387 protein-coding genes, 29 pseudogenes and 1 riboswitch (2 of these 417 only partly in view) are annotated in these 459,935 nt (G+C 70.6%); of the genes and pseudogenes, 220 read left to right on the top strand and 196 right to left on the bottom strand.

Features of this window, described 5'->3' with window-relative positions; genetic code table 11:
* The 3 genes from CGL27_RS03530 to CGL27_RS03520 all read right to left on the bottom strand — a co-directional run.
* A protein-coding gene (locus CGL27_RS03530) for an AfsR/SARP family transcriptional regulator (protein WP_119984444.1) crosses the window boundary here: on the bottom strand, positions 1-1,296 show its start. It extends 1,476 nt beyond the left edge of the window; only the first 1,296 of its 2,772 coding nucleotides appear in the window; it begins with the start codon at positions 1,294-1,296; its stop codon lies beyond the left edge, outside the window.
* A gap of 233 nt (positions 1,297-1,529) precedes the next feature.
* Entirely contained in the window at positions 1,530-2,465 is a 936-nt protein-coding gene (locus CGL27_RS03525; RefSeq protein ID WP_119984442.1) for a TauD/TfdA family dioxygenase, read from the bottom strand.
* Positions 2,466-2,837: 372 nt separating this feature from the next.
* The gene (locus CGL27_RS03520) at positions 2,838-3,758 is read right to left on the bottom strand and encodes a LysR substrate-binding domain-containing protein (RefSeq protein ID WP_119984440.1); all 921 of its coding nucleotides are present in this window, start codon (positions 3,756-3,758) and stop codon (positions 2,838-2,840) included.
* Between the two features lie 132 nt (positions 3,759-3,890).
* On the opposite strand from CGL27_RS03520, the gene CGL27_RS03515 reads away from it, so the two are divergent.
* From CGL27_RS03515 to CGL27_RS03490, 6 genes are all read left to right on the top strand, one after another.
* Positions 3,891-4,268: a nuclear transport factor 2 family protein gene (locus CGL27_RS03515; RefSeq protein ID WP_119984438.1), complete on the top strand. Its 378-nt coding sequence runs from the start codon at positions 3,891-3,893 to the stop codon at positions 4,266-4,268.
* Positions 4,268-5,512, top strand: a complete 1,245-nt coding sequence (locus CGL27_RS03510) for an FAD-dependent monooxygenase (RefSeq protein WP_119984436.1) — start codon at positions 4,268-4,270, stop codon at positions 5,510-5,512. Before CGL27_RS03515 ends, CGL27_RS03510 begins: the two co-directional genes overlap by 1 nt.
* A gap of 231 nt (positions 5,513-5,743) precedes the next feature.
* The gene (locus CGL27_RS03505; protein ID WP_119984434.1) at positions 5,744-6,886 is read left to right on the top strand and encodes an inorganic phosphate transporter; all 1,143 of its coding nucleotides are present in this window, start codon (positions 5,744-5,746) and stop codon (positions 6,884-6,886) included.
* A 33-nt stretch (positions 6,887-6,919) separates the two neighbouring features.
* The gene (locus tag CGL27_RS03500; protein ID WP_078638408.1) at positions 6,920-7,159 is read left to right on the top strand and encodes a hypothetical protein; all 240 of its coding nucleotides are present in this window, start codon (positions 6,920-6,922) and stop codon (positions 7,157-7,159) included.
* Positions 7,160-7,234: 75 nt separating this feature from the next.
* Positions 7,235-8,077, top strand: a complete 843-nt coding sequence (locus CGL27_RS03495) for a pentapeptide repeat-containing protein (protein WP_119984432.1) — start codon at positions 7,235-7,237, stop codon at positions 8,075-8,077.
* Positions 8,078-8,117: 40 nt separating this feature from the next.
* Positions 8,118-9,296: a damage-control phosphatase ARMT1 family protein gene (locus tag CGL27_RS03490; protein WP_119984430.1), complete on the top strand. Its 1,179-nt coding sequence runs from the start codon at positions 8,118-8,120 to the stop codon at positions 9,294-9,296.
* A gap of 81 nt (positions 9,297-9,377) precedes the next feature.
* Here CGL27_RS03490 and CGL27_RS03485 read toward each other — a convergent pair whose 3' ends face one another.
* Positions 9,378-9,641, bottom strand: a complete 264-nt coding sequence (locus CGL27_RS03485; protein WP_119984428.1) for a hypothetical protein — start codon at positions 9,639-9,641, stop codon at positions 9,378-9,380.
* A 203-nt stretch (positions 9,642-9,844) separates the two neighbouring features.
* Positions 9,845-10,108, bottom strand: coding sequence for a hypothetical protein (locus CGL27_RS03480; RefSeq protein WP_119984426.1), 264 nt, complete (start codon positions 10,106-10,108; stop codon positions 9,845-9,847).
* 209 nt (positions 10,109-10,317) lie between these two features.
* On the opposite strand from CGL27_RS03480, the gene CGL27_RS03475 reads away from it, so the two are divergent.
* Positions 10,318-10,986, top strand: a complete 669-nt coding sequence (locus CGL27_RS03475; RefSeq protein ID WP_119984424.1) for a pentapeptide repeat-containing protein — start codon at positions 10,318-10,320, stop codon at positions 10,984-10,986.
* A gap of 78 nt (positions 10,987-11,064) precedes the next feature.
* On the opposite strand, the gene CGL27_RS03470 is transcribed toward CGL27_RS03475, so the two are convergent.
* The 3 genes from CGL27_RS03470 to CGL27_RS03460 all read right to left on the bottom strand — a co-directional run bounded on the left by CGL27_RS03470 (position 11,065) and on the right by CGL27_RS03460 (position 13,361).
* Entirely contained in the window at positions 11,065-11,835 is a 771-nt protein-coding gene (locus CGL27_RS03470; RefSeq protein ID WP_119984422.1) for a metalloregulator ArsR/SmtB family transcription factor, read from the bottom strand.
* An 87-nt stretch (positions 11,836-11,922) separates the two neighbouring features.
* Positions 11,923-12,429, bottom strand: coding sequence for a DUF664 domain-containing protein (locus CGL27_RS03465; RefSeq protein WP_119984420.1), 507 nt, complete (start codon positions 12,427-12,429; stop codon positions 11,923-11,925).
* Between the two features lie 110 nt (positions 12,430-12,539).
* The gene (locus tag CGL27_RS03460) at positions 12,540-13,361 is read right to left on the bottom strand and encodes a maleylpyruvate isomerase family mycothiol-dependent enzyme (protein ID WP_119984418.1); all 822 of its coding nucleotides are present in this window, start codon (positions 13,359-13,361) and stop codon (positions 12,540-12,542) included.
* Between the two features lie 118 nt (positions 13,362-13,479).
* On the opposite strand from CGL27_RS03460, the gene CGL27_RS03455 reads away from it, so the two are divergent.
* From CGL27_RS03455 to CGL27_RS03435, 5 genes are read left to right on the top strand one after another with little or no spacing between them, the layout of a single operon-like run.
* Positions 13,480-14,463, top strand: coding sequence for an ABC transporter substrate-binding protein (locus tag CGL27_RS03455; RefSeq protein WP_205587613.1), 984 nt, complete (start codon positions 13,480-13,482; stop codon positions 14,461-14,463).
* Entirely contained in the window at positions 14,460-15,269 is an 810-nt protein-coding gene (locus CGL27_RS03450) for an ABC transporter permease subunit (protein ID WP_119984415.1), read from the top strand. Before CGL27_RS03455 ends, CGL27_RS03450 begins: the two co-directional genes overlap by 4 nt.
* Entirely contained in the window at positions 15,266-16,087 is an 822-nt protein-coding gene (locus CGL27_RS03445; protein ID WP_119984413.1) for an ABC transporter permease, read from the top strand. The genes CGL27_RS03450 and CGL27_RS03445 overlap by 4 nt, the downstream gene beginning before the upstream one ends.
* Before the next feature lie 49 nt (positions 16,088-16,136).
* Positions 16,137-17,768 (top strand): benzoylformate decarboxylase, encoded by a 1,632-nt coding sequence (gene mdlC / locus CGL27_RS03440; RefSeq protein WP_119984411.1) that lies wholly within the window; start codon positions 16,137-16,139, stop codon positions 17,766-17,768.
* Positions 17,769-17,775: 7 nt separating this feature from the next.
* Positions 17,776-18,552: an ABC transporter ATP-binding protein gene (locus CGL27_RS03435; RefSeq protein WP_119984409.1), complete on the top strand. Its 777-nt coding sequence runs from the start codon at positions 17,776-17,778 to the stop codon at positions 18,550-18,552.
* 5 nt (positions 18,553-18,557) lie between these two features.
* On the opposite strand, the gene CGL27_RS03430 is transcribed toward CGL27_RS03435, so the two are convergent.
* On the bottom strand, positions 18,558-21,245 hold the full coding sequence (locus CGL27_RS03430; protein ID WP_119984407.1) for a carbohydrate-binding protein: 2,688 nt from the start codon (positions 21,243-21,245) through the stop codon (positions 18,558-18,560).
* 292 nt (positions 21,246-21,537) lie between these two features.
* Between CGL27_RS03430 and CGL27_RS03425 the strand changes: the two genes are divergently transcribed.
* Complete coding sequence (locus CGL27_RS03425) at positions 21,538-22,161, top strand: TetR family transcriptional regulator (protein WP_078647044.1); 624 nt, start codon at positions 21,538-21,540, stop codon at positions 22,159-22,161.
* Positions 22,158-23,393, top strand: coding sequence for a cytochrome P450 (locus tag CGL27_RS03420; RefSeq protein ID WP_119984405.1), 1,236 nt, complete (start codon positions 22,158-22,160; stop codon positions 23,391-23,393). The genes CGL27_RS03425 and CGL27_RS03420 overlap by 4 nt, the downstream gene beginning before the upstream one ends.
* On the opposite strand, the gene CGL27_RS03415 is transcribed toward CGL27_RS03420, so the two are convergent.
* From CGL27_RS03415 to CGL27_RS03405, 3 genes are read right to left on the bottom strand one after another with little or no spacing between them, the layout of a single operon-like run.
* Positions 23,383-23,646: a non-oxidative hydroxyarylic acid decarboxylases subunit D gene (locus CGL27_RS03415; RefSeq protein ID WP_205587612.1), complete on the bottom strand. Its 264-nt coding sequence runs from the start codon at positions 23,644-23,646 to the stop codon at positions 23,383-23,385. The two genes, CGL27_RS03420 and CGL27_RS03415, sit on opposite strands and share 11 nt — an antisense overlap.
* Positions 23,647-23,678: 32 nt before the next feature.
* Entirely contained in the window at positions 23,679-25,103 is a 1,425-nt protein-coding gene (locus CGL27_RS03410) for a non-oxidative hydroxyarylic acid decarboxylases subunit C (RefSeq protein ID WP_119984403.1), read from the bottom strand.
* 33 nt (positions 25,104-25,136) lie between these two features.
* Positions 25,137-25,745, bottom strand: a complete 609-nt coding sequence (locus tag CGL27_RS03405) for a non-oxidative hydroxyarylic acid decarboxylases subunit B (protein WP_119984401.1) — start codon at positions 25,743-25,745, stop codon at positions 25,137-25,139.
* 137 nt (positions 25,746-25,882) lie between these two features.
* Here CGL27_RS03405 and CGL27_RS03400 point away from each other — a divergent pair, with 137 nt between their 5' ends.
* Positions 25,883-26,770, top strand: coding sequence for an AraC family transcriptional regulator (locus CGL27_RS03400; RefSeq protein WP_119984399.1), 888 nt, complete (start codon positions 25,883-25,885; stop codon positions 26,768-26,770).
* 188 nt (positions 26,771-26,958) lie between these two features.
* Here the strand turns inward: CGL27_RS03400 and CGL27_RS03395 are convergent, their stop codons facing one another.
* Entirely contained in the window at positions 26,959-29,019 is a 2,061-nt protein-coding gene (locus CGL27_RS03395) for a phospholipase C, phosphocholine-specific (protein ID WP_119984397.1), read from the bottom strand.
* A 399-nt stretch (positions 29,020-29,418) separates the two neighbouring features.
* Here CGL27_RS03395 and CGL27_RS03390 point away from each other — a divergent pair, with 399 nt between their 5' ends.
* The gene (locus CGL27_RS03390; RefSeq protein ID WP_119984395.1) at positions 29,419-30,225 is read left to right on the top strand and encodes a SigB/SigF/SigG family RNA polymerase sigma factor; all 807 of its coding nucleotides are present in this window, start codon (positions 29,419-29,421) and stop codon (positions 30,223-30,225) included.
* Between the two features lie 120 nt (positions 30,226-30,345).
* Here CGL27_RS03390 and CGL27_RS03385 read toward each other — a convergent pair whose 3' ends face one another.
* Positions 30,346-30,732, bottom strand: a complete 387-nt coding sequence (locus tag CGL27_RS03385; protein ID WP_078638387.1) for a TraR/DksA C4-type zinc finger protein — start codon at positions 30,730-30,732, stop codon at positions 30,346-30,348.
* Positions 30,733-30,815: 83 nt separating this feature from the next.
* Between CGL27_RS03385 and CGL27_RS03380 the strand changes: the two genes are divergently transcribed.
* A complete protein-coding gene (locus tag CGL27_RS03380) occupies positions 30,816-31,928 on the top strand; it encodes a CapA family protein (protein ID WP_119984394.1) in 1,113 nt (370 codons plus the stop codon).
* Positions 31,929-31,938: 10 nt separating this feature from the next.
* Here CGL27_RS03380 and CGL27_RS03375 read toward each other — a convergent pair whose 3' ends face one another.
* Genes CGL27_RS03375 through CGL27_RS03355 form a run of 5 tightly spaced genes read right to left on the bottom strand, consistent with a single transcriptional unit; the run spans position 31,939 to position 37,137 of the window.
* Complete coding sequence (locus tag CGL27_RS03375; RefSeq protein ID WP_240450335.1) at positions 31,939-32,958, bottom strand: lysylphosphatidylglycerol synthase transmembrane domain-containing protein; 1,020 nt, start codon at positions 32,956-32,958, stop codon at positions 31,939-31,941.
* Positions 32,959-32,978: 20 nt separating this feature from the next.
* Positions 32,979-34,196, bottom strand: a complete 1,218-nt coding sequence (locus CGL27_RS03370) for a glycosyltransferase 87 family protein (RefSeq protein WP_119984392.1) — start codon at positions 34,194-34,196, stop codon at positions 32,979-32,981.
* On the bottom strand, positions 34,193-35,653 hold the full coding sequence (gene mptB / locus CGL27_RS03365) for a polyprenol phosphomannose-dependent alpha 1,6 mannosyltransferase MptB (protein ID WP_276147924.1): 1,461 nt from the start codon (positions 35,651-35,653) through the stop codon (positions 34,193-34,195). Before mptB ends, CGL27_RS03370 begins: the two co-directional genes overlap by 4 nt.
* Before the next feature lie 48 nt (positions 35,654-35,701).
* Positions 35,702-36,943, bottom strand: coding sequence for an FAD-dependent oxidoreductase (locus CGL27_RS03360; protein ID WP_205587611.1), 1,242 nt, complete (start codon positions 36,941-36,943; stop codon positions 35,702-35,704).
* The gene (locus CGL27_RS03355) at positions 36,940-37,137 is read right to left on the bottom strand and encodes a ferredoxin (RefSeq protein ID WP_078638382.1); all 198 of its coding nucleotides are present in this window, start codon (positions 37,135-37,137) and stop codon (positions 36,940-36,942) included. Before CGL27_RS03355 ends, CGL27_RS03360 begins: the two co-directional genes overlap by 4 nt.
* Positions 37,138-37,487: 350 nt before the next feature.
* Here CGL27_RS03355 and CGL27_RS03350 point away from each other — a divergent pair, with 350 nt between their 5' ends.
* Positions 37,488-39,434 (top strand): FUSC family protein, encoded by a 1,947-nt coding sequence (locus CGL27_RS03350; RefSeq protein WP_119984387.1) that lies wholly within the window; start codon positions 37,488-37,490, stop codon positions 39,432-39,434.
* 136 nt (positions 39,435-39,570) lie between these two features.
* On the opposite strand, the gene CGL27_RS03345 is transcribed toward CGL27_RS03350, so the two are convergent.
* A complete protein-coding gene (locus tag CGL27_RS03345) occupies positions 39,571-41,064 on the bottom strand; it encodes a DNA-3-methyladenine glycosylase 2 family protein (RefSeq protein WP_119984386.1) in 1,494 nt (497 codons plus the stop codon).
* A gap of 103 nt (positions 41,065-41,167) precedes the next feature.
* Positions 41,168-42,148, bottom strand: a complete 981-nt coding sequence (locus tag CGL27_RS03340) for an ADP-ribosylation family protein (protein ID WP_162952860.1) — start codon at positions 42,146-42,148, stop codon at positions 41,168-41,170.
* A gap of 420 nt (positions 42,149-42,568) precedes the next feature.
* On the opposite strand from CGL27_RS03340, the gene CGL27_RS03335 reads away from it, so the two are divergent.
* Entirely contained in the window at positions 42,569-42,997 is a 429-nt protein-coding gene (locus CGL27_RS03335) for a VOC family protein (RefSeq protein ID WP_119984382.1), read from the top strand.
* A 53-nt stretch (positions 42,998-43,050) separates the two neighbouring features.
* Here CGL27_RS03335 and CGL27_RS03330 read toward each other — a convergent pair.
* The 3 genes and pseudogenes from CGL27_RS03330 to CGL27_RS03315 form a co-directional block, all read right to left on the bottom strand.
* Positions 43,051-43,725 (bottom strand): annotated as a pseudogene (locus CGL27_RS03330) (bifunctional 5,10-methylenetetrahydrofolate dehydrogenase/5,10-methenyltetrahydrofolate cyclohydrolase).
* Positions 43,726-43,774: 49 nt separating this feature from the next.
* Positions 43,775-43,861, bottom strand: a riboswitch (ZMP/ZTP riboswitch).
* A gap of 514 nt (positions 43,862-44,375) precedes the next feature.
* On the bottom strand, positions 44,376-45,116 hold the full coding sequence (locus tag CGL27_RS03320) for a type 1 glutamine amidotransferase domain-containing protein (RefSeq protein ID WP_119984380.1): 741 nt from the start codon (positions 45,114-45,116) through the stop codon (positions 44,376-44,378).
* An 83-nt stretch (positions 45,117-45,199) separates the two neighbouring features.
* Positions 45,200-46,027 carry an endonuclease gene (locus tag CGL27_RS03315; RefSeq protein ID WP_119984378.1) on the bottom strand — a complete coding sequence of 276 codons (828 nt, stop codon included), beginning with the start codon at positions 46,025-46,027 and terminating at the stop codon, positions 45,200-45,202.
* A 313-nt stretch (positions 46,028-46,340) separates the two neighbouring features.
* On the opposite strand from CGL27_RS03315, the gene CGL27_RS03310 reads away from it, so the two are divergent.
* Positions 46,341-47,033, top strand: coding sequence for a ribonuclease H (locus CGL27_RS03310; RefSeq protein WP_119994222.1), 693 nt, complete (start codon positions 46,341-46,343; stop codon positions 47,031-47,033).
* Between the two features lie 92 nt (positions 47,034-47,125).
* Here the strand turns inward: CGL27_RS03310 and CGL27_RS03305 are convergent, their stop codons facing one another.
* Positions 47,126-47,947 (bottom strand): maleylpyruvate isomerase family mycothiol-dependent enzyme, encoded by an 822-nt coding sequence (locus CGL27_RS03305; protein ID WP_119984376.1) that lies wholly within the window; start codon positions 47,945-47,947, stop codon positions 47,126-47,128.
* A gap of 72 nt (positions 47,948-48,019) precedes the next feature.
* Complete coding sequence (locus CGL27_RS03300) at positions 48,020-48,982, bottom strand: zinc-dependent alcohol dehydrogenase family protein (protein WP_119984374.1); 963 nt, start codon at positions 48,980-48,982, stop codon at positions 48,020-48,022.
* Positions 48,983-49,147: 165 nt separating this feature from the next.
* Here CGL27_RS03300 and CGL27_RS03295 point away from each other — a divergent pair, with 165 nt between their 5' ends.
* The 3 genes and pseudogenes from CGL27_RS03295 to CGL27_RS03285 all read left to right on the top strand — a co-directional run bounded on the left by CGL27_RS03295 (position 49,148) and on the right by CGL27_RS03285 (position 52,065).
* Positions 49,148-49,783, top strand: coding sequence for a TetR/AcrR family transcriptional regulator (locus CGL27_RS03295; protein ID WP_205587610.1), 636 nt, complete (start codon positions 49,148-49,150; stop codon positions 49,781-49,783).
* Positions 49,784-49,922: 139 nt separating this feature from the next.
* Positions 49,923-51,021: pseudogene (locus CGL27_RS03290) on the top strand (iron chelate uptake ABC transporter family permease subunit); the annotation flags it as partial.
* Positions 51,022-51,141: 120 nt separating this feature from the next.
* Entirely contained in the window at positions 51,142-52,065 is a 924-nt protein-coding gene (locus tag CGL27_RS03285; protein WP_119984370.1) for a squalene/phytoene synthase family protein, read from the top strand.
* Positions 52,066-52,158: 93 nt separating this feature from the next.
* On the opposite strand, the gene CGL27_RS03280 is transcribed toward CGL27_RS03285, so the two are convergent.
* Positions 52,159-52,812 carry a hypothetical protein gene (locus CGL27_RS03280; protein ID WP_162952859.1) on the bottom strand — a complete coding sequence of 218 codons (654 nt, stop codon included), beginning with the start codon at positions 52,810-52,812 and terminating at the stop codon, positions 52,159-52,161.
* Positions 52,813-53,042: 230 nt separating this feature from the next.
* Here CGL27_RS03280 and CGL27_RS03275 point away from each other — a divergent pair, with 230 nt between their 5' ends.
* The 3 genes from CGL27_RS03275 to CGL27_RS03265 all read left to right on the top strand — a co-directional run bounded on the left by CGL27_RS03275 (position 53,043) and on the right by CGL27_RS03265 (position 56,226).
* Positions 53,043-54,278: a cytochrome P450 gene (locus tag CGL27_RS03275; protein ID WP_119984366.1), complete on the top strand. Its 1,236-nt coding sequence runs from the start codon at positions 53,043-53,045 to the stop codon at positions 54,276-54,278.
* 59 nt (positions 54,279-54,337) lie between these two features.
* Positions 54,338-54,985 carry a TetR/AcrR family transcriptional regulator gene (locus tag CGL27_RS03270; protein WP_237298400.1) on the top strand — a complete coding sequence of 216 codons (648 nt, stop codon included), beginning with the start codon at positions 54,338-54,340 and terminating at the stop codon, positions 54,983-54,985.
* 131 nt (positions 54,986-55,116) lie between these two features.
* Positions 55,117-56,226 carry a zinc-binding dehydrogenase gene (locus CGL27_RS03265; protein WP_119984364.1) on the top strand — a complete coding sequence of 370 codons (1,110 nt, stop codon included), beginning with the start codon at positions 55,117-55,119 and terminating at the stop codon, positions 56,224-56,226.
* Between the two features lie 61 nt (positions 56,227-56,287).
* Here CGL27_RS03265 and CGL27_RS03260 read toward each other — a convergent pair whose 3' ends face one another.
* Positions 56,288-57,088 (bottom strand): aminoglycoside adenylyltransferase domain-containing protein, encoded by an 801-nt coding sequence (locus CGL27_RS03260; protein ID WP_119984362.1) that lies wholly within the window; start codon positions 57,086-57,088, stop codon positions 56,288-56,290.
* Between the two features lie 111 nt (positions 57,089-57,199).
* Here CGL27_RS03260 and CGL27_RS03255 point away from each other — a divergent pair, with 111 nt between their 5' ends.
* The gene (locus CGL27_RS03255; RefSeq protein ID WP_205587609.1) at positions 57,200-58,648 is read left to right on the top strand and encodes an MFS transporter; all 1,449 of its coding nucleotides are present in this window, start codon (positions 57,200-57,202) and stop codon (positions 58,646-58,648) included.
* Positions 58,649-58,663: 15 nt separating this feature from the next.
* Here CGL27_RS03255 and CGL27_RS03250 read toward each other — a convergent pair whose 3' ends face one another.
* On the bottom strand, positions 58,664-59,170 hold the full coding sequence (locus CGL27_RS03250) for a hypothetical protein (RefSeq protein WP_119984360.1): 507 nt from the start codon (positions 59,168-59,170) through the stop codon (positions 58,664-58,666).
* 1,051 nt (positions 59,171-60,221) lie between these two features.
* Between CGL27_RS03250 and CGL27_RS03245 the strand changes: the two genes are divergently transcribed.
* From CGL27_RS03245 to CGL27_RS03220, 6 genes are all read left to right on the top strand, one after another.
* Positions 60,222-61,706 carry an acyltransferase domain-containing protein gene (locus CGL27_RS03245; protein ID WP_162952858.1) on the top strand — a complete coding sequence of 495 codons (1,485 nt, stop codon included), beginning with the start codon at positions 60,222-60,224 and terminating at the stop codon, positions 61,704-61,706.
* Positions 61,703-67,900 (top strand): SDR family oxidoreductase, encoded by a 6,198-nt coding sequence (locus CGL27_RS03240; protein WP_119984356.1) that lies wholly within the window; start codon positions 61,703-61,705, stop codon positions 67,898-67,900. Before CGL27_RS03245 ends, CGL27_RS03240 begins: the two co-directional genes overlap by 4 nt.
* A gap of 10 nt (positions 67,901-67,910) precedes the next feature.
* A complete protein-coding gene (locus tag CGL27_RS03235) occupies positions 67,911-68,951 on the top strand; it encodes a 3-oxoacyl-[acyl-carrier-protein] synthase III C-terminal domain-containing protein (protein ID WP_150112909.1) in 1,041 nt (346 codons plus the stop codon).
* A gap of 8 nt (positions 68,952-68,959) precedes the next feature.
* Positions 68,960-70,417, top strand: a complete 1,458-nt coding sequence (locus CGL27_RS03230) for a cytochrome P450 (RefSeq protein ID WP_119984354.1) — start codon at positions 68,960-68,962, stop codon at positions 70,415-70,417.
* A 4-nt stretch (positions 70,418-70,421) separates the two neighbouring features.
* Positions 70,422-71,531 carry a Rieske 2Fe-2S domain-containing protein gene (locus CGL27_RS03225; RefSeq protein WP_119984353.1) on the top strand — a complete coding sequence of 370 codons (1,110 nt, stop codon included), beginning with the start codon at positions 70,422-70,424 and terminating at the stop codon, positions 71,529-71,531.
* A 113-nt stretch (positions 71,532-71,644) separates the two neighbouring features.
* Positions 71,645-71,953 (top strand): acyl carrier protein, encoded by a 309-nt coding sequence (locus tag CGL27_RS03220; RefSeq protein WP_119984351.1) that lies wholly within the window; start codon positions 71,645-71,647, stop codon positions 71,951-71,953.
* A 49-nt stretch (positions 71,954-72,002) separates the two neighbouring features.
* On the opposite strand, the gene CGL27_RS03215 is transcribed toward CGL27_RS03220, so the two are convergent.
* Genes CGL27_RS03215 through CGL27_RS03205 form a run of 3 tightly spaced genes read right to left on the bottom strand, consistent with a single transcriptional unit; the run spans position 72,003 to position 75,790 of the window.
* Positions 72,003-74,231 carry a xanthine dehydrogenase family protein molybdopterin-binding subunit gene (locus CGL27_RS03215; protein ID WP_119984349.1) on the bottom strand — a complete coding sequence of 743 codons (2,229 nt, stop codon included), beginning with the start codon at positions 74,229-74,231 and terminating at the stop codon, positions 72,003-72,005.
* A gap of 9 nt (positions 74,232-74,240) precedes the next feature.
* A complete protein-coding gene (locus tag CGL27_RS03210) occupies positions 74,241-75,224 on the bottom strand; it encodes a xanthine dehydrogenase family protein subunit M (protein WP_119984347.1) in 984 nt (327 codons plus the stop codon).
* Positions 75,221-75,790, bottom strand: a complete 570-nt coding sequence (locus tag CGL27_RS03205; protein ID WP_119984345.1) for a 2Fe-2S iron-sulfur cluster-binding protein — start codon at positions 75,788-75,790, stop codon at positions 75,221-75,223. Before CGL27_RS03205 ends, CGL27_RS03210 begins: the two co-directional genes overlap by 4 nt.
* Positions 75,791-76,000: 210 nt before the next feature.
* Here CGL27_RS03205 and CGL27_RS03200 point away from each other — a divergent pair, with 210 nt between their 5' ends.
* The 3 genes from CGL27_RS03200 (at position 76,001) to CGL27_RS03190 (ending at position 77,915) form a co-directional block, all read left to right on the top strand.
* The gene (locus CGL27_RS03200; protein WP_240450334.1) at positions 76,001-76,312 is read left to right on the top strand and encodes a hypothetical protein; all 312 of its coding nucleotides are present in this window, start codon (positions 76,001-76,003) and stop codon (positions 76,310-76,312) included.
* A gap of 153 nt (positions 76,313-76,465) precedes the next feature.
* Positions 76,466-76,696, top strand: a complete 231-nt coding sequence (locus CGL27_RS03195; protein ID WP_078638358.1) for a DUF6480 family protein — start codon at positions 76,466-76,468, stop codon at positions 76,694-76,696.
* A gap of 205 nt (positions 76,697-76,901) precedes the next feature.
* Complete coding sequence (locus tag CGL27_RS03190; protein ID WP_119984341.1) at positions 76,902-77,915, top strand: iron-containing redox enzyme family protein; 1,014 nt, start codon at positions 76,902-76,904, stop codon at positions 77,913-77,915.
* On the opposite strand, the gene CGL27_RS03185 is transcribed toward CGL27_RS03190, so the two are convergent.
* Positions 77,895-79,448 carry an MFS transporter gene (locus tag CGL27_RS03185; RefSeq protein WP_119984339.1) on the bottom strand — a complete coding sequence of 518 codons (1,554 nt, stop codon included), beginning with the start codon at positions 79,446-79,448 and terminating at the stop codon, positions 77,895-77,897. The two genes, CGL27_RS03190 and CGL27_RS03185, sit on opposite strands and share 21 nt — an antisense overlap.
* A 96-nt stretch (positions 79,449-79,544) precedes the next feature.
* Between CGL27_RS03185 and CGL27_RS03180 the strand changes: the two genes are divergently transcribed.
* A complete protein-coding gene (locus CGL27_RS03180; RefSeq protein WP_205587608.1) occupies positions 79,545-80,291 on the top strand; it encodes a TetR/AcrR family transcriptional regulator in 747 nt (248 codons plus the stop codon).
* 81 nt (positions 80,292-80,372) lie between these two features.
* The gene (locus CGL27_RS03175; RefSeq protein ID WP_205587607.1) at positions 80,373-80,585 is read left to right on the top strand and encodes a hypothetical protein; all 213 of its coding nucleotides are present in this window, start codon (positions 80,373-80,375) and stop codon (positions 80,583-80,585) included.
* Positions 80,586-80,649: 64 nt separating this feature from the next.
* On the opposite strand, the gene CGL27_RS03170 is transcribed toward CGL27_RS03175, so the two are convergent.
* From CGL27_RS03170 to CGL27_RS03155, 4 genes are all read right to left on the bottom strand, one after another.
* Positions 80,650-81,174, bottom strand: coding sequence for a hypothetical protein (locus CGL27_RS03170; protein ID WP_240450333.1), 525 nt, complete (start codon positions 81,172-81,174; stop codon positions 80,650-80,652).
* Between the two features lie 178 nt (positions 81,175-81,352).
* Positions 81,353-82,219 (bottom strand): sugar phosphate isomerase/epimerase, encoded by an 867-nt coding sequence (locus tag CGL27_RS03165; protein WP_119984335.1) that lies wholly within the window; start codon positions 82,217-82,219, stop codon positions 81,353-81,355.
* Positions 82,216-83,235 carry a Gfo/Idh/MocA family oxidoreductase gene (locus tag CGL27_RS03160; protein ID WP_119984333.1) on the bottom strand — a complete coding sequence of 340 codons (1,020 nt, stop codon included), beginning with the start codon at positions 83,233-83,235 and terminating at the stop codon, positions 82,216-82,218. Before CGL27_RS03160 ends, CGL27_RS03165 begins: the two co-directional genes overlap by 4 nt.
* Before the next feature lie 59 nt (positions 83,236-83,294).
* The gene (locus tag CGL27_RS03155; protein WP_119984331.1) at positions 83,295-84,728 is read right to left on the bottom strand and encodes a sugar porter family MFS transporter; all 1,434 of its coding nucleotides are present in this window, start codon (positions 84,726-84,728) and stop codon (positions 83,295-83,297) included.
* A 197-nt stretch (positions 84,729-84,925) separates the two neighbouring features.
* On the opposite strand from CGL27_RS03155, the gene CGL27_RS03150 reads away from it, so the two are divergent.
* Complete coding sequence (locus CGL27_RS03150; RefSeq protein ID WP_119984329.1) at positions 84,926-85,939, top strand: LacI family DNA-binding transcriptional regulator; 1,014 nt, start codon at positions 84,926-84,928, stop codon at positions 85,937-85,939.
* A gap of 142 nt (positions 85,940-86,081) precedes the next feature.
* Here CGL27_RS03150 and nac read toward each other — a convergent pair whose 3' ends face one another.
* Positions 86,082-86,981 carry a nitrogen assimilation transcriptional regulator NAC gene (gene nac, locus CGL27_RS03145; RefSeq protein WP_078638353.1) on the bottom strand — a complete coding sequence of 300 codons (900 nt, stop codon included), beginning with the start codon at positions 86,979-86,981 and terminating at the stop codon, positions 86,082-86,084.
* A 223-nt stretch (positions 86,982-87,204) separates the two neighbouring features.
* Here nac and CGL27_RS03140 point away from each other — a divergent pair, with 223 nt between their 5' ends.
* From CGL27_RS03140 to CGL27_RS03110, 7 genes are all read left to right on the top strand, one after another.
* The gene (locus CGL27_RS03140; RefSeq protein ID WP_119984327.1) at positions 87,205-88,086 is read left to right on the top strand and encodes a 5-oxoprolinase subunit PxpA; all 882 of its coding nucleotides are present in this window, start codon (positions 87,205-87,207) and stop codon (positions 88,084-88,086) included.
* A gap of 1 nt (position 88,087) precedes the next feature.
* The gene (locus CGL27_RS03135; RefSeq protein WP_119984325.1) at positions 88,088-88,798 is read left to right on the top strand and encodes a carboxyltransferase domain-containing protein; all 711 of its coding nucleotides are present in this window, start codon (positions 88,088-88,090) and stop codon (positions 88,796-88,798) included.
* Positions 88,791-89,777 carry a biotin-dependent carboxyltransferase family protein gene (locus CGL27_RS03130; protein ID WP_078638350.1) on the top strand — a complete coding sequence of 329 codons (987 nt, stop codon included), beginning with the start codon at positions 88,791-88,793 and terminating at the stop codon, positions 89,775-89,777. Before CGL27_RS03135 ends, CGL27_RS03130 begins: the two co-directional genes overlap by 8 nt.
* A 142-nt stretch (positions 89,778-89,919) precedes the next feature.
* Positions 89,920-91,170 (top strand): MFS transporter, encoded by a 1,251-nt coding sequence (locus CGL27_RS03125; RefSeq protein ID WP_240450332.1) that lies wholly within the window; start codon positions 89,920-89,922, stop codon positions 91,168-91,170.
* A 56-nt stretch (positions 91,171-91,226) separates the two neighbouring features.
* Complete coding sequence (locus CGL27_RS03120) at positions 91,227-91,970, top strand: SDR family oxidoreductase (protein ID WP_119984321.1); 744 nt, start codon at positions 91,227-91,229, stop codon at positions 91,968-91,970.
* Positions 91,971-93,170 carry an aspartate transaminase gene (locus tag CGL27_RS03115; protein ID WP_119984319.1) on the top strand — a complete coding sequence of 400 codons (1,200 nt, stop codon included), beginning with the start codon at positions 91,971-91,973 and terminating at the stop codon, positions 93,168-93,170.
* 25 nt (positions 93,171-93,195) lie between these two features.
* Positions 93,196-93,870, top strand: a complete 675-nt coding sequence (locus CGL27_RS03110; RefSeq protein ID WP_119984316.1) for a 4-carboxy-4-hydroxy-2-oxoadipate aldolase/oxaloacetate decarboxylase — start codon at positions 93,196-93,198, stop codon at positions 93,868-93,870.
* A gap of 21 nt (positions 93,871-93,891) precedes the next feature.
* On the opposite strand, the gene CGL27_RS03105 is transcribed toward CGL27_RS03110, so the two are convergent.
* Positions 93,892-94,179, bottom strand: coding sequence for a YiaA/YiaB family inner membrane protein (locus CGL27_RS03105; RefSeq protein WP_043236392.1), 288 nt, complete (start codon positions 94,177-94,179; stop codon positions 93,892-93,894).
* A gap of 362 nt (positions 94,180-94,541) precedes the next feature.
* Between CGL27_RS03105 and CGL27_RS03100 the strand changes: the two genes are divergently transcribed.
* Positions 94,542-95,417 (top strand): LLM class flavin-dependent oxidoreductase, encoded by an 876-nt coding sequence (locus tag CGL27_RS03100; protein ID WP_119984314.1) that lies wholly within the window; start codon positions 94,542-94,544, stop codon positions 95,415-95,417.
* Positions 95,418-95,423: 6 nt separating this feature from the next.
* Here CGL27_RS03100 and CGL27_RS49765 read toward each other — a convergent pair whose 3' ends face one another.
* The 3 genes from CGL27_RS49765 to CGL27_RS03090 all read right to left on the bottom strand — a co-directional run bounded on the left by CGL27_RS49765 (position 95,424) and on the right by CGL27_RS03090 (position 98,213).
* Positions 95,424-95,582 carry a hypothetical protein gene (locus CGL27_RS49765; RefSeq protein ID WP_159037658.1) on the bottom strand — a complete coding sequence of 53 codons (159 nt, stop codon included), beginning with the start codon at positions 95,580-95,582 and terminating at the stop codon, positions 95,424-95,426.
* A gap of 90 nt (positions 95,583-95,672) precedes the next feature.
* Positions 95,673-96,416 carry a MerR family transcriptional regulator gene (locus CGL27_RS03095; RefSeq protein ID WP_119984312.1) on the bottom strand — a complete coding sequence of 248 codons (744 nt, stop codon included), beginning with the start codon at positions 96,414-96,416 and terminating at the stop codon, positions 95,673-95,675.
* Positions 96,417-96,449: 33 nt separating this feature from the next.
* Positions 96,450-98,213, bottom strand: coding sequence for a right-handed parallel beta-helix repeat-containing protein (locus CGL27_RS03090; RefSeq protein ID WP_119984310.1), 1,764 nt, complete (start codon positions 98,211-98,213; stop codon positions 96,450-96,452).
* 262 nt (positions 98,214-98,475) lie between these two features.
* On the opposite strand from CGL27_RS03090, the gene CGL27_RS03085 reads away from it, so the two are divergent.
* A complete protein-coding gene (locus tag CGL27_RS03085; RefSeq protein WP_119984308.1) occupies positions 98,476-99,486 on the top strand; it encodes a methyltransferase in 1,011 nt (336 codons plus the stop codon).
* Between the two features lie 149 nt (positions 99,487-99,635).
* Here CGL27_RS03085 and CGL27_RS03080 read toward each other — a convergent pair whose 3' ends face one another.
* The 4 genes from CGL27_RS03080 to CGL27_RS03065 all read right to left on the bottom strand — a co-directional run bounded on the left by CGL27_RS03080 (position 99,636) and on the right by CGL27_RS03065 (position 103,558).
* Positions 99,636-100,454, bottom strand: coding sequence for a class I SAM-dependent methyltransferase (locus CGL27_RS03080; RefSeq protein ID WP_119984306.1), 819 nt, complete (start codon positions 100,452-100,454; stop codon positions 99,636-99,638).
* A 158-nt stretch (positions 100,455-100,612) separates the two neighbouring features.
* Positions 100,613-101,824, bottom strand: a complete 1,212-nt coding sequence (locus CGL27_RS03075) for a globin domain-containing protein (protein WP_162952857.1) — start codon at positions 101,822-101,824, stop codon at positions 100,613-100,615.
* Positions 101,825-101,948: 124 nt separating this feature from the next.
* The gene (locus CGL27_RS03070) at positions 101,949-102,398 is read right to left on the bottom strand and encodes an Rrf2 family transcriptional regulator (RefSeq protein ID WP_119984302.1); all 450 of its coding nucleotides are present in this window, start codon (positions 102,396-102,398) and stop codon (positions 101,949-101,951) included.
* Positions 102,399-102,490: 92 nt separating this feature from the next.
* Positions 102,491-103,558: an AI-2E family transporter gene (locus CGL27_RS03065; protein ID WP_240450934.1), complete on the bottom strand. Its 1,068-nt coding sequence runs from the start codon at positions 103,556-103,558 to the stop codon at positions 102,491-102,493.
* A 347-nt stretch (positions 103,559-103,905) separates the two neighbouring features.
* On the opposite strand from CGL27_RS03065, the gene CGL27_RS03060 reads away from it, so the two are divergent.
* The gene (locus tag CGL27_RS03060) at positions 103,906-105,132 is read left to right on the top strand and encodes a cysteine desulfurase-like protein (protein ID WP_119984297.1); all 1,227 of its coding nucleotides are present in this window, start codon (positions 103,906-103,908) and stop codon (positions 105,130-105,132) included.
* A 120-nt stretch (positions 105,133-105,252) separates the two neighbouring features.
* Entirely contained in the window at positions 105,253-106,443 is a 1,191-nt protein-coding gene (locus CGL27_RS03055) for an acyltransferase (RefSeq protein ID WP_162952856.1), read from the top strand.
* Positions 106,444-106,504: 61 nt separating this feature from the next.
* On the opposite strand, the gene CGL27_RS03050 is transcribed toward CGL27_RS03055, so the two are convergent.
* The 3 genes from CGL27_RS03050 to CGL27_RS03040 form a co-directional block, all read right to left on the bottom strand.
* Positions 106,505-107,599, bottom strand: coding sequence for a winged helix DNA-binding domain-containing protein (locus CGL27_RS03050; protein ID WP_119984293.1), 1,095 nt, complete (start codon positions 107,597-107,599; stop codon positions 106,505-106,507).
* The gene (locus CGL27_RS03045) at positions 107,596-108,636 is read right to left on the bottom strand and encodes an aldo/keto reductase (RefSeq protein WP_119984291.1); all 1,041 of its coding nucleotides are present in this window, start codon (positions 108,634-108,636) and stop codon (positions 107,596-107,598) included. Before CGL27_RS03045 ends, CGL27_RS03050 begins: the two co-directional genes overlap by 4 nt.
* A 97-nt stretch (positions 108,637-108,733) precedes the next feature.
* Entirely contained in the window at positions 108,734-109,312 is a 579-nt protein-coding gene (locus CGL27_RS03040; RefSeq protein ID WP_119984289.1) for a DinB family protein, read from the bottom strand.
* Positions 109,313-109,411: 99 nt separating this feature from the next.
* On the opposite strand from CGL27_RS03040, the gene CGL27_RS03035 reads away from it, so the two are divergent.
* The gene (locus tag CGL27_RS03035; RefSeq protein WP_205587606.1) at positions 109,412-110,446 is read left to right on the top strand and encodes a transcriptional regulator; all 1,035 of its coding nucleotides are present in this window, start codon (positions 109,412-109,414) and stop codon (positions 110,444-110,446) included.
* Positions 110,447-110,503: 57 nt separating this feature from the next.
* On the opposite strand, the gene CGL27_RS03030 is transcribed toward CGL27_RS03035, so the two are convergent.
* The 8 genes and pseudogenes from CGL27_RS03030 to CGL27_RS02995 form a co-directional block, all read right to left on the bottom strand.
* Positions 110,504-111,259 carry a FadR/GntR family transcriptional regulator gene (locus tag CGL27_RS03030; RefSeq protein ID WP_078647036.1) on the bottom strand — a complete coding sequence of 252 codons (756 nt, stop codon included), beginning with the start codon at positions 111,257-111,259 and terminating at the stop codon, positions 110,504-110,506.
* 10 nt (positions 111,260-111,269) lie between these two features.
* Positions 111,270-112,316: a D-erythronate dehydrogenase gene (gene denD / locus CGL27_RS03025; RefSeq protein ID WP_119984285.1), complete on the bottom strand. Its 1,047-nt coding sequence runs from the start codon at positions 112,314-112,316 to the stop codon at positions 111,270-111,272.
* Entirely contained in the window at positions 112,313-113,107 is a 795-nt protein-coding gene (otnI, locus tag CGL27_RS03020; RefSeq protein ID WP_119984284.1) for a 2-oxo-tetronate isomerase, read from the bottom strand. Before otnI ends, denD begins: the two co-directional genes overlap by 4 nt.
* 34 nt (positions 113,108-113,141) lie before the next feature.
* Positions 113,142-114,449, bottom strand: a complete 1,308-nt coding sequence (locus CGL27_RS03015; RefSeq protein ID WP_119984282.1) for an MFS transporter — start codon at positions 114,447-114,449, stop codon at positions 113,142-113,144.
* 55 nt (positions 114,450-114,504) lie between these two features.
* Positions 114,505-115,179 (bottom strand): aldolase, encoded by a 675-nt coding sequence (locus CGL27_RS03010; protein ID WP_119984280.1) that lies wholly within the window; start codon positions 115,177-115,179, stop codon positions 114,505-114,507.
* On the bottom strand, positions 115,176-116,456 hold the full coding sequence (otnK, locus tag CGL27_RS03005; protein WP_119984278.1) for a 3-oxo-tetronate kinase: 1,281 nt from the start codon (positions 116,454-116,456) through the stop codon (positions 115,176-115,178). Before otnK ends, CGL27_RS03010 begins: the two co-directional genes overlap by 4 nt.
* Position 116,457: 1 nt before the next feature.
* Entirely contained in the window at positions 116,458-117,375 is a 918-nt protein-coding gene (gene ltnD, locus CGL27_RS03000; RefSeq protein ID WP_119984276.1) for an L-threonate dehydrogenase, read from the bottom strand.
* A 344-nt stretch (positions 117,376-117,719) separates the two neighbouring features.
* A pseudogene (locus tag CGL27_RS02995) lies at positions 117,720-118,145 on the bottom strand (endonuclease/exonuclease/phosphatase family protein); the annotation flags it as partial.
* Between the two features lie 232 nt (positions 118,146-118,377).
* Here CGL27_RS02995 and CGL27_RS02990 point away from each other — a divergent pair.
* Positions 118,378-119,328 carry a phosphotransferase gene (locus tag CGL27_RS02990; protein ID WP_119984274.1) on the top strand — a complete coding sequence of 317 codons (951 nt, stop codon included), beginning with the start codon at positions 118,378-118,380 and terminating at the stop codon, positions 119,326-119,328.
* Here the strand turns inward: CGL27_RS02990 and CGL27_RS02985 are convergent.
* From CGL27_RS02985 to CGL27_RS02970, 4 genes are all read right to left on the bottom strand, one after another.
* The gene (locus CGL27_RS02985; protein ID WP_119984272.1) at positions 119,297-120,178 is read right to left on the bottom strand and encodes a fructosamine kinase family protein; all 882 of its coding nucleotides are present in this window, start codon (positions 120,176-120,178) and stop codon (positions 119,297-119,299) included. The genes CGL27_RS02990 and CGL27_RS02985 overlap by 32 nt on opposite strands.
* Complete coding sequence (locus CGL27_RS02980) at positions 120,175-120,639, bottom strand: low molecular weight protein-tyrosine-phosphatase (protein ID WP_119994219.1); 465 nt, start codon at positions 120,637-120,639, stop codon at positions 120,175-120,177. The genes CGL27_RS02985 and CGL27_RS02980 overlap by 4 nt, the downstream gene beginning before the upstream one ends.
* A 97-nt stretch (positions 120,640-120,736) precedes the next feature.
* A complete protein-coding gene (locus CGL27_RS02975; RefSeq protein ID WP_119984270.1) occupies positions 120,737-121,924 on the bottom strand; it encodes a GDSL-type esterase/lipase family protein in 1,188 nt (395 codons plus the stop codon).
* Between the two features lie 136 nt (positions 121,925-122,060).
* On the bottom strand, positions 122,061-122,630 hold the full coding sequence (locus tag CGL27_RS02970; RefSeq protein ID WP_078638316.1) for a TetR-like C-terminal domain-containing protein: 570 nt from the start codon (positions 122,628-122,630) through the stop codon (positions 122,061-122,063).
* A gap of 71 nt (positions 122,631-122,701) precedes the next feature.
* On the opposite strand from CGL27_RS02970, the gene CGL27_RS02965 reads away from it, so the two are divergent.
* The 5 genes and pseudogenes from CGL27_RS02965 (at position 122,702) to CGL27_RS02940 (ending at position 125,449) form a co-directional block, all read left to right on the top strand.
* Positions 122,702-123,193 carry an FBP domain-containing protein gene (locus tag CGL27_RS02965; protein ID WP_119984268.1) on the top strand — a complete coding sequence of 164 codons (492 nt, stop codon included), beginning with the start codon at positions 122,702-122,704 and terminating at the stop codon, positions 123,191-123,193.
* A gap of 516 nt (positions 123,194-123,709) precedes the next feature.
* Positions 123,710-123,949, top strand: a complete 240-nt coding sequence (locus tag CGL27_RS02955; protein WP_014057972.1) for a hypothetical protein — start codon at positions 123,710-123,712, stop codon at positions 123,947-123,949.
* A 171-nt stretch (positions 123,950-124,120) separates the two neighbouring features.
* Positions 124,121-124,339 (top strand): annotated as a pseudogene (locus tag CGL27_RS02950) (hypothetical protein); the annotation flags it as partial.
* A 125-nt stretch (positions 124,340-124,464) separates the two neighbouring features.
* Positions 124,465-124,890, top strand: a pseudogene (locus CGL27_RS02945) (transcriptional regulator); the annotation flags it as partial.
* A 5-nt stretch (positions 124,891-124,895) separates the two neighbouring features.
* Positions 124,896-125,449, top strand: a pseudogene (locus CGL27_RS02940) (XRE family transcriptional regulator).
* 36 nt (positions 125,450-125,485) lie between these two features.
* On the opposite strand, the gene CGL27_RS02935 reads toward CGL27_RS02940, so the two are convergent.
* Both CGL27_RS02935 and CGL27_RS02930 read right to left on the bottom strand, forming a co-directional pair.
* A complete protein-coding gene (locus CGL27_RS02935; protein ID WP_119984266.1) occupies positions 125,486-126,007 on the bottom strand; it encodes a YceI family protein in 522 nt (173 codons plus the stop codon).
* Between the two features lie 78 nt (positions 126,008-126,085).
* The gene (locus CGL27_RS02930; RefSeq protein ID WP_119984264.1) at positions 126,086-126,979 is read right to left on the bottom strand and encodes an NAD(P)-binding domain-containing protein; all 894 of its coding nucleotides are present in this window, start codon (positions 126,977-126,979) and stop codon (positions 126,086-126,088) included.
* Positions 126,980-127,040: 61 nt separating this feature from the next.
* Here CGL27_RS02930 and CGL27_RS02925 point away from each other — a divergent pair, with 61 nt between their 5' ends.
* The 6 genes and pseudogenes from CGL27_RS02925 to CGL27_RS02905 all read left to right on the top strand — a co-directional run bounded on the left by CGL27_RS02925 (position 127,041) and on the right by CGL27_RS02905 (position 130,194).
* A complete protein-coding gene (locus CGL27_RS02925) occupies positions 127,041-127,391 on the top strand; it encodes a helix-turn-helix domain-containing protein (protein WP_078638311.1) in 351 nt (116 codons plus the stop codon).
* Positions 127,392-127,726: 335 nt separating this feature from the next.
* Positions 127,727-127,882 (top strand): hypothetical protein, encoded by a 156-nt coding sequence (locus CGL27_RS49760; RefSeq protein ID WP_162952855.1) that lies wholly within the window; start codon positions 127,727-127,729, stop codon positions 127,880-127,882.
* A gap of 42 nt (positions 127,883-127,924) precedes the next feature.
* Positions 127,925-128,260 (top strand): metalloregulator ArsR/SmtB family transcription factor, encoded by a 336-nt coding sequence (locus CGL27_RS02920; protein ID WP_078647033.1) that lies wholly within the window; start codon positions 127,925-127,927, stop codon positions 128,258-128,260.
* On the top strand, positions 128,261-128,968 hold the full coding sequence (locus tag CGL27_RS02915) for a cation transporter (RefSeq protein WP_119984262.1): 708 nt from the start codon (positions 128,261-128,263) through the stop codon (positions 128,966-128,968).
* Positions 128,969-129,034: 66 nt separating this feature from the next.
* Entirely contained in the window at positions 129,035-129,811 is a 777-nt protein-coding gene (locus tag CGL27_RS02910) for a MerR family transcriptional regulator (protein WP_162952854.1), read from the top strand.
* A gap of 48 nt (positions 129,812-129,859) precedes the next feature.
* Positions 129,860-130,194, top strand: a pseudogene (locus tag CGL27_RS02905) (YnfA family protein).
* Between the two features lie 63 nt (positions 130,195-130,257).
* Here the strand turns inward: CGL27_RS02905 and CGL27_RS02900 are convergent.
* The 5 genes and pseudogenes from CGL27_RS02900 to CGL27_RS02870 form a co-directional block, all read right to left on the bottom strand.
* Positions 130,258-130,538 (bottom strand): annotated as a pseudogene (locus CGL27_RS02900) (ASCH domain-containing protein); the annotation flags it as partial.
* Positions 130,535-130,843 (bottom strand): annotated as a pseudogene (locus tag CGL27_RS02895) (GGDEF domain-containing protein); the annotation flags it as partial. The pseudogenes CGL27_RS02895 and CGL27_RS02900, both read right to left, overlap by 4 nt.
* A gap of 601 nt (positions 130,844-131,444) precedes the next feature.
* The gene (locus tag CGL27_RS02885; protein ID WP_119984256.1) at positions 131,445-132,236 is read right to left on the bottom strand and encodes a class I SAM-dependent methyltransferase; all 792 of its coding nucleotides are present in this window, start codon (positions 132,234-132,236) and stop codon (positions 131,445-131,447) included.
* A gap of 670 nt (positions 132,237-132,906) precedes the next feature.
* Positions 132,907-133,167: a hypothetical protein gene (locus CGL27_RS02875; RefSeq protein WP_119984254.1), complete on the bottom strand. Its 261-nt coding sequence runs from the start codon at positions 133,165-133,167 to the stop codon at positions 132,907-132,909.
* 157 nt (positions 133,168-133,324) lie between these two features.
* Positions 133,325-134,344, bottom strand: coding sequence for a zinc-binding dehydrogenase (locus CGL27_RS02870; protein WP_078638307.1), 1,020 nt, complete (start codon positions 134,342-134,344; stop codon positions 133,325-133,327).
* Positions 134,345-134,405: 61 nt separating this feature from the next.
* Between CGL27_RS02870 and CGL27_RS02865 the strand changes: the two genes are divergently transcribed.
* The 4 genes from CGL27_RS02865 (at position 134,406) to CGL27_RS02850 (ending at position 137,631) form a co-directional block, all read left to right on the top strand.
* Positions 134,406-134,714 carry a metalloregulator ArsR/SmtB family transcription factor gene (locus tag CGL27_RS02865; RefSeq protein ID WP_078647031.1) on the top strand — a complete coding sequence of 103 codons (309 nt, stop codon included), beginning with the start codon at positions 134,406-134,408 and terminating at the stop codon, positions 134,712-134,714.
* Positions 134,715-134,725: 11 nt separating this feature from the next.
* Positions 134,726-135,019 carry a hypothetical protein gene (locus CGL27_RS50645; RefSeq protein WP_205587605.1) on the top strand — a complete coding sequence of 98 codons (294 nt, stop codon included), beginning with the start codon at positions 134,726-134,728 and terminating at the stop codon, positions 135,017-135,019.
* A gap of 135 nt (positions 135,020-135,154) precedes the next feature.
* Positions 135,155-137,020: an MFS transporter gene (locus CGL27_RS02855; protein ID WP_276147923.1), complete on the top strand. Its 1,866-nt coding sequence runs from the start codon at positions 135,155-135,157 to the stop codon at positions 137,018-137,020.
* A complete protein-coding gene (locus CGL27_RS02850) occupies positions 137,017-137,631 on the top strand; it encodes a MarR family transcriptional regulator (protein ID WP_119984250.1) in 615 nt (204 codons plus the stop codon). The genes CGL27_RS02855 and CGL27_RS02850 overlap by 4 nt, the downstream gene beginning before the upstream one ends.
* 172 nt (positions 137,632-137,803) lie before the next feature.
* On the opposite strand, the gene CGL27_RS02845 is transcribed toward CGL27_RS02850, so the two are convergent.
* From CGL27_RS02845 to CGL27_RS02835, 3 genes are all read right to left on the bottom strand, one after another.
* Complete coding sequence (locus CGL27_RS02845) at positions 137,804-138,151, bottom strand: hypothetical protein (protein WP_078638305.1); 348 nt, start codon at positions 138,149-138,151, stop codon at positions 137,804-137,806.
* 187 nt (positions 138,152-138,338) lie between these two features.
* A complete protein-coding gene (locus CGL27_RS02840) occupies positions 138,339-139,079 on the bottom strand; it encodes a class I SAM-dependent methyltransferase (protein WP_119984248.1) in 741 nt (246 codons plus the stop codon).
* Positions 139,080-139,090: 11 nt separating this feature from the next.
* A complete protein-coding gene (locus CGL27_RS02835) occupies positions 139,091-140,197 on the bottom strand; it encodes an alpha/beta hydrolase (RefSeq protein WP_240450331.1) in 1,107 nt (368 codons plus the stop codon).
* A gap of 167 nt (positions 140,198-140,364) precedes the next feature.
* Between CGL27_RS02835 and CGL27_RS51445 the strand changes: the two genes are divergently transcribed.
* The 3 genes from CGL27_RS51445 (at position 140,365) to gap (ending at position 147,063) form a co-directional block, all read left to right on the top strand.
* Positions 140,365-144,930 carry a 5'-methylthioadenosine/S-adenosylhomocysteine nucleosidase gene (locus tag CGL27_RS51445; RefSeq protein WP_240450330.1) on the top strand — a complete coding sequence of 1,522 codons (4,566 nt, stop codon included), beginning with the start codon at positions 140,365-140,367 and terminating at the stop codon, positions 144,928-144,930.
* A gap of 64 nt (positions 144,931-144,994) precedes the next feature.
* Positions 144,995-145,942, top strand: coding sequence for a DJ-1/PfpI family protein (locus tag CGL27_RS02825; RefSeq protein ID WP_078638302.1), 948 nt, complete (start codon positions 144,995-144,997; stop codon positions 145,940-145,942).
* A 122-nt stretch (positions 145,943-146,064) separates the two neighbouring features.
* Positions 146,065-147,063, top strand: a complete 999-nt coding sequence (gap, locus tag CGL27_RS02820) for a type I glyceraldehyde-3-phosphate dehydrogenase (RefSeq protein WP_119984246.1) — start codon at positions 146,065-146,067, stop codon at positions 147,061-147,063.
* A gap of 126 nt (positions 147,064-147,189) precedes the next feature.
* Here the strand turns inward: gap and CGL27_RS02815 are convergent, their stop codons facing one another.
* Positions 147,190-148,041: a helix-turn-helix transcriptional regulator gene (locus CGL27_RS02815; RefSeq protein WP_162952853.1), complete on the bottom strand. Its 852-nt coding sequence runs from the start codon at positions 148,039-148,041 to the stop codon at positions 147,190-147,192.
* A gap of 133 nt (positions 148,042-148,174) precedes the next feature.
* Here CGL27_RS02815 and CGL27_RS02810 point away from each other — a divergent pair, with 133 nt between their 5' ends.
* From CGL27_RS02810 to CGL27_RS02775, 8 genes are all read left to right on the top strand, one after another.
* On the top strand, positions 148,175-148,444 hold the full coding sequence (locus tag CGL27_RS02810; RefSeq protein ID WP_119984244.1) for an Atu4866 domain-containing protein: 270 nt from the start codon (positions 148,175-148,177) through the stop codon (positions 148,442-148,444).
* Positions 148,445-148,522: 78 nt separating this feature from the next.
* The gene (locus CGL27_RS02805) at positions 148,523-150,055 is read left to right on the top strand and encodes an MFS transporter (RefSeq protein WP_119984242.1); all 1,533 of its coding nucleotides are present in this window, start codon (positions 148,523-148,525) and stop codon (positions 150,053-150,055) included.
* The gene (locus CGL27_RS02800; RefSeq protein WP_119984240.1) at positions 150,030-150,797 is read left to right on the top strand and encodes an SDR family oxidoreductase; all 768 of its coding nucleotides are present in this window, start codon (positions 150,030-150,032) and stop codon (positions 150,795-150,797) included. The genes CGL27_RS02805 and CGL27_RS02800 overlap by 26 nt, the downstream gene beginning before the upstream one ends.
* A 382-nt stretch (positions 150,798-151,179) precedes the next feature.
* Entirely contained in the window at positions 151,180-152,349 is a 1,170-nt protein-coding gene (locus CGL27_RS02795) for an ATP-grasp domain-containing protein (RefSeq protein ID WP_119984238.1), read from the top strand.
* Between the two features lie 255 nt (positions 152,350-152,604).
* Positions 152,605-155,343 (top strand): non-ribosomal peptide synthetase, encoded by a 2,739-nt coding sequence (locus tag CGL27_RS02790; protein WP_119984236.1) that lies wholly within the window; start codon positions 152,605-152,607, stop codon positions 155,341-155,343.
* Between the two features lie 44 nt (positions 155,344-155,387).
* Positions 155,388-156,344, top strand: coding sequence for an NAD(P)-dependent oxidoreductase (locus CGL27_RS02785; RefSeq protein WP_119984234.1), 957 nt, complete (start codon positions 155,388-155,390; stop codon positions 156,342-156,344).
* Between the two features lie 22 nt (positions 156,345-156,366).
* Positions 156,367-158,334 carry an aminotransferase class I/II-fold pyridoxal phosphate-dependent enzyme gene (locus CGL27_RS02780; protein ID WP_119984232.1) on the top strand — a complete coding sequence of 656 codons (1,968 nt, stop codon included), beginning with the start codon at positions 156,367-156,369 and terminating at the stop codon, positions 158,332-158,334.
* Between the two features lie 31 nt (positions 158,335-158,365).
* Entirely contained in the window at positions 158,366-158,794 is a 429-nt protein-coding gene (locus tag CGL27_RS02775; protein ID WP_078638294.1) for a hypothetical protein, read from the top strand.
* 53 nt (positions 158,795-158,847) lie between these two features.
* Here the strand turns inward: CGL27_RS02775 and CGL27_RS02770 are convergent, their stop codons facing one another.
* Positions 158,848-160,629, bottom strand: a complete 1,782-nt coding sequence (locus CGL27_RS02770; RefSeq protein WP_119984230.1) for a carbamoyltransferase C-terminal domain-containing protein — start codon at positions 160,627-160,629, stop codon at positions 158,848-158,850.
* Between the two features lie 278 nt (positions 160,630-160,907).
* Between CGL27_RS02770 and CGL27_RS02765 the strand changes: the two genes are divergently transcribed.
* Complete coding sequence (locus CGL27_RS02765) at positions 160,908-161,399, top strand: GNAT family N-acetyltransferase (protein WP_205587604.1); 492 nt, start codon at positions 160,908-160,910, stop codon at positions 161,397-161,399.
* A 43-nt stretch (positions 161,400-161,442) separates the two neighbouring features.
* Here CGL27_RS02765 and CGL27_RS02760 read toward each other — a convergent pair whose 3' ends face one another.
* From CGL27_RS02760 to CGL27_RS02730, 7 genes are all read right to left on the bottom strand, one after another.
* On the bottom strand, positions 161,443-162,300 hold the full coding sequence (locus CGL27_RS02760) for a class I SAM-dependent methyltransferase (protein ID WP_119984227.1): 858 nt from the start codon (positions 162,298-162,300) through the stop codon (positions 161,443-161,445).
* 81 nt (positions 162,301-162,381) lie between these two features.
* Entirely contained in the window at positions 162,382-163,569 is a 1,188-nt protein-coding gene (locus CGL27_RS02755; RefSeq protein ID WP_119984225.1) for an ATP-grasp domain-containing protein, read from the bottom strand.
* A 226-nt stretch (positions 163,570-163,795) separates the two neighbouring features.
* On the bottom strand, positions 163,796-164,344 hold the full coding sequence (locus CGL27_RS02750; protein ID WP_240450329.1) for a cytosine permease: 549 nt from the start codon (positions 164,342-164,344) through the stop codon (positions 163,796-163,798).
* Positions 164,268-164,645 (bottom strand): enoyl-CoA hydratase-related protein, encoded by a 378-nt coding sequence (locus tag CGL27_RS02745; protein ID WP_240450328.1) that lies wholly within the window; start codon positions 164,643-164,645, stop codon positions 164,268-164,270. The genes CGL27_RS02750 and CGL27_RS02745 overlap by 77 nt, the downstream gene beginning before the upstream one ends.
* Positions 164,646-164,778: 133 nt before the next feature.
* Positions 164,779-165,951 carry an acyl-CoA dehydrogenase gene (locus CGL27_RS02740; protein ID WP_119984223.1) on the bottom strand — a complete coding sequence of 391 codons (1,173 nt, stop codon included), beginning with the start codon at positions 165,949-165,951 and terminating at the stop codon, positions 164,779-164,781.
* A 112-nt stretch (positions 165,952-166,063) separates the two neighbouring features.
* Positions 166,064-168,139 carry an acetate--CoA ligase family protein gene (locus CGL27_RS02735; RefSeq protein ID WP_119984221.1) on the bottom strand — a complete coding sequence of 692 codons (2,076 nt, stop codon included), beginning with the start codon at positions 168,137-168,139 and terminating at the stop codon, positions 166,064-166,066.
* The gene (locus CGL27_RS02730) at positions 168,136-169,008 is read right to left on the bottom strand and encodes an SDR family oxidoreductase (protein ID WP_119984219.1); all 873 of its coding nucleotides are present in this window, start codon (positions 169,006-169,008) and stop codon (positions 168,136-168,138) included. The genes CGL27_RS02735 and CGL27_RS02730 overlap by 4 nt, the downstream gene beginning before the upstream one ends.
* Before the next feature lie 239 nt (positions 169,009-169,247).
* Between CGL27_RS02730 and CGL27_RS02725 the strand changes: the two genes are divergently transcribed.
* Together CGL27_RS02725 and CGL27_RS02720 are read left to right on the top strand one after the other, a co-directional pair.
* Positions 169,248-169,868, top strand: coding sequence for a TetR family transcriptional regulator C-terminal domain-containing protein (locus tag CGL27_RS02725; RefSeq protein WP_119984217.1), 621 nt, complete (start codon positions 169,248-169,250; stop codon positions 169,866-169,868).
* Between the two features lie 125 nt (positions 169,869-169,993).
* Complete coding sequence (locus CGL27_RS02720; protein ID WP_119984215.1) at positions 169,994-170,761, top strand: PIG-L family deacetylase; 768 nt, start codon at positions 169,994-169,996, stop codon at positions 170,759-170,761.
* Positions 170,762-170,793: 32 nt separating this feature from the next.
* Here CGL27_RS02720 and CGL27_RS02715 read toward each other — a convergent pair whose 3' ends face one another.
* Entirely contained in the window at positions 170,794-171,192 is a 399-nt protein-coding gene (locus CGL27_RS02715) for a signal peptidase I (protein WP_119984213.1), read from the bottom strand.
* A 471-nt stretch (positions 171,193-171,663) separates the two neighbouring features.
* On the opposite strand from CGL27_RS02715, the pseudogene CGL27_RS02710 reads away from it, so the two are divergent.
* From CGL27_RS02710 to CGL27_RS02700, 3 genes and pseudogenes are all read left to right on the top strand, one after another.
* Positions 171,664-171,777, top strand: a pseudogene (locus CGL27_RS02710) (IS5/IS1182 family transposase); the annotation flags it as partial.
* 232 nt (positions 171,778-172,009) lie between these two features.
* Positions 172,010-172,309 (top strand): hypothetical protein, encoded by a 300-nt coding sequence (locus CGL27_RS02705; protein WP_119984211.1) that lies wholly within the window; start codon positions 172,010-172,012, stop codon positions 172,307-172,309.
* Positions 172,310-172,446: 137 nt separating this feature from the next.
* Positions 172,447-173,274 (top strand): class I SAM-dependent methyltransferase, encoded by an 828-nt coding sequence (locus CGL27_RS02700; protein ID WP_119984209.1) that lies wholly within the window; start codon positions 172,447-172,449, stop codon positions 173,272-173,274.
* Positions 173,275-173,322: 48 nt separating this feature from the next.
* Here CGL27_RS02700 and CGL27_RS02695 read toward each other — a convergent pair whose 3' ends face one another.
* Together CGL27_RS02695 and CGL27_RS02690 are read right to left on the bottom strand one after the other, a co-directional pair.
* Positions 173,323-174,369, bottom strand: a complete 1,047-nt coding sequence (locus CGL27_RS02695) for an amidohydrolase family protein (protein WP_119984207.1) — start codon at positions 174,367-174,369, stop codon at positions 173,323-173,325.
* Between the two features lie 144 nt (positions 174,370-174,513).
* Positions 174,514-175,242, bottom strand: a complete 729-nt coding sequence (locus CGL27_RS02690) for a DUF998 domain-containing protein (RefSeq protein ID WP_119984205.1) — start codon at positions 175,240-175,242, stop codon at positions 174,514-174,516.
* 711 nt (positions 175,243-175,953) lie between these two features.
* On the opposite strand from CGL27_RS02690, the gene CGL27_RS51440 reads away from it, so the two are divergent.
* Positions 175,954-176,253, top strand: coding sequence for a hypothetical protein (locus tag CGL27_RS51440; RefSeq protein ID WP_240450327.1), 300 nt, complete (start codon positions 175,954-175,956; stop codon positions 176,251-176,253).
* Positions 176,254-176,272: 19 nt separating this feature from the next.
* Here CGL27_RS51440 and CGL27_RS02680 read toward each other — a convergent pair whose 3' ends face one another.
* Positions 176,273-176,734, bottom strand: coding sequence for a MarR family transcriptional regulator (locus CGL27_RS02680; protein ID WP_119984201.1), 462 nt, complete (start codon positions 176,732-176,734; stop codon positions 176,273-176,275).
* Positions 176,735-176,838: 104 nt separating this feature from the next.
* Here CGL27_RS02680 and CGL27_RS02675 point away from each other — a divergent pair, with 104 nt between their 5' ends.
* From CGL27_RS02675 to CGL27_RS02665, 3 genes are all read left to right on the top strand, one after another.
* On the top strand, positions 176,839-177,243 hold the full coding sequence (locus tag CGL27_RS02675) for a nuclear transport factor 2 family protein (protein WP_119984200.1): 405 nt from the start codon (positions 176,839-176,841) through the stop codon (positions 177,241-177,243).
* Positions 177,244-177,424: 181 nt separating this feature from the next.
* Positions 177,425-177,709: a hypothetical protein gene (locus CGL27_RS02670; protein WP_119984198.1), complete on the top strand. Its 285-nt coding sequence runs from the start codon at positions 177,425-177,427 to the stop codon at positions 177,707-177,709.
* The gene (locus CGL27_RS02665) at positions 177,706-177,996 is read left to right on the top strand and encodes a hypothetical protein (protein WP_119984196.1); all 291 of its coding nucleotides are present in this window, start codon (positions 177,706-177,708) and stop codon (positions 177,994-177,996) included. Before CGL27_RS02670 ends, CGL27_RS02665 begins: the two co-directional genes overlap by 4 nt.
* 27 nt (positions 177,997-178,023) lie before the next feature.
* Here CGL27_RS02665 and CGL27_RS02660 read toward each other — a convergent pair whose 3' ends face one another.
* A complete protein-coding gene (locus CGL27_RS02660) occupies positions 178,024-178,935 on the bottom strand; it encodes an SDR family oxidoreductase (protein ID WP_119984194.1) in 912 nt (303 codons plus the stop codon).
* 125 nt (positions 178,936-179,060) lie between these two features.
* Between CGL27_RS02660 and CGL27_RS02655 the strand changes: the two genes are divergently transcribed.
* Positions 179,061-179,630 carry a TetR family transcriptional regulator gene (locus CGL27_RS02655; RefSeq protein ID WP_119984192.1) on the top strand — a complete coding sequence of 190 codons (570 nt, stop codon included), beginning with the start codon at positions 179,061-179,063 and terminating at the stop codon, positions 179,628-179,630.
* Positions 179,631-179,721: 91 nt separating this feature from the next.
* Here the strand turns inward: CGL27_RS02655 and CGL27_RS02650 are convergent, their stop codons facing one another.
* From CGL27_RS02650 to CGL27_RS02635, 4 genes are read right to left on the bottom strand one after another with little or no spacing between them, the layout of a single operon-like run.
* Complete coding sequence (locus CGL27_RS02650; protein WP_119984190.1) at positions 179,722-180,285, bottom strand: HD domain-containing protein; 564 nt, start codon at positions 180,283-180,285, stop codon at positions 179,722-179,724.
* Positions 180,282-181,112, bottom strand: coding sequence for an inositol monophosphatase family protein (locus CGL27_RS02645; RefSeq protein ID WP_119984188.1), 831 nt, complete (start codon positions 181,110-181,112; stop codon positions 180,282-180,284). The genes CGL27_RS02650 and CGL27_RS02645 overlap by 4 nt, the downstream gene beginning before the upstream one ends.
* Positions 181,109-182,134, bottom strand: a complete 1,026-nt coding sequence (locus tag CGL27_RS02640; RefSeq protein ID WP_205587979.1) for an alpha-D-ribose 1-methylphosphonate 5-triphosphate diphosphatase — start codon at positions 182,132-182,134, stop codon at positions 181,109-181,111. The genes CGL27_RS02645 and CGL27_RS02640 overlap by 4 nt, the downstream gene beginning before the upstream one ends.
* Positions 182,020-182,517: a GntR family transcriptional regulator gene (locus CGL27_RS02635; protein WP_205587603.1), complete on the bottom strand. Its 498-nt coding sequence runs from the start codon at positions 182,515-182,517 to the stop codon at positions 182,020-182,022. The genes CGL27_RS02640 and CGL27_RS02635 overlap by 115 nt, the downstream gene beginning before the upstream one ends.
* A gap of 343 nt (positions 182,518-182,860) precedes the next feature.
* Here CGL27_RS02635 and CGL27_RS02630 point away from each other — a divergent pair, with 343 nt between their 5' ends.
* Positions 182,861-183,688 (top strand): M23 family metallopeptidase, encoded by an 828-nt coding sequence (locus CGL27_RS02630; RefSeq protein WP_240450326.1) that lies wholly within the window; start codon positions 182,861-182,863, stop codon positions 183,686-183,688.
* A 69-nt stretch (positions 183,689-183,757) separates the two neighbouring features.
* Here CGL27_RS02630 and CGL27_RS02625 read toward each other — a convergent pair whose 3' ends face one another.
* Complete coding sequence (locus tag CGL27_RS02625; RefSeq protein WP_119984184.1) at positions 183,758-184,603, bottom strand: helix-turn-helix domain-containing protein; 846 nt, start codon at positions 184,601-184,603, stop codon at positions 183,758-183,760.
* A 181-nt stretch (positions 184,604-184,784) separates the two neighbouring features.
* On the opposite strand from CGL27_RS02625, the gene CGL27_RS02620 reads away from it, so the two are divergent.
* Positions 184,785-185,708: an alpha/beta hydrolase gene (locus CGL27_RS02620; RefSeq protein ID WP_119984183.1), complete on the top strand. Its 924-nt coding sequence runs from the start codon at positions 184,785-184,787 to the stop codon at positions 185,706-185,708.
* A gap of 14 nt (positions 185,709-185,722) precedes the next feature.
* Here CGL27_RS02620 and CGL27_RS02615 read toward each other — a convergent pair whose 3' ends face one another.
* From CGL27_RS02615 to CGL27_RS02605, 3 genes are read right to left on the bottom strand one after another with little or no spacing between them, the layout of a single operon-like run.
* Entirely contained in the window at positions 185,723-187,351 is a 1,629-nt protein-coding gene (locus CGL27_RS02615) for a VWA domain-containing protein (RefSeq protein ID WP_119984181.1), read from the bottom strand.
* 19 nt (positions 187,352-187,370) lie between these two features.
* Positions 187,371-188,618 (bottom strand): AAA family ATPase, encoded by a 1,248-nt coding sequence (locus CGL27_RS02610; RefSeq protein ID WP_162952852.1) that lies wholly within the window; start codon positions 188,616-188,618, stop codon positions 187,371-187,373.
* The gene (locus CGL27_RS02605; protein ID WP_078638270.1) at positions 188,584-189,540 is read right to left on the bottom strand and encodes an AraC family transcriptional regulator; all 957 of its coding nucleotides are present in this window, start codon (positions 189,538-189,540) and stop codon (positions 188,584-188,586) included. Before CGL27_RS02605 ends, CGL27_RS02610 begins: the two co-directional genes overlap by 35 nt.
* Before the next feature lie 100 nt (positions 189,541-189,640).
* Between CGL27_RS02605 and CGL27_RS02600 the strand changes: the two genes are divergently transcribed.
* Positions 189,641-190,567, top strand: coding sequence for an MBL fold metallo-hydrolase (locus CGL27_RS02600; RefSeq protein ID WP_119984178.1), 927 nt, complete (start codon positions 189,641-189,643; stop codon positions 190,565-190,567).
* Positions 190,568-190,573: 6 nt separating this feature from the next.
* Here CGL27_RS02600 and CGL27_RS02595 read toward each other — a convergent pair whose 3' ends face one another.
* The gene (locus CGL27_RS02595; protein ID WP_119984176.1) at positions 190,574-191,776 is read right to left on the bottom strand and encodes an erythromycin esterase family protein; all 1,203 of its coding nucleotides are present in this window, start codon (positions 191,774-191,776) and stop codon (positions 190,574-190,576) included.
* A gap of 58 nt (positions 191,777-191,834) precedes the next feature.
* Here CGL27_RS02595 and CGL27_RS02590 point away from each other — a divergent pair, with 58 nt between their 5' ends.
* Positions 191,835-192,617, top strand: a complete 783-nt coding sequence (locus CGL27_RS02590) for a TioE family transcriptional regulator (protein WP_119984174.1) — start codon at positions 191,835-191,837, stop codon at positions 192,615-192,617.
* Between the two features lie 23 nt (positions 192,618-192,640).
* Here the strand turns inward: CGL27_RS02590 and CGL27_RS02585 are convergent, their stop codons facing one another.
* Positions 192,641-193,423: a FadR/GntR family transcriptional regulator gene (locus tag CGL27_RS02585; RefSeq protein WP_240450325.1), complete on the bottom strand. Its 783-nt coding sequence runs from the start codon at positions 193,421-193,423 to the stop codon at positions 192,641-192,643.
* Positions 193,420-194,880, bottom strand: a complete 1,461-nt coding sequence (locus CGL27_RS02580) for an amidase (RefSeq protein ID WP_205587602.1) — start codon at positions 194,878-194,880, stop codon at positions 193,420-193,422. Before CGL27_RS02580 ends, CGL27_RS02585 begins: the two co-directional genes overlap by 4 nt.
* Positions 194,881-195,030: 150 nt before the next feature.
* Between CGL27_RS02580 and CGL27_RS02575 the strand changes: the two genes are divergently transcribed.
* Genes CGL27_RS02575 through CGL27_RS02540 form a run of 8 tightly spaced genes read left to right on the top strand, consistent with a single transcriptional unit; the run spans position 195,031 to position 203,697 of the window.
* Complete coding sequence (locus CGL27_RS02575) at positions 195,031-196,104, top strand: isocitrate/isopropylmalate dehydrogenase family protein (RefSeq protein ID WP_119984170.1); 1,074 nt, start codon at positions 195,031-195,033, stop codon at positions 196,102-196,104.
* Positions 196,105-196,109: 5 nt separating this feature from the next.
* Complete coding sequence (locus CGL27_RS02570) at positions 196,110-197,624, top strand: ABC transporter substrate-binding protein (protein WP_119984168.1); 1,515 nt, start codon at positions 196,110-196,112, stop codon at positions 197,622-197,624.
* 16 nt (positions 197,625-197,640) lie between these two features.
* Positions 197,641-198,591 (top strand): ABC transporter permease, encoded by a 951-nt coding sequence (locus CGL27_RS02565; protein ID WP_078638264.1) that lies wholly within the window; start codon positions 197,641-197,643, stop codon positions 198,589-198,591.
* Positions 198,588-199,466, top strand: coding sequence for an ABC transporter permease (locus CGL27_RS02560; protein ID WP_205587601.1), 879 nt, complete (start codon positions 198,588-198,590; stop codon positions 199,464-199,466). Before CGL27_RS02565 ends, CGL27_RS02560 begins: the two co-directional genes overlap by 4 nt.
* Positions 199,463-200,530: an ABC transporter ATP-binding protein gene (locus CGL27_RS02555; RefSeq protein ID WP_119984166.1), complete on the top strand. Its 1,068-nt coding sequence runs from the start codon at positions 199,463-199,465 to the stop codon at positions 200,528-200,530. The genes CGL27_RS02560 and CGL27_RS02555 overlap by 4 nt, the downstream gene beginning before the upstream one ends.
* On the top strand, positions 200,523-201,404 hold the full coding sequence (locus CGL27_RS02550; protein WP_119984164.1) for an ATP-binding cassette domain-containing protein: 882 nt from the start codon (positions 200,523-200,525) through the stop codon (positions 201,402-201,404). The genes CGL27_RS02555 and CGL27_RS02550 overlap by 8 nt, the downstream gene beginning before the upstream one ends.
* Positions 201,401-202,891 (top strand): aldehyde dehydrogenase family protein, encoded by a 1,491-nt coding sequence (locus tag CGL27_RS02545; RefSeq protein WP_205587600.1) that lies wholly within the window; start codon positions 201,401-201,403, stop codon positions 202,889-202,891. The genes CGL27_RS02550 and CGL27_RS02545 overlap by 4 nt, the downstream gene beginning before the upstream one ends.
* An 8-nt stretch (positions 202,892-202,899) precedes the next feature.
* On the top strand, positions 202,900-203,697 hold the full coding sequence (locus tag CGL27_RS02540) for an SDR family oxidoreductase (protein WP_119994213.1): 798 nt from the start codon (positions 202,900-202,902) through the stop codon (positions 203,695-203,697).
* A 69-nt stretch (positions 203,698-203,766) separates the two neighbouring features.
* Here the strand turns inward: CGL27_RS02540 and CGL27_RS02535 are convergent, their stop codons facing one another.
* The 3 genes from CGL27_RS02535 to CGL27_RS02525 form a co-directional block, all read right to left on the bottom strand.
* The gene (locus CGL27_RS02535; RefSeq protein WP_205587599.1) at positions 203,767-205,026 is read right to left on the bottom strand and encodes a sulfatase-like hydrolase/transferase; all 1,260 of its coding nucleotides are present in this window, start codon (positions 205,024-205,026) and stop codon (positions 203,767-203,769) included.
* Between the two features lie 177 nt (positions 205,027-205,203).
* Entirely contained in the window at positions 205,204-206,184 is a 981-nt protein-coding gene (locus CGL27_RS02530) for a formylglycine-generating enzyme family protein (protein ID WP_078638258.1), read from the bottom strand.
* A 222-nt stretch (positions 206,185-206,406) separates the two neighbouring features.
* The gene (locus tag CGL27_RS02525) at positions 206,407-208,707 is read right to left on the bottom strand and encodes a polyprenyl synthetase family protein (protein ID WP_119984160.1); all 2,301 of its coding nucleotides are present in this window, start codon (positions 208,705-208,707) and stop codon (positions 206,407-206,409) included.
* Positions 208,708-208,860: 153 nt separating this feature from the next.
* Here CGL27_RS02525 and CGL27_RS02520 point away from each other — a divergent pair, with 153 nt between their 5' ends.
* Together CGL27_RS02520 and CGL27_RS02515 are read left to right on the top strand one after the other, a co-directional pair.
* On the top strand, positions 208,861-209,469 hold the full coding sequence (locus CGL27_RS02520; RefSeq protein WP_119984158.1) for an ABC transporter ATP-binding protein: 609 nt from the start codon (positions 208,861-208,863) through the stop codon (positions 209,467-209,469).
* Positions 209,466-210,287, top strand: coding sequence for an ABC transporter permease (locus CGL27_RS02515; RefSeq protein ID WP_119984156.1), 822 nt, complete (start codon positions 209,466-209,468; stop codon positions 210,285-210,287). Before CGL27_RS02520 ends, CGL27_RS02515 begins: the two co-directional genes overlap by 4 nt.
* Positions 210,288-210,364: 77 nt before the next feature.
* Here the strand turns inward: CGL27_RS02515 and CGL27_RS02510 are convergent, their stop codons facing one another.
* A complete protein-coding gene (locus CGL27_RS02510; RefSeq protein ID WP_119984154.1) occupies positions 210,365-211,126 on the bottom strand; it encodes a pirin-like bicupin family protein in 762 nt (253 codons plus the stop codon).
* Between the two features lie 300 nt (positions 211,127-211,426).
* Between CGL27_RS02510 and CGL27_RS02505 the strand changes: the two genes are divergently transcribed.
* The 3 genes from CGL27_RS02505 to CGL27_RS02495 all read left to right on the top strand — a co-directional run bounded on the left by CGL27_RS02505 (position 211,427) and on the right by CGL27_RS02495 (position 214,697).
* Complete coding sequence (locus CGL27_RS02505; protein ID WP_119984151.1) at positions 211,427-212,062, top strand: thiamine pyrophosphate-dependent enzyme; 636 nt, start codon at positions 211,427-211,429, stop codon at positions 212,060-212,062.
* Positions 212,063-212,283: 221 nt separating this feature from the next.
* On the top strand, positions 212,284-213,450 hold the full coding sequence (locus CGL27_RS02500) for a DSD1 family PLP-dependent enzyme (RefSeq protein ID WP_119984149.1): 1,167 nt from the start codon (positions 212,284-212,286) through the stop codon (positions 213,448-213,450).
* A 482-nt stretch (positions 213,451-213,932) separates the two neighbouring features.
* Complete coding sequence (locus CGL27_RS02495) at positions 213,933-214,697, top strand: class I SAM-dependent methyltransferase (protein ID WP_119984148.1); 765 nt, start codon at positions 213,933-213,935, stop codon at positions 214,695-214,697.
* Between the two features lie 24 nt (positions 214,698-214,721).
* Here the strand turns inward: CGL27_RS02495 and CGL27_RS02490 are convergent.
* Positions 214,722-215,502 (bottom strand): annotated as a pseudogene (locus tag CGL27_RS02490) (IS5 family transposase).
* Positions 215,503-215,616: 114 nt separating this feature from the next.
* On the opposite strand from CGL27_RS02490, the gene CGL27_RS02485 reads away from it, so the two are divergent.
* Together CGL27_RS02485 and CGL27_RS02480 are read left to right on the top strand one after the other, a co-directional pair.
* Positions 215,617-216,453, top strand: coding sequence for a hypothetical protein (locus CGL27_RS02485; RefSeq protein ID WP_240450324.1), 837 nt, complete (start codon positions 215,617-215,619; stop codon positions 216,451-216,453).
* A gap of 189 nt (positions 216,454-216,642) precedes the next feature.
* Positions 216,643-217,017: a hypothetical protein gene (locus CGL27_RS02480; protein ID WP_078638250.1), complete on the top strand. Its 375-nt coding sequence runs from the start codon at positions 216,643-216,645 to the stop codon at positions 217,015-217,017.
* Positions 217,018-217,065: 48 nt separating this feature from the next.
* Here the strand turns inward: CGL27_RS02480 and CGL27_RS02475 are convergent, their stop codons facing one another.
* Positions 217,066-217,803, bottom strand: a complete 738-nt coding sequence (locus CGL27_RS02475; protein ID WP_119984146.1) for an SDR family oxidoreductase — start codon at positions 217,801-217,803, stop codon at positions 217,066-217,068.
* Positions 217,804-217,950: 147 nt separating this feature from the next.
* Here CGL27_RS02475 and CGL27_RS02470 point away from each other — a divergent pair, with 147 nt between their 5' ends.
* The 4 genes from CGL27_RS02470 to CGL27_RS02455 all read left to right on the top strand — a co-directional run bounded on the left by CGL27_RS02470 (position 217,951) and on the right by CGL27_RS02455 (position 220,607).
* Positions 217,951-218,523, top strand: coding sequence for a TetR/AcrR family transcriptional regulator (locus tag CGL27_RS02470; RefSeq protein WP_119984144.1), 573 nt, complete (start codon positions 217,951-217,953; stop codon positions 218,521-218,523).
* A gap of 289 nt (positions 218,524-218,812) precedes the next feature.
* The gene (locus CGL27_RS02465) at positions 218,813-219,151 is read left to right on the top strand and encodes a hypothetical protein (protein ID WP_119984142.1); all 339 of its coding nucleotides are present in this window, start codon (positions 218,813-218,815) and stop codon (positions 219,149-219,151) included.
* 452 nt (positions 219,152-219,603) lie between these two features.
* Positions 219,604-220,284, top strand: a complete 681-nt coding sequence (locus CGL27_RS02460; protein ID WP_119984140.1) for an SGNH/GDSL hydrolase family protein — start codon at positions 219,604-219,606, stop codon at positions 220,282-220,284.
* 77 nt (positions 220,285-220,361) lie between these two features.
* Positions 220,362-220,607 carry a helix-turn-helix domain-containing protein gene (locus tag CGL27_RS02455; protein WP_205587598.1) on the top strand — a complete coding sequence of 82 codons (246 nt, stop codon included), beginning with the start codon at positions 220,362-220,364 and terminating at the stop codon, positions 220,605-220,607.
* 159 nt (positions 220,608-220,766) lie between these two features.
* Here the strand turns inward: CGL27_RS02455 and CGL27_RS02450 are convergent, their stop codons facing one another.
* The 13 genes and pseudogenes from CGL27_RS02450 to CGL27_RS02385 form a co-directional block, all read right to left on the bottom strand.
* Complete coding sequence (locus tag CGL27_RS02450) at positions 220,767-221,180, bottom strand: VOC family protein (protein ID WP_119984138.1); 414 nt, start codon at positions 221,178-221,180, stop codon at positions 220,767-220,769.
* A gap of 12 nt (positions 221,181-221,192) precedes the next feature.
* Positions 221,193-222,386, bottom strand: coding sequence for an MFS transporter (locus CGL27_RS02445; RefSeq protein WP_162952851.1), 1,194 nt, complete (start codon positions 222,384-222,386; stop codon positions 221,193-221,195).
* A gap of 71 nt (positions 222,387-222,457) precedes the next feature.
* Positions 222,458-222,931 carry a cupin domain-containing protein gene (locus CGL27_RS02440; RefSeq protein WP_162952850.1) on the bottom strand — a complete coding sequence of 158 codons (474 nt, stop codon included), beginning with the start codon at positions 222,929-222,931 and terminating at the stop codon, positions 222,458-222,460.
* Positions 222,894-224,756, bottom strand: a complete 1,863-nt coding sequence (locus CGL27_RS02435) for an FAD/NAD(P)-binding domain-containing protein (RefSeq protein WP_162952849.1) — start codon at positions 224,754-224,756, stop codon at positions 222,894-222,896. The genes CGL27_RS02440 and CGL27_RS02435 overlap by 38 nt, the downstream gene beginning before the upstream one ends.
* Positions 224,753-225,607: an N-acyl homoserine lactonase family protein gene (locus tag CGL27_RS02430; RefSeq protein ID WP_119984130.1), complete on the bottom strand. Its 855-nt coding sequence runs from the start codon at positions 225,605-225,607 to the stop codon at positions 224,753-224,755. The genes CGL27_RS02435 and CGL27_RS02430 overlap by 4 nt, the downstream gene beginning before the upstream one ends.
* Positions 225,604-226,875, bottom strand: a complete 1,272-nt coding sequence (locus CGL27_RS02425; protein ID WP_205587597.1) for a lysine 2,3-aminomutase — start codon at positions 226,873-226,875, stop codon at positions 225,604-225,606. Before CGL27_RS02425 ends, CGL27_RS02430 begins: the two co-directional genes overlap by 4 nt.
* A 309-nt stretch (positions 226,876-227,184) precedes the next feature.
* Positions 227,185-227,388 (bottom strand): annotated as a pseudogene (locus tag CGL27_RS02420) (aminotransferase); the annotation flags it as partial.
* Between the two features lie 70 nt (positions 227,389-227,458).
* On the bottom strand, positions 227,459-228,517 hold the full coding sequence (locus CGL27_RS02415; protein ID WP_119984126.1) for a helix-turn-helix transcriptional regulator: 1,059 nt from the start codon (positions 228,515-228,517) through the stop codon (positions 227,459-227,461).
* 562 nt (positions 228,518-229,079) lie between these two features.
* Positions 229,080-229,479, bottom strand: a pseudogene (locus tag CGL27_RS51435) (hypothetical protein); the annotation flags it as partial.
* A gap of 220 nt (positions 229,480-229,699) precedes the next feature.
* Positions 229,700-230,608, bottom strand: coding sequence for a class I SAM-dependent methyltransferase (locus CGL27_RS02400; RefSeq protein WP_119984124.1), 909 nt, complete (start codon positions 230,606-230,608; stop codon positions 229,700-229,702).
* Positions 230,609-230,709: 101 nt separating this feature from the next.
* Positions 230,710-231,819, bottom strand: a complete 1,110-nt coding sequence (locus CGL27_RS02395; RefSeq protein WP_119984122.1) for an NAD(P)-dependent alcohol dehydrogenase — start codon at positions 231,817-231,819, stop codon at positions 230,710-230,712.
* The gene (locus tag CGL27_RS02390; protein ID WP_119984120.1) at positions 231,816-233,219 is read right to left on the bottom strand and encodes an aldehyde dehydrogenase family protein; all 1,404 of its coding nucleotides are present in this window, start codon (positions 233,217-233,219) and stop codon (positions 231,816-231,818) included. The genes CGL27_RS02395 and CGL27_RS02390 overlap by 4 nt, the downstream gene beginning before the upstream one ends.
* A gap of 8 nt (positions 233,220-233,227) precedes the next feature.
* A complete protein-coding gene (locus CGL27_RS02385; RefSeq protein ID WP_119984118.1) occupies positions 233,228-234,004 on the bottom strand; it encodes a (5-formylfuran-3-yl)methyl phosphate synthase in 777 nt (258 codons plus the stop codon).
* Positions 234,005-234,788: 784 nt separating this feature from the next.
* Between CGL27_RS02385 and CGL27_RS02380 the strand changes: the two genes are divergently transcribed.
* The 23 genes from CGL27_RS02380 to CGL27_RS02270 all read left to right on the top strand — a co-directional run bounded on the left by CGL27_RS02380 (position 234,789) and on the right by CGL27_RS02270 (position 275,673).
* Positions 234,789-235,739: an ATP-binding cassette domain-containing protein gene (locus tag CGL27_RS02380; RefSeq protein ID WP_240450323.1), complete on the top strand. Its 951-nt coding sequence runs from the start codon at positions 234,789-234,791 to the stop codon at positions 235,737-235,739.
* A 12-nt stretch (positions 235,740-235,751) separates the two neighbouring features.
* A complete protein-coding gene (locus CGL27_RS02375; protein WP_078647022.1) occupies positions 235,752-236,540 on the top strand; it encodes an ABC transporter permease in 789 nt (262 codons plus the stop codon).
* A 274-nt stretch (positions 236,541-236,814) separates the two neighbouring features.
* Positions 236,815-246,021 (top strand): non-ribosomal peptide synthetase, encoded by a 9,207-nt coding sequence (locus CGL27_RS02370; protein WP_119984114.1) that lies wholly within the window; start codon positions 236,815-236,817, stop codon positions 246,019-246,021.
* Positions 246,018-261,023, top strand: a complete 15,006-nt coding sequence (locus CGL27_RS02365) for a non-ribosomal peptide synthetase (RefSeq protein ID WP_162952848.1) — start codon at positions 246,018-246,020, stop codon at positions 261,021-261,023. Before CGL27_RS02370 ends, CGL27_RS02365 begins: the two co-directional genes overlap by 4 nt.
* A gap of 45 nt (positions 261,024-261,068) precedes the next feature.
* On the top strand, positions 261,069-261,287 hold the full coding sequence (locus tag CGL27_RS02360) for an MbtH family protein (RefSeq protein ID WP_078638235.1): 219 nt from the start codon (positions 261,069-261,071) through the stop codon (positions 261,285-261,287).
* 69 nt (positions 261,288-261,356) lie between these two features.
* The gene (locus CGL27_RS02355; RefSeq protein WP_119984110.1) at positions 261,357-261,614 is read left to right on the top strand and encodes an acyl carrier protein; all 258 of its coding nucleotides are present in this window, start codon (positions 261,357-261,359) and stop codon (positions 261,612-261,614) included.
* Positions 261,615-261,671: 57 nt separating this feature from the next.
* Positions 261,672-262,199, top strand: coding sequence for a DUF3995 domain-containing protein (locus CGL27_RS02350; protein ID WP_078638233.1), 528 nt, complete (start codon positions 261,672-261,674; stop codon positions 262,197-262,199).
* Complete coding sequence (gene sbnA, locus CGL27_RS02345; RefSeq protein WP_078638232.1) at positions 262,199-263,203, top strand: 2,3-diaminopropionate biosynthesis protein SbnA; 1,005 nt, start codon at positions 262,199-262,201, stop codon at positions 263,201-263,203. Before CGL27_RS02350 ends, sbnA begins: the two co-directional genes overlap by 1 nt.
* Position 263,204: 1 nt before the next feature.
* The gene (sbnB, locus tag CGL27_RS02340) at positions 263,205-264,212 is read left to right on the top strand and encodes a 2,3-diaminopropionate biosynthesis protein SbnB (protein ID WP_119984108.1); all 1,008 of its coding nucleotides are present in this window, start codon (positions 263,205-263,207) and stop codon (positions 264,210-264,212) included.
* Between the two features lie 77 nt (positions 264,213-264,289).
* Positions 264,290-265,030 carry a 3-oxoacyl-[acyl-carrier-protein] reductase gene (gene fabG / locus CGL27_RS02335; RefSeq protein WP_078638230.1) on the top strand — a complete coding sequence of 247 codons (741 nt, stop codon included), beginning with the start codon at positions 264,290-264,292 and terminating at the stop codon, positions 265,028-265,030.
* The gene (locus tag CGL27_RS02330) at positions 265,027-265,461 is read left to right on the top strand and encodes a hypothetical protein (RefSeq protein ID WP_119984106.1); all 435 of its coding nucleotides are present in this window, start codon (positions 265,027-265,029) and stop codon (positions 265,459-265,461) included. Before fabG ends, CGL27_RS02330 begins: the two co-directional genes overlap by 4 nt.
* Positions 265,448-265,930 carry a beta-hydroxyacyl-ACP dehydratase gene (locus tag CGL27_RS02325; RefSeq protein ID WP_119984104.1) on the top strand — a complete coding sequence of 161 codons (483 nt, stop codon included), beginning with the start codon at positions 265,448-265,450 and terminating at the stop codon, positions 265,928-265,930. Before CGL27_RS02330 ends, CGL27_RS02325 begins: the two co-directional genes overlap by 14 nt.
* A 78-nt stretch (positions 265,931-266,008) precedes the next feature.
* Positions 266,009-266,266, top strand: coding sequence for an acyl carrier protein (locus CGL27_RS02320; protein ID WP_078638227.1), 258 nt, complete (start codon positions 266,009-266,011; stop codon positions 266,264-266,266).
* A 6-nt stretch (positions 266,267-266,272) separates the two neighbouring features.
* Positions 266,273-267,481, top strand: a complete 1,209-nt coding sequence (locus CGL27_RS02315) for a beta-ketoacyl-[acyl-carrier-protein] synthase family protein (protein WP_119984102.1) — start codon at positions 266,273-266,275, stop codon at positions 267,479-267,481.
* Positions 267,478-268,656, top strand: a complete 1,179-nt coding sequence (locus CGL27_RS02310) for a beta-ketoacyl synthase N-terminal-like domain-containing protein (protein WP_119984100.1) — start codon at positions 267,478-267,480, stop codon at positions 268,654-268,656. The genes CGL27_RS02315 and CGL27_RS02310 overlap by 4 nt, the downstream gene beginning before the upstream one ends.
* A complete protein-coding gene (locus CGL27_RS02305; RefSeq protein WP_119984098.1) occupies positions 268,631-269,767 on the top strand; it encodes a beta-ketoacyl synthase N-terminal-like domain-containing protein in 1,137 nt (378 codons plus the stop codon). Before CGL27_RS02310 ends, CGL27_RS02305 begins: the two co-directional genes overlap by 26 nt.
* Positions 269,764-270,741, top strand: a complete 978-nt coding sequence (locus CGL27_RS02300; protein ID WP_119984096.1) for a beta-ketoacyl synthase N-terminal-like domain-containing protein — start codon at positions 269,764-269,766, stop codon at positions 270,739-270,741. The genes CGL27_RS02305 and CGL27_RS02300 overlap by 4 nt, the downstream gene beginning before the upstream one ends.
* A gap of 1 nt (position 270,742) precedes the next feature.
* On the top strand, positions 270,743-271,642 hold the full coding sequence (locus CGL27_RS02295; protein ID WP_119984094.1) for an alpha/beta fold hydrolase: 900 nt from the start codon (positions 270,743-270,745) through the stop codon (positions 271,640-271,642).
* A gap of 2 nt (positions 271,643-271,644) precedes the next feature.
* Positions 271,645-272,598 (top strand): thioesterase family protein, encoded by a 954-nt coding sequence (locus tag CGL27_RS02290; protein ID WP_119984092.1) that lies wholly within the window; start codon positions 271,645-271,647, stop codon positions 272,596-272,598.
* Positions 272,595-273,326 (top strand): DsbA family protein, encoded by a 732-nt coding sequence (locus tag CGL27_RS02285; protein WP_119984090.1) that lies wholly within the window; start codon positions 272,595-272,597, stop codon positions 273,324-273,326. Before CGL27_RS02290 ends, CGL27_RS02285 begins: the two co-directional genes overlap by 4 nt.
* A gap of 16 nt (positions 273,327-273,342) precedes the next feature.
* On the top strand, positions 273,343-273,819 hold the full coding sequence (locus CGL27_RS02280; RefSeq protein ID WP_078638219.1) for a cobalamin-dependent protein: 477 nt from the start codon (positions 273,343-273,345) through the stop codon (positions 273,817-273,819).
* Positions 273,816-275,147 carry a methylaspartate mutase gene (locus CGL27_RS02275; RefSeq protein WP_119984088.1) on the top strand — a complete coding sequence of 444 codons (1,332 nt, stop codon included), beginning with the start codon at positions 273,816-273,818 and terminating at the stop codon, positions 275,145-275,147. Before CGL27_RS02280 ends, CGL27_RS02275 begins: the two co-directional genes overlap by 4 nt.
* The gene (locus CGL27_RS02270; protein ID WP_119984086.1) at positions 275,101-275,673 is read left to right on the top strand and encodes a hypothetical protein; all 573 of its coding nucleotides are present in this window, start codon (positions 275,101-275,103) and stop codon (positions 275,671-275,673) included. The genes CGL27_RS02275 and CGL27_RS02270 overlap by 47 nt, the downstream gene beginning before the upstream one ends.
* A gap of 91 nt (positions 275,674-275,764) precedes the next feature.
* Here CGL27_RS02270 and CGL27_RS02265 read toward each other — a convergent pair whose 3' ends face one another.
* The 6 genes from CGL27_RS02265 to CGL27_RS02240 form a co-directional block, all read right to left on the bottom strand.
* Positions 275,765-278,692 (bottom strand): alpha-glucuronidase family glycosyl hydrolase, encoded by a 2,928-nt coding sequence (locus tag CGL27_RS02265; RefSeq protein WP_119984084.1) that lies wholly within the window; start codon positions 278,690-278,692, stop codon positions 275,765-275,767.
* Positions 278,693-278,847: 155 nt separating this feature from the next.
* Positions 278,848-279,903: a serine hydrolase domain-containing protein gene (locus tag CGL27_RS02260; RefSeq protein WP_162953254.1), complete on the bottom strand. Its 1,056-nt coding sequence runs from the start codon at positions 279,901-279,903 to the stop codon at positions 278,848-278,850.
* An 80-nt stretch (positions 279,904-279,983) separates the two neighbouring features.
* Positions 279,984-280,817, bottom strand: coding sequence for an IclR family transcriptional regulator (locus CGL27_RS02255; protein WP_078638215.1), 834 nt, complete (start codon positions 280,815-280,817; stop codon positions 279,984-279,986).
* 51 nt (positions 280,818-280,868) lie between these two features.
* Positions 280,869-281,279, bottom strand: coding sequence for a Rid family hydrolase (locus tag CGL27_RS02250; protein ID WP_119984080.1), 411 nt, complete (start codon positions 281,277-281,279; stop codon positions 280,869-280,871).
* Complete coding sequence (locus tag CGL27_RS02245) at positions 281,276-282,403, bottom strand: enolase C-terminal domain-like protein (protein WP_119984078.1); 1,128 nt, start codon at positions 282,401-282,403, stop codon at positions 281,276-281,278. The genes CGL27_RS02250 and CGL27_RS02245 overlap by 4 nt, the downstream gene beginning before the upstream one ends.
* A 14-nt stretch (positions 282,404-282,417) precedes the next feature.
* A complete protein-coding gene (locus CGL27_RS02240; protein ID WP_078638212.1) occupies positions 282,418-283,188 on the bottom strand; it encodes a creatininase family protein in 771 nt (256 codons plus the stop codon).
* A 62-nt stretch (positions 283,189-283,250) separates the two neighbouring features.
* Here CGL27_RS02240 and CGL27_RS02235 point away from each other — a divergent pair, with 62 nt between their 5' ends.
* Positions 283,251-284,189 (top strand): ROK family protein, encoded by a 939-nt coding sequence (locus CGL27_RS02235; RefSeq protein ID WP_240450933.1) that lies wholly within the window; start codon positions 283,251-283,253, stop codon positions 284,187-284,189.
* 11 nt (positions 284,190-284,200) lie between these two features.
* On the opposite strand, the gene CGL27_RS02230 is transcribed toward CGL27_RS02235, so the two are convergent.
* The 5 genes from CGL27_RS02230 to CGL27_RS02210 are packed head-to-tail and all read right to left on the bottom strand — an operon-like array spanning position 284,201 to position 289,389.
* Positions 284,201-285,073, bottom strand: a complete 873-nt coding sequence (locus tag CGL27_RS02230) for an ATP-binding cassette domain-containing protein (RefSeq protein WP_119984074.1) — start codon at positions 285,071-285,073, stop codon at positions 284,201-284,203.
* Positions 285,070-285,915, bottom strand: a complete 846-nt coding sequence (locus CGL27_RS02225) for an ABC transporter ATP-binding protein (RefSeq protein ID WP_119984073.1) — start codon at positions 285,913-285,915, stop codon at positions 285,070-285,072. Before CGL27_RS02225 ends, CGL27_RS02230 begins: the two co-directional genes overlap by 4 nt.
* The gene (locus CGL27_RS02220; RefSeq protein WP_119984071.1) at positions 285,912-286,826 is read right to left on the bottom strand and encodes an ABC transporter permease; all 915 of its coding nucleotides are present in this window, start codon (positions 286,824-286,826) and stop codon (positions 285,912-285,914) included. The genes CGL27_RS02225 and CGL27_RS02220 overlap by 4 nt, the downstream gene beginning before the upstream one ends.
* Complete coding sequence (locus CGL27_RS02215; protein ID WP_119984069.1) at positions 286,823-287,815, bottom strand: ABC transporter permease; 993 nt, start codon at positions 287,813-287,815, stop codon at positions 286,823-286,825. The genes CGL27_RS02220 and CGL27_RS02215 overlap by 4 nt, the downstream gene beginning before the upstream one ends.
* Positions 287,815-289,389: an ABC transporter substrate-binding protein gene (locus CGL27_RS02210; RefSeq protein ID WP_162952847.1), complete on the bottom strand. Its 1,575-nt coding sequence runs from the start codon at positions 289,387-289,389 to the stop codon at positions 287,815-287,817. The genes CGL27_RS02215 and CGL27_RS02210 overlap by 1 nt, the downstream gene beginning before the upstream one ends.
* A gap of 160 nt (positions 289,390-289,549) precedes the next feature.
* On the opposite strand from CGL27_RS02210, the gene CGL27_RS02205 reads away from it, so the two are divergent.
* On the top strand, positions 289,550-290,299 hold the full coding sequence (locus CGL27_RS02205; protein WP_240450322.1) for a nucleotidyltransferase domain-containing protein: 750 nt from the start codon (positions 289,550-289,552) through the stop codon (positions 290,297-290,299).
* Here the strand turns inward: CGL27_RS02205 and CGL27_RS02195 are convergent.
* Both CGL27_RS02195 and CGL27_RS02190 read right to left on the bottom strand, forming a co-directional pair.
* Entirely contained in the window at positions 290,280-291,794 is a 1,515-nt protein-coding gene (locus CGL27_RS02195; protein WP_205587596.1) for an LLM class F420-dependent oxidoreductase, read from the bottom strand. The two genes, CGL27_RS02205 and CGL27_RS02195, sit on opposite strands and share 20 nt — an antisense overlap.
* Entirely contained in the window at positions 291,791-292,963 is a 1,173-nt protein-coding gene (locus CGL27_RS02190) for an acyl-CoA dehydrogenase family protein (protein ID WP_119984063.1), read from the bottom strand. The genes CGL27_RS02195 and CGL27_RS02190 overlap by 4 nt, the downstream gene beginning before the upstream one ends.
* Positions 292,964-293,219: 256 nt before the next feature.
* On the opposite strand from CGL27_RS02190, the gene CGL27_RS02185 reads away from it, so the two are divergent.
* Entirely contained in the window at positions 293,220-294,218 is a 999-nt protein-coding gene (locus CGL27_RS02185; protein WP_205587893.1) for an NADP-dependent oxidoreductase, read from the top strand.
* A 97-nt stretch (positions 294,219-294,315) separates the two neighbouring features.
* Positions 294,316-294,810 (top strand): flavin reductase family protein, encoded by a 495-nt coding sequence (locus CGL27_RS02180; RefSeq protein WP_119984061.1) that lies wholly within the window; start codon positions 294,316-294,318, stop codon positions 294,808-294,810.
* Between the two features lie 136 nt (positions 294,811-294,946).
* Here CGL27_RS02180 and CGL27_RS02175 read toward each other — a convergent pair.
* Positions 294,947-295,153: pseudogene (locus tag CGL27_RS02175) on the bottom strand (helix-turn-helix transcriptional regulator); the annotation flags it as partial.
* A 287-nt stretch (positions 295,154-295,440) separates the two neighbouring features.
* Here CGL27_RS02175 and CGL27_RS02170 point away from each other — a divergent pair.
* A complete protein-coding gene (locus CGL27_RS02170; RefSeq protein ID WP_119984060.1) occupies positions 295,441-296,187 on the top strand; it encodes a hypothetical protein in 747 nt (248 codons plus the stop codon).
* 138 nt (positions 296,188-296,325) lie between these two features.
* Here the strand turns inward: CGL27_RS02170 and CGL27_RS02165 are convergent, their stop codons facing one another.
* Positions 296,326-296,727 (bottom strand): RidA family protein, encoded by a 402-nt coding sequence (locus tag CGL27_RS02165; protein ID WP_119984058.1) that lies wholly within the window; start codon positions 296,725-296,727, stop codon positions 296,326-296,328.
* 103 nt (positions 296,728-296,830) lie between these two features.
* Between CGL27_RS02165 and CGL27_RS02160 the strand changes: the two genes are divergently transcribed.
* The gene (locus tag CGL27_RS02160) at positions 296,831-297,214 is read left to right on the top strand and encodes a helix-turn-helix domain-containing protein (RefSeq protein ID WP_119984056.1); all 384 of its coding nucleotides are present in this window, start codon (positions 296,831-296,833) and stop codon (positions 297,212-297,214) included.
* A 179-nt stretch (positions 297,215-297,393) separates the two neighbouring features.
* Here the strand turns inward: CGL27_RS02160 and CGL27_RS02155 are convergent.
* Positions 297,394-297,798 (bottom strand): annotated as a pseudogene (locus CGL27_RS02155) (LysR substrate-binding domain-containing protein); the annotation flags it as partial.
* A gap of 23 nt (positions 297,799-297,821) precedes the next feature.
* Here CGL27_RS02155 and CGL27_RS51430 point away from each other — a divergent pair.
* The 5 genes and pseudogenes from CGL27_RS51430 to CGL27_RS02130 form a co-directional block, all read left to right on the top strand.
* A pseudogene (locus CGL27_RS51430) lies at positions 297,822-298,137 on the top strand (oxidoreductase); the annotation flags it as partial.
* A 410-nt stretch (positions 298,138-298,547) separates the two neighbouring features.
* Positions 298,548-299,609: an ABC transporter substrate-binding protein gene (locus CGL27_RS02145; RefSeq protein ID WP_119984054.1), complete on the top strand. Its 1,062-nt coding sequence runs from the start codon at positions 298,548-298,550 to the stop codon at positions 299,607-299,609.
* Positions 299,606-300,472: an ABC transporter permease gene (locus CGL27_RS02140; protein ID WP_119984052.1), complete on the top strand. Its 867-nt coding sequence runs from the start codon at positions 299,606-299,608 to the stop codon at positions 300,470-300,472. The genes CGL27_RS02145 and CGL27_RS02140 overlap by 4 nt, the downstream gene beginning before the upstream one ends.
* A complete protein-coding gene (locus CGL27_RS02135; RefSeq protein ID WP_119984050.1) occupies positions 300,448-301,221 on the top strand; it encodes an ABC transporter ATP-binding protein in 774 nt (257 codons plus the stop codon). Before CGL27_RS02140 ends, CGL27_RS02135 begins: the two co-directional genes overlap by 25 nt.
* 85 nt (positions 301,222-301,306) lie before the next feature.
* Positions 301,307-302,551, top strand: a complete 1,245-nt coding sequence (locus tag CGL27_RS02130; protein ID WP_119984049.1) for a vanadium-dependent haloperoxidase — start codon at positions 301,307-301,309, stop codon at positions 302,549-302,551.
* Between the two features lie 109 nt (positions 302,552-302,660).
* On the opposite strand, the gene CGL27_RS02125 is transcribed toward CGL27_RS02130, so the two are convergent.
* The 7 genes from CGL27_RS02125 to CGL27_RS02095 form a co-directional block, all read right to left on the bottom strand.
* On the bottom strand, positions 302,661-303,707 hold the full coding sequence (locus CGL27_RS02125) for an aldo/keto reductase (protein ID WP_119984047.1): 1,047 nt from the start codon (positions 303,705-303,707) through the stop codon (positions 302,661-302,663).
* 78 nt (positions 303,708-303,785) lie between these two features.
* A complete protein-coding gene (locus CGL27_RS02120) occupies positions 303,786-304,871 on the bottom strand; it encodes an acyl-CoA dehydrogenase family protein (RefSeq protein ID WP_119984045.1) in 1,086 nt (361 codons plus the stop codon).
* Between the two features lie 124 nt (positions 304,872-304,995).
* Positions 304,996-306,342, bottom strand: coding sequence for an NtaA/DmoA family FMN-dependent monooxygenase (locus CGL27_RS02115; RefSeq protein WP_119984044.1), 1,347 nt, complete (start codon positions 306,340-306,342; stop codon positions 304,996-304,998).
* Entirely contained in the window at positions 306,339-307,703 is a 1,365-nt protein-coding gene (locus CGL27_RS02110) for an LLM class flavin-dependent oxidoreductase (protein ID WP_119984042.1), read from the bottom strand. Before CGL27_RS02110 ends, CGL27_RS02115 begins: the two co-directional genes overlap by 4 nt.
* On the bottom strand, positions 307,700-308,605 hold the full coding sequence (locus CGL27_RS02105; RefSeq protein WP_119984040.1) for a MetQ/NlpA family ABC transporter substrate-binding protein: 906 nt from the start codon (positions 308,603-308,605) through the stop codon (positions 307,700-307,702). The genes CGL27_RS02110 and CGL27_RS02105 overlap by 4 nt, the downstream gene beginning before the upstream one ends.
* Positions 308,606-308,651: 46 nt before the next feature.
* A complete protein-coding gene (locus tag CGL27_RS02100) occupies positions 308,652-309,311 on the bottom strand; it encodes a methionine ABC transporter permease (protein WP_119984037.1) in 660 nt (219 codons plus the stop codon).
* Positions 309,308-310,375: an ATP-binding cassette domain-containing protein gene (locus CGL27_RS02095; RefSeq protein ID WP_240450321.1), complete on the bottom strand. Its 1,068-nt coding sequence runs from the start codon at positions 310,373-310,375 to the stop codon at positions 309,308-309,310. The genes CGL27_RS02100 and CGL27_RS02095 overlap by 4 nt, the downstream gene beginning before the upstream one ends.
* Positions 310,376-310,917: 542 nt before the next feature.
* On the opposite strand from CGL27_RS02095, the gene CGL27_RS02090 reads away from it, so the two are divergent.
* From CGL27_RS02090 to CGL27_RS02025, 14 genes are all read left to right on the top strand, one after another.
* Entirely contained in the window at positions 310,918-312,294 is a 1,377-nt protein-coding gene (locus CGL27_RS02090; protein ID WP_119984034.1) for an FAD-linked oxidase C-terminal domain-containing protein, read from the top strand.
* A 77-nt stretch (positions 312,295-312,371) separates the two neighbouring features.
* Positions 312,372-313,547 (top strand): PLP-dependent aminotransferase family protein, encoded by a 1,176-nt coding sequence (locus tag CGL27_RS02085; protein WP_119984032.1) that lies wholly within the window; start codon positions 312,372-312,374, stop codon positions 313,545-313,547.
* Positions 313,544-314,095, top strand: a complete 552-nt coding sequence (locus tag CGL27_RS02080; protein WP_119984030.1) for a GNAT family N-acetyltransferase — start codon at positions 313,544-313,546, stop codon at positions 314,093-314,095. The genes CGL27_RS02085 and CGL27_RS02080 overlap by 4 nt, the downstream gene beginning before the upstream one ends.
* Positions 314,088-315,704 carry an ABC transporter substrate-binding protein gene (locus CGL27_RS02075; protein ID WP_119984028.1) on the top strand — a complete coding sequence of 539 codons (1,617 nt, stop codon included), beginning with the start codon at positions 314,088-314,090 and terminating at the stop codon, positions 315,702-315,704. The genes CGL27_RS02080 and CGL27_RS02075 overlap by 8 nt, the downstream gene beginning before the upstream one ends.
* Complete coding sequence (locus CGL27_RS02070; protein ID WP_119984026.1) at positions 315,701-316,684, top strand: ABC transporter permease; 984 nt, start codon at positions 315,701-315,703, stop codon at positions 316,682-316,684. The genes CGL27_RS02075 and CGL27_RS02070 overlap by 4 nt, the downstream gene beginning before the upstream one ends.
* Complete coding sequence (locus CGL27_RS02065; protein WP_119984024.1) at positions 316,681-317,505, top strand: ABC transporter permease; 825 nt, start codon at positions 316,681-316,683, stop codon at positions 317,503-317,505. Before CGL27_RS02070 ends, CGL27_RS02065 begins: the two co-directional genes overlap by 4 nt.
* Positions 317,502-319,229: an ABC transporter ATP-binding protein gene (locus CGL27_RS02060; RefSeq protein ID WP_119984022.1), complete on the top strand. Its 1,728-nt coding sequence runs from the start codon at positions 317,502-317,504 to the stop codon at positions 319,227-319,229. The genes CGL27_RS02065 and CGL27_RS02060 overlap by 4 nt, the downstream gene beginning before the upstream one ends.
* Before the next feature lie 79 nt (positions 319,230-319,308).
* Positions 319,309-320,454: an NtaA/DmoA family FMN-dependent monooxygenase gene (locus CGL27_RS02055; RefSeq protein ID WP_119984021.1), complete on the top strand. Its 1,146-nt coding sequence runs from the start codon at positions 319,309-319,311 to the stop codon at positions 320,452-320,454.
* Complete coding sequence (locus CGL27_RS02050) at positions 320,451-320,966, top strand: GNAT family N-acetyltransferase (RefSeq protein ID WP_119984019.1); 516 nt, start codon at positions 320,451-320,453, stop codon at positions 320,964-320,966. The genes CGL27_RS02055 and CGL27_RS02050 overlap by 4 nt, the downstream gene beginning before the upstream one ends.
* Positions 320,966-322,441, top strand: a complete 1,476-nt coding sequence (locus CGL27_RS02045) for an MFS transporter (RefSeq protein WP_205587595.1) — start codon at positions 320,966-320,968, stop codon at positions 322,439-322,441. Before CGL27_RS02050 ends, CGL27_RS02045 begins: the two co-directional genes overlap by 1 nt.
* A 324-nt stretch (positions 322,442-322,765) precedes the next feature.
* Positions 322,766-323,998, top strand: a complete 1,233-nt coding sequence (locus CGL27_RS02040) for an LLM class flavin-dependent oxidoreductase (protein WP_119984017.1) — start codon at positions 322,766-322,768, stop codon at positions 323,996-323,998.
* Positions 323,999-324,018: 20 nt separating this feature from the next.
* Entirely contained in the window at positions 324,019-325,395 is a 1,377-nt protein-coding gene (locus CGL27_RS02035) for an NtaA/DmoA family FMN-dependent monooxygenase (protein WP_119984015.1), read from the top strand.
* Entirely contained in the window at positions 325,392-326,483 is a 1,092-nt protein-coding gene (locus tag CGL27_RS02030; RefSeq protein ID WP_119984013.1) for an LLM class flavin-dependent oxidoreductase, read from the top strand. Before CGL27_RS02035 ends, CGL27_RS02030 begins: the two co-directional genes overlap by 4 nt.
* Positions 326,484-326,497: 14 nt before the next feature.
* Complete coding sequence (locus CGL27_RS02025) at positions 326,498-327,625, top strand: LLM class flavin-dependent oxidoreductase (protein ID WP_119984011.1); 1,128 nt, start codon at positions 326,498-326,500, stop codon at positions 327,623-327,625.
* A 55-nt stretch (positions 327,626-327,680) separates the two neighbouring features.
* Here CGL27_RS02025 and CGL27_RS02020 read toward each other — a convergent pair whose 3' ends face one another.
* Both CGL27_RS02020 and CGL27_RS02015 read right to left on the bottom strand, forming a co-directional pair.
* Positions 327,681-328,754, bottom strand: a complete 1,074-nt coding sequence (locus tag CGL27_RS02020) for an LLM class flavin-dependent oxidoreductase (protein WP_119984010.1) — start codon at positions 328,752-328,754, stop codon at positions 327,681-327,683.
* A gap of 274 nt (positions 328,755-329,028) precedes the next feature.
* Positions 329,029-330,228, bottom strand: a complete 1,200-nt coding sequence (locus tag CGL27_RS02015) for a S8 family peptidase (protein ID WP_119984008.1) — start codon at positions 330,226-330,228, stop codon at positions 329,029-329,031.
* A 167-nt stretch (positions 330,229-330,395) separates the two neighbouring features.
* Between CGL27_RS02015 and CGL27_RS02010 the strand changes: the two genes are divergently transcribed.
* On the top strand, positions 330,396-330,938 hold the full coding sequence (locus CGL27_RS02010; protein ID WP_162952846.1) for a hypothetical protein: 543 nt from the start codon (positions 330,396-330,398) through the stop codon (positions 330,936-330,938).
* A 4-nt stretch (positions 330,939-330,942) separates the two neighbouring features.
* Here the strand turns inward: CGL27_RS02010 and CGL27_RS02005 are convergent, their stop codons facing one another.
* Positions 330,943-331,341 (bottom strand): helix-turn-helix domain-containing protein, encoded by a 399-nt coding sequence (locus CGL27_RS02005; protein ID WP_205587594.1) that lies wholly within the window; start codon positions 331,339-331,341, stop codon positions 330,943-330,945.
* Positions 331,342-331,470: 129 nt separating this feature from the next.
* On the opposite strand from CGL27_RS02005, the gene CGL27_RS02000 reads away from it, so the two are divergent.
* The gene (locus tag CGL27_RS02000; RefSeq protein WP_078638178.1) at positions 331,471-332,055 is read left to right on the top strand and encodes a flavodoxin family protein; all 585 of its coding nucleotides are present in this window, start codon (positions 331,471-331,473) and stop codon (positions 332,053-332,055) included.
* 520 nt (positions 332,056-332,575) lie between these two features.
* On the opposite strand, the gene CGL27_RS01990 is transcribed toward CGL27_RS02000, so the two are convergent.
* On the bottom strand, positions 332,576-333,451 hold the full coding sequence (locus CGL27_RS01990; protein WP_119984001.1) for an alpha/beta hydrolase: 876 nt from the start codon (positions 333,449-333,451) through the stop codon (positions 332,576-332,578).
* Between the two features lie 108 nt (positions 333,452-333,559).
* Here CGL27_RS01990 and CGL27_RS01985 point away from each other — a divergent pair, with 108 nt between their 5' ends.
* Positions 333,560-334,066 (top strand): CGNR zinc finger domain-containing protein, encoded by a 507-nt coding sequence (locus CGL27_RS01985; protein ID WP_119994209.1) that lies wholly within the window; start codon positions 333,560-333,562, stop codon positions 334,064-334,066.
* 186 nt (positions 334,067-334,252) lie between these two features.
* On the opposite strand, the gene CGL27_RS01980 is transcribed toward CGL27_RS01985, so the two are convergent.
* On the bottom strand, positions 334,253-335,152 hold the full coding sequence (locus CGL27_RS01980) for a LysR family transcriptional regulator (RefSeq protein WP_119983999.1): 900 nt from the start codon (positions 335,150-335,152) through the stop codon (positions 334,253-334,255).
* Positions 335,153-335,236: 84 nt separating this feature from the next.
* Between CGL27_RS01980 and CGL27_RS01975 the strand changes: the two genes are divergently transcribed.
* The gene (locus CGL27_RS01975) at positions 335,237-336,223 is read left to right on the top strand and encodes an EamA family transporter (RefSeq protein ID WP_240450320.1); all 987 of its coding nucleotides are present in this window, start codon (positions 335,237-335,239) and stop codon (positions 336,221-336,223) included.
* Positions 336,224-336,243: 20 nt separating this feature from the next.
* Here CGL27_RS01975 and CGL27_RS01970 read toward each other — a convergent pair.
* A pseudogene (locus CGL27_RS01970) lies at positions 336,244-336,535 on the bottom strand (transposase family protein); the annotation flags it as partial.
* A gap of 38 nt (positions 336,536-336,573) precedes the next feature.
* On the opposite strand from CGL27_RS01970, the pseudogene CGL27_RS51425 reads away from it, so the two are divergent.
* A pseudogene (locus CGL27_RS51425) lies at positions 336,574-336,777 on the top strand (IS5/IS1182 family transposase); the annotation flags it as partial.
* Between the two features lie 127 nt (positions 336,778-336,904).
* Here the strand turns inward: CGL27_RS51425 and CGL27_RS01965 are convergent.
* The 3 genes from CGL27_RS01965 to CGL27_RS01955 form a co-directional block, all read right to left on the bottom strand.
* The gene (locus CGL27_RS01965) at positions 336,905-337,750 is read right to left on the bottom strand and encodes a WD40 repeat domain-containing protein (RefSeq protein ID WP_119983997.1); all 846 of its coding nucleotides are present in this window, start codon (positions 337,748-337,750) and stop codon (positions 336,905-336,907) included.
* Between the two features lie 69 nt (positions 337,751-337,819).
* Positions 337,820-338,227, bottom strand: a complete 408-nt coding sequence (locus CGL27_RS01960; protein WP_119983996.1) for a transposase family protein — start codon at positions 338,225-338,227, stop codon at positions 337,820-337,822.
* Positions 338,228-338,435: 208 nt separating this feature from the next.
* Positions 338,436-339,209, bottom strand: coding sequence for a TIGR03084 family metal-binding protein (locus CGL27_RS01955; RefSeq protein WP_119983994.1), 774 nt, complete (start codon positions 339,207-339,209; stop codon positions 338,436-338,438).
* A gap of 157 nt (positions 339,210-339,366) precedes the next feature.
* Between CGL27_RS01955 and CGL27_RS01950 the strand changes: the two genes are divergently transcribed.
* Complete coding sequence (locus CGL27_RS01950) at positions 339,367-339,840, top strand: nuclear transport factor 2 family protein (protein ID WP_119983992.1); 474 nt, start codon at positions 339,367-339,369, stop codon at positions 339,838-339,840.
* A gap of 89 nt (positions 339,841-339,929) precedes the next feature.
* Here the strand turns inward: CGL27_RS01950 and CGL27_RS01945 are convergent, their stop codons facing one another.
* From CGL27_RS01945 to CGL27_RS01900, 10 genes are all read right to left on the bottom strand, one after another.
* Positions 339,930-340,970, bottom strand: a complete 1,041-nt coding sequence (locus CGL27_RS01945; protein WP_119983990.1) for a vWA domain-containing protein — start codon at positions 340,968-340,970, stop codon at positions 339,930-339,932.
* 139 nt (positions 340,971-341,109) lie between these two features.
* A complete protein-coding gene (locus CGL27_RS01940) occupies positions 341,110-343,386 on the bottom strand; it encodes a family 43 glycosylhydrolase (protein ID WP_119983988.1) in 2,277 nt (758 codons plus the stop codon).
* A gap of 101 nt (positions 343,387-343,487) precedes the next feature.
* Positions 343,488-347,144 carry an alpha-glucuronidase family glycosyl hydrolase gene (locus CGL27_RS01935; protein WP_119983986.1) on the bottom strand — a complete coding sequence of 1,219 codons (3,657 nt, stop codon included), beginning with the start codon at positions 347,142-347,144 and terminating at the stop codon, positions 343,488-343,490.
* A gap of 65 nt (positions 347,145-347,209) precedes the next feature.
* Positions 347,210-349,006 carry a sugar-binding domain-containing protein gene (locus CGL27_RS01930; protein WP_119983985.1) on the bottom strand — a complete coding sequence of 599 codons (1,797 nt, stop codon included), beginning with the start codon at positions 349,004-349,006 and terminating at the stop codon, positions 347,210-347,212.
* Positions 349,007-349,064: 58 nt separating this feature from the next.
* Complete coding sequence (locus tag CGL27_RS01925; protein WP_119983983.1) at positions 349,065-349,679, bottom strand: hypothetical protein; 615 nt, start codon at positions 349,677-349,679, stop codon at positions 349,065-349,067.
* A gap of 8 nt (positions 349,680-349,687) precedes the next feature.
* Positions 349,688-350,524: a carbohydrate ABC transporter permease gene (locus CGL27_RS01920; protein ID WP_078638168.1), complete on the bottom strand. Its 837-nt coding sequence runs from the start codon at positions 350,522-350,524 to the stop codon at positions 349,688-349,690.
* Positions 350,521-351,492 (bottom strand): sugar ABC transporter permease, encoded by a 972-nt coding sequence (locus CGL27_RS01915; RefSeq protein ID WP_119983981.1) that lies wholly within the window; start codon positions 351,490-351,492, stop codon positions 350,521-350,523. The genes CGL27_RS01920 and CGL27_RS01915 overlap by 4 nt, the downstream gene beginning before the upstream one ends.
* Positions 351,489-352,871, bottom strand: a complete 1,383-nt coding sequence (locus CGL27_RS01910) for an ABC transporter substrate-binding protein (RefSeq protein WP_119983980.1) — start codon at positions 352,869-352,871, stop codon at positions 351,489-351,491. Before CGL27_RS01910 ends, CGL27_RS01915 begins: the two co-directional genes overlap by 4 nt.
* Positions 352,865-353,791, bottom strand: a complete 927-nt coding sequence (locus tag CGL27_RS01905) for a PmoA family protein (protein ID WP_119983978.1) — start codon at positions 353,789-353,791, stop codon at positions 352,865-352,867. The genes CGL27_RS01910 and CGL27_RS01905 overlap by 7 nt, the downstream gene beginning before the upstream one ends.
* Complete coding sequence (locus CGL27_RS01900; RefSeq protein ID WP_119983976.1) at positions 353,788-354,936, bottom strand: Gfo/Idh/MocA family oxidoreductase; 1,149 nt, start codon at positions 354,934-354,936, stop codon at positions 353,788-353,790. Before CGL27_RS01900 ends, CGL27_RS01905 begins: the two co-directional genes overlap by 4 nt.
* 262 nt (positions 354,937-355,198) lie before the next feature.
* Here CGL27_RS01900 and CGL27_RS01895 point away from each other — a divergent pair, with 262 nt between their 5' ends.
* Positions 355,199-356,242: a LacI family DNA-binding transcriptional regulator gene (locus CGL27_RS01895; protein ID WP_119983974.1), complete on the top strand. Its 1,044-nt coding sequence runs from the start codon at positions 355,199-355,201 to the stop codon at positions 356,240-356,242.
* A 226-nt stretch (positions 356,243-356,468) separates the two neighbouring features.
* Complete coding sequence (locus CGL27_RS01890) at positions 356,469-357,635, top strand: aminotransferase class I/II-fold pyridoxal phosphate-dependent enzyme (protein ID WP_119983972.1); 1,167 nt, start codon at positions 356,469-356,471, stop codon at positions 357,633-357,635.
* A 58-nt stretch (positions 357,636-357,693) separates the two neighbouring features.
* Here the strand turns inward: CGL27_RS01890 and CGL27_RS01885 are convergent, their stop codons facing one another.
* On the bottom strand, positions 357,694-358,137 hold the full coding sequence (locus tag CGL27_RS01885) for an Lrp/AsnC family transcriptional regulator (RefSeq protein ID WP_078638161.1): 444 nt from the start codon (positions 358,135-358,137) through the stop codon (positions 357,694-357,696).
* Positions 358,138-358,306: 169 nt separating this feature from the next.
* Between CGL27_RS01885 and CGL27_RS01880 the strand changes: the two genes are divergently transcribed.
* Positions 358,307-359,605, top strand: a complete 1,299-nt coding sequence (locus CGL27_RS01880) for an amidohydrolase family protein (RefSeq protein ID WP_119983970.1) — start codon at positions 358,307-358,309, stop codon at positions 359,603-359,605.
* A 94-nt stretch (positions 359,606-359,699) separates the two neighbouring features.
* Here the strand turns inward: CGL27_RS01880 and CGL27_RS01875 are convergent, their stop codons facing one another.
* Positions 359,700-361,001: a cytochrome P450 gene (locus CGL27_RS01875; protein WP_119983968.1), complete on the bottom strand. Its 1,302-nt coding sequence runs from the start codon at positions 360,999-361,001 to the stop codon at positions 359,700-359,702.
* Positions 361,002-361,424: 423 nt separating this feature from the next.
* Between CGL27_RS01875 and CGL27_RS01870 the strand changes: the two genes are divergently transcribed.
* Positions 361,425-362,756, top strand: coding sequence for an FAD-binding oxidoreductase (locus CGL27_RS01870; RefSeq protein ID WP_119983966.1), 1,332 nt, complete (start codon positions 361,425-361,427; stop codon positions 362,754-362,756).
* Positions 362,757-362,808: 52 nt separating this feature from the next.
* Here CGL27_RS01870 and pdxA read toward each other — a convergent pair whose 3' ends face one another.
* Together pdxA and CGL27_RS01860 are read right to left on the bottom strand one after the other, a co-directional pair.
* Positions 362,809-363,822, bottom strand: coding sequence for a 4-hydroxythreonine-4-phosphate dehydrogenase PdxA (pdxA, locus tag CGL27_RS01865; RefSeq protein WP_119983964.1), 1,014 nt, complete (start codon positions 363,820-363,822; stop codon positions 362,809-362,811).
* Between the two features lie 11 nt (positions 363,823-363,833).
* Positions 363,834-365,105: a four-carbon acid sugar kinase family protein gene (locus CGL27_RS01860; RefSeq protein ID WP_119983962.1), complete on the bottom strand. Its 1,272-nt coding sequence runs from the start codon at positions 365,103-365,105 to the stop codon at positions 363,834-363,836.
* 402 nt (positions 365,106-365,507) lie between these two features.
* Between CGL27_RS01860 and CGL27_RS01855 the strand changes: the two genes are divergently transcribed.
* The 4 genes from CGL27_RS01855 to CGL27_RS01840 all read left to right on the top strand — a co-directional run bounded on the left by CGL27_RS01855 (position 365,508) and on the right by CGL27_RS01840 (position 369,782).
* A complete protein-coding gene (locus CGL27_RS01855) occupies positions 365,508-366,488 on the top strand; it encodes an aldo/keto reductase (protein ID WP_119983960.1) in 981 nt (326 codons plus the stop codon).
* A gap of 39 nt (positions 366,489-366,527) precedes the next feature.
* Positions 366,528-367,313, top strand: coding sequence for an aldolase/citrate lyase family protein (locus tag CGL27_RS01850; RefSeq protein ID WP_078638156.1), 786 nt, complete (start codon positions 366,528-366,530; stop codon positions 367,311-367,313).
* A complete protein-coding gene (locus tag CGL27_RS01845) occupies positions 367,313-368,266 on the top strand; it encodes a phosphoglycerate dehydrogenase (protein WP_078638155.1) in 954 nt (317 codons plus the stop codon). Before CGL27_RS01850 ends, CGL27_RS01845 begins: the two co-directional genes overlap by 1 nt.
* 88 nt (positions 368,267-368,354) lie before the next feature.
* Entirely contained in the window at positions 368,355-369,782 is a 1,428-nt protein-coding gene (locus CGL27_RS01840; RefSeq protein ID WP_119983958.1) for an Nramp family divalent metal transporter, read from the top strand.
* 34 nt (positions 369,783-369,816) lie between these two features.
* Here CGL27_RS01840 and CGL27_RS01835 read toward each other — a convergent pair whose 3' ends face one another.
* From CGL27_RS01835 to CGL27_RS01825, 3 genes are read right to left on the bottom strand one after another with little or no spacing between them, the layout of a single operon-like run.
* Entirely contained in the window at positions 369,817-370,614 is a 798-nt protein-coding gene (locus tag CGL27_RS01835) for an MBL fold metallo-hydrolase (RefSeq protein ID WP_119983957.1), read from the bottom strand.
* Positions 370,611-371,174, bottom strand: a complete 564-nt coding sequence (locus tag CGL27_RS01830) for an ester cyclase (protein WP_119983955.1) — start codon at positions 371,172-371,174, stop codon at positions 370,611-370,613. Before CGL27_RS01830 ends, CGL27_RS01835 begins: the two co-directional genes overlap by 4 nt.
* Positions 371,171-372,274, bottom strand: a complete 1,104-nt coding sequence (locus tag CGL27_RS01825; protein ID WP_240450318.1) for a hypothetical protein — start codon at positions 372,272-372,274, stop codon at positions 371,171-371,173. The genes CGL27_RS01830 and CGL27_RS01825 overlap by 4 nt, the downstream gene beginning before the upstream one ends.
* Before the next feature lie 126 nt (positions 372,275-372,400).
* On the opposite strand from CGL27_RS01825, the gene CGL27_RS01820 reads away from it, so the two are divergent.
* Positions 372,401-373,096, top strand: coding sequence for a TetR/AcrR family transcriptional regulator C-terminal domain-containing protein (locus CGL27_RS01820; protein WP_119983953.1), 696 nt, complete (start codon positions 372,401-372,403; stop codon positions 373,094-373,096).
* A gap of 159 nt (positions 373,097-373,255) precedes the next feature.
* Here the strand turns inward: CGL27_RS01820 and CGL27_RS01815 are convergent.
* The 5 genes and pseudogenes from CGL27_RS01815 to CGL27_RS01795 all read right to left on the bottom strand — a co-directional run bounded on the left by CGL27_RS01815 (position 373,256) and on the right by CGL27_RS01795 (position 377,218).
* Positions 373,256-373,820: pseudogene (locus CGL27_RS01815) on the bottom strand (NAD(P)H-dependent oxidoreductase).
* Positions 373,821-373,907: 87 nt separating this feature from the next.
* Positions 373,908-374,285 carry a DoxX family protein gene (locus tag CGL27_RS01810; RefSeq protein WP_119983952.1) on the bottom strand — a complete coding sequence of 126 codons (378 nt, stop codon included), beginning with the start codon at positions 374,283-374,285 and terminating at the stop codon, positions 373,908-373,910.
* Positions 374,286-374,421: 136 nt separating this feature from the next.
* Entirely contained in the window at positions 374,422-375,126 is a 705-nt protein-coding gene (locus CGL27_RS01805; protein ID WP_119983950.1) for an NAD(P)-binding domain-containing protein, read from the bottom strand.
* A gap of 18 nt (positions 375,127-375,144) precedes the next feature.
* The gene (locus CGL27_RS01800) at positions 375,145-376,176 is read right to left on the bottom strand and encodes an LLM class flavin-dependent oxidoreductase (RefSeq protein ID WP_119983948.1); all 1,032 of its coding nucleotides are present in this window, start codon (positions 376,174-376,176) and stop codon (positions 375,145-375,147) included.
* On the bottom strand, positions 376,169-377,218 hold the full coding sequence (locus CGL27_RS01795; RefSeq protein ID WP_119983946.1) for an LLM class flavin-dependent oxidoreductase: 1,050 nt from the start codon (positions 377,216-377,218) through the stop codon (positions 376,169-376,171). Before CGL27_RS01795 ends, CGL27_RS01800 begins: the two co-directional genes overlap by 8 nt.
* 162 nt (positions 377,219-377,380) lie before the next feature.
* Here CGL27_RS01795 and CGL27_RS01790 point away from each other — a divergent pair, with 162 nt between their 5' ends.
* Positions 377,381-377,848, top strand: coding sequence for a MarR family winged helix-turn-helix transcriptional regulator (locus CGL27_RS01790; protein ID WP_119983943.1), 468 nt, complete (start codon positions 377,381-377,383; stop codon positions 377,846-377,848).
* A gap of 277 nt (positions 377,849-378,125) precedes the next feature.
* On the opposite strand, the gene CGL27_RS01785 is transcribed toward CGL27_RS01790, so the two are convergent.
* Genes CGL27_RS01785 through CGL27_RS01755 form a run of 7 tightly spaced genes read right to left on the bottom strand, consistent with a single transcriptional unit; the run spans position 378,126 to position 384,925 of the window.
* Entirely contained in the window at positions 378,126-379,955 is a 1,830-nt protein-coding gene (locus tag CGL27_RS01785) for an FAD/NAD(P)-binding protein (RefSeq protein ID WP_119983941.1), read from the bottom strand.
* The gene (locus CGL27_RS01780; RefSeq protein ID WP_162952845.1) at positions 379,952-380,974 is read right to left on the bottom strand and encodes a membrane dipeptidase; all 1,023 of its coding nucleotides are present in this window, start codon (positions 380,972-380,974) and stop codon (positions 379,952-379,954) included. Before CGL27_RS01780 ends, CGL27_RS01785 begins: the two co-directional genes overlap by 4 nt.
* Before the next feature lie 35 nt (positions 380,975-381,009).
* The gene (locus CGL27_RS01775; RefSeq protein WP_240450317.1) at positions 381,010-381,837 is read right to left on the bottom strand and encodes an ABC transporter permease; all 828 of its coding nucleotides are present in this window, start codon (positions 381,835-381,837) and stop codon (positions 381,010-381,012) included.
* Positions 381,834-382,766: an ABC transporter permease gene (locus CGL27_RS01770; protein ID WP_119983939.1), complete on the bottom strand. Its 933-nt coding sequence runs from the start codon at positions 382,764-382,766 to the stop codon at positions 381,834-381,836. The genes CGL27_RS01775 and CGL27_RS01770 overlap by 4 nt, the downstream gene beginning before the upstream one ends.
* Positions 382,763-383,848: an ABC transporter ATP-binding protein gene (locus CGL27_RS01765; protein ID WP_240450316.1), complete on the bottom strand. Its 1,086-nt coding sequence runs from the start codon at positions 383,846-383,848 to the stop codon at positions 382,763-382,765. Before CGL27_RS01765 ends, CGL27_RS01770 begins: the two co-directional genes overlap by 4 nt.
* On the bottom strand, positions 383,841-383,966 hold the full coding sequence (locus CGL27_RS53055) for a hypothetical protein (protein ID WP_276147805.1): 126 nt from the start codon (positions 383,964-383,966) through the stop codon (positions 383,841-383,843). The genes CGL27_RS01765 and CGL27_RS53055 overlap by 8 nt, the downstream gene beginning before the upstream one ends.
* Complete coding sequence (locus CGL27_RS01755) at positions 383,963-384,925, bottom strand: extracellular solute-binding protein (protein ID WP_162952843.1); 963 nt, start codon at positions 384,923-384,925, stop codon at positions 383,963-383,965. Before CGL27_RS01755 ends, CGL27_RS53055 begins: the two co-directional genes overlap by 4 nt.
* Before the next feature lie 539 nt (positions 384,926-385,464).
* On the opposite strand from CGL27_RS01755, the gene CGL27_RS01745 reads away from it, so the two are divergent.
* Positions 385,465-386,241: a GntR family transcriptional regulator gene (locus CGL27_RS01745; RefSeq protein WP_162952842.1), complete on the top strand. Its 777-nt coding sequence runs from the start codon at positions 385,465-385,467 to the stop codon at positions 386,239-386,241.
* 55 nt (positions 386,242-386,296) lie between these two features.
* On the opposite strand, the gene CGL27_RS53050 is transcribed toward CGL27_RS01745, so the two are convergent.
* The 3 genes and pseudogenes from CGL27_RS53050 to CGL27_RS51420 form a co-directional block, all read right to left on the bottom strand.
* Positions 386,297-387,301 (bottom strand): zinc-dependent metalloprotease, encoded by a 1,005-nt coding sequence (locus tag CGL27_RS53050; RefSeq protein ID WP_276147804.1) that lies wholly within the window; start codon positions 387,299-387,301, stop codon positions 386,297-386,299.
* An 8-nt stretch (positions 387,302-387,309) separates the two neighbouring features.
* A pseudogene (locus CGL27_RS53045) lies at positions 387,310-388,626 on the bottom strand (zinc-dependent metalloprotease); the annotation flags it as partial.
* 247 nt (positions 388,627-388,873) lie between these two features.
* Positions 388,874-390,355, bottom strand: a complete 1,482-nt coding sequence (locus tag CGL27_RS51420) for an NUDIX domain-containing protein (RefSeq protein ID WP_240450315.1) — start codon at positions 390,353-390,355, stop codon at positions 388,874-388,876.
* Between the two features lie 815 nt (positions 390,356-391,170).
* On the opposite strand from CGL27_RS51420, the gene CGL27_RS01725 reads away from it, so the two are divergent.
* The 5 genes and pseudogenes from CGL27_RS01725 to CGL27_RS01690 all read left to right on the top strand — a co-directional run bounded on the left by CGL27_RS01725 (position 391,171) and on the right by CGL27_RS01690 (position 398,350).
* Positions 391,171-393,789 carry an ATP-binding protein gene (locus tag CGL27_RS01725; RefSeq protein WP_119983934.1) on the top strand — a complete coding sequence of 873 codons (2,619 nt, stop codon included), beginning with the start codon at positions 391,171-391,173 and terminating at the stop codon, positions 393,787-393,789.
* A gap of 734 nt (positions 393,790-394,523) precedes the next feature.
* Positions 394,524-396,362, top strand: a complete 1,839-nt coding sequence (locus CGL27_RS01710) for an APC family permease (protein ID WP_119994203.1) — start codon at positions 394,524-394,526, stop codon at positions 396,360-396,362.
* A 296-nt stretch (positions 396,363-396,658) separates the two neighbouring features.
* Complete coding sequence (gene kdpF, locus CGL27_RS01705; protein WP_018566520.1) at positions 396,659-396,748, top strand: K(+)-transporting ATPase subunit F; 90 nt, start codon at positions 396,659-396,661, stop codon at positions 396,746-396,748.
* An 83-nt stretch (positions 396,749-396,831) separates the two neighbouring features.
* Positions 396,832-396,945: pseudogene (locus CGL27_RS01700) on the top strand (potassium-transporting ATPase subunit KdpA); the annotation flags it as partial.
* Positions 396,946-397,286: 341 nt separating this feature from the next.
* Positions 397,287-398,350, top strand: a pseudogene (locus CGL27_RS01690) (LLM class flavin-dependent oxidoreductase).
* Positions 398,351-399,085: 735 nt separating this feature from the next.
* Here the strand turns inward: CGL27_RS01690 and CGL27_RS01685 are convergent.
* Positions 399,086-399,868, bottom strand: coding sequence for an MBL fold metallo-hydrolase (locus CGL27_RS01685; RefSeq protein WP_119983932.1), 783 nt, complete (start codon positions 399,866-399,868; stop codon positions 399,086-399,088).
* Positions 399,869-399,960: 92 nt separating this feature from the next.
* Between CGL27_RS01685 and CGL27_RS01680 the strand changes: the two genes are divergently transcribed.
* A complete protein-coding gene (locus CGL27_RS01680; RefSeq protein ID WP_119983930.1) occupies positions 399,961-400,563 on the top strand; it encodes a TetR/AcrR family transcriptional regulator in 603 nt (200 codons plus the stop codon).
* Positions 400,564-400,736: 173 nt separating this feature from the next.
* Positions 400,737-400,877, top strand: a pseudogene (locus tag CGL27_RS51415) (helix-turn-helix domain-containing protein); the annotation flags it as partial.
* Here the strand turns inward: CGL27_RS51415 and CGL27_RS01670 are convergent.
* Positions 400,864-401,184, bottom strand: a complete 321-nt coding sequence (locus CGL27_RS01670) for a hypothetical protein (RefSeq protein WP_119983928.1) — start codon at positions 401,182-401,184, stop codon at positions 400,864-400,866. The pseudogene CGL27_RS51415 and the gene CGL27_RS01670 overlap by 14 nt on opposite strands.
* A gap of 81 nt (positions 401,185-401,265) precedes the next feature.
* Complete coding sequence (locus CGL27_RS01665; RefSeq protein WP_119983926.1) at positions 401,266-402,147, bottom strand: alpha/beta hydrolase; 882 nt, start codon at positions 402,145-402,147, stop codon at positions 401,266-401,268.
* Between the two features lie 356 nt (positions 402,148-402,503).
* Between CGL27_RS01665 and CGL27_RS01660 the strand changes: the two are divergent.
* Positions 402,504-402,587, top strand: a pseudogene (locus tag CGL27_RS01660) (IS5/IS1182 family transposase); the annotation flags it as partial.
* Positions 402,588-402,687: 100 nt separating this feature from the next.
* Here the strand turns inward: CGL27_RS01660 and CGL27_RS51410 are convergent.
* Positions 402,688-402,924 (bottom strand): annotated as a pseudogene (locus tag CGL27_RS51410) (IS5/IS1182 family transposase); the annotation flags it as partial.
* Positions 402,925-403,106: 182 nt separating this feature from the next.
* On the opposite strand from CGL27_RS51410, the gene CGL27_RS01655 reads away from it, so the two are divergent.
* Both CGL27_RS01655 and CGL27_RS49755 read left to right on the top strand, forming a co-directional pair.
* Positions 403,107-403,484, top strand: a complete 378-nt coding sequence (locus tag CGL27_RS01655; protein ID WP_237298352.1) for a hypothetical protein — start codon at positions 403,107-403,109, stop codon at positions 403,482-403,484.
* 395 nt (positions 403,485-403,879) lie between these two features.
* Positions 403,880-404,017: a hypothetical protein gene (locus tag CGL27_RS49755; protein WP_162952840.1), complete on the top strand. Its 138-nt coding sequence runs from the start codon at positions 403,880-403,882 to the stop codon at positions 404,015-404,017.
* Between the two features lie 114 nt (positions 404,018-404,131).
* Here the strand turns inward: CGL27_RS49755 and CGL27_RS01645 are convergent, their stop codons facing one another.
* Complete coding sequence (locus tag CGL27_RS01645; protein WP_119983922.1) at positions 404,132-404,323, bottom strand: hypothetical protein; 192 nt, start codon at positions 404,321-404,323, stop codon at positions 404,132-404,134.
* Between the two features lie 282 nt (positions 404,324-404,605).
* On the opposite strand from CGL27_RS01645, the gene CGL27_RS01640 reads away from it, so the two are divergent.
* From CGL27_RS01640 to CGL27_RS01625, 3 genes are all read left to right on the top strand, one after another.
* The gene (locus CGL27_RS01640) at positions 404,606-406,153 is read left to right on the top strand and encodes a histidine ammonia-lyase (RefSeq protein ID WP_119983920.1); all 1,548 of its coding nucleotides are present in this window, start codon (positions 404,606-404,608) and stop codon (positions 406,151-406,153) included.
* Positions 406,154-406,953: 800 nt separating this feature from the next.
* Complete coding sequence (locus CGL27_RS01630; RefSeq protein WP_119983918.1) at positions 406,954-407,484, top strand: hypothetical protein; 531 nt, start codon at positions 406,954-406,956, stop codon at positions 407,482-407,484.
* 89 nt (positions 407,485-407,573) lie between these two features.
* Positions 407,574-407,873, top strand: coding sequence for a tail fiber domain-containing protein (locus CGL27_RS01625; RefSeq protein WP_240450313.1), 300 nt, complete (start codon positions 407,574-407,576; stop codon positions 407,871-407,873).
* Positions 407,874-408,147: 274 nt separating this feature from the next.
* On the opposite strand, the pseudogene CGL27_RS01620 reads toward CGL27_RS01625, so the two are convergent.
* The 3 genes and pseudogenes from CGL27_RS01620 to CGL27_RS01610 all read right to left on the bottom strand — a co-directional run.
* Positions 408,148-408,287 (bottom strand): annotated as a pseudogene (locus CGL27_RS01620) (IS110 family transposase); the annotation flags it as partial.
* An 11-nt stretch (positions 408,288-408,298) separates the two neighbouring features.
* Positions 408,299-409,099 carry a heparinase II/III family protein gene (locus CGL27_RS51405; protein WP_240450312.1) on the bottom strand — a complete coding sequence of 267 codons (801 nt, stop codon included), beginning with the start codon at positions 409,097-409,099 and terminating at the stop codon, positions 408,299-408,301.
* 646 nt (positions 409,100-409,745) lie between these two features.
* Positions 409,746-411,581: a glycosyl hydrolase family 28-related protein gene (locus CGL27_RS01610; RefSeq protein WP_240450311.1), complete on the bottom strand. Its 1,836-nt coding sequence runs from the start codon at positions 411,579-411,581 to the stop codon at positions 409,746-409,748.
* 411 nt (positions 411,582-411,992) lie between these two features.
* Here CGL27_RS01610 and CGL27_RS01605 point away from each other — a divergent pair, with 411 nt between their 5' ends.
* From CGL27_RS01605 to CGL27_RS01535, 14 genes are all read left to right on the top strand, one after another.
* On the top strand, positions 411,993-412,649 hold the full coding sequence (locus tag CGL27_RS01605; RefSeq protein WP_237298341.1) for a ThuA domain-containing protein: 657 nt from the start codon (positions 411,993-411,995) through the stop codon (positions 412,647-412,649).
* Between the two features lie 5 nt (positions 412,650-412,654).
* Entirely contained in the window at positions 412,655-413,743 is a 1,089-nt protein-coding gene (locus CGL27_RS01600) for a Gfo/Idh/MocA family oxidoreductase (RefSeq protein ID WP_119994201.1), read from the top strand.
* 50 nt (positions 413,744-413,793) lie between these two features.
* Complete coding sequence (locus CGL27_RS01595) at positions 413,794-416,799, top strand: glycoside hydrolase family 38 C-terminal domain-containing protein (RefSeq protein WP_119983914.1); 3,006 nt, start codon at positions 413,794-413,796, stop codon at positions 416,797-416,799.
* Between the two features lie 88 nt (positions 416,800-416,887).
* Positions 416,888-417,889, top strand: a complete 1,002-nt coding sequence (locus CGL27_RS01590; RefSeq protein ID WP_119983912.1) for a hydroxyacid dehydrogenase — start codon at positions 416,888-416,890, stop codon at positions 417,887-417,889.
* Between the two features lie 146 nt (positions 417,890-418,035).
* On the top strand, positions 418,036-419,007 hold the full coding sequence (locus tag CGL27_RS01585; protein WP_119983910.1) for an ABC transporter permease subunit: 972 nt from the start codon (positions 418,036-418,038) through the stop codon (positions 419,005-419,007).
* Positions 419,004-419,945 carry a carbohydrate ABC transporter permease gene (locus CGL27_RS01580; RefSeq protein WP_119983908.1) on the top strand — a complete coding sequence of 314 codons (942 nt, stop codon included), beginning with the start codon at positions 419,004-419,006 and terminating at the stop codon, positions 419,943-419,945. Before CGL27_RS01585 ends, CGL27_RS01580 begins: the two co-directional genes overlap by 4 nt.
* 8 nt (positions 419,946-419,953) lie before the next feature.
* Positions 419,954-421,612 carry a substrate-binding domain-containing protein gene (locus CGL27_RS01575; protein WP_240450310.1) on the top strand — a complete coding sequence of 553 codons (1,659 nt, stop codon included), beginning with the start codon at positions 419,954-419,956 and terminating at the stop codon, positions 421,610-421,612.
* Positions 421,609-423,561: a DUF2264 domain-containing protein gene (locus CGL27_RS01570; protein ID WP_119983906.1), complete on the top strand. Its 1,953-nt coding sequence runs from the start codon at positions 421,609-421,611 to the stop codon at positions 423,559-423,561. The genes CGL27_RS01575 and CGL27_RS01570 overlap by 4 nt, the downstream gene beginning before the upstream one ends.
* Before the next feature lie 28 nt (positions 423,562-423,589).
* Entirely contained in the window at positions 423,590-426,703 is a 3,114-nt protein-coding gene (locus CGL27_RS01565; protein ID WP_119983904.1) for a glycoside hydrolase family 38 C-terminal domain-containing protein, read from the top strand.
* A 53-nt stretch (positions 426,704-426,756) separates the two neighbouring features.
* Positions 426,757-427,974, top strand: coding sequence for an ROK family transcriptional regulator (locus tag CGL27_RS01560; protein ID WP_119994199.1), 1,218 nt, complete (start codon positions 426,757-426,759; stop codon positions 427,972-427,974).
* A gap of 644 nt (positions 427,975-428,618) precedes the next feature.
* Positions 428,619-428,912 carry an FAD-dependent oxidoreductase gene (locus CGL27_RS53035; RefSeq protein WP_276147802.1) on the top strand — a complete coding sequence of 98 codons (294 nt, stop codon included), beginning with the start codon at positions 428,619-428,621 and terminating at the stop codon, positions 428,910-428,912.
* 35 nt (positions 428,913-428,947) lie between these two features.
* Complete coding sequence (locus CGL27_RS01545) at positions 428,948-430,132, top strand: lycopene cyclase family protein (RefSeq protein WP_240450308.1); 1,185 nt, start codon at positions 428,948-428,950, stop codon at positions 430,130-430,132.
* The gene (locus tag CGL27_RS01540) at positions 430,129-430,860 is read left to right on the top strand and encodes a methyltransferase domain-containing protein (RefSeq protein WP_119983900.1); all 732 of its coding nucleotides are present in this window, start codon (positions 430,129-430,131) and stop codon (positions 430,858-430,860) included. Before CGL27_RS01545 ends, CGL27_RS01540 begins: the two co-directional genes overlap by 4 nt.
* 56 nt (positions 430,861-430,916) lie before the next feature.
* Positions 430,917-432,413 carry an FAD-dependent oxidoreductase gene (locus tag CGL27_RS01535; protein WP_119994198.1) on the top strand — a complete coding sequence of 499 codons (1,497 nt, stop codon included), beginning with the start codon at positions 430,917-430,919 and terminating at the stop codon, positions 432,411-432,413.
* Positions 432,414-432,622: 209 nt separating this feature from the next.
* On the opposite strand, the gene CGL27_RS01530 is transcribed toward CGL27_RS01535, so the two are convergent.
* The 6 genes and pseudogenes from CGL27_RS01530 to CGL27_RS51400 form a co-directional block, all read right to left on the bottom strand.
* On the bottom strand, positions 432,623-433,627 hold the full coding sequence (locus CGL27_RS01530; RefSeq protein ID WP_119983898.1) for a DUF5914 domain-containing protein: 1,005 nt from the start codon (positions 433,625-433,627) through the stop codon (positions 432,623-432,625).
* Positions 433,627-434,619, bottom strand: coding sequence for a phytoene/squalene synthase family protein (locus tag CGL27_RS01525; RefSeq protein ID WP_119983897.1), 993 nt, complete (start codon positions 434,617-434,619; stop codon positions 433,627-433,629). The genes CGL27_RS01530 and CGL27_RS01525 overlap by 1 nt, the downstream gene beginning before the upstream one ends.
* Positions 434,606-436,177, bottom strand: a complete 1,572-nt coding sequence (gene crtI / locus CGL27_RS01520; protein ID WP_119983895.1) for a phytoene desaturase family protein — start codon at positions 436,175-436,177, stop codon at positions 434,606-434,608. The genes CGL27_RS01525 and crtI overlap by 14 nt, the downstream gene beginning before the upstream one ends.
* A pseudogene (locus CGL27_RS01515) lies at positions 436,174-437,042 on the bottom strand (polyprenyl synthetase family protein). The gene crtI and the pseudogene CGL27_RS01515 overlap by 4 nt, the downstream one beginning before the upstream one ends.
* 134 nt (positions 437,043-437,176) lie before the next feature.
* A pseudogene (locus CGL27_RS53030) lies at positions 437,177-437,375 on the bottom strand (cryptochrome/photolyase family protein); the annotation flags it as partial.
* A 107-nt stretch (positions 437,376-437,482) separates the two neighbouring features.
* Positions 437,483-437,620, bottom strand: a pseudogene (locus tag CGL27_RS51400) (pyrimidine dimer DNA glycosylase/endonuclease V); the annotation flags it as partial.
* A gap of 179 nt (positions 437,621-437,799) precedes the next feature.
* Here CGL27_RS51400 and CGL27_RS01505 point away from each other — a divergent pair.
* The 3 genes from CGL27_RS01505 (at position 437,800) to CGL27_RS01495 (ending at position 441,996) form a co-directional block, all read left to right on the top strand.
* Positions 437,800-438,945 carry a DUF711 family protein gene (locus CGL27_RS01505; protein WP_162952839.1) on the top strand — a complete coding sequence of 382 codons (1,146 nt, stop codon included), beginning with the start codon at positions 437,800-437,802 and terminating at the stop codon, positions 438,943-438,945.
* Between the two features lie 100 nt (positions 438,946-439,045).
* Positions 439,046-440,455 (top strand): aldehyde dehydrogenase family protein, encoded by a 1,410-nt coding sequence (locus CGL27_RS01500; RefSeq protein WP_205587592.1) that lies wholly within the window; start codon positions 439,046-439,048, stop codon positions 440,453-440,455.
* Positions 440,456-440,937: 482 nt separating this feature from the next.
* Positions 440,938-441,996, top strand: coding sequence for a hypothetical protein (locus CGL27_RS01495; RefSeq protein ID WP_162952838.1), 1,059 nt, complete (start codon positions 440,938-440,940; stop codon positions 441,994-441,996).
* Between the two features lie 119 nt (positions 441,997-442,115).
* Here the strand turns inward: CGL27_RS01495 and CGL27_RS53025 are convergent, their stop codons facing one another.
* Both CGL27_RS53025 and CGL27_RS51390 read right to left on the bottom strand, forming a co-directional pair.
* Positions 442,116-445,001, bottom strand: coding sequence for an alpha-L-rhamnosidase (locus tag CGL27_RS53025; protein WP_276147801.1), 2,886 nt, complete (start codon positions 444,999-445,001; stop codon positions 442,116-442,118).
* A 249-nt stretch (positions 445,002-445,250) separates the two neighbouring features.
* The gene (locus tag CGL27_RS51390) at positions 445,251-445,715 is read right to left on the bottom strand and encodes a hypothetical protein (protein WP_240450307.1); all 465 of its coding nucleotides are present in this window, start codon (positions 445,713-445,715) and stop codon (positions 445,251-445,253) included.
* A 146-nt stretch (positions 445,716-445,861) separates the two neighbouring features.
* Here CGL27_RS51390 and CGL27_RS01480 point away from each other — a divergent pair, with 146 nt between their 5' ends.
* Positions 445,862-446,269: a VOC family protein gene (locus CGL27_RS01480; protein ID WP_078638105.1), complete on the top strand. Its 408-nt coding sequence runs from the start codon at positions 445,862-445,864 to the stop codon at positions 446,267-446,269.
* Between the two features lie 157 nt (positions 446,270-446,426).
* Here the strand turns inward: CGL27_RS01480 and wrbA are convergent, their stop codons facing one another.
* Complete coding sequence (wrbA, locus tag CGL27_RS01475; RefSeq protein WP_119994195.1) at positions 446,427-447,047, bottom strand: NAD(P)H:quinone oxidoreductase; 621 nt, start codon at positions 447,045-447,047, stop codon at positions 446,427-446,429.
* A 969-nt stretch (positions 447,048-448,016) separates the two neighbouring features.
* On the opposite strand from wrbA, the gene CGL27_RS01465 reads away from it, so the two are divergent.
* The 12 genes from CGL27_RS01465 to CGL27_RS01410 form a co-directional block, all read left to right on the top strand.
* Positions 448,017-449,048 carry a hypothetical protein gene (locus CGL27_RS01465; RefSeq protein WP_119983889.1) on the top strand — a complete coding sequence of 344 codons (1,032 nt, stop codon included), beginning with the start codon at positions 448,017-448,019 and terminating at the stop codon, positions 449,046-449,048.
* 73 nt (positions 449,049-449,121) lie between these two features.
* Positions 449,122-450,390 (top strand): FAD-dependent monooxygenase, encoded by a 1,269-nt coding sequence (locus CGL27_RS01460; RefSeq protein WP_119983887.1) that lies wholly within the window; start codon positions 449,122-449,124, stop codon positions 450,388-450,390.
* A gap of 114 nt (positions 450,391-450,504) precedes the next feature.
* Positions 450,505-451,902 carry an MFS transporter gene (locus CGL27_RS01455; RefSeq protein ID WP_119983885.1) on the top strand — a complete coding sequence of 466 codons (1,398 nt, stop codon included), beginning with the start codon at positions 450,505-450,507 and terminating at the stop codon, positions 451,900-451,902.
* 62 nt (positions 451,903-451,964) lie between these two features.
* Positions 451,965-452,813 (top strand): FAD binding domain-containing protein, encoded by an 849-nt coding sequence (locus tag CGL27_RS01450; protein WP_119983883.1) that lies wholly within the window; start codon positions 451,965-451,967, stop codon positions 452,811-452,813.
* Positions 452,810-455,182, top strand: coding sequence for a xanthine dehydrogenase family protein molybdopterin-binding subunit (locus tag CGL27_RS01445; protein WP_119983880.1), 2,373 nt, complete (start codon positions 452,810-452,812; stop codon positions 455,180-455,182). Before CGL27_RS01450 ends, CGL27_RS01445 begins: the two co-directional genes overlap by 4 nt.
* Entirely contained in the window at positions 455,179-455,712 is a 534-nt protein-coding gene (locus CGL27_RS01440) for a (2Fe-2S)-binding protein (RefSeq protein ID WP_203348306.1), read from the top strand. Before CGL27_RS01445 ends, CGL27_RS01440 begins: the two co-directional genes overlap by 4 nt.
* A gap of 3 nt (positions 455,713-455,715) precedes the next feature.
* Positions 455,716-456,423, top strand: a complete 708-nt coding sequence (locus tag CGL27_RS01435; protein ID WP_119983879.1) for an SRPBCC family protein — start codon at positions 455,716-455,718, stop codon at positions 456,421-456,423.
* The gene (locus tag CGL27_RS01430) at positions 456,420-457,082 is read left to right on the top strand and encodes an isochorismatase family protein (protein ID WP_119983877.1); all 663 of its coding nucleotides are present in this window, start codon (positions 456,420-456,422) and stop codon (positions 457,080-457,082) included. Before CGL27_RS01435 ends, CGL27_RS01430 begins: the two co-directional genes overlap by 4 nt.
* A gap of 37 nt (positions 457,083-457,119) precedes the next feature.
* Positions 457,120-457,986, top strand: coding sequence for an alpha/beta hydrolase (locus tag CGL27_RS01425; protein WP_119983875.1), 867 nt, complete (start codon positions 457,120-457,122; stop codon positions 457,984-457,986).
* 73 nt (positions 457,987-458,059) lie between these two features.
* Positions 458,060-458,542 carry a MarR family transcriptional regulator gene (locus tag CGL27_RS01420; protein ID WP_078638096.1) on the top strand — a complete coding sequence of 161 codons (483 nt, stop codon included), beginning with the start codon at positions 458,060-458,062 and terminating at the stop codon, positions 458,540-458,542.
* 79 nt (positions 458,543-458,621) lie between these two features.
* Positions 458,622-459,401: an aspartate/glutamate racemase family protein gene (locus CGL27_RS01415; protein ID WP_119983873.1), complete on the top strand. Its 780-nt coding sequence runs from the start codon at positions 458,622-458,624 to the stop codon at positions 459,399-459,401.
* Between the two features lie 73 nt (positions 459,402-459,474).
* Positions 459,475-459,935 carry the 5' end (the start) of an aminoglycoside phosphotransferase family protein gene (locus CGL27_RS01410; protein WP_119983871.1) on the top strand. It continues 496 nt past the right edge of the window, so 461 of the gene's 957 nt are visible here — the first part of the coding sequence; its start codon is at positions 459,475-459,477; its stop codon lies beyond the right edge, outside the window.

The raw sequence follows: 459,935 nt of genomic DNA, 5'->3' as shown, positions 1-459,935 counted from the left end.
GCGGCTGGTGACCAGCGCGGCGCAGCCCGGCCCGGCGGGGATCAGCGGCCGCACCTGGTCCACACTCGCGGCGTTGTCGAGGATCACCAGCAGCCGCCGGCCCGCCGCCAGGGAACGGAACTGCGCGGACGCCTCGTCGGTGTCTCCCGGCACGCTCGAGCCGTCCACGCCGAGGGCGCGCAGGAACCGGCCGAGCACCTCGCCGGGGTCCAGGGCCGACTGCCCGGCGGTCGCCCCGTACAGATCCACATAGAGCTGGCCGTCGGGGAAGCGGTCGGCGAGCTGATGCGCGGCGTGAATGGCCAGGGTCGACTTGCCGACCCCGCCGGTGCCGTCGATGGCCGCGAGCACCACGGACCGCCCGCTCTCGCCCGCCTCCGGGTCCCCGGCCGCGTCCATCAGCGCCTGGATCACCGCGACCTCGCCATGGCGGCCGGTGAACGTGGGGCTGGCGGGCGGCAGTTGGCGGGGGCCCCGGGGGGCCTTGCGGGGAGCGGCGGGCCCGGGGCGGTCCGCCTCCGGGGCGGGCGCCGTCAGGGAGGCGTCGGCGTTCAGGATCCGCTCGTGGAGGCCGCGCAGCGGCGGGGTCGGCTCGACCCCGAGCTCCTCGCTCAGCAGCCGGTGCAGATCGCGGTAGGCGGCCAGGGCGTCGGCCTGCCGGCCGGACCGGTACAGGGCCAGCATCAGCCAGCCGCGCAGCTCCTCACGGAACGGATGCTCGGCGGTCAGCGCCTCCAGCTCGCCCAGGACGGCCGTATGCCGCCCGCATCGCAGGTCCGCGTCGATCCGGGCGTCCACGGCCTGCAGCCGGCACTCCTCGAGCCGGGTGGCCTCCGCCGCCACCGCCGGGGTCGGGGGCACATCGGCGAACGGGGTGCCGCGCCACATCGCCAGCGCCTCGCGCAGCCGCTCCGCCGCGGTCTCGGGCGCCTCCCGGTCGAGGCTCCGCCGCCCCTCCTCGACCAGCTGCTCGAAGCGGTGGGCGTCGAACTCGGCGGCCTCCACCGTCAGTCGGTAGCCCTGCGCCTTGTAGCCCTGCTTCTCGGTGATCAGGGTCTGCCCGGCCTCGTCGCCCAGGGTCTGGCGGAGCCGGGAGACATAGGTCTGCAGCAGCTTGGTGGCGCTCTGGGGCGCCCCGCCCTCGCCCCAGAGCTCGTCCAGGAGCCGCTCGGTGGAGACGGTCTGGTTGGCGTGGCACAGCAGCACCGCGAGCAGCGTCCGCCACTTGGCGGGCCCCAGGGAGGCCCACCCCTCGCCGTCGCGCAGCTCAAGCGCTCCCAGCACCCGGTATCGCACCCGTCGCCTTCCCTCGGCTCGTCAACTGACCACTCCGTAACGGTTATACCTCCGGTGTGGCCCCTGCCGGACATCGTTTCACCCGCCCGGAACGAGTCCGCGCCGGGTAAGGGCTTTCTATGAGCCTCCCACGGGCCATCTACGGGCCTCCTGTGGGTCTTCTACGGGCTTTCGCAGGCTTCACGGATGACCGAAAATCGTCGCACCAGGGGCCACCGCGGGTCGGCCGGAGGTCAGAACGGCTGGTCGCCCTCGATGGCGACGCGTTCGGCGACCCTGCGATGCGGGGCGTAGTCGTTGACCGCGTAGTGCTGCGTGGCGCGGTTGTCCCAGAACGCGATGTCGCCCGGCTGCCAGTGGAAACGCACCTGATACTCCGGGACATGCGCCTGCCGGCACAGGAAGCTCAGTAGCCGGTCGCTCTCCTCCCGCTCCATCCCGGTGATCCGGGTGGTGAAGGAGGTGTTGACGAACAGCATCCGCCGGCCGGTCTCGGGATGGGTGCGCACGACCGGGTGCTCCACCGGCGGGAACATCTCCTGGAACGGGGCCAGCCGCTCGGGCCCGTAGAAGCGGGCGAAGCCGGGGATGAAGTCGTGGATGGCGGTGGCGCCGTCGATGCGGTCCCTCACCTCCGCCGGGAGGTTGTCGTACGCCGCGGCCATGTCCGCCCACAGGGTGTCCCCGCCCACCGGCGGCACCTCGCGCAACTGCAGCACGGCGCCGAGCGCGGGCCGGGTGCGAAAGGTGACATCGGTGTGCCAGATGTTCTCGAAGGTCGGCGTGGCGCCGGAACCCTTGTCGAAGCGGACGACATCCTCGCTGGCACCGGCGGCCAGCAGGGGATTGGTCTCCAACTCGCCCCAGTGGCGCGCGAAGCCGCGCTGCCGCTCCGGGGTGAGGTGCTGGCCGCGGAAGAAGAGCACCTTCCACTCCAGCAGGGCCCGGTTCAGCTCCTCGCGCAGCGCGGGCTCCAGCGGCCGGGACAGGTCCAGCCCGCGGATCTCGGCCCCGATGACGCGTCCGAGGGGCGCGACCTCGAACCGCTCGTACGGACGCTCCTCCCACCCCTCGGGCACTCGCCGCAGGATGCGCCGGCCCTCGTACATCCCGTCCGGCGGGATGGGGGCCTCGCGCAGGGTCGCTGGTGTGGTGTCGACGACGGTCATGGCGTCTCCTCATGCGTGACAACGGGCAGGGGCAGGCGGGGGGGGAGATGCCCTCGTGCCGAGGGGGACCACGGGAACGTCGTCCGGATCGTCGCGATGTCCGGATCGTCAGTCGTCACGATGTCCGGCATCGGCAGGGGAAATGACCGGCGATCGTCAGAGGAATGACCGGCGTGGCCTCGGGGGCGCGGGGGCGATGGCCGCGGGATGCGGAGAGTCCCGGTTAGAGGCCCGAGCGCTCACACCCGGTCCGGTCCGGGGCGCGAAGGTGTCCCGTCGAGTCGAACCGGTGCCTGATCATGCCGCAATTCTGGAATCTGCCCTGGTGGGCTGTCAATGGGGGGTGCCCTGCGTGTGCGGGGAGATGCCTCCTTACCCGGCGGCGCGGTCAGGGGCCGACGTGGCGGACGCTCCGGCCGCCAGGGCGGTGCGGGCGCGCTCGACCAGGGCCCGGCCGGCCGGGCCGCTCGGGCCGTCCGCCCGCCAGGCGAAGGCCAGCCGCCCGCGCAGGGTCGGCCGGTCGATGCGGACCGACCGTAGCCGGTCCGACCGCGCCTCGGCGAACGCACCGGGCAGGATCGCCGCGCCCAGCCCCCGCTCGGCGAGCTGCGCCAGCACCTCCGGATCGCTGGCCTCGAAGGCGATATGCGGAGTGAAACCGGCGGCCGCGCACGCCTCGTCGATCCGGGTGCGCAGCCCCGTGCCGCGCGGCAGGCTGATCAGCGCACGGCCCCGCAGGGTGTCCAGCGAGATGGCCGAGTGCACGGCGAGCTCATGGTCCGGGCTGACCGCGGCCACGATCGGCTGGTCCGTGATCACCTCCAGCTCGACACCCGCCGGAGTCGTGGCGCCCACGCTGACGATCGCCGCGTCGAGCCGTCCCGTGCGCAGGCCCTCCAGCAGCTCGTCCGAGGTGGCCTCGGTGAGGGTGATCTCCACCGCCGGGTGGGCGTCGTGGAACTCCGCCAGCAGCCCCGGCAGATCCACGCTGTGCGAGGTGACCGTCCCGACCGCGACATGGCCGCGCAGCAGTCCGGTCAGCTCGTCGACCGCGAGCCGGGCGCCCTCCACCGCCGCGAGCGCGGCCCGTGCGTAGGGGAGCACCGCCGCGCCCGCCTCGGTCAGCCGCACCGAGCGGCCCGAGCGGTCCAGCAGCTGCTCGCCCAGCTCGCGCTCGAGCCGGCGGATCTGTGCGCTGACCCCGGGCTGGGCCACATGCACCTTCTCCGCGGCCCGGGTGAAGTTCCGCTCCTCGGCCACCGCCACGAAGTATTCAAGCTGCCGTAGTTCCATAACCATTGATTCTAGCAATCAGACTTACCATCTCTTGGACTTCTGACCGGGCCCGCCGGAGGGTTGGAGACAGCCGAAAGACAGCCGAAAGACAGCCGCAAGGCAGTCGAAGGCAATCGAAAGGAGTCGACCATGACCGAGACCCGTGCCCGCGCCACCACCCCCGAGGATCTGGCCCGGCTGTTCGTGGAGCGCGCCAACGCCGGTGACGCCGAGGGGCTGGCCGAGCTCTACGAGCACGACGCGGTGCTCGCCTACCCGCCGGGTGCCATGACCGTCGGCCGGGAGGCGATCCGCGCCGTCTGCGAGCGGATGCTGGCGCACGCCCCGCGCCCCTTCCAGGTGGAGGAGGCGCTGCCGACCGTCCGCTACGGCGATCTGGCCCTCACCTCGACCAGCCCCGCCGACAACACCGGCGGCCGGGTGCAGGTGGCCCGCCGCCGGCCGGACGGCACCTGGCTGCGCATCATGGACCGCCCCGAGGTCCGCCCCGAGGCCGGAGCCGAGTGATGAGCGTGCTCATCGCCGGGGCCGGGATCGGCGGGCTGGCCGCCGCCCTGAGCCTTCACGCGGCCGGTGTCGGGTCGGCGGTCGTCGAGAGCGCCCGGGAGATCCGGCCACTCGGCGTCGGCATCAATCTGCTGCCGCACGCCGTGCGAGAGCTCATCGAACTCGGCCTCGGCGACGAGCTCGCCGCCATCGGCGTGGCCACCGCCGAGAACGTGTACGGCGACCGGTTCGGCCGCCGGGTCTTCACCGAACCGCGGGGCATGGCCCAGGGCTACCGCTGGCCGCAGTACTCGGTCCACCGCGGGGAGCTGCAGCGGCTGCTCCTCACGGCGGTCCGCGAGCGCCTGGGCGCGGACGCGGTCCGCACCGGGGCGCGGGTCGCGGGGTTCGACGACTCCGGGGAAGGGGCGGGACCGGGGGAGCTGGGCAGCTCAAGGGAAGGGACGGGACCCAGGGAGCGGGGCAGCGTGCGCGTGCGCGTCCTCGACCGGGCGACGGGGACGGTCGAAGAGAGCGCCGCGCGGGCGCTGATCGGTGCCGACGGGCTGCACTCCGCGGTCCGCGCCGCGCTCCACCCGCAGGACGGTCCGCTGCTGTGGTCGGGCATCCGGATGTGGCGGGGCACGACGCGCGCCGAGCCGTTTCTGACCGGGCGCTCGATGGTGATCGTGCGTGATGGGGACGCCGAGCTGGTCGCGTATCCGATCGGCGGCGGCCGGGTGAATTGGGTCTGCCAGGTGCGGGTGTCCGAGCCCGGACCGCTCACCGGGGACGCGGCCTGGAACCGGGTGGGCCGGCTCGCCGATGTGCTGCCGCACTTCGACCACTGGCGGCTCGGCTGGCTCGATGTTCCCGGCCTGCTGATGAACAGCGGCGAGATCCTCGAATACCCGATGGTCGACCGCGAGCCGCTGCCGTGGTGGGGGAGCGGCCGGGTGACCCTGCTCGGTGACGCCGCGCATCCGATGTATCCGGTGGGGGCCAACGGCGCGTCCCAGGCCGTCGTGGACGCCCGTGTCCTCGCCCGCGAACTCGCGCGAGCGGACGATGTGCCGACCGCGCTGGCCCGCTACGAGACCGAGCGCCGCGAGGCGACGGCGGCCGTCGTACGGGCGAACCGGGCCATGAACCGGGCCGGTGCGCGGACCCCCGAGGAACTCGCCCGCGTCACCGACACCTACCGGGACACCACGGGAAGCGACGTCCGCACGCTCAACGCCCGCGCCTCCCTGAGCTGCCGGTGAGCCGTCCGGACGGCGGGATGGAGGGGGCGGGCGGAGCGCACCGCGCCGGCCGCTGCCGCACCGCGGCCGGGTCGGAGCCGTGTCCACGGCGCCGACCCGGCCCGGTCGTTGGGCCGGAGGCCAGCGTTGGCGCCCGCCTGATGCCGCGCTTAGCGTGGACATCAGACAGCGGTCTTCACGAGACGTCCGACGCGGCGATGTGCCGGACCACTCCTGGTGCGGGAGGTCGGAATGGACTCCGTCTCCTTCCTTCTGGTGGCCGTCATCCTCACGGCACTGGCCTTCGACTTCACCAACGGCTTCCACGACACCGCCAATTCGATGGCCACGTCCATCGCCACGGGGGCGCTGTCGCCCCGGATCGCCGTCGGCGTCGCCGCGGTGCTCAATCTGGCCGGGGCCTTTCTCTCCACGGAAGTGGCCAAGACGATCTCCAATGGCATCGTCGACGACGTCAAGGTCTCCCCGGTCATGATCTTCGCGGGGCTGATCGGGGCGATCCTGTGGAATCTGATCACCTGGCTCGCCGGGCTGCCGTCTAGTTCTTCGCATGCCCTGTTCGGCGGGCTGATCGGCGCGGTGTGGGTGGGCGCCGGGGAATCCGCGGTGCGCTTCACCGCGATCGTCGAGAAGATCCTGATTCCGGCGGTCGCCTCACCGATAGTGGCCTGTGCGGTGGCCATGCTGGCGACCTATCTCGCCTACGTGATCACACACCGGGCGGCCGCCCCCGCGGCAGGGAAGGGGTTCCGCGCGGGCCAGGTGGGATCCGCCTCCCTGGTGGCCCTCGCCCACGGCACCAACGACGCGCAGAAGACGATGGGGGTCATCACTCTCACCCTCATCGCCGGCGGTGTGCTCGGTCACGGCTCCGGGCCCCCGTGGTGGGTGGTGCTCGCCGCGGGCCTGGCGATCTCGCTCGGCACCTATGTCGGCGGGTGGCGGATCATCCGGACCATGGGGAAGGGGCTGACCGACATCCAGCCCCCTCAGGGCTTCGCCGCCGAGACCAGCGCCACCGCGGTGATCCTGGCCTCGTCACATCTGGGCTTCCCCCTGTCCACCACCCAGGTGTGCACGGGCAGCATCCTGGGGGCCGGACTCGGCCGCAGGCTCGCCCAAGTGCGCTGGGGGATCGCCGGGCGGATCGCCGTGTCCTGGCTGCTGACCCTGCCCGCGGCGGCGGCCGTGGGAGGTGTCGCGGCCTGGGTGGCGGGCCAGGGCAACGCGGGGGTGATCCTGGTGGCGGGCATCGCCGTCGCGGCGGCGGTGGGCTTCTACGCGCTCTCGCGCCGTCGCCCGGTGAACCCGGACAACGTGAACGAGCCGGGCGTCCCCGAGCCCGCCGAGCACACCCTGGACACGACCGTCTGACCCGGATACGACCTCGTTGAGGAGCTGATCCGTATGGGCGCCACCTGGGGCACCATCGGCGGGGTCTTCGGGGTCAGCCTCGGGGTCACCGTCCTGGTGGTCGTGATGTTCTCCCTCGGCGTCGCCGCCTGGGCCCGCGCCGGTGGCGGCGTACCGCGCCACGGGGCGCGCCGCGGCCGTTCGGACACGGTGGCGGCGGGCGCGGCGGTGGTGTGTTTCGCCGCATGCCTGGCGATCGCCGCCTATGGAATCGACCTGATCATTCCCGGCTGAGCCCGCTTGCGACAATGGAACCACCGAGCACCGCCCGCATCGCGGTGCTCTCGTCCACGCGGGAGACCACGCACGGTGTCACATCCGACCCAAACCCCCTCCTCCGGCCCGGCCGCCGCGGACCGTACCGCCCTGCGGGCCGACTGCGGCAACTGCTTCGGGCTGTGCTGCGTCGCCCTGCCCTTCGCCGCCTCCGCGGACTTCGCGATCGGCAAGGGCGCGGGGGAGCCCTGCCGTAACCTCCAGTCCGACTTCCGCTGCGGTATCCACTCCCGGCTGCGGGAAGAGGGCTTCAAGGGCTGCACGGTCTACGACTGCTTCGGCGCCGGGCAGAAGGTCTCCCAGCTCACCTTCGAGGGCCGTGACTGGCGGCGGCACCCCGGGACGGCCTCCGAGATGTTCGCCGTCCTTCCCACCATGCGCCACCTCCATGAGCTGCTCTGGTACCTCACCGAGGCCCTGACCCTGCCGGCCGCCCGGCCCGTCCACGGCGCGGTGCGCCGGGCGCTGCGGGAGACGGAGCGCCTCACCCACGGGAGCGCCTCCGAGCTGATGGAGCTCGATGTGGCGGCCCACCGCGACCGGGTCAATCAGCTTCTGCTGCGGACGAGCGAGCTGATACGGGCCCGGATCCCGGGCAAGAAGAAGAACCGCAGGGGAGCCGATCTCATCGGCGCCGACCTGAGGGGAGCCGATCTGCGGGGCGCCAACCTCCGCGGGGCCCGCCTCATCGCCGCGGACCTCACCCGAGCCGATCTGACGGCGGCCGATCTGATTGGGGCGGACTTCCGCGACGCCGACCTGAGCGCGGCCGACCTCCGGGGCGCCATCTTCCTCACTCAGGCCCAGCTCGCCGCGGCCAAGGGCGACGCCGCCACCCGGCTGCCGTCGTCCCTCACTCGCCCCGCGCACTGGTGATGCCCTCCTCGCCACCCCACGGTGTGCGACCCTGACTGCCATGTCCGACACCGTCGACGCGCCCGTGATCCGTAGCGATGAACCCGGATCGTTCGCCCGGAGTGTGCTGGCCGAGCGCCATCCCGCACTGATCGAGAAGGTGCGCGACGCCTTCCCGTACGGTCCCGGGCAGCACCGCGCCCTCGACGCGCTGCGCGACAACGCCGCCGAGGGCGCCATCACCCCGCTCCCGCCCACCGCGTACGACCACGACCGGTGGGCGGAGTGGGGCCGGGAGCACTTCGGCCGGTCCTGGTTCGACGTGCCGTTCCTGTGGGCGGAGAGCTACTTCTACCGCCGGCTCCTGGAAGCCGTGGGCTACTTCGCCGACGGTCCCTGGCGGGGCGTCGACCCGTTCCGCCCCTTCAAACAGGCCGAGCTGCACACCCCTGAGACCGAGGCCGAACTGGCCAGCCTCGACGACATCCTGCGCAAGCCCGCCGGGGAACAGGCGGACGTGCTGGTGCACGGCTCGCTGTGGGGAAACCGCGCGGATCTTGGCTTCCGCATCTCCTCATCGGCCGCGGACGCGAGCGGCGCCGACACCCCGCCGCTGGTCGCGGACGACTCGGAGACGCTGTGGTCCCTGCTGCCCGCCGGCCCCCGGGCGGCCACGCTGTGCGTGGTGGCGGACAACGCCGGGCGGGAGCTGCTCCCTGACCTCGTCCTCATCGACCATGTGCTCCACCATGGGCGCGCCGAGCGGGTGGTGCTGCAGGTGAAGCCGTATCCGTACTACGTCTCCGACGCCACCACCGAGGATGTCGTGGACTGTCTGCGCCGTCTGGTGCGGGCGGAGGGCGCCGCGGCCGGGACCGGCAGACGGCTCTGGGCCGCCATGGGCGACGGGCGGCTCGTCGTGCGGGCGCATGACTTCTTCCGAGCCCCGCTGCCGTACGCGGAGATGCCCGGCGATCTGCGGGGCGAGTTCGCCGAGGCCACGCTCACCGTCTTCAAGGGTGATCTGAACTACCGCCGCCTCGTCGGCGACCGGCTGTGGCCCCCGACCACCTCCTTCGCCGACCGCACCGCGTACTTCCCCGGTCCGGTGGCCGCGCTGCGCACCCTGAAGTCTGATGTCATCGTCGGCCTCGACGAGCGGACCGTGGCCACGCTGGACGCGCATGAGGACCACTGGCGCACCAGCGGCACCCATGCGCTGATCCAGGTACGGAGGTGAGCAGCGCGCTCCCCTCACCGCTGCGTGGATGAGGGAAGCGCGCTGGTTCAGCGATCGTGGTCGCCGGGGTTTCGCCGAAGGTTACCCGCCGATGTTGTTGAGGCAGGTGCTGCCGATGGTGATGTCACCGCTCGGGGCGACCCCGCCGGTGGAGTAGGCGCCCCCGTTGAGGGTGTCACAGTCGTTCTTCTGGAAGATGAAGCTGGAGAAGTCGACGCTGGTGGGGGTGCCGGTGCTTCTGTCGGAGCCGCCGCCGTAGCCTTCGGCGGCCGCGGTGCCGGTGCCGAGGAGCACCAGGGTGCCGGCGGTCGCGGCCAGCAGCGCCGCCTTCTTCGCGATCTGCATGGATTCCTCCGTGTCGGGTCGCAGAGCGAGATATCTGACGATCAGATTTAACGGAGAAAGACGGGACGAAGTCGCGTAAGCGCACCGGATAGTGACCCGACTGGCCCACTATCCGGTCGAAAGGGGAACGCTCCCCTCACCGCCGGAGCGGTGAGGGGAGCGCGCTGGTTCAGCGATCGTGGTCGTCGGGGTTTCGCCGGAGGTTAGCCGCCGATGTTGTTGACGCAGGTGCTGCCGATCTTCATCTCACCGGTCGGACCAGCGGCAGCGGTGGAGAGGGCGGTGCCGTTGGCGGTGTCGCACTCGTTGCTCTGGAAGATGAAGCTGGAGATGTCAATGCTGGTGGGGGTGTCGACGCCCCTGTCGTAGCTGCCGCCGTTGCCGTAGGCGGCTGCGGTGCCGGTGCCGAGGAGCACCAGGGTGCCGGCGGTCGCGGCCAGCAGGGCGGCCTTCTTCGCGATCTGCATGGATTCCTCCGTGTCGGGTCGCAGAGCGAGATATCTGACGATCAGATTTAACGGAGAAGCACCGGAGAAAGTCGGGTAAGCGCACCGTGGAGTGACCCGCACGGCGTACGCCAACCCCCCCGGCGTCAGTCGGTCCCCGCGGGGATGTCCGACCCGGATGGCAGTATCGCCCCCGCACGCCGCCCGCCCTCAGGAAAGTGAGTCCCCGCATGGCGCCGTCCCCCCGTGAACTCGCCGATCTGCCCTTCGCCGACCATCTGCGGCCGTTCGACGGGGCCTTGGCGGAAGGAGGCGACTACGACGCCGTTCATCTGGACGGCGACGCGTTCGACGGGGCCATCTGCGACAACGCCCGGTTCCTCGAATCCGCGTTCTCCTCGGTGACCTTCACCGGGGGCCGTGGTCGCGGGGCCCGGTTCAATGAGGTGTGGCTGGACGGGGTGCGATGGGTCGGCACCGATCTGGCGGACACCGACTGGCAGGACGGCGAGCTCAACGGCTGTGTGCTGGCCGGTCTTGAGATGTTCTCCGCGCGGCTGCACCGGGTGGTCTTCCACCGGTGCAAGCTGGAATCGGTGAATCTGCGCACCGCCACGCTGCGGAACGTCACCTTCGTGGACTGTCTGCTGCGCGATGTCGACCTCGGCGGTGCGGCGCTGACGGAGGTGGCGTTTCCGGGGTCGGCGCTGGAGGACGTGCGGTTCGGCAAGGCGCGGATGGCGAAGGTCGATCTGCGGGGGGCCACCCGGCTGGAGATCGCCGATGGCTATGACGCGCTGGGCGGCGCCACCATCGGCAGCGGGCAGCTGATGGAGCTGGCGCCGATGCTCGCCGATGCTCTGGGGATCACGGTACGGGACGGTGGGGCCGCGCGGTGAGTGCCCGCGTGCCGCCTGTCGCGGCGGACGGGCCGGTGGGCCGCCGCGCCGCGACCGGCGGTGTGCCGACGGCGCGGGTCACTGGGGGATCAGCCAGGGCTGCTGCGGCAGCGGACTCCCCGTCTCGATCAGCGACTTCAGGTTGGACAGCACCGCGGCCCAGCCACCGGCCGCCGCGGTCCGCTCGGCCTCGTCGGCCAGGTTCTCATGGGTCACGGTGAGCCGGACGATGTCGCCGTGCGGCTGGATGTCGAAGGTGACCCGGGAGGGCTCGGCGGCGGCATCCGCGTCGGGCGCGGCCCAGGTGGTCACCAGGCGGGTGGGCGGTGAGCTCTCCACAACCGTGCCGACGACATCGGCGGTGCCGGAGCCGTCCGTCCGCTGATGCTCCCACGGGGAGCCGACCTGCCAGTCGGACACATTGCTGTGGCCCCAGTACTCGGCCGTGAGGCCGGCGTCGGTCAGCGCGTGCCAGACCTTCTCCGGTGTGCTCTCGATATAGATGACGTATACGAACGCCGGCTTGTCGGCCATCGCTTCCATCGCTTTCTCGGCTTGTCGTCTCACCAAGCTCAGCGCGCGCAGCCGCGGGCGCTCGAACTTGTCGATCCAGCGCTCCTGGATCTCATTGAGGGGGACGGGGTTGAGGTAATGGAGTTTTTCGCGGCCCCGCCGCACCGTACTGACCAGATTGGCGGCCTCCAGGACGGCCAGATGCTGGGTCGTGGACTGGCGGGTCATCTCCAGCCGTCGGCACAGTTCGCCCAACGTCTGGCCATTGTGCTCATGCAGCCTGTCCAGCAGATACCGCCGGGTCTGGTCGGCCAGCGCCTTGAAGACCATGTCCATCTCTGAGCTCACACCGCACGTTATGCAGGCGATTGCCTGCATGTCAATGCGGGCGGTGTGACGGCCCCCGTTCTCCGTGATTCCGCGCTACCGCCTGCGGATCGCGCCGCGAATGAACGCCGCCTGCCCGGCGTGTTCCAGATCGTCCCCGATCACGCTGACCAGCCGGACGCCGAGGGTCACCGCCGGGGTCCACCGCTCGTCCACGATCCGGTCGAGATCGGAGTCGCGGAGGCCGCGCACGAAGGCCAGTGTGTTCTCGTGGACGGCGTCGTAGTACCCGGCGAGGAGGTCGGCGTCCGCCCGTACCGCCGCCACGTCCTTGCTCCGGTGGCCGTAGCCGGTGGCGTCCGGCGGGAACGGCAGACCGAACCGCTCGGCCCAGCCCTCGGACGTCCACAGCTGCTCGGTGCCCGCCGCGTCGGCGATGTGGTCGTCCTGGACCCGGGTCAGATGCCACACCAGCCAGGCGATCGAGTTGGCCCCGCTGTCGAGCCGTACCGCCAGCTCGTCCTCGGATAGCCCGTCCACGGCCGCCTGCACCTCCTCGCGCACCCGCTCAAAGGCGTCGGCCAGCAGATCGGCGCTGTTCATTCACGGCTCCCTCGCTCGTGGTTACCTTCCGGCCATGGTTTCACCCCGCGGCGCGGGCCGAGGGGTGCCGACTCGCCGGTACGCGAGGTGCCGACTCGCCGGGACGCTACTCACACGGGCGGGACGAGCGTGAAGTAGCGGTCGAGCACCGCCTGGTCGCCCGTCACCTTGTCGAGCCGGTCCGCGGGGAGCCGCTGCCACAGGAACAGCATCAGGTCCGACGCGGTCCCGGCCACTTCGACATCGCAGAACGCCTCGTCGGTTTCATCGTCCGCGGCGCCCGTGGTGAGCCGCACGTCGTCGCCGTCGAAGCGGACCGTCCACCGGCCAGGACCGTCGGTCCGGCGGAACCGGAACCGCTCGCCCACCCCGGAAGGGGCCTCCCGCCACGCCCGCCGGGCCGGGGCCATCACCGTGAAGGTCTGGGCCACGGCGTCCGCCGCGAGGTCGGGGTCGACCGGCCGGGCCCGTGTGCCGACCGCCTGCTCGGCGTCCCAGCGGTGCAGGGCCGCCTCGATGGTCTGCATCCGCAGCCAGAATCCCGCGGTTCGCTCCGCCGACCAGGTCCACACCTCCAGGCCCGGATCCTCGCTCCGGAACAGGGTCTCGAGCCGGGCGGCCCCCTCGGCGAACCAGTCGACGAGGCTCACCGGCACCGGGCCGTGATGCGGCCCGCCCGTGGGGGCCGGCCAGCCCTCGCGGTCCTCGGGAAGTTCGAAGAGGGTGACGTCCGTGATGTCCGGCTGCCGGCTGAGCCGTTCCCGGATGACGCGGGCGACCAGGCGATGCACCCCGCCCAGATGCAGCACCAGGTCCGACATCGTCCAGCCGGGGCAGGAGGGGATCAGCGGCGCGTCCGCCCCGTCGGCGGCGCCGCGGGCCGCCCGCTCGAACGCCTCGATCTCGCGGTGGAAATGGGCTGAATAGTCCATGGCCGCACTCTGCCAGGTGGCAACCGCCCCTGCCATACACCGCCCGACTCGAGGCCCTGTTCGACGAGGAGTTCCCGGCCATGGTGTGAACAGCTGACGACCCCTATCGTGAAATGCCATGAGAGTCCAACTGCGCTTCCGCTCAGCAAAGTTGGCCGCGACCGCCACGGTCACCGCCGTGCTTCTCGCCGGATGTGGCGGCTCCGAGGAGGAGTCCGGGGCCCGGGGCGGGCCGGAGAAGAAGACGATCACGGTCGCCGGACTGCCGCTCGCCGATGTGGCCGCGCTGCACATCGCCATCGATCGGGGGCTTTTCGAGAAGGAGGGGCTGAACGTCCGCGTCCAGCCGGTGCAGCAGAGCGTCCAGGCGCTGCCCGCGCTCGCCCACGGTCAGGTGGACGTCATCGGCGGCGCCAACTTCGTGACGTTCCTCCAGGCCCGGGAGAAGGGCACCCTGGCCACCCGGGTGCTGGCCGAGGGCGCGCGCAACGCCCCGCACATGATGGAGGTGCTGGTGCCCTCCGACTCCAGGATCAAGGGGCCGCGGGACCTCAAGGGCAAGAAGATCGCGGTCAACATCCTCAACAACATCCAGTCGCTGACCCTCAACGCCGTCCTCGGCAAGGCCGGGGCCGGACTGCCCGAGTACCGGCAGGTCCCGTTCCCGCAGATGGGCTCGGTGCTGGAGCGGGGTCAGGTGGACGCGGTGCACGCCGCCGAGCCGTTCGTCACCGCTCTCAAACGCGAGTTGAAGGCCCGTACCGTGGTCGACGGCAACGCGGCACCCACCGCCGGACTGCCGCTCAGCGGCTATGTCACCACCGACACGTTCATCGACAAGTACCCGAAGTCCGCCGCCGCCTTCCAGCGCGCCATCACCGCCGCCCAGGCCGTCGCCGCCAAGGACCGCGGCGCCGTGGAGAAGGCGCTGCCCGGCTATACGAAGATCAAGCCGGCGGAGGCCGCCGCCATCGGCCTGCCCGCCTACCCGGCCACCTCCAGCGCCGCTCAGCTCAAGCGGCTCATCTCCCTGATGCGGGCGCAGAAGCTGCTCACCAAGGACCTGGACCCCGCCGCCGTCCTCTACCAGCCCGCCAAGTGAGCCCCGCCACGGCCAGGCGGAAGCGCACCGGGCGGGCCAGGGACGCGCTGCTCGGCGCCGTCGGCGTGCTCGTGGCCTTCGCCGTCTGCGAGGCCCTCAGCCGTTCCGGGATGGTGCGGCGCGCGTTCCTGCCGCCCGCCTCCGAGGTGCTGGTACGGGCCGTCGCACTCGGCGGCGACACCGCCTTCCTGAACGGCGTCGCCGCCACCCTCGAGGCATGGGCCACCGGGCTCGCCCTGGCCTGTGCCCTCGCGATCCCCCTCGGGCTGCTGCTGGGCAGTGTGCCGGCGGCCGGGCAGGCCGCGCGGGTGCTGATCGAATTCCTGCGCCCGGTGCCGTCGGTGGCCCTGATCCCGCTGGTGTCACTGCTGCTCGGCGCCGGCAGCGAGACGACGATCGCCCTCGTCACCTACGCCAGTGTCTGGCCCGTGCTGTTCAACACCGTATATGGGCTCGGCGAGACCGATCCGCTGGCCAAGGACACGCTGCGCGCCTTCGGCTTCGGGCGGCTCGCCGTCCTGCTGCGGGCCGGTCTGCCCTCGGCCGCCCCGTTCATCGCCGCCGGGGTGCGCATCGCCGCGGCCACCGCCCTGATCCTCGCCGTGGCCAGCGAGATCCTCGCCGGATTCGGCGAGGGGCTGGGCACCTTCATCGCCCAGGCGGGCATGGCCACCGACGGCACCCGCGATGTGCTGGCCGGTGTGGTGTGGGCGGGAGCGCTCGGCCTCGTCGTCAATCTGGCGCTCACCGCGGTCGAACGGCGGTTGTTCCCCTGGGCGCTCGAGCACGGCGGGAGCCGCACATGACCGCGCGGGCCACACTCCACACCGTCCGGCGGCTGCCCCGGACACTCGCGCTGCGCCTCGGCGTACCCGTAGTGGCGGTGGTGCTGTGGCAACTCGCCGCGCGGGCCCACGGCAGTGTGTTCTTCCCGACCCCCGCCCGGATCGTCGAGCACGGCTATCACCTGTGGTTCTCCGGCCCCGCCGGGCGGGCGTTCCTCACCGACGCGGCGGTCCGCGATCTGCTGCCCAGCCTCGGCCGGGTGCTCGCCGGATTCGCCCTCGCCGCGGTCCTCGGCATCGTGCTGGGGCTCGCCCTGGGCCGCTCGCGCACCATGTACGCGCTGTGCGACCCGGTGCTGCAGTTCGCCCGCGCCGTGCCCCCGCCCGCGCTGGTGCCCGTCTTCGTCGTCGTCTTCGACCTCGGCACGCCGATGCAGCTCGCCTCGATCGTCTTCGGCGCCATCTGGCCCGTACTGATCAACACGGCGGAGGGCGTTCGCGGCATCGACCCGCTGCGGCTGGACGTCGCCGCCACCGTACGGATGCGGCCCGTCGAGCGGATCGTGCTGCTGTATCTGCCCGCCGCGCTCCCGCGTATCTTCGCGGGGCTTCGGCTGAGCCTGTCGCTCTCGCTGATCCTGATGGTGTTCTCGGAGCTGCTGCCCGGCACCGCCGACGGCATAGGCTTCCAGCTCACCGACGCCCAGACCCGCTCCGATCTGCTCACGGTGTGGGCGGTGATGGTGCTGCTCGGCGCGCTCGGCCATCTGCTCAACAGCGTGCTGCTCACCGTCGAAAGCATGGCTCTCGGCAGACACCGTGCCGCGCACCGCTCCTGACGACCCGTACGCACTGCCCGCCCCCGCACCCAGCCGAGGAGGTGGCCCCATGGCCGCGCCCCCCGCCCACCCACCGACCACCACGGTCCGCGACGCGGTGCTGGCACTGTGCCGCGCCACCGGCATGACGACCGTCTTCGGCAACCCCGGCTCCACCGAACTGCGGATGTTCCGCGACTGGCCCGAGGACTTCCGCTATGTGCTCGGACTGCAGGAGTCGACCGCCGTCGCCATGGCCGCGGGCCACGCCCTGGGCACCGGGCGGGCGGCGCTGGTCAGCCTGCACTCCGCCGGGGGCGTCGGCCACTCCCTGGGCGCGGTGTTCAACGCCTACCGGGACCGGGTGCCGGTGGTGATCATCGCGGGCCAGCAGTCCCGTGCGCTGCTCCCGCTGCGGCCCTTCCTCGGCGCCGACGAACCGGCCCGGTTCCCGCGCCCGTACGTGAAGTTCAGCAGGCAGCCGGAGCGGGCCGCCGATGTGCCCGCCGCGCTCGCCGAGGCCCACCGCGTCGCCATGACCCACCCCCGGGGCCCGGTCTTCCTCTCCGTACCGGAGGACGACTGGGACCGCCCCGCCGAGCCGGTCGCCCCGCGCACCGTCCACGGCGGCTACACCGCCGACCCCGGCGCGCTGGCCGGTCTCGCCCGCGCGCTCGACGCGGCGGCCCGCCCCGCGCTGGTCGCCGGACCCGGCGTGGACGACGAGCACGCCGTACGCGAAGTGGCCGAACTGGCCGAACGGCTGCGGGCCGCGGTGTGGATCAGCCCGCTCTCCGGACGCTCCGGCTTCGACGAACGCCACCCGCTCTTCCAGGGCTTTCTGCCGCCCGTCGCCGACCAGCTGGCGGAGCGGCTGGCCCCCTACGATGTGGTGGTCGCCCTCGGCGCCCCGCTGTTCACGTACCACGTGCACACCGAGGGCCCGCCGCTCGCCGACGGCACCGAGCTGTACCACCTCGACTGCGACCCCGCGCAGGCCGCGTGGCTCCCCGTGGGCACCAGCATCGTCACCACCCTCCGCCCCGCGCTGCGCACCCTCACCGACCTCGTCCAGCCCTCCGATCGGCCCGCGCCAGAGGTACGGCCCGCCCCCGAACCGCTGCCCGCCTCGGCCGAGGAGATCTCCCCCGAGCTGGTGATGGAGCTGCTCCGCGAACGGCTGCCCCGGGACACCGTGCTGGTGGAGGAGACCCCCAGCCACCGCGACGCCCTCCACGCCCGCCTCCCCATCAGCGGCGCGGGCCGCTTCCTCACCACCGGCAGCGGTGCGCTGGGCTGGGGTCTGCCGCTCGCGGTCGGACGCGCTCTCGCGGACGGCGAACGGGTGGTGTGCGTGGTCGGCGACGGCTCGGCGCTCTACTCGGTGCAGGCGCTGTGGACCGCCGCCCGGCACCGCGCCCCGGTGACCTACCTCCTGCTCGACAACGGCGGCTACGGCGCGGTCAAGGCGCTGGGCCGCCGCATCGGCATCACACCGGTGCCGGGCACCGAGATCGGTGGCATCGACTTCGCCGCGCTCGCCGGGTCCTTCGGCTGCCCGGCCGACCGGGTGGAGCGGCCCGGCGAGCTTCCCAAGGCCCTCGACCGGGCCCTCGCCCTCGGCCGCGACGACGGCCCGGTGCTGCTCCAGATCCGGGTCCCGGCCGACGACTCCCCGGCGTACGAGCCATGGGCCCGGTGAGGCGGACATGCTGCGGATCGACCACCTCAGCCACCGCTACGGCGACGGCCCCGATGTGCTCCAGGACATCGAACTCACCGTCCCTGACGGCCAGTTGCTCACCCTCGTCGGCCCCTCCGGCTGCGGCAAGTCCACTCTGCTGCGCTGTGTCGCGGGCCTCGTCCGCCCCTCCGCCGGGCGGATCACCCTGGACGGGGAGGTGGTGGACGGCGTCCCGGACCGGCTCGGTGTCGTCTTCCAGGACTACGGCCGCTCCCTCTTCCCCTGGCTCACGGTGCGGGAGAACGTGGCCCTTCCGCTGCGGCGGCGCGGACTGTCCCGCGCGGAGCGCCATGCGGCGGCGGTGGCCATGCTGGCGCAGGTGGGCCTGGCCGACGCCGCCCGCCGCCACCCCTGGCAGCTGTCGGGCGGAATGCAGCAGCGAGTCGCCCTCGCCCGCGCCCTGGCCGCCCGGCCCGCGCTGCTGCTGATGGACGAGCCGTTCGGCGCGCTGGACGCCCAGACGCGGGAGGATCTGGAGGATCTGCTGCTGCGGTTGCACCGGGCCCAGGGGATGACGACCGTGCTGGTCACCCATGACATCGACGAAAGTGTCTATGTGGCGGACCGGGTGGTGGTGCTGGCTCCGGGGCCGGGCCGGGTGCGGGCGGATCTGCCGGTGGCGCTGCCCGCCGACCGCGACCAGATCGTCACCCGGGGGCTGCCGGAGTTCATCGCGCTGCGGACAGAGGTGGGGCGCGCGGTGCGCCAGGGAGCGGCCACGCCCCCACCTCGTCCCCTCTGACGCGGCTAGCTCATCCGACGCAGGGTCAGCCAGTCGACGGCGGCCACCCGGTGGCCGCCCGTGGCGACGAGATATAGGTCATGGGAGCCGGTCACCGTGCGGGGGAGGCGTACCGAAAGCTCCCGCCAGCTGTCCGCGCCGCCGGTCCCGCGCACCGGAAGCGTGGCCGCCACCGGTCCGTCCGGTGAGTCCAGGCGGAGGCGCAGGGCGCAGTCCCCGCAGCCGCCGGACGCCAGCCGCACCGTCAGCGTGTTCGCGCCCGCACCGAACCGCACCCCCCGGAAGCCGATCGCGTCCCCCTGCCCCAGGACCGAGGTGGCCGCCTCGCCGCGCTCGGCGCCCCGGACCACCTCGGCGCGCTCCGCCTGCAAGGTGGCGGCCGCGTCGGGGCCGTCGGCGTAGAGCCGGATCTCGTTCACCGCCCAGGGGTTCTCGCCCGGCGCCGTCAGCTCGATCCGCAGATAGCGGGCGGTGTGCTGTGGGAAGACCGCGTCCTGGGTGAAGGAGCGGCCACTGACCCGGGCCACCGGGGTGCCCCAGTGGTCACCGTCGCGGCTGACCGAGACGGTGAAGCCATAAGGGTGCCCGGTGGCGTCCATCCCCGCGTCGATCGCCACCCGGCCGAAGGTCTTCGCGGTGCCCAGATCGACGGTGAGCGACTGACCGGAGGACTGGGGAGCACTCCCCTTCCACTGGGTGGTCTGGACCCCGTCCACGGCGGCCGAGGCATCGGCGCCACCTGAGACGGTGGCCTTCCAGCCGTCGTTGCGGACCCGGGTCTCACAGCCCGGCAGGCGGCAGCCGGACGACCAGATGGGCGCCCCGTATTCATACGCGCCCTGGTCGGGCCCGTCGCCCCGGACCTCGCCGGTCACCCCGTCGACGGTCTCACCCGCGTCGATGGCGGGAGAGCCCGCGCGCGGCCACAGCTCGCCGTTGCGCGCGTCGCTGTAGCGCGGATCCGTGGGCGGCAGCAGGTTGTTCCGTACCACCGGGGCCGGATCGCCGGGGCCGGAGATCTCCATCGGCCCGAGCGCCACGTCATTGCTCACATACGTCCCCGTGGCGTCGGTCGCCCCGCTCAGCCGTACGGCGGTGGTCACCCCGGGCCCGTAGGAGGAGTGGTGGTCGCGGTTGCCGAGGCTGACCCCGCTGTGGCCGTTGTAGAAGGTGCCACGGGCGCCGGTGTTGTACGCCACGTTGTGGTGCAGCAGGAACTGGCTGGAGGAGTTGTCGATGTAGTAGCCGACCTGGCCGTCCGCGTCATGGACGGTGTTGTGGTCGACGCTGGTGCCCTTGGCGTCCAGGTTGCAGCACACGTAGAACGGGCTGCCGTCACGTGAGGTGCGCATCGCCTCGGAGAGGTCGTTGTAGGCGATCCGGTTGTCGTGGAAGGGCACGCCGTTCAACTGCCAGGCGGTGTCGATGCTCGCGCGGCCGGTACGGCGGATGGTGTTGTGGGTGACGGTCTGGCCGCTGCCGTTGATCTCGATACCGGGGGTGTAGCTGCCCATCCACCCCACGTCGTGGATGTAGTTGCCGCTTACGGTGTTGTCGCCGCCGCGCAACAGCACCCCCGTGCCGGCGGAGTAGCCGATGTCGCTGTCGCGCAGGGTGTTGCCGTTGCCGAGGATCTGAACACCGGAGTTCAGCACCCGCGAGGCGACGATGTGTCCCTCGCCGGGCGGGATGGCCAACTCGTCGTCGCGCGGCATGGGGAGCGTGGAGAACTCCGAGATGTAGCGCGCCCGCACCCCCTCGATCAGCACACCGGTGCTGTCGGCGCCGGTGCGCAGCGAGGTGCCCCACAGGTCGAGGCCGCGCACGGTGACATGCGAGCTGTGCGAGAGGTCCACGCCCCAGCTCTCGTGCTTCGCGGTCACGGTGTGGCCCGCGACGCCGCCCTTGGGCGGGACCAGATAGAGACGGCCCGCGTCCTTGTCGTAGTACCACTCACCGGGCTGGTCGAGGGTGGCCTTGGCGCCCACCAGGTAGTAGTTGCGGTAGTTCTGGTCGCCCATGCACAGCGGGGTGCAGCGGTAGTTGCCACCGGTGAAGTCCAGCGCCCCGGGCTTGGTGGCGGTCACCGTGCCGGTCTGCTGGCTCCACGGGTTGGAACCGGCCCACAGATGGACGGTGGCGCCGGTGAAGTCGCCGTCCGGCAGCTCCGGGTCGTCGATGTGCTGATCGGTGGAGGAGCGCTCGGCCACCGCCCAGGACGGATTGAGCGGATCGGGGCCGGAGTTGGGCCAGCGGCCCTCCATGGCGCGCTCGCCGTCCAGGAACAGCGCGTTCTCGCTGCGGTCGAGCGGGAGGTCCACATCGGCGGCCACCAGACCGCCGCCCGCGTCCCGCCAGCCGGTGACGGTCCTGGTCCCGTCCACCGTGACCGCGCCGTCGCCGTACGCGGCGAGCGTGATCGGAGCGTCCTTCGTGCCCGAGGGCGGGGCGACGCGCTCCTGGTAGCGACCGCGGTGGATCAGACAGGTGTCCCCGGGCCGGACCTGTTCGGTGCAGCGGCCGATGGTGCGGAACGGATGGAGCGAGCTGCCGCTGTCGCGGTCGGCACCCCAGGTGGCGACGTGGAACGTGCGCCCCTGGTGCCGTCCTTCGGCCGATGCGGCGCCCGGCAGCGCGGTGAGGACCGCCGCTGCGGCGGCGACCACGGATATGCGCCTGAGCGCGGATCTCATCTACAGCCTCCCCGGTTGGGATTCGACCGCAACGTAGGAGAAACATCGGATGGGGTCAACGGCTTGGGAGGGAATGGCTCGAGGTGTGGCCGAGAGACTAGGGAATATTTCTCGCTTAATTGCTTCTATCGCCCCAAAGACAGTCGATGACAGATCCGATGTCTCTGCGGGTTGCTTGTTTAATTCGTGTGTTTTAAAGTGGCGGCGACAGCGCTCACCGGAACGATCGAGACGGGAGGCCGCGGTGCCCGAAGCACGCACCGTCCGCTCCACCGAGACCCGCGAAGCCATCATGGCCGCCGCGGAACGGCTCTATGCCGAGCATGGCCTGGTCGCGGTGTCGAACCGTCAGATCAGCGAGGCGGCCGGACAGGGCAATGTCGCCGCGGTCGGCTATCACTTCGGCACCCGGGCGGATCTGGTGCGCGCCATCATGGGCAAGCACTCCGAGGCGATCGAGCGGATCCGGCAGCGGATGCTGGAGGAGACCCGCGGCAGCCGGGAGGTCCGGGACTGGGTCGCCTGCCTGGTGCGCCCCGCCCCCGAGCACCTGGCCACCCTCGGCCTCCCCTCCTGGTACGCCCGGTTCGCCGTCCAGGTGATGACCGACCCCTTGCTGCGGGCGATCGTCACCGACGAGGCCCTCACCCGGGAACCGCTGCGGGAGACCCTCTACGGTCTGGGCCGCTGCCTGGACGCGCTGCCCGCCGAGGTGCGGGCCGAACGCGGCGACATGGCCCGCCAGTTGATCACGCACACCTGCGCCGAACGGGAGCGCGCCCTCGCCGAGGGGACCAGTACGCGCCAGCCGTCCTGGGATGACACGGCCGGCGCGCTGACCGACGCCATCACCGGCCTGCTCCTCGCCCCCGTCACGCCCCGTTCCCCAGCCAAGGAGGCCCGGACCAACCCATGACCACCTCGCCCGTGACCGGCGACGCGCCGGCCGAGATCCCCGCCTTCCCCCAGCCGCGCGCCGCGGCCTGCCCCTTCGACCCGTCCCCGGAGCTGCGCGGCCTGGCACAGTGGGGCCCGCTGTCCCGGGTCCGGTCCTGGAACGACAGCACCCCCTGGGTGGTGACGGGCCACGCCGAGCAGAAGACCCTGCTCTCCGACCCCCGGCTCAGCGCCGACTTCTCCCACCCCGGCTTTCCGAGCCCCGTGCCGCACACGGGCGGCAAACGGGAGGCCACCGACCTCAGCTTCGTCGGCATGGACGATCCGGAACACGCCCGGCTGCGCCGCATGGTCAGCGGCGCCTTCACCATCAAGCGGGTCGAGGCGATGCGCCCCGTCGTACAGGAGATGGCGGACGACTTCATCACCCGCATGCTGGCCGGGCCGAAACCGGCCGATCTGGTCCAGGCGCTCGCACTGCCGCTTCCCTCGCTGGTGATCTCCGAGATGCTGGGCGTCCCGTACGAGGACCACGCGTTCTTCCAGACGAACAGCAAGGTCCTCGTCTCCGCCGTGGCCACCCCCGAGGAGCGGAGCGCCGCGCACACCAACCTCTACGAGTACCTGGACCAGTTGGTGGGGGAGAAGGTCGCCAAGCCGGGGGACGATCTGCTCTCCGGCCTCGGTCGGCAGATCACGGCGGGCGAGCTGACCCGCCGCGAGGCCGCCGCGATGGGCGTGCTGCTGCTCCTCGGCGGACACGAGACCACCGCCAACATGATCACCATGGGGACGCTGCTGCTGCTCCAGCACCCCGAACAGCTCGACCGCGTCCGCGAGGCCGACGACCCCAAGGTGATCGCCTCCGCGGTGGAGGAACTCCTGCGTTACCTCAGCGTCGTCCACCTCGGACGCCGCCGGACGGCGCTGGAGGACATCGAGATCGCCGACCGGACCATCCGGGCCGGCGAAGGGGTGATCCTCCTCGGCGAACTGGCCAACCGGGACCCGGCCGTCTTCCCCGAGCCGGACCGGCTGGACATCGGCCGGGACGCCCGCCACCACCAGGCGTTCGGCGTGGGCACCCATCACTGCCTCGGCCAGCCGCTGGCCCGGATGGAACTCCAGGTGGTCTACCCCACCCTCCTCCGCCGCGTCCCGACTCTGCGGATGGCCACGGACCTGGCGGACATCCCCTTCAAGTACGACGCGGTGATCTACGGAGTCTACGAACTTCCCGTCACCTGGTAGCCGCCCCGGCGCCGGGCATGCGCAGTGGCGGAACGGCCGGGACCTCCGGCGCGGTGCCGATGTCCTCGGGCGTCAGCATGAACTCCTCGGGGTAGGCGTCGCGCCGGGTGCGCCGTGCGGGCTCGATGGTGCGCCACATGTACAGGCACCGCCCGCACTGGAGCACCTCCCAGACGCCGGGGACGGGGGAGCCGGTGATGTGCTCGATCGTCTCGTGGGCACAGCGCGGACACAGGGGCATGGTGTCGGACATCCGAAGTCCTTCCGTGGTGTGGGGCGGTGTGGTCAGCGGGCGGCGGTGAGCTTCTGCAGCCGGGCCAGCCAGTCGGCCGCCTCGGGCAGATCGCGCACCTGGGTGCCGTAGGTGCCACGGCGGTCGGGGGCGACGGGGGTGGTGGCGTCGAGGATGAGCTTGTCGGTGATACCGGGCGTGACGGCCTGCGGGGCCAGTTCCAGCACCGACAGATTGGGGATCTGGACCAGATCGCCGGCCGGGTTCATCTTCGTGGACAGCGCCCACATCACCTGGGGGAGGTTGAACGGGTCGACGTCCTCGTCCACCACGATCACGGTGGCCGCGTAGCCGAGGCCGTGCGGAGTCGTCAGCACCCGCATGCCGACGGCCTTGGCGAAACCGCCGTAGCGCTTCTTGGTGGACACGATGACGACCAGCCCGTGGGTGTACATCGCGTTGACCGCCTGGACCTCGGGGAAGTCGCGGCGCAGTTGCTTGTACAGCGGCACACAGGTGTTGGCGGCGATCAGATAGTCCACCTCGGTCCACGGCATGCCGAGGTAGAGGTGTTCGAAGATCGGGTCGGTGCGGTACGAGATCCGGTCGATGCGGATGACGGGCATGTTCCGGCCGCCGGAGTAGTGGCCGGTGAACTCGCCGAACGGCCCCTCGATCTCCCGCTTGCGGCCCTCGATGACGCACTCGATGACCACCTCACTGCCCCACGGCACGGGCAGCCCGGTGAGCGGGGCCCGGGAGAGCGGGGCGGGAGCGCCACGCAGGGCGCCGGCCAGCTCGTACTCGTTCTGCTCGTACTCCATCGGGGTGGACGCCACGATGGAGATCACCGGCTCATTGCCGAGCGTGATGGCCACGGGCAGGTCCTCGCCCCGCTCCTCGGCGGTGTGCAGATGCTGGGCGATGTCATGCATCGGCACCGGCTGGATGGCGAGCGTGCGCCTGCCCTTGACCTCGATGCGGTAGATGCCGACGTTCTGCTTGCCGCTGTGCTCGGGGTCGGCCGGGTCCTTGGAGACCACGGCCGCCTTGTCGATGTAGAAGCCGCCGTCGCCGTCGTTGAGCCGGATCAGCGGAAGCACCCGGAAGATGTCGGCGTCCTCGCCCTCCAGGGTGTTCTCGGCCCACATCGGGTTCTCGCGCCACTCGGGGGCGACCGGGAAGGTGTCCCAGCGGCGGATGAACTCCTCGACCTGCTCCTTGGTGCCGGTCTCCTTGGGCAGGCCGAGCGCGAGCGCGTGGTTGGCCCAGGAGCCGTGCACATTGAGCGCGATCCGCGCGTCGGTGAAGCCCTTGACGTTGTCGAAGTACAGGGCGGGGGCGTGGCCGCCCAGGCGCGGGGCGGCGTTCGCGGCGGCGGCGATGTCCGGCTCCGGCATCACCTCGTCGGTGATGTGCAGCAACTGCCCCTCCTTCCGGAGGGCGTCGAGAAAGCCGCGGAAGTCGTCGTAGGTCATGGGAACTCCAAGTGGGGGCAGGGACGGAGGAAATCAGGCGGCGGGGGAATCGGCGGCGGTGGGCTTCGGGCCGCGGGCGGCGCGCATGCCCTCCCACCGCTTGGCGGCGGGTGCGGGCAGGTCGAACTGGTCGAGGAGGCGGGCCGTGAGGTGGTCGACGATGTCGTCCACCGACCGGGGGTGGTTGTAGAAGGCGGGCATGGGCGGGACCATCCGCACGCCCATCCGGGAGAGCGCCAGCATGTTCTCGAGGTGGATCTCGCTGAGCGGGGTCTCCCTCGGTACGAGGACGAGCCTGCGCCGCTCCTTGAGGACCACGTCCGCGGCCCGCCCCACCAGACCGTCGGCGTATCCGGCGCGGATCCCGGCGAGGGTCTTCATCGAGCACGGCGCGATGATCATGCCGTCGGTGCGGAAGGAGCCGGAGGAGATGGTGGCGCCCTGGTCCTCGGGGGAGTGTGTCACCTCGGCGAGCTCGGCCACCTCGCGGGCGGAGCGGCCGGTCTCCAGCTCGATCGTGGTGCGCGCCCAGCGGCTGAGTACCAGATGGGTCTCCACCCCGGGCAGCTCGGCCAGTGTCTCCAGCAGGCGGATGCCGAACACGGCACCTGTTGCTCCTGTCATGCCCACGATCAATCGCACGGTGACGTGCTCCCTCGGCTGCGGTCGGTGGAAAGGGGACGCGGTGATCCGGGGACTCTTTCGGTCACCCGTTCATCGCAACGCACTCCACGCTAGATGCGGACCAGGGCACACCAGCCGTACACTGAGGACGCGCTATGGACAGAAACGGACACCGTGATGTCACCGAGGTTCCGTTCCGGCCCTCCGTGGGAGCCCCGCCGGGAGCGGCCGTCCTGGATTTCCCCGGGCTGGCCGCCCGCGCCCGGAGCCATGGCCTCGATGTCCACGCCCCGATGCGGCTCGCCTTCCACCAGCTGATCACCGTGCGCTCGGGGAGGCTGCGCTGTTCGGTGGACTTCACCGAGCACGAGCTGACCGAGGGCGGCTGGATGTGGGCGCGCCCCGGACAGATCCACCAGTTCCGCTCCCCGCTCGGCGCCGCGGAGGGCGCCGCCGTGCTCTTCCCGCCCGGCTATCTCGGCACCGCCACCGCCGCGGTGGCCCGGCTGGACCGGCCCGTGTCGCGGTCCCCGCTGGTTCCCGAAGGCGCCGACGCCGAGGCCGTCCGTGGCGTACTGGACCTGCTGGAGGGCGAGTACCGGACGGTGTCCGGGCCGCTGGAGGCGCATGTCGAGGTGGTACGCCATCTCGTCGCGGTGCTGGTGCTGCGGCTGGCCCATCTGCCCGGCGCCCGGAGCGGGGACACGGCGGCCGGCGAGGCGTTCCGCCGCTTCCAGCAAGCCGTGGAGCGCGACTACACCCGCACCCACCGGGTCGAGGACTACGCGGCCCGGCTGGGCTACAGCGTCCGCACCCTGACCCGTGCCACTCGCGCCACCGCCGGATGCGGCGCCAAGCGGTTCATCGACGACCGGGTGCTGCTCGAGGCGAAGCGGCTGCTGGTGCACACCGATCTGTCCGCCACGGCCATCGGCGAGCGGCTCGGCTTCCCGGACGCCACCGTCTTCACCAAGTTCTTCCGCCGCCGGGCGGGCGAGACCCCGGCCGGCTTCCGTACCCGTGCCTCGGGCACCCGGCACTGACGGCCCGGGGCCCGCACGCGGGGCGGGCAGGAGAGCCGTACGCGGCGTATGAGGACCGTACGAGGTCTAGGAGGGCCGTTGCGGCGTACGAGGGCTACGAGGGCCGTACGCGGCGGGGAGACGCACCGCGCGCCCGCCCGGCGGGGAGCCGCCGGACGGACGCGCGACGAGGAGCCGGTGGCGGTGGTTCAGTCCGCCGAGAGCGCGGGGTCGCTCATCCCCGCACGGCCGGTCTCCACATGCCCGGCCAGCCGGCGCAGATACCCGCTGTCGTGGTCGGAGACCACCGACAGGTCGTACCACTGGTGGCTGCGCCCGGTGCGCACGGTGTGCACCACCCGCGCCCCCGGCCGGAGCCGGTAGTGCACCGGCTTCTCCTCCTCGTAGCCGTCCGTGACGGTGAGCCGCACCGTCGCGTCGCCCTGGTTGACGAGGGTCAGCCTGACCTCCCCGGTCGACCGGTCGTGACGGGCGCTCACCTCGGGGCCCGTGCCGGTGGCGTGGCCGGTGAAGTGGCGCAGGAAACCGGCCGGACCGTGCACCTGGAAGTCATAGGCGCCCTCGTCCGCCGAGGAGCGCTGCCAACTGCCGGACAGCCGCTTGCCCGCCTCGACGGTGTAGCCCCACGGCCCGCCCGCATGGCTCGCGGAGGTCACATGGAAGTGCGCCCCGGCGCCCCGGCCGTGGTTGACGAAGTCGACGCGCAGGCCGCCGTCGGCGGCGGTCGAGGCATCGGCCGACAGCTCGTACGGCAGCGGCCGGGCACGGCGCAGCCCGGGCTCCTGCCGGGGCAGCGAGGGGTGCTCCGGCGGCGCCGGGACGTAGTCGGGGTGCCGTTCGTTGTCCTTGGGCCGGTAGCCGCTGGTGTCCGGCATGGCCGGGACCTTCACATCGGTCTTTGAGAAGTCGAAGGCCGCGGTCAGGTCGCCGGACACCGCCCGCCGCCACGGCGAGATGTTCGGCTCCTCGACGCCGAAGCGCCGCTCCATGAGCCGGATGACCGAGGTGTGGTCCAGTGTCTGCGAGCACACCCAGCCGCCCTTGCTCCACGGCGACACCACGAGCATCGGCACCCGCTGCCCCAGCCCGTACGGGCCCGCGGGCTGCGAGGAGGAGCCGGGGAACAGCTCCCCGGTGGTGTCCACGGTCGAGCCGCCCCGCTTGTCGCCGGGCGCGTACGGCGGCATCACGTGGTCGAAGAAGCCGTCGTTCTCGTCGTAGGTGATGAGCAGCGCGGTCTTGCTCCACACCTCGGGGTTGGAGGTGAGCGCGTCCAGCACCTGCGCGATGTACCAGGCGCCGTAGTTGGCGGGCCAGTTGGGGTGCTCGGTGAAGGCTTCGGGCGCCGCGATCCAGGAGACCTGGGGCAGCTTCCCGGCCTTCACATCGGCCCGCAGGATGTCGAAGAAACCATCGCCGTTCTTGGCGTTGGTGCCGGTGCGGGCCTTGTCGTACAGCGGGTCGCCGGGCGTGGCGTTGCGGTACTGGTTGAAGAAGAGCAGGGAGTTGTCGCCGTAGTTGCCGCGGTAGGCGTCGTCGATCCAGCCCCAGCCGCCGTCCGCGTCCAGCCCGTCGCCGATGTCCTGGTAGATCTTCCAGGAGATCCCGGCCTTCTCCAGGCGCTCGGGGTAGGTGGTCCAGCTGTAGCCGGCCTCCGCGTTGTCCAGCACCGGGCCGCCGCCCTTGCCGTCGTTGCCCGTGTAACCGGACCACAGGTAGTAGCGGTTGGGGTCCGTGGAGCCGATGAACGAGCAGTGGTAGGCGTCGCAGATGGTGAAGGCGTCGGCCAGCGCGTAGTGGAAGGGGATGTCCTCACGCGTCAGATACGCCATGGTGGTGGCCGACTTCGAGGGGATCCACTTGTCGTACGCGCCGTCGTTGAACGCGACATGGCCGTCGCCCCAGCCGTGCGGCAGGTCCTGCAGGAACTGCAGGCCGAGGTCGTTCACCTCGGGCCGGAACGGCAGGACCTCCTTGGAACCGTCCGACTGGTGCCACACCGGCTTGCCGTTGGGCAGCCGCACCGGCCGCGGATCGCCGAATCCCCGCACCCCGCGCAGGCTGCCGAAGTAGTGGTCGAAGGAACGGTTTTCCTGCATCAGCACCACGATGTGCTCGATGTCCCGCAGACTTCCGGTCCGGCGGTTGGCGGGTATCTCCGCGGCGCGCGCGATGCTGGCGGAGAGCAAAGAGGTGGCCGCACCGGCCCCGGCCAGTTGCATGAATCGTCGACGGTCGAAGGAGGTCATGGCGCTCCGGTTTTCTGTGGCGTTCGAGGGGAAGTAGCGGAATCGGTGCAGTCTCTTCCGCCGGGGCGGTACGGACAACGGCAAATGGGCGAAACGGCGGGAAAGCCTCCGTAAATCTTGATCGCGGGCCGAAACCTTGCCGCGGCCTCGCGCACGCTTCCGGCGGCTCCTACCAGCGCCTTCTGGGCCGTTGTGACGCATGACGCATCGGATGAGCCGGTATCCGCCGGGGCGAACTCCGTTTCGCGGAGCCGAGGACGGGCACGCGAGCAGTGTGCTTCGGACCGGAGGCACGCCACGGGAACAGCCCGGCTGGGTAAGGCGTGTTCACGGTCGCCCGAGTTGTCTGGAATGTCCTCCTGTGGTGACACCGACAACAGCCAAGGGAGGCACCGGCTCATGACGGCCGTACAAGCACATCCCCGAGCACACCCCAAGCACACGCACGACGACGCCCCCGACACCTCCAGCGCGTTCCACCGGATCGCCGAACTGCCGGACGGCTCGGAGAAGGAGGCCCTGCGGGAGGAAGTCGTCCGGGCCTGGATGCCGATGGCCGAGCGCATCGCCTCGCAGTACCGCAACCGCGGTGAAACGCCCGAGGATCTGCGGCAGGTGGCCATGGTCGGCCTGGTCAAGGCGGTCAAGCGCTATGAGCCGGACCGGGGTTCGGCCTTCGAGAGCTACGCCGTCCCGACCGTCGTCGGCGAGGTCAAGCGGCACTTCCGCGACCATATGTGGGGCCTGCACGTGCCGCGCCGGGTCCAGGAGCTGCGCAACCGGGTCCGTACCGCCGTCCAGGAGCTGACCCGTTCACCGGACGACCGTTCGCCCAGCGTCAGGGACATCGCCCGGCACACCGGCATGGCCGAGGAGGACGTCCTCGTCGGCATGGAGGCGCTCGAGAGCTTCCGTACGCTGTCGCTGGACGCCGCACTGCGCGGCGCGGACGACGGCTACGCGCTGGTGGACACCCTCGGCTCCACCGAGTCTTCCTACGAGCGGGTGGTCCAGCGCGAATCCCTCAAGCCCTGTCTGCGCAGGCTCCCCGAGCGCGAACGGGAGATCCTCTACCTGCGGTTCTTCTGCGACGAGACCCAGAGCCGGATCGCCGACCGGCTCGGCATCTCCCAGATGCATGTCTCCCGGCTCATCAGCCGCACCTGCGCCCGCCTGGGCGAGGAGGTCGGCGCGCGTGGCGCGTAGCGCCCACGCCCCCGGCGACCGCGCTCCCGGTGGCGGCCACTGCCCCGGCGACCACCGCCCCGTGCCCAGCCGCGGTGAGCGGGGAGGCTGTGAGCGGGGACACCGTGAGCGGTGCGCGCCTCATCCGCCCGGTCCCGCCTCCCGCTCCTCGGCGCATACGACGCACAGCTCCGCGTGGGGCAGCGCCAGCGACCGCTCCCGGCCCTGAGGCAGGCCGCATCGCGTGCAGATCCCGAAGGATCCGGCGCGCAGCCGGTCGAGCGCCGCGGCGGTCCGCTCCAGCAGGGCCTCGTCCGCCTCCGCGCGCGTGCGCAGCTCCCGGAGCGTCATGGCCTTCGCACCCGTGTCCCCCGCGTCGAGATCGCAGTCCGCGCGCAACGCGGACGCGGCCTCCTCCGTCCGGGCGAGCTGCGACCGCAGCCGGTCCGCCTGCTCCGACAGCCGGTCTGCGGCCTCCTCCAGGTCCCGGGGCCGCAGCGGGCTCTCACTCGTCTCCGCTCTGTTCATCCGCCGTACCTCCCTGCGCGTCCGCACCCCGGGTCCCCGCGGTGGCCACGGTCACTCATGGCGGGCTATGCGATCGTTGAGATATGCGTGGCACGGCGGTAACGCTGTTCCTCTGCGGCGATGTGATGCTCGCCCGCGGTGTGGACCAGATCCTGCCGCACCCCGGCGACCCGGAGCTCCACGAACCCTTCATCCGCGACTCCCGGGCCTACGTCGAGCTGGCCGAGGAGGCGAACGGCCCGATCCCGCGCCCCGTCGACTTCTCCTGGCCCTGGGGCGACGCGCTGGCGGTACTGGACGAGGCGGTGCCCGATGTGCGGGTGCTCAACCTGGAGACGAGCGTGACCCGCAGCGATGAGTTCGCCCCGGGGAAGGACGTCCACTACCGGATGAGCCCGGACAACCTCCCCTGCCTGACCGCGGTCCGGCCCGACGTCTGCGTCCTGGCCAACAACCATGTGCTCGACGGCGGCCGGCGCGGGCTGGAGGAGACACTCGACACCCTGGCCGCCGCCGGACTCCGGGTGGCCGGAGCGGGCCGTGACGCGGCGGCCGCGCGGCGCCCCGCCGTCGTCCCGGCCGGTGACCACCGCCGGGTGCTGGTGTTCTCGTTCGGCGCGGCCTCCAGCGGCATTCCGGGCCGGTGGGCCGCGGCCGAGGACCGGCCCGGGGTCGACTTCCTGCCCGATCTCTCCGACGCCCGCGCGGCCGCGATCACCGACCGCGTACGGCAGCTCAGCCACCCCGGCGATATCGCCGTCGCCTCGGTCCACTGGGGCGGCAACTGGGGATACGGCGTCTCACCGGACCAGATCCACTTCGCCCACGCCCTGATCGACGGCGGCGTCGACCTCGTCCACGGCCACTCCTCCCACCACCCCCGCCCACTGGAGGTGTACCGCGGCAAGCTGATCCTCTACGGCTGCGGCGACGTGGTCGACGACTACGAGGGCATCGGCGGCTACGAGCGGTACCGCGACGATCTGAGGCTGCTCTACTTCCCCGCGGTGGACCCGGACACCGGCCGCCTGATGAGCCTGCGCATGGTGCCCCTGCGGTCACGGCGGATGCGGCTGGAGTACACCGGCCACGAGGACGCCGCATGGCTGGGCGCGACCCTCGACCGGGCCGGGTCCGGCCTCGGCTCGCATATCGACGTCCGGCCCGACGACGTCCTCACCCTGCGCCGGTCCTGACCCCGCCGGGTCAGACGATCTTCGAGCGCACCAGCCCGCCCAGCACCAGCGCCCCGGGGATCAGCGGCAGCCACACCGTGATGAAGCGGTATGCCAGCACCGTGGACGTGGCCGCCTCGACCGGCGCCCCCGCCGCGACCAGCGCGATGACCAGCGCCGCGTCGACCGAGCCGATACCACCGGGGGAGGGGACGACGGCGGCCACCGCCGTGGCGGCCAGATACGCGAGCATCACATGCGCCGGCCGCACCTCGAGCTCCAGCGCCAGGGCGACCGCCACCAGCCCCGCCGCCTGCAGCAGGGGAAACGCCAGCGAACCACCCCACAGCGCCAGCGCCCTGGACGGCCGCATGTGCAGCGACCGGGCGTCGGCCATCGCGGTGCGGAGAAACCTCACCACGATCCGGCGCACCGGACGGATCAGCGCCACGCCGGCCACCAGCGCCCCGGCCGCCACCACCGCGCCGGCCACCACCATCGCGCTCACCGACTCCGGGAGCAGCGGGCCCAGCCGCAGCGCCTGGGGAAACACCAGAAGCAGCACCACCAGCAGCCCCACCCGGGTCGTGGCCTCCGCCAGGAAGTACAGGGCGAGCGCTGCCGAGGAACGGGCGGGCGGCAGCCCGCAGCCGGTCATGAACCGGATGTTCACCGCGCTCGCGCCGATCCCCGACGGCAGCAGATGATTGGCCGCCCCCGCGGCGAACTGGGTGGCGAACAGCCGCCTGGCCGGCAGCCGCTCCAGCACCGTGCCCTGCCGGGCGAACGACACCGCCACCCAGCCGAGCCCGGTCGTGGCCACCGCCGTCAGCAGCCAGTACGGATTGGCGGTGAACATCTGACGGGCGCCGGAGCCGATCAGCGACCGGTGCTGGACCACCCAGTAACCGACGACGAGCAGCGGCAGCAGGCACAGGATCTGGCGCAGCGGAAGCCGCCGGAGCAGGGCCCAGCGCCCCGCCCGCTCCTTGGGCCGCTCCACGGGCTGGTCCAGCGGCTGCCCCGTGGGGCACGGCATCACGTCAGGCATCGGTCCGGACACTCCTCTGGTCATGGGATACGTGCCGGATATGGCTCTTGGCCCAGCATGTTCGCGGAACGCGCGCCGCGCAGCGGGAGCGCGATCAGCAGGCCGAGGCAGATCCACACATAGGCGTTGCTGCCGAGGAAGCCGTCCACCCCGGTGGAGTCGAACCGCCACAGCCACACCACGCTGCTGCAGAGGAGCACGTACACCACCGCACAGACCCGGAGCAGCAGCCTGCGCCGGGCCGGCGGCGCGTCCGGCCGCAGCCCGCTGTCGACGAGCACCGCCAGGGCCGGAATCAGCCACACCAGATGGTGCACCCAGGTGATCGGGCTGACCAGACAGGCGGCGACCCCGGTCAGCGCGAATCCGGCCCGCTCGTCCCCGGCGGCCGCCGCGCGGCGCACCCGGTACGCCCAGACGGCCAGCACGGCGAGTACCCCGAGCCCCCACACCACCCCGCTCGGCGGCACCGGGTCGACCAGCCGGGCCAGCACCCCTTCCCACGACTGGTTGGAGACGTAACTGAGTACACCGATCCGCTTGGTGTCCCACAGCGCCTCGGTCCAGTAGACCCGGGAGGCCCCCGGCGCGACCGCCAGGGCGAGCAGAGTGGCCGCCGCGGCGGTGGCCGTGGCCGTCGCGGCGGCGCGCCACCGCCGGGTGATCAGCAGATAGCCGATGAAGATCGCCGGAGTGAGCTTGATGGCGGCGGCGAGCCCGATACCGCAGCCGGCGAACCGGCCACGCCCCGTGGACAGCAGCCAGGCGTCGAAGAACACCAGCACCAGCAGCAGCAGATTGACCTGCCCGAAGCTGAAGGTGTCCCGCACCGGCTCCAGCAGCGCGAACAGACAGGCCGCCACCACGAAGGCGAACCACTTGTTCCAGCCGTGCCGGCGGACGATCGGCCCGATCAGCCAGGTCAGCAGGGTGGCCGAGGCGGCCACATTGAGCACCATGCTCAGGGTGATCGCGGCCGGCCAGTCGAACAGGGCCATCGGCAGCATGCACAGCGCGGCGAAGGGCGGATAGGTGAAGCCGTAGTCGGCCCCGTCCGCGCCGGGGATGGTGAAGTCGTAGATCCGGCCGTCCCGCAGCCAGTGGCCCACGGCGCCGTAGTAGACGTTCAGGTCGAACCAGTCCCGGTGCAGCGGGACGAAGGCCAGGAAGAGCCCCACCGCCACGGTGAGGGCGAGCGCCAGTACCAGCCGTCCGCGAGGTGTGGTGGGCCCCGTCATGCCGAACGCTCCGATCGGTGGCCGCCGTGGACGGCGGAGAGCGGAGTGCCGGTGGCGAACCCCGGTGCGTGCCGGGCGCACCACAGCGCGCACACCGCCAGCACACCTCCGCACACGGCGAATGTCAGTTGCCGCGAATCCGGTGCGAACCCGTTGGGCAGTACGGCCAGCGTGAGCACCCCGCTCCCGGCCACCACCGCCTTGCGCACCGTTCCGCCCGGCCCGGCCGCCGCGATCACGAACAGCCCCCACAGCACGTACCAGGGCCGGATCGCCGGGCCCAGCACGGCCACCGCTATCAGGCTCAGCCCCAGCGCGTACACGGGCCGGGGGCGGGGTGGACGCAGCCAGGCGACCCCTATGGCCACGGCGGTGGCCAGCAGCCCCAGACCGTGCCACGCGGGGGCGGCCAGCGGAGCCAGACCGCTGCCGACGGCCTCCAGCATGGCGCCGGTGGCGCGGCCGAGGGTGCTGGTGAGCGCCCAGTTGTCCGGTGAGGCCGGGGTGGTGAGCGCCGAGATCCAGCCGTAGCCGGTGCCGGTGACGGCCGTCGCCACTCCGGTGGTGGCCAGGGCCAGCGCCCCGGTGGCCGCCACGGCGCCGACGCGGCGCCTGCGGCCCTCCAGCCGGCGCGCCCACAGCGTGGCCACCGCCAGCAGCCCCAGCGCGGCCGGAGCCTTGACCAGGGCGGCAAGCGTGACCAGCACCGCGCCACAGGCCGGCCATCGGCCCGTCGCGGCCACCAACCCGGCCCCGAGCAGCCCGAGCATCACGGCATCATTGTGCGCCCCGCCCACCAGATGCAGCAGCAGGAGCGGGTTGAGCCCCCCCAGCCACAGGGCGGCGCTCGGGTCGGTGCCGCAGCGGCGGGCCAGGATGGGCAGCGCCAGAACCATCACCGCCACACCGAGCAGCGCGATCAGCCGCAGCCCGATCACCCCGAGGGACGGCTCGGTGCGCGAGGCGTGGGCGACGGCGGATTCGAAGGCCAGCGAGACCGGGCCGTACGGCGTCGGGGTGTGCTGCCACACCGGCGCCACCTGTTCCGCCAGCGGCCCGCCGAGGCGTATGGGGCCGTGGGTGTAGACATCGATGCGGGCGTGCACCATGGCGCCCTGGGCGAGATAGCTGTACACATCCCGGCTGAACAGCGGCGGCCCGGGCAGCAGCGGAGCCGCCCAGACGGTGAGCGTGAGCAGCAGGGAGCGGGGGCCGGGCGGCCGCGGTCCGCGCACCTCGCGCCCCAGCAGCCACCACGCCGCGACCAGCAGCACCAGCCCGAAATAGGTGCTGATCAGCCCGAGCGCCTCTCTCCCGGAGTCAGGGGTGAGGGCATCCCCCACCGGCAGCGCTCCGGCCGCCGCCCCGCCCGCCGCCAGGGCCACTGACCCAGCGAGGCCGAGAAGCCGGCAGTGACCCGGAGCGACGGCGACACCTTGGACGAGAACACGACGCAGCACCCCGCCAGGGTCGCGAGAGCGCATGGCCGGAAATTGACGTCGCGGTCACCGGAGACTGGCCGAGAGGTGTCGGCCGGGCCACACCGCCGACTGTGTGGGCACGATCGATGTCCATGGTGCCCGGTCGACCACGAGTTGACGCAGTTTGCGCAGCTCGCACGGGCTGTTCCAGCCGAGCACCCCGACCACCCGGCCCCGGTGTCCATAGGCCACGACGAAGTGGCCGCCTTCGAGCTCGCCGTGGAGCACGGCGAGTTCGGCCTCCGCGGGGAATATGCCGTACGCCTGGATATGGGCGTCGTACTGGTCGGTCCAGAAGTACGGCACGGGGGCGAACGGTTGGCCCGCGCCGAGCACATTGCGGGCCACGGCCTGGGCCTGTTCCGTCGCGTTCAGCCGGTGTTCCAGCCGCATCCGGCAGCCGAAGTGGTCGTTGTGCCACGAGGCGACATCACCGGCCGCGTAGACACCGGGCGCGGCACGGCAGGTGGGATCGCATTCGATACCGTTGCGCAGCTCCAGTCCGGATCCGGCCAGCCAGCCGACCGCCGGGGCGGCGCCGATGGCGACCACCACGACATCGGCGTCGAGCAGCGTGCCGTCGGTCAGCTCCAGCCCGGTCACCCGGCCGCCGGACTCGAAGAACCGCCGCACCCCGGTGCCGCAGCGCATGGACACGCCGTTCTTCGTGTGCAGCCGCCCGACGAGACCGGCGATCCGGTCGCCGAACTGCCGCCGCATCGGCACCGGCCGGGGGTCGATCATGGTGACGTCCAACCGCATCCTGCGGGCCGCCGCCGCGGCCTCCGAGCCGAGGAAACCCGCGCCGACCACCGCCACCTTCACATCGGGCTTGTGGCGCAGATCGGCGCGCAGCGCGAGGGCGTCGTCGAGGGTGCGCAGCAGATGCACCCCGGCCAGATGGTGGGCGCCGGGCAGGCTGTTGGGGGTCACCCCGGTGGCGATGACCAGGGCGTCGTAGGAGACGCTGTCGCCGCCCTCCAGCACCACCCGGCGGGCGGCGGTGTCCAGACCGGTGGCGGACTTGCCGAACAGCAGTCGTGCGTCGAGGTCGGACAGCTCCTCGTCGGTGCGCAGCTTGATCCGGTCCGGCTCCCAGGTGCCCGCCAGGATCTGCTTGGACAAAGGTGGCCGGTTGTAGGGGGTGTGGGGCTCGTCGCCGATCAGGGTGAGCCTTCCGTCGTATCCCAGGGTGCGCAGCGTGACGGCCGCGGTGAGCCCCGCGACCGAGGCGCCCACGACCACGACGTTCCCCGGTGTGTTCACGCGTCGGCCAGGGCGATGGCCAGGGCGGGGCAGACGGCGGCCGCTTGACGCACGTCGTCGTGCAGTTCCGCCGGTGGGCGCTCGTCGAGGAGGACGGCGACACCGTCCTGGTCCCGCTGGTCGAACACGTCCTGGGCGGCGAGTACGCACTGCCCCGAGGCGACGCATTTGTCCTGATGCAAGGTCACCTGCATGGCGTTCTCCGGCACTGGGGGATCAACGGAAGGCGGTTACCAGACGAATGTTCGGTAACGGGCGGAAGGGAGGCTAGTTCTCCTGCGTACCCAGCACAACACGCTCCGCAAGAAGCTGGCCACGCAGCGAGACATATGAGCCTGGCATGTGCACCCCGGGCAGGCCGTCCGGCCGGACCGGGGGCGCTGTCCAAATCACCAGGTCACACCCGGGTATCCGGGTCGCGGACCGCCGTGGAGCGAGGTGGGGCATCAGCGCCTCACATGGCGGAAATACGCAGGTTACGAAAGTTCCGCATAGCTCACGTACGGTTCGAAGAGGTCCACGATTTCCACCTCACGGAGGATCCTTGCGCACGCGGCCCACACCGCCCGACTGGCTGACGCACCCCCTGCGCGGGGCGCGGGCGCTGCGGGCCCCCATACCCTGGGCGGCGGTGGTCCGCGGAGCCCTCGGCGTGGGACCGGTGGTGGCCGTCGGCGTGGCGTCGGGACATTTGCCCTTCGGGATGCTTGCCGGGCTGGGGGCGATGTTCGCCCATATCAACGACCGCCCGGCCACCCGCGCCACCCGGACGGTGCGCATCGGCCTGCCCGCCCTCGCCGGGACCGTCGGCCTGCTGACCGGGGCCTGGCTGGGCACGCTGGGCCTCGGGATATGGATCGCGCTCGCACTCGCCGCGGTCGGACTGGTCTCCGGCGCGATCAGCGCCATCGGGCCGGTCAGCTCCGCCGCCGGGGTGCAACTGATGGTGCTCGCCGTGGTCGGCGCGGGCATGCCCGTCCCGGTGCCCCCGCCGGTCAAGGCGGGCCTGCTGCTCATCGGCGCCGTATGGGTGATCGCGATGGCCGCGCTGCTGCCACGCGTCATCCCCGCACGCCAGACCGCGCCCTCCGATCAACGGGAAACGGTGGCCGCCGTATACGACGCCCTGGCCGACCTGATGACGGCGGTCGGCACCGACGGCGGCCAGGCCGCCCGGCGCCGGCTGACCGCCGCCTACGACGCCGCGTACGAAGCCCTCTACGCCCACCGGCTCCCCTTCCACCGCCTCGACGAGGAGGAGCGGCGGCTGCGCGACCGGCTGGCGGTGGCCGGAGCACTCAGCGAGGGCGTGCTGACCCTCCTGTGGGAGAGCGAACCGGTACCCGACCGCATCGCGCGCACCCCAGCCCAACTGGCCCGCTCGGTGCGGACCGGACTGCCACCGGGCCGGCTGCCCGCCCCCGTACCCGACACCGCGGGCAACATGGCCATGCACCGGGCCGTGCTGCTCGCCGCCCGGGTCTTCGACGGCGAACCGGCGCCCCCCGTCGGCGCGGTCGTCCCCGGCCACCGGCAGCGGCTGCGCCGCGCGCTCGGCCCGGCGGGCCGGGAGTACGCCGCCCGGGTGGCGCTGTGCGTGGGCGTCAGCACCGTGCTCGCCCAGCAACTGCCGGGCGAGCACTGGTACTGGCTCCCCGCCACCGCCGCCTTCCTGGTCAAGCCCGACATGGGCCCGCTGGTCTCCCGGGCCCTCTCCCGAGCCCTCGGCACCGCCGTGGGCGTGGCCGTCTTCGGTGGGCTCGCCACGCTGTTCAGCCCGGATGCGGGCGCCACCCTCGATGCGGGCGCCCCCGCCATCTGGCCGGTCGTCGTCGCGGCGGTCTGCTCCGCGCTGATCCCCGTCTCCGTACGCCACTTCGCCCTGCAGACCGCCGTGCTCACACCGCTGCTGCTGTCCCTCGTCTACCTAGGCGGCGACACCGACCCCGGGTTCACCCGGCTCACCGACACGCTGCTGGCCTGCGGTGTGGTGCTGGCCGCCGGGGCGCTGCCCGGGCTCGGCGGCCCGCGCGCCCAGGTGTCGGTGCGGCTGTCGCTCGCCGTCCGCGCCACCCGCGACCACCTGGACCGGGTGCTGACCGCCGAAGCGCCGTATGCCACCCGGCTGCGGCTGCGCCGCGAGGCATACCGCGCCCTCGCCGACGCCCGCCGCGCGGTGGAGGTGGCAAGCGCCGAACACCCGCCGTTCGGCCGGGACCTGGCGGCATGGGCGCCGGTGGTCTTCGCACTGGAGGAGATCGTGGACGCGGCCACGGCCTGCGGCGTACGGCTCGATCAGGGCGCCCCGCAGCCCGAGCCCGCCCTCGCGGCCCGGCTGCGGGCCGCGCTGTCCGACCTGGCCGACGCCGTCGCCGCCCGCCGTCCCCCGACGGACCTCGTCCTGCCCGCGGGGGCGGCGGTGGGAGACTGCGCGACCCTCGCCGATGTCACCGCCGGGCTGCGCAGGGTCCGCGACCTGGCGGTGGGCTGAGGCCCCGCACCGGGGCGGCGGATGGCGCGGCGCGCTGCGGTGCCCCCGTCCTGCCCCGCGCACGCGTCACCGCCGCCACCACCACCCACACCGACGCACCGACGACTTGGTGGGCGCGGTTCCGCTCGGGGGGCGCTCACTCGCGCCGGGCCCGCGGGGCGTTCCACAGGTGGTGCATGGCGTACGAGCGCCAGGGCCGCCAGCCCTCGGAGTCCTCCAGATGCGCCCCGGCGCCGCGGGCCCCGGCCAGTACGGCGACATCCGACTCCAACAGCACATCGGGGTCGCTCAGTGCCCGCATCCGGACGTAGCCGGCCGTCCAGGGACCGATGCCACGCAGCCCCAGGAGTTCCTTCTCGGTCCGGTCGCGGTCGGCGCCGGCGTCCAGCCGCACCGTGCCGTCCGCGAGCGCGGTGGCGAGCGTGCGCAGCGTGGCGCGTCGGCTCTCCGGCATGCCGAGCTCCGCGAGCGGTGCCTCGGCCAGGTCCTCCGCGCGCGGGAAGAGATGCGTGAGCCCGCCGTCGGGCCGCGCCAGCGGTTTCCCGTACGCGGCGACCAGCGCATCGCCCAGCACGCGCCCGGCGGCCACCGAGACCTGCTGGCCGAGCACGGCGCGCACGGCGAGTTCATGGGGGTCGGCGGTGCCCGGGGAACGCAGTCCCGGCCGTGCGCCCACCAGGGGCGCGAGCGCGGCGTTGGCGCCGAGGCGCTCGGCGACCGCGTACGGATCGGCGTCCAGGTCGAACAGGCGCCGAATCCGCTGGATGGCGGTGGTCAGATCGCGCAGCTCGGTCAGGCGCAGCCGGCACTCCAGCCAGCCGTCACCGGGCCGTTCGTCGATCTCGACGATGGCGCAGGCGTGCGGCAGCCGCAGGGTGCGGCGGTAGGTCCGGACGCCTGGGGTGCCCACCATCTCCTCCAGGCCGGTGAGGGCGCGCCGGGCGAGATAGTCGAAGACCTGCGTGGTGTCGTACGGGCCGCGGTAGGCGAGCCGCAGCGGCACCCCGGCCGTCCCGCCGTTCGTCCCCAGCACCCCGCCGGTGGCCACCGCGGGCCCGGACAGGGAGGACTTCGCGGGCCGGGCGGCACGCAGCTCGGTGGGGGTGGCGGCGTATATCTCGCGGAGCGTGTCATTGAACTGCCGGACGCTGGAGAACCCGGCCGCGAACGCGATCTCCGAGGCCCGCAGGGCGGTGGTCTGCAGCAGGATCCGCGCGGTGTGGGCGCGCTGCGCGCGGGCGAGCGCGACCGGCCCGGCGCCGAGCTCGGCGGTCAGTTGCCGCTGCACCTGCCGGGCGCTGTAGCCGAGCCGCGCGGCGAGCCCGGCCACTCCCTCCCGGTCCACCACTCCGTCCCCGATCATCCGCATGGCGCGGCCGACGGCGTCCGCCCGCGCGTTCCAGTCGGCGGAGCCGGGCACGGCGTCCGGCCGGCAGCGGCGGCAGGCCCGGAACCCCGCGCCCTGCGCGGCGGCCGAGGTCGGGAAGAACCGGACGTTCTTGCGCCGGGGCGTGGTCGCGGGGCAGCTCGGCCGACAGTAGATCCCCGTCGTGGCGACACCGAAGAAGAACTCGCCGTCGAACCGTGCGTCGCGGCTGCACACCGCCTCGTACCTGCTGTCGTCGCTCATCACACCTCCACTGTGCGCCCTGGCAGGGGAAGCGCGCTGGCGGAAATCGGACATGGCGCTCCCGGCCCCGTGGACGCGGGGGAGAGGCCTGCGTGGGCCGGTGCTAGCGAGGGCCGAGGACGATGACGTTGGGCCGGTCGCGGTGGTCGTGATGGGCTTGGGCGATCCCGGCGAGGGAAGATCGGCCCAGCGCCTGGTAGGCGCCGACGAGCAGCTCATTCGCCAGCGCCTCCCTGGCGGGGTCACCGGCCGACGCCCAGTGCAGATCACGGCCCAGCGCCAGCGCTTGTGCCGGATCCCCGTGCGCGAGGCGCCGCCGGGCGTCCTCCGCGAGCCTGGCTACGCCCGCGGGGTCGTCGAGCAGGGGATACAGGGTCTGGGCGAACCGGTGGGCACCGGGCCCGCGGTGCACCGGCCGCTCCGGTGAGGTCTCACCGGTCACGAGCGCACCGGCACCATCCACGGTGGCGACCCGCGCGGGGTCGGCGGGCGCGGCCACGGCGTCGTAGGCGCGCACATACAAGGCGCCGGTCTCATCGCGGTCGCCGGTCTCCAGCCTGGTGAGCGCCTCGCGCAACAGCTCCAGCCCGTGCCGCCGAGCGGCCATTTGGTCCGCGTCCCCGTCGTCGTCGGCGAGGTCGCGCCAGTGGCGTTCGATCAGCACACGTATCGCCTCCAGCGGCGTCTGCGCGCTGGTATCGATGTCGCCGCCGTCATGGGTGTAGTAGGAGGCGACCGTGTCGCAGGTCGATCCGTCGTCGGACCACAGTCCGTAGTGCAGCCCGTCCGACCCGCCGTGCAGAAAGGTCAGGAACTCCGGCGGATCGCGGTAATAGCGTCCGTGCGCCCGCGCGTCGATCCCCGGCCGGGCTGACAGCCCGGGGTCGTCGAACAGATCGGAGATACCGACCGGCGCCACGTCCATGTCCGCGAGCACCCGCCGCTCGGCCACGCCAAGCCCCTGGAGGAAGACAAAGAACCGCAGGAAGGACTCCGGCAGTTGGAGCCCCCAACCCCGCCGGACGCGCTCCTCCACGGCCGCCCACCGCTCCCCGTCCTGCCGTACCCGCTGCTCATCACCCATGGGCCATTCCTCGCTCATCCCCCGAGTCCCCGAGTCCCGTGTGGTCCACGGAATCGAAATCGGAGGCTAGCGGACCGTCGACACGAGGGGCGACGCGGCCGGGGGCGAGCGATGCGGGCGGGGTGGCATGCGGGGGCGGACAGCGTGGCGTTCGGACATACGCTCGGCTCAACGAGTGCCCGCGCCCCGTGTCACGGCCCTGCGCCACCGCCAACTGCCCCTGGGGCAGGACGGGCGGGCGCTGCTAGAGTCGGCAAGGTGACTGCCGGGTCGGCCATGGGCCACGCACGAGTGAGGCGCCCGGCCTCGGCGTGAGCCCGAGGCGGGCCAGAGGCCCGCCCTTTCCTCCGTGTCATTCCCCCCGGCGCCCGTACGTGGCGCCTGTTCCAGCGGATTCCACGATACGGAGACACACCACAGATGCCCCACCCAACGCAGCCCCAACACGGCTCCGAGCCCCAGGCCACCGTCGTCCAGTTGAATCACACCGCCGTCTACGCCTACGACCGGCAGCTGTCCGCCGAGTTCATCGCCGCGATTCTGGGGGTGGAGGTCGGCGCCCCGTTCGGCCCGTTTCTGCCCATCGACCTCGGCAACGGCGTAACGCTCGACTACTACGAGAAGCGCGACGAGCCCATACAGCCGCAGCACTACGCGTTCCTCGTGCCCGACGAGCAGTTCGACGCCATGATCGCCCGCCTGGAAGCGGTCGGCGTCACCTACTACGCCGACCCCGGCCACACCGACCCCGGCCGGATCAACCGTCTCTTCGGCGGCCGTGGCGCGTACTTCGACGATCCCGATGGCCACAACATGGAGATCATCACCCGGCCCTATATCCGTCCCTAGCCACGGGGGGAGTCGGCCACCGGTGGCGCGCCCGAAAGGGCGCCCCGCCGGGGCTACACCCGTGCGGCGCGTGTGTCGGCCAGGACCGTCTGCTGCCGGGCAGCGTCCACGGTCTGCGCCAGCAGGACGGCGATGGTCATGGGCCCCACCCCGCCCGGCACCGGGGTGATCAGCCGTACACGCTCACCTGCGGAAACGAAGTCGACGTCGCCAATATTGCCGGGGTTGTATCCGCGTCGATCACCACAGCACCCGGCTTGATGTCCTCGCCATGGATGAGCCGGGGCCGGCCCACCGCCGCCACGACCACATCCGCTTCTCGGTGCACCGCATGCGGATCGGCGGTCCTGGAGTGGCAATACGTCACCGTCGCGTCCCGGCCCAGCAAGAGCATCCCCACGGGCTGGCCCAGGATCGGGCTACGGCCCACCACGACAGCGCGTCGGCCCGCGAGCTCGACGCGGTACTCGTCCAGGAGGCGCATGATCCCGCCAGGAGTGCACGAGACGAAACCCGGCAGCCCGAGACTCATGGCCCCGAAGCAGCTCATGGTGACGCCCCGCCTTCGCGCAACGGGCGCGCTTCATACGGACATACGTGGCCGAGGCCGGATCCTCACCCACCAACACCGTTGCCAGACAAGGGGTGATTCCCGTACGCCGCGCGATCTCCGAAGCCTGGCCCGCCGCTTCAGCCACGATGCGCCGGGCAAGGCCGGCGCCGTCCATGAGCTGGGCCGTCTGTGTCGAGGACAAGGTCGCCTCCCAGGCGTTACCGACCACTCGCCCAGGCGCACGGCATCGACCCGATCGTCAGACCGCTCCCCGGTGGTGCTCCACCTCGGCGCCAGTCACGGCCCGGACGTCACTGTATGGCATTCCGGACGACCTTTGTTGCGTGTTTTTCTGCCGTTTCCCTCGCCGCCGCACACCGAGCGTTTCCATGAGTACGAGTGAATGACACCCTTGGCCTGCGCATGATCCGGAGGCCCCTAGACTATCTCGCAATCCTCACGTTGATCGGAGCACGACATGCGTCGCCTTGCCCTTGCCCTCCTGGCATGTTCAGCACTCACACTCGCCGGGTGCGCGCAGGACTTTGACCGGGGTCCTGATGGGACAGTCTCGGACAAGGTCAAGGACGGGAAGAAGTTCTACTTGGTCGTCGATCCGGCCAAGGGCGGCGATGAGAAGAAGTTCCGGGTCAGCAAGTACGACTACCACGACTGCAACCGGGGCTCGAAGTACCCCAAGTGTGTTGATGACTAAGGGCTGTTGAGTCTGAGCCCGGGTGGACGGCCAGGGTGGCCGGGGTGGCCACCCCGGCCGACGTGTGAATCGGCACGCGCGGCCTGACCAACTTCCTGCTCTCCGGTCGTTCAGGTGAGCATCTCGGCGAAGCGCCGCGCGAAGAGGTAGGCGTCGCCGGGCCAGCGGGCGGAAAGGTATCGGCTGTCCTGGACGACGAAGGCGGGGGTGTCGTCGGTGGCCGTGCCGCGGCGCCGTAGCTCGACGGGTCCGCGTTCGAACTGGGCGGGGTCGTTCAGGGCGGCGACGACCTCGTCCTGGACGTAGGCCGGATAGGTGCGGTAGTAGCGGCCGCGGCGCCAGGCCGTGAGGTAGTAGGCGGTCCGCTCCATGTACGCGGGCAGGCAGGTGGTGCGCCGGTCGGCGAGGAGGCTGCGGCCGGTGGCCGGGTCGCTGGTGCGGGCCAGGGTGAGGACGCCGTGGCAGATGGCGCCGACCGGGCGGTCCAGCCGCCAGAATTCCGCGATCTTCTCGCGCAGGACATCGGAGCCGAGGTACTGGCGCATCCCCGGGGCGTGGCCGCCGGGCAGGATCAGCCCGTCGTACACCTCGGGCTTGAGGTCCGCCCATGCGAGGGGGCGGCGGAAGGCGGTCGCCTCGGTGAGCTGCTGGTAGAACTCCTTGGGCTCGGGCTCCGCGCCGAGTTGCCCGAAGAGCACTCCGGTGATCAGCAGCGGATCGGCGGCCGGCGGGCCGTCGCCATGTTCGGTGGCGATCACCACCTCATGGCCGAGGTCGGTCAGGAGCTTCCAGGGCACGGCCACCTCGGTGACGTCGAAGTCCCGGTCGGGCAGCGGCAAGAGAATACGCACGGGGACTGCCTACCACGAGAGCCACGGCCGACGCCCCCGCCCCGGCACATGCGCCGGGGCGGGGGCGTCGGCGGAGCCGCGGGTTACTTCCAGATGGAGTCGACCCATTCGGGGTGGTCGATGAACGGGTTCCGGTTGTGCTGGAAGCTGTCGTAGATGACCTGGTTGCGGTTCTTCTCGAAGGCGTCGGGCGGGTCCTCGGCGCTCCACTCCTTCAGTACGGACAGGCGGCCGATATGGGGCGCGGAGCCGTTGTCGACGTTGTCGTTGGGCTCGAGGTCGGCGAAGCCGTCGTCTCCGTCGTAGCGGACGGCCATGTAGAGGATCATCCGGGCGACATCGCCCTTGACCTGGTCACGGGGTTCGAAGGAGTCGTCGTCGGTGCGGTTGCCGGGGGCGTCGGGCACGTCCTGGCCGCCGTTGTCGAAGTCCTTGTTGCCGCGGATGCTGTTCACCGTGACGTTTTCGGGGCGCAGGTGGTGCAGGTCGGTGCCGGGCCCGGTGGCCGTGCCGAAGTCGCCGTGCGACTTCGCCCAGACGTGCTCGCGGTTCCAGTCGTCTGGGTTGCCGCCGTTCGCGTCCTTGGCCTGGGAGCGGCCGCTGTAGAGGAGTATGACGTTCGACGGGTTGTCCGGGTCCTCGTCCGTGGACTGCAGCGCGTCCCAGACCTCGTCGTAGGACACCTTGGTCTGGTCGCTGATGATCGTGTGCAGCGCGGCCTTCAGCTCCGGGCCGTTCTTGCCCATCGCGTCCTGGTAGTAGTCGTCCAGCGCCTGCACGGCCGTGGGCCGGTTGGTGTCGGTCGCGGCCGGTGTGTCGGCGGCGGCGACCGAAGGGGCGGCGATACCGGCCACGGCCACTACGGCCAGCAGAGGGAGGCGCCGTGATCGGCGCGGGCGATGAGTGGACATGATGTGGGGGGTGTCCTCTCTTAGATGTACCCGGACCGCCAACCGGCGCCGCGAGTACGGATGTTCAAGGCACAAGCTCTGGGAGATTCCCATGCGCGAAGCCCGAACACGTGTACATAGTGTGCCCGTTCGGCGCGGATCTGATGAACGCCCCGTGGTCAAGGGAAGGGCCGGCCGCCGTCGACCGCGGCTCGTCCGAGGACTCGCGTGAGGAGTGGGAGTGGGCGGCTTGGCCCGCCATCGGCACGGACGGCAGACCGCCGATGACCAGGTCTCCGCCGTGCCGGATGCGGAGTGCTGGCAGTATCGACGTATGGCTGAACAGATCATCGCCGCGTGTGACGGGGCATCGAAGGGAAACCCCGGGCCCGCGGCCTGGGCATGGGTTATCGCGGGCACCGACGGTGCGCTGGAGCGCTGGGAGGCCGGGCCGCTTGGCACCGCGACCAACAACGTGGCCGAACTCACCGCACTGCAGAGGCTGTTGGAGTTCACCGACGCGGCCGTGCCGCTGGAGGTGCGCATGGACTCGCAGTACGCGATGAAGGCGGTCACCACATGGCTGCCCGGGTGGCGGAAGAAGGGGTGGAAGACCGCCTCGGGATCCCCGGTGGCCAACCGCGAGCTCGTGATGCGTATCGACGAGCTTCTGGGTGGCCGCAAGGTGGAATTCGTCTATGTTCCGGCGCACCAGGTCGACGGGGACCCGTTCAACGCGGCAGCCGACCAGGCGGCCAGCCACACCGCCCGCACCCAGGAGCCCGCGGGCACCTCGCTCGGGTCCGCCCTGCCACCGCCCGAGGCCCAGACGGCGACACGCTCAGCGGGCCGCGGTGGCACGGCGCGACCGCGCACGACGGCGGCACAGCGGGGGACAGGCACCCGCTCCAAGGCGTCCATCAAGGCGAAGTTCCCCGGCCGGTGCCGCTGCGGCACGCCCTACGCCAAGGGTGAGACGATCATGAAGAACGCCGACGGCTGGGGCCATCCGGCCTGCGCCACCTGAGCCACGGGGCATCCGCGGCAGGCCACCCGAACCGCTCCGATCCAGTCCGCTCTGATCCGGTCCGCTCTGATCCGGTCCACTCCCTGGCCGGATCAGGGCGCGGCGAAGAGCGTGGGGAACCGTGGGGCGAGCCAGGGCTTACGGCCCCAGGCGAGGACGTGGCCCCTGGCGGCGGCGCCCCACGGACCGAGGCGGCCCAGCGCCATCAGAAGGAAGGCGACGGGCTCGGTGAGGATGGTGCAGTCCGGGCGGCTCGGCGGGTGCGGGGTGACGGTGACAGCCCCGTCGGTGAAGGTGGCGCCGAAGCGGGCGCCACCCCTGAGGCGGATGGTGAAGCGGGCGGTGAGCCCGGCGGTGGCCGTGGTGTCGACCACCCGTGGCATGGCCGTGATCAGGAACGGCAGGGTCAGCTCGACCCGGGCCCGGTTGAGCATATGCGGGCGGCCCAGCGCACGGGCGAGGTCATAGCCGTGGCCGAGCATATGGGTCAGCAGATACGACCCCAGTACGTCCGGGCTCATCGGGCCCATCGGTGTGACCAGTTCGCCGTGTGACGCGGGCCGGGCCGCCGACCGGAGGAAGGCGTCGGCCTGCTCCACGATCATGGCGGCCAGCGGCTCGGCCCGGCGCTCGGCGAACGCGGCGAGCGCGAGCTGGTTGGCCTCGGCCAGCCCGTGCGGCGTGCCGTCCCCGTAGCTGCGTGTCTTCCCGTCCGCGAGGTGCGCCATCAGCTCGTTGGCCTGCGCCAGATGCGCCGCCGCCTCCCCGACCGTCCACCGTGACCCGGGCACCGGAGCCCCGGTGTCGGGTGCGCCGCGCAGCGTTGTGGCGATGTCGGCCGCGGTGGCGCGTATCGCCTCATCCAGCCCCGTGGGCCACGTGCCGCCGTCGCCCTGCCCGCTCACGGAATCCACGCGCCCTCCCTGCACCGAGCCGGGGAGCTTCCCCGGGGTACGTACCCTGTCACGGCCCCACGGCCGCCACGATCACGGTGTCAGCACGATCCTGCCGAACACCTCGCCGGCGTCCATTTTCTGGTGTGCCAGCACGGCTTCCTCGAGCGGCAGCACCTCGTGCACCACCATGGGCAGCTCGCCGCGGCTCGCGGCAGCGAACTGCTCGGTCCGCACCGCACGTCGATCGGCTTCGGCCACGGTGTCGGCGCTGAAGGTGGCGAAGGACATCGACTTCTTGAACGCCGCCATCATCGTCATGCCGAAGTCCGCCGGCGGCTGGCCCCCGACCATGCCAACGGCCACCATGCGACCGTTCGGGTTGAGCTTGGCGAAGAAGGACGGCATATCCGCACCGGCGACGATGTCGATGATGACGTCGTAGCCCTCGGGAGCGTCCTCGGCTCCCTCGCCGGAGCGGTCCAGCACATGGGTCGCGCCCAGCTTGCGCAGGCGGTCACCACGCTCGGCCGACGAGGTCGTGACCGCCACCGCGCCGGCACCGGCACGAGCCGCGAGCTGGACCGTCATGATCCCGATGCTGCCGGCCGCACCGCGCACCAGCAGGGACTCGCCAGGCGCGAAGTGGGCATGAGCAAGGGCGAAGTGGGCCACCATTCCGGAGCTTCCGAGCGTCACCGCGTCGACCGGCGACAGGTTCGCGGGGAGGGGCAGGATCTCCTCGACCGAGGCAATCGCCTGTTCCACGTAGCCGCCACGCACGCCGGTGAACGCCCATACGAGCTGACCGACCCATGACGTGTCGACGCCGTCGCCGACCGCGGTCACGATGCCCGCTACCTCGCTGCCGGGGATATGGCCCTCCTTGAAGCCGTAGGTGGCGAGAACACCGCGTCGGATCACGACGTCGACGCCGCCGACGCCGATCGCCTCATTGGCGATGAGTACCTGTCCCTCGGCGGGAGTGGGGGCAGGGAGGTCGATGAGTGCCAGACCTTCGGGGCGTCCGAACGCCTGGATCGCGACTGCCTTCAATGTCGTCTCCTTTGTCCTGGGGAGGGGCGGCCGGGATCGATGGGGACCGGCTGAGACCGGTCGGCCCCGGTCCCGGCGCCGAGGGGCCGCACCCGGAGAAGCGCCGTGCCTCCATGCCTTCGGACGCTAACGGACGCCCCCGTCCGTTTGGCTAAAGTGAGAGCGGTGACCGACCGTTTGCCTCACACCCTGCGCTCCGACGCCCTGGACAACCGCGAACGCATCCTCGACGCGGCCCGCGCGCTGTTCGCCACCGAAGGTCTGAACGTGCCGATGCGCGAGATCGCCCGGCAGGCCGGGGTCGGCCCCGCCACCCTGTACCGCCGTTTCCCGACCAAGCAGATGCTGGCCACCGAAGCCTTCGTGGACGAGATGCGCGCATGCCACGTCTTCGTCGACGAGGGGCTCGCCGAGCCGGATCCATGGCGTGGCTTCTGTCTCGTGATCGAGAAGACCTGTGAGCTGCACGCCCGCAGCCGAGGCTTCACCGAAGCCTTCATGTCGACCTTCCCCGACGCGATGGACATCGCCGCGGAGCGTGCGTACGCGCTGAGGTCGATCGCCGAACTGGCCCACCGCGCCAAGGACGCCGGCCATCTGCGCCCCGACTTCGTCCTGGACGACCTGGTTCTCATGCTCATGGCCAACAGGGGTATCCACACCACATCGAAGGCCACCCGGGTCGCGGCTTCCCGGCGCTTCGCCGCGCTCGTCATCCAGGCATTCCGCGCCTCCCCGCAGCACTCGCCGCTCCCGCCGGCGGCACGCTTGGCGCCCGCGGCACCAGGCAAGATCATGTGAAGGCGGCACCGAAGGCGTGTCCCTTGTCCGGGTGGTCGTGTAACCGTCGCGTCGGCCGGCCGGGCGCCCCCTCCCCAGCGCAGGCGAAATAAGGTTAGGCCAACCTTCGTTTCGTGGGAGCTGCTGAAGAGATCTCCGAGTCGCCGTACCGACGGGTGTTGCCACCAGCCTGGTCGGCGCCGTCTTCCTGGTCGTGATGGCCACCCGGGTCCGGGACGGTGCCGGGGCGCCTCCTGCCGACCGGTTGCGCATCCGGAGCCGGGCCGTCTTCCTGGCCACCACGGCCGTGCTCGCGGCGGTGCTCGTCGGCGTGACGATCGCCGCCGTGCTGCTGGGGGACAGCAAGCTGTTGCTCGGCGACGTGGTGAACTGGGCACAGGGCAGGGCGGGCCGGACCGTCTCCTTCGTCCTCGACACCCGGATCCCCAGGGTGCTCGCGGCGCTCCTCGCGGGCGCGGCACTCGCCCTGGCCGGAACACTCGTCCAGGCCGTGACCCGCAACCCGCTCGCCGAACCCGCCGTCCTGGGCGTCTCCGGCGGGGCCGCGCTCGGCGCCGTGCTCCTCGTGACAACGGCGCCCGTGGCCGGGTCGTGGGGGATGGCCGGGGCGGCGTTCGCGGGCGCCGCGGTCAGTTCCGTCCTCGTCTTCGGGCTCGCCGCCAGAGGCGGGTTCCAGCAGAACCGGCTCGTCCTCGTCGGATTCGGCGTCGCCACCGGAACCGCGGCGCTGATCAACCTGCTCATCGTCCTCACCGACCCGTTCAACGCGACGAAGGCGCTCACCTGGCTGTGGGGCTCCACCTACGGGCGATCCCTGCCCGATGTGTCGCCTCTCGCGGCCGTGCTCGCCGCGGGTGTGCTCGTCGCGATGGTGGGGCGCACGGAGCTCGACCTGGTGTCGTTGGACGAGGACACCCCCCGGCTCCTGGGACTCCGGCCGGCACGGGGACGCCTGGGATTCCTCGCCCTGAGCGTCCTGCTCAGCGCCACCGCCGTGGCAGCCGCGGGCACGATCGGCTTCGTGGGCCTCGTGGCACCACACGCGGCCCGGGCCCTGGTGGGCCGACAGCACGCCCGGGTGGTCCCGGTCGCGGTCCTCCTCGGCGCCACGCTCGTGTGCACCCGCGGACCTGCTGGGCCGCACGGTGATCGCCCCGGCCCAGCTCGGTGCCGGCCTGATGACCGCAGTGATCGGCACGCCGTACTTCCTCCAACTGCTCGTGCGCAGCCGCCGCTAGCGCGCGCATCGAAGTGGCGTGGCAGGGGAGACCGAGGCGTGCCCCGTGTCCGCCTGGTGGTGCGGCATGCCGACGGTAGCCTCTACCGCGGACGACGGCACGCGGGCGGGAGGGTCGGGCATGAGCCTGTGGGGCAGGGCGCTGGATGCCGCGGGGATCAGTGACCCCCGGCTGCGGGAGGACTATACGCACCAGCGGAAAGTGGTGGCGGGCTACCGGCGCAGCTCCTACCTCGCCGCGCGCCTGCTGCTGCCCCCGCCGTTGCTGCCGCATCTGATCGCGGCGACCGCCTTCATGCATCGCACCGACACACTCCTCGACAGCGGCCCCGCCGAGGAGCGTGCCGGGGCCTTCGCGGATTGGGTGAAGGAGGTGCGTGAGGGCCTGGCCGGTGGCGGAAGCGAGCATGCCGCCGTACGGCCGCTGCTGCACACCGTCTCCGCGCACCCAGGGCTGCGCGACCGGGTCGAGGACTTCCTCGACGCGGCCCCACTGGAGCTGGAGTTCACCGGATTCGCCACCGAGGCGGACTACCAGCGTTATGTCGACGCGTATGCGCTACCGGCGTTCATGCTGATCGCGGGCCTGATCGCAGGGGAGGACACCGCGGCGGAGGACACCGCGGCGGGCTACCGCGAGGCATGCCGCGTGTACATCGACGGCAGTCAGCGCCTGGACTTCGTCAACGACCTGTCCGAAGACCTTGCCGACGGGCGCCTGAATCTGGTGCGGGAGACGCTCGACGCGCATGGTGTCACCCGCGTCGACCTGGAGAACGCCCGGGACACCGCCGGAACCCGGAGCCTGCTGGCGCACCTGCTCGGCCAGGCTCGCCAGTCCCTGTCCACCAGCCGGAGCCTGGTCGGCCTCGCGCCGCCCGAGGGCCGGCCGCTGTTCCGCGCCATGATCGAGATCGAGCAGCTCACGGCCACGGCAGCCGCCGCCAAGGGCCCCGGCGTGCTCCGCGCCCCCGCCCGTCCTCCGCTGTCGACCACCGCTCGGGTGCTGCTCCGGGAGCGCCGCCGCGCCCGTCATCCGCGCTGAACGTGACACACGCGCTCGTGAGTGCGGAACGTGGCACGCGTACGTGGGTGCCGAGCGGGCAGCGGCACAGCTTGCCTCGTCGCCCGGGGTCTCTCAGGAAGGGCGTGCCTCGCTGGGCTCGGCCGCGCTGGTGTCCGCGTCCAGGGTGGCAGTCGAGTAGAAGACGGACTTCTGCTGCTTGGTGCGGTGTGCTTGGCCCTTGGCGACGAGTGATTCGAGGGTGCTGCGGACGACCGTGGGCTTGATGTCGCGTTCCGGAAGAGCCTGGGTGAGAGTGGCGGTGATCTCGGCTGCGGAGCGGGGCTCGCCGTGCTGGGTGAGGTCATTGCGCACGAGCTCCCGGAGCGTGGGCGCGCCCGCTTCGCGTACCGGCTTGCGGCTCGGGCGGCTGTCGGCCGACTCCGCGCCCTTCCGCTTTCCGCTGGTCGCGTCGGCCTTCTTCCGGGGCTTGCGCTTGGCAGGCAGCGCCGCGGATTCCCGTGTCGCGGACGAATCATCCTCAGGGTCGCTGACGCCACCGTTCTCCGGTGCGCCACAGGCGGCGTCGTCACCAAGAGTCTCTCGCATGCTGAGCAGAAGCGTCCGGTTGCCTTCCAGCACCGCCAACTGCTGTTGCAGTGAGGCGATTTCGGAGCTGAGACGCTCGTGTTCGGCGGAGTTGCGTTCCAGATCGGCGGCAACCTGAGCCGCGTACTGGGATTTCAGGCTGGTGTTATCGGCAGGAGTGTCCACTACAAGCTCCCTCATCTGGGCGCACACCACGTTGGTGCTGGATGGTACATCCGTGTGATTGCCACGCGGAGGCTGATCCCGCCGATGAGCTGGCGCGGTGGCCGCGGTCACTGCAGGAGGTGCACACGCGGTCGGCCTCTCGGTGGCCATGTTCTGACGGCCGGACAGCCCTTGCCTCACTCAGCCTGACACTCGTAAGGTGACGTGTGTCAGGCTGCCATCAACTCCTCAGCAAGGAAGGCGAGATGACGACCACCGCATCCGATACCGCTTCCACCGAGGAAGCTCCGTTCTTCCCCGCCCCGCGCACCTGTCCGTTCAGCGCACCTCCGCGGCACACCGCGTTCCGGGAAGCCGGCGGTCTCCACAAGGTCACCATCTGGGACGGCTCCACACATTGGCTGGCCACCCGGCACGCGGACATCCGTGCCGTTCTCTCCAGCCCGTCCTTCAGCGCCGATGTGCGCAACCCCGACTTCCCGCTGGTCCACTCCAACCAGCCCGAACACGAGGGCGGTCTGTTCCTGCGGCTGGACGACCCTGAGCACGCCCGGCTGCGGCAGATGCTCACCAAGGAGTTCAGCGTCAAGCGCACGCAGGCGATGCGCGAGAACCTGCTGCGGATCACGGACGAGTTGATCGACACCATGCTCGCCAAGGGCGGCCCGGCCGATTTCATCCGGGACTTCGCGCTGCCCCTGCCCTCCCGGGCCATCTGCCTCATCCTCGGCGTCCCTTACGAGGACCACCACCTCTTCGAGCGGCACGCCAACGCCGGGACGGACCTGGACGTCAGCCACGAGGAGCGCGCCCGTACGCAGCGGGAGGCGTTCGCGTACTACGAGGCCCTCGTCGAGCGCAAACGCCGTGAGCCCTCGGACGACATGATCAGCCGGCTGCTGGCCCACCACATCGGCCCGGACGGGTTCGCGCCCGAGATGATGCCCGTCCTGGTCGGGATCCTGGTCGGCGCCGGGCACGAGACCACCGCCAACATGCTGAGCCTGGGCACGGTGGCGCTCCTGGTCAACCCCGACCAGCGCGACCGGCTGCGGGCCCGCCCCGAGTTGGCCCCGAGTGCCGCGGAGGAGATGCTGCGCTACTGGAGCATCGTCTCCACCGATCCGCGGCGTGTGGCCCTTGAAGACGTCGAGGTGGGCGGGCAGCTTGTCCGCAAGGGCGAGGGAGTCATCGTCTCGCTGATCGCGGGAAACCGGGACCCTCGCGCCTTCGGTGCCAACGAGGACGAGTGCCCCGTGGACACGCTCGACATCGCGCGCAACGCCCGTCGCCACGTGGCGTTCGGATTCGGCTCCCACCAGTGCCTGGGCCAGAACCTGGCGCGGGTGGAGATGCAGGTCGCCTGGCCGCGGCTCTTCGAACGCATCCCCGGGCTGCGGCTCGCCATCGCCCAGGACGACCTGCCGTTCAAGAAGAACTCCATCGTCTATGGCCTCAACTCCCTTCCGGTCACCTGGTGAGCCGGGCGGACCCCTGACGACGGAAGGACTGGCCGTCGAGGTATCGCAGAATGAGGTGCATGAACGAGGACACCGCCACCGACACCACCCGCAGGCGCAATCCCCGCGGCCAGGGGGACCGGCTCCGCGCGGAGATTCTGGCCGCCGTGGCACGGCTCCTCGACCAGAAGCTCACGGGAAACCCGCTGCCGGTGTCCCTCCGGGAGGTCGCACGCGAAGTCGGCATCGCAGCTCAGAGCATGTATCTGCACTTCGCCGACAAGGACCAGCTCGCCCGCGCCGTCGCCGAGGACGGCTACCAACGTGTCGTCGCGGCCATGCGCGACGCCGACGCCCAGGCGGCCGACCACGGAGCCGACGCCGGCGAACGCCTCCGCGCCCAGGCGAACGCCTTCTGCACCTTCGCCCGCACCGAGCGCGGTGTCATCCGCCTGATGTTCGGTCATAACTCGTCCAGCTTCGGCGAGCCCGGCCAGACCCACCCGGCCCGCCTGCTGTGGCGGCAGTGGCTGGACGCCATCCACGCATGTGAAGAGGAAGGACTGAGCTGGCCGGATGGTGCCGAACAGACCGCGATCCTCCTGTGGTCCGCCCTCTTCGGCCGCTTCGCCCTGTGGACCTCCACCTTCGGACGCCAGGACGCGCAGGAACTCACCACCTTCGTCGACCGCACCGTTGACACTCTGCTGCGCGACGCGCACCGGTGACGGGGCCTCAGGGCCTGCCGGCGGATGCGCCGCATACGGCAGACTGCGTGCGGCATCATGATCACTCGCCGTCCCGTACTGGCGCGGTGACCGGCCGCTCGACCCGGCGAAGCACCTGAAAGGAACCACGGATGACCTTGGACGCAGGACCGATACGCTCCGGCGCGCACTCAACGGCGGACGCCGTGGCGGACGCCCTCCCGGCCACGATGCGCGCGGCGCGGTTCGACACGGCAGCGGGCACGCTCACGGTCGAGGATGTGCCCGTGCCCCGGCCGGGAGCGGGCGAGGTCGTGGTCAAGGTGGCCGCGTGCGGCATCTGCCAGTCGGACCTGAGTCAGCTCGACGGCCATATCGCGCCCCGGCTGCCGGTGGTCACCCCCGGGCACGAGGCGTCGGGCGTGGTGGCGGCGGTCGGCGACGGCGCCGGGCACTGGAATGCGGGCGACCGGGTGGTCCTGGGCGCGGGGAAGGCGTGCGGCACGTGTCCCGCCTGCCGGTTCGGCGGTGGCACGAACACCTGTGAAGACCTCCAGGTCATGGCCTTCCACTACGACGGGGCCTGGGCCGAGTACGTACTGACCGACGCCACCACGCTCATCGCCGTGCCCGACTCCGTACCCCTGGAACACGCCGCCGTGCTCGCCGACGCCGTGTCCACCCCGTACGGCGCCATCGACACCGCCCAGTTGCGGTCCGCCGAATCCGTGGGCATCTGGGGGCTGGGGGGCCTGGGCACCCACCTCGTGCAGCTGACCCGCATCTGCGGCGCCTCCCCGATCGTCGCCCTCGACCCCCTGCCCGCCGCACGCGAGCGTGCCCTCGCCCTGGGCGCCGATTTCGCGCTCGACCCGACGGACGAGGACACCCGGGCCAGGCTGCAGGAGATCACGGCGGGCAAGGGCCTGGACGTCGCCTTCGACTGCGTCGGCCGCGCGCCCTCCTTCACCCAGGCAGAGCGTGCCCTCGGCCATCGAGGCCGCCTGGTGCTCGTCGGCATCTCTCCCGACCCGCTGTCCGTGGGCCCCGAACTCCACTTCGTGCGCAACCGCCACACCGTGATCGGACACACCGGGTATCGCATGGAGCATCTGGAGGACCTGGTCGAGCTGACCGCCCGGGGCCGTCTGGACATCTCCGGGTCGGTCAGCGCGATCCTGCCACTGGAGGACGTGAACGAGGCCATCCGCCGGCTGCGTGACCGGGAGGGCAACCCGATCCGCATCCTGCTGCGGCCCTGAGCCGGGTCCGCGGTTGGCGAAGGCCGTTCTGTCGATGGGGCCTTTCGCCTGGCCTCCCCGCTCAGGCCCCGGTCGTCCGGGTGGTCTGATCGACCCGTTCGCGTACCCAGGCCAGGAAGGCTCGCACCTCGGCGGCGGGCAGGTGGATCGCGGATGAGCGGGGGCGCTCGAAGCTGCGCACCGCGGCCTCGATGAGCGGCCGGAAATCCTCCTCGGCCAGGGCGACTTCCCGTGCCGCCCCGCGCTTGGCCAGCCAGCGACCCGTACGGCAGAACACCACCGAGCGGCAGCCGTTGAGCACACGGTTGTCCGCGAGGTGACCCTCGCCGTCGCTGTGCTCACGGACGGAAGCGCGGATCGCGGCGAGCAGGTCCGGTCGCTCCGGCGCGGCGATCACCTCCCGTGCGGGGCGGCCGAACAGCGAGAGCGCGGTCTGATGGGCGACGGAGCGGTCGATGACGTACCAGAACGCCGGCGATCGCGCCGCGTCGAAGCTGGCCCGGTTCGGCAGCAGCGGGCCGGTGTTGAGGTCCAGAAGGTACCCGGCCGCACCGGAGGGGCGGCTGAGGAAATCCGTTCCGTAGACCACCAGTTCCAGGCCCGCCGCCGGACAGGGCAGCTTTGGGTGGGCGAGGGCCCCGGCCAGGTCGGGCAGGGCTGGTCCGGGCAGTGACGGCTCCACGGCAACCGTCACATCGACGTCGCTGCGTCCGTGCCGATAGTCCCGCAGCGCGAGGGAACCGACCGCGACGACACTCACCAGATGAGGCCCGCACACCGTGCGGGTGCGCCGGACGAGTTCCTCCAGGTAGGGCCGCAGTTCGGTGGGGAGGAACGGCGGATCTTCGCGAGGATGGGCCACGTGTCCAGTATCCACGGCGTGATCCGGGCCGCTGATTCTCTCTCCGCACCCTATTTATCCCCTATTCTGCCTTTTGTTGTGGAGCCTTCGCGAGCGGACGGAGTCGGGGACGTGGCGTTCGCGGAGTCGACCGGTGGCGGCGATCCCGCGTCCTCTTCAGAGTCCGGCCCGGTGACCGGCATGCGGCACTGGGTCCCGCTGCTGGCCGTGTGCGCCGGGTACTTCATGGTGATCCTGGACGTGACGGTCATCAATGTGGCCGTGCCGGTGATCGGCCGGGAGCTGTCGGCTTCGCTCACCGGCATCCAGTGGATCACCGACGGGTACACCTTGGTCTTCGCCGGGTTTCTGTTGAGCGGCGGTGCGCTGGGGGACAGGCTGGGAAACCGCCGGATCTTCTGCACCGGCGTAGTGGTGTTCACCGTGTCCTCGGCCGCGTGCGCATTCGCGCCGAGTGCCCCCGTCCTGGTCGCCGCCCGGGCGGTGGAGGGTCTCGGCGCGGCGTTGATCGTGCCCGGCTCACTGGCTCTTCTCCAGCAGGCGTATCCGGCTCCGGCCGCCCGCTCGCGGGCCTTCGGGGTATGGGGCTCCATCGCGGGCATCGCGGCCTCGGCGGGGCCGCTGCTGGGCGGGCTGCTGGTCTCCACCGTGGGCTGGCGGTGGGTGTTCCTCATCAACCTGCCCGTCGGCGTCGCCTGCCTGGCGCTGACGCTGCGCCACGTGGCACCCTCCGACCGGCTCACCGCCCGGGCTCTGGACTGGCCGGCTCAGTGCGCGGTGGTGGCAGCGGTGGCCTTGGTGACCGCCGCGCTCAACGAGGTCGGCCGGCGTGGCTGGTCCGATCCGGCCGTCCTCGCCGGGGTGGGCCTGTCCGTACTGGCCGCGATGGCGTTCCTGGTGCGCGAGCGGCTGGCCCGCTCGCCCGCCGTTCCGCCGAGCCTGCTGCGCTCGCGTGCGCTGGGCGGCGGAGCCGTCATCGGCCTGCTGTTCAATTTCGGCTTCTACGGCATGGTGTTCACCGCCAGCCTGGACTTCCAGCACCAGCGCGGTTACAGCGCCCTCGTCACCGGCCTGGCGCTGTTCCCCGCGGTGGCGATGACCATGTTCGCCTCCGTCCTGTCCGGGCGGCTGGCCCGCACGACCGGTGATCGTCCGCTGGTGTTCACCGGCATGCTTCTGGCGGGCCTGGGGCTGGCCGGCTGGGTCGCGGCGGGAGCCGACCCCGCCTACCCGCTGCTGGTGGCCCCGATGATGGCGGCGGGATTCGGCACCTCCTTCGCACTCACCGGTTCCGCCTCCACGATCATGAGCGCCGCGCCCCCGGCCTGCTCAGGGACCGCCTCCGCCTTGTTCAACACCACCCGCCAGCTCGGAAGCGCCATCGGCGTGGCGCTCGGTGGCACCCTGCTGGCCACGGCTGCCGACTACGGCGAGGGGCTGCGCACCAGCATGGCCATCGGCGCGCTCGCGTATCTGGCCGCCGCGGGTCTCGCATGGTTCTGCGTACCGCCCAAGGTCAAGGGTCAAACGCCTGATACGGAGGCTCGCACATCCCGCTGAGCGGTTGCCGCCACCTCATGGAACGTCGCGCGCGGCCTCGGGCTCCCACGCGTACACCGCGGTTACGGCGTTGACGAACGCGCTGTGACGTTCCTCGATCCGACTCGCCATCCAGGACTCGATCGGCTGCCCGTCGTCGAGGACACGTTGCACGCTGATAAAGGTAAGTGACAATTCGTGGGCGGCGTTTCGGACCGTCTCGGGACCTACTACCTTGACTCGTAATTCAGCCGAGCGGAACCGTTGTTTCGCTGTCTCTGCGGCTTCTGCTTCTGTCGTAGGCAGGATGAGCGCGTCCGCGTACGTGTCGATGGCCCCCAAGATGACCTGATAGGCGTCATGCCGCGCCTGCAGGAGCCATCGCTCCGACTCCGCCTGCGCCTGGTCCTTCACCTGCCGGCGCGCGGCCTCCACGGTCTTCTCGCCGCCGATCCGCGCCGCGCGTGCCGAAAAACCGCCGCCGATGAGGGCACCGAGAAGGGCCGCCATGCTGGCGAAGAAGGCCGCGAGTCCTTGATCCATAAGGTCTCCCTCTGCCCCGCGCCAGTCGGCGGTGTCGACGGTGGACGCCTCCTCGGCTTCATGCGGACCGCGGACCGCGGACCGCGGACCGTCCGGATCGTCCGGATCAGCTGGACGCGACGAGAACGGCGTCACCTCACGGAATTACCGCTGCTGAGAGACGAGGGCAAGAGCCGGGCGGCAGCAGATGTCGGCGCGGCCCGCGGGCGGGACCGCCGTGCGTGCCCGCCCGCGGCCGAGGAGGGTGCGGAAACGACGGGGTGTGGTCGCTCCGTCCCGTGGTCGGCGTGCTCACCTGCCGGAATGCCGTGGCGAATCGCCGGTCTCGACGACCGTTCCCCCGGCCTGCCGGACATCGGCTTGTCTCCGCCGCCGGAATCCGGTCATCGCGGCGGCACGGTCATGGTCCGCGGGCAGCCGTCGAAAAGGCGCCGTTCCGTTGGTCGTCCGGCGGTGTCGCCGGTAAACATGACCCCGCCTCATGTGTCGGCTGATTGGCCGATTATTGAGTTGGTGAACGTGACGGACGGACCGGACGGGGCGGGCCACGGTACGCGACCGACGCCGACCGTGCGACCGGTTCCGGTCACGTCGGATCGTCGAGCCAGGCCATCTGTGCGGTTGAATCGTGCATAAATATCCGAATATGAATCGTGATAAAACGGCCACAAGGTGACCACTGTTGCGGCGGGACGGCCGGGATTAGCATGCGACCTCGCGTGGCGGCAAGGGCGCCTACGTGTGATTGGCCAAATTGAAATGCATGATCGATTTAGGCTGAAACTAGTTGCCTGAACATCATTGCCGCTCCGGAAGAGGCCCAGATACCGTAAATGCGGGCCCCGTACGACGCGAAAATGCGCAGGGAAACATATTTCTGCCCGGGGTCCATTTCGCTGGACCCACCACTCCGGTATAGCGCAGTAAGTGAACGTATTGCCGCGGGTTTTATTGCGCCGTCATGGCGTTTTGGAGCCCGGTCGGCGGATGAGGCCTCGCCGGAGGCCGGGACCGAAATGAGGGTGATGCACAGGTGGATGCTGTCTTCGTCATGCCCGGAACTGTGGCCGCTCCGCGCGGGGGCGTCCTTCGCGACCTCCACGACCGTTACGAGACCGTCCGTGACGCGCTGTCCCGCATCGACAAGGCAGCCGGGGGCCTGGGGCTGCCCGACATCAGCACCAGGCTGATCGAGGACAACGGCACGAGCGACCGGCGCGGTCCCGAGGTCCAGTATCTGGAGATATTCGCCGTCAGTCTCGCGACGCACCACATGCTGGTCGCCGAAGGCGTCGAGCCCATCGCGATCGTCGGACAGAGCATCGGGGAGCTGTGGGCCCTGGCCGCCGCGGGCCACCTGCCGGTGGAGGACGCCGCGCGCCTGGCCGTCGCCCGGTCCCAGGCGCTGACCCGGCAGAGCTGGCGGGGGAAGATGCTCGCGGTCGGCGTGGACGGTCGGCGGGCGGAGTCGCTCGCCGGGCTGATCGACCACCCCCACCTGGTACTGGCCTGCGAGAACGCCCCTCGACAAAGCGTCATCAGCGGGCCCGAGGAACTGATCCGGCATGTGGAGCGGGTCGCCGACGCGCTCGGCTGGCCGAGCCTTCCCCTGGACGTCCCGCACCCGACGCACACTCCGGCGATGGCGCAGGCCGCGCGGGATCTCCGGGCGACCGCGCCGAGGGCCGCGTACGGCTCCGGACGCTGGCGGGTGCGCTCCCCCTGGCTGGGGCGGGACGTCGGCGACGACGACCCGGTCGACCTCGTCGCCGGTGCGCTCACCGCCCGGGTCCGGATGCTGCACACGGTCCGCGAGCTGCACGCGGCGGGTGCCGACGTCTTCGTCGAGTGCGGGGAGTGGCCCGTCGTCACCAAGTTCGTCGAGGCATCGATCCCGGGTGTGCGGTGTGTCGTACCGCTCAGCGAGAGCGATCCGGTCGGAGCCGTCCGGGCGTTGGCCGAGGACTCCACGGCGATCGGCCCGTTCTACTCGCGCCCGCCGGTACGGCCGGGCGACAGGCTCCTGCCCTCCGCGCGGGTGAGCGCGCCCGAACCGGCCGGTCCGCCTGCGGCGGTCGCCGTCGCCGAGGCGCCGGCCCGGGTCTCCGTGGCCGTGCCCGCCGCCCCGGTGCACTACGCGGAGCCCGCCGCTCCGCCCGCCCCGGCCGCTCCGGTCGTCTCCTACGCTCCGCCCGCTCCGGTCGCCGCCGATGCTCCGGCAGCTCCTGTCGCGTCGGCCGCTCCGGTGGACGCGGTCGCCCCGCCGTCTGCCGGGCTGGACTACGAAACGGTGCTGGCCGAGCTGCGCACGCTCTACGGTGACTTCCTGGGCTACCCGCCGGACCTGCTCGGCGAGGACGACGGTCTGGAGTCCGAGCTGGGCGTGGAGTCGCTCAAGCAGGTCACCCTGCTCGGCCGGGTCTCCGAGCGGTACGACCTGCCCGATCTGAAGTCGAACACCTCGCTGCTGACCGCCGGTACGCTGCGTCGGATCGCGGAGGGCGTCGTACAGGGCCGGGCGGAGGCCGCCGGGTGACGGACGACAGCCTGCGGGGCAAGATCGCCCTCGTAACGGGCGCCGCGAAGAGCCTTGGTGCGGACATCGTGCGCCGTCTGGCGCGGGGCGGTGCCCATGTGATCGTGAACTACTTCCACTCGGTCGACCAGGCGAAGCTGCTCCAGGAGGAACTGGAACAGGCCGGCCACAGCTGTGAGTTCATCCGCGCCTCCGTGGCCAAGACCAGCGAGATCGACCGGATGTTCGACCTGGTCCAGGAGCGCCACGGTGGCCTGGACATCCTGATCAACAACGCCGCGGGCGGGGCGTTCCTGCCCCTGTTCGACATCGACGACACCTACTGGCAGCGGGCGTGGTCCACCAATGTGATGGCGGCCTACCACTGTTCGCGCCGGGCGGCCGAGCTGATGACGGGACGCGAGGGCGCGAGCATCCTCTGCCTGTCCAGCGTCGGGGCGCACCAGCCGGTTCCGGGCTACGGTCCCGGTGGTGTCACCAAGGCGGCCCTTGAGTCGCTGGTCCGCTATCTCGCGCTGGAACTGGTCGGCCAGGGCATCCGGGTCAACACCGTGCTGCTGGGCTCCGTTGCCAGCGAGATCGTCGTGAACCTCGACGGCCCGGCGACGGTCGGCGGCGCGGATGCGGTCGACGAACTGATGAACCGCACCCTCTCGACGCCGGAGGCGGCCCGGTTGATCGTGCACCTCCTCCACGAGGACGCCGGTTTCATCACCGGGCAGACCCTCGTCGCCGACGGGGGTATCAGCATCGGCGGGATGCAGGGCCTGCGACTGCACAGCAGGCTGGCCGACCAGGTGAGCAAGCCCGCCCGCCGCCCGGTCCTGTCGGCGTCGGTGCCGACAGCGTCCGCGCCATCCGCGACCGTACCGGCCCCCGCGCCGTCTGCGTCCGCACCCGCACCCGCCCCCGCGCCGTCTGCGTCCGCGCTGTCCGCGACCGCACCCGCCCCCGCGCCATCAGCCTCCGCTCCAACCGCGGCTGCACCAGCCCCCGCACCGCCCCCAACGCCCCGGCCAGTGGTGACCCCTGTGTCGGACGAGGCGCCGGACCGGTCGGCGGAGGCGGATCCCGGTGCCGTCGCGGTCGTCGGACTCGGCCTGGCGCTGCCCGGGGCCAACAACACAGCGGAGTTCTGGGACCGGCTGCGGGAGGGCGTCCTGCTTTCCAGCGAGCCGTCCGCCTTCGACCTGAAGCACTTCTGGGCTCCCACCCGCGAGGAGACCGACGCCTTCTACGTCCGCGAGGCCGGATACCTCCACGACTTCGTGCCGGACCCCGCCTCGGTCGCCGAACCGGACGGGAACATAGGACACCCCGGCTGGCCGCGGACCACCCGCTGGCTGCGGCACTGCGCCGTCCAGGCGCTGACGGGGGTGCACCGGCGTCCGACCGACCGCTGGCTCACCGCGACCACCGGCATCCACGACCAGACCGGGCTCGGCCCCCAGGGCATCGTCCTCGGCGACGAGTACCGGCGCATGGTGCGCGAGGCGATCCCCGCCGACCGGGACGGCGACTGGCTGGCGGAGCTTGCCGACCACGCGATCAGCGCGCGGTACGGCGGTGACGGCGGCGATCCGCAGTCCTACCTGCCCGCGTCCGTCGTCCGCAACGCGTTGCGCGGGCTGATCCCCGGTGACACACAGCACGTGACCCTCGACGCGGCCTGCGCCAGCGGGCTGTTCGCCCTGGACGCGGCGGTCAAGGCGCTGCGCGAGGGTTCCTGCGACGTGGCGCTGGCCGGTGGCACCTCGGTGATCGAGCCGATCGGGTTCACGCTGTTCTGCCGGGCCCAGGGCATCTCGATGAGCGGCCGGGTACGGCCCTTCGACCGGGCGGCCGACGGGACCCTGATCGGCGAGGGCGCCGTCGCGCTCGTCCTGAAGCCGTACGCGCGGGCCGTCGCGGACGGCGACCGGGTGCTCGGCGTCATCCGGGGCACCGGGCTCGCCGCCGACGGACGGGGCAAGGGCATCCACGCCCCGGCGACGCGTGGGCAGGAGCTGGCGATCGCCCGTGCCTGGGCGGACGCGGGCGTCGAGGCCGACGACGTGGACTGGGTCGTGGCGCACGGCACCGGAACGCCGGTCGGCGACGAGATCGAACTCCGTTCGTTGCTGTCCCGGCTCGGACCGGGCGAGCGGACGTGTCTGCTGACGTCGAACAAGCAGGTCTTCGGGCACACCGGGGTACTGGCGGGCCTGGTCTCGGTCGCACACGCGCTGGTCGCCCTCGAACGCGGAGCGGTACCCGGCCAGCCCGTGGTCACCGATCCGCATCCGTTGCTGGGCGACGGCGAGCGGCTGACCGTGCCGGTCAAGGACGCCCCCTGGCCGGCCGACGGGGCGCGACCACGTGTCGTCGGGGTGTCGTCGTTCGGCCTCGGCGGGGCGGACGCGCACGTGGTCCTGTCCGACCACGTGCCACGGTCCGTCCCCGCGCGGAGGCGGGGCGTCGACATACGCGACGACAGGGAGGACCTGGTCGTCGTGGGCTGGAACACCCACCTTCCCGGCATGGAGCCCGATCAGGTGCCCGCCTGGCTCCGCGGCGACGGGCCGCTCCCGGAGCCCGATTTCGGCACGCCGTACCCCCTGCCCTCCCCACGTGACGTGCGCATCCCGCCGCTGACGATGCGGCACATGGACGCCGCCCACCTGATGGTGCTCCAGGCGCTCGGCCCGCTGCTGGAACAGCTCGGCGAGCCGGGCACGAGCCTGCGGCCCACCACGGCGATCGTGATTGGCTCGACCCTGCCGACCACGCACAACACCCAGGCGGCGCTGCGGGTGCACGCCGCCGAGTGTGCCACCGCGTTCGACCTGCTGCCCGACCCGGCGCAGGCCCAGGCGCTCAAGGAGTACCTCGCGAAGGGCATGGCAGAGGCCAAGGGAGTGATCCCCGGCGATCTGAACGAGGACGACTTCACCGGCGCGGTCTCCTGCATCCTGTCGGGCCGGGCCGCCAACTACTACGACTTCCAGGGCCTGGGGACCAGCGTCTACTCCCAGCGGGACTCCGCGCACACAGCCGTCGACCTGGCCCTGCGTCAACTCCGGCACCGGGCCTGCGACCTCGCCCTCGTCGGCGCCGTGTGCCTGCGGCCGATCAGTGGCTGGGACCGGCACCTCGCCCACTTGGTGCCGGAGGGCCGGTCCATCGCGGAAGGTGCCGCGGTCCTGGCGGTCACCCGGCGCTCGACCGCGCTGGAGCACGGATTTCCCGTCCTGGGCACGCTCTCCGCCGAGGTCGCCGCCGATGACCCGGGGCACCCGGTCACGCCCTCGCACGCCCTTCCCGTGCTGGCCGGCACCGGACACACCTATCTCTCCCTGGACGCCCTGCTCACGGTTCTCAAGGCCGTCGTCACGGAGACGGACACCGTGGTCCGGCCCGCCGCCACCGGTTCGCCGCTGATCCGGTTCACCCCGCCCGCGGGCCCGCGGGACGACGATCCCGGAGCGGACCGGTGGGAGACGGGGAAGCGGGACGCGCTGACCGGCCCGGAACAGGCCCAACGGGAGCAAGCCGACCCGGAACGCGCCGGATCCGAGCACTCCGGATCCGAGCACACCGGATCCGCGAACGCAGCGCCCGCGCACGCCGACCCAGCACCCCTCCAGCCGGAGCACGCCGGGTCGGAACCGGCCGGTGCGGAACACACCGAGGAGTTCACCGGCCGCCGTCAGACCTTCCGGCTCGTGCCGACCGCCCCGCCGCAGGCCGCGCCCGCCACGCCGTCGATCCCGCCGGGCACCGTCGTCATCACCGACGCCCCGGACCTCGCCGCCGCGGTCACCGGCCCGGACACCGCCGTCTGGTCACCGCGGCCGGGCGTCGCGGGCACCGCCCATGTCCCGCCCGAGGACGCGCCCGGCGCGCTGACCGGCTTGCCGTTCGTCCCGCGCCACATCCGGGTGCTGTCCCGGCTGCCCATCGACGACGACGGGTGCGAGGAGGCCGAGGCCGCCCGGATGGAGGACCTCCAGGACCTCGCCTTCACCACGCTCCAGGCGGCGCTGCCCGCGCTGCGCTCCGGCGGCTCGCTCGCCGCACTGCTGCTCGGAGCGGTGCCGGACGATCTGCCGCCCCCGCTGAGCGGGCTGTTCACCGGTCTCGTCCGCTCCGTGCGGGCCGAGGTGCCGCAGTGCGGCGGACTGACCCTGATCAGCGACGCGATGGACGCGGCGACCGCCCTGGACCAGCTCGCGCGGGCGGGCACCGCACAGGTGCCGACCCATACGCTGGCCTGCCGCGGGGACGACTGGTTCGCCCTGGCCGTGGCCGATGACCCCGTCTCCCCGTCCGACGGCGTCCGGCTGCCCTCCGGCGCGGTCGTGGTCGCCTTCGGCGGCGCCCGGGGGATCACTCCCGAACTGCTGCACGAGGTGGCCCACGGCACCGACCGGCCCTATGTGTACGTCATCGGCCGCACCCCGCTGCCGGACACCGACGACTCGCTGCCACCGCAGGCCGAGTTCATCGCCGCCGAGCGACGACGGCGTCCCGACGCCTCCCTGCGCGAGCTGCGCGTCGCCTACGAGAAGGCCGAGGCGCGCCTGGAGGTGCGCCGTACGGTGCGACGGCTGGCGGAGCTGTGCGGCCCGGACCGGGTCCACCACCGTGTATGCGACGTCCTCGACGCCGAACGCACCACCGCCGTCCTCGGCGAGATCCTCGACCGGCACGGACGGATCGACCTGCTCATCAACACCGTCCTCGACCTGCGCTCGCGTGCGCTGCACGCCAAAACCCTCACGGACTTCCGGGCCGTGCGGGCCACCAAGGCGACCGGCTACCGCAACCTGAAGCGGGCCCTGGCCGGACGCGCGCCCCGGATCTGGTGCAACTTCAGCACCCTGGCGACGCTCGCCCCCGCGCCCGGCGACATCGACTACTGCGCCGTCAACGAGTACCTCGCGTACGCGAGCGCCAGGGCACAGCGCCACGGGCCGGCGGGCCGTTACGAGATCGCGGTCCTGTGGAGCGGCTGGCGCGAAGTCGGCGTCGCCAGCAGCGTCACCATGCGGGAGACCCTCAAACGCAACAAGATGGACGCCTACATCAGCACCGCGCAGGGACGCGCGCAGTTCCTGTCCGCGGTGACCCGGCCGCCGGCGGGCGGAGTGGCGTTCTTCATCCGGGAGGAGGAACGCGTCCTGCTGGCCCGGCGGGGCATCAGCACCCACGGCTCCCGCGCCGAGCCGCGCATCGAGGCCCCGGACGCGCCGGCTCCGGCCCCGCCGGACCCGGAGCTGACCACACCGCTGCTCGACGGCGTGCTGTACCGGGGCGAGGACTGGGCCGTGTTCACCAAGACCTGGGATCCGGGCACCCTCGCCGAGCGGGACGGCCGGTGGATGCGTCATCACCAGGTCAACGGTGAGTACACACTCGCGGGCACGTTCACCCTGGAGGCGGCTGCCGCGGCGGCGGCCACCCTCTGTCCCGGACTGCGGGTCACCGGGTTCCGCGGTCTCGTCTGCCGGTCGTCGATCACGGTCCGGCTCGCCGGGCCGATGCGCACCGTCGCGGTGGAGGCCCGGGTCGTCAGCCGTGCGGGCGACCGCGCCGAGGTGGCCGTCCGGATCACGGCACACCGGATCGGCAAGAACGGCAAGGTACTGCGCTTCAACGACCTGCTGTGCGAGACGCGGGTGCTGCTCGCGGACCGCTTCCCGGCGCTCGCCGGACCGCCCGACTTCTCGGGCCACGAACCCGAACCCGACTTCGCGATGCCGGTGTACTCCCCGGATCCGCCGATCTCGCTCACCGGACCGTTCGCCGGCACCGGTGACTACGCCCGCGGGCCGGACGGCAACAGCGCCAGGTTCCGTCTGGACCACGCCGCCTGGGCTCCGGTCCTGGCCGGGATGACCGTACCGGCGATCCTGCTGGACGCGATGGTGCACCTGTTGCTGCTGCCGCCGCGCGGTGACCTTCCACCGCTGGTCGGGCCGATGGCCGGCCTCGACGAGGTCGACCTGGGCGGGCCGGGCGACGACTGCCGGCTCAGCGCGCTGCATCCGGTCATCCGGCTGCACTGCGACTTCGCCACCGGGGAGCTGACCGCGCTGACCGGTGACGGGCAGGTGCTGGCCCGGATATCCGGGGTCAGCGCACACGCCCTGGACCACAGCGGAGAACTCGTCCGGCCCCGCGGCGACGCGCCACGACCGGTCCGTTCCTGACAGCCGATTCGTGACAGCCGAGGAGACAGCAGTGTTGTGGCAGGACATCACGATCGCCGGGACCGGTGCGTGGATACCGCCGATCCGGCAGAAACACGAGCCGTGGGACAAGCCGGTGGACAACGGGCCGCCCTCCCTGGTCGCGCTCAACGGATTCACCTCGGCCGCCGTCTCCACGGACAGCACGCCGTCGCAGATGGCCGCCCGCGCCGGTCTGAAGGCACTGCGCCACGCGGACGTCACGGGCGCCGACCTGAGCCTGCTGGTGCACGCCAACTTCCAGGACGAGGACCACTACGCGCCCTCCGCCTATCTGCTGCGGGTGCTCGGCGGGCCGGACACCAACGCGATCGAACTGGGCGCCGCCAGCGACGGCGGGGGAGCCGCGCTGGTCACCGCGGCCGAACACCTCACGGCCAAACCGGCCGCGAAGGCCGCGCTGGTGACCGCCGGTGTCCGGTTCCGGCCCGAGCGGTGGGGCCATGTCTCGGAGATGGGGCATCTGGCCGGTGACTCCGGCGCCGCCGCGGTCCTCACCCGGGGGACGGGCTTCGCGCGGCTGTTGGCGACCGACCAGGCCGCGCAGCCGCAGCTGGAGGTCCTGACCCGGGCCCGGACGGCGGCCGACGGCAGCGGCCGGCCACTCCTCGTCGAGGAGACCGGATTCATGCCGTACATCGACGCGCTGCGGCAGTCCACGCGCCGCTGTGTCGAGACCGTCCTCGAGGAGACCGGCGTCCGGCCGGAGGGCATCGCGCGTGTGGTGCCCATCGCGATCGGAGCGGAGGTGCTCGACCTGCTGCTCGGCGGTGCGCCGCTGGGCCTGCGGGCCGCCGACACGAGCTGGACCTTCGGCCGGCACCTCGGCCACTGCGGACCGTGTGACGTCCTGCTCGCGCTCGACCGGGAGTTCCGCTCCGGCACGCTGCGGGCCGGAGAACGGGTCCTCGTGGTGAGTTTCGGGCTCGGCTTCCGCTGGACCACCGCGCTGCTGGAGATCACCCGCGATCCCGTCACCGCGGTGCCGGACGGCCACTCAACGAAGAAGTGAGGTTCCCCATGACAGACACGAGTACGGCCTCCGCCGGGTCGGTGCCGCTGGCCCCGCGGGCGTGGCCGCTGCTGGGCCACGCGCTGCCGCTGCTCCGCGATCCGCTGGCGTTCATCATGTCGCTGTCCGGATACCGCGAGATGGTCCGTGTCCGGCTCGGCCCGAGTTCCGCCGTGATGATCTGCGATCCCGACCTGACCCGGCAGGTGTTCCTGAACGACCGGACCTTCGACAAGGGCGGCCCGATCTACGACCGGATCCGCGAGGTGATCGGCGACGGCCTGTCCACCTGCGCCTATCCCCTGCACCGGCGGCAGCGCCGGCTGTGCCAGCCCTCGTTCCACCCGACCCGCCTCGCCGGGTACGGCGCGGTGTTCGCGCGGGCGGCTGCGGCCAAGGCGGGTTCCTGGCGGGACGGCGACGTCCTCGACGTCACCCAGGAGATGATGACGCTCACGACGCGGGCCACCATGGAGACGATGTTCAGCGGCGCGCTGCCGGCGGAGACCATGCGGCGGTGCCTGGCCGACACCGCGGTGATCGTGAGCGCGTTCTTCCGCCGGATGATGACGCCTGCCCTGCTGCGGCGGCTGCCGACCCGGCAGAAGCGGCGCTATGACGACGCCCGCACCCGGCTGGCCGCCACCATCGCGGAGATCATCGCCGAGCGGCGGGCCGATCCGACCGACCACGCCGATCTGCTCTCCACGCTGGTCGCCGCGGTCGACGAGGAGAGCGAGGACGGCCGGCGGCAGCTCAACGACGCCGAACTCGCCGACGAGGCCCTCACGTTCTTCCTCGGCGGCATGGAGACCACGGCCATCACCCTGGCCTGGGCGCTGCACCTGCTCGCGACGAACCCGGACGTCCAGCACCGTCTGAAGGCCGAGACCGACCGGGTCCTGGCGGGCGGGAAGCTCGACCCGGCGCATCTGCCCTCGCTCGGCCTGGCCTCCCGGGTGGTGACCGAGACGCTGCGGCTGTATCCGCCGGCCTGGATGATGACCCGTGTCGTCCGCGAGGACGCCGAACTGGGCGGCGTGCGTTTCAAGGGCGGCAGCACCATCGTGCTCAGCCCCTACCTGCTGCACCGCCGAGCCGACCTCTACGCCGAGCCCGACCGGTTCGACCCGGACCGCTGGCTCGATGCGCAGCCCGACCGGGCCACCTACATCCCGTTCGGCGCCGGTGCCCGCAAGTGCATCGGGGACCAGTTCGCCCTCACCGAGGCCATCCTGGCGCTGACCGCCATCGTCGACCGCTGGGAGCTGTCCCCGGTCGGCGACCAGCCGTTCCAGCCCAAGGTGGAGACCAGCCTGAGCTCACGGGGACTGCGCCTGCGGCTCACCGAGCGGCGGTCCGCCGACCCCGGCGACGCGGAGCACGCCGCCGCACCGCTGTCCGCCTCCGTCCAGCCGTCCACCCAGCCGGGCGCCGCCGCCTGCCCGGTGAAGCACGGGAAGTGATCCCATGAGGCCTCACCTCAAGCCCCTGGTGAAGCAGTTGCTCGGCTCCCGGGAGATCAGCCTGCACGCCGCGGAGCCGGCCGACACCCTGCACGCTCCCTCACGGCCCTACCCGAACGGGTGGTTCTGCCTGGCCTTCAGCGACGAACTGCGGGCCGGGTCCCTCACCACCCGACGGCTCGCGGGCGCCGAGGTCGTCCTCTACCGGACGGCCAAGGGCGTGCTGCGGGCGGTCCGGCCCCAGTGCCCGCACCTCGGAGCCCATCTCGGCGTCGGCGGATCGGTCGAGGGCGAGGACATCGTCTGCCCCTTCCACCGGTTCGCGTTCGATCCGTCCGGTGCCTGTGTGCGCACAGGCTACGACCAGCCGCCGCCGAAGGCGTCGCTCACGCAGTACCCGGTGTGCGAGGCCAACGGCTCGGTCTACGTGTGGTGGCACGCCCTCGGCATGCCCCCGCAGTGGGACGTCCCGCTCTTCCCGATGGACGACCGGCAGCCGTTCAGCCACGGCACGTTCGACATCGCCGGTCATCCGCAGGACGTCATCGAGAACGCCTTCGACTGGGGGCATCTGCCGGCCCTGCACGGTCTGGAGGAGGTCGACATCGAGGGCCTGCCGGTGACGGGGAAACCGGTCAGCACGGTCACCGCGACCGCCCGCAACACGATGATGCGGGGGTTCCACCAGTCCTACACGCTCACGGTGATCGGCCTGGCCACCATCGCGGCGCGGACGATCCTGCCCGCGGGCGCGGGAAGCCTCTATGTAATGCTCCACGCGGCCCCGACCGCCCCGGGGCGGATGCAGGTCCGCTTCGGCACGAAGCTGGAGCTGAACGGACTCCCGGGGGTGCCGGACTGGCTGGGGCGCCCGGCGGTGATGCCCCTGGCCCGGCTGCTCAGCGAAATCCTGCAACGGGTGGGCAGCGTCGACACCGGCGCGGACCTGCTGATGTGGCACCACCAGGAGCACGTCGCGCGCCCCCGGCTCGCCAAGGGCGACGGTCCGATCGGCCGGTACCGGCAGTGGGCGCAGCAGTTCTACACGGAACCCTCCGGCGACCTGGTCCCACCGCGGCCCGAGCGCTCCGAGGTGAGCCGCTCGGAGGAGTGAGCGCAGGCGACAGGGCGCGGGATGGCGGTGTCGCCGGTCGACCTCGACCGGCGCCGGCTGGGCGACGAGGTCCCGGGGCGGATCGAAGGCGCTTCTACGAGTACGAGGGAGAAATGGGCATGGCCATGTCATCGGACCGTGCGGTTCCGGAGCCCCTGGGCGACCCCGGCGACATCGAGACGGAACTACTGCGGTTTCTCGAACTGCGTACCGGGAAAACCTGGCTGGCCGACATGGATGTCTTCGGCTCCGGCGGGCTGTCCTCGCTCTTCGCCATGGAGCTGGTGGTGCACCTGGAGCGGACGTACGGCATCGCCGTACGCGGCGCGGATCTCCAGATGGACAACTTCAGGACCGCGCGGAGCATGGCCGCACTGGTCGGCCGCCTCCAGCGACCGGCCGTGGGCGGCTCCGGTGCGTGACGCCGTCGCCGAGCCGCCGCGCCTGCATCGGCCCGGCCGTCGCTCGCGTTCAGGCGTCCATGGGTGGTAGCCCGGGCAACAGCTTCTCCAGCGTGATGGGGAAGTCGCGGACACGCACACCGGTGGCGTTGAACACCGCGTTCGCCACCGCCGCACCGGATCCGCAGATGCCCACCTCACCGATGCCCTTCGCGCCGAGGATGTTGGCCTTGTCGTCGTATCCGTCCAGGACGACGGCGTCGACGTCGGGGATGTCGGCGTTGACGGGCACCAGGTACTGCGCGAGGTCCCGGTTGACGAAGGCGCCGGAGCGTGTGTCGACGACGGCCTCTTCTACGAGGGCGGAGCCGGCGCCCCAGATCATGCCGCCGATCAGTTGCGAGCGGGCCGTCTTCGGGTTGAGCAGGCGGCCCACGGAGAACACGCCGAGCATCCGCCGCAGACGGATCTCGGCGGTGTCCGCGTCGACGCCCACTTCGGCGAAATGGGCTCCGTAGGTGTGGATCGAGTAGTTGGTGTAGTTGGGCTCATCGCCCATGAAGCGGGTTACGCCCGCTGCCTCCACACCGCCGGGGTGGTTGCGTGCGACCAGCTCGCTCAGCGGCTCCGACGCGCCACCGATGCGGACGTCGCCGTCGGAGAACACGGCGTCCGCCGGGTCCAGGCCCCGCAGCGCGGAGCGCGCGTCGCTGTGCGCCTCGGCCAGCAGCTTCTCGCGCAGCGCCGCACACGCCCGGTGCACCGCCGTGCTGGAGTTGGCGGCGCCCCACGAGCCACCGGACCCCCAGCTGGTGGGGAAGTCGGAACGCCCGAGCTCAATGCGCACCCGGTCGGGCGGCAGGCCGAGCCCGCCGGCCGCGACCTGAGTGAGGATGGTGTACGTGCCGGTGCCGATGTCGGTCATGTCCGTCTGGACGACGGCGGTGCCATCCGCCTCCAACCGCACCCGCGCCGCGGCCGACCCTTGGAGATGCACCCGGATGGCCACGGCCATCCCGTAGCCGACCAGCCACCGTCCCTCGCGCCTGCTCGAAGGAGTGGCGGGGCGGTGCTCCCAGCCGAAGCGGCGCGCGCCTTCACGCAGGCATTCGACCAGATGCCGGTCGCTGTACGGCACGCCTCGCTCGGGGTCGAGGGTGGGCTCGTTGCGGATCCGCAGCTCGACCGGGTCCATCCCGAGCGTATCGGCCAGCTCGTCCATCGCCGACTCGACCGCCAGCAGGCCCGGCTCCTCGCCCGGCGCGCGGACGTCCGTCCCACGCGGCAGGTCGAGCGGAGTGAGCCGGTGACTGGTGAGCCGGTGCGGCGCGGCGTAGAGGCTGCGGCTGGTGGCGGCGGTCTGCTCGGCGTACTCCACGTCCGGGTTGGTGTGCATGGTGACGTCATGGGCGATCGCGGCCAGCCGTCCATCGCGCTCCGCGCCCAGCCGGACCCGCTGGCTCGATGTGGGGCGCATGCCGATGAGCTGGAAGATCTGCTGCCGGGTCATCGCGACCTTGACCGGGTGGCCAAGCTCGCGAGCGGCGAGCGCCGCCAGGATCGTCTCGGCGTGGATGCCCAGCTTGGATCCGAATCCGCCGCCCACGAAGGGGGTGAAGACGTGCACCCGTGCCGGGTCGATCCGCAGCGTGTTGGCGATCGATGCCTGTGCCGCGTCGACGATCTGGGAGCTGACGTAGACGATCAGGTCCTCGTCACGCGGTGCCACCAGGCACGCGTTCGGTTCGATGGGCATGGAGAACCCATACGGCGTCGTGTAGCGCTGGTCGACCTTGACCGCCGCGCCGGCGAATCCGGCATCGAAATCGCCCACTGACGTGTCCGTGGGCAGTCCGGCATTGACCGCTTTCGGGACGTACGCCTCACCTTCGTGCTCGGCGAAGGCGAACCGCCCCCGCCCGCCCGCGTACTCCACCTCGATGAGCTCGGTCGCCGCCCGCGCCTGCTCGAAGGTCTCGGCGACGACCAGCGCCACCGGCTCGCCGTAGTAGTGGATGTCCGGGCCGGTCAGCACCGGCTGGGCGCGCCAGTATTCGAACGGAATGGACTCATCGCGGATGCCCTGCTCGGGGGCGTTGAGATGCGTCATCACCATGCGCACTCCAGGTGCGCCTTCGGCGTCCTCGGTGTCGATCCCGATGATGCGGCCCTTGCCGATCGTCGCGCCGACGATGAACCCGTAGAGCGGTTGGCCGGCCTCCCAGTGCTCGTAGGCGTAGGCGGCCAGGCCGGCGACCTTCAGCGGGCCGTCGACACGCTGCATGGCTTGCCCGATCATCTCGCCTCCTCAGCTCGCCTGGGCCGCTTGCGCCAGCGTCCGGCAGAGCGTGCGCTTGGCCAACTCGATCTTGAAGTCGTTGTCACCCCGCCCGACCGCGTCGCGCATCGCCGCCTCGGCAGCGTCGCGATAGGTGGCCATCGTGGCCGGACGGCCCGTCAGCGCGTCCTCCGCCTCGACGGACCGCCACGGCTTGTGCGCCACTCCGCCGAACGCCACGCGTGCCCCACTGATCGTTCCCTGATCGGCCGAGACGATGGCCGCCACCGAGACCAGCGCGAACTCATACGACGCCCGGTCGCGCACCTTGCGGTAGATCTGCCGGCCCGGCGGGGGCGAGGGCAGCGCCACGGCCGTGATCATCTCGTCGGGGGCCAGTACGGTCTCGATGTGCGGGGTATCGCCCGGCAGCCGGTAGAAGTCCGTGATGGCGACGCGGCGTACCGAGCCGTCGGCCCGGAGCAGCTCGATCTCCGCGTCGAGCGCGGCCATCGCGACGGCCATGTCCGAGGGATGGGTGGCGATGCAGAAGTCGCCGGCGCCGAGGATCGCGTGTATCCGGTTGAACCCGCCGATCGCCGCGCAGCCGGATCCGGGGTCCCGCTTGTTGCAGCCCGCCGCCGTGTCGTAGAAGTAGGGACAGCGCGTGCGCTGCAACAGATTTCCCCCGGTGGACGCCTTGTTGCGCAACTGGCCCGAGGCACCCGATACCAGCGCCTCCGACAGCACCGGATAGCGCGTGCGCACTCGGGCATCGGCGGCCACATCGGAATTCCGCGTCTGGGCGCCGATGCGCAGTCCGCCGTCCGGCAGCTCTTCGATGTCCCGGAGCGGAAGCCGGCTGATGTCGACGAGATGGCTCGGATCCTCGATGCCGAGCTTCATCAGGTCGAGCAGATTGGTGCCGCCGCTGATGAACTTCGCGCCGGATCGCGCCACCGCGGTGACGGCGGCCCGTGTGTCCGTCGCCCGCTCATAGGTGAAGGACCTCATCGCGGGCCTCCCTCCGCGCTGTCGCGGATGGCCGCGACGATGTTCGGATAGGCCGCGCACCGGCAGATGTTGCCGCTCATCCGCTCGCGGATCTCGTCATCGGTCAAGGTGATCCGCGGCGCGGACACGTCGGCGGTGGCGTGGCTTGGCCAACCCGCCGCCACTTCGGCGAGCATGCCGACAGCCGAACAGATCTGGCCGGGAGTGCAGTACCCGCATTGGAAGCCGTCACGTTCGACGAAGGCCCGTTGTATGGGGCCCAGGTGGTCGGGATCGCCCAGGCCTTCGATCGTCACGATCTCGTCGTCCTCATGCATGACTGCGAGCGTCAGACAGGAGTTGACGCGCCGGCCGTTGATCAGCACCGTGCACGCACCGCACTGCCCGTGATCACACCCCTTCTTGGTCCCGCTCATGCGCAGCTGCTCGCGCAGCGCGTCGAGCAGCGAGGTCCGCGGATCCACCTCGAGACGCCGCACCTGATCGTTGACGTTCAACGTGATCGCCGAGAGTGGGGCCGGCTCGCCCCGGCTCCGCCTCATGGCGTCCGTATCCGAAGCGCTCATCACGGCCCGCCTTCCTCACTGGGTGCGGAGGTTACCCCGGATGTGCGGCGCCACTGCCGGGCGCGACCCCGCGGCCCGTCGCCACTACCCGGGCACGCTCCCCTGTCTCCAGCGTCTCGCAAGAACGCGACCGTCGCACCGCGAGGGTTGTGTCACCGGCGGCTCGGCTGCCGCCGGTTCCGCATCCCGATGGAAGTAACAGTGTGTCGTGTGCTTGTGGCCTATCGTGGTCGTGCGGGTGGCCGTCGAGCCGGGACCGCTCCCTCCGCCGGGCTGCACGCCCAGGACGTCACCGTCGAGTTCGCCCCGGAGGCCGTCGACTGGATCGCCCGGCGGGGCCACGAACCCGCCTACGGTGCCCGGCCGCTGCGCCGCACCATTCAGCGCGAGGTCGACAACCGTCTGTCGCGGCCGCTGCTGGACGCCGACACCTCCTCCGGCGACCGGGCCCGGGTGGAGGTCGCGGACGGACACCTGGTGTTCCACACCACCGGCACGGCCTCGAACGCGAAGCAACCGTGACGCTCACGGTGGGCCGCGAACGCCACGCCGTGCCCGGCGCGCTTTCCGCCGTATCGTGGGAAGAGTCCACCGGGGACAGCGCCTCGTACGGGTCGTGCGGGGTGGCGGGCCCCGGGTGGGCGGCGCCCGAAGGCGGAAAGGAGCGCATCGGAGATGGATCAGCGGAACCCAGTCCCGGACCCCGAGCGCACTCCCGGACTACGGCCCAGCGTGGGCGTGCCCCCGGGGGAGACCCCACCGGCCGAAGACGGCCTCTCGGAAACGGGCCCCCAGGAGACGTACAACCCCACGAAAGGCTGGTCGACCGGCCCCACGATCATCATTTGGGCCTTTGTGGTGCTGTTCGCGGCCTTCTGTATCGCGTTCGCGATCGCCGTCCTGTAGGTGACCGAGGTGAGCTGAGGTGACCGCTCGCGGCACCCCTGGCCGGGGTGGCGTCGTACGGACCACCGGAGGGCCTTGCGCCGGTGTCGCCCCTCGTTCCTTGCCACCGACTCACGGCCCCGCACGTCATGTTCACCTTCCGGAGTGGCTGGGGCGGGGCCCGCCACAACAGGGACGGCCCGCCGTGACAGAGGTGGAAGGAACAGTGAGCGAAACGCGTCCGGCGAAAGCGGCCCGGCTGACGCCCCTGCCCACGGCACGGGGAGAGGTGTCCGGTGCGCTCGTCGACGTCCTCGTACGTGAGCCCGGCGGGGCGACACCGCCCGTCGGCCGGTCGCTCCGGGAGGCCGACCCCTACGGCGAGGATCTGCAGCTCGCGCTGTACATGTGCTACGAACTCCACTACCAGAGCTTCTCAGGTGTGGACGACGGGTGGGAGTGGGACCCGGATCTGCTCCGTGTGCGGCAGGCGCTGGAACGCCGCTTTCTGGATGCGCTGCGCTCCGATGCCACCACCCACGACGACCCGGACGCCGCCCTGGCCGGGCTGCTGGTGGAGCCGGCCGACGGGGCGGGCGTGTCGCACTATCTCCGGGACGAGGGTGAGTTGTGGCAGCTGCGTGAGTACATCGCGCATCGGTCGCTGTACCAGCTCAAGGAGGCCGACCCGCATGTGTGGGTCATTCCGCGGCTGCGGGGCCGGGCCAAGGCTGCGATGGCGGCGGTGGAGTACGACGAGTTCGGGGCCGGACGCGGGGAGCGGGTGCATGCGGAGCTGTTCGCCGATCTGATGACCGACCTGGCTCTGGATCCGACGTACAACCACTATCTGGACGCCACATCGGCGCGGATGTTGACGGTGGTCAACATGATGTCGCTGCTGGGGCTGCACAGGGCGCTGCGCGGTGCTCTGGTGGGACACTTCGCGACGGTCGAGATCACCTCCTCGCCCGCGTCCGACCGGCTGGCCCAGGCGCTGCGACGGCTGGGTGCGGGCGAGGCGGCGGTGTTCTTCTACACCGAGCATGTGGAGGCGGACGCGGTCCACGAGCAGGTCGTACGCCATGGGGTGATCGACGAGCTTCTGAAGCGCGAACCGGGACTGGCCGCGGACGTGGCGTTCGGCGTCGATGCCAGCGTGTTGCTGGAAGACCGCCTCGCCGAGGAGCTTCTGGGCGCCTGGCGGGAGGGCCGGTCCTCACTCCGCGTGCCGCTGTGATCCCGGCTGTCCCGCTTCCTCGGACTCCGGCTCCGGCTCCGGCTCGGGCGCCGTCGCCCGGGTGGCACGGCCCGGCAGCGCGAACAGCGCCACGGCCGCGCCGACCAGCGCGGCCGCCACCCCGACGCTCATCGTGACGGACTGGGCGTCGGTGAAGGCCGAACGGGCCGCCTCGGCCAGCGCCTCGCCATCCGCGCGGTCCCGGGCGTGCGACAGGGTGGCCCCGAGCGAGGACATCGCGTCCTCGGGCAGGCTGTCCGGCAGCTTGCCCCGGTAGACGGTGGCGAGCAGGCTGCCCAGTCCGGCCACGCCCAGGGCGATGCCGAGTTGCTGATGGGTGTCATTGAGCGCGGAGCCCATGCCGGCCCGCTCGGGCGGCACCGCTCCCAGCACCGTGCTGGTGGCCGAGGGTCCCGCGATACCGGATCCGATACCGGCCAGCGCCAGCCCGATGGACACCGGTGCATAGCCGCCGTCCTCGGAGAGCGAGGCCAGCACCACGAACCCGGCCGCGGTGACGGTGAATCCGGCGACGATGCACGCCCGCGGCCCGAACCTGGCCGGGGCCCGGCCGCCCACGGTCGAGCCCGCCACGACCCCCGCCGCGAGCGGCACCGCGGCCAGACCGGTCTCGAACGCGCTGTAGCCCAGCACCAGTTGCAGATACTGGCTCAGCACGAAGAGGGTGCTGCCGGTGGCGATCGTCATCACCGCCACCGCGAAGCCGGCCCCGGAGAACCGCCGGTCGCGGTAGAGCCGCAGATCGACCATCGGCGTCGCGGAGCGGTGCTGCCGTACGCCGAAGCCGACCAGCGCCATCAGCGCCACCGCCGCCCCGGCCGGCACCGCGGGCGCGGTGTACCCGTACGCCGGTGCCTCGATCAGGGCCCACACCAGGCCGGTCATGCCCGCGGTGACCAGAACGGTGCCGAACAGATCCAGCCCGCGGCCATCGGGCGCCCGCGTCTCGGGCACCAGCCGTACGACCCCGAACAGGGCCACCGTCACCACGGGGATGTTGATCAGGAAGACCCCCGCCCAGCTCCACATGTCGACCAGGGCGCCACCGAGCAGCGGCCCCGCCGCCATGCCGACGGAGGCGACCGCGCTCCACACCGCGAAGGCCCGCGGGCGCTCCTGCTCGGGGAAGACCACGACGAGGACCGCGAGCGTCGCGGGCATCACCAGCGCGGCGCCCACCCCCATGAGCGCCCGCATCGCGATCAGCCACCACACCGACGGCGCCGCCGCGGCCAGCGCCGACGCCGCCCCGAAGACCAGCAGCCCCAGGACGAGCACGCGCCGCCTGCCGTAGCGGTCGGAGAGCACCCCCGCGGTGATGAGGAGCCCGGCGAAGACCACGACATAGCCGTCGATCACCGCCTGGAGCTGGTCCGTCGAGGCGTCGAAGGCATCGCCGATGGCGGGCACCGCGACATGCAGCACCGTGTTGTCGATGACGATCACGAGCAGGGCGGCACATAAGGCCACCAGGATCGCCCACCGGCGCGGATGGCCCTCTTCGTCCCTCATGGTCCTCCCTCGTTCCGCTTCTCCAACGCTGTTGGAATCTATCCAACACTGTAGGAGTGATGGAACGGTGACGGCAACGGAGTAGGCTGCGGGCTCGTGAGCGCGAAGCCGAACGGGACCAAGGGAACGAACGGGAACAGCGGAAAGAAGGCGCTGGACAACGCGCCGGGAGCGGTATGGTTCCGCGCCGAGAAGACGTCCCGCCCACGTCCTCAGCTGTCACATGAGCGGATCATCGCCACCGCCGTCGAACTGCTGGACCGCGACGGCGCACCCAAGCTGAGCATGCGCCGGCTCGCGGAGCGGCTCGGCGCCCACGCGACCAGCCTCTACTGGCATGTGGCCACCAAGGACGACGTCCTCGACCTGGCTCTCGACGCGGTCTTCGCCGAACTCGACCTCCCCGAGGAGCACGGCGCCTCCTGGCAGGAGGACATCGAGGCGTTCATGACCGGCCTGCGCTCCGCCCTCCTGCGCCACCCGTGGGCCGCGGCCCTGGCCAACTCCCGCCCCCTCATGGGGCCCAACGCCCTGCGCTCCTCGGAGTTCGCCTACACCGCGCTCACCACGGGCGGCTTCGAAGGCGTTCACCTGTCGTCCGCCGCGGCCACCATCACCCACTATGTGATCGGTTCCGCCTCCTCCGAAGCGGTGTGGCAGCAGCGCTCCGACGAGGCGGCGACCCGCTCGGCCGTGGACGCCCACATCCGAACCCACATCGACGAATACCCCACCCTCGCCGGTCACTTCCCCCTCCTCGAGGAGGACGACTGGGACTCGCACTTCCACCGTGGCATGCGCCTGTTGCTGGCCGGTCTCACGTCCCCCGACGCTCACGCGTAAGCGGCTCGGCGCCGCAAAACATCGCCCACGCCGACGAGCCGACGCATCACCCACGCAGACGAGCCAACGAAAGGAGCGGTCATGACCGCCCCGGCCCCGACGCTGATCGAGGCGGCCCGGCGCCTCGCCGACGAGGTGCTGGCGCCCGGCGCCGAGTCCGCCGACCGCGAGGGCGTCCCCCTGGCCACGATCGCCGAGGTCAAGAGGTCCGGGGTGCTCGGGGTGACCGGCCCGGCCGCAGCGCCCACCTGCGGGCGCTGCGTGACTGATCCGCCGCCGCGGCCCCAGACGTGATCGGTGTGCCCCTGAGGCGGCCCGCTTGGGCGGCCCGGCCGCGTACGGTCCGCGTCCGCGCCGCCTACTCCAGGCCGGACGCCCCGAGGATCCCCCGGGTGGCCGTGTCGTCGAGGTGTCGGCCCAGCAGCCGCAGGATCTCCGTGCCGTGCCGCAACGTACCGCGTTCGAGTGAGCGCCGGGCACCGGTGTCCAGCTCATGCCACAGCAGGGGATCCGCGACCAGGACGCGCAGGTCGAGCGTCACCCGGTGGCCGTAGACGTCCCACAGGAGCAGGCGGGTGGCGATCCGGCCGTCCTGCCACACCCCGGCCAGGGCGTCGGTGCGCACCCGGCGGACGCGTACGAGCCCCCGTACCGTGAGCCAGCCGCCGCCCGCCGTCACCCGCGGTGGCCGCAGCACGGTGAACACCACCACCGCGAGCAGCGCCCACAGATCGGCCCGCCCCACGGTGAGCCCGCCCGAGGCCCAGTCGAGCACCGTCGTCACCCCACCGAACGCCAGCGCCAGACACACCGCCCACCGCGCGTCCGCACGCGGACGGCCGCCGCGGGACGTCCGGGCGGGCCCGCCCATCAGCCGTTCCATACGGGCACGCTAAGCGGGGCACAGAGCGGGTGGAACACACCCTGACGCGCCCTGACGCTCCTCTTACGCCGCTGTGATGACCTTTAACGAGACTTTGGCGCTCCGCCGGTGTCTCCGCCGGTGTCTCCGCCAGTGCGAAGGTGGCCGGACCCGACGCCGCCGGTCCGGCCACCCCGTTTCACGCGGTGAACTCCTTGCGGATGCGGTTCAGCATGAAGGCGGAAGACTCCCGGGCCCGTTCCTCCCAGGCGAAGACACAGGCGGTGGCCACGCCGTCGAAGTTCAGCTCGCGGAGGGTGCCGAAGAAGGTGTCCCAGTCGACTTCGCCCTGGCCGATGTCCAGGTGCTGGTGGATGCGGGCGGGGGTGCCGGGCGGGTTGAGGATGTAACGCAGCCCGGAGGAGCCCTTGTGGTTGAAGGAGTCCGCGATGTGCACATGCTGGAGCTTGTCGCCCGCGTAGCGCATCATCGCCGCGATGTCCGCCGTCGGCTCGGCACCGGAGAGGTGGAACGTGTGCGGAGCGCAGTAGAGGTAGTTCACCCAGGGCTTGTTGATGGCGCGGACCAGGTCGACGGCGGGAGTGTTCTCCTCGCAGAAGTCGTCCGGGTGGGCCTCGAGGTTGAGGGCGATGCCCTCGCGTTCGAAGAGCGGCAACAGTTCCTCCAACGAGCGCCAGAAGGCGGCCTCGCTCTCGGCGGCGCGCTCGGGGCGGCCGTTGAACTCCGAGTTCATCAGCGGGCATTCGAGGTCGGCGGTGATCTCGATCATCCGCTTCCAGTAGCGGACGGCGGCCTGCCGCTCGGTCTCGTCGGGCGAGGACCACTTGTACAGCGGCAGCACGGAGGAGAGCTGGACACCATGCGTGCGCAGGGCCCGCTTCAGCGCCGCGACGCGCTCGTCGTCCGCCCGGGGGTGGAGGAAGAACGGCATGAAGTCGTCGCGCGGGGACAACTCGATGTAGCTGTAGCCGAGTTCGGCGACCGTGCGCACCATCTCGTCGAGCGGCAGCGCGCGGAGCATGTAGGGGTCGAGTGCGATCTTCACGAGGTGGCTCCGTAGAAGACGGGTCGGGGCTTCATATCGACGGTGACGACCTGGCCGCCCGACTCCAGGGACTGGACGGCGGCGTCGGTGATGACGGTGGCGGCGTAGCCGTCCCAGGAGGACGGGCCGGTGGGCTCGGCGCCCGCCGCGACGGAGGCGACCCACTCGCCGAACTCGGTGTCGAAGGCATCGCCGAACCGGCCCTTCCAGTCCTGCAACACGGCGGTGCCGTGCCGCCCGGCGGTGCGGATGCCGACGGCCGCCGGGTCCGGCAGCCTGACCAGGCCGTCCTCGCCCACGGTCTCGCACTGGATGTCATAGCCGTACTGGCAGTTGACGAAGACCTCCAGGTCGATGCGGACACCGTTCGCGGTCTCGAAGAGCATGATCTGCGGATCCTTGAGGTGGCCGAACCGTTTGCCGGTGGCGCGCGGGGTGATCACCTGGACCGAGCTGATCTCGTCGTCGAGCAGCCAGCGCAGTACGTCGATCTCGTGTACGGCCGTGTCCTGGGCCGCCATCGCGGAGACATAGGTGTCCGGCACGGTCGGGTTGCGGTGCGCGCAGTGCACGATGAGCGGCGCGCCGATGGCGCCCGAGGTGAGCACGTCCTTCATCTGGCGGTAGCCGGCGTCGAAGCGGCGCATGAAACCGACCTGGACGAGGCGGCGGCCGTGGGCGCGTTCGGCCTCCACGATGCGCAGACAGTCCTCGGCGGTGGTGGCGAGCGGCTTCTCGCAGAACACCGGCTTGCCCACCGCGATGGCGTTCAGTACATGCTCCGCGTGGGTGGGGCCCCAGGAGGTGACGAGGACGGCGTCCACGTCGGGGGAGTGAATCAGGTCGCTGCCGGTGGGCAGTGCGGTGGCGCCGACGCGGGTGGCGACCTCCGTGGCGCGGGCCCGGTCGATGTCGGTCACGGCGGTGACCGCGGCACCGGTGATGACCTCGGTGAGTCGCCGGATGTGGTCCTGGCCGATCATTCCGGCGCCGATGACACCTATATGTACGGTCATGGTTGATTCCTTCAGGAGCGGATTCAGGAGCGGATTCAGGAGCAGGGTCAGGAGCGGGGTCAGGAGAAACGTGTCCGGAGCTCGGCTTCGAGGACTTCGAGCGTGCGGCCCTTGGTCTCGGGGACGTAGAGCTTGACGAAGGTGAGGGAGAGCAGGCCCGCCACCACGAAGAGGAAGAAGGTGTTGGAGATCCCGATCCCGGAGACCAGGGACGGGAAGACCAGACCGATCACGAAGTTGGTCAGCCACAGCACCACGGCCGCGACACCCATGCCGAAGCCGCGCATCCGCATGGGGAAGATCTCCGAGAGCATCAGCCAGGTCACCGGGGAGATCGCGCCCTGCTGGAAGGCGAGGAAGGTGATGGTCATGGCGAGCACGGCGTACGCGCGCCCGTCGCCCGAGGGCAGCACCAGGGAGAAGACGCCGATCAGCAGCAGGGCGGCGGTGGTGCCGAGCTGGCCGGTCATCAGCATCGGGCGGCGGTTGACTCGGCCCAGCAGCCAGATGCCGACGAACGTGGCCAGCACCGAGATCACACCGTTGGCGATGTTCGCCGTCAGCGCGCTGTCCGAGGCGAAGCCGGCGTCGGTGAGGATTTGCGTGCCGTAGTACATGATCGTGTTCACGCCGGTGATCTGCTGCACGATCGCGATGCCGAAGCCGATGAACATCAGCTTGCGCACCCACGGCGTGGCCTTCATGTCCTGCCAGCCGCCGAGCTTCTGCTGCTCCTCCTTGATGGCGAGCGCGGACACCTCACTCAGTTCGGCCTCGGCCCGCTGCTGGGAACGGACCTGTTCGAGAACGCCGAGCGCGTCGGTGAACCGGCTCTGGGAGGCCAGCCAGCGCGGGCTCTCCGGCATGACCAGCATGCCGAACCACAGCACGACGGCCGGAATTGTGGCCAGCACAAGCATCCAGCGCCAGACGCCGCCCGACTCGCCGCCCACCTGGGCGATGATCGCGTTGGAGGTGAAGGCCAGCAACTGGCCGCTCACGACCATGAGTTCATTGCGGGTGACCAGGGCTCCGCGCCGTTCGGCGGGTGAGATCTCCGCGAGGTAGACCGGTACGGTCACCGACGCTCCGCCGACCGCGAGGCCGAGGACGAACCGTGCCACGACCATGATCGCGGTGGTCGGGGCGAGGGTGCAGCCGAGCGCGCCGATGAAGAACAGCACGGCCAGGGCGAGGATGGTGCGCCGGCGTCCGCGCGCGTCCGACAGCCGGCCGCCGGTGACCGCGCCGAGTGCGGCCCCCAGGAGGAGCGAGCTGGTGACCATGCCCTCGGTGACCGGGGTCAGGCCCAGGTCCTTGGTCATATAGGGCAGCGCGCCATTGATGACGCCGGTGTCGTAGCCGAAGAGGAGACCGCCGAAGGTGGCGACGACCGTGATGATCCGCAGCCGCCGGGAGACCGCTCGCGGAGCGGGGTCCGTGATGGCGGTGGCTGGTGTGGGGGCCTGTGTCGCGTCGTCCCTGACGTCCATGGCCGCCTCCTGCCGGTTCGAGGGGAGGGGGAACGGTTGACTAGCGCGCTCTACTAGCGCGCTCTAGGCGAGTACGATGGTCCCTGTCCGAATGTCATGTCAATAGCTTGTTGCCGGGGGGTTTCACGACTGCCCGTAAGGTGGGCGGCATCGGAGGGTGGTCACAGGTGGATGGATCGGGCAAGCAGCGGCCCACCATGACGGACGTAGCGGAGCGGGCGGGCGTGTCCCGGGCACTCGTCTCCATCGTCTTCCGCGATCAGCCGGGAGCGAGCCCGCAGACCCGCGAACTGGTGCTGCGCGTCGCCGACGAGATCGGCTACCGGCCCGACAGCGCGGCCCGCCTGCTGGCCCGCGGCCGCAGCCGCACGCTCGGCGTGATGTTCACCGTTCGCCAGCCCTTCCACGCCGACCTCGTCGAGGGCATCTACCCCGAGGCCGAGCGGCTCGGCTACGACGTCCTGCTCTCCGCGACCGCTCAGGGGCGCGGCGAGGCCAAGGCCGTCGAGGCGCTGCTCGGCCACCGCTGCGAGGCGGTGATCCTGCTCGGGTCCGACGCGCAGCCCACGGACATCGACGCCCTGGGACACCGCACGGTCACTGTCTCCGTCGGCCGCCGGGTCCCCCACGCCCGCGTCGACAGTGTGCACACGGCCGAGGACAAGGGGGTGCGGCAGGCCATGGAGCACCTCGTCGAACTGGGCCACCGCCGGATCGTGCACATCGACGGCGGCCGCGGACCGGGCTCGGCCGAACGCCGCCGCGCGTACCGGGCGGCGATGCGCCGTCATGGCCTGGAGCCGGAACTACGGGTGATCCCCGGCGACCACACCGAGCAGTCCGGCATCGAGACGGGGCGACTGCTGCTTGACGAGCGCGACCACGGCCGGCCCCTGCCGACGGCGGTCCTCGCGGGCAACGACCGTTGTGCGATGGGGCTGTTGATGACCCTGGCCCAGGCGGGCGTCGACGTCCCGCGCGATCTGTCCGTCGTGGGCTACGACGACAGCCACCTCTCCCATCTGATGCCGATCGGCCTGACCACGGTCCGCCAGGACGCGCTGCTCATGGCCGAGCACGCGGTGCGGTTCGCCGTGGAGCGGCTGGAGGGCACGGCGCCGGAGCCGCGGGAGGCGGTGCTGGACCCGAAGCTGACGGTACGGGGCACCAGCGGACCGCCCCCGGAGGGCGTCGGCGCGGGAAATCGGTAAACGCTTTACGCATTCGCCGCTGCGGATTCCCGGAAAGACGCCAGTGAGGGTGCGAAATGGCAACACATAAATGTTTCGTTGGCAATGCGTAGATGTTTCGTGTGACGCCCTCGGCGGCCGGAATATGTGAACGCGATCCCGGCTAGCCGAAGTCAGTGATCAGTTCGTGAAACAGGTCGTGCACGGCGTGGGCGGGTTCCGACAGCGGCTGATGGTCGGAGGTGCAGAGGGACAGCTTGACCTGGATGGCCGGATCGACGATCCGCCGAACCTCCAGGTTCCGCACATCGAGGATGGCGCGCGCCGCCGACCAGGGCAGCACCGTCGCCCCGAGGTCGGCGCCGACGGCGCTGACCAGGGTCAGGACCGATTCGAGCTCACCGATCACCCGGGGCTGCAGCGACGCCTGCTGGAACGCGGCATCCACGACCTGGCGGATGGTGTGGATACGGCTGGGCAGGAGCAGACCGACGTCGGCCAGCTCCTTCAGCGACACCTCATCGTCGCCACCCGGAGTGTTCGCGCCCGGCGCGGCGATCAGGAAGAGATCCTCGGTGCGCAGCGGCTCGAACTGCACCCCTCGCAGCGGACCGGCCCCGTAGATGAAGGCCATGTCCATCCGGCCGGTCATGATCGCTTCGCTGATGACCCCGCCGAAGTTCTCGTTGATGTGCAGCAGGATGTCGGGGTAGCGCTCGCGCACGCTCCTGAGCAGGGGCAGCGCAAGCGCCGCACCCATGCTGTAGGGGGCCAGGCCCACCGAGACGCTGCCGGCCGGGGCCCGGCCGGACACGTCGACCGCCGCGTGTGCGAGATCGACCTGGCGCAGGATGAGCTGCGCGTGCCGGTACAGCGCACGGCCCGCCTCGGTCGGCGCCACTCCGCGCTTGCTGCGGATCAGCAGTTGCTGTTTGAACTGGGCTTCTAGCATGGAGAGTTGCTGGCTGAGCGCGGGCTGGGCGATGTGCAGGATGTCGGCAGCGCGCGTGATGCTCCCGGCGTCAACGATCTTCACGAATGAGTAAAGACGCCTGGTGTCCATGGATGGCCCTCCAGCCTCAGCGGATTCTCATGGTAGGCCCACGGCGTCCGGCGGACGGCGACGCGTGTGGGCCAGGTCATATCGAGGGCTGATTACGTCACACGTAACGCCTATTTGCCGCCACCCGACAACGGGATTAGGTTCACCGAAACTCGGATTCCGGGCCGGACCCGAAATCGAAGAAGTGACGACGTCGCTTTTTTTCCTTTGTTTGGAGGACGTCATGACGTACATGGTCGATCTCGTTGCAGATCTGGGCGAGGGGTTCGGCGCCTACACCATGGGTGACGACGAAGCACTGCTGGACGTGCTGACATCGGCGAACATCGCGTGCGGATTCCACGCCGGAGACCCTCGGATCATGGACGCGACCGTCCGCCACTGTGTCCGGCGCGGCGTCGCCGTGGGCGCACACCCCAGCTTTCCCGATCTCGTCGGGTTCGGCCGCCGTGCGATGGACCTGACCCCGGACGAGGTCCGGACCGACATGCTGTACCAGATCGGCGCGCTGCGGGCGTTCGCCACCGCGTACAACACCCAGGTGCGCCATATCGCGCCGCACGGCCGCCTCGGCAACCTGGTGGCGACCCGGCCGGACTACGCGCAGGCGGTGGCCGAGGCCGTGGAGTCGCTCGACCGGTCGCTGATCGTCCTGGCCCAGGACGGCGCGCTCGCCGACGCCGCCCGCGCCCGTGGCCTGCGGGTCGGCATCGTCGGGATCGCCGACCGGGCCTACCGCGACGACGGCACACTGGTGCCCAGGAGCGAACCGGGTGCGGTGATCCACGACCCGGGGGAGATCGCCGAGCGGACCGTGCGGATGGTCACCGAAGGGGTGGTGCGCGGCGTCGGTGGCCGTGACCTCCCGGTCGAATGCGACACCGTGCTGCTGCACGGCGACACCCCTGGGGCGATCACACTCGCGCACCGGATACGCCGCGAACTCCTCGCCGCCGGCGTGCAGATCACACCGTTGGCGAACGTCCTGGACGCCAAGGCCGCCAACGCCGAGGCCGCCAACACCGAGGCCGCCAACGCCAGGGCCGCCAACGCCGAGGCCGACGGCACCAGGGCCGCCAACACCACGGCCGGCAGGAGCGCCTGAGATGGGCGGCGACATCGTGATCGCGGACTGCGGTGATTCGGCCGTTGTGGTCAAGGCGACGGGTGACACCGCCCGCGCCTGGCAGACCGTGCACGCCCTGGCCGACGTGTTCGAGGCGGCCCGGCCCGGCGGGGTGTACGGCATCGTGCCCACCTATGACTCGCTGCTGATCGAGTTCGACTGCTTCCACACCGATCACACGACGGTACGGCGTGCCCTACGGTACGAGGCCGACCGACTCGGCGAAGGGACCCTCCTGACGACACCGTCCCGACGCTTCGTGGTGCCAGTGGTGTACGGCGGTGAATACGGGCCCGATCTGCCCGTAGTCGCCGAGCAGTTGGGGCTGACCGAGCACGAGGTGGTGGCGTTGCACTCCGCCGCTCCGCTCACGGTCCGCTGCCTCGGAGCCCCGGCGGCGGCCCCGATGATGGACGGCCCCGCCTTCCCGAAGCCGGTCCCGAGGCTCGCCTCGCCACGGACGAGCGTCGTGCCCGGCTCGATCGCGGTGGCCGGACGGCAGGCCGTCATCTCACCCATGCCCTCACCCGGCGGCTGGCCGCTGCTGGGGCGTACGCCGCTGCGCGTCCTCGACCTCGACGCCGAGCCACTGGCCCCGTACCGGCCCGGCGACACATTCCAGTTCGTGCCGATCGGCCCCGAGCAGTGGGACGAGTACGCCGGCACCCCCCTGGCGGCTGCCCATGGCTGACACCCTGACCGTCCACCGGGCGGGTCTCGCCACCGTGCAGGACCTCGGCCGCTTCGGCCACTCCCGCTACGGACTGCCGGTCAACGGAGCACTCGACCAGCATTCCGCCCGCGTCGCCAATGTGCTGGCCGGAAACGACGAGGGAGCGCCGCTGATCGAGGTCACCGCACTGGACTTCAGCTGCACTCCCTCGGCCGATGTGCTCATCGCGGTGACCGGCGCGCCCGCCGAAGTGACCGTGGGCGGCGTCCGGCGGAACCAGTGGGAGCCCGTGTCGGTACGCGCCGGGGAGACCATCGCCATCACCGGCATACGGCTGGGCCTGCGGGTCTACCTGGCCATTCTCGGCTCGGTGGAGACCCCGTACCTGCTCGGCAGCTGCGCCCCCGACACGATCCTGGGCTTCGCACACTCCCTGCGTGGCGACGATGAGCTGGCCTTGCGCACACCCTGCCCGCCGATCGACCACCCGGTGTTCCGGATACCGCTGTTCCGGCTGAACGTGCCCGTGGCGCGCTTCGGCGACGCGTGGACGATCGATGTGACCGACGGGCCCGACCTCGAGGAGTTCGGTGACACCGCCGAGCGGCTGTTCCGGTCGGCGTTCACCGTGACCCCGCGCAGCAACCACATCGGGCTGCGCATGAGCGGCGACGTACCACGGCGGGTGGCGAGCGGCGAGCTGCTCTCCCGGGGAGTGCCCGTCGGCGCGGTCGAGGTGCCCGCCGGTGACGAACTGCTCGTCCTGCACCGCGGCCGCGGCGTCACCGCCGGTTACCCGGTGCTCGCCGTGGTGACGGCTACGGGTCTGTCCGCGCTCGGACAGGCCAGACCCGGCCAGTCCGTCCGGTTCCGGCGCCGCACGGTCGCCGACGCCGTGAGCGCCTACCGAGTCCAGCGACAGGCCATCCACGCGCTCAAGGCCCGCGTGCGCACGGCCTTCGACGCCCTGCGCATCCCCGCCCCCGCCACGCCGTAAGACCGTCTCCCCGTCCCTTCCCAGCTGTGAGTGTTCCGTCCCCGCCAGCCACACCCGCCTGCAGAAAAGAGACATTATGGCCGCCGTCGCCGCTCAGCCGGTACCCAACACCGTCGATCCGAGAACCGCGCGGAAAGTGACCATGGCGGGATGCGTCGGAATCTTCGCCGAGCTGTATGACAACGGCATCTTCGGTTTCATGGCGGGCACCCTGGGAGTCGTCTTCTTCCCTGACGCGTCCAACGCGGTGCAGGTGCAGCTCGTCTTCCTCGGCTACGCCGTCTCGTTCTTCTTCCGCCCCCTCGGCGGCATCATCTGCGGCCACCTCGGCGACCGCATAGGCCGCCAGCGGATGCTCGTCTTCGTCATCATGCTGATCAGCGTCGCGACCGCGGCGATCGGGATGCTGCCCACGTACGCGAGTATCGGCATCGCGGCGCCCATCCTCCTCATCCTGCTCCGCGTGCTCCAGGGCTTCTCGGTCGGCGGCGAGGCGTCGGGCGCGATGAGCTTCCTCGCCGAGCACGCCCCCGAGGGCAAGCGCGGGCTCTACACCAGCTACGCCCAGATCGCCTCGTTCCTCTCCCTGCTCACCGGCACGCTGATCGCCGCCGGCATGACCAGCGGCCTCGGGTCGGACGCCATGGAGTCGTGGGGCTGGCGGATCCCGTTCCTGCTCGCCGTCCCGCTGGGTATCGCGGGCCTCTACATCCGCAAGCGCATCAGCGACACGCCGAACTTCAACCGGCTGAAGGAAGAGGGCGGCCTCTCGAAGAACCCGCTCAAGGAGGCGTTCACCTCCCGTGAGCACCGTCGCGCGATGCTGCTCGCCCTGTTCATCCCGCTGATGAACGGCTCCGGCTACTACGTGCTGTTCAGCTACATGCCCACGTTCATGAGCACCGAGCTGCACTTCAGCAAGGTGCAGGGGCTCCTCGTCACCTCGACCAGCCTGGTGGCCATCTCTCTCGCCATTCCGTTCATGGGCAGGCTGTCCGACCGCATCGGGCGGAAGAAGGTCCTGTCGGGCGCCGCGGTCGCCATGGCCATCCTGGGCATTCCCTGTTACCTGCTCATCGGAACCGGCAACGTGGCGCTCGCGATTCTCGGCGCGTGCGTCATGGCCGTCGTCTTCGCGGGTCACACCGGCGTCATCCACATCCTGCTCGTCGAACTCTTCCCGACCCGGGTCCGCTACTCCGCCTACGGCCTCGGCTACAACGTCTCCTCGGCGCTCTTCGGCGGCACCGCGCCGCTGCTGATGACCTATCTCATCGCCCAGACCGGAAACGTCAACATGCCCGCCTTCTACGCGGTCCTCACCGCCCTCGGCACGCTCATCGCCGTATCCCGGGTGTCCGACAGGGCACATCTGCCGCTGCGCGACGCATAGTTCCGCACCGGCATCCGCACCCGTAACTCCCCGACCGATTGAGGAGCGCAGTCCAGATGCCCTTTTCCGACTACAAGACCGCACTGGTGACCGGTGCCTCCACCGGAATCGGCGCCGAGGTCGTCGAACGGCTGGCCAAGCAGGGCCTCGAAGTCCACGCCATCGCCCGCAACGCCGAGCGGCTCGACGACCTCGCCCGCCGCACCGGCTGCATCCCGCACGCCGTCGACATCACCGACACCACCGCGCTGACCGCCGAACTCCAGGGCCTTCAGACCGACATCCTCGTCAACAACGCCGGGGTGTCCCGCACCGGGAACATCCTCACCGCCGACGAGTTCGCCATCGACGAGCAGATCGCCGTCAACATCCAGGCCGTACTGCACCTGGTCCGGCTCGTCATGCCCGGAATGGTGGAACGGGACCTCGGCCACATCGTCAACATCAGCTCCATCGCCGCCGTCTACAACTTCGGCGGAAACACCATCTACCACGCCACCAAATCGGCCGTGCACACCCTCTCCCGGCAGTTGCGGGTGGACGGATACGGCCGTCGGATCCGCGTCACCGAGATCTGCCCCGGACGGGTGGAGACGGAGATCTTCGGCCGGCTCCTCGGCGACATGGAAGAGGCGCAGCGCAAGTACTACGACGGCTATGAGTCGCTCAAGCCCGAGGACATCGCCGACGCCATCGAATTCGCCGTCTCCTCGCCGCGCCACGTCAACATCGGCCATGTGGAGATCCTGCCCACCTTCCAGGTCCCGGGCGGGCTCAACTTCGAACGGAGGACCGACTGAATGAGCACCGCACAGCGCGTCGACCGCATCAAGCCCTCGCCGAGCACCGCGGCCGCCCAGCGGGTCCGCGAACTGAAGGCCCAGGGACGGCAGATCCTCGACCTCACCGTGGGCGAGCCCGACTTCGACACCCCCGACCATGTGAAGGCCGCCGCGATCGAGGCGATCCAGCGGGGCGACACCAAATACACGCCGGTCAACGGCACCGCTGAACTTCGCACCGCCATCGCCGGCCGGCTCCGGGAGCGGCACGGTCTCGACTACTCCGGCGACCGGATCGCGGTGGGCGGCGGCGCGAAGCAGATCATCTTCCTCGCGCTGATGGCCACCCTGGACGCGGGCGACGAGGTCGTCATCCCGGCGCCGTACTGGGTCTCGTACCCCGACATGGTGCTCGCCAACGACGGCACCCCGGTCGTCGTCCCCTGCCCCGAGGCCGAGGGCTTCAAGCTGACGCCCGAACGGCTGGCCTCCGCCCTCACCGACCGCACCCGCTGGGTCGTCCTCAACTCCCCGGGCAACCCGACCGGCGCCGCGTACTCGCCCGACGAACTGCGCGCCCTGGCCGACGTGCTGCTCGCCCACCCGCACGTCCAGGTGCTCACCGACGAGATCTACGACGAGATCTGGTACGAGCCGGGCCAGGCGCACAGCCTCGCCGCCGTCGAACCGCGGCTGGCCGAGCGGGTGTTCCTCACCAACGGCGTCTCCAAGACATACGCCATGACCGGCTGGCGCATCGGCTACGGCGCGGGCAACACCGAACTGGTCGGGGCCATCAACAAGCTCCAGTCCCAGATCTCCTCCTGTCCCTCCTCCATCAGCCAGGCCGCTGCCGCCGCCGCGCTCAGCGGTGACCAGGGCTTCATCCGCGACAGCGTCGCCGTCTACCGCGGCCGCCGCGACGCCGTGGTCAAGCTCATCAACGACATACCCGGGCTGTCCTGCACCCCGCCGAGCGGCGGCTTCTACGCCTTCGTCAACTGCTCCGGCGTCCTCGGCACCCGCACCCCGTCCGGCCAGGAGATCGGCTCCGACCAGGACTTCGCCGCCTATCTGCTGGAGTCCCAGCAGGTCGCGGTGATCCACGGTGCCGCGTACGGCTCCCCGGGCTACTTCCGTATCTCCTTCGCCACCTCGAACGACGTCCTCACCGCGGCCTGTGAGGGCATCGCCCGCGCCCGCGCCGACCTCTCCTGACCCCGCCCGAAGGAGCCACCCCCACATGATCCACGTCAACACCGCCTTCGACCGGCCCGATCCGGACCTGGTGAAGCAGCTGAGCGGCTACTCCGCCGCCACCATCCATGAGGCACAGGGCCGCCTGGGCGCCCTCGACTCGACCATCAAGCCGGTCGACCCCGAGATGTCCCTGTGCGGCCCCGCCTTCACCGTGGTCTGCGCGCCCCGCGACAACATCATGCTCCAGGTCGCCATCGCCCACGCCGGCCCCGGCGATGTCATCGTCGTCTCCGCCGGCGAATACGCGGAGGCGGGCTCCTTCGGCGACGTCCTGGCCAACGCCTGCGTGGCCAAGGGCCTCGGTGGCCTCGTCACCGACACCGGCGTGCGCGACACCCGGGAGCTGCGCGAGCTGGGTTTCCCGGTGTTCTCGTACAGCGTCAGCATGAAGGGCACGGTCAAGGAAACCATCGGCCCGATGGCCGAACCCGTCCTGATCGGTGGCGAGATCGTCCGCCCGGGAGACGTGGTGCGCGCGGACGCCGATGGCGTCGTCGTGGTGCGCCGCGAAGACCTGGCGGACGTCATCGGCAGGTCTCAGGCGCGTGTCGAGGCGGAAGACGCGTATATCGCCGACTACCGCGCCGGTAAGAGCGTGATCGAGGTCAGCCGACTGGCCGAGGTGCTCGAGGCCAAAGGGCTGGTCATCGACGAGTAGTGGCGGACGGCCCGAGGGCGTTCAGAGCTTTTCGAAGGGGTCGTGTGCGGCGAGCAGCTTGTCCACCCGCGCCTGGTCGACCCGACTGACGATCTGCCCGGCCTCCTGCCGGTCCCGGATCACCTTGGCCAGGGTGAACGCGGACGTCACCAGGTAGAGCACGGAGATGGCCAGGAAGCCGCGCACCCAGGCGTCGGCGCTCAGCTGGAAGATACCGACGGCGGTGGCGGCCATGGCGACGGCGAAGGAGGCGACCGCCTGGCCGTAGAACGCGGCCGTGCTCTGCTGCTTGACCGGTGTCTCACTCATGCGGACAAGAATCGGCGGATGCGGCGGTCCCCGCATCCGTCCAGATACTCAGAAGGTACTCAGAAATCGGGCGCCGTCGTCCGCCCGCCTGGGCCGGGCCGCGGGCCCCGAGCCCTTGTCGCTGTCGTTCACCGCGCCGCTCCTTCCGCCGTCGGGCTTGCCAAGCGGAACGGCGCTCCGTATCGTTACCGGAGCGCGGTTCCGCTTGCTCGCGTTGTCAGAGCGGGGACCCGGCGACCACACCACGCATGGCCACCACGCTTCCGCAGCCTTCCGGAAGTCGGCCGGCCAGAAGCTGTTCCGCTTGAACCTCGGCAGCGCGCCCAGCCGCCGCTGCCGGTGCCGAAAGGACCGACGGCCCCATGTCACACACGCCCCCGCCCCGTTTCGGGATCATGACCGCCCCCATGCAGGTCGACTACCACGACGTCCTGCGGGTCTGGCGTGAGGCGGACACGATCCCGGAGATCGAGCACGCATGGCTGTTCGACCACCTCATGCCGATCGGCGGCGACCCGGACGGACCGGCCTACGAAGGCTGGACGCTGCTCACGGCCCTCGCCGCCCACACCCGTCGGCTCCGCCTCGGCCTGCTGGTGACCAGCAACCGGTTCCGGCCGCCCGCGATGCTGGCCAAGATCGCCACGACCGTCGACATCGTCTCCGACGGTCGGCTGGAGTTCGGCATCGGCGTCGGCTCACGGCCCGGCCACCCCCTGGCCCGGCGTGAGTACGCGGCACACGGCCTGCCCTTCCACGACACCGCGCACGCCGTGGGCAGCCTCGCCGAAGCCTGCACGGTGATCCGGCGGCTATGGACCGAGGAGAAGCCGTTCGACTTCCACGGCACCTATCACCAGCTCACCGGAGCGTTCGGCAATCCCAAGCCCGTCCAGCGTCCCCACCCTCCGATCGTCATCGGCGGACGCTCGTCCGCGACGCTGCGCGTGGTGGCCGAGCACGCGGACGTGTGGAACATGCCCGGCGGCGAGATCGCCGACGCCGTCAACCGCAGCGCGCTGCTGGACCGCTACTGCGCCGAGATCGGCCGCGACCCCGCCTCGGTCACCCGCTCGATCGTCCTGTCCGTCTCCTACGACCAGCCCGGTGTCACCCGGGCCGCGATCGCGGAGGCGATCGACGCCGGTTTCTCGCACATCGTCCTCGGCCTGGCGGCGCCCTACCCCGCCGATGTGGCACGGTGGGTCACCGACGAGCTCATCAGCGCGTCGGCCTAGCGGTTCTCAACCGGCATCCGTCCGGACCCGGGTGAGCGCGGCGACCGCCTCCCGCGGATCGTCCGCGTGAAACCGGAGCGTACGGGCGAAGCCCTCCGCGCCGAGCGGTCGCACGTACGTCACCGGTTCCGTCAGCTCCACCGTCACCGTGGTCTGGCTGCCCACCGCGAGGTCGAGCGCGTGCGGGGCGACCCGGTGTAGGTGAAGGTCAGGGCCGTGCAGGGCCCGGATCTGCCGCCCGAGCGATCCGAGGACTCATGACGCCCTCCTGTCGTGCAGCCGGGCGGTCATCCGCGCCATCACCCGGCGCACCACTTCGGCCTGAGCGGGCGAGTAGTCGGCGAGAAGCGCCTGCTCGAAGCCGGTCGCCGTCGGGCCGTCCTCCGGGATGGCCGCCAGTAGCTCGTCCGGTACGGCGGCGACGAGGTCGTCGGCCAGTGCCGCGACCCGCGGATCGTCCGCCTCGGCCCCGTCCAGTTCGTCCAGCCGCTCGTACAGGGGGAGTATGGCGGGGTCCTCGGCCAGTGGCCGCAGCGCCGCGTACACCGCCTCCCCGCCGACGATCCCGTCCATCAGGATCAGGTGCTCGCGGTCCTTGGCGGCGGCCGGCGAGGCGGTGGCGGGCGCACCCTTCAGGAGTTCGATGAGCGCGGGGGAGAGCGGCGCGTCCGGCGTGAGCGGGCCCTCCAGAAGTGCTTTGAGGACCCTGCGGCGCTGCTGGATCTCGTGTTCCTGGCGCGCTAGGTCGGCGTCCAGCTCGCCCAGCACTTCGGCCAGTTCGCGCCCGGCGTCGTCCGCGAGGACGTCCCGCACCTCGTCCAGGGCGAGCCCGAGCTCGGTCAGCCGCCGGATCCGGGCCAGCAGGATGGCGTCCCTGAGGCTGTAGACACGGTATCCATTGGCCCGCCGCTGGGGCTCGGGCAGCAGGCCGATGTGGTGGTAATGCCGCACGGTCCGGGAGGTGACTCCGACCAGCGCGGCGATTTCTCCGATGCGCATGATTCCAGTAGAAACCCTGCCGCTGCGGTAAGGTCAAGCGCGGCCATGGCCTGCCCGGGCTTCGCCCGGTGGGCCCTCGACGGCGCCGATATCGGGGCGGCCGCGGTAGAGCGGGGCGCCCCGGTAGTCACGGCCGCCGTTGTCCGGGACGACGGTGCCGGTGCCGATCAGCGGTGAGCCCGGCCGGGGAGCGAAGCCCAGCGCGGTGCGCAGCCGCGGGCCGCTGTCGGCGGTGCCGTACGGTCCGGACACCGCCGGGTTCACGAACAGCGGGTCGCCCGTGCGCGCGGTGGTGTCGGCGGCGGGAACGGGCAGTGGGACACCGCCGTAGAAGTTGTTGGTGTAGCGGATCGTCGGGCTGGTGGTCAGGCTCGCGTCGGCGACTGCCGAGGAGAAGGCGTTGTCGTGCAGGTCGTAGCGCGCGTTCAGGGAGGAGCCGTAGCCGTAGACGAGGTACCGGCTCGCCGGATTGTGCACGGTGTTGTTGTACACCTCGGCCGAAGCGGCCCGGTCGGAGTGCAGATAGAGCGGATACCGGGAGTTCCCGCTCAGGATGTTGTACCGCACCACGACATCGCCGAAGGAGAACTGGCACAGCAGAATGCCATCGCCGTTGTCGTGCACGAAGTTGTACTGGATCCGTACTCGCGTGGTGCCCTTGTCGGCGTCGATGCCGTTGGAGTCGGCGCCCCCGGCTTTCTGCTCCGTCCGGTACACCTCATTGCGCTGGATCACGACATCGTCCGCGTAGTACGCCTCGATGCCGGAGGTCCCCGCCTGGTCGACCACATTGTGGTCGACCACGGCGCCGCGCACATTCGTCAGATACATCGCGTTGCAGCCGTAGGACGTCCCGCCCTGGGAGATGAAGTTGTTGCGGATCGTGATGTCCGTATGCGGGGTGAAGACGGTGTCGGCGGCCGAGGTCCGGGTGCCCCATCCGGTCGGCACCGCCACGGGGGCGCCGTTCGCGTCCTTCGCGTCGCCGGTGTACTGCTTGACGACGATGCCCGCGAACGAGGTGTCGCGCACCGTGGAGTTCTGCACCCGGATGTCGTGGAGCACGGTGGCGGCGGACGGCGGTGCGGTGATGTCGGGAACGGTCGTGTCGAACACGATCCCCCCGGTGTGTTTCGACCGGTCCCATCCGGTCTTGAAGCGCACCCCCGGGGCGTTGCCGGAGACATCGCCGCTGATCCAGTTGACCTCACCGGTCACATCATGGACATCGACGCCGTCGATGAGGAAGTGGTCCAGCCGGCGCGCGCTGTCCCCTGAGACATGGATGCCGCGCAGATCCCGCAGATTCTCGCCCGGAGTCCCGGTCGCGGGCGCGTCGTTGCTGACGTCCAGGTCGCGGATCTCCCAGTACTCCTGGTTGAACAGCCGCACCGCGTCATCGACGGTGCCCTCCCCGCGGATTCGCGGCTTGGGCCCCGAGCCGTAGCTGTCGATCACGATCGGACGGTTCTTCTCGCCCGAGCCCTTTGGCCACAACTGGCCCTTCCAGGAGCCACCGGCCTTCAGCAGGATGCGGTCCCCGGCCCGGAAGGTGGTCCGGCCGACGCGGTCGAGGCTGCGCCAGGCCCTGGCGGCGCTGGTGCCCGGCGCTCCGTCGTCCCCGGAGCGGGAGTCGACGTAGTAGGCGGTGCCCTTGGCGGCGGGGGCGGCCTGTACAGCCTGGGCGGCTTGTGCGGCGGCGGGGTGCGCGAACAGCGTGGCCGCGCCGAGCGCGGCGGCCGCGAGAAGGCCGAGCGGCCGCCGGCTGAGTCTGACGGATCGTCGTCCAGGTGTCATTCGTCGAATAGAAAGCGCTGTCGTAGCCGGTGTCAAGAGCCTGGGCGAGCGTGCGCGAGCTTCACGCAGTACAAGGGGGAAATCGCTTTCTTGGGCAGGGTTCCATGGTGGCCCTGGCGCGGCGGGCGGGGCGCGGCCGTGGCTCTCGTCCGGCCGTCCGGCGGCGACCCGTGTAGGGGGCAACGGCACGGTAGCGTAAGGAGGTCGAAATGCGGTCAGCTGCGGTGAGAGCACACATCCGGGGAAACAGTGAGGGAGCGTAATGCGGCACGAGATCAGCCCCGAGCCCATACTTCAGGTCGGGCTCGGCTTCATGGCGTCGAAGGCACTGCTCACCGCGGTGGAACTGGATCTGTTCTCCCAGCTCGCGGAGGGCCCCCGCACGGGCGGTGACCTGGCCGAGGCGCTCGGACTGCATCCGCGCGGCGCCGCCGACTTCCTCGACGCGCTGGTCGCCCTCGGATTCCTGGAGCGATCCGGCGGCGTGTACCGCAACAGCCCGTCCGCCGACACCTTTCTCGACCGCGAGAAGGCCACCTATGTCGGCGGCATCCTGGAGATGGCCAACAGCCGGCTGTATCCCTTCTGGGGGTCGCTCACCGAGGCGCTGAGAACAGGCGAACCGCAGAACGAGCACAAGCACGGCGGTGACGTATTCGACGCCATCTACCGGGACCAGGAGGGCCTCGAGGGATTCCTGCACGGAATGACCGGGCTCAGCATGGGCAAGGCGCTGGTGATAGCCGAGCGGTTCCCCTGGGCCGACTACCGGACGGTGCTGGACGTCGGGGGAGCGGTGGGCTGCCTTCCGGTGGCGGTGGCCCAGCGTCACCCCCATATGAGCGGCGGTGTCTTCGAGCTGCCCCGGGTGCGGCCGGTCTTCGAGAAGTACGTGGCGTCCTTCGGCCTGGAGGGCCGGCTCGCCTTCCACGCGGGCGACTTCTTCACCGACGACCTGCCCGGCGCCGATGTCATCGTGCTGGGCCAGATCCTGCACGGGTGGGGCCTGGAGGAGAAGCGGCTACTGCTGAAGAAGGCGTACGACGCGCTGCCCGACGGGGGAGCGGTCCTCGTCTACGACGCCATCATCGACGACGACCGCAAGGAGAACACCTTCGGTCTGCTGGCGAGCCTGAACATGCTCATCGAGACCCGGTCCGGCTTCGAGTACACGGCCGCCGACGGCCGCGCATGGATGACGGAGGCGGGATTCCGCAGCAGCCGGATCGAACCGCTGACGGATGGCTACTCCATGCTGGTGGGCATCAAATAGCGGTCATACGGCCGCCCGGCTCGTAGGCGCCAGATGGCCGCCCGGCCCGGAGCGGTCACACGGCCGCCCTGCCCATAACCGTCACGCATCCGCCCGGCCCGGCGCCGGAACCACCCGGCGCCGGGCAAACGCTCCCTCGCCCCGAGCCGCTAGAAGCGGTAGCGCAGGATCCGTCCCACATCCCGGAAGCCGGGCAGATGCGCCATCACCCGCATGCTCATCCGGCCGGAGGTGGGCATCTTCTCCACCCCCGGCATGTCCACGCTGCGCACCGCGTCCAGGCAGGTCAGCCCCGGGTGCCAGGTCTCGACCTCATGGGGGTCGTCCAGACCCCAGTGGAGTGTGGCGCCCGCGTTGCGCACCGCGGGGACCATCTTCTGGAGCCGGATGCCCAGTGGCCCGTAGACGTCGAAGAGCAGCTGGCCGCTGGGGAACCGCTCGGTGATCCGCTGGATCAGCCGCCTGCCGTCCTCCTTGCGCAGATACATCGTCAGTCCCTCGGCGACGACCACGGTGGGCCGGTCGTCGGGCACCTCGCGCAGCCACGCCTCATCGGTCACGGAGGTGCCGACCATCTCGTAGTTCCCCGACGGCTCGGGAAGCAGCCTCCGCCGCAGATCGATCACCTCGGGGTAGTCGATGTCGAGCCAGCGCACCGACGAGGGCGGGTCGAGGCGCTGCACCCGGGTGTCGAGACCGCAGGCGAGATGGAGCACGGTCGCCTTCTGGTGCCCGGCCAGGAACTCCATGGCCCAGTCGTCGAGCTGTTTCGCCCTCAGGGCGATGCCGACCGCCGTCGTGTCCGTCATCCCCGTTTTGCTGAAGTCGTAGGCCACACGCTCCACCGCCTCGCGGGCCGCGTGGTCGTGCAGGATGGAGTCCGGTGAACGGCTGTCGACCGCCCTGCCGTACAGCGTGGCGAGCAAGGTTTCCTGAGCGCCGCTGAGAGTGATCTTTTCGCGATCCATGGTTCCTCGTCGATGTGGGGGTACCGGACGGAACATTCCGCATGGTTGCGTACGGAACGGACAGAACCCGTGTCCGTACGGTCCCACGTTCCCCCGGGCAAAAGCGACCGGCCTCTGGGCCATTCGAGTTCATCCGGCCAACATCAGGGGGCCGGGCGTCAGTGACCCTCGCCGTCGCCCCGCGGCAGCCACAGATCGGGTCCGAAGACCTCGTAGTGGATCGCGGAGGGGTGCACACCGCGTGCCAGCAGTTGGGTCCGCACCGACCGCATGAAGGGCAGCGGCCCGCACAGATACGCCTGGACGCCGTCCGGGATCCCGATCCCGGACAGGTCGACGTGGCCGGTGCGCTCGGCCGGCCAGTCACCCTCGGGCCGCTCGTGCCATACGTGGGCGGTGCCCTGCGCCAGCTTGGTGACCAGTCGCTCCTGGTCGGTGCTCAGGGCGTGGTCGGCGGGGGAGCGGTCGGCGTGGAGGGCGATGACCGGGGCCTGGTGGCCGCTGGCCGTCAGCTCCTCCAGCATGGCCACGATCGGGGTGCAGCCGATTCCCGCGGAGGCGAGCAGTAGTGGCGCGTCCGTGGCGTCGAGCACGATGTCGCCGTAGGGCGCGGAGACGGTGAGCGCATCGCCCTCGTGGACGTGGTCGTGCAGATGGCCGGAGACCTCACCGGCCGGGTCCTCGCCGGCGTCCACGCGCTTGACGGAGAAGGTGCGCACCGTGGCGTCGGGGGCGTTGGTCAGGCTGTACTGGCGGATCTGCCGTGCCCCGTCGGCCAGTTCCACCTGCACCGAGATGTACTGGCCCGCTCGGAACGCCGGGGCGGGGTGACCGTCCGTCGGCCGTATCCGGAAGGTGACCACATTCGCGGTCTCCCGGGTCCGCTCGATCACTTCCCACTGCCGCCAGGTCCCGCCGGTCAGCGCCCCCTGCTCCGCGTACAGCCGCCGCTCGGTCTCGATCAGGGCGTTGGCCATCAGCCAGTAGACCTCGTCCCAGGCGGCGATCACCTCCTCGGTGGCCGCGTCGCCGAGCACCTCCGCGATGGCGGCGGACAGATGACGGTGCACCACCGGATACTGCGCGGCGCTCACCCCGAGCGAGGCGTGCTTGTGGGCGATCCGGCTCAGCAGGGTGTCGGGGCGGACGCCAGGGCGCTCCACCAGGGCGGTGGCGAACGCGGCGATCGCGCCCGCGAGAGCCTGCCGTTGCGTGCCCGTGGCCTGGTGGGCCCGGTTGAACAGATTCCGCAGCAGTTCGGGGTGGGCCGCGAAGAGCTTCCGGTAGAACAGGTCGGCGATGGTGCCGATGGCCTCACCGACGGCGGGAAGCGTGGCGCGGACGGTCTCGGCGGACTTCTGGGTGAGCATGAACGGGCCTAACTGGTATCTCAGATTCGTATTAAACGGCGTAGGTGAAGCGGGCATGGCGACCTCCGTGGCATCACGGCTCAGTGGGACGGGATCCGCGGTTCGCGCCCCGGGCGGGGTGGCCTCACGGGGAAAGACCGGGTGCGCGCCCGACCAGGCCCAGCAGCACCGGGCCGGTCGGGGACGCCACCAGATCGTCCACCGTCAGGGGATCGAGCGAGGCGAGGAACGCCTCCTGTGCCCGGCGCAGCGCCATGCGCAGCCGGCAACCCTGCCGCAGTGGACACGGCGTATCCCCCTCGCAGTCGACGACATCGCCGACCCCTTCGAACTCCCGGACCAGCTGGCCGACCGAGGCGGTGCGCCCGGTCGCGGTGAGCGTCAGCCCGCCGCCCCGACCGCGCCGTGTTTCGATCAGGCCCAAGTGCTGGAGCCGGGCCGCCACCTTGGCCAGATGGCTGTAGGGCACCTGCATCTCCCCGGCGACCTGCCGGGCGGTGCAGGGCTCGGCTCCGGTGACCGCCAGCCGCATGATCGTACGGAGCGCCAGGTCCGTTGACTTCGTCAGCCGCATGACGCCACCTTAGATGAATACGAATCTAAGATGCCATTTATGTGGGCGTGTTCCGGCCACGGACGCGTGGGGTGTTCCGGCCCCCGCGCCCATCAGGCTTCGTCGGGCGGTCGGCGGCGCAACGCCCGTGTCACCGACCAGGCGACGGACACGATGGGCACTGCCACGATCGCCCCGATCACCCCCGCGACGAGGGTTCCGGCGATGACCGAAATCGCCACCACCACCGGATGGAGCCGTACCGCCCAGCTCATCACCAGCGGATGCAGTACATGGCCCTCGAACTGGCCGACCGCCACGATCAGCAACAGCACCACGGCCGCGATGGCCGGACCCCGCCCGGCCAGCGCCACCACCGTCGCCACTGCCAGCGCGATCGGCGAACCGATCAGCGGAACGAACGTCGCGAAGAAGACCAGCAGCGTCAGCGGCAGGGCCAGCGGCACCCGCAGCAGGGACAGGGCGATGCCGACCAGGGCCGCGTTGGAGGCCGCCACGACGATGATGCCCCGGGTGTATCCGGCGAAGGTGGTCCACGCCGCCCGCGCCGCCCGGTCCCACGGAGACCGGGCGCGCTCGGGGAGCTGCCCCCGGAACCACCGCCACATCCGGTCCCCGGAATGGATGAAGAAGACCGAACAGAACAGGGCCAGGAACAGCGCCGTGCCCGCCTCCACGACCCGCCCCGCGCTGCTGAGCGCCCTGCTGATCAGCGTCGCGCGATGCCGCGACGCAAAGGAGATGACCTTGTCGTGGGCTCCCGACAGCACGCCGCGCCGGACATGGAACGGCGGCCCCTCCAGCCACCGCTCGATCCGGCCGATCCCGCCGCGCAGCTCACCCACGAGCCGGCCCGCCTCCGCGGCCGCCGAGTTTCCCACCAGCGCCAGCAGCCCGAGCACCACGAACAGTGTGCCGAACACCGACAGCGCCACCGCCAGCGATCTCGGGAGAACGCGCGCCAGAAGATCGGCCAGCGGCCGCAGCAACGCGGTGGCCACCAGGGCGAGAAACACCGCGACCGCGACGAGCTCGAACCGCCCCAGCACCGAGAACGCCAGATAGACGGCCACCCCGATGACCATCAGCCGCCATGCGTAGGCGGTGGCCAGGCGCAGCCCGGGATTGACCCGCCCGCCCTCGTCCCCCGCCCGGCGCACCGCCGCCAGGGCCGCGGAGCCGGAGTGGCGGGCCCGCGCCACCGCCCCCGAGGCACGCCCCGCGGGGCCGCCGGTCACACCGGGCCGAGCGCGTCTGCCCCGCCCTTTCGGTCGCTCGGGCGGGTGAGGAGCGTCGCTGCTCACGTCGGCGCCACCGCCTTCCGGGTCCCGGTCCTGCGCGGCGGAAGAGGAGGGTGATTCATCCCCATACGTACAGATTCAATCAGGGCGGCTGTCCGGGCGCCGGAACACCTCCCCTCGGCGCGGCGGCCCCACCCCGCCCCCTGCCGTTCCGCACCGGTGCCTGCATAAGATCGCCCTGGTCACCCCTCGGCAAGGAGTCGCTCGTGGCATACGACATCAGCGCCATCCGCGCACAGTTCCCCGCACTGAAGGCCGGATCGGCCCACTTCGACGGCCCCGGGGGCACCCAGACCCCCCTCCCCGTCATCGAGGCCATCTCCGACGCGCTGGCCAACCCGCTGGCCAACCGAGGACAGTTCACCGCGGGGGAGCGCAACTCCGAGGCCCTCGTCCAGTCGGCCCGGCAGGCCATGGCCGATCTGCTCGGCGCCGACCCGGCCGGGGTCGTCTTCGGGCGCAGCGCCACCGCCCTCACCTACGACTTCTCCCGCACCCTCGCCAAGACCTGGTCACCGGGGGACGAGGTCGTGGTGTCCCGGCTGGACCACGACTCCAACATCCGCCCCTGGATCCAGGCCGCCGAAGCCGCCGGGGCCACCGTGCGCTGGGCCGACTTCGACCCCGCGACCGGCGAACTGACCCCCGACGACATCGGCGCCCAGCTCGGCGACCGCACCCGGCTGGTCGCGGTCACCGCCGCCTCGAACCTGATCGGCACCCGCCCGGCCATCCCGGAGATCTCCCGGCGGGTGCACGCGGCCGGGGCGCTGCTCTACGTCGACGGCGTGCACTACACCGCCCACGCCCATGTCGACATCCGGCAGCTCGGGGCCGACTTCTTCTGCTGCTCCCCCTACAAGTTCTTCGGCCCTCACCTCGGCGTCCTGGCGAGCCGGCCCGAACTCCTGGAGACCCTGACCCCGGACAAGCTGCTCCCCTCGACGAACGCCGTCCCCGAGCGCTTCGAATTCGGCACCCTGCCCTATGAATTCCTCGCCGGCACCCGCGCCGCCGTCGACTTCCTCGCCACTTTGGCCCCCGGCGCCGAAGGCAGCCGGAGGGGGCGGCTGGCGTCGTCGTTCACGGCTCTCGAACAGTACGAGGCCACCCTTCGCCGGCGCATCGACGAGGGTCTGGCCGCCCTCGACCCGATCACCATCCACTCCCGGGCGGCGGACCGCACCCCCACCGTGCTGCTGACCATCGACGGCCGCGACACCACCGACGCCTACCGCCACCTCGCGAGCCGCGGTGTCGACGCCCCCTCCGGCTCCTTCTACGCGGTGGAGGCATCCCGCAGGCTGGGCCTGGGCGACACCGGCGGCCTGCGCATCGGCCTGGCCCCCTACAACAGCGCCGAGGACGTGGACCGATTGCTGGAGGCGCTCTCGGACTTCCTACGCACGCCGGACCGCCTCGCACGGACGTGAGTCCTCCTGCGGGTGGTGGTGTTCGCGTGGATGTTCCCGTGGGGGCGGTATTGGGGCCGGGGTGGTGCGACGGGCAGGCTCGTGGGTGCTGTGCCCGCGTCGTTTGGGGAGGGGTCTCCTGTGGCCGATGTGTTACCGCGTGGCGATCGGCTGCCGTCGTTGACGGGCCTTCGCTTTCTGCTGGCCGGGGTGGTCCTGGCGGGCCATGTGCTGACGCTGGGCAGATTCTTCGAGGACCAGGGGGTCTATGAGGCCGCCGATGCCTCGTCCATGGCGAGCGCGGCGGCGGTGTCCTCCTTCTTCCTCCTCAGTGGTTTTGTGCTGGCGTGGAACGCGTCTCCGGCCGACACCGTCCTCCGATTCTGGCGCCGCCGACTGGTGAAGATCTTCCCCAACCATGCGGTGACCTGGAGTCTGATGCTGGGCCTGCTCATGGTGACGGGCACCGCCGCCTTGCTTCCGGTGCCGGATCCGGGGTTGGGGGAGGCGGTCCGGAATCTGCTGCTGGTGCACGCCTGGGTTCCGGACATGGCCGATTTCAGCAGTGTCAATCCGGTGACCTGGTCCATCTCGTGCGAGGCGTTCTTCTACCTCCTCTTCCCCCTGCTGATCCGGCCGGTGCATGCGCTCCCGGCACGGCTGCTCTGGCCGGTGATCGCCCTGGTGGCGGGGCTGGTGGTGACGATGCCGATGGTGGCGATGGCCGTCACCGCCGAGGCCGCCCCGGGGAGTTGGTCACCGCTCTCGACGGAGCGGTGGTGGCTGATCTACTTCTTCCCTCCGGTACGGCTGCTGGAGTTCGTCCTCGGAGTGGTGCTCGCCCGGGCGGTCCAACTGGACCGCTGGCCGACGCTGCGGCTGCGCTGGCCGCTGCTCGCCCTGGCCGGAGTCTTCGCGGCACGGCCGCAGTTGCCGGAGGAGTACGTATGGGGAGCGGCCACCTGTCTGCCGGTGGCCGCCCTGATCCCCGTCATCGCCACCCGCGATGTCCAGGGACGCGGGAGCTGGCTGGGGCGCCGTGGCCTGGTGGTGCTGGGCGAGGCGTCGTTCGCGCTGTACATGGTCCACTTCCCGGTGCTGTACGCGATCCGGGTACAGCTGGACCAGCGGACCTTCGACACGGTGACCGCCACGGCACTGTCCCTCGTGGTGTCGGCACTGTGTGTCGCGGTGTCGCTGCTGCTGTGGCGCGGTGTCGAGGTGCCGATGATGCGCCGTTTCGCCCGCCCCCGCGCCCGTTCCGCGCCGACCGCGCACCCCGCGCCCGGCGGCCAGACCGCACCCATGCCCCAGGAGGACCCCGCCCCATGACCGGGTGGCCCGGTGCGTACCCGCGCGCGGCGGTCGTACGGAACCAGACGTAGGGAACCGCTCAGCGTGCAGAGACGCGCACGCGGTGGCTTTCGCCGTCGGAGAGGAACGCCGCCAGTTCCCGCCCCTCCTCGGCGACGGCCGTGCGGTCGGCTTGGGACAGGCTGCCCAGCGGGGTGACAACCACGGTGCCGGTGTCGACGTTCCAGGTCGCGGCGACTCTGCCGTCCACCAGCACCACGCGCTCACCGGCGACCGAAAGGCCCCGGTGGGCGTCGTCGATGATCCGGCCGCGGTCGTGGTACCCGAGGATGGCGTTGTCGAACGCGGGCAAGAACCGTATCGGCGCGGGTGTGTCGGGGTCGGGGCGTGGCGCGCCGGGGAGGTCGAGCATTTCGCGGCCGCGTTCATCGCGGAAGCTGACCAGTTCCTCCCGTATCGCGGATACGGCGGCCGGGAGTCCGGCGAGGCCGCACCAGGCGCGCAGATCGGCTGAGGCCGCGGGGCCGAAGGCGGCCAGATAGCGCCGTACCAGCGCCTGACCGGCCGGGTCGGAGCCATCGGGGGAGGGCGGGTCCGGCTCTCGGCCCAGCCAGGAGGAGAGCAGGACGTTGCGCACCCCTGCCTTGGTGCGCCACAGCCCGCGGGGCGGCGTTTGCGCCACCGGGACGAGGGCGGCGATCAGCATTTCGCCCAGTGCCCGCGGCGCCGGGCCCGGCCAGCGCGCGGCGAGCGCCCCCACCAGTTCGGCCATCGAGCGGGGCTCGCCGTCGGCCATCACCGCCCGGCCCGCGACGGCCAGTTCGTCGAGGTCTATCCCCTCGAGCTCACGGCGGTAGGTCCCGAGCACCCGCTGGCGCAGCATGGTCTCGTGGCGGGCCCGCCAGGCCAGGGTGTCATCGGCGGTGAGCAGGTGGACGGTGCGGCGCATGAGGTGGGTCCGTACCAGACTGCGCCCGCTCAGCAGGTCCGAGAGGACCGCCGGGTCGAACGCGCGCAGCCGCGACCAGAGCCCGATGAACGGCTCCTGCGGCTCCTGTGCCTGCATGCCGCACAGGTGCGCGACGGCGTCGAGGACCGGTACGCCGGCGCGATCGAGCAGCAGCTGGCGGGCGAGAGTGGCGCGGCCCAGCGCCCGGTAGCCGAGAACGGTCATCGTGTCACCGCGGCGCGCTCGTCGGCCGGTCGCCGCCGCAGTGCCGCGCGTTCGACGGCCGGCGGGGTGTAGGACACATCGAGCGGGCCGATGTCGGTTCCGGGCGCCACGATCCGGTCGATCCGGTCGAGCACCTCGTCGTCGAGGGTGACCGTGGCCCCGGCCAGGAGATCATCGAGGTGCTCCATGGTGCGCGGCCCGATGATGGCCGAGGTGACGCCGGGGTGGGTGATGGCGAAGGCCATCGCCAGGTGGGTCAGCGACAGGCCGGCCTCCTCGGCCAGTGGGATGAGCCGCTCGACGGCGTCGAGTTTGCGCTCGTCGGTCAGATGCCGGGGCACCCAGTTCATCCGCGCGTTCCGCGCCGGGGGCCCGCCCTTGCGGTAGCGGCCGGTGAGCAGGCCCATCGCCAGCGGGCTCCACACCAGCGTGCCCATGCCGTACCGCTGGCAGACGGGCAGGATCTCGCGTTCGATGCCGCGGTTGAGGAGGGAGTACGTGGGCTGCTCGGTGCGGAAGCGCTGCAGTCCGCGCCGGTCGGCGACCCACTGTGCCTCGACGATCTCCGACGCCGGGAGGTTGGAGGAGCCGATCGCGCGCACCTTGCCGCTGCGCACCAGGTCGGTCAGGGCGGACAGCGTCTCCTCGATATCGGTGCGCGGGTCGGGATGGTGTATCTGGTAGAGGTCGATGTGGTCGGTCCGCAGGCGGCGCAACGAGTGCTCGACCTCGGTGACGATCCAGCGCCGGGAGCCGCCGCCACGGTTGGGGTCCTCACCCATCGCGCCGTTGACCTTGGTGGCCAGCACGATGTCGTCGCGTCGGCCCTTCAGGGCCTTGCCCACGATCTCCTCGGACATCCCGTGGGGTCCGTACACATCGGCGGTGTCGACGAAGTTGATGCCCGAGTCCAGCGCCCGATGGATGATCCGGACACAGTCGTCGGGATCGGGGTTGCCCACCTGGCCGAACATCATCGTGCCCAGACAGTAGGGGCTGACCTGAATACCGGTCCTCCCCAGCTCACGCGTCTTCACGGTCGCGCCGTTCCCTTCGGTTCCTTGGCTCTTGGGTTCCGGAGCCGCGCTGGTGACGGCTGTCACCAGCGCGGCTCCGGGGCAGATCCGGCAGCGGTCAGCTGGACTTCTGCCCGTCGAGCGACTCGCGGATGATGTCCGCGTGCCCGGCGTGCTGGGCGGTTTCGGCGATGACATGCATCAGCACCCGGCGCACGCTGTGCGCCGCTCCCGGCTCGTTCCAGGGCGCCTCCGGCAGCGGGTGTGTCGCCGACAGGTCGGGGACGGCGGTGATGATCTCCTCGCTCCGGGCGGCGACCTGCTCATAGCGCTGGAGAATCCCGGCCAGCGTCTCGCCGGGCAGCATGCGGAAGTTGTTCTGGTTGTCGATCGCCCACTGCGGGATCTCACGTGCCGTACCGGCCGCGAGGTCGGCCCAGGTGACACCGTCGGGCAGGTCGTAACGGAGCGCCGAGGGGCCTTCGAGCACGAAGCGCAGCCATCCTTCCTCGATGGCCGCGACGTGCTTGATCAGCCCGCCCGGGCACAGTGCGCTGGCCGTCGGGCGCTCGCCGGCCTGCTCGTCGCCGAGCCCGCGCACCGTGGCGGTGAGGGCGGATCGTGCGGCGGCGAGCTCGGCGAGCAGATCGGCCCGCTCGCCGTCGAGCGTGGTGGGGGGTGTGGTGGTGGCGGTCACGGTGATGGGGTCCTTCTGTCGTTCTCGTTGTCTGACAGAGACAACGGTCGCAGGGGTAGAGGACAGGTTGTGGCCGCTTCTTGGGGCAGAATGGATGTCATGCCGAAGACGTCAGCGCGACTGCTGTCACTGCTCTCCCTGCTGCAGGCACGCCGGGACTGGCCGGGGCAGCTGCTGGCCGAGCGGCTGGAGGTCAGCCCGCGCACCGTGCGCCGCGATGTCGACCGCCTGCGCGAGCTCGGCTATCCCATCGCGGCCATCAAGGGCCCCGACGGGGGCTACCGGCTCGACGCCGGCATGGAACTGCCGCCGCTGCTGTTCGACGACGACCAGGCCGTGGCCCTCGCCGTGGCGCTTCAGACCGCCGCCGTCACCGGGGCGGGAATCGAGGAGGCGGCGGTGCGTGCGCTGAGCACCGTCCGGCAGGTCATGCCCGCACGGCTGCGCCATCGCGTCGACGCTCTCCAGGTCACCGCCGTCGACGGCGCGGGGCCCCGGCCGCATCCGCAGGCCGCCCCGGGCGTTCTCCTGACCCTCAGCGCGGCCGTCCGCGCCCGCGAGGTGCTGCGCTTCGACTACGTCCCCGTCTCCCCACCGGGAACCGCCGCCGCCCACGCCGACCCCGCCGCGACCGCGCCGCGCCGGGTGCAGCCGCACCACCTCGTCACCCGGGGCGGGCGCTGGTATCTCGTCGCCTGGGACCTCGACCGCGACGACTGGCGCACCTTCCGCGTCGACCGGATCACCCCGCGCACCCCCACCGGGCCCCGCTTCACCCCGCGCGAACTGCCCGGAGGGGATGTGGCCGCCTTCGTCGCCGGCAGATTCCAGGGCTCCGACGGCACCGGCGGCTGGCCCTGCCACGGTGAGGTCATCCTCGACCTCCCCGCCTCCGTCGTGTCCACCTACACCCGGGACGGAGTCGTCGAAGAACTCGGCCCGGACCGCTGCCGGCTCGTCCTGGGCGCGTGGTCATGGCCAGGACTGGCCGCCAGTATCGGCAGGTTCGACGCCGACATCGAGGTCATCGGGCCGCGGGAGCTCAGGGACGCCTTCGCCCACCTGGCCCGCCGCTACGCACGAGCCGCGGCCGACGGACCCGCCGAGCCCACCTCGCCACCACCGGGCCGATGAGCGACCCGCACTGCGCCTCGAGCCTCAGGGATACGGGACCGGACTCAAGGGCGCGCCTCAGGGAGCGGCGTCGAGATCCACCTCGAGGTTCTCGGCCGCGGTCCAGAACCCCTCGTCCGCGTCCTGCAGCCGGGACGCCGCATGCCTCAGGTGGAGCAGTGCCGCGTCGCGTGCCGCCTCGGCGTCGCGGGCCTCGATGGCGGCCAGGATGGCGTGGTGTTCGTGCCGGACCGCTTCGAGGAAGTCGCCGCGCCGTGCCTCGTTCGCACGCGTGACACGGATTCCGCTGCGCAGCACCTCGCCGAGGTAGCGCAGCGTCGAGAGCATCACCGGATTCCCGGTCGATTCGGCGATGGACCGGTGGAAGGCGAGATCCTCGTCCACGCCGTCGCCCCCGGCCGCCACCGCCGCGTCGATGGCCTCCAGGGCCTGACGCATCCGGGCGAGGCAGGCCGGAGTGGCCCGGGTGGCCGCGAGGTACGCCGCCTCGCCCTCGATGGGGCGGCGCACCTCCACGATCTGCCGCACCTTGGACTTGGTGTCCTCGGCGGTCTCGGCCTCCAGATCGAGCGGCCGGGTGCGCCGCGGCATCACGAACACACCGAGCCCCTGACGGGGTTCGACCAGGCCCGCGTTGCGGAGCCTGGAGACGGCCTCGCGTACGACCGTGCGGCTGACGCCCAGCTGCTTGACCAGCGCCACCTCGGTCGGGAGCTTGTCGCCCTCGGCCAGCCGCCCGGACTCGATCTCTTCCGAGAGTATCGCCGCGACCCGATCCGCGAGCCGCACGGGACCGCTCACCTTGGAGAACATGGTCTTCAGTTTATCGGCACCGTCCCGGTCGCCCCGGCCGCCAAGGGCGCGCACCGTCCACGACCGCGTCGGCGTGGTCTTCGAGGTAGTCGCGCACCACCGAGGCGAAGTCCGGGTCGGGTGCCAGTCCGAGCGCGGCGGCGCGTGTGTTGTCGAACACGGCGGGCCACGAGCCCACGAGAGCCTCGACTCCGGGATCGGGCGCCATCGTCACCAGGTCGGCGACGGCGTCCCCGGCCACCTGCCGCAGGGTGCTCAGCATGTCGGCGACCGAGACCGTGAGCGCCGGAAGGTTGACCGGAACCCCGCCGTCGATCCGGCCCGGCCCGGCGCCGCGCTCGGCCTCCGCGACACGCAGGATGCCCTCGACGGTGCGCCGTGGCGAAGCCAGGGCCACCTTCAGCTCGGGGTGGACCGGGCAGGTCGCCGGGAGGCCCGCGAGCGGTTCGCGGATGATGCCGGACAGGAAGCCGGAGGCGGCCGCGTTGGGCTTGCCCGGCCGCACCGATACGGTCATCAGGCGGGCGACGCGCCCGTCGAGGAAGCCGCGGCGGGTGTAGTCCGCGATCAGCTGCTCGCAGACGAGTTTCTGGATCCCGTAGCTCGACCGCGGTGTGGGCAGGGTCGACTCGCTGACGACCGGCGGCAGCGGCAGCGCGGGGTCGGAGCCGTAGACCGCGACGCTGCTGGAGAACACCACCCGCGGCGTCGGCCCCCCGGCGGCCGACTGGGCCCGCGCGGCCTCGAGCAGCGCGCGCGTCGTGTCCACATTGGCGCTCATGCCGAGGTCGAAGTCGGCCTCGCACTCGGCCGAGACCGCGGAGGCGAGGTGGATCAGCACATCCACCGGCTCCGCGAACACCTCGTCGAGCCGGTCGACCAGGTCGCCCCGTACGACCTCCACGAGGGGGTCCGTCACTGCCGAACCGGACGGCACGACACGGTCGGCGAGCACCAGCCGGTCGATCGGCGCACCGCGGAACGTCCGTGTCGTGAGCAATGCGGCGGCGACCCGCTGTCCCAGGAAGCCGAAGCCACCCGTGATGACGATCCTCATGCGTTGTCTCCTCGGTAGTCGTCTCGCCAGCCGAGCCCCTCGCTCGTACCGGCGCGGGGGTTGTACTCGCAGCCGATCCACCCGTCGAAGCCCAGGTCGTCGATGACGCCGAACAGATGGCGGATGTCGAGTTCGCCCAGATCGGGCTCATGGCGATCGGGCACGCCCGCGATCTGCAGATGGCCGACCCGGCCGGTGGGCAGGTCGCGGCGCAGGGTCGTGGTGAGGTCGCCCTCGACGATCTGGCAGTGGTACAGGTCGAGCTGCACCTTGAGGTTGGGGGCTCCCACCTCCCGTACCACGGCGTGCGCTTCCGACTGCCGGCTCAGGAAGTAGCCGGGCATATCGCGGCCGTTGATCGGCTCGATCAGGATGTCGACGCCCGCCGCGGCGGCCCGCTCCGCGGCCCAGGCGAGGTTGGCCAGATAGGTGTCGCGGTGCTCGGCCGGGTCCGGTGCGGGCCCCACCAGCCCGGCCATCATGTGCACCCGTGGGCAGCCGAGCTCCGCCGCGTACTCCAGAGCCCGCTCGATCCCCGAGCGCACCTCCGCCTCGCGTCCTGGCAGCGCCGCGAGCCCGCGCTCGCCGGACTCCCACGCGCCGGGAGGTGCGTTGAAGAGCACCTGCCTCAGGCCGTGGTCGTCGAGTCGGCGGCGCAGCTCGGTGGCGTCGTACGCGTACGGGAAGAGGTACTCGACGGCCTCGAAGCCGTCCGCCGACGCCGCGGCGAAGCGGTCGAGGAAGTCGTGTTCGGTGTACATCATGGACAGGTTCGCGGTGAACCTCGGCATGCTGGCTCCTGCGTTCGGGCCGGGGGCGTCCCGGTCAGCGGTTGACGATGTGCTTCTTGGTGGTGAGCACCGCGGCGGCGCCGACGACGAGACTGAGCGCCAGGACATGCATCGGGATCGACGCCGAGCCGGTGGCGTCCTTGAGCGCGCCGATCATGTAGGGACTGACGAAGCCGGCGAGGTTGCCCACCGAGTTGATCATGGCAAGGCCCGCCGCGGCGGCGGTGCCGCTCAGGAACGCGGTGGGGAGCGACCAGAACAGCGGAGCGCAGGTCAGCACGCCGGCCGCGGCGATGGACAGCGCGGTCAGGGACAGCGCGGTCGAGCCGTTCCAGACGGCGGACAGCGAGAATCCGACGGCGCCCATGAGGCTCGGGATGACCAGGTGCCAGCGGCGCTCGCGGCGTTTGTCCGCCGAGCGGCCGAACAGGTTCATCGCGACGAGCGCGGCCAGGAACGGGACGGCGCTGAGCACGCCGATCGCGAAGTTGCCCTCGATGCCGGTGGACTCGACGAACGAGGGCATCCAGAAGGTCAGGGCGTACTGGCCCATCACGAAGCAGAAGTAGATCAGGCACATCAGGCACACCCTGGGCTCGCGGAAGGCGTCCCAGACCCGGCCGTCCACCGTACGGTGCGTGGTGTCGTCGGCGACCGCCCGCTCGACGACGGACTTCTCCTCATCGGTCAGCCACTTCGCGGCGCGCACGTCGTCGTCCAGGTAGAAGAGGGTGACGACACCGACGAGGAGCGCGGGGATGGCCTCCAGCAGGAACATCCACTGCCAGCCCTGCCAGCCGTTCACGCCCTGGAAGTGGTCCATGATCCAGCCGGAGAGCGGATTGCCGAAGATGCCCGCCACCGGGATCGCCGACATGAACATCGCGATCACCCGGGCCCGCCGGTACGAGGGGAACCAGTAGGTGCAGTAGAGGATCACTCCCGGATAGAACCCCGCCTCCGCGGCACCGAGCAGGAACCTCAGCACGTAGAACGTCGCCTCGTTGGTGACGAACATGAACGCCGCCGAGACCAGGCCCCAGCTGATCATGATGCGGGCGATCCAGGTGCGGGCCCCGACGCGTTGCAGCATCAGGTTGGAGGGGACCTCCAGGATGAAGTAGCCGATGAAGAACAGGCCCGCCCCCAGGCCGTACGCCGCCTCGCTGAACCCGAGGTCGTCGGACATCTGCAGCTTCGCGAAGCCGACGTTGACCCGGTCCAGATAGGAGGCCACGTAGCAGAGGATGAGGAAGGGGACGATGCGGCGTACGACCTTGCGGTAGACCGTGTTCTCGCGGGCGAGCGCGGGGGTCTCGGTCGCCACTGCGGGTATGGGCATGACGAATCCTTTGTGCGGCTCAGGGGATTCTGCGAACGGGGAGGGGAGAAACGGGTCACCAAGCGGCGCCGAACGTGGCCCTCAGTTCGTCGATGGCGTCGGTGGTGAGCGGCTCCGGTCGACGGTCGGTCAGGAGCCAGAGGCGTGCCGTCTCCTCGAGTTCCTCGAGGACGGCGAGGGCGGCGGCCGCGTCCGGGCCCCAGACCACGGGGCCGAGCCGGTCGAGCAGGACGGCCCTGATCGGCGTGTGGCTCGCCTGGCGGTCGGCGATCCGGGAGGTCACCAGGTCGGCCACGCGCGGGTCGCCGGGCCGGTGGTAGGGGATGAGCGGGACGTGCCCGACCTTCATCACGAAGTAGGGCGTGATGGGCGGGAGCACGTCGTCCTGGCTCCACACACCCGCCAAGGTGAGCGCGACCAGGTGGGTGGAGTGGGTGTGGATGACGAATCGGGCCGTGGGGTCGGCCGCGTAGATGCGCCGATGGAGCGTCAGGGTCTTGCTCGCGCGGTCACCCGCGATCTGCTCACCCTGGGCGTCGACCAGCGCGAGGCGGTCGCGCTCGAGGAAGCCCAGGGCGGCGTCGGTGGGGGTGATCAGATGGCCGTCGCCGACCCTGGCGCTGATGTTCCCGGCGCTGGCGTGCACATAGCCCCGGTTGAACAGGCTCGTGCCCACCCGGACGATCTCGTCGCGCACCTCGTCCACGGTGGCGTCGAGGAGCTCGGTCATGAGACCTCCCGGTCGAGCAGGGCGAACGAGTCGGTGAAGAACGCGGGGCCACCGAAGTTGCCGGACTTCAGCGTGATGTGGAGCGTGTCCCCGCCGGGAAGCGGCGCCGCGCACCATGGCACCCCGGGGTCGATCTGCGGCCCGATCCGCAGCCCGGTGATGCCGAGCGCCCGGACGACCGCTCCCGAGGTCTCGCCGCCCGCGACGACGAGTTGGCGGACACTCCGTTCCACGAGGCCCTGGGCCACCCTGGCGAGGGTCCGCTCCACCAGTTCACCGGCCTCGGCGGCGCCGAGCTTGCTCTGGACGGTGCGTACCGCCTCGGGTGCCTCGGTGGAGTAGAAGAGGACCGGACCGTCGGCCAGATGGGATTCGGCGAAGGCAAGGGCCTGGCCGGATACGTCCTCACCGGCCGCGATACGCAGCGGATCCACGCTGAACGCGGGCCGGCCGGCGCGCAGGAACTCCAGGACCTGGCGGTTGGTGGCGGTGGAGACCGATCCGGAGATGACGGCCCGGTGGCCGCCGGGCGGTGGTAGCTGTGCGGCGGCGTGGGACGGCGTGAACCCCCAGTTCGCGGGCAGCCCGATGGCCAGGCCCGAACCGGCGGTCACCAGGGGCATCCCCTGGACCGCCGCGCCGAGACGCACCAGGTCCTCGTTGGAGACGGCGTCGGCGATGGCGATCCCGGCGCCCTGCTCGCGCAGATCGTCGATCCGGGCCCGGACCGCCTCGGCATCGCGGCCGACGACCGTGTGGTCGATCAGGCCGACCGCCCGTGTGGTCTGCGCACCCAGGACCGAAACGAGATTGGGGTCGGTCATCGGGGTGAGCGGGTGATGGCGCATACCGCTCTCGCTGAGCAGCACGTCGCCGACGAAGAGATGACCCTTGAAGACCGTGCGCCCGTTGTCGGGGAACGCGGGCGTCGCGATCGTGAAGTCGGTGCCGAGTGCGTCCATCAGGGCCTCGGTGACCGGCCCGATGTTGCCGTCAGGCGTCGAGTCGAAGGTGGAGCAGTACTTGAAGTAGATCTGCTCGGCGCCCGCGGACCGCAGCCAGGCGAGGGCCCGCAGCGATGCCTCGACGGCGTCGGCGGCCGGAACCGTCCGCGACTTGAGCGCGATGACCACGGCGTCCGCGTTCACCGGCTCCTCGGCACCGGCAGGCGGCACATCGATCAGCTGGACCACGCGCATGCCCGCGCGCACCAGGTTGTTGGCCAGGTCCGTGGCCCCGGTGAAGTCGTCGGCGATACAGCCGAGTCGGATTCCCATCTCAGGCCCCCATCGGCCGCGGCAGGTCGATCCCGGGGAAGATCTTGATGACCGCGCTGTCGTCCTCGGCACCCAGGCCCGACGCCGACGCCTGCAGGAACATCTGGTGAGCCGTGGCCGCCAGGGGGAGCGGGAACCGCTCCGGCCGCGCGGAATCGAGGACGAGCCCCAGGTCCTTGACGAAGATGTCGACCGCGGAGAGGGCCGTGTAGTCACCGGCGAGCACATGCGCCATCCGGTTCTCGAACATCCACGAGTTGCCGGCGCTGTGCGTGATGACCTCGTAGAGCGCCTCGGCCGGAACACCGGCCTTCAGGCCGAGCGCCATCGCCTCGGCCGCCGCGGCGATGTGCACACCCGCGAGCAACTGGTTCACGATCTTGACCTTGGAGCCGAGACCGGCCTGCTCACCCAGGCGGTAGACCGTGGCGCTCATGGCCTCGAGTACCGGGTCGGCGACCGCGTACGCCGCGGCGGAGCCCGATGTCATCATGGTCAGCTCTCCGGCCGCGGCGCGCGCGGCACCACCGGAGATGGGGGCGTCCAGGTAGAGCACCCCCTGCTCGGCCAGCCGTCCACCGAGCTCCGTGGACCAGCCCGGGTCGACCGTGGAGCACATCACGAAGACGGTCCCCGGGCGGAGCCGGGCGGCGGCCCCGTCGGCACCGAACAGCACCGACTCGACCTGCGCCGCGTTGACCACGACACCGACCACGACGTCCACCGTGGCCGCCAGGTCGCCGGGGGAGGCGAACGCCGTCCCGCCGTCGCGGGCGAAGCCCTCGGCCACCTCCGGTCGCAGATCGTGGACTCCGACCTCGTAGCCCGCCTTCCGCAGGCTGCGAGCCATGCCGAGTCCCATGGCCCCGAGCCCCACCACGCCCACGCGCGGCTGTGCCGGCCTGTCCTGGTCGCTCATGCCCCTCCTCATCCTTGCCGTGTTCTATGGGGGAGCGCCGCCGCCCTGCTGTGCCGGCCGAAGGCGCAAATCGGCCTCCGGCCTGGGCGGCGATCGGGTCATATGATGACCTGAAGACAAGGCTCCCGCATACTGTGACGTCCGTCACGTGGGATGGGGTGGAGTCGGGTGGGATGTGGCGAGGCGGGGCATGGCGGGCCCTCGCGACCCGAGGAGTACCGGAGGCGCACGAGGCGGGGAACATGCGTGTGGGACCCGTCTGTGCGACGGGTCCCACATCAGGTGCGCGGCCGGACCGGGGGGCCGCTGCCAGTGGGAAGCCGGCATCCTCCTACTGGCCGCGGCCGGACGGCGTGGTACGGGTAGTCCGGGGCGAGGGTCTTCTCGTAGACCGGCAGCGCCGCGGGCACCAGCTCCTCCAGCGCGATGAGATCGGGCCCGGCGTCGGCCAGGGCACGGGCCGTACCCGCCGGGTCGGTGTTCTCATCGCTGACGTTGTGCTGCACCACGACCAGGTCATGCGGGCCGGGCTTCGACCCGGGCAGGAGCAGCCCGCCGAAGAGGTACGTCCAGGCCGCCGCCGGCAGAAGCAGGGCCACCAGTGCGATGGCCGAACGGCGCAGCAGCGCCAGGCCGAGTAGCACCACGACCACCAGTCCGAGCCACGGCAGAAACGCTTCCAGCAAACTGCCCACATGCCCAACGGAGTTGGGCACCGCCCGGTGGAACGCCAGCAGTGCGGCCGTCAGCACCGCCAATACGCCGAGCACCCGCCCCCGTGTCCAGGGCGACCCACCCCGAGCCCACCGCGCCATCCAGCGCCCCGTCCGCCGGGGCGCCGCCGCCCGTGCCGGCGCCGTCGCACCGCTGTCCACCTGCTCCGCCATGGCTTTCCATCCGTTCGAACCCGCCCCCCAAGACGGGTCACCCAGTGCGCCGGTTTCTGGTGCGGGGGTGAAATTCAGGTGACGCCGGCCCGCACGCTTCCTAGGATCGGATCTTGTGTTCTCCCGCCCTTCCTTCATCAGTGACGAAACCATCGCGCATACCGTCGCCGCGCATTGGCTGCCGGATGTCGCCGAGGTCGGCTACCTGCCCTGGGGTTTCGGCGCACACCACTGGCGGGCCGCCGGTGGCGGCACGGCCTTGTTCGTGACGTTGGACCAGCTGGCGCCGCGCCATACCAAGGCGACGCTGGAGGCCGCCTACGCGGGGGCCGCGGCACTGGCCGCCGCCGGTGCGGACGTGGTGTGCGCGCCGTTGCCCGCCCGGTCGTCCGGCCGGTTCACCGTCGCCATCGAGGCGGGCGCGCTCAGCGTGACGCCGTGGCTGGACGGTCGGAGCCCCACCGAGGCGCAGGCGCGCCGGCCCCGGCACGTCCGCGAGGTCGAAGCGGCGCTGGCCGCGCTGCATCGCGCCCCACCGCCACCCGGCCTGCGGCGCTGGACTCCCCAGGTCGGCCCCCAGTTCGCCGCTGAGCTGCGGGCCCGCACCGCCCGGCCCTGGACATCCGGCCCGCTGGCGGAGGAGGCGCGGACCGCGATCGCCGCACACGATGCCGCGATCACCCGCTGGACGGACCGCTACCTCGACCTCGCGGACCTCGCCCTCTCCCGCCGGGACCAGTGGGTGCCCACCCACGGCGAGCCGCACAACGACAACCAGGTCGTGGGCGCGTGCGGGCTGAAGCTGGTCGACTGGGAGTCGCTGGCGCTCGCACCACGCGAGCGGGACTACGCCGACCTGATCGCGGCCGGCGCGGGCGACCGTCTGCGCCCCGACCCGGCGATGGCCGAGCTGTTCGCCCTCGACTGGCGCCTCTCCGAGATCGCCGAGTACGCGCGCTGGTTCGCAGCGCCGCACATCGGCACGGACGACGACCACACCGCTCTGGAAGGGCTGCACGAGGAATTGCGGCAGATCACCGCGCCAGGGCTGCCCGGGCCGCCGTGAGTGCCTGCCTGGCGTAGCCGCGGCCGAACAGCACGGTGTGCACCAGTAGGGGGAAGAGCTGGTGCAGTCCGATGCGGTCGGCCCAGCCCTCGGCGAGCGGCGCCACGTCCTGGTAGCCGTCCAGCACCTGATCGAGATGGGGGCAGCCGAACAGGTGGAGCATCGCCAGGTCGGTCTCCCGGTGGCCACCGTGCGCGGCCGGGTCGATCAGCCACGCCTGCCCGGCGGCGCCCCACAGGACGTTGCCGTTCCACAGGTCGCCGTGCAGCCGGGCGGGTGGCTCGGCGGGTCCGGCCAGCTCGGGCAGCCGCTCGCATGCGCGCTCGATGATCTCGGCCTCGCCGTGGCGCACCGTACCGTCGTCGACGGCGCGGCGAAGATAGGGCAGCACCCGTTGTTCGGCGTACCAGCGCGGCCACTCGGAGCCCGGGACGTTGCGCATCGGGGCCGGCCCGATGTACGCGTCCGTGGGGCCGTCGGGCGGCGGAGCGCCGAACGCGGGCGCGCCGACGGCGTGCAGGGCGGCCAGGTCGCGGCCGAACCTGGCCGCTGCCCGGACGCTCGGTCGGCCGACCGGCACCTGGTCGGTGACCAGCCAGTGCCGGTCGTGGCCGTGCACCACCGGGACGCGGACCGCGCCCGCGTCGGCCAGCCAGCGCAGTCCCGCCGCTTCGGCCGGTGCCGCGCCGGGACCGTCGCCCCGTTTGACCATCACCGTCTGTCCGCCGTCGAGGGTGACTTCGGTGAGCGTTGCGGACAGCGGCCGCCGACCGGTCACCGGGCGGCCGGTGAGGCGGGCCGCCGCGGCACCGGGGTCCTCGCCCGTCCCGGCCGCCGGGCGGGCACTCATGAGCCGAGGCGCTCGCGCACCCAGGCCAGCAGGCCGGGCATCGCGGCTTCGATCATGGCCAGCACCTCGTCGAACCCCTCCGGGCCGCCGTAGTACGGGTCGGGCACGTCCTGATCACCGGTCGCGTCCGGGTCGAAGGACCGCAGCATCCTGACCCGGGACGGATCGTCGACCAGCCGGCGCAACGCCTTCTCGTGGCCGTGGTCCATCGCCAGGAACAGGTCGGCGTCCCTGTGCTCGGCGCCGATCTGGGCCGCGACATGCTCGACCGGGTAGCCGTGCCGTGCCAGCAGTTCGCCGGCCCGTTCATCAATGGGCTCACCGGCGTGCCAGGGGCCGATGCCGGCGCTGCTGACCCGTACCGCGCCGTCGAGTCCGGCCCGGCGCAGCTGCTTGGCGAAGACCAGCGCGGCGGACGGCGACCGGCAGATGTTCCTGCTGCAGACAAAGCAGATGTGCACGGCCACCAGCGTAGGGCCTGGCTCCCCGGTGGCGCAGGGGCCGGGCCGGCCGTCCAGAGCGGCCGGACCTGCTCGTTGCGCCGGACGGAACCCGGCGTCAGGCGCTGTGGTCCGCGAACGGACCACCGTCGGCGAAGGCCAGCGCGGCGAAGCGTTCCCCGATACGGCGGTGGGTGGCGGCGTCCGGGTGGAGCTCGTCGGGCAGCGGCAGCTCGTCGGCGTCGGCCTCGCCGTAGAGGTCGAGGCCGTCGAGGTAGTGGAGGTGAGGGTCGTCGGCCGCCCGCTGCTTCACGATCCGGGACAGCTCCTCCCGGATGACGCGCAGCGTCAGCTTCCCCGCGGCGCGCTCGGCGGGGTCGCCGGTGGCCAGGAACCGCGGCTTTCCGGCGCTGAGCGCGCTGACGTCGAAGGCCGCGGGGCCGGGTGTGTCCTCGTGGATGGGGCACAGGATGGGGGAGACGACCAGCAGTGGCGTGGTGGGGTGCCCCTCGCGGATCGTGTCGAGGAAGCCGTGCACCGCCGGGGTGAAGGCGCGCAGCCGCATCAGGTCGGCGTTGACCAGGTTGATGCCGATCTTGATGCTGATCAGGTCGGCGGGGGTGTCCCGCATCGCGCGGGCGGTGAACGGGTCGAGCAGGGCGCTGCCGCCCAGGCCCAGGTTGATCAGTTCCACGTCGCCGAGGGAGGCGGCGAGTGCGGGCCAGATGGCGGTGGGGCTCGCGGCGTCCGAGCCGTGGCTGATCGAACTGCCGTGGTGCAGCCACACCTTGCGGCCCTGGTCCGCTACGGGCTCGATGGGGGCGTCGGTGCGCAGCGCGACGAGTTCGGTGGTCTCGTTGTGCGGCAGCCAGATCTCGACGGTCTTGACGCCGTCCGGCAGATCGGTGAAGCGGAGGGTGCCGGCCGGGCCGGGGTGGCTCTCGGCGGTCCCGGTGGCCAGGTCGATGGCCAGGGTGTTGCCGCCGGTCACCGAGGACTGCCCGGCCAGGCGGCCGTCGACGAGCAGGTCGTACACGCCGTCCGGGCGGGGCGGGGCGCCCGCGTAGACCCGCTTGGTGGGCAGCGTGTCCAGTTCGACGGCGGTGGCCCGGGTCCGGAAGACCAGCCGTACGCCGGAGGGCTGGGCCTCCGCCATGGCGAGTTGCCCGTCGGTGTACTGGGCGCGGGCCCAGGCGGGCAGCCGGTGCGGCAGCACCCCGTGCGCGGTGTGCTCCAGGTCGAGGGTGCCCCGCAGGATGTCCGCGGTGATGGGCGTGGTGATCCAGTCGTGCTCGGTGGTGTGCATGGTCCCAGCCTGTTGATCATGGATGTGTGGATGGATGGATGTGTGGGCGGACGGATGGATCGGATGTGCCGATCTGCCGAGAGGCTGCGCGCATCCGGCACGTTGCCGCGCCCCTGCGCACTGCCGCGCCCCTGAGTCAGGGCGCGGGCCAGTTCCGCAGCAGGGCGTCGAGGGCGTCCAGGGTCCGCGACCAGCTTTCCTCGCTGTCGGGGGCGCTGTGGCTGAACCCGCCCCCCATCTCGAGGCTGACGTAGCCGTGGAAGACGCTGCCCAGCAGCCGGACCGCATGCGTCTGGTCCGGCTCGGTCAGGTCGTAGCCGCGCAGGATCGCCCGTGTCATCTGCGCGTGCCGGACACCGGCGCTGGCCGCCGCCGCCTCCGGGTCGAGCCTGAGCTGGGCCGCGGCGTAGCGGCCGGGATGCTCGCGGGCGTAGTCGCGGTAGACGTTGGCGAAGGCGGTCAGGGCATCCTTGCCGGCCCGCCCGGCCAGGGCCTCGGAGGCTCGGTCGGCGAGCTCCTCCAGGGCGAGCAGGGCGATCCTGGTCTTGAGGTCCTGGCCGTTCTTCAGGTGCGAGTAGAGACTCGCGACCTTGACGTCGAACCGTCTGGCCAGCTCAGAGACGGTCACCTGGTCGAAGCCGAGCTCGTCGGCCAGCTCCGCTCCCGCCTGGGTCAGCCGTTCCGTGGTCAGTCCTACCCGTCCCATGCCCTTCCTCTCCTTCGGCAGAACTGATTATGCATTTGCCTAAGACCTTTAGGCAAATTAGCCTGCATTATATGAAGCCGCTGACTGAGCAAGAGATCCGTGCCGCGTTCGTGAACTGCACCAAGGGCGAGGCGAAGCGCCTGTCCATCCCGCGCGACCTGGCCGACCGACCCTGGGACGACCTGGACTACCTCGGCTGGCGAGATCCCCAGGCACCCGACCGCGCTTACCTGGTCACCGAACTGGACGCCCGCCCGATCGCCATCGCGCTGCGCTGTCCCGGCCCCGCCTCCTGGCAGGCGCGGCGCAGCATGTGCTCGATGTGCCTGACCGCCCACACGGGCGGCGTCTCTCTGATGGTCGCGCCGAAGGCGGGGAAGGCCAGACAGCAGGGCAACTCGGTCGGCGCCTACATATGCAGCGACCTCGCCTGCTCGCTGTATGTGCGGGGCAAGAAGGACGCGGGCACCGGTTCACGGCCCCAGGAGTCGCTCACCCTGGAGGAGAAGATCCAGCGGACCGCGGCGAACGTCGCGGCGTTCCTCGCCAAGGTGACCGCATAGCCGATACCGCCCGGTCGCAGAGCGGTGCCCCGCACGCCATCGTGTGCGGGGCGCAGGGTCGGTGGGTGTCAGCCGCAGTTGGTCTCGGCCTTCTCGAAGCGCACACCGTCGATCCAGCCGCACCAGTCCACGCAGGTAACGGCGGCAGGGGCCTGCGCCGGTGCCAATCCGGGGACGGGAGTGGACTGCTCGGGCAAGAAACGTGAGCGGAAAAGGGGCTGACGGTCACCGGGCGACCAGTGGAAGGGATATCGAACTCTTCGGAACCTGTGTCCCTGAAGCGGCGTACCGCGCATGCCTCCAGTTCACCTCCCCGCAGCCCCTCCTGCTGCTTACGCGAGTAGATCGGGCATGTGGTGTGGTGTTTTGGTGGAGGGGATGGGGGTGTTTTCTGGTGCTTCTTCGGCGCTTTTGCCGGGTGGACTGTTGTTGCTGGGTAGGGGCGTCCCCGGCGGTTCTGGCGATGGTGCGTCTCTCTTAGACTGTGCCGGTCCCCAAGTTGATCGGAGCACTCCTATGCGTCGCCTTGCCGCCGCCCTTTTGGTAATGACCGCTTTTGCCTCGCTCGCCGGCTGCGCGCAGGATTTCGACCGGGGCCCTGATGGGACGGTCTCCGACAAGGTCAAGGACGGAAAGAAGTTCTACTTGGTCGTCGATCCGGCCAAGGGCGGCGACGAGAAGAAGTTCCGCGTCAGTAAGTACGACTATCACGACTGCAACCGAGGTTCGAAGTACCCCAAGTGTGTTGACGATTAATCAGCTCGTCTTCGCCTCGATCGCGGGGTCGGCCGTGCCTTTCGGCCGACCCGCCATCTCCCCGGACCGGAACTCTCTGGCCTGGAGCTCCCCGGCCCGGAACGGCCCTAGCCTCCGCACTCCCACCGCGTTCGCAGCGTTCGCGACAGGAGTGATTGAGCGTGCGATGAAGTGTGCGTTGCGGAGAGCGATGAGGATAGGGCTCGCCCGGAGGTGAGCCCTGTGCCCGCTGAGGACGAGTTGTTCAGCGCTGTCGACGCGCTGCTGGAGCAGGTCGCCCAGGACGATCTGCCGGCACCCGCGGAGCGCAAGAGGCTGCGCGAGGCCGCGGGGCTGAGCCAGGCCGGGATCGCCAAGGCGCTGGACATCCGCCGGGAAGCGGTGGGCAGCTGGGAATTCGGCAAGACCGAGCCGCGGCAGCCGAAGCGTGCCGCCTACGCCCGGCTTCTGAAGGGCCTGTCCGCCCGCTTCCCCGCCCCCGCCGAGGAGGCGCCGGGGACAGCGGCCCCCGCCGCGGCATCGGCAAGCTGCGCGAACGCCCCCGCGGCGGTGGCTGGCGCCCGGGTCAGCCCTGGCCCGCGCTCCAGCGCCCGACCTGGCGGCCCGACATCCGCGCCGCGGTCATCTCCAAGGCGCGGGTCAACATGCACCGCAAGATGCTCAAGACGGCGGCGGCCACCGGCCAGTACCCGGTGGCGGTTCTCTCCGACTGCGCCGTCTACCCCTCCGACGGGCCCAGCCCGCTGGACTTCCTGCCCCACAAGGACGGCAAACCGCTGCCGGGCGGCTTCCGGATCGGCGTGAGTCCGGGGATGGTGAAACACGAAGGCACCCAGACGACGCCGTGGGCCGAGGGTGCGCGCGAGGAGCACGGCGATGACCTCAACTTCGCCCGGTACATCAAGGACGGCCACGTCACCGCCCCGGACAACGGAGAGTAGAGACGATGGGCAAGCTCGCGGAGAGCCTGGACAAGGCGGTGGAAGGCACCTTCACCCGCCCCGTCCCCAAGTCGGCCGGTGCGCAGATGCGCTGTCTGGTCGGGCAGATCAAGGGCACCCGGCCGGTGGCCGACCTGCTCGGCATCTCCCAGCGCACCGTCGAGCGGTACGTCAAGGGCCAGCTCAAGCGGCCCGCACGCCTCTCGCCACCCGCATAGACCGCGAGGTGAGAAAGCGGTGGCAGCCGCAGATCCGCGCCAGGGCCAAGAAACAGGCCACCACCACTGGTGGCATCGTCCTCGACACCCGCGCCCGCTTCGGCTACACCGCCGCCCCCGGCACCACCGACGACGCCCGGCTGCGCCACATCACCCAGGCGTTGCCGCCGCAGTACGCCGCCCGCCTCTTCGACGCCCAGGAACAGGGCGCCGCCGAACAGCAACTGCCAGACATTGCCGCCGAGGGCCTGCAGGAGATCTACTTCAAGGACCGCGGCCGCCGCGCCCAGGGCCTGCTCGTGGAGTTCACCGACATCGACTACATCGAGGTCGACCTGTAAGGAGCGGAACGATGTTCCCGGGCCGGATCGATGTGCTCAGCGGCCGGCGACGATATCCAAGGTGATCTTCAGGCGGCGAGCCGCCATACCTTTGGCCTTGCTGACACCGAAGGCGTATCGGTCGATGGAAGCGGTGCCGTTGGCGGTGATGCGTTTGCCCTCGCCGACTAAGCTGTCGATCGCGACGACTACCGGCTGGGTCACTCCGCAGGCGGTCAACTCCCCTCGAAGTGAGGCTCCTTGGGCGGATTGATCCAGGCTCTGGCCCCGGAACTGGATCGTGGGGTGCCGCTCCACGTCCAGGAAGTCGGACGACCTGACGTGGTCGTCGCGCCGCTGAATGCCGGACGCGAAGCTGGCCGCGTCCATCTCGACACCCACCGACGACGCTTCCGGCGTCTCGGCAATGGTGATCCGGCCCTGCCTGATGCTGAACGTCCCTTGGACCGGGAGCAGCCCCAAGGCCCGCGTGGCGAAGCGCACGGTCGATGCGGCCGGATCGATTTCGTAGGTGCCCGCTGCTGGTAAGGACAGCTCCGCAGCGCTGGAAATCGCCATGTTCGTAGCCTCCGTTTGCTGAAGTCCCTCTTGAGTGGATGAGGATCTCGCACACACGGTGGCTGCACCAGACCCCCTTCAACTACCGCTGCGGCCCAGCACCTCGGCGACGCGGATGAACCCGTCCGTGCCGTGGCCCAGCCCGATGGCGCGGCGGGCCATGCCCTCGGCCGCGCGCATCACGCCCGCGTCGATGCCGTGGACCTCGGAGGTGTGGACGATATGGGCCATGGACGAGACCGCCGAGGTGATCGGGTTGCCTTCACCGGAAAAGGTGCCGCGGTCCACTTCCTCCGCGGTCTCCTCGAAGAGCGGTGGGAGAATCGCGCCGATGCCCTGCGCGAAGGGCGCCAACTCCCGGGCGCTGATCCCCTCCGCTCGCGCCACGGCCAGGGCGTGTGCGTAGCCCGCCATCGCCGTCCAGAAGATGTCGAGCAGCGCGATGTCGTAGGCCGCCGCCCGGCCGATCTCCTCGCCGAGGTGGGTATGGGTACCGCCCAGCGTGTCCAGCACGGGCCGGTGTTCCTCGTAGAGCCCGGCCGGGCCGCTGTGGATGAACACCGCGGCAGGCGTTCCGATGGTGGTGGTCGGCGTCATGATCGCACCGTCGAGGTACCGGATGCCGTGCCCCGCCGCCCAGTCCGAGGTGTCCCGGGCCCGGTCCGGAGTGTCCGCGGTCAGGTTCACGACGGTGCGTTCCTTGAGCGCATCGGTGACCTCCTCGCGCCGCAGGATCGCGTCCGACGCGTCGTAGTTCACCACGCAGACCACGGTCAACTCGCTTGCGGCGACGGCCTCTTCCGCCGATCGCGCGCCGACCGCCCCGCGCTCGATCAGCTCCCGATCCCTGCCCGGCGTCCGGTTCCAGACCGTGGTCCGCAGCCCGGCGTCCAGGAACGCACCGGCCAGGGCGCGGCCCATCGGCCCCAGACCGAGCACGGTGACGGCAGACTGTTCGGAGTGCGTAGACATGAAACTTCAACTCCCATATGGATATACGCGTAAGTAATAACTCAAAGGAAAATGAGCGAAGATGACACGCAGTCGTGCTCAGGACACGAATGTCTGCGGAGTGACCGCCGCGATCGCCGTGATCGACGGCAAGTGGAAGACCGCCCTGCTCTGGGCACTGGAGTCCGGACCGCATCGCCCCGGCGAACTGCGCCGGCGGCTGCCGGGCCTCAGCGAGAAGGTTCTGACTCAGGCGCTCCGTGAGATGGAGGCGGACGGGCTGGTGCACCGGGAGGTGCACGATGTGCTGCCGCTGAAGACCGTGTACTCCCTGACCGCGTTCGGCCGCGACCTCTCCGAGGCGCTGGCTCCCCTGTCCGATTGGGGCCACCGTCGCCTGGAGAAGCTGGCCGAGGCCCAGTCGGGCCCCTGACGCAACGCCCCCTCCGTCTCATCCGATCCGGCGGCCCTCCGACCGCCCGCAACAAGATTCGCTCCGTCGTCCGTCGCTGCCAAGTACCCACAAAAAGGTGGGTACAGCGGGCGGACGGCAGGGGAGCGGCGGGGCTGGCCGGGCCCTCGCCACCAAACACGTGGAGGTCACCCCGAGCACGGTGCTGCTCCCATCTACATCCGAACGTTCCACACGCAGGCAATGGCCACCGGCACAGCCGGGGAGCGCTGGTTGCTCCGGGCCGCTTCCCGAGCCAGCACCTCAGCCACAGCCGGCTGGTCCGCCGCCTCCACCCGCTCGGCGTCCGGCCGCGTATGGCTCGCAACACCGCCTTCGTCGAGCTGGCCTCCGAGCTGCCCGCGGTCATGGTCAGCCGACTGCTCGGCGTCCACCAGAACACTGCCGACGCCTGGAAGCGCATCGGCGGGCAGGACAACGCCTACGCCGCAGAGGTGGCCAGCCGCCTCTAATCCACGATTTCCTGAATTCAGGATCCCATGTACTCTCAGGGTGTGCTGACACTCGCTGCTGACATCGAGGTGTTGGCGCGGTTCGGCCGCGCCCTCGCCGACCCCATCCGCTGCCGCATCCTTCTCGCCCTCCGCCAGGCCCCCGCCTACCCGGCCGACCTCGCCGACGCCCTGGAAATCTCCCGCACCCGGCTGTCGAACCACCTGGCCTGCCTGCGCGACTGCGGCCTGGTCGTCACCGTCCCGGACGGCCGACGCACACGCTACGAGCTCGCCGACGAACGCCTGGGCCACGCGCTCGACGACCTGCGGGCAGCCGTCGTCGCCGTCGAGGCAGACAAGTCCTGCCCGGACGCGGACGAGAAGGGATGCTGCTGAATGACCGCGATATCCCTCGGCCCCAGCCCGGCCCGCCGTGACACGCTCACCCGGCGAATACGCCTGCTCGTCGCCGCGACCATCACCTACAACGTCATCGAAGCCGTCGTCGCGATCACCGCCGGCGCCCTGGCCTCGTCGACCGCCCTGGTCGGCTTCGGACTCGACTCCGTCATCGAGGTCTCCTCCGCCACGGCCGTCGCCTGGCAGTTCTCCGCCCGCGACCCCGCCGTCCGCGAAGCCCGCGAGCAGCGCGCCCTGCGGATCGTCGCCGTGTCGTTCTTCGCGCTCGCGGCCTACGTCACCGTCGACTCCGTCAGGGCGCTGACCGGCACCGGCGAGGCAGACCACTCGATTCCCGGCATCATCCTCGCCGCTCTCTCGCTGGCGATCATGCCGTTCCTGTCGGCAGTCCAACGCAAGGCCGGCCGCGAGCTCGGCTCCGCCTCCGCGGTCGCTGACTCCAAGCAGACCCTGCTGTGCACCTACCTCTCCGCCGTGCTCCTGGTCGGCCTGCTGGCCAACCTGCTGCTCGGCTGGCCCTGGGCCGACCCGATCGCCGCCCTTGTCATCGCCGCCATTGCCGTCAAGGAAGGCCGCGACGCCTGGCAAGGGAAGGGCTGCTGCGCGCCGACCGCTTCCAACGCACCGCCAGGGCCCACGACATCGGTGGGATGCGGCTGCCGCTCGGGATGCTCCTGCTGCTGAGTTACCCACATTGGTGGACGCCCGGGCTTGACCTTCGAGTCGGGTCGAAGGTTTACCGTCAAAGGCATGAGAACCATGCGGATCTCCCAGCTCGCCGAACGCAGTGGGGTACCAGCCACCACCTTGCGCTTCTACGAGAGCGCCGGTCTGCTGCCCGCCGACCGGACACCGGCCGGCTACCGCTCCTACCGCGAGGACGCCGTGGAACGATTGGCCTTCATCGGCGCCGCCAAGCACCTCGGCCTGCCCCTGGAGGAGATCGGCGAACTCCTCGGCGTCTGGGAGAGCGGCGCCTGCCGCGAGGTCAAGGCCGACCTCCGGCCCCGGATCGCCGGTCGCCTGGACGAGGCAGAGCGGCGCGTCGCGGAGCTGACCGCCTTCACCGCCTCCCTGCACTCTGCGTTGAAGCACCTGGATGCCCTGCCCGATCGGGCAGGGCGTTGCGACCCGGAGTGCGGCTTCCTCGGCCCGTCGGCCAGGACCGCCGCACAGCCGGTCGACGTGACACTCGCCCCCAGCCGCCAGGCCGCAGAAGAGGAACTGGAGTCCTGGCGTACGGCCTCTGTGGCCTGCTCGCTGACCGGCGGCGCATACTCCGAGCGCGCCGACCAATGGCACCAGGTCCTCGACGGGGCTGACCGACGGGCCACCGACGAAGGAATCCGACTGACCCTGCCCGCGGACCGGGCCGGAGCAGTCGCCGAACTCGCAGCCAGCGAGCAGCAGTGCTGCCGCTTCTTCGACTTCCGCATCCACCTCGCCGGCCACCGGCTGCATCTGGAGGTACGCGCACCTGAGGACGCCGTCGAACTCCTCACCGACTTGTTCGGCACGGCCTCCTGACCGCGCCCGAACTGTCCTCACCACCCGCCTGCCAGAGAGATCACCGACGTGCTCGTCGCCCGCTCCATCGCCCTGTTCGTTGTAGCCGCCCTGTTCGAGGTCGGAGGAGCCTGCTGGTCTAGCAGGGCATCCGCGAACACAAGGGATGGATCTGGATCGGCGCTGGAGTGATCGCCCTCGGCCTCTACGGTGCCGTCGCGACCTTCCAGAGCGATGACAACTTCGGGCGCATCCTGGCCGCGTACGGCGGCATCTTCGTCGCCGGATCGATCGCCTGGGGCATGATCGCCGACGGATACCGACCCGACCGCTTCGACGTCATCGGCGCCCTCGTCTGCCTCGCAGGAATGGCCGTGATGATGTACGCCCCGCGTGGAAACTGAACACCTCAACCGCAGGCCATTCCGCAGGTTCTGATAGCCGGACGTACCAGCAGAACCTTCGGCGTCCTGGTGGCAGTCGGTGATCCGGGCTACCCCGACCACGGCGCCGGTCGGCATCTGACGGCCGTGGATCGTGCGGGAGACCAGCGGGATGCGCAGCGCGGGCCGGTCGTCCGCTGGCCCGCGTGCAGCAGCACCCAGCCCGGTTCCCAGCCCGGCCTCCGCTGCCCGAAGCGGTTCTCGATCGTCTTGGTGCCGGTGAGGATGCAGGTGGCCCACGGCTGCTTGATGCTGATGCCGCGGATCCAGTCGCCTTCCGGCAGCACAGTGGTGGCGGCGCTCATGCGGCTCGCCCCCACAGGTGCGTGCCCGGGCCGCCCGCGCGCCGGCCGTTGATGGACGGCACCGTCGCGTGCTCTGTGGTGGCGAGGTGCGCGCGGCCGGAGTGCTTGCCGTCGTAGAGGGCCGCGTCCGCGGCGCGCTGCAGCGGGGGCGGGTCGCGGAGGCCGGTCGCGTCCGGGGCCGCGGCGCCGACCGAGGCGGAGACGTCGACGGCCAGGCCGTCCTCGAGGGCGACCGGGGTGTGCAGCATCCGCACCAGCTGCGCGAGGCGGACGTCGCGGCGACCGCGGGGCAGGGGCAGCACGACGGCGAACTCTTCTCTGAACTACCGGAGGCAGCACGGCAGCTGCCGGTAAACCAGTGGCATTTTCGTGGACGGGCCTCATAGCTTGTGCGTTCGTGACTGGTGATCCGAAGATGCGCCCAAATCGACACGACCTCGGACGAGTGTTCAACGAGGTGCCGGAGCTCTACGACCGGGTCCGGCCGGGATACCCCGACGAGTTGTTCGCGGACCTTGGCGTCGTCACCAGCATGGCCGAACGGTCGTCGGTGCTGGAGGTGGGCTGCGGTAACGATTGGCTGGCAGCGAGCGCACGACATGCTCCATCCCGGAGGCTGGACGGCGCTGCTCGGCCACGTCGTTGTCCGCCGGCCGGGAGAACCGGAGGTGTATGCCGAGACCGCCGATCTCCACGAGCGGTTCTGGCCAGGGAACCCTGATTGGGGTCATCCGCCACTCGAAGAAGACGTGCGCGGCACCGCTGAGGGTTGGGGCCTGGTCGACGATCCCGGAGAATTGTTTGGCCCAACGATCGTGGCTCAGCGAAGTTAGTGGGGTCGGGCTGGCACAGCGCTCCATTTGGCCATTCGGAGACACGGCCGTCTCGGCCGGCCCCACGGCTGGGTCAGCCCGGCTTGACCGCCAGCGTCGCAAAATAGTTCGACATGTATTGAGCGGATGCGTTGGATTGGTGCGGCGCTTCCGCGAAGCCGGTGAGGACGAACCCCGCGGCGAGTTGCCCGCCGATCTGGTCGGTGAGGGTGTGGCTGTATTCAAGAGCGGCATCCGCGCCGAACTTCGTGGCGCGTTCCTCGGCGGAGTACTGCGTGACATCGCTGTAGGGCAGCTTGTGCACGACGATCAGCTCCCCGCGCTCGTCGAGCGCCTCGTGGTCGAACAAGTACACATCAGGGTTGAGGAAGCCCACGAGCAGAGTTCCGCCCGGTCGCAGGACGCGGAAGCACTCACGCCACACCGGTGCCAAGTCTGGTACGAACAGGTTAGAGACCGGATGGAATACGACGTCGAATGTTGCGTCGCCAAAGGCGCTGAGGTCGCGCATGTCGCCCAGGACGGTGCGCAGCTCGAGCCCGTCGCGCGCCGCCACCATCTGGTCCTGGCCGAGCTGGCGGGGTGAGTTGTCGAATACGGTGACCCGCGCCCCTGCGGCGGCGAGGATCGGACCCTGCTGGCCACCGCCGGAGGCCAGGCACAACACGTCCTTGCCGGTCAGGTCCGTCGGCAGCCAGGAGCGGTCGACTGGCTCACGCCCGATGAGAACAATCGACCAGTCGCCCATGCGGGCGCGCTCGACATCCTCAGCACTCACCGGCCTCGACCACTCGTTGCCCTCTTGGACATACTTGTCCCAGGCTGCCCGATTGTGGGCAACGGGGTCGACAACAATGTCCTGCACGTTTAACTCCCTGCTACAGCCAAGCGGACACCTGCGGTACTGACAGTTCGGTGCCGCTAGCCAACACGATTGCAGGGTGCGGGCTCAACGAAATTAGCGGGCATCGAGGTGTCCACGGCCAGCGACATCAGCGGTGACCAGGTGCACCACCGGCCCGTCGGTGTCGTCGGCAACCCCGACCACGGCCAGGCCGTCAAGGCCTAACAACCGCGTCGTATCGTTTGCCACGTCCATAGCTCTTCTGTTGTGATCATCTTGCTTCGGCAACAACATGATCTACGAGAGCTGCGGGCATCTATCCGTCAGGGTCCGCAGTGGAACCCCGTCCGGCGCTCAAACCCCCACCAATTTCGAAGAGCCACGATCGTGCGCTGGTATCCAACCGTTCAGTGGTTCACCGGGGACGGCTTTGCCGATCACCTTCGCTCGTTGTCGCTGTACCGGAGACTCGATCGCGACGTCCGTGAGCCTTTGCTCGACGCCGTCGCCGAGCGGTCCGCACGCGGATGGGCGACCGGGCATCACGCCGTTACCTGAGCGTCCTCCGTGTTGGACGGCGCGCCCAGTGAGGCCAGGGACCTGCCCCTGAACTAACTCGAAGGTCTCGTAGCTGGGTCGCAACAGCTGCTCCCGGTGAACCTGGGCATCCCCTCTGTCCCTCACAGCCGCCTCACACCAGAGTGATCAGCAGCGCGGACACCAGCAGGGCGGTCTGGTGCAGGGCCTGATCGGTCAAGTACATGCCGTTCATCCCGGCCGCCTTCAGCTCCGCGAAGCCCTTGGCGCCGATGTGCTCCAGAAGCCAGCGGATCGGCCACCGGCGATCGAAGAACGCGTGCGTCACCGCCGAGACGGCGAGCCCTGCCGCCAGGCCGGTGAAGGACATCTGAAGCGGGAGGACGGCCCAGACCAGGGCCGGCATCACGGCCATCACCCGCGATCACACGCCGATCTGGCTGGCCGAGGAGAAGGACCTGGTCACCACCCTCGGACAGAAGCGTCTGGCGCCCCCTCGACCTTGCGTTGAAGAAGAAGATCAGCCGACACCGGCGGCCGGCAGCCGTCCCGGCCCAGGACGGCCGAGTCGCTCAAGGCAAAGACGTTGTCCGGCGCGGTGGCTCGTCCAGGGGGTGCACAGCGACGGCGATCTTGCCGCGTGGGCGTCCGCGGCCCTCGCCGGCAGAGCCACCTTCCAACAGTGTGTGCGCCTGTGCGATGTCGGCCAGCGGTAGCACGGCGCCGATCACCGGCCGGAGTTTGCCCTGGTCGACCAGCCGGCCGAGGGCCGCGAGCTTCGCCCGGCCGGGGCTGACGAAGAGGAAGTGGTAGGTCGCGTTCACGCCCCACGCAGCGAGCAGGTTCTGAGGTTGGGGGATGTCCACGATGGACACCACACGGCCTCGGTCGGCGAGGACCTCCGGGCTGCGGGCGAGGGTGTCCCCACCCACCGTGTCCAGCACGACGTCCACCCCACCCAGCGCGCGGACCTGCGGCACGTAGTCACCGGCCGAGAAGTCGATCGCGATGTCGGCTCCCAGTCCGGTGACGAACTCGTGATCCCTTGCCCGCGCGGTGGTTACCACCTCGGCTCCCAGCGCGCTGGCGACCTGGATCGCGGCCGAGCCGACCCCGCCCGCTCCGCCGTGCACCAAGACCCGTTCCCCGACCCGCACCCCGGCGCGTTCGACCAGCGCCTCCCACACCGTCACGCCCACGAGCGCGAGACCGGCGGCCTCGACGTGCGACAACCGTGCGGGCTTGCGGGCGACCAGGGCCTGGTCGACCACGTGGAACTCGGCGTAGGTTCCCTGCCCGGCGAACACCGGCGCCAGGTACCAGACCTCGTCGCCCGGCTGGAAGTCGCCTGCCCCAGGGCCGGTCTCGACCACCACGCCGGACACGTCATTGCCGATCACCGCGGGCAGCGCTACCTGGTCGCGGTAGTCGCCGCGCCGGGTCTGCAGGTCGAGGGGGTTCACGGACGTGGCCAGCACGCGCACCAGCACCTGCCCGGGTCCGGGAGTGGGTCTTGGCAGCTCTCGGGTGGCGAACGCGGTGTCCGCGTCACCGAAGCGGACGAGTTCCACCACACGCATCGAAGTTGGCATGCGATGACCTTAGATCGACATATCGCGAATCGTCAATATGTACGTGCGTTACGATCACCGCATGTTCTCGGAGGCGGAGTTGCTGGCTGTGTTCCGGGCCCTGTCCAACCCGACCCGCCGTCAGATGCTGGTGTGGCTCAAGGAGCCGATGAGTTTCCCCGGCCAGGAGCCCGACGACGTCGAGATCGGTGTCTGCGTGACCGACATCCAGCAGCGTGCAGGTCTGGGGCAGTCAACCACCTCGCAGTACCTCGCGATGCTGCGGCAAGCAGGGCTGGTGGTCGCCACCCGGCGGGGCAAGTGGACCTACTACCGCCGCGACGAGGCGAACATCGCCCGCCTCCTGGAGACCCTCCGCGACGTGTTCTAGATCCAATGCCGATGCCGTTCAGTTCAGTCCTGCTGCGGGCGAAGACTCCGGCCATCGCTGACCCCGGCAAGGTGAAGACCCTGTCGGGGAGGTCCCAGAGCAAGCGGCGGGTGATCGAGGCGTTGTGGCCGGCGACGTCGGCGATCAGGGGCCGTCACCCCAAGTCCCTCGTCGCCCTCGACCGAGCCAACCATCTGCTCACCAACCCGGCCGACACGCGGTACGTAGCCACCGTGCTCGCCGTCTGGGCAGGTCGCTACGTGCTCAGCCCGGCCCCACTTGGCGAAAGGACAAATCGGGATTAGCTTGGTTGATGTCAAGCAACCAACTCCCGACGGGAGTGATGCTCGGTGGGTTGGACGACCGAGCGGCGCAGGGTCGGAGCTGAGGGGGCCCTTCCGTCCTACGGCGATGGCGGCCCGGGGCCGCGGTACAAGTGGATCGCCCTGTCCAATACCACGCTGGGCGTCCTCATCGCGACGATCAACATCTCGATCATGCTGATCGCGCTTCCGGACATCTTCCGCGGCATCGGAGTGGATCCCCTGCGCCCCGGGAACACCAGCCTGCTGCTGTGGCTGATCATGAGCTACATGGTGGTCACCGCCGTGCTCGTGGTGAGCTTCGGGCGGCTGGGGGACATGTACGGCCGGGTGCGGATGTACAACCTGGGGTTCGCGGTCTTCACCGTGTTCTCCGTGCTGCTCTCCGTGACCTGGCTGCACGGCACCTCCGGCGCTCTGTGGCTGATCGGGATGCGGGTGCTGCAGGGCGTGGGCGGCGCCATGCTGATGGCCAACTCCAATGCCATCCTCACCGACGCCTTCCCCGCTGATCAGCGCGGTCTCGCCCTGGGACTGAACCAGGTGGCGGGGATCGCCGGGTCCTTCATCGGACTGATCCTGGGCGGGCTGCTCGGCCCGCTCGACTGGCATCTGGTGTTCCTGGTCTCGGTCCCCATCGGACTGTTCGGCACGGTCTGGGCGTATCTGAAGCTGCGGGACACCGGTGTGCGCACCCCGGCCCGGCTGGACTGGTGGGGCAACATCACCTTCGCCATCGGCCTGATCGCCGTGCTGTCCGGCATCACCTACGGCATCCAGCCGTACGCAGGTCACACCATGGGCTGGAGCGACCCCTGGGTGATCGCCGCGATCACCGGGGGAGTGGCGGTGCTGGGCCTGTTCTGCGTGATCGAGAACCGGGTCGCACAGCCCATGTTCCACCTGGGTCTGTTCCGTATCCGCGCGTTCACCGCCGGGAACGTGGCCAGTCTGCTGGCGGCGCTGGGACGCGGTGGCCTGATGTTCATCCTGATCATCTGGTTGCAGGGCATCTGGCTGCCCCGCCACGGCTACGGCTTCGAGGAGACCCCGCTGTGGGCGGGCATCTATATGCTGCCGCTGACCATCGGGTTCCTGATCGCGGGCCCCTTCTCCGGCTGGGCCTCCGACCGGTTCGGCGCCCGTACCTTCACCACCGGCGGGATGCTGCTGGCCGCCGCCACCTTTGTGGCCCTGGAGGAGCTGCCGGTGGACTTCGGCTATCCGGTGTTCGCCGCGATTCTGTTGGTCAACGGGATCGCCATGGGCCTGTTCAGCTCGCCGAACCGGGCGGCCATCATGAACAGCCTGCCGCCCGACCAGCGCGGGGTGGGCGCCGGGATCAGCACCACCTTCCAGAACTCGGCCACTGTCCTGTCCATCGGTATCTTCTTCTCCTTGATGATCGCCGGGCTCGCCGGTTCGCTCCCCGGCGCCCTCACCCACGGCCTGACCGCGGAAGGGGTCCCGGCCTCCGACGCGGCCCGGGTCGCCGCCCTGCCACCGGTCGGGGTGCTGTTCGCCTCGCTGCTCGGCTACAACCCGGTCAAAACCCTGCTCGGACCGCAGGTGCTCGACCATCTGCCGGCCCACCACGCGGCCTACCTCACCGGGCGCGGCTTCTTCCCGGCGCTGATCTCCCCGCCGTTCTCACAGGGCCTGTCCGCCGCGTTCGACTTCGCCATCGCGGCCTGTCTGGTGGCCGCGGTGGCATCGCTGCTGCGCGGCGGGCGGTATCTGCACAAGGGCGGGCCGAAGGCGGCTGTCCCGGCAGGGGTGGTCGCCGCCCAGGGCGGCGCCGCGGGCACCAAGGACACGGCGGACCACGCGGTTGGCGAGGACGTCGCGGACACTTCCCGCCACCCGGCGCCCGCGCCCCGGCAGCCGCCTCCGCCGAAGTCCGGGCCACCGCCTCCGCCTCCGTCACCACCTCCGTCGTCACCCGGCGGAGGACCGGGATCACCACCCGAGGAGCCGAGATGACCGCGCTCGACCCCACCGCCTCAGGCCCCACCGCCCCGGGCTCTGCCACTCCAGGCGCCAACGCCCCGGACCCCGCCACCCCCGGCCCCGCCACCCCGGGCCCCGCCACGCAGGGTGCCGTGGCCCCGGGCTCCGTAGCCCCGAGTCCCGCCGTTCCGGAATCGGGGGAGCTGGCCGAACGGCTCCGTACCGCCCTCCAGCATCTGCTCCCCGGCCTGCGGGGCACCCGGGGCGAACACGGCGATCTCACCCCCAGCCGCCAGGCGGCCCTGGGAGCGCTCGACACCCACGGCCCGATGCGCATCAGCGCCCTCGCGACCCGGCTGGGCATCGCCCTGCCGACCACGTCCCGCATGGTCGATCTGCTCGACGCCTCCGGCTGGATCGAGCGGACCCCCGACCCCGAGGACCGCCGCGCCAGCCTGATCGCCCTCACCGACCCCGGTCGTCAACTCCTCCACACCGTGCGCCACGAGACCGCCGCCCGGCTCGCCGCGCGGATCGAGACGCTGAGCCCCGAGGAGCAGCGGGCGCTGTACACCGCGCTGCCTGCCCTGGAGTCCCTGGCCGACTCCACGAACCCGTCCACGAACCCGTCCACGAACCCGTAGCACTGGACGACGCAGCGAGGCGTCTTGGGCTGCCTCAGCAGTCGGCCTCGGGGGCCAGGGCTCGCCTTCCTCGCCAGTCCTGCAAGCAGCTACATCAACGGTGCGATCCTCACATCAGGGTTTGGGCGGACGGGCGGGCGGGCGCCACGCCGGACGAGTGGTCGGGCCCGGCTCAGAGGAGCTCGGCGAAAGCGAGGGCGGTCATGCCGACGACCAGCAGGGAGAAGCCGAGCCGGGTGCGGCCGCGACGGCTCAGCTCTGCCATCGCACCGCTGAGCACACTGGCCGCCAGGAGGATGCCGATGACCATGGCCGGTTGGTGCTGGGCCACCGCCCTGACCATTTGCACGAGCGCGGCGACCATGAAGAACACGCCCACGAAGACGTAACTGCTCCGGGTCGACTCGGGACTCTTCCTGTCCTCGCGCATCATGGCGCGGCGCTCGCGCGGGGTGGCCGTCTGCCACCGCAGAGCCAAGTTCTGCCGACGCTCGAAGTCGTCGCTGTGCGGAGCGGTCACACCTGACTCCTCATGACGGGATTTGATCGCCGGTTGCCTGGTCCTGACCCCGGCTCCCCGGCTCCCCGGTCCTGACCCTGGCCTGGCCGTGGCCCGGACACCGGCGAGAAGGGTAGTCGACCCAAAGACGACGCTACTCCCGTAACTCCCTTACCGAGAAAGCGATCGGCCTGCCCGTTCCCCGGGCTCAGTTCGGCGGGAGGCGGTAGACGGAGACATGAGAGCGCGACTCGGCGGTGAATTCGGCGCCGGTCCAGTCCGCATGCCTGGTCTCCAACTCGAATCCGGCCAGCTGAGCCATGAGGTCGAGTTCGGCCGGCCAGATGTACCGGTGCGGACTGCGGGTCAGCCGAGCCTGCTTGCTGTCGTCGAACCGGAAGTGGTGCGAGACGACGTGCTGGCGCAGTACGTCGTAGGTGTCCAACCCGATGTAGCCGGGCTCGGCTTGACAGACAGTGCCCGTCTGGCCCGGCGGGAGCTTGCGCAGCTCGGGTACCCAGAGTTCGATCACGAACCTGCCACCGGGCCTGAGGTGGCGAGCGGCGTTGCGGAAGCACTCCACCTGCTCGGCTTGGGTGAGCAGGTTGGAGATGGTGTTGTAGACGAGATAGACGAGCGCGTACTCCCCGGGAGCCACGGACGTCGCCATGTCGCCCACGATCACGGGGATCGTCGCCTCGCCCGCCCTGGTGCGCAGTTGACGGATCATCGGAAGCGACAGCTCGATCCCGGTGACAGGGACCCCTCGTTCGGCGAGCGGGACGGCCACCCGGCCGGTGCCGATGGCGAATTCGAGCGCCGCTCCGCCGCCTGCGAGCTCAGCCAGGCGGTCCACGGCCGGCTCCAAGATCTCGGGCGCGAACATGCCCGTGCCCGGCGTGTCGTAGCCCTGAGCGGCGTCGACGTCCCAGATCTCCTCCTGGTTCATACCTTCACCATTCACCGCAGGGGTACGCGATGTCCACTGCTTTTGCCCCCGGGGCCCGAGGATGCCCCGGTCCGCGGCTCTGTGCTCGTTGTGCTCCTTGAGTGCGTGAGGAGGCGCCTCAGCCAGCGGGTCCGGGCGTCGCGCGCGTCTTTGCTGATGGCCGCCCGTGGCGCCAAGCCGTCGAAACCGTGATAGGCGCCGGGCCATACGTGCAGTTCGGCCTGGCCGCCGGCCCGCCAGATCGCGTTCGCGTACGCCATGTCTTCGTCGCGGAACATCTCCGCCGAGCCGACGTCGATGAACGCCGGGGGGAGACCGGATACGTCCGTGGCGCGGGCAGGGGCCGCGTAGGGCGGCAGGTCCGCCGCGCCGTAGCGGTCACCGAGCAGTGCTTTCCAGGCGGTCTCGTTGGAGATGAGATCCCACATCCCGAGGCCCGACATCTGGTGGCTGGAGAATGTGCGCCCGCGGTCGTCGAGCATCGGGCACAGCAGCAACTGCCCGAGGACGCCGGGACCGCCACGGTCACGGACCAGCAGGGCGAGGGCCGCGGCGAGGCCGCCACCGGCGCTCTTCCCGCCGACGATGACGCGGTCCGGGTCGATGCCCAGTTCGGCGGCGTGCCCGGTGACCCAGAGAAGTCCCGCGTAGCAGTCCTCCAGCGGTCCGGAGTACCGCGTCCGCGGTGCCAGCCGGTACTCGACCGAGATGACGGCCATGTCCAGCGGGAGGACCCACTCGCGAAGGATCCGCGGCAGCACCGACCATGCGTTGCCCATGATCATCGCGCCGCCGTGCATGTAGTACAGCAGCGGCAGCGGCCCTGCCCGCCCGGCGGGCCGCACGCTCACCAGCGTGACATCGGGGCCGTCCCGCAGCCCCGGAACGGTCAGCTCCGCCACCTCGAAACGGCCGTCGGCCCGCAGGTCCTCGGCCGTCGGCCTGGGCCGGGTCGCGACGTCCCGCTCTTGCCGGGCGGCGAGATTCCCAGGAGTGACCGGCTCTCTGGGCCCATTGCCCAAGGACTTCAACACGGCGCTCAGTTCGGGGTCGAAGGGAGGCACAGCCGTCGGCCTCGGGGCGGAAGCGCCCGTACGGGACAGATCCATACCGCGCATCCAAGCATCCGCCGCTGCCCGGCGGTACCGGCGGACCCCAGGCGCGTCCGGCGACTCGTACCCCCGTCGCGGTTCACCACTCCCGCTGGTCGCAGCCCCGGGAGTCCGGCGGAGGGTAGCATTTCGCCCGCGGGCCGCACCAGGGTCGACCGTGGCCGGGGGGAAACGTGGAGAGCACCGGGCATCACAGCGACTCACTTGTCGTGCTGACCGCACTGGACGTGGAGTACGAGGCGGTTCGGGCACACCTGGTCGATCCACGGCCCCAACTCCACCCGAGCGGCACCCTGTTCGAAGTGGGACGGCTCGACGGTACGCCGTGGCGGGTGGCGCTTGCCGAACTCGGCGACGGCAACCAGGGCGCGGCCGTGCTGACCGAGCGGGCGATCGCCATGTTCCGGCCGCGCGCCGTGGCATTCGTCGGGGTGGCCGGGGCGCTCAAGGGCGATATCGAACTCGGGGACGTCGTCGTGGCCACGCATGTGTACGCCTACCACGGCGGCAAGGACGAGGACGGCGAGTTCCACTCCCGCCCGAGGGTCTGGCCGGTGCGTCAGGAACTCGACCAGCTCGCCCGCTACGCCCGCAGGTCCGGTTCCTGGACCGGGCTGCTGCGGGAACGTTCGCCTGGCGCCTCCCGTCCGGCCGTCCACCTCAAGCCCGTGGCCGCCGGGGAGGTCGTCCTCAACTCGGCGGACTCGCCGCTGAGACGGCAACTGCGCCGGAACTACCAGGACGCCGCCGCCATCGAGATGGAGGGCGCGGGCGTGGCGCAGGCCGCCCACCTCAACGCCGCGCTGCCCGCCCTGATCGTCCGCGGAATCAGCGACCGGGCGGACGGGGAGAAGTACGACGCCGATGCCGAGGGCTGGCAGTCCCGCGCGGCGCGCAACGCCGCCGCTTTCGCCTTCTCCGTCCTGCGTGAACTGCCGCCCGGCGGCGGCCCGGCCCCACCCGGGCCGGAAACTCCCATGGACCCGGCACCGGAACGATTCCCGGCCGGGCCGACGGCCCCGGCCCCTGCTCAGCCCTCTGCCCCGTTCCCGCATCCGGATACGGGAACCCCACCGGACGACACCGGCCCCGCCGCACACCGCCAACTTCTCCGCTGGGCACGGAGGCTCTCGGACGACCTGGACCTCGTGGACTCCCCCCGGCCGGACGGCGGCACCGGCTCGCCGCCGCAGCTCAGCGGCGGGCTGTATGTGCGGCGCGCCGTCCAGGACCGGGTGGTGGAGGCCCTCTACGACGGTGATCCGAAGGCGGTCCTGGTCACCGGGGACGCCGGGAATGGCAAGAGCAGCCTGTTGTGGGGCCTCGCCCGGGATCTGACCGCCCTGGAGGACGCCGAGGTCTTCCTGGTGAACGCCGCCTGGCTGCTGCGCCCCCTGAGCGGCGCCGCCGGGACGCCCATGCTGACCCCCGCGACCGTGGTGTCCGGAGCGACGCACGCCCGGACACGGGGGCGTACACCGGTCGTGCTCCTCGACACCGCCGATCTGCTGCTGCACGACGACCACCACGAGATGGCGCTGCTCGACCTGTGCGAGGACCTCGCCGCCGCCGGTATCCGCCTGGTGCTGACCTCGCGGCCGGAGGAGGCGAACCGGCTGCGCACCGGGTTCATCCGGATGTCGCTGGGTCCGTACGACGACAGCGAGATCCCCCACGCCATCCGTGGACACGCCGCGCTCTACTGCCCCGACGCCGTCCCCCGGGACGACGAGGCACGGGTACGGAGACTGATGGAGCCCGTCGCCCGCGGACTGCCGGTGCGCGAGGTGTGCAGAAGCCCCCTCCAGTTGCGGCTGCTGTTCGAACTCGCCCGGGACGACGGGGCGTTCCCCAGCGCCGAGATCGACGCCACCGGCCTCTACCGCCGCTACTGGGACCATCGGGTCGTCACCGACCGCCGCCATCACGGCAACCAGAGCGCCACCGCGCCGGAGGACCTCTCCTCGATCACCGGCGCGATCGCCGTCGTGCTGATGTCGGCCGGCCGGACCGAGCTGTCACGCGAGGAGCTGGTCGAGCGGCTCACCTCGGCGCACGGCGGCCCACGCTCCTCGCGGCCGTACGAACCGGCCCGCGTCCGGTCGTCCCTGGAACTGCTGGTCGACCGGGGTGTGCTGGCCAGAGGTGCCTCGGACGGTATCCACTTCTTCCACCAGACCATGTTCGAGTACGCGGCCGCGCGTGGCCTGCTGCACCGCACCGGCGCCCGAGCGCTGCTTTCGCTGTGCGAGTGGGTCGGGTCCCATCCCCGTGACTTCTTCGTCGGGGCGATCCTCGAACAGCTCCTCATGCTGGCCGCCGGGTCCGAAAGGTATCGCGGCCCGGTACGGGACGTCCTGATGCGGATGGCGGCGCACGAGGACGCCATCATCCTGCACACCGTCGCCGTGGCCGTCGCGGCGCGGAATCCGGCCGTGGGCGTGTCCGTCGAGCCGCTGCTCACGACGGCGCCGCATGGCGTCGCCCGACGGTACGCGGTCCTGGCCCCGACCGTACGCGACACGGACGTCGACGCCCTCCTGCCGCAGCTCCGCGGGCTGTGGGAGAGGAAGGAGCCCAGCCTGCGGGAGGCCGTGCTCGAAGCACTGGAACGGCTGGCCGCCCAGAACTCGCTCACGGTCCATGCCGCCCTGGCCGACTGGGGCTGCGTACGGGAACTGACCGGGCGCCGTACGGGCGGCGCGGGCATCGAGGTCCTGCCTCGGCTGCTCGTGCTGACGTCACACGTCGATGTGGCATCCGCCCGTAAGGGCCTCATGGAGATGCTCGACTTCGCCCTGTCCCGAGGGCTGGCGGAGCTGGCATCCGGCGTCATGACTTTGTGGGCCCGGCACTGGGAGACATTGGGCTCGCCGGAGTGGGCCGCCGCCGTCCAGGAGCGTCTCCAGCGTGTGCGCGTCGCGCCGAAGTCGTACGACGTCGAGCTCTTCCAATCGGCCCTGGCCCGGGTGCTGGCCGCCTCCTGGACCCACGACCACGGGCTCCCCGGTGACCACGGACTCCTCGGCCGCCACGGACTTTCCGGTCCCCATGGACTCCCCGCCGACGGCGGTCCGGCCCCCGGAACCCACCCCTGGGCGCACCACCTCGACCATGCCGTGGCGCTGCTCGAAGCGGACGACCACGACACCGCGGGCAACGCCGGACTCATCGCCGCCACAGCGGTCCTGGCCACGCTGCCGCACGGCCACTGGGCCATCGAGGCCACCCTCGACCGCTGCCTGGACATCACCGGGCAAGGAGCGCTCCACGCACTGCAGCACCGGATGGTCTTCCCCCAGTTGCTCAGCGCCGACTGCGCCGCCGCGGAAAGCCTCGTACACCGGCTCGCGGTCATGCTGAAGGCCCTGCCCTGCCCCGAGAACCAGCCGGTCACGGCCCCGCAGCGGCGAGCGCTGGTCGCCCGCCGGATCCTCGCCAACCGCGACGTTCCCCCGCACCGCGTCCGGCAGGTCCTGGAACACTCCGGCTGGGACGCCGACTCCGACCTGTGGCTGTCCCAGGACGGCCTGGCCACGCTTCTCCTGCCGGCCGCGCTCGGCGGCCACCCCACCGGGGTGAGCAGGCTCGAGAAGGCGACGACCGCCCCCGCGGCCGCCCGGAACCTCGTCCGCCGCTCACTCCACCGGGCCGTCACGGACTCCGGTCTGCACACCGAGCGCCACATCGGCCTGCTGGTGAACCTGTCGCTCATGGACGCCGACACCGTGCTCCTGGAAGCCCTCACCACCGGCCGGGCCAAGAAGGGCACCGGCCCGCTGCCGCCCCTCGCCCACGAACGGGTGCTGGGGGCGCTACGCGCCTCGGCCCCCGCCCTCACCGGGCTGATCGCGGACGAGATCGCCGAGGGCAACAGCGGAAAGCGGCAGCGCCAGGCACTCACGCTCTGGGAATGCTCCGTGTCGGTCGGCACTCTCCCCGCGCCCGACCTGCCCCAACTCCTGCCGCGGTACGGCACCTTCTCCGACCAGAAGACCCGGGCAGCCTTCCTCGGGCTGGTGGGAACCATCGCCGCGCGCGAACCCGCCCAGTACGCCACGGCACACACCTTCCTCTCGGAGCTGGTGTTCGACGCCGCGGGAGACATCCCCCGCCTCGACGACGCATCGGCCAGTACCCGGAACGCCGCCCGCAAGGCCCTGCTCCACGCCGCCTGCGAGTCGGGCCCCCTCACCCCATCGGCCCTCACCACGGCCCTCGACCTGGCCTTCGCGCCACCGACCGACGCCGGACTGATCAGCGGGCTCGACCAACTGGTGCGCCGGCTCAGCACCGCACACGGCGCGGCACCCGCCGCCGAGCTGCTGATCCGTGTCGTCGGCGCGGCCGTGGCCTCCCAGCAGGGCCGCGCCGCGGAGAACCACCTCGCGAAGGCGCTCCGCGGCGCGATGGACAGCGTCTTCGACCACGGTTCTCCCGCCGTGTACCGGACGCTGTGGGAGCACCTCAAGGAGCGTGGCCCGGAGGACGACGCCGACCACGTGGTCTTTCCCGAGCGGTACGCGCTGGGGCTGGTGAGCTGCGCGGTCCGCCGGTCGTACGCGGCAACCCGCAAGGACCTGGAAGCGCTTGTCGCCCATCCGCGGGTGCCACGGCCCACCAAGATGTGGATCAGCGATCAGCTCAGCGCCCGGTCGCGGGAACACACCGAGCACGACCTGAGCTGGGTGCTGGACGGCGAGATGCCCGGGCGGCCAGTGGCAGGATGTTTGCGGTAGTCGTCATCGAGGTCACGGGTGTGAGCGCAGGCCCGTTCGATCGCGGGAGAGCCGAAGGAGCCCGATGAGCCGGAAGAACCACCATGTCGCCGTGCTCGTACTCGAGGGCGCCAAGCCACTCGACGTCGGCATCCCCGCGCAGGTGTTCTCCAACCGGCCGAGCATGCCCTACGAGGTACGGGTGTGCGGGGCCGCGCCCGGACTGGTGACCGGCGGCGACGGCCTCTCGTATCACGTGGCCGAGGGGCTCGAGGCGTTCGAGCACGCCGACACCGTCTTCATCCCCGGCTACCGGGAGCCGGCGACCACGGAACCGTCGACAGCGGTCGTCAGCGCGCTCATGGCCGCCCACGAGCGCGGGACCCGGCTCGCGGCCATCTCGACCGGGGCGTTCGCGCTGGCCGCGACGGGCCTGCTCGACGGCAAGCGGGCGACGACCCACTGGCACTACACCAAGGCTCTCGCCGAGAGACATCCGCTGGTGCGGGTGGACGAGAACGTGCTGTTCGTGGACGAGGGCGATGTGCTCACCTCGGCGGGCGCCGCATCCGGCATCGACCTGTGCCTGCACCTGGTACGGCGCGACCTCGGCGTCGGGCTCTCCAACCACGTGGCCAGACGGCTGGTGGCGGCGCCGTATCGCAGCGGTGGGCAGGCACAGTACGTCCCCCGGAGTGTGCCCGAGCCGCTCGGCGACCTGTTCGCGGGCACACGGGAGTGGGCCCTGGCGCACCTCGCCGAACCGCTGACCCTCGAAGCGCTCGCCCGCAACGCGCGGGTGTCGGCGCGCACCTTCTCGCGGCGGTTCGTGGAGGACACCGGCTACACGCCGATGCAGTGGGTGCTCAGGGCGCGGGTGGACCTGGCACGCGAGCTGCTCGAACGCACCGATCTGGGCGTGGAGCAGATCGCCGACCGAGTCGGCCTCGGCACCGGCGCGAACCTGCGTCTGCACTTCCACCGCATTCTCGGCACCTCCCCGACGGAGTACCGCCACACCTTCTCGGCCTGAGCTTCCCGAGCGGCGTGCGTGCATATCGAGGGCTGGCGGGATCCTTGCGCACAGTGGCGTTCAGGCCGCTGTCGGCCCGGGATCCGGATGCCGACGATGGGGGCGGAACGAAAGGAACCTCCATGACCCGCATCGCCGTCAATGGATTCGGCCGCATCGGACGCAACACCCTCCGCGCCCTGCTCGAGCGCGACAGCGATCTCGAAGTGGTCGCCATCAACGACCTCACGGCCCCCGAGTCCCTCGCGCACCTGCTCAAGTACGACAGCGCGCTCGGCCCCCTCGGCCGCTCCGTCGAGGTCGACGGGACCGACCTCGTGGTCGACGGCCGCCGCATCAAGGTGCTCGCCGAGCGCGAGCCCGCCAACTTGCCGTGGGCCGAGCTCGGCGTGGGCATCGTCCTCGAGTCCACCGGCCGCTTCACCGCGGCGGATGCCGCCCGCGCACACCTGCGTGCCGGCGCCCAACGAGTGCTGGTGAGCGCCCCGTCCGCCGGCGCCGATGTCACGCTCGCCTACGGCGTGAACACCGATGCCTACGACCCCGCCGAGCACGTGATCATCTCGAACGCCTCGTGCACCACGAACGCACTGGCTCCGCTGGCGTCCGTACTGGACGACCTGGCCGGTATCGAGCACGGCTTCATGACCACGGTGCACGCCTACACCCAGGAGCAGAACCTCCAGGACGGCCCCCACCGCGACCTGCGCCGCGCCCGCGCCGCCGGGGTGAACATCGTGCCCACCACCACCGGGGCCGCCAAGGCCATCGGTCTGGTGCTGCCGAACCTCGACGGCAAGCTGTCGGGCGACTCGATCCGGGTGCCGGTCCCGGTGGGTTCGATCGTGGAGCTGAACACCGCGGTCTCACGGGAGGTCAGCCGCGACGAGGTGCTCGCGGCCTACCGCGCCGCCGCCGACGGCAAGCTCAAGGGCATCCTCGAGTACTCCGACGAGCCGCTCGTCTCCAGCGACATCACACGCCGCCCGGCATCGTCGATCTTCGACGCCGCCCTCACCCGTGTCGAGGGCAAGCACATCAAGGTGGTGGCCTGGTACGACAACGAGTGGGGCTTCTCGAACCGCGTCATCGACACGCTCGAACTGCTCGCGCGCGACTGAACCCGTGGACTGACTGACCGTGAGGGGCCGGCATCGACCGGCCCCTCACCATTGCGGCGTGTGCCCGGCCACGCGTTCAGGTACGGTCCGCGCCGTGCGGGTCAGGCACGGTCCGCGCCGCATGGGTCAGGTACGGTCCGCGCCGCGCGGGGAGGGCCGGGTGCGTGTCGCGTGGATGGAGCCGAGCAGACGCAGGGCTTCCGCGCTGCTGCCGCCGGGCTCCGCGTGGTAGATGACGAGTTGCTGGCCCGGGGCCTCTCGCACGTCGAATGCCTGGTAGCTGAGGGTGAGGGGACCGACGTCGGGGTGCTGGAACCGCTTGGCCTCCTGGGTCTTGCCGCGCACGGTGTGGCTGCCCCACAGCCGGGCGAAGTCCGCGCTGTTCTCGCTGAGAGTGTCCACGAGCCCGAGCAGGCGCGGGTTGTCCGGCTCGTAGCCCGCCGCCTGGCGCAGATTCGCCACGGTGGCCTGGGCCGCCCGGTCCCAGTCCTGATAGAAGGTGCGGCCCGCGGGGTCCGCGAAGGCCATGCGAGCCAGGTTGTCCGCCGGACGGAACGGTGAGTAGAGGCCGTCGGCCAGCGCGTTGGTGGCGAGGACGTCCAGAGTCCGGTTGAGCACGAGGGCAGGCGTGTGGGGGTAGCCGTCCATCAGTTGCCGCAACCCGGGGCTGACCTGGTCGGGCACACGGACGGCGGGGTCGTCGGGCACCGTGCCGGCCAGCCGGTGCAGATGGCCCCGGGTGTCGCCGTCGAGGCGCAGCGCACGGCTGAGCGCGTCGAGAACCTGCGCGGAGGGGTGGCGCTCCCGGCCTTGTTCCAGCCGGGTGTAGTAGTCGGCGTTGATGCCGGCGAGCACCGCGACCTCCTCGCGGCGCAGCCCGGGAACGCGGCGGGTGCCGTAGCTTGCCATCCCCACCTCTTCGGGCCGTAGCCCCGACCTGCCGCTTCGCAGGAAATCTCCCAGGTCGTTGTCAGCCATGACCTCAGGCTACGTGGCGCCTGGACCAGGTGCCTGGGTGTGCCGCACCCAGGCAGAACGCGTCCTGGTTGACCTGTGGGGCACTGCCCAGACTCGGTGGCGCAGGACAACCCCCACCAACGAGAGGTTTGCCATGACCGCGGATTCGGCGGACGCCCCGGACATCGACGTCGTCGGCATGTGGGTCACCGCAGACGGCCACATCCGTCAGGAGCTGCGTGCGGACGGCCGCTACGACGAGGCGCGTGGCAGGCGTGCCAGCGCGTACACCGGCCGCTACTCCGTCACGGGCAGCCATATCGACTACGTCGACGACACGGGCTTCACCGCGACGGGTGACGTACGCGACGGCGTGCTCTACCACGAGCACCTGGTGCTGTACCGCGAGCGGCCCGGCTCCTGACGGACCCGAACCACGGACCTCGAACGACAGACACCGAGCCCGGCTCGGGCGACCCCCATCGAAAGAGAGAGCAAGAGCATGACGCAGGAGGCCAGCGGCCCCCTCTCAGCACAGGACCCACCGGCCGGTGAAGGCCGGACCGGTCCCCGGCCCGCCGGGCCCGCCGGTGCGACGCCCGGCGCGCTCGCCCTGCTGACCCTGTGCGCCGCCCACTTCATGGACGCCATCGACCTGTCCGACGTGGGCGTCGCCCTGCCCGCCATCCAGGACGACCTGGGCATGTCACCGACGTCCCTGCAGTGGGTGATGTCCGCGTACGCCCTCGGCTACGGCGGTTTCCTGCTGCTGGGCGGCAGGGCGGCCGACCTGCTCGGCCGCCGGCGTACCTTCCTGGCGGCCGTCGGTGTGTTCGCGGTGGTCAGCGTGGCGGGGGCGGTCGCTCCCAGTGGCGGGCTGCTCATCGTGGCCCGGCTGGTCAAGGGCGTGGCCGCCGGGTTCCTCGCCCCGGCGGCACTGTCCTTGATCACCACCAACTGGCCGGAGGGCCCCGAGCGCGGCAGAGCCCTGGGCTGGTACGCCACCGCGGGCGCCTGCGGATTCGTCGGCGGCCTGGTGCTCGGCGGTGTGCTCACCGAGGTCTCCTGGCGGCTGGTGTTCGCGCTGCCGGTGCCCATCGCCGTGGCCGCGCTCATCGCGGGAAGCCGTCTGCTGCCGGCGGACCCGCCGCCGGCCGGGCGGGGCGGAGTCGATGTCGCCGGGGCGCTGACCGTCACCGGCGGGCTTCTCCTGTGTGTCTACGCCATCGCACAGGCGCCGGAGCACGGCTGGACCTCGGTGCGCACCATCGCCCTGTTCGCGGCGACAGCCATCCTGCTCGCTCTATTCGTGCGCATCGAGGCCAGGGCCGGCACGCCCCTGGTGCCCCTGTCCTTCCTCACCCGCCGCCAGAGCGTGGGCGCCAACTTGACGATCTTCGCGATGTGGGGCGCGTACACCTCCTTCGCGTTCCTCGCCACCCTCTATCTGCAGAACGTGCTGGGCTGGACGCCCCTGGAGACGGCCGGTGCCTTTGTCCCCCTCGGCCTGGTCAACGGCGCGGTGGCGCCCTTCGCGGGGCGTCTCGCGGCCCGGTTCGGCGCCCACCGCATGATCGCGGCCGGGATGCTGCTGCTGGCCGCGTCGTACGCGATGTTCTTCCGGTTCGGACCCGACTCCTCCTTCGTCTCCGTGGTCCTGCCCGTCATGGTCCTCAACGGCCTCGGCACCGCCGCCACGTTCCCCGCCCTGAACATGAGCGCCGTCACCGGTGTACCCGACCGGGACCAGGGCCTCGCCGGGGCGCTGCTCAACACCTCCATGCAGATCGGCGGTGCCGTCGTGCTGGCCGTCGTCACCGCGGTGGCCGACGCCGGTCAGCGGGCGAACGGCACGGATCCGCTGGCCGGATACGTCCCGGCCATCGCGGTCATCGTCGGCGGCGTCCTCGCGGGTCTGGCCGCCACCACGCTCATCCGCAACGCCCCAGCGCACCCCACCCTGCCCACCACCGACGCTTCCCGCGGTGGCACCGAAGAAGGACAGCACCATGACGACACCCACTCATCCCGCTGATTCCCGGGAGTTCACGGGCAAGACCGCCCTGGTCACAGGGGCGGCACGCGGCGTCGGCAAGGAGACCGTCCGGCTTCTGCACAGCCGCGGCGCACGGATCGTCGCCGTCGACCAGCGCCACGAGGTGACGGAACTGGCCTCGGACTTCCCGGGTGTTCACCCCTTGGCCGGCGACATCACGGAAGAGGCGACCGTCCACCGCGCGGTACGGGCAGCCGTCGATGCCTTCGGCGGCCTGGACATCCTGGTCAACAACGCCGGGCGCACCCTCAACAAGCCGATCACGGAGACGACGGCAGAGGACTGGGACACCGTGATGGCGGTCAACGCCCGGGGATCCTTCCTCGTCTCCCGTGAGGCGTTCCGGGTGATGAGGGAAGGCGGTGGTGGAGCCATCGTGAGCACGGGTTCCTACACATGCACCGTCGCACTGCCCCAGGGCGCCGCGTACAGCGCCTCCAAAGGTGCCCTGGCTCAGCTGACCAAGGTCCTCGCCGTCGAAGGCGGGCCGCTGGGCATCCGGGCGAACATCGTGGCCGCGGGAGTCATCGAGACGGACTTCCTCGACACGTTCCGGTCCGACAGCCGTGCGTACCTGGCATCCTTCGCCGACGCCCAGCCGCTCGGCCGGGTGGCCCAGCCCGAGGAGATCGCCGAAGTGCTCTGCTTCCTCATCTCGCCCCGCTCCAGCTTCATCACGGGTGCCGTGGTCGCGGCGGACGGCGGCTTCACCGCGATCTGAGCGGCGGACCCGCACAGTGGGCGTTTTACGCAGCGGCAGCGGCGTAAGCGCCCACCTGCCATTGCGGGGACCGTCCGGCCGGTCCAATTTCTCTATGTAGTGCTATATGGGGCATGACCGGCATGGTGAATGCGCTCCGCCAACACGAATGGAATGAGCAATTCCATTTCAACTCCATTGCGCAACTTGTGACTTGCATCACAAGCTCATCCACAATGGATCACATTTTCGTATCTCTGTGAAACGATGCACCGGTGCTGGCCTCGACGAAGTAGCTCATCGCGAGACAACACCGATCCACGGGGCCACCCGAATCCACATCGGGTGGCAGTACGGCAAATGACTTCTTCAAGTTTTGGCTAGCCGTAACGGGGAGGCGCCAATGCCAACGATGATTGTTATCGGATACAGAGACGATCTCGATCAGGCACTGCGGCGCCGAGACATGGACCCCTTCTATATCGTCCAGGCACCCGCGAGCCCGCCGAAGGGTCGGAGGTCCATTCGGGTCGCCGACATGGAGAACGCCCAGGAGATACTCCGGGCGGTGCTCTCCGCGCGCATTGACGATGTGGCGGGGGTGCTGAGTGTCCATGAAATGGGCGTCTTCGGGGCAACCTATCTGCGGCAGCAGCTGAACCTTCCCGGGAACACGGATTCAAAGACGGCCCTCTACTTCCGGGACAAGTATCTCCAGAAGAGCAAGCTACCGTCTCGGGTGAAGCGGGCGCGCTGCCGGCATGTGTCCATAGGTACGTCGTTCACCGACCTCGCCAATGACCTGGGAGATGTCTTCGTGGTCAAGCCGGCGACCGGAGCCGGCGCTCTCCGTACGAACATCGTCCGTTCTCCGGAGGAGTATGCACAGGCCCTGACGCTGTTCTCCGGTCAGTCGGATGTCGAGATCGTCGCCGAGTCCTTCGTGGGCGCGCCCGAGGTCTACCTCGACGGCGTCTGGGAGAACGGAGACCTCCAATGGTCGTCCATGAGCAGCTACCACACCTCGCCGCTCACGGCCGCACAGGGCGGGATCCTGTCCGCGTACGTACTGGACAGAAGGCGGAATTCGCCATTGTTCCAGCAGGCGGAGACGCTCGCGAGGGAAGCACTCACCAGCCTGAACGCACCTGATTGCGTATTCCATCTGGAAGCGTTCATGGAAGAAGCGGGGCTGACCTTCGGCGAGTGTGCCATCCGCCTCCCGGGGGCGCTGTCCCCTCAGGTCAATAAGTTGACCTTCGGCGTCGATCTCTTTGACGTCGAAATCAGTCTCGCGCTGGGGGGCGGGGCGATTGAAGCCCTGCGGGGCCACGGCGCTCCGAAGCGCTTCTACGGCTACATTCTGCTGCGCCGGCCCGACGGCTGCAATTTGACCCAAAGGGATTTCGAGCGCAACTTCCTTTTCGATGAGATCGATTACGATTCATCACCCGATGCGCCGATCGGGCCGTATGGCCGCGTGGGACAGGCCATCTTATCCGACCCGGATGAGCTGAAACTGCAGAAGGCCATCGAGGACATCGTGCGATTCAACGAGGTTGGCTCCATCTGACCTTCCGGCCAGTCCGGACCGAGCCACCGGCCGGGGATACCCCGGCACCAACGGAATCGCATCGTCTCGATCACGCGTGCCGCGGGCGCCGAGCTCCGCCCGCCCCTGGCCGCATTCAACCGTGCCCCGCCCAGGATCCGCACCCCCGTCGGCGTCAATGTGCGAACCCGACCCCGATCGCCTTTCCGCGGCGCGACGCGCCCCAAGCTCCGCTCGCCATGGTTTTCCGTCCCTTCTGATCGGAGGACTTCCCCCATGCCGGATCAACGTCATGCCTCGACACTCCCGCAGCTGCTCGAGCGCGCGGCATCCGACACGACTCGAGGCGTTGTATTCATCGGCGGCCCCTTCCTTTCCTACGCGGAGTTGCGGGAGTGCGCCTGCCGGATTGCGCAGGGGCTGCGCGACCGCGGCACCGCCCCGGGTGACCGGGTACTCATCGCCGCCAACGATCCGGAACCCTTCTTCCGCGCCTTCTGGGGGTGCGTACTCGCCGGTGCCGTGCCGTGTCCGATCGCACCGCCGGCCGACCCTTCCCGGTGGCACGCTCAACTGGAGCACCTGCGCACGCTCCTGGGCGACCCGTTGGTGGTCATGTCCAAGACGGCCCACGGAGACCTGCCCGACGTGGGGCTGCGGAGCGTGACGGTCGAGGAGCTGAGTCATGCCGTGGCCGAGCCCGATCAGCACCATGTGGCCGCGCCGGACGATCTCGCCCTGCTGATGCTCACCTCCGGGTCCACCGGGTCGAGCAAGGCGGTCAGACTCACCCACGCCAACCTGCTGGCGGCCCAGTCCGGTAAGGCGGGAGCGCTGGAACTCGGGCCCGACGACACCTCGTTGAACTGGATCTCGGTCGATCACATCGCCGCCATCGAGGCGCATCTGCTGCCGATGTTCAACGGCGCCGGCCAGGTCATGACGACGCCGGCCACGGTGCTGGCGGACCCCGTGGAGTTCCTCCGGCTGCTCACGGCTCATCGGGTGCGAGTGACGTTCACCCCCAACTTCCTGTTCGGGCAGATCAACCAGGCCCTCGCCGGGCGGCCCGCCTCGCGGCAGGAGGTGGACCTGTCACACATACGGCACATCATCTCCGGCGGTGAGGCCACCGTGACCGCCACCGTACGGGCGTTCCTGGACACGCTCTCCCGCTACGGGTTGCGCGGAGATGTGATCGTGCCCGCGTTCGGAATGACCGAGACCTGCGCGGGCAGCGTGTTCAACCGCGACTTCGCCACCCGTGACCTGGAGACGGAGTTCCCCCCGCTGGGCAGCCCGGTGCGGGGCCTGCGGATTCGCATCACCGACGACGACGGCAAGGTGCTGGCCGCCACCGACCAGCCCGGATCGGCCGAGCCGGGGGAGGTGCAGCTGCACGGCCCGATGGTCTCCGACGGCTACTTCGGCAACGACCGGGCCACCGCACAGGCGTTCACCCCCGATGGCTGGTTCCGCACCGGAGACCTGGGCCACCTCGACTCCGAGGGCCGATTGATGCTGGTCGGCCGCACCAAGGACTCCATCATCGTCAGCGGCGTCAACTACTACAGCCACGACCTGGAAGCGGTCCTGGACGAGCTGGACGGGGTGAAGCGCGGACAGGTCGCCGCGTTCCCGATACGCCCCGAGGGGGCCGACACCGAACAGCTCGCCATCGCGTTCGTCCCGGCGGGCGGCACCGCTGACGAGACCGCGGTGTACCGGGCCATCGTGGCGATCCGCAGCTCCACGGTGATGCACTGGGGATTCCGGCCACAGCTGATCCTCCCCGTCGCCGAGGACGAGATCCCCCGCGGCAACCTCGGCAAGATCCAGCGGTCGCGGCTGCGCGCGGCCGTCGAGGACGGGAGCCTGGACGAGGCGGCCCGTCGGTCGGACGAGGTGAGCACCCGGTTCCTCGGCGGCCACGTGGCCCCGGAGGGCGACGTCGAGACCGCACTGGCCGCCATCTACGCACGCGTCCTGGACACCAGGACGGTGTCGTCGACCGCCAGCTTCTTCGACCTGGGCGGAACCTCGCTGGACGTGCTGCGGCTCAAGCTGGAGATTCAGACCGAGTTCGGCATCCAGGATGTGCCGATGTCCACGCTCCTGCAGGCCCCGGCCGTACGAGCGCTGGCCGGCCGCCTGACCGCCGGACACGGTGCCACCGGAGACGCCACCTACGATCCGCTGGTGCCACTGCAGGTCACCGGAGACGGGACGCCACTCTTCTGCGTCCACCCCGGCCTGGGGGAGGTGCTGGTGTTCGTCAACCTCGCCAAGTACTTCACCGGCGAGCGGCCCTTCTACGCCCTGCGCGCCCGTGGCTTCGGGGCGGGCGAGACCCACTTCGAGTCGTTCGCCGACATGGTCTCCACCTACGTCGAGGCCATCCGGCGGGCGCAGCCCAGCGGCCCGTACGCCGTCGCGGGGTACTCCTACGGCGGGGCGGTGGCGTTCGAGATCGCCAAGCGATTGGAAGCCGACGGCGACCAGGTCGGCTTCGTGGGTGTCTTCAACCTGCCGCCGCGGATCTCCGACCGCATGAACGAGATCACCTTCACCGACGGCGCGATCAACCTGGCGCTGTTCCTCGAGCTGATCGACGCCTCCGACATCGAGCGGCTGACCGCCACCCTCCGGCCGCTGCCCGAGGCCGATCAGCTGGCCTATCTGATCGACCACGCGCCCAAGCGGCGCCTGACCGAACTGGACCTCTCCGTCGAACGGTTCACCGCCTGGGTGCACCTCGCGCAGAGCATGGTGCACCTGGGCCGTACCTACGAACCGTCGGGTTCGGTCGGCCAGGTGAAGGTCTTCTACTGCACCCCGCTGCGCGGCACCAAAGAGGAATGGCTGGAGGGCCAGCTCAGCCACTGGGACGAGTTCACTCGTGACCCCAACACCTACATCGAGGTCGACGGGGAGCACTACACCCTGATGAGCCCGCAGCATGTGCAGACCTTCCAGGCGACCTTGCGGCAGGAACTGGCCCGCGCGCTCGGCTGAGACGGGCAGAAGGCAACCGCTGACACCACCAGGAGCCGCCGATCATGCAAGGCAAGAAGATTCTCATCACCGGTGGGACCGGACAGGTCGCGAGGCCCGTCGCCGAATCGCTCGCCACCGACAACGAGGTGTGGTGCCTGGGCCGGTTCGGCGACCAAAGCGCTCGCAAGGCCCTCCAGGAACGGGGCGCCCACACCGCCGTCTGGGACATGGCCACCGATGATCTGGAGGGCCTGCCGCGCGACTTCACCCATGTGCTGCACTCGGCAGTGCACCGGGGCGACGGCAAGGACTTCGAGGAAACCGCGCGCATCAACGCCGTCGGCACCGCACGGTTGATGACACACTGCTCCGCGGCCGAGGCGTTCCTGTACGTCTCGTCCGGGGTGGTCTACAACCGAGCCGATCGGACCCATCGGTACCGGGAGAGCGATCCGCTGGGCGGGGCGGCGCCGTGGCTGCCGACGTACCCCGTCGCCAAGATCACCGCCGAAGGAGTGGCGCGCGGTCTGTCCGAAGCACTCGCTCTGCCGACCGTGATAGCCCGCCTCAACATCGCCTACGGCCCGTACGGCCACGGCGGTGTGCCCATGATCCTCTTCAACCAGATGCGCAAGGGGCAGCCCTGCGCGGTGCCCCGCGAGGGGCAGAACTACTGCGACCTGCTGCACACCGATGACATCGTCCGTCAGGTACCGCTGTTGTGGGGCGTGGCGCAGGCGCCCGCGCGGGTCGTGAACTGGGGCGGTGACGAGGCGGTCGGCATGACCGATCTGCTGGAGTACATGTCCGCGCTCACCGGAGTGCCGGTCCAACTGGACCGCGGCGACTACAGCCGGGAAACGGCCACCTTCGACCACGGCGTCCGCCGCGACCTGATCGGGGACTGCTCCGTCGGCTGGAAGACCGGTATCGCCCGCACCGTGGCCGACTTGTTCGAGGAGTACCGCGACCGCGTCGACGACTACATCGATGCGCACGGAGCCGAGACATCTCAGTGACGAAGAGGAGTGGGGAACGAGCATGCGCAGGTCCGCAGATATCGACGCGCTTCAGCAGGTGCTGTCCGCTGCCCTCGGGTCCCGCGAGCCGGTGTGCTCCCTGGCCCAACTAGGCCGGGATGCCGACGCGTTCGCCGCCCTGGACCCCGCCGTGCTCGAGCGCCCCACCCTGGTGGGCGGCGGGTCCCCGTACCACCCGACCAGCCCCGTCCCAGCCCTCCACACCCTCGATGAGCTGGCCCGCCGCGCCGATGAGCTGAACGTGGCCCAGATCCTCGTGCCGAATGTGCGCCGCAGTGACGACACCGGCGCGCTGCGGGCGGCAGGTCTCGTGCCCCTCGCCACCGAGAGCGAGTGTGTCGTCCGGTTGCCCGGCGAGGTGGACGAGGTCCTGCGGGCCCGCGTCGGTGCCGGGCAACTGCACGATCTGCGCCGCCACCACCACGCGCTCTCCTGTGACGTCACCTGGGAGCGGATCCCGCTGACCGAGCTCGATGGGAACCCCTGGGCGAAAGACGCCTTCGTGGAACTCCACCGGTGCCGGACGGAGCGCCACGGCGGTCAGGACAACCTGTACAACGCCGACGCCCTCGACGCCCTCGCACACGGCTCATTGGCGGACCGCACGGAGATGCTCGTGCGCCGTAGCGAGAAGACCGTCGTCCAGGCCGGACTCATCACCACATCCCACAACGGCCGGGGGCTCTACTACCTCACCCAGGCCATTGACCACGACGATCCCGCCGCGCGGCACAACCTCCACGTCGCGACCTTGTACGAGCTGTACCGCCACGCCCGGCGCTCCGGCCTGGAGTGGGTCCACCTCGGCCGGGGGGATGCCCACCGCATGCGCCCGCTCGGAGCCGATCTGTTCGTCCCCCTCGACCACTGGCTGCGGGCCCCCGGCCTCGCGGCCCCGGCGGCCGAGGGAGCGGAGCAGGCGGTGTCGGAGTTCGCGGCTCTCCCCGTCACGGGCGTACCGGTCCCGGGCCCGGCCCGTTTTCGCCAGGTGCCGCGGTTCGACACGATCGACCTGTCCAGCAACACCAGTCCGTTCCTGGGCGCCGCGGCCGAGTATCCCCACCTCGATACGGCAGAGCTGGCCGACACCTACCTCACCACGATCTCGACGCTGCCCGGCCACGACGGGGTCGATGCGCTGAGCGCGGATCACCTGCTCTTCACCAGCGGCGCGGTCGACGGCGTCATGCTGCTCCTGGCGGCGCTGGCGTCACCCGGCGAGTGCGTCTGCGTCATGCCGCCCACCTTTCCGCTCTATGCCCACTTCGCCCACCTCCTGCGCCTGCCCGTGGTCGAAGTGCCGCTGTGCGGTGACGACCTGTCCCGGCTCGACACCGAGGGCATCCTCGAGGCCGATCCACGGGTGACCATCCTGTGCGATCCCAACAACCCCGTGGGGACCAGGCTCGATCCGGAGCAGGTACACGACCTGCTGGTCGGGGGCCGCGGGCTGGTGGTGATCGACGAAGCCTATGTCGAGTTCAGCGAGAAGCCCTCGTACGCCGGGCTGGTCGAAGAACACGACAACCTCATCGTGCTCAGGACACTCTCCAAGGCATGGGGCCTCGCCGCCGCGCGGTGCGGAATCGCCCTGGCCCAGCCCGGCATCGTCGAAGCGCTGCGGCGGGTGCAGGTGCCCTTCGGGTTCACCAATGCCTCCCAGCACGCCGTGCGGGATCGGCTGACCAACTCGCGGCCGGTGCTCGACGGCATTCAGCGCATCCGCGCCGAGCGTGACCGGATGGCCTCGGCGCTCGCCGAACACCCGGCGGTGGACCGGGTGTTCCCCTCGGAGACCAACTTCCTGTTCGTCAGACTGCACAAGCACGAACGCGTCATGGAGCAGCTTCGGGACGCGGGGATAGTCGTCGCCGACACCGGGCGCGCGATCCCGGACACCTGCCGCATCACCATCGGCGATCGGCGTGCGAACACCGCCCTGCTCGACGCACTCTCCTCCGCCGTGTGAGCCACATCGATCAGCCGAAAGGATCCGATTCGTGGGTAATGAATCTCGCTCCGGTCTCACCCTGTCGAGCACCGTAGTCGCCGAAGCCTTTGCTCGCTGGAGTCCGGAGCTGCGGAAGGAATTCGACAACAACGCCCATAACGGCTGGATCGGCCAGTCGCTGGTGAAGGAGACCGATTCGCTGCGCATCTGGGAGACCTCTCTTCAGCCGGGAGAGCGGATCCCCGTCCATCGGCATGTGCTGGACTACTTCTGGATAGCGCTCACAAGCGGCCGGGCCCGCCAGCACTCAAGCGATGGCACCACTCACGAGATCTCCTATGTCCGAGGACAGTCTCGGCATTTTTGTTGCCCCGATGGGCGATACCACCTTCATGACCTGAAGAATATCGGCGATGAGGTTCTGTCGTTCCTGACCATCGAGACAAAGGGTGGACCGAACGAGCCCATTCAGCTCTGAATAGCGTGAGGGGTGGTCGGCCCGCGGGAGGGGATGTCCCGCGGGCCGGCCGCTCAGCTCTCCTTCTTGGTGACCACGAACCGGTCGATGACCAGGTAGTCGATTTCGGTGGCGAGGAAGCACTCCAACGCGTCCCGCGGCGAGCAGACGATGGGCTCACCGGCCACGTTGAACGAGGTGTTGAGGAGGCAGGGCACATCCGTCCGCGCGGTGAACGCGTGCAACAGCCGAGCGAGCGCGGGGTTCTGCCGCTCGTTCACCGTCTGGGCCCGTGCCGTGCCGTCCACGTGACAGGCGCCGGGGATCCGCTCCTGGTACTCCTTCCGCACCGGGAAGACGAAGGTCATATAGGGGGATGAGGTCTTCTTGCCCATCTCGAAGACGCGCGGGGCCTCGGATTCGAGGATGACCGGCGCGAACGGGCGGAAGGGCTCCCGGTGTTTCACCCGGAGATTGATGATGTCCTTGATGTCGGGGAAGGATGGATTGGCGAGGATGCTGCGGTTGCCCAGGGCACGCGGTCCGAACTCCGCCCGGCCCTGGAACCAGCCCACGACGTTCTTCCCGGCCAGCAGCTCCGCCGTCCTGTCGGCGACCGAAGCAGCGTCGGGCTCCTCCTGCCACTCGACGCGGTCCGCGTACCCCGCGAGGGTGTCCAGGACCTGCCTCTCGTCGTACGAAGGCCCCAGGTAGGGGGTGGTGACCGCGTCGGCGGGCCGGTTCCTGAGACCGGCGGCGTACACGGCCGCGCCCATGGCTACCCCCGGGTCGCTGGCCCCGAAGCTGACCTCCATACCGGTGAACGGCGACCTCTCCAGCATCTTCGTATTGGCCACGCAGTTGAGCGCCAGACCGCCCTCGAAGAGCAGGGTGTCCAGGCTGGAGGCCGCGGTCAGCGTCCGCAGCTGATGAGCGGTGATGGCCTCGACCATGTGCTGTGCCAGCCCTGCGACCTTCACACGGAAGTCGAACTGCTCGCGCTTCTCGCTGTCACCGCCGAACAGGCTGTCGAACAGCGCATAGTAGGCCCCAATGTCCCGGGGGATGGAGATGGTGTACGAGCCGTTCTCGTGCAGCCGCACCACGCGTTCGAGCAGCGGATTGTGGTGCGGCGGCGGGCCGTACGCGGCCAAGCCCATCACCTTGTACTCGTCGTTGTTCGGTACGAACCCCAGGTAGCGGGTGATCCTCCCGAACGCCACCCCGAGCGAGCTGGTCATGGGGACCGCGCTCTCGTCGAACAGGCGGACCACACCGTTCCGCAGCTCGCCCATGACGGCGGACAGGGTCTCCGCCCGGCCGTCGCTCACCAGGAAGGCGGCGTCGCCCCCGCCGGCCAGGTAGGCGCCGCACATGAGATGGGCCAGATGATGGGGCACCAGGGTGAGCTTGTTGGGATCCAGCTCGTGCCCGGTGCGCTGGACGAAGTCGTTGTACACCGCGTCCCGGCCGAGCATGTCGGTGTAGAGCTCACCCGTGCTGCGCAGAGCGTCGAACTTGGCCGTGACCGGCATGTCGGAGTCGCATATCTCCGAAATCATCTGCTCGGCCACGGTCGGCGAAAACCGCCAGGGGAAAGCGAAAACATCCACCTGGTCGATGTCGACGCCAGCCGAGTTCAGACACCACGTGATTGCGTCCGCCGGAAAATCGGAGGTCTTCTTGACCCGGCTCAGCCGCTCCTCCTCGACCGCCGCAACCAACTCGCCGTCGATCACCAGAGCCGCCGCGGCGTCGTGACCCACCAAGAGATTACGGCCGACACCAGTTGCCCCGTAGAGACGCCCGAAAAGTTCCGCACCTCTGCTGAATCCGTTGTAACCGAGTACGATCACTGGCTCTCAGCCTCCCAAGCACGACAGTAGCGTCAGGAAGAACAGGTTACTGGGCCCGCATACTTGAGGGATAGGCGTGATGCACAAGCAGATTGTGGATTTCTTTCCCCGGGCCCGACACCCGGGGAGAATTCCCCACCGAATGTCCCGCGGCTCGATATCCGCACAGCGCGCTCATGGATCTGAGGGGCGGAACTGGCCCGGTTTCCACGTGGTTTGCCCCTCGGGCGCGCCCGGACCGTGGCTGAACGCGGCCACGGGTACGTATGCTTTGGGTCATGTTGAGGTTGGAACGGCTCCGGGCAGACCACGCGCCTGCCCTGCTGGCCTTCGAACGCGAGAACCGCGAGTACTTCGCTCGGTCGATCTCCGACCGCGGGGACGCGTACTTTGCGGAGTTCGCTTCCCTTCACCGCGCCCGGCTCGCCGAGCAGGACGCCGGTGTGTGTCACTTCCATGTCGTCATGGACGACCAGGGGGAGTTGGTCGGCCGCGTCAATCTCGTGGACGTCGAGGAAGGCGACGCCGAACTCGGCTACCGGATCGGCGAGCGCGCCGCGGGCCGTGGGGTGGCAACCGCCGCCGTGCAAGAAGTGTGCCGCCTGGCCGCCACGGAGTACCGCCTCTCCACCCTCACCGCGGTCACCACCCTTGACAACGTGGCCTCGAAGACCGTGCTCGAACGCAATGGATTCACCGTCGTGGGGAACGTCACCGTGGCCGGGCGCGCGGGTATGCGCTATCGCCACAAGCTCGTTGCGGCGCGCTGATTCCACCCACGGTCGCGTGCAGCAGCGGGTGGCGTTGGCGAGGTCAGGTGGTGGCCAGCAACAGGTCCTCTCCGCTGGACGGACGAAGGCCGTCGGTGCGACCGGCGAAGTAGCGCTCGGCGAGCGAGGCTCCCGGCACGTGCCGGGCGTCCTTGAAGCCGGATGCGCGGGCCAGCGCCAGCATGTCCTGCGGGGTATAGAAGCTGACGAACGGCGTTCCGGCCGCTTGCGCACCGTCCTTGCTCGCCTTGAGGCCAGGGCGATCGGCGTCGTCGAGGAGCTCGGCCGGCAGCAGGAAGGTCATGGCGAGCGTCGAGCCGGGTGCGAGCCCGGCGATCTGACGCAGGGTGGCCGCGGTGGCGTCTTCGGTGAGGTACATGGTGACGCCGGTGGAGACGATGACCGCCGGCCGGTCGGAGTCGAAGCCGGCAGCGGTCAGCCCCTCCAGCCAGGACTCGCTCGCTTCGAAGTCGACCGGCACCAAGTGCAGCCAGTCGGGGATGCCGTAGCCGAGCTCGACCAGGCGGTGGCGCTTCCACTCCTGGGGGCCGGGCTGGTCGACCTCGAAGAGCTGCAGCCGGGAGGCGATCTCCGGCCTGCGCTGGGCGAAGGTGTCAAGACCGGCTCCCAGGGCGACGTACTGAGTGACGCCGCGATCGGCCTGCTCGGCGACCAGGTCCTCGATGAAACGGGCGCGGGCCACAATGGCCGCCCGGAACCCGCTGGTGGTGTGCGGATCCATGTCGGGGCGACGGCGCCAGTCGTCGTCGGGGGCCGCCAGCCGCAGGCCGATCTCGTCGTCGAGCACATGCGGCGGCGGGTCGACCTGGACATGCATCGCCCGCCAGAGGGCGACCCGCACGGCGGTGCTGTCCGGCGTCTTGCCCTGCTCGTCTGCCATGATCTTCCCTCTCCTTCCCGGAAGCGCCCTCACCGCTCGCGACGCGTCCGGCGTTTCCCGCTCAGCCGACACCGTCGGAGACTACTCGTCCGGGGACTCGGGATATCCGCTGCCGGCTTCGTTGAATCGCACGATTTCCTCGATCGTCCGCTGCAGCTTCAGCTCATCCTGGTCGGATACGATGGCCTGTCCAACACGGCCATACGGCCCGACCGGGGCATCAGGTGACGAAGAATACTGGATCTCATCGAACGTGAAGTGACGTTCGAAATCGCTCTGCGTCAGACTGCCGCTTTTCGGGCGACGGAGCAGGATGTAGCCGTAGAATCGATCCGGGTCACTGCTGTCCAGCGGCTGGGTCACCTCTTCTCCGAGCGCGAGGCTGATTTCGACGTCGAAGAGATCGACGCCGAATGTCAGCTTATTGACCTGAGGGGAGAGCGCTCCCGGGAGACGGATGGCGCATTCACCGAAAGTCAGTCCCGAGTCTTCCGTGAACGCTTCCAGGTGGAACACGCAATCCGGTGCGTCGAGGCTTGTGAGTGCCTGTCTGGCGAGCGTCTCCGCTTGCTGGAACAGTGGTGAATACCGCTTTCTGTCCAATATGTGGGCGGCCAGCACGCCGCCCTGTACGGCACTCAGCGGTGATATGTGGTTGCGGCTCATGGACGACCATCGGAGATCGCCGTTCATCCAGATGCCGTCTATGTAGACTTCCGAGGCGTCTATGAAGGACTCGGCGACGATCTCGACATCCGACTGCCCGGAGAACGGCTTCACGGCCTGCGCGTACTCGTACGGGGACCGGACGACGCTCGTGCGAAGGGCGCCGGCTCCGGTAGCCGGCTTGACCACGAAGACGTCCCCCAGATCGTTGGCAAGATCCGTGAAGGACGTGCCGATGGGCACATATCGGCAGCGCGCTCGCTTGACCTGCGGCGGCAACTTGCTCTTCTGCAGGTGCTTGTCCCGGAAATAGAGAGTTGCCTTCGAGTCTGTGTTTCCGGGAAGGCTCAACTGCTGCCGCAGATAAGCTGCCCCGAAGACGCCCAATTCATGGACGGTCAGTACTCCCGCTACGTCATCAAGATGTGCGGAGAGCACTGCTCGCAATATCTCCTGGGCGTTCTCCATGTCAGCGACACACCTGAAGCGTCGGCCCTCTGGTGTGTTCGCCGGCGCCTGCACGATATAGAAGGGGTCCAAGCCCCGGTGCCGCAGCGCCTGGTCCAGACCATCCCTATGTCCGATGACAATCATCGTCGGCATTCTTGTCTCCCCCGGTTACGGCTGGCCAAAACATTGAAGAAGTGATGCGCCATACCGTCATCCGATGCCAATACGGGTGGCATCATTTCACAGAGGTGCGGAGATGTTGCCTGTGATGTAGATCACGGGAAATCTTTGTGGTGGGTGGCATGGATCGTCCATTCCTTTTCTTCTCGCCGGAGAATCAAACGAGGCATATGGCACGAGATCGTTGGTTCGGCTCCGGTCATGCGTGGTGCCCGGCGTGGTCCGGGTCGAGACCGGCGTCGCCGATCACGGCGAACGGCAGTATCGAGACGAAACCGACGCCATAGGCGGTCAGCCCGATCCAGTTCCACCGGCCGTAGATGCCGCGGGGGTTGAAGATCTCACGGATCGAGTAGCGGCCACGCCGCACCACATAGAAGTCGATCAGGTTGACCGCGGTCCACGGTGTGAAGAGGTAGCCGAGGACGATCGGGAAGTCCCCGAAGGTGGTCAGGAAGTCATCGTCGGCACTGAAGGCGAGCGCGGTGGAGACCACGCCGAGGACCACCAGTGTGGCGATGCGGGTGCCCAGGGTCAGCGGGATCCGCTTCACCGAGTCGATGCTGGAGAGCAGCGTGAGACTGCCGCCGTAGCAGTTGAGCGTGCCGATGGTGAACAGCGGAATCACCGACAACAGCAACAGCACCACACCGAAGCCGGACAACAGCTGGTCACCGGCGCTGACCACGGCATCCACCAGGCCCAGCTTCGGGAACAGCCCCGCGGCCACCGCCCCCACCAGCATCATCCACGCGCCACCGTAGTGCCACGATCCACACCGCCTCGGGGGTCATCTCGCGCAGCTCGCCGGTGTCCGCCCCGGCCGAGAAGGCCCGCGGCACTCCGGTGACGACCACGGCCCGGCTGGTGCGCACCTCCTGGCTGCGCAGGGCGTCGAGCAGGACGGACTCCAGATGGGTGGAGAGCGCGTTGAGCTTCCGCTCGCGCCGCAGCGTGAGGACGGCGATGTCGTGGTGTTCGCCGGTGCGCTCGATCTCCACGGTGCCGGCCTCCGGGGAGGTGACGGGCGTTGTGTCGGTGACGGTCATGGCGCTGGTGCTTCTCCTGCCTCGCTGCTTGACGGCCGTTGCCGCGCCGGGTGTGCGGGCGGCGCGACAATGGGGTGGTCGGCGCAGGGGCCGTGGGCGTGGCCGTACGGCCCCTGCCGCCGGATGGCGCCGGTCAGCTCCCGGCGGTGAAGGACAGCAGGTCGTCCAGGCCGCGCTTGCCGACCTCGTTGGCGATGACCAGCCGCTGGATCTCGGAGGTGCCCTCCCAGATCCGGTCCACCCGCAGCTCGCGCCACAGCCGCTCGACCGGCATGTCCCGCATATAGCCGCGGCCGCCGAAGATCTGCACACAGCGGTCGACGATCCGGTTGGACGCCTCGGAGGCGGCGAGCTTGGCGGTGGCGGCCTTGGCGTGCAGGGTCTTGCGGTCGCCACCCTGGTCGAACTCCCAGGCCACCTGGTGGGTGAAGGCGCGGTTGGTGGCGATCTCGGTCACCGAGTCGGCGATCATGCCCTGGATGAGCTGACGGTTCATCAGTACATCCCCGCCCTGCTCGCGCTCCTTGGCCCAGTCGACGGCCAGCCGCAGCGCGCGCTCGGCGGCGCCGATGGTGCGCGCGGCGATCATCAGCCGCTCCTCGGTGAACCAGTCGCGGGTCAGGTCGTACCCCTCGCCGATCCTGCCGAGGACGGCGTCCTGGCCGACCCGGGCGTCCTGGAAGAGGAACTCGGGGTGTTCGTAGACGAAGGTGTGGGTGTAGCGGGGGGTGCGCTTGACGGAGACGCCGGGAGTGTCCTTGTCGACGAGAAACATCGTCGGCTCGTTGTCCGGCCGCACATAGGCGAGGACGATGAGGAAGTCCGCCGCGTCGCCGACCGTCACAAACCACTTCTCGCCGTTGAGGACATAGCCGTCGCCGTCCCGGGTGGCCGTGGTGCGGATGCGGGAGGGGTCGGAGCCGGCATGTTCCTCGGTGATGGCCACCGCGTCGCGGCGGCGGCCCTCGATGTCCGGGACGAGGTAGCGCTCGCGCTGCTCGGGAGTGCAGGCGCTGAGGCAGTTGGCGGGACGCCACACCGCGTCCCACAGGGCGTTGGTGAGCTTGCCCAACTCGTCCTGGACGACGACCTGTTCCAGGATGGTGAGGCCCGCGCCGCCCCAGTCGGCGGGCATGTTGATGGCCTGCAGGCCATGGGCGAGCACCTCGTCGCGGATGACGGCGTGGGCTTCGGGCGGCAGACCGTTGTTGGCCTCGCACTCGTCCTCGAACTGCATGATCTTGCCGGTCAGGCTGGCGGCACGCTGCTTCAGTTCGGCCAGACGGGGGCTGAGGGCGAATTCCACGGTGTTTCCTCCTGTTGATGTGGCGCGAGCGAGTTGATGTGGCGCGAGCGAGCGCTCTTACGTGTGGGTGTCAGCCGGTGGCTGTCAGCCGGTGGGTGTCAACCGTGTGGTGTCAGCCCAGGACGATGCGGGCGTCCAGGCCCTGGCATCCGCGCGGAGTGGCGAGCAGCGGGTTGACTTCCAGCTCGGCGATCTCCGGGTGGGCCGCGGCTACTTCGGTGATGACGGCGATGGTGTGGGCGAGTGCGTCGAGATCGACGGCGGGTCGGCCACGCACGCCGTGCAGCAGGGCGGCGGAGCGCAGCCGATCCAGGAGCTCACGGGCCTGCCCGGGGGAGAGCGGGGCGAGCGCGAAGGCCACGTCGCGCAGCACCTCGGTGGTGACCCCGCCGAGGCCGAGCATGGTGACGGGCCCGAACCGGGGGTCGCGCCGGACACCGACGATCAATTCGACGCCGTCGCGCAGATCCGCCATGGCCTCGACGCAGTACCCCGGCGGAGACAGTCGCTCGGCCATGTCGGCGACGGCACCGCGGACCGCCGAATCGCCCTCCAGCCCGAGCGCGACACCACCGGAATCGGACTTGTGCAGCAGGCCGAGCGCCTTGACCACGACCCTGCCGCCGATCTCGCGGGCCGCCTCCACGGCCTCGTCCACGGTCGTGACCGGGCGCGCCGCCGGGAAGCGCACACCCGCGGCGCGGATCAGCTCGCGTGCGCTCCAGTAGCCGTCGTCCGCCACCGGCGGCAGCGGGGCGGGCAAGGGCCGCAGCGCGGGGTCGGCGGCGGTGCGCCGGGCCAGCATCCCGAGGCTGCGTGCCGCTTCCTCGATGGCGCGGAAGACGGGGACACCGCGTCGCTGCAGTTCCTCGGCGGCGTCGCTGTAGGGATACATGGTGTGAACGGCCACCGGTTTGCAGCGGTCGCGCACCAGCTTGCCCATCTCGGCGGCGGTCTCGGTCTCGGCGGCGGCCAGGGCGGCGCTGTACTCGCCGTAGCCGCCGAAGTAGCCGGTGATCAGGACCGAGTCGGTGTCCGGCGCGTCGAGCAGATCGCCCAGCACCCGGGCGAAGGAGGTGACGTCCCGCTCACCCATGCCCGCGAGGTCCACCGGGTTGCCCACCCCCGCCGACGGCGTCAGATGGCCGCGCAGCAGCCGCGACAGCTCGGCATCGAACTCGGGTACGGACAACCCGTACCGCTCGGCCAGGTCACAGGCGACCGAGGCATGCCCTCCGCCGTCGGCGAGCACCGCCACCCTGCGGGCGGGGGCCGCGCCGAACAGATGCAGCGCCTCCAGCAGGCTGGCCATCTGACGGGGGCTGGCCACCCGGTCGATCCCGCCGGCCCGGCAGGCCGCGTCGATCACCGAGCTGCCGCTGACCAGCGCCCCGGTGTGCGATTTGGCCCCGCGTACGGATGCCTCGCTGGCGCCGACGGTGAGCAGTACCACGGGCTTGCCCATCGTGGTGGCCTCGGCAGCCGCCGCCACGAAGTCGCGGCCGTCGCCGAAGTCCTCGCTGTACACCGCGATCAGCTTGGTCTCCGGGTGCACGGTGTACGCCCGGATGAGGTCGGCGACGGTGAGGTCGGCCTGGTTGCCGAGGGAGGCGAAGCGGGAGAAGCCGAGCCCCCGTTCGGCCAGGATCCGGCTGAGCTCCAGGGCCATGTTGCCGCTCTGCGAGATCAGGCCCACCGGGCCGGGCGGCAGCGGATTGGAGGACAGATACAGTTCGCTGCCGCTGTCCAGGACACCCAGGCAGTTGGGGCCCAGCAGCACGGCACCCGCCTCGCGCACCCGCCGGGCCAGCGCCGTCTGCCGCGCCTCGCCCTCCGTGCCGAGTTCCGCGAAGCCCGCGGTGATGCCGACGATGGCGCGCGCCCCGGCGGCGAGCGCGTCCTCGACGGCCGACTCGAACCCGGCCGCCGGGACGGCGATCACCGCGAGGTCGGCGCGCTGGGGGAGTTCGGCCATGGAGCGGTAGGCGCGCTGGCCGAGCACCGGTTCACCACGGCGGTTGATCAGGTACACCGGGCGCCGCTGCCGCATACGCAGCGCCTGCACACTGATCCAGTTGCCCCACTTGGCCTGGTCGTTGCTGGCTCCGACGATGGCGACCGCGTTGGGCGAGAACAGCGGTCCGAGGTCGCGTTCGGGAACGCGCCGCTCAGTGGCGGAGAGGGTCATGGGTTGTCCTTAGGGGACGAGTCCGGCGTGGTGAGGTCGGGTTCCGGCGCGGCGAGGTCGGGTACGGGGTGCCCGGCACCCCAGGCGTCCGCTCCGCCGTCGACCGCGACGGTGGTGCCGGTGATGTAGGAGCCCTGCGGGGAGGCGAGGAAGGAGATGAGGCCGGAGACGTCCTCGGGCCGGCCGAGCCTGCCCAGCGGCACCGACCGCTCCCAGCGTGCCCGGTCCTCTGGGGTGTAGTGGTCGTCCAGCCCTCCGGTGGCGATGGTGCCGGGGGCCACGCACACGGTGCGGATGCCGTACCGGCTCCACTCCAGGCTGAGCCCGGCCGCCAGGTTCTCCACCGCGGCCCGCGCGGAGGCGGCATGGGCGAAGCCGGGAATGCCGCGGCGCGGAGAGAAGGCGATGAAGAACACGGCGCCGGAGCGCTGCGGAATCATCGCCCGGCGGGCGACCTCCCGGGTCATCGCCCAGGTGGCGTCGACGGCGAGCCGGTGCACGGCCCGCCAGCCACCCGGGCTGATCTCCTCGGCGGGCGCCGAGAACTGCCCGCCCGCGTTGTTGACCAGGACGTCGATACGGCCGAACGCCTCGAGTGCGTGGCCCACGACCGTGGTGACGCTGCCCTCCTCGCGGATGTCCGCGGACACCGTGACGCAGGATCCGCCGAGGGCCTCGACCTCATCGGCCACCTCCGCCAGGGGCTCCGGGCGGCGCCCGCAGATCACGACGCGCGCCCCGCCTGCGGCCAGGTCCAGTGCGGTGGCCCGGCCGATGCCGGTGCCTCCGCCGGTCACCAGCGCGACCTTGCCGGTGTGGACATCCGGCCGTAGCCCGCTGCCCGGCGGCGCGGGTTGATCAGTCCGCACAGAGCCTCCTCGATCGGTGTGCCAAAGGTTTGACTGATGCGTCAGTTAGCCCTCCGGCCGAGACTGACGTCAAGGGGGTGCAGCGAGATAATTCCTATGGAGGGAAGGGAGTTCACCGTGGTCGCCAGACTTGCTGTGGAGCTGACGCATCAGTCAGAATGACCGGGCGCTGAGCGCCATGACCAGACGCCGAGCGCTGCCGCGGACGGGGAGCCAGGACCGAGGAATGGAGAGACGATGTGAGCACCGGCACGAAGACGGAGCCCAGGACCGATGAGGACCGCAGGGCGAGGATCCTCGACGCCACGTGGCAGCTGATCGCCGAGCGCGGCTTCCACGCCGTGCGCATCTCCGACATCGCCAAGGTCTGCGGCACCAGCACCGGCACGGTGCACTACTACTTCCCGGGGAAGAACGACGTACTGGCGGAGGCCCTCAAGTACTGCGTCGACCGGGCCTTCGCCCGCCAGTCCACCCAACTGCGCGCCGTTCACAACGCACACGAGCGGCTGCTGAAGCTGATCGACATGCAGTTGCCACGGGTCGGCCAGGTCCGGGACGAGTGGGCCATCTGGCTCCAGTACTGGGCCGAGGCCACCATCCGCCCCGAGTTCCGCCCGGCCCACAACGAGTACTACGCACGCTGGCAGGAGACCGTCCGCCGGATCGTCCAGCGCGGCCAGCGGCAGGGAATCTTCCGCGCGGACGCCGATCCGCACGTCGTCGCGCTGCGGCTGACCGCACTCACCGACGGCGCGGCGATCCAGGTGCTGACCGGAGTGCCCGGCATGACCATCGGCACCATGCGCGAGCTCCTGGCGGATTTCGTCCACCAGGAGCTGGTGGCCGGCGCACGCTGAGCCGGACTCGGCACGACCGGCCACATCGGCTGGGTCCGGCGCAGGCCCACCCCGCCGGGAGGCGAGCGGCGCTTGAACCTGTCGAGCCCATCGATCCCAGCTCTCCTACCGGAAGGTGTCCCGGCATGCCCCTATCGAGCCTCCTCGCGGTTTTCGCGCACCCGGACGACGAGTCCCTGTCGGCGGGTGGCGTGCTCGCCCAGCACGCGGCGGCGGGAGCGCGAACCGCCGTCGTCACGGCGACCTGGGCAGAGGACACCCAACGCGCCGCGGAGCTGGCCGATGCGCTCCACATCCTCGGCGCCGGCGCGCCACGGATGCTCGGCTATGCCGACGCTCGGGCACCGCAGTCGGCCCCGGGCAGCGTCCGGTTCTGCGACGCGCCGCTCGATGAGTCGGTGCGTCGGCTGGTCATGCACATCCGCGCGTTCCGCCCGGACATCGTCGTCACCCATGACGCCTATGGCGGGCTGACCGGCCATCCGGACCATCTCCACACCCACAGGGTGACCACGCTCGCAGTCGAGGCCGCAGGGCTGGACCGGCTCTACCCGGACACCGGCGCGCCCTGGCAGCCGAGCGCCCTCTACTTGGCCACGCACCCACACTCGGCAGCACAGGCGCTGGGCGCGCACCTGGTCCGGGGAGGCAGGACGATGTACAGCGTCCCCGACGAGTGGGTCACCGCGACGGTTGACGTCGGTCCCTGGCTCGAACAGAAGATCGGCGCGGTGCTCGCCCACCGCACCGAAGTGGCGCGGGGCGCGCTGCCGGGTCGGCTTGCGGCACTCCCGCCAGCCGACCGGGCAAAACTGGTGTCCACTGAGTGGTACATCCGCCGCGACCTCGTCCCCACGGCGGCAACCCAAACCCAACTGACGCCGCGCCGTTGAGCGGTATCAACCGCCTCAACGCTCTTTCGCGCTCAGCTCTGCGGTCGCGCCGGTCGCGCCCCGCCCTCCTCCGCCACTGCGTAGCCGGGCACGGACGGCCATCGAACAGTCAGCACCACCGACTCCTCCTCCGCGAACCACGAGTGGTCGACTCCGCGCCCCCACACGACGTAGTCACCCTGCTCTGCCAGAAGAACGCTGCGGCCGGGGAGCTCAACGCGAAAACGGCCGCTGATCAGAACCAGGAGCGCTGTGCGTTCCTCGCCCTTCACCCACTGCGATCGCTCGTCGCCCCGAGGGTGGACGCCCCATTTGATCTCTACGGCCTCGCTGTGGCGCGGATCGCCGACGTCCTTGAAGTGCCCGAGGAGCCACCCCCGGTCCAGCGCCGCGTCCTTGCCCGCATTGCCCACGTACACACTGTCGTTCACACGCCGGACGCTAGCAGTTGCTCTTGTGGACGCGATCCGCGCCTGATGCGCGCCGACCAGGCCCTAGGTGGTCTCGTTTGGATCAGTTCGTCGTTGGTCCGGATGTGCCGTTAACAGATGCGCAGTGGGGCCGGATCAAGGCGTTGCTTCCGGACCGGACACCGAAGCGGGGTGGCCGCTGGCGAGATCATCGGGAGGTGATCGACGCGATCGCCTTCAAATTGCAGACCGGCACGCAGTGGGTCCATCTGCCGGAGAGGTACGGCAACTGGCGAGGCGTCTACAACCGGTTGCGGATGTGGGCTGTCGACGGCACCTGGGGCCGGGTGTTCACTGCGCTGATGGCCCAGGCCGACGCCGAGGAGGACCTGACCTGGTGGTGTCGGTGGACTCCACGATCGTGCGGGCTCACCACCATTCGGCCGGGGCCCGTAAAAAGGGGCCCCGGCCGGGGAACCGGCCGACCACGCCATCGGACGGTCCCGCGGTGGGCTGACCACGAAAATTCACCTTGCGGCCGACGCCCGCTGTCGGCCTCTCGCGTTCGTTCTCACCGCCGGACGGGCCGGTGATGCTCCCGCATTCACCGATGCCTCGATCTACCTGGCCGGACTCCACATCGCTGGCATCTTCCTCTGGTCCGCCCGGTAATTCGTCGCACTTCCTGGGTCAGCAGGAATGTGCACGGTGTCCCGCTGTCCAAAAGGCGATCACTCGTTTGAAGGACTTCGGCATACCGGGGCGATCTCGTGACAAGCCTCCCGTCGGCCGTCGAGGACGGCCAAGCAATCCAGACCATAGACGGAGGAAGTCGACGATGAGCTTCGTTCAGACCGGCAAGATCGATCTGAAGTCTGACAACGCGATCGAGACGAGCGGCGGTAACACCTCGACCTTCACGCGCGTCACGTTCCCCAGCCCGTTCCCGCCTGGCTCCAGCGTCGTTGTCCTCCCGCTGACCCAGACCTTCAACGGGCCGGAGACGCCGGGCATCCGCATCCATGACGTCACCAACACGGGCTTCCTGATCCGCCTGAACGAGGTGTACGCCGGCGCCACCAAGAGCGACGGCAAGCACACCACCGAAACCATCGGCTGGCTGGCCGCAACCGTCTAATGCACGCGCTCCGGCCGGGTGCTGGCCACTTCCTCATTTGAAGAGCGCCCGGCCAGAGCGCCACTGTGGACTCCTGCTCGACAGCGAGGCACTGAGGACCGCTCAATGATCCGAACGACAGACCCTAGTGTGCTGCCATGCGCGACGACACGCCTGATGAAACGCGCCGTGTCCACCTGAGCCGGATCTTCGACGAGGACGCGGAGCTGTACGACCGGGCCAGGCCCGGGTATCCGCCCGAGCTGTTCGACGACCTCACCGAGGTGGCCGGCACCGGTCCCGGCTGTCGTGTCCTCGAGGTAGGGGCAGGTACCGGCAAGGCGACCTTGCCGCTCGCCGAGCGCGGTTGCCGGATCACGGCCGTCGAGCTGGGCGCGGACATGGCCGCGGTCGCCCGGCGCAATCTGGCCGGGTTCGAAACGGTGGAGATCGTGACGGCGGACTTCGAGACCTGGCCACTGCGGGAGGAGCCGTTCGACGCGGTCGTCTCGGCGACGGCCTTCCACTGGATCGATCCGGCGGTGCGGATGGCAAAGGCCGCCGACGCGCTGCGCCCCGGTGGCGCCCTCGCCGTCGTCGCCACGCAGCATGTGGCGGGCGGTAGCGAAGAGTTCTTCGTCGAGGTCCAGGACTGTTACGAGCGCTTCGATCCGGCTGCCCCGCCGGGGCTGCGGCTTCCGGCCGCAGCGGACGTCGACACCTCGGATCACGCGGATGAGGTCGCACGCAGCGGCCGGTTCGGACCCGTCGACTTCCGGCGCTACGAGTGGGACCTGACGTACACCACGGCGGAGTACCTGGCGGTGCTGCGGACCTACTCCGGCCACCGGGCGCTGTCGGCGCAGGCCAGGGAGGGGCTGCTGGAGTGCATCGCCGGGCTGATCGACAGGCGGTACGGAGGCCGGGTCACCAAGCGGTATCTCACGGAGCTGCGGGTGTCGCGAACGGCTCCCGCACGTCGGTAGGCGCAGCTCCGGCCGTGCCCACCGCACACACATCTGACAGCTCGCCCCTCAGGCGATGACTCGGCCGCGCAGAATGATGCGACGGGGATGGGCCAGAACCGAGCTGTCGAGGGTCGGGTCGGTGTCATAGGCGACGAGGTCAGCGGGGCCTCCATCGACCAGTCCGGGCAGCCCCAGCCAGGCTCTGGCCGCCCACGGTGCCGCCCCGAGAGCTGCTTCCGCCGACAGGCCGGCGCGTACCAGCCATTCGACCTCTGACGTGACCCTGCCGCAGGGGAAGCTGTCAGTGCCTGCCAGTACCGTGACGCCGGCTTCGCATGCGGCCCTGACGTTCGCAAGCATGCCCTCCCAGCCGGCCAGCCACCAGTCGCGACGTGCGCTCGGCTCCTCGGCGCGCCTCCGGTCGGCTCCGGCGCCGAAGACGCTGAGCGTCGGAACGAACGCGGTGCCCTGGGAAGCCATCTGGTCGATCAGACCAGGGTCCAGGTGCATGCCGTGCTCCAGGCTGTCGGCGCCTGCTTGAACGGCACGGCGACTGCCATCGGCGGTCTGGCAGTGGGCGGCCACACGGCCGCCGACCGCGTGTACGGCTTGCACGACGGAGGTGAGAACTTCCTGGGGCAGCGCCGGTTCGTCGTACTTCCAGTCGACGATGACCTTGCACCAGCCCGAGGACGCCTTGGCTTCCTCGACGGCCGCCCGCACCAGATCCGCCTCACTCACATCACGCCCGAAGCCGGGGAAGAAGCGGCCTGGAGTGGCCAGCCACCGTCCGGCTGAGCGCACCCGCGGCATCCCCGGCTCCTCGTCCACCCAGCTCGGTATGTGTGCGGCGGACCCGGGTGTCCGGACCAGCAGTACGCCGGAGTCGCGATGATCGGTCAGGTGCCGACGAAGCGTGTCGTCGCTGAACGGGACGTCGATGTCCTCGGTGCCCGGGTGCGTATGCACGTCCACCAGGCCGGGCAGCAGCCATCCGCCATCGACGACGAGATCCGCGCCGGGGACGGGTTCGGTCCGTAGCCGGTCCCCGTCAATCCAGAAGGACCGCTCTTCCCGCTCCGGCAACACGACGCCGCGCACCTGGAGTACCACCAGGGAGCGCCTCCTCGGATCCGCACGAGCCGATTCGTCGATCTTACTGGCCGGTTCATATCAACGCACCTTGCCCGAATGGCCGTTGGAACAGGCCGCACCTACGGCGCCGCGCCGGTCGAGCCGGAAGTCGGCCAGGACGTCTCATTGTCCGTGGGGCGCCCGCGCGATACGCGATTCCGGCGCGGTGTCCGGCGTACGGGTCTTCTGGCGGAACAAGCCGCGGCTGCCGACAACCAACGCCCACGCCAAGAGGGGAAAGGCCGCGACCCGCTCCATGCCTCCCATGCCGAGGCCGAGATAGTGGCGGGAGAGAAAGAGCCCGAAGGCCGTGAGCGCGGTGATTCCCAGCAAACTGGTCACCCGGCGCAGAGGCCCCGGAACATCATCCGCCAGCCTGGCTCCCGTCAGAAGAAGTCCGACGTTGCCCGTTCCCATGATGAGCAGGGCGCCCAGGACGTGCTGGTTCTCGTGGACGTCCGCGGGCGCCAGCCCGGCCAGGACGAAACCCACGCCGGCGCCGGCCAACAGAAGTCGGGTCACGGTCGAGGCGGAGCCTCGGCGCCACAGAGTGCCGGTCAGGGCGGTGCCGATGACGAGCAGCGTTCCCAGTGCGATGAACGAGGCGTTCATCGCGGCGTGTTCAGGTGAGCAGACATAGCGTGGCTCGGGATCGGGCTGCAGAGCGCAGTGAGCGTTTCCCAAGTCGCTGATGTTGTTCCATGCCCAACTGTACGGTCGCGCCCAGGCCGACTCGACGAACCAGTGGACCGCGAAGAACTGCACCACACCCGCCACCCACGCGGAATATCCGATTCGAGCCTTCACCTGTCCGCCTTCTCTCGCACGATGATTGTGCAGACAGCGGATCATGCGGCGTTGGTCTCAAACACTCCGACAAGCCCCCGGAGCGAGGTGGGGCAGCCCCTACCTGTGTCCGCGTCTCAAGGGGTTCACGGAACTGCGAGCAGAGCGGAATTGAAGCTTCATCACCGGCTTCCGGGGGCCGGGAAACGAAGTGGCCCTCACCGACGGGGGATGCGGTGAGGGCCAACCTCAGTGTGGCACGGCCGCAGCGCGGAAGCACGCGTTCCGCGCGTCACAGTCGCATATATCTACAACCGGAACGCGCCCGCCCGCCCCGGTGCGGTGGTCCCGACCGCCCTGACCTCCTACGTTGTGTCTCGCGAAGTGGCGGCCCGGGTCTCTCTGCCCGCCGTTCCCGGCGACCGCCGGCCAGTGATCACCTGGATGCCCAGCTGAAGTAGCTGTGGCGCGTCACCCACCGGATGCTGACCTGGGAATCGGCACCTCAGGTGGCACGAGGTCACTGGCCGCCCCATGCTCTCGCGGGAGAAGCGCCATGCCCCACGTCAAAGCGCGGCCGCCGGTCTGGCGGCTGCCCCGTGCTGCGCGCCCCTGGCGGCGGCCGCCGCACCGGCCGCAGGCGCCACCGGCCCCCTGCCGCCTCGCCATGGTGAAGAAGTCTTCCTTCTGACGGCGAGGCCCACTCAGACCAACTCCGTCGACGTGGCTCCTCCCGGGAACAGCCAAGGGGACCAACTCATCGTCAGTGGGGACCTCTTGCGTTCCAACGTCACGGTGGGCCGATTCGACGAGGCCTGCACGGTGACCCGCACCAGCCCCATGGATACGAGTGACCTGCAGTGTCAGATCACTCTTTCGCTGTCCGAGGGGCAGATCACCGTGCAGGGGGTGTTCGCCATCACCGGCGCCGGCCCCGGTGACATCACCCTGGCCATCACCGGAGGCACGGGGCGCTACCGCACAGCCCACGGCTTCATCCACGCCGTCAACACCAGTAACACCGAAACGCAGCTCACCGTCCATCTCATCCGCGGAGCTGGACCCGTGGTGGTCTGAGCCTCCGACAGCGGGAGTTTCATCCGCTTCGCCGCTCTTGGGTGAAGGGTCCGTCGTGGACGAAGCGGTGGAGTTGGCGGGCGAAGGTCCGCGCCTCGCCGGGTGGCCAGGAGGTGAGAGAGTCCTCGATATGCGCGGCGAGGCGCTGCCGGGTGGTCTCGATGGCCTGTCGCCCGGTTTCGGTCAGGGCGAGCAGAGTGGCGCGCCGGTCGGCGGGGTCTGGTTCACGGCGCAGCAGGCCGGCCTCCTCCAGGCGGGTCGCTCGGCGGGTGACGCCGGAGCGGTCCAGGCCGATCTCGTCGGCGAGGCCCGCGGCGCTGCGCGGGCCCGTGCGGGCGAGGCCGCTGAGCACGGGGTAGGTGACCTCGTCCACGGCCTCGCCCAGGCCCTCGGTCAGGCGTCGGTAGATCTGCTCACGGGTGCTGCGCCTGAGCAGCGTGCCCAGCGCGTCGGCGATCTCGTGTCCCACATCGTTCGGCATGACTCCCAGATTAGCGTGCGCTGCGCACGCAATATGCGGTACGGTGCAGATGCGTGCTCGGCGCACGCAGTTTTCGATGCTTCCAGCTACCGAAGGACACCGTCATGGCCACCGCCACCTCTCGCCCCGACGTCGCCGCAGCCCTCGCCGACCTGCTCTTCACGCCCGGCCTTGACCTGGCCGAGGCTGCCGACCGGCACTTCACCCCCGACTACCGCCAGCGCACCGACGGCCGCTGGGACGACCGCGGCGAGTTCATGGCCCACATCGCCCACCTGCGCACGATCGTCGCCGGCGGATCGGTCCAGGTCCTCGACGAACTGGTGCAGGGCAACCTCTACGCGGACCGTCATGTCATCGACGTCGCGAAGACCGACGGCTCCACCGTGCGCACGGAGGTCTACCTCTTCGGCGAGTTCGCCCCGGACGGGCGCTTCCGCCGCATCGAGGAAACCACCCTCATGCTGCAGGGCACCGAGGCAGACCGGAACATGGGCAGCGCTCGCTGACGCCGCGCGGCGCCGGCGCTCGGGAGCGGTGCCACGTTCCCGAGCGCCCCACCGACTACCCTGATCTCCCACTGCGCCCCATGGGGCGCACGTCCTGCGAGAGAATGACCCGAGCCCGAGCGAAGGCGTCTCGACTGGGGCCGCAGAACGTCACACCCGATGCGGGGAAGGGAACTCGGAGATGAGCGCACAGCCCGAACACCCCACCGACCGCAGGATCCCGGCGATCCCGAACACGATCAACGGCATCGGCGATGCGCTGACCGGAGCGAACCGGGCCCACTTCTACGCCGAGGTCCTGGCCGCTGAAGAGGGGACCGTCCCCGGCATCATGCGCAAGTGGTGGAAGGCGGCCATGCTCGACAGCGCCCCCGGCGCGGCGGAGAGCCGTTCCAACGCCGCCGCCGGCACCCGCCTGGTCTCCGTGGAGGCCCTCGCCGACCAGCTCGAGGGAATCAGCCGATGACCGCCCAGCCGCGCCGCGGCTGGGGGGTGTGGACCGAGGAGATCCCCGCACAGACGCTGCTCGACATGCCACCGGACCTTTCCAAGAAGGTGGTGAACTTCCTCGGCGCGTTGGCCCTCGAGGTCGGTGGCGCGATCGATCGCGGCCGGCGGCCGCCGGGCGACCCGATGGACGACCTCGGCGCCCGGTACAGCCTGCAGATCGGCGGGGAGCCGATCGTTTTCGAGTACGTCGTACTCCCCGAACTGCGCGAGATCCGCGTCCCCGTATTGGTCTGGTTCCGCTGACGTCTTGTCCGCCCCGGTGCGAGGTGGTCAGGAGGCCGGCGTGGCGAAGTAATCGCCGTGCTCCAGGTCGTCGAGCAGTGTCGGGTGGGTGGGCGACCAGCCGAGCAGCTCCTGGGTGCGAGAGCTGGAGACGGGCGCGTCGATGCCGTAGACGGTGGCCATGAACGGGCTTACGAAGTGCCCGGCAGCCTCGTCCGGGGTCAGCGAGACCACGGGCAGATCCAGGGCTCGGGCGATCGTCTCCGCGATGCTCTTGAAGGTGACGCCGCTTTCGGCCACCCCGTGCAGCACGCTGCCCGCGGGAGCCTTCTCCAATGCCAGGCGGAACAGGCTCGCCGCGTCGAGCCGATGCACCGCGGGCCACCGATTGCCGCCGTCGCCGACGTAGGCCGACCTGCCGGTCTTTCGCGCGGTGGCGACGAGCATGCCGATGAAGCCGTAGTCCCCGGGGCCGTGGACGGTGGGAGCGAGCCGGACCACGCTCGTGCGTACTCCCCGGGCGGCGAAGCCCAGGCACGCTCGCTCGCCCGGGATCCGGAATCCGGCTATCCCGGCCGGGTCGGGCTCGTCCTTCTCGGTGGTCTCCCGGCCGAGGGGCATGACCAGCGTGCCGGAGGTGCTGACGAACGGCTTGCCCGAGTCTTCCAGGGCTCGGCCGAGCGTCTCGATCGCGGTCCGGTCGCGCCGCATCATGTCGTCGGGGTCGGCGAAGTCGCCGCCGAAGGCCATGTGCAGGACGCCGTCGGCGGCTTCGGCGCCGCTCCGCAGGCTGTCGAGGTCGTCCAGGGAGCCGCGGTGCGGTGTGGCGCCCAGCGACTCCAGCCGGGCGGCGGCGGCATCCGAGCGCGCCAGACCGGTGACGATGTGGCCGGCCGCGACGAGCTCGGCGACGATGGCGGGGCCGGTCAGGCCGGAACCGCCGGTAACGAAGACATGCATGAAACGCTCTCCCACGTAACGTCAGTGACTGGCACTACTTAGCGCCAGTCGCTGACTCTACGCGTAGTGCCAGTCACTGGCGTAATGTGGTGTCGGTCACTGACATAACGCGATAGGCTGGGGGCGTGCCACGGAGCGGACTGGAAGCGCGCCGCCGTCTTCAGCAGGCGGCGCTGGAGCTGTACCGGGAACGGGGGTTCGACCAGACCACCACGGCTGAGATTGCCGCCCGGGCCGGCGTCAACGAGCGCACGTTCTTCCGGCACTTCCCGGACAAGCGCGAGGTGCTCTTCCACGGCGAAGCCGACCTGCGCGCGGAGCTGATGCGATCGGTGACCGAAGCGCCCGATGGTCTGCGGCCCCTCGAGATACTGCTCCGCGCCTTCCGGGAAGCCGGACGGATCCTGGAGGAGAACCGCCCGTTCTCCGAACCGCGGCTGGAAGTCATCGCCAAAACACCAGCGCTCCGCGAACGCGAGTTGGCCAAGGCCGCGTCGCTCACCGAAGCCGTGGCGGAGGCCCTGCGGCAGCGCGGTGTCGCCGACCGGCTGGCCGGTCTGGCCGCTCGGACCGGCTGGGCCGCCTTTCACCAAGCGGCCGGGGCCTGGATCGACGACCCCTCACAGAGCCTGGACGCGCATCTCTCCCGAGCCTTCGACGACCTGCGTGCCCTCTCGGCGACGTCGGGAAGCTAGGCCGCGAGAGCAGACGCTCATCGCTTCGTCGACCAAGCGCACAACGCCCCGGGGGCAGGCCGAGCGGCCTGCCCCCGGGGCGCCACCGACGTCAGGTCCGCCGCACCGCGACGCAGCGGGCGTGGGCCGCCAGGAGGTCCGGCATCGTGAGCCGCGGGCCGTCCGGATCCTTTGCCGCGTCGTCCCAGCGGCGCAGCGCGACCGCGTCCGCGGACAGCGGATGCGCCGCGAACTCCGCCGCCTCGTGCTCGTCCATCGGGCCGCCCTGGACCTTCAGAGAGGCGATCGACGCCGGGCTGAGCAGGGCGTGGTACGCCGGATCGGTCGCCACCAGATAGCGCTTGGCCGGTACGTGCTGGGCGATGACCCACGCCGCCCGTTCGCTCACCCGACGCCGGGCGAACTCGGCGCCCGCCACCTCGTGCGGCAGCCCCGGGTGTTCGGCCCGGACCGGCCGGGCCCGGCCGATGTCGTGCAGCGCCGCGGCCACCACCAGCTCGTCGTCCGCGCCCGCGTCCCTCGCCAGCCACGCCGTCTGCAGCGCATGGGTCCGCTGGTCGACGGCCTCCCCGCCGTACGGCAGGCCCGCGAGGCCCTCGACGAGTGCGGTCAGCTCCTCGCCCGTGAGCGGGGCAGCGGGAACACCACTGGTCATCGGTCCTCCGTTCCGCGGATGGTCTCCGCCAGTTCCTCCGCGAGCCGCGGGGTCGCCGCCACCACACCCGACCAGCGGCGGGTGAGGTCGGGATCGATCTCCAGCGGTCGGCCGTGCACATCGATCACCGCGCCGCCCGCCGCGGGGACCGTCACCATCGCGGCCGCCAGGTCCACGATCCGGTGGGTGTCGGAGCCGGCGTCGGCGAACGCGTCCGTCGACCCCTCGGCCACCAGCACCGCTTCCAGGCAACTCGTCGACAGGATGCGGATCCTGGCCGCCCGTGTCGCCACCCGCCACCACGCGTCGGCGATATGGGCCTGTGGGCGCAGCAGACTCACCGCCGCGCCGTCCAGCTCCGTACGGCCGTTTGTGCGGTACGGCGACGGCTGGCCCGCCACCGTGTGCCAGCAGCGCCCGGTGTCCAGCCAGCTGGTCAGCGCCTCCGTCGGCACTCCGTCCACCGCGACGACGCCCGCGAACGCGGACAGAGGGACACCGGAGGCGGCGTTCGCCGTGCCGTCCACCGGGTCGGTGACCAGTGTGACGGCTGAGCCGTTGTCGATGTGGCCCAGCTCCTCGCTGAGCAGATTGATCCGGTGGGCGTTCACGACCTCGGCGATCGCGGTGTCCACCAGGATGTCCAGCCGCATCGTGGGCGTACCGTCCGCGCCGACCTGCACCTTCTCGGCCAGCTGGGCCCGGTCGTACGCCTCGCGTGCGGCGCGGAACGCGTCCGTGGCGGCGCGGGTCGCCGCGGCCAGTGCCGGGTGGACGCCGGAGGGCAGGTGCGGTTCGGGCACCGGCCAGGTGATCCGGCCGCTCATGCCGCGCCACCTCCCGAGGCTCCCGAGGCTCCCGAGGCCGCGCGCAGGACGGCCGCGACGACGGGCCAGGGGCGGCCCGCTTCGGCCAGCACCAGGTCGGCCCGCAGACCCGGCGCGAGCCGGCCGCGGTCCGGGAGACCGGCCACGTCCGCGGCGCCGCCGGTGACCAGGCCGACCGCCTCGGGCAGCGACGCCAGCCCGTCCTCGGCGAGCAGCAGTGCCGCCGAGAGCAGCCCCGACGGCAGATAGTCCGAGGCGAGCGCGGTGACCAGGCCGCGGCCGACCAGTTCGCGGCCGGACGCGTTGCCGTTGTGCGAGTGGCCGCGCAGGACGTTGGGAGCGCCCATCACGACCGGCATGCCGTGCTCGCGTGCGGCCTTCGCGGCCGCCGTCGTGGTGGGGAACTCCGCGACCGAGCCGCCCCGGTCGCACAGCTCCTCGATCTCCTGCGGCGAGCTGGGGTCGTGGCCGAGCAGCCGGATCCGGCCCGCCCCGGCCTGCTCGCCGAGCCACTCCAGCGCCTCCTCGCGGACGTCGAGCCGGCCGTCCCGGTCCTCGATCAGCCGGTCGACGTAGGCGCGGGCCTCCTCCTCGGTGACCCCGCGGGTACCGACGAGATACCGCTCGTAGTAGCCGCGGTCCGCGTACTGCCCCTGGCCCGGGGTGTGGTCCTCGTGCGACACCAGGACCGGCCCGCGGGCTGCGCCACCGATCTCCGCGAGCCGCTGCCGCAGCCCGGCCAGACCCTCCGGGCAGCGGATGTCCAGCCGGTGCAGGATCCGGTGGTCCACCAGGTCGTCGTCGCCGCGGCTCTCCACGGCCGCGCAGATCCGCCGCGCGCTCTCCAGGGTGCGGCGCATCCCGCGGCCACCGCTCTCCTCGAACGCCGCGCCGTGGAACGCCGTCGTCACACCGGCCGCGCGCAGCTTGCCCTCGAAGGACAACAGCGCGAACTCCATGGGCAGTTCGGCCCCCGGCCGCGGCAGCAGCTCCTTCTCCAGACCGTCGCTGTGCACGTCCACCAGACCGGGCAGGCCTCGTGCACCGGCGACCCGGCGGGCCGCTCGAACCTGTCCGTCAGTGCGGCGGGCAGGGGGATCGTGCGCACCGACTTGACCAGTGCGCGAGGTGTGGCGCCCGCCGCGGCGATCGTGGCGGACCACGACGGCGGGACGCTGCGCGAGATGACGTAGTCGATGCGCCGGTTGACGAACGTGCCCGACCCCTGGGTCCGGCGGACGACGAACCGTCGCTCCAATTCCTGAACGGCCGCCCGTGCGGCGGCCCGGCCCACGCCGAATCGCCGGGCGATCTCGGCCTCGCTGGCGACCCGTGTGCCACGGGCGCACTCGGCCAGCTCGGCGGACAACCGCTCCGCGATCGCCAGATACCTGGTCGCACTCACATCGGGAACTGTGATCGGCCCACTCGTCCGGACAACCTGCCGATGGCCAACGAGTCAGGCCGGGAACGTGAACAAACGGGACAGTTGTTTCACTATTCGAACCGGCCTTCTTCCTTGGAATCCAAGGTGTGCAGCCATCCGGCGGTGAGTGGATCGGCCAACCCGGGTCTTCGCATCCAAGGGTGCGGGCCACCTCACCGGGACGGCGGCTCACCGCGCGCGAGAGTCCTGATCAATCTGGTCTGGTGGCCCGCCGGACATCTGCGCAAGTATCAAGCTCTCACCCATCGGCGGTGAACATCGCACGGTAAAGAACCACGGCAAGGAACGAGGAGCACTCTTGTTGACGTCCCTGCGGAAACGACACGGCCTGGTCTTCGCCATCGGGGCGGTGTGCATCCTGGTGAACAGACAGGGGCTGGGCCCGCTCTGGTTCGCAGGCGTCATCCTCCTGGTGCTCGGCGGGCTGATGCGCTGGCACCTGTGGCGCAAGCAGCACCCGCCGCAAGGACAGACACCGGTCCCGGTCGAGGTGCCCGTCACCGGACGCTGGCAGGCCCTCAACGGTCCGGGCACGAAGGTGCCCAGCCACACGCACAGCCATGCGCAGACCTACGCCATCGACCTGACACACCACCCCTCGGCACAGGCCACGCCCCCGTTCCGCCGGTTCTGGCCACTGGGCCACCGCCCGCACCATTACCCCGCCTTCGGCAGTCCCGTCCTGGCCCCCGGCGACGGCGTGGTCGTGGCAACCACCGACCGCCAGCGCGACCACTTCTCCCGCACCTCGCTGCCCGGCATCGCCTACCTCTACCTGGAGGGCTTCATACGCAGTCTGGGGTGGCCCCGCCAGCTATGGGGCAACTACCTCGTGCTCAAGCTGGACGAGGGCGTGTATGCGGGCTTCGGGCACCTCAGGCGCGGATCTCTCCGTGTGGCCGCGGGCGACCGGGTCACGGTCGGCCGGCAGTTGGCCGAGTGCGGCAACTCCGGCAACTCCTCCGAGCCACATCTGCACTTCCAGCTCATGAGCGGACCCGACTCCGAGACCGCCCATGGTCTGCCCTTCGCATGGCGCTACCGCGATGACGACGGCACCGAACATGATGGAGTGCCGAAGGACGCCACCTACTTCACCCCGCTGACGCCCTCCGCTCCGTCCCAGTGAGAGTTCGCCGACTGGGTTTCCACAGGTCACGACTCAGGTTGCCCGGTGGGGGAGTGGGGCGTTCTCCGGTTACCCCGCCGTCCGGGCGGTGAGGATGCGCAGGGCATCGTGCGACGGACTGCCGGTCTCGGCGGTGAGGACCATGACGCGCTGCCCTGAGCCGTCGGGGCTGCTCCAGACATCGCAGTCCAGTGTCAGGTCACCGACCAGCCGATGCCGGTAGTGCTTGGTGCCGTAGCTGAGGTTGTTGACGCGGTGCTCGGCCCACCAGGTGCGGAAGTCGGCGTCCTGGACGGACAGTTCGCCGACGAGCTGGGCCAGCTCGGGGTCGTCGGGGTCCGCCGCGGCCTCCATGCGCAGCGCGGCGACGGCGTCGCGGGCGTCGTGCTCCCACTCCCGGTGCATATCGCGGACGACCGGGTCAGTGAACAGCAGGCGTACGTAGTTGCGCCGCCCCGGAGGCGTCAACGAGAAGTCGGTGAACAGGGCGGCGGCGGCAACGTTCCAGGCCAGGATGTCCATCCGCTTGCCGAGAACGACGGCGGGGGACCCCGTGAGCTGGTCGAGCAGGCGCCGCATGGCGGGCCGCATGCGCTGCGCGGGCCCCCGCCGACGGCGCGGCCGCGCGTCGGACCTGCCGGCCAGTTCGTAGAGGTACTTCTGCTGGTCGTCGTCGAGGCGCAGCGCGCGGGCGAGGGTGTCGAGGACCGATACGGATGCTCGGACGCGGCCCTGTTCCAGTCGTGTGTAGTAGTCGACGCTGATGGCCGCGAGCTGGGCGACCTCCTGGCGGCGCAGTCCCGCGACCTTGCGGTGAGAGTCCGTCTCGGGCAGGCCCAGGTCCTGCGGCGCCAGCTGTGCTCGGCGAGCCTTGAGGAAGGCTCCGAGCTCGCGGGGGGCGGGTGCCGGAGTCATGCTCCCCATTCTCGCGTGAGCGGCACACGTAGTGAGGGGGCAGGTTTCTTCCCAGCCAAGAACGTGCCCCTTTTGCGTGCTCAGAGCCGCGCCGAGGGTGGAGAAGTGCCTGGCGATGTGCCGGGCGCGCAGCCCACCACCTGGGTGCGGCCCCGCCGAGACAGCGCATAGGGAGCATCCCGTGGCGAAGACCAGCGTCACCTTCGACAGTGTCCGCGTCCCGCTCGCCGGCCACCTCTACCTTCCCGATGCCCCGGCACCGGGTCCGCGTCCGGCGATCGTCGTCGGCCACCCCGGCAGCGGTGTGAAGGAGCAGGCCGCCGGTCTGTACGCGCGGCGCCTGGCCGAGAGGGGATTCATCACGCTCGCCTTCGACGCGGCCCACCAGGGCGAGAGCGGCGGCGAGCCGCGCGGTCTGGAGGATCCCGCTCACCGCGTCGAGGACCTCAAGGCGGCCGTCTCCTACCTCACCACTCACGGCGACGTCGACGCAGGGCGCATCGGCGCACTCGGCATCTGCGCCTCCGGTGGCTACGTACTGCCCGCCACCGCGAGCGATCACCGCATCAAGGCCGTCGCCACGGTCAGTGCCGTCGACATCGCCCGCCAGTTCCGCCTGGGAGCCGACGGAACCCAGGACCCGGCGGTGTTCCAGGGCATGCTGGACGCCGCGGCTCAAGCACGCACCACCGAGGCTCGTGGTGAGGCGCCGCCGGTCCTGACCCTCTTCCCCGACACCGCGGAGCAGGCCCGCGCGCTCGGCGGAGAACACGGCGCCGAGGGCTTCGACTACTACCGCACCCCGCGGGCCGGGCACGCCCGCTCGGCGCGTTTCTTCACCTGGACCAGCATCGACAAGATGGCGACCTTCGACGCCTTGACCCCGATCCCGCTGATCGGGCAACGGCCTCTGCTCATGATTGTCGGCACCCGCGCCGTCACCTCCTGGATGAGCGTCGAAGCGTTCCAGCGAGCCATCGGACCCAAGGAGATCCACTGGATCAACGGCGCAAGCCATGTCGACCTCTACGACAAGAAGCAGTACGTGGACCCCGCCATCGAGAAGCTCGCCGGCTTCTTCCGCGAGCACCTCGGCCAACGTTGAAATCCAATGCCGGGTCAGATCACACGGAAGAGGTCGGCGGCCGCGTGGACGTCGGTGAGGTCCTCGATGGAGCGGAGGTTGTCGCACAGGGCCTCCAGGACCGAGCCGGTTTCGGCGGCGCGCGGGGCGCCGATGGCCACGCCGAAGACCCGGAAGCCCAACTGGTGTTTGGCTTCGTTCCAGCCGCGCATCCATTCCTCGGTGACGCCGCATTCGTCATCGGTGATCATCACGATGTCGCCGCGCGTGCGGGCGGTGTCGTTGAACTCCTCCTCCAGCAGTTCGCGGGCCGCTGTCAGCGGCGCCTGGTAGCTGGTGCCGCCGCCGAGGAAGGTCTCCGCGAAGTCGAGAATCCGGGCGATCCCGGCGGGCCGGCCGGACGGAAAGCGGAAGACCTTGATCTTGTCGGCGGCGGAGAACAGGACGCCGACGAAGTCACGCCCCGCATGGCGGGCCTGATCCAGCAGCGCCAGGGCGCACGCCTTGGCCCACGCCTCCCGGGTGACGCCGCCGGGCCCCGCCTCGTACATGGAGTGCGAGGTGTCCACGCACGCGATGATGGCGCCCTGGCCGGTGGCCTGCTCTCCCTGGCTGTCGTAGAGCATCAGCTCCCCGGCGGCGTAGCGCGCGGCGAACACCGCACGCAGTTCGGGCAGGCCGAGGTTGGCCAGTTCGGAGGGGATGACGCGGGAGAGGTCATCGCCGAGCGTGACGCCGACCAGCTCGCCGGTGGCGTTCTCCACCTTGCGGGCGCGCTCACCGCCGGCCATCTGCCGGAAGCGACCGATCAGCTCGGCCCACTGTGCGAGACGGCCGCTGCGCAGCCGCTCGGCGAGCCGGGCGCGCTGGTCGAACGGCATCCGCTCCAGCTCGCCGGAGCCAACGCCCCATGCCCGCATCAGCGCGGCCTCCTCCCGCACCGCCCGGGCGGCCTTCGCCGCCGCGTTCCGCGCGGCGGCACGGATGCCGGGAGCCGCCGCCAGGGCCTGCGCGGCGTCCTGGGCGGCCTGTCGCGCAGCGGCGTCGGCGGTCTCGGCGGCCTCGATCGCCTGTTGTACGGCGTCGGCGGTCGGGGCCCCGACCCCGTTGGACCAGTCCGCCTCGTAGGCGGCCTGCTGGAGCGCCTCGCCCACGGCGTCCGCCGCGCCTTCGGCGTCCTGCTGGGCCTGCTTCGCCCGCTCGGCCCGCTCCTGGGCCGACCGGGAGCGCTCCAGCATCTCGCGCAGCGCGGCGGCCTGGGCGAGCACGGCCATGGCGGCGGCGTAGGGGTCTCCGGCCGTCTCCCGGCGCAGCTCGGCGAACTCCAGTGACTCCACCAGCGAGGTGATGACCTGGTGGTTGACCAGCCGGGAGGGGTCCATTTCCGCGCGCTCGCGCAACCGCGGGCCGACCTTGTAGGCCGCCAGGAACACGTCGGTCAGGAGGTCGGTGGTGTAGCGGTAACGCTCGTTCAGCTCCGCGGCCACATCGCGCAGTCCGGCGGACTGCTCGTAGGTGTCGCACCAGGTGATCCGGTCGAACCGGTCCGTGACCACGGCCGCCGTGTGCCGCTCGGGAGCGGCGGCGGACCGGCCCAGCCACTTCCCGGCCCGGCTCGCCAGCTCGTCGAGCCGACCCGGTGTCCGGCCCGGTGTCTCGCCCATGGTCCTGATCCCCCGGTGTTCAGAGCTGGGCCTGCACCGTGCTCGCGTCCACGCCGAGCGCCTCGGTGAGTACGCGGGCGCGAACGGCGCGCTGGCGGCCGCTGACCCGGTCGATGGCGGCGGTGGAGCGGCCCGCGCTCGCCGCGTCCTGGCGCAGCTTCTCCAGCCGCTTCCCCGCCATGGCGAGCTTGTTGTGGGCCTTTTTGATGACCCACTCGCTCAGCGCCTCGCGGGACTGCCCGGCCATGGCGTCGAGTTGGGCCTCCAGCTCCTCGAGCCCGTCGGCCAGGTCGAGCGCCTCCTTGGCGTCGGGGTTGACCAGTTGCAGCACCTCGCGCTCGACGGTCGGACGCTGGGCGGGGGAGTCCCACAGCACGTGCGTCAGCACCGACAGATCGGTCTCGGCGACCGCCGGACGGCCGTCGAGGTACGCGGACGCCTGGAGCAGGCCCACCGCCTGCCGCCAGCGGCGGTCGGAGGCGATGAGTTCCTTACGGCGCAGGGCGGCCCGCAGCGTACACACCGCGTCCACGATCGCGTCGGGGACGTCCACGCCCGGGACGGCTTCGGTCACGGCGTGCCGCAACGCGGCCAGCTCGACCGTGGTCCGGTCCGGTGCCGCCGGGCGGCTGGCGGCGGAGCGGACCAGTGCGGCGAAGTTCGAGGGGTCTTCCAGGTACCCGACCTCGATCCGGACCAGCAGCCGGTCGTAGATCGCGGCCGAATCCTCACCGCTGGGCAGTTCGTTGCTCGCCGTGATGGCCCCGATCAGCGGGCAGCGGATTGGCTCGCCGCCGCTCTCGGGGTGGTAGATCCGCTCGTTGAGGTAGCCCAGCGTCTCGTTCAGCGCCGCCGTGGAGCACTTGAAAATCTCGTCGATGAAGGCGACATGCGCGGTCGTGGCACGGCCGTCGTAGACCTGGCGGTACTCACCTCGGGCCAGTGCGGCGACGTCGATGGGTCCGAACATCCTCGTCGGCGCGGTGAACTTGGACAGCAGGATCTCCCAGTAGGCCGCCCCCTCGATGCGGCCCGTGAGCTCCCGGGCCATCTCGGACTTCGCCGTTCCGGGCGGGCCGAGCACCAGCGAGTGCTGCCCGGCCAGCAGCGTCACCACCAGCGTCCGCACCACGTCGGCCCGCTCGTAGAAACGGTCCGACAGCTCGTCGCCGATCGCCCGCAGCCGCTTGGCCGTGTCCTGCGCGTCCTGTGCGTCCCGTGCGGTGTCCAAGTCAACTCCCTGCCTGCGAAGCCCTGTTGGGCTCATGAGACGGCCCTTTGGCGACCTTCGCTCGATACCGCCCCGGTGTCGTGCCGAACTCCCTCTCGAAGGCGTGTGAGAGTGCGTACGGGCTGCCGTAGCCAACTCGGCCGGCGATGGTGGCCAGGGTATCCGGAGTGTCTCGGAGCAGGGTGGCGGCAAGGATCACGCGCCACCACGTGAGGTACGTCATCGGAGGGCGGCCGACCAGGGTGGTGAACCGGCGCGCCAGGGTGGGACGGGAGACGCCCGCCTCAGCCGCCAGGCGGTCATTGCTCCACGGCGCGGCCGGGTTGGAGTGCATTGCCCGCAGGGCGGAGGCCGTCACCGGGTCGCCCAGTGCGCCGGGCCAGACTCCGCAGGTGGTCTCGGCCATCCAGGAGCGGATCATATAGACGAGAAGGAGGTCGAGCAGGTTCGGCAGCGCGACGCAGGAGCCGGGCCGGCTCTCGTCCAGCTCACCGGCGAGCAGGTCGATCGCGGCACGGAGTTCGAGGTGGCTGCCCACTCGGTTGGGAAGGTGGACGACCTCGGGCAGCTCCGCCATGAGCGGGTGCATGCGGCTGCAGTCGAGCCAGTACTTGCCACAGAGCATCTCCGTCTCGTCGTGAGCAGGCCGGGCACGCGGCCCTTCCGCCACGAGCCATTGCTCGAACGGCACCGCCTTCTCCTCCGCGACCGCCGCATCGACGGGGGAGTCGGCGATCACATGGCCTGTGCCATGGGGCAGCAGCACCGCGTCCCCCACGCCGAGAGGCACCAGGGTGCCGCCGTCGGTCAGCAGCCAGCAGTTGCCCTCCAGGACGACGTAGAAGCCCGCACCGTCGTACGGGTCCAGCCGTGCGCACCAACTCCCACTCGTCCGCACCCGATGGGACCAGGGGTGGCCGAGGTGCACGGCAGAGATCGCGTCGCTCACCACATCCATGGGCCGAGGATATCTCCCGTATGAGGCGTGAGACGGATGCGTATTTCCTTGAGCTGGACGCGCATTGAGAGGATCGTTCGGCCTCTTTAAGTTCGAGCACATGACGAACGAGAACGAGCGTGTGCAGAGCATGGTGCTGGGGGATGTCGAGGTCATCCGGGTCATTGAGTGGCACAGGCCGTTCTTGCCCACCTCCGGCATGTTCCCGGGAGCTACCGCCGACATATGGAAGGACAACGAGGACTGGCTGGCACCGGACCACTGGGAGCCGGACAGTGACCGGACGGTTCTTGCGCTGCAGACCTGGGTGCTGCGCAGCGGTGGGCGGACCGTCCTGGTCGACACAGGAGCGGGCAACGGGCGCGAGCGGCCGGGCATGGCGCCGTTTTTCCACCAGTGTCAGGGTGATTTTCTCGGCCTTCTGGCGAGGGCCGGTGTGCGCCCGCGGGATGTCGACGTCGTCGTCAACACCCACCTCCACGTCGATCACGTCGGTTGGAACACCGTCGACGCGGACGGGGAGTGGGTACCGACGTTCCCCAATGCCCAATACCTCATTCCGGCCGCAGACGACTCCCACTACGGTCCGGCCAATGCGAAGGGGAACGGTCTGCGGGAGGTCGACCGCCTGATCTACGAAGACAGCATCGCGCCCATCCACCGGGCCGGTCAGGCCGTGCTCTGGGACGGCCTCCACCGCATCGACGAACACCTCACCCTGGAGTCCGCGCCCGGCCACACTCCCGGTTCGTCCGTGCTGCGACTCGCCTCCGGGAGCGACCGGGCGGTTTTCGTCGGAGATCTGCTGCACAGCCCGGTGCAGATTCTCCAGCCCTGCTGCAACAGCGACGCCTGCCTGGCCCCGGAACGAGCGGTGGCCAGTCGCCGTCGGATTCTCGGGCGGGCAGCCGATGAACGAGAGTTGCTCGTCCCGGCGCACTTCGGTGGAGCGGGCGCCCTGGAAGTCCGACGGAACAGTGGCGGGTTCGCCCTCGGCTCATGGGCGACATTCAGCCCGGAGAAGTAGAGCGGGTCAGCTCTGCGGGACGTCCTTGACGAACACGATGCCGTCAGTGCCGGCCAGATGGGCCGGGTCGAGCGGGGAGTAGCCGAACCAGGGGGATACGCGGGGCGTGGGCACCGTGTCACCGAGGGCGGTGGCCAGCCGCGGGGCGTCGATGACGCAGCGGTCCTCCGGGAGCGCGTACAGAAGTCCCTCGATGGTGTCCGGCGGCGGAGTGTCCACTCCCTGGTGCCGGATCGTGCCCAGGGCCGTGGCCACGAAGGCGTACTCCTCGCCGAGCCGGGCACTCACCAGCGCACCGGCGCTCCACCACTCCAGCGGCATCCCGCCCATCCGCGTCGTGCTCTTCTCCCGCTGGAGATGGCCGTTGTGGGCGTGGACCAATGCCGGGCCCTGTTCCGCGAGGGTGAGGAGGTTGTGGGCCATCATCTGGTCCCGCAGGCTCACCAGCCAGGTCATGCGGGCCGGTGAGGTGTCGGCCATCCAGTAGTGGTAGCGCAGCAGGCCGGTGGCGGTGCGCCCGTACAGGCGCGCCCGGTCCCAGTCGTCCCGCGAGGTCGCCGCGAGCAGGTGCGGCGTCTGTGTGTCGAGCAGGGCCACCAGATCGTCGGCCAGCAGCCGCAACTCCCCGGCCCCGGCCGACTGCCCCACGGACTGGGCCGGGTCCATCATCGCGGCGGGACGGGTCCACCGGTCGTCGGCGCCGAGCAGGCGGTCGAGCGTTTCCCCGGTGCAGGGGAGCAGGTCCGCGTCCACCCGGTCCGCGAGGTAGCCGTGGAGTGCGGTGAGGGCCTGCCGGGGGCTGGCGGCGCCGGTGATCTCCAGCGGGCCGTCGAAACCGGCGAAGCGGAGCTGCTCGGACGTGGGCCTGCCGTCGTTGTAGACGCGCATCCAGCGCACGAGTTCGCGGTTGGCCGAGGAGGTGCCCCAGCCGTGGCTGAATCCGCGCTCCATGACCTCGTCGAGCGTGCCTGTGCCCGAGGCGACGTAGTCGTCCACGACCAGGCCCATCATGCAGTCGCTCTCGATCGCGATCGTCCGGTAGCCCTCCTGCTCGACGAGCTGTCGGAAGAGCTCGTTGCGCAGGTCGAGCAGAGTGTCCTCGCCGTGGGTGGGCTCGCCCAGGGCGAGCAGCCGGGGCCGGGCCGGGAGCAGCCTCATGACGGCGGGGGCCTCGACGGCATGGGCGGTGTACTCGATGTCGGTAACCATGCCCTCAACGGTATCGTTGAACTTTCGGTTGAAACTTCTCCGCGATATTGGCAGAACCATGGGACGAAACCTTCAAAGCGGTGAGCGGCTCAGGCCGGTTGATCTGGCGCGCGGACACGGTCTGTCCACGCAGGCGATCAGGAACTACGAGGAGACCGGCATCCTTCCGGCCGCCGGTCGAACACCCCACGGCTACCGCACCTACGCCTCGCTGCATGCGGCGGCCCTTAGCGCGTTCCTCGCCCTGGTGCCCGGCCACGGCCACCAGACGGCGACGTCGATCATGCGGGCCGTGAACCAGGGCTCGGCCGAGGAGGCGTTCCACCTCATCGACGAGAGCCACGCCCAGCTCCTCGACGATCGCCGGACCCTCCAGGCCGTGGAGAGCGCCCTCCGCGACCTGGAGCGCACCACGGCGTCCGGGCCCGATGTGGGGTCCGGGCCGGCCTCGGTAGAGCCCGGTGTGGGGTCCGAGCCGGCCGCGGTGTCCGGGCCCGGCGGCACGTTCATCGGGCCGCTGGCGGAAAAGCTCGGCATCGGGCCCGCGACGCTGCGCAAATGGGAGCGCGCCGGGCTGGTGCGCCCGCGCCGCGACCCGCTGACCGGGTACCGCGTCTACGACGAGGCCGCCGTACGGGACGCCCGGCTGACCCACCAGCTCAGACGCGGCGGCTACCTGCTGGAGCAGATCGCCCCGCTGATCGCCCAGGTGCGGGCGGCCGGCGGGCTGGAGCCGCTGCAGGCCACCTTGTGCGACTGGCACGGTCGGCTGTCCGCCCGCGGGCGGGCGATGCTGACCGGGGCCGCGGAGCTGGAGGCGTACCTGCGCGAGGGCGGATGAGACGCCGATCCCCCCTCGATCGTTTACGGCCGAGTGGTGGACGTCTCCTCGTCGTCCACGAGCGCGAGCAGCGGCCCCTGCTCGTTCTCGGGGACGTAGCCGGCGTAGTAGTCGTAGAGTGTGCGCCGCGAGATGCGTGCTGCCGCCTGGCCGTCCCGTACCCGGATCGCCTCGAGCACTTCCTGGTGATGGCGGAGCGACTTCCGCATGAGCGCCGTGCTGTTGTGTGCGTGGGTGACCTTGTCCGAGATCAGCGAGAGGACGGCGCCCCGGACCACCTGATTGCAGACCTCGATGAGGGAGTTGCGGCTGGCCACGGCCACCGCCTCATGGAATGCGACGTCCGCCTTGCTGAACTTCTCGTACCCTGCCTCGATCGCGTCCGACATGACGGCGAGCGTCCGCTCCATGGCGGACAGCTCCTCCTCGGACCGCAGCCGAGCCGCCAGCAGGCTCGCCGACCCGTCGAGGATCATGCGGAACGAGATCAACTCGGCCATCGACACGTTGTCGAACTGGACGAGCCGGGTCATTTCCTTGGTCAGGCCGGCCGGCGAGAACGGCAGGATCTCCGGGCCGTTCGGATCACCCGGGCGCGAGCGGACGAGGCCGTTGCTCTCCAGTACGCGCAGGGCCTCCCGCACCGTGGGCCGGCTCGCCCCGAACTGCGTCACCAACTCCCGCTCGCTCGGCAGCCGCTGACCGGGCTTCAGATCACCTCGCGTGATCGCCTGCTCGATCTGCTCGACGATGCGCTGGTAGAGCCGTACCGGTGAGACCTGCCGGAACTGTGCACCGTCACTCACGGCTTCTTCCCTTCGAGCGTGGTACATGTCGGCTTCTCCCCGGTGGGCGCACCCGGGGCGCTGTCCGGCCAGTGCGGGACCGCCTCGGCGGGCCGGTTCCGTTCGTACCACGCCGCCGCCCTCAAGACGCCGATATCGTCGAAGCGGCGGCCCGCGATCTGCACCCCGATGGGCCGACGGTCCGCCGTAAAGCCGCAGTTGACGGTCGCCGCGGGCTGTCCCGACATGTTGTACGGCGCGGTGAAGCCGATGTGGGCCATGGTTTTCGCGTCCCCCGTGAACGGCATCGGCTGCTCGGCGGAAAACGCCGCCACCGGAGCCACCGGCGAGAGCACCAGATCGTACGGTTCCGTCGCCGCCACGGTCCGCGCCTGGATGCGCATGATCTGCTGGTAGCACTGGAGCACCTTCGTGCCCGGTACGTCCGCGCCTCCCTGACACCACCTGATGATGTGGGGGTGGACGCGCAGCCCGGCCTCGGGCGTCAGCGCGCGGAAGTCGTTCCAGGACCGCACCCGCCAGAACAGATCCAGGTCGTCCAGGAGGTCCTGGCTCATAAACGGCTCGACGGGCTCCACAATGGCGCCCGCCGCCTCGAAGACCGTGGCGGCGCGGTTCACCGCGGCGAGGATCTCGGCGTCGCACGGCTCCCCGCAGCCGGCGTCCAGGTGCACCCCCACCCGCAGTCCGCGTACCTCGCCGGCCGGCGCCGACCAGTCGATGTCCTGCGGCGGCAGGCTTGTCCAGTCCCGGGAATCCGGCCGGCTCAGGACACCCATGAACAGGGCCGCGTCCGCCACGGTACGGGTCAGCGGACCGGCGGCGCGTCCCAGGTACGGGGCGTCCAGCGGGATCCTCCCGTGGCTGGGCTTGAGCGTGGCCAGCCCCAGCCAGGTGCCCGGCAGCCGGATCGATCCCCCGATGTCGGTGCCCACGTGGAGCGGACCATAGCCCCCGGCGGCCGCGGCGCCCGCACCGGAGCTGGAACCGCCCGTGGTCCAGGCGGCGTTCCAGGGGCTGCGCGAAATGCCGTGCCGGCTGGAGACTCCCGAGGAGAGCATGCCCCAGTCCGGCATCACGGTCGACCCGAGGATCACCCCGCCGGATTCGAGGACCCGCGCGGTGATGGGCGCGTCCGCCTCGGGGACCACCGGATCGGTCCCCGCGTTGCCCGCGGGCATGGGGACACCCCTGCGGGCGACGTTCTCCTTCAGCGTCACGGGCACGCCGTCGATGGGCCCGAGCGGTTCCCCCGCCGCCCATCGGGCCTCACTGGCCTGGGCCGCCTTGCGGGACTCGTCCGGATCCCGCACCCAGAACGCGTTGAGCACACTCTCGCGCGCCTCGATGACCGACTGGACGGCCTCGTGGACCTGGACCGGCGACAACGTGCGGTCAGCGAAGCGGGCCACCATCTCGACGGCCGGCATGGTGGCAAGGCCCTGTTCCGTGAGCACCCGCGGTCTCCCTTCTCCCCCAGCCACCGCTGGGCGGTGCCCCTGGCGATACCTGGGGAATTCGAACCCTTGACAAGAGCAGTTTCAGTCGTCACGGTACCTGGCAAATGAGCTTACTGGTCAGGCCAGTCACAACGAAAGGTGTCGTCCATGGCGCGGGACCCCGAGGTCGTGCGGCTCGCCGTCATACCGGGTGACGGGACCGGCCCTGAGGTCGTCGCGGCGACCGTGCCCACGCTCCGGACCGCGCTGGAGGCCGAAGGCCACCGGCTCGACGTGACCTCGTACGACTGGGGAGGCGAGCGGTACCTCCGGCAGGGCGCGGCGATGCCGGCCGATGCGGCCGACCTCGTCAAGAAGGCGGACGCCGTGCTGTTCGGCGCCGTCGGACGTCCCGATGTGCCGGAACACGAACTGGTCTGGGGGCTGATCATCGGCCTGCGGCAGCAACTCGACCTCGCCGTGAACCTCCGCCCGGTGCGCGCGTTCCCCGGCGTTCCCACCAAGGTGCGCGACACCGATGGGGTGGACCTGGTGATCGTGCGCGAGAACACCGAGGGCGAGTACGTCGGCGCCGGCGGGGTGGCGCACGCCGGCAGCGGACACGATCTCGGCATCGAGGTCGCGGTGCACTCCCATCGCGTCATCGAGCGGGCGGCGCACCAGGCGTTCGCCCTGGCCGGCCGGCGGTCGGGACATCTGTGTCTGGTGACCAAGTCCAACGCGATGCGATACGGCTATCCGCTGTGGGACCGGGTGGTGCGCGAGGTCGGCGAGCACTATCCGGCGGTGCGGCTGGAAACCGTGCTGGTCGACGCCATGGCCGCCCGCATGATCCAGGCTCCGCGATCGCTTGACGTGCTGCTCGCGAGCAACCTGTTCGGCGACATCCTGTCCGATCTCGCCGCGGTGCTGGCCGGCGGTATGGGCATGGCGCCCAGTGCCAACGTCCTTCCGGGCGCGGACGTGCCGGGTATCTACGAACCCGTGCACGGCTCCGCACCCGACATCGCCGGGAAGGGCGTGGCGAATCCGGTGGCATGCATGCTCTCCGGCGCGATGCTGCTCGACGACCTCGGACACGCCGGCGCGGCTCGCCGCCTCCGCGACGCCGTGGCGGCCACCTTGCGCGACGCCCGGCACCACACGGCCGACCTCGGCGGCAACGCCACCACGGCGGAGGTGGCATCCGCCGTCCTGCACACGATGGAAAGCCAGGGGTAGTACCTATGAGAGATACCAGGCGGCCGGCGCGGGGGACCGGGACCCTCGCGGCCACGCTCGCATGCCTGCTGCTGGCAGCCTGCTCGGCCGGGTCCACGGCATCCGGCGGCACCGGGAAGAACGCCCTCAACGTCGGCCTCACCGCCGAGCCGGCCAACTTCGACTTCACCAAGACCGAAGGCGCCGCCATTTCGCAGGCACTGCTCTACAACGTCTACGAAAACCTGGTGAAGCTGGATCAGTCCGGGAAGATACGGCCCCAACTGGCCACGTCGTGGACCCTGTCCAAGGACCGCAAGACGTACACCTTCCACCTGGTGAAGAACGCCAGGTTCAGCAATGGCGCACCGTTCACGGCCAAGGACGCCGCATTCTCCATCCAGCGTGTCAGCTCCGACTGGACGATCGCGCAGAAGGCCCAGATGGACGTCGTCGATACGGCGCGGGCGGTGTCGCCCACCGAACTGAAGGTCTCCCTGAAGCGGCCGAGCAACGACTGGCTGTACCGGATGACCACTCGCGTCGGCGCGATGTTCAGCAGGACCGGCGTGGACAAGCTGGCCACCGAGCCGGTGGGCACCGGCCCGTATGTGGTGAAGAAGTGGAACCGCGGCGACTCGATCACGCTCGGCCGTCGTCATGACTACTGGGGGCGCAAGCCGCACTTCGCGTCGGTCACCCTCAAGTACTTCAAGGACCCGACGGCCATGAACAACGCGCTGCTCACGGGCACCATCAACGTGATCGGCACGATGCAGTCCCCGGATTCCCTGTACCGGTTCGCGAACAACCCGAAGTACAAGGTCATCGAGGGCACGACCAATGGCGAGGTGGTCCTCTCGCTCAACAACGGCTCGGGCCCGCTGAAGAATCCGAGGGTCCGCCAGGCAGTCCGCTACGCCATCGACCACAAAGCCCTGATGGACACCTGCTGGGCGGGCCGCGGCAAGCTCATCGGCAGCATGGTCCCGCCGACCGACCCGTGGTACCAGAACCTCACGAACGAGTATCCGTACAACCGCGACAAAGCCAAGAAGCTCCTCGAGGAGTCCGGCCAAGCCGGCCGTACGCTGCGGCTGCGGCTTCCGACGCTGCCCTATGCCACCGCGTGCGGCACCGTGGTCAAGAGCCAGCTCGAACAGGCCGGGTTCAAGGTCAAGCTCGACCAGCTGGAGTTCCCCGCCGCCTGGCTGACCACCGTGTTCAAGAACGCCGACTACGACATGTCCATCATCAGCCATGTGGAACCCCGCGACATGCAGGCGGTGTTCGGGAGCAAGACCTCCTACACCCGCTACGACAGCCCTGAATTCCGCGCGCTGCTGAAGAAGGCGGACCAGGGCACCCAGAAGGAGCAGATCACCGCCATGCGGGCGGCCGCCCGGCTGCTGTCCAAGGACGCCGCGGCCGACTGGCTGTTCCTGCTCCCGAACCTGATGGTGGCGAACAAGGACATCACCGGCCTGCCGGTGAACACCGTCTCCGAGTCACTGGATCTCACCGGCCTGGGCCGGTCATGAAAGGCGGCCTCAACCCATGATCGTCCGTCTGGCGCAGCGGATCGCGATCCTCCTGGCCAGCCTTGCCGTGAGCTCCGTCCTGGTGTTCGCGTTCATGGCGGTCCTGCCGGGGGATCCGGCGCGCGTCGCACTCGGCACCAGCGCCTCGGACACCGCGGTGGCGCAACTGCGCGAGCAGTTCGGGCTCAACCGGCCGCTCGTGGAGCAGTACCTGAGCTGGATCCACGGCCTGGTGACCTTCGACCCGGGCAACTCCTACATCTCACACGCGCCGATCGGCCCGCAGATCTCCGACCGTCTCCAGGTCACCCTGTGGCTTGTCGGCACCGGGATGGTGATCGCCTGCATCGTGGCGATTCCCATGGGCATGGTCATGGCCGTGCGGCACCGCAGGCCGTCCGGGCTCATCCTCTCGGCCCTGTCGCAGATCGGCGTGGCCGTCCCGGCCTTCCTCGCGGGCATCCTCCTGATCACCGTGTTCGCGGTGGGACTCGGGTGGCTGCCGGCGAACGGATGGACACCCCCGGTCGAGGATCCGGTCCTCTTCCTCAAGCAGCTGGTGCTGCCCGCGCTGTCCCTCGGCGTGGTGCAGGGGGCAGTGCTCACCCGCTATGTCCGCAGCGCCGTGCTCGATGTCCTCAGGGAGGACTATCTGCGCACCGCTCGGGCCAAGGGACTCCGCCCGACGCAGGCGCTGCTGCGGCACGGCCTGCGGAACGCGGCGGTGCCCGTGGTCACCGTCCTGGCGCTGCAACTCGCCACGCTGCTGGTGGGCGCCGTCGTCATCGAACGGGTCTTTGTCATCCCCGGGCTCGGGAGCCTGCTGCTGGACAGCGTCTCCAACCGCGACCTCATCCTGGTGCAGGACGTGGTCATGATCATCGCAACGGCGGTGCTGCTCGTGAACTTCCTGGTGGACATCATCTATCTGCTGATCGACCCGCGACTGAGGGTGGGTGCGTCATGAGTGTTCCGGACACGGAAGCCGCTGTCGCGTCCGTGGCGCCCGAGGGCCGTCGGCGGCGCCGCCCGGTGCCGGGCAGCCTCCTGGTGGGCGCTCTCATCGTCGTGGTCGTACTCGGCATGGCGCTGCTGTCCTTCGTGTGGACCCCGCACGATCCGACGCTGGTGAACCCCGCGGCGCGGCTGGAGACGCCGTCGTCGGAGTACTGGTTCGGCACGGACAAATTCGGCCGCGACGTGTTCAGCCAGATCATGATGGGCTCGCGCACCACGCTGTTCGTCGGCTTCGTGGCGGTGGGGGTCGCCGCCCTGGTCGGAGTGCCCCTCGGCATCGTCGCCGGAATGGCGCCCGGCTGGTTCGGCGAGCTGCTCATGCGCGGCAACGACCTGATTCTCGCCTTCCCGGCGCTCCTGCTGACCATCATGTTCTCCGCCGTGTACGGTGCCGGCACGCTGGTCGCGATGATCGCCATCGGCATCGCGTCCATCCCCCATTTCGCCCGGCTGATCCGCGGCGGCACGCTGCAGGTCATGCGGACCGAATACGTCATCGCCGCGCGCGCGGCGGGCCGCGGGCCGTTCGCGATCGCCCTGCGGCATGTCCTGCCCAACGTCAGCGGTCTCGTCATCGTGCAGGCGTCGGTCGGATTCGCCATCGCCGTACTCGCCGAAGCCGCGCTGTCGTTCCTGGGCTTCGGAACCCCGCCCCCCACACCGTCCTGGGGCCGGATGCTGCAGGAGAGCCAGGAGATGCTGTCGATCGCCCCCCGGCTCGCCGTGTTTCCGGGCATCGCGATCGCGGTGGCGGTGCTCGGATTCAATCTGCTCGGTGACGGCCTGCGCGACCGCTTCGACCCCAAGATGGAGGACCGCCGATGACCCCGGCACCTGACACGGCACCGGCCTCCGCAGCGGGCTCCCCCGACTCGCCCGATGACGTATTGACCGTGCGGAAACTCGACGTCGCGGTCGGCGGCCGCAAGCTCGTCGAGGACGTCGACTTCACCATCCGGGCGGGCGAACGGGTCGGCCTGATCGGCGAGTCGGGGTCGGGCAAGTCGCTGACCGCGCTGAGCGTCATGGGCCTGCTTCCCGAGGAGCTCCGGGCCACGGGTTCGGTGCGGCTCGCCGGAGTCGGCCACGACCTGGTGGGGGCCGACGAGGCGCGGATGTCCCGGGTGCGGGGCAAGGAGATCGCCATGGTCTTCCAGGAGCCCATGACCGCTCTGAACCCCACGATGAAGGTCGGGCGGCAGATCGCCGAGGTACTGCTGATCCACCGGACCAGGCCCGACCGCGCGTCCGCTCGCGCCGCCGCCGTGGAACTCCTCGACCAGGTGGGACTGCCCGATCCCGCGGTCGCCGCCGACGCCTACCCGCACCAGTTCTCCGGCGGCCAGCGGCAACGGGTGGTGCTGGCCATCGCCCTCGCGAACGACCCCGCGCTGCTGGTCTGCGACGAACCCACCACCGCACTCGACGTCACGGTGCAGGCGCGAGTGCTCGACCTGATCGTGCGGGGCGTCCAGGACCGCAGGTCGGCCATGCTCTTCATCACCCACGACCTGCCCGTGGTGGCCACCGCCTGCGAGCGGGTCATGGTCATGTACGGCGGGCGGGTGGTCGAGTCCGGCCCGGTCAGGGAGGTGTTCACGCGCCCCCGGCACCGCTACACCCAGGGTCTGATCGGCGCCTCCGACCTGACCGTGGTCGACGACCGAGGCCGGCTGGTCACCATCGGCGGGTCGGTTCCGCCCGCGGGTCAGTTCCCCGCAGGATGCGTCTTCAGAAACAGATGCGCCCAGGCCACCGAGGTGTGCGCCACCCGGCCGGAATGGGTCGCGACCGGGCCGGACTCCGGCTACGCCTGCTTCCACCCGGTGTCCGAGAGCGGCGCACCCGGGACCGGCACCCCCACGAACCAGGAGGCCGGCCATGGCTGAGCAGCCGACCAGCGCCCCCCGTGCCCCCGGGCGGGGGACCGGCCCGGCGGATGCCATCAGCGTCCGCGACGTCACCCGCGACTACCGGCGACCTCGTACCTCGCTGCGCCACCCCAGCCCGCCGGTGCACGCGCTGCGCGGCGTCAGCTTCGCCGTCCCGCCGGGGCAACGGTTCGGCATCGTGGGCGAGTCGGGGTGCGGCAAGTCGACCCTGCTGCGGATTCTGGCCGGGCTCGACCGCCCCACCAGCGGCAGCGTCGCGATCGACGGCCGGGACATCACCGGGCTCCGGGAGAGACAGCTCCGGTTCGTCCGCGAGCGGCTCCAGCTCGTGTTCCAGGACCCGATGAGTTCGCTGGATCCGCGCATGCGCGTCGGCGACATCGTGGCCGAACCGCTCGTCGCACAGGGTCGCGGGAACCGCCGCGAGCGGGTGTCCGAGCTGCTCGAGGCCGTCGGCCTGCGAGCCGACGCGGCGGACCGGTACCCGCACCAGTTCTCCGGCGGTCAGCGGCAGCGCATCTCGATCGCGCGCGCTCTGGCCCCCCGTCCGAAGATCATCGTGGCCGATGAGCCGGTGAGCGCCCTGGACGTGTCCGTACGGGCCCAGGTCCTCAACCTCATCGCCGACCTCGTCGACGAGTTGTCCCTCACGCTGGTCTTCGTCTCCCACGACCTGTCCGTGGTCCGCCATGTGTGCGACCGGGTCGCGGTCATGCACAACGGGCAGATCGTGGAGACCGGGGCCACCGAGCAGGTGTACGAGGACCCGCAGCATTCCTACACACGCAGGCTGATCTCCGCCGTTCCCACTCTGGGCAAGGCACTGTCCGGAGTGTCGGCGGCCGACCTCAACCGGGAGTACCAACCGTGACGACCCATGCCGAACCCGCCGGCGAAAGCCCCGTGGCGAGGGAGTTTCCCGAGGGTCTTCCCATCGGTGACACCTGGGTGGAGGCACCCGCCACCGAGGACGTCCGTTTCCCCTACGACGGGACGCTCGTCGCACGGGCGCCGATCGGGGACACCGCCCTCGCCCGCCACGCGGTCGACGCGGCCCTCGCGATCCGCGAGCGCGTCGGCCGTCTCCCCTCGCACGTACGCAGGGCGGCGCTGCTCGCGACGCACGAGGCGGTCGCCTCCCGGCGCGCGGACTTTGAGCGGCTCCTCGTCCTGGAGACCGGCAAGCCGCTGGTCGACTGCCGGGTCGAGGTGGACCGTACCCTGCTGACCCTGCTCACGGCGGCCGAGGAAGTGGCCCGGCTGCACGGGGAGACGGTGCCGCTGGACCTGCTGCCGTCGGGGGAGGGGCTGCTCGGCTTCTGGACCCGCAAGCCGATTGGCGTGGTGGTGGGCATCGCGGGCTTCAACTACCCGCTGCTGCTCGCCGCGCACAAGATCGCGCCGGCGCTGGCCGCCGGCTGCCCGATCATCGCCAAGCCCGCCCCGCAGACCCCGCTGGCCACCCTGTGGCTGGTGCACCTCCTCCGTGAGGCCCTGCGCGCCGGCGGTGCGCCACAGGCCGCGGTGCAGCTGGTGACCGGGGGCCCCGAGGTGGGCATCGCGCTGACCACCGACCGCCGGATCGGAGCGGTGTCCTTCACCGGTTCCGCCGCCGTCGGCCACCAGATCGCCCGGGACGCGGCACCCACCAAGGTGCTGCTCGAACTCGGCTCCAACGCCGCCCTGGTGGTGGCCGCCGACGCCGACCTCGACGCCGCCGCCGACGCGGTGGTGCGCGGCGGGTACTACGCGTCGGGCCAGGCGTGCATCAGCGTGCAGCGGGTCATCGTGGTGGACTCCGTGCGGAAGGAGTTCGTGGCCCGCCTGACGGAGCGAGTGGCCCAGGTGGCCGTGGGCGATCCCCGTGATCCGCAGACGCGTGTCTCGGCACTCATCGACCAGCGGTCGACCGAGCGGGTGCGCGCGTGGCTGGCCGAGGCGGTGGAGGCGGGGGCGTCGCTGGTGGCCGGAGGATCGGTCACCGATGGTGTGATCGAGCCCGCCCTGCTGCTCGATGTGGACCGCGCCCTCGCCGTCTGGGACGAGGAAGTGTTCGGCCCCGTGGTCGCCGTACGGTCAGTCCCCGATCTGGAGACTGCCTTCGACCTGGTCAACGACTCGCGCTACGGACTGCACGCGAGCGTCTACACCAGCGCCCTGGACACCGCGTTCGCCGCTCTCGACCGCCTGGAGGTGGGCGGAGTGGTGGTCAATGAGGTTCCCGGTTTCCGTTCCGATGTCATGCCGTACGGCGGTGTGAAGGACTCCGGGGCCGGACGGGAGGGCCCGAGGTTCGCCATCGAAGAGCTCACCGTGACCCGTATGGCAGTGATCCGTCCGACGACAACGAAGCCGTGAGGACCACCATGCAAGCAAAGGACCGCACCGATGCGGTGGACGCGTACTCCGGCCTGTTCCGGCTCGACGGCCGCAGGGCTGTCGTGGTGGGCGCGGGCAGTGGAATCGGCCGCGAGAGCGCCTTGGCCCTCGCCGCGCACGGGGCCACGGTGGTGTGCGCCGACCGTGATCTGACGGCGGCCACGGAGTCGGCGTCGATGGGGCCGGGCCTGTCGCCGTACGCCCTCGATGTGCTCGACGGCGAGGCGGTCGCGCGTGCCGCCGAGGAGCTCGGACCTGTCGACGTGCTCGTCTTCACCGCCGCGACGAACGTGCGCAAGCACCTGCTCGAGTACACGGCGGAGGAGTTCGACCGGGTCGTGGCGCTCAATCTGCGTGCGTCCTTCGACCTGGTGCGGGCGTTCGGCCGCGGCATGGCCGAACGCGGCAGGGGAAGCATCATCGGCTTCAGCTCGATCCGCGCGGTGGCCGTCGAACCGGGGCAGGGGGTGTACGCGGCCACGAAGGCCGGCCTCGTCCAGATGCTGCGGACCGCGGCGGCCGAGCTGGGACCGTCGGGCGTGCGGGTGAACACCGTCGCACCGGGCGTCGTGGACACACCGCTGACCGCGCAGATCAGGGCCGTACCGGAATGGTCCGAGGCCTATGCGGCCAAGAGCGCCCTGGGCCGCTGGTCCCGGCCCGACGAGCTGGCCGGCGCCGTCGTCTACCTCGCGTCGGACGCGTCATCCTTCGTCACCGGGAGCCAGCTCTTCGTGGACGGAGGCTGGACGGCGATCGACGGACGCTATACGCCGCCCAACTGACGGGGCGCCGGACACTCTCAGGCCCCCTTTTCCTGGGTTCAACCCGGACGAGGGGGCCTGAAGGCCGTATCAGTCGATGCGCTCGAAGGGTGTCGTGCCCGCTTCGTCCGGCGCGACGGTGAAGACGACCTTCTCGAACTTCCCGGTGAACGCGAATTCGCCGTCATAGCTGGGTGAGGAGGGCGACAGGGTGTCCCGGCCGATGTCGAGGCCCTGCCATCCCAGGAAGTGGGGAAGCACCCGCGGAATGTCCGCGCTGCCCACCGACCTGCCTGACACATACAGGTGTCCAACGCCCCGCATGTCTCCGGTCTTGTCGAAGGCGAAGGTCAGCTCCGCCGGGCCGACCGGGAGCTCCTCCGCCGAGGTCACCGTGTACCGGGTGCCGAGGAAGTTGTACTCGTAGACCTGCCGGTTGTCCTTGCCGTACAGGACGTATCCGCTGCTGATGTTGCCCAGGGAGACCAGGACACCCTCGTCCGACGTGGCGGCCCGGTCGACGTACGCGGTGATGCGGTGCGCGGGGGTCATCACGGGCCACCCTCGTGGGTGTTCTGCTTGTAGCGCTTGAACGGTGTGTTGCCCGCCTGCGCCCAGCCCCAGGGGTAGTTTGCGTGCGCGCGCGAGGATGCCCCGTTCGATCTGGCGGGCGTGCCGGGTCGCGCGCTCGGCGTCCCAGCCGTGGTCGAACCGGCCCCGGTATTTCTCCAGGTACTCCCGCGGGGCCTGGTGCGGGGCGTGCGCCGCACCGAAGGCCATGTACATGAAGAAGGGCTTCTCGGGAGTGACCGACGTCTGGTCCGTGACGAATTCGATCGCCCGGTCCACCAGGTCCTCACTGAGGTGATAGCCCTCTTCCGGGGTCTTCGGCGGAGCCACGGCGTGGTTGTCGTAGAACAGCTCCGGATAGAAGCTGTCCGTCTCGGTTTCCAGGAATCCGTAGTAGCGCTCGAACCCACGGGAGAGCGGCCACTGGGTGTACGGCCCGGACGCGGTGGTCTGCTCCATCGGCGCCAGGTGCCACTTGCCGACGGCCATGGTGTTGAAACCGTTGTCGCGCAGCACCTCGGGCAGCATCGCGGCGGCCTTGGTGACCCGTCCGCGGCCGCTGGGGAAGCCGGTGTCGAAGTTGGACAGCATCCGCATGCCGACCGAGTGGTGGTTACGGCCGGTCAGCAGGGAGGCCCGGGTCGGCGAACACAGCGTGGTGGTATGGAAGTTGGTGTAGCGCAGGCCCCCGCTGGCGAGGGCGTCCATGGCCGGGGTCTCGATGTCCGAGCCGAAACAGCCGAGGTCGGAGAAGCCGACGTCGTCGAGCACGATGACCACGACATTGGGCGTGTCCTCGGGCGGCGTCGGCTGCTGGGGGCACCACGGCGTCGACTCCTCGTAGGTCGTGCCGATCTCGCCTTGGAAAGTGCCGCTCGCGGACGGCGGACGCGGAGAGGAGTTGGTCGTCCAGGACGCTCCTCTACATGGACACTGGTGCGCTGTGCCGGCGGTCCGTCAGCGTGGCGGGGGCAGGTCCGCCGCGCAGCGGAACCCCATGTGCCCGGTGCTGCTGTCGGGTGTGTTGGAGGTGCGCGCGGCGACGCGGTAGCGGTTGCAGTACGACGCGTGGCACAGGTAGGAGCCGCCGCGGATCACCTTCGCCTCCCCGGCGGGAGGTCCGGCCGGGTCCTGGCGGGTCTCCGGGCGGTCGGCCGCGTGCCAGGTGGTGCTCCACCAGTCGGAGCACCATTCCCACACATTGCCCGAGGTGTTGTACACGCCGAGGTTGTTGGCCCGGTAGGACTTGACCGGCGCGGTTCCCAGATACCCGTCCTCACCCGTGTTGACCTGCGGGAACTGCCCCTGCCAGATGTTGCAGCGGTGCTGCCCGCGAGGCAGGAGCTCATTCCCCCACGGGTAGCGGGCGCGCTCCAGACCGCCACGTGCCGCCATCTCCCACTCCGCCTCCGTGGGCAGGCGCTTGCCCGCCCAGGCCGCGTAGGCGGACGCGTCACGCCAGGAGACATGGACGACAGGGTGGTTCGACAGATCGGTCCATGACGACCCCGGCCCGTAGGGGGCCCGCCAGCACGCCCCGTCCACCGCGAGCCACCAGGGTGCCTGCGCCACCGTGCCGTCGCGCACCAGATGCCGGGCGTCGGGGTGGACGAGTGCGTAGAACACGAAGGACCAGCCGTAGCGCTCGGCATCGGTCCGGTAGCCGCTGCTGCGCACGAACGTCGCGAACTGCCGGTTGGTGACAGCGGTCGCGTCGATGAGGAACGGCGACAGCCGCACGGCCCGGACCGGCCCTTCACCGTCCTCGGGAAACGCGTCGGCGTCATCGCCTCCCATCAGATACGTCCCCGCGGGGATGCGCAGCATGGCGCGCAGCCCCTGCGCCCGGTCCCGATCCGAGGCCTGGAGCCGCACGGCGGACGGTTCGGGAATCTCCCGGCCGCCCCCTGATGTGGGGGCGCAGCAGGCTCCTGACATCGCTCCTCCAACCGCGGCCGCTGTTTCTCGCCCGACTCCAGGTCTCCTGAGGTGACTGGTCTGGCCAGCATCATATTCTGGCTAGTTGAATGAGTGTGTTTCGGTCCGAATACCGCTGTCAAGGGAGTCATCGAGCCGCGGGGACGGCACGTGGAGCGGTTCGTTCGGCTACCCGTAGCGGAACGAACCCGCCGCACCGCCTGGTCGCGGCCTGCTCCGCGTTCATCGCAGTGCTGTTGCCCGCGGGATGTGGTCGGTTTCGCGTTGAGCGGCGTACCAGCCCAGTGCGCGCACCATGGCCTTGTGCGGGGTGGGCGGGAGCAAGGGGGCGAGGGTGTCCCAGGTCTTGTCGACGAGTTCGCGGGCCTCGGCCATGCACGCGTCGAGGGCTCCGCTGCGCATCAGCAGGTCGGACGCCTGGAGCGCACCGGCGTCGGAGCACTGCCGGAGGGCGTCGCGCAGGCGTTGGCGGTCGGTGGTGTCGAGGAGGCGGGTGGCGTGGGCCACGGGGTAGGTGACCTCGCCGTTGCGGAGGTCTTCGGCGGGGGAGCGGGTGGTGATGCCCTGCCGGTGTTCGTCGGGGGTGCACTGCCCGTACAGGTCGAAGACGTCGTCGGTGATCTGGTAGGCGATTCCGACGGCTTCGAAGTACGCGCAGATCGCGTCGAGTTGGGTCTCGTCGGCGCCGCCGAGGATCGCGGAGACCTCGGCGGTGCTGCGGACGAGCATGCCCGTCTTGAGCCGGTGGGCGGTGCGGATCTGGTCGAGGAGGGGGCGGGCGTCACCGGTTGCCACGGCTTGGTCGAATGCGGTGTGGTGCCCGGCGAGGTCGAGGGCCTGACCGGCGTGGGCGGCGCGCAGGTCCCGCAGATAGAGCCGGTAGATGCGCAGCATGGTGGCGGGGTCGGCCTGCGGGACGCGCTGGATGAGGGCGTCGAAGGTGTAGTAGCCGAGGGTGCCCGCGGTGATCGCCGGAGCGGTGCCGAAGATCTCGTGGACGCTCGGACGGCCGCGCCGGGTGGGCGAGTTGTCCTGGATGTCATCGATGACCAGAGCCGAGACATGGAGCAGCTCGGTGACCGCGGTCAGCGGCCGGTAGGGCTCGGGGTCGGCGCCGAGAAGGCAGAGGACGGCCGCGGCCACGTAGGGGCGCCAGGAGCGTCCGGGGTTGTCCAGCAGGTGCAGAAGGGGAGCGGCGACCGCCTGGTGGAGGCGGATCCGGGCGGCGGTGTCCAGGTCCGTTCCGCCGCTGGTGCCGGTGAGCAGACCCAGCGCGGTCTCGTCGGCGGCATCGGTGGAATAGAGCGCGGCGGCTTCCGCACGGGCGATGTCGTGGGTGCGGCGCATGTAGTGCTCGATATCGCCGATGGTGTTGGTCGGGAGTGTCTGCAGGAATGCCGTGCCGGCCACGGACGTGTTTCCCATGACGCCGCGCACGGTGGCGGGGCTCTCCCAGAAGGCGCGTCCGACGATCAGAGTACGGACCTCGCCCTCCGCTGCCGGAGCGATCACCTCGACGTCCAGCCCGAGGTCGGGGACGCGCACGCGCACCGCGGTGGGGTAGGTGTTGAGGGTGGCCAGTGAGGTCCAGTGGCGCACGGGCTGCCAGTCCATGTCGTGGTAGCCGACGCCGCCGTCCGGGGCGACCACCGTGGCGCGGGTGAATTCCAGCGTGGCGGCGCCCGTGGCGGGATCGGTGTTGCGCGCGTGAATGCAGCTGATCTCCCAGCCGTTGCCGAGCTGGATGCCGGCCCACTCCCAGGTGTGGTCCGGCGTTCCCGGGGTCCGCTCGACGTCGTAGTAGGTGCTGCCCCAGTCCTGCTCGAACCAGGCGTGCCCCGCCACCCGTCTTTGGGTGCCGTCCGCACGACGCAGGGTCCCGTGGGCGTGCAGCCGGGGCACGAAGTACGACGTCATCGCGTCCGCCTCGGTCGGAAGCCGCCCCGGATAGCGCCCACGGGCGTCGAACTGCGGGACCGCCGCCTTGACGGGGGTGAGGAGAAGCTCGAGGCGTTCCCTGTCCTGGAAGGCCAGGTGGTATCCGCCGTCCTCCGCACGGCGCAGCGCGGCCACGTCCCCGAAGGACATGTCCAGCGTTTCGGCCGACTCCACCACCGGCTCGGCCAGCGGCCGGTCGGGCAGCAGCGGGCCCTCGGCGAGGGCCTCCGCCAGCGCCTCGCGGACCCGGTGATCCTGCGCGGTGTCGCCGCGGAGCGCCTCGCGGACCGCGCGATGCATGGTGGGCGTGAGCCAGGCGCCGTGGGTGACCCCTGCCGGTCCCGAGCACGTGGACACCACGCCGTACCCGGGACCGGCCGCGCGGTCCCGTACGTCGTGGTGTTTCAGGACGCTGACCATCCACGTGTACTCGTCGCCGCTCTCATCCCGCAGATGCCCGTTGAGATACCACCCTTCGGCACCGGCCGAAGGGTGCGGCAGGCCAATGGGCGCTGAGCCGGCGGTGTGCTGCGGTGCGGCCTGCGAAGGGCCCTGCGCCGGGGGACGGGACGCGGAGATGGTCATGCCGGAAACCTAGACGTCCGTACCCCGCTCACCGGGTGCTGTCGTAACGGCCCCACCTCATCGGATGACAACGCGGCCCGGATATCGGGTCGTCGCCGTGCCCTCGACGCCGCCCGCTCGTTATAGCGGAACGCCAAGGGGAGGAGGCCCTCGATGGAGGTGACCGGCGTGTACCACGCCTACGGCCGGCGTGCGGTGCTGGGCGGTGTCGACCTGCGACTGCGCCCCGGTGTACTGGCCGGAATCGTGGGGGAGAACGGCGCGGGCAAGACGACCCTGCTGAGGATTCTCTCAGGCGAACTGGCCCCCGACCGCGGCACGGTCCACCACTACGGCGGTTTCGGGTACTGCCCGCAGGCCGCCGTCCTCAACGACGCGCTCACCGTCCGCCAGCACCTGAAGTACTTCAAGGTCGCCTACGGCCTGAGTGACCTGGTGCGAGCCGAAGAGGTCATGGAGGCACTCCAGTTCAGCGAGTACGCCGACGAACGGGCCGGAGTCCTCAGCGGCGGAACCCGGCAGAAACTGAACCTCACCCTGGCCCTCATGCACAATCCCCGGACACTGCTGCTGGACGAGCCCTACCAGGGCTTCGACTGGGAGACCTACCAGCGGTTCTGGGACCTGGCCACAAGGCTGCGCGAGGACGGCCGATCGGTCCTCGTGGTCTCCCACCTGGCCTACGACGCCGAACGCCTCGACACCTTGTGGCGCCTGGACGGGGGCCGTCTCCACGGGCAGATCGCGGAGCCCACCGCATGACACCTCCCCGAGCCGTACGCCGCAACCGCACCCTCTTCATGACCGCGGCCCGCTACGCGCTGATCGAGCACCTGCGCAACCGCTTCGCCATGGTCCTCATCGCCCTGTTCATCCCCGTGTGGACCGCGCTGGCGTTCTGGTCCGTACCCAGCACCCCCACCCGCTTCCGGCTGCGTGCGACCGGTGACCTGCTCACCCCGCACGGCAACCAGCTCACCGAGATCACCGGCGCCCTCAACGCCGTCACCCTGATCGTCGGCTTCATGATGTTCGCGGCCTCTTTCGCGGGCGGCCACTTCGACCGCCGACTGGCCCTGGCCGGCTATCCCCGCACCCATCTCGTCCTGGCCAAGCTCACCTCCTTGACGCTGGTCTCCGCCGCCGTGGCCGCCTACGCGACCATCCTCACCCGCACCTTCTGGGCACCCGAGCAGCCCGCCCTGCTCGCCGCCGCTCTCTTTTGCGCCGGCATCACCTATGGCGCCCTGGGCGTCGCCTTCGGCTCACTGCTGCGCCGTGAAGTGGAGGGCATGTTCGCCATCGTGATGACCAGCGTGATCGACCTCGCCCTGCAAAATCCCCTCTACAGCTCCAGCTCCGACGGCAGCGTGGTGCGCTACCTGCCCTCCTACGGTGCGATGCAGGCCGCCACCGGCGCCGGGTTCTCCAGCACGCCACTTCCGAAGTACCTCGCCATCCAGGCCGGCTGGTTCACCGCCGCCGCACTCATCGCCCTCCTTGCCTTCCACTGCCGCACCCGCAACACCCTCGGCAAGAGCGGATGGCCGCGCTCGTGGCGACTCGTCGAACTCGTCTAGTCCGCGCCCTCCCCGGGTGGGACTCGCGGGGATTCCCACCCGGGGGAGGAGCTGGGCTCAGGCCCGGGGAGCTGGGCTCAGGCCGTGGAGATGGCGGCGTTCATCTCCCACATGAGCACCTCGGCGCCGTCGGGGCCGCCGGTGACGCGCTGGCCCTCCGCGCCGGTGACACGGACCGCGTCGCCGGTGGCCAGTGTTCCCGCGCCCTCCAGCTCGGCGCTGCCGCGCGCGACGAAGAGGTGGACGAAGGGAGCGGTGACGATCTCCAGGGTCTCGGCGGGGCGGATGCGGGCCACGTGCAGGGCGGCGTGCTTCTGCCGGATGCCGATCGCGCGCTGGTTGCTGTGCTCGGGCATGCCGGAGGCGAGAGTGGACCAGCCGCCGAGGGCGAGTTCGTCGTTGATGTCGAGCTGCTCGTAGCCGGGCCGGATACCGGACTCGTCGGGGATGGTCCACATCTGGATGAAGTGGACGGGGTCATCGTGCTCGGGCCGGCCGGTAAGGGTCCAGGAGTCGTTCTTCTCGCTGTGGAGGATGCCGGTGCCGGCGCTCATCCGCTGGGCGAGGCCGGGGTAGATCACCCCGTTGTGCCCCTCGGAGTCCTGGTGGACAAGGCCGCCGTCGAGGACCCAGGTGATGATCTCCATGTCCCGGTGGGGGTGGGTCTCGAAGCCGGTGCCGGGGGCGACCACGTCGTCGTTGGAGACCAGCAGAAGCCCGAAATGGGTGTTCTTGGGGTCCCAGTGGCGCGAGAAGGAGAAGGAGTGGTGGGAGTCGAGCCAGCCGGCGCGGGTGTGGAAACGCTCGTTGGCGCGCCGGATGTCGAGCAGGGAGGCCATGGTGGTGGTGTCCTTTCTGTCCGCGCGGCCGGGGGTCGACCCGGTGATGTAGTTGAACGTTATACAACATCGCGAGCCGAATCATTCCCGTCGCTCCCAGTCGGCGGCATCATCGCCGCCCCGGCTACACCGAACGCTGCCAAGTTCACCGACGGCGCCGCGGGCTGCGCGCCCGGGTGGCCGTAACCCGTTCGGCGGGGCACGTCCCGGGGCCCGGTGGCTGGGGGGAGCCACCGGTGACAGCATCGTCACGGGCAGACCGGCGTGGCAGGAATCGAGAGCATCGAGAAAGGTCGCGTCATGGGGCAGGCGTACGAGCCCGTGCGCTCGGCCCGGCTGGTCCAGGAGCGCTTCTGGCCGCAGCTCCAGGCGTTCCTCGAGCCCGGCGACGTGGTGATCGCCGACCAGGGCACCTCGTACTACGGATGTGCCGAACTGCCTCTCCCGCACGGCTGCACCTTCGTGGGCCAGCCGCTGTGGGGGTCGATCGGCTATACGCTTCCGGCGCTGCTGGGAACCATGCTGGCGGCGCCCGACCGCCGCCACATCCTGCTGATCGGCGACGGCTCCTTCCAGCTGACGGCGCAGGAGCTGTCCATGGTGCTGCGGCAGGGGCTCACCCCCGTCATCATCCTGGTCAACAACGACGGCTATACGGTCGAGCGCTGCATCCTCGGCGCGGACGCGAGCTACAACAACATCGCCACCAGGCGGTACGACCGGCTGGTCGAAGCATTCGACCCCCAGAACCTGGCCATCACCGCCAAGGCGGACACCGAGGACACCCTCGCGGCCGCGCTCGACACGGCCAGGAGCAACCGCGACCGGCTCGTCTTCATCGAGGCAGTCATGGAACGCCTGGATGCCCCGGAGTCTCTCGTCAAGCTGGGCAAGGCGTTCGCCACCGCGGACTACCACCACGCGCCCGTCTCCTGAGCGCACACCACAGGGGTGCGTCCGTGCGCCCGCGTGCCCGTGCGCCCGGGGGCGGACCGCCGTTCTGCTGTACAGCCCGCCCGGACACGGAATCTAGCGCTATTGTCTAGAAGTGGAATTTTAGTTGATGATGTGAGCGCGGGACGCGGACCATGCCCCAGGGCGACGGTGTGCATGCGATCCGGGCGACGAACAACCTTCGAGAAAACGGACCTCACCCCATGACCACCACCTCGTCCACCAGTACCAGGACGCTCGCCGACCCCGACACCCCCTTCGCGGTCGTCGACGTGCACAAGGCGCTGCGCAACATCGACCGCCTCGCGGCCAAGGCCGACCACCTTGGCGTCGCCTTGCGGCCGCACGTCAAGACGGCCAAGAGCCTTGACGTCGCCGCCCTTATGCACGGCGGCGCGCCCCACCCCGTCACCGTCTCCACGCTCGCCGAAGCCGAGGCGTTCGCCGACGGCGGCTACACCGACATCACCTACGCCGTCGGCGTCGCCCCCCACAAACTCCCCCGTGTGATCGCCCTGTTGCGCCGCGGCGTCACCCTCCGCGTCCTGCTGGACAGCACCGAGCAGGCCGCCTTCGTCGCGGAAGCCTCCCGTCGGGAGGGCATCAGCATTCCCACCCAGATCGAGATCGACTGCGACGGCCACCGCGGCGGCCTCAAGACCGACGCCCCCGCCCTCGTCGACATCGGTCGCACCCTACACGACGCCGGATGCCTGGACGGTGTGCTGACCCACGCGGGCGAGTCCTACTTCACCTACTCCGCGGAGGAGCAGCGGCTGGCGGCGAAGAACGAACGCGACACCGCCGTCGCCGCCGCCGAGAATCTGCGCGCCGCCGGGCTGCCGGTGGCCACCGTCAGCGTCGGCTCGACGCCCACCGCACACGCCGCCGAGGACCTCACCGGCGTCACCGAACTGCGCGCGGGCAACTACGTCTTCTTCGACCTGGTGATGGCCGGTCTCGGAGTGTGCCAGGTCGACGACCTCGCGCTGTCCGTCGTCGTCACCGTCATCGGGCATCGTCCCGAGTACGGCTGGATCGTCACCGACGGCGGCTGGATGGCGATGTCCCGCGACCGCGGCACGGCGGCCCAGCCGCAGGACCAGGGGTACGGTCTGGTCACCGACCTGGCGGGGCATCTGATCCCCGGCCTGGTCATGAGCGCCGCGAGCCAGGAACACGGCACCATCACCGCCCGCGACGGCGCCACCCTGCCCGACCTGCCAGTCGGCACCCGTCTGCGCGTCCTGCCCAACCATGCCTGTGCCACGGCCGCCCAACACCGCGGCTACCACGTCATCGGCAGTGGCCGGACGGCGACTGACGCACCCGCTGTCCAAGCAGTCTGGCACCGCATCAGCGGCTGGTGACCACTGGAGATCACGCAGCCGGGCCGCGAGGCCCTCGCCCACGACCTGGCGCAGCGCGACGCATGGCTCGACATCGCCCTGGCCGACCTCAATGAGACCGAGCGCCAGGTCCTGCTGCTCGCCGCCCGCCTGATGGACCGCCTGGCAGGCTCCCCGGCCGTGCTGCCCGACCGCCCGACCAGCCCCCGCTGACCGGTACTCGGGCGAGTGCGCCTGCCGAGCGATGACTAGAGCGGTACTTCGCGAGCCGAGCCGCGCGTATCAGCTTCATATGATGTGTCACGAGCCGGTATCCGTCTCGCAGTGGGTCGTCCACGTGGGGGACGGGCGGCGACGCGGCTCGCTTAGAGCTCGCGCAGATAGGCGTGCCCTCATGGGCAGCGGTTCGGCCGCTACCGTACGTTGTTTCCCCCACCGGCTTGCCAGGGGCCACAACGGAAAAGTGTGTGCGTTCGGGTGGGCTGGGGCGTAATGATGTGGGTGTGTCAGGTCCTTTTGAAAAGCTTGTCGCCGAAGCTGAGTCGGTTTCCGTGGAGGGTTGGGATTTCTCCTGGCTGGATGGCCGGGCGACCGAGGAACGCCCGTCGTGGGGCTATCAGCAGGCGATCGGTCGGCGGCTGGCGGTGGTGTCGGCGGCGCTTGATATTCAGACCGGTGGTGGTGAGGTCCTGGCCGGGGCGGAGAAGCTGCCTCCCGCGATGGCCGCGACGGAGTCCTGGCCGCCGAACGTGGCCAAGGCGACCAGGCTGCTGCGCCCGCGCGGGGTGGTGGTCGTCGCCGACCCGGACGAGCCGCCGCTGCCGTTCGCTGATGAGGCATTCGACCTGGTGACCAGCCGTCATCCCGCGACGGTGTGGTGGTCGGAGATCGCGCGAGTGCTGCGACCGGGTGGGACGTACTTCGCCCAGCACGTCGGGCCCGCCAGCGTGTGGGAGCTGGTGGAGTACTTCCTGGGGCCGCAGCCCGAGGCGCGCCGGAAGCGGCATCCTGATGACGAGAGCGCGGCGGCAAAGGCCGTCGGCCTGGAGATCGTCGACGTGCGCACGGAACGGCTGGGGATGGAGTTCTTCGACGTCGGCGCCGTGATCTACTTCCTCCGCAAGGTGATCTGGACGGTGCCCGGTTTCACCGTCGAGCAGTACCGCAGCCGCCTGCGCGAGCTGCACGAGAAGATCGAGGCCGAGGGCCCGTTCATCGCCCGCTCGTCCAGGACCCTCATCGAGGCCCGCAAGCCTGAGCGCGCGTAAGAGCTCGCGGAGACAGGCGTGCCCTCATAGGCGGCGGTTCGGCCGGTTGTCCCAGCGGTGGGTGGTCCATGTCGGTGGTGCGGCGTTCGTAGCAGCGGGTGAGCCGGTGGAAGGCGTTCTGCCAGGCATGGGTGCGCTCGACGTGCCACCTCCGGCACGCCTGGATCGGCGCCTTATCGCCCTTGTGCGCGATGCGCCAGTGCAGGTTTCGGGCGGTGAGTTCGGTGCGGGTCTTGTCCGAGTCGTAGCCGGCGTCCAGGTGAACGGTGATGTCGTCGGGCAGCGGTCCGAGGTCGTCCAACAGATCCAGGGTCGGGGCGAGCAACGGGGAATCGTGGCGGTTCGCGGCGGCCAGAACCCTGCCGAGGGGGGGTCCGTAACCATCCGTCATACCCGTGCGCTTCAAGCCCTGTTTGCCACGATCGACCGGTGAGCGTCCGGCTGCCTCACCGCCACCAGGGGCCTTGGTGATGGAGCCGTCGATGGCGATCTGGTCGAGCACGAGCCCCACGATCCGGTCGTAGGACTGGAGCGCGATCTGCTTGAGCCGGACGAAGACGCCGAGACGGATCCACTCGTCGCGACGGTTGCGGATGGTGGTCGCCGAGCACGTCGTGTCGGCGATCCCCTGGTAGGAGCAGCCGAACCGGAGAAGTTGCAGCAGTTTGTCGAACACGATCCGGTCGTTGATGCGGGGACGGTGGCACTCCAGCGGATGGGCCGGGTCGACCGTCGGACGCTCGGGCAGCAGCGCCGCGAACTGGTCCCAGAGCGGGTCGGTCAGCCATGATGGCAGGACGGGCACGGGTCTCCTCAATGATCACAGAGCGTCGCAACTCCATGGTCACCGGGACCTGTGCCCGCCTTGCTACCGGGTCCCCCACACCGCCTGTCTGTGCGAGCTCTTAGAGTGCCGATCATGTCTCACTCAAAGATCATCGAGCCCATCGCTCAGCACCCGCAGTCCACCCGTATATCGTCCCGGCGGACGAAGAAGACCCTGATCGCGGCCATCGGCATCGGCATGGCCGTCGCTTTGAGCGGGTGCAACGACGACACCGGCGAGGCAACGGACAAGGACACCAGTGCCGCGGAGTCGAAGGGGCCCTCGGCGGGGTCGTCCCAGTCCGCTGCCCCGTCGAGCCCTTCGGGCGATCAGCCGTCGGTCGCGGGATGGCAGACGCAGACCGCACAGAAGCACCACTTCCGCTATGACGTGCCGGTCAAGGCCAAGAAGTGGAAGGTTCTCGGGGAGGACACGGCCCTCTCCTATACGGACGAGAACGGCCAGCCGATCGTCGTCATGACCGCGGCTGCCAGCTACCGTGAGGGCGGCTGCTCCTCGAGTCCCAATCCCAAGGCCATCGGTGAGGCGGGCAAGGGGCAGCTTGCCACCGTCGGCACCACAGGCGGCGGCAAGGACGGCACCCTCCAGGAGAACGCTCGTAATTGGGCGGGCAACTGGGGCTTCGCCGCGTACGGAGGTGCGGACCACAAGCCCAAGATCACCGTCAGCGAGGCCAAGCCGTGGAAGCAGGGGGGTATCGACGGCTACACCGCGACCGCTCAGGTCACCGTCACCAACCGGCCGAGTTCATGCGTCCCGCCGAAGGCGATCGTGCACAGCATCGCGCAGAAGCTCCCCGACGGCACCATGCACGGCTGGGTGATCTACGCGGACCAACGGGTTCCGAACGCGCTGACAGCCGCCGAGATCGAGAAGGTCATGGGCACCGTCCGGTCCACTGGTAGCTGACACCATTCGGCCGGTGAGGCGGCGGCGATCCGCGGGCACGGCGGGAGCGAGCATCGCGGGGGTGCTCAAGTTCCCTCTCCGTCCCCTCTCAAGTCCCGTTGCTCCAGCGGAAGTTCTGTAATCAAGATCGAATAGCTGCTTTAATTGGGGTAGCTGATCGTGAGTCCCGGCCCTCGGAAGGCAGCGTTGATGTCCCCCGTCCTCTACCAGTCCCGCTCCCGTTCCGATATCCCGTTCGAGGCTGCTGCCGACGCCGGCGTTCTCCGCGTCATGTCCGACTCCCGTACTCCGGTGTTTCTCACCGTGCATGCACGTGGACGACGCCGGTACGGCTACTGGCAGCCGTACGACCACGTCGCCGACAGGGGAGGCTGCTACGTCGCTCTGCCCACCCCCGTGTGCGACAGGCTGTACTCCCAGGGGCGGATCGCCCTCGGTGATCCCCTCGTGGACCCGGGCAAGACCACGTACCGCGTCTGGCCCGCCTATGACCCGGTCGCGCCGGTACGCATCCCGGTGGCGCCCCTGCCCGCGGTGGCGGCGGCACAGACGCTTGCTGCGTGAACCCCCAGCGTCTTCCCTGTCGGCCCGCCCGGTCGGAAGCGTTGGTTGTCAGGCTTGCGCGGTGGGCCGTACGACCACCTCGCTGATGTCGACGCCGGCGGGCTGCTCGATCGCGTAACCGATCGCGGACGCGATGGCGGACGGTGGGATGGCCATCTCGTCGCGCTGTCGGGCTGCCGCCGCCGCTGCCTCGGGACTCGCCCCCTTGCCCACGCCCTCGGTGTTGGTGAACCCGGGCGAGACCAGGGTGACCCGCAGATGGGGTCCCGACTCCTGTCGCAGCCCCTCGGTCAGCACCTTCACCGCCGTCTTGGTGGCCGCGTAGACGGCCTGCGGGGATTTCACGACGTAGGCCGCCGTCGAGGCGATGTTGACGAACTGGCCGGAGCGCTGCCGCCTGAAGACGGGGAGTGCCGCCCCGATACCGTTCAGCAGGCCGGTGATGTGCGTCGCGACCATCGCGTCCCAGTCGTCCTGGCGCAGCTCGTCAAACGGTGACACCGCCATCGTGCCGGCGTTGGAGACCAGGACATCGAGCCGGCCGAACCGGTCGACCGCCGTGTCCGTCAGGCGCTCGAGGTCCTCGCGGCGCGTCACGTCGATGACCGTCCCGACGGCCGAGCCGCCCCGCGTCGTGATCTGGTCCACTACCGCGTGCAACCGGTCTTCCCGTCGGGCCCCGAGCACGAGCCGGGCGCCCCTCTCGGCGAGGTAGATCGCCGTCGCCGCTCCGATGCCGCTGCTGGCACCTGTGATCGCTACGACCTTGCCTTCGACACCTGACATGATCAACGTCCTTCCAAGGGGGATGTGTACAGGCCGGACCATGGCCTACAGTGGAAATGGGGGCGCCCCCACTTACGTGACGAAAGGCTAAGTGGGCGGCCCTCCGTTTAGCAAGCGAAGAGGACCGGAGGGGAATGGCGACCGCTGATGGCCGACAGTGCACAACGCCCGTTGCGAGCTGACGCGCGGCGTAACAGAGACAAGATTCTCGCGGCTGCGGTGCGCGTGTTCGCCGAGGAAGGGCTGGACACGCACCTGGAGCGCATCGCCAAGGAGGCGGGCGTGGGCAGCGCGACGCTGTACCGAAACTTCGCCACCCGTGAGGCTCTGATCGAGGCGGTCTACCGCAACGAGGTGGCTCAGCTGTGCGACGCCGTCCCCAATCTGCTCGCGGAGAAGCCGCCCTACGAAGCCCTGCGCGCTTGGACACGCCTCTTCCTGGACTACGTCACCGCGAAATTCGGCATGGCCGACGCCTTGCGTGCCATCGCCGCCGCGGGAAGCAACCCTTACGGCCACAGTCGGGACATGATCCAGGCTGCCATCACCGCCCTGATGGACGCGTGCGTAGCCGCCGGGGCGATCCGCACCGACATCAGCCCGACCGACATGGGCGCCGCCCTCGAAGGCATCGCCGTCACCTCGGCCATGCCCGAACACCGGGAACGCGCCGAACGACTGCTCGACCTCACGCTGGACGGGCTGAGGGCCCGTTCGTGATGCCGTCTCCGCGGCGGGGCCGTCCGGGCCTGTGCGCGGCTGCGGCGGCAGCGACGTGGAAAGCCGAACGAGTTGGCCGGCTCGGACGGTGGGTCGCCGGGCCGGTACCGGGGTAGCCACCGTCGGCGATCGTCGGCGTGATCACATCAGCCACACCGTGATCATTCCACTGCGGCTGATCCCTTCAAGCGGGCGAAGGCGAGTTTCGACAGCACAGATCCATGACCTAGGGTGCAACGCTGCACCCTGGCGCGAATGTCTTTCCGACCTACCATCACGGGGATCTCTCATGCGTTTGGCAACCGCTCTCTTCCTGATCGGCGCCCTGCTCGGGGTGGCACCCACAGCGGCCCACGCGGCGCCGGCGCGTGACTCCGTCTCGTACGTCGCGCTGTCGTCGAAGCGAGGCGGTGGCAGCAGCGGCGGCGGTGGCGTCAGCAAGGTCGGCGGCAACAAGAAGTCGAAACGCGGCGGCTACTCCTCCAGCAGCAATAACGGCGACTCGTCCACCGGAAAGAAGAAGATGCCCCTGTGGCAGGCGATCCTGTTCCTGCTCGTCCTGGGAGGCCTCACCGTCTGGGCCGTCGTCAAGCTCGTACGCAAACTCCGGAAGGTCGTCAGCGCCTGACGGTCATTCGGCGGGGCCGTGGCGCGGATCGGATGCCACCGCCCGGCTCCGCCCGGCGGCCGCACGCCGCCCTACGAACTGGTCGACAAGCAATGACGTGTCACCCTGCAGGTTCACGGCCAGGGCTGACGGTGGCGCACTCCGGGCGGGCGCAGTGCCCCGCCGGGGTGGCGTGCGTTCATAAGATGCTCGGCTCGCCCATGTAGAGGTCCCAAGCGAGCCGCCGCGCCGACCCGGGGTTCAGACCCTCAAAGCCTCCTCCTGGCTGATCGGCGCTTTGGCCAAGGGTGATCGGGTGGCGGAGCCGTGGTGTCGGCGGCATATCGGGGACTGTCGGTCCGATGTCGGTGGGGTCCGGCACCTTTCGAGAGGTCCTGACGGGTACCCATATCGCCGGAATGTCACCCGTTCTCCTCCGTCTTCCTCTCCTCACCCGAGTTCAAGGAGCGCACATGACGATCACTGTCCGACCGGGAAGCACCGTGATGTTCACCGGCGATTCGATCACCGACTGCCAACGGCTGGAGAGCGAAGACGGTCTGGGGTTCGGATACCCGCTGCGCGTCGCGGGCGAGTGGGGGCTCCGGTACCCGGACCGGCCCGTGACCTGGCTGAACACCGGGATCGGGGGCAACAAGGTAATGGACCTCGAGGCTCGCTGGCAGACAGACGTACTCGACGCACGCCCGGACGTGGTGTCGATCCTCGTCGGGGTCAACGACATGGGCTGGCACACGCTGGACCTCAAGGGGTACGTGATCCCCGTGGAGGAGTTCGAAGCGGGCTATGACCGCCTGCTCGCACCCCTCGCCGAGGCGGGCACGAAGCTGATCCTCATCGAGCCTTTCCTCCTGCCGATCCACGGCGTCGTCGAGGCCGGTGCCGGTGCCGGTGCCGGTGTCGTGCGCATCGGAGAGGAAGAGCGCAAGGAATGGCGCACCGACCTGGACCCGAAGATCCAGGTCGTGCGCGAGCTCGCCCGCAAGTACGGCGCGCAGCTGCTCGCCGCAGACGGCATGTTCGCCGAGCTCGCCGCGACCACCGGGCCGGAGTACTGGGCCGCGGACGGCGTACACCCGACGCCGGCCGGTCATGCCGCACTCGCGGCGGCCTGGCTGCGCCTGGTCGTGTGACCGGGCCTCGCGGTCACCCGCGACACCGGCGACCGCGAGGAGCTTCGCCGCCTGACGGCAGCGCTACGACCGGGGGTTTGTTCGCGAACACCCACCGGTTGCCCGCCAGCGCGTCGTTCCGGCTGCGGTCGGCGATCGTGGTGCTGATGTCCGCCCAGGGCCAGACAGTCAGGGACATCACCTCGCTGATGCAGGTCGGCGAGAGGTACGTCCGCGACGTCATCCACGCCTTCAACGAGCGGGGGTCTACCGCGCTGGACCTGAAATGGAGCGGGGACGCCCGAAGGCGATCAGTGAGCGGGTACACGAGCACATCCGCCTGATCGCCCGGACGTCCCCCGTGGACTGGAACATCGTCGCCTTCTCCACCTGGAGCCTGGCCAGGTGATACCGCCCGCGACCAAGCCCTGTCGTCCCAGTTCAGAAGGCGCCTGCGCTTCTCGGATCGAGATCTGGACACCGCGGCAGGTGAAACGCGCAGGTTAGGCCGTCGCGGCGTCGCGCTCGAGGAGCTGAAACTGAATCCCCTCCGAGGTGTCGGGCCGGGAAAAGGCATTGAGGTTGCCGTCGATCGCCACGGGCTCAGGAGCGACGAATTCGACGCCGATGCCACGAAGAGTCTGCATGATCTTGGTGATGCTGTCGTCGACCTCGACAGCGATGTGCTCGATGCGAGCCTGGTTGCCGTCGCCGAGACGGCGCTGGCGGGCCTCGCCGGTGGTGGGTTCGATGAGCTCGATACGAGCCCCGTCACCCACCCGGTAGAACGCGGCTTTGACATGCCGTTCGGGCACCTCGCGTTCGAACTCGAGGGTGAGACCGAGGCTTTCGAGGAATTTCTTTGCGCGGAACAGGTCGTTGACGACGACACCGATATGGTCAATGCGCTTGAGCACGAGCGGGTCCCTTCAGGAGGTCTGCGATGAGATGGGGTTTGGGGCGGCCTGAGTGCGGTGCAGTTGGGCAGCCGTCAGAACCAGAATGACCACCAGGAAGAGCCAGCCGACCGTGTAGCCGGTGGCGCCGACGAGCGCGCCGAACAGCGGTGGCAGGGCGGCGGCGATGATCTGGTTCAGGGTGATCGCGAAGCTGATTGTGGAGGCGACCGCGTGCTGGGGGGCGACGTCGGTGACCTGTACGAGGTAGAGCGGGTACCAGCCGACGCTGAGCAGGCCCAGCAGCGTGCAGAGCGCGTATGCGAGTACGCGGGGCGAGCCGGGGGTCAACATACTGAGCGCGGCGATCGGGATCGCGGAGAAGGCGAGAAGCCACTTCAAAGAGCGCATCCGCATGCCGGGCCAGAGACGGTCACTGATCCAGGCGAGACCGATCCGGCCGGCGATTCCGGCAGCCTGGGCCACCGAGTACATGAAGCCCGCCGTGACAATCGGGATGCGCAGGTGATCGTTGAGGAAGATCAAGATCTGCACGGAGAACACGTACTGGAACGCGGCCAAAGCGAGTCCGGCGATGAGAAGCGAGCGGACAGCCCTGTCGCGTACGAGGCCGAGGATCAAGCGGCGCAGGTTTACCGGTGTCTTTCGCGCACTCGTAGTGGCGTCACCCGCCTTGCGGTGGAAGGCGGCGAAGACCACGCCCCCGAGAATGCCGGCCACTCCCTGGACGACCATGGCCGCGGTCCAGCTGCGGTGCAGGGCGACGGCGGGCAGTATCGCGCCGGCGATGGAGGCGCCGATCGGCAGACCGGCTTGGCGTATGCCGGTGGCCATACCTCGTAGGCCGGGTTCGAACCAGCGGGTGATGGCCCGCTGCCCGCCAGGCAGGATAGATCCGTAGAAGGCGCCCATCACCAGGATGAACAGCAGCAGCACAGGGTAATTGCGACCCGCGGCCGCGGCGATGAACGCCGTGATGCCCATGGCGATCATCGTGAGAGAGACGACCCAGCGCTCTCCGTAGCGGTCGATGGCCCGCCCGATGATCAGCATCGAGGTGATCGGCCCAGCCTGGATCGCCGTGGCCGCGAGAGCAGCGGTGGCCGCGGACAGGTGGTAGGTGTCCTTCCAGAACGGCAGCAGGACACTGACGCCGGAGTAGACGATCGAGCCAGAGGTCAGCGCGGTAACGGCGACGGCGAGCACGACCCACTTGTACGGGCCCGCTGAGTGGGCAGCCGTCTCGGCGGGCGCTGCCTCGTCGACCTCTCGCGCGGTCACGCGCCGGGCTCCGATTGCCTGGAGGCCAGGTTCCCCAGCTGGGCCAACAGCGGGATGTTCATCAGGTTCAGCAGGACGAGGTTCTGGCTGGTGGGGTTGTTGAAGTGGTGCAGCGACCAGGCCGGGACGAGCAGAAGGTCCCCGGGGTTCAGATCGGTGGTCTCGCTGGTGTCGTGGAAGGTGACAGTGCCGGTGCCGGCTTGCACGACGAACAGGTGGTACCAGGTATGCGCGTGCGGGGTGGTGTTCTTCCCAGCGGAGATGACCTGGTAGGCGACGGCGACATCACGGATGATTTCGGCGCTGCCGTTCGGCAGAGACAGGGCGAGCGTGCCGCGTTCGGGGTGCTCCGTGTCGCCGAGCCGGCCGGAGGTGTCCGCCCACCGCCACACCACTGGCTCGGGCAGCGGGGTGTCGTAGCGTTTTTTGAAGTCAGGGTATGGAAACTGGCTGCCGCTGCCGATCGGCACGGGAATCATCCTCCTCGATGATCGTGAGTTGCTGCCACATGTCGCACACGGCGGCGTTCGCCTCGTCCGTGAACCGCGACTTCTGCCCGTCCCTGGGCAGGTAGTACGTGTAGTACCGCGGCCCTTCGACGGGGTATCCGAGAGCCCATACACCTGTGAGCGGCGTCCCGGTCTTGGCGATGACGCGGCCACTGGGTGTGATGTCCACACCGCCCGGCTCGTAGGAGCCGTTGCCATAGGGTCGGATCAGGCCGCGTGCCAACAGGCGGGCGGTCAGCGGGGAACTGTCCGCCTCGGGGTGGAACAAGTCCAGGCGCGCCGCCACCAAGGCGTCGGCGTGTCGGATGGCCGGGCCGTTGGTGAACTCGGTTTCAACGGTGAACCGGGAGGTCTGAGGGTCGGGGACGATACGGCAGCCCGGTCCTCCAGCCAGATCGACCACACCAGCGTTCATCAGGGCAAGAAGTTCGTAGTTACGGCGGCGGGGTGGCCCGAACGCGATCCTGTTCATGAGCGGCACCCAGCGGGTGTTGAACACCCGATGCGAATCCGGTGTCAGGCCGGAGAATTCGACGGCCTCGCGCAGACTGGCACGCACGTCCCGGATGGCGTCCGTGGCAGCTTTGACAGGGCTCGTCCGGTTGCCTTCCTCGGCGTGCTCCAGGTCCTCGGTGACGAACGCCGTGAAGAAGGCGCGGAAGGCGTCCAGATCCCTGAAACTCTTACCAGCCAGCGGGTCGACGATGGCGTCGACAGCGGCCTGATCGGCCGCCGTGAATTCGTACTGGTCGGGCCGGATATGACGTTGCTCCAGCGTGGAGCGGTAAACGTAGCCCATCTCTCGAAGCAGTAGCGGCACGGCTTCCGCCTCGAAGTCGACCTGCGTGCTGCCGCGCTCCCGCTCCGCGTGCTCCCGCAAACCGCGTATGGCCTCGGGGGTAAAGAAGTGCGGCTGGTAGGCGCCGGCGATGCCCTTCTGGTTGATGCCGCGTGCGGCGGCGGGCAGGCACTGACGGGAGAACAACAGCACGCTCGGCTCGCGCCCGGACGGTAGGTAGCGCATGTCGTGGCCGTCGCCCTCGAAACGTCCGCCCCGACCGATGGTGAGGTGGGCGATGACGTCGTGGGCGGTCAGCCCGAAACCCTGCACGGCCACCGTGGCCCCGGGAACGATGCGCCCGAGCTTGTCGACCGGGTAGCAGTCCGCCAGGTAGGCGAGGCGGTCGTTGCGGCCCTGGTGTTCGCGGACGAAATTCTCGAACCGAATATCCTCGTCGGTGGGAGTGCGCCGGCAGTGCCCGGTGGTGAGGAACAGGAAATCGGAGGGAATCTCGTAGCCGTCCTCGGTCCGCAGCACGTACCTGCCGGGCGGGGAGAGCTGCTCCATGTCGATGGCGCGAGCCCGGTGGTGCACCACTCGCACGCTCGCGGGCAGCGAGCTGATGGTGCGGTCGGACGCGAAGGAGAGATACTCGCCGAGCAAGTTGCGCGGCAGGTAGTCGTGTGGCCCGATCGGTTCCCCACATGCCTCGCCAGTGCGGTAGTAGCCACCTGCGAAGCGACGGTAGCCAACCTGCTGGGCCCAATCGGTGAACGACGGGCCGCTACCGTCGGGGAACATGGTGAGCTGGCTGGCGAGCGTGTTGGTGAGCAGATACTCGGGCTGCCGGTTGGAGTGTGCCCCTTGCCCGGTGTCGCCGGGGTCGACAAGGTGGACGTCCAGCTCAACGCCCTCGGGGAGCTGATGGGCTCGCTGGGCGATGTGCTGGAGGATGCCGAGGCCGCGCGGCCCCATCCCGACAATCGTGACCTGAACAGCCCTCACGAGATCACCCGCTCGCTCAGCTCCAGCTCCGCCGGGTCGCTGTACGGGGCTATGGGCTCCTCGTGCAACTGCACCCAGCGGGGGGCGTCCGCTACCCGGGGGAAGCGGGTGGCGACCTGAGGATCATGACCGGGGATGATGTGGTCGACGCCGTCCGCCAGATCTTCGACGGTCTCGTACGCCTCGACCATGGAGGCGAGGTGGTCGAGGATCGGGAACGGGGCCCGGCGACGGATGTTGGCCCACAGGTGCGACGAATCGCTCGCCAACACCACCCAGCCACGCTTGGTGTGAACGCGCACTACTTGAAGGCCGGGGGTATGCCCAGGGGCCGGGTGCACCTCGACGCCGGGCACAATCGTCGCTGGGCCCTGGTGCAGGGTGAGGCGCTCGTCGAACAGCAGCCGAATCACCGCGTTCACATCCTCCGCCTCGAAGGGGCGGCGGGGTGCGGCATGGCGCATGGCACGGCCGGTGCAGAACGCGAGCTCCCGCTCTTGGAGATGAACGCGAGCTGTGGGGAAGGCGGCGAGGTGACCGGCATGGTCCCAGTGCATGTGCGTGATCAGCAGATGCGACACGTCGGTGGGGTCGATGCCAAGACCGGCGAGGGCCTCGACCGGGTGATGAAGTTGCTCGCGGCCACGCCGCGCACCCGTGTGGGCGGCAAACCCGGTATCGACGACGATCACCTGATCCTGACCTCGGATGACCCAGATGTAGAAGTCGAACCCAGCCGGAGTGTCGGTGGCGCAGCGGTCGTCGGCGAACAGGAAGTTCTCCCGCGCGAGTCGCCCCGTCTGAGTCCCGAACCTGAGCGCGAGGAGTTCGTGGGTTGGCAGCCGGCTCATGCGCCCACCACCGTCAGTTCACGAGCCTCGGGCGCCGGGGCCGGAAGTTCGTCCTCAAAGAAGAACTTCTCCGCCCCGAACGCCGGGATGAGCTGGTCGAACCAGGTCGCGTGCGGATCGTACTCGGCGTAGAACGGTCGGCGGGCCCAGTCCGCGTTGCGCCCCTGAAGGAGCTGAAGGGCGAACACCTTCTCGCCGCGGATGGTGGGCGTGCCGTCGATGAGAACCTTGCCTGGAAACGCGCTCATCGACGGGCCGCGCACGGTACGGGCAAGGCCGGAGACCCGCTGGTATGCGTCGCGGAAGATCTCGTACGCCCTCACCAGGGGAATCTCGAAGTAGGAGCGGGCGCCGGTATCGCGTTCGACGAACATGTAGTAGGGGATGGCGCCCAGCCGCACCCCGGTCGTCCACAGCTCCCGCCACGCCTCGGCGTTGTCGTTGATGTGCCTGAGCACCGGCGACTGGAGGCGCGTGTTCGCGCCTGTGGCGATGATCCGCTTCAGGGCGGTCTGTGCGATGTCGGGGCGCAGCTCGGCGGGGTGGTTGTAGTGGCCCATGATCGCCAGGTGCTTACCAGCGGTGACGACCCGCTCGAACAGCCGGATGAGTTCGCCGGCATCCCGGTCGGTGACGAACCTCTGGGGCCAGTAGGCGACCGATTTGGTGCCGATCCGGATGTTCTGGATGTGCTCGAACTCCGGCGTCAGGAGTGGTTCGATATAGCGGGCCAGAGTTTTTGTCCGCATGATCAGCGGGTCGCCGCCGGTGATCAGGACGTCGGTGACCTCCCGGTGACGGGCGAGGTAGGCGGTCAGACCCCGGGCATCCTTGGCGGCGAAGGCGAGTTCGTCGTCGCCGACGAACTGCGGCCAGCGGAAGCAGAACGTGCAGTAGGCGTGGCAGGACTGTCCGGTTTTGGGGAAGAACAGTACTGTCTGGGAGTACTTGTGCTGGATCCCCGAGACTTCCTCGCCGTCCAACTCGGGTATGTTGTGGGTTTGCTGGCCGGCAGGGTGGGGGTTCATCTGCTCACGGAGCCTCCCCACGTGAAACGCGATCCGCCCTTTGTCGCCGGCGGCGATGGCATCCCGCAGGGTGACGTAGTCGGCGTCGTCCAGCATTGCCCGGTGGGGGAAGTTCAGCCGGAAGATGGGGTCGTCCGGGATGCTGTCCCAGTTGATGAGCTCATCCAGTACGTACTGATTGGTGCGGAACGGGAGAACCTGGGAGACCACAGTGACGGCCTCGCGGAGTTCCTCGGGCACCCGGGCCCATTGCGGGGCGCGTTGAATTGTTTTTCCATTGTAGGGCGTGAACTTGCCGATATTCAATTCGAGTCCCTTTCCCTCTTCGAAACCGAGCGGTATGGGCGAGCGTTAAGACGCGCCACGATCCTGCCTGAGCAATGAGACACCTGTCGCGGCCGCAAGGGATCGCGCATACGACTGACGTAAACCCGCCACGGGGCAAAAGGAATAATTCAACATTAAACGGACCATCGTCGTTGACGTAAATACAACAAGGCCGGGCATGGCCCGGCCTTGTTGCGCTCGTTGTCGAATGTGGTCGCTGGTTCAGTCTTGCTGGGCGGTCAGCCTCTCGTAGTCGGCGCGCCGCACGCACCCGGTGATGCCGTAGGGGTGAGTGGCCCCGGCCGGCGTGGCGGCGATACCGGCCTCGGCGGCCAGGCGCACCACTTCGCGGGCGCAGCCGTCGAGGACGCTGAGCGCGATGAAGCAGCCGCCATTCGGCCGTGCCCAGGTGGCGAGACCGGTGCCATGATGTCCTTTGAGCGAACGATTGCGGGTGGCCTGTAAGGCATTGCGACCTCGTCGAGCCAACAGACAACTACCCTGCGACTCGCTGATTTTGCTGTCGGGCGCTTTTCTCTTGGAGTATGCCGAGATCGCGCAGCAGGTAGCCGGCGTGGAGCCGGTTGCGGGCCCCGATGCGGCGCAGTACCTCGGCCAGGTGGCGCTGGAAGGTGCGCAAGGAGATGCCGAGACGCTTGGCGACAACCTTGTCGTCATAGCCTTCGACGAGAAGTTCCATGATCGCCGTCTTCATCTCCTCCGAGCTGAACAGCGTCTGGTTCCGCTCGTAGGTGAGCGGGAAGGGCAGGGCTTTACCCCAAGCCCGCTCGAAGGCGCCAACCAGGAAGTGGATGACGCTCAGGTCACGTATGAGCAAGGCGCCTTTGGGGTTGCCAACCAGCTCGACGAGGGCGACTTCGCGGTCGAAGACGATGAGCTGCATGAACACATGCGTAACAACACGGGCTTCAGCGCCGTTTTCGACAAGCAGCGAGGCGTGGTCGACAGTGGGCTGATGGAACTGCGCCGCGTACTGATAGAGCGTACGCATGCGTACGCCACTCTCAAGCACGCCTACGGCGCGGTCCGTTGCCTCCTTGAGGACGGGTTCGGGGCGAGGGTCGCCGGGTTGGGAAATGAGGATCTCCCTGGTGGCGCGAGCCGAGAGTTCGGACAGGGTCAGGCGGACGGCATCCACATTGTCGAGACGATGCAGTAAGTGTTCCTTTACGCCTTCCATGACGCTTTTCTCGTAGACAGGAAGCAGATCCACTAGTTCCGCGCTCACTTCGTTGATCATCATCTGCCGTTCGCGCAGTTCACGGATCGCCGGCAAAAGAAGTTGGGTGTAGGCGGTGGCCGGCGCCACGGGTATGAGGCGATCCGGGTCTCCGGGCTTGCTGGTGAGCACCTTGAGTTGGAGCAGCCTGTCGATCGCCTGTCCGGCCTCATCGGGCGCGGTGTCCGCAAGTTGCAAGAGTTCGTTGCGGGAGACGCTGTCCCGGGCTGCCGCGTAGGCATACAGGACAACCATCAGACGACTCTCATCATTGGTGGTTTTGTCGGCTTCCAGGTTTGTATAGCCCGTAGACATGGCTATGTTCCCCTTTCCGGAAATTGAAGACCCTCCGATAAACCAACAAGATCGCCAACAGGTACTAACGGCGCAAGAGCGCGAAACCGTCACTACAAAAAGCCTGAACGGCCATCACCACGTCAGTTCGCCCGCGCCGCCCGCTACCCGCACCCATCACCCAACTAGCCGAACTCGCCCGCGGATGACTATTCGGCACCCGCAATGCCGGCCACGGCCGAGCTGATCGAGGTAATTGAGCGGTATTGCGGATCGGCCGAGGTCCAGCCGCTCGACGAACGCCGGCCTCAAGTGGAGGAAGCGCTCTTCGGCTCACGGCCGGCGGCCCCGCTGCGGAAGGATCTCTGAGCCCATGAGCGGACTGATGGTCGTCCCGGGGTCGGTGGCATCCGACTGGTCCAGCAAGGCGTCGCCGAAGGACCACTTCGACTCGATGTGGGTCGCCTGATTCGGCGGGGTGATGAGCGCCGTGACCGGCTCGAACCTCTGGGGCCGGGACCGCGTGCACCCCGCTACGACGTATGCGAGACCGTCCGCCGCGAGAGGACCGTGCCCGCCCCGGTCATGGCAGCCGCCGGATATCACCGCGGGCCCGGTAGAAGCCGCCTGCCGCCAGGTGCAGGGCGTCCACGGCATAGCGCGCACCGGGCTCCCGTATCGCACTTGGGAATTGAACGCCGTCCGCTGGGCGAGGTGGCGCACGAGTACACCGCGCTGTCGCAGGCGTAGGTGGCCTCGATGGCGCCGGTCGCCTTCGACAGCCGTTGGACCACCCGGCGCGCGATGCCCACGTATGCGGCGTCGTCCTCTTGCCATCCGAACAGGGCGCCGCCCCGGGTGGGCGTGTGCCACAGCTCGCCGCCGCCGTCGGGCGCGTAGGCGGTGACGCCCCGATGCTCGCGGTCCGAGACGTTCAGGATGCCCTCGTGGAGGTCCAGCCAGAAGATGTCGAGGTCCGCTGCCTTCCTGTGGCAACTCCGGATACGTCGTCGAAGCCGTGGACCCAGTAGACAGGGCGGCGGCTGTCGCGAGCGCCGCGGCGGACGGTCTCCTTGAACGTCTCCAGATCTCCTGCGGAGACGGCAACGCGCAGGGGGTGGTGGGGGAGCCGGGAGAGTATATGGATGGCGAAGCCCGGGCTGCCGTGAGGGCCGGGTATGGCTGGGCCGTCTGACGGCAGTGTTACGGCCGGGGTTTGTTCGCGAACACCCATCGGTTGCCCGCCAGCGCGTCGTTCTGCTCGGGCAGCGGGCCGCGCCCGTGTTGGCGGGTGAAGCCGAAGGGGGTGTGGACCGATGTGGACCAGCCCTTGGCCGCCAGGTCACCTGCGGAGTCGGGCCGCGGTTCGCTGTCGAACAGGTTGAGCAGGTCGATGCCGATCTGGTGTTTTGTAGAGGTGTAGAGCGGGCTGTCGCGGTATGCCAGCAAGTCCTTCTCGAGCTTGACCTCGAACGCCAGGGCGCTGCCACCCGTGCTCAACAGGTCCACCGTATCGATGAGATACCTCTCGGCGGCGCCTGGCAGGTAGAACAGGAGCCCCTCGGCCAGCCAGACGCTCGGTGCGGCCTTGTCGAAGCCGGCGTCGGTCAGCGCTGTGACCCAGTCGGCGCGCAGATCGATCGGGATCGGCACGCGTGCCGCCTTCGGGGTGGCCGACAGCCCGCCGAGCACCTGGTGCTTGAACGCCAGCACGCCCTCCCTGTCGATCTCGAAGATCACACAGCCGGAAGGCCAATCGAGCCGGAACGCCCGCGTATCCAACCCGGCCCCGAGCAGGACCACTTGGCGGGCGCCCCCCGCTTGTACCGACCGGAGGAGAAAGTCGTCGAGGACCCTCGTCCGCAGCCCGAAGTAGCGGGCGAATCGCCCCCACAGCGGATCCGCGTCTCCGTCCGGAACCTGCTGTATGCGGACCGGCCAGCCCGCGGACGCCGGTGCGGCGAGCACGAAGTGCTCCGCGAAGACGTCCCGTGCCAGGCTGTCGTCGCGGTGGGTCTCGATCGCCCGTGCCGCGGCGACCAGGAGAGCGGTCAGACCCACACCCCCTTCCACGCCTTCCATACCGGCGCTCCGATGCGCTGTGCCGACCATGTGTCCTCCCTTGGTGCGAGCAGAGACTACGAACAGCGAGGAATACGAAGTACGAATGATGTGGCGGTCGATCGGATGGGCGGTGGCGTTGAACGCCTCGCTCATCGGCCCGTCCCCGCCGGAATCAGGACGGGTTTGACCACGCGGCCCGCGTCGCAGTCGCGTTCGGCCTCGTTGATGTCGGCGAGCGGGTACGTACGGATCAGCTGGTCGAAGGGAAACCGCCCGGCCTGCCACAGCCCGGTCAGCCGCGGAATCAGCAGCCCCGGCACCGCGTCCCCCTCGCAGATGTGGGAGATCCTCCGGCCCCGGTCCAGCGTGCCCGGTTCGAGCGGCAGCGCGGTGTGGAGTCGTGCCACCAGGCCGAGGTGGCCGGTCGGGCGCAGGGCCCGGAGCGCGTCGTTGATCAGTTGGGCGGAGCCCGTGGTGTCCAGCGCGTACTGCGGGCCACCGTCGGTGAGTTGCCGAATGCGCTCGGGGAGGCCGGCCGATGCGGCGTGCAGCGGGCTCGCGCCGAGCCGCTCGGCGAGGGCCAGCCGTTCGGGGTGCCGGTCGACGGCCACGGTCACCGCCCCGGCGGCGGTGGCCGCCATCACCGCGGCCAGGCCCACAGCCCCCGCGCCGAAGACCGCGATGGTGTCGCCGGGGCCGGTACCGAAGGAGTTGAAGACCGCTCCGGCGCCGGTGAGGAAGCCGCAGCCGAGTGGTCCTAGCAGTTCGATGGGCAGCGAGGAATCGACCCGGACGGCGTTGCGAGCCGGGACCATCGCGTACTCGGCGAACGAGGACTGGCCGAACCACCGGGGGGCCAAGGCGACTTCGGCCGCGTCGGTGAACCGCGCCACGTTCTCCGTGCGCCCTCCGAAGAGGTTGAGCGAGGCGAAGGAGTCACAGTAGGCGGGGGCCGCGCCCAGACAGCTCCGGCAGTGTCCGCAGGAGTCGAAGCTCAGCACGACATGGTCGCCGACGCTGAGCCCGGTGTCCGGGCCGCCCGTCTCCACCACGACCCCGGCCCCTTCGTGGCCGAGCACCGCCGGCAGCGGCGAGCGGCCCGCCGAACCCCGGACCGCGAGATCGGTCCGGCACATCCCACAGCCCGCGATCCTGATCAGGATCTCGCCGTCGGCCGGCCCCGCGTTCAGGATCACCTCCTCGACGGCGAATGGGCTCTCGTACGAGCGCAGTACCGCCGCACCGAACCTCTTCGTCACGCCTCCTCCGGACGGTGCACGACGAACGGCCTGAGGTTTCCGTAGAGCCCCCAAGGGCCGCCCGCGACGCCGACACCGCTGTCCTTGATGCCCGCGAAGGGCTGGGCGAGGGACAGTTCGGCGTGGTGGTTGATCCACGCCGTCCCGCACTCCAGCCGGCCGGCCACCGCCTCGGCCCGGTCGAAATCGGTTCCCCATACCGAGCCGCCCAGCCCGAAGCCGGTGTCGTTGGCCGCCTCGACGGCCTCGTCCAGGCGGCCGTACGGCAGCACCGGCAGGACCGGGCCGAACTGCTCCTCCGTCACCACCGGGCTGCCGGAGGGGACATCGGCCAGGATCGTCGGGGCGAAGAAGTAACCCGGCCCCTCCAGCCGGTGACCACCGGCCACGGCTCTGGCACCGTCCGCCAGCGCCTGGGCCGTGCAGCGCTCGACCCGGGCGAGCTGGGGTGCGTTGCAGACCGGCCCCAGCTGCGATCCCGGGTCGAGACCGGGTCCGACGACGACGGTCTTCGCGCGCTCCGCGAGGGCCTCGACCACCTGGGAGTAGAGCCGGTCCGGGGCGTAGACGCGCTTGACCGCCATGCAGACCTGCCCGCAGTTGCGGAACGCCGCCCAGAACAGCCGGTCCGCGATCCGCTCCACGTCCACGTCCTCCAGCAGGATGGCGGCGTCGTTGCCGCCCAGCTCCAGGGTGACCCGGGCGAGCGAGGCCGCCGCGCCCCTGGCGACGGCCCGTCCGGTGGCAATCGAACCGGTGAAGGTCACATGGCGGATCCCCGAATGGGACGCCAGGCGGGCACCGAGGGGCTCGCGACCGGTGACGATCGTCAGGACGTCCTGGGGGAGGGCGGCGGAGAGGACGGACCCCAGCAGCCGTGTGGCGAGGGGCGTGAACGGGGAGGGCTTGAGCACCATCGTGTTGCCCGCGGCGAGCGCGGGCGCGAACTTCGCCGACGCGAGCTGGAGGGGAAAGTTCCACGGGACGATCGCGGCGACGGGCCCGAGCGGTCGCCAGCGGACCTCGGCGCGTACCGGCCGGCCGTCTGCGATCGGCTGGGGCACCGGGTCCAGTTCGGCGAAGTAGCGCAGGCGGGCCGCCGCGCGGGCGATCTCCGCGTACGACTCGGCCAGGGGCTTGCCCTGCTCACGGGTGAGCAGCGGAGCGAGGTCGGCCCCGGCCGCCTCGACGGCGTCGGCCGCCGCGAACAGCGCGGTGGTGCGGGCGACGGGGTCGGCTCGCCAGTCGCGCCAGGCATCGTGGGCCCGGTCGACGATGGCGTCCAACTCGTCCGGCCGCTGGTCGGGAGCCTCGTCGAAGACCTCGCCCGTCGCCGGATCGAGGACGGCGAAGGGCTCGCCGCAGGGCCCCGGCGTGCGACGGGGCTGAGGTGTCGGCATGCCCGCGGTCAGCTCGCGGTGGTGACGGTGGCCGCGTATTCCTGGGCGTGCCGGTCCATCTCCGCCTTGAAGGCGGCCACCAGCCGCGGCTGAATCCTTCCGGCGTTGCGATCGCCCCCCTCGCAGACCGCCCCGCGCACCCCCACGATGTCCGTGCCGATGCGGGTCAGTTCACCGAGGTCGCCGACCTTGACGCTGCCCGCGAGGGCGGCGAGCAGATCCGCCTCGTGGGCCAGCCGGACGAACTCCGCGCAGACGTCCGGCGGAACGTGGTCGAACAGCCGTGTCCCGTCCTTGATCGCGGTGTCGAGCATGGCCGCGTCGGAGCCGGAGCGGCGGGCGATGTCGGGCAGCGCGAGCGGGTTGACACAGCCGATCCGGTGGGCGTCGGCATAGCCCGAGGCGACGACGAACGCGTCCGGCCGGTAGTCCTTCACCGCCCGGACGACCCCGCGCATGACATCGATGGCCTGTTCGGGCGTCGTGCAGCCGTAGAGGCCGACCTTGATATACGTGGCTCCGGAGACAGCCGCACCGAGCGCCGCCTGGGCCACCGTGCCGGGCTTGTACGGCACGTCTCCCACGGTGGCGGACACCGGCTTGTCCGCCGGGACCGCGTCGCGGATCTCCCTGATGACCCACGGGAAGTTCGCACCGAGCGAGCCCTCGTCGGGCTTCTTGACATCGACGATGTCGAGGTGCTCGGCCGCCTTCGCGCAGTCGAGGGCCTCGTCGACGCTGTCCGGGGAGATGAGAAGCAACAACGTACATTCCTTCCACCGCATGTCCACCCGCCACAGGGCAGGTGTGCGGAGTCGCGGATTACGTGCGGTCCGCTCATCATTGCCGCGCCCCGTGGCCACCGGCAGGGCGCGCGGAGTCCGGAACGGGGCACTGCATGACGCGTCCGCGCCCCCAACGCGCCGTCCACGCCGTTTCGAACCAGCCGTGCGCGGCTGCCCCGTGGCCCGGTGACCTCGCCGATCAACGTCGTCCGCACGGGTAACGCGGTCGTCCGCACGGGTAACGCGCCCGTTATGCAGGAGAGTCCGCCAACCGCGAGCGGGGTCGGGACGGCTGTGCCCTCGTGACGCCTCGGCCGGTTGTGAGATGACGCACTGGCGGCTGTCTCGCCTGAGAAGATCTTCAGAATTTACGCGATGTTCCCCGAGTGGATAAAGCCGGTGAGCCACCGGAACGACAGATGTCCGACCGTCACGTCCAAGGGCGGGATCCGGCGTTGGCGGCGGGAAGCGGTACGGCGGAATGAGGGTAAATCGGATATCCCCCCAGGGGTCGCGCTCCCTCATCACTTACCGTTGATCAATAAATTACCGCCCGGTATTGGGTCGTGGGCCGGACGGGCCTTGCCAGGTGCGTGGGTCGACTGCTTAAGTGACGCTGCCGTCCGCCAAGGAATTCTCTGGCGATGGCCTATCGCTTTAATGAACGGGGGCCACGTGCTTTTCTATTGCTGTTGGCGTACGCCACTCGTCGCCGCCATGCGCCATTGCGCATGCGTATGCGATGCAATGCAATGCATGTTCCAAGTGCGTGAGGTGTGAATTCGTGGATATAGCCATAGAGGCCGAGGGGATCCGAAAGAGATACGGGGACCACGAGGCGCTGCGCGGCGTGGACCTGTCCGTTCCGGCGGGAACACTCCTCGGCCTACTCGGCCCCAACGGAGCGGGCAAGACGACGACGGTACGGGTGCTGGCCACGCTGCTGGAAGCCGACGAGGGCCGCGCGAGTGTCGCCGGATGCGACGTACGCACTCAGCCGCGCGAGGTGCGCCGCAGGATCGGCCTCACCGGTCAGTACGCGGCCCTCGACGAAAGGCTCACCGGTCGGGAGAACCTGCAGCTCGTCGGGGTGCTCCACCGTCTGGGCCGCCGCGGGGCGAAGGCTCGCGCCGAGGTGCTGCTCGACCGGCTCGGCCTGGGCCAGTTCGCCGACCGCACGGTCAAGACGTACTCCGGTGGCACCCGGAGACGGCTGGACCTGGCCGCCAGTCTCATCGCCGACCCCAAGGTGCTCTTCCTCGACGAGCCGACCACCGGCCTCGACCCGACCAGCAGACTCATCCTCTGGGACATGATCCGCGAGCAACTGGCCGGCGGTGTCACGGTCCTGATGACCACCCAGTACCTCGAAGAGGCCGATCAGCTCGCCGACCGGATCGCGGTGATCGACGGCGGGCGTGTGATCGCCGACGGCACTTCGGACGAACTCAAGGCCAAGGTGGGCGGCGAACGCCTCGAGGTGACCGTGCAGGACGACGCCTCGATCCCCGCGGCCGTCACCGCCCTGCGGGAAGTCACCGCCATGGAGCCGGTCGTCGAACAACACGGACGGATGGTTTCCGTATCCCTCCGCGACCAGCTCAAAACAGTCGCCGAGGCCGCCTGTGCCCTGGACGCCGCCCAGGTGCGGCCCATCGGATTCGCCGTACGGCGGCCCTCGCTCGACGATGTGTTCCTCGCCCTTACCGGCGGCACCACCAGCAAGGAAGGGTAGGGCGTGGGCACCATGGAACTCGTCAGCGACGTCTCCGCACTGTTCGGCCGCCATATGCGGCATCTGGCCCGCATTCCGGAGAAGCTCCTCAGCGTGACGCTGATGCCGGTCGCGTACGTGATCGTCTTCGGTGTGCTGTTCGGCAGCGCGATCTCCGTTCCGGGCAGCGACTACCGCTCGTATCTGATGGCCGGCATCTTCACCCAGATGATGCTCACCAACGTGGGCAACACCGCGCTGGGTGTCGCCGGAGACCTCGGCAACGGAGTGGTCGACCGCTTCCGCTCCCTTCCCATGTCCCGGTCGGCCGTACTGATCGGGCGCACCCTCTCCGACGTGGCGCTCGCCGTCATCGCCTGTGTCACGATGGCCGTCGTCGGATACCTCATCGGCTGGCGGGTGCACCAGGGCATCCCCAAGGCCATCGCCGGATTCGGCATCCTGCTGCTGCTCGGCTACGCCATGTCCTGGCTGGGCGCCCTCATCGGACTGCTGGCGCGCAGCGCCGAAGCGGTCAACTCCATCGCGTTCATGCTGGTCATGCCGCTCACCTTCCTCTCCAACGCGTTCATTCCGCTGAATGGACTGCCCGGCTGGCTGCGGCTGCTGTGCGAGTGGAACCCGGTGAGCGCCGTGGTGGCCGCCTGCCGCGAACTCTTCGGCAACACCTCGACCGGCACCGGCAAGAGCGCCCTCCCCGTCCAGTACCCCATCCCGCTGTCCCTCGCGCTGATCGCGCTGCTGCTCGCCATCGTCGTCCCCGCCGCCGTCGGCGCCTATCGCAAGGCCGCCGCCCGCTGAGGCACCGCGGGCCCGAGCGGGCCCGTCCGGAATGCGCGTGGAGCCCTCGCGCCGGGTTCTCCGTCCCCACCGCCATTCCCCGTGCCGGCACTGAGAATTCAGGCGTTCCCCGCATGGTATTTCGCTTGCGGATCGACATCTCACAGCGGAAGTCATTTCACTTCCATGAGCTTGCCGAGATGTAGTTGACTTCCGAATTTGTCGCGTCGGATGAATCGTGCGCCCCACTCGATTCATCATCGATGCGCCATCGCCCGATCAGGACGGATGAACCATGACCGGTTATCAGATTGCCAGCCTGCCGCTCACGGCCGCGCAGTCCGGTATCTGGCTTGCCCAGCGGCTTCAGCCGGCGAATCCCCTCTTCAACATCGCCGAATACATCGATATTCACGGCGAGATCGATCCCGCGCTCTTCGAAAGCGCGCTGCGCCGCACCGTGGCCGAGGCCGAGACACTGCGGATCCGGCTCCTGGAGGAGGACGGCAGGGCGGCGCAGGTGGTCGAGGAGCGCGTCGACTGGACCCTGCCCTTCATCGACATCAGCCACGAGGACGATCCCCGCGCGAGCGCCGAGAGCCATATGCGCGCCGAGATGCGCCGGCCGGTGGACCCCACGACCGGTCCGCTGTTCGCCTTCGCGCTGTTCAAGGCGGCGGACGACCGGTACTTCTGGTACCAGCGCTACCACCACATCGTCATGGACGGCCTCGGCCTCTCCCTGGTCGGCCGCCGCGTCGCCGAGCTCTACACGGCCCTTGCGGCCCAACTGCCCTGCCCCGAGACGCCGTTCGGACCACTGGCCGAACTCCTCGGCGACGAGGCCGCGTACCGGGACTCCGACCGGTTCACCCGCGACCGCGCCTACTGGACGGCACGCTTCGCCGATCAGCCCGCCGCCACCAGCCTGGCCGACCACACCCCGGCGCTCCCCGAACGGTTGACGCGCCGGACCGCCTTCCTCGACGAGCCAACGCTGGCCGGATTGCGTGCCACCGCACGCGAGGCGGAGGTGAGCTGGCCCGCCGTCCTCGTCGCCGCGTTCGGCGTCTATCTGCACCGGATGACCGGCAACCGTCAGGTCGTCCTCGGCCTGCCCGTGATGGCCCGGTCCGCAGGACGCGCCCGCACCATCCCCGGGATGATGTCCAACGTCCTGCCGTTCCGGCTGGACCTGCACCCCGGTACCACCGTGGCGGAAGCCGCCCGCCTGGCCTCCAAGGAACTGCACGGTGCGCTGAAGCACCAGCGGTACCGCGCCGAGGACCTGCGACGGGACCTCGAACTCTCCGGTGACGAGCACCGTCTCATCGGCCCGCACATCAACATCGTCATGGTCGACTACGACCTGAGCTTCGCCGGCCACCGCGGCAGCGTGCACAACCTCGGCGGCGGCCCCGTCGACGATCTGTCGCTCGTGGTGGACGGACGGGTCGCTACGGAGCCGGGCCGGTCCGGATGCGGCGAGAGCACGGCCGGCGGGCTGCGCATCGACCTGGACGGCAATCCGGAGCTGTACGGCCCCGAGCGACTCACCGACCACCAGCGGCGCTTCCTCGACCTCCTCGGCCACTTCGCCCACGCCGCACCCGACACCCCCATCGGCCGGATCGATCTGCTGGCCCCTCAGGAGCGCGAGCGCGTCCTGGGCGAGTGGAACGCCACCGCGCGGAAGGCGCCGGACTCCTCACTCCCCGAGCTGTTCGAGGCCCAGGCGGCCCGCACCCCACAGGCCCCCGCGGTGGTCTTCGAGGGCCGTACGCTGACATACGCCGAGCTCAACTGGCGCGCCAACCGGCTCGCCCATCTGCTGATCGGGCACGGCGCCGGTCCGGAGAGCCTCGTGGCGCTCTCCGTGCCCCGCTCCGACGAGATGATGGTGGCGCTGCTCGCCATCCTCAAGGCCGGCGCCGCCTACCTTCCGGTGGACCCCGGCTACCCGGCCGAGCGGATCGCCTACATGCTCGACGACGCCGAACCGGCGATCGTGCTCACGGCCAACGGGGACACCGAGGGCGGCGACGGCCGCGTCGCACTGCGCCTGGACACCCCCGAGACGGCCGAACTGCTCGCCAAGCGCCCGGACCGCAACCCCGTCGACGCCGACCGCACCACCCCGCTCCGGCCACAGCACCCCGCCTATGTGATCTACACCTCGGGCTCCACCGGCCGCCCCAAGGGCGTCATGGTGTCCCAAGCCGCCGCCGTCGACCTGGCCACCTGGGCGGCCACCGACATCGGACCCCGCCGGCTGAGACAGGTCCTCGCGTCGACCTCGCTCAACTTCGACGTCTCCGTCTTCGAGATGTTCGGGCCGCTGTGCCGGGGCGGGAGCATCGAAGTGGTGCGCGACCTGCTGGCACTCACCGAACGCACGGCGGACGGCTGGTCGGGCAGCCTGATCAGCGCCGTCCCCTCGGCGTTCGCCCAGGTGCTGGCACACGGCGAGGTGAACACCTCCGCGGAGACCGTCGTCCTGGCGGGGGAGGCCCTCTCGGCACACGCCGTCGCCGCCATCCGGCACGCCATCCCGGGCTGTCGCATCGCCAACATCTACGGCCCGACCGAGGCCACCGTCTATGCGACCGCCTGGTACAGCGATCGTGAGGCGGACCCCGGCGACCAGGCCCCGCCCATCGGCCGCCCGATCTCCAACACCCGGGCGTATGTGCTGGATTCGGCGCTCCAGCCGGTGCCCGTCGGCGTCACCGGAGAGCTCTACATCGCGGGCGAGGGCCTTGCCCGGGGGTATGTGCGGCGTGCGGGGTTGACGGCGGAGCGGTTTGTGGCGGATCCGTTCGGTGGGGCGGGTGCGCGGATGTATCGCACGGGTGATGTGGTGCGGTGGCGGGCGGATGGGAATGTGGAGTATGTCGGGCGCGCCGATGAGCAGGTGAAGGTGCGTGGTTTCCGGATCGAGCTGGGGGAGATCGAGGCGGTTCTCGTCCGGCATCCGCGGGTCGGGCAGACGGCTGTGATCGTTCGCGAGGACCGCGCCGGTGTGAAGCAGCTCGTGGCGTATGTGGTGGCCGAGGGCGACCCCGATGTGGGGGGGTGGCGCGAGCATGTGGCCGCGGAACTGCCCGAGTACATGGTTCCGGCCGCCTTCGTGACGCTGGAGCGGCTGCCGCTGACGCCCAACGGCAAGCTGGACCGGCGGGCTCTCCCGGCGCCCGACTTCGGGCCGACCGCCGCCGGACGGCCTCCCGCGACCGCGCGTGAAGAGGCGCTGTGTGTGGTGTTCGCGGATGTGCTGGGGCTGCCGGGTGTCGGGGCGGATGACAACTTCTTCGATCTGGGCGGGGACAGCATCGTCTCCATCCAGCTCGTCAGCCGTGCCCGGGCCGCCGGACTGGTCTTCACTCCGCGCGATGTCTTCCAGCGCCCCACCGTGGCCGCGCTCGCCGCTGCAGCCACGGACGCGGACGCCACCTCGACGGCGACCCCCGACCAGGGCATCGGTGTGGTGCCGCCGACTCCGATCGTGCACTGGTTGCGGGAGCGTGGCGGGCCGGTGGACGGTTTCCATCAGTCGGTGTTGGTGCGTACGCCCGCGGGGCTGACCCTGGAGCGGTTGGCGGCCGGGTTGCAGGCGGTGCTCGATCACCATGACGCGCTGCGGATGCGGCTTGGACGTGAGGGTGATGGTGCCTGGGGGCTGGAGACCGGGCCGCGGGGCATGGTCGACGCGGCCGATGTGATCACACGGGTGACCGACCCGGAGGAGCTGCGCCGGGATCCGCTGGAGGACAGGCCGCTGAAGCCCGAGGCCGGTGAGATGGTCCGGGCCGTATGGCTCGACAACGGCGTGCACGCCCCCGGCCGGTTGCTGTTGGTGGCGCACCATCTGGTGGTCGACGGGGTTTCCTGGCGGATTCTGCTGCCGGATCTGGCCGCGGCGGTCGAGGGCCGTGAGTTGGAGCCGGTCGGCACTTCGCTGCGGGGCTGGGCCGAACACCTCACCGCCCTCGCCGGGCACCCCTCCCGACTGGCCGAACTGCCGCTGTGGACAGGCATGTTCGAGGGTCCGGACCCGTTGCTGGGCCGGCGGGCGCTGGATCCGGCGCGGGACACCGCCGCCACCGTCCGCCACCTTCGGCTGACGTTGCCGCCGGAGCGGACGGAGCCTCTGCTGACGCGGGTGCCCGCCGCGTTCCACGGTGGTGTGAACGACGTCCTGTTGACGGCCCTGGGCCTGGCGGTGGCCGACTGGCGGCGCCGCAGGGGCCAGGCGGAGGCCACCGGTGTGCTGGTGGACCTGGAGGGTCACGGCCGGGAGGACATCGTGGAGGGCGCCGATCTGTCCCGTACGGTCGGCTGGTTCACCAGCCTTCACCCGGTGCGCCTGGAGCCCGGAGTGGCGGACTGGGACGAGGTCTGGGAGGGCGGGCCGCAGGCCGGACGAGCCCTGAAGCGGGTCAAGGAGCAGCTTCGCGGGCTGCCGGACAACGGCATCGGCTACGGTCTGCTGCGCCACCTCAACCCCGACACCGCAAGCGAGCTGGCCGCCCTGCCGACCCCGCAGATCGGCTTCAACTACCTCGGCCGCCTCGCGACCGGCACCGACACCGACTGGGCGGTGGAGAGCGCGTCCGGCGGCGGCGACGAGGACATGCCGCTCGTCCACACCGTCGACCTCGACGCGCTCACCCTGGACACCCACGACGGCGCACAGCTGCACGCCACCTGGAGCTGGCCGGACGGCCTGCTCTCCGAGGACGACATACGCGACCTGGCCGAGACCTGGTTCCGCGCCCTGGACACTCTCGCCGCCCACGCCGAGGCACCGGGAGCAGGCGGTCGCACCCCCTCCGACCTTCCGCTCGTCGCCCTCACCCAGGACGAGATCGACACCCTGGAGCGCACCTGCCCCGATCTGCAGGACGTGCTGCCGCCCTCGCCCATGCAGGAAGGGCTGCTGTTCCACGCCCTGTTCGACGACGGCGCCGCCGACGTCTACACCGTGCAGCTCTTCCTCGCCATGGCGGGAACACTGGACGAACGGGCCCTGCGCGCCGCCGCACGGACCCTGCTGAACCGGCATCCCAACCTCCGCTCGGGCTTCCGCCACGAGCAGCTCGGCACCCCCGTCATGGTCGTCCACCACGAGGTGGAGCTGCCCTGGGAGACCAGGGACTTGCGCGGTCTCGCCCCGGACGAGCAGGCGGCCGAACTCACGCGGATAGCGGAGGAGCAGCTGGTCCGCGGCTTCGATCCGGCGGCGCCACCGCTGCTGCGCTTCGTCCTGCTACGGCTCGCCGACGACCGCTGCCGTCTGCTCCTCACGTACCACCACCTCCTGCTCGATGGCTGGTCGATGGCGCTGCTGGCCCAGGAGCTGTTCGCGCTGTACGCGCGCGGCGGTGACGACACGGGACTGCCCCCCACCGCCCCCTACCGCGACTATCTGGCGTGGCTCGCGGACCAGGACCGGGAGGCGGCCGAGGAAGCGTGGCGACAGGCGCTCGCGGGCATCGAGGAGCCCACGCTGCTCGCCCCGACGGGCACCGACACCCCCGCCCTGCCCCCGCAGCGGGTCACCCTCGACCTGTCCCCGGAGCTCACCACCGCGCTGACCGACCGGGCCCGCAAGCTCGGGCTGACCATGAACACCCTGGTCCAGGGCGCCTGGGCGGTGCTGCTCAGCCGGCTCACCGGGGCCGAGGACGTGGTCTTCGGCGCCACCGTCTCCGGACGGCCGGGCGAGATCGGCGGTGTCGAGTCGATGGTCGGCCTGTTCATCAACACGCTGCCCGTGCGCGTGGCGCCGCTCCCGGAGGAGAGCTGGGCCCAGCTGCTGACCCGCCTCCAGGAGCAGCAGGCGGCGCTGATGGAGCACCAGTACATCGGGTTGCACGACACCCAGCGACTGGCCGGGGTGGGGGAGCTGTTCGACACCCTCACCGTCTTCGAGAACTACCCCCTGGACCCGGACATGCTGGACAGCGCCGGCAGTGGGCTACGGGTCACCGAAGCCGGGGCGGAAGACGCCACGCACTATCCGCTCACCCTCGTGGCGGTTCCGGGCCCGCGGCTCTCCCTGCGCCTCGGATACCGGCCGGAGCTGTTCGCCGCCGACGGCGTGCGGGCCATCGGCACCCGCCTCAACCGGCTGCTGGAAGCCATCGCCACCGGCCCCGATCGGCCCGTCGCCGACGCCGACATCCTGGACGCCGCGGAGCGCGAGCGGACGCTGGTCACCTGGAACGCCACCGAGCACCACATCCCCTCCGCCACGCTCACCGAGCTGATCGAGGCCCAGGCGGCCCGTACCCCGCACACCACCGCCGTGGTCTTCGAGGGCCGGACGCTGACGTACGCGGAGCTGAGCGCCCGCGCCAACCGGCTGGCGCGGCTGCTGGTCGAGCGGGGAGCGGGCCCGGAGAGGTTCGTGGCCCTCGCCCTCCCGCGCTCCCTGGATCTCATCGTCGCTCTGGTGGCCGTGCTGAAGTCGGGGGCCGCCTATGTGCCGGTCGACCCCGACTACCCGGCCGAGCGCATCCGTTACATCCTGGGGAACGCCCACCCCGCGATGCTGCTCACCACCGCGGCCATCACCGAGGCGCTGCCGCCCGACGACGACACCCCCCGGCTGCTGCTGGACACCGCGGACACCCGGGCGGCGCTGGCGGGCCACGCCGACCGCGATCTCACCGACGCCGAGCGGCTAGCCCCGCTGACCGGCCGCAACACCGCCTATGTCATCTACACCTCGGGTTCCACGGGCAAGCCCAAGGGCGTACTCGTCCCGCACGAGGGAATCGTCAACCGGCTGCTGTGGACCCAGGCGCGGTACGGGCTCGACGCCTCCGACCGGGTGCTGCAGAAGACACCCTCCGGTTTCGACGTCTCGGTGTGGGAGTTCTTCTGGCCGCTCATCACCGGCGCCCGGCTCGTGGTCGCCCGGCCGGAGGGCCACAAGGACCCGGCGTATCTCGCCCGGCTGATCCGCGACGAGAGCGTCACCACGGTGCACTTCGTCCCGTCCATGCTCCAGGTCTTCCTCACCGAGCCCACCGTCGCCCACTGCACCGGTCTGCGCCGCGTCCTGTGCAGCGGGGAGGCACTCCCCGGTGAGCTGCGCGCCCGCTTCTACGAGACGCTGGACGTGCCGCTGCACAACCTGTACGGGCCCACCGAGGCATCCGTGGATGTCACCTCGTGGGAGTGCTCCGCCCAGGATCCCGCCGGGCCGGTGCCGATCGGCGCACCGGTGTGGAACACCCGGCTGTATGTGCTGGATTCACGGCTGCGGCCGGTGCCCGCCGGAGTCGCCGGTGAGCTGTATCTCGCCGGTGTGCAGCTTGCCCGGGGGTATGTGCGGCGTCCGGGGTTGACGGCGGAGCGGTTTGTGGCGGATCCGTTCGGTGGGGCGGGTGCGCGGATGTATCGCACGGGTGATGTGGTGCGGTGGCGGGCGGATGGGAATGTGGAGTATGTCGGGCGCGCCGATGAGCAGGTGAAGGTGCGTGGTTTCCGGATCGAGCTGGGGGAGATCGAGGCGGTTCTCGTCCGGCATCCGCGGGTCGGGCAGACGGCTGTGATCGTTCGCGAGGACCGCGCCGGTGTGAAGCAGCTCGTGGCGTATGTGGTGGCCGAGGGCGACCCCGATGCCGGGGAGCTGCGGAAATACCTGGGTACCGAACTGCCCGAGTACATGGTTCCGGCCGCCTTCGTGACGCTGGAGCGGCTGCCGTTGACGCCCAACGGCAAGCTGGACCGGCGGGCTCTCCCGGCGCCCGACTTCGGGCCGGTGGCGGAGGGGCGGTCTCCCGCGACCGCGCGCGAGGAGGCGCTGTGTGCGGTGTTCGCGGATGTGCTGGGGCTGCCGGGTGTCGGGGCGGATGACAACTTCTTCGATCTGGGCGGGGACAGCATCGTCTCCATCCAGCTCGTCAGCCGTGCCCGCGCCGCCGGACTGGTCTTCACCCCGCGCGATGTCTTCCAGCACCGCACGGTGGCCGCGCTCGCCGAGATGGCCGGGGAGGTCCGGGCGATGGCGATGGAGCCACCAGATCATGGCATCGGTGTGGTGCCGCTGACCCCGATCGTGCACTGGTTGCGGGAGCGTGGCGGGCCGGTGGACGGTTTCCATCAGTCGGTGTTGGTGCGTACGCCCGCGGGGCTGACCCTGGAGCGGTTGGCGGCCGGGTTGCAGGCGGTGCTCGATCACCATGACGCGCTGCGGATGCGGCTTGGACGTGAGGGTGATGGTGCCTGGGGGCTGGAGACCGGGCCGCGCGGCACGGTCGACGCGGCCGATGTGATCACACGGGTGACCGACCCGGAGGAGCTGCGCCGGGATCCGCTGGAGGACAGGCCGCTGAAGCCCGAGGCCGGTGAGATGGTCCGGGCCGTATGGCTCGACAACGGCGCGGACACCCCCGGCCGGTTGCTGTTGGTGGCGCACCATCTGGTGGTCGACGGGGTCTCCTGGCGGATTCTGCTGCCAGACTTGGCCGCGGCGGTCGAGGGCCGTGAGTTGGAGCCGGTCGGCACTTCGCTGCGGGGCTGGGCCGAACACCTCACCGCCCTCGCCGGGCACCCCTCCCGACTGGCCGAACTGCCGCTGTGGACAGGCATGTTCGAGGGTCCGGACCCGTTGCTGGGCCGGCGGGCGCTGGATCCGGCGCGGGACACCGCCGCCACCGTCCGCCATCTCCGGCTGACGTTGCCGCCGGAGCGGACGGAGCCTCTGCTGACGCGGGTGCCCGCCGCGTTCCACGGTGGTGTGAACGACGTCCTGTTGACGGCCCTGGGCCTGGCGGTGGCCGACTGGCGGCGCCGCAGGGGTCAGGCGGAGGCCACCGGTGTGCTGGTGGACCTGGAGGGTCACGGCCGGGAGGACATCGTCGAGGGCGCCGATCTGTCCCGTACGGTCGGCTGGTTCACCAGCCTCTACCCGGTGCGCCTGGAGCCCGGGATCGAGGACTGGGCCGATCTCTGGGGCGGTGGCCGCGAGGCCGGACGAGCCCTGAAGCGGGTCAAGGAGCAGCTTCGCGGGCTGCCGGACAACGGCATCGGCTACGGTCTGCTGCGCCACCTCAACCCCGACACCGCAAGCGAGCTGGCCGCCCTGCCGACCCCGCAGATCGGCTTCAACTACCTCGGCCGCCTCACCGCCGGCACCGACACCGACTGGGCGGCGGCGCCGGAGGCCGACGGGCTCGGCGGCGGGGCGGACGACGCGATGCCGCTTCCGCACGCACTGGAGATCAACGCACTGACCGAGGACGGTCCGGGAGGCGCCCGCCTCGGCGTCGTATGGAGCTGGCCGGACGGGCTGCTCTCCGAGGACGACGTACGGGACCTGGCCGAGACCTGGTTCCGCGCCCTGGATGCCCTCGTCGCCCACGCCGAAGGGCCGGGAGCCGGCGGACACACCCCCTCCGATCTCACGCTGGTCTCCCTCACTCAGGACGAGATCGACGCATTCGAAGACGAACTGGAACCGGGAACCGAGTGGGAGATGCCGAAGTGAGCAGCCAGTCGAGGGTCGAAGACATCCTGCCTCTGTCGCCCCTGCAGGAAGGGCTTCTCTTCCACGCGGTGTACGACACCGAGGGTCCCGATGTGTACACCATGCAGTTCGCGTTCGACCTGGTCGGCCGAGTGGACGTGGCCGCCCTGCGCGCCGCCGCGGGCGCCCTGCTGCGCCGCCACGCCAACCTGCGCGCCGGGTTCCGCAGACGCAAGACGGGTGAGGCCGTCCAGATCATCCACCGCGAGGTGGAACTGCCCTGGGACGAGCGGGATGTGAGCGGTCTGGACGAGGCGGCGCAGACCGCCGAGATCGCCCGGATCCTGGCGGAGGAGAAGGACCGCAGGTTCGACCTCGCGAGCCCGCCGCTGGTGCGCTTCGTCGTCGTACGGCAGAGCGCCGAGCGGTTCCGGCTCATCCTGACCAACCATCACCTCCTGCTCGACGGCTGGTCGATGCCGCTGCTCGCCCGGGAGCTGTTCACGCTGTACGCACGCGGCGGTGACGACTCCGGGCTGCCCCGGGTCACCCCGTACCGCGACTATCTGGCCTGGCTGGCCGGGCGGGAGCAGGAAGCCGCCGAGGAGGCGTGGCGACGGGCGCTGGACGGGGTCGAGGGGCCCACACTGCTCGCCCCGACCGCGGGCGAACGGCGCGAGGCGGCCCAGCCGGAGCGGGTCATGCTGGAGCTGTCCGCCGAGCTGACCGCCTCCCTGGGGCAGTTCGTCCGCGCCCGCAAGCTGACGCTGAACACGCTGGTGCAGGGCGCCTGGGCGGTACTGCTCGGCCGGCTCACCGGGCGCCGGGACGTGGTCTTCGGCGCCACGGTCTCCGGCCGCCCGCCGGAGATCACTGGTGTGGAATCCATGGTGGGGCTGTTCATCAACACCCTGCCGGTGCGGGTCGTGCTGCGGCCCGACGAGCCGCTGTCCGGGCTGCTCGCCCGGGTACAGGAGCAGCAGTCGGCGCTGATGGAGCACCAGCATCTGGGGCTGCACGAGGTGCAGCGGCTGGCCGGGACCGGTGAGCTGTTCGACACCCTGACCGTCTTCGAGAACTACCCCCTGGACCCCGGTGGCCTGGAGTTGCCCGGCACCGGGGTGCGCATCGCGGGCGTCGACGTCAACGACGCCACGCACTACCCCCTCACCCTCGCCGTGATCCCGGACGACCGGCTCACCCTGCGCCTGGACCACCGCCCGGACCTGCTCGACCACGATGCCCAGCGGCTGGCCGCCCGTCTGGTGCGGCTGCTGGAGACGGTCATCGCCGACCCCGACCGGCCGGTGGCGGCGGTGGACATCCTGGACGCCGCCGAGCGCGAGCGGGTGCTCGTCGAGTGGAACGCCACCACCCGCGACCTACCGCTGGCCGGGCTCGGCGAGCTGTTCGAGGCCCAGGCCGCGGCGACGCCCGGGAACGACGCGGTGGTCTTCGACCGGGGCGCGCTGAGCTACGCCGAACTGGACGCCCGCGCCAACCGGCTCGCCCGGCTGCTGATCGGGCGCGGTATCGGCCCGGAGAGCATCGTCGCCCTCGCCCTGCCCCGGTCCGTGGACATGGTGGTGGCCCAGCTCGCCGTGGTGAAGGCGGGGGCCGCCTACCTTCCCGTCGACCCCGACTACCCGGCCGAACGCATCCGTTTCCTGCTCGAGGACGCCCGGCCCGAGCTCATCATCGCCGGTGGTGGCGCCGCCGTCGCCCACGAAGGGGAGCGGCTGGACCTCGACGACCCCGCGCTGCCCGCCCGGCTCGCCGCGCTCCCGGCCACCGGCATCGTGGACGCGGACCGTACGGCCCCGCTGAGCACGGCCCATCCGGCCTATGTCATCTACACCTCCGGTTCGACGGGCACTCCCAAGGGCGTCGTGGTCTCCCACACCGGTCTGGCCTCCTTCGCCACGGCAGCCGTCGAGAACTTCGACGTCGACGCCGGGGCACGGGTCCTGCAGTTCGCCTCACCCAGCTTCGACGCCGCCGTGCTGGAGCTGTGCATGGCGTTGACCTCCGGCGCCGCGCTCGTCGTACCGCCGCCCGGACCGCTGGCGGGGGAGGCCCTCGCCGAGGTGCTGGCCGGCCGGCGGGTCAGCCACGCCCTGATCCCGCCGGCCGCGCTGGCGTCGGTGCCGACGACCACGCCGCTGCCCGGCTTCCGCTCCCTGGTCGTCGGCGGTGACGCGTGCTCCGCCGAGCTGGTGGCGCGCTGGTCGTCAGGCCGCCGGATGGTCAATGCCTACGGTCCTACCGAGTCGACCGTGGCCGCCACCATGAGCGGGCCGCTGAGCGGAGAGCGGACGCCCGCGATCGGCGGCCCCGTCGTCAACACCCGGGTGTATGTGCTGGACGCGGGGCTGCGGCCGGTGCCCGTCGGCGCCCCGGGAGAGCTCTATCTCGCGGGCGAGGGGCTGGCCCGCGGCTATCTGCGCCGTCCCGGGCTGACGGCGGAGCGGTTCGTCGCCAACCCCTTCGACGCCCCGGGCTCCCGGATGTACCGCACCGGCGATGTGGTGCGGTGGCGGGCCGACGGCACCCTGGACTACCTCGGGCGCGCCGACGAGCAGGTGAAGATCCGGGGCTTCCGGGTCGAGCTGGGCGAGATCGAGACCGTCATCGCCCGCCATCCGAAGGTCGCCCAGGTCGCCGTGGTCGCCCGCGAGGAGCGCCCCGGCGTCCGGCAGCTGGTGGCCTATGCGGTCGGCGAGGCAGAGGTGGCCGAACTGCGCGACCACGTGGCCGAGGTGCTGCCCACCCATATGGTCCCGGCGGCGTTCGTGCGCCTGGACGCGCTGCCGCTGACGCCCCACGGCAAACTGGACCGCAAGGCGCTGCCCGCCCCGGACTTCGGCTCCGTGACCACCGGGCGGGCCCCGGCCACCCCGGAGGAAGCGGCGCTGTGCGCGGTGTTCGCCGACGTGCTCGGGGTGGAGCGGGTCGGCGTGGACGACAGCTTCTTCGACCTGGGCGGCGACAGCATCGTCTCCATCCAGTTGGTCAGCCGGGCCCGCAAGACGGGGCTGATGTTCACCCCGCGTGATGTGTTCCGGCTGCGGACCGTGGCCGCGCTCGCCGCCATGGCCACGCCGCGGGAGGAGACGGCGGCCGGCGCCGAACCGGACGACTCCGGTATCGGGGTGGTGCCGCTCACCCCGATCGCACACTGGCTGCGGGAGCGCGGCGGGCCCATCGACGGCTTCCACCAGTCGATGCTGATCCGCACCCCCGCCGGACTGGACCAGGCGAAGCTGACCGCGGCGCTGCAGGCCGTCCTCGACCACCACGACGCCCTGCGGCTGCGGCTGACCCGGGCCGGTGGCATCGTCTGGAGCCTGGAGGTGGCGCCGCGCGGGGCGGTCGACGCCACCGGCTGTCTGACCCGTGTGGACGCGGCCGGGCTGCGCGGCGAGGCGCTGCGCTGTGTGGTGGCCGGCCACCAGGGCACCGCGCAGGCGCGGCTGGAGCCCGAGCAGGGGGCCATGGTGCGGGCGGTGTGGTTCGACGGCGGACCGCACGAGAGCGGCAGACTGCTGCTCGTCCTGCACCACCTGGTGGTGGACGGCGTCTCGTGGCGGATCCTGCTGCCCGACCTGGCCGCCGCGGGCGAGGCCGCCATGGCGGGCGACACCCCGCGGCTGGAGCCGGTGGGCACCTCGCTGCGGCGCTGGGCCGAGCAGCTCACCGCGCTCGCCCAGCACCCGGCCCTGCTGGACGAACTGCCGCTGTGGACCGCCATGCTGGAGGCACCGGACCCGCTGCTGGGCAGCCGCGCCCTGGACGCCGCGCGGGACACCGTGGCCACCGTCCGGCACATCAGCCTCACCCTGCCGCCCGAGCGCACCGAGCCCCTGCTCACCCGGGTGCCCGCCGCCTTCCACGGCGGGGTCAACGACGTCCTGCTGACGGGCCTCGCCCTGGCCGTCGCGGACTGGCGCCGGCGCCGGGACGACGACGCGGCGGCCCCGCTCCTGGTCGACCTCGAGGGCCATGGCCGCGAGGGCGTCGTCGAGGGTGCCGATCTCTCCCGTACCGTCGGCTGGTTCACCGATCTGCACCCGGTGCGGCTGGACCCGGCGGTGGCGGACTGGGCCGAGCTGTGGGCCGGCGGCCCGCAGGCCGGACGGGCACTGAAGAGCGTCAAGGAGCAACTGCGCGCCCTGCCCGACAACGGCATGGGCTACGGTCTGCTGCGCCACCTCAACCCGCAGACCAGCCCGGCCCTGGCCCGGCTGCGCACCCCGCAGATCGGCTTCAACTACCTGGGCCGCTTCCCCGCCGCCTCCGCCGGGGACGAGGGCGCCGACTGGTCCGCGGCCCCGGAGGCCGACGGCCTCGGCGGCGGCGTCGACCCGGCCATGCCGGTCCCGCACACGCTCGAGGTGGGCGCCCTCACCCAGGACCACGCCGACGGGCCGCGGCTGACCGCGACCCTGTCCTGGCCCGGCGATCTGCTGACCGAGGAGGACGCCCGCGATCTGGCCGAAACCTGGTTCCGCGCGCTGGACGTCCTCACGGCCCACACCGAGCGGGCGGGAGCCGGCGGGCACACCCCATCCGATCTGCCCCTGGTCTCCCTCAGCCAGGACGAGATCGACACCGTGGAGCGGGCCCGGCCCGGCGTGGCCGATCTGCTGCCGCTGTCGTCCCTGCAGAAGGGGCTGCTCTTCCACGCCGTCTACGACGAGCAGGCGCGCGACGTCTACACCGTGCAACTGCTGCTGGATGTGACCGGGCCGCTGGACGCCGAGGCGCTGCGCCGCGCCGCCCGCGCCCTGCTGGAGCGCCATGCCAATCTGCGCGCCGGTTTCTGGCACGAAGGGCTGCGCACTCCGGTGCAGTTCGTGCCCCGGGCGGACGAGGCCGAGCTGCCCTGGTACGAGTTCGACCTGTCCGGTGTCCCGGCCGGCCGGCGGGACGGCGAACTGGATCGCCTGCTCGCCGAGGACCGGGCGCGCCGCTTCGACCTGACCGCGCCGCCGCTGCTGCGCATCACCGTGATCCGGCTCGACGGCGACCGCCACCGGCTGGTGCTGACCAACCACCACATCCTGCTGGACGGCTGGTCCACCCCGCTGCTCGCCCAGGAGCTGTTCACGCTCTACGCCTCCGGGGGAAGCGATACCACGCTGCCCCGGGTCACCCCCTACCGCGACTATCTGGCCTGGCTCGCCGACCAGGACGGCGGCGCCGCGGAGAAGGCGTGGCAGCAGGCTCTGGAGGGCGCCGAGCCGACCCTGATCGCCCCCGTGGACCCCGGCCGCGAGGCGGCGATGCCGCGGACGGTCACCGTCGAGCTGTCCGCCGAGCTGACCGCCGCCCTCACCGAGCGGGCGCGGGGTCTCGGGCTCACGATGAACACGCTGGTGCAGGGCGCCTGGGCGGTGCTGCTCGGCCGGCTCACCGGGCGTCAGGACGTGGTCTTCGGCGCCACGGTCTCCGGCCGCCCGCCGGAGATCGCCGGTATCGAGACGATGGTGGGCCTGTTCATCAACACCCTTCCGGTGCGGGTGGTCCTGCGGCCCGAGGAGCCGCTGTCCGGGCTGCTGGCCCGAGTGCAGGAGCAGCAGTCGCTGCTGACCGACCACCAATACCTCGGCCTCACCGACATCCAGAACATCGCCGGTACCGGTGAACTCTTCGACACTCTCACCGTGTTCGAGAACTACCCGCTCGACCCGGCGGCGCTGGAGCTGCCCGGCACCGGACTCGGCGTCCTGGGCATCGACGGCCGGGACGCCACCCACTATCCGCTGACCCTCGTCGCCATCCCCGGACTGCCCGGCCAGGGGCTCCAGCTGCGGCTCAACCACCGGCCGGACGTGCTGGACCCGGCAGCCGTGGCGGAGTTGGCCGACCGGCTGCCGCGGCTGCTGGACCTCATCGCCGCGGACCCGGAGCGCCCGGTCGGGCGGATCGATGTGCTCGGCCCCGACGAGCGCGCCCGGCTGCTGGCGCTCGGGACCGGGGAGACCGGCTCCCGGCCCGCCGCGTACGGGTCCATCCAGCGGCGCTTCGCCGACCAGCTTGCCCGTACCCCGGACGCGGTCGCGCTGAGCGACGCCGACGGACAGGAGGTCACCTACCGGGAGCTCGATACCCGCGCCAACCGGTTGGCGCACCGGCTGATCGCCATGAGCGTGCGCCCGGAGAGCCCGGTCGCCGTGATGCAGAATCGTTCCGTCGGTCTTGTGGTCTCGATCCTCGCGGTGCTGAAGGCGGGTGGCGCGTATGTGCCCCTGGACTCCCGCTATCCGCAGGCCCGGCTGAGCCTGATCGTCGAACAGACCGCCGCCGGTGTGCTGCTCACCGACCGCGACCTGAGCGAGGCCGCCCGCGCCTTCCCGCACCGGGCCCGGCTGCTGGTCGTCGACGACCCCGCCCTCGACGGTGCAGCGCCGCTCGACGGCGAGCCGGACACCGACCCCGGTATCGACGGACACCATGAGCAGCTCGCCTACGTGATGTACACCTCGGGCTCGACCGGCACCCCCAAGGGCGTCGCCGTCACCCACCACGATGTGCTCGCCCTCGCCTTCGACGGCGCCTGGGACAGCGGCCACCACACCCGGGTGCTGCTGCACTCGCCCCAGGCGTTCGACGCCTCCACCTACGAACTGTGGGTGCCGCTGCTGCGCGGCGGCCACATCGTCGTGGCGCCCCCCGGGGAGCTCGACGTCCAGGACCTGGCCCGGGTCATCGCGGAGCGGAAGGTCACCGGACTGTGGCTGACCGCAGGTCTCTTCCGGATCCTCGCCGAGGAGCGGCCCGCATGCTTCGCGGACGTGCGCGAGGTGTGGTCCGGTGGCGACGTCGTCCCCGCGCCCATGGTGCGCAGAGTGCTGGCCACCTGCCCCGAGCTGGTCGTCGGCGACGGCTACGGCCCGACCGAGACCACCACGTTCGCCGCGTACCACCGGATGCGGGCGCAGGACACCGTCCCCGACACCGTGCCCATCGGCGGGCCGCTGGACCGGATGCGGCTCTACGTCCTCGACGACAACCTGGCCCTCACCCCGCACGGAGTCGCCGGTGAGCTGTACATCGCCGGCGCCGGACTCGCCCGCGGCTATCTGGACCGCCCCGGCCTCACCGCCGAGCGTTTCGTGGCCGACCCCTTCGGCCCCGCCGGGGCGCGGATGTACCGCAGCGGCGACCTGGTCCGCTGGACCGACGGCGGCCTGCTGGAATTCGTGGGCCGCGCCGACGAACAGGTCAAGGTGCGCGGCTTCCGCATCGAACTCGGCGAGATCGAGGCCGTTGTGGCCCGCTTCCCCGGCCTCGCCCAGGTCGCGGTGATCGTCCGTGAGGACCAGCCCGGCGACAAGCGCCTGGTGGCCTACGCCGTTCCGACCGGTGGACAGCCCGCCCCGGACCTGGCCGCGCTGCGCGACCACACCGCGGCCGCCCTACCCGCCTACATGGTCCCCGCCGCCTTCGTCGCCCTGGAGACCCTGCCCGTCACCACCAACGGCAAGGTCGATCGCCGGGCCCTGCCCGCACCCGACTACGGCGCCGCCGCCACCCGCCGGGCCCCGCGCACCCCCGAGGAGCGCACCCTCTGCGAGATCTTCGCCGAGGTGCTGGGGCTGGCCGAAGTCGGCATCGACGACAGCTTCTTCGATCTGGGTGGCCACTCCCTGCTGGCCACCCGCCTGGTCAGCCGGGTGCGCTCCGGATTCGGCGTGGAGCTGGCGGTGCGCAGCCTGTTCGAGGCCCCCACCCCGGCCCGGCTCATGGCGGCCATCGCCGGAGCCGCCCGCGCCCGCACCCCGCTGCGCCCAGCCGAGCGGCCCGAGCTCATCCCCATGTCGTACGGCCAGCACCGGCTGTGGTTCCTCAACCGGCTGGAAGGCGCCGCGTCCCCGTACAAGATCCCGATCGCGCTGCGGCTGAGCGGACACCTCGACCGCGAGGCCCTGCAGGCGGCGCTGGGCGATGTGGTGGACCGGCACGCGGCGCTGCGCACCGTCTTCCGCGAGACCGGCGGCACCCCGCACCAGGTGGTGCTCGGCACCGACGCCGCCACCCCCGGCCTCACCACGGAAACCGTCACCGAGGACGAGCTGCCCGAGGCGCTGCTCCGGGCGGTCGCACCCGGCTTCGACCTCGCCGTCGACCCGCCCCTGCGGGCCACCCTGTACGCACTCGGCCCCGACAGCCACGTCCTGCTGCTGGTCCTGCACCACATCGCCGGTGACGGCTGGTCGATGGGCCCGCTCGCCCGCGACTTCTCCCTGGCCTACACCGCCCGACTGGGCGGCGAGGCACCCGAGCAGGACCCGCTGCCGGTGAGTTACGCCGACTACAGCATCTGGCAGCGGCAGGTCATGGGCGGCGAGGACGACCCGGACAGCCCGATCTCCCGGCAGCTCGCCTTCTGGACCGACGCCCTCGCCGGGCTCCCCGACGAACTGGAGCTGCCGGCCGACCGCTCCCGGCCCGCCGTCGCCACCTACCAGGGCGGAACCCAGATGTTCCGGCTCGAACCGGAGCTCCACCACGGGCTGCTCGGCCTCGTACGCGACAACGAGGCGAGCCTGTTCATGGTGGTCCAGGCCGGGCTCGCGGCGCTGCTGACCCGGTTGGGGGCGGGTACCGACATCCCGTTGGGCAGCCCGATCGCGGGCCGTACCGACGAGGCGCTGGACGAACTCGTGGGCTTCTTCGTCAACACCCTGGTGCTGCGCACGGACACCTCGGGCAACCCCACCTTCCGGGAGCTGCTGGCCCGCGTCCGGGACACCGACCTCGCCGCCTACGCCCACCAGGACACCCCCTTCGAACGGCTGGTCGAGGTGCTCAACCCGGCCCGCTCGATGGCGCGCAACCCGCTGTTCCAGGTCATGCTGGTGCTCCAGAACAACGTCCAGGCCGATCTGCGGCTGCCCGGACTGGACGTCACCGTGGAGACCGCGGGCGCCCACGCCGCCCAGTTCGACCTGTCCTTCGACCTCACCGAGCGCTACGCCGAGGACGGCGCGCCGCAGGGTCTGGACGGCCGGTTCGACTACAGCACCGACCTGTTCGACCACCCCACCGCGCGGCGGCTGCTCGGCTGCTTCGTACGGTTCCTCCAGGCCGCCGTCGCCGAGCCCGACCGCCCGGTGGGCGACCTGGACATCATCGAACCGGGGGAGCGGCGGCAACTGCTGCTCGACTGGAACCGCACCGAGCGCGACACCGGCATCACCGGGGTCGTGGAGCGGGTCCGGGAGATCGCCGCCCGCCACCCGGAGGCCACCGCCCTCACCGACGACCACCGAAGCGTCGACTACGCATCCCTGGTGGCCCGCGCGAGCGCCCTCTCCCGCAGGCTGCTGGCGAGCGGTGCGCAGGCGGGTTCGGTCGTCGCGATCCTCTCCGACCGCACCGTCCAGGTGCCCACGGCCGTCCTCGCCGTCCTCGGCATCGGCGCCGCCTACGTGCCGCTCGACCCGCGCGCCCCGCGGCAGCGCAGCGCCGGAATGCTCGCCGACAGCGGCGCACGCCGCGTGCTGGCTGCGCCCGAACACCTCGAGCGCGCGCGGGAGTTGGCCGAGGCGGCCGAGATCCCCGTCGAGGTGCTGGTGCTGGACGACGCGGCCGACGGCGCCGACGAACTGCTGCCCGTCGCCGGTGGACCCGGCCACCTCGCCTACGTGATCTTCACCTCCGGTTCCACCGGCCGCCCCAAGGGCGCGATGGTGCACCGGCGCGGCATGGTCAACCACCTCCTCGCCAAGATCGAGGACCTGGGGATGACGGACACCGACAGCGTGGTGGCCAACGCCCCGCTGACCTTCGACATCTCGGTGTGGCAGATGCTGTCCGGCCTCGTCAGCGGCGGCCGGGTGCGGCTGGTCGGCGAGGACACCGCACTGGACCCGCAGGCGCTGTTCACCCGGGTCGCCGAGGAGCGGATCACCGTCCTCGAGGTCGTCCCCTCCTTGCTGCGTACCGCCCTGGACGCCTGGGAGTCCGGCGCCGAACCCGTCGAACTGCCCCGGCTGCGCTGGCTGATGGTGACCGGCGAGGCCCTCCCGCCGGACCTCTGCGACCGCTGGTTCGCCCGCTATCCGCACATTCCGCTGGTCAACGCGTACGGCCCGACCGAGTGCTCGGACGATGTCACCCACGCCGTCATCGACGCCGCCAGCCCGCTCGGCGGCGTCCGGGTACCGATCGGCGCCACCATCCGCAACACCCGGCTCTACGTCCTGGACACCCGGCTCCAGCCGGTCCCGGTCGGCGTCCCCGGCGAGCTGTACGTGGGCGGCACCGGAGTCGGATACGGCTACGTCGGCGAACCCCGGCGCACCGCGGTCACCTTCGTGGCCGACCCGTTCGCGGACGAGCCCGGCAGCCGGCTGTACCGCACCGGCGACCGGGTGCGGCGGCTGCCCGACGGACAGCTTGAGTTCCTCGGCCGGCTCGACCACCAGGTCAAGATCCGCGGGCAGCGCATCGAACTGGGCGAGGTGGAGGCCGCGCTGCGCGCGATCCCCGCGGTGACCGACGCGGTGGTCACGGTCGGCACCGACCCCGCGGGGCAGAGCCGCCTCGTCGGCCATATCGTCGGCGCGGTCGACCCCCGGCAGGTGCGCTCCGAACTCGCCGCGGCGCTGCCGGAGGCGATGGTGCCCGCGGTGCTGATGGCCATGGACGCACTGCCGCTCACCCCCAATGGCAAGGTGGACCGCAAGGCGCTGCCCGCCCCCGACTTCGGGGCGTCGGCCACCGGCTCCGGACGGGCCCCGCGCACCCCGCAGGAAGAGCTGCTGTGCGAGGTGTTCGCCGAGGTGCTCGGCCTGCCCCGGGTCGGCCCCGACGACGACTTCTTCGACCTGGGCGGCCACTCGCTGCTCGCCACCCGCCTGGTGAACCGGATCCGGTCCGCCTTCGGGGTCGAGCTTCAGGTCAGGACGCTGTTCGAAACGCCCACCGTGGCCCGGCTCGCCACTTCCCTCGCTCCCGGCACGGGAGGCAGGGCACCGCTGGTCCCGGCCGAGCGGACCGGGCGCATCCCGCTGTCGTACGCCCAGCGCCGACTGTGGTTCCTCAACCGGTTCGACGGCGACAGCGGCGCCTACAACGTGCCGCTGGCGCTGCGCCTGACCGGTGATCTGGACCGCGAGGCGCTGCGCGCGGCCCTCGGCGATGTGGTGGCCCGGCACGAGAGCCTGCGCACCGTCTTCCCCGAGACCACCGGGCCGGACGCGGACGGCGGCGCCCACCAGAAGATCGTGGACGCCGAGACGGCCCGGCCCGCGCTCCCGGTCACCGACACCGACGAGGCGTCCCTGCCCGGTCGGCTGGCCGCCGAGGCCGCCACCGGATTCGACCTCACCCGCGAACTCCCCCTGCGCACAAGGCTGTTCGCGCTCACCCCGGACAGCCATGTGCTGCTGCTGGTGATGCACCACATCGCCAGCGACGGGGCCTCCGCGGCACCGCTCGCCCGCGACCTGGCCTCCGCCTACGAGGCCCGGCTGGCCGGTGAGGCGCCCCGGTGGACACCGCTGCGGGTGGGCTATGCCGACTACAGCGTCTGGCAGCGCGAGGTGCTCGGCGACGAGAGGGACCCCGAGACCCCCATCTCCCGGCAGCTCGCCTTCTGGACCGACACCCTGGCCGGTCTCCCCGACCAGCTGGAGCTGCCCACCGACCGCCCCCGCCCCGCGGTCGCCACCGGGGCGGGCGGCACCGTCCCCGTACGGATCGGCCCCGAGCTGCACCAGCGGCTGGCCGGACTCGCCCGCGAGAACCGGGCCAGCGCCTTCATGGTGGTCCAGGCCGGGCTCGCGGCGCTGCTGACCCGGTTGGGGGCGGGTACCGACATCCCGTTGGGCAGCCCGATCGCGGGCCGTACCGACGAGGCGCTGGACGAACTCGTGGGCTTCTTCGTCAACACCCTGGTGCTGCGCACGGACACCTCGGGCAACCCCACCTTCCGGGAGCTGCTGGCCCGCGTCCGGGACACCGACCTCGCCGCCTACGCCCACCAGGACATGCCGTTCGAACGACTGGTGGAGGTCCTCAACCCGGCCCGCTCACTCTCCCGCCACCCGCTCTTCCAGATCGCCCTGGCCTTCCAGAACCCCACCGTGGTCGGCCAGGAGGTCACCGGCCTCACCGTGGCCGCGGAACCGCTCGGCAACGCCGGCGCCAAGTTCGACCTGTCGATCAGCCTCGGCGACCGGCGCGACGAGGACGGTGGCCACCAGGGCATCGAGGGCCATGTCGTCTACAGCGCCGACCTGTTCGACGCGGACACCGTCACCACCCTCGTCGCCCGGCTGATCCGGCTGCTGGAGGCGGCCGTGGCCGACCCGGACCAGCCGATCGGCGGGATCGCGCTGCTCGACCCCGCCGAGCGGACCCGCATGGTGGTCACTTGGAACGACACCGCCACCGACGTCCCCGAGGTGACCCAGCCCGAGCTGTTCCAGGCCCAGGTGGCCCGCACCCCCGACGCGCCCGCGTTGATCTTCGGCGCCGAGGAGCTGTCGTACGCGCGGCTCAATGAACGCGCCAACCGGCTGGCCCGCCTGCTCATCGAGCACGGCGTGGGCCCGGAGCGGTTCGTCGCCGTCGCCCTGCCCCGGTCGGCACATCTGGTGGTGGCCCTGCTCGCGGTGCTCAAGGCCGGCGGCGCCTATGTGCCGGTGGACCCGGCATACCCGGCCGAGCGGATCGGGTTCATGCTCTCCGACACCGACCCGGCGCTGCTGCTCACCGACGCCGACACCGCCGCCACGCTGCCGCAGGACACCAAGGACATCCCCCGCCTCCTCCTGGACGACCCCGCCACCGACGCACATCTCGCCCGCTTCGACACCACCGACCCCGACGACGGCGACCGGCTCGCGCCGCTGCGCCTGGCCAACCCCGCCTATGTCATCTACACCTCGGGCTCGACCGGACGGCCCAAGGGTGTCGTCATCCAGCACACCTCGCTCACCGACTACCTGGTCTTCGCCGGGGGCGACTACGACGGGGTGCGCGGCACCGCGCTGCTGCACTCCTCGATCTCCTTCGACCTGTCGGTGACCGCCACCCATGTGCCGCTCACCGTGGGCGGCACCGTCCAGGTCGTCAGCGACCTCCAGGACCCGGACCCGGGGACCGTCGAGGCGCTGCGCACCCGCCCGTGCACCTTCCTCAAGGCCACGCCCAGCCATCTGCCGGTCCTCACCACGCTGCCCGAGGAGTTCGCGCCCACCGCCGAACTGCTCCTCGGCGGCGAGCTGCTGCTGGGCGAGCGGGTCGACGCCTGGCGCGCGGACCACCCCGGCACCACCGTCCTCAACATGTACGGGCCCACCGAGACCACGGTCAACTGCAGCCAGTACCGCATCGCCCCGGACACACCGATCCCGCCGGGACCGCTGCCCATCGGCGGCCCGATGCCCAACACCCGGTTCCATGTGCTCGACGACCGCCTCGAGCTGGTGCCGCCGGGCGCGGTCGGAGAGCTGTACGTGGCGGGGGACTGCCTGGCCCGCGGCTATCTGGGCCGCCCCGATATGACGGCCGCCCGGTTCGTCCCCGATCCGTTCGGCGCCCCCGGCTCCCGGATGTACCGCACCGGAGATGTGGTGCGCTGGAACCCGGACGGCACGCTGTCCTTCCTGCGCCGGGTGGACGACCAGGTCAAGCTGCGCGGCTTCCGGATCGAGCTCGGCGAGGTCGAGGCCGTGGTCGACCGTCACCCCGCCGTCGCCCGGTCCGCGGTGATCGTGCGCGAGGACCGCCCAGGCGACCAGCGCCTGGTCGCCTATGTGGTGCCCGAGCCCGGCGCCGGGCTCCCGGCCCCGGCCGAGCTGCGCCGCCACGCCGCCGCGGACCTCCCCGAGTACATGGTCCCGAACGCCTTCGTCCCGCTGGACGTACTGCCGCTGACCCCCAACCGCAAACTGGACCGCCGGGCCCTGCCCGCGCCCGAGTCCTCCGCGGTGTCCGGCGGCCGGGCGCCCCGCACCCGCCAGGAGCGGCTGCTGTGCGAGCTGTTCGCCGAGGTCCTCGGGGCGGACCGGGTCTCGGTCGACGACGGCTTCTTCGACCTCGGCGGCCACTCCCTGCTGGCCACCCGGCTCATCGGCCGGGTGCGCGCCACCTTCGGGGTGGACATCGCCATCCGCACCCTCTTCGAGGCACCCACGGTGGCGGAGCTGACCGAGCGGCTCGGCACCGGGGAGGACGACGGCCGGGGAGCCTTTGACGTCCTGCTGCCGCTGCGCCGCAAGGGCGGCCGCCCGCCGCTGTTCTGCGTCCACCCGGCCAGTGGTTTCAGCTGGTCCTACGCCGGGCTGATGCGCCACCTCGGCCCCGACCACCCGATCTACGGCCTGCAGTCGCGTGGCATCGCCGAACCCGGTGAACTGCCCACCGGCGTCGAGGAGATCGCCGCCGACTACCTGAAACAGGTGCGCACCGTCCAGCCCACCGGCCCGTACCTGCTGCTCGGCTGGTCCTTCGGCGGACTCGTGGCGCACGCCATGGCCGAACAGCTCCAGCGCGCCGGTGAGCGGGTCGCCCTGCTGGCCATGCTCGACTCCTTCCCCCGGCTCCCCGCGAGCCACGGCGGCACCGTGCGGGCCGGGGAGGAGGACGCCGTCCTGTCCCAGCGGGAGTTCCTCGGCGGAATGCTCGACCTGGCCGGCTACGAGCGGGCCGAGTGGGACGGGGAGCCGCTGGAGTACGGCCGGGTGGCGGAGATCCTCCGCGGCCAGGGCGGCATCCTCGGCAGCCTGGAGGAGCGGCACGTGGCGGCCCTGTACGAGGTGTTCGAGAACAATTCACGGCTCGCACGGGGCCATGTACCCGGGACCTACGTGGGTGACCTGCTTTTCTTCGAGGCGACGCGCGGCAAGCCGGGGGACGCCCCCGGGCCCGAGGTGTGGGCGCCCTTCCTGGAGGGCTCCATCGAACGCCACCCCGTCGAGTCCACCCACGACGACATGACCCAGCCGGAACCGCTCGCCGGGATCGGCCGGATCCTCGCCGCCCGGCTCCGCGACTTCACCTGAGACCCCCTCCACAGACCTCACCACGGAAGAGAGACGAGACGCGAGATGAGCAACCCCTTCGACGACGCGGACGCCAGGTATCTGGTGCTGGTCAACGACGAGGGCCAGTACTCCCTGTGGCCGGTCTTCGCCGAGGTCCCGGCCGGCTGGACCGGCGTCCACGGCCCCGACGGGCGTCAGGCCTGCCTGGATCACATCAATGAGAACTGGACCGACATGCGCCCCAAGAGCCTTGTCGAGGCCATGGACGCGGCCGCCTCCTGACGGCCCACGAACCACCCCCCTCGCACCACAAGAACACCCATCCGAGAAACACACCCGAAGGAGCACACCATGTCCGAAGCGCGTGAGCAGCACCTGGACGAGCTGCGCGAGATCGTCGCCGAGGTGCTCGAGGTCGAGCCGGAGGAGATCACCGAGACCGGTTCGTTCGTGGAGGAGCACGAGGCGGACTCGCTCCGGGCGATCGAGATCCTCGCCCGGATCGAGAAGAAGTACAAGATCGACATCCCGCAGTCCGAGCTGCCGCGGATGGAGAACCTCAAGGCCGTCTACGACGTCGTGGCCAACCAGGCCGGCTGGCAGGACTGACCCCTTCGCACACCACGGCGACGACGACGTCACGAGGGAAGAAAGCGGATCACCGACATGAATGCTCCAGCTTCCCGGGACACCGGGGGACGGCAGATGGCCTGGGCCGGATACACGGCCGCGGTACTGGCCATCGTCTTCGGCCTGTTCAGCTTCTACTGGGCCGCCGGAGGCACCTTCGGCATCGACACCCTGGGCGGCGCGATCCAGCGGATGGCGGAACGCCGGAACTCCGGCTTCCTCGCGGTCGTCTGGATCACCGGCGCGCTCAAGGTCGCGGGCGGTCTCTTCTCGCTGTCGCTCGTCCGGCCGTGGGGCCGCGTCGTTCCCCGCCCGCTGATGCTTCTCGCGGGCTGGGGCGGCGCGGTGCTGCTGACCGTCTACGGCGCCCTGCAGGTCGGCAGCCTGCTGCTGGTGGCGTTCGGCGTGCTCACCCCGTCCGACCCCGTCGAGTGGAAGCCGCTGCTGTGGCGCCTGTTCGTCTGGGACATGTCGTTCCTGGTGTGGGGAATCCTGCTCTTCCTCGCCACCCGGACCTATGTCATGAACCATCCGCGGCGCCCGGAAAGGCGCGGAGGAAATTGATGTACGACAGCGCGCAGGACCTGGTCTTCGACCATGTCTTCCTGCGGATCGATGGACTCGTCCCCGATATCCGGCTCCTGCTCAAGATCGAGGGTTTCAATCCGGCCGGTTCGATCAAACTGAAGACCGCCATCGGACTGGTCGAGGACGCCGAACGGTGGAATCTTCTCAGACCCGGCGGCCACATCATCGAATCGTCCTCGGGCAATCTGGGAGTGGCGCTCGCCTCCGTGTGCGCCGCCAGGGGATACCGCTTCACCTGCGTCACCGACCCGAACACCTCACCCCAGAACGCGGCCCTGATCCGGGCCTTCGGGGCGACGGTGGTGGTCGTCGACAAGAAGGACGCCAACGGCGGCTATCTGCAGTCGAGGATCGACCACATCCACGACCGGCTGCGGGAGGACCCCTCCCTGTTCTGGCCGAACCAGTACGCCAACGAGGCCAACCCCCGGATCCACCGGGAGCGCACCGCCGCCGCCATCCTCGAGGAGGTCCCCGAGGTCGACCACCTGTTCATCGGGGCCGGCACCACCGGCACCCTGATGGGCTGCGCGGCCTACTTCCGCGAACGCTCCCCGCACACCCGGATCGTCGCGGTGGACACCGCGGGATCCGTCACCTTCGGTTTCCCGCCCGGCAAGCGGCATCTCCCCGGGCTGGGCACCAGCCGCAAGCCCGAGCTGTGCGACCCCCGGCTCGTCGACGACATCGTCATCGTCCCCGAGGTTGAGGCGGTCCGCATGTGCCGCACCATCGCCAGAAGCCGGGGCATCGCCACCGGCGGCTCCACCGGCTCGGTCCTGGCGGCCGTGGCGCGCAGGGGCCCGTCGCTGCCGCCCGGATCCACCGTCGTGGCCATCGCCCCCGACACCGGGGACCGCTATCTCAACACCATCTACGACGACGCCTGGGTCCAGGAACGCTTCGGACACCAGGCCCTGGCCCCGGCGGGCGCGGACGACCATCCGGACGCCGACGGCTCACTGCTCCTGAAAGGCTGACATGTTCGACTTCCATGTCGTCAGCGGCAAAACCGCCCGCCGGGTGATCGGCCGCTCCCGGTCGAGGATCGTTGACCAGGTGCGGGACACCTACCTCACCCATGACCTGGGTGACTCGGTCAATCCCAACAGCTACTTCCTGCGCTTCCCCGACAAGCCCGACAGCCGCATCATCGCCCTGCCCGCCTATCTGGGCGGAGAGCACTCGGTCGCCGGCATCAAGTGGATCGCCAGCTTCCCCGCCAATATCGAGCGCTCGGTGCCGCGCGCCTCGGCGGTCCTGCTGCTCAACGACTACGAGACCGGCTATCCGTTCGCCTGCCTCGAAGCCGCCCAGATCAGCGCCGCCCGTACCGCGGCCTCCGCCGTGCTCGCCGCCGAGACGCTGCACGGATCCCGGACCGCCCGGCGGCTCCTGGTGATCGGCGCGGGCATCATCGCCCGCAACATCCTGGAGTTCTTCACCGACCGCGACTGGCAACTCGACGAGGTGCTGGTGCACGACCGGGACCCGCGCTACGCCGAATCGCTCGCCGAGCATGTGTCCGGCGTCCTCGGCCACCGTACGAGCGTCGCCACCGACCGGGACAAGGCGATCGCGCAGGCCGATCTGGTGGTGCTCGCCACCACGGCAGGAGAGCCCTACATCACCCGGCCGGGCACCTTCGCCCCCGGTCAGGTCGTCCTCAACATCTCCCTGCGGGACATCGACCCGGAGATCATCGTGGGCGCCTGCAACATCCTGGACGACATCGACCACTGCCTCACGGCCAACACCTCGCCGCATCTGGCCGAGCAGAAGTTCGGCCACCGGGAGTTCATCAACGGCACCCTCGCGGATGTGATCCGCGGTCGCCGGAAGGTGGCCACCGACCGGCCCGTCATCTTCTCGCCCTTCGGCCTCGGCGTGCTGGACCTCGCCGTGGGCGCGTTCGTGCACCGGGCCGCCCTCGAGGCGAACGAGGCCACCGCCATCGAAGGATTCTTCGGTGAGACCACCCGCTGGTGAGCACCACCGGCTCGTGACCCGCCCTCCGCTCACCACTCACTGGCCCATATCCGGCCCCGAAGCATGAGGTAATTCCCATGTCCACACAACGCCGTGCCCTTGTCACCGGGGGATCGCGCGGTATCGGCGCGAGCGTCGCCCTCCGCCTCGCCCAGGACGGAATGGACGTCGCGTTCTGCTACCGCAGCGAGAAGGAGCGCGCCGAGGAGACCGCCGAGCGGATCCGCGAGCTGGGGGTGCGCTGCTTCCACGCGCCCTGTGACGTCGCGGACTTCGAGGCCGTGCAGTCCTTCATCAAGGAGGCCGAGGCCGACCTCGGCCCCATCGACACCCTCGTCAACTCGGCCGGCATCGTCCGCGACAACCCCCTCGTGCTGATGCCGGTGGAGGACTGGGACGCCGTCATCGACGCCAGCCTGACCGGTGTCTTCAACTTCTGCAGGTCGATGGCGTTCGGCTTCATGAAGCGCAAGCAGGGCGTCATCGTCAACGTCTCCTCGGTGGCCGGCGTCTACGGCAACAAGGCGCAGACCAACTACTCCGCCGCCAAGGCCGGTATCAACGGCATGAGCAAGGCGCTGGCCAAGGAGCTCGCCCCCTACGGCCTGCGGGTCAACGTCGTCGCCCCCGGGTTCATCGAGACCGACATGACCGCGGGCCTCACCGACAAGGTGCGCGCCCAGGCGATGGAGCTGGTCCCCATGCGCCGCTTCGGCACCCCCGAGGACGTGGCCGAACTGGTGTCGTTCCTGGTGTCCGACCGGGCCGGCTACATCACCGGGCAGATCCTCCAGGTCGACGGGGGCATCGTCCTGTGAGCCGCCGGTTCGCCGCCCCGCTCACCGCGGTCGACACGGTGGACATCGCGGACGCCCCGGCCGGCGCACGGGTGGAGGCGGTCAAGCGGATCGTCGGCGAGGACCCGTATCTCGTCGGCCACTACCCGGACTTCACCATCTACCCGGGTGTGTTCACCCTCGAATCCGTCCACCAGGCCATCCGCCACTGGGCCACCGAACGGCACGGCCCGGGTGCGGTCGCCGAACTGGCCGCCATCACCTCGATCAGCTTCGCGGCCCCGCTCCTGCCCGGGGACACCCTGCGCATCGGCTGCGATCTGACCGAACGCGACGACACCCCCGCGACGGTGCGGGCCAAGGTCCGCTGCCACCGCGGCGACGGTGCCCTGTCCGCCCGGATGACCCTCGAACTGCGCATCGACCGGAGGGACGGCGATGGTCACGCTTGAGCACGCCGACATCCGGCGTATCCTCCCGCACCGCCACCCCGTCCTGCTCGTGGACCGCGTCCTGGACCTCGAACCCGGCGTGCGCATCGTCGCCACCAAGACCGTGACCGGCAGCGAACCCTGCTACGCCGGTCTGGACGAGGACGTCCCCGTGTCCGCCTACGCCTATCCGGCCTCCCTGCTCGTCGAGTCGTTCGGCCAGACCGGCGCCGTGCTGTGGCTGTACTCCGCCGCCACGGCCGGGGAGCGGAGCGAGGGCACCCTCATCTTCGGCTCCGCCCGCGAGGTGACGATCACCGGCAGCGCCTACCCCGGCGATGTGCTGCGCCACACCGTCGAGATCGACCAGCTCATCGGCGACAACGCGTTCATGCGCGGCGAGACCTGGGTGGGCGACCGCCGCATCGCCACCCTCGGCTCGGTCCTCGCCGTCGTACGCGAGGGGCTCGCCGCCGGCACCGGCTCATGACCCTCCGCACGCCCCCCAACCCCGTCCCAGGCTTTTGCCAGCCACCCCCGTCCCCCTGCCGAATTCAGGAGAATTCCCATGTCCGAAGCGCGTGAGAAGCATCTGGACGAGCTGCGCGAGATCGTCGCCGAGGTGCTCGAGGTCGAGCCGGAGGAGATCACCGAGACCGGTTCGTTCGTGGAGGAGCACGAGGCGGACTCGCTCCGGGCGATCGAGATCCTCGCCCGGATCGAGAAGAAGTACAAGATCGACATCCCGCAGTCCGAGCTGCCGCGGATGGAGAACCTCAAGGCCGTCTACGACGTCGTGGCCAACCAGGCCGGCTGGCAGGACTGATCACCGATGAACCGACGAGTGGTCATCACCGGGCTCGGCCCGGTCTCCAGCATCGGCACCGGTGTCACGGCGTTCGGCCAGGCCCTGCGCGCCGGCACCAGTGGCATCTCCGCCATCTCCAGCTTCGACTCCTCCGGCTTCCCGCACTACATGGCCGGTGAGGTACCCGACTTCGACCCCAAGGCGCTGCTGCGCACCCTCTCCACATCCGAGTGGGGCCGCACCAGCTTGTTCGCGGCCGCCGCCGCGCGGCTGGCCGTCGAGGACGCCGGAATCGACGAGAAGGCGCTCGCGGGCGCCGCCGCCGGCTCCAGCATCGGTACCACCAGCGGAGAGTCCCAGGTCATCGAGGCCCTCACCGCCGAGTGGGTGCACAGCGGGCTGGACCAGATCACCCCGGCGTACGCGGCCCAGGTCCCGGCCTCCCGGCTGGCCGCTGCCGTCAACCAGGAACTCGGCCTCACCGGCGAGGCGGTGACCCTGTCCACCGCCTGCTCGGCCAGCAACTACGCACTCGGCTACGCCTACGACCAGATCGTCACCGGCGACGCCGACTACATGATCGCCGGTGGCGCGGACTCGGTGTGCCGCTGGGCGCACGCCGGTTTCTACCGGCTCGGCGCGCTCACCGAGAAGGTCTGCTCACCGTTCGACAAGGACCGCTCCGGCATCCTCACCGGCGAGGGCGGGGCCGCCCTCTTCCTGGAGTCCCTGGAGTCCGCCACCGAACGCGGCGCCCACATCTACGCCGAGGTGCTCGGCTACGGCCTCAATTGCGACGCCAACCACATGGTCGCCCCCGACCCGGTGAGCATCGCCGAGTGCATGCGCCGGGCCCACCACAACGCCGGTATCGCCCCCGCCGACATCGACTACATCTGCGCCCACGGCACCGGCACCCCGGCCAACGACGCGATGGAGGCCCAGGCCGTGGTCGAGGTCTTCGGCACCCGGCCCCCGCCGATCAGCTCCATCAAGTCCATGCTCGGCCACACCATGGGCGCGGCCAGCGGATTCGGCGCCATCGCCTCCGCACTCGCCATCGACGAGGGCTTCCTGCCCCCGACCACCAACTACCGCACCCCCGACCCCGAACTGCCCGCCATCGACCCCGTGCCGAACGAGAGCCGCCCGGCACAGCCCAAGGTCGTGCAGAACAACGGCTTCGCCTTCGGCGGCAACAACGCCATCACCATCCTCGGACGGGTCGCATGAACGCCACCGCCATCACCCCGGACACCCCCGGCCACCGGGGCGTCCGCGAGAACACCCTGGCCATCACCGGCTGGGGCGTCGTCACCTCCCTGGCCATCGGCGCCGGCGAGTTCACCACCGCCGTCGGCGAAGGCCGCAGCGGGCTGCGCGACGTCACCGGCATGTTCGACGAAGAGCTGCCCGAGCGCGAGGCGTTCGCCATGCCCGACTTCAAGGTGCGCGACCACCTCGGCCGCAAGGGCACCAGCTTCTTCGACCGCAGCACCTCCCTCGGTCTGCTGGGCTGCACCCTCGCCCTCGACGACACCGACCTGACCGTCACCGACGACAACCGCGACCGGGTCGGCATCGTCCTTGGCACCACCGCCGGCAGCATCAAGGCCACCAGCGACTACAGCCGCGAAACCCTGGAGGGCGACCGGCCGTTCCGGGTCAACCCGGTGCTGTTCCCCAACACCGTGATGAACTGCGCCGCCGGCCAGTCCGCGATCTGGCTGGGGCTCAAGGGCGTCAACGCCACCGTCGCCGGCGGTCGGCTCGCCGGGCTGAGCGCCCTGCGCTACGCCCGCAACCAGATCCGGCGCGGCTACGCGGACGCCCTGCTCGTCGGTTCCGCCGAGGAGTTCAGCCCGCACACCGCCTGGTTCAGCCACCGCCAGCACTCCGCCGAGGAGGGCCGGGCCAAGGTGGGCGAAGGCTCCGCCGTCTTCGTCGTGGAGAACGCCGAGGCGGCACGCGCCCAGGGACGCACCCCCGACGCCGAGGTCCTGGCGGTCGAGGTCGGCACCTACGGCGCCCCCGGCCGGGAGCTCGACGCCGGAGCCGGGCTCGCCGACTGCATCGGCCGCGCCCTGCGCCGCGCCGCGGTGGAACCGTCCCAGGTGCGGGCGGTCGCCACCGGCGAGAGCGGAATCGCCCGCCTGGACGACATCGAGCGCCGTGGTATCGAGAGCGCGCTCGGCGCCGAGGTGTGGCGGGTGCGGGCCACTGAGTGGGTCGGCGAGTGCCAGAGCGCCTCCGGCTCGCTGCAGATCGCCGCCCTGCTGGCCGGCCACCGCGGCCACCCGGAGCTGGACGGCGCGGTGTCCGTGGTCACCTCGGTCTCTCCCGACGGCGGTGTCGGCGCGGCCGTACTGAGGGGGTGGCACCGTGCACGTGGCGATCACCGGGGCTGAGCTGCTCACCTGCCACGGCGGCACCGACACCACCTTCGCCGCCCTGGCCAAGGGCGTCGACGGCAGCCAGGGCCTGCGGTTCTACGACACCGGCCGCATCAACGTCACCCGCGGCTACCACGTCGACGACTCCGCCGACGCCGAGTCCGAACTGCCGCTGCGGGCCGGGCGTTGGCTCACCCGCTGTGTCCTCGGCGCAGTCCGCCAGGCCGGGGTGGACCCGGCCGCCGAGCGGGTGTCCGTCATCGTCGGCACCGGACTGCGCGAACTGCGGGCCATGGAGCGCTGGGCCGTGGACGGCGTCCCGGTGCGCCGCCGGGATCTGCACTTCACCACCGCGGTCCGGGAGGTGCTGCCCGAGGTCACCGAGGTGATCACGGTGTCCAACGCCTGCTCCGCATCCGGCCACGCCCTCGCGCTCGCCCAGGACCTGCTCGCGGCGGGCGAGGCCGACGCGGTCGTCGCGGCGGGCTGCGACGCGATGAGCGAATCCATGCTCACCATGATCGGCCGGGTGGCCGACGCTCCCACGCCCGCACTCCAACCCTTCCAGGAGGGCCGCGCCGGTGTCCTGCTGGGCGAGGGCGCGGTGGCGGTCGTCCTGCGACGGGCCGCCGACGCCGGGCCCGGCGCACTCGCCACCGTCCTCGCCACCGGGCTCTCCTGCGACGCCCACCATGAGACCGCCCCGGACGCGGGCGGCATCGTCGCGGCCATGCGGGACGCCCACCGCCGCGCCGGGGTCAGCCCGCACGACATCGGCCTGGTCCTCGCCCATGGCACCGGCACGGCGCTCAACGACCCGACCGAGGCCGCCGCCCTGGACACGGTCTTCGCCGGTGCCGCCCCGGGCCCGCTGGTGACCGGCATCAAGGGCGCCATCGGGCACACCTCCGGCAGCGCGGCGCTGATGAGCCTGCTCGTCGCCGCCGAGGCGATGCGCTCCGGTTCGGTGCCCGCGACCGTGGGGCTGGCCGAGCCGATCGAGGCGGCCGCCGGACTGCGGCTGGTCGTCGGCGAACCCGCCCCGTGCGACGCCCGGGTGGCCCAGGTCAACGCCTTCGGATTCGGCGGAGTCAATGCCGTCAGCGTGATCGGGGTGGACCGATGACCATGAACTCCGACGGGGTGACCGTCACCGCACACGCCCTCCATGTGCCCGATCCGATCGGTGGCTTCGCGGCGACCGCGGCGGGGGAGCTCTTCTCCTCCGTGGCCCCGGAACCGGCCTGCGGCCCGGACCAGGCGCACACCGTACTGGGCCGCAAGGGGCTGCTGTTCAAGGAGGACGCGACCCGGCTGGCGCTGTGCGCGGTCCACCGTGCCTTCGCACTGCCCCCGGGCAAGCTCACCGAACCGCTCCCCGGAGCGGAACACACCGCCGTCGTCGTCAGCTCCAACGTCGGCAACGCCCGGACCGTCCGCGACATCGTGGCCGAGATGCGGGCCGGCTCCGCCCACGACGTCAGCCCGCTGAACGGTCCCAACGCCTCCAGCAATGTGATCGCCAGCACCCTCGCCATCCGCTACGGCTTCACCGGGCCCAATCTGATGGTGTGCTCCGGCGCCACCTCCGGTCTGGACGCCGTCCGGCTGGGCGCCCTGCTGCTGCGCGGCGAACGCGCCCGCCGGGTCGTGGTGGTCGGGGTCGAACCCGATGACGAGGTGGCCCGCGGGCTGGCCGCCCTCCGCCCCGCCGCACCCGGCACCGCGCTGCCGGTCCCGCTCCGGGCCGCCGCCGCCTGCGTCGTACTGGAACCCGGCGGGACCGGACCGCGCCTGGGCGGCGTGCGCCGGCACACCCGGCCGGACGACATCGCCGACACCCTCGCGCCGCCCACCGCGCTCCGGCTCACCGCTCCCGGGGCCCCGGGAGCCGGTGGCGGCATCGACCTCACCGCGCATCTGGGCGAGGTCTACGGAGCGCTCGGCGTGGTCCAACTGGCCGTGGCCGCCGCCTGGCTGGGCTCCGGGCAGCCGTCCGGGCCGGGTGGGGCGCTGATCACCTGCGGTGACGGCGAGGACGGCTACGCCTCGGTGCGGCTCGACCCGGCGGTCGTCCCCGCCCTCGCGGGAGGCGGTTGACATGGCGGAGTCGAACGGGGCGCGCCCGGGATCCCCGCCCGACTGGTGGACAGCGGTGGCCGAGGTCCACAGGACGCGGGAGCGGCTGGCCGTGCTGGGGACGTCCCCGGCACCGCACCCCGGCCCTCCCGTGGTGGCCCTGGTACACGGTCTCGAAGGCGGGTGGGCCGGATGGCAGCCGCTGGCCGGAGAGCTGGCGGGCCGCTGCCGGACCTACGCGCTCGACCTGCCGTGGCGCGCGGGCAACCGCTACCGCTGGCGGCACCACGGCACCCCCGCGCACTGGCTGCGCGAGGCGCTCGCCCTGGTCCCCGAGCCCGTGGACATCCTGATCGGCCACTCCTTCGGAGCCAACGCCGTCCTGGAACACCTGGCCGACCGGGACGGCGCGCCCCAGCCGCGCGCCGCGGTACTCCTCGCCCCGTTCTTCCGCCCCGAATCCCTCCGGGTGGACTGGCCCCTGCACGACGCGGCGCTGGCGGGCTTCCGGCAGATCATCGCCGACGGCGTACGCGTCGGACTGGGGAGACGGGCCCAGGACCTGGACCCCGAGGTGCTCGCCGCCATGGCGGACACCACCGTCGAGCGGATCGGCCCGGTCGGATTCCTCACCCTGTTCCTGCAGTTCACCGGCACCACCGAACTGGACCTGGGCGCCGTCACCGTGCCCACCCTCGTCCTGGCCGGACACGGCGACGCCTCGCTGTCCGAGGACCGCGCGGCGGCCCTGGCCACCGCCATGCCCGCGGCGACGGTCCGCAGACGCCCCGGCTACACCCACTTCTGCCATGCGGAGCAGCCCGGGGACGTCGGCGCGGACATCACCGGCTTCCTGGACGACCTCACCGCCCTCCCGGTGGCCACCTCCCTCGCCACCACCCTTCTCACCACAAAGGAATGACCATGACGGAGCTGCTGGACGGCACCCTCACCACCCCCGTGGGCAGGCCCCGCTACGAGGGCGCCAACATCCGCACCTGGATCGGCTTCAAGCACTTCATGTATCTGACGGAGGAGGCGGTCCTCCAGTACTTCCGCGAGCGCGGGGTGGGTGCGGAGACGCTGTACCACACTTACGGCCTCGGCCTGGAGATCGTCGACCACTCGGTCAGCCTGCCCGCCACGCTCGGCATCGACGACGAGGTCACCGCCGTCGTGGAGCCGGGCAAGCCCAAGCCCGGCCACGGCGCCCCGTTCAAGCTCCGGCTGACCGTCGAGCGGGACGGCGAGACCGTCACCGTCCTCACCGGCAAGATCCGGGTCGCCCTGGTCACCCTGAAGGACGCCCCGGCCGGCATCCAGCCCGTCCCCGCCCATCTGGAGCCCTACACGGTCCCCGAGGTGGCCGCCCTCGCCGACGCCGCGGACCACGAGCCCCGGACCGTCGCCGACAGCGAGCTGTCCGCCGTTCTCACCCCGGCCGGCTCCAACGCCTTCCTGTGGTCCTGGCGGATCCCGTACTTCTACTGCCACTTCTCCGACCGGCTCCAGCACTCCGGCTACGTCCGGGCCATGGAGGAGGTCGTGGACCGATTCCTGGAGGACCGCGGCATCTCCATCCGCACCATGCTCGTCGAGCGCGGCTGGATCCCCGTGGTGTCCCGCGCCCGGGTGCACATGCTCGCCGACGCACTCATGGAAGAGACCCTGCACACCGTGTTCACCGTCCAGGAGATCCTCAAGGACGTGATGTACACCGCCACCTTCGACACCTATGTCCACCGCGACGGACGGCTGGTGCACACCGCCACCGGGAGCATCATGCACGGCTACGCCGTCAGCCGCGGCGAACTGGCCGGCAGCCTCGCCGAGTTCGACGACACCACCCGCGCCGCGCTGCTGGGGGACGCCCGATGAAGCGACCGCCCCGCCTCTACTTCAACCTGCGCTCCCCGTTCAGCTGGATGGGGCTCAAGCGGCTGGAGGAGCGCTTTCCGCAGGCCCCGGAGGTCATCGAGTACTACCCGTACTGGGACCCGGACGAGAGGACCCGGGCCGCGCTGGAGGAGCGCGACTCCGGCTTCCACTACACCCAGATGAGCAAGGCCAAGCACCTGTACATCCTCCAGGACACCAAGCGGCTCTCCACCCGCTTCGGATACACCATGTCCTGGCCGGTGGACATCGACCCGTGGTGGGAGCTGCCGCATCTGGCCTGGCTGAAGGCGCGCCACCTCGGCCGTGAGCGTGACTTCTACGCGGCGGTGTCCGCCGCCCGCTGGGAGCGCGGCGAGAACATCTGCGACACCGAGGTGCTGCACCGGGTGGCCGAGGCGGCCGGGTTCGACGGCGACGAGATGGTGGCCGCCGCCCACGACCCCGCACTGCGTGCCGAAGGCGTGGACGCCCTCGCCGCCGCCTACGACGACGATGTGTTCGGCATCCCGTACTTCAAGGTCGGACGCCACCGCTTCTGGGGCCTGGACCGGGTCGACGGCTTCCTCGACGAGCTGATCCCGGCCCTGCGGAAGGCCGGTGTGGACGTGGCCGAGCCGATGCCCGAAGCCATCGACGACCAGGTGCCAGCCGCACTGCTGGAGCGGGTCGGCGCCTACGACTCCGACTCCGCCGGCGGCTGCGGCTGAGGCCAGGAGAGATCCCATGCTCATGAACCCCGTCAACGCGGCCGTCGCCCCGCGCGGCCGCACCGTACTGCTCAGCAGCGTGTCCTCGGATTCCCACACCTGGAACCTCGTCTTCCTTCAGCTGCTGCTGGAGGAGATGGGCCACCGCGTCATCAACCTCGGCGCGTGTGTGCCGGACGAACTGCTGGTCCGGGAATGCTCCGCGATCCGTCCCGACCTGGTGGTGATCAGCACGGTCAACGGTCATGGGCAGGTGGACGGCGCGCGGCTGATCGGCAAGCTCCGATCCGAGCCGCGGACCCGGGACACCCCGGTGGTGATCGGCGGAAAGCTGGGCATCACCGGGGGCGCCGAGGCGGACGGCATGGCGCGGCGGCTCGTCTCGGCGGGCTTCAGCGCCGTGTTCCAGGACGACGCCGAACCGGCCGAGATCGGCCGGTTCCTGGCCTCCCTGGACCACCCCGCCCCCCGCCACCCCGTCGCCGCCTCATGACCACATCCGGCTCCTTCGCCGGGCTGGCCGCCCGCCGGCGCGCCACGGGGCTGCTGGTCCAGCCCCGGATGGGCTTCAGCGACCCACGATGGATGCGCGCGGGGCTGGAGGCCGTCCGGCGGGCGCGGGCGGCCACCGTCGGCACCCTCACCCTGGACAGCTATACGCGGGTGAAGGACTACGCCACGGCCGAGCGCGCCCTGGCCGATGGCTTTCCGCTCAACGGCTATCCGCTCGTCACCCACGGCCCGGACACCACCCGTGCCGTCCTCGACGGCATCCAGGGCCCCGGCTTCCCGGTCCAGGTCAGACACGGCTCGGCGCTGCCGGACGACATCATCGCCGCGCTCGTCACAGCCGGGCTGGACGCCACCGAGGGCGGGCCCGTCTCGTACTGCCTGCCCTACAGCCGGGTCCCGCTGCGGGAGGCCACCGCGAGCTGGGCACGCTCCTGCGAGCGGTTCGCGGAGCTGCGGGACCGGGGCGTCGAGCCCCATCTGGAGAGCTTCGGCGGGTGCATGATGGGCCAGCTGTGCCCGCCCGGACTGCTCATCGCCATCACCGTGCTCGAAGGGCTCTTCTTCCACCGGCACGGGCTGCGGAGCATCTCGCTCAGCTACGCCCAGCAGACCGACGCCCGGCAGGACGAGGAGGCGGTGGCCGCGCTGCGGTCGCTGGCCACCGCGTTCCTGCCGGACGACACCGACTGGCACATCGTGGTGTACACCTACATGGGCAAGTACCCGCGTACCCACGGCGGTGCCCTCCTCGTGCTGCGCGCGGCCGCCGAACTCGCCGTCCGCACGGGCGCCACCCGGCTCATCGTCAAGACACCGGCCGAGTCGTACCGCATCCCCACCATCGAGGAGAACGTCGAGGCGCTGGAGTTGGCGGGCGCCGCCGCGGCGGCCGAAGCCACCAGGAGACTCCCGGACCCCGCCCGGGCCCCGGACACCGGTATCGCCGCCGAGGCCCGGCAGCTCATCGAGGCCGTGCTCGACCTCCACCCGGACGTCGGACAGGCCCTGGTGCGCGCCTTCGCCAAGGGCTATCTCGATGTGCCGTACTGTCTGCACTCCGACAACCACGGACGCTCCCGTGGCTATATCGACGAGGCGGGGCGGCTGCGCTGGGCATCCGTCGGCTCGATGCCCATCCGGGGCATCACCGGCGGGACACGCGAACACACCGTCGGCAGCTCGGAGTTGCTGTCGGCGCTGTCGTACGTGGAACGCACACACGATCTGCTGGCCCTGCGGAGCCAGGACATGAGGACAAGCGATGCACTGGACGCTGGAACGACTGCTGCCGACCTTCGACAAGCGTGAACACCACAACCGCCGGATCGACGCCCCGCCGGAGCGGGTCTGGCAGGAACTCATGGACCTGCGGGTCGGCGAACTCGCCGTCACCCTCGGCCTGATGCGGGTGCGCGGCGGCCCCAAAACCTGGGTGGGCGGTGTCGACACCGGCGCCCACCAGGGCATGGACCTGCGGGTCCTGGAGTCGATGGCACCCCGGGAGATGGCCGCCGACCCGCCCCATGAGGTGGTGCTCGGCGACATCGCCCGCTACACCGCGCTGCGCCCCACGCGCCCGGACGTCCAACGCGGCGATCCGGAGGCGTTCGCACACTTCGACGAGGCGGGCTGGTCCAAGGTGGTGATGAACTTCCGCCTCACCCCCGAGGGCGACGGCACCCTGCTGTCCACCGAGACCCGGGTCCTGAACACCGACCCCGCCACCCGCCGCGCCTTCGCCCTGTACTGGGGGTTCATGCGGGCGGGCAGCGGCATGATCCGCCATGACCTGCTGCGGGCCATCGCGAAGAAGGTGGCCACCACCGCGGGCTAGGACGGCCTGGCCGCCGGTCGACCCGAGGGGCCCACCCACCCTCGTCAAAGGGGCCCGTCAGCAGGCCGACGGGCCCTGGTGGGCAGCGACGCTAGGCCCGCTCCTGCCCGTCCGCCACTACCACGCAGGCGCTGAGATGCCAGGTCTCGTCCTCCTTCGCGGACAGCTCCAGGTCCACCTCGCGTCCGGAGGATCCGCCGTCCAGCGGGATCCGGAGCCAGGTGAACTCCCGGCCGTCGAGCTGCTCGCTCCGGGCCTTCTCGATCCCGTCCACGCGGACGGTCAGCGACCTGTTGAGGGTGTTGGGGTCGCCGGTGAGCAGATGGGCGGTGCAGCGTCCGGCGGGCAGCTTCAGCCGCAGCACGGTCGGGGCGCTGTCGCGTACGTAGTCGCGGCGGACGACATCGAAGAGTCCGGTGTCCGTGGCGTCGGGCGTGTTGCCGACCCAGCCGAAGCCGGCGCCCTCGTGCCAGCCGCTCGACGGTGAGAGCCGGGTGTAGTCCTTCAGCAGCGGCGCCGAGTCGGGCCCGGCGTCCAGCGCGTGTACGCATCGCGCGGCGGGTGGGACGACGACGGCCTTGGCCAGACTGCGCAGCGAGGAGTCGAGCACCGGCACCGCACCCGACCTCGGTCGCGCGTGCAGGGTGGCGAGCGCGGGCGTCGGCGGCGGCACGACGGGCATCTTCACCGTCTCGCCCTCCCGCGAGGCCACGTAGGCGGTCGCCTCCTCGGACCGCCAGCCCTCGGGTACATCCAGCGTGGTCACCGTGCGCAGCCCGGCGCCCGTCGCGTTGAGGACCTGCACCGGAAGCTCGTTGCGTTCGCCGCCCAGCAGCACCGTGTCGGCGGGGGCGACGATCGCCTGGAGCCAGGCGCGGCGCTCATCCCGGATCCGGCTCAGGTCGAACCAGTAGGCGACCAGGGTGTCCCGCCACTTGGCGGCCTCGGTGATCTGCTCCCCGAACAGGCGGTGCACATCGCCGAACCGGCGGTGGTCGACGCGGCGGCGCAGCCCCTCCCAGTCCGTGCGCATGTCCGCCACCCGTGCCGCGCCGGAGAAGTGCGTGTCGTAGATGTGCTGGATCACGGTCGTGCCGCGCTCCAGCCGGTGGGTGTACGGGACATGGTGGAGGAAGAGGAGCAGTTCCTCGGGGCAGTTCTCCAGCGACTCGTAGGTGTCCCGTGTGGCCGGCGCGTACAGCTCGGTGTAGCCGTTGCCGGTGGCGGCGGTGCGGTCGTAGCCGATGCCCGTGCGGTCCGACTTGTGGAACTGGGTGGTCGTCGTCGGGCTGGGGTCGAAGTGCCCGGTCACCGAGGCGTCCGGCGGATGGGTGAGATATCCCGTGCCCAGCGGCGAGGTGTAGTCCTCGTAGGTGCGCCAGGAGTCCAGCAGCAGGGCGGAGACCGTCTCGATGACGTGCGGGTCGTTGCCGAAGGTCATTCGGGTCCACTCGGCGGCCAGGTCCTGCGCGGACAGGTCCGGGTTCCAGGCCAGCCGTCCGTAGCCGTGGGTGTTGGCGGCGGCCAGGTGTGAGCCGGTCCAGTTCCTGGCATCGCCGAAGTTCATCACGCCGGCGAATCCGCAGTGCGTGTAGGAGTGCACCCGGCCGGTCACGACACGGGCCACGGTGCTGCCCTCGCCGGCCTTGAGTGTGTCGAAGTCCAGGGCTTCCCTCCACTGCGGAACCAGATAGCACAGATGGGTGGCGTGGCCCGTGTACTCCTGCGTCACCTGGAGTTCGATCATCGAGTTGGTATGTGGCAGTGAGCCGAAGAGCGGGTGGGCGGGCTCGCGCACCTGGAAGTCGATCGGCCCGTTCTTGATCTGCGCCACGGCGTTGTCCGCGAACTTCCCGTCCAGCGGCGTGAAGTCGAGGTAAGCCTGCCGGTCCCACTTCTCGTCAGTGTCGTGCACGAACGCCCGCCACATCACGATCCCGCCGTACGGTCTCAGCGCGCCCGCCAGCAGGTTGGCCCCGTCGGCGTGGGTGCGTCCGTAGTCCAATGGCCCGGGACGGCCCTCGGAGTTGGCCTTCACCAGGAAGCCGCCGAAGTCCTCGATCTTGCCGTAGATCTCCTCGGCCTTCTTCGTCCACCAGCCGCGCACCCCGGGGTCGAAGGGGTCGGCGGTGTTCAGTCCGCCCAGGTCGATGGGGGCGGCGAAGTTCGCCGTGACGTACAGCGCCACGCCGTAGCGGCGCAGCACCCCGGCCAGCGCGGCCAGTTTGGTCAGGAAGGGCTCGGCGAGGTAGTCCGCCGGCGTGTTGACATTGTTGATCACGGCGCCGTTGATGCCGAGCGAGGCCAGGACCCGTGCGTAGTCCGTGTACCGGGTGTCGAGTCGCGGCAGCTTCTCCCAGTCGAAGAAGGACCGGCCCGCATAGCCGCGCTCGATCGAACCGTCGTCGTTGTCCCAGTGGTCGGCCATGCGCAGCGGGGCGGCCGGGCGCTCCGTGAGATCGACGTGCTCCAGCGGCCGTCGGGTCTGTACGAGCCGCAGCAGGTGGAACGCACCGTAGAGCACACCGCGGTCGGCGTGGGCCGCCACTACGGTGAAGTCCCTGCCGCGCCGGGTGACCCGGCGGACGACGTAGCCCTCGTCGCCGAGCTCGGCCAGGTCGGCCGCGGGCACGAGCTCTCGGATCAGGGTGGAACTCGTCGGGGTGCCCACCACAAGTGCCGCGTGTAAGGGGGCGCTGGTGCGAGGCGCCACCCGGGTACCGAGCAGCCCGGTGAGCCCGCGGACCAACTCCTCCACCGCCGACCGCTGGAGCGGGCCGCCTCCCTGCCAGACCAGGGTCCCCAACGCGGCCCGGTACCGCCCCAGTTGACCGGGATCCTCCACCCGCCGGTAGCGCAGCCACAGGTCGTACCCGTCCTCGGCGGGCAACGTGGCCGCGGACGGTCCGGCGCCGTGGACCGGCTGTGCCGACGCCGGGACGGAGAGGCCGAGCGAACCGGCTGTGCTTCCCAGAGCGGCCGCGGACAGAAGGCTGCGGCGCCGTATTCCTGAGCTCATGCGTCTCACTTCCGTTGAAGAACGAACAGTGCACATCCAGGCCAGGACCAAGCTCCGCAACCGTCACACTCATCACGACACGTGTCAACGCAACGAACCACAAGGGAACATGGCGCCCTTGTCACCTATCAAAATCCAACAAACCTGAGCCTGCGTCAGGGCGCGTCCGCTGTGCGGGCGAGCGCTGACGCGTGGTGGTGGAAGGCGCGGCGGACCGCCGGGAAGCGGCGGGGCTCGCGGCTGGGGTGGACGCGGTTGGTGAGCAGGGCGTAGTAGCGGCCTCCCGCTCCGTCCGCCCCCGGCTCCACCCACAGGCTCGTCCCCGTAAAGCCCGTGTGGCCGTACGAGGACGGACCCATCGCCGTACCGACCGGCGAGCCCACCGCGTCCTGCCCCTGCCAGCCGAGGCAGCGGCGCAGCGGGAGACCCTCCGTATGGCAGGCGGTCATCCGGGCGAAGCCGGGCGCGCTCAGCAGACCCTCGCCGCCCGCCGCGAGCGCCCGGCCCAGCCGGTCCACGTCGGACAGTGACGCGAACAGGCCGGCGTGGCCACAGACTCCGCCGAGCACCACCGCGTTCTCGTCGTGCACCTGGCCGGTCACCAGGCGGCCGCGCCAGGTGCACAGCTCCGTGGAGACCGCGCGCTCGCGGGCCGCCTGGCCGGGCGCGAACACCGTCTCGCGCATGCCGAGCGGCGCGCACACCTGCTGTGCGACCAGCTCGTCCAGGCCGGTGGCGGTGGCCTGTTCGAGGATCAGGCCGAGCAGGATGAAGCCCGCGGAGGAGTACTCCACCACCGTGCCCGGCGCCCCGCGCAGCGGCAGCTCGCGGAGGGCGGCCAGCAGCCCGTCCCGGTCGGAGTGCGCGCGCCACAGGGGGGTACCGCCGGGCAGTCCGGAGGTGTGGGCGAGCAACTGCGCGAGGGTGATGTCCGCCTTGCCGGGCACGCGGCGGTACTCCGGCAGGTACGCGCCGACCGCCTCGTCGAGGCGCAGCGCTCCCGCCTCCGCCAGCCGCAGTGCGGCCAGGCCCACGATCGGCTTCGTCACCGAGGCCAGATCCCACAGCTCGGTGCCGTTCAGCTCCGCCCCGCCCCAACTGCGGGTGCCCAGATGCCCGTGCACCGTCCGCCCGGCCGCGGTGCCGACCGACCAGGCGGCCGCGGAGTAGATCCCGGTCCGGCGGCCTGCCGCCAGGAGGCCTTCGAGCAGCGGCGGTTCGTCTGCCGGGCGCGGTCCGGCTGTTCCCGTCGGGTCCGCGCCCAGGGTGGTCCGACCGCCCGCGGCCCCGCTCACTCCTGCCCCCGCACGATCCCCAGCGTCCCCGCGCCGCCGCGCAGCGCCGCCGACACCGCCCCGGCTGCGGCGCGCACCATCGGCCCCAGCATCGCCACGCTCCCCTCGTCCAGCGTGAACGTCAGCCCGACGATGCCGACCGCGCCGGCGACCTGGCCGCCTGGTCCCAGCACCGGGGCCGCGATGGCGCGGACGTCCTGCTCCGCGTACTCGTCGTCGACCGCGTAACCCTGTTCGCGTACGGCGGGCAGAGCCGCGAGCACGGCCTCCGGATCCGTCGCCGTCCGCGGCGTACGGGCCGGGAGGGGCGCGCTGCCCAGCAGCTCCGCCGCCGTCTGCGACGGAAGGGCCGACAGCATCGCCCATCCCACCGCCGAGCAGTACAGCGGGACCTCGCCGCCCGCGGCCGGCGCCATGTGGTACGCGGACGACGGCTCCGAGTGCGTCACATGCACCGCCACGGCCCCGTCCCGTACCGAGAAGTGGGCCAGGTGGCCGGTGCGCTGCCGCAGGTCGTCCAGGACCGGGCGGGCCAGCCGCAGCTCGCGGCTGGACGCCATCGTCGTGGCGGCGAGCCCGAGCAGACGCGGTCCGGCCTGGTAGTTGCCGCCGGGGCCCGGGACCGCGTATCCGGCGTCGGCGAAGGTCTGCAGCAGACGGTGGACGGTCGGCTTCGGCAGCCCCGTGCGGGCGGCGAGGTCGGCCAGGCGATGCGGGGCATCGGGCTGGACCAGTGCGTCCAGCACCTCGAGGGCCTTGTCCACAGGGCCCTTTGCGGCGGCACGCGGCACCTCGCGGTGGCTCGCGGGGGTAATGACCGGCTTCGGCATGTCACTCAGCCTAACTCATCGCCGTTCCATTATCCGGAACGGACAGACGATTCATCGGAACGCCCCGTCCGTGCCCGGTACGACGGCCACCACGTCGATCTCCACCAGGATGTCCATCAGATCAGAGCCGACGGTGGTGCGCACCGGACAGGGCTCGCCGAAGAACTCGCGGTAGGCGGCGTCGTACCCGGCGAAGTCCCGCTTCAGATGCTGCAGGTGTGTCGTCACCTTCACCACGTCCCGCAGGGTCAGCCCCTGTTCGGTGAGCACGGCGGCGATGTTGCGCAGTACCTGTGCGGTCTGTGCCCCGACGCCTTCCGGAATCTCGCCCGTCACCGGGTCCTGCGGGCCGAAGCCCGCCGTGTACAGGAATCCGCCCGCCACCACGCCCTGGGAGTAGGCACCCGCGGGGCGAGGGGCCCCGGGTGTGTGCACGGCCCGCTTGCTCGTCCGCTCGCTCATCCCGTCAGGTCCCCGTCCCGCTCGTTGGCCGCGGCGTAGTGCCGGAGCTTTTCCTCGTCCACGCTCACGCCAAGCCCCGGTCCCGTCGGCACCCTCAGCCGGCCGTTCTCCAGGTGCAGCGGCTCGATGATGTCGTCGGCGTGCAGGTAGTACATGCTGTCGATGGCGCGCGAGAGCACGGGGGTGCTGGAGACGACGGCCAGGTGCGCCGCCGTGGCGATGCCCAGCTCGCCTCCGCTGTGCAGGTTCATGCCCAGGCCGAAGGTCTCGCAGTGCGCGGCCAGCGCTTTGGTCGCCGCGATACCGCCCCACTTGTAGACGTCACCGTGGATGACATCGACGGCGTTCAGCCGCATGGCGGGGGCGAACTCCTCGAAGCGCACGACGCACATGTTGGTGCACAGCGGGATGCGCACCTTCGCCTTCACCTGGCTCATCCCCTCGATGCCGACGCAGGGGTCCTCCAGATACTCCAGGTCGAGTTCCTCCAGGGCTATGCCGGCGCGTATCGAGTCGGGCACGGACCAGGCCGCGTTCGGGTCGACGCGCAGGTTCACCCCGGGCAGCGCCTCGCGCACGGCGCGCAGGATGGCGACATCGCCCGCGCAGTCCTTCGTGCCCTTGAGTTTGACGGCCTCGAAGCCGCCCTCCGCCACGACGCGTACCGCGTGCTCCGCCATCGCCTCGGGCAGGCCCGCGCCCTGCGCGCCCGGCGCGTCGGCGCGGGTGATGAGCGCGGTGATCGGGACCTCGTCGCGGACGGCACCGCCCAGCAGATCGGTGACGGACTGATCGGTGGCCTTGCCCATCGCGTCCCAGCAGGCCACATCGAGGGCGGCGATCGCCGCGTAGCCGAGGTAGCCGTAGAAGAACGGCACCATGTGCTGCTTGCGGTGAAAGCTCTCCAGCGCGAACGGGCTGGTCCCGATCAGGTCCGGGGCCATCGACCGGACGATCGCGGCGACCGGCGCGCCCCACATCGTCTCGCCCCAGCCCTCGACACCCTCATCGGTACGAATGCGCACCACGGTGCGCGTCTCGCCCGTCTTGGTCTCGAACGAGCTGGTGAAGGGGTTGACGAGGGGGAGGTTGACCACCCATACGTCGACGTCAGTGATCTTCATTGCTACTCCTCGCATCATCGGGGTGACCGGCTCGCCGCGTCGAAGGCATGGATCGCCCGGGCCAGTCCGCGCGCCCGGTCCTCCAGCAGCCGGTCGCCCCGGGCGGCGTCGGCATCGCAGGCGTCGTCCGTGGAGCCGCCGACCCGCTCCCATTCCCCGTGGCGCTCCACCGTCAGGCCCGGGTAGGGCGGGGTGTCGAACAGGGGCGGCGGTTCGACCGGAGCGCGGGCGGGCACGGGTGTCCGCACCAGGTCCGGGTGGGCCGCCAGCATGAGTGACGTCTCGAACCATCCGGCATGCCCTGGGGTGACATCCGGCCGCCCCGCTCCGTCCTCACCCGCGGTGAGGGTCCAGTACGAGCAGGCGGCGACCGTCACCGGGGAACGCAGCGCGAACCGCTTCACGGCGAGCCGCATGATCTCGTCGTTGCCGCCATGGCCGTTCACGACCATGACGCGGCGGTATCCGCTGGTCACGAGCGAGTCGAGGATGTCGTCCAGCACCGCGCCCAAGGTCGCCGCGGAGAGCGAGACGGCCGCCGCGAACAAGTGGTGCGGGCTGTGCCCGAAGGGCAGCGCCGGCAACCGCACCACGCCGGGCCCGGCCTCCCGGGCGAGCATGTCCAGCGCGCGGTCCACCACCTCCTCGACCAGGAGGGTGTCGGTGCCCATCGGAAGGTGCGAGGCGTGCTGCTCCTGCGAACCGATGGGCAGCAGAGCGATGCCCTCCTCGCCGGCCCGGCGCACCTCGCGCCAGGTGAGTTCGGTCAGTCTCGATTGGCTCACGGTGCTACCTCTCCGAAACGGGGCCATGGCAGAGTCGGCGCATGGCGCACAAACGTTCTCCGTTGCGACTGGTCCCCGAGGCCGCGCCGCAACCGGCCGCTCCCCAGGCGCCTCGGCGGCTGGGGGCCGTCGAGCTGGTCCCCGGTCGGGTCAGGGCGGCCGTACTGTCCATGGCGGGCCGGATAGTGGACCGCACCGAGTCGTCGTACGATGCGGCCACCGCGACCCCCGCGGACATCGACACGGCGCTGGCCGGGGCGGCCGGGGTCTTCGCTGGCCATGAACTTCAGGGGATCGGGGTGGCCGCCGCCGGGCTCGTGGACCCCGTCACGGGCCTGATCATGGAGGTGAACGATGCCCCCGGACTGCACGGCTATCCGGTCACGGAGCGGCTCGGCGCGCTCACCGGGGCGAGCGTGCGGGTGGAGCATCGGGCGCGACTGCAGGTGCTCGGCGATCGCTGGTTCGGCGCCGGTCGTGGACGGCGCACCTTCGCCTCGGTCTCCACAGGCGAGGTACTCGGCGTGGGGATCCTCTACGACGGCGAGGTGATGGCCCCGCCCGGCGGGCGCAGCGGCGCGCATATGACCGTGTCGGCCAGTGGCGAGCGGTGCACCTGCGGGAACCGCGGCTGCTGGAAGACCGTGGCCACCACCGGCTGGCTGCGGGCCCGGGCCCGCGCCGTGGGGCTCGGGGGCGAGACGTCCCTGGAGGCACTGGTGCACCGCGGGGACGCGCTCGCCGGGCAGGTGGTGGAGGAGTACGCGCAAAACCTCGCGCTGGGGCTGGTGAACGTACAGCAGCTCTTCGCACCCGGCCTCTTCATCCTGCACGGTGAGGCGCGCGAGGGCGGTGAGCGATTTCGCACCGTGGTGGAGGAACGGCTGCGGGACGCCGTCGCCTTCTCGGGAGCCGAGCAGCCGCGCGTGCTCGTCGGCACGGCCGCCGTCGACGATGTCGCGCTGCTCGGCGGCGCCGGTCTCGTCGTCTCGCACCTGTAGCGCGTGGCCGGTCATCGGCTCTCGTCGCTCGTCAGGGACACGCGGTCCGCGGCACGGCGGCCCCTGCGCGGGTCGAGGACCGGCACCGCGTCGAGCAGTTGCCGCGTGTAGGGGTGCTGGGGGGTGCGCAGCACCGCGGCCGTCTCGCCCACCTCGACCAGCCGCCCTCGGCGCATCACCGCGACCCGGTCGGCCACCTGCCGTACGACGGCGAGGTTGTGCGAGACGAACACATAGGTGAGGCCCAGCCGCCTCTGGAGATCCGCCAGCAGGTCGAGGACGGTGGCCTGCACGGATACATCCAGTGCGCTGGTGGGCTCGTCGAGCACGAGCAGACGCGGCCGGAGCGCCAGGGCCCGTGCGATCGAGACGCGTTGGCGCTGGCCGCCGGAGAACTCGTGCGGGTAGCGGTCCTGGATGCCGGCGTCCAGGCCCACGGCCTCCAGGAGTTCCCCGACCCGTTCCCGGGTGCGGGCCCGGGCGCGCCGCCCGCGGGCCTCGGGATCGTGGGTGATCAGCGGTTCGGCGACGATGTCGGTGATGCGCATCCGCGGGTTCATGCTGGAGTACGGGTCCTGGAGGACGACCTGCATCTGGCGGCGTACGGCACGCAGCCCGGCGGGGGAGAGGGCGGCGAGGTCCTGTCCGTCGAAGCGCACGTTTCCGGCGGTGGGTTCGACGAGCTTCAGCAGCAGCCGGGTCAGGGTGGTCTTGCCGCAGCCGGACTCGCCGACCAGGGCCAGGGTCTCCCCTTCGTGGACCTCGAGCGAGACGTCGTCGACGGCCACGTTCACCGTCCTGGTGCCGAACTCCTTGCGCAGGCCTACGAGTTCCAGGAGAACCTTTCTGGCCGGGGGCGCGGGCGCAGCGGCTTCGGTGGTCATGCCGCCTCCAATCGCGGGGTGGCGGCGAGCAGTTTGCGGGTGTAGTCGTCGGCCGGACGGTCGAAGACGTCGAGCACGTCGCCGGTCTCGACGACCTTGCCCTGGTTCATGACCACGACACGGTCGGCGGTCTCCGCCACGACCGCCAGGTCATGGGTGATCAGCACGACCGCCATGCCGTGTTTGTGCTGGAGGGTGACGAGCAGGTCGAGGATCTGGCTCTGCACGGTGACGTCCAGGGCGGTGGTCGGCTCGTCGGCGATGAGCAGGCGGGGCCGTCCCACCAGCGCGGTCGCGATCATCACGCGCTGCCGCAGGCCGCCGGAGAGTTCGTGCGGATACTGCCGGTAGCGCAGGGCCGGGTCGGGTATGCCGACCTCGTCCAGCGCGTCCAGCGCGGCGTCCCTGGCCTCGGCGCGGGACATACCGGTGTGGTGTCTGAGCACCTCGGCCACCTGTGCCCCGACGCGCTGCAGCGGATCGAGGCAGGTCATCGGGTCCTGGAAGACCATGGCGATGTCGCGACCCCGGATCCGGCCGAGTTCCTTCTCGGAGAGCGCCAGCAGATCACGTCCGTCGAAGAGGATCTCGCCGCTCGCGTAGACGCACGGCGGGCTCGGGTTCAGACGCGGGACGGACAGCGCGGTGGCGGTCTTCCCGCTGCCCGACTCGCCCACGACGGCGAGCGTCTCACCGGCCCGGACGTGGAGAGAGACGTCCCGGACGGCGTGCACGACGGAGGTCTCGAGCCTGAAGTCGACGCTGAGGCCGTTGATTTCCAGCAGCGGCTGCTCGTCCGCCGGCCGCTGGGACGGGTCGGTTGTCGGTCGGTCGATGGTCATCGGCGGTAGGCCTTCGGGTCCGCGACGTCCCGCAGGGCGTCGCCGGTGATGTTGATGGCGAGAGAGGTCAGCATCAGCGCGATGCCGGGGAATACGGCGACCCACCAGGAGGTGCCCAGATAGAGCTGGCCGTCGGAGAGCATGGCGCCCCAGGTGACCGTCTCCCTGGGCACTCCCAGGCCCAGATAGCTCAGGGAAGCCTCGGCGACGATCGCGGCGGCGACGTGCAGGGTTCCGATGGTGGCCAGCGGTGCCATCACGTTGGGCAACAGATGGCGGCGCATGATGGTGACGTCGGTGACGCCGATCGCCCGGGCCTCGGTGATGAAGTCGCGCGTGCGCAGCGACATCACCTCGGACCGCACGACGCGGGCGTAGGAGACCCAGCCGGTGAAGCCGAGCACCAGGATCACGTACCACAGACCCGAGCCGAGGAAGCCGACGATGGCGAGGGCCAGGAGCAGCGAGGGGAAGGCGAGCTGGACGTCGGCGAGCCGCATGAGCACCCGGTCCGCCCAGCCGCCGAAGTAGCCGGAGGCCAGTCCCACGACGATGCCGATGACACCGGCGAGCAGGGCGGCCCCCGCGCCGACGAGCAGGGAGACCCGGGCGCCGTAGATGACGCGCGAGAGCATGTCGCGGCCCAGCTGGTCGGTGCCGAGGAGGTGGGCGCCGCTGCCGCCGTCCTGCCAGGCGGGGGGCCGCAGCCGCAGGAGGAGGTTCTGCGCGTTGGGTTCGTAGGGGGCGACGAGCGGTGCGAACAGGGCGGCGATCAGCAGTACGGCGAGTACGGCGAGGGCCAGGACGGCGAGCTTGTCGCGCAGCAGCGCGCGCAGGACGACGGACCGGGAACCGCCGGCCGGTGCCGCCGCCGGGGCGCGGCCGGTCGCGGCAGGTGACAAGAGGGTCATCGGGACGTCCTCACCCTCGGGTCGAGGAAGCTGTAGGAGAGGTCGACGAGCAGGTTCACCACGACGAAGGTGGCGGCGAAGAACAGGACGGTGGCCTGGACGAGCGGGAAGTCGCGATTGGAGATGGCCTCGACGGTCAGCTGTCCGACTCCGGGCCAGGAGAAGACCCGTTCGGTGAGGATCGCCCCGCCGAGCAGGTTGCCCACTTCGAGGCCGATGACGGTCACCACCGGCAGTGAGGCATTGCGCAGCCCGTGCCTGAGCACCACCTTCAGCGGCCCGAAGCCCTTGGCGCGGGAGCTCCGGATGTGGTCGGAGGACAGGACGTCGATCAGCGAGGAGCGCAGCAGCCGCGCCACGACGGCCACGGAGTAGACGGCGAGGGTGACGGCCGGCAGGACCAGATTGGCGAAGGTGCCGTATCCGGAGGCGGGCAGGGCGTGCAGCCAGACGGCGAAGACCAGGATGAGGAGGATGCCGACCCAGAACGGCGGGGTGGACTGGCCGAGCAGGACACCGGTCATCACGGTGTGGTCGGAGCGGCGGCCGCGGCGCATCGCGGCGAAGATGCCCGCCGGGATGGCGATGACGAGGGTCACCGCGAGGGCGGCGGCGGCCAGTTCGATCGTGGCGGGAAGCCGGTCGGCGAGGATTTCGCTGACGGGCTGGCCGTAGACCAGGGAGTCGCCGAGGTCGAGGCGGGGCAGTCCCCAGAGGTAGTCGAGGTATTGCGTGAACAGCGGCCGGTCGAGTCCGAGGGACGCGCGGAGCACGCTCTCCTGATGGGCCGTGGCGTCGGGCGGCAGCAGGATCTTCACGGGGTCGCCGGAGAGCCGTACGAGGAAGAACGAGACGGTCGCCGCGCACAGCAGGACGAACAGTGCCGTGCCCAGGCGCCTCAGAACGGTGCGCAGCAGCCTTCCGGTGTCCCGGTGGCGCGACGGGGCGTCCGCCGGGGTGGGTGGCTTGTCGAGAGTGAGGGCGCTCATCAGGAGACCTCCGCGCTCTCCATGGCGAGGACGCCTGCGGATCCCGGCGTCCAGCGGGGGCGGTCGTTACGAGCGAAGATGTTGTCGAGCTGGTAGAGGAAGACGAAGGGTGCTTCCTGGCGCATGAGCCGTTGCAGGTCCGAGAAGGCCCGTTTGCGCTTCGCGGGGCTTTCGGAGAGCTCTTCGATGTCGATGAGGCGGTCGGCCTCCTTGGAGTGCCAGCGGCTCTGGCGCCGGTCGCTGCGTACGTTGGACTGGACGATGCTCTGGCCGTCCATCGTCCAGACGGTGCTGGCCGCCAGGTAGATCGGGCCGAGTGCGCCCCGGTTGTCGGAGGTGAGCCGGGCGGCGTAGGTGCCGGGGTCGAGCAGGTTGACCCGGGCCCGCACCCCTGCTCTGGCGAGCAGTCCCGACAGGGCCTCGGCGACGTTGGAGTCGACGTTGGACGCGGTGAGCGTCGTGGCGAAGCCGTGCGGGTGGCCGGCCTCGGCGAGGAGGGTGCGCGCGGTCTCCAGGGAGCGGGTGAAGGGCTTCACCGTGGGGTCGAAGCCGAAGGCGCCACGCGGCACGAGGGCGGGTGTCTCGGTGGCCTTGCCACCGAGCACTGCCTTGATCAGCAGGGGGACATCGATCGCGTGGTTGAGCGCCTGGCGCACGCGACGGTCCTGGAGCGGGCCCCGTTCCAGGGTGTTCAGGGACAGATAGGACGTGCGGATCCCCGTGTAGCCGTCCAGCGTGACACCGGAGTAGCCGTCGAGCTGCTGGGCGGCGTCCGGGGTGAGTCCGGCGACGAGGTCGACGCCTCCGCTCTGGAGGGCGGCGAGGGACGACGCCGCGTTGGGCGCGGGGCTGAAGACGAGGCCGTCGACGCTCGGCCGTCCGTTCCAGTGGTCGGCGTAGGCCCGCATGCGCAGTTCGTGGTCGCGCCGCCAGCTGACGAAGGTGAAGGGGCCGGTGCCGACGGGGTGTTCGGCGAACGCGGCGTCGCCCGCCTCCGCGAGGTGGCGGGGCGGCAGGACCACTCCGCCGAACAGGGAGAGCTTGGCGGGCAGGATCGGGTCGTGCACGGTGGTGTGCACGTCCACGGTGAGCCGGTCGACCACGGTGACGCCCTTGACGTAGCGCAGTTCGACGATCGGTGACTTGGTGGCGGGGTCGAGCAGCCGCTCGATGCTGAACGCGACGGCCCGTGCGTCGCACGCCTCACCGTTGTGGAAGGTCACCCCGGGGCGGAGCGCGAAGCGCCAGGTGCGCGCGTCGGTGGCCTTCCAGGAGAGGGCGAGCCTGGGGTGCAGCTGGTTGTCGCGGCCCCGGGTGGTGAGCGTGTCGAACATGTTGATCAGAACGTTCATGGACACCATGTCGCCCTGTTTCTGCGGGTCCAACGTCTTGGGGTCCCCGGGCTGGGAAACCCGCAGGACGTTGCCGGCCCCGTCCGCGGCGGCGTTCGTGCCGCAGGCGCTCAGGAGCGCCGGAGCGCTGAGGGCCCCGAGCAGCAGACCACCGGCCCGCAGGACGTCGCGTCGGGTGGGACGGCCGCGGTCCACCGTGCGCCCCTGACGAATTCGTTCCATTGAACAACACCTCCGTTCCGTCAGATGGAATGCGGTTGGGTTAAGCTAAGCGACATGGCGAAGGTGGTCAACACCCGATCGGTCGGCCAGGAACGCGTGGCTGATCTGACCGCATCGTTGACCACATGGGTTCGCCGGGTTGGGGCGGTGGTTTCGGCCGGTGCTGCTGAAGGTGACCGATGCCGCAGGGCCGGGACTTAGGGTGTGTGATGTGGCGAGAGAAGCCGATCGTGCCGCCTTGGCCGCCGAGGTGTGTATCGCGTTGGAGAGGTGTTGCCCGGGCTCAGCCGCGGAGCTGACCGGTTCGCTGGCGTCGGGCGCCGCGGACGCCTTCAGTGATATCGATATCGCGTGGGTGGTGCCGGACGCGCGGTTCCCGGATTGCCTGGCCCGCGTGGTCGGGGCGCTTGGAGAGGTCCAGCCGGTCGACGGCGTCCGCATTGACCCGGACTTCCACCGCTCCGACCGCCGCCGCTTGCTGTTCGTCCGCTTTGCGGGGGTGCCGCTGTTCTGGCGGCTTGACCTGGATGTGCGCACCGCATCGGTTGCGGATGACCCGCACTATGACGCGGGAAATCCGGCGGCACGCGCCCGTGAGGGCGAGTGGTCACGGCCGGCCAGTGCCCTGGCCAATGCGATCGGCGTGGTCAAAGCGCTGGCCCGGAAGCGGGATACCGAGGCCCGCGGGCTGTTGGACCGTGGGTTCGCCCGGATCGGTGAGGATGATCGGGCCACGGGTGCCTGGGCGAACGACGTGGCCCGGTTGGCACACGCCGCCGCGCTGCGCGATTCCTCCTTGGCGGACCTGTCTGCCAGGTCACCGCGCTCGCAGCCCGGCACCTCGGCAGCGGCGACGCCTGACGTGCACACTCCGGCTGGGCGAGGTCACCTCACGGCGTATCGCCCGTGAGGTGCACATTGTGCGCGGTGACCGGTTCCCCGCATTGGTCGCAGGTCAGCCTCGGGTGTGTGGGCGATCCGCACACGTCGTGGGTCCAGGCCACCATGGATCCGTTGCCCGCCGGGTCGTCCGGGAGGTAGGTATTGCCCCACTCCATCAAGATCTGGATCGCTGGGAAGAGATCGAGGCCGGCCTGGGTGAGGCGGTATTCGTAGTCGCTGCGGATCGGACCGCCCGCGTAGCGCTCCCGGATCAGCAGGCCGACGTCCACGAGCTTGCCGAGCCGGTTCGACAGAGTGGGGCGCGGAATGCCCAGGTTCTGAGCGAACTGTCCGTAACGGTGCACACCGAAGAAGGCTTCACGGAGGATCAGCATCGTCCATCGCTCGCCGACCAGGTTGAGGGTCCGCGTGACCGAGTCGTCGCCGCGCGAATCCGGGGGCTGCGCCTCAGGGGTGTCCGTCACCGAGAGATCGTATCCCGTCGTCGCCGGCCGGCCGCTTCGCCCCGATCGGCCCCGAGACGAGGTCCGGGGCGTGTTCCCTGATGAAAGCCAAGGTCCCGGCGCCGTCGGAGTCGTCCGCCGTCGTGGGTACCAGCCCGATGTGGTCGGCGCCGGCGTCGAAGTAGCTCTCGATACGTCGCAGTACTTCAGGTCCTGAGCCGATCGCGCCGACGGCCGCCGGAAGCTCGGGGGAATCTCTGGGACGAGCGTATGGCGTCCGGTGGTGGAACGCGCCTGGCGGACGAGGCCGCCGAAGCCCAGTTCGGTGAACATCTCGCCGTATCCCGGTGGGCGGAGGTAGACGGCCAGCTGCGAGGCGAGCTGGTGGTGGGTGGCCGGGTGCGGCTCGACGGAACAGGTGACCCACACCGCGAGCCGTGGTGCGGGCAGCCCGCGGGCTTCGGCGATGGCGTTCATCGACGCGCGCACCTTGGCGATGTGTTCCGGCGGCACCAGGTTCAGCACGACCTCGTCCGCGGTCTCCGCCGCGACGCGCGTCATGCGTGGCCCGAACGCCGCGACGCTGATCTTGGAGTCCGGCTGCGGCTGACGGAGCCGGAAGCCCCGCGTGCGGATGTGCCGGCCGGAAAAGGCGGCCCGCCCTCCACCGAGGAGTTCACGCAGCACCGTGACCGATTCCCTGGTGCGCTGCGGGTTGCCGCTCCAGCCGCGGTCGTGCCAGTCGGAGACGATGTGCGGGCTGGAGGCTCCCAGCGCCACATCCACGTGTGTGCCCGTCAGCGTTGCGACGCTGGCGGCCCCCATGGCGATGGCGACGGGGGAGCGCACGCCGACGGCGAGCGGGCCGACCGTCAGCCGGGGGATCGAGGTGCTGTTGGCGACGGCGGTGGCGAGGGCGAACACATCGAAGGTGGCCATCTCGCCGAGCCACAGCCGCTCGAAGCCGCAGGCACTCGCCTGGTGGGCGATCCCGAGGGCTTCCAGGTCGGGCCGGTCCAGCCAGTACGGAAGTACCACGCCCAGCGATCGCCGCCTCACAGCTGGGCCACGTTCGTCGGGAGGCCGAGCAGGATGCGGCCGGTCGTCTCCCAGGTGGCCGGGCTCACCTGGAGGTGGGCGGTGGCGGTGGTCGCGTCCCGGAAGCGGCGCTGGAGCGGCGAGCTTTCGTAGACCGCCGATCCGCCGCCGAGGTCGTACATGGCGCGGACGACCTCCGCCGACGTGCCAGCGGCGTGGGCCGCTGCCAGGCGCAACCCCGTGCGAGGGCCGAGCCCCACTGTGTCGGCGGTGCACGCCGCCTGCCAGGCGTCGTCGACGGCGGAGTAGAAGAAGGCGCGTGCGGCGCGCAAGGCGGCCTCCGCCTGTCCCACGGCGGCCTGCGTGGTCGCCTTCTCCGCCAGGGTTCGCCGAGAGCCGGTGGCCACCTTGTGGCCCGCGAGGTCCATGAGGTCATCGATCGCCCCGCGTGCGTTGCCCAGCGCGGCCGCTGCGATGGACAGCGCGAAGTACCCGTAGATCGGAAAGCGGTACAGCGGAGCGTCGATCAGCGGACCGTCGTCCAGCGCGAGTACGCGGTGCGCGGGAACGAACACCTCCTCGGCCACGACGTCATGGCTGCCCGTCGCGCGAAGGCCCGATGTGTGCCAGGTGTCGAGTATCCGTAGCTGTTCGGCCGGGATCCCGACCGCGCGGAGCGTCGGCGCACCGTCCTTGTCGCCACGGCCGTCGTCCAGGACGCAGCCGCCGAAGAAGTAGTCCGCGTGGGTGATCCCGCTGCAGAACGACCAGCGGCCGGAGGCGACCACACCTCCGTCGACCGGGCGGGCCTTGGCCCGCGGCGCCCACACGCCCGCCGCGATCGCGCGCGGGTCACCGAAAGTCTCGGCGGCGCCCTTCTCCGGAAGGTACGCCGCGAGCAGGCTGCTGGTGAGGGCGATCGAGACGCACCAGCCGGTGGCGGCGTCGCCGCGCGCGATGGTCTCGGCGCATTCAAGTGACACAGCGGGCGGGGCCTGCGCGGCTCCGAGAGCCTCGGGTGCTCCGCAGCGCATCAGCCCGGAGCCACGGAGCGCGTCGATCAGCTCCGGACTCAGCCGGCGCTCCCGCTCGCTGTCGGCGGCCATGGCCTGCGCCTGGAGACGGATGCGATCCGCCGCCTCCCTGAGGCTTTCCTGATTCGCGTCCGCCTCGTGATGCGTGTGGGGCATGGGAGACCTCTCCTCGGCGCAAGTGCTGTGGTTAAGTAGTTCATTTGCTTTACTAGTTCAGTCATTATACTTTCGCTCCATGCCGCAGCGGTCAAGTCGAAGGGGGGGGCGTCATGCGGTCGGCGAAAACCTGACAGACCATCATCGAGCGGCGCATGACGCCGAGTTCGCGGCCGTATGCGCGGGCACCGGAGGCTTGCGTGTGCTGTGGCGCTGCCGCGCGCCGGGCAGGCGACACGCGACGGAAAGGGAAACCATGGACAGCAATCACCAGATGGTGCTCGCCGCACGCCCCGAAGGCGATGTGAAGGACACCGACTTCACCCTCACCACCGCTGAGATACCCGAACCGGGCGAGGGGCAGGTCGTTGTCAAGGTCGATCTCATCTCCATCGACCCGGCGATGCGGAGCTGGATGAACCCGGGCGCGTCCTACGTACCCCCCGTGGACCTCGGCGCCGTCATGAGGGCCGGCGGGATCGGCACGGTCATCGCGTCCCGGCACCCCGAATACGCGGTCGGCGACGAGCTCTACGGAGCCTTCGGCGTTCAGGAATACGCGCTGTCCGACGGCACGGGCCTCCACAAGATCGACACCTCGATCGCGCCGAAGACGACGTACCTCGGTGCGCTCGGCATCACCGGCCTGACCGCCTACTTCGGTCTCTTCGACGTCGCCCGTATACAACAGGGCGACACCGTTGTGGTGTCGGGCGCGGGGGGCGCCGTCGGCAGCATGGTGGGTCAGATCGCCAAGATCACCGGCTGCCGCGCCATCGGTATCGCGGGTGGCCCGGAGAAATGCCGGACCCTGGTCGAAGCGATCGGCTTCGACGCGGCCATCGACTACAAGAGTGACGACGTGCGGAAAGCCTTGCGCGAGTACGCCCCCGGCGGCGTGGATGTGTACTTCGACAACGTCGGTGGCCCGATCCTGGACGCGGTGCTGACCAGGCTCGCGCGCGGGGCACGCGTCGTCATCAGCGGCGCGATCTCCCAATACAACGACCAGCGCCCGAAAGGCCCGGCGAACTACATGTCGCTGCTCGTGAACCGGGCATCGATGACCGGCATGGTCGTATTCGACTACGAGGACCGCTACCCGGAGGCGACCCGACACCTCGCCCAGTGGCTTGCGGAAGGCAAGTTGACCTCGGCCGAGCACGTGGTGGAAGGCGGTCTCAGGGACTTTCCGAGCCTGCTTCGTGGCCTGTTCACCGGAGCCAATACCGGAAAGCTGATCCTTCAGCTGTAGGACCAGGGGAACACCGAAGGTCCCTGTCTGTCAGCGGACAAAACACGTCGCCCAGCACCTCTGTGCCACACCGCCATTTTCCATCCAGGGAGCTGCGATGGCCGAATCCGAGAATGCGCTGCCGATGTCTTCCTTCCGCGAGGTGATGGCCGGTGTGGCCACGCCGGTGACCGTCGTCACCGCGATGGACGGAGAACGGCCGCACGGCACCACGGTCAGCGCTTTCGCGTCGTTGTCGATGCAACCGCCCATGGTTCTGATCGCCCTCGACCGTCGTTCGGAGCTCTTGACGTTGATCAAGTCGTCGCTGCGGTTCGGAGTCAATGTCCTGGGACACGGGCAATCCGCGCTGGCGCTGGCCTTTGCGCGAAAGGGGGGCGCCGGAAGGTTCACCGGCGTGCCCTGGGAGGTGGATTGGGACGTCCCCCGGCTGTCCGCCGCCCCCGGCTGGTTGGCCTGCGAGGTGGCGGATGTGGTCGGGGGAGGAGACCACGTGATCGCCCTGGGCAACGTCCTGGCGACCGAAGCCGCCGATGGCGCCCCGCTCACCTACCACGCCCGGGCCTTCGGCACCCACGTCGCGCTGGCATAGACCCTGGCGGGCAGCCGCATTACTGGGACCCCCTCCTGTTCGCCTCCCGCCGCGACCCGCATGCCCTGGGCACCGATTCGACGGCGCTCGGTGAGGACCCGACGGCTTTCAGCGCTCCGGCGGCACCTGCCTGCGATCAGTGGCGAAGTCGAGAACGGTACTCGCCGGGGGCCATGCCTCGGGCACGTCGGAAGGCACGGCTGAACGTGTGCGGAGAGCCGTATCCGACCGCACCGGATATCGACTCGACCGGCTCATCGGTATCGCGGAGCCGGACGGACGCCAGGTCCATGCGCCACTGCGTCACGTACGCGCCCGGCGTCTGGCCGAGGGCGGACCGGAAGTAGGACGTGAAGACGGCGGCGACGTTCTCTCCGGTGCGGACCGGCAGCCTGGCGAAGGTGTGCCCGGAGCCGTGCTCCACGACCCGGACGATGCAACCGCCGGACTGTGCGGATGGTGGCCGAATGGGTCAGTCGCGGTCGGCGCGGCGGGTGCCGTGGGGAAGCCCGTGAGCCCAGAAACGACGGTGACCCCATAGAGGCGCTCAGCCACTGGTCCAGGGGCATTTACGCCGTGATCAACCAGCAGCCGAGAGCTTCCGTGGCAGCAGCGGAAAGGATCCATGCCATGTTCTCTGTCGAGGAACGAGACCGCCTCCGAAACCGCTTGATCCAGTTTGCCGAAGCCGACGAGGCCGTCACCGGAGCGGCTCTGACCGGTTCACAAGCCACCGGACACAGCGATCGATGGTCGGACACCGACCTGGTTCTCGCGGTCCGTGACGAGCTCGCGGTGCCCTTGAGCCGCTGGACACAGTGGCTCCACGAGGAGCTCGGCGCCGTGCATCACTGGGACCTGCCGGCCGACCGAAGGATCATCCGCGTGTTTCTCCTGCCCGGCTGGCTGGAAGTCGACATCGCGTTCTGCCCCGAAGGGGAGTTCGGTGCGCGCGGCCCGCAGTGGTGGACGATCTTCGGTGAGGAACGAACCCTGGACCCCTTCCCACAAGCCGATCGCGACACCCTGACCGGCCTCGCCTGGCATCACGCTCTACACGCCCACATCTGCATCCGGCGAGGCCGGGGGTGGCAGGCCGAATACTGGATCAGTGCCTTGCGTGATCATGTCGTCGCGCTGGCGTGTCTACGCCTCGGCTATACAGCCGTACATGCCAAAGGCGCCCACCTGCTTCCCGAGGTCATGACCGCACCACTCGAGGCAACGCTCGTCCGCTCGGTCGAGGAATCAGAGCTACGACGGTCCTTGAAAGCATCCGTCACTGTCCTGACCGACGAACTCGAGCAGACCGACTCCCAGCTCGCCGCGCGACTTGGCCCCATGCTGGCTGAACTGCGAGAGCGGAGTCAGGAGTGAACCTCGTCTTCGAGGTGACGTAAGAGCGTCCTGGGCCACCCGCTTCCGCCAAGGCGGCCGCCGCCTCGCGGCGGAAGCGGCGGCTGCCCGGGTGACTCCCGGAGGCCGGTCATGCCGGGCCGGGCGTTGCGGACAAGCTCAGGCGGGCAGCTTCGTGTCGACGACGAAGCTGATCTCGATGACCTGGCCGGGGAAGGTCAGTTCGGTGACGCCGAGGACCGTGCTGGCTGGGCGGTGGTCGCCGAAGTACGCCAGGTTGCCCTCCGCTGTCGCCGTGGCATGCTGCCGCAGGTTCACCACGTACAGGGTCTGCGAGATGACCTGGTTCCTGGTGACGCCGTAGTGGTCCAGGACCTTGTCCATGTTGACGTAGGTCTGCTCGAGCTGGGCGGTGAAGTCGCCCGCGGAGAGGAACTCGCCTGCCTCGTCGAGCGAGAGCTGTCCGGAGACGTGGATGAGATCGCCGGACTTGATGGCCTGCGAGTAGCCGAAGTCGCTCTCGGCCGGCACGTTGTGGTTGAAGACATCGATGGTGGCCAATGGTGCTCGCCCCTTCTTCCTTGCTCTCTTGTAGTTACTGAGGAACTGTAGGAGAGTGTCAGTCGACCTGGAAGAACGCACTTTTCGGTGACTGGGGAACCTGATGGTGACCAAGCAGCTACTCAAGGGCCTGCCCGAGGACGCGGACCTGAGGCGCGCGGACTCTCTGGCGCGGGAGATCTTCTCGGACGTCGCCAACAAGTGGGCGTTCCTGATCATCGAGGCACTCGGTGAGCGCACCCTGCGCTTCAGCGAGTTGCGGAGCGACGTCGAGGGCATCAGCCACAAGATGCTCACCCAGAACCTGCGCATGCTGGAGCGCAACGGCCTGGTCGAGCGGAAGGTGCACCCCACCGTGCCGCCCCGGGTCGAGTACACCCTCACCGAGCCGGGCCGGGCCCTGCGCGCGACGGTCGACGGCATGTGCGGCTGGACCCACCAGTACCTCGGTCACATCGAGGACGCGCGCCATCGCTTCGGCGCCTGACGGGCGCCCAGCACCACGCCCCCGGTGGTGTGCTTCCTCTTTCGCGTTGGTGGTTGCTGGGTGACCGGGGGGTCATGGGGAGTTGGTGCGCCGGGCGTAGGCGCGGGCGGCGCGGGCGCGGTCGCCACAGCGGGTGGAGCTCCGCGTGGTCCCCGTCCACTACGACAGCTGGGCCCACTTCACCGAAGGCCGCGATGCCTGGTGGCCGTCTTCCCGCCGTCGGCCTGGCCGACCGGCTCGGTCGGCGGATGGGGGAGACGGGCCAGGAGCAGGCGCCGCTGTTCCTGTGGTCCGCCGCGGACAGGGAGGATGCGGACACTAGGTGGCGCGGCGGAGGCGAGGGCGGCCGGCACGGTGGTCAGCCCGCAGCCGGTGGCGACGAGGTGGAGCTTGGCGAGCCAGTCGCGGACGGTGTGGGCGATCTCGGGCCGCTCGTCCAGCCCCGGCCACACGCCCATGAGCCGGTCCTCGCCCGAGGAGGAGTCGGCGATCCAGCGCTGTCCGCGCAGGTCGGCCACGTCGACGAAGTCGCCGCGGGCAAGGGGGTGGTTGGCGGGCACGGCCAGATGCAGCGCGCGCTCGGTATGGCCGCCGAGGTGACGGAGGGATCACCGCCTCGACCGGCAACCAGGGGGTGCGTGTCGCACACCTCGACCTGGCCGACCCCGCGTCGGCCATCGCTTTCACCGCCGCCTGGCGGGCCCGCTGCACGTGGCCTCTTCGCCGTGGAGGCCACCTGGCGCTGGGCCGACGACAACATCACCGCCAACGCCCTGATGCCCGGGGCCATTTACACCAGCCTGCAGCGGCACACCGGCGGCCGGGGCAGCGGCAGGGTCCCCGCCCGCCTGATCAAGACCGTCGAGCAGGGCGCCGCGACCTCCGTGCTCCTCGCCACCTCGCCCCTCCTCGACGGCGTCGGCTCGTCAGACCAACTCGGCCGGCATCCAGCCGCCGGTCGACCTCTCCGCTGTCCTGCATGTGCTGGATACCGGTATGCAGGGTTGCCTGCTCCAGGGTTGCTCACTTCCGTTCCGACACCCCGCGCGAGCCGTGTAACGCGAACATGGCAGCCGTACGAAGTCGTCATTGCCGCCTTCCGGAAAGGCGAACGCGCGCTTGACCCTTTCTTGGCGCCGTGGGTAGCTTCAGCGGCATGCCGACCTCTTCGCGGTTCACGCAGCGGCGCCCTGTCGATCTGATGCGCCTCACCGTCGCGCTGTGTAGCTGAACTCCAGCAGCGAACACGCCTCACTCGCGACGAATTCCGCCCCGCGACATCAATTGACTTCCGTACGCGCCGATGCCGTACGCCCTGCACCCGGGAACCCGTATGCCCAGGCACGCCCCGCTCATCCTGACCGCTCTGACCTGCACCTCATTGCTGGTCGGCTGCACAGTGAACACCACCTCATCGACCACTGCCGATAGTAAGAACCTCGCCCATATCAAGATTCCGGAGAAGGTGAAGGCGAATACGTCGATTACGGTCGGTGCGCCGGACACACAGGTGGCACTGAAGCTCTCGGGGCAGATCGACAAGCTGCCCTTCAAGGTCAAGTGGGCCAATATCAGCGGCGGTCCGCAGTGCTCGGAGGCCTTCCGTGCGCATTCCCTCGATCTGTGCTCGTCGGCGGAGATCCCGTCGATACACGCCCACTGGACCGGTCTCGATACAAAGCTCGTGGCGGCGGAATTCCGCAAGGACCCGTTGCAGCACCCCGTCTACGAGCTCGGAATCGCTCCCGGCGCGGACGTCGACACCCTGGCGGACCTGCGCGGCAAGAAGATCGCCTACAGCCCGGGGCAGGCCCAGGGCGCGCTCGTGTTGCGCGTCCTGGCCAAGGCGGGGCTCACCAAGAACGATGTGCACCTGGTCGAGCTGCCCAGCACCGGGGATGTGTATCCGACCGCGCTCGGCAGCCGTCAGGTGGATGTCGCGCCCCTCGGCGGTGTCAACATCAAGCGCTATCCGGCGAAGTACGGCAAGGACGGCGGGAAGACCATCCGGCACGGCCTGCGCGACGATCCCGCGCATCTGTGGGCGCCGACCGAGTCCGTGAGTGATCCGCAGAAGGCCGCGGCCATCCGGGAGTTCATCACATTCTGGGCGCGGTCGGAGGTCTGGATCGACCAGCACCCCAGGCAGTGGATCGACGGCTATTACGTCAAGGACCAGGGTCTCACTCGCACGGACGGGGCATACCTGGTCGAGCAGGCCGGCCACCCGGACATTCCGGCGGACTGGACGCCGGCCATCGCACGCCAGCAGAAGACCGTCGACCTGCTGGCGAAGGAGACGGGCCAGGAGAAGTTCGACGCGGGAGTCCTCTTCGACCGCCGGTACGAGTCTGTTGCCGCCGACGCGGTCGCGGAAACGGGGAAGCCGCGATGAGCACGGACACCACCGGCGAGCGGCTGTCCCTCGTCACGACGGCAAAAGACGCCCCGGCGCCCCGGAGCGTCCGGCGCGGGCGGGTGCGCCGCCGCCTCGGCCCCGGCCGGCCCATCCCGTACGGCAGGGCGATCGGCCCCGTTCTGCTGCTCGCGGTCTGGTCGGCCGGATCGGCCACCGGCCTCATCGACGCGCGCAACCTGTCCGCCCCCTGGACGGTGGTGACCACGGCCGGTGACCTCATCGCGGACGGCAGGCTCCAGTCCAACGTGTGGACCTCCGCCGTGCGGGCCCTGTCCGGACTGGCGTACGGGACGGCCGCCGGGCTCGTGCTGGCGCTGATCGCGGGGCTCAGCAGGCTCGGCGAGGGGGTGATCGACGGCCCGGTGCAGATCAAACGAAGCATTCCCTCCCTCGCTCTCATCCCGTTGCTGATCCTGTGGTTCGGCATCGGGGAGTCCATGAAGGTCATCACGATCGCCCTCGGTGCCCTCGTCCCGGTCTACATCCACACCCACAACGCGCTGCGCACCATCGACAGCCGGTACGTCGAACTCGCCGAGACGCTGGGGCTGAGCCGCCCGCGCTTCCTGCTGCACATCGTGCTGCCGGGCGCGCTGCCCGGCTTCCTCCTCGGGATGCGCTTCGCCGTGACCGCCGCCTGGCTGGCCCTGGCCGTCGTCGAACAGGTCAACGCCACCAGCGGGATCGGCTACATGATGGGGCTCGCCCGGACGTACGGGCAGACCGACATCATCATCGTCGGTCTCGTCGTCTACGGGCTTCTGGGGCTGCTCTCCGACGGACTGGTACGGCTCGTGGAGAGGAGGGCCCTGTCATGGCGACGCACGCTGGCGGGCTGATAGTCACCACCCCGGAAGCCGGGGCGGCCGTCCGCATCGAGGGGCTCGTACGGGCCTTCGGCACGCGCAAGGTGCTGGACGGGCTCGATCTGAGCCTGCGCGCCGGGGAGTTCGTGGCCATGCTCGGCCGCAGCGGCTCAGGCAAGAGCACCGTGCTGCGGGCGCTCGCCGGAGTCGACCACGACGCCGGCGGCGAAGGCGTACTGAGCGCGCCCGCCCATGTGTCGATGGTCTTCCAGGACGCCCGGCTGCTGCCGTGGAAACGGGTGCTGGCCAATGTCGCACTGGGGCTCACGGGCGCGGACGCCGAGGAGCGGGCACGCACCGCGCTCGCCGAGGTGGGTCTGGCCGGACGGGAGGACGCCTGGCCGGTGGAGCTGTCAGGCGGTGAGCAGCAACGGGTCTCGCTCGCCCGCTCCCTGGTGCGTGAGCCCGAACTGCTCCTCGCGGACGAGCCGTTCGGCGCGCTCGACGCGCTCACCAGGACCCGTATGCACACTCTTCTGGCCCGCCTGTACGAGCGGCACCGTCCCGCCGTGCTGCTGGTCACCCACGACGTGGACGAGGCGATCGCACTCGCCGACCGGGTCGTGGTCCTGGACGGGGGCCGGATCGCCGCCGACCTCGCCGTGGACGTTCCGGCACCGCGTCGACCCGCCGGTCCCGAGTACGCCGCGCTGCGCGAGCGACTGCTCGCCCGGCTGGGCGTGGACCCGCCCATCGAGCGGGCGGAGACGGGTACGGCGTGACCGGGCCGACCGGGTCCGGTCACGACGGTCCCCGTGCGCATCCCGACTGAGTTTTTCGCATGTCCCGGCGAATGAGGAGTTGCTGATGAGTCCGATAGCCACCCGACCGTTGATGCTCGCCCTCGCAGCCGCGTCGCTGCTGGCCGCCTCGGCCGTGGGCCCGACCGCCGTCGCCGCGCCCGCCGAGCCCCGTCCACCGGTGGTGCTCGACTGGTACGACATCACGGCCCGGACGATCGCGGCGGCCGGAGCGCCGACCCAGGTGACCAACAGTCGCACGTGGGCGGTGAGCTGGCTGGCCGGCGCACGGGCCGGCCGCGAGGTGCCCACGGGCGTCGATCGGGGCGACTATCAGGACGCGGCGCTGGCCTCCGCGGTGCACAGCTCCCTGGTCGCCCTCGTGCCGACACGCACCGAGCAGTTGGACGCCGCGTTCCGCCGTACCCTCGACGGGATCCCGGACGGCCCGACCGAGGACCGGGGCGTGGCGGCAGGTGAGCGGGAGGCCCGGTCCGTCCTCGCGTCCCGCGAGGGCGACGGCCTGGACCCGGCGTCGGTCGACGCCCCGTTCACCGTGCCTCCGGCCGCCCCCGGCGTCTGGCAGCCGACGCCGCCCGGGTACGCCCCCGCCACGCAGTACGGAAACCGCGTCGCCCGGCCGTTCGCGCTGGCAGCCCCCGACCAGTTCCGGCTCGGACCGCCGCCGGCGCTGGACTCCCGGCGGTACCGTTCTGACCTGGCCGAAGTGCGTGCCTACGGTGCGGCGGACAGCACCCGGCGCACCGCCCACCAGACGGAGACCGCGAACTTCTGGTACGGCTCCTCGCTGACCCTCTACACCGAGCCGCTGCGGGTCGCCCTGTCCCGCACCGCCGGGTCGGTGGAGGAGCGGGCGAAGCTGGTGGCGCTGTTCCACATCGCGTCGGTGGACACGCAGATCGCGACCTCCGACTCCAAGTACGCGTATCTGCGCTGGCGTCCGGTCACCGCCATCCGCACCGGTGCCATCGGCACCGACCCCGACTGGACGCCGCTGCACAACACACCGGCGCACCCGGACTATCCGAGCGGTCACAACACCTACGCGGGTGCGGCGGAGGAGATACTGTCCGCGCTCACCGGCCCGCGCACCGCGCCGTTCGAGCTGACCAGCCCCACCGCGCCGGGGGTCACCCGTACGTACACGGACTGGCATCAGCTGACGGCGGAGAACCTCGGCGCGCGGATCTTCTCGGGCATCCACACCCGCTCCGCCGACGAGGCCGGAGTCACCCTCGGTGAGAAGGTGGCCGGGTACGTCCTGCGCGCCTCCGGCCGGCTCCTGCGCTGAGCCCGCGAAACGGGCGGCGCTCGCGTTTCCGCCCCCGTCGCCACCGGTCGGGCCGGGGCAACGGGGGCGGCGAGCTTTCCGGCGTCCGCTCGGGTACCGGTGTGCGGGATCAGTCGCGCGCGGCCGGACGGCGGCGGGTGGCCGGGTCGGTGAGCGACGGGGGCTGGTAGCCCTCGTCGGCCGGGCTGATCGTGGTGCCGGGCGACACGATCTCGTCGATCCGGTCGAGCACGTCCGGTGAGAGACGGACGTCCGCGGCGCCGAGCTGGCTCGTCAGATGCTCCTGGGTGCGCGGGCCGATGATCACCGTCGACACGGCCGGGTGCTCCAGCACGAACGCCAGCGACAGGTGGATCAGCGACAGGCCCGCCTCGTCGGCCAGCTCGGCGAGCTGTTCCGCCGCCTCGCGCTTGCGCTGGTTGGCCGCCAGCTCCGGATCGTGCCGGTGCGGCTGGCGCTCCAGACGGCTGGACACGGCGTGTGCCGTGTCCCCCTTGCGGTAGCGACCGGACAACCAGCCACCGGCCAGCGGGCTCCACGGCAGGACACCCAGCCCGTACCGCTCGGCGACGGGCAGCACCGCACGCTCCGCCGCCCGGGCCAGGATGGAGTACGGGGGCTGCTCGGTGACGGGACGCCGGAGGCGCAGACGCTCGGCGATCCACTGGCCCTCGACGATCTGGTGGGGTTCGAAGGTCGTGGTGCCGAAGTAACGGATCTTGCCCTGCCGTACGAGGTCGTCGAGTGCGCCGAGCGTCTCGTCGAAGTCGGTGGCGGGGTCGGGTCGGTGGGCTTGGTAGAGGTCGATGTAATCGGTGCCCAGGCGGCGCAGGCTGTCCTCGACGGCCCGGTAGATCCAGCGACGTGAGTTGCCCTGGTGATTCGGGTTGTCGCCGATCTGGCCGTGGAACTTGGTCGCGAGGAACACCTCCTCGCGGCGGCCGTCCGCGAGCGCCTTGCCGACGATCTCCTCGTTCTCGCCCTGGGAGTACACGTCGGCGGTGTCGATGACGTTGATCCCCGCGTCAAGGGCCTGGTGGATGATCTCGATGGCGTCGTCGTGGTCACGGTTGGCCCAGGCGCCGAAGTTCATCGCGCCGAGCGTCAGAGGGCTGACCTTCACGCCGGTGCGGCCGAGGGTGCGGTACGTGGTCATCTCTTCGGTGTCTTCCTTCGCTTTCGGGACGTTCGCTTTCGGGACGTTCAGGGGGCAAGGCACCCGCCGAGGAGATCGTCAGAAGAACCCCGTCAGCGGCGGTGGTTCGGCGTTGAGGAGGTAGTCGCCCACCACACGTGCCTTGTGAGCGATCGGATTGTGGCTGACCAGGGTGCGGGCGTTACGCCAGTGGCGGTCGAAGTTGAACTCGCGCCGGGTGGCCGAGGCCCCGCCCACGTCGTACAGCCGCTCCGCGGCTCGCAGGGCCGCCTGGGCGGCGACCACCTGCGCCTGCGCCACCTCGGTGGCCGCCTCGGCGAGCGCCGGTTCGCCGCCCGCGATGCCGTCCTCGCCGCAGGGGCCGGCGAGGGCACGGTCGATGGCGGCGGCCGCGCGCAGCACGGTGGCCTCGGCCCCGTACCCGAGCGCCGCGATCTCGCCCACGGTGTGCTGCACGAACGGGTCCTGGACCGCGTGGTCGACGCCGCTGTGCCGGACCGCGCGGGCCCGGTCGCGCGCGTAGCCGATCGCGTCGCGGACCGCGTTCTTGGCGATGCCGGTCTCCACGGCGGCGAGGAAGAGCTGGTGGTACGCGCCGAGATGGGTCCGGCGCACTCCCACGGCCTCGTCCACGACGACCTCATGCGGGAACACCTCCACGTCGTCCAGCTCCGTGGTGCCGCTCGCCGTCATGCGCTGGCCCATGCCGTCCCAGTCGTCGATCAGCCGCAGCCCGGGGCGGTCGTGGGGGAGTACGACGCGGACGCGCTGGTCGAGGTGGTTCTTCGCGGCGATGACCACCCAGTCGGCGAACAGGCTGCCGGTGCTGTAGTACTTCGTGCCGCTCAGCCGGTAGCGGTCGCCGTCGGGCACCAGCGCGGTGTGGATGTCGCCGGGGTGCTTGGCGGTGGTCTCCCCGGTGGCGTTGCCGAAGAGTTCACCCGCCAGCGCCGCGGCGAACCACCGCTCGCGGTCTTCCTTCCCACCGTCGCTGATGAGCTTCTCGATGAAACCGAAGTGCGGGCGGAGCGCCTGTGCCACATTGGAGTCGGCCTCCGCGAGGTCGATGACGGCCCGGAAGACGTCCACGAGGCTCGCCCCCGGGCCGCCGTACGCCGCCGGGACCCGCAGACATCCGATGGCACTGGTCCGCACCGCGTCCATGGACCCGTACGGCAGTTCCGCTCGGCCTCGCGGCGCGCCGTGTCGACGCAGAGCGAGGCGGTCAACTCCGGTACCCGGTCGAGGACTTCCCCTACCGTGACGGTCCGTGGGGCCGTGGTGGTGTTCATCGGGCCGTGGCCCCTTTCCGATCGGAGGAATCGTATGACGGTGCCGGTACGGGGAGTCCCAGGTGGTCGCGGAGGGTCGTGCCCGTGTAAGCGTGGCGGAAGACGCCGCGTTCCCGCAGGATCGGCACGACGTGGTCGACGAAGGTGTCCAGGCCGTCGGGCAGTGCGTCGGGCAGCAGGGTGAAGCCGTCCACCAGACCGGCCGACCACCAGTCGGTGATGTCGTCCGCGATTCGTTCGGGGGTGCCGACGACCGACCGGTGGCCGCCGATGGTGCGGGCGGCGAGCCCGGCCAGGGACAATCCCTCACGACGGGCGATCTCGGCATGGGTGCGGAAGAACCCGGTGGGCAGCCGGTCAGGCGGTAGCCCCGACAACTGGGCCTCCGTCAGCGGGGCTTCGGGGTCGGTGGTGGCGGGGTCGAGGCCGAGGGTACGGGCCACCCGGGCGAGCTGCCGCGCGTCCTGGTGTACGCCCGCCTCCAGCGCGGCGAAGCGCGCGCGGGCCTCCGCCTCCGTGCTGCCGATCACCGGGGTGAGGCCGGGAAGCAGCCGGATGCCGGACAGGTCACGTCCGTAGCGCCGCGCCTGTCCGGCGAGCCGGGCGCGGTAGTCGCGCGCCGCCTCGTGGTCGAGGAGCGGGGTGTAGACGGCCTCGGCGAAGCGTCCCGCGAGGGCCACGCCCTGTGGCGAGGCCCCGGCCTGCACCGTCACGGGACGGCCCTGCGGGGAGCGCGGCACATTGAGCGGCCCCGCGACGTCGAAGAACTCGCCGGTGTGGCCGGCGGAGTGAATCCGGTCGGGGTCGGCGAAGCGCGCGCCGCCGGTGTCCGCGATGAGCGCGCCGTCCTCCCAGGAATCCCACAGCCGGTGCACCAGGCCGATGAACTCCTCCGCCCGGCGGTAGCGGGTGCCGGGGTCGGGCACGGTGTCGAGACCGAAGTTCCGCGCCGCCCCGGGGAAGAAGGTGGCGACCGCGTTCCATCCGGCGCGCCCCCGCGAGGCGTGGTCGAGCGAGAGGACCCGGCGGGCGAGGTTGTAGGGCTCGTTGAAGGTGGTGGACCCGGTGAAGACGACCCCGATGCGCTCGGTGGCGGCCGCGAGGTAGGTCAGCAGCATCGAGGGTTCCAGGCCCTGCCCGGGGCCCTGGCCGATGTCGCCGTGGAGGGCGGGGATGTCGGCCAGGAACACCCCGTCGAGGGCGCCGCGCTCGGCGGTACGGGCCACCCGCAGATGGTGGTCCGGGTCGACGTAGGCGTCCGGAGCCCGGCCGGGCAGGGTCCAGGCCCCGGGGTGGTTTCCGACGCCGGTGATGTTCACCAGCAGACTGAGTCGGCGTGTCATCGGACCAGAACCTCCGCCGTGTCGGGTGTGTGCCGGGCGACCGGCGGCCGGGCCAGACCGAAGTGGTCGCGCAGCGTGGCGCCCGCGTACTCGTCCCGGAACAGCCCCCGGCGGCGCAGCTCGGGGATGACGTGTTCGGCGAAGGCCGTGAGGCCGCTGGGGAGCACGTCGGGCATCAGATTGAAGCCGTCGGCCGCTCCTGAGGTGAACCACTCCTCGATGGTGTCGGCGATATCGGCCGGGCCGCCCGCGACGACGCGATGTCCGAGTCCGCCGCCGAGCCGCCGGATCAGCTGCCGGGCGGTCAGTCGCTCGCGCCGGGCGAGGTCGGTGGTGACCGTGAAGAAGGTCTGCAGCCCCTGGACGTTCCCGGCGGGGCCGATGAGGTCCCACGGCAGCTCCGCGTCCGGGTTGAGGGCGTCGGCGTCGATGCCGAGGAGGGCGGCCAGCCGGTCCAGGCCGTAGCGGAGCGGGATGAGGTCCTGGAGGCTGTTCAGCCGCTCCAGCGCCTCGTCGCGGGTGGCGGCGACCACCGTCGACAGGCCGGGCAGCACCACGATCCCGTCGGGGTCGCGGCCGAGCGCGGCGGCGCGGGACTTGACGGCCCGGTAGTACGTCTTGCCCTCCTCGAGGGTCTGGGCGGCGCTGAAGACGGCCTCGGCGTGTCCGGCGGCGAGTTCGATGCCGTCGGGCGATCCGCCCGCCTGGACGAGGACGGGGCGGCCCTGCGGCGATCGCGGGGTGTTCAGCGGCCCCCGGACGCGGAAGAACTCGCCCCGGTGGTCGATGGCGTGGATACGGGCCGGGTCGGCGAACACACCGCGCGCGGGGTCCCCGATGAGCGCGTCGTCGTCCCAGCTGTCCCACAGTGCGCCGAGGACGCCGACGAACTCGGCGGCGCGCCGGTAGCGGTCGCGGTGGGCGGGCGCCTGGTCGAGACCGAAGTTGCGAGCGGCGGCGGGACCGGCCGTGGTCACCGCGTTGAACCCGGCACGGCCCCGGCTGAGGTGGTCCAGCGCGGCGAACCGGCGGGCGATGTTGTAGGGCTCGTTGTAGCTGGTGGAGGCGGTGGCGATGAGGCCGATTCGGCTGGTGTGGGCCGCGATCCCGGCCAGGATCACGGTGGGTTCCAGGGCATATTCGGGGCGGTGGGCGATGTCGGGGGTGAGGACGGGGGTGTCGGCGAGGAAGACGGCGTCGAGCTTCGCGGCCTCGGCGATGCGGGCGGTGGTGATGTAGTGGTCGAGGGAGAAGGCGGCGCGCGGGTCGCCGTCGGGGGCGCGCCACGCACCCGCGAAGATCCCGGACTGGAAGACGTTGACGTTGAGGTGCAGGTGTCGCCTGCCGGACGAGAGGGTCATGGGGCGGCTCGCTGACGCTGGTCGGTGGGGATCTTGGCGGGCTGGGTCTCCACGTCGAGGCTGTGCTTGATGAACCGGGCCACCCGGGGGTCGGCGAACGCGGCCTTGAGCCGTGTGATGGCAGGGTCGTCGGCGTAGGCGTTGCCGACGACGAGCTGGATGGCGAAGCGTTCGTCGGCCGGGGGCAGCAGGATGCGCCGCTTGATCGGTATCTTGGCGACCCGGAACTTGTAGGCGTAGTTGATGGCGGCGTCGACATCCGGGAGGGACCGGGCGATGGCGTCCAGGGACACCTCGTGCCAGTGGAAGTCGTGTGGGTTCTCGGCGATGTCGCCCAGCTGTGCGGTGAGCGGGTCCACCTCCTTCTTGAGCTTGATCAGCCCCACCTTCTGGAGGACCAGCAGCGCCTGGGTCTGGTTCGCCGGGTCGTTGGGCAGGGTGATCCGCGCGCCGTGCGGGAGTTCCCGCACGCTGCCGTACTTCTGCGAGTAGAGGGCGAACGCCTGGGTGAAGACAGGCTGGACGGCCTTCGCCTGGTAGCCCTCGTTGGCCACGATGACCTTGAGCCACTCGGCGTGCTGGGTGATGTTCGCGGCGAGCTTGCCGTCCGCGGTCGAGCCGTTGACCTGGTTGGCGTCGTTGACGGGGTACGGCTTGACCGTGATGCCGTGGTCCCGGTCGACCTTGTCGGCGATGTACTTCACGATGGCGCTCTGCGGAATGCTCCCCTGGTTGTAGCCGACCTTCAGGGTCTTTCCCAGGGGCGGGTGGTCCTCGCCGCCCACCCGCGCGGCGGCCAGCGAGCCGACGGCGAGGGCGACGGCGCTGATCGCGGCCGTGACGGCGAGGCGGCGGGGCAGTCTGGACTTCAGCTCGAAGCCGTGGTCATGGACGAAAGGCATGGGTGTTCCTCGATGGAGGTTCGGGGCCGTGGCGGCCTCACTGGCCTCAGTGGGCCAGATGGCGCACGACGCGGTCGCCGGTGAACTGGATCACCTGCACCATGACGACGAGCGTGACGATCGTGGCGGTCATGACCGTCGTGTCGAAGCGCTCATAGCCGTAGCTGATGGCCAGGTAGCCGATGCCACCGGCCCCGATGGTCCCGGCGATGGCGGAGAATTCCAGCATGCCGACGATCGCGATGGTCAGGCTCCCCGCGAGCGCGGGCAGCGCCTCCGCCAGCTGCACGGACACGATCACCTGAAGGCTTGAGCCACCCGCGGCGCGCCCCGCTTCGGTGGCCTCGCGGGGCACTTCCCGCAGAGCCGTTTCCACCAGCCGTGCGAAGTAGGGGATGCCCGCGAGCGACATGGGCACGATCGCGGCGGACACCCCGATGGTCGTGCCCGCCACGTACCGGGTGAACGGAATGATCGCGGCCATCAGGATCAGGAACGGCAGCGAACGGCCCAGGTTGACCACCCAGCTGAGCGTGGCCCGCAGGGCCCGGTGCGCAAACAGCGCGCCGGGCGAGGAGTTGTGGAGCACCACGCCCACCGGAGTGCCCACGGCCACGACGATGAGCATGACCGCCGCGACCATCTGCAGGGTCTGCCCGATCGCAGGGAAGAGCAGCGGCCAGAGTTTGTCGAGGTCGGTGCTCATACGACCGCCTCCTCGGCCGTCTCCGCGACCGCCTCGGATGCCGATTCGGAGGGTGCCGGTCCTACGGCCGGGGCGCCGTGGTCCCAGGGCAGTGGTTCGGCGTGGATGCCCCAGCCGTCCAGGGCGGAGGTCAGCTCGTCCGCCCGGTCGTGGCTGACCGCGACGGTCGCACGGCCCGCGGTCCGCCCGGCGATCTCCTCCACCGTCGCGGACAGCAGATGGACGTCCAGCCCGTGGTCCGCACCGAGCCGCGTCAGCCAGTCCGTGGGCACCGCGTGCCCCTGATAGGTGAGCCGCCATGTGCCGAGCCCCGGCCGGCCCGAGGAGACCGGCCGGTCGGGAAGCAGCGCGTTGCCGAGCGCGGAGTGCGGGTCGGCCACCAGCTGGTGGACGGGCCCCGACTCGACGACGCGCCCCTCGCGCAGCAGGGCGGCGGTGTCCGCCACTTCGCGGACCGCCTCCATCTCATGGGTGATCAGGAGGATGGCCAGATCCAGGTCGGTGCGCAGCTCGCGCAGCAGGGCGAGGACGGACCGGGTGGCGGCGGGGTCGAGACCGGAGGTGGCCTCGTCGGACAGCAGCACCTTGGGTCGCAACGCCAACGCCCTTGCGATGCCCACGCGTTGGCGCTGGCCACCGGAGAGCTGGGCCGGGTAGTAGTCGGCCCGGTCCGTGAGACCGACCCGCTCCAGCAGTTCGGCGACGCGGAGCTTCTCCTCCCGCGCGGTCACGCCGAGATACCTCAGTGGCATCGCGACGTTCTCCGCCGCCGTACGCCGACGCAGCAGATTGGCCGACTGGAAAACCGTTCCGATGGCCCGCCGCGCATGGCGGAGCTCACGTTCCGGGAGGTCCGTCACATCGGTTCCGGCCACCAGGACCCGCCCGGATGTGGGGCGTTCGAGCAGATTGACGCAGCGGGCCAGGGTGCTCTTCCCCGCGCCGCTGGGGCCGACGACGGCGCCGATGGTGCCCTGCGCGATGTTCAGGCCGACGTCATGGAGTACCGGCCGCGCACGGGTACCGGTACCGAAGGTCTTGTGCAGTTTCTCTACACGGATCACCGTGTGTACTCCTCGTCGCTCTGGGGAGGGTGCGGGCGGGCGCGCCGAAGGAAGGAGACGGGCCGGCCCCGAGCGGGAATGAGTCAGTGGGAGAAACAGGCGGCACTGGTGATCACCATGTGATCGACCGTGCGGCGGCGCGTGCAGAAGAGGGTCCGCGACATGGGATGGGATGCTCACACCGCTGTCTGCCGAGGTCAACAGCGGACCGCATGGTGAGATGCGCGGTGCGCCCGGCGGCCGTCCACCGTTGCGCACGCTGGTCGCTACTTGACCAGTACACGAATGCCGGTGTTGAGTGGCGCCCATGGCCTCCACGCTTCTGGTGCACCGCCACCACATCGACTTCGGTCGAGTGGTGAGCGCGCAGTGTTGTTGAGGCATTGACGGCTGCCCGCAGGGGCGCCTTCTCCCATTCTGTTTCTCGCGTGTGATCCGTCTGCCCGTACGGGGCCGTAGTTCGGTGCGCCGTAACGCATGACGGGTCGTCAACTTGCCTGCGTCGGCGTCGAAGAGCCCACGCCCGCCATGAGGAAACCACCGTGACCGACACGTTCCCGCGGGAGCTACGCCAAGCCCTCGCCGAGACCTCCGCACCACTGCTCGAGGGAGCGGACGTCCTGCCGTACCTCGACGACCGCTCCGGAGCGGCCGGGGCCCGGGCGCTCGCCGTCGTACTCCCCGGCGACGCGGCCGAGGTCGCCACCGTGCTGAAACTCGCCCACCGGTATCGCGTCCCCGTGGTGACCCGCGGCGCGGGCACCGGCCTTTCCGGTGGCGCGACCGCCGTCGGCGGCTGCCTGGTGCTCAGCACCGAACGGCTGAACCGCATTGTGGAGATCTCGCCCGAGGACGAGGTGGCCGTCGTCCAGCCCGGGGTGATCAACGCCGATCTCAACACCGCGCTCGCCGGTCACGGCCTGTACTACGCGCCCGACCCGGCCAGCCACGCCATCTCCACCATCGGCGGGAACATCGCCACCAACGCGGGCGGGCTGCGCTCCGCCAAGTACGGCGTCACCCGTGACTCCGTGCTGGCGCTCGATGTCGTGCTCGCCGACGGAACCGCACTGCGCACCGGCCACCGCAGCGTCAAAGGGGTCACCGGCCTGGACCTGACCGCCCTGTTCGTCGGTTCCGAGGGCACCCTCGGAGTGATCGTCGGCGCCACCGTGCGGCTGCGTCCGCTCCCGGTGGCCACCGCCACGGTCAGCGCGTACTACCCCTCCGTGCGGGCGGCGCTGGACGGCGTGCGGCAGATCTCGCGCACCGGCGTCGTCCCGGCGGTCGCCGAACTGATCGACCACCCCAGCCTCCGCAACATCGACGAGAACAGCGGCTCCCGGCTCACCGACGGCGGCCATGTCCTGCTGCTGGTGCAGACCGACGGACACGCCGCCGTGGCCGAGGCCGAGGACATCGTCACGGCGCTGCGCCACACCGGCGGGGACGCGCGCCGGCTCACCGATGAGGCGGAGGCCGAACGGCTGTGGGAGCTGCGCCGTTCCGGACGCGGCCGCACCCGCCCGCTGTGGACCGTCGGCGAGGACGTCGCCGTACCCAAGTCGAAAGTGGCGCGGATGTACGAGGAGGGGGAGCGGATCGGGCGACGGCACGGGCTGGACTTCGCGTCCGTCGCACACGCGGCCGACGGCAATCTGCACCCCGTGCTCTCCCGGCCGGTGCCCGAGTCAGTCGCCGCCACGGCCCCCGCGCCACCCGAACTGGACGCCGCCGCAGATGAGTTGGTGCGCGCGGCGCTCGCCCTCGGCGGCACCATCACCGGCGAGCACGGGGTGGGTGTCACCAAGCGGCGTTGGCTGGAGGACGAACTCGGCCCGGCCGGACTCGCCCTCCAGCGTGGCATCAAGGCCGTCTTCGACCCGCTCGGCATCCTCAACCCCGGCAAGGCCCTCTGAAAGCCGCCCGCCGAACCCGCCGACAGGCGCTCCGGCCACCCACCGACACACCCATCCGTTCTCTGGAGACACACCTCATGGCCCTCTCCCGCCGCGGTGCCGACACCACCGCCCTGGGCGGCTTCGGCGACCCGCCCCCGACCGGAGTCCCCGGCTTTCTCCCGCTCACCAGCGGCACCCCCGCCGCCGAGGCGCTGCCGGTCAAGGAACTGTCCGAGGCCGCCGCCGACGTGCTCGGTGGCCCCACGGCGGCCGATGCGCTCCAGTACTCCGGTGTGGAGGGGACACCGGAGCTGCGCGAGTGGATCGGCCGCCACGAAGGGGTCGCCGCGGAGCGGGTGCTCGTCACCAACGGGGCCCTGCACTCGCTCTCCCTCGTCTTCGACGCGCTGCTCGACCCCGGCGACCTGGTCGCCGTCGAGGACCCGGTCTACCCCCTCGCGCTGCGCGTCCTCGGCCGGTCCCACGTCGGGTATCTGCCCGTCCCCACCGGACCGGACGGCCTCGACATCGACGCCCTCGCACGGGCGCTCGAAGGCGGCGCCCGCCCCAAGGTCCTCTACACGGTGCCCGACTTCCACAACCCCACCGGTGCGACCCTGCCCGCCCCCGCCCGGACACGGCTGGTCGAACTCGCCGAGACCTACGGCTTCACGATCGTCGCCGACAGCCCCTACCGCGAGCTGCGGTTCTCCGGCGAGCAGGTACCGCAGCCGAGCGCGGAAAGCGACGCGGTCGTCCGCGTCAACAGCTTCTCCAAGACCCTCGGCCCCGGCCTGCGCCTCGGCTGGATCGTGGGTCCGCGCTGGCTGCTGCCGGCGGTGACGCGGCTGCGCGCCAACCAGGACCAGCACTCCTCGACCTTCACGCAGGCCATCGCCGCCCGGTTGCTGACCACGCCCGGCCTGTTCGACCGCCTCACCGCCGACGCCCGGGCGCTGTACGGGCGCAGGGCCCGAGCCCTCCACGCGGCGCTGCACACCGCTCTCCCGGGGCGCATCGAGGCCGCCCTGCCGGAGGGCGGGCTGTTCCTGTGGGCGAAGGTGCTGGACGACGATCCGGATCTGCACACGGCGCGCACCCGCGCCCACGCGCTCGGCACCGACTTCGGCGTCGGCAGCCACTTCTCCCCGCCCGGCGGAACCGGCTCCCCTGCCCACATCCGCCTCGGCATCGGCGCGGTGCCCGAGGCCGACGTGGCCACGGCGGTCGGCCGGCTGGCCGAGGCACTGCACCCGGAGACGGCCCGATGACCCATCCGCCCACCCCCGCCGCCGCACCCACCCCCGCGCTCGCGCCGGACGTACCCGTCCGCTGGGCGGCCCTGGGCTGGGACCATCCCGCCGCCGCCGAGCTCCGGGCTCTGATGGACGCGGAGATCAAGCCCCGCTATGCCGCCTACGGGCCGCGTCCGCATCTGCCGCCCCCGCCCGCCGCCGCCGAGATAGCCGTCACCTGGATCGCCTTCACCGGACCCGGTGAGCCCGTGGCGACGGCCTCACTGCACGCGCTGCCCGGCGACCGGTGGGAGATCAAGCGCGTCTTCGTCCGTGCCGACCACCGCGGCCGCGGGCTGGCCACGGCGGCCCTGGCGGCCGTCGAGGCGTCCGCGGCCGAACGGGGCGTCGTGGAGGTGCTGTTGCAGACGGGCGTCCGGCAGCCTGAGGCCGCCGCCCTCTACGCACGCGAGGGCTGGTACCGCATCCCGCCCTATCCGCCCTACTCCCGCGACCCGTACAGCGTCTGCTTCGCCAAACGGCTGCCCGCCACCGGCGGTGCGGAGCGGGGGAGCCATGCGTGACCCCCGGCGTCTGGCCGCCGTCGTGATCGCCCCGCTGCTGCTGGCCGGATGTGCCCCCTCCGGCGCCGGATCCCGCACCTCGGCCTCCGGCACCTCGCTGACCTGGGGCGTCACCACCGAGCCGCAGTGCTTCGACCCGCACCGCTCCACGCAGCAGAACGCGTTCATCATCATCCGCAACTACGTCGACTCCCTCATCTCGAAGAAGCCGGACGGCACCTTCGCACCCTGGCTGGCCACGCGCTGGAAGATCTCCAAGGGCGGCACGGTCTACACCTTCCGGCTCCGCGACGATGTGACGTTCAGCGATGGCACCCGCTTCGACGCGAAGGCCGCGAAGGCCAACCTCGACTACGTCGCCGACCCGGCGAACGCCGCGGACGCCGCCAGCCTGCTCGTCAACTACCAGCGCGGCACCACGCCCGACCCGCACACGCTGCGGGTCGAGCTGAAGAAACCCGACTCCTCGCTCCTGGAGTCGTTCTCCAGCGTCAAGCTGGGCTTCCTGTCGCCCGCCGCGCTGAAGAAGGGCGACACGCTGTGCGACGCGAGCCCCTCGCTCGTCGGCACCGGCCCGTTCACCATCGACGGCTACACCCGTGGCCAGTCCGTATGCTTCCGCAAGAACCCCCGCTACGACTGGCCGCCCGGCTACTCCGAGCACCGCGGTCCGGCGTATCTGAACACCGTCACCTACCGCTTCCTACCCGAGTACTCCACCCGCGCGGGGGCCCTCTCCTCCGGACAGGTCGACGCGATCGAGGGCGTACAGCCCCTGGACGTACCGCTGTTCAAGGACGCGAAGGGGTTCCAGTACCGCACCGGACCGTCCCGGCAGACCTCCTTCACCCTCAACGTCAACTACACCCGGGGCCCGGGCGCCGACATCCGGGTGCGGCGGGCGCTGCGCGACGGCGCCGACCTGGACGCGGTCGTAAAGGCCGTCTACCGGGGCACCGTGTCCCGGGCCTGGTCCAACATAGGCCCCGACAACTCCGACTACGACACCTCGCTGAAGGGAGGCTGGGGCAACGACCCCGAGAAGGCCAACCGACTGCTGGACGAGGCCGGATGGACCGGACGCGACAGCGACGGCTACCGCACCAAGCACGGGAAGCGGCTCACCCTGGAGGTCGGATACCCCCAGCCGTATGTGCGCGACAACCGCGATGTGCTGATCGAGGCGCTCCAGGCCGAGCTGCGACAGAACATCGGACTCGACCTCGACCTGAAGATAAACACCGCGGGGGAGTTCACCGACCAGAAGGCCCACGGCACCTGGACCGTCTATCCGAACACGCTCAACCCGCTGGACGCGGGCATGGAGCTGCGACAGGTCCTCGGCAGCACCGAGTTCCTCTACGGCAACGTCCGCGGCTACGACAGAAAGCTCGACGGCATGATCAACCGCGCCCTTACCACCACCGACCTGGACAAGCGGCGCCCGCTGCTGGCGAGGATCCAGCGGCGCGCCGTGGACCGGGCGTACATCGTGCCGCTGTTCGCCCCGCACTACCAGATCGCCGCCACCGACAAGGTCCACGGCCTCGGCTTCGAGACCCAGCTCGACTCGCCCGCCAACAACTACGCGATACGGGTCGGCCGATGAGCGCCGCCACCGCCGCGGTGGAGCCCACCGCCGCCACGGCAACCCGAGCCAGCGCCGTCGTGGCCTTGCGGCGGGCCGCCGCGCGCGTCGCCACCGGCATCGGCGTGATGTGGGCCGCCGCCACCACCGCGTATGTGGTGCTGCACACCATGCCGGGGAAGATCGAGGACATCCTGGTGGGCGACCAGACCTATCCGGGCGCGCAGGAGGCGGTCGCCGCGGAATGGGGCCTGGACCGGCCGCAGGTCGTGCAGTACCTCGACTATCTGTGGCGGCTGCCGCACGGTGATCTCGGCACCTCGTACGCGATGCGGCAGCCGGTCGCCTCCGTCGTCGGCGACCAGCTGTGGCCGACGGTCCAGCTCACCCTGGCGGCCGCGGGGGTGGCTGTCGGCCTCGCGCTGGCCGTGGCCGTCGGCACGGCGGGCCGGGCCCGACCGCTGCGCGCGCTCGCCTCCGTGGCCGAACTCGTCGCCACCTCCATGCCGGTGTACTGGCTCGGCATTCTGCTGCTGATGGTGTTCTCCTTCGGCCTGGGCTGGTTCCCGCTGACCGCCGACAGCGGTGCGGCCTCGCTGGTGCTGCCCGCCGTCACCCTCGGGCTGCCCATGGCCGGGCTGCTGTCGCAGGTGCTGCGCGAGTCCCTGGAAGCCACGCTGGAGCAGCCGTTCATCACCACCGTCCGCGCGCGGGGTGTCGGCGAGACCCTGGTGCGGCTGCGCCACGCCCTCAAGCACGCCATGGCGCCGGTGATCAACCTGGGCGGCTGGATGATCGGTTCTCTGCTCGGCGGGGCCGTCATCACCGAGACCGTCTTCGGCCGTCCGGGGCTCGGCGCCGTCACGCTGACCGCCGTGACCAACAAGGACGTGCCGGTCGTGCTCGCCGTCGTCCTGCTCGCCGCGTTCGCGTACGTGGTGATCTCCACGCTCGTCGACATCGTCAACCTGCTCATCGACCCGAGGCTGAGGACCCGATGACCACACGTCTTGGCCTGCTGCGCCACACCGGCACCGCCCTGTGCGCCGCGCTCATCGCGGTACTGCTGCTCGCCGCCGCCTTCCCCGGTCTCTTCGGCGACGTCGACCCGCTGCGCTCCTCAATGCCCGAATCCCTGCGGGCACCCAGCGCGCGGCACTGGTTCGGCACCGACCTGCTGGGCCGGGACGTGTTCGCCCGGGTGGTGCACGGGGCGCGCTACTCCCTGCTGCTCGGGGTGGCCGCCATGCTCATCAGCCTGGTCCTCGGCCTGCTGACCGGTGTCCTCGCCGGGCTGTCCGGCCGGGCGGCCGACGAGGCCGTGGCGCGGCTGTTCGATGTGGTCTCCGCGTTTCCGGGCGTGCTGCTGGCGATGCTCGTGGTGGTCTTCACCGGGCCCGGTGTCCTCAACATCGCGGTGGCGATCGGCATTTCGGGCGTACCGAAGTTCGCCCGGGTGATCCGTGCACAGACCCGGGCGGTGAAGGACGCCGGATACGTCACCCACGCCGTCGTGCAGGGCCGCGGCAGGGGCTGGATCCTGGCGCGCCACATCGCCCCCAACGTCCTGACCGCCGTGCCCGTCATCGCCACCATCGACATCGGCACGTCGATCGTGGCCGTGTCCGGGCTGAGCTTCCTCGGCCTCGGACCGCAGCCCCCGGTCCCCGAATGGGGCGTGATGCTCTCCGAGGGCCGCGACATCCTCCGTACCGCCTGGTGGGCCGGGCTCTTCCCCGGTCTGGCGATGACCCTGACGGTGATCGCCTTCACCGTCGTCGGCCGCAGGCTGCAACTCCTCCTGGAAGGCAGGACCCCATGACCGCACATGACGCGGCGGCACATCGGCCGCTCGTCGAGGTGGACTCGCTCAGCGTCGCCTTCCGCGGCCGTACGGGGACCGTACGGGCCGTGGAGGACGTCTCCTTCGCCGTCCATCCCGGCGAGTGCGTGGCGATCGTCGGGGAGTCCGGCTCCGGCAAGAGCGTCACCGCCCGGTCCCTCGTCGGGCTGAACGGCCGGGAGGCGATCCCCGCGGCCACCGCCCTGCGGGTGGACGGCCGGGACGCGCTCGGCTTCTCCCAGCGGGACTGGCGGGCCGTGCGGGGGCGGTTCGCGGGGCTGGTCCTGCAGGACGCGCTGGTGTCGCTCGACCCGCTGCGCACCGTGGGCCAGGAGGCCGGCGAGGCCATCCGCCACCATCGGCTGGAGCCGCGCGGCCGGGTGCGGGACCGGGTGCTCGACACCTTGCGCGCGGTGGGCATGCCGGACCCCGAACGGCGGATCGACGCGTATCCGCACGAACTGTCCGGGGGGTTGCGGCAGCGCGCGCTGATCGCCTCCGCCATCGCCGCCGAACCACGACTGATCATCGCGGACGAGCCGACCACGGCACTGGACGTGACCGTGCAGCGGCAGGTCGTGCAGGTGCTCGCCGATCGGGTGACCGACGGCACCGGACTGCTGCTGATCAGCCATGACCTGGCCGTCGTCGCGGACATCGCCGACCGCGTCCTGGTCATGGAGCGCGGCCGGGTGGTGGAGGACGGGCCGGCGCGCGAGGTGCTGCGGCATCCCAGTGCCCCGTACACCCGACGACTGCTGGCGGCGATCCCCACGGCCGCCTCGCGCGGCGCACGGCTGACCGGCGACCGCCCGGCGACAGCGGCGTCTGCGGCGTCTGCGGCGTCCGCGACGTCCGCGGCGTCCGCGACATCCGCCACCGTGCGCCGCCTTCCGCCCGGGCCCGGTGACGACGTGGTCCTGGAGGCGAGGGGCCTGACCAAGACCTACGCGGTGCGCGGCCCGAGCGGTACGGGCGGCCGGCAGCGGTTCACCGCCCTGGACGACGTGTCCTTCCGGCTGCACCGGGGAGAGGCGCTGGGCATCGTCGGGGAGTCCGGCTCGGGCAAGACCACCTGCGCCGACATCGTGCTCGCCCTCACCCGGCCGGACTCCGGCGAGGTGCGGCTGCACGGCCGCCCCTGGAGTGCGCTGACCGAGCGGGAGCGCAGGGCCTCGCGCCGGCTGGTCCAGTACGTACCGCAGGACCCGCTGAGCTCCTTCGACCCGCGCTGGACGGTGGGCCAGGTACTGGCGGAGAACATCCACAGGGAGAATTCCCGCGCCCGGCGGCGCGACCTGGCCGTCGCCGCCCTGGAACGGGTGGGTCTGAGCGCCGGCCACCTCACCCGCCGGCCCCGGTCGCTGTCCGGCGGCCAGCGCCAGCGGGTGGCGATCGCGCGGGCGCTGATGGGCGAACCGGAGATCATCGTGTGCGATGAGCCGGTGTCCGCCCTGGACGTCCTCATCCAGGCCCAGGTGCTCGACCTGATCGCGGACCTGCGGGCCGAACTGGGCACCTCCCTGCTCTTCATCTCACACGACCTGGGCGTGGTGCACCATCTCACCGACCGCGTCCTGGTGTTCAAGGACGGCCGGGTCATGGAGCGGGGCGAGGTCGACGAGGTCTTCACGGCACCGAGCCATCCGTACACACGCGAACTGCTGGCCTCGCTCCCGGGGCAGGAGCTGCGGGCGTCGTGAACCGTATCCGTCTCGCGGCGGTCCGCCACGGCGGGCCGTCGGGCCCCGACATCCGTCTCGTCATCACCGGGAGTCCGGCATGAGCGAACCCGCCAAGCAGGTGCACCTCGGGGCTGCCTTCCCCGGGGTGAACAACCACACCGTCTGGAGCGATCCGCGCTCGGGCAGTCAGATCGACTTCTCCTCCTTCCGCCATCTCCCGCGGACCGCCGAGCGCGGAAAGTTCGACTTCTTCCTCCTCGCCGAGGGGCTTCGGCCGCGCGAGCACCGCGGGAAGATCTTCGATCTGGACGTGGTCGGCAGACCCGACACCCTGCCGGTGCTGAGCGCGCTGGCGGCCGTCACCGACCGCATCGGCCTGGCCGGGACCGTCAACGCCACCTCCAACGAACCCTTCGAACTCGCCCGGCAGTTCGCGACGGTGGACCACCTCTCCGGCGGGCGCGCCGCATGGAACGTGGTCACGTCATCGGACGCCTTCACCGGCGCGAACTTCCGCCGGGGCGGCTTCCTGGACCACGCCGACCGGTACAGCCGGGCCGCGGAGTTCGTCGAGGCCGCCCGCGCGCTGTGGGACGCCTGGGCCCCGGACGCGGTGGTCGCCGACCCCACCGCCGGGGTCTTCGCCAAGGACAAGGCCATCGCCGAAGTGCGCCACCGTGGGACACAGTTCGACATCACCGCGCGTCCGACGGTGTCGCGCGGCCCTCAGGGCCACCCGGTACTGATCCAGGCCGGAAACCCCCGCGACGGCCGTGAGCTCGCCGCCGCGACCGCTGACGCGATCTACACCATCCACGCCGAACTGGCGGCGGGCCGGGCCTTCTACACCGACGTCAAGAGCCGACTCGCCACCTACCGCCGTGCTCCGGAGCAGCTGAAGATCCTGCCCCAGGCCACCTTCGTGCTGGGCGACACCGAGGCGGAGACGCGTGAGCGCGCCCGCCACATCCGCCTCCAGCAGGTCACCCCGCAGGGAGCGATCGAGAAGCTCGAACAGGTATGGAGACGCGACCTGTCCGGCTACGACCCCGACGGACCACTGCCCGATGTCGAACCACGCGCCGATGCCGTCGGCATCACCCGCGGCCGGGCACGTCACCACCACGACCCCCTCGCGGTGGCACGCCACTGGCGTCAGGTCGCCGAGGCGAAGTCGGAGTACCACGGCACCACCCTGCGCGATCACCTGGGCCCCGGCCCCGCACCCGCCCCGGTCCGATGAGCGACATCCGCATCCGCACCGCCCGCGCCCAGGAGCACGAACAGGTCGCGGCTCTCACCGTCGACGGCTTCCGCAGCCGCAACAGCGCACCCCGCCCCGAACGGCTGGCCCTGCTGCGCGATGCGCCCGGCCGCGCCGCCGCCGGAGATCTGCTGGTGGCCGTGCACGAACCGAGCGCCACACTGATCGGCACCGCGAGCCTGCTGCGCCCCGGCACCGCGTACGCCCGCCTCGCCCTGCCCGACGAGGCGGAGCTGCGCCTGCTGGCCGTCCTGCCCGAACACCGTGGTCGCGGAGCCGCTGGTGCGCTCCTCGCCGAGGGCATCGAGCGCGCCCGTTCCTGGGGCATGCGCGCCCTGGTCCTGGACACGGGCCGGGACAACGTCGCCTCCCAGCGCGTCTACCAGCGGCTCGGCTTCGTCCGTCAGTACGCCCGCGAGGAGCGCGAGAACCGGCACAGACCGGTGAAGACCGCCGTCTTCTCCCATGACCTGGGCCGGGGCCGGGCCTGATGGCCGCCACCCGCTTCGACACCGGCCGGCGCCGAGTGATCGCCGTCTGCATGGCCGCCGGAACGACCACCCTGCTGGACAACTCGGTTCTCAACATCGCGATACCCGCGCTGCGCGCCTCCCTGCACGCGGGCCCCACCGAAGTGCAGTGGATCGTGGCCGGGTACTCCCTGTCCTTCGGCCTCACGCTCGTACCCGGTGGCCGCCTCGGCGATGTACACGGGCGCAAGACGCTCTTCCTCGCCGGTCTCGCGACGTTCACCGCGGTCGGTGTGGTGGCCGCCGTCGCCACCCACCCGTCGGTGGTCATCGCGGCACGACTGCTCCAGGGCGCGGCGGCGGGCCTGGTCAACTCCCAGGTGATCGGCACCATCCAGGACGTGTTCAGCGGCCAGGACCGGGCCCGCGCCCTGGGCCTGTACGCGGTGACCAGCGGAGTGGCGGCCGCGCTCGGTCCGCCGCTGGGCGGGGCGCTGATCGCGGCCGCCGGGCCGGACCTCGGCTGGCGGCTCACCCTCCTGCTGACCGTCCCCTTCGGGCTGGCCACGCTGGCGCTCGCCGTACGGTATCTGCCCGCGCCCCGGCCGAACGCCGGCCACACCGACCTGGATCCGGTCGGCCTCGTCCTGGTCGGGGCCCTGGTGCTGGTGGTGATGGTGCCGTTCATCCAGATCCCGTCGAACGGGGCGGCGGTGGCGGCCTGGGCGGCCGCCGGCTGCGTCGTGGCCGGACTCATCCCGGTCTGGCAGCGCCGCTTCATCCGCTCGGGCGGCCGCCCGCTGCTTCATCCCTCGCTCGCGGGGTCCGCGCCGTTCGCGCTGGGCACGGCCGTGGCGATGGCGCAGTTCGGTGCCTCGATCGCCGGATCACTGGTGCTCACGATGTTCCTGCAGGACGGCCTCGGGCTGCCCGCCGTGGCCGCCGCCGTGGTCACCCTGCCCTCGGCGGTGGCGATGGGCATCTCGTCCGCACTGGCGTGGCGCATGGTGCGGCGATTCGGCCGGCACACGGTGACGCTCGGACTCGCTCTGGGCGCGTGCTCCTTTTTGACGAGCGGCCTCGCCGCGCTGCGCGCCCCGGCCTCCGGCCTGCCGGTGATCCTCGCGCTGACCCAGTTCTGCGCGGGCGCCGCTTCCGGGCTGATCGTCTCCCCGAACCAGGCGCTGGTGCTGCGCCATGCCCCGCGGGAGGCCGCCGGGGTGGCGGGAGGGGTCCTGCAGATGTCCCAGCGCATCGCGGCCGCCGTGGGTGTCTCGGCCATCTCCGGTCTCTATCTGCACACCGCGGCGCGGGGGACCGCCCACCACAGGTCGGCCTACTGGCACGCGAGCCTCACCTGCGCGGCCGTGCTGGCCGTCGCGCTGGCGGTATCCGCCCTGCGCGGCCGGCGTACGGACGACGGCGCACCCGACCCCCTCGAGCCGGGCCACGACGCCACGCCGCGGGGAGTCCCACACTTTCGTCGGATGACATAGGGGCATCGAGGAATATGCCGCGGCCCCGTCCGAGTTGACGATTGCGTGAGGTCACCGACCTCACGTAGCGTTCCGAGATATAGCCAGGGCCCGAAGGCCCGTCGAGAACGGGAACGGGAGGCGATGGTGTTGCGGCCGATGACCTGCCCGCCCACGCCGGCTCCGGCCCTCCGCGAGGGCGTCCGCCTGTACTCCCGGCACCACATCGACCTGCTGCGCGTGGCCGGCGCGCTCTGTCGCCGCTGACCTGATCACCTCAAGGACACCGCGCCCTCCCGATGAGGTGCGGTGATCACCCATGGCCGACCAGGGAGGCACCCCTTCGTGTCCGAGTCCTCATCGACGTCCTCATCGACGTCCTCATCCACACCCCTGCATCTCGCCGTCGCTCTCGACGGGGCGGGCTGGCACCCGGCCGCATGGCGCGAGCCGCACGCCCGGCCCCGGGAGCTGTTCGACGCCGCGTACTGGACCGATGTCGTCACCGAGGCCGAACGCGGTCTGCTCGACTTCGTGACCTTCGAGGACGGGCTCTCGCTCCAGTCCTCGCACCGCACTGAGCCCGACGGCCGTACCGACCAGGTGCGCGGGCGGCTGGACGCGGTGCTCATCGCCTCCCGGGTCGCACCGGTGACCCGGCACATCGGGTTGGTGCCGACCGTTGTCGCCACCCACACCGAGCCGTTCCACATCTCCAAGGCGATCGCCACCCTGGACTACGTCAGCACCGGCCGCGCGGGGCTGCGGCTCCGGGTGTCCAGGCGGCGCCACGAGGCGGAGCACTTCGGCCGCCGCACCCTTCCGCGCTTCGGCCCCGAGGATCTGGACACCCCGGTGGTCCGGGAGCTGACCGCCGAGCTCTTCGAGGAGGCCGCCGACTACATCGAGGTGGTACGCCGCCTCTGGGACAGCTGGGAGGACGACGCCGAGGTCCGGGACGTCGCCACCGGACGCTTCATCGACCGCGACAAGCTGCACTACATCGACTTCGAGGGCAGGCACTTCAGCGTCAAGGGCCCCTCGATCACGCCCAGGCCACCTCAGGGACAGCCGGTCGTCAGCGCCCTGGCCCATCAGAGCGTGCCCTACCGGCTGGTGGCAACCTCCACCGACATCGGCTACATCACCCCGCACGACACGGACCAGGCCCGCACCGTCATCGCCGAGATCCGCGCCGCCCAGGCCGCGGCGGGCCGCGCGGCGGAGCCCGTGCACCTCTTCGGCGACCTGGTGGTCTTCCTCGACGACGAACCGGGTGCCGCGGCCGCCCGGCTGGAGCGGCTGGACGCCCTCGCGGGCCACCCGTACACCAGCGACGCCAAGGTGTTCACCGGGACCCCCGCACAGCTCGCTGATCTGCTGCTGACCTGGCAGCGGACCGGACTGTCGGGGTTCCGGCTGCGCCCCGGTGTGATCGGCCACGACCTCGAGGCGATCACCCGCGGTCTGGTGCCCGAACTCCAGCGCCGGGGCGCCTTCCGCCGGTCCTACGAGGCCGACACCCTGCGCGGGCTGCTGGGCCTCGCCCGGCCCGCCAATCGCTACGCCACCGTCTGAGCGGGAAGGACCACCCGACCATGAGCGCACCGCTCAAGCAGATCCACCTGGCGGCCCACTTCCCCGGTGTCAACAACACCACGGTGTGGAGTGATCCGAAGGCGGGCAGCCATATCGAGTTCAGCTCGTTCGCACACTTCGCGCGGACCGCCGAGCGTGCCAAGTTCGACTTCCTGTTCCTCGCCGAAGGGCTTCGGCTGCGTGAACAGGGCGGCGAAATCTATGACTTGGACGTGGTGGGGCGGCCGGACACCTTCACCATCCTCACGGCGCTCGCCGCCGTCACCGACCGCCTTGGCCTCACCGGCACCATCAACTCCACCTTCAACGAGCCCTACGAAGTGGCCCGCCAGTTCGCCAGCCTGGACCATCTGTCGGGCGGGCGCGCCGCGTGGAATGTCGTCACCTCCTGGGACGCCTTCACCGGGGAGAACTTCCGCCGTGGCGGCTTCCTCCCGCAGGACCAGCGGTACTCCAGGGCCAAGGAGTTCCTGGCCACCGCCACCGAACTGTTCGACTCCTGGCGTGGTGACGAGATCGTCGCCGACCAGGCATCCGGCACTTTCCTCAACGACGCGTGGGCCGGTGCCTTCGCCCACCAGGGACAGCACTTCGACATCGCCGGGCAGTTCAATGTCCCGCGCAGCCCGCAGGGCCGCCCGGTGATCTTCCAGGCCGGTGACTCCGAAGAGGGCCGGGAGTTCGCCGCGGCCGGCGCCGACGCCATCTTCAGCCGGTACAGCACTCTCAAGGAGGGGCAGGCGTTCTACACGGACGTCAAAGGCCGCCTCGCCCGCCACGGCCGCACCCACGACCAGCTGCTGATCCTGCCCGCGGCCACCTTCGTTCTCGGCGACACCGACACCGAGGCCCAGGAGCTGGCCCGGGACGTACGCCGCCAACAGGTCAGCGGCGCCACCGCGATCAAACACCTGGAGTTCGTCTGGAACCGTGACCTGTCCGCGTACGACCCGGACGGCCCGCTCCCGGACATCGACCCCGACCCCGGCGAGCACACCATCGCCCGCGGCCGTGCCCAGGTGCGGATGTACCGCGATCCGCTGGCCGTCGCCCGGGAGTGGCGGGAGCTGGCGGAGGCGAACAAGTGGTCCATCCGTGACCTGGTCATCGAGACCGGCAACCGCCAGTCGTTCATCGGCTCCCCGGCCACGGTCGCCGAGACCATCAACTCCTTCGTCCAGGCCGACGCCAGCGACGGCTTCATCCTCGTCCCGCACATTACCCCCGGCGGCCTGGACGCCTTCGCCGACACCGTCGTCCCGCTGCTGCAGGAGCGGGGCGTGTTCCGCACCGAGTACGAGGGCGCGACCCTGCGCGACCACCTCGGCCTGGCCCACCCCGGCACCGGGGCGCACCAGGAACGGGCCGCGTCATGAAGTTCCTGGCCATCACCCTCATCGTGCACGCCCCGGACCCGGTGACCGGGATACAGAAGCCGACCGGCGACCGCTTCCGCGAGGTGATCGACAGCGCCCTGCTGGCGGAGGAGCTCGGCTTCGACGGCTTCGGCGTCGGTGAACGCCACGAGCGGCCGTTCATCTCCTCCTCACCACCGGTCGTGCTCAGCCACCTCGCCGCACTCACCTCCCGGATCCGGCTGTTCACCGCGGTCACCACCCTCAGTCTGCTCGACCCGGTGCGCGCCTACGAGGACTACGCCACCCTGGACCACCTCTCCGCCGGCCGCCTCGAGCTGATCATCGGCAAGGGCAACGGCACCGCCCAGCGCGAGCTGTTCCACGTCACCCCCGAGGACCAGTGGGACCGCAACGCCGAAGGCTACGAGCTCTTCCGCCGCATCTGGCGGCAGGACACGGTGACCGCCTCACCGCGCTTCCGGCCCGCGCTGACCGACGCGGAGGTGTGGCCGAGGCCCCTCCAGCGGACCATCCGGGTCTGGCACGGCAGCGCCACCAGCCGGGAGTCGGTCGACCTCGCCGCCCGCTACGGCGACCCGCTGTTCTCCGCCAACGTCACCCACCCCATCGAGCCGTACGCCGAACTGATCCGCCACTACCGGGAGCGCTGGGAGGCATACGGCCACGACCCCGCCCGCGCCGTGGTCGGCGCCGGGACAGCGGGCTACTACGCGGCCCGCACCTCGCAGGAGGCCATCGCCGCCTACCGGCCGGTGTTCGAAGGCCATCTCGCCTTCCAGAAGCAGCTCGGCCTCGAACCGGTGTTCCCGACCCTGGAGGACTTCGTCGAGCGCAGCTCGGCCCTGATCGGCAGCCCCCAGCAGGTCATCGAGAAGGTGCACCGCTACCACGAGGAGTTCGGACACACCGTGCTGCACCTGCACGCGGACGCGGGAGGGCTCACCGACGTCCAGCACCGCGCCTCGCTCGAGCTCTTCCAGTCCGACATCGCGCCCGTACTGCGACGTGACATCCCGGATCCGCCCTTCGACTGGGCCCCGGTGCTCGGCACGCCCGAACCCGTCACCCCGTCCGCCGACCGCTGAGGAGTACTCCGACCGTGTCCGGCATCCCCCTCGCCGTCCTCGACCTCGTGCCCATCTCCGCCGGCTCCACCGCCGCCGAGGCACTGCGCAACAGCATCGACCTCGCCCAGCAGGCGGAGCGGTTCGGCTACGCGCGCTACTGGTTCGCCGAACACCACCTCAACCCGGGTGTGGCCGGGACCTCGCCCGCCGTCGTCCTGGCCCTGACCGCCTCCGCCACCTCCACGATCCGCCTCGGCTCCGGTGCCGTACAGCTCGGTCACCGCACCGCCCTGTCCACCGTCGAGGAGTTCGGCCTGATCGACGCCCTGCACCCCGGACGGCTCGACCTCGGACTCGGCCGCTCCGGCGGACGCCCCACCGAGCGCATCGACGACGCACCGCCCACCACGACACCCGTCATCGACGGACGCACCCCGAACGGCTTGCGCATCCCGCCCAAGTTCTCCTTCCGACGACTGCTCGGGTCGCCACGTGTCGCACTCCAGCGGCGACTCCTCCAGCAGCCGGGCGCGGAAGCGCAGGACTACGGCGAGCAGATCGATGACATCCTCGCGCTCCTGCGCGGCGACTACCGCTCCGCCGACGGCGTCGAAGCACACGCCATCCCCGGCGAAGGCGCCGAGGTGCAGGTGTGGATCCTCGGCAGCAGCGGCGGGCAGAGCGCCCAGGTCGCGGGCCGGGGCGGTCTGCGCTTCGCCGCCAACTACCACGTCAGCCCGGCCACCGTCCTGGAGGCCACCGAGGCGTACCGCGCCGCGTTCCAGCCATCCGACGTGCTCGACAAGCCGTACGTCAGCGTCTCCGCCGACGTCGTGGTCGCCGAGGACGACGCGACCGCCCGCGACCGCGCCACCGGCTACGGGTTGTGGGTCCGCAGCATCCGCACCGCCGAGGGCGCCATTCCCTTCCCCACCCCCGAACAGGCCCGCGCCCACCTCTGGACCGACGCGGATGGGGAGCTGGTCGCCGACCGCGTGGACACCCAGTTCGTCGGCTCACCCGCGCGCGTCGCCGACCAGCTCGAACAACTTCAGGAAGCCACCGGCGCGGACGAGTTGCTCATCACCACCATCACCCACCGCCACGCCGACCGGGTGCGCTCCTACGAACTACTCGCTGAGGAATGGCAACGCCGCTGAGCCGAAGAGGCGGGGGCCGTAGGTCAGCCACGATCCGCACGGGGAGAAAGGCCGGTCACGGGGCGGAATCACGCAGCAGGGGCAGCAGTTGATCACCGATCCGGCTGATCTCCCGCTGATAGGGGGTGTCGGACAGGACGAAGTGGGTGATGCCGAGCTTGCGGTAGCCGTGCAGCGCCCGGGCCACGTCGTCGGCGGAGCCCACCAGCCAGGTGGTCCCCGCTCCGCCACCGCCGAACTTGCCCGGGGTGGTGTACAGGCAGGTGTCGAGAACCTCTCCGCGCTGGGCGAGATCGAGGAGCCGCCGCTGTCCGACCGCCGTCCTGCGATTCCCCGTCCACACGGTCTCGCCGGCACCGGACGCCATCTTCGCGACCTTCTCCTCGGCCGCACTCCATGCTTCGTCGGCAGTGTCGCGCACCAGCGTCGTGATCCGCAGCCCGAACTCCAACGGCTTGTGCCGTCGGCCAACCCGTCGGCTCAGCGCCTTGAGCCGGTCGACGCGTTCGGCGATCCCGTCGAGTGGTTCACCCCAGAAGAGCTGGACATCGGCCTCGGCCGCCGACACCCGTTCGGCGGCCGGGGACGCGCCGCCGAAGTAGAGCGTCGGATGCGTCCTCGCGCCGGTGGGGTATGGGCGTGGCGCCACCGTTGAGTCGGTGACCTGGAAGTGCTCGCCGTGGAAGGTGACGTCCTCCTCGGTCCACAGGCGCCGCAGGAGATGCAGGAACTCCTGGGTGCGGGCGTACCGTTGTGGGGGTTCGACGTTGGTGTCGCCGTACGCGGCCGGGTTGTCCAGTCCGCTGACGATGTTGACGAGGACGCGTCCCCGGCTGAGCTGGTCGAGGGTGGCCGCCGCACTGGCGAAGTTCGCCGGGTGCCAGTAGCCGGGACGGATCGCGATCAGGGGCTTGAACGTCGTGGTCCGAGCGGCCAGGGTGGTGGCGACGGTGAAGGTGTCCGGGCGTCCCCATCCGGTGCCGAGCAGCGCGCCGCCCCAACCGTGCTCTTCTGCCGTACGGGCAAGGTCGGTCGAGTACTCGATGGACCCCCAGCCGGATGTCGTGTCGTCGCCACGGTGGCCCGGTTCGACGGTGTTGGGGATGTACCAGAGAAATTCCAGGCTCATGGTGGATCCGATCGTTGCTTGGCTTGGGTGGGCACGACACGAGCCGGTCCGGTCATGGAGGGTGGGGGCCGGCGGGCGGACAGATCGAGGCCGGTGGCCCGGGCGAGGTCGGCGCCGCCGTATGTGAAGTTCCTTGAGGTCACCCATTGCAATCGTGTGCGGCCGGGCTCCGAGTCGCTTGCACGACTCCCCGATTCCGCCAGAGCCGCCCGCCGGGTGGGGCCCGGCGGGCGGCAGGTGTGATCAGCGGAGGTCCGGTGCGCCGATCAGGGTGTCACTGCACGATCTTGAGCAGCTTGTTGGGGGAGCCGGAGCCGATGCCGGAGAGCGCCCCCGAGGTGGCCCCGTCCACCAGCGCGCTCCCCACCTCGGACGGGGACGCGGTGGAGTGGCCGGAGAGGTAGATCGCCGCGGCGCCCGAGACGTGCGGGGCGGCGAAGGAGGTCCCGGAGCCCGTGTAGGTGGCGGTATCGGAGGTGTTCCAGCCGGCCGTGATGTTCGAGCCCGGGGCGAAGAGGTCCACGGTCGAGCCGTAGTTGGAGTAGCCCGCCCGCGCGTCCGCGTTGGTGGTGGCGCCAACGGTGAGGGCGGTCGGCACCCGGGCGGGGGAGTAGTTCGCGGCGTTGGCGTTGGAATTGCCGGCCGCGATGGAGTAGGTCACGCCGGACGCGATCGACTTGGTCACCGCGTTGTCCAGGGAGGTACTGGCGCCGCCGCCCAGCGACACGTTGGCGACGGACGGGCCGGAGTGGTTGGCGGTGATCCAGTCCACGCCCGCGATGACACCTGCCGTGGTGCCGGACCCGTCGTTGCCGAGCACCCGGACCGCCACGATCTTCGCCTTCTTGGCCACGCCGTAGGTGGTGCCGGCGACGGTCGTGGCGACATGCGTGCCGTGGCCGTAGCCGTCCTGCGCCGTGGTGTCGTTGTCCACGAAGTCGTAGCCGTATGACGCCCGGCCGCTGATCTGCGTGTGGGAAATCCGCACACCGGTGTCGAGGACGTAGACGGTCACACCACTGCCGGCACTGTCCGGATAGGTGTACGTGCCGCTGAGCGGCAGGCCGGACTGGTCGACGCGGTCCAGACCCCAGGGTGCGTTGGTCTGGGTCGCGTCGGCGTGGACCTTCTGGTCCTGCTCGACGGAGGCGACCGCCGGATCGGCGGCGAGTCTCCTGGCCTCGGTGGGCTCGAGTTTCGCCGCGTAGCCGTTCAGCGCGGCGGTGAAGGTCCGCTTCACCTTGCCGCCGTATCCGGATATGAGGTCCTTGCCCCGGGTGGATGAGGCTGTGAAGTCGGCGGTCTTCTTCAGGGTGACGATGTAGCTGCCCGGCACCGCTTCCGCGGCTTGGGAGTTCACAACCGTGCCTTCGGCCGGGGCGGCGTGGGCGGGGAGCACCGTGGCTGCTCCGATGGCCGCCGCGGCGGCGATTCCCGCGGCGATCCGCCGCTTGGTGGTACGCATCACTGCCATCGCGAGGGAGTCCTCCTCGGTCGGTGGCGCGCTGTGGCGCGTGCGCGCTCTGCGGGGTGTGGGCTTACGGGCTTACGCAGTTCGCGGGAAGCGCGTGGGTCACGCTTCCGGCTCGTTGAGGATTCGCCGGGTCGTGCAGGGGAAGCAAGAGATGGCATACGCATGACATGCACATGTTGCGGTGCGTCATGCGCCGTTACGGACGGTCAAACTCGTGCAATGACACGTACATACAGGGCACGCAGATCCGCGACGGCGCGTTCCGCGTGGTGTCGGTCGTCGAACTCCGAAGGCTGGTAACCCCGTTGCGGGGCTACGAGAACGGTGATGGGGGAGGATTGTGGCTTGACGCCGACGCCGACGCCGACGCCGACGCCGACGCCGACCCACAGACTGACGTCGGCGTCGCTCGGCGCTGGGCCGTCCTCCCGGGGGCGGTCGCTCGATGCGGCGTACCGCCGGTGCGCGGACCACGCCCGCAGCTGCACAACTGCCCGGGAAGCCGGGCACCGGCCGCGTACTGGCCGCGCAGCCGGTACGGGGGGCTGGGCACCGACCGCGCCGTCCGGTTCGGCTGCCTCGGCCCGCGGGTACCGGACCGCGCCCCGAAGACAGACCGACATGGCTGCGCCGGGGTGAGCGTTCAAGTGCCGCTCGGCGAGAAGGCCGCCGCGGAGGACGCGAGGGCGTTCTACGTGTTCCGCGGCTGAAGACTCATGACGGCTGCCGGGCGTCGTACTCCTCGCGGGCCGCCAGGATGTCGTTCATCGAACCCTCCACGCAGTGGATGAGGGCGAGCAGCCGCTCGGCGACCTGGCGGCCCAGGGGAGTCAGGTCGTAGTCCACGCGGGGCGGATTGGTCGGCTGGGCCTTGCGGCGCACCAGGCCGTCGCGCTCCAGCGCGTGCAGGGTCTGGGACAGCATCTTCTCGCTCACCCCCTCGACGCGGCGGCGCAGTTCGTTGAAGCGCAGCGGGCCCTCGTGGAGCGTGCCGAGCGTCAGTCCGCCCCAGCGGCCCGTGACGTGCTCCAGCGTGCCGCGCGACGGGCATCCCTTGTCGAACACGCTGTACGCGAGGTCGATCTGCTCCTGCTCCTCGGTCATGCCGCTCATGACGCAACCGTACGCGAACGCAGCGCTATCTACCAGATTGCGCTCTCTGAAAGTTAGTGCTTTCCTGTGGTCACTGCTTTCGAGCTGCCCGTTTGGGCTATGCGAGTGTCCCCAGAGGAGTAATTCACCGTGACCACCCCTGTCGTGTCCATCGCTTACCACTCCGGCTACGGCCACACCGCCGTGATCGCCGAGGCCGTCCGCGCCGGCGCCGCCGAGGCCGGCGCCGAGGTGCACCTGATCAAGGTGGACGAGATCACCGACGAACAGTGGGAGACGCTGGACCGCTCCGACGCGATCGTCTTCGGTTCGCCCACCTACATGGGCACCGCGTCCGGCGCCTTCCATGTGTTCGCCGAGGCGTCCTCCAAGCGCTGGTTCCAGCTGGCCTGGAAGGACAAGCTGGCGGCGGGCTTCACCAACTCCGCCTCGAAGAGTGGCGACAAGCTGCACACCCTGCAGTTCTTCCAGATCCTCGCCGGCCAGCACGGCATGCACTGGGTCAACCTCGGCCTGCACCCCGGCTGGAACAGCAGCACGGGATCCGAGAACGACCTCAACCGCCTCGGCGTCTTCGCGGGCGCGGCTGCCCAGACCAACAGCGACGAGGGCCCGGAAGCCGTGCACAAGGCCGATGTGGCCACGGCCGGACACCTGGGGCGCCGGGTGACCGAGACGGCCAAGGTGTTCGCGCGGGGGAGCGTCGCCGCGTAGACGGGCCGCGGGGCCGAGCTGATCCCGGAGCTGTTCTCGTGCGCGATGCCCGCCCATCGTCATCGCACCACCGGCCGCCCCCGGGGCCGAGGTGCTGGAGGCGGCCGATGAACTGGGCGGTCACGCGCCGGCCGTCGGGCAGTTCGACCCACACGGGCGGGCCGGGCGATTCCGGGTCCGGGCTGTCGGGGGCGAAGGTGTCGGTCACCGCTACGCGGCGGGTGCGTCGGCCGTGGGTGTGACGCATGGAGGTCCGCGGCGACACCTTCGTCAGCCTGCTCACGATGCTGCTCGGGCCGATCATCTTCTGCGTGGTCGTCGGGGCCATCGCCACCGTCGCGAACCTGAGTCAGGTCGGGAAGGCGGCCCTCAGGCCGATCGTCTACTTCGAGGTCGTCACCACGATCGCGCTCATCCTCGGCCTCGTCGTGGTGAACCTGGTGCGCCCGGGCGACGGGAGGCTCCGGCCCATCGCCCCCACGTGGCAGCGCTCACCCGCCCTGGGGACTCTTCGCGGGCTTCACGCTGGTGATGTGGCGACGGTCAGGAACCCGCGAATGTACCCGGCCACGGTGTCCAGATGGCTTTCGAGCAGGAAGTGTCCACCTCCGGGAACCAGGTGGATCTCCGCGTCCGGCAGGTCCCTTGCGAAGGCGCGTGCTCCGTCCGGGCCGAAGATCTCGTCGCCCGCGCCCCAGACCGCGAGGAGCGGCACCTGGCGTTCCCGAAAGTAGGCGTGCACCTGAGGGTAGAGGGGTGGATTGCTGGCGTAATCGCGAAACAGGGCGAGCTGTACGAGGTCGTTGCCCGGCCGGTTGACCTCGCGGTGGTCGGCGGTCCAGGTGTCGGGATCGACCAGCTCGGGTCGGTCCACTCCGTGCAGGTACTGCCAGCGGATGGCGTCGAGCGAGAGGGCGGCACGGACGGCGGGTTCGGTCCGGGGACCCGGATTCTCGCAGTACGCCCATACGGGCTTCCAGAAATCCGGTACGAAGCCGTCCGCGTAGGCGTTGCCGTTCTGCGTGATCACCGCGGTGACCGCGTCCGGGGCGCGCAGGGCCAGCCGCCAGCCGATGGGTGCGCCGTAGTCCTGGACATACAGGGCATAGCGGGTGACGTCGAGCTGGGCCAGCAGGGCTTGGGTGATGTCGGTCAGGGAGTCGAAGGTGTAGGTGAACGCGTCGACGGACGGGGTATCGGAGTTGCCGAAGCCGAGATGGTCGGGGGCGATGACGTGGAATCGATCGGCCAGTGCCGGAATGAGGTGGCGGAACATGCGTGAACTGGAGGGGAATCCATGCAGGAGTACGAGCGTGGGCGCCTCGCGGGCTCCTGCCTCGCGGTAGAAGACGCGATGTCCCCGCACTGTCGCGTATTGGTGGCGGATCTCAACCATGACTAACCCCTTCAAGGTCTTATGGTGGTTACATCTCGGCGTCCAGTAGACCGCCCTTGGAGTAACCTGTCAAACCACTTGATGGAGTTAGCTGGGAAGGTGAGGTCCGTGCTGGACGACCAAGCCCTCATGCAGGCGCTGAACAGCACCCCTGTCGTGGATGGCCGACGCCAGGACCTGTGGCGTGACGACGATGAGGTGGACAGGTGGGCGCGGGAGCACGGGGGTCTCGGCGGCGACGAGGAGCGCCGGTGGCTGCGCACCGCCCGGGACGCGCTCCAGGCGGTGGAGTCGGGCACGTCGGCGGAGCCCCGTCTGCGCCGGGTCCTCGCGGGTGTTCACAAAGCCCCGCAGCCCAGCGCGTCCGGTATCGAGTGGCACTTGGAGGTGGAGCCGGAGCGCAGGCTCGCCGTGGAACTCGTGCTCGGGTGGGCGGACGTCAAAGAGCGCATGCCCGGCCGTCTGCGGCCGTGCGAGAACCCTGCATGCCGCCTCTTTCTCTTGGACCGCAGCCGTGCCAACACCGCACGGTGGTGCTCGATGAAGACCTGCGGGAACCGGCTCAAGGCCCGTCGGCACCAGGCTCGGGCACGGGAGGCCCCACGACCCGATTAGAGCGCCGGCGAGTCGGCGCTCGCACGGGCGGACTTGCGCCCGGAGTCCGGCTGCCCCGCTGTCCACGAGAAGGCCGTGCTCGAAGTCGGCGTCCACGGCGAGGGTGATCGCCGCGAGCGACAGATGGCAGCCGCCGGCGCGGCCGAGGCGTCGCCGCCACCGGCGCCGTAGAACTGCGCGTCGAGGCTATGCACTCTGCGCTGATTGCCGAATGATCAGGTCGGTCAGCAGGGCCAGCGGAGGCCAGCTGTCGCGACCCCGGCGGGCGACGGCGAAGGCGCGCAGGACAACGTCCGGCGCGGTAAGCGGCACCAGGTGGACACCGGGCAACGTGGAGGTGCCCATCGGCAGCAGCCCCACGCCCATTCCTGCCGCGATCATGCCCTGTACGAGGTCGAGGTTGTCCGCCTGGTGAGTGAGGTGGGGGGTGAAGCCGGCCATGGAGGCGAGCGTCCGGATGACGGTCTCGTCACCGGTGTTGCGCGAGTTGCCGATCCAATCCGCCGTGCGGAACCAGCGGAAGACCTCCGGGGCGCCCGGTACCGAGGGACGGGCGACGTTGTCGGGAATGCCCAGACCCCAGGGCGCGGTCCACAGTGGGGTGATCGCGACCGCGGGGTCTGGCTCGACCGGTGCCAGGTTGTAGTCGTAGGTGAGCGCGAGGTCGGCCTCGTCGTTGGCCAGCAGATGGAGGGCTTCGGCTGGTTCGTGCTCACGGACCAGGATGCTGAGCTGAGGATGGCTGGTGGACAAACCGCTGATGATGGGCAGCAGTTGGGCTCGGATAGCCGTGGCGAAGCCCGCCACGCGCACTGTGCCGGTCGGCGGGGCGCCGGGACTCAAGTCCCGCTGTGCGGCCTCGACTGCCGCAAGGATCGTCACGGCGTGTTCCGCCAGACGGCGGCCCGCCGGTGTGAGCCTGACCCTGCGCCCATGCGGCTCGATCAGTGCCGTGCCCATGTCCTGAGCCAACGCGGCGATCTGTTGAGAAACCGTCGAGGTGGTAGCGCCGGTGGCCTCGGCCACCGCGCGCATCGAGCCTCGCCGGGCCAGCTCGGCCAGCATCTGCAGGCGGCGTGTTTCCATTCCCCCATTGTCCATGAATGCCGAACGAATCATTCGGGATCGACACGTGGACGTGAACGGTGTCGAGGATCTGTACTGGAGCGCATGAACGCTCCCGAACCGCCTGAGGCTCTTCCTTCCCACCGCTCGCGCCATGCCGGCGCCGGGGCCGGTCTGCTCATGGCTGCCACCTCGATGTGTACGGTGCAGCTCGGATCGGCTCTGACGGTTCCGCTTTTCGGACAGCTCGGCGCGCTGGGAACCGCAGGGCTGCGCCTCGGCTGGGCGGGGCTGATTCTGCTGGTCGCCATCCGTCCCCGGCCTCGTGATTTCAGCTCCCGGGATCTTCTCGCCTGCATGGTGCTCGGTCTCGTGACCGCCGGAATGATGGTCTTCTTCATGCTGGCGATCGCCCGTCTCCCGCTGGGGACCGCAAGCGCACTGGAATTCCTGGGACCGCTCACCGTCTCCCTCTTCGGCCCGAGGAAGGGACGCCTCGTCTGGGCGGCCGCGGCGGCGACGGGCGTCGTGCTGCTGACCGAACCCTGGCATGGCGGCGCCGACCTTGTGGGGGTCGGGAGCGCGCTGCTCGCTGCGGGTTGCTGGGCCGCCTACATTCTGCTGACCCAACGGGTTGGTGATCGCGTCACCGGGCTGAAAGGGCTGGCTGTCTCCATGCCGGTCGCCGCGGTGCTGGGGCTGGCTGTCGCTACCCCGGACCTCGCCGAACGTGTCACGTGGCCGGCGCTGTGGACCATGCTGGTTCTGGCGGTGCTCAGTCCCGTCATCCCCTTCGCTCTCGAGTTTCTCGCCCTGCGTCGTCTGACCGCGTCCGCGTTCGGCACTCTGATGAGCCTTGAGCCCGCCATCGCCCTCATGGTCGGTCTGCTCGTTCTCGGCCAGCGCCCCGGGACGGCCGCGACACTTGGCCTGGTTCTCGTGGTCGTGGCCAGCGTCGGTGCCACCCGGGGCGGTGTCCGTCCCGCGGCATCCTCCAAAGAGGCACCAGCTTTGCGGTATGAGCCTGATCCGGAGCCTGCACGACGTGATCAGGACCGAGCTGCTGTGTGCCAAGGCAGTCAGCCGCTGTGATCCGTCAGCGCCGCAGTAGCCCTTTTGCGCTTGCCCGAGTAGCACGGCCGGTGGCCGGTCGGCGGCGATTCGGTGGATCGGCAGCAGTGTTCCGTCCAGGGTTACGAATGCCTTGGTCGAGGCGTTCGTAATGGCCGTGGCGAGGTCGGGCGCCGGTGCCGCGGGCAGTCCTACGGCTTCCGTGATGTAGCGGTACACCGTGCTCACGCCCACCTCGAATCCGGCCGTGAGCTGCGCGTAGGTATGCCCCAAACGCAGGTGTGCCGGCGCCGGCAGCGCCTGGCGGCCGGCGGGCAGCCGACGCCAACGCGTCCGGCACACGTGGTGGAGTACCTGGCCCGGCTACTGGCCGCCGCCGGATCGGCACCCCGAAGGGCTCCCGCGCACTGAGCCCGTTCCGCCAGGCGGTACTGGTGCAGCGCTGGTTCCGCGTGGCCGGGTGTGTGCACCGCCTGGCCCGGTACGCCGGGATATCGCCGGCCACCGGCAACCGCTACCTCCACGAAGGCATCGATGTCCTCGCCAGTCAGGCCCCGGACCTGCACGAGGTCTTGCGCGGCTGCCGCGAGGCCCGCGACAACCCAGGCCGCCCCGTACATCGCCCAGGATGGCCCGGCCTTGACCGGCACCGACGAGGTGAACGAGCCGCGTAGGCCATGATGGGAGCCGTGGGGCTCGACGTCAGTTCCGCTCAAGGTCCCACACGAGCACCCGGTGGTCCTGCCCCGCCGTGACGGCGACCGTGTGACCGTCCAGATCAGCGATACGGACGGCGTTGACCTCGCCCTCGTGCTCGGGGCTGAACGGCCCTTGGATGAGACGCCGCTCCTTCAGCGACCACACGCACACCCGGCCGTCCTCCGAACCGGTCACCGCGACCGGACGACCGCCCACGACGCCAACATCCATGCAGGAAATGGAGTCTTCCGTCTCTTCTTCTTCATCCTTCTCGTCGAACTCGATGGATTCCTCGTCGATCGGCCCTTCCCACTCCCATGCCCCGGTGTCGGGATCCCCCAGGATCACTCGGTTCCCGCCGGCTGCCACCACCCGGGTGCGACCGTCCAGCATCGCCAGACCGACGTCCGCCACGGGGACGGGACAAGGGAACTCCCTGAAGACGCTGCGGGTGTCGACGTCCCACACCACCACGCGATCGTCCCCGCAGTCGCCGAAGACCACAACTGGCCGGCCGTTCAGCGTTCCGGCCGAGATCCCCGCGACGGTGTCCCGGTCTCCGTGGAGCTGAACCGGCTCGGTGTCCGTACGCTCCACATCCCACAGGTACGTGTAGGCGCCGCAACTGATGAAGAACGGCCGGCCGTTCAGCCGCACGGTCGTCGTCTTCCCCGTCCCGCCGTCGTCGGGCCTCGCGTGCGCGCGGCCAGCGCCGCTGGCCAGATCCCACTGCGCGAAGGGCTCCTCGTAGTTGCCCCCGCCGACCACGATCCGGCCGTCCACGACCGCCGCACAGACTGAATAGAGCCGGTAACCGTGATCATCCTCGGCGGGAAGGTGCCCGACCATCGCGCGAAAGTCGGCGGGGCGGTACGGCAGGTCCAGCCGGTATTCCGTCCATCGGTCCTCGGACGGCTCCTAGGTGTACCCCCCGCTTCCGTCGCCGGCGCACAGGAGAAGGCAGCCGTCGATGGTGACAAGGTCGAAGTCGTCGATTACTCGCCAGCGTTGTTTGAGGGTGGCGACTGCGCGTTCGCCGATGGCCCGCAAGCCGCGGAGGAGCCGGTCATGGGTGCGGCTGTCCGTGCAGAGCGGCTGAGGCCGGTCGGTGTGGACGGAGGTGGGGATGCCGATGCCTGCTCCCTGATAGCCCAGGTCGGCGAGGGTGGGCAAGCCGTCGCGGGCTGCCCGGTAGAGGGCGGGCAGGGGATGGTGGCGTGCTGCGGTGATGTCCGGTGTGCTGCCGGGTTCGACGTCGGAGACCCACAGCAGGTCGCCGGAGGGGGGAGGCCGGGAACTGGAGGTTGCCGCCGAAGCGTTTGGCATTGCCGGAGTACCACAGGTCGTTGCCGTTGTCCCGCAGGCCGGCGGTGCGGTCGCTGGGGATGAGAGTGCCGTCCAGCACGATGTGGCTCATGTCCGCGCGATGGCAGTCTTCGAGGACCCGGGTGCGGCCCGCCCGGTCTGCTCATAGCAGAGCTGGCTCACGCCCGTCCGCGGAGATGATTTCGTTGAGAGAACCTGACTTGCTCCTTCAGAGGAAAACGCGAGCAATATCAAGCCACTTCTGCGCATCCTTGCCGACCGCCGTGAGGTCGGTCTCGGCTCGGGACCTGCGCTGGGTGACTCGAAGACAGAAGTCGAGGGCACTGCCCTGAACCCGCTGCATGGCATCTTCCGGGCCCCATGCCCAGGTTTGGCCGTCGGGACCAGTCAGCTCGACACGGAACGGCTCTGCCGGAACAGGCAACTGGGCAGCGTGGAATGACAGCTCTCGCCCTATCACTCCCAACGAAGCCACATGCCGGAGCCGACCCGTGGGACGGCGTGAGACACCCAGTGCATCGAAAATGTCCTGCCCGTGAGCCCACGTTTCCATGAGTCGAAGCGGCACCATGAGCGCCGCGGTCAGCTGCGAGCCGTACCACGGAAACCCGTGATCCAGTGGAATGTCACGCAGCGCCGCTGCCACCTCGGTTCGGCCGGCGCGCCATTGTTCAAGCAGTGCTGATCGCGGTTTGGCCGCTCCCACGGCAGCGTCGAGATCGGCGTATTGGCTGCCTGCGGCCTCTGCCCGCTTCAGCACGGCGTCGAACGCATCCGGGGTCTGTATGGCGATGAGAACGTTCGCATCCGCTGAAGCAAGATGAGCGATCTGGTGGGCGATCGTCCACCCCGCTGCAGGTGTGGGCTTGGTCCAGTCGGTCTGCGCTGATACCAGGGCGTCGAGTTCATCTCCTTCAGCCACCAAGTCGGGCAGAGCAAGGTCGTGCTCTACGCTGGACATGTCAAGGCCGTAGTCCAACATCAGTGCCACCTTCACACATTGACGGCAACGGGCCTGTCCCGTTGGGAGGGGCGAAGTTGATCTCGTGTGATCAGGCTACCTGAGGTTGATTCATATCAACTTCTGTCCGCCATCCGCCATCCGCCATCCGCCATCCGCTGTTCGCTTGGAGGGGACCATGTCCACATCCATCGGCATGCCCGCCGATCCGACGTTGAGCTACCGGGCTATCGAGAACTTGATCGCACGTTACGCCGAACTCGTGGACGACGGTGATTTCGCGGGACTCGGAGTACTTCTCGCCGAAGCCACCTTCACGGGCGTGGGCGAGCCGGTCAGCGGGCGCGACGCGATCGAGAAGATGTTCCAGGACACTCTGATCGTCTACGCCGACGGCACGCCGCGAACCCAGCATGTCACCACCAACGTTGCCATCGAGGTCGACGAACAGGCGGGCACGGCGGCCTCGCGCTCGTATGTCACCGTGTTGCAGGCGCTGCCCGACCTGCCGCTGCAACCCATCGCCGCCGGTCGGTACCGTGACCGCTTCGAGCGCCGTGAGGGGCAGTGGCGCTTCGTGGAGCGACGGGTCCGCATCAACCTGATCGGCGATGTGAGTCGCCATGCGCGTCAGGCTGCCGCACAGCGGTAGTCGCATAGAGGGGCCGCGCTCCCGGACAACGGGGTCGCGGCCCCTCGCTCACCTCGACGGGCCGGGCTCGATTCCCGGCTCGCGTCGCCTCAGATCATGAGCAGCAGCCGCGTGTGCGGTATCAGCTTCCGGTTCACGCTGGTGCTCTGCACGAATATCGTGAAGTCGTCGTTGTGGTCCGGCTTCACGCGAACTTCCGTGTCCGGCAGGCCGAGCAGGGATCGGGCCTCCGGACCTGTGTACACCCGGTCCGTCTTCTTCTCCAGCACCGCGATCTGCTTCCGCGCCTGGATCTTCTCCGATTTACTCAGCTGATAAAACGCACCACCGGTACGGTAGATGTGCCCGCATTCGATGACCCATTCCCGGATCGCCGCTTCGCGAGCCACCGGAATCAGCTGGTACTCCGACGGATTCACCGGCGTGAGACCGGCTGCCTTGATGGTGTCCTTGTTGACCGCCTCCGCACCTGTGGAGAACACCGCCCGCGATCCCCGGATGCCCTGGGCCCGGCCCATCATAAAGTTCTCGGTGGCCTGCTGGATAACCTGCCCGGCCTCTTCCAGGCCCTGTGTGCTCGTGGCGTCCCAGATGGCGATGTTGTCCTTCGGGAAGCCGCACTGCATGGCCTCGCGCTTGCCCATCTGGTCCGGCACAAGGACGGCCAGTGTCCAGTTGTCCTCCTGCGTCTGCATCATCTTGGCCACGGCCTGCACGAGTTCGCGTGGATTTTTGGTGGGGGCATCCGGGCAGCGGTGACTCGCGTTCTCCTGGCCGTCCGTGAGCACGAACGTCAGGAAGCTGTGGTCGCCGTAGAGTTGAGCAGTCTGCGCAAGCTCCCGCTGCGACTTCAGCGTGGCCGCCAGCAGAGCCGTCATTCCACCGACCTGGTAAAGCTGCTTCAGGGACGGCATACGCAGCACGTCCTTGTCGTAGATGACGCACTCCACCTTGTCCGCGAAGACGTAGACCGTGACGCGGGTTTCCTGGTCCAGTTCCTTCGACCGTCGGGCCAGATACGCGATCTGCTGGTCGGCGACTTCGACGACCTTGCCGCTCAAATGTGACATGGACGAACTCGCATCCAGCACAAGAGCAACGTGATTGATGTAGTTCTGGGCTCCGGACATGGAGGCTCCCCCCTTTTCCGTTTCGATGCTCCTACCTTCTCACCCACCACTGACAATCGATCTTGGACTCCGATGCGTGGGGACGGTGCGTTGGAACGGGTGGGGCAGGCACTGCGTGGCCGCCGCCCGGATCGCGATGTCAGGAGTGGAAGCGCACGTAGCCGAAGCGTGCGGTCACTCCCTTACCGGCCAGGGACACGAGGCCGATGCGCGGGTCGGAGCCGGCGGGCAGACGCCAGACCCCACCCCAGATGTAGTGCTTCCCGTCCCGGCTCGTGGCCGACTGGAACCTGTGCTCGCCGGTCGTCGGATCGACGGTATGGCGCAGCCGCAGCCACATGGTGTCGGCCGACGGGCCCAGCTGCATCTCCGGCCAGCTGTCCCGGTCCCGGCCGATCCACAGAAAAGCCTGCCGCGATGGGCCGGTCCGGGCCGGAGCCAGATGGATCGAGTCCTCCGGGCTCTGGAAGGCGATCAGCCCGGCCTGGCTGCGCCCGTCGGGGGCGTCGGTGATCGGGAAGTGCAGCTTGGTCTCGACCGTGTAGGTGCCGGTCGGAGCGTCACGAAGCAGCGCCGATGCCATGGTTCCCTTGCCGGAGAAGTCGGCATCCTGTGTCGGCCACACGTACTGGCCGTCGGCGACCTTCCCGTCGGCGGGGCCGAACCACGTCCAGCCGTCCAGCTGGTCGTCGTCGAAGTCCTCGTCGTACTCCGGCAGTCGGGCTCCGATCCCAGGGTCCGGCTGTTTGACGGTCACCGGCGTGTAGAGCCGGGTCACGCCGACGTTGTCCACCTCGCCGGCGCCGCGCGTCGAGGCGACACCACCGCGGCGCCAGTCCTTCGGTACGTCCACCTTCAGTTCGGCCAGCGGCATGTCGAGCATGGCCGAGCTGAGGTGTACCTGCGCCGCCCCGTCGCGGAGCTCGGCCGTGAGCGAGTGCCAGGTCCGCAGATCGGCGTTCACGGGCAGGCGAGCGGTCCGCTTCCGCACCACCTTCCGGTCCCGGGTGACCTCGGCGGAGAGTGTGCCGGTGGAGTCCAGCCAGGCCACGGCGTGGTTGAACCGGCCCGCGGAGGCCAGGACAAGGCCGACCCGGCCTTTGCCGTCGCGCAGCCGAACGTCTGCCTCGATCCTGACATCGCCGTCCGGGGCCCGTCGCGGCAGCAGCAGTTGCGGGACCGCGGCCCGGGACCGGCCGCGGGCGTACCGCCCCGAGTCCGGATCCGAACCCGTGGTCCAGGACCCGTGCCCGGCGGTGTCGAAGCCGCCGAGGCCGTCGTCGAAGGTGCTGCCCGCGTCCCATGTGCTCGTCGGCGCGGTCTGCCGGTCCTCGCTGGTCCAGGCGCCCGCGCGCACCGTCGGCCAGCCGTCGATCCAGTCGAGCCGGTCCATCATGGTCGGCCGTCCGCCCCAGTTGGGATCGGTCTCGTGGCGGTCGAATCCGTTGGTGAGGATCCAGTCCTGGCCGGACTTGTCCACGACGTTCGCCGAGTGGCCGGTCGCGACCCACTTGTTGCCGTTCGGCGCGTTGACGATCGTGCCGCCGATGTGCAGGTCGGCCAGGCCGACGCCCTCGGCGTCCTTGAACGGGCCCATCGGGTCCTCGGCCCGCCCGACGAACACCGGATAGGCGCCCTGGTCCCGGGCACAGCAGCCCAGGCCGGAGTAGAACAGGTAGTACCAGCCGTCACGCTTCACCACGTACGCGGCTTCGCCGCGCCGGGCGCCGACCACCTGCACCGGATCGCCGACCGGCGCGGTGCCCTCCTCGTTCAGTCGCACCGCCTGGATTCCGCCGTCGCGGAACGAGCCGTAGTAGAGGTACTTCTGGCCGTCGGAGTCGACGAAGACCGACGGATCGATCTGATTGACCGTCGTCCCGTACGGCAGCACGGGATGGCCGATGTCCTTCCACGGGCCTGCCGGGTGGTCCGACGTGGCCAGCGCGATGGTGTTCTTGTCGCCGCCGGCGACCGAGTAGTAGAGGTGGTACTTCCCGTTGATGTAGCGGATGTCGGGCGCCCAGTAGTAGGTGGTTGCGAAGTCGCGCCACTCCGGGTGGTTGTCGGGCCCGAAGACGTCACCGACGTAGGTCCAGTTGACGAGGTCGGCCGAGCGCGTGATCGGCATGAAGTGCTGCGACTCCCACGGGCCCGACTGGTTGTCCCGGCGCATGCTGGTCTGGGTCGCATAGGCGTACCAGTAGCCGTCCTTGCCCCGGATGATCGACGGGTCGGAGAAGGCGTCCGCGATGTTGTCCATCACCGGGTTCTGGTACGTCCCGGGCGGATCGGCGGGATCGGCCGCGGCCGGTCCGGGATGCGCACTGCCCAGGCCGAGGACCATGAGCAGGGCGAGGAGGATGGTGCCGGGTCTGCCCCGGACCGCGCGGAATCGTGCTGACGTCGACGCCATGTCGGGAGCTCTCCTTTGTGGATACCGGATATGCCGGAGATATTGGAGATGCCGGGTCGCGGGCCGCGCCCGGAGGCACAGGTGTACGGCGCGGGGTGGGCTCAGACGATGACCAGGGCCGCGATGCGCCAGAGGCCGTTCAGCTTCGAACCGGTGATCTCCAGGTCGGCGGTGCGCCCGTTCGCTCCACCGCCGAGTTCGAAGGAGAACCAGACGAAGGCGCGGCTCGGCAGGCTGTCGTCGCCGGAGCGTCCGAGGACCGTGCCGTCCTCGGAGATGGTGGTGACACCCGAATCGGTGAGGGAGTCGCCGGTCAGGACCCAGACGGTGTGCTTGCCGGCCGGCACCGGGATGCGCAGGACGCTGGGCTCGCCCCTCTGCATGACGATGTCGCGGCGCAGGTCGTCGGCGTTGCCACGGTCACGGGTGTTCGGCCGGTCCCCGATCCAACCGAAACCGCGGTCGTCGGTGTAGTCGTCCTCGGGCGACAGCCTGGTGTACCCGGTCAGCAGTGGGCTGGACGGCGGGCCGGCGTCGAACGCCGTGGCCGCGTCATCGGGGTGTGGCGTGGTGACCACGGATACCGACCGGCCGCGCTCGATCTCCTCGTCGCCGCTGGTGAGCCGGATCTCGACGGTGGCGAATCCCGGAGTGGACACCGGGGTCCCGATGACGGTCAGCTCTCGCTCGGCTCCGGCGGCGACGGTCACGGTCCGCTCAGTGCTGGACCAGCCCTCGGGGGTGACGAGGCGGGCGGTGACGTCGCGGTCCGCCGTGCCGGTGTTGCGCACCAGCACCGTGACCGGGTTGGCCCGGCCCGCCCACCACACCGGATCCGCCGCCGCCCGCATGACGACGAGGGACGGCACCGGGGCGCCGGGGTCCGTGACGGCGAACGCGGACAGCCGCCACGGGCCACCCACCCCCGTGAACGTGATGTCCGTGGTGCGGCCGGTGGCACCTCCGTCGAGGGGGAGCTCCAGCCAGGTGAAGGTTCCGCTGGGCTGCTTCGGACTGGTGGCGAAGGTGACGCCGTCCACCGCGACCCGGGTCGGCGAGGCCGTGGCACCGGTGTCACCGACCAGCACGTACCCGGTGTGCTTGCCGGCCGGTAGGGCGACGCGCAGCACCCGGGACGAGTTGTGCCAGAGGTGGTCGCGCAACAGGGGCTCGCCACCGCGGTCCCTGGCCGACGGGGCGGCGCCGACCCAGCCGTGGCCGGCCAACGCGGACCAGGCCGACTCGGGGGTCAGCGCGTGGTAGCCGGGCATCGAAGTCCCGTTCCGGGGAACGGCGTTGAGCGCCACGAGGCAGCGCCTGCCCTCGGGGGCGACGACCAGGGACGGCGGTCGGCCGTCGAGTCGGGTGAGCTTCGGCGCCACGTCCAGGTCCAGGGCGGCCACGGTGCCAGACAAGGGGGGTGTGACCGGCAGCTCGAGCTCCGCGGTCGCGGCGCCGGCCGCGGACTGTGCGGCGGGCTCGGTGCGCCAGTCCGCCGACGGTGGCCGCAGTGCGACCGTGAGGTCGCGGTCCCGCGCCGAGGCGTTGGTGACGGTGACCGGCAGGAGGTTCGGCCGACCGCCGAGCAGCACCCGTGAGCCGTTCAGCGCCGCTCGCAGCCATTCCCGCTTCGCGTCGACGACGCGGCTCTTGTCGAAGAAGAATCCGACCACCGTGTCGCGCCAGAACCTCGCGTGCTCCCGCTGGGCCTCGAAGCCCGCCTTGACGGCGGTATGGCGCTGCCGGTCGATCTCCCCGGACAGCGTGCTCCACCCGGCGAGGTACCGGTCGATGCGGTCGACCCCGGTGAAGTGCGTGTCGTAGATGTGCTGGATGACCGTCTTGCCCGAGCGCAGCCGATGGTCGTACGGCACCCAGTGCATGAACAGCAGCAGGTCGTCGGGACAGGTGGCCGTGGACTCGTAGTGCTTCTGCCACGCCCGCGGGTAGAGCCCGGTGAAGCCGCTGCCGGTCGCCTCGGTGCGGTCGAAGCCGGTGCCCTCGGTCGTGGAGTGGTGTGACTGGAAGAGGGTGCCCAGCGGGCTCGGGTCGAGATGGTCGCCACCGGGGTCGGTGAGATAGCTCATGCCCAGCGGCGAGGTGTAGTCCTCGTACGTCCGGCGCGAGCGCGTCAGGATGTCGGCCACGACCTCGGTGATCGCGTCATCGTGGCCGAAGGTCAGCCCGGCCCACTCCGCGGCCAGGTCCCGGGGATCGGCGTCCGGGTTCCAGCACATCCTGCCGAAGGCGTAGGTGTTCGCCGCTCCCAGCAGATAGCCGGTCCAGTTGCGGGCGTTGCCGAAGTTGCCGACCCCGGCGATGCCCGCCCGCGGCATATGGTCCGTGCCGTCCGCGAGGATGTCGGCGACGGTCGGTCCGGTGCCGGGCCCCTGCGTCGGGAAGGTCAGCACCTCCCGCCACAGCGGAGCCAGATAGGTGGTGTGGATCTCGTGGCCCGTGTACTCCTGGGTGAGCTGGAGTTCCAGTATCTGGTTCGTGTGGCGCATCGCGCCGAACAGGGGGTGTACGGGCTCGCGGATCTGGAAGTCGATCGGTCCGTACTTGGTCTGGAGGATGACGTTGTCGTCGAACGTGCCGTCCAGCGGGGCGAACACCCGGTACTGGTACTCCGCCCAGTCGCTGAAATCCTCGTGGACGAAGCTGCGCCAGACGATCTGCCCGTCGTGCGGTGCGACCATGCGGGCCAGCATGTTCGCGCCCTCGGCATGGGTGCGTCCGTAGTCGAGTGGACCGGGCTGCCCCTCCGAGTTCGCCTTCACCAGGAACCCGCCGAATCCGGGCAGGCTCTTGAAGATTTCGGCGCTCTTGTCCCGCCACCACTGCTGGACCCGTCGATCGGCGGGATCGGCCGTCGTGATCGGATCGGCGTCGTCCGCGGTCAGGATCATCGGGCCGGCGTAGTTGACGGACAGCCAGACAGAGATGCCCCACGAGTGGAGAAGTGCGGCCAGGGGTCTGAGTCTGGTCAGCATCTCGCTGGTGATGAAGTCGGCACTGGCGTTGACGTTGTTGAGCACCGAAGCGTTGATGCCGATCGACGCCATGGACCGCGCATAGTCGACCACCCGGCCGGAGATGTCCGGCAGCTTGTCCCACTCGAAGAGCGAAGTGCCCGCGTAGCCACGCTCGATCGACCCGTCGAAGTTGTCCCAGTGATTCATCATGCGCAGTGCGGTGTGCGGCTTCTCCAGGACGGACAGCTTGTGCAGTGGCCGCTCGAGCTGGAGCAGACGGATGAGATGGAAGACCCCGGCCAGCACGCCCCGATCACTGCGGGCCCCGATAACCAGTCGCCGCCTGCCCGGCGGGCCGGTCATCTCGATCACGAACCCCTGCTGACCGATCCGGGCCAGCCGATCGGGACTCACCTGGGATCGCACGACCGGCGATTCGTCCACCGTGCCGATGACAACCGAGGCTCGATCGGCGGGAACCCGGGCCGGTGCGCTGCCGGTGAGGCCCTGGGCGGCCCGCCGTAGTTCCAGCTCGGCGTTCGCCATGACCCGGCCCTCGCCCTGACGTGCCAGGCCGGCCAGGGCCTTCCGGTACTCGGCGAGCCGCCGGGGATCGGCAGTGGGGCGGTAGCGCAGCCAGAGATCGTAGCCGTCCTCGTCGGGGATGCCCGCCGACGCGGCGAAGCCGGCCGCCGTGCCCCACGGGCTCAGCACGGTGGCGAAGGCGAGGGCGGATGCCTGGAGCACTCGGCGACGGCTGTACTCGTACTCGGATCGCGCCATTGCGGTTTCTCCTCTACGCGAGAACGAAGGGAATCGCACCGAGCCTCAGATGGCGGCGAGACACGCTATGCGCGGGTTCGGGTGAGAATTTCGCGCAGTTCGGCCAAGGGAATCTTCGGCTGGCGGTCCGGTGTGAGCAGGCCGTTGGTCTCTTGTTCCGTGTCGGTGAACTGGGTGTAGCAGAAGCCCGCGAGCCCGGAGTCCACCGCGGCGGTCACCAGGTCGGCGAGGCGATCGGCGAAGTCCTCCTTCGTGGCCACGGTGTCGTAGCCGAACCACTCGGCGCCCTCGGCCGGTTCGAAGGTCGCGCCGCCGAACTCGCTGAGAACGACGGGCTGCCCTTGGTGGCGGACGCCGTCCAGGGTCAGCCGTTTGGCGCCGGGCCACTGCTCGGCGAGCTCCCCCTGCCGCAGCGAGGCGTGGCCGTAGCGCTTGCGCAGTACCTCCCCGTGCTGGGTGTAGTCGTGGACGCCCCAGATGTCGGCGGCGGAGATCTCCCAGCCGTCGTTGGAGACGGCGGGGCGCGAGGGGTCCAGGGCCTTGGTCAGGTGGTAGAGGGCGTCCATGAAGTGGCGCTGCGCGGGGACGAGCGCCGGGTTCGGCACGGACCAGGACTCGTTGATCGGGACCCAGGCGACGATCGAGGGGTGGCCGATGTCGCGGGAGATGGCTTCGGTCCACTCGGCGATCACGCGCTCGACGGTCTGCGCGCCGAACTGGTACGCCGACGGCATCTCCTCCCACAGCAGCAGCCCGAGCCGGTCGGCCCAGTACAGGAAGCGCGGGTCCTCGATCTTCTGGTGGACGCGCAGCCCGTTGAGGCCGATCTCCTTCGCCAGTTCTACATCGCGGCGCAGTTCGTCGGCCGAGGCCGACAGATGCGATGCGGGCCAGTAGCCCTGCTGGAGCGCGAACCGGAGGAAGTACGGCTTGTGGTTGAGGAGGAAGACACCGTCGTCCCAGCCGATGTCGCGCAGACCGAGGTAGGACGTCACACGGTCGACCGGTGTGTCCTCGGCCGCGTCGAGCAACTCCACCACCGCGTCGACGAGTTGAGGCCGCTCCGGACTCCACAGCAGGTCGTCGAGGTCCTGCCCGTGGCGCAGGGCGGGTACCGCGACATCGAACTCCGCCTCCTGGCCCTCGATCAGCGTCCGCTGCTCGGCGAGCACCCGCTCGCCCCGCGTGAGGCGGACCGTCACCGTGAGCGGGCGCCGCGGCCAGTGGCCGAGACGCAGCCGGCAGCGGACGCGGGCGTGGGCGACGTCGGAGGTCCAGTGCAGGAGCGTGATGTGCTCGGCCGGGACCTCTTCCAGCCACACCGGCTGCCAGATCCCGGAGGTGCGGTGGTACCAGATGACATGTGGATCCCGGCGCCAGTCCTGCTTGCCGCGGGGCTGCGCGGCGTCGAGCGGCTGGTCCTCGGCGCGGACGACGACGGTCTGCTCGCCGTCCCGGTCGATGGCGCCGGTCAGATCGCAGGTGAAGCCGGTGTGCCCGCCCTCGTGACGTCCCACCAGGCGGCCGTTCAGCCAGACCTCGGCCCGGTGGTCGACCGCACCGAAGTGCAGCAGGAGCCGCCGCCCGGCGGCCGGCCGGGCCACGTCGATCGTGCGCCGGTACCAGAGCACGGGGTGGAAGGCGGTGTCCGCCACCCCAGAGGCCGCGGACTCGGGCGGATAGGGCACGGTGACGGTGCCGGTGAACGGTGCCGAGGTCGCCGGGTCCATCCAGCGGTCGGCGCGGCCGCGGTCCTCGTCGTCGTGGGCGAACTGCCAGGGACCGCCGAGGTCGCGCCAGTCGGGATCGCGGATCAGCTGCGGCCTCGGATGGCCTGCGGCGTCCAGGTGCGGGTGGGGCATGCGTGAACTCCGGTGGTGTGGTGCGTGGGTGGGGGACGGGGAGGTGGCGCGCCGCCGTTCAGTTCTCCTGGGCATCCGCGGGGGAGCGGAGGTCCACGACCGTGGCGGCGAACGCCAGCGGGCCCGGCAGCAGCGGAACCAGCAGCGGAATCGACCAGGCCAGGAGCCCGCTGAGGAGCACGGCACCGGCCAGGAGGAGACTGCCGCGCGGGTCCGCGGCCGAGCGGAGCAGCGCCTCGCGTGCGGACAGCACGTGCGGTGTCTCCAGCGCGGTCGCCCGCAGCGCCACGACCGTGGCGCCCAGGACGAGCAGCGCGAGGGCGGGCGCCATGACGGCCGCTCCGGGCAGCGCGGCCCGCATCAGCGCGGCATCGATCAGGACGACCACCACGAGCAGCGGCGGCACCAGACCGAGGGCCGCCGACCGCGCGGACAGCTGGGCACGCAGATGAGCGCCGTACGTACCCGCCCTGACCTGGACGCCGTTGCCCGCGGCCGGTCGCAGCGTCGCGGACGCGGCGGCGAACGCGGCCGGGGCCGTGACGACCGGCAGGCAGGCGAGGCTGGTGAGCAGGCCGACGAGCAGCATGTCCGCGAAGAGGGTGAAGCCGGAGCCGAAGACCTCTCCGGGTTCCCGGCGCTCGCGCCGGGGCGCGATGGGTGCGTGAGCCATGGTGTGCCTCACCCCTTCAGTCCGGACGTGGCCATGCCCTGCACCAGGTAGCGCTGGAAGACGAAGAAGAACAGCACGATCGGCAGCACCGAGATCACCGACATGGCGAACATGGGCCCGTACGCGGAGGTGCTGGACTGGTCGACGAAGCTGCTCAGGGCGAGCGTGATGGTGTACTTCTCCGGCGCGAAGAGATAGATCATCTGCGTGAAGAAGTCGTTCCACGTCCAGATGAACGTGAAGATGGCCGTGGTGATCAGCGCGGGCCGGGCCAGCGGCAGCGTGATCGACCAGTACGTACGGAAGGGACCGCAGCCGTCGATCCGCGCGGACTCCTCCAGCTCGCGCGGCAGGCCGCGCATGAACTGCACGATGAGGAAGACGAAGAACGCCTCGGTGGCCAGGAACTTCGGCAGGATCAGCGGCCAGTAACTGTCCACCAGGCCAAGCCGGTTGAAGATGATGTACTGCGGGATCAGTACGACATGGTGTGGCAGCATCAGCGTCGCCACCATGAAGGCGAACATCACCTTGCTCATGCGGAAGCGCAGCCGGGCGAAGGCGTAGGCGGCCAGCGAGCAGGACAGGACGTTGCCGAGGACGGCGCCCCCCGCGATCAGCAGCGTGTTGCCGAGCAGGTGCGTGACGGTGACGCCCGAGACCCCGTCCAGGGCGGTCGTGTAGTTCGACCACTCCAGATGGCTGGGCCACAGGTCGAGGCTCGTCATCACCTCGTCGGCCGGTTTGAGCGAGGTGGCGAGCAGCCAGGCCAGCGGATACAGCAGGACGAGCAGCGCGGCGGCCGAGATCGTGTGCGGCAGCCACCGCTTCGTGGCGATGTTCATCGGCCCTCCTCGTCCGCGTAGAAGACCCAGGACCGGGAGGTCCGGAACAGGATCAGGGTGATCGCGCCGATGGCGATCAGCAGCAGCCAGGCCATCGCCGCCGCGTATCCCATATGCGAGGCCGTGAAGCCGCGCTCGTACAGGTACAGCGTGTAGAACATCGTGGAGTCGGCGGGGCTGCCGTCGCCGCCGCTGATGGCGAAGGCCGGGGTGAAGACCTGGAAGGAGTTGATGACCTCCAGGACCAGGTTGAAGAAGACGACCGGGGACAGCATGGGCACGGTGATGGACATGAACTGTCGCCAGCGGCCCGCGCCGTCGAGCGCCGCGGCCTCGTAGAGGTCGGGCGAGATCTGCTGGAGGCCCGCCAGGAAGATCACCATGGGCGCGCCGAACTGCCACACCGTCAGCAGGACGACCCCGTACACCGCGAGATGGGGGTTGCCGACCCAGCCGCCGGTGTGGATGCCGACGGTGTCCAGGACGCCTGCGACGGTGCCGCCGTCGTTGAACAGCGCCTTCCACACCAGGGCGATGGACATGCTCGCGCCGAGCAGGGACGGCGCGTAGAACGCGGAGCGGTAGAAGCCCCGGCCCCGGCTGAGGTTCTTCAGCAGCATCGCCACGCCGAGGGCGAGGCCCAGCTTCAGCGGGACGGCCACGACGACGTACAGCATCGTGGTGCCGACCGACCGCCAGTAGCGGGGGTCCTCGGTCAGCATCTCCTGGTAGTTGCGCAGGCCCACCCAGTGCGGCGGATCGAACAGGTTGTAGTCCGTGAACGACAGGTACAGGGATACGGCCATCGGCACGAGGGTCAGCACGACCGCGCCGATCATCCACGGGGAGAGGAACACATAGGCGGGCCACTGCCGTTCACGCACCTGGCGCCGCTTGCTCTTGCGCGGGCGCGGATCCGTCGTGTGGACGGCGCGCGCGGGCGCCCTCGTCGTGGACACCGTGCTCATGACTCCAGCTCCCGGTTCGCCTCGTCGATGAGTTCACGGGCCGCCTCGCGCGGGGTGGCCATCCCGTAGATCATGCGCTGGTGGATGCGCTTGAACGCCGTCTGGATCGCGAGATCGCCGGGCGGCGGTGCGGTCGGCGGGATGTCCAGGCCGTACTTCTCCATCGTCTGCGAGTAGTCGTAGATCTCCCGCTCCGATCCCTCGAGCGTCTTGGCGACCCGGGCGGCGATCTTGCGGTTGGGCGGGGTGGACCGGGAGAAGCCGAGGATGTCGCCGGCCCGTGGGTCGTTGAGGAGGAAGTCGATCAACTGGGCCGCCTCCTTGGGGTGCTCGCTCTGCGAGCCGATGCCGAGGAGCATGCTCGGTTTGAAGTACGTGCCCTGACGGCCGCCGGTCGTGGGCACGGGGGCGAAGTGGATGTTCTCGCCGAGCAGGGCCGTGTATCCGGGGAACGGAGCGTCCCAGGTGAAGTCGGCGGCCGCGAGGCGGCGGCCGATGGGGCTGGTCTCGGTGCTCTTGGCCTGCACGGAATCCCGGGCCTGGGCGATGGCGCCTTCTTCGCGGAGTGTGTTGAGGAACGACCAGAAGGCGGTCAGGTCGTCCTCGGTGAAGCCGAGTTTCGTCTGATCCGCGTAGAGGTTCTTGCCGCGGCTGCGCAGCCAGGTCTCGAAGACGTCCTCGTTGCCGCCGCCGTCGTTGGCGCCGGTGAAGTGGCGTCCGTCGGGGGACTTCAGCCCCAGGGCGGCGATCTTCTTGTTGGCCTTCGCCCAGTCCTGCCAGGTCCAACTGGGCCGGGGCGTGGGGATACCGGCCTTCTTGTAGACGGCGGAGTCGTAGGCGTATCCGGTGATGCCACGCCCCATGGGCAGGGCGAACTGTCTGCCCTTGTAGGTACCGGTGCGCAGGAAGTCCTTGTCCATGTCGGACGTGCGGATCGTCCGGTCCTTGATGACACCGTCCAGCGGCATGATCGCCTTGCCGCCCGCGTACTGGGAGATCTGCCGGTAGTCGAGCTGGACCACGTCGGGTACACCGCCGCCGGCGGCCTGCGTGGCCAGTTTCTGGAGATACGAGCCGAATTCGCCGTTCGACGTGCGCACGGTGACGCCGGGGTGCTCCTTCTCGAAGAGGCGGATCGCCTTCTCGGTGCGCGCGGCACGGTCGTCGTTGCCCCACCAGGAGAACCGGAGGGTGACGCCGGACGTATCGCCGCTCGCGGCGGAGCACGCGGAGAGCGTGCCGGTCAGGGAGGTGCTGAGACCGATGGCGGCGACGGCCAGGACGGCCCGGCGGCTCGGGCGCGGGAGCCGGCCGTCCTTGTCGCGCAGCCGGCCCGCGCCGACCGCCGCGGGGAAGCCGTCGTACGTCGCGCTCACCATGTGTGCCCGTCCAGGTGGGCGGTGACCTGCTCGCGGTCCCAGGCGCCGTCGGCGACGGTCACCCGGTAGCCGCGGGAGAGGGTGTCGCCCGGGGCGAGGACGAGCTCCTCGTGGAACGCCCAGGACGGCGCGACCGCGGCGAACGGGTCGCTGCGCACGAACCAGTGCGCCGGGTGCGTCCCCTTGTCCCCCGTGTGGTCGTTGGCCGGGGCGTGCTCGAAGACGACCGTGGCGTGGCCGTCGCGCCCGTCGTGCTCACCGACATACGCCAGCCAGGGCGCCTGGCTGCCCATGAGGTCGCCGTCCTCGTCCGCCTCGGCTGTGAAGACGTGACCGTCGCGGAAGGCGCGCTGGCCCCGCCAGAACAGGCCGGTGTATCCGGCGGCCGGGCGGCCGTGGGTGGTGGGGCTGCCGAAACGCAGCGGTTCCCGCCGGCGGTTGGTGATCGCCGAGGTCCACGTCAACGACCAGCTGCCGGCCTGCGGATCGACGTCGCGCACCTCGATGCGGCGCTCCTCCTCGGCCCACAGTTCACCGTCGTACGGATGCCAGGTCAGGCGCTCGGCGATCACGGCCCGGTCGTTCGCGGCGGCGACTTCCTCGAAGGCGACGTGTGCCATCGAGCCGATCCGCTCGGGCAGCGCGACATACCCCTCGCCGTGGACATAGGTGTTCCCGCCCCACAGGTTCTGGCCCGACAGGTGGGAGGCCGTCAGCTGGAGCCCCTTGTGCCAGCGATGGTCGTTGGGGCGGTAGTCGGTGACGAGTCCGCCGGAGAGGGTCCGGACCGGGTGCAGATACGGCTTGGGGGCCTCCCACGGGGCTTCGGGGCGGTACACGTAGGCGAACAGTTCGGTGCCGGTCGCCTCGTGGGTCACGGTGATGCGGTCGCCGTGGGCATGGGTCAGTGCGAGCGTCATGCGTGGGCCTCTTCCTTGCGGGTGGTGTCCGGTGCCCAGCCCTGGGCGCCGCCGTGCAGCTCGGTGTAGTAGGGGTCGCCGGGGCCGATCTCCCCCGCGCGGACCGGGGTGTCGGTGAACGCGGACTTGTACAGGGCGGTGATGAACTCGAGCGTCTGCCGGCCGCCCGTGCCGCTGGTCGCGTGGCGGCGTCCCGCCCTGATGTCGGCCACCAGGGCGCGGAGCTGGGACAGGTGTGAGCTCGGCTCGTCCGTGCCGAAGTCGCGCCAGGTGGCCACGGTCTCCTCGGGGACACCGGGGGCCGGGGTGATGCGCCAGTCCGCGTTGCGGTAGCCGTAGAGGTGGGTCAGTTCGATCGTGGCGCGCTCGCAGTCGATGCGGATCCGGCTCACCTCGTCGGGGCTCAGCACGCTGTTGACCACGGTGGCCACGGCGCCGCTGGCGAACCGCACCTGCGCCGTGGACACGTCCTCGGTCTCGACGTCGTGCACGAGCCGCGCCGCCATCCCCCGCACCTCGCTCCAGGGCCCCATCAGGTCCAGGAGCAGATCCGTCTGGTGGATGCCATGCCCCATGGCGGGCCCGCCGCCCTCGGTCGCCCACCGCCCGCGCCACGGAACGGAGTAGTAGGCGGCGTCCCGGTACCAGGTGGTCTGGCAGTGGGCGACCAGCGGGCGGCCGAACGCCCCCTCCCGCAGCAGCCGCCGCACATGGCGCGCGCCGGAGCCGAACCGGTGCTGGAAGACGATGGAGGCGTACGGTCCCGCGTCCCCGGGCTTCTCGGCGGTCTCGATGGCATCGAAGTCGGCGAGGGACGGGCACGGCGGCTTCTCGCACCACACCCAGGCGCACGCCTTCAGCGCGGTCACCGCCTGGTCGCGGTGCACGGCGGGCGGTGTGCACAACACCACGAGATCGGGCCGCAGTTCGGTCAGGGTCGCGTCGAGGTCCGTCGAGGCGTACGGAATCCCGGCGCCATCCGCGAACGCGCGCACCGCGGCCGTGTCGACGTCGACGGCGGCGACGATCTCCACCTCGCCCGCGTCGGCGAGCGTGCGCAGCGCGGGCAGATGGCTGGAGCGCGCGATGCCCCCGGTGCCGACCACGGCGGTGCGCAGTGGGGTGGTGGAGCGGTGCGAAGACATGCGGACCCTCTCATGAGATATGCGGTGAGCGCGGCGCCGTGGGCACGGGTGGGCAGCCCGGACCGTCCGGCGGACAGCCGTCGGCTGCCCCCGTGACGCCCCCGTTAGCAACCGCTTGCTATCGATTGGTTCCAACGTTGTAACCGCGAAATCGCGCCACGGTCAACCCCTCGTCCGGAACGGGATTCCGAGCCGCCCCGGCGCTGACGGCCCGCCGAGGACCCTGCATAATGTGGAGAAACACAGGTGAGGAGGTCGGCCAGTGGCCGCGGTGACACTCAAGGACGTGGCGGAGCGGGCAGGGGTCTCGATCAAGACCGTGTCCAACGTTGTACGCAATGCTCCCCGCGTATCCGAGACCACGCGGAAGCGTGTGCTGAAGGCGGTGCACGAGCTCGGCTACCGGCCGAACCCGTCGGCCCGCCGCCTGCGCACCGGGCACAGCGGCCTGATCGGCCTCGCCGTGCCGGATCTGGCCACGCCGTACTTCGCCGAACTCGCCCAGCACGTACGGGCCGAGGCCGCGCAGCTGGACCTGACCGTCCTGATCGAGGAGACGTTGGGCGACGCGACGGAGGAACTGCGCCTGGCCACCGGTGTCGGCGCGTCACTGCTGGACGGCGTGATCCTGTCGCCCCTGCGTGTCTCGCCCGACGAACTCGCCGCCGTGGCCAACGAGTTCCCGCTGGTCCTGCTCGGCGAGCGCAGCTACGAGCGCGACCAGGTGGGGGCCGACCACGTCCTGATCGACAACGTCGCGGCGGCGCGCGACGCCACCGCGCACCTGGCCGGCCTCGGCCGTACGCGGATCGCCGCCATCGGCGTGGACCAGCAGGCGTCGGCGACCAGTCGTCAACGCCTGGAGGGCTTCCAACTCGCCCTGCACGAGGCGGGGGTGACCTACGACCCGCGGCTCGCGCCCGCCATCAAGGAGTTCGACCGGCGCAACGGCCTGCTGGCGATGCGCGCCCTGATCGCCCTGCCGGCCGGCGTACGCCCTGACGCGGTCTTCTGCTTCAGCGATCTGCTGGCCGTCGGCGCCCAACGCGCCCTGTTCGAAGCGGGGCTGAACATCCCGGACGACGTCGCCGTGGCGAGCATCGACGGCTCCGACGAGGCGCTCTACAGCACGCCGTCCCTCACGTCCGTGGTCCCCGACAAGACCGCCATCGCCTCACTGGCCGTGAAGTGCCTGGCGGCCCGCATCCGCTCGGACGTGCCCCTGCCGTTCGAGGTGCATACGGCTCCGCACTGGCTGCACGCCCGGGAGTCCACGAAGGGCGGGCGCCAACGGCTCTTTCCCTGATCCGGGCCGACTTTTCACTGATCCGACCGTGCTGTTCGAGCAGGGCCATAATCGACTGGCCTACTTCCTCCGGGGTGGCAGATTATTGCTCACGTGGCTCGACTACCACAATCATGCGCCTGCTCCGAGCGCAATGTGCTGCCAAAGTTGCCAGGATCCGGTCATGCGGGAGCGCCGGTCGGCCACGCTTCATGGCGTCACACCGACGGTCCACGGAAGGGCAGCCATGCCGGGCAAGAGCACCATCACCGTTCACGCCGATCGAGAAGTCCATCCCAGCTGTGCCGTGGCACCGCCCATCTACCAGACGGCGACGTTCTGGGCCGAGGACGGCGACACGTTCGCGCGGGTCGCCGTCGACCCGCGGGGCAAGGACTTCTACACCCGCTTCGGCAACCCCAACCACGCACAGGTCGCCACCGTCGTCGCCGAACTGGAGCGCACCGAGGCGGCCATGGTCACCGCGTCCGGGATGGCCGCGCTCACCACGGCTGTGCTGGCCCTGGTGTCCGCGGGCGACCACGTCATCGGGCAGAAGTCCACCTACGGGGGCACGGCGTCGGTGCTGCTGAACATGCTGCCTCGCCTCGGTGTGTCGACCACCCTGGTGGACCAGACCGACCCGGAGGCGTTCGCGAAGGCACTGACCCCGCGGACCCGTCTGATCCTCCTGGAATCCCCGAGCAATCCGCTGCTGCAGATCACCGACTTGCGCGCCGTCGCGGACCTGGCCCGCGCGCACAACGTACTGACGATGGCGGACAACACCTTCGCGACTCCGCTGAACCAGCGACCGGCGGACTTCGGCATCGATCTGGTCTGGCACAGCGCGACCAAGTACCTCAACGGCCATTCGGACGTCTCCGCCGGAGTGCTGGCCGGGCCGGCAGAGCTCCTGGACCGCATCTGGGACGTCGGCCTGCTCACCGGTGCCACGCTCGGCCCGATCGACGCGTGGCTGCTGTTGCGCGGCATGCGCACCCTGCCGCTGCGGGTGCCGCGGCACAACGCCAACGGCCTGGCGCTCGCGGAGGCGCTGAACAAGCATCCAGCGGTGGCGAAGGTGCACTATCCCGGTCTGGCCTCCCACCCGCGGCACAAGCTGGCCGCAAGCCAGATGAGCGGTTTCGGCGGGGTGCTCGGCATCGAGTTCGCCGGCGGCTTCGAGACGGCCGACGCCTTCCTCGGCCGGCTGCGCTACCCCCGCCGGTCGGCCAGCCTCGGCGGCGTGGAATCGCTGGCCGTGCATCCGGCGTCCATGTGGCGCGGGATGCTCAGCGAGGAACAGATCGCGGAATCGGTTCCGCTGGGCCTGGTCCGGCTGGCCGCGGGCACGGAGGACACGGCCGACCTGGTCGCCGACGCACTCGCCGCGGCCGACGCGGTGAGATGATCCGCGGGGAGAGACGTGGTGACTCCCCTCCGACGGCGCGATCGAGGTGGTCCGGCACTCACGGGGTGGGGGTGGAGAGCGTCTTCATGGTGACGTAGCTGTTCACCATGGCGACGCCGGGAAGGTCGGCCAGCCGGTTGGCGTGGAAGTCCTCATATGCGGTCAGGTCGGCGACCTCGACCTGAAGCAGGTAGTCGTAGTTGCCGGTGACGTGATGGACGTGAACCACCTCGGGCAGTTGGACGACCGCGCGTTCGAACGCGGCCACGTCCGCGCGTTTGTGCCTCATGAGCCGGACACCGGCGAACACGCGGAGGCTGCGGCCGAGGGCCGCGGGGTCGATCTCCGCCCGGTAGCCGCGGATCACTCCTGCTTCCTCAAGCCGGTTCACGCGCCGCAGGCAGGGTGACGGCGACAGGCCGACCCGGGCTGCGAGCTCGGCGTTGCTGATCCGCCCGTGCTTTTCGAGCACGGCGAGGATGGACCGATCCACATCATCCATAGAGGCAGACTATTGCTCAATCGGCCCGTGTACCACAAGCTCATGCCCCACTCCGGCGCAATTTCCTGCCGAAGTTGCCGAGATCGGCTCACATCGACGTGCTGACCAACAACCCTTGACCGAGTCATCCACTCGAGCAGACAACCCCCTTTCGCAGAGGAGTTTTCAGATGAGGATCCTGCTTACCGGCGGCACCGTGGTCAGCATGGACCCGGCCGTCGGCGATCTCGAACGCGGTGACGTGCTGATCGAGGACGGCGTGATCGTCGAGGTGGCCGAGGCGATCGAGGCTCCGGACGCCGAGACGATCGACGCGACCGACCGGATCGTCATGCCCGGCTTCGTCGACACCCACCGGCACACCTGGCAGACGGCGTTCCGAGGTATCGGCGCGGACTGGACGTTCCCCGAGTGGGCGGTGGCGATGCACGCCACGCTCAAGCCTCATTTCCGGCCCGAGGACGTCTACCTGGGCACCCTGCTCGGCCGGCTGGAGGCTCTGCACTCCGGTGTGACCACGATGCTGGACTGGTTCCACTGCGCGCAGAGCCCCGAGCACGCGTACGCCGCCGTCGCGGCGCTGCGCGACACAGCCGGACGGTCGGTCTTCTGCCACGGCGCGGGGTGGGGCACCACCGGCTCGGTCGAGACCGAGATCCGCCGTGTGCGCTCCGCACTTCCCGGGGACGGCCTGGTCACCATGTCGTTCGGGCTGCGCGGTGCGGAGGACACCTCCATGGACACCGTCGCCGAGGAGCTGAGGCTGGCGGCCGAACTCGGCCTGCGCACCAGCCTGCACGTCGAGTCCGACGGCACCCGCCGCCCGGTCGCCGATCTGCACGAGCACGGCCTGCTGCGGGACACCACGACGTTCGTACACGTCAACGGGCTCGGCGACGACGAGCTGCGGATGCTCGCCGACGCCGGCGGCTCGGTGTCGATCAGCCCGGACGTCGAGCTGAGGATGGGGTTCGGCTGGCCGATGACCGGCCGGATGCTGGCCGCCGGGCTGCGCCCGACACTCTCCATCGACGACGTCCCCTCCGTCGGCGGCGACATGTTCGCCACCATGCGCACCACCTTCGTCGTACAGCGCGGCCTGGACGGCGGCCTCAACTCCCGGGACCTGCTGGAGTTCGCCACCGTCGACGGCGCCCATGCGCTGGGACTCGCCGCCCGCACGGGCAGCCTCACCCCCGGCAAGGACGCCGACGTGATCCTGCTGCGTGCCGACGACATCACCGTGCTCCCGGTCACCGATCCGGTCGGCACGATCGTCGCAGCCGGTCACCCCGGCCTGGTCGACACGGTTCTCGTCGCGGGCCGCGTCGTCAAGCGGGACGGTGTGCTGGTGGACGTGGACCTGCCCGCGCTCAAGGCACGACTGGTGGCATCCCGCGACCAGGTCGCGGCGGCCGCCGGCATTCCGCTCGACGGCACCTGGCGTCCACAGCCGAAGGCGGCGTAACCGCACGAACCGGAGTCCCCGCCCGCTCAGTTCCTTTGATGAAGCAGGAGGCCGACCCGTGAAGCTGGTGCGTCAGGCCGACGGGGATGGTGCTCTATGAGCCGTCCGGATTGAGCGTGATGGTGGCGGGGGTCGGACCGTCGGGGCGGACGGTGATCCCGAAGACGGCCGATGTCGGGACGGCGTGGAAGGAGGGGGTGAAGGCGGGCAGCAGATGCTCCAGGACGACGGTCATCTCGCGCATGGCGAACTGCGCGCCCAGGCAGGCCCGGGCGCCGATGCCGAACGGGTAGTACTCGCCGTGCCGGGAGGGGCGGCGGTCCTCGTCCGCGGTGGTGAACCGTTCGGGGTCGAACTGCTCGGGTTCGGGCCAGAGCGCCGGGTCGCGATGGGTGAGGTACGGGCACACGAAGATGTCAGTGCCGGCCGCGACGCGGTAGCCGGCGATGGTGTCGTCTTCGGTGGCGTGACGGGGGATCAGCCACACCGCGGGGTAGAGCCGCAGGGTCTCCGAGACGAGAGCCCGGATGGCCCTCCCGCGCTCGGGTGAGCCCACGGCTCCCGCGCCCAGGGCCCGGTGGCGGGCGTCGGGATGGCGGTCGAGCAGCAGATACAGCCAGGACAGCGTCTTGGCAGTGGTCTCGTGACCGGCGGCGAGCAGGGTGACCAGTTCGTCGCGGATCAGCTGGTCGGTGTATTCGGGGCAGCTCTTTCCGGCGTCCACCAGGACGCGCAGCAGGCCGGGGCCTTCCGGTCCCGACTCCCCTCGGCGGGCGGCCGCGATCGCCTGTTCGGCGACGGCGTCGATTCTCGCGAGGTCCGCGGCCACGGCGGCGCGCAGCTCGGCTGCGTCGGCGGACGCGGACGGGGTGGTCGGAAGGGCGGCGCCTACCGCCTCGACGGCGGCGAGTTCGCGGTTCGTGGTCTCGTCGAGGGGGTGGCCGGTAAGGGAACGCCAGATGGTGTCCAGGGCGAAGAAGCGCATGTCCTCGCCGACGTCGGTCGGTGTGCCGGTACGGGCGCACTGCGCCCAGTGGTCGGCGGCGCGGCGCGCGGCGCCGACGATCCGCTGCTCGTAGCGGCGGATCCCTGCGCCGGTGAACTGGGTCTGCAGAAGGCGGCGCTGACGCTTCCACGGTTCTCCGGTGGCCGAGAGCACGCCGTCTCCAACCAGCACGCGGGCCCGATGGGAGCGCTTGACGTAGCGGTCGGGATGATGGGCGAGGACGTGCTGTACCGCCTCTGGGGCGGTGACCAGCACCGTGGGGCGCGGGCCGAGGCGCACCGCGCTGACCCCGCCGAGCTCGCGCGCCTGGGCCAGCAAGTCGACCACCGCTCCCGAGGAAGAGCGCCATCGCTTGACGGCCGCCGGATCGAGCTCTGGGGGCAGGGGCATGGCACCGGGTCCGGGTGGCGGGAGGGGGACGCCTTGCGGGGCTGCACTGGCCAATGGGCTCTCCTGCTCGGTGACTGCATGGGCCACGCCACGGCTGCGCCGGTGGCTCCAGGAATGGACCACCGAATGATGGCACAGCGGTCCGCCGGCGCGGTTCGCCTGCCGCGTAGATGGGGCGCTTCCGGCATCGCCCGCCGGGCCCCTCCACCAAGCAGCCGCCGCCGTTCCTCGAACTCCGGGTTGGCGGACTTCATCTAACGGACCGTCGGGTTTCCTGTCGGCCGCTCACTCTCGCGGCCGCGCTTGCCGGAGGGGCTGGCGCCGGCTGGATGAGCCGCCTGTGACGCGGGACGTCGGCTCGACGCGGTGTCCCGCGGTGCGGATGGTGTCAGCGGGTGACCCGGGCGGGACACGGCACGCGCCCTGTACCAGGGCCGCGCCGCCGACGAAGGGCCCGCGCTGATCGCGCGGTGCGCGAACGAGGACGACGTGGCGACCGTCCTGCGCCACGCCTTCGCCCGCCGTATCCCGGTGGCCGTGCGCGGTGGCGGGCACGGCTCGGACGGGTACGCCATGCCCGGTGGCACGCTGGTCGTCGACCTGTCGCCGATGAAGGCGATCACCGTCGACCCCCGCACCCGGGTGGTACGGGCCCAACCCGGTGTTCTGCTGGGTGAGCTGGACGCCGCGACTCAGCGGTACGGCCTGGCCGTGCCCGCCGGAACGGTCAGCGCGACCGGCGTCGCCGGACTGACCCTCGGCGGCGGTATAGGCCACTTGATGCGCCGCTACGGCGCCACCGTGGACAACCTGCTGGCATGCGAGATGATCGCCGTCGATGGCCGTAAGGTGCGCTGCGACGAGACCGAGAACTCCGAGCTGTTCTGGGCTCTGCGCGGCGGTGGCGGCAACTGCGGGGTCGTCACGGCATTCGAGTACCGCGCGCACCCGGTCGGCCCCGATGCCGTGGCAAGCCAGTTGATCTTCCCCTTGGACCAGGTAGCCGACATCCTCGGCAAGCTGCCGATCCATATGGCCACGGCCCCGCGGGAGCTGGGCCTGCTCGCCGCGCTCGCACCCGCCCCCGCGCTGCCGGCGCTGCCCGAGGAAGCACACGGCGAACCGGTGCTCGTCCTCGTTCCCGTTTACACCGGAGACCCGGCTCAAGCCGACGAGGTCATCGAGCCGCTCACCGCGCTCGGGCGCCCGCTGGCCAACCTCGTCACGACGATGCCGTGGTCGCGGGCCAACCGCATGCTGGACGCCGTGGCCCCGCACGGCAAGCGCATGAACGCGCGCGGCGGCTATCTGCCGGCCCTGTCCGCCGAGGTCATCGACGTCCTCCTCGCGAACGCCGCCGCCGCGCCGTCCGGCCCCGGCGCGGCGACCACGATCAACCTGTGGTGCATGGGCGGCGCGATTTCCGAGGACACCGCCGAGGATGCCGTGGCCTTCTCCCGCGAGCGAGCCGCCTGGCTGTGGGAGGCGGTCGGCATGTGGAACGCGCCCGAGGACGACACGCGGTATGCCCAGTGGGCGACGGCCCTCGACGCGGCTGTGCGCCCGCACTCCTTGACCAACGGCTACCCCAACCTCACCGATGACCTGGGTGAGGACTGGCGCCGCACAGTGCACGGCAGCGCGGCCAAGCACCAGCGGCTGCGCGCGGTCAAGGCCACCTGGGACCCCGACAACCTGCTCCGGTTCAACAAGGACATCCCCCCGGCCGGCACCGACTCCGCGACTGCCGGATGACGAAGCATCGCCCCTCGGCCGCGGCGGTAACGGCGGGGCGGGGGGCGGCGGTTCAGGCCGTGGGGGCGGTCGGCACCGTGGCCATCCCGGCTGCCTGGCGCAGTGCCTCGACCATGCTGCCGGCCTCCGCCGTGCCCGTTCCGGCGATGTCGAATGCGGTGCCGTGGTCGACGGAGGTGCGGATGACGGGCAGGCCCACAGTGAGGTTGACACCCGCCTCGATGCCCAGGACCTTGACCGGGCCGTGGCCTTGGTCGTGGTACATCGCCACGATCAGGTCGTAGTCGCCGCGCGAAGCGAGGAAGAAGGCGGTGTCGGCGGGGAGTGGACCTCGGGCGTCGACGCCGTCGGCGCGCAGCTTCTCAAGGGCCGGGACGATCTTCTCGTCCTCCTCGCCGTAGCCGAACAGGCCGTTCTCGCCCGCGTGCGGATTGATGCCGCAGACACCGATGACGGGGGCAGGGGTGCCGGCGCGGACCATCGCCTCGTGGCCGCGGCGCACGGTGCGCTCGACGAGGCCCGGCTCGATGCGGTTGACGGCGTCGATCAGGCCGATGTGCGTGGTGACGTGGATGACCTTCACCTTCTCGGTGGAGAGCATCATCGAGACCTCCTCGGTTCCGGTCAGGTGGGCGAGGAGTTCGGTGTGGCCGGGGTAGATGTGGCCCGCGGCGTGCAGGGCCTCCTTGTTGAGAGGTGCGGTGCAGATGGCGTGCGCCTCGCCCGCCACGGCGAGTTCGGCGGCGCGCTCGATGTACGCGTACGCGGCGTCACCCGCGACCGGCGACAGCCTGCCCCAGGGCAGGTCGGCGGGGAGCAGGCCGAGGTCGACCACGTTGACGCGGCCGGGTGTGAAGTCCGCGTCGCGCGGGTGGTCGACGGCGGCGATCTCGCAGTCCAGGCCGAGGATGCGGGCGGCCTCGCGCAGCCGCCGCGCGTCGCCGATGACGACGGGGCGGCAGCGGGTCAGGACGGCGTCGTCGAGCAGGGCCGCGACGACGACCTCGGGGCCGATGCCGGCACCGTCGCCCATGGTGACGGCGATGAGGGGGAGGGGGGTGGGCATGAGAACAGCTCCTAGGCGGGAGGCGGACGGTGACAGGTTCTGGTGGCTGCCGTGGAGGCGGCCAGGCGGGGCCGCAGCGCGACAGCGATGCGCAGCAGCGAGTCCTCGCCGCCGTAGCTGCCGGGGCGGGTGACGACGTGGCGGCCGTCGGGGGTGCGGGAGTGGACGGCGCCGTGGTGGATCTCGCCGAGCGGTTCCAACTCCCGGATGCCCAGGGCGTCCAAGGTGGCGCGGGCGGTCTCGCCGCCGGTCAGGACGAGGTCGGGGCGGCCCGGGCAGGTGGCGGCGAGCGCACCCAGGGCGGTGCTGAGGGCCCGCCCCGCGCCGGGGCGCGGGCCCGCTGAACCGTCGATGGACAACACGGTCAAGGAGGGAGCGGCGGCTGCGGGCGGCAGACGGACCGTGCCCGCCGCCACGTCAGCCGGGTCCAGCGGCACGTGGCGCGCGCCGAGCACGGTGAGGCGCGCGATCTGCGCAACCGCACCGGGCTCGGCGGTCCCCACGACGAAGAGCAACGGGGTGTGGTCCCGCTCGAGCATGGGCGGGGGCGCGGCGGCAGCGGAACGCGGCAGCGCGCGTCCGAGCGCGGCCGCCAGACCACCGCTGCCCAGGAGCCGGAATCCGGGGCCGAGCCGCAGCGCCGCCGCGGCCACCGCATCCAGGTCGGCGTCGGTCTCGGCGTCCGGAGCGGGATGCGCACCGGACGCGGCGATCCGCCGGAACGCCGCGTCCAGTGCGGCGGGTGCGGACCGTACGACGTCGAGGGGGATCGTACGGACCGGCAGACCGGACAGCGCCTCGGGCAGCGAGCGGGGCGCGGACGCGCGTTCCGCGCGCCAGCCGTCCGTGTGGTGCAGTGGAACGCCGTTCATATGCACGACGCCGCCGATCACGGTGCGCCGGGCCGCGGGCAGCGCGGGGGCGACGACGACGGCCTCGGCGCCCTCGGCGTAGGCGGCGGCCTCCGCGGCGAGACGGCCGCGCAGCTGTGAGTCGACCTTCTTGTACAGCAGGGGAGGCGGGTCGGCCCGCGCCGCGCGCAGCGCTGTCCGCACGGCGTGTGCCGCGTCCGCGGGCGGCAGGTGCCGGGTGTCCAGGTCCACGACGAGGTCGTGCGCGGCAGCGGTCCCGGCCACGTCAGCGGCGTCGAGCGACAGACGGACGGGACCGCCGAGCGCGCGGGCGGTCTCGGCCGCGCCGGACAGGTCGTCCGCGAGCGCGACGACGTACGGCAGCACGGGCGGCGGGGCGGATGGAAGCGGCGGTGGGGGCGGGGAAGCCACGGGATCGAACCTCCTCGGGCGCGCCCGGCGGTAGGCGGCCCGGTGAGGATCATGACATATATTGCGTGAACTGCGCGATAGATCTTGCGTGATTTACGCAACCGTGCGAGCGTTCCCATGGCGCCGACGGCCGTCACCCGTGGACCGTGGCCGCCTTCGTGGACGCGACGCGGACCGGCTTACACAGCACATCGCATCGCACCACACCCGGTCGCGGCGGAGCGCGCCGGCGGGAACCACCGCGGCGACCGGTCGAGGCCGGGTAGCCGTACGGTGCCACCCGCGATGCGCACATCACGCATGTGATCGCCTACGAGTACGACCGCATCACCCGCACGACCGGCACTACGCACGACCAGCATCACGCATTACCCGCACCACCCGCCTCGGAAGGAACCCGCCGTGACCGTCGGCCTCGCACTCCCGCACGTGCCCGTCCCGTTGTCCCCGCTCGTCCTCGGGACGATGACCTTCGGTGACACCGCCGACCGCGCGACGGCCGCCGCGATGGTGGACGCCGCGCTCGACGCGGGCATCACCGGCGTGGACACGGCCAACGGCTACGCGGGCGGTGAGAGCGAGCGCATCCTCGCCGAGCTGCTGCCCGGCCGCCGCGACCAGGTGGTCCTCGCCACCAAGGCGGGCATTCCGCACCCCGACCAGGGCGAGCACGCGCCGCTCTCCCCCGAGGGCCTGCGCGCCGCACTCGACGGGAGCCTCAAGCGCTTGGGCACCGACCGCGTCGATCTCTTCTACCTGCACCAGCCGGACCGCAGGACACCGCTCACCGAGACCCTGGCGACCATCGCCGAGTTCGTACGGGCCGGCAAGGTCCTCGCCCTTGGCGTCTCCAACTTCGCCGCGTGGCAGATCGCCGAGCTGAACCGGGTGGCCGACGAGGTCGGCGCACCCCGCCCCGTCGTCGCCCAGCAGCTCCACAATCTCCTCGCGCGCCGTATCGAGGAGGAGTTCACGGAGTACGCCGCCACCACCGGACTGCGCACGATGGTCTACAACCCGCTCGGCGGCGGCCTGCTCACCGGCCGCCACCGCTTCGAGCAGGCCCCGGGCGACGGGCGCTTCGGCGACTCCAAGCTGGCCGTGATGTACCGCGAGCGGTACTGGAACGAGGACTTGTTCCGCGCCGTCACCGACCTCACCCGCATCGCCTCCGAGGCGGGCCTGCCGCTGACCGACCTGGCCCTGCGCTGGCTGCTGTCCCGGCCCTCCACCGACGCGCTGCTGCTCGGCGGCTCCAAGGTCGAGCACCTGAAGGCCAATATCGCCGCCGCGTCCGCGGGCCCGCTGCCCGTGGATGTCCTGGCCGCCTGCGACGAGGTCGGCGCCCGTCTGCGCGGCCCGATGCCCGCCTACAACCGCTGACCTCGCCACCCACCTCGCAACGTCGCAAGGGAGACACCCATGGCCACCGGCCGCACCTCCGCCCAGTTCGTCGCCGCGCTGCGCAATCGCGAGCGGCTCATCGGCTACTGGTCGTTGCTCGACTCGCCGGTCGCCGCCGAGCGCCTCGCCCGCGTCGGCTACGACTACCTGGCCTTCGACGCCCAGCACGGCCTCTTCGGCTACCAGGGCATGCTGCACAACCTCCTCGCCACCGACACCAAGGGCAGCACCGCCGTCGGCATGGTGCGCGTCGAGGCCAACGACCTCACCTACATCGGCAAGGCGCTCGACGCGGGCGCGAGCGCCGTGATCGTCCCGCTGATCGACAACGCCCAGGACGCCGCCGACGCCGTCGCCGCCGTCCGCTACCCGCCGCTGGGCCGCCGCTCGTACGGCCCGATGCGTGCCCAGCTGCGCATCGGCCCGAACCCGGCCGACACGCACGACCAGACCGCCGTCCTCGCGATGATCGAGACGGCCGACGGCCTGGCCAACGTCGAGGAGATCTGCGCGACCCCCGGCCTGGACGGCGTCTACGTCGGCCCGTCCGACCTGCGCCTGGCCATCGGCGGCGCGACGTCCACCGACTCCTCCGTACAGGACGAGTTCGAGCAGGCCCTCGCCCGCGTCCGCAAGGCGGCCGAGGCGGCGGGCATCGCGGCCGGCATTCACAACGCCGACGGCGAGAGCGCCGCCCGTCGCCTCGCCGAGGGCTTCACATTCGCCACGGTCGCGGCCGACGTCGTGCACCTGCAGCAGATCGCGACGTCCCACCTTCAGGCGGCACGCGGCGAGGCCCGCTGATGCCGACCACGCTCATCACCACGCCCACCTTCGCCCGGCATTCGGCGCGCCCCTGGCAGATCCTGGAGGAGGCCGGAGCGGGTCCCCTGCGCCCCCGCGAGGACGCCGCGCTGCCCACCGCCGAACTGCTTCAGCACGCGGCCGAGGCGGATGCGCTGATCGTCGGCATGGACCCGATCACCCCCGAGGTGATGGACGCCGCGCCCCGCCTCAAGGTGATCGCCAAGCACGGCGTCGGCGTCGACACCATCGACGTGGCCGCCGCCCACGCGCGCGCGATACCCGTGGTGTGCGCGCCGGGCAGCAACTCGCGCGCGGTGGCGGAGTACACCTTCGGCCTGCTGCTGTCCGCGACCCGCTCCCTCGCCACCTCGCACAGCGCGGTGGCGGCGGGCGGCTGGCCGAAGCTGTTCGGCCCCGAGCTGCACGGCAAGACGCTGGGCATCATCGGCTTCGGCCGCATCGGCCGCCTGCTGGCCGGCTACGCCCGCGCCTTCGGGATGGAGCCGCTCGCCCACGACCCGTACGTCTCCGAGGCCGACGTCCGTGCGCACGGCGCCGAACCGGCCGCGCTCGACGCCCTGCTGGCGCGCGCCGATGCCGTCAGCCTGCACACTCCGCCCGACCCGTCCGGCACCCCGCTGCTCGACCACGCCCGCCTGGCGGCGATGAAGCCGGGCGCGATCCTGGTCAACGCCGCGCGCGGCGGCCTCGTCGACGAACGCGCGCTCGCCGAGCTGCTCGGCTCCGGGCACCTCGGGGCCGCGGCCCTCGACGCGTTCAGCACCGAACCCCTGCCCGCCGACCACCCGCTGCGCGAGGCCCCGCGCACCCTCCTCACCTCCCACATGGCCGCCTGCACGCCCGAGGCCAACCAGGCCATGGGCGCGATGGTGGCCGAGGACGTCGTCCGCGTCCTGGCGGGCGAGGAGCCGCACCACCAGGCGCGCTGAGACACCACCGCACACCGCACCACGACACGACCCCTTTCCTCATTCCGGATACCGGCGATGGCGCCGGAAGATCCCCTAAGGATCCGATATGTCCACCACGACCGACGGTGCCATGGCGCCGCCGCCACCCGCGCAGGCCGACCCGTACGCCCTGCGCGCCGAAGACGCCCGCCCGGCCCCCGAGACCTTCCGCGGCCGAGTGCGCCACCTCGGCCCCGGGCTCGTGCTGTCCGCCGCCGTCGTCGGCTCCGGGGAACTGATCACCACCACTTCGCTCGGCGCGAAGGCCGGGTTCGCGTTGCTGTGGCTGGTGATCATCTCGACCGCGGTCAAGGTGTGGGTGCAGATGGAGCTGGCCCGCTGGACCATCCTCAACGGCCGGCCCGCGCTCGACGGCTTCCGCGACGTAGGCCCCCGGATCGGCCGGCTGAGCTGGATCAACTGGCTCTGGATCGGCATGGACTTCGCCAAGATGTTCCAGCGCGGCGGCATCATCGGCGGCACCGCGGCGGCCTGCTCGATCCTGCTGCCGATCCACGGCGCGTCGCTGAGCACATCATCGCTGACGATCTGGGCCCTGATCGTGACCGGCGCCGCCATCCTCATCCTGCAGACGGGCAAGTACCCCGTCGTCGAGCGGGTCGAGGTCATCGGCATCACCCTCAAGACGATCATCACCGTCGGCCTGGCCCTCGCCCTGCCGTTCACCGCCTTCGGGTACGGCACCGAGCAGCTCGCCGGCGGACTGAGCTTCGAGATACCCGCGGGCACGGTCGGCATCGCGCTCGCCATGTTCGGCATCACCGGTGTCGGCGCCGACGAGATGACGACGTACACCTACTGGTGCCTGGAGAAGGGCTACGCCCGCTGGACCGGCCCGGACGACGGCAGCGAGCAGCGCGCCCGGCGGGCCGAGGGCTGGCTCAAGGTCATGCGGCTGGACGTGGGCGTCTCCTGGGTCGTGTGCACCCTCTGCACCCTGTCCTTCTACGTGATCGGCGCCTCGGTGCTCCACCCGCAGGGCCTGGTGCCCGAGGGCAACGACATGATCACCACGCTGTCGCACATCTACACCGACACGCTCGGCCCATGGGCGGAGTACCTCTTCCTGGCCGGTGCGATCGCCGTCCTCTTCTCGGTCACCGTCGCCTCGTCGGCCAGCGTCCCCCGCTTGTGGACCAACACCCTCGGTCTGCTCGGAGTGGTCGACTGGCACGACATGCGCTCGCGCACGCGCACCATCCGCATCCTCACCTGCTGCCTGCCCCCGGTGTGGATGTGCATCTTCCTGTGGGTCCAGTCGCCGGTCCTGATGGTGCAGATCGGCGGCATCGGCGGTGGCATCTTCCTGCTCGCGGTCGTGGTCGCGGTCTGGCGCCTGCGTTACACCGGCGTCCCGCCGCGCTTCCGCGCCAACCCCTGGCTGACCGCCGCCCTCGTCCTGAGCAGCGTGGCGATCGCGTTTCTCGGGGTGTACGGAGTGCTCGACACGCTCGAGCTCACGCCCGGCAGCTGAACGGTGACGGGTCCCGGCCCGGTGAGGGGCGGGCTCACGCGGCCCGCCCGGCCCGCATCCCTTCGTACAGGCTCGGGTCGTGGGCGCAGACGATCGTCAGGTCGGGTTCCGCGCGCCGGTGCAGCTCGCTGAGGCGGGCGTGGTTGGCGCGGACCTGTTCCAGGTCGTACGCGACGGCTGTCTCCATGGCGCGGAGGGCCGCGGGCACGGGGGCGCGGCCGTCGAGGGTGCCGGGGTGGTAGAAGGCGTCGCCTGCGTGGAGGATCCAGCGGGTGCCGGTGTCGACCGCGACGCAGGCGTGGCCGCGGGTGTGGCCGGGGAGGGAGATCAGGACGATGCCGGGCGCGACGGAGTCGAGCTCCTTGGCGGCGGCGAATCCGCGCCACGTGTCGCCCTCCGGGCTGTGTTCGACGATGCTCGGGCCGTGGGCCCACTGGGCGGGGCGGAAGCGGAGGCGTTCGCGCCAGGAGGGGGCGTGGATCGCGCCGTGTGCCTCGGCCGCGGTGACGTGGACGGTGGCGTGCGGAAAGTCGGCGAGGCCGCCGATGTGGTCGGAGTCGAAGTGGGTGAGGACGATGTGGCGGACGTCGTCGCGGTGGAAGCCGAGCCGTTCGACCTGGCGGGCGGCGGTTTCCTCGGGGTCGAGGGCCGGTCTGATGTAGTGGCGGGCCGGGCCCACGCGGCGGCCGGCGGTGGCGATGTCCAGGAGGCCGAAGCCGGAGTCGACGAGCACGAGTCCCTGTGCGTCCGTCTCGAGGAGGAGGACGTGACAGACCAGACGCGGTCCGCCGCGCAGATGCATGGTGCCGCAGTTGAGGTGGTGGACCTTCACGACAGGTCGGCCTTCGGCGTGTTGACGAGGGTGGGGTGTGGGGTGCCGCCGGCTTCCTTGAGGAGTCCGCGCAGGCAGCGGACGGCCAGGAGCCAGTTGCGCGGGTTGCGCAGGTTCAGGCCGCCGAGCAGCTGTTTCAGCAGCGTGAGGCTGTCGAAGTAGACCCGTTCGCAGACGAGGTTCTCGCCGCCGTCTCCGTCGTCGTCGAAGATGAAGTACGCGGTCATGCGGACCCGGAAGCGGTTTCCGGTGGGCGGGATCGCGCCCAGCGGGCCGAGGTGCGTGCCCAGCAGCCAGAATTCGACGATCACGGCGTCGTCGCTGTGGCGCAGGGCGATGATCTCGTGGTCCTGGTCGGGAAAGGCGTGGCGGCTGTCGCGGTAGTAGCCGCGTACGGCCGTGTCGCCGTCGTGGACCGTCATGGTGGGGATCAGTTCGTAGCGCGGATGCGGGAAGGTGGCCAGGACGTCGTCCCACTCCTGGCGGACCTCGTCGTGGAAGTGGTCCAGGACCAGCTTCTGGCGGGACGCGCGGATCTCGTCGCTGAGCACGGTGGTCATCGGTGGGTCACTGCCTTGTGGGTGAAGGTGGGGCTGGTGCCGGGATTGGTCCAGGCGGCGGTCAGCTCGCTGGAGGGGAAGAACTGCAGGAAGCGGGGGTCGGCCTGGGAGCGGTCGACGAGCGTCTTCTCGATGACGAGCGAGTTGTACTGCTCGGCGGTCGTCTCGATGGTGTTGGCGTTCAGGACGACCTCCTGCTGCCAGGCGCGAGCCCAGCGGGCGATGCCGGGCATACGAGAGTGCTCGGGGGTCAGGCACTCGGCGGCGATGGCGTTCTCGCTGGACGCCCAGATGCCGCTGGAGGTGTTCAGCAGGAGGGTCTGGTTGCCCAGAACATGGCCGGGGGTGGCGATCACCGCGACACCGGGGCCGAGGAGCAGCGAGCCGTCGACGGCGAGAAAGGCTTCGGGCCGCACATCCCGGTAGGCATCGGGCTGGTACCAGGGCTGCTGAAGCGGGTGGAGCTCGGACATGGCCAGCAGTTCACGCCGTTGCACGATCACCTTGGCGTGAGGGAAGACCGGCTCGAGGGGACCGTCGCCGAAGTCCGGCTGGGGTGTGCTGGTGCCGATCCACCGGCGCAGGTCCTGGGTGTGCAGGTGGTCGAAGAGGAGATAGTCCACGTCCTCGGGCGCGATGCCGAGCCCGGCCAGGTGTCCGAGGACCGTGCCGTGTTCGGTGACCATCAGGGATCGCACCGGGGCAGGTGTACGGCGGGACAGTGCGGCGAAGTACGGGGTATTTCGGCCGAGTTGGACATCGCTCGGCTCGAACAGGAGCACCCGTCGCCGCCCGTCGCTCTCGGTCCAGCGGACGACGAGCATGCGGTTGGTGATGGCGAGGAACGGGGCGATGGCCCGGGAGGCACGGAAGAGCCCGAACCTCGTCGGATAGGGCAGGGTCACCAGGTCGCAGGTGGTCACGCTGTCCGGGGTACCGGTCGCCGCGAACTCGGTACGCAGCGCCTTCGCCCGCGTACGGGCCCACCTGAGCTGTGCGCCGTAGCCGCCGGGTATGCCCTCGAGGCCGCCGAGGGTGGTGATCGGGGTGCCGAGCGTGGGCATGTCGAGGACGTCGGTGTCCTGCCAGGCGAGCTTCAACGATCGGGTCCTTCCCTGGTCGGCTCGTGAACCCAGTGCGATCACTCAACGTGACACTTGCACCGCACGTTTTGTGGGTCGGGACGCTAGACTTGCGACGCAAGTGATGTCAAGGGAAGGTGACGCATGACGGCGCGAGGAACCGGCCGTGGCAGGCGGCTCGGCCTGACCCGCGAAAAGGTGATCGCGGCAGCGGTGGCGATGATCGACCGCGACGGCCCCGACGCCTTCTCCCTGCGCAAACTGGCAACCGAGCTCGACATCGAGAACATGTCGCTCTACAGCCACGTACCGAACAAGGGCGCCCTTCTCGACGGCGTCGCCGAAGCGCTGCTGGCCGGTATCGCCTTTCCCGAGCGGGAGGGCGGAACATGGCAGGAGCGGATCCGGGCCCACGCCGCCGCCTTCCGCGCCGCCGCCAAGCAGCACCCGAAGGCGTTCCCCCTGGTGCTGACCCGGCCCACGCAGTCGCCCGCCGCCCTGGAAGCCATCCGCTCCACGCTGTCCTGCTTCGACGAACTCCGCCTCGACCCCGAGGAGATGGTCCACGCCCTGCGCGGCTACACCGCCTTCGTGGTCGGCTCGATCATGCGCGATCTGGGGTACGCCATCTATCTGGGCGCCATGGACAGCGACCAGGTCCAGCAGCGCACCGAAGCCATCGCGGCCTCCGGCGACCCACTTCTGACCGCGACCGCGCCCTATCTGGCCGACAGCGATGACGACGCGGAGTTCCAGTACGGCCTGGAGCTGTTGATCTCCGGCCTGGCCGCCAAGGTCGGCGTTCCCTACGACGACGGCCGCGGCCGCCAGCTACCGTGAGGGCGGTTGCTCCTCGAGTTCCGATCCGGCTTCGCCGCGTACGGGGGTGCGGACCACAAGCCCAAGATCAAGGTCGGCGAGGCCAAGCCGTGGAAGCAGGGGGGCCGTCGGTTTTCGGGTGCCGGACCCGGAGGCGGGTCCGGCTGCGCCTGAGGCGGTTCAGGCGGCGGCGCGGAGCGGCGCCAGGGCTTCGGTCCAGGCGACCACCTGGTCGAGCAGGGTGTTGAGCCCGGCCACGTTGTAGTCGCCGGGCTTGAAGACGCTGAAGTTCTCGAACTCGGTGATCAGCGAGAGCGCCACCTGCTGACGGACGTCGGCCATCTGCAACTCGCCGACGACGAGCCGCAGATGCTCCACGGCCCGGGCCCCGCCGACCCCGCCGTACGAGACGAAACCGACCGCCTTGTTGTTCCACTCCGCGTACAGGTAGTCGATGGCGTTCTTGAGCACGCCGGATGTGCTGTGGTTGTACTCCGGGGTGACGAAGACGAACCCGTCGAAGGAGGCGATCTTCGCCGCCCATTTCTTCGTGTGCTCCCCCTGGTACTGGCCCATCGTCGGGGGCAGCGGCTCGTCCAGATGCGGCAGCGGGTAGTCACGCAGGTCGACGAGTTCGAACTCGGTGTCGCCGCGCTGGGAGGCGATGCCGTGGACCCCACTGGGCCACCTGCTCGCCATTGCGGTTGGGGCGTGTACTGCCGAGGATGATGCCGATCCTGGTCATGGGGTGTCCTTGTCGGTGCGGTGTTCCGGGTTGTTACGGGGTCCTGAACCGGTGTTCAGGAAGCGCGCGGTTCTCCTGTGGGTGCCGTCAGAACGAGTGGGGCCCGAATCGGCCCCAGGCCACGAAAACGGTCAGCGCCAGCAGCACCACGTTCACGGCGACCGACTGGGCCTCCCCGCGCCGGCCGTGGGTGATCGCGGCGCCGAACATGATCAGTCCCAGGCCGGAAGCGGCCAGCGGGACCAGCGCCGGGGCCATGTCGACCGCTGCGGGCAGAATCAGCCCGATCGCGCCGAGGGCCTCGAGCAGACCGATCGTCTTGATCGCCCCTGGCGGGAAGTCCTCGGCCCAGCCCATGGACGGGCTGGCCAGGAGCTTCTCCTTGGGCTGAGCGAGCTTGGCAGCGCCGGCTCCGAGGTAGACCAGGGCGAGCAGGGCCGCGACAGCCCACAAGGTGACGTTCACAGGTACAGATACCTCTGGTGATCGGGTGGTGCGGAACCCTCTGGCGGGCCCACAGGGAAATAGTTGAACTGCCATCCAACGTAAAAGAAGGTAGATGACGCGTCAACCTATCAATCCATAATCTCGGCGAGATGGGTCAGGCCGCGCGTTCGGCCGAGGTCCGTGCGCTGATCACGGCCCGTCCGCGCTCCGACTGCGGGAAGCGGTTGAGCATCGCGCGCAGCTCCGCGGCGCCGACGTTGGCACCGAAAGGCTCCGTTCCCGGTTCGAGGCGTACGCCTTCGGCCAGCCCTCCGGCCGTGACGGGGTCGAAGCCGAGGGCGTCGACGAGGCGCCCCACGGTGGCGAGGTCGTCCGGATCGTTCCCGGCGATCGCGATCGCCTTGCGGCCCGGCGTGCCCGCGGGCCGGGCGCCGTCCTCGAGGTCGTGGTAGCCCATGTGGTTGAACGCTTTGACCACGCGCGCTCCCGCCAGGTACGCCTGCACGATCTCGCTCGAGGAGGTGAGCGGGTCGGTGAGGTCCTCGCGGCCGCCGTCGACCTCCCACCAGTAGTTCATCGCGTCGATGACGAGCTTCCCGCGCAGCACTTCGGCCGGAATACCGCGGTACTTGCCGAGCGGAAGCGCCAGGACGACGATGTCCGCCTTCGTCGCGGCCTCCTCGGCGGTCACCGCGGCCGCGCCGGGGGTCAGGACTTCGATGGTGAGGGCGATCTTCGCGGGATCGCCCGATCCGGCGATGAGCACGCGATGGCCGGCCGTCAGGGCCAGCCGTGCGAGCACGGTGCCGACCTTTCCCGCCCCCAGGATGCCGACGGTACGCACTGCGGTGGTGTGCATGTCTTCTCCGTTCGTGCGTCAGCCCGCGAGGATGTCGCGGACCATCGGGATCACCTTGGTGCCATACAGCTCGACGGCGTGCAGGCGAGCGCTGACCGGCTGTGCGCCCGTGGTGTAGATGAGGTCGAACCTGCCCACGCCGAGTGCCTCGATGGCGCGGGCCATCTTTCGGGCGACGGTCTCGGGCGAGCCGATGTAGAGGGAGCCGTGCTCGATCTCGGCCTCGTACTCCTCCTTGCGGATGGGCGGCCAGCCCCGCAGCGCGCCGATGCGGTCACGGATGACCTTGTAGTGCGGCCAGTGCAGCTCGCGGGCCTCCTCGTCCGTGTCGGCGATGAAGCCGGGGGAGTGCATACCGATCGGATGAGCGGTCGTGCCGAACTTGTCGGTGGCGCGGCGGTAGAGGTCGATGTAGGGCGCGAAGCGCTGTGGGGAGCCGCCGATGATGGCGATCATCAACGGGAATCCGTACTGCGCGGTGCGGATGACCGACTGGGGTGTGCCGCCGACGCCGACCCAGGTGGTCAGGTGTCCTGACTCGGTCTTGGGGAAGACATCGGCGTTCTCCAGCGGGGCCCTCTTGGTGCCGCTCCAGGTGACGGGCTTTTCCTCGAGGAGTTCGGCGAAGAGCTCGATCTTCTCCTCGAACAGCACGTCATAGTCGGCGAGGTCGTAGCCGAAGAGGGGGAACGACTCGGTGAAGGAGCCGCGCCCGAGGATGACCTCGGCCCGGCCGTTGGACAGTGCGTCCACGGTCGCGAACCGTTGGAACACGCGGACCGGGTCGTCCGAGCTCAGCACGGTCACGCCGGACGACAGGCGGATGCGGCTGGTGCGGGTGGCGATGCCCGCGAGCACGGTCTCCGGGGACGAGATCGCGAACTCCGGGCGGTGATGTTCACCGAGGGCGATGACGTCGACGCCGGTCTCCTCCGCGAGAACGGCCTCGTCGAGGACCTGCCGGATGGCCCGGGCGTCGGAGACCGCTCTGCCGGAGTCGTCCTCCGGCACATCGCCGAACGTGTCCAGTCCGAAGACGAGATCAGACATGGATGGGCTCCTTCGCGAGTAGTTCCCTCACGCGCGGGGCGACCTCGCGGCCCAGCAGCTCGATCGAGCGGGCACGGGCTTCGCGGGGCAGATTCATGACGTCGTACTTGAGGTCGAAACGGCTCAGGCGCAGCTCGCGGGCCACTGTGGCGATCTTGCGGGCGACGGTCTCGGGCGAGCCGACGAAAAGAGCGCCCGTCTCGATCTCCGCCTCGTATCGCTCGCGGGTCGGTTTGTAGAACCCACGCTCCTGAGCCAGTCGGGCGACGGTCGGCTGCCAGTACCGCCACCAGGTCTCGACCGCCTCCTCGTCGGTGTCCGCGACGAGCCCCAGCGAGTGCTGGGCGACCGGCTGCCCAGCGTGCCCGTACTGCTCGAGTGTGCGGTGGTAGAGCTCGACGTGGCCGGCGAAGCGCTGGGGGCGGCCGCCGATGATGGCGAGCATGAGCGGCAGCCCGTAGCGGGCCGCGCGCACCACGGAGTTCGGGCTGCCGCCCACACCGATCCAGGTGGGAATGCCACCGGGCGGCATCCGGGGGTGCAGTAGCTGCTCGACGAGCGGGGGCCGGAACCTGCCCGACCAGGTCACCGCCTCCTCGCGCTGGAGCCGCAGGAACAGATCCAGCTTCTCCTCGAACAGCTCTTCGTAGTCGGCGAGGTCATAGCCGAACAGTGGGAACGACTCGGTGGCCGACGCCCGCCCCAGCACGAGCTGGGCGCGGCCGTTCGAGACGGCGTCCAAGGTGGAGAACTCCTGGTACAGCCGTACCGGATCGTTCGTGCTCAGTACGGTGACCGAGGTGCCGAGCCGGATGCCTTGCGTCGCGGTGGCGATCGCGGCGAGCAGGACGGGAGTGGCGCTGTCGGTATGGCCTGGGCGGTAGTGCTCGCCGAGGCTGAACACGTCGAGCCCGGCCGCTTCGGCGAGCTTGGCCTCCTCGACGAGAAGGCGAACGGTCTCGGCGTCGCTCAGCGGCCGGTCGCCGTCGGTCGCGACCTCGCCGAACGAGTTGAGTCCCACTTCGAAGGCTGTGGCCGTCATGGACCTCTCCTGGTGCGCTCCCCGAGGGGATCTGGTTGGCGTGTCAATCATCGAGCCAATGTAATTGATATGTCAACCAAGCAGGTGGTTCGGCGTGAGGTCGGGCCCGTCGGGGTCCGTGTGGGTGTTCGGTGAACTATCAACTACGTTTACACTTTCCCCATGGAAGAGACGGTGCGATGGCTGACGCCAGAGGAGCAGTGCGCATGGCGGAGCTTCATCCGGTTGCATGACAGGCTCCGGGCCCAGTTGTCGCGCTCGTTGCAGACGGAGTCGAATGTGTCGGCCGCGGACTTCGGAGTGCTGGTCGAGCTTACGGACGTACCGGACGGGCGGCGGAGGATTCTGGATCTTGCCCGGGCGCTGGAGTGGGAAAAGAGCCGGATGTCCCATCACATCGCCCGCATGGTGAAGCGGGGGCTGGTGGTCCGGGACGAGTGCGCCGAGGATGGGCGTGGCGCGTTCGTCGTGATCACGGACGAGGGGCGCGCGATGATCGAGGCCGCTGCCCCCCGTCACGTGGAGGCGGTCCGCGCTCTGTTCCTCGACCACATCACGCCGGCGGAGCTGCGGACGCTGGCGCAGGTCTCCGAGCGCGTGGTGGAGAAGCTGGACGAGGCCCCCTCCTGATCACGGCGACGACCAAGGACACCGTGGTCACCGGCTGGACCCTCGACCACCTCGTACGCGACCTGTTTCACGGCTGACCGGGCGTCACCACGGCGGCGCATGAGGAAGAACACCGCCGCGATCGCGACCACGAACAACCGCGGACAGACTTCCCGGAGGTCAGGACATGCCGGGCCGGGCGCCGAACAATCTGGCTGGACGGGCGGCCCGGCCAGATGTCCCACGCGCACCACATCACCCGTGCGCGGGTGCACGATCCGGCTCCCGGCGGGAGTCGTCAAGGGCTGAGGGCGGCCCGGGCGATGGCGTCGGCGTGGCGGAACAGATCGGCATCGGCGCGCGCCCGCGCGCCGATCGCGGTGTTCCAGTGGATGCCCTCCGTCGGGATCCCGAACGCGTACAGCCGCCGGTGCGGCCGGCCGTCGGGGCGGCGCACCCGGTGCTCGGGCAGTTCGACGTCCAGGGCGCCACTGGCCGTGGCCGTCTCCGCGGCACCGCCCCGGTGCGGACGGGCCAGACCTGCGGTGAGCAGGCCGCGCAGCAGCGGGTCCGCGGTGGTCGCGAGGTCCGTGCCGGGCAGCCAGGCGTCGAGCAGCGCGCGTGCCCGAGCCGGAGGGCCGCCGGTGGTGGGGGACACGGCGTGGAAGGCGCCGTCGTCCCGGCGCACGGCCACCTCCGGGCGGGCCCCGAGGAACGTCACGACGCCCGCGTCATGGAGGGCGATCAGTTCCGCGATCCGCCGGGCCGGCGGGCCGCTGGACAGATGGGCCCCGAAGGCACGGAACCACGCCAGCGCACGATACGACGGCCCACTCAGCACCCCGGCGAGAACGACCCGCCGGACCTGCCCCTTCACCGCGGCCACCGCCGCCGCGGCGGCCTTCACGGGGCTGCGCCCGGGCGCCCGGGCCGCGTCCAGGTCCGCGCGCAGCCGCCCGGTCAGCCAGTCACCGAACGCCGCGCGGTCGTCGAACCGGAAGCCGTCCAGCGGCCGGTCGAGCGCCGACAGGTCGAAGCGGTCGGCCGGGTCGGGCACCTCCTCGTCGAGCAGTGCCGACCATGCCGCGGACCCGTGCTCCACCGCCGCGTATCGCTCGATGAACCCGGACGCGGGCACAGCGCCGGGGCGTACCTCCAGCAGTGTCCGGTACCAGGCCGCGCCCGCCTCCTTGGCGATCAGCGGCCACACCTCGGTCATGAAGTCGACGGTGCCGGGCCGCCGCGTGGCGAGCCGCCCGACGGCGGCGCCGTCGAAGTGGCGCAGCGTGTGTCCGGCGGGCATCCGGCCGGGCTCCTGGCCCCGGGCCAGGTACGGTACGCCTCGGCCCGAGCCGACGATCAGGTGCGGCTCGCGGCCGGAGGGAACGTAAGCCGGCCGGTCACCGTCGCCGGTGAACCGCCCGCCGCGCCCGGCGGTGAGCAGAGCCATGTGATCGAAGAAGTTGAGCGCCAGACCGCGTACCAGCACCGGCTCGCCCGGGGGCAGCAGATCGAGGCGCGCCTCGTGCGGCTGACCCGGTGGCAGGTGGACCAGACCCGACTCCCGTGCGCAGGAGGCGAGTTCGAGCTGATCGGGCGCGGCCCGCTGGTCGGTGTGACCGGTGGTGAGGACCACCGCGTCCAGCAGCAGAGTGGTCCCGTCGGCCAGACCCAGGCGCAGCTGGCCGCCCGCCGCCGCGTCCTCCTCGTCGAGCGCCACCGCCCGCACCGAGTGGTGGACGACGCGGACGTTCCCGGCGGCCGAGTCCACCATGCGCCGGTACGCCCAGGCCAGATAGCGGCCCATCTGCGCGCGTGCGGGATGGTCCCAGGGGTTCAGGCCCGGGGCGTGGCCGCGCGCCCAGTCGAGGAAGGCGGGCCCTTCGGTGGCGGGCCCGGCCATCCGCACACTGCGGTCGGGGAAGGCGGTGGCGTGTCCGGCGAGGGTGTTCATCAGCAGGTGGTCGGGCTGTTCGGGGTCCCACACCCGGCCGGCGCCGGGCAGGTGCGGTTCCACCACGTGCAGCCGTGCTGCCCGGTCGCCGAGGTTCGCGATCAGCCGTTCCAGGACGGCCGTACCGCGCGGTCCGGCGCCCACGACGGCGATGCTCACCGGGCGTCCGGTCATGCCGCCGTGTCCCAGATGCCGGCGAGGGTCCGCTGAAGGTTGCCGCCGAGGACCTTGACGATGTCCGCGGCGGTGTAGCCGCGGCCCACCAGCAGTTCGGTGATGACGGGCAGATCGGCCGGGGTGCCCATGCCCTCGGGGTGCAGGCGGTCCAGGTCCAGGTCCTCCCCGGCCATGGGGATCTCGGGGTACAGGCGGCGCACCCGCGCCATGCCCTCACGGGAGTACTTGCGCTCGTCGCCGACGTCGGTGCCGACGATGACATGGTCGATGCCGACCAGCTCGACCAGATAGTCGATGTTGTCCGCGAAGACCTGCGCGCTCGGGCGGCGGGTCAGACCGTCCGGGTCCAGGAAACCGGACTTGGCCGCCAGCCCGAACACCCCGCCGCGCGCCGCCAGTTCACGCACCACCACGTCGCTCTTGTTGCGCGGGCTGTCGACGAAATGGGTCAGCCCCGCATGGGTGACCAGAACCGGCTTGTCGGACAGTTCGATGGTCTCCAGCGTGGAACGCTCCCCGGTGTGCGACAGGTCGAGGACGACCCCGAGCCGGTTGCACTCCTTGACCAGCGCACGGCCGAAGCGGCTCAGCCCGCCGTTGGCGCTCTCCCCGCTGCCGTCGGCCGCGAAATTCCGGTTCTGGTAGGTGAGCCCCATGAACCGCAGACCCATCTGGTGGAAGGCCGCCAGCCGCCACAGGTCCTCGCCGACCGGCTTGCTGTCCTCGAATCCGGCGAACCAGGCGATGGAGCCGTCTGCCTTGGCCCGCGCCACGTCCTCGAGGCCGTATGCCTGGAACAGCCGCCCCCGGGTCTCGGCCAGGCGCCGCTGCCATCCGACCAGGGCGGCGGCCGCGGCGTCGTAATCCTGGGAGATGGACACCGCGTGGTTGAGCGCCGTGACCCCGGAGGCGGCCAGCTTGCCGAGGTACGTCTCGTCCGCCCAGGCCAACGGGGTGCAGTCGAGGGCGTTGAAGACCACGCTGTCGTGGTGCAGGGCGGCTGTGTCGAGGGGCACGGTGGAACTCCTTGAAAGGTGAGGGGACGAGGACGTCAGCCGGAGCGCAGGGAGCGGCGCAGGCCGATCCCGCGCTCCACAGCGACCACTACGACCACGGACAACAGGACGAGCAGGACCGACAGCGAGGCGACCGACGGATCGCTGCGGTACTCGACGTACTGGAGGATGGCGACCGGCAGCGGCACGGTGTTCTGCCCGGAGACGAACAGCGAGATCACCGTCTCGTCGAAGGACAGCAGGAAGGCGATGACGCCGCCCGAGAACAGGCCTGGCCGGATCACGGGCAGCGTGATGCGCCGGAACGCGGTGAACCCGCTCGCGCCCAGCGTCCGGGCCGCCTCCTCCGCCCGCGGGTCGGCGGAGGCCAGCGCCGCCGAGACGGTGCGCACGACATAGGGCACGGTCACACCGAGATGGGCCACGATCAGGCCCGGGTAGGTGTCGGTGAGCGGGATCGGCGCCAGGATCAGCAGCAGCGCCAGGCCCAGCACGATGTGCGGGACCAGCAGCGGCGACAGGAACGCCGCCTCGACGGCCGCCCGCCCGCGGAACCGCAGCCTGGTCAGCGCGAGCGCCGCCGGCACCCCCGCCACCAGGGCCAGCAGCGCGGTCGCCGCGGCCGTGACGGCGCTGACCTGGACTCCGGTGCGGAACGCGGCGTTGCCGAACACCTGCCGGTAGGCGTCGAACGTGAACCCCTCCGGCGGAAAGCGCAGATAGGTCGCGTTGTCGAAGGACTCCACCAGCACCACGAGGATCGGCGCGAGCAGGAACAGATAGAGCGCGACGAGGACCGCGCCCCACAGGACCCGGCCCAGCCGGGTCCGCCACGGCGCCCGGACCCCCGGGTGGCCGGTCATGAGCGTGCCTCCTGTGGTCCGGTGAAACGGGCTTCGAGTACCTTCTGGGCGCGCTGGTACACCACGATGACCACCCCGAACACGGCGAGCAGCAGCACGGACAGCACGGCGGCCACCGGCCAGTCCAGGGCCGTGGTGGCCTGGTCGTAGATCTCCGTGGCCAGCACGAAGACCCGGCCGCCACCGATCAGACGGGGCGTCACATAGCCGCTGAGGCTGAGGACGAACACCAGCAGCGCCGCGGTGAGTACGCCCGGCAGCGTGAGCGGCAGCACGACCCTGCGGAACACCGTGTGGCGGGGCGCGCCCAGCGAGGCCGCCGCGTGCTCCAGCTCCGGGTCCAGCCGGCCGAAGCCACTGATCATCGCGAGGATCGCGAACGGCATGTAGATCTCCGTCGAGGCGATCACCACACCCGTGAGGTTGTTGGCCAGCCGCAGCGGCTCGTCGATCAGTCCGAGACCGGTCAGCGACTTGTTGACCAGGCCCTGGTTGCCGAGGATCGCCATCCACCCGAAGGTGCGCGCGACCGAGGAGATCAGCAGTGGGGTCACGGCCAGGGCGACCAGCAGGCCGCGCAGGCGGCTGGTGGTGCGGGCCAGGAACAGGGCGACCGGGTAGGAGACGACCAGGGTGCAGACGGTGACCAGGACGCCCAGCTCCACCGTCTGACCGATGACGTTCCACCAGTGGGCGCTGCCCAGGACCTTGGCGAAGGTGGCGAAGGACACCGTCTGCCGGATGGTGCCGCCCTGCCCCGACTCGTTGACGGACATCCGCACCACCCACAGCAGCGGCATCGCGTAGGTGAGCAGCAGTGCGACAATCCCCGGCGCGAGCAGGGCAAGAGCATGGCGTCCGGATCCGCGGGCCTTCACCGCGGCCGGAGCGGACACGGCGGACACGGTGGGCGCGGCGGGTGCGGTCATGCCGAACCCGCCACGATCCGGGGGGCCTCCGGAGCCCAGGAGAGCGCGACCTCGGCACCGGGGCCCAGTGTCTGGTGAGTGCCGGTGGGCCGTTCCACGTCCACGACGGGCCCGTCGCCGCCGATCCGCACCCGGTACGCGACCGTCTCGCCGGCGTAGGCGGCGGACAGCACCGTGCCATGGGGCGCGTCGGTGTCCGCCGAGGGCGCGAGGGCGATGCGGTGCGGACGCAGCAGCACCGTGGCCGGGCGGCCCGGGTCCACCGGGCCCCCGGCCGCCGGTATCTTGCCGAGGCCCGGCAGCTCCACCACCGTGCGCTCTCCGTCGCGCCCCCGGGAGGTGCCCTCGATCAGGTTGGCCCGGCCCACGAAGCGGGCCACGAACGGGCCCGCGGGCCGCTCGTAGATGTCCTCCGGGGTGCCGGTCTGCTCGATGCGGCCCTCGTTCATCACGGCGACGGCATCGGCCATCGACAGGGCCTCCTGCTGGTCGTGGGTGACGAACACGGTGGTGATGCCGGTCTCGCGCTGGATGCGGCCGATCTCGTCCCGCATGGCCGTGCGCAGCTGGGCGTCGAGGTTGGACAGCGGTTCGTCCAGCAGCAGTACGGACGGCTCGACGACCAGGGCGCGGGCGAGTGCCACGCGCTGCTGCTGGCCGCCGGACAGCTGGGCGATCCGGCGCCCGGACAGGTGCCCGAGGCGGACCAGGTCCAGTGCCTCGCCGACCCGGCGCCTGACCTCCGCCTTCGCCATCTTGCGCATCTCCAGGCCGAACGCCACGTTGCGGGCCACGTCCAGATGAGGGAAGAGCGCGTACGACTGGAAGACCACGCCCATGTCACGTCGGTGCACGGGCACACCGGTCAGATCGTGTCCGTCGACCTCGACGTGTCCCGCGGTGGGCGTGACGAGCCCGGCGATCAGCCGCAGGGTCGTGGACTTACCGCATCCGGAAGGCCCCAGGACCGCCAGCATCAGCCCGCGCTCCACGGCGAGGTCGACGCCGCGGACGGCCGCCCCGTCCGCGCCCGGATAGGTCTTGGTCAGCCCGCGCAGCACCAGATGCGGTGCGTCAGCCACTGATGACCTCCTGCTTGATGCGGTCGACCCAGGCGGTGTAGCGCGTGGTGAGCCAGTCCCAGTCGATGGGGATTTGGTTCTTCCGCTGGACATCGGAGGCCGCCGTACGGTTCTTCACGGCCGGGGAGAGCCGCACGTCCCTGTTGACGGGCGCGTAGAAGGCCGCCTCGTCGAACGCCTTCTGGGCCTTGGCACCGATGGCGTAGTCGATGAATTTCTGCGCGGCGGCGGTGTGCGGTGAGTTGGCGGCCAGATTGATCGTGTTGATCTGGGTGACCGTGCCCTCCTTGGGCAGCACCGGCTGGACGACGCCCCCGAGGAGTCCTTGTAGTACTGGCCGCGGGCGTTCCAGCCCACGGCGACCTGCGCCTCGCCGGACTGGACCGCGGTGTACACGTCCGGCGAGGGCTGCCATGTCTCCACACCGGGGGCCAGCTTCTTGAGCTTGCCGATCGCCGGGTCGATGTCCTTCTTGTAGTCACCGCCGAGGATCTTCTCCAGAGCGATGATCAGCGCGACGCCGCGGGTATCCGCGATGGGCATCGCCAGTTTGCCCTTGTACGCCGGGTCCCACAGGTCGTTCCAACTGGTGGGCGGCTGCTTGACCTTCTTGGAGTGGTAGAGGATCGACAGGCTGTCGAGGCTGAAGCCCGGACCGTAGCCGTCCTTGCTCCTCGCGGTGTCGACGAGTCGGCGGAGGTTGGGCACCTTCGCCGGGTCCAGCTTCGCGAACACCTTCTCCTTGTTGGCCGTCGGCGCCACGGAGCGGTCCATGAGGGCGACGTCGGCGACCGGCCGCGACTTGCTCGCCCGCAGTTTCGCCAGCACCTCGGCGGAGTTCTGGATGGGCACGTACTTGACGGTGATGTCCGGGTTGGCCTTCTGGAAGGGGTCGATCACCGTTTTGGTGAACTCGTCCTGGAAGCTGCCGTAGAAGCCCATGAAGGTGACCGTCTGCTTGCCCGAGCCGCCGCCGGAGGAGCCGGCGGGCGAGGCGGTGGAGGAGCAGGCGGTGGCCAGCAGCGCGGTGGCGGTCAGCGCGGCCGACGCGGCGAGGACGGGGCGAAGGGAGGGCATGGCTGGTCTCCGGTGGATCCGGTGGAAGGTGTGCGGAGGAGCGGGGCGACGTCCGGCCCGCCGCAACCGTGTACGGCGCGGGTTTCAGCCGGACGTCCCGCTACAGGACTCCCGGGCGTCGCCGGCCGGCCGCGCCGCCGGGTGGTACGGCGTTCCTTCCGGCATGCGCTGGCCTCCTCACCGACAGGTCTGAGCCGACAGTGTGTCCACGAAGATGTTCGCCCGACGAGACGGGCTCATCGGCCGGAGCTGCAAGGTAGCCCGGCCCGACGCCGTGCGCAAAGCCCCTCTCGTCGGTAACGCGGCTGCTCAGAGGGCAGATGACGGGGCCTCCCGGCCTCCGTCCAGGGCGGTGGCTGATGCATCAGGTGGTCGGTGGATCGTGGCAGACTGCGAGGGAAAGCGGGTCGGTGGCCGCGCTTGTTGCATCAGGCTCCGGGCGGTCCACCGGGCGGAGCCGTCCCCGTGGTCGGCCGACCGGGCCGGACCGGCGCGAAATTTCTCGGATTCCGAGACGCTATCCAGGAAGTGAGACAGGCATGGGGGTCGCCGCCTACCGGACGGTCGCAGCCGATCTGCGCCGCCGGATCGAAAAGGGCGAGTTCACGCCGGGTGAGCCGCTGCCCTCGCGGGCCGACATCGCCCGCGCCTACGGCATCGGCTCGAACGTCGCCGCCGCCGCGGTGCGGGTCCTGGTGGACGACGGTCTGGCGAAGGGGCGGGCGGGAGTGGGAGTCTTCGTCCGCGAGCGGCCCTCCTCGAGCACCATGGAGCGGTCCTGGACCCGTCAGCGGCTCCAGGGCAGGCTGGCGCTCAGCGAGGGCGGCCGGGAGGCGTCCGGAGCGGGCTCGGTGCGCGGCAGGCCACGGTCCCGGACGGAACCGGCCTCCCCGGAGACCGCCCGCCGCCTGGGCATCGCCGCCACGGAGCCGGTGGTCCGCAGCGAATACCTCCTCACCCGGGACAGCAGTCCCGCCATGCTCTGCGTGAGCTGGGAGCCGCTGAGCATCACCGGCGGAACGCCGGTCGCGCTGCCGGGAGCCGGGCCCATGGCGGGCAGCAGTGTCATCGCCCGCATGTCCTCCATCGGACTGCCGGTCACCCGCTCCACCGAGACCGTCACCGCCCGGTCCGCCACCCGTGAGGAAGCGGACACGCTGGACATCGCCCCGGGCGCGCCGGTCGCGGCCATAGAGCGCACCTACTACGGGGGCGAGGGTCCCCTGGAGACGGCGGATCTGGTGATCCCCGGTGAACGCTTCCGCCTCGCCTACGAGATCCCCGCCGTACCCGCCGACGGCCCCGGCCCGGGATGAGGCGCCCGGGCACCGGCCGTGGCCACCGGCCCGGCCGGGGCCCGGGGCCCGGGTGTCAATTGGGCGCCCCCGGCGGTATCCGGGGGAGCGGATCCGCCCACACCGATGCCGCGTCGGTCAGATGGCCACGGATCAGCTCAGCGGCCTCCCGCTCCTGCGGGCCGCTCACCCGCTCCAGTTCCCCGGCCAGTTGGCGCAGCACCGCCCGGATCTCGGCCCGGACCGGGGCGTGCAGCTCATCGGCGCCGAGCGTGCGGAGCAGGTGATGCAGCAGGACCCAGTTGGCGGTGTACTGGACGGCGGCACCCGCCATCACGTCCGGCGCGACCGGACCGGGCCGCCGCCAAGTGGCGGTCAGCAGCGCGTCCAGCAGGCCGGTGACGCCCGGCACGGCCGCGTCGACGGCGTGCTGCCAGGCGAGGCGGTTCAGCCGCGCGGGCTCCAGCAGCGCCTCGGTCACCACCGCCGCGGCCGACCGCACCGCCGTGAACGGGTCGAAGACCCGGCCACCGGCGGTGTCGAAGTACTGCGCGGTCCGCTCGTAGCGGATGGCCGGGGGAGTCACCGAACGCAGCGCCGCCCCGGGCAGGGCCAGTTCCTCGGCGCCCAGCAGGGATGCCAAGGTGTCCACGGCCCGCCACTGCGCGACCCCCTCCACGGCCGTCGATCCACCCCCCGGCTCTCCGGCCAGGCCGTACGCGTAGTGGACGCCGCCGATCAGACGGGCGACGGCTGTCACCTCGTGCCGGTGGAGCAGGTACAGCAGCACCAGCCGCTCCTCCAACTCCCCGGTCTGCCGTCCGGGCGGCAGGACTCCGGGCGAGAAACCCGCCAGCGCGACGGCGCGCACGCGCAGGATGGCCGCGAGCGAGGCCAGGGCGTCCCCGTCCATGACCCACGGAACGCCCCCGGGGTGGGCCGCGCCCGGCCCACGGCCGTCCTCGTCGGTGACGTAGACCAGCCCGGCCCCGGCGGCCTCGGCGCGCAGCCCCGCCAGCGAGCGGCCCTCGTCACCCCCGGGAACTCGCCGTACGCGTGGGCGACGAGGAAGTGGTCCCACGGGCCCAGGCCCGGGCCGTACGCGGCGGACAGGTCCGGCTCTCCGTCCTCGGTGACGGAGATCCGCGCGTGGGGGTAGTCCATGACCGAGGGCCGGGGGTGCGATGTGCTGGCGAAGTTGTGCATGAAGCCGAGGGCGTGCCCGATCTCGTGGGCCGCGAGGTGGCGCAGCCGGGCCAGGACCAGTTCCTCGACGGCGGCGAGCCGCCGCGTCTCATCGGGGTGGCCGTAGGGGGCCAGCAGGGCCTCGCCGAGGGCGCGGGCCTGTTCCAGGCGCTGCGATCCCAGCCGCACCCGCGCGGTGAGGATCTCGCCCGACCGCGGATCGGTCAGCGCCTGACCGTGCGACCAGCCGCGTCCGGCCCGGTGCACCCACACCACCGCGTTGACCTCCGGATCGTGCGGATCGAAGTCCGGCCCGCCGGCCTCCACCCGGTAGGCGTCCGGTATGCCCAGGCGGGCGAACGCCTCCCGCCACCAGTTGCCGCCCTCGATCACCGCCGCGCGGAACGGTTCGGGGATCGCCGGGTCGACCTGGAAGACGATCGGCCGCCGGACCCGACCGGTGGCGGAACCGGTCCTCTCCAGCCGGAACCGCGGCTGGAACATGACCCGGGTGTCGCCCGTCCCGGACATCGCGTGATCGGTGTGGCCGATGCCGTAACCGCCCGATCCGGGGTGATAGCGCCGGGCGGCGAGCGGCCGCCGCGGCAGCAGGAACAGGATGAGGTGCTGGACGAAGGTCAGCGCGGACGGATCCGCGGCGACGCCCCGCACCGCCGCGCCCCGGCCCGCCCCCCGGAACGTCAGCAGGGCCGGCAGGCGGACGCTCCCGGGCCCGGTCCGCGCCTCGGCCGTCAGCGCGAGACTGGCCGCGGCGTCGAGTTCGTACTCGCCCTGTTCCCGCTCGTACAGGTGCTCCGCCAGCCGGTCGAGGTCCGTGACCACCAGGTCCGTGGCGTCCACGACGGCGGCACCCGACTCCTCGCGCAGCACTGGCCCGCTCCACAGCACGGCCGGTGCGAAGGACTCCTCACCGGCCCGCACGGCGGCCGGATCACCCGTGGTCCGGTAGTGCTTGTTGCGCACCACGAACAGCACACGGTCACCGACCCGCCGGAACTCGGCCGCCCGTGCCTTGCCCAATCGCCCGCGGTCCAGGCCCAGCTCGCTGGAGCCCAGGCCCTGGGCGTGGGACACCACCAGAAGCAACGGGACGCCGAACTCCCTGATGCCGAGCAGCACCCGGCCGCCGTGGCCTTCGTCGCCGATCAGCACCACGGCGGCGGGATCGGTGGCAGGGAGGCTGGGCTCGGTGTCGGTCATACCGGGGTCCTCGGAAACGATCGGGTGGCCCATGGCGGGCGGTACGCGGCCGATCCTAGGGGGCCCGCGCCGGACCTGCGCATGGCTGTCGGACGTGGCCACCTGAAGCCCCGATGCCTCTCGCATTCCGACCGCGCCGCTCGCCCCTTCCGTACGGGCCCAGGGCCCCTCCCCGTCGCACACCGGAGAGTCGCACACCGGAGAGAAGAGAGTGGTGACCGCGTGGCTTCATGGTCGGTTCTGGACATCAAGGCCCGGTTGCCAGATAGTTCGGGCCTTGGCCCCGGCGGGTGCGTTCGACGGCATCGAGACGGGCGAAGGGCGTCTCGCCCATGAGGCGTCGCCACTCGGCGAGATCATGGACGGCCCACAGGTCGTGCTCGGCAGGGTCGAGCCGGATGCGGCGCAGTTGCTCGGAGCTGAGTCGGCCGCCGTCGAAGACGAAGCCGATCTTGCCCAGTGGCCAGCGGGGGCCCGGGGGGCGGTAGTGCGTCAGCAGCAGGCGTGGTTGGCCCTGGCCGAGTTCGAGCCCGGTCTCCTCGGCCGCTTCCCGGCGTGCGGTCTCCAAAGGGTCTTCCCCGGCGTCGGTGTTGCCTCCGGGGAACTGCCACAGGCGGTCGCCGTACACGGAGCGCAGCTGAACCGGGCGATCGTGCTCGTCGCGGATGTACAGACAGCCGTACACCGTGTGATGGGGCACCGTCTGAACGTACTCCGCGGGAGTCAGGGGCATGGTGTGGCCGGGCCGTCCCGGACGGTGGTCGAACTCGAAGGCCAGGGCACCGAGGGCTTCCTTGTCCGGTGGGTAGATGCGGCGGAGGTTGGCGAGCTGCTCCTCGCGCGTGGAGCCGGAATCGATGCGTGCCGGATCCTCCGCGTCAAGAAGCTCGTCGAATGAGCTGTACGGGGTGATCCGCTTCGCGACGATGTCGAGTTCCCGCCCACTGTCCGGCTCGCGGAAGACGATCGTGTCCCCGGTTTCGACGACCGCCCTCTTGGGTGTCCCGACGCGTACCTCGATCGTTTTGCGTCCGGATTCCACCTGGGCGTAGTAGCGCTCTCGCAGGGTGAAGTGGTGCTGTCGCGAGGTGGGCGTCGCGTCTCGGGCATTGGCGGGTGCGGGTTGCGTGTGGTTGGCCGACGGCGAGGACGGTGGCGTGGCCTCCACCGGGTGAGGGCCGCGCAAAACCACGAAGGCCAGCCCTTCGGCGTCGTGGCGCTCGGCGGTGGACCAGCCGGCCCGCAGGTGGGCGAGTTCGTCCTCGTCGAGCGCGATGCCGCGCCGCTCGGCCGGGGTGTCGGCGGCGAGGGGCGTGATGACCACGATGGCGGCGCCAGGTCGCAGGCGGCTGCCGAGGGCCAGCATGGTTCGGTCGCGGTGCTTCAGGAAGGGATACACGAACCGGAGGGTGATCACGTCGTAGCCGTCGGTCTGCAGCGGCGCCCAGTCGTCCAGCTCGATGTCCAGGCGCAGCCACTGGGCGGCGTTTCCGTGCTGGGCGGTTGCCTCGGCGAGGGCGTTGTCCGACCAGTCGACGGCGTCGACGTGGTAGCCGAGCGAGGACAGGTGCGCTGCGAGTTCTCCGACCCCGCACCCGACGTCGAGGGCCTTGCCGTCGACAGGGGCGGGAAGGTGTGTGGCAAGCAGTGACCGCTCACGGTCGCCGAGTGGGCGATAGCGGCGGCCATCGGCGTAGCCGGTGTTCCATTCGTCCTGTGTGATGGACACGAGGGGTACGTCCTTCCGAAAGCGACGGGTTCGAGGCAGTGGCGCAGAGGGTGTGAAGGGACCGGGGCGGCCGGCGCAGTGGTGGATGGGATCCTCTCCGCAGCGGAACGGGTGGGGAAGCGGGCCGCGGGCCGCGTCGGTGAGCGTGGTCGTTCGGCCGGCGCTGGTGGTCACGCGCAGCCGGCGACGGCGCCGGCCAGCCCCATCCACGCACCGGTGTCCGCGGCTGTGCCGGGAGTCGGTTGTTCTTCTGTGCTGGCCGAGGTCAAGGTGGTCCCCCTTTGACGGTCGCCCGCCTGGCTTGTGAGGGTCAACGACCCAGCCGGAATTTCGAACACGTGTGTTTCAGCCGGGCTTGAAACCCCGTGATTGAGCGCCTGCCGGAGCATGCGGATTGCACCGACCCCTGCCCTGCAAGGGCCGGGCCCGGAAGGGCCGTGGCCAAAACGCCGACGGTGCCGCTGAGACCCGCACGCCGCTCTTCGGCCGGACGTGACGACCGGTGAGAGTCGGCGTGGCGCAGCAGCCGTCATACCCCGGCCACCGGCGGGCTGCTGCGGAACCTGTGCGCGATCACCGCTTGGACGGGGGCCCGCGCCGACCGTAAAGGCACGCTGTCCTATACGTCGGGCTCTCTAGAAGGAGACCTTCGCCCTATCGGGCCAGGGCCCGTCAAGGCAGTGTCAACGTCCTCGTGACCGGCGCCAAGGACGCGTCAAGGAGTGCGCAGAGCGCCTGGAACAAGCGCTTCGGTAGGGGAAGCAACCCTTCCCCTCGGGGAGTTGATCGCCAGTGAGCGGAGCGCGTCGGCTGCGATGAGTGACGTACGGACCAATACGAGTGACGTACGGACCGCCGGGGGTGAGGTACGCCCTGGACGCCTCAAGGTCTACCTCGGGGCCGCCCCGGGGGTGGGGAAGACCTACCGCATGCTCGACGAGGCGCGGCGCAGAGCGTCGCGCGGCGCCGATGTCGTGGTGGGGTTCGTCGAGTGCCACGGGCGGCCCGGCACGGAGGGGATGCTCGACGGCCTGGAGGTCGTCGAGCGGGCCTCGTGCGTCTACCGCGGCGGGGAGTTCGAGGAGATGGACCTCTGCGCCGTCCTGGCGCGCCGTCCCCAGGTCGCGATCGTCGACGAGTTCGCCCACAGCAACGTCCCCGGCGGCGGCCGCAACCCCAAGCGGTGGGAGGACATCGAGAAACTGCTCGCGGCGGGGATCGATGTGATCAGTGCCCTCAATATCCAGCATCTCGAGTCACTCAATGACGTCGTAGAGAAGATCACCAGGGTGCCGCAGCACGAGACGGTGCCCGACGAGGTCGTACGACGGGCCCATCAGATCGAGTTGGTGGACATCCCGCCCGAAGGGCTGCGGCGGCGGATGGCACACGGCAACATCTACGCACCGGAGAAGGTCGACGCGGCTCTCGCCAACTACTTCCGGCCCGGCAATCTGACCGCGCTGCGTCAGCTCGCCCTGCTGTGGGTTGCCGACCGCGTCGACGAGGCGCTGCAGTCCTATCGCTCGGAGCACGGCATCGGCGGGGTGTGGGAGACCCGGGAGCGCGTGGTCGTGGCCCTGACGGGCGGACCGGAGGGCGACACGCTGATCCGGCGGGCCGCCCGCATCGCCGACCGGTCGGCCCGCGGTGACCTCCTCGCCGTCCACGTCACGCGCAGCGACGGCCTGGCCGCCGGCGCCTCGCACGCCTCCCTGGCCCGGCAGCGGCGGCTGATCGAGGATCTCGGCGGCAGCTACCACTCCGTGGTCGGTGACGACGTCGCCACCGCCCTGGTGGACTTCGCCCGCGCCGAAAACGCCACCCAACTCGTCCTCGGCACCAGCCGCCGTGGCCGGCTGGAACGCTTCGTCACCGGGCGCGGCACCGGCGAAACGGTGGTCGAACTCTCCGGGGACATCGACGTACACAAGGTCACGCACGAGCGCGCCGGGCGTGGCACGCTGCTGCCCTCGCGCAAGCGCACGCTCTCGACCGTACGCAGGATCGCGGGCCCGGTCGCCGGTCTGCTGCTGCCTGTGGCGCTCACTTTCCTGCTGGATCTGGACGTGGCCAGGGACCGGCTCAACCTCACCAGCGAGGCCCTGCTCTTCCTTCTCACCGTGGTGGGGGTGGCCTGCATAGGCGGGGTCGTGTCGGCGGTGATCGCGTCGGTGACGGCGTCGCTGCTGCTCAACTACTGGTTCATCCCTCCCCTCGGTCGGTTCACGCTCGACGATGCGAACGCGCTGCTGGCGCTGGCGGTCTTCGTGGTGGTGGCCGCCGTAGTGGCCGCTGTCGTGGACCGCTCGCTGCGCTTGTCGAGGCGCTCGGCCCGCGCCACCGCCGAGGCGGAGACCATGTCCTCGCTCGCCGGCACGATCGTGCGGGGCGGCGCGGCGATACCCGCCCTGGTGGAACGTACCCGCGAGACCTTCGGGATGGACTCCGCGGAACTGGTGGACGAGTCGCCCGGAGAGGACGGCGTGACGGCCGTACCCGCGGGCCCCGGTGCCTTCCTGGTCCTGCGCGGTCGCACCCTCACGTCCTCCGAGCGGCGCGTGCTGGCCGCCTTCGCCGCGCACGTGGGGTCGGCGGTCGAGCGGGCCCGGCTGGCCGAGGCCGCCGCCGAGGTCGAACCGGTCAAAGCCGCCGACCGGATGCGTACGGCTCTTCTGCGAGCGGTCGGCCACGACCTGCGCACCCCGCTCGCCGCGGGCTGGGCGGCCGTCACCTCGCTGCGCAGCCGGGACGTGAAGTTCTCGCCCGAGGATCAGGACGAACTCCTCGCCACCGCCGACGAGTCCATGGCCACACTGAACCGGCTGATCGAGAACCTCCTCGACCTCAGCCGTCTCCAGGCCGGCGCACTCACCCTCAACCTGCGCGCCACCACCCTGGAGGAGGTCCTCCCCGCGGCGCTCGCCGACACCCCCGAGGTCGAGGTGGCGGACTTGGAGGAAGTTCCCGCGGTGCTGGCCGACCCACCCTTGCTCGAACGGGTGATCGCCAACCTGGTCGGCAACGCCGCCCGCCACAGTCCCGCCGGGCGGAAGGTGCTGCTGACCGCCAGCGCCCACGCGGGCCGCGTCGAACTCCGCGTCGTCGATCGCGGTCCCGGCCTCCCACCCACCGACCGCGACCGGATCTTCGAACCCTTCCAGCGCCTGGGCGACACCGACAACACGACGGGCCTCGGCCTGGGTCTGGCTCTCTCGCGGGGCCTGACCGAGGCGATGGACGGCACCCTCACCCCGGAGGACACCCCCGGTGGGGGGCTGACCATGGCGCTGTCCCTGCCCTTCGCCGAGCGGGCGGAGCACGCCAGGGGTACGCAGAGCACCGGAGGCGGGCGTATGAGCTCCGAAGCGGCGTACGAGGGCCTGGGCTCCCAAGGCGCTGTGGTGGACGCGGAAGGTGAGGTCACGGCGTGATGACCGGCTATGCGCTCTGAACCGGCTTGCCGTGCCGGCGGCCCTCGCGGGATGGTTCCTGGTGGCACTCGTGCTCGTGCTCTTCCGCACCGCCTGTCCCGTACGAACGCCGCGCTGATTCTCCGTCGTGGCCGTTGCCGCGGTCGCCGCCCTCGGGAGCCGCGTGGCGGGCGCGCTCGCGGCGCTCTCGGCGGCGGCCTGGTCGTGTCCCAGCCCGCGGCACCCGGTCACGCTCGCCCGGGGAGGGGCTCCATCGGATCACTCACGGCGGCGTTTTCGGCGGACGCAGACGGAACCTTGACGCTTGACCCTCACCGCATCCGGAACCGGGCGCGTCCGACCTGCCGTTCTTGGCTGGACGCCGTGTGCGGCGAGGCCGTCACCGTCGTAGTGCCCTCCCGGCGAGACGGGCACGGGGCCGGGATCGCCGCGCTGCACCGCGACCCGCACTCGCCCATCGAACTGCTGTGTCGGCGCCCCCGGACGAGCAGACCCTGCGGGCTGCGGGAGTGCAGCGCTGGTGGCCGCCGTCACGGTCGTGGTGGGGGCCCGGGCTTCACCCCGGCAGGAGTCGTGTGGGTCACACGGCCGTCAAGAGCGCGTCAAGGTTGAGGGCTTTGGCGCGAAGAAGCCGCAAGGAGCGGTCGGACATGGCCGGAATTGGACAGACCCTGAGGCACCGCGTATCGCCTCCCCGCCTGCGCGGGCCTTTGTCACGAAGGAGCACGTATCCCATGTCTGTCCTGACCGCCGGGCCGGGCGAGGCCCCAGCCGCCGAGGAACCGCCCGATACCGGTGAGCGCCACCGGCTCACCGCCGTCACCGGCCTGGCCGCCCTCTCGCTGGATGCCATGGCGTCGGTGGCGTATGGCCCCGAGGCGATCGTCCTCGTACTGGCCGCCGCGGGCGCGCACGGCCTCGGCTTCACGCTGCCGGTCACTCTGGCGATCGCCGGGCTGCTGGCGGTGCTGGTGGCCTCCTACCGGCAGGTCATCGCCGCGTTCCCGGACGGCGGCGGGTCGTACGCCGTCGCCAAGACCCATCTGGGGGCGAGGACGAGCCTGGTGGCCGCGTCGTCGCTGGTCCTGGACTACGTACTCAATGTCGCCGTGGCGGTCACGGCCGGTGTCGCTGCTCTGACCTCCGCCTTTCCCGAGCTGTACGGCGAGCGGCTGTGGCTGTGCCTCGTCGTGCTGGTGCTGATCACGGCGGTGAACCTGCGCGGGATCGTGGAGTCGGCGCGGGCGTTCATCGTGCCGACTGCGGTCTTCGTCGTCTCCATCCTGATCCTGATCGGGGTGGGGCTGTTCCGGTCCGCGCCGGTCAGTACCGAGGCCGCCGCGGGCCACGCCTCCATGCTCTCGGACAACGCGACGACGGTCGGCGCGCTTCTTTTGCTGAAAGCCTTCGCCTCGGGCTGTTCGGCACTCACCGGTGTGGAGGCGATCGCCAACGCCGTGCCGTCCTTCCGCGTCCCGCGGGCGAAGCGGGCGCAGCGCGCGGAGGTGGCGCTGGGTGCGGTGCTCGGCGTGATGCTGATCGGCCTGTCCGTGCTGATCTCCCGTTTCCACCTCCAGCCGGTCGAGGGCGTCACCGTCCTCGCGCAGCTGGCCGACGCCTCACTCGGCCACAATGGGGCGTTCTACGTCATCCAGTTCGCGACCATGATCCTGCTGGCGCTGTCCGCGAACACGTCCTTCGGCGGGCTCCCGGTACTGCTGAAGCTGCTGGCCCGCGACAACTACCTCCCCCACGTCTTCGCCCTGAAGGCCGACCGCCAGGTCCACCGCCACGGCGTGCTCGCGCTGTCCCTGGTCTCCGCCGCGCTGCTGGTCTTCTCCGGCGGTGACACCAACACCCTCGTGCCGCTCTTCGCCATCGGCGTCTTCGTCGGCTTCACGATCGCCCAGGTCGGCATGGTCCGGCACTGGCGCGAGGAGCGGGGGAGGGGATGGCGGGGCAAGGCGCTGCTGAACGGGTTGGGTGCCGTGCTGACCGGCGTGTCGGCCGTTGTCGTGACGGCGACCAAGTTCGAGGACGGCGCCTGGCTGATTGTCATCGCCCTGCCGCTGCTGGTGGCCGCCTTCACGGCCGTGCACCGCACATACGCCCGGATCGGCGAGCGCCTGGGACGGGGCCGCATCCCCGAGCCACCGCATCGAGACCGCTCCGTGGTGATCGTGCCCGTGTCGAACCTGTCGCGGCTGACCGTCGAGGCTCTGAACGCCGCCGCCTCGCTCGGCGACGAGGTGCGCGCGGTCACCGTCTGCCACCCCGACCCCGAGGACCGCGCCCAGACGCACGCCCTGGAGCGCGCCTGGGCGCGCTGGGACCCCGGGGTTCCGCTGATCCAGCTCACCTCCGAGCGCCGCTCCCTGGGCCGCCCGATCGCCGTGTACGTGGGCGAGACGGCCGCTGCCGGGCCCGGTACCCGCGTGACCGTGCTGATCCCCGAGGTCGAGCCGGACCGGCTGTGGCAGCGGCTGCTGCAGAACCAGCGGGGCGCCGTGGTCGCCCACGCCGTGCGGAAGGACACGGACGCGGTGATCTGCAGGCTGCGATTCCGCATCTGATCCCTCACCCCGCTGGCCCGCGCCCCACGGTCGTGGCCGACGGCGTGTTCAGGCGCCCGGGGGATTGGTTCCCGCAGATGGATCAGCCCGCCGTAGGAGTTCCGTCAAAAGCGTACGAACCTGCGTATGGGAGGCGTCAACGAAGGCCGAATCCGGCCAGGGATGCGCTTTCCTCTAACAGTCCCTCTCCACCCGAGCCTCCTCTAGGAGTTAGCGATGGCCGATGTGGCCTTCGTCGTCATCACGATCGCGGTGTTCGCGCTGGTGGCTCTCGCCGCCAGGGGGGTGACGAAGCTGTGACCGCCGAGAACGTTGTCGGCCTGATCGTGGCCGTCGCTCTGCTGGGCTATCTCGTCCTCGCCCTGATCTTCCCGGAGAGGTTCTGACCCTGACACTTGGCTGCTACCGCAGCGGGCGACATGAGTCCCGTCCTCGCCCCGGCGCGGCTATGAGTGCGAGCAACTGGAGCACACTGGGCTTCTCCTCGATCGACCTGGACCAGACGTTCAACACCGCCGCGTCTTTCGTGACGAACACCAACTGGCAGTCGTATTACGGCGAGCAGGCCATGGGCCACGTCATGGCAGGAGGCCATCAAGGAGCTGGGCACCAACGGCGGCCGTTGGCCCGATCGCCGTGTATGAGCGGGCGCCGGCCACCACCGCGGACGCCGCGATCAGCACCACACTCACGAACGGATGACGTACTCCCCGCCTACGGCGCGGGTCCCGGCGGCCTGACCAACCGCTCCGTCAGCGACATGCCCGCCACCCGGTGCGGCGGCAGGGTCTTGACGAGACACGGCGTGGCAGCACGGCCATCCGGCCCGCGACGGTAGGAGATCACGCGACTCCGCAACGGCCCTGCGCCGGGACCTGCCATGCTGAGCAGGTTCGATTCGATCCTCACACTTTGGAGGTTCTGATGCGTGCAGGCGTCGTTGTCGCCGCGCAGCCCGGTGTGGAGGACCTCGCCGTGCGGGCCGAGGAGTTGGGCTTGCACAGCTTCTGGGTCAACGACCGATGGTCCACGGTGACCCCTTCGTCGCCTTGAGCCTGTGTGCGAAGGCCACCAGCCGCATCAGGCTCGGCATCGGCGTGACCTCACCGGCGCTGCGCTCGGCACCGGCCGCCGCGAGCGGGCTCGCCAGCCTCAACGCCCTGGCACCGGGCCGGATCATCTGCGGAGTCGGCACCGGAAACACCGCCCGGCGCACCCTGGGCATGCGGCCGACCACGGCGGCCAGGATGGAGAACTTCACCGCCGCACTGCAGGACCTGTGCGCCGGACGTTCGACCGAGTACCGCGAAGGTGACCGGGTCCGCGACATCCGGTTCCTGCACACCGGGGCGCACGTGAACACCGCCGACCCGATCGAGTTCGTCGTGGCCGCGCTGCTCGGACCGAAGGCCGCCGCCGTCGCCGGCCGCCGCGGCACCGGCCTCATCTCCTTCGGCCTGCTGGACCCCACCGCCTGGCACGCGCCGCACGACACCCGCCGCCACGCCGCCCAGGGCGCACCCCATGACCCCGACTCCCACACGGACTCCCGGGCGGACTCCTACGTGGTCACCTCGCTCCACCTACTCGACGAAGGCGAGGACCCCCACGGCGACGCGGCCCGGGATGCGACGGGCCACCTCGTCCTGTCGCTGCTGGCCTTCACCGCCGACACACGCGCCTTCGCCGAGCAACTCGGCCCCGAGGAACGCGAGGCGGTGCGGCGGCTCCTCGACCGGCGCGGCACCACCTCCACCGCGCCGGACCGGCACACCAAGCTCTACCCCAACTACCTCGGACGCATCGCACCGCAGGACCGCGACCTGGTCCTGCCCTCGCTGATGAACACCCTGGCCCTGGTCGGCACCCGCGACGACCTCCTCGCCCGCATCACCACCCTGGAACAGGCCGGTGTCGACGAACTCCTCGTCCAGCCGGTGATCGACCCGCCCACCGAGATGGCCCAGCTCGCGAAACACCTCATCTGAGCTGACCCGCCCGCCGCACGTCCTTGACCTGCACACCTACAAGATCACCAAGACTTCGCAATCGCCCTGCGTCAGTGCCCCCTCGCCGCTATGAACGCGAGTTGCCGAAGCCGGGAACGATCGTAGGGTGGAAGGAAGGGCCAAAGATGCCCATTGGGCCTGCGACGCCCGCATTCAGGCGGGCTGATATCGGTGACCGGGGTCGCGGCCTCCAGTGAATTTTACGCCACAGGACGGGACGATCCTTGAGTCTCAAGGAGTTTGTGGCCATGTTCGATCAACTGCTGGATTTCCTACAGTAGTGCCCTTCCGCGAATGGCTGCGGGGCGGCAACGTCATGCCACTCCAGAATCAGACGATTCCGCAGACGTCTGCCGGCGTCGGTTCCACAAGAGCCAGAGCCGGGCTGCCGCTCGAGGCGGTGCGCGTCCCCGCCCGGCAGCCGTAGCTCGCGCCGGGGAGGTCCTGGACGGCGGCGTACAGGGTCGGGAGCTTTTGAGGTCACCGACTGTCTCGGGCGGCGCGTTGGGGTTGCGGTCGAAGTCGAAGTCTTCCAGCCGTTTGGACCGGGGGAGGAACTTCGCAGCTCTTCCTGGCCGAGGCCGGCAACCTCAGCGAGCCGGGTGCCGTCGTGCTCAGCGCCCGGCGTGACCACCGGAAGTCGTGGTCTCCTTCGTGCGCAGCGGACCTATGTTCTGTTGCTGCCTGAGCCCGTTGGCATGGCGGAGTTTCCGGTCATGTGGCCAGGTCCAGCCATTCCCCGACGGCCAGCACGTGTGCGCGCCGTCCGGCGTGCGTGCGGAACTCATTTTCCGGGTCGGAGACCTCGACGTAGCCCGCGATCTTGTCCGGCTGCTCCGCCTCGTAGTGGATCGGTACTGCGTACCGGGCGTCGAGGATCTCCGCGGCCGCGGCGGCCTGCCTCGGGTCCATCGCGGCGGGCAGCGGGCTCGGCGGCTGCAGGTGCGGTGCGTCGACCACCGCGCCGTTGGCGGGCAGGAACACCGCGTCGAACGGGCTGAACCGGCGCGCGATGAGCCACCAGTAGCCGTGGAACATCGTGTCGCCGCCGTGGAAGACCCGCTGCCCGTCGGTCTGCACCACCCAGTTCAGCTGCGGGTCGCCCAGCCCGTCGACGGAGGGGACCGCGGGGACGCGGAACGGCCCGACTTCGTGGGTGGACCATGCGTCCACGGCCTCGGAGGCCAGCCGGTGCAGGGCCAGCTCTCGCTCGGCCGGCAGCGTCGTCACGTTGTCCACGTCGTCGCCATGACCGGGCGCCGGTCGCAGCACCGGCGCCCCCGGCGTCAGCGCGTCCGCGAGCGCGGACGCGTCGGTGTGGTCCCGGTGCAGGTGGGTGACCAGTGCGGCGGTGACCTTCCCGCTCGGCACCGCCAGCCCCTCACCGGGCTTCCACCCCGTGAACAGGGGTGAGAGGTCCCGCACGTAGTCGATCACCAGTCGCTTGCCGTCTGCCTCGATCTCCAGTCCGGCCCAGCCCAGTCGTCGCACTCGCATCTCGCACTCCTTCGTCCCGGTGGTTGCCACGAAAGTTAGCGGACGGTCGTTCGCTAAATCAATAGCGAACGCGTGTACGCTATCCTGGTCACATGTCACCACGACGCTCAGCGGCCGAAGCGCAGGCCACCAGGGGCCGGATCCTCGGCCGTGCCGCCGAGATCGCCTCCGAGGAAGGGCTGGACGGCATCACCATCGGCCGGCTCGCCGAGGAGCTGGAGATGAGTAAGTCCGGGGTGCACAAGCACTTCGGCACCAAGGAGACGCTGCAGATCTCCACGCTGGACAAGGCGTTCGTGGACTTCTGGTACCGGGTGGTCGAGCCCGCACTGGCCGAGCCGCCGGGGCTGCGGCGGCTGCGCGCGGTGTGCGACAACTCCGTGGGCTACCTGGAAGTGCCACTGCTGCCCGGCGGCTGCCTGATGACCGCGGCGCTCACCGAGTACGACGGCCGCCCCGGCCGGGTCCGCGACGCGGTGGCCGAGGTGTGGTCGCGCTGGCGGGAACAGCTGCGGGCGGACCTGACCGCGGCGGTGGAGATGGGCGAGCTACCCGCCGGGTTCGACATCGACCAGGCGCTGTTCGAGATTGTCGCCGCCGGACTGGCGCTGAACGCGGCCATGCAGCTCCAGCACGACCGGGCGGCCGCGGGCCGGGCCCGCCGCGCGATCGAACGGGCCTTGGACCAGTCCTGACCGCACGCCAGACCGGGCACCGGCCGAGCACGCCAAGCGAGAGGCCCACCCAGAGGCGATCGAGCAGGCCCCCACCGACCTCGCCACCCCGAATACGACCGCCTGCCCGCGTTCCTGCTGGTCAGCGCGTCTTCGCTCGAATCCACCCTCGGCCTCGTCCACAGCTCCTGGTACTGCTGGAGCAGACCGACCTGCCGGTCGAGGCCATTGCCACCCGGGTCGGCCTCGCCTCGGCGGTCAACCTGCGCCGCCGCTTCAGGGCGCACCTCGGCACCACACCCGGCGTCTACCGACGCACCTTCAGCGAAACGTGACGCTCTCGCCGCACACCATGGTCCGGCTGATCGACACCGGGTCCGGCCAGGTCAAGTGCAGTGTTGCCGCTGTGACGCCTGAGTCGGTGGCCCACCGGGGCTGCTCGTTCACGTCAATGGCCTTCGAGGGCGCCTGATCCGGCAGGTTCTGGAAGGTGTTGCTTGCGGACGCGGTCGCGGGCAACGCGAAGTTGGTGCCGTACGTGAAGGAGTCCTTGCCGGTGTCGACGGGGCTGGTGCCGGCGGCGGTGGTCGTGGTGACGCCGACAGTGCCGGTTCCCGCGGCGGGGGCGACGGCGGTGAGCACCAACGACGTTCCGCTTCAAACGGCGACGCCGCCACAGCTCACACCTGACCGGGCATCGGCCTCAAGGGCAGGGACCGCCCTTCAACGCGCCCGGCGCAGGAAGTCGATGACCAGGTCTGTCGTCGCCTGCGGCTGCTCTTCCGTGATCCAGTGCCCGCAATCCGGGATGATCGCATCTTCGACGTCATCGGCGACACACCGCAGCACCTCGCCGATCCCAGGGCCGAATGTAGCTTCGCCACCGAAGGCCAGGACCGGCATCTGAAGCTTGCCCTGCGCGAGGAACGTCCTGTTGTCGGCCGCATCCTGGCTGAACGCCAGGAACTGGGCAAAGCTCGCTCGCATTGCGCCGGGTTGCGCATAGAGCTCCGCATAATGCTGGCGCTTTGCTTCATCAAACCGCTTCGGGTCCACGGAAAGTTCGTTCCAGAAGCGGTCGAGGTAAATGCGCTCGCGGCCGGCGACCAGGCGCTCCATGTCGTGACCACCGAAGCCGAAGTGCCACATGGTCGGATCCTGTGTGATCTGATCCCAAGGTCCGATGCCGGGCAGCGGCGCATCGATCGCCACCCAGCGGCTCACGCGCTCGGGGTGGGTGGCGACCGCTGCGAAGCCGACCATGATGCCGATGTCGTGCGTCACCAATTCGATCGTACGCACACCCAGGGCATCCAGGACGCCCCACACGTCCGCCGCCTGATTCTTCTTGTCGTAGCCGCCATCAGGCTTCGACGAGAGGCCCAACCCACGCAGGTCGGGCGCGACAACCATGTGGTCTTCGATGAGTGCGCTCGCCAAATGACCCCACATGTCGCCCGTTGTGCCGAAGCCGTGCAGCATGACGACCGCTGGACCATGCCCGCCGACGCGTACGTGGATCTTGGCGCCGTTGGTTTCGATCTCACGCGTCTGCATACCGGCCGGGAATGGGTAAATGCCATCCTGATGCCTGTTGTCGTTCATCGCTTTACTCCGGGTTTTGAAGGAAACATGGCTCCGACGGCGAGGACGGCCGGAGGGATAAAACTGCGTTTGGGCATGGAAACCCCGCCTGACGGCAGGACTCCCTGGCTGTACGCGGTCATGGGCACCTCTCTGAGGAACTGGTTCAGAAGCGGTCGTCCATCCGCGCCACACCACCGAAACTAGCCGACCGGTCCACTAGGTTCCACCGCGTGCCGGACGCCGTTCCCCCTGGGCAGACCGCTGACCTGCGATGGAAGGAAGGGGCTATCAGATGGGAGGGAGTTGGTCGTGATTACGTCCCGCCCCGAGCTCAAGGTGACCCTCCCTGTAGGGCCCGGAGAGAGGGCCCCTATCGATCCGTCAACCGCGCGTTGTCCACGGCGCCGGCATCGGTCGAGCGCGGCGTCGCACGAGTGAAGTCGTGGCGGATCTTCCGCGGGTGAGGACGGCTTGGACGAGGCTGGTGATTCGGATGGCGCTGCAGCGGAGTTCCGCAGCAGGCGCCAGGTCTTCAGGGTCGCCATGGCCTGCTCGCCGAGGCAGCAGTGTCCCGTCCAGGGTTACGAATGCCTTGGCCGAGGCGTTCGTAATGGCCGTGGCGAGGTCGGGCGCCGGCGCCGCGGGCAGTGCTACGGCTTCCGTGATGTAGCGGGAGTACACCGAGCTCACGCCCACCTCGAATCCGGCCGTGAGCTGCGCGTAGGTATGCCCCAAACGCAGGTGTGCCGGCGCCGGCAGCGCCTGGCGGCCGACGGGCAGCCGACGCCAAGGCGTCCAACCGGCAGACTGGTCCACCAGGTTGGCCGTCGGCCTCATCGCTGCGGGCTCTGTATAGGCTGGTGCGCGTGGATGTGACGGGGTGTCTTGGGTGTGACCTTTTGACCGGGCGCCGGGAGCTGCCTGGAGGCGTCCTGCGTGAAACCGCTGCTTGGGTGGTGAACCACGTCGTCGGTCCGATGAGTCTCGGCACCCTGATCGTCGGTCCGCGAGAGCACGTCGTTGCCATCGCGGAACTCGATGACACGGCAGCGGCGGAGCTAGGGCCCTTGCTGCGCGATACCGCTCGTGTCGTGGAGACGTTGTGCCGGCCCGAGCAGACGTACGTCTGCATGTGGTCGCACGGCCGCGACGCGCGCAAGCACCTGCACATCGCGGTCCAGCCGGTGACCGCGGAGGTACGGGCCCGCTACGGCGGGCTGCGCTCCGAGCAGCTCCAGGCCCGGATGCTGGCGGACGGCGACGAGCCGGACATCACGGAGGTCGAGCAATTCTGCGAGCGGGCTCGCGAGCTGTTCCGAGTGATCACCGATAGCAGCACCGAAGACCGCAACTGATCACCGGGTGCCGGGCTGACGTCACGGCGTGGTCGGGCGAGCGCATGCAACGAAGTAGTGCGGTCCTCCCCATCACGCATCCTCAATGTGAGGTTGGAAGAGGCTCCCGCGGTGCACGGACGGGGTGGCGCTGACGCGCAGGGTGTGGCCCTGACCGCGCCGTACCGTCAAGCCGTGGTCGAGCGCGGCCCGCTCGACGGCTCCAGCTCGGCGGCGCGGAGGAAGTCGGCGACCTCGCCGGGCATGTCGAGGGCGACCGGCAGCTCCGGGGCCGGTGGCGGTGCGCTCGGGCATGAGGTCGGAGACGGCAGTGCGGACGGCGCCGCGGCTGACGCCGTGCTCGCGGGCCAGGGCGGCGATGGAGCGGCATCTCGAGCTGGATCAACACCACTTCGATGGCCGGCTTCTCTGGCGCCTTCGCCGCTGGGGGCAAGTACCACCTGTTGGACGCGGACGAGTACTGGGTCAAGTTCCCCGAGTTCGAGCACTGCGACGCCAGCAGGCAACTGTGGTGCACCGTCCCTGAGCCGTAAACGACTAGAGCCTGTCCGGTCGATCATGTGCGGAGCCAGATGACGAGAGCTACGACGGTGACGGTGCCGAGGTAGCCGTAGCCGTGTCTGTCGTAGCGCGTGGACGCGTACGTTTCACCGCGTCGGCAACTGCGGAGGTATGAGCACCGCCTGCAGAGCCGGACCGACGCGCCGGACGATCGCCTCGCGATCTTCCTCGGCGAGCACGGAGACTCCAGACCTGGTTCTGAGCGGCGTTTCGTGGAGGGGCAGGTCGTGCAGCGTCGGCGCGGGCGTCGAGACGTCCCAGTCGTGCGTGCCCGTCATCGGTCCACCGCCCTTGCCAAGCCTTAAATAAAATGATTCATTCACCTGGCGAGTGAATGGAACCATGTCAAGCGCGAGGGGATGTCTATGGCCGTCGTGCTGACGCAGCCCGCTGCGGACGGTCGCGCCCTGGTCGGCACGCCGCCAGCCGCCGTCCGCTCCCGCAGTGCCATCGGGACTGGCAAGCCTTACCGCGCTCGCCGAGGTGGGACCGGCGCTGGCCGCGCGGGCCACCGTTCATCTACCCCATCGCCGACTGCTGACCTACCTGAGAGGGTCCCCATGCCTGCCCATGAGATCACGGCTGTCACCTTGGGTGAGGAGCCGATCACCATCGAGCAGTTCGTCGCGGTCGCTCGGTACGGGGCCCAGGTCGATTTCGATGCGACTTATGTCGACCGGGTGCGCAAGTCACGCGCGATGGTGGAGCGCTTCCTGGCTGAGAACCGCTTGGTGTACGGGGTTACCACCGGATTCGGCGACAACGTCACGAAGGTGATCGACCCGGCGGATGCCGAGCAGCTGCAGCGCAATATTGTGCGCTCCCACGCCGTGTCGGTCGGTGAACCGCTGCCCACCGAGATCGTCCGTGCCATCGCGCTGATGGAGCTGGTCGGCCTCGGCGAAGGTTATTCCGGCATCCGGTTCGAGACCCTGGGCCTGCTTCGACGGATGCTCAACGCCCGGGTCACGCCGCACGTACCCGGCGAGGGTTCCGTCGGCTACCTGGCCCCAGAGGCGCACATGGCTCTTGTGCTGCTGGGAGAGGGCCGGGCCTGGTACGGCGACGAACTGCTGCCCGGGGCCGAGGCGTTGACCCGGATCGGGGAGCAGCCGACACGGCTCGGCTGCAAGGAAGGTCTGTCGCTCACCAACGGGACGCACTCGGTCACCGCGATCGCCGTCCTCGCCACCTATGACGCCTGCCTCGCGGCGAGCACCGCCGACGTCGCCGCGAGCCTGACGGTGCAGGCACTCAAGGGCACCGTCCGCGCCTACGACGCCCGGATCCAGGAGCGCAAGCGGCACCCCGAGCAGGCCGCGGTCGCCGAGAACCTGCGACGGCTGACCGAGTCCAGCGAGATCAGCGCCAAGTTCATCGACCATCGGCTCCAGGACAGCTACAGCCTGCGCGGGATCCCGCAGGTGCACGGCGGTGCGAAGCGGGCGCTCGCGCAGGCCCGGGAGGTCATCGTCGAGGAGCTGCACTCGGTGGGCGACAACCCGGTCATCCACCCCGAGGGCGAGGGCGAGGACGGGATGGCGCTGAGCGGGGGAAACTTCGACAGCACGTACGTCGGCATCCAGGCCGACACCATGGTGAACGCGATGACCGTGCTGGCCAAGATGTCCGAGCGCCGCACCGACCGCATGGTCAACAACAACTTCAGCGAGCTGCCCGCTTTCCTGGTTCGCCGACCAGGACTCAACAGTGGCTACATGATCGCGCAGTACACGGCCGCCGCGCTGACCATGGAGCTGCGCGGCATGGCGGTGCCGGCAACCGCGGACACCGTTACCACCTCGGCCAACCAGGAGGACACGATCAGCAACGCCTATCTGGCGGCGCTGAAAGCCTACCGGGCGGCGCGCAAGCTCGGCTACGTCGTAGCGATCGAGGTGATGTGCGCCGTGCAGGCGCTCGACCTGCTCGCGCCGCTCCTGCCCTCGCCGGCAACGCAGGCGCTGCGGGCCAGGATCCGGGAGACCGTACCGACCGTCAACGAGGACCGGGTCTTCCACGGCGATATAGAGCACATCGCCGAGCTCGTGCGAAGCGGGGAGGCGCTGCGGGTCGTCGAGGACGTGGTCGGCCCGCTGCGCCGCTGAGGTCGGGCTGTATTCCCTTCATGTGGTGGGCCTCGCCGCATGAAGGGCTTGGCTGTGCGGCCCTGGAGGCTCGCGGTATCGAGGGCGGCCCCGATACCAGGCCGCGAGCGTCGTCGGGAGCTCCACTCCTACGGCCACCTCCGCCGCCGTGATGTCGGCTTCACCAGCCGGAGGGCGCAGCAAATCGGCCGAAGCAGCAGCGTGCTCACGCAGCCAGGTCTCGATACGCCCCCAGGCCGCGGCCACCCGTTGCGTATCGTCAATCATGCTGAACACCCTATCGGCCGCGGTCGGCACGGCCATGACCATCGCCGACGGCGGCCATCCAGGCACGGCCTCGCAGGCGGCGGTTGCCCAACGGTCGGGCAGCCGACTGGTGGCAAGACTCCGACACCCTTGCAGGCCGACGGCCGACCGGTGCCGGGGATGGTCGTCTCGGCTGATGGCTCCACGGCCCTGATGCAGTTCCAGTTCGACGAACAGACCTATGAGCTTCCCTCCGGGGCTATCGACAGCACCGTGAAGGCCGCTGAGCAGAAGGCTGGGCGTGGCCATCTCGAGGTCCCGCCGTCGGCGGTTTGTGCCCGCCCGTCTCGTTCGTCACCGTGCTGCTGGCGGTTCATCAGATGGTGCGAACTTGTGGTTGTCACTCGGTGGGACCGCATGTGGCGCGCATACGCTCTGTCGCGTCGTCCCAAAGGGGGCGGCATCCGTCGGGCGCTGCCTGCGCCCCGACCGCCCCGGCCGTCCATGGGCCGGTGGTGCGGATCGTGTTCTGGCAGTTCACATATGGAGGGGACATGACCTCTTTAGGTAGTAAGGCTGTCGTGGTGATGGCTGCGGCGTTGGCGTCGATGGGCGTGGGGAGCGGCGCCATCGCGTCTGCGACCAGCCTCCCGGCGGCGTCGTGCAGCGGTGGTGCGGACTGCTCCGCTTTGGCTCCGGTCAATATGGCCGCCAGCCAGGGCTCTTTGAACGTCACGCAGATGCAGTTGGAGAACATCAGCGCGACCGTTGTCGACGCCGTTACCGGACAGCCCGTCCGCGGCGTGCAGGTCCATTTCTACGCCGCCGGCGGTCGACTGCTGGGGACGGCCTACACGAATTACAGCGGTATCGCCGCGATCGCCGCATCAGAGAACCTCGGCCCCGGCACGGTCCAGGAACTGCTGGCCGGCTACGAGGCCGTGCTGCTCGGGGACGGCGTCCACACCCCGGCCTCCGCGCACGGAGCGATCACCGTCGGAGACGACTTCGTGCCCCTCGGAAGTCTGCTTTTCAGTGACCGTACGCTCAAGCGGGACGTGGTCCCGGTCGACTGGAGCCGGTAGGGGTGCGGTTCTTCCGTCGGCGGTCCTGGGCGGCTGACCGAGGCGCCCCGGCTCGGCTTTCGGCCGAGGCGTCGCGGGAGAGTGGCGGTGTGGCCCCGGTCGGCGCGGTCAACGGCTATGCGGTCCTGCGGACCGTGGCCGCGCTGCCCGTCAGCACCTGGCGCTACCACTGGGAGCCCGAGAGCGTGCGTCACCTCGGACCGATGGCCCAGGACTGGCACGCTGCCTTCGGCTTCAACCAGGACGACACCAGGATTCCCGTCGTCGACGGCCTCGGCGTCGCCCTGGTGTGCATTCAGGCGCTGCAGCGCCGTGTGGAAGAGCTCACGGCCGAAGTGGATCGTCTGCGAGAGGCCGCGAGCGGGAGCAGGCCCGAGGCCGTGCCGTAAGCGTTCGCGCGGGTCGGCGTGTGGTCATGCCGAGAGTTGGTCCCAGTGGGTCGGTCAGCCACGAGGGCAGTACAGGCACAGGTCCTCCGGTGATCAGAGAGCGTCACAACTCCATGATCGTCAGGACCTGCGCCTGTACTACTACCGGCGTCGCTCCTCACGCGCCTATTCGCGCGAGCCCTAAGAGGTTGTCCTACATGTTGAGTTGGGCCAGGGGCTTGTAGCAGGCCAGGGCTGGGGCGAGACTGAGGAAGGCCAGGTGGGCGGCGGTGGGGCGTTCCAGCGGCCAGGTCACGGCCTGGTGGTCCGGACGCGGCCCGAGCACGTGTTGCGGCGAGGGTGGAACTGGGTGAGCGGGCCGCGCATCCGGTTGGAGGTGCGGGTGGTCCCGGCCGCGAGATCCTGGCCGAAGCCGAATCGCGCTCTCAGTTGTTGTTGGGCAGCGGGCGCGCCACGAGCATGTGCCGTCCCGTGCGTTCGGGGCGGCGTGCGGTGAGGATCAGTCGGTGGACCGCAGGACCCCATACGCGAGTGAAGGCGAGGTCAGTGAGGGATATGGTCTCCGCCTCGGCGGTGAATGCAGCGGTATCCCAGTTCAGGGCCAAGCCGCGTCCTGTCGGGGGGCTGACGGTGGCCCAGCCCTCGGGCCGCACCGACAGATCGCCGCTGACCAGCAGATGCAGGGCCAGGGATCGGGGCGTGGTCGCGCAGTGCCAGGTTTCGTCGATCTCGACGCGCTCGTCCGCGCCGCGCACGAGCCGGACGGTCCGCAGCCATGATGTGAGTTGTGCCTGCGGCGGGTAGGCGGAGCCCAGATCACACGTCAATTCATCGGTGTCCGTATTGTGGATGGCGGCCACTTGGGACGCCCGGAAGTCCGGGCCGGGCCGCTGGCCGACACCGTTGACGACGGGCACGTTGTGGTACTCGCTGGTCATCGACCAGATTCCGTAGCGGTCAGGGCTGAAGGTCTCCTTGCGGTAGGTGCCGACCCCGACGTCGATGAGCAGCGGGTGGGCGTCGAGGGCGACGATGAACGAGCCGACGTCGTTGTGGTTGTGGCTCTCGCCGTTGTGACCCGCCTTGGCCGCCACGAGCAGCCCGCGCGTGTCACCTGCCGTCGCGCGGGCCACGAGAACCTGCGTGTCCGGCAGCCAGGCGCGCGCGGGCAGCGGGAAGTCGGCGGGCCGGGTGGTGTGCCACTCGGTGTCGAACAGGGCATCCAACGTGCGGCGCAGGTCGAAGGGTTCGTCGCCCTCGACGGGCAGTGCGGGGTCTGGGTCGGCGCGCAGGGCGCGGGCACACCCGGAAGTCGTGGGCGGGCCAGGCCCAGGTCGTCTCCTCGCACAACGCCCATACGCCGTCCATCACCTCGTCGAGGAAGGCGGTTCGGCGGTCGTCGGTGGTGGGACACAGGGCGGCGGCGAGGACCGCCCGGCCGAGCCGGGCCCGCCGGGCGAACACCGGTGTCTGGTAGCCCCAGCGGTCGCCGTCGCGGGCGAAGCGGGCGAACAGTGAGGCGGGCAGGTCGGGCCAGGGGCGACCGAGCGAGGCACTGGCTTCCTCGAGCACACGGGCTCGCGCACGCGGCGCGATCGCTTCCCACGCGCCGCGGTCGGTGGCAGGGGGCACAGGACTCCACTGACCTATGGGCGGCATTCGCGTGGCGATCAAGGACGGCGGAAACAGGCGTGTCAGGCGCGGGAATCCGGGGTCGGACGCGGACTTCTCTGAGGTCATGTTCTCTTTTCCTCGGCAGGTCAGGAGCGCTGCGGCGACCTCCGCCACCGCGGCGGCCACGTCGCCTGAAGCGACACCATGTCCGGCGGTCCCCGATGCGGAGGACCGCCAGACCGTCTCAGGCGGGAGACGTCAGGTGGTGATCGTGAACGTGTCCTTTGAATCGTTCTGAGTCGCGACCTGGCCCGGGCGCAGGTTCTTCACCGTGTTGCCCCGGAAAGTGCCGGTGCCGGTGACACCCGACGCGATCCAGATGCCCTGGTTGGCGGGGCCGTCGACGGTGTTGTTCGTGAGCGTCGCCCTAATGTTCTTCTTGTCGATGTACAAACCGGCACGCAGGGCGCCTTGCATCACGTTGTCGGTCATGGTGACGTTCGTGTATGCGTCAGGGAACTGTGACGTGGGGGTCGGGGAGCCGATTCGCACCCCGTGCCGGACGCCGTTCCAGCCGCCGCCACCGATCAGGACGTTGCCGCTCACCGTGGCGGACTCCAGTGCGTGTCCCGAGTCGCCGAACACGCTGATCTCCAGCGCGCTGTTCGAGGACACGCTCTTCACCAGGTTGTTCTTGAACTGGATGTCCTTGCCGCCGGCGATCCGCAGGCCGTTGGCCCACCAGGGTGCGATCGCGGTGTTGTTCAGCACCCGGGCGCCACTGAGCTGGGCGTTGTCATGGTTGGTGCCGGAGTCGGAGTACACGGCGAAGGAGTCGTCGCCGGTACCCCGGGCGAAGTTGTTCTGGACCGTGATGTTGTCGCCCTTTGTGTCCGGACCGGGCTTGTTGCTGTTGTTGATGTTGAAGCCGTCGCCGTACGAGTCCGCGGTCCGGCTGTCGCGGATGGTGCCGCCGGTGCCGGACAGCCAGTTCGCGTCGGTGTGCCGGGTCCAGATCCGCTCGATCAGCCAGCCCTTGGCGCCGCTGGCATTGATGCCGTAGTCCGCGCCGCCGGGGCCGCGGACGTCCCGCCAGATGGCGTTGGCGTCGATCTGTATGTCGCTCAGCTTGGTACCGGAGCCGACCAGGATCTGTGTGCGCTGCTTGGCGGGCAGCGGGGGCTTACGGTAGATCGTCGAGTACCACATGCCGGCGCCGCGCACGGTCACGCCGGTGAAGTCCAGCGGCGCGGCGCCCTCGAAGCTGTTCGTGAGGTACGTCCCCTCCGGGATCCAGACCGGCTTGCCTTGTGCCCGGGCGGTGTCCACTGTCTTCTGGATGGCGGTCGTCGAGTCCTTTTCGAACGTCGGGTCCGCGCCGTAGTCGACGACGGAGAGCGAGCCGTCCGGCCGGGTACGCGCCGGCCCGACGTTCTCCAGGTCGACGGAGTCGACGGCGTAGAAGGTGGCCTTGTCGCCGGAGTCCTTCTGGAGCGTGACGTTGCTGCCCACCGGGATGGGATCGCCCTTCACCCGGACGGGGAACTCGTTGTAGAAGCGGTAGGCCGCCCCGCCGGCGTTCGGGTCGTCCGGGTTGGTGCTCGCGCCCCGGTAGTTCCACGCCTGCTTGGAGCTCAACGTGATCGCCTGACGGTACGTGCCGTCGACGTAGAGGCTGAGCGAGGCGGTGATGCCGCCGCCCTCCGGCGCGTCCGGAATCGAGGCACGTACCACGAGGGTGTTCGCCTGCTTGCCGGTCCTGTTCGGCATCGACACCGATTCGCCGGTTTCATCCAGCTTGGCATAGGCGTAGCCGGACGCCTCGGTCTCCAGCGTTGCCTTCGTGGGCGCTGGGTCGCCCGGCTTGATGGAGTGGATGTCGGCACCGCCGGCCAGCTTGCCGGACTCGGTTTCGACGGTCGTAAAGGGCGTCTTGGCGCCGGCCGAGGCCGTCACCTCGGCGTTCGCGGCGATGGTGTCCGCGCCGATGGTGTCCGCGTGGCCTTCGGCCTCGGGCAGAACGGTCAGGGCGCCGGCGCCGAGTACGGCGGCGCCGAGAAACCAGACGGAGATCCGTCGGGTCCTGCGATGCATGTGTCACCTCTCGATACGGGATGAACGACGGGGTGGGCGTGGGGAGAGGCCCTGGTCATGCAAGGGGTGAGTGCGGGTGCACCACTGCGGCAGCGGCAAGCGGAGCCGGGGGCTTCGCGCCGGGGACACGAAAGTCCATCGAATGGCCTTAGTCAATGCGCCGGACAAGAACCGACGTGATTCCACCGGGACTTGCCCCTCGGGTTCATCGGCCGCGGCGTGCCGGGGCCGATGGTTCGTCCAACATATTGACAAACCGCGTTCGGCGTTCGTACGTTCACCTCGCACTCACCCCGACGACCAGCCCGAGCAGTAGCAACTCCCGCTGTTCCACGGCCGTCGGGTGCCCTCACCCCGAACCCCTACCGCCGCACTACGCATATGCGGCGCCGATGGGAGCGTGCTTTCACCTTGACCAGCGACACCCGGCGGGCACTCGTCGTCCGTGGCGGTTGGGACGGGCACCAACCCGTGACGATCAGCGACGGATTCGTGCCCTTCCTCAAGGATCAGGGGTTCACCGTCGAGACCTCCGAGGACCTCGCGGTGTACGAGGACACGGAGCGGCTCGCCGCCACCGACCTGATCGTGCAGTGCTGGACGATGGGGACGATCACCCCGCAGCAGCGCGACAACCTCGCCGCTGCGGTCCGGGCCGGCACCGGCCTGGCCGGCTGGCACGGCGGCATCGTCGACTGCTTCCACGACCACGGCTACCACCTGCTGACCGGTGGCAAGTTCGTGATGCACCCGCCGGGCTTCCACGACCACACCTACCGGCTGTCGCCCGAGCACCCCGACCACCCGATCATCGCGGGACTCGACGACTTCGCGGTCCACAGCGAGCAGTACTGGGTCCTCACCGACCCGCACATCGACGTCCTGGCCACCACCACCTTCCCGGCCGACGAGGTGCACGACCGGACCGTGGTGATGCCCGCGGTGTGGACGAGGACCTGGGGCGCCGGCCGGGTCTTCGTATCGACCATCGGGCACAAGCCCGACGACTTCGACGTGCCCGAGGTGCGCACGCTGACCGAGAGGGGACTGCTGTGGGCGAGCCGCTGAAGCCTTTGACGTCGTCGAAACCTCTGAATATCGGCATCGTGGGCGCGGGCAAGATCAGCGGCGCCTACCTCTCGACGCTGGAGCGCCTGACGTCCGTGCGGCTGACCGCCGTCACCGACCTCGATCGGAGCCGGGCGCAGGGCGTCGCGGACCAAGGCGGGGGAGCGGTGGCCGTGGTGCCGTCCGTCGCGGACCTCGTGGCACGGGACGATGTGGACGCCGTCCTCAACCTCACCATCCCGGCCGCCCACGCGGACGTCGCCCTCGCGGCGCTCGGCGCGGGCAAGCACGTGTACGGCGAGAAGCCGCTCGCGGCGAACCGCGAAGAGGCCGACGCCGTGCTGATTGCCGCGCGCGAGGCGGGGCTTCGCATCGGCTGCGCTCCCGACACGGTCCTCGGCACCGGGACGCAGACCGCGCGCAAGGCGGTCGACGACGGGCTGATCGGCAGGCCGGTCGCGGCGACGGCCTTCATGACGACCGCGGGCCACGAGAAGTGGCACCCGGACCCAGAGTTCTACTACCAGCCCGGCGGCGGCCCGCTCCTCGACATGGGCCCCTACTACCTGTCGGCCCTGGTTCATCTGCTCGGGCCGGTCGTCAAGGTGACGGGCGCGTCCTCCCGGCCGCGTACGGAGCGGGCCATCGGAAGCGGCCCGCGCGCCGGACACACCTTCCCGGTGGAGATCGACACCCACATCACCGGCGTCCTGGAACACGCGGACGGCGCCCTGTCCACACTGGTGATGAGCTTCGACATCAAGGCCGCGCGGCTGCCCCGCATCGAGGTGCACGGCACCGACGCCTCGCTGTCGGTGCCCGACCCGAACGGCTTCGACGGCACCGTCGAGATCCACCGCGGCGACGCGTGGGAGACCCTGCCGGTGTCCGCCGGTTACCTGGACGCGGGTCGGGGCGTGGGTCTCGCGGATCTCGCCGATGCCCTGGCCGACGACCGCCCGCATCGTGCGTCGGCCGAACTCGCCGCACACGTCCTCGACATCATGCTGACCCTCATGGACGCGGCCGGCCAGGGGCGCGCCCTGCCGGTGACCAGCATGTGCGAGCGCCCTGCCCCGGTGGGCGGTCACTGAGCGACGCCCTCGCCACCCCGCCCCGCTCGCAGCGACAGGAGACCCCTTTCATGCACGACGACCGGAAGCTGGTCGAAGCACGCCTGGAACGCGTCCTGAGGGAACGTATCCGGCCGGCCGTCCACCCCGTCACCACCCCCCTGACCGTGGAGATCTGGTCCACCGACGGCGAGCCCGTGCCCGTGGCCGACGGCCTCGCGGCACCGACGAGCCCCATCGCCACCGGCACCCCGTGGGGCACGCCGTGGGGGACCAGCTGGTTCGAGGTGACCGGCACCGTGCCCGCCGAGTGGGCGGGCCGCACCGTCGAGGCGGTCCTCGACCTCGGCTTCACCCCGCGCACCCCCGGCTTCCAGTGCGAGGGCCTCGTGTACCGGCCCGACGGCACCCCGGTCAAGGGACTCCACCCGCGCAACAACCACGTCCGCGTGGGCGCACCCGTCGCGGGCGGGGAGCAGGTGCACTGGCGCGTCGAGGCGGCCTCCAACCCGGACCTCGACGCGAGCGGGGTGCCGTTCCAGCCGACGCCGATGGGCGACAAGGCGACCGCCGGGGGCGCACCCCAGTACGTGCTCGGCGAGATGCGCCTGGCCGTCTTCGACGAGACGGTATGGAACCTGGTCATGGACCTGGAGGTGCTCGGTGAGCTGATGGCCGAGCTGCCCTTGGACGGGGCGCGCCGCTGGGAGATCCTGCGGGCGGTCGGCCGTGCGCTGGACGCCGTCGACCTGCAGGACGTGAACGGGACGGCGCGGGCCGCGCGCGACGAACTCGCCGATGTGCTCGCCACGCCTGCGGCCCCCGCCGCGCACCGCATCAGCGCCGTCGGTCACGCCCACATCGACTCGGCGTGGCTGTGGCCGCTGCGCGAGACGGTCCGCAAGGTGGCCCGCACGGCGTCCAACATGACGCAACTCCTCCAGGACGAGCCGGAGTTCGTCTTCACGATGTCGCAGGCCCAGCAGTTCGCATGGATCAAGGAGCACCGGCCCGAGGTGTACGCGAAGGTCAAGGAGGCCGTCGCGGACGGCCGGTTCGTACCGGCCGGCGGGATGTGGGTGGAGTCCGATACCAACATGCCGGGTTCGGAGGCGATGGCCCGCCAGTTCGTGCACGGCAAGAGGTTCTTCCTGGCGGAGTTCGGCGTCGAGAACGACGAGGCGTGGCTGCCCGACACCTTCGGTTTCGCGGCCGGCCTGCCGCAGATCATCAAGGCCGCCGGGTCCAAGAGGCTGCTCACCCAGAAGATCTCCTGGAGCCGCACCAACTCCTTCCCGCACCACACCTTCCTCTGGGAGGGCATAGACGGCACCCGCATCTTCACGCACTTCCCGCCCGTCGATTCGTACAACTGCGAAATGAGCGGGCGCCAACTAGCCCATGCCGCAAGGAACTTCAAGGAGAAAGGCGTTGCGACGCGCTCTCTCGCGCCGACCGGTTACGGCGACGGCGGTGGCGGCACCACGCGCGAGATGGTCGCGAAGGCGGCCCGGATGCGCAGCCTGGCGGGCGCGCCGGCCATCGAATGGGAGGCCCCCGCCGACTTCTTCGCGAAGGCGGAGGCCGAGTACCCACAGCCTCCGGTGTGGGTCGGCGAGTTGTACCTGGAGCTGCACCGCGCGACCCTGACCAGCCAGGCGCAGACCAAGCGGGGCAACCGGCGCAGCGAGTCCCTGCTGACCGAGGCCGAGCTGTGGGCGGCGACGGCTGCCGCGCGTACCGGGTTCCGCTACCCGTACGAGGAGCTGGACCGGATCTGGAAGACGGTGCTGCTGCACCAGTTCCACGACATCCTGCCCGGCTCGTCCATCGCCTGGGTGCACCGCGAGGCGCGGGAGACGTACGCGCGCCTGGCCGGGGAGCTGGAGGACATCATCGCGGCGGCGCAGCGGGCGCTCGCCGGTGATGCCTCGGGCGGGCGGGAGCTGGTGTTCAACCCGGCGCCGCACAGCCGTGGTTCGATACCGGCCGGAGGTGCGTCGGTGCCTACGGGCGAAGGTGGGGTGGTCCCGGTCCCGCGTGACGGAGGCTACATTCTCGACAACGGCCTCCTGCGCGTCGAGATCGACGGACGCGGGCTGGTCGTCTCCGCGTACGACCGCGTCGCCGGCCGGGAGGCGATCGCCCCGGGGCAGGTGGCCAACCTCCTCCAGCTCCACCCCGACTTCCCCAACCAGTGGGACGCCTGGGACGTCGATGCCTTCTACCGCAACGTCGGCAGCGACCTCACCGACGGCGCCACGCTGTCCGTCGAGGGCGGCGCGGTGCGCATCGCGCGGGCCTTCGGCGCCTCACGCGTTACGCAACTGCTCTCCGTTCCGGCCGACGCCAAGCGGCTCGACATCGTGACCGAGGTCGACTGGCACGAGACGGAGAAGTTCCTGAAGCTCGCCTTCCCGCTGGACGTGAAGGCCGACCGGTATGCCTCCGAGACCCAGTTCGGTCACGTGTACCGGCCTACCCACCAGAACACGAGCTGGGAGTGGGCCAAGTTCGAGGCGTGCAACCACCGTTTCGTACACGTCGACGAGCCCGGCTGGGGCGTCGCCGTCGTCAATGACTCGACGTACGGCCACGACCTCACCCGCACCGCGGACACGAGCACGGTCCGGGCGTCCCTGCTGCGGGCGCCCCGCTACCCGGACCCGGAGACGGACCAGGGTGTGCACCGGTTCCGGCACGCGCTGGTGCCGGGCGCCACGATCGGCGACGCGGTCCGCGAGGGGTACCGGATCAACCTGCCCGAGCGCCGGGTCACCGGCACCGCCGCGGAGGTCGCCCCGCTGGTGACCGTTGACAACGATGCCGTCGTCATCAGCGCGGTGAAACTCGCCGACGACCGCGGCGGCGACCTGGTGGTCCGCCTCTACGAGGCGCACGGGGGCCGCACCCGCGCCACCGTCCGCGTCGACGGCTTCGCGCCCGAACGGGCCTTCGCCACCGACTTGTTGGAGCGCCCGCTCGTCGACGCCGAGCCGCCCACACCGGTCGACGGCGGGCTCGTCCTCGCCCTGCGTCCGTTCCAGATGGTCACCCTGCGGCTGCCCCGCGCCTGATGGCGCGCCGCACCGGTACGGCGGCCGCCTCCCGTCTGCCGTACCGATGCGGTTCCCCGACCAGTACGTATCGAAAGAGGACCCAGGCATGACAGCCCGAGCAGAGTGCTCCGAACTCCCCGGAGCCGTATGCGTCATGAGTCCCGGTGTCGCCGATCTCGTACTCCCGAAAGAGCTCTGCGAACGGCTCGCGTCGCATGTGCGGCTCGTCTCCCGCGGCGACCGTTTCCAGGCCGGCGCGCTCGCCGACGCCGAGATCCTCATCAGCGGTTGGGGGTGCCCCCGCCTCACGGCCGACGTGCTGGCCGAGGCTCCCCGCCTGAAGGCCGTCATGCATGCCGCCGGCACCGTCAAGTCACTGGTCAGCGACGCGCTGTGGGAGCGCGGCATCGTCGTGTCCTCGGCGGCCGACGCCAACGCGGGCCCGGTCGTCTCGCAGACCCTCGCCCTCATCACACTCGCCGCCCGGCGCACCCTGGCCATGGCGGCGGGCTACGCCGGCGGCTGGCCGGCCACCGCCGACCGGCGGGGCGCCGACGGCCTCAGTGTCGGCATCATCGGCGCTTCCCGCATCGGCCGCCGGGTGATCACCGAGCTGGTGCGCGCCGACGCCGGGTACGAGGTGCTGCTGTACGACCCGTACGTGACGGACGAAGAGGCGCGCGGGCTCGGCGCGCACCGTGTCCCGCTGGCCGAACTGTGCCGCCGCTCACAGGTGGTGAGCGTCCACGCGCCGCAGCTGCGGGAGACGACGGGCCTGCTCGACTCCGGGATGCTGGCGCTCCTCCCCGACGGAGGCGCGCTGATCAACACCGCCCGGGGTGCGATCGTCGACACCGACGCCCTGACCCGGGAGTGTGCCACGGGTCGCATCGAGGCCTACCTCGATGTGACGGATCCCGAACCCCTTCCGCCCGGCCACCCGTTGCTGTCCCTGCCGAACGTGCTGGTGACCCCGCACATCGCCGGCGCACAGGGCTCCGAGATCCGCCGGCTCGGCGAGTACGCGACCGCCGAGGTCGTGCGGTGGGTTTCGGGCGAGCCGCTGCTTGGCGAGGTCACCCGCGAGACGCTCGCGCGGCTGGCCTGAGCCGCTGTCGCGACGGGCCCGGAAGGGCCACACGCCAATCAACCCACGCCCCCACGGACGCCAATTCACCTATCGCACCATCCCCATATTGCCGACCCCGAGAGGGGACCGACGGCGCCTGCCTCCCGCTGAAAGGGCCGTACACCATGACAACGCTTGATCAACCGGCCGCCTCCGCCGCGGCCGAGAAGGGCAGGTCGGCGGGCCGGGGTGGATCGCGACCGCGTCGTCGCCGGGACACGGCCCTGTTCTGGTTCGTGATTCCGGGCCTCGTTGTCCTGCTGCTGTTCCACTACATCCCGCTGCTCGGCAACGTGATCGCCTTCCAGGACTACCAGCCGTACATCGGCATCCTGCACAGTCCGTGGAGCGGGCTGAAGAACTTCGACGTGCTGTTCAACGGCGACGAGCAGTTCGTGCACGCGCTGGTGAACACTCTCGAACTCACCCTGATCCAGGTCGTGTTCGTGTTTCCCGCGCCGATCCTTCTCGCCCTCGCGCTGAACAGCCTGGTCAGCGAGCGCGTAAAGAAGTGGATCCAGAACGTCCTGTACCTGCCGCACTTCCTGTCGTGGGTGGTCGTCGTCGCGCTCTTCCAGCAGATGCTCGGCAACACCGGTGTGCTCAACCTGTTTCTGCAGGCCCACGACATGGGCACCTGGAACATCATCGGCAGCCCCGAACTGTTCAAGTCGCTGCTCACCTCGCAGGTCATCTGGCGCGACACCGGCTGGGGCACGATCCTCTTCCTCGCCGCACTCTCCCGCGTCGACAGCGACCTCTACGAGGCGGCAGCCATGGACGGCGCGAGCCGCCTGCGGCAGACCTGGCACGTCACGCTTCCGGCGCTGCGCGGCCTGGTGGTTCTGCTGCTCATCCTGCGCCTCGGCGACGCCCTCTCGGTCGGTTTCGAGCAGATCCTGCTGCAGCAGGACGGCGTCGGCCTCGACAACAGCGAGGTGCTCGACACTTACATCTACAACCACGGCCTCGTCGCCGGTGACTGGGGTGTCAGCGCCGCCGTCGGCCTCGTCAAGGGCCTGGTGGGCGTAGCGCTCGTGCTGGGCGCCAACAAGTTCGCCCACTTCTTCGGCGAGGAAGGTGTCTACCGGAAATGACCACCCTCAATCCCGCGCACCCGGTGCGCCGCAGGCCGCACAGGTCCTACAGCGCCATCCCCGGCGAGACCCCCGGCTCCCCGCCGTGGCGTGTGCTCAAGTCGTTGATCCTGCTGGTCTGCGTGGTCCTGGTCCTGCTGCCGTTCCTCGCCATCATCTCGACCTCGCTCGCCGACACCGTGCAGGTCACCAAGGCCGGGGGCTACGTGATGTGGCCGGATCACCCGTCCTTCGGCGCATACAAGGCACTCCTGAACGGCGGCCTGGTCTCCCGGGCCATGCTCATCAGCGTCGGCATCACCGTCGTCGGCACCGCGCTCAGCCTCTTCTGCTCGATCATGCTGGCGTACGGGCTCAGCCGGCCCGGCTCCTACGGGCACCGGCCCGTGCTGATGCTGCTGCTGATGTCGATGCTGTTCGCACCCGGCGTCATCCCCAGCTACCTGATGATCAAGCAGCTCCATCTGATCAACAGCTACTGGTCGTTGATCCTGCCCGGCCTGATCAACGGGTTCAACGTGATCGTGCTGCGCTCCTTCTTCATGGGCATCCCCAAGGAGCTCATCGACTCGGCGCGCATCGACGGCGCCTCCGAATGGAAGATCCTCACCCGGATGGTGCTGCCGCTGTCGAAGGCGTCGGTCGCCGTCATCGGCCTGTTCTACGCGGTCACGTACTGGAACGCCTTCTTCAACGCGCTGCTGTACATCAACGACGCTGCGAAGTGGCCGATGCAGATGGTGCTGCGGACGTACGTCATCAACAACGCGCAGCTCAGTGGCGGTCAGGTCGACGTCGCGGCCGGTGCGCCGCTGCCGCCGTCGCAGTCGCTGCAGGCGGCGATCCTGGTTCTGTCGATCGTGCCCATCGTGGTTATCTACCCCTTCCTTCAGCGGCACATGAACAAGGGCGTGATGGTCGGGGCGGTGAAGGGATGAACACCCCTATGAACGACACCCCCTTGAACAACAGCCCTCTGCGGCGACCCCTGAGCAGGCGCGGCTTCCTCGCCTCCGCCGCCGGTGTCGTGGCGGGCGTGACCCTCGCCGGCTGCGGCGACTACAAGCCTCCGTCCACCGCCGACGCCAACAAGGTGGCCCGGCTGCCCACGTACATCCCGTACAAGGGCGTCGAGACCTCGATGCCGGCCACCGCGGACGGCGTCGCACCCGCCTATCTGCACTACCCGGCCGATCCGGTCACGGCATTCCCCGACGGGCCGCCCGCCAAGGGCCCGGCGATCACCATCCAGACGCTGATCTTCAACCCGGTGCCGCCGCCCGTGGACCGCAACGTCCTGTGGCAGCACCTGAACAAGAGCATCGGCTGTGACCTCAACTTCGAGATCACGCCCGTCGGCGACTATCCGCCGAAGTTCGCCGTGACGATCGCGGGCGGCGATCTGCCCGACGCGATGCTGATGCTCAGGCCGGACCAGAACTCGGCGGCGACCCCGGACATGCTGGACACCCTCTTCGAGGACCTCACCCCGCATCTGTCCGGCGACAACATCCGCGACTACCCGTACCTGGCGAACATCCCCACCGCGTCCTGGGCGCCGTGCGTGCGCAACGGTGGCATCTACGCGCTGCCGATGCCGCGCCCGCTGTCCGGCGGCCCCATGTACACCCGCCTCGACCTCATCAAGAAGAGGGGCCTCGACCCCAACCCGCAGTCCTGGGACGAGTTCGCCAAGCTGTGCAAGGACGTCACCGACGCCAAGCACAACCAGTACGCCCTGGGCGACAGCGTCACCGCCTGGGAGTTCGTCATGAAGATGCTGTCGGGACCCAACAAGTGGCGTGCGGAGAACGGCAAGTTCACCTGGTACTTCGAGAGCGAGGAGGCCAAGCAGGCCCTCGACGCGGTCCGCCGGCTCACCAAGGCCGGGGTGATGCACCCGGACACCTACAGCGTCAACAACAAGTCGAAGGACTGGTTCGGCGGCGGGCAGAACGTCATGCGCCCCGACGCGCCCGCCGCGTGGAACGACTTCTACACCACCTACGCGCCCGCCACGAAGGGCTTCGAACTCGGCTACATGATGGCGCCGGGCTTCGACGGCGGCGAAGGCAGCCAGTGGCAGGGCGATGCCAACTACGCCACGCTCATCATCAAGAAGGCCCCCAAGGCGCGCATCCAGCAGATCCTGCGAGCCATGAACGCGCTCGCGGCCCCCTTCGGCACGGACGCCTACCTGCTGCGCAAGTACGGAGTGCCGGGCCCGGACCACACCATCAAGGGCACCGACCCGGTCCTCACCCCGCAGGGCCGGGCGGAGAACACCCTGCCGACGATCTTCGCGACGGACGCGCCGTTCACCCTGTACTACCCGGCCAAGCCGGACATCGTTCACACGCAGTACGCCTTCCAGAAGGAAGCCGTCAAAAAGCTGATCCCCAACCCGGCGGAGCCGCTGTACTCACCGACCGACTCCAAGAAATCCAAGCTCTTCGGCACCCTTCTGGACGACACCCGCAAGGGCATCATGCAGGGCCGTGTCCCGCTCAAGGAGTGGGACGACGCGATGAGGAACTGGCGCAAGGAAGCCGGGGACCAGATCCGCCGCGAGTTCGAACAGGCATGGGAGACCCGTACCTCATGACCCGGACCACCCGAACCACCCGCACTCCGGCCGAGGACCGCGCCCACTGGGAAGAGACCGCGGACCGCATGCTGCTCGCCGTACGGCCCTACGCGCGCGACGACCACGCCCTGATCGACCTGCCCGGTGTGCCGAGCCACAACGGCGTACTGAGCGACGGCCTCGAAGGCTTCGCCCGCACGTTCCTGCTGGCCGGCTTCCGGCTGGCGGGCGCGGGCGGAGCCGACCCGCACGACTTCGCCGGCTGGTACGCGGCCGGACTCGCCGCCGGAACCGACCCGGGCAACCCCGGCCGCTGGCCCACGTTCGCCGAGTCCAACCAGGCCAAGGTCGAAGCCGCGTCCATCGCGCTCGCGCTGCACGAGACCCGGCCGTGGATCTGGGACCGCCTGGGGGCGAAGGTCCAGCAGCAGGTGCTGGACTGGCTCGCCGACATGGTCGGCAACCTGATGCCCGGCAACAACTGGATCTGGTTCCAGGGCGTCACCGAGGCGTTCGCCCGCACCGTGGGCGGCGCTTGGCTCCAAACGGACCTCGACCGGACCATCGCGCTGACCGACGGCTGGTACGCGGGCGACGGCTGGTACTCCGATGGCCTCACCGGCGCCGGGCACCGCAACTTCGACCACTACAACGGCTGGGCCATGCACCTGTACCCGCTGTGGTTCTGCCGCATCCTCGGTGACGCGGCGCCCAGCGGCCTGCTCGACCGGTACCGGGCCCGGCTGCGGCGGTTCCTCGAGGACCAGCGGCTACTGGTCGGCGGGAACGGCTCGCCGCTGATCCAGGGCCGCTCCCTCACCTACCGGCACGCCGCACTCGCGTCGGTGTGGACCGGCGCGCTCTTCGACGCCACCCCACTGGCGCCCGGGGAGACCCGGGCGATCGCGAGCCGCATGCTCGACCACTTCACCGAGCACGGGGCCGCCGACGCGGAAGGGCTGCTCACCCTCGGCTGGCACCGGCCCTTCCGCGGCGTGCTCCAGGTGTACTCGGGTCCTGCCTCTCCGTACTGGGCGAGCAAGGGTTTCATCGGCCTCGCCCTGCCGCCGGACCACCCGGTGTGGACCGAGGAAGCGGTGCCACTCGCTGTTGAACAGGGCGATTTCGAGCGGGCGTTGGCAGCGCCGGGCTGGCTCGTCTCCGGCACGGCTGCCGACGGTGTCGTACGCGTCGTCAATCACGGTGGCGACCATTCCGACCCTGCCCGGCCGCACGCCGACGATCCCGGCTACGCGCGGTTCGCCTATTCCACGCACACCGCGCCGGAGACTCCCGGCGACCCCACTGTCCGCGGCGGCAGCGCGGACGCGGACCCGCTCGACAACGCGGTCGTGCTGCTCGACGAGGCCGGGCGGGCTTCGCACCGTCGCCCCGCCACAAGAATCTCCCTGGACGGCACCACAGCCGTCTCACGCTCCCGCGCGCACTGGCTCGACGACGCCACCTGGGACGTGTTCGGCGGCCCCGACGCCCCGTACGTCTTCGGCCCCTGGATCACTGTCGGCTCGGCGCTGCGCGGCTCGGTCGAGGTCCGGGCCGTACGCGTCGACCCCGCCCCGGAAGACGAATCCGCCGCTCATGTGCTGCGCGTCGGCGGCTGGGCGCTGGTGCTCGACAAGGCGCCGGAGGAGAGTGGGACCGCCCGGGTCCGCGGCGCGGACGGACTGGTCTCTCTTGTTGTGGGCGCGCGAGGACTGCCGCACTCCCGCACCGTCACCGGGGCCGAGAGCAACGCCCTTGGCCCCCTCTCTGCCACCCCCGTAGTGGAGACCGGGGGAGCGGTAGCCCATGGCACCCTCCACGTCGCCCTGATCCACCTCGGTGGCACCGATCCGACCGCCCTGCCCGACGTCACCACCCGCGCCGAAGGCGCCGACCTGCTCGCGGACGTGACCTGGCCGGACGGCGGACAGGACACCATCCGGCTGCCCGCCCCCAACGCCTGAACGTACGACCTTTGGAAGGACCACTTCCGTGCATGACGACCGCCGGATCATCGAGGCCCGGATCCGCAAGCTGCTGGACCGGGTGATCCGCCCCGCCCTCTACAGCGATGTACGCCCCCTCTCGCTCAGCGCGTGGTACGTGGACGGCGAGCCGGTCCCGGTGAGCGATGCGCTCGCCGCCGACTACGAGCCGTTCACACTCGGTGCCGCGTGGGGCAGCCCCTGGGCGACGACCTGGATGCGGGCCCGCGCCGAGATCCCGCAGGAATGGTCGGGGCGCCGCGCAGAGGCCGTCTTCGACCTCGATTTCGACCTGACCAAGGGGCCCGGCGGCCAGGCGGAGGGCCTGGTCCACGACGCCCAGGGCGCGCCGCTCCAGGGCCTGCACCCGTACAGCCGCAGCGTCCTCCTCGCCGATTCGGCGACCGGTGGCGACCACGTCGATCTGCTGATCGAGCTGGCCGCCAACCCGCCCATCACCGGGAGCGCCGGTCTGAACACCCACCACGGCTCGCCGGAGACCGCGGGCGACGCACCCCTCTACCGCCTCAAGCAGGCCGAGATCGCGGTGCGCGAGGACGACGTCTGGCACCTCATCCACGACATCGAGGTGCTCGATGAGCTGATGCACGAACTGCCGCTCGGCTCCACCCGGCGCCACGAGATCCGGTACGCGCTGCGCCGGGCCGCCGATGCCGTCGACCCGGCCGACGTCGCGGTGACGGCGGCCCGGGCCCGGGCACAGCTCGTCGACGTACTGTCCCGGCCCGCACATGCCTCCGCGCACACCCTCGCCGCCGTCGGCCACGCCCATATCGATTCGGCCTGGCTGTGGCCGGTGCGGGAGACCGTGCGCAAGTGCGCCCGCACCTTCACCAACATGACCACCCTCGCGCAGGAGTACCCGGAGCTGGTCTTCGCCTGTTCCTCGGCGCAGCAGTACGCGTGGATGAAGGAGCAGCGGCCAGAGATCTTCGCCCGGATCAAGCAGGCGGCGGCGCAAGGGAACTGGGTGCCGGTCGGCGGCATGTGGGTCGAAGCCGACGGCAACCTTCCCGGCGGAGAGGCCCTGGCCCGCCAACTCGTCTACGGACGGCGCTTCTTCGCGGCGGAGTTCGGCGTCGAGCAGCGCGGCGTCTGGCTGCCCGACTCGTTCGGCTACACCGCCGCCTACCCGCAGCTCGCCAAGCTGGCGGGGGCGGAGTGGTTTCTCACCCAGAAGCTCTCCTGGAACGAGACGAACAAGCTGCCGCACCACACCTTCGCCTGGGAAGGCATCGACGGCACCCGCGTCTTCACCCACTTCCCGCCGGTCGACAACTACAACGCCTCCCTGACGGCACGCGAGAACGTCCACGCCGAAGCCAACTTCAACGACAAGGGGGTGGCCACCCGCTCTCTGGTTCCGTTCGGATACGGCGACGGCGGTGGCGGCCCCACTCGTTCGATGCTGGAGAAGGCCCGCCGCCTGCGGGACCTCGAAGGCTCGCCGAAGGTTGTCATCGAATCGCCCGACGCCTTCTTCGCGGCGGCCCGCACCGAGCGTGAAGGCAGTCAACTGCCGGTCTGGCGAGGCGAGTTGTATCTGGAAACCCATCGCGGCACGTACACCAGTCAGGCCCGCACCAAGCGCGGCAACCGGCGCAGTGAGGCGCTGTTGCGGGAGGCCGAGCTCTGGGCCGCCACCGCCGCCGTCCGGGCCGGGGCCCCGTACCCGTACGAGCGTCTCGAATCGCTGTGGCAGCGTGTGCTGCTCAACCAGTTTCACGACATCCTGCCCGGCTCGTCCATCGCCTGGGTGCACCAGCAGGCCGAACGTGAATACGCCGAGATCGAGGCTGAACTGGAGACGCTGATCGCCGACGCGGCAGGGCAGTTGCCGGGCCGGCCCGCGCTGCTCAACGCCGGGCCGTACGCGCGCCGCGAGGTCGCCGTCCTCCGTGACGGAGCCGGGGAGTTCGCCGGGGCGCAGCCCCTGTCGGACGGACGCACGGCCGTCCTCGCCGAGGTCGGTGCCCTCGCCTCCGGCGGCACGGTCGATGCCCCCCGGGGTTCTGCCACCGGAACGGCGAAGGACGGCGGCTTCGTCCTCGGGAACGGGGTCGTGACCGTCGTCGTCGACCGGCGCGGGCTGATCACCTCGGTCTACGACCACGCCGCGCAGCGCGAGGCGATCGCCCCCGGTACCGTGGGCAACCTCCTCCAGCTCCACCCCGACGACCCCAACCTGTGGTCGGCCTGGAACATCGACACGTACTATCGCGACGTCGTGCACGACCTCGACGAGGCCGAGTCGGTGACGCTCATGGACGAAGGGCCGCTGCTCACGTCCGTGCGAGTCGAGCGCGTCCACGGCGACTCCCGGTTCATCCAGCACATCGAACTCGCCGCCGAGAGCCACCAGGTCACCGTCCGCAACGACATCGACTGGCAGCAGCGCGACACCGTACTGAAGGCGGCCTGGCCGCTCGACGTGCACGCGGAGCGGGAGAGCGCCGAGATCCAGTTCGGCCACGTACAGCGGCCCACGCACGAGAACACCAGCTGGGACGCGGCCCGCTTCGAACTGTGGGCACACCGCTGGGTGCACGTCGGCGAACGGCACTGGGGTGCCGCCCTGCTCACCGACTCCACGTACGGGCACGACGTCCGCCGGGACACGCGCGAGGACGGCGGCACCACCACGACGCTGCGGCTCTCCCTCCTCCGCGCGCCGCACAGCCCCGACCCGCGGGCCGACCGCGGGCAGCACAGTTTCACGTACGCGCTGCTCGCCGGCGCCCGGATCGAGGAGGCCATCGCGGGCGGCTACGCGCTGAACCTCCCCCTGCGCCCCGCACCGGCCGCGCTCGACGCCCTCGTCTCGGTCGACACCACCGACGTGGTGGTGGAGTCGGTGAAGCTCGCCGACGACCGCGGCGGCGATGTCGTGGTCCGCCTGTACGAGGCGTGCGGCGGGGCGGTCGCGGCACGGCTGTCCGCGGGATTTCCGATCACCACCGCCCTGGACTGCGACCTTCTGGAACAGCCCAATGGGAAACTGTCCTCGTCCGACAGTGACCCCTTGGACCTCCACTTCCGGCCGTTCCAAGTCCGGACCCTGCGTCTGCGGCCTACGATGCCCCAGAAGGAGGCAAGGTGACGACGGTGAAGACCGAGAAGTCGGCAATCCGGCGCGGCACGAACCTGCCGCGCATGGGGGACTTCAACGAGTCCGTGATCCTCGATGCCATTCGCAGGCACCCGGCGGGCCTGAGCCGGGTGGAACTCGCCAAGGCCACGGGTCTGTCGGCGCAGACCGTCTCGAACATCACGCGGCGGTTGCTCGACCAGGGCCTGGCCCGCGAGTCGGGGAAGCAGAACATCGGCAGTGGCAAACCCCGCACCCTGCTGGAGATCGTGCCGACTTCTCGCTTCGCCGTGGGCGTCCACCTCGATCCCGCCGTGATCACCACGGTCGTGGTGGACCTCCATGGCACTGTGGTGGCCCAGCGCCACCGGCAGACCCCGAGCGGTGGTGACACCGACCGGATCGCCGCCGACATGGCGGCCTCGGTGTCCGCACTCGTGACGGAGTCGGGCATTGACGATTCCCGGGTCCTGGGCCTGGGCATCGCCGCGCCAGGCCCCATCGACGCGGCCGCCGGATGGGTGGTGGACCCACCGGAGCTGCCGGCCTGGGGCCGCTATCCACTCCGTGACCGGCTCAGTGCGGAAACCGGCTTCCCGGCCCTGCTCGACAAGGATGTGACGGCGGCGGTGGTCGCCGAACGGTGGGCGGGCGCGGCCACCGACAGCCGGAACCTGCTCTTCTTCTACCTGGGGACAGGTTCCGGTATGGGCCTGGTCGTGGAAGACACGGTGCTGCGCGGCTCCTCCGGCAACGCGGGCGAGGTCGGCGGCCTCGGCGCCGCCTGCTCGGCTCGGGCCCTCGTGGACGAGGCCATCGCCTTGGGCGTGCTCGGCGCCGAGTACACCTGTCTCGACCCGGCGGACGCCCAGCGTGGTCTGGTGCGCCTGGCGGAACTCGCTGCCAAAGGCGAACCCCAGGCGGACGGCATCATCGAGCGACTGGCCATCCGCATCGGCCGGGGCGTCTGTGCGGCGGGGACGCTCCTGGACGTCGACACCGTCGTATTCGGCGGCCCGATCTGGCAGTTGTTGGCCGAGCGTCTCCTCGCCACCATCGAGCCGATGGTGGCGCGCTCCCCGTTCGTCAGGCCCACCCACCCGACGACGGTCACATCCACCACGCTCGGCGAGAACGTGGCCGCGATCGGCGCTGCCTCCCTGGTCCTCGATCACGCCCTCTCTGCCCAGCCGAGGTCTCTCCTGCTGGCCGACCGGGGCATTGCCGGTCAGGGCAGGCGATCAGGGAGCGAGACGAGGGAGAAGTCGTCTCGGATGACGTAGTGAACGAGGTGCGGGTCTTCCGCTGCCGGCGCGGGCGCCGGCAGCGGGCCCGGCCGGTCCTCCCGGCCGCCGGTCGGGGCTGTGGCAGGGCATTCTCCGGCCCGCAGCTGGGTCAGCTCCTCGACCGGACCCTCGCCGCCGTCGGGTCCACGCCGTTCAGGCGTCTGTCGGCGACGTCCTTGCGGACCCGGGCCCGCAGTGTCTCCCCGGTGGTCCGAGGATGGTCGACTCGGTGAAGTAGCACATCGCATAAGCCGAGTCGGTGGCGTGGGCTGTTCCGGTGCCGAGGGCCGGTGCGCCGGACACCGTCAGTCGAATATGGCCGCACGCTTCCTGCCGGACCCGGCTGGTCCGGGCAGACCGTGCCCGGGCTGCCGCGGCCACCGGGGCCGGCGGAGGCCCTCGCGGTTGTGGAAGCGGCCGCATCCGGGTGAGGTGCCGTCGCCGGTCGGCCCTCCGGCCGAGGCGGCTCCTGGCATAGGCGGACGGAACGTGATCAGCTGGGCGGACGTGTCAAGCGCTCGGCTGCTGTCGTCTGGTGTGACAGCCGTGCAGGGCGCTCACGGTACGGCGCCACCCACAGGGCAAGCCCGAGGACGCGGCTTGACCTCCGATGGAACAGGTGGACGCCTCGAAGGAGGACCATGACCGTTCATCACCGCCGGACGCGGGTGCCGGACACTGTCGTGGTCGGCGCCGGTCTCGTCGGCCTCGGCCGCGCCCTGGACCTGAGCCGAGCCGGACGGCGGGTGGCTCTGCTGGAGGCGTCCGACGGCCACGGTCGGCCGGAGCCCGAGGCGGGCACGGCCCCGCCGATGCCCTCGCGAGGAGACCCGCGCCAGGTCGTCAGGGCCGTCGCCGATGCGCCGGCGGCGGACGCCGAGCTTCTGCGTACGGCCCCGGATGGAACGCCCGTCGTCGAGCGGCGGGTCAGGTGAGCCGACGTGCCTCAGGCTTCGTCGCCAGGTCCGAAGTGGTCATTGTGGGCGGCGGTGCGGCCGGACTCAGCCTCGCGCACAGGCTGACGGAGACCGGCTCCACCACCGTGACCGTGGTGGAGCCGCCGGACGGTTCGTTACGGCCGCCAGAGCGGACCTGGTGCTACTGGGACCGGGGCCCCGGCGACTTCGACGAAGCGGTCAGTGCATCCTGGTCCCGGCTGCGCGTCCACGGAGCCGACGGCAGCGAGGTCACTGTTGATCCGGCCCCGCTGCGCTACCGCATGGTGCGGTCCGCGCAGTTCGAGCGGCTGGTGCACTCCCGGATCGCCGGTTTCCCCGGTGGGCGTGTCCTGCGCGCGACGGTGGACGCGGTGCGGGACGTGGCTGACGGGGCGGAAGTTCACTGCACGGCACCCGACGGCCGGGCGCTGACGCTGTGCGCCCGCCATGTGTTCGACTCTCGTCCCCTGCGCGTCCTGCCGCCGGCCCGGACGCTGCTGCTGCAACACTTTCGCGGCTGGTTCGTGCGCACGGCCGCGAACCGGTTCGATCCCGCGGTCGCGGACCTGATGGACTTCCGGGTGCCGCAGCCGCGTCACGGGCTCGCCTTCGGCTACGTCCTTCCGCTGGCGCCGGACCGGGCTCTGGTCGAGTACACCGAGTTCTCCCGGACTCCGCTGACCGCCGCAGCATACGGGGCGGCGCTCGGCCACTACAGCCGCGAGATCCTGGCCCTCGGTGCCTTCACCGTGGAAGCGGCGGAACAGGGTGTCATCCCCATGACCGACGCGCGCTTCCCCCGGTGCGTCGGGGCTGCCGTCTTCCGTATCGGGACCGCGGGCGGCGCCACACGTCCGGCGACCGGCTACACCTTCGCCGCCGTGCAGCGGCAGAGCAGAGCCATCGCCGCCGCTCTGCGAGAGGGGCGCAAGGTCGTGCCTCCGCCGCACGGGCGGCGTGCGCTGGCCATGGACGCGGTGCTGCTGCGGGCCCTGGACACCGGACGGATCGACGGCCCCGACTTCTTCACCGGCCTGTTCCGCCGTACGCCCCCGGAACGTCTGCTGCGCTTCCTCGACGGCGCCACCACGCCCTGGGAGGAGTGGGGAATCGGACTGCGTACCCCCGTCGGCCCGATGCTCCGGACCGCCGTTGAACTCCCCTTTCTGCCCCGCCGCGCCCGCCCCGCCCCACGAATCGGAGAGAGGCCCCCATGACACTGCTGCGCGACCACGATCTGGCACGCGCCTTCGACCACGCCTCGCACACCTACGACCGCCTCACGGCCCTCAACCCCGGCTACCGCACCGACCTCCTCCGCTCGGCCCGCAGACTACGGCTGCCCGGAGACGGAGCGGGACTCCACGTGCTCGACCTCGGCTGCGGCACCGGCGCCTCGACCCGGGCCCTGCTACGGACCGCGCCCCGCGCTCGCATCACCGCCGTCGACGCTTCGCCGGGGATGCTGCGACGGGCGCTGGCCAAGCCGTGGCCTGCACGCGTGCGCTTTCTGCATCTGACGGCAGAGGAAGTGGCGACGGCCGGGGAGGGTCCCTTCGACGCGGTCTTCGCCGCCTACTTGTTCCGCAACGTCACCGACCCGGATCGGGCCCTCGCGGCCGTCCGGGCACTGCTGCGACCGGGCGGACGACTCGCCGTCCACGAGTACGCCCTCAGCGGCTCGGCCGTCCACCGCGCCCTGTGGACGGCCGTGTGCCATGGGGTGATCATTCCGATGGGCACGCTCAGTGGTGACCGTGCCCTGTACCGCCACCTCTGGGGCAGCGTCCTCGCCTTCGATACCGCACCCGCCTTCACCGACCGTCTGAGGCGTGCGGGCTTCACGGACGTGCGCGCCGTCCCCGTCGCCGGGTGGCAGACCGGCATCGTGCACACCTTCCTCGCCCGGGACGGCTCCGCCGCCGCAGGGGAGCACGCCCGGTGAGCGCCCGCCCGCACGGTAGCGCCCGGCGGGGCCGCGACCGCAAGGCCGGGGTCCTGATGCCCGAACCCGGCCGGGCCCGGTTCGAGTACGGGGACACACCGTCCGCCGCCGTGGTCGGCGGCGGCATCGCCGGTCTCGCGGCGGCCACTCTGTTGGCCGAACGCGGCTCCCGCGTGACCCTCTACGAACGGGAGGAATCACTCGGCGGCCGCCTCGCCGGCTGGCGCACCCGGCTGGCCGACGGATCCGAGGCGACCATGAGCCGCGGTTTCCACGCCTTCTTCCGTCAGTACTACAACCTGCGCGGCCTGCTGCGGCGGACCGACCCCGGCCTCACAAGGCTCACTCCGCTGCCCGACTACCCCCTTCGGCACAGCGGCGGCCTGACGGACAGTTTTGCCCGTGTCCCGCGCACACCGCCGTTCAGCGCACTCGGTTTTGTCGCCCTGAGCCCCACCTTCGGCTGGCGGGACCTGGCCACCATGGACGTCCGGGCGGCGCTGCCGCTCCTCGACGTCCGGGTGCCCGAGGTCTACCAACGCTTCGACCAGGTCAGCGCGGTCCGTTTCCTGGAACGTGTCCGCTTTCCCGAGGCCGCCCACCACCTGGCGTTCGAGGTGTTCTCGCGCAGCTTCTTCGCCGACCCGCACGAACTTTCGGCCGCGGAATTGCTGCTGATGTTCCACATCTACTTCCTCGGCTCGGCCGAGGGCCTGCTCTTCGACGTACCGGACGAACCCTTTCCGCAAGCCCTGTGGGGGCCGCTCGGCGACTACCTCCAGCGCCTCGGAGTGGTCGTCCGCACCGGCACCTACGTGCACGACATCCACCCGCGCGACGGTGGGGGAGTCGCGTTGCGTACCGACACCGGCGAGGACCGGCACGAGGCGGCGGTGCTCGCCCTCGACACCAGGGGACTGCGCCAGGTCGTCGCCGCGTCACCCGGCCTGGGCACCGCCGCCTGGCGCGACGGCATCGCCGCTGTGCGTACCGCCCCACAGTTCCTCGTCTCCCGGCTCTGGCTCGACCGGCCTGTCCGCCCCGATCGCCCCGGATTTCTCGGCACCAGCGGGTACGGCGGCCTGGACAACATCAGTGTCCTGGAACGCTACGAGGGCGAGGCCGCCCGCTGGGCCGCCCGGAACGGGGGCACGGTGGTGGAACTGCACGCCTATGCCGTCGCTGCCGATGCGGAACGGGAGAAGGTGCAGAGCATGCTCGTCGACCGGTTGCGTCAGGTGTACCCGGAGACGCGCGAGGCGCGCATCGTCGACGCCCGGCACGAGTGGCGCTCGGACTGCCCGCTCTTCCCGGTCGGTTCCCACCACCGGCGTCCCACCGTGCGGACCCCCCACCCGTGGCTGACGCTGGCCGGTGACGCGATCCGCTGCGACCTCCCGGTGGCGCTGATGGAACGCGCCGCCACCACCGGATTCCTGGCGGCCAACGCTCTGCTCGCCGCATGGGGCGTCCGGGGCCAGGTGCTGTGGACGGTCCCTCGGACGGGCCGTTCGCCCGCGCTGCGGGCACTTGGCGCACTCGCGGGACGATGATCCGAGCGCAGGGGAGCGCACCGTGCGACCACGGAGCCGCCGAACCCGACACGTGCCGACGCCGGACGGACCGGGCGCCGGACGGACCGGGCGCCGGACGGACCGGGCGCCGGACGGACCGGGCGCCCGACGGACCGGGCGCCCGACGGCCGGGCCGGCGCGGAGCCCGATCGGCAGACCGCCGGGCCCGGTGGCTCATCCCTCGCTGGTCACCCCGGGAACCGTCCGGTGCTGCGCAGCGTCCAGCGTCGCTCGGCGTAGGCCAGGTCGTCGCGCCACAGGCGCCCGGCCATGCGACGCATCAGCGGGCGCAGCACTGGGGCGGCGACCCGGGCCGGCTTGAAGCCGCGCCGGTCCGAGGTGGCGACGACCGCCTCGACCACGGCGGTCCGTGGCTGTTCATCGGCCTCACCGGTAAGCGGCGTGGCATGGGTCTCGACCACGGACGTCGCTCCCTCGCCGTCGGTGATGCGCATGACGACCGTACGCGGCTCCGGCGCGGTGAACTCGGCCCGGACCGGGACCACCAGACGCCCCGCCACGCGGAAGGAGACATCGACGACGAAGGCGTCATCCTCGTCACCCCGCGGCTCCCGCGCCACCGTCAGGTCGACGAACGAGTACGGATGGAACCACGAGCCGTGCCACGGGTCGAGACGGTTGGCGACCACGTCCTGCGGTTCGCACCGTCCCACCGCGGTGAACACCGCGTCCACCCCGCTGCCCATCGCGGGACGCACCGGCACCACAGGGCGCTGCGATGGTTCCTCGCCGCCGACCGCATCCAGCCGCACCCATACCAGCACTCCGTCGTCGTGGACGGGGTACGGCTCCCAGCTTGCGAAGGCGGTACCGTCCAGGGCCAGTCCGTGCCAGTGGCACACCAGCGTGCCGCACACCACCCGGCTGTCGCGCAGGGGAGCACCGAGATGGGGGCAGGCGCCTGGACCCGCGCGCAGCTCACCCGTATCCGAGCGCCACAGCACGACCTCGACGCCGCCCACCGTCCTGCCGCACGGGTGCCCACCGGCGCGCACCTCCCGGGAGCCACCGACGACGAACCAGTTGCCCGAGGGACGTGCCAGGGCCCGCTTGAGCGCGTCGGCAATCAGCGCCGGCCGTGCTGCCCGCCAGGTCGGTTCCTGCACAGCCGCCGGGCCGCGGCGCCGCCGCAACGGCGCTGTCCAGCGGGCCTTGTCCGCTCGATCGCTCACTACCCGGGCCCCTTCCACTGGAGTGCCGCGCCGCCTTCCGCGGGTGCCGGACGTGCGAGGCGGGCGCGCCACCGTGCGCCGATCACCTGTACGGCTCCGGCCGCGGCGGTGGCCGCACGCCGTCCGCGTGACACCATGGCCCGCTGATGCAGCACGATGTAGTCGTGGTGCGCGATCGCGTCGAGAATGCCGCCGTACAGGGTGAACGCGGTGCGGATACAGGGGCGCACCCGTGGGTCGAGCATGCCGATGCCGGGTTCCGCCGCACGGTACACGTCCCTGGTCATGGCCTCGGCAGCGACGAGAGCCGCGCGGATCCGCGGGTCGCGGTGCCCTGTGCGGCGGCTCCATTCCAGCAGCGGCCGGTCCACGTCGTGGGCGGCGAGCAGGTCCGCCGGCAGGTAGACGCGGCCCCGGTCCAGGTCCTCACCCACGTCCCGCAGGAAGTTGGTGAGCTGGAACGCCACCCCAAGGGCCGCCGCGTGCGGTGCCGCCTCCTCGCGGGCGACGACCGTGCCGAGCACCGGCAGCATCTGCAGACCGATCACCGCCGCCGAGCCGTGCATGTAGGAGCGCAGGGCGGCGTAGGTCGGATAGTCCGTGACGGTCAGATCGCTGCGCATCGAGGCCAGGAAGTCGGCGAACAGCGTGTGGTCGATGCCGTACCGGTCGGCGGTGTCGGCCACGGCCCGGACCACGGGCTCGTCCCCGCCGCCGGTGCGCAGCCCGCGCGCGAGGTCGCTTTCCACGCGCCGCAGCAGCCGGTCGCGCTCGTCGGGTGTCCGGCGCCGGTCGAGGTCGTCCACGATGTCGTCCGCCCAGCGGGCGAAGCCGTACAGCGCGTGCACGGCCGAGCGGCGTTCCAGCGGCAGTAGACGGGTGGCCAGGAAATAGGTCCTGCCGTGGCGGGCGTTGAGCCGCCTGCACCAGGTGTAGTCGGCGCGCAGCACGGGATCGGTGATCCCGGCGGCGTCCAGTTCACGACGGGTCACCGGCACCTGCCGAAGCCGGGGTGTGGTGGACCTGAGCGCCGGTTGTGGTCAGCCGGGTGTGTGGTGTGCGGCTCCCGACGCAGCCGGTGACACGGGCGGCGGCGAGTTTGCCGCTGATGAGCACCGTCGGTACGCCGACGCCGGGGGTGGTCCCGCAGCCGGCCAGCACGACGTTGTCCAGCCCGCGTACCAGGTTGCGCGGCCGGAACGGGCCGGTCTGGGCGAACGTGTGGGAGACCGAGAACGGGCTGCCCGCCGCGTGGCCTTGTGCCGTCCAGTCCAGGGGAGTCACCAGGAGCTCCTCCTGGACACTGTCCGCGAATCCGTCGAGGCCTCGGCGCTCCAGCTCGGCGACCAGCCTGTCGCGGTAGCGCGGGCCCAGGTGCCGCCAGGCGGGCGCGGAGGGGCCGACGATGGTGTTCGGGCAGGGGGCCAGGACGTAGTGGAGGTGGCCGCCCGGCGGCGCCAGGGTGGGGTCGTGTGTAGTCGGCCGGGTGATCAGCAGGGAAGGGTCGCTCATCAGCGCTCCCGAGCGGGTCAGTTCATCGAACGTGCGCTCCCATGCCGCGCCGAAGGAGAGCGTGTGATGGGCGAGACCGGGCCACGTGCGGTCGGTCCCGGCGTGCAGAATCACAGCGGACGGTGAGTGACGCAGCCGCACCGGGCGGCGAGGTGCTCGACCAAGGAGCCGGTGCGCGGCGGACAGCTCACAGGTGAGCACCACCGCGTCGCACCGAATCCGCTCACCCGACGTCAGGCGTACGGCACGTACCCGGTCGACCGAGCGCTCCAGCCCGCTCACCTCCGTCGACCACCGGAGGTCGGCACCGGCGCCGGCCGCCGCGTCGGCCATGGCGCGGGGCAGCGCGTGCATCCCGCCCTTGGGAAACCAGACGCCGGCCACGGTGTCCATATAGGCGATCACGGCGTAGGCCGCGAGGGCCCGGGCGGGGGCTACTCCGGCGTACAGGGCCTGGAAGGAGAAGACTCGGCGCAGGCGGGTGTCGGAGAGGAAGCGGCCGATCTGGTGGTCCAGACGCCCGAACCCGCCGAGCGCCGCCAGGCACGCCAAATCCGGGTGCAGGAGCTGGAAGGGGGAGTCGAAGTTCGTGTCGATGAAACGTCGCATCTGCGCCCGGTACAGCCGCTCCAGCCAGTGCCGCAGCCTGCGGTAGCCCGCGGCCTCCGACGGTCCGGCGAATCGACGGACCTCCGCCTCCATCGCCTCGCTGTCGGTGTGGACGTCGAGCGAGGTCCCGTCCGCGAAGCATGCCCGGTAAGCCGGGTGCAGGGCCACCAGCTCGACGTGGCGGCCGAGGCTGTCGCCGACGGCCGTGAACGCCTCGTCGGCCAGGTGCGGCATGGTCAGCACCGTGGGGCCGGTATCCACCTGGTATCCGCCGACCTGTACGCGGCCGGCCCGGCCGCCCGGACCGGCGTCCCGTTCGACGACCGTGACCCGGCGGCCGGCGCCGAGCAGGTGGAGGGCGCAGGCGAGGCCGGACAGTCCGGCGCCCACCACGACGACATGGTCCGTCGGCCCCGTCACCGTCCTCACGCGCCCTCCCCGGTGGGCCCCGGGGCGACACCCGACGCTCGTTCGACCAGTGCGGCGAACTCCCGCCGCAGACCCGGACCGGCGCCGATCGTCGCGAAGTGCCGCAGACTCGTGGCTGCCAGTTCCGCGATCTTCGACTCCACGACGGTCCGGGCTCCGGTCCGCTCCAGCGCCGCCCGCATCCGCTCCACGGTGTCCTCCGACCGGTGGGCCGCGCCCGGGGCGAGCACAGCGGCGGCCTCCTCGTCCCTGGCGGCGTCGGCGAGCCTGACGGCGACGGCGAGCAGGTAGGTGAGCTTGCGCGTCCGCAGGGCGTTGTCGGCCGGTTTGCCCGTGAGCGCCGGGTCGCCGAAGGCGCCGCAGGGGTCGTCGCGGAGCTGGAAGGACGGCCCCGCGCACCCGCCGGCGGAGCGCAGCGCGTGCAACGTGTACTCGTCGGCGGCGGGTGGGCCGGTCATCCGTGCCGCCCGGTGCATGCGGGCGAAGCAGGCGTGCACAGCCGGCGCACCCCGACGCAGCGGCGATCCGTCCATCGGGTCGTCATGTATGAGGGCGCGCATGCCTGGAGGAGTTCGAGGGCGGCTCCCGTGTGCGGGACCGCCGTGGCATCGCCCGAGCCGTACGCCGCCCGCCAGCCGCACCACGCGAACGCCGTGCGCAGCCGCTTCCCGCCGCGCTGGACGAACGCGCCTACATGGGCTGCCACGTCGCGGGCGAACAACGGGTCCACATCCCGGGCCCGGCCCAGTGCCGTACCGAGGTGATGCTCCAGTACCGTCTCGACGGCCCTGGCGGCGTCGCGGGCCGTGCGCGGTTCCTCGACGAGTCCGGCCGGGTCTGCCACCGTCGGCTGCACTCCAAGCATCCGCAACCTCTTTCACTCTCGGTCACCTGCACACCAGTGCTTCCGCCATCGGTCCGTGCGCGGATGCGTTGATCTGTGCCCGGCGTGGGACCGGTTGGGGAACTTTTCACTCCACCGGCCCATCGACATGGGTCTCATGGCGGTGTGTCACCGCGTGTGCGCTCCTGCCGGCGGACCTCAGCGAGGTCGGTGAGCCGGTCGAGCTGCCGCACCGCCCGGGGAGGTGGGGTGGTTGCCCGCGAACCGGTCCCGGTGCCGGTCGTAGAACGTCCAGTAGCCCGCGGAGCAGGGGCAGGCGCGCCCGCCGGTCCGGTCGCCCGGCCGGTAGGCGCACGCCCGCGGAGGAACATCCCATTTTCTGAGAAAGTGGGCATCTGCTGGAACCCGATCTGCCCGAAGCGCGCGCAAGGAGAGAAGGGCCCAAGGAGCAGCGGCGCGAAGGCCTCTTCGTATCCGGTCCACATCTGCACGACGGGGTGCCGGCGCCAGCCGCAACCGGGCACGGTCAGGCCGCGTAGGGCCTGAAGGGCCTCGACGCGCTGCTTGCCCAGCCGCCGCGGCGCGGACGGCTGGCGCACCGCCGGGCTGCCGGGACGGCGCCAGGCGCCGCGCCGAGCGTCCTCGCGTGCCAGTGCCGCGCCGATGCCTCGCGCGGTTGCGGTCGGTCATTTCCGCATGGCCGATGTGGGCCCTGAGCTCCACTCCAGCTCGGCGCCCTCCGCACAGCGGGGATGACCGTCTCGTTGGACAGCCGCAGGTGACCGAGGCGGACCTGATGGCGGAGTGCCGGGCTGGGGCACGGGCGCACGGCGTCCTCCAAGGGGGACGAGCCGACATCGCCGCCATCAGCGAATACAGCGAGCGGGCCCTGCGGATCGGTGACGAGATCACGCGGGCCGGGTTCGACGTGCAGACGGTCCGCCTGTCCGGCCCCGCACTCGACGAGCCGGTGAGCCGGGATCAACTCCACACGAGGGCTGCGGATCTCGCCGCGGCATGCCGGCGTGCGGGGGTGGGCAGTGCCTCGTTGACCGCGTTACGGCCCGCCGCGCTCGCGGAGCTCCAACCTTCCGACGTCGCGGAGGTGCTGGCCGAACACCCCTCGTTGTTCACGTCCGTCGTGGTCGCGGACGGCGCCGAGGTGGACCACGCCGCCGCCTTCAGCGGGGCCGTGATCCGTGAACTGGCGAGCCGCGACAGGGACGCCAACTTCCGGTTCGCGGCGATCGCCAACCTGGGCGCCAACGCTCCGCTGTTCCCGGGCTCCTTCAGCGACGGCGGCGCCGCGGGGGTGAGCGTGGCCCTCAAGTCGGCCGGCGCACTTCTCGCACGCGCTCGCGCGGCCAAGCCCGGTGACATCGCGGGGGCGGCCCGGCTGACCCAAGGGTGCCTGCAGGACCAACTCGGTCCGCTCCAGGACGTGCTGGTGCCGTCGTGCGAGCGGCATGGCCTGCTGTTCCACGGAGTCGACCCGTCCCCGGCCTGCGCGCCGGATGCCGGTATCGCGGAGTTCCTGGAGACCGTCGGAGGCATCAGGTTCGGTTCTCCCGGCACGGTCGCCACATGCGCCGCGGTGACCACGGGCATCCGGTCGGTGGGCCGTCCCACGGTCGGATACGCGGGTCTGATGCGCCCGGTGCTGGAGGACAGGGTGCTCGCACGCTCCTGGCAGGAGGGCCGTATCGACGCCGACTCGGTGATCGCGTACTCCTCCGTCTGCGGTGCGGGCCTGGACACGATCCCGCTGCCGGGCTCGACTCAGGAGCATGAGGTCGTCGCCATGATCACGGACATGGCGGCGCTGTCGGCGCGGTGGCGCAAACCGCTGTCCGCCCGTTTGATGCTCGCGCCGGTCGGCTCCGATCCGCATCTCACGGAGAGCGACTCGTCGGGCGGCACCTGAACCGTCTGCCCCGACCTCGCGCACACGCCGGGCGCCACAGGTCGTCAACATCGACTACCCGACCGCCTGAGGGCCTTGCGAGTCGGCGGCCATTCCGGTCGTGCGGGGCGATGCCGAACGTCTGCGAAACGTCAAGGAGGGGACGGCCCATGCCGCTCATATCGTCCATCACGGGAGCGTTCCTCGTGGCACAGCGGCCGACGCGGAGACCGCTCTCGCGAGCGCCGCCGCCGCGCTGCCCGGCTGGAGCGGGACACCACGTGACGACCGCCTCGAATCGGTGCGGAAATGGCTCCGGCTGATCGAGGCCGACGCCGAATTCCTCAGCGCGCTGATCTCCCGTGAGGTCGGCACGCCCATCGCGTTGAGCCGCAACGTTCAGGTGGGACTCGCGATCGACATCGCGCGAGCATGCGTCGACTCGGTATCCCGGCTGGACGACGAGCGTCGCGGGAATTCCGTCATCCGGCGTGCGCCGGCCGGAGTGGTCGCCGCGATCATCCCTTGGAACGTGCCGCTGATCCTCACCCTGCAAAAGGTCGTGCCGGCCCTGCTCGCCGGGTGCACGGTCGTACTCAAGCCCAGCGAGCTGACACCCCTGCACGCGGCGCACCTCGCGCGCCTGGCCGAGTGGAGCGAACTGCCGCCCGGTGTACTCAACATCGTGTTCGGCGACGGGCCGAAGGTGGGATCGGCACTGGCCTCGTCGCCCCTCACCGACCTGGTCTCGTTCACCGGCTCGGTGCGCGCGGGCCGTTCGGTGGCTGTCGCGGCCGCGGCGAATCTCACCCGCGTGCATCTGGAACTCGGAGGCAAGAGTGCTTCCTTGGTTCTCGACGACGCGGACTTGGCCCAGGCGGTCGCGGCGTCCGTCGGTCAAGCACTGTTCAACAGCGGCCAGGCGTGTCTCCAGTGGAGCCGGCTGATCGTGCCGCGGCGGCTGGTCCGCGAAGCGGAGGAACTCGCCCGGACGGTCACGGCCACGTACGTCGTTGGCGATCCCGCCGCGCCCGACACCGACCTGGGGCCGCTGATCAGCGCGGGGGCCAAGGCGCGGGTCGCTCGCGCCTGTGCGCGCGGAGTGGCTCAAGGCGCTCGCGCGGTGGTTCCTCCGCGGGACATGGACGGCCTGTACTTCGCACCGACGGTGTTCAGCGACGTGACCATGGACATGGACCTGGCTCAGGAGGAGATCTTCGGGCCGGTCATCTCGATCACGACCCATGACGGCGACGACGACGCGGTGCGCCTGGCGAACTCCACGCGCTACGGGCTGCACGGCTCGGTGTGGTCGAGCAGCGACGAGCGGGCGACCGCGGTCGCCCGGCGGGTGCGGGCAGGCCAACTCGAGATCAACGGTGCCCCGTTCAACCCCGTAGCGCCCTTCGGCGGCTTCAAGGAGTCCGGCATCGGGCGGGAGTGCGGACCAGAGGGGATCGACGCCTTCTGCGAACTGCAGGCCCTTCACTACCCGGTGGCAGGCGGACGGAGCGTGCGGGCAAAGGCGTGACCTGCGGCGGTCCGCTCGGTTCGGCTCGTCGCAGCGGCTCCGCCTGATCTTCTGTGTCCTTGTTGCGCAGGGACTGACTCGCTCAACGAGCCGGTTACCTGGACCCAGCGGTGGCCGGCCCGTACGGCAGGTCATCCGCAGGGCGTCAACCGTCAGGGAACAGCACGGTGTTGTCCGGGACACTCGGATTGCGACTGGTGGGGGAGGGGTGGTCTGTCCGGGACGGGAGGAGGGGTGCTGAACCGCGATGTCCGCACTTATGGTCCGTTGCCATGGACACCACACGGAGAACGTTGATGAAGGGCATGGCATCGGTCCCGTTGGCCGCCGCGGCTGGGGGGTTGCCGGCGCCCTCCACCGCCGAGGCGGTGGAGCTTCCGACGGCTCGCTTCACTCTCAGCCGACGCAATGCGCCATCGTTCGCACCGCGCTACCCGTACGACGGCGTCATAGCGCGTCTCAGGCCCTACCTCGGGGAGCCCGTGTCGCTCTCCCTGATTGCGGGGAGCACCGACAGCAAGGCCGAACGCATCGCCCGGTGGCCGAGACCGTCAGGCAGCCCGGGCAGGCCCTACCGCTTCGACGCGGAACCGGAGCGGCGCGTTCCTGGGCATGCCTTCAGATGGGAATCCGCCGACTTCACTGGCAAGAAGTGGCGGCCTCAGGGCATCACACAGGATTACGACGCGGACGGAACGAGCCCCGCGAAGACGCTGCTCGTCTCCTGGTACGACCACAAGGGCGACCAAGGTGCTCGGCTCTCCGTCGTCAACTGGAGTACATCCGGGGAGATCACGTACCGCCATGTCCTTCTGGTGGAGCCGTACTCGGAGCCGGACGATCAGGGCGAGCTGCGAGACGACATCGGTGCGCTGGACCTGCATGCGGGGGGCATCGCCTGGTACGGCCATCACCTGTACATCGCCGACAGCATGTACCGGGCGAGCAGACCGTACTTCCCGGGGATCAGGGTTTTCGACCTGCGGCGGTTCTTCAAGGTCACCAAGGGAGAGGGGATCGGTCGTCAGCCGGACGGCAGGACGTTCCATGCGCACGGGTACGAGTACGTCCTGCCGCAGACCCATGCCTACGACTGGAGCGGCCGCGCGCGCAAGCTCGTCATTTCCCAGGTCTCCGTGGACCGGACAGCAAGCGGTCCCGGGCTTCTCGTCAGTGAGTACGGCACGAGCGGCAGCCCCCGGCTGGTCCGCTGGCCCTTCACGGGAGGCGCTCTGCGGCCCCGGGCCGAGTGGGCGCACGCGGTGCCGAAGGGCGCGAACACGCAGGGCGCGGTCAAGGTCGGCTCCACGTACTACCTGACCACCAGCCACACCTCCAGGAAGGCTGGCGAGCTGCGCAGGTGGAGGGAGAACTGGGCGGCGGGTCCCAGGCACAGGTCCCGCTTGAACATCGGCGTCGAGGACCTCAGCTACGACGGCTCCGGCTCCGGCGCGCTCTGGACGCTCGGTGAGTACGCGAACGATGAGCGTACCGATCCCAGGGCACCCTTCAGCCGGTACGTGTACGCCGTGCGGCCGTAGCCGCGCGCCCCTGCCCGAGTCGGCCAGCGGGCCCTCCGGTTCGGGCAGCACGGCTCAGCAGTCAGATCACCTGCCGTACGTCTCAGCGCCGGAGCCACCCGATCCAGTCCTTGGGCTCATCAGGGTGTGAGGTAGCAGGTCTTGCTCACGCCGGGCAGGGGATCGGTGCCGATTGCCGCCGTCGTACAACTGGTGCCGCTGGTGAACGACTTGTAGACGAAGCGGCCCCGTGCGCCGTAGGCGACGGTCCGCTGTCCGCCGAAGGCGCACGTGCTACCTTCGGCGGAGCAGGCGGTGGCGTAGCCGGGAGGGCCGCCGGTGGCGGTGTAGCAGGCCTTGGACTCGCCGGGTATCGGGTCGCCGAACGTGGCGTCGGTGCACGGGGTGTCGCCGGTGGCCGTGCTCGTGGTGAACGCGCCGAAGGCGCCGTACATCACCGGCTGTCCCGCGGTGGCCGGGCAGATGCCGTTCTGGGAGGCGCACTTGGTCCAGCCGCCGGGCGGACCTCCATCGGGTGGCAGGTAGCAGGACTTGGCGACTCCGTCGATGGGATCGCCGAAGTGTGCGTTGGTGCAGGCGACGGAGCCGTTGGTGACCTGATGGGCGAAGTTGCCGTTGCCGCCGTAGGCGACGTCGCGGTTGTAGCCGGGAACGGAGCAGGTGCCGTCCTCGGCGGCGCAGACGGTGTATCCGGGCGGGCCGCCCGCGTCGGCGACATAGCAGGACTTGACGAGATTCGATGCCGGGTCGCCACCGAATGAGGCGCTGGTGCAGGCGGTGCTGTCGGTCGCCGTCTTGTACGTGTACGTCCCGGCCCCGTAGGCCACCGCGCGGGTGCCGCTGAAGGTGCACGTACCGCCTTCGCCTGCGCACCGGGTGAAGCCCGCACGCAGAGCGCCGGTACCGGGTTCGGTGGGTGCCGACGGGTTGCCCAGTCCGGTGGCGCTCACGCTGTAGCTGCCCGGGGCGACGCCGGTGAGGTAGACGTAGGCGTCGTCCTGGCTCGCGCCGGTGATCCCTGGGATGGGCGTGAAGGTTCCGTTGTTCCAGACGACGGTGCCGTTCACGGACACCGAGATGTTTCCGCCGCCCAGCTTCGGGACGCCGATGCGGCCGGTGGTGCCGGACGGGCTGGTGAGGTGCGCCGCATAGGTGCCGGCGGCGGGGACGCGGGACCAGGATGCGTTGATGGCGCCCTGGGGCATGGTGATGCGGCCCTCGGCGCTGGTCAGGTCGCCGGGGTGCGGGACGAAGCGGTACGCGCCGGTCGCCGACTCCGGTGCGGTGCCGAGCACGTCGAAGGTGAGGGTGGAGGTGGGCGCGGTGGACCAGCCGTGGGCCAGGCTCATGAACGAACCGCCGTAGGCGAGGCCGCCGTCGGCCTTGATGCCCTCCCAGAAGGTGCTCTTGGTGCCGATGTCGCTGTTCAGCATGTGGCCCCAGGTACGGTGGATCTGCGCCAGGGCGGTGTAGTCGTCGTTGGCGGCGAAGCGGGCGTTCAGCTCCATCCCGCCCACGAAGGGGGACACGTTGCCACCCCACTCGGGGGTGGTGGGGCCGTAGGTGCCCCAGCGGGTTCCGAGCTGGGTGATGACGCTCCGGGACTTCGCCGTGGAGTCGGTGAGCCCGTACCAGACGGCGAGCGAATTGCCGTCCTGCGGGTACAGGCCGCTGGTGGGGTTGTCCTTGTACATGCCCTTCGAGGCGTCCCACAGGCGGGAGTTGGCCGCGGTCTTGATGGCGGCCGCCTTGCCGGCCCAGCTCGCTGCGAGCTCGCTGTCGCCCTTGACCGAGGCCAGGGTGACGCCCCCCTTGAGCGCGGCGTACAGCAGCGCGTTGGCCGAGATGTTCTCGCCACCCTGGCCGGCGCGGGCCCAGTCCTGGGTGCGGGTCACATTGAGGAGGTTGTTGCCGTCGATCTTGTTGGTGATGAAGGCGATCCCGCGCTTGTAGTTGGCCCATTGGGAGTCCAGCCACGCCCGGTCGGCCGAGTACGTGTAGTACGTCGCCGTGCCCAACAGCGTCCAGGTGTGGTAGGTGTCCGAGCCTTTGAGGTTGAACGGCGGTCCTGACCAGGGGATTTCACCCTCGGCGGACTGCGCGTTGTACATCGTGGTGAGCGCGTTGCGCGTCGAGGTGAGGTCGCCTGAGTAGGCGTACTGCGTGGGTACGGCGATGCCCAGGTCACCGGGCCACACCGTACGGTCGCGTTTCGCCCCGTCGACCAGGACGGAGTCGCCCACGCCGACGGTGGCGCTGTTGTCCCACTCCGTGGCCGGTGGGGGCCAGGCGCGGCCCTGGTCGGGGGCGATCGTGTTGAGCTGCACGGTGTACGCCCCGGCGTACCAGATGCGGTTGAGCAGGTCGTCACTGGAGTGGAAGTAGTTGGCGTAGTCGGCCGGGTTCGCCTTCCCCGGAGCCGCGGTGAATTCGAGGCTGACGCCCTTGAGGTCCACCCAGCCAGAGGTGTCGAGGAAGACGGTGAGGTAGCGGAAGCCACCCCGCAGTCGCGCGGCGGGCGTCGTGTAGGTGCCGTTGGCTGAGGCCGTGGCGTAGAGCGCTCCGTCCTCGCCGTCGCGGCCGCTGCTCCGGTCGCTGTTGGTGCCCGCGTACAGGGACGACTCGCTGAAGGCCAGGCCGACCCGTTGGCCGCTGCCGCTGGTGTCACCGAATGACAACGTTGCCAGGCCGCCGACCTCCTTGCCGAAATCGAGGGTGATGGCCGACCGTGAGCCGGAGATCCGTGTCGGCTGCCCGCTGAGGACGTTCTGCGGGTTCGCGACGCTGCCGGACGTGGAGTACACGGCGGTCGGCTTGAGGGTGCGGGAGGTCGGCGAGTAGTTCAGGTCGTCCAGTGCGGTCTTGCGAAGGCCCGTCGCGGCCGTCGAGGCCGCCGCGGATGCGGGAGGAGCGGCGTCCGCGGACGGGGTGGGACCTGCGGCCAGTACGGCGGCCGCGACCAGGGCGCGGCCGAGTAAGTGGCGCCGACCTGGCGATCTGCTCAACGGGAAACGATGACGCATGGAAACCTCCCGGATCAGGTGCGGAATACGGAAACGCGATGTATGAATCGATTCAACAATGCGGCCCACGAGCCCCACTGGCTGATGGGACAGTTGGATACACGAGGAGCCTCGTCGAAGTCCCACCGATGATGGGCGCCCGAAAACAGGGTGTCAACCCGTCACGGCCACCGCGAACTACCCGGGAAGAGCCTCCTCTTGGGGATATTGACAGGGTCTCGCCAGGCCGGTTCACTGCTCCGGAGACAGGTATGGACCAGTGCTCGATTCCCGCCCGGCTCGATGCGAGCCGTCGGCCACTGGCCGGGTTCGGGAGCCCCGTAGGCGCTCAGCCGACGTGGACGTGAGGGCAGCGGGTGCGGTCGAGCGGCACACGACGAAGACCACGCTGGCCAGTGCGCTTGCCGGAAAGCTCATCCGTGCGGGTCGCGCTGCACGCCGATATTCGTTGAGGATGCCGCCGAGGCGCTCGCGTCTTCGTCTGTCGAGGCCGGCTAGCTGCTCCGGATCGGTGATCGGCGTGGGTAACGGGTGCGGCGGCCGGGCGTTCGCGGTGCCCTGGTGGGCGCGATGAGAGTGGTGGAAATGCTCGAACTCCCGTAGCGCGTAGAGCGGGTGCCGCGGGTTCCAGATCAAGTGCCGGTCCAGCAGTTCACGTCGGCAGATCTGCACCCACCGCTCCATGACCGAGTTCATTCCGCACCGGCCCCCATCAGGGCGGATGAGATTTCCGGCAAGGACGGTGCCTGAGAACCTCTGGGAGATTCCTTTCGGCGAGCGATGAGTTTCGTGGGACAGCGCGGTCCATCCCTGTGAAAGGCCACAGACGAAGGAGACGGCCCGTGTACCAGCAGATGATCTTCGTAAACCTCGCGACGAACGACCTGGAGACGTCGAAGAAGTTCTTCACCGAGCTCGGCTACTCGATCAACCCGCAGTTCACGACGGACGACTGCGCATGTGTGGTCATCAGCGAGACGATCGTCGCCATGCTGCTCACCAGACAGCGCTACCAGGACTTCACCAACAAGGAGATCGCGGACTCCACCAAGACCTCCGAGGTACTTCTGTGCCTGAGCGCGGAGAGCCGCGCGAAGGTCGACGAGCTGGTGGACAAGGCACTGGCCGCGGGCGGCGCGCCCGCAGGAGAACCCCAGGACCACGGCTTCATGTACGGCCGGTCCTTCCAGGACCCCGATGGTCACACCTGGGAAGTGGTGTGGATGGACCCGTCGGCTGTCCAGAGCTGAGCTGCCCCGGACGCGCATACGAAGGCGCTCCGGCCACCACGGCGCGGCGGGGGCCGGAGTGCCGTGGTGGCCGGACGCGCGCTGACGCCCGGGCCGACCGGCCGTACGACGTCGTACGGCCGGTCGGCCCGGGCTGGTGTTCTGCCGAGTGGCAGGCTCAGGCGGCAGCGAGGCCGGCCTTGAGGGCGGTGGTGATGCGCACGATGCGCTCGGCCTGGACGCGGGCGGCGTCGCGGGTGGCCTGGTTGACGGGGTTGCCGCCCTGGGCGTCGACGTGGGAGGTGCCGTAGGGGTTGCCGTCGGCGAACTTGGCGGGGTCGGTGTAGCCGGGGGCGACGACGATGCCGCCGAAGTGATGGAAGGAGTTGTACAGGGCGAGCAGCGTGGACTCCTGTCCGCCATGGGTGGTGGAGGAGGAGGTGAAGCCGCTGTAGACCTTGTCGGCGAGCTTGCCCTGGGCCCACAGGCCGCCGAGCGTGTCGATGAACTGCTTGAGCTGCGCGGAGACATTGCCGAAGCGGGTGGGGGTGCCGAAGATCACGGCGTCGGCCCACTCGATGTCGGCCGGGGTGGCGTCAGGGATGTCGGCGGTGGCGGCGGCATTGGCTGCCCAGGCGGCGTTGGAGTCGATCGCCCCCTGCGGGGCCAGCTCGGTTGCCTTGAGCAGGCGGACCTCGGCGCCGGCCTTCTCCGCGGACTGAGCAATGTGCTTGCTGACCTCGGCGATCGTGCCGGTGGAGGAGTAGTAGACGACGGCTACCTTGATCGGGGTGCTCACGGTTGCGGTCTCCGTTCCGTCGGTGTCGTTCGTTCGATTGCGGCTGAAGATGCCCATGGCAGATTTCATCCTTGGGGTCCGTGCCCGCTGACCGGACACTAGTTGAACCGTAAACCATATGGAAGCCGGTCGACCCCCGTGGGGCGACGGGGGTGACCCTGTCCGCAGTGTCGTATAACATTCAACTACATGCCCGGGTTGGCGCCCCCGGCCGCATGAACAGCAAGGACGGCAAGGCGGCGCCCTGGCCCTCCCGCTCGACATCCGGCGCGCCAACGAGAGATTCCACACCCGTGCCGGCTGTGTTGGCCCGGGTGCTGGTTGGGTGCTGGTTGGGTGCGGGCAGTGCTGGGATCTCGAGACGATCGCGTAGCGCCGCGGCGACCGCGTTCACTGTCGCGCGCTGCGTCGTGCCGCGCCGCACCGCGATGGTGGACGTTCCGGCTGTCCTGAAGCGTTACGGCCCCACTGCGGTCCGGAAGAGCTCTCATCCCTGCGGAGCCGTCGCCGGCACGGGATCAGGCCGAGCGCGGCGGCATGACAGCGTGATGCCGCCGCAGCGGCGCCGACCGGAGGCCGTGGCCACCTTCGCGGTGAAGCATTTCTGGTTCGACACCTGCCGGTAAATCCATGTAACGCGCGGACCGAGGCGGCGTGGTATCGGATGCGAACGTTCCATCGCAGGTCAGGGCCGTGACGGTTGCGGCCCTCCCCGGCGTCGCCGGCAAAGACCCGTGTTAACTCCGGGACCACCCCTTGCCAAGCGGAGATAGTACGTGTTCGGATTATCTCCGTCGGCCGGACAACACAACCGGTCCGAGTCCACTGTTCGCCATGGGCGGCGAGGGCCCTGCGCCCTGCCCGCTCTTCGCCATTCCCCTCGACCGCCGCCTTCAGAGCCTGGCCGCGGCATGCCCGCCGTCACCACAAGGCCGCGGTCGGTACTCGCAAGCGACCTGGGAGGAAAACGTGTTCGATCTCTCTTCCGCCGATCTGCTCGACGCCTTCACCCGCGAGTTGCGACTGTGCAAGGTCCGCGAGGGCGAGCACGTGGTCGTGCTGTCGGAGCCCGGCAGCCGGGGCGACTACGTGGCGGCGGCCTTCGGCGCGGCCAAGGCGTGTGGTGCGCACGTCATCGCGGCAACCGTTCCCGGGGGCAGCCCCGCGCCGATGCCGAGCACACACACCGGCGCGGGACCCGGGCTGCTCTCCGTCCTCAACGACAGCACCGCCCAGGACCTGCTGAAATCCGCGGACCTGGTCGTCGACCTGACCCGCGAGGGCTTCATCCACGCGCCGGTACAGCAGGAGATCCGGCGGGCCGGCACCCGCATCATCTTCATCTGCGACGCGCCCGACGTGCTCATTCGCAATCTGCCCAAGGAAACCGACAAGGCGGAGGTGCAGGAGGGCGTCGACCTGCTGGAGAGGTCGTCCGTCATGCGGGTCACCTCGGCCGCGGGCACCGACCTGACCGTGAAGCTCGCGGGCTCCAAGCCGGAATTCCAGTGCGGCTTCGCCGACGATCCGGGCCGCTGGGACCACTGGCCGAGCACCATGGTGCTGTGCTGGCCGGAAATCTCCAACGGACAGATCGTGCTGGATGAGGGCGACATCCTGCTGCCCTTCAAGGAGTACGTCAGCAGCCCCGTCACGCTTCAGGTATCCGACGGCCACATCGAGAAGGTCTCCGGCGGGGCCGACGCCAGGATGCTGTCGACGTTCTTCGACGACGCACAGGACCGTTGGGCACGCAGCCTGTCCCACATGGGCTGGGGGCTGATGCGTACGGCCGACTGGTTCGCCACGGCGATGTACGGCAAGGACGACCTGATGGGCATGGACGCCCGCGCGTTCGCGGGGAACTTCCTGTGGTCGACCGGTCCCCACCCGGTCCTGGGTCGCGAGTCGTACGCCCACCTCGACATCGCCATGCGGGGCTGCACCGTCTCGGTGGACGGCACCGAGGTCGTCACCGCCGGGACGCTCACCGACCGCTGAGCGCCTCCGGGGCGAGCCGCTGTATCGCCGCGCCGCACACAACACCATGACGCGCCCGCACATTGGAGGAAGAGTGGCGTCCAGTCAGTCGTTCGAAGTCACCGTCGTCGGGGGAGGACTCGGTGGTCTGACCGCCGCCCTGGCACTGCGCCAGCGCGGCCTGCGGGTCACCGTCCTGGAACAGGCCGCAGAACTCGGCGAGGTCGGCGCGGGCATCCAGACCGCGCCCAACGCCAGCCGCGTCCTGATGGGTCTCGGGCTGCGCCGGCAGATGGAGGCCATCCGCACAGAGCCGCTCGACCAGGTGCGGCGCCGGTGGACGGACGGCCGGATCGTCGGCCTGACCTCGCTCGGGCAGCGCTGCAAGGACGAGTTCAACGCCCCGTACTGGCACTACCACCGGGCCGATCTGCACCGCATGCTGCTGGACGCCTGTGCGGACCCCGCGGGCCCCGGGCCCGTCGTGGCGGTCCACACTTCCAGCAAGGTCGTCGAAATGGACCGCACCGATCCCGTGCGGCCGGTGGCGGTCACCGAGGACGGACGGCGCCACGGCGCCGATGTGATCATCGGCGCCGACGGCGTCCGATCCCGGGTGCGCGACCTCATGGGCGCCCCCGACACGCTGCTGTTCTCCGGCGAGATGGCCTACCGGGCGCTGATCCCCGGTGACCTCATCGCAGCCGACCCGGCCACCCGCTGGCTCGTGGACCGCTACCAGAGCACCATCTGGTACGGGCCCGATCGGCACCTCGTCCACTACATGATCCGGGGCGGCGACTACCTGAACGTCGTGGCGTGCGTCCCCTGCACGGACGCGGTCCGCGAGAACTGGACGGTTCCCGCCACCGCGCAGGACCTCGTCGACGCGTTCCCCGGCTGGGACGACCGTGTCCCGGCGATGCTGTCCAAAGCCAAGGAGGACGTCCTGGCCTTCGCCCTCTACTACCGGCGCCGCGACCCCGTATGGCTCGACGGCCGCGTCGCCCTCCTGGGCGACGCCTGCCACGCGATGCTCCCTTATCAGGCGCAGGGTGCCTCGCAGGCCATGGAGGACGCGGCCGTACTCGCCGAGGAACTGGGTGCTGTCACCGCCTCCGGTATAGAAGGGGCGCTGCGCCGCTACGTCGACCGGCGCGCCAAGCACGCCGGGATGGTCCAGGACGCGTCGCTCGCGAACAAGACCTTCTACCACCTGGCCGACGGCCCGGAGCAGCGCGCCAGGGACGAGAAGCTCAAGAACTTCGACGGCGAGTCGGACGTGTCGTACGACTGGCTGTGGAGCGGAACACCACTCAACGACCCGGATCTGGGGGCGTTCTCCTACCAGTTCGCCCGCTGATCCCACCGCCCGTGGCGGGAGCCCCCGGCACTGACGACCAGCACGCCCGAGCCGTGTGTACCACACCCGCAATGGCGCGGCATGTACCCGATACGCGACCACCGTGGAGCGAACATGAAAACCGGTGATCAGATCGTTCAGGAACTTCCCTGGAGATGGGGCGTCCAGGGCCGCATTTTCATCATCGGAGGTCTCGGCTACCTCTTCGACGCCTACGACATAGCCCTGAACGGTTTCCTCATGCCGCTCCTGGGCTCGCACTTCGACCTCTCGCTCGGCGGGCGCGGGCTCGTGGCGACCGCCAACCTCGTCGGCATGGCCGTGGGAGCCATCGCCTGGGGCGCGGTCGCGGACCGCATCGGACGCACGAAGGCGTTCAGCGTCACGCTGCTGATCTTCGCCCTGTTCTCGGTGCTGGGCGCCCTCTCGCCCACGTACCCGCTCTTCCTGGCCCTGCGCTTCCTCGCGGGTGTGGGGCTCGGCGGCTGTATCCCCGTCGACTACGCCCTGGTCGGTGAGTTCTCCCCGCGAGCGTACCGCGGCCGGGTGCTCACCGCGCTCGACCTGTGGTGGCCGGTGGGTGTGACGCTGTGCGGCCTCGTCTCGACGGTGATGCTCCCCCTCGACGGCAACTGGCGCTGGATGCTGGCGACCATGGTGCTGCCCGCGCTCCTGCTGTTCTGGGTGCGCCGGGGCATCCCCGAGTCACCGGTCTACCTGACGAAGAAGGGACGCGAGGCCGAGGCCAGGGCCGTCATCGACGACCTCGTCGCCCGTACCGGCGCTCCCGCCGAGCCGTACGTCATCCCGGAGCCCGTCGCCGGGACCGGCCGACGCGGTGTGGCCGCCGCCGTGGAGCAGCTGCGCGAGATATGGGCGCACAGCCCGCGCGTCACCTCCGTGGCCTGGTCGCTGTTCGCCACCGTGATGCTCGTGTACTACGCGGCTCTCAGCTGGATGCCCTCCATCCTCAAGGAGGAGGGCCTGGGGGACACCGCCACCTTCATGAACACCACCGTGATGAGCGGCGTCGGCATCCTCGGCGTCCTCGTCTCCACCGCCCTGGTGGACGTGGTCGGCCGCAAGTGGCTCATCGGGGTCTCGGCTCCGGTCGCCACCCTCGCGCTGGTGGTGTTCGCGCTGGTGATGAGGGCGCCGACCGGGTCCGTCGTGGCGATCGCCGTGTTCGGCTTCGTGATGCAGCTCGCCATCCCCGTCATGTACGCCTACGTCTCCGAGCTGTACCCCACGCCTCTGCGGGCCAGCGGCTTCGGCTGGGCCTCCTCGGTCAGCCGGGCACTCACCGGGTTCGCGCCGCTGCTGTTCGGGTCGGTGATGTGGCCGGCGCTCGGGCTCGCCGTGACGTTCGCCGTGCTCGGACTCGCGGTGCTGGCCGCCGTCATATGGATGGCCATCGCGGCGCCGGAGACCAAGGGCCGGGCCCTGGACGGAGACACCGCGGACGCCCGGGCTCAGGACCCTCGCGCGGTCCGCGAACAGACGGTGGTCTAGGCCGCCGGGACACGCACGGAACCGCACCCGAGGCGACCCACGCAAGGGAGGACAGGAAACCCATGAAGCCCGCGCCCTTTCAGTATCACCGGGCCCGTGACGTAGCCGGCGCCGTACGGCTGCTGGCCGAGCTGGGTGACGACGCCAAGGCCATCGCGGGCGGACAGAGCCTGGTCGGAATGATGAACTTCCGGTTGGCCCGCCCGCATCACCTCGTCGACATCGGCGGCCTCCGGGAGCTCGACCGCATGCACCGGGATGCCGACGGCGCTCTGCGGATCGGGGCGCTCACCACCCACCACACGGTGGAGACCGACCCCGCGGGCACACTCGCGCGGGGCTTCGAGGTACTGCGCCGGGCCATGGCCTGGATCGGGCATCTGCCGATCCGTACCCGCGGCACGGTCGGGGGCAGCATGGCACACGCGGACGCCACCGCCGAATGGTGTCTGCTCGCGGTGCTCCTGGACGCCGAGTTCGTCGTACGCGGCCCGCTGGGTGAACGCTCGATCGCGGCCGGGGACTTCTTCCTCGGCTACTACACGACCGCCCTCGCCCCGGACGAACTCCTGGTGGAGATCGTCTTCCCACGGACGGCGCCGCACGCGGCGCTCACCGAGTTCGCCGAGCGACGTGGCGACTTCGCGATCGTGGCGGCGGCCGTGGACCTCGACGTCGTGGACGGTGCCGTACGCGGCGGCCGGGTGGCGCTCGGTGGTGTGGCGGCAGCGGCGATCCGCGTTCCGGAGGCGGAGGCGGTGCTGACCGGCGGCGGCTCCTTCGACGCCTGTGCGTCCGCCGCGGCGGCGGCTGTCGACCCCCCGGGCGACGCGTCCTGCGGCCCGCACTATCGCAAGGAACTGGTCCGGACCCTGGTCCGGCGCGCCTGTGAGGAGGCGATGTCCCGATGACACGTGAGGAACAGGGGCGGCCGCTGGTGGGCCGGTCGGTCCCGCGCCGGGAGGACCGGCGGCTGGTGTCCGGGCGCGGCCGGTTCGTCGACGACATCGCCCTGCCCGGCATGCTGCACGCGCAGTTCGTGCGCAGTACGGTCGCGCACGGCGAGATCGTGTCCGTGGACCTGTCGGCGGTACGCCGTGTCCCGGGTGTCGTGGCGGCGTTCACCGCGGACGACCTGGCCATCGGAGACATCACCGCTCAGCTGGGACGGCCCCGGTCGCAGTTCGTGCCGACCGCCATGCCGGTCCTCGCCCGCGACAAGGTCCGCTACGTCGGTGAGCCCCTCGCGATCGTCGTGGGCCTCGACGCCTACGCCGCGGAGGACGGCCTGGAGGCGGCGCATGTGGAGTACGCCCCGCTGCCACCGGTCCTCGGCGAGGAGACCGCGCTCGCCGACGACGCGGTGCTCGTCCACGACGAGGCCGCCCGCAACACCCTCGTGGACGTCTCGCTCTTCGCGACCGACGGGATCGACGACATCTTCGACACGGCGCACCGCGTCGTCGAGGTGGACGTCACGACCGGCCGTCAGAACGCGCTGCCGCTGGAGACCCGTGGTGCCGTGGCGCACTGGGACGACCGCGAGGAGCAACTTCTCCTCCAGACCTGCACCCAGGTTCCGCACCAGGTGAGGACGGTCGCCTCGCGCTGCCTGCGCCTCGACGAGCGAGCCGTGCGGGTCGTGGTCCCCGACATGGGCGGCGGCTTCGGCCAGAAGTGCGTGGTCGGGCGCGAGGAGATCGCGGCCGCCGCCGCCGCGCTGAGACTGGGGCGGCCGGTGAAATGGATCGAGGACCGCAAGGACGCCCTGTCCGCGTCCTTTCTCGCCCGCGAGCAGCACTACCGGGCGCGCGCCGCCTTCGACACCGACGGCCGGATCCTCGCTCTCGACGCGGACGTGGTGTGCGACATGGGCGCCTACTCCTGCTACCCGTTCACCGCGGGCATCGAGCCGCTGATGGCGTCCGCCGAGATGCCCGGGGTGTACAAGGTGCCCGCCTACCGGGTCCGCGGCCGGGCCATCACCACCAACAAGGCGCCGACCGCACCGTACCGGGGCGTGAGCCGCCCGCAGTACGTGATGGTCGTCGAGCGGCTCTTCGAGCGCGCCGCCCGCGAACTCGGCCTGGACCCGGTGGAGATCCGCCGCCGCAATGTCATCACCGACTTCCCCTACACGGGCGTCAACAACATCACCTACGACCCCGGTTCGTACCTGGAGTCCCTGAACCTGTGCGAGCAGGTCGTCAGGGACGAGGGCTGGTACGACACGCGGACCGCGGCGGCGGTCGAAGGACGGCACATCGGCATCGGCTACGCCTGCTTCAGCGAGCGCACCGGATACGGCTCCTCGGCCTTCGCGCAGCGCAAGATGCAGGTGGTGCCGGGCTTCGACATCTCCGAAGTACGGATGGACACCAGCGGCGCGGTGACGGTCACCACCGGCACGATGAGCCACGGGCAGAGCCACGAGACGACAATGGCGCAGATCGTCGCCGACGCACTCGGCCTCGACATCGCCCGGGTCAGGCTCCACCAGGGCGACACCGACCGTGTCACCTACGGCTGGGGCACCTTCGCGAGCCGGTCCATCACCGTCGGGGGCAGTGCGGTGCGCCTGGCCGCCGAGCGACTCGGCGACAAGCTGCGCGCCATCGCCGCCGCGCTGTGGGACACCGAGCCGGAGGAGGTGGAGCTGGCGGAGGGCCAGGTGCGCCGCCGAGGCGGCGACGGTGCCCGTGATGTGCTCACCCACCAGGAGATCGCCGACGTCGCCTACCTCCGGGCGGACCTGCTGCCCAAGGACATCGAACCGGGTCTGACCGCGACCGCCACCTTCGACGTCTTCAACGACGGCACGTTCTCCAACGCCACCCACGGTGTGGTCGTCGAGCTCCACCAGGACACCGGGCAGGTGGAGATTCTGCGATACGTGTGCGTCGAGGACTGCGGCGTCGCGATCCACCCGCAGGTCGTGGAGGGACAGTGCCGGGGCGGGATCGCGCAGGGCATCGCCGGTGCCCTGTACGAGGAGGTGACCTACGACGCGGTCGGCGAGCCGTCGGCGACGAGCTTCATGGACTACAAGGTGCCCACGGCCCACGAGATCCCCGAGGTGTCGATCCACCACCTCGAAACCCCTTGCGCATTCACCGCCACGGGAGCGAAGGGCGCCGGAGAGGGCGGCACCATCGGGGCGCCCCCCGCCGTCCTCAACGCCGTCAACGACGCCCTGCGTCCCACCGGCACCGAACTCGACCACACTCCCATCACGCCACAGACCGTGCACCGCGCCCTGAACCCGGAGCCCGTTCCATGACAGATGACACCCTCATGACGCCGCGGGAGCCACAGCTCATCGCGTTGAATGTCAACGGCGAGCAGCACGAGGTGATCACCGAAGCCCGCCGCACCCTCGTCGATGTGCTCCGCCACGAGCTGCGCCTGACCGGAACCCACGTCGGGTGCGAACACGGCATCTGCGGCGCCTGCACCGTGCTCGTCGACGACCGGCCCGTACGTGCCTGCCTGATGTTCGCGGCACAGGCCGAGGGCGCCCGCATCCGTACGGTGGAATCCCTGGCCGACGGCAACCTGCTGAGCGACCTCCAGCGGGCGTTCAGCGAGCACCACGCCTTGCAGTGTGGTTTCTGCACACCGGGGTTCCTCATGCTCGCCGAGGGCTTCCTCGCCGAGCGGCCCGAGGCGACCAAGGAGGAGATCCGGGAGGTCGTCGCCGCCAACATGTGCCGGTGCACCGGCTACCAGACCATCGTCGAGGCGATCGACGCCTGTGCGACGGCCCGCCGCCGGGCCTGCGCGCGGGCGTGCGACAGCAAGGAGAACTGACCTATGCGGCTGACCAACTCCATTCCGGTCAAAGCCTCACCCGATGACGTCTTCGCCTTGCTGAACGACGTCGAACGGGTCGCCTCGTGCATGCCGGGCGCCGCGCTCGAAGGGCAGGACGGCGACACCTGGAAGGGCAGCGTAAAGGTCAAAGTGGGGCCGATCACGGCCGCGTACGCCGGCACGGTCCGCTTCCTGGAAGTCGACTCCGAGCACCGGCGGCTGCGAGTCCACGCCCGCGGCGCCGACACGCACGGAAGTGGCGACGCGGAGGCCGAAGTCGTCCTCGATGTGCTGGGCGCACCCGAGGGCGCGCTGCTCCAGCTCGCCACGGATCTGGTGATCCGGGGCAAGATCGCTCAGTTCGGCAAGGGGGCGATCGGCGCCGTATCGGAGCGGATCCTGCGGCAGTTCGCGCAGAACCTGGCCGGTCTGCTCGATCAGGACCATGCCGCCGGGCAACCCGGTCCGCTGTCCGCGGTGCCCGCCGCCCCTTCAACCACCGCTCCCGCCGCCGCGTACCCCGTCCGCACGCCGGCCGCTCCCGCTCAGCAATCCGAACTCGACGGCCTGTCCATGGTGTTCGGCCCCGCAGCCGCCAAGTACGGGATGCTCGCCGGGGTGTTCGCGCTCGGTCTCGTCCAGGGCCTGCTCGTCGGCCGGATGCGCGCCCAGTCACGCGAACTGCGCGCCCTGCGGAGGTCGTTGTGAGCTACGCGCAGTACGGGCAGGACACGGAACGCACCTACGACCGGGCGGGCTTCGGCGCGCCGGTCCGGCGCGGCGACCGGCCGGCGATCGTCGTGGTCGATCTCACGCGCGGGTTCACCGAGGACCGGTTCCCGTCGGGGGCCGATCTGACCGCGGTGGTCGGTGCGACGTCCGCGCTCATCGAGGCAGGCCGTCCCGCCGGAGTGCCGGTCGTGTTCACGACCATCGCCTACACCGCGGCCGAGGCGACCGGAGACGCGGTGACCTGGCTGCACAAGGCGCGGGGCATGCGCGCCCTGGTCGAGGGCAGCGAGGAAGTCACGATCGATCCACGGCTGCCGCATGGGGCACGGGACCACGTGATCGCCAAGAAGAGCGCTTCCGCGTTCTTCGGCACGACGCTGGCCTCCTTGCTGACCGGGCTCGGCCGCGACACCGTGCTCGTCTGCGGGGCGACGACCAGCGGCTGCGTGCGGGCCACCGCGGTCGACGCCGTGCAGTGCGGGTTCTCGGTGCTGGTTCCGCGCGAATGCGTCGGCGACCGCGCGGCGGGTCCTCATGAGGCGAACCTGTTCGACATCCAGGCCAAGTACGGCGATGTGATCGGCCTCGAGGACGCCATCGCCTACCTCTCAGCGCTCCCGGGCCAAGCGCCATGACCTTGCCCTGTTCGCACCACCCGCCGTTGGAGGCCGCATGACCCCGCACCCGCACCCGTCCCCGGCTGCCCGCCGCCTGCCGCAGAGCGCGCTCGCCGATCTCGCCGATGTGCCCGCCACGAGCCGCTGGGTGCGCTCGGGCGCCACCCGCCTGCACGTCCTCGACTACGGCGGCACTGGTGTCCCGCTCCTCGTCCTGCCCGGCATCACCAGTCCCGCGATCACGATGGACTTCGTCGTGCGTGAGCTGACCGACCTCGTACGTCCGGTGGTCGTCGACGTCCGCGGGCGCGGGCTGTCCGACGGTGGCGGCGACTACGGCCTGGAGGAGTACGCCGAGGACACGGAGGCCGTCGTCATGCGGCTCGGGCTCGACCGGCCGGTGCTGTTCGGGCATTCCATGGGCGCGCGCATCGCCGCGGTCACCGCGGCGCGGAACAAGGTCCCGCTCCGGGGCACGGTCCTGGGCGACCCGCCCATGAGCGGCCCGGGGCGCGGACCCTACCCGACACCCGTGGACGCCTTCCTGGACCAGCTGGCCCAGGCCGTACGCGGCACCACCGCCGACGAAGTGGCCGGGGCGTGGCCACGGTGGCCGCACCGGGAGCTGGAGTTGCGGGCCCGGTGGCTGGCCAGTTGCGGCGAGGAGGCCATCACGGCCACCCACCGCGGTTTCGAGAGCGAGGACTTCTTCGACTGGTGGCCCTCCGTGCCCGGCCCCACGGTGCTGCTGTACGGCGCGGACAGCCCCGTCGTCACCGAGGCGGGCGCGGCAGAGGCGGCCCGGAAGAACCCCACGGCCTCACTGAGCCGGATACCGGACGCCGGCCACATGCTGTTCTGGGACAATCCTCCCGCCGCCCTCGCGAGTCTGCGGGAGGCACTGCGCCCGATGCTCGCCTGACCGGTGGCCGCTCGATTCCCAGCCACTCGATCCCCGCGCCGGGGCGATGACGCGGCGTGCTTAAGTAGGCGCCATGGCTGACGAAACCGCACCCTCGACCTCCGCGCGGCCCCGGCCACCCGCCGCGCTGACGACCGCGCCCGGGTACCAGGTCCGGCGCCTGTACCAGGCATACCTCGCCGTCTGGATCAGGGCGGTCGACCCGCTCCTGACCGGGCCGCAGTTCGCGTTGCTCCAGGTCGTGGACGCGAGCCCGGGGCACGACCAGCGTTCGCTGGCGTCAGCGGTCGCCCTCGACACGTCGACCATGACGGACGTCGCCCGCCGACTGGAGAAACGCGGCTTGATCGTCCGCACAACGGCCCCCGACGACGGCCGGCGCAAACTGCTCTACCTGACCGAGGAAGGCAAACAGACCCTCGACGACGCGAACCGCCGCGCCCGTCTGCTCGACGAACAGCTCCTGGAGCCGTACGGACCGCAGCAGCGCGACGACATCACGAACCTGCTCGCATCCCTCGCCGACCACTGGGAGCAACTGACCCAGGACGGGTGAACCGCCGTGGCACGGCAGGCCACGGGAACGGGCCCCGGGGCGTGGGCGAGCCCCGTACACCGGACAACCGGAGGATTCCGTGACCGACCACCACATCGGCCTGATCGTGCCCAGCTCGAACCTCACTATGGAAACGGAGTTGCCCCGGATCCTGCGGCTGCGCGAATCGGCAGTCCCCGAGGACCGGTTCGTGTTCCACAGCAGCCGGATGCGCATGCAGCATGTGACCCCCGAGCAGCTGCGCGCCATGAACGCGCAGACCGAGCGTGCCGCGCTGGAACTCGCCGACGCACGGCCGGACGTCGTCGCCACAGCCTGTCTCGTCGCGATCATGGCCCAGGGCACGGGGTACCACTGCACGGCGGAGGACGAGATCACCACTGTGCTGCGCGCCCAAGGCGCACAGGCACCCGTGGTGTCCAGCGCCGGTGCCCTTCTCGATGGCATCAAGGCACTCGGGGCCAAGCGGGTCGCGATCATCACGCCCTATATGAAGCCGCTCACGGGGCTGGTCGCGAACTACATCGAGGACGCGGGCATCGAGGTCGTGGACGCGCTGAGCCTGGAGGTACCGGACAATCTTGCCGTCGCCCGGCTGGACCCGGCGGATCTGCTCGACCACTTGCGGCGCCTGGACCTGTCACGTGCCGACGCCCTCGTACTGTCGGCATGCGTCCAGATGCCGTCATTGCCGTCGATCCAGCCGGCCGAGGACGCGGTCGGCCTGCCCGTCCTGTCCGCGGCCACCGCCACGGCGTACCGCATCCTCACCGCACTCGGCCTGCCCCCGCACATGCCGGGCGCTGGCAGTCTCCTCGGCGGCCGCCTTCCCGCCCCTGCCCGTAGCGCTCCGGAATAGCTTCACCTGAGCACGGCCATCGTCTCCGATAAACCTTTCGCGCGTGCCGCCGTCCGGATGGTGAGGTGGCAGGGTGACCAACCATGATGAGGCGGCGGCTGTCCGACCGTCGACACTGGCTTGGGCGAGCGGGCACCTGGAGGTCGGTGAACGGATCGTCGGAACCGAGGCGCTGCACGGCGGCATCACTGCCGAAATGCGGAGGCTGACCATCGGAACCCGGGACGGAGGCACCCGTGACCTGGTGCTGCGGACCTTCGTCAACGTGGAGCACGCCGAGGACTGGCTGAACAGGGAGGCCGGCGCCCTGACCCTGCTCACGGGGACCGGCGTGCCGGCTCCTGGGCTGGTCGCGGTTGATCCGACCGCCGCGCGTTGCGAGTATCCATCGCTCCTCATGACACATCTGGCGGGCCGGACGGTCCTGGACGATGAGGGATTGGAGACGCGCGTCCCTCTGCTGGCCCGTCAACTCGTGGAGATCCACGCAGTGCGACCCGCCGTGCGGCCCCGGGAGTATGTGGCGTTGACGAC

It is taken from the genome of Streptomyces sp. 11-1-2 (assembly GCF_003595545.1).
GTDB classification, from domain to species: domain Bacteria; phylum Actinomycetota; class Actinomycetes; order Streptomycetales; family Streptomycetaceae; genus Streptomyces; species Streptomyces hygroscopicus_B.
The sequence above is the reverse complement of the archived record's forward strand: the minus strand, read 5'-3'. Positions and strand labels throughout refer to the sequence as shown.

Excerpts from the sequence above, each read along its gene's own strand:
- CGL27_RS01560 (WP_119994199.1), top strand. The coding sequence starts at position 426,757 with ATGGGGGACTTCAACGAGTCCGTGATCCTCGATGCCATTCGCAGGCAC.
- CGL27_RS03520 (WP_119984440.1), bottom strand. The coding sequence starts at position 3,758 with ATGGAACTACGGCAGCTTGAATACTTCGTGGCGGTGGCCGAGGAGCGG.
- CGL27_RS03455 (WP_205587613.1), top strand. The coding sequence starts at position 13,480 with ATGAGAGTCCAACTGCGCTTCCGCTCAGCAAAGTTGGCCGCGACCGCC.
- CGL27_RS01955 (WP_119983994.1), bottom strand. The coding sequence starts at position 339,209 with ATGTTGGACTACGGCCTTGACATGTCCAGCGTAGAGCACGACCTTGCT.
- CGL27_RS02605 (WP_078638270.1), bottom strand. The coding sequence starts at position 189,540 with ATGGATGTGGTGAGCGACGCGATCTCTGCCGTGCACCTCGGCCACCCC.
- CGL27_RS01820 (WP_119983953.1), top strand. The coding sequence starts at position 372,401 with ATGACGGCGCGAGGAACCGGCCGTGGCAGGCGGCTCGGCCTGACCCGC.
- CGL27_RS01805 (WP_119983950.1), bottom strand. The coding sequence starts at position 375,126 with ATGCACACCACCGCAGTGCGTACCGTCGGCATCCTGGGGGCGGGAAAG.
- CGL27_RS03335 (WP_119984382.1), top strand. The coding sequence starts at position 42,569 with ATGCCCCACCCAACGCAGCCCCAACACGGCTCCGAGCCCCAGGCCACC.
- CGL27_RS03270 (WP_237298400.1), top strand. The coding sequence starts at position 54,338 with ATGAACGAGGACACCGCCACCGACACCACCCGCAGGCGCAATCCCCGC.
- CGL27_RS03030 (WP_078647036.1), bottom strand. The coding sequence starts at position 111,259 with ATGTTCTCCAAGGTGAGCGGTCCCGTGCGGCTCGCGGATCGGGTCGCG.
- CGL27_RS03490 (WP_119984430.1), top strand. The coding sequence starts at position 8,118 with ATGTCCGACACCGTCGACGCGCCCGTGATCCGTAGCGATGAACCCGGA.
- CGL27_RS01790 (WP_119983943.1), top strand. The coding sequence starts at position 377,381 with ATGGAAGAGACGGTGCGATGGCTGACGCCAGAGGAGCAGTGCGCATGG.
- nac (WP_078638353.1), bottom strand. The coding sequence starts at position 86,981 with ATGGACACCAGGCGTCTTTACTCATTCGTGAAGATCGTTGACGCCGGG.
- CGL27_RS03075 (WP_162952857.1), bottom strand. The coding sequence starts at position 101,824 with ATGCTCACCCAGAAGTCCGCCGAGACCGTCCGCGCCACGCTTCCCGCC.
- CGL27_RS03225 (WP_119984353.1), top strand. The coding sequence starts at position 70,422 with ATGAGGCCTCACCTCAAGCCCCTGGTGAAGCAGTTGCTCGGCTCCCGG.
- CGL27_RS01935 (WP_119983986.1), bottom strand. The coding sequence starts at position 347,144 with ATGGCGCGATCCGAGTACGAGTACAGCCGTCGCCGAGTGCTCCAGGCA.
- CGL27_RS03215 (WP_119984349.1), bottom strand. The coding sequence starts at position 74,231 with ATGATCGGGCAAGCCATGCAGCGTGTCGACGGCCCGCTGAAGGTCGCC.
- CGL27_RS02220 (WP_119984071.1), bottom strand. The coding sequence starts at position 286,826 with ATGACCCTCTTGTCACCTGCCGCGACCGGCCGCGCCCCGGCGGCGGCA.
- CGL27_RS01950 (WP_119983992.1), top strand. The coding sequence starts at position 339,367 with ATGTCCACATCCATCGGCATGCCCGCCGATCCGACGTTGAGCTACCGG.
- CGL27_RS03460 (WP_119984418.1), bottom strand. The coding sequence starts at position 13,361 with ATGGACTATTCAGCCCATTTCCACCGCGAGATCGAGGCGTTCGAGCGG.
- CGL27_RS01830 (WP_119983955.1), bottom strand. The coding sequence starts at position 371,174 with ATGACCACCGTGCTCAGCGACGAGATCCGCGCGTCCCGCCAGAAGCTG.
- CGL27_RS03385 (WP_078638387.1), bottom strand. The coding sequence starts at position 30,732 with ATGAACAGAGCGGAGACGAGTGAGAGCCCGCTGCGGCCCCGGGACCTG.
- CGL27_RS03430 (WP_119984407.1), bottom strand. The coding sequence starts at position 21,245 with ATGAGATCCGCGCTCAGGCGCATATCCGTGGTCGCCGCCGCAGCGGCG.
- CGL27_RS01570 (WP_119983906.1), top strand. The coding sequence starts at position 421,609 with ATGACCCGGACCACCCGAACCACCCGCACTCCGGCCGAGGACCGCGCC.
- otnI (WP_119984284.1), bottom strand. The coding sequence starts at position 113,107 with ATGCCGAGGTTCACCGCGAACCTGTCCATGATGTACACCGAACACGAC.
- CGL27_RS03175 (WP_205587607.1), top strand. The coding sequence starts at position 80,373 with ATGACCGCCCCGGCCCCGACGCTGATCGAGGCGGCCCGGCGCCTCGCC.
- fabG (WP_078638230.1), top strand. The coding sequence starts at position 264,290 with ATGTCCACACAACGCCGTGCCCTTGTCACCGGGGGATCGCGCGGTATC.
- CGL27_RS01655 (WP_237298352.1), top strand. The coding sequence starts at position 403,107 with ATGAGTCTCGGCACCCTGATCGTCGGTCCGCGAGAGCACGTCGTTGCC.
- CGL27_RS01685 (WP_119983932.1), bottom strand. The coding sequence starts at position 399,868 with ATGCGAGTGCGACGACTGGGCTGGGCCGGACTGGAGATCGAGGCAGAC.
- CGL27_RS02190 (WP_119984063.1), bottom strand. The coding sequence starts at position 292,963 with ATGCCCCACACGCATCACGAGGCGGACGCGAATCAGGAAAGCCTCAGG.
- CGL27_RS03480 (WP_119984426.1), bottom strand. The coding sequence starts at position 10,108 with ATGCAGATCGCGAAGAAGGCCGCCCTGCTGGCCGCGACCGCCGGCACC.
- CGL27_RS02560 (WP_205587601.1), top strand. The coding sequence starts at position 198,588 with ATGAGTGTTCCGGACACGGAAGCCGCTGTCGCGTCCGTGGCGCCCGAG.
- CGL27_RS02515 (WP_119984156.1), top strand. The coding sequence starts at position 209,466 with ATGACACCTCCCCGAGCCGTACGCCGCAACCGCACCCTCTTCATGACC.
- CGL27_RS01880 (WP_119983970.1), top strand. The coding sequence starts at position 358,307 with ATGAGGATCCTGCTTACCGGCGGCACCGTGGTCAGCATGGACCCGGCC.
- CGL27_RS02285 (WP_119984090.1), top strand. The coding sequence starts at position 272,595 with ATGAAGCGACCGCCCCGCCTCTACTTCAACCTGCGCTCCCCGTTCAGC.
- CGL27_RS02720 (WP_119984215.1), top strand. The coding sequence starts at position 169,994 with ATGCCCCTATCGAGCCTCCTCGCGGTTTTCGCGCACCCGGACGACGAG.
- CGL27_RS03510 (WP_119984436.1), top strand. The coding sequence starts at position 4,268 with ATGAGCGTGCTCATCGCCGGGGCCGGGATCGGCGGGCTGGCCGCCGCC.
- CGL27_RS02120 (WP_119984045.1), bottom strand. The coding sequence starts at position 304,871 with ATGGACGCGGTGCGGACCAGTGCCATCGGATGTCTGCGGGTCCCGGCG.
- CGL27_RS03100 (WP_119984314.1), top strand. The coding sequence starts at position 94,542 with ATGTCACACACGCCCCCGCCCCGTTTCGGGATCATGACCGCCCCCATG.
- CGL27_RS02985 (WP_119984272.1), bottom strand. The coding sequence starts at position 120,178 with ATGAGTGCCCGCCCGGCGGCCGGGACGGGCGAGGACCCCGGTGCCGCG.
- CGL27_RS02310 (WP_119984100.1), top strand. The coding sequence starts at position 267,478 with ATGAACGCCACCGCCATCACCCCGGACACCCCCGGCCACCGGGGCGTC.
- CGL27_RS02870 (WP_078638307.1), bottom strand. The coding sequence starts at position 134,344 with ATGCCAACTTCGATGCGTGTGGTGGAACTCGTCCGCTTCGGTGACGCG.
- CGL27_RS02300 (WP_119984096.1), top strand. The coding sequence starts at position 269,764 with ATGACCATGAACTCCGACGGGGTGACCGTCACCGCACACGCCCTCCAT.
- CGL27_RS02930 (WP_119984264.1), bottom strand. The coding sequence starts at position 126,979 with ATGTCTACGCACTCCGAACAGTCTGCCGTCACCGTGCTCGGTCTGGGG.
- CGL27_RS02100 (WP_119984037.1), bottom strand. The coding sequence starts at position 309,311 with ATGAGCACCGACCTCGACAAACTCTGGCCGCTGCTCTTCCCTGCGATC.
- CGL27_RS02970 (WP_078638316.1), bottom strand. The coding sequence starts at position 122,630 with ATGGGACGGGTAGGACTGACCACGGAACGGCTGACCCAGGCGGGAGCG.
- CGL27_RS01610 (WP_240450311.1), bottom strand. The coding sequence starts at position 411,581 with ATGCATCGCAGGACCCGACGGATCTCCGTCTGGTTTCTCGGCGCCGCC.
- CGL27_RS01575 (WP_240450310.1), top strand. The coding sequence starts at position 419,954 with ATGAACGACACCCCCTTGAACAACAGCCCTCTGCGGCGACCCCTGAGC.
- CGL27_RS02020 (WP_119984010.1), bottom strand. The coding sequence starts at position 328,754 with ATGAGCCTGGAATTTCTCTGGTACATCCCCAACACCGTCGAACCGGGC.
- CGL27_RS03010 (WP_119984280.1), bottom strand. The coding sequence starts at position 115,179 with ATGACCGAGCTCCTCGACGCCACCGTGGACGAGGTGCGCGACGAGATC.
- CGL27_RS02360 (WP_078638235.1), top strand. The coding sequence starts at position 261,069 with ATGAGCAACCCCTTCGACGACGCGGACGCCAGGTATCTGGTGCTGGTC.
- CGL27_RS01580 (WP_119983908.1), top strand. The coding sequence starts at position 419,004 with ATGACCACCCTCAATCCCGCGCACCCGGTGCGCCGCAGGCCGCACAGG.
- CGL27_RS03170 (WP_240450333.1), bottom strand. The coding sequence starts at position 81,174 with ATGGAACGGCTGATGGGCGGGCCCGCCCGGACGTCCCGCGGCGGCCGT.
- CGL27_RS01840 (WP_119983958.1), top strand. The coding sequence starts at position 368,355 with ATGTCCACCACGACCGACGGTGCCATGGCGCCGCCGCCACCCGCGCAG.
- CGL27_RS03015 (WP_119984282.1), bottom strand. The coding sequence starts at position 114,449 with ATGCCCATACCCGCAGTGGCGACCGAGACCCCCGCGCTCGCCCGCGAG.
- CGL27_RS03470 (WP_119984422.1), bottom strand. The coding sequence starts at position 11,835 with ATGGACATGGTCTTCAAGGCGCTGGCCGACCAGACCCGGCGGTATCTG.
- CGL27_RS02160 (WP_119984056.1), top strand. The coding sequence starts at position 296,831 with ATGGTGACCAAGCAGCTACTCAAGGGCCTGCCCGAGGACGCGGACCTG.
- CGL27_RS02480 (WP_078638250.1), top strand. The coding sequence starts at position 216,643 with ATGTCCCCCGTCCTCTACCAGTCCCGCTCCCGTTCCGATATCCCGTTC.
- CGL27_RS02250 (WP_119984080.1), bottom strand. The coding sequence starts at position 281,279 with ATGAGCGAGCGGACGAGCAAGCGGGCCGTGCACACACCCGGGGCCCCT.
- CGL27_RS02115 (WP_119984044.1), bottom strand. The coding sequence starts at position 306,342 with ATGACACGCCGACTCAGTCTGCTGGTGAACATCACCGGCGTCGGAAAC.
- CGL27_RS01725 (WP_119983934.1), top strand. The coding sequence starts at position 391,171 with ATGAGTGACGTACGGACCAATACGAGTGACGTACGGACCGCCGGGGGT.
- CGL27_RS01540 (WP_119983900.1), top strand. The coding sequence starts at position 430,129 with ATGACACTGCTGCGCGACCACGATCTGGCACGCGCCTTCGACCACGCC.
- CGL27_RS01850 (WP_078638156.1), top strand. The coding sequence starts at position 366,528 with ATGGCCACCGGCCGCACCTCCGCCCAGTTCGTCGCCGCGCTGCGCAAT.
- CGL27_RS01755 (WP_162952843.1), bottom strand. The coding sequence starts at position 384,925 with ATGCCCTCCCTTCGCCCCGTCCTCGCCGCGTCGGCCGCGCTGACCGCC.
- CGL27_RS02935 (WP_119984266.1), bottom strand. The coding sequence starts at position 126,007 with ATGGCGATTTCCAGCGCTGCGGAGCTGTCCTTACCAGCAGCGGGCACC.
- CGL27_RS03210 (WP_119984347.1), bottom strand. The coding sequence starts at position 75,224 with ATGAGGTCCTTCACCTATGAGCGGGCGACGGACACACGGGCCGCCGTC.
- CGL27_RS02875 (WP_119984254.1), bottom strand. The coding sequence starts at position 133,167 with ATGGCCGTGATGCCGGCCCTGGTCTGGGCCGTCCTCCCGCTTCAGATG.
- CGL27_RS03400 (WP_119984399.1), top strand. The coding sequence starts at position 25,883 with ATGGACAGAAACGGACACCGTGATGTCACCGAGGTTCCGTTCCGGCCC.
- CGL27_RS02755 (WP_119984225.1), bottom strand. The coding sequence starts at position 163,569 with ATGCCGACGATGATTGTCATCGGACATAGGGATGGTCTGGACCAGGCG.
- CGL27_RS02475 (WP_119984146.1), bottom strand. The coding sequence starts at position 217,803 with ATGTCAGGTGTCGAAGGCAAGGTCGTAGCGATCACAGGTGCCAGCAGC.
- CGL27_RS02270 (WP_119984086.1), top strand. The coding sequence starts at position 275,101 with ATGCACTGGACGCTGGAACGACTGCTGCCGACCTTCGACAAGCGTGAA.
- CGL27_RS02520 (WP_119984158.1), top strand. The coding sequence starts at position 208,861 with ATGGAGGTGACCGGCGTGTACCACGCCTACGGCCGGCGTGCGGTGCTG.
- gap (WP_119984246.1), top strand. The coding sequence starts at position 146,065 with ATGACCCGCATCGCCGTCAATGGATTCGGCCGCATCGGACGCAACACC.
- CGL27_RS02080 (WP_119984030.1), top strand. The coding sequence starts at position 313,544 with ATGACCCATCCGCCCACCCCCGCCGCCGCACCCACCCCCGCGCTCGCG.
- CGL27_RS02385 (WP_119984118.1), bottom strand. The coding sequence starts at position 234,004 with ATGCGGTGGAAGGAATGTACGTTGTTGCTTCTCATCTCCCCGGACAGC.
- CGL27_RS01450 (WP_119983883.1), top strand. The coding sequence starts at position 451,965 with ATGAAGCCCGCGCCCTTTCAGTATCACCGGGCCCGTGACGTAGCCGGC.
- CGL27_RS01595 (WP_119983914.1), top strand. The coding sequence starts at position 413,794 with ATGCACGACGACCGGAAGCTGGTCGAAGCACGCCTGGAACGCGTCCTG.
- CGL27_RS02510 (WP_119984154.1), bottom strand. The coding sequence starts at position 211,126 with ATGGCCTCCCTGCTCGACATCCGGCGCGCCAACGAGCGTTTCCACACC.
- CGL27_RS03140 (WP_119984327.1), top strand. The coding sequence starts at position 87,205 with ATGACGTACATGGTCGATCTCGTTGCAGATCTGGGCGAGGGGTTCGGC.
- CGL27_RS02705 (WP_119984211.1), top strand. The coding sequence starts at position 172,010 with ATGAGCTTCGTTCAGACCGGCAAGATCGATCTGAAGTCTGACAACGCG.
- CGL27_RS02185 (WP_205587893.1), top strand. The coding sequence starts at position 293,220 with ATGGACAGCAATCACCAGATGGTGCTCGCCGCACGCCCCGAAGGCGAT.
- CGL27_RS02600 (WP_119984178.1), top strand. The coding sequence starts at position 189,641 with ATGACGAACGAGAACGAGCGTGTGCAGAGCATGGTGCTGGGGGATGTC.
- CGL27_RS02085 (WP_119984032.1), top strand. The coding sequence starts at position 312,372 with ATGGCCCTCTCCCGCCGCGGTGCCGACACCACCGCCCTGGGCGGCTTC.
- CGL27_RS02370 (WP_119984114.1), top strand. The coding sequence starts at position 236,815 with ATGACCGGTTATCAGATTGCCAGCCTGCCGCTCACGGCCGCGCAGTCC.
- CGL27_RS02470 (WP_119984144.1), top strand. The coding sequence starts at position 217,951 with ATGGCCGACAGTGCACAACGCCCGTTGCGAGCTGACGCGCGGCGTAAC.
- CGL27_RS02815 (WP_162952853.1), bottom strand. The coding sequence starts at position 148,041 with ATGGCTGACAACGACCTGGGAGATTTCCTGCGAAGCGGCAGGTCGGGG.
- CGL27_RS01455 (WP_119983885.1), top strand. The coding sequence starts at position 450,505 with ATGAAAACCGGTGATCAGATCGTTCAGGAACTTCCCTGGAGATGGGGC.
- CGL27_RS03435 (WP_119984409.1), top strand. The coding sequence starts at position 17,776 with ATGCTGCGGATCGACCACCTCAGCCACCGCTACGGCGACGGCCCCGAT.
- CGL27_RS01940 (WP_119983988.1), bottom strand. The coding sequence starts at position 343,386 with ATGGCGTCGACGTCAGCACGATTCCGCGCGGTCCGGGGCAGACCCGGC.
- CGL27_RS02350 (WP_078638233.1), top strand. The coding sequence starts at position 261,672 with ATGAATGCTCCAGCTTCCCGGGACACCGGGGGACGGCAGATGGCCTGG.
- CGL27_RS01925 (WP_119983983.1), bottom strand. The coding sequence starts at position 349,679 with ATGGCTCACGCACCCATCGCGCCCCGGCGCGAGCGCCGGGAACCCGGA.
- CGL27_RS02660 (WP_119984194.1), bottom strand. The coding sequence starts at position 178,935 with ATGCATGTCTTCGTTACCGGCGGTTCCGGCCTGACCGGCCCCGCCATC.
- CGL27_RS01590 (WP_119983912.1), top strand. The coding sequence starts at position 416,888 with ATGACAGCCCGAGCAGAGTGCTCCGAACTCCCCGGAGCCGTATGCGTC.
- CGL27_RS02060 (WP_119984022.1), top strand. The coding sequence starts at position 317,502 with ATGACCGCACATGACGCGGCGGCACATCGGCCGCTCGTCGAGGTGGAC.
- CGL27_RS01800 (WP_119983948.1), bottom strand. The coding sequence starts at position 376,176 with ATGTCTGATCTCGTCTTCGGACTGGACACGTTCGGCGATGTGCCGGAG.
- CGL27_RS02570 (WP_119984168.1), top strand. The coding sequence starts at position 196,110 with ATGAGAGATACCAGGCGGCCGGCGCGGGGGACCGGGACCCTCGCGGCC.
- CGL27_RS02430 (WP_119984130.1), bottom strand. The coding sequence starts at position 225,607 with ATGAGCCGGCTGCCAACCCACGAACTCCTCGCGCTCAGGTTCGGGACT.
- CGL27_RS02170 (WP_119984060.1), top strand. The coding sequence starts at position 295,441 with ATGTTCTCTGTCGAGGAACGAGACCGCCTCCGAAACCGCTTGATCCAG.
- CGL27_RS03515 (WP_119984438.1), top strand. The coding sequence starts at position 3,891 with ATGACCGAGACCCGTGCCCGCGCCACCACCCCCGAGGATCTGGCCCGG.
- CGL27_RS03500 (WP_078638408.1), top strand. The coding sequence starts at position 6,920 with ATGGGCGCCACCTGGGGCACCATCGGCGGGGTCTTCGGGGTCAGCCTC.
- CGL27_RS02045 (WP_205587595.1), top strand. The coding sequence starts at position 320,966 with ATGGCCGCCACCCGCTTCGACACCGGCCGGCGCCGAGTGATCGCCGTC.
- CGL27_RS01945 (WP_119983990.1), bottom strand. The coding sequence starts at position 340,970 with ATGTCCGGAGCCCAGAACTACATCAATCACGTTGCTCTTGTGCTGGAT.
- CGL27_RS03340 (WP_162952860.1), bottom strand. The coding sequence starts at position 42,148 with ATGGGTGATGAGCAGCGGGTACGGCAGGACGGGGAGCGGTGGGCGGCC.
- CGL27_RS01990 (WP_119984001.1), bottom strand. The coding sequence starts at position 333,451 with ATGGTTGAGATCCGCCACCAATACGCGACAGTGCGGGGACATCGCGTC.
- otnK (WP_119984278.1), bottom strand. The coding sequence starts at position 116,456 with ATGGGAATCCGACTCGGCTGTATCGCCGACGACTTCACCGGGGCCACG.
- CGL27_RS02670 (WP_119984198.1), top strand. The coding sequence starts at position 177,425 with ATGAGCGCACAGCCCGAACACCCCACCGACCGCAGGATCCCGGCGATC.
- CGL27_RS02850 (WP_119984250.1), top strand. The coding sequence starts at position 137,017 with ATGACCGCGCTCGACCCCACCGCCTCAGGCCCCACCGCCCCGGGCTCT.
- CGL27_RS01875 (WP_119983968.1), bottom strand. The coding sequence starts at position 361,001 with ATGCCCCTGCCCCCAGAGCTCGATCCGGCGGCCGTCAAGCGATGGCGC.
- CGL27_RS02415 (WP_119984126.1), bottom strand. The coding sequence starts at position 228,517 with ATGTCTACGGGCTATACAAACCTGGAAGCCGACAAAACCACCAATGAT.
- CGL27_RS02130 (WP_119984049.1), top strand. The coding sequence starts at position 301,307 with ATGAGTCCGATAGCCACCCGACCGTTGATGCTCGCCCTCGCAGCCGCG.
- CGL27_RS01440 (WP_203348306.1), top strand. The coding sequence starts at position 455,179 with ATGACAGATGACACCCTCATGACGCCGCGGGAGCCACAGCTCATCGCG.
- CGL27_RS03525 (WP_119984442.1), bottom strand. The coding sequence starts at position 2,465 with ATGACCGTCGTCGACACCACACCAGCGACCCTGCGCGAGGCCCCCATC.
- CGL27_RS03160 (WP_119984333.1), bottom strand. The coding sequence starts at position 83,235 with ATGACCGTACATATAGGTGTCATCGGCGCCGGAATGATCGGCCAGGAC.
- CGL27_RS53035 (WP_276147802.1), top strand. The coding sequence starts at position 428,619 with ATGACCGTTCATCACCGCCGGACGCGGGTGCCGGACACTGTCGTGGTC.
- CGL27_RS03505 (WP_119984434.1), top strand. The coding sequence starts at position 5,744 with ATGGACTCCGTCTCCTTCCTTCTGGTGGCCGTCATCCTCACGGCACTG.
- CGL27_RS03380 (WP_119984394.1), top strand. The coding sequence starts at position 30,816 with ATGCGTGGCACGGCGGTAACGCTGTTCCTCTGCGGCGATGTGATGCTC.
- CGL27_RS02625 (WP_119984184.1), bottom strand. The coding sequence starts at position 184,603 with ATGACTCCGGCACCCGCCCCCCGCGAGCTCGGAGCCTTCCTCAAGGCT.
- CGL27_RS02915 (WP_119984262.1), top strand. The coding sequence starts at position 128,261 with ATGACCGCGATATCCCTCGGCCCCAGCCCGGCCCGCCGTGACACGCTC.
- CGL27_RS01785 (WP_119983941.1), bottom strand. The coding sequence starts at position 379,955 with ATGACCGGACGCCCGGTGAGCATCGCCGTCGTGGGCGCCGGACCGCGC.
- pdxA (WP_119983964.1), bottom strand. The coding sequence starts at position 363,822 with ATGCCCACCCCCCTCCCCCTCATCGCCGTCACCATGGGCGACGGTGCC.
- CGL27_RS03410 (WP_119984403.1), bottom strand. The coding sequence starts at position 25,103 with ATGACCTACGACGACTTCCGCGGCTTTCTCGACGCCCTCCGGAAGGAG.
- CGL27_RS02375 (WP_078647022.1), top strand. The coding sequence starts at position 235,752 with ATGGAACTCGTCAGCGACGTCTCCGCACTGTTCGGCCGCCATATGCGG.
- CGL27_RS03280 (WP_162952859.1), bottom strand. The coding sequence starts at position 52,812 with ATGAGGGAGCTTGTAGTGGACACTCCTGCCGATAACACCAGCCTGAAA.
- CGL27_RS02975 (WP_119984270.1), bottom strand. The coding sequence starts at position 121,924 with ATGCACACCACCGAGCACGACTGGATCACCACGCCCATCACCGCGGAC.
- CGL27_RS02225 (WP_119984073.1), bottom strand. The coding sequence starts at position 285,915 with ATGACCATCGACCGACCGACAACCGACCCGTCCCAGCGGCCGGCGGAC.
- CGL27_RS50645 (WP_205587605.1), top strand. The coding sequence starts at position 134,726 with ATGCCGTTCAGTTCAGTCCTGCTGCGGGCGAAGACTCCGGCCATCGCT.
- CGL27_RS01420 (WP_078638096.1), top strand. The coding sequence starts at position 458,060 with ATGGCTGACGAAACCGCACCCTCGACCTCCGCGCGGCCCCGGCCACCC.
- CGL27_RS02810 (WP_119984244.1), top strand. The coding sequence starts at position 148,175 with ATGACCGCGGATTCGGCGGACGCCCCGGACATCGACGTCGTCGGCATG.
- CGL27_RS02210 (WP_162952847.1), bottom strand. The coding sequence starts at position 289,389 with ATGGAACGAATTCGTCAGGGGCGCACGGTGGACCGCGGCCGTCCCACC.
- CGL27_RS01445 (WP_119983880.1), top strand. The coding sequence starts at position 452,810 with ATGACACGTGAGGAACAGGGGCGGCCGCTGGTGGGCCGGTCGGTCCCG.
- CGL27_RS03080 (WP_119984306.1), bottom strand. The coding sequence starts at position 100,454 with ATGGATCGCGAAAAGATCACTCTCAGCGGCGCTCAGGAAACCTTGCTC.
- CGL27_RS02575 (WP_119984170.1), top strand. The coding sequence starts at position 195,031 with ATGGCGCGGGACCCCGAGGTCGTGCGGCTCGCCGTCATACCGGGTGAC.
- CGL27_RS02610 (WP_162952852.1), bottom strand. The coding sequence starts at position 188,618 with ATGAGCCCAACAGGGCTTCGCAGGCAGGGAGTTGACTTGGACACCGCA.
- CGL27_RS02500 (WP_119984149.1), top strand. The coding sequence starts at position 212,284 with ATGACCACCACCTCGTCCACCAGTACCAGGACGCTCGCCGACCCCGAC.
- CGL27_RS02050 (WP_119984019.1), top strand. The coding sequence starts at position 320,451 with ATGAGCGACATCCGCATCCGCACCGCCCGCGCCCAGGAGCACGAACAG.
- CGL27_RS02355 (WP_119984110.1), top strand. The coding sequence starts at position 261,357 with ATGTCCGAAGCGCGTGAGCAGCACCTGGACGAGCTGCGCGAGATCGTC.
- CGL27_RS51390 (WP_240450307.1), bottom strand. The coding sequence starts at position 445,715 with ATGAACTCGGTCATGGAGCGGTGGGTGCAGATCTGCCGACGTGAACTG.
- CGL27_RS02465 (WP_119984142.1), top strand. The coding sequence starts at position 218,813 with ATGCGTTTGGCAACCGCTCTCTTCCTGATCGGCGCCCTGCTCGGGGTG.
- CGL27_RS02590 (WP_119984174.1), top strand. The coding sequence starts at position 191,835 with ATGGGACGAAACCTTCAAAGCGGTGAGCGGCTCAGGCCGGTTGATCTG.
- CGL27_RS02645 (WP_119984188.1), bottom strand. The coding sequence starts at position 181,112 with ATGAGCGGCCGGATCACCTGGCCGGTGCCCGAACCGCACCTGCCCTCC.
- CGL27_RS03250 (WP_119984360.1), bottom strand. The coding sequence starts at position 59,170 with ATGGATCAAGGACTCGCGGCCTTCTTCGCCAGCATGGCGGCCCTTCTC.
- CGL27_RS02565 (WP_078638264.1), top strand. The coding sequence starts at position 197,641 with ATGATCGTCCGTCTGGCGCAGCGGATCGCGATCCTCCTGGCCAGCCTT.
- CGL27_RS02790 (WP_119984236.1), top strand. The coding sequence starts at position 152,605 with ATGCCGGATCAACGTCATGCCTCGACACTCCCGCAGCTGCTCGAGCGC.
- CGL27_RS01585 (WP_119983910.1), top strand. The coding sequence starts at position 418,036 with ATGACAACGCTTGATCAACCGGCCGCCTCCGCCGCGGCCGAGAAGGGC.
- CGL27_RS02735 (WP_119984221.1), bottom strand. The coding sequence starts at position 168,139 with ATGACCCTCTCCGCCACTGAGCGGCGCGTTCCCGAACGCGACCTCGGA.
- ltnD (WP_119984276.1), bottom strand. The coding sequence starts at position 117,375 with ATGAGCGACCAGGACAGGCCGGCACAGCCGCGCGTGGGCGTGGTGGGG.
- CGL27_RS03185 (WP_119984339.1), bottom strand. The coding sequence starts at position 79,448 with ATGAGGGACGAAGAGGGCCATCCGCGCCGGTGGGCGATCCTGGTGGCC.
- CGL27_RS03220 (WP_119984351.1), top strand. The coding sequence starts at position 71,645 with ATGGGCATGGCCATGTCATCGGACCGTGCGGTTCCGGAGCCCCTGGGC.
- CGL27_RS02800 (WP_119984240.1), top strand. The coding sequence starts at position 150,030 with ATGACGACACCCACTCATCCCGCTGATTCCCGGGAGTTCACGGGCAAG.
- CGL27_RS02140 (WP_119984052.1), top strand. The coding sequence starts at position 299,606 with ATGAGCACGGACACCACCGGCGAGCGGCTGTCCCTCGTCACGACGGCA.
- CGL27_RS02400 (WP_119984124.1), bottom strand. The coding sequence starts at position 230,608 with ATGGTCGGCACAGCGCATCGGAGCGCCGGTATGGAAGGCGTGGAAGGG.
- CGL27_RS02010 (WP_162952846.1), top strand. The coding sequence starts at position 330,396 with ATGCACATGTTGCGGTGCGTCATGCGCCGTTACGGACGGTCAAACTCG.
- CGL27_RS02145 (WP_119984054.1), top strand. The coding sequence starts at position 298,548 with ATGCCCAGGCACGCCCCGCTCATCCTGACCGCTCTGACCTGCACCTCA.
- CGL27_RS03370 (WP_119984392.1), bottom strand. The coding sequence starts at position 34,196 with ATGACGGGGCCCACCACACCTCGCGGACGGCTGGTACTGGCGCTCGCC.
- CGL27_RS03070 (WP_119984302.1), bottom strand. The coding sequence starts at position 102,398 with ATGCGGCTGACGAAGTCAACGGACCTGGCGCTCCGTACGATCATGCGG.
- CGL27_RS03150 (WP_119984329.1), top strand. The coding sequence starts at position 84,926 with ATGACGGACGTAGCGGAGCGGGCGGGCGTGTCCCGGGCACTCGTCTCC.
- CGL27_RS03095 (WP_119984312.1), bottom strand. The coding sequence starts at position 96,416 with ATGCGCATCGGAGAAATCGCCGCGCTGGTCGGAGTCACCTCCCGGACC.
- CGL27_RS03275 (WP_119984366.1), top strand. The coding sequence starts at position 53,043 with ATGACGACCACCGCATCCGATACCGCTTCCACCGAGGAAGCTCCGTTC.
- CGL27_RS02795 (WP_119984238.1), top strand. The coding sequence starts at position 151,180 with ATGCCAACGATGATTGTTATCGGATACAGAGACGATCTCGATCAGGCA.
- CGL27_RS49755 (WP_162952840.1), top strand. The coding sequence starts at position 403,880 with ATGGCCGGCTTCTCTGGCGCCTTCGCCGCTGGGGGCAAGTACCACCTG.
- CGL27_RS02825 (WP_078638302.1), top strand. The coding sequence starts at position 144,995 with ATGAGCCGGAAGAACCACCATGTCGCCGTGCTCGTACTCGAGGGCGCC.
- CGL27_RS02055 (WP_119984021.1), top strand. The coding sequence starts at position 319,309 with ATGAGCGAACCCGCCAAGCAGGTGCACCTCGGGGCTGCCTTCCCCGGG.
- CGL27_RS02595 (WP_119984176.1), bottom strand. The coding sequence starts at position 191,776 with ATGGTTACCGACATCGAGTACACCGCCCATGCCGTCGAGGCCCCCGCC.
- CGL27_RS01795 (WP_119983946.1), bottom strand. The coding sequence starts at position 377,218 with ATGACGGCCACAGCCTTCGAAGTGGGACTCAACTCGTTCGGCGAGGTC.
- CGL27_RS01775 (WP_240450317.1), bottom strand. The coding sequence starts at position 381,837 with ATGACCGGCCACCCGGGGGTCCGGGCGCCGTGGCGGACCCGGCTGGGC.
- CGL27_RS02290 (WP_119984092.1), top strand. The coding sequence starts at position 271,645 with ATGACGGAGCTGCTGGACGGCACCCTCACCACCCCCGTGGGCAGGCCC.
- CGL27_RS02675 (WP_119984200.1), top strand. The coding sequence starts at position 176,839 with ATGGCCACCGCCACCTCTCGCCCCGACGTCGCCGCAGCCCTCGCCGAC.
- CGL27_RS01965 (WP_119983997.1), bottom strand. The coding sequence starts at position 337,750 with ATGGTCGGGCACCTTCCCGCCGAGGATGATCACGGTTACCGGCTCTAT.
- CGL27_RS01885 (WP_078638161.1), bottom strand. The coding sequence starts at position 358,137 with ATGGATGATGTGGATCGGTCCATCCTCGCCGTGCTCGAAAAGCACGGG.
- CGL27_RS02215 (WP_119984069.1), bottom strand. The coding sequence starts at position 287,815 with ATGAGCGCCCTCACTCTCGACAAGCCACCCACCCCGGCGGACGCCCCG.
- CGL27_RS02555 (WP_119984166.1), top strand. The coding sequence starts at position 199,463 with ATGACCCCGGCACCTGACACGGCACCGGCCTCCGCAGCGGGCTCCCCC.
- denD (WP_119984285.1), bottom strand. The coding sequence starts at position 112,316 with ATGAGGATCGTCATCACGGGTGGCTTCGGCTTCCTGGGACAGCGGGTC.
- CGL27_RS03125 (WP_240450332.1), top strand. The coding sequence starts at position 89,920 with ATGGCGGGATGCGTCGGAATCTTCGCCGAGCTGTATGACAACGGCATC.
- CGL27_RS01425 (WP_119983875.1), top strand. The coding sequence starts at position 457,120 with ATGACCCCGCACCCGCACCCGTCCCCGGCTGCCCGCCGCCTGCCGCAG.
- CGL27_RS02325 (WP_119984104.1), top strand. The coding sequence starts at position 265,448 with ATGGTCACGCTTGAGCACGCCGACATCCGGCGTATCCTCCCGCACCGC.
- CGL27_RS02315 (WP_119984102.1), top strand. The coding sequence starts at position 266,273 with ATGAACCGACGAGTGGTCATCACCGGGCTCGGCCCGGTCTCCAGCATC.
- CGL27_RS03375 (WP_240450335.1), bottom strand. The coding sequence starts at position 32,958 with ATGCCTGACGTGATGCCGTGCCCCACGGGGCAGCCGCTGGACCAGCCC.
- CGL27_RS02650 (WP_119984190.1), bottom strand. The coding sequence starts at position 180,285 with ATGACCAGTGGTGTTCCCGCTGCCCCGCTCACGGGCGAGGAGCTGACC.
- CGL27_RS02390 (WP_119984120.1), bottom strand. The coding sequence starts at position 233,219 with ATGCCGACACCTCAGCCCCGTCGCACGCCGGGGCCCTGCGGCGAGCCC.
- CGL27_RS01900 (WP_119983976.1), bottom strand. The coding sequence starts at position 354,936 with ATGTCTTCGCACCGCTCCACCACCCCACTGCGCACCGCCGTGGTCGGC.
- CGL27_RS03485 (WP_119984428.1), bottom strand. The coding sequence starts at position 9,641 with ATGCAGATCGCGAAGAAGGCGGCGCTGCTGGCCGCGACCGCCGGCACC.
- CGL27_RS01645 (WP_119983922.1), bottom strand. The coding sequence starts at position 404,323 with ATGACGGGCACGCACGACTGGGACGTCTCGACGCCCGCGCCGACGCTG.
- CGL27_RS01665 (WP_119983926.1), bottom strand. The coding sequence starts at position 402,147 with ATGAACGACAACAGGCATCAGGATGGCATTTACCCATTCCCGGCCGGT.
- CGL27_RS02245 (WP_119984078.1), bottom strand. The coding sequence starts at position 282,403 with ATGAAGATCACTGACGTCGACGTATGGGTGGTCAACCTCCCCCTCGTC.
- CGL27_RS02750 (WP_240450329.1), bottom strand. The coding sequence starts at position 164,344 with ATGATGCTGGTGGGGGCGGTGGCCGCGGGGCTGTTCCCGAAGCTGGGC.
- CGL27_RS01890 (WP_119983972.1), top strand. The coding sequence starts at position 356,469 with ATGCCGGGCAAGAGCACCATCACCGTTCACGCCGATCGAGAAGTCCAT.
- CGL27_RS01710 (WP_119994203.1), top strand. The coding sequence starts at position 394,524 with ATGTCTGTCCTGACCGCCGGGCCGGGCGAGGCCCCAGCCGCCGAGGAA.
- CGL27_RS02690 (WP_119984205.1), bottom strand. The coding sequence starts at position 175,242 with ATGATCCGCTGTCTGCACAATCATCGTGCGAGAGAAGGCGGACAGGTG.
- CGL27_RS03310 (WP_119994222.1), top strand. The coding sequence starts at position 46,341 with ATGGCTGAACAGATCATCGCCGCGTGTGACGGGGCATCGAAGGGAAAC.
- CGL27_RS03050 (WP_119984293.1), bottom strand. The coding sequence starts at position 107,599 with ATGACCGTTCTCGGCTACCGGGCGCTGGGCCGCGCCACTCTCGCCCGC.
- CGL27_RS02180 (WP_119984061.1), top strand. The coding sequence starts at position 294,316 with ATGGCCGAATCCGAGAATGCGCTGCCGATGTCTTCCTTCCGCGAGGTG.
- CGL27_RS02525 (WP_119984160.1), bottom strand. The coding sequence starts at position 208,707 with ATGACCATCTCCGCGTCCCGTCCCCCGGCGCAGGGCCCTTCGCAGGCC.
- CGL27_RS02550 (WP_119984164.1), top strand. The coding sequence starts at position 200,523 with ATGGCTGAGCAGCCGACCAGCGCCCCCCGTGCCCCCGGGCGGGGGACC.
- CGL27_RS01845 (WP_078638155.1), top strand. The coding sequence starts at position 367,313 with ATGCCGACCACGCTCATCACCACGCCCACCTTCGCCCGGCATTCGGCG.
- CGL27_RS02105 (WP_119984040.1), bottom strand. The coding sequence starts at position 308,605 with ATGCCTTTCGTCCATGACCACGGCTTCGAGCTGAAGTCCAGACTGCCC.
- CGL27_RS01915 (WP_119983981.1), bottom strand. The coding sequence starts at position 351,492 with ATGAGCACGGTGTCCACGACGAGGGCGCCCGCGCGCGCCGTCCACACG.
- CGL27_RS03265 (WP_119984364.1), top strand. The coding sequence starts at position 55,117 with ATGACCTTGGACGCAGGACCGATACGCTCCGGCGCGCACTCAACGGCG.
- CGL27_RS01975 (WP_240450320.1), top strand. The coding sequence starts at position 335,237 with ATGAACGCTCCCGAACCGCCTGAGGCTCTTCCTTCCCACCGCTCGCGC.
- CGL27_RS02780 (WP_119984232.1), top strand. The coding sequence starts at position 156,367 with ATGCGCAGGTCCGCAGATATCGACGCGCTTCAGCAGGTGCTGTCCGCT.
- CGL27_RS02965 (WP_119984268.1), top strand. The coding sequence starts at position 122,702 with ATGAAGCCGCTGACTGAGCAAGAGATCCGTGCCGCGTTCGTGAACTGC.
- CGL27_RS01435 (WP_119983879.1), top strand. The coding sequence starts at position 455,716 with ATGCGGCTGACCAACTCCATTCCGGTCAAAGCCTCACCCGATGACGTC.
- CGL27_RS03035 (WP_205587606.1), top strand. The coding sequence starts at position 109,412 with ATGCCGAAGACGTCAGCGCGACTGCTGTCACTGCTCTCCCTGCTGCAG.
- CGL27_RS02785 (WP_119984234.1), top strand. The coding sequence starts at position 155,388 with ATGCAAGGCAAGAAGATTCTCATCACCGGTGGGACCGGACAGGTCGCG.
- CGL27_RS02700 (WP_119984209.1), top strand. The coding sequence starts at position 172,447 with ATGCGCGACGACACGCCTGATGAAACGCGCCGTGTCCACCTGAGCCGG.
- CGL27_RS03085 (WP_119984308.1), top strand. The coding sequence starts at position 98,476 with ATGCGGCACGAGATCAGCCCCGAGCCCATACTTCAGGTCGGGCTCGGC.
- CGL27_RS02540 (WP_119994213.1), top strand. The coding sequence starts at position 202,900 with ATGCAAGCAAAGGACCGCACCGATGCGGTGGACGCGTACTCCGGCCTG.
- CGL27_RS02460 (WP_119984140.1), top strand. The coding sequence starts at position 219,604 with ATGACGATCACTGTCCGACCGGGAAGCACCGTGATGTTCACCGGCGAT.
- CGL27_RS02680 (WP_119984201.1), bottom strand. The coding sequence starts at position 176,734 with ATGCCGAACGATGTGGGACACGAGATCGCCGACGCGCTGGGCACGCTG.
- CGL27_RS03205 (WP_119984345.1), bottom strand. The coding sequence starts at position 75,790 with ATGAGCGCTTCGGATACGGACGCCATGAGGCGGAGCCGGGGCGAGCCG.
- CGL27_RS02125 (WP_119984047.1), bottom strand. The coding sequence starts at position 303,707 with ATGACCACGTACCGCACCCTCGGCCGCACCGGCGTGAAGGTCAGCCCT.
- CGL27_RS02030 (WP_119984013.1), top strand. The coding sequence starts at position 325,392 with ATGAAGTTCCTGGCCATCACCCTCATCGTGCACGCCCCGGACCCGGTG.
- CGL27_RS03155 (WP_119984331.1), bottom strand. The coding sequence starts at position 84,728 with ATGGACGTCAGGGACGACGCGACACAGGCCCCCACACCAGCCACCGCC.
- CGL27_RS02530 (WP_078638258.1), bottom strand. The coding sequence starts at position 206,184 with ATGTCAGGAGCCTGCTGCGCCCCCACATCAGGGGGCGGCCGGGAGATT.
- CGL27_RS03345 (WP_119984386.1), bottom strand. The coding sequence starts at position 41,064 with ATGAGCGACGACAGCAGGTACGAGGCGGTGTGCAGCCGCGACGCACGG.
- CGL27_RS02925 (WP_078638311.1), top strand. The coding sequence starts at position 127,041 with ATGACACGCAGTCGTGCTCAGGACACGAATGTCTGCGGAGTGACCGCC.
- CGL27_RS02865 (WP_078647031.1), top strand. The coding sequence starts at position 134,406 with ATGTTCTCGGAGGCGGAGTTGCTGGCTGTGTTCCGGGCCCTGTCCAAC.
- CGL27_RS02745 (WP_240450328.1), bottom strand. The coding sequence starts at position 164,645 with ATGACCGTCACCGACACAACGCCCGTCACCTCCCCGGAGGCCGGCACC.
- CGL27_RS02255 (WP_078638215.1), bottom strand. The coding sequence starts at position 280,817 with ATGCCGAAGCCGGTCATTACCCCCGCGAGCCACCGCGAGGTGCCGCGT.
- CGL27_RS02910 (WP_162952854.1), top strand. The coding sequence starts at position 129,035 with ATGAGAACCATGCGGATCTCCCAGCTCGCCGAACGCAGTGGGGTACCA.
- CGL27_RS03120 (WP_119984321.1), top strand. The coding sequence starts at position 91,227 with ATGCCCTTTTCCGACTACAAGACCGCACTGGTGACCGGTGCCTCCACC.
- CGL27_RS01630 (WP_119983918.1), top strand. The coding sequence starts at position 406,954 with ATGACCTCTTTAGGTAGTAAGGCTGTCGTGGTGATGGCTGCGGCGTTG.
- CGL27_RS02295 (WP_119984094.1), top strand. The coding sequence starts at position 270,743 with ATGGCGGAGTCGAACGGGGCGCGCCCGGGATCCCCGCCCGACTGGTGG.
- CGL27_RS03390 (WP_119984395.1), top strand. The coding sequence starts at position 29,419 with ATGACGGCCGTACAAGCACATCCCCGAGCACACCCCAAGCACACGCAC.
- CGL27_RS02135 (WP_119984050.1), top strand. The coding sequence starts at position 300,448 with ATGGCGACGCACGCTGGCGGGCTGATAGTCACCACCCCGGAAGCCGGG.
- CGL27_RS02280 (WP_078638219.1), top strand. The coding sequence starts at position 273,343 with ATGCTCATGAACCCCGTCAACGCGGCCGTCGCCCCGCGCGGCCGCACC.
- CGL27_RS03130 (WP_078638350.1), top strand. The coding sequence starts at position 88,791 with ATGGCTGACACCCTGACCGTCCACCGGGCGGGTCTCGCCACCGTGCAG.
- CGL27_RS03445 (WP_119984413.1), top strand. The coding sequence starts at position 15,266 with ATGACCGCGCGGGCCACACTCCACACCGTCCGGCGGCTGCCCCGGACA.
- CGL27_RS02485 (WP_240450324.1), top strand. The coding sequence starts at position 215,617 with ATGTCTCACTCAAAGATCATCGAGCCCATCGCTCAGCACCCGCAGTCC.
- CGL27_RS02035 (WP_119984015.1), top strand. The coding sequence starts at position 324,019 with ATGAGCGCACCGCTCAAGCAGATCCACCTGGCGGCCCACTTCCCCGGT.
- CGL27_RS01535 (WP_119994198.1), top strand. The coding sequence starts at position 430,917 with ATGCCCGAACCCGGCCGGGCCCGGTTCGAGTACGGGGACACACCGTCC.
- CGL27_RS02805 (WP_119984242.1), top strand. The coding sequence starts at position 148,523 with ATGACGCAGGAGGCCAGCGGCCCCCTCTCAGCACAGGACCCACCGGCC.
- CGL27_RS02665 (WP_119984196.1), top strand. The coding sequence starts at position 177,706 with ATGACCGCCCAGCCGCGCCGCGGCTGGGGGGTGTGGACCGAGGAGATC.
- CGL27_RS02275 (WP_119984088.1), top strand. The coding sequence starts at position 273,816 with ATGACCACATCCGGCTCCTTCGCCGGGCTGGCCGCCCGCCGGCGCGCC.
- CGL27_RS02265 (WP_119984084.1), bottom strand. The coding sequence starts at position 278,692 with ATGAGCTCAGGAATACGGCGCCGCAGCCTTCTGTCCGCGGCCGCTCTG.
- mdlC (WP_119984411.1), top strand. The coding sequence starts at position 16,137 with ATGGCCGCGCCCCCCGCCCACCCACCGACCACCACGGTCCGCGACGCG.
- CGL27_RS02615 (WP_119984181.1), bottom strand. The coding sequence starts at position 187,351 with ATGGGCGAGACACCGGGCCGGACACCGGGTCGGCTCGACGAGCTGGCG.
- sbnB (WP_119984108.1), top strand. The coding sequence starts at position 263,205 with ATGTTCGACTTCCATGTCGTCAGCGGCAAAACCGCCCGCCGGGTGATC.
- CGL27_RS02015 (WP_119984008.1), bottom strand. The coding sequence starts at position 330,228 with ATGGCAGTGATGCGTACCACCAAGCGGCGGATCGCCGCGGGAATCGCC.
- CGL27_RS03110 (WP_119984316.1), top strand. The coding sequence starts at position 93,196 with ATGATCCACGTCAACACCGCCTTCGACCGGCCCGATCCGGACCTGGTG.
- CGL27_RS02840 (WP_119984248.1), bottom strand. The coding sequence starts at position 139,079 with ATGAACCAGGAGGAGATCTGGGACGTCGACGCCGCTCAGGGCTACGAC.
- CGL27_RS03195 (WP_078638358.1), top strand. The coding sequence starts at position 76,466 with ATGGATCAGCGGAACCCAGTCCCGGACCCCGAGCGCACTCCCGGACTA.
- CGL27_RS01920 (WP_078638168.1), bottom strand. The coding sequence starts at position 350,524 with ATGAACATCGCCACGAAGCGGTGGCTGCCGCACACGATCTCGGCCGCC.
- CGL27_RS03415 (WP_205587612.1), bottom strand. The coding sequence starts at position 23,646 with ATGTCCGACACCATGCCCCTGTGTCCGCGCTGTGCCCACGAGACGATC.
- CGL27_RS02005 (WP_205587594.1), bottom strand. The coding sequence starts at position 331,341 with ATGAGCGGCATGACCGAGGAGCAGGAGCAGATCGACCTCGCGTACAGC.
- CGL27_RS01910 (WP_119983980.1), bottom strand. The coding sequence starts at position 352,871 with ATGGTGAGCGCGACGTACGACGGCTTCCCCGCGGCGGTCGGCGCGGGC.
- CGL27_RS03315 (WP_119984378.1), bottom strand. The coding sequence starts at position 46,027 with ATGTCCACTCATCGCCCGCGCCGATCACGGCGCCTCCCTCTGCTGGCC.
- CGL27_RS02110 (WP_119984042.1), bottom strand. The coding sequence starts at position 307,703 with ATGACCCTCTCGTCCGGCAGGCGACACCTGCACCTCAACGTCAACGTC.
- CGL27_RS03355 (WP_078638382.1), bottom strand. The coding sequence starts at position 37,137 with ATGCAGGTGACCTTGCATCAGGACAAATGCGTCGCCTCGGGGCAGTGC.
- CGL27_RS03465 (WP_119984420.1), bottom strand. The coding sequence starts at position 12,429 with ATGAACAGCGCCGATCTGCTGGCCGACGCCTTTGAGCGGGTGCGCGAG.
- CGL27_RS01930 (WP_119983985.1), bottom strand. The coding sequence starts at position 349,006 with ATGCCCCACCCGCACCTGGACGCCGCAGGCCATCCGAGGCCGCAGCTG.
- CGL27_RS49760 (WP_162952855.1), top strand. The coding sequence starts at position 127,727 with ATGGCTCGCAACACCGCCTTCGTCGAGCTGGCCTCCGAGCTGCCCGCG.
- CGL27_RS03285 (WP_119984370.1), top strand. The coding sequence starts at position 51,142 with ATGAGCCTGTGGGGCAGGGCGCTGGATGCCGCGGGGATCAGTGACCCC.
- CGL27_RS01905 (WP_119983978.1), bottom strand. The coding sequence starts at position 353,791 with ATGACGCTCGCACTGACCCATGCCCACGGCGACCGCATCACCGTGACC.
- CGL27_RS02835 (WP_240450331.1), bottom strand. The coding sequence starts at position 140,197 with ATGCGCGGTATGGATCTGTCCCGTACGGGCGCTTCCGCCCCGAGGCCG.
- CGL27_RS01680 (WP_119983930.1), top strand. The coding sequence starts at position 399,961 with ATGTCACCACGACGCTCAGCGGCCGAAGCGCAGGCCACCAGGGGCCGG.
- CGL27_RS02320 (WP_078638227.1), top strand. The coding sequence starts at position 266,009 with ATGTCCGAAGCGCGTGAGAAGCATCTGGACGAGCTGCGCGAGATCGTC.
- CGL27_RS01770 (WP_119983939.1), bottom strand. The coding sequence starts at position 382,766 with ATGACCGCACCCGCCGCGCCCACCGTGTCCGCCGTGTCCGCTCCGGCC.
- CGL27_RS01980 (WP_119983999.1), bottom strand. The coding sequence starts at position 335,152 with ATGGAAACACGCCGCCTGCAGATGCTGGCCGAGCTGGCCCGGCGAGGC.
- CGL27_RS03425 (WP_078647044.1), top strand. The coding sequence starts at position 21,538 with ATGGCCGCCGCGGAACGGCTCTATGCCGAGCATGGCCTGGTCGCGGTG.
- CGL27_RS03115 (WP_119984319.1), top strand. The coding sequence starts at position 91,971 with ATGAGCACCGCACAGCGCGTCGACCGCATCAAGCCCTCGCCGAGCACC.
- CGL27_RS01960 (WP_119983996.1), bottom strand. The coding sequence starts at position 338,227 with ATGCCAAACGCTTCGGCGGCAACCTCCAGTTCCCGGCCTCCCCCCTCC.
- CGL27_RS02505 (WP_119984151.1), top strand. The coding sequence starts at position 211,427 with ATGGGGCAGGCGTACGAGCCCGTGCGCTCGGCCCGGCTGGTCCAGGAG.
- CGL27_RS02760 (WP_119984227.1), bottom strand. The coding sequence starts at position 162,300 with ATGGCAGACGAGCAGGGCAAGACGCCGGACAGCACCGCCGTGCGGGTC.
- CGL27_RS02070 (WP_119984026.1), top strand. The coding sequence starts at position 315,701 with ATGAGCGCCGCCACCGCCGCGGTGGAGCCCACCGCCGCCACGGCAACC.
- CGL27_RS03245 (WP_162952858.1), top strand. The coding sequence starts at position 60,222 with ATGCCCGGAACTGTGGCCGCTCCGCGCGGGGGCGTCCTTCGCGACCTC.
- CGL27_RS02065 (WP_119984024.1), top strand. The coding sequence starts at position 316,681 with ATGACCACACGTCTTGGCCTGCTGCGCCACACCGGCACCGCCCTGTGC.
- CGL27_RS01745 (WP_162952842.1), top strand. The coding sequence starts at position 385,465 with ATGGGGGTCGCCGCCTACCGGACGGTCGCAGCCGATCTGCGCCGCCGG.
- CGL27_RS03090 (WP_119984310.1), bottom strand. The coding sequence starts at position 98,213 with ATGACACCTGGACGACGATCCGTCAGACTCAGCCGGCGGCCGCTCGGC.
- CGL27_RS02075 (WP_119984028.1), top strand. The coding sequence starts at position 314,088 with ATGCGTGACCCCCGGCGTCTGGCCGCCGTCGTGATCGCCCCGCTGCTG.
- CGL27_RS02955 (WP_014057972.1), top strand. The coding sequence starts at position 123,710 with ATGCGTCGCCTTGCCGCCGCCCTTTTGGTAATGACCGCTTTTGCCTCG.
- CGL27_RS03230 (WP_119984354.1), top strand. The coding sequence starts at position 68,960 with ATGACAGACACGAGTACGGCCTCCGCCGGGTCGGTGCCGCTGGCCCCG.
- CGL27_RS02765 (WP_205587604.1), top strand. The coding sequence starts at position 160,908 with ATGTTGAGGTTGGAACGGCTCCGGGCAGACCACGCGCCTGCCCTGCTG.
- CGL27_RS01640 (WP_119983920.1), top strand. The coding sequence starts at position 404,606 with ATGCCTGCCCATGAGATCACGGCTGTCACCTTGGGTGAGGAGCCGATC.
- CGL27_RS03395 (WP_119984397.1), bottom strand. The coding sequence starts at position 29,019 with ATGACCTCCTTCGACCGTCGACGATTCATGCAACTGGCCGGGGCCGGT.
- CGL27_RS03420 (WP_119984405.1), top strand. The coding sequence starts at position 22,158 with ATGACCACCTCGCCCGTGACCGGCGACGCGCCGGCCGAGATCCCCGCC.
- sbnA (WP_078638232.1), top strand. The coding sequence starts at position 262,199 with ATGTACGACAGCGCGCAGGACCTGGTCTTCGACCATGTCTTCCTGCGG.
- CGL27_RS03475 (WP_119984424.1), top strand. The coding sequence starts at position 10,318 with ATGGCGCCGTCCCCCCGTGAACTCGCCGATCTGCCCTTCGCCGACCAT.
- CGL27_RS03135 (WP_119984325.1), top strand. The coding sequence starts at position 88,088 with ATGGGCGGCGACATCGTGATCGCGGACTGCGGTGATTCGGCCGTTGTG.
- CGL27_RS03105 (WP_043236392.1), bottom strand. The coding sequence starts at position 94,179 with ATGAGTGAGACACCGGTCAAGCAGCAGAGCACGGCCGCGTTCTACGGC.
- CGL27_RS02230 (WP_119984074.1), bottom strand. The coding sequence starts at position 285,073 with ATGACCACCGAAGCCGCTGCGCCCGCGCCCCCGGCCAGAAAGGTTCTC.